The following is a 461,373-nucleotide window of genomic DNA, read 5'->3' on the forward strand; positions in this document are numbered from 1 at the left end:
CGCCCGGCCGAGTCGGCGCACATCAGCACTCGGGTCTGCTTGTCGAGCAGCAGCGCTTCCAGGTTGACCAGCGGATCATCGGCGCGGCGGTTCACCGAGACGTCGGGCAGGATGGCCGAGAACGCGGCCTGGTCCGCATTGGCTTCGGCCTGCAGCACCAGGCGCGCCATCGGCTTGGCGGCAACGAAGAACTGCTCCTCGGACAGGAACAGGTCCGCGGGCGGCAGCAGCGGGCGCTCGCGGTCGTGGCGCATGAAGTTGTAGCGCTGGGTGGTGTCGGCCCAGAAGCGGCGGATGGCCTCGTCGACATTGCCGGCGAAGGCGAGCTGGGTGTCGGCGGGCAGGTAGTCGAACACGGTTGCGCTGTGCTCGAAGAACAGCGGCAGGTAGTACTCGATGCCGGCCGATGGCACGCCGTTGCCGATGTCCTTGTAGATCGGCGACTTGGTCGGGTCGCCCTCGAACACCTCGCGCCAGCGGCCGCGGAAGGCGGTGCGCGCGGCTTCGTCGAGCGGGAACTCGCGGCCCGGCAGCAGGCGCACTTCCTTGACCGGGTAGAGGCTGCGCTGCGTGTCGGGATCGAAGGCGCGGATGGTCTCGATCTCGTCGCCGAACAGGTCGATCCGGTACGGCAGCGCCGAGCCCATCGGATACAGGTCGATCAGGCCGCCGCGCACGCTGTATTCGCCGGGACGCATCACCGCGCTGACGTGCTCGTAGCCGGCCAGCGTGAACTGGGCCTTGAGCGCGTTCTCATCCAGGCGCTCGCCCTGCTTGAAGAAGAAGGTGTAGGCGGCCAGGAACGCGGGCGGTGCCAGCCGGTACAGCGCGGTGGTGGCCGGCACCAGCATCACGTCGCATTGCCCGGTCTGGATATCGTGCAGCGTGGCCAGGCGTTCGGACACCAGATCCTGGTGCGGCGAGAAGCTGTCGTAGGGCAGGGTTTCCCAGTCGGGCAGCAGGCGCACGCGCAGTTCGGGCGCGAACCAGGGGATTTCCTCGGCCAGGCGCTGGGCATCGACCGCGTGGGAGCACACCACAGCCACCAGCGGCGCGCGCTCGCGGTGCTGCCGAGCGTACGCGGCCACAGCCAGCGCATCGGCCGAGCCGCGCAGGCCGGCCACGCTGTGGCGCAGCCCCGGCTTGACCAGCGGCAGGTTGACAAAGGGGAAGGCGGGCTTGGCGTCAGGCATGTCGGCAGCGGGGCGTTCAAAACGACGACACCCCGCCGGCATTGCGGGCGGGGGTCGGAGCAGGGGACCTCAACGGCCCGTGCCGGGCACGCGTCAATGCGGAATGGCGCGGCATGGCGACGGGCAAGGGCCGTATTATAGAATGCGCACCGGTTGTCCCGCTGGCCATGTTGGCCAGCAGGCGCCCGCGCCTCTTTCACTCCACGCCGATCCTGTGTCCGCTCGCCGCTTTGCCCTGATTCCCTGTGCCGGTTCCGGCAGCCGCGCCGGCGGCGCCGTTCCCAAGCAATACCAGACCGTGGCCGGCCGGCCGATGATCTGGTACGCGCTGGCGGCGTTCTCGGCGTGCGACGCCATCAACGCCACCGCGCTGGTGCTGGCGCCCGACGACATGCCGCTGGAATCGCGCTTCGGCGCGGCGGCGTTTGCCGGGCTGCGCTTCGATACCGCCTTTGTCGGCGGCGATACCCGCCATGCGTCGGTGCTGGCCGGGCTGCACCACCTGGCGCAGCTGGGCGCGACCGAGAGCGACTGGGTGCTGGTGCACGATGCCGCGCGCCCGGGCCTGACCCCGGCGATGATCCATGCACTGGTGCGCGCGGTGGAAAGCGACGGCGACGACGATCCGGATGCCGCCATCGGCGGCATCCTGGCGGTGCCGGTGCCCGACACGCTCAAGCGCGCCCAGGACGACGCCCGCATCGGCGCCACGGTGCCGCGCGAGGGGCTGTGGCAGGCCCAGACGCCGCAGATGTTCCGCCTGGGCGTGCTGCGCCAGGCGCTGCAGGACGCCATGGCGGCCGGCGCGGTGGTCACCGACGAGGCCAGCGCGATCGAGCGCCTGGGGCTGCATCCGCGGCTGGTCAACGGCTCGCTGCGCAATTTCAAGGTGACCTACCCGGAGGACTTCGCACTGGCCGAAGTGCTGCTGGGCAACGACGGCAAAGGAGACTGACCGCATGATGCCTTTTGATATCCGGGTGGGACAGGGCTATGACGTCCACGCGCTGGTGCCTGGCCGCAAGCTGATCCTGGGCGGGGTCGAGATCGCGCATGACCGCGGCCTGCTGGGCCATTCCGACGCGGATGCGCTGCTGCACGCGGTCACCGACGCGCTCTTCGGCGCGGCCGCGCTGGGCGATATCGGCCGCCATTTCCCCGACACCGACGCGCAGTTTGCCGGCGCCGACAGCCGCGCGCTGCTGCGCGAGGCCGCGCGCCGCGTGCGCGCGGCGGGCTATGAAATCGGCAATGTGGATGCCACCGTGATCGCGCAGGCGCCCAAGCTGGCCCCGCATATCGGGGCGATGGTGGCAAACCTGGCGGAAGACCTGGGGGTGGCGCGCGGGCGTTGCAACGTCAAGGCCAAGACCAACGAGAAGCTGGGCTTCGAAGGGCGCCAGGAAGGCATCGTGGCGCAGGCCGCGGTGCTGCTCTGGCGCGCCTCGGTGGGCGACGCGCAGGACTGATCAGGGGCGCGCCGCGTCTGGTGCCGCGGCGTTTTCCGGCGGGATGGCGTAGGTGTAGTCGATCAGGCGGGCCATCGCACCCGCGCGCGCACCGGCTTCGGTGCGCTTGATGAAGCCCATCTGCTGGCACAGCCGGATGGCCGATGCCATTTCCGGCATGGTGCGCACCACCAGCGCGGGCGCGCCGATATCGCGCGCGCGCTGGATGCAGATCTGCATCAGCGTGCGGCCCAGGCCCAGGCCGCGCGCCTGCGGGCTCACCGACAGCAGCCGCGCTTCCGGCTGGGTCAGGGTGATTGTGCTGCCGTCCAGTGCCGGCAGCGTGGCGCCCGGATGGCAGAACAGCACGGCGCCCATGATGCCGTGATCGGTTTCCGCCACCCACCATTCCATATCCGGATGGCTGGTCGCCAGCACTGCCTGCATGCCGCGTTGGAACGAGGCGCGGCAGTCTTCCATGATGGCTAGCTCATATTGCCCGTAGGCTTGTTGCGTGACGGCGGCGATGTCGCCCCAGTCATGCACCGCCGCGAGGCGGTAGTGGAAGCGGGGGGAAGTCGGCGAAGGCAGGGTCATGGCAGGCTATAAGTGCGTGTCCTGCCTGGATTGTAGGCCGATCGCCGCACGTGTGCAGCCTTGGCGCGGGGCGGTTGCAGGATGGGAACAGCCGGCAACTCCTGATGGGAAGCTGCCGGCTGCTGTGCTACGGCGCCCGTGGCAGGGCGCCGCGGAGGGCGCGGGGGTGCGCTTTGGCGGGGCTTACTGCGCGGCGATCACGTTGGCGGCGGCCACGATCACGGCGGCAATGCGGCCGACATCGCGCAGCTGCTGCGCGGTCATGCCCTGTTCATTCTTCAGCAGCTGGTAGTGCGACTTCACGCAAAAGTGGCACTTGCCCACGATCGAGGCGGCCAGCGCGTACATCTCGAAACGGCGCTTGTCCACGCCGCCATGGGTGGCATAGGCGTTCATGCGCAGGCCGGCCGGCTGGCTGGCCAGGTCCGGATCGTCGGCCATCTCGACGTACGGGTACCAGGTGTTGTTCATGCCCATCAGCGCGGCCGCAGTCAGCGCGGCGTTCGTTTCCTCGGGCGACAGCACGCCGGCATTGCGGATGGCATCCACCAGCACCTTGCTCTGCGCCGCGAATGCCGCCGCCAGCGCCACGCCCACCGCATCGTTGCCTTCCAGCGAAGAGCGCGCGATGGTGCCGTCCACGTTCAGGCGGATGTCCTTGGCGAAATCGGGGATGAGATTCTTAATCGTGCTGAGGAATTCCATTTATTTCTCCTATCGGTCGGGGCTCAAAAAACCCGCGCAAGCGGGTTTTGATGCGGAGGGCAGGACCCTCCGCGATCGCCACGGTCTCTGGCGACTGACAGCAAATTACAGCGTGGCGCCACCAACGGCACGGTTGCACGGGCACAGCTCGTCCGTTTGCAGACCGTCCAGGATGCGCAGGACTTCTTCCGGGTTGCGGCCCACGTTCAGGTTGTTCACCGACACGTGCTGGATCACGTTGTCCGGGTCGACGATGAAGGTCGCGCGCAGGGCAACGCCGGCAGCGTGGTCACGCACGCCCAGCTGGTCGATCAGCGAACCGGTCACGTCGGCGAATTGCCACTGGTTCAGCTTGTTCAGGTCCTTGTGCTCGCGGCGCCATGCCAGCTTGACGAACTCGTTGTCGGTCGAGCCGCCCAGCACGATCGCGTCGCGGTCGGCGAAGTCGCCGTTCAGCTTGGCGAAGGCAACGATTTCGGTCGGGCAGACGAAGGTGAAGTCCTTCGGGTAGAAGTAGATGATCTTCCACTTGCCTTCGAACGACTTTTCGGTGATGTCTTCGAAAGCCGACTGGCCGTTCTCTTCGTGATTGTTGAAACCCGGCTTGACACCGACGACGTGGAAGGCTTCGAGCTTGTCACCAACGGTCTTCATAGACTTCTCCTGATACGGTTGCAATGAGAGCGGTGCTGCAGCACTGCCGGCGTGGGACCGGTACTGCATTTGCTGCAGTGCACCGCGACAAAACGTGATTATGCGTCATCATCCGGTACCGGGCTAATTGATATTCTCAAACAGCCCGATAGGCAAAGCATGTGACGCATGAAGCGAAGCCCGGCTTGAGCAGCCGCGTGGCATCGGACGGCTGGCGTCGATGCGGAAGGGCAAGTATGCCATGCGCGCTGGGCCCGCTTATGACAACTTGGTGATGATTGCCGAGAGTTCAACCCGGCATATTCACGCCGGATGCATCACAGGTTCGGCACGGCGCGCTCGGAATATCACCAGCGTGGCGACCAGACCGCACATCGCGGCGAACATCAGCCACAGCCCCGGCGCGGCCTTGTTGCCGGTGGCATGGATCAGGTAAGTGGAAATCGCCGGGGTGAAGCCGCCGAACAGCGCCGTGGCCAGGCTGTACGCCAGCGAAAAGCCAGCGGTGCGCACCGCTGGCGGCATGATCTCAGTCAGCGCCACCACCATCGCGCCGTTATAGCTGCCATACAGGAATGACAGCCACAGCTCCACCATCAGCAGCCGCGAGAACGAGGGCGCGGCCACCAGCCACGACACTGCGGGGTAGGCCGTCAGCAGCGTCGCCATCGTGAAGAACACCAGCAGCGGCTTGCGTCCGATGCGGTCGGACAGCGCGCCCATCAGCGGCAGCCAGATGAAGTTGGACAGGCCCACGCACATGGTGACGATGAGATTGTCGACTTCGTCCAGCTTCAGCACGGTCTTGCCGAAGGTCGGCGTGTACGCGGTGATCATGTAGAACGACACCGTGGTCATCACCACCATCATGCAGCCCGCCACGATGATGCGCCAGTTCTCCAGCATCGAGCGGTAGATCTCGCCGATCTCGGGACGGTGCTTGCGCGTCCTGAAGGCCTCGGTCTCTTCCAGCGAACGGCGGATCAGGAACAGGAACGGCACGATCAGGCAGCCGACCAGAAAGGGGATGCGCCAGCCCCATTCATCCATCTGCGCCGGCGCCAGCGTCGCATGCAGGATCACGCCGAGCAGCCCGGCGAAGATCACCGCGACCTGCTGACTGCCGGACTGCCACGCCACGTAGAAGCCTTTGCGGCCAGGCTTGGCAATCTCGGACAGGTAGACCGACACGCCGCCCAGCTCCACGCCCGCCGAGAAGCCCTGCAGCAGGCGCCCGGCCAGCACCAGCAGCGGCGCGGCCACGCCGATGGTGGCGTAGGCCGGCACGCAGGCAATCAGCAGCGTGCCCAGCGCCATCAGCACCAGCGTCATGATCAGGCCCTTGCGGCGGCCGTGGCGGTCGATATACGCGCCCAGCACGATCGCGCCCAGCGGCCGCATCAGGAAGCCTGCGCCGAAGGTGGCGAGCGACAGCATCAGCGAGGCAAACTCGTTGCCGCTCGGGAAGAACGTTTTGGCGATGGCGGCGGCGTAGAAGCCGTACACCATGAAGTCATACATTTCGAGGAAATTGCCGCTGACGACGCGGAACACGGTGCGGAACCCGTGCTGCGAACCGGAGGTATCTGACATGGCTGTCTCGCGTGTGCCGCCGGTGGGGCCCGGCGGCATGATTGTTCGGAGAAGTCAGCCAGCCGCGCGGTGTGAAGACGCCATGCAACGGGTGCATGCTGCGGGCAGGCTGACGGGCGCCAGTGTGCGCCGCGCCGCTGTCATTGCCCTGTCAAATGCCTTTCAGAAGGCTATCAACGGCTGTAGAAAACCTGTCAATGCGCCACTCATCCAGCGCGGCGGCGCTACGGGTCAGGCGCGCCGGAAACAGGCGCTGACCACCAGCCCCGTAGCCGGCCCAGGCCGGTTGGCCAGCACCAGCCGCCCGCCATTGCGTTGCATGATCCGGTTGACGATGGACATGCCCAGCCCCGCGCCCTTGGCTTCGCTGCGTGCGCTGTCGAGCCGGTAGAAGGGACGCGTCAGCAGCGACAGCTGCCCGTCCGGCACGCCGACGCCGTGATCCGCCACGGTCAGCACCGCCTCCTTGTCGTCCACGCGCGTGGTGATCTCTACCACGGCCATGCCGCTTTGCTCGTCCTTGGCATAGCGGCGCGCGTTCTCGACCAGGTTGTCCAGGATGCGCTGCACTTCCATGCGGTTGGCCACGGCCATCACCGGCTCATTGGCGCGCACGTGCACGCGCACGTCGTCATGCGCGGCGTAGACGCCCACGGCATCGTGCACCAGCGCCGACAGGTCCACCGGCTCGACGGTCTCCAGCGGCGGGCGCGCGTAGTTGAGGAACTGGCCGATGATCGCGTCCATCTGCTCGATGTCGGCGATCATGGCGTCGCGCGTGATGGTGTCCATCGGCGACATCTCAGTTTCCAGGCGCAGGCGGGTCAGCGGCGTGCGCAGGTCGTGCGAGATGCCGGCCAGCATCACCACGCGGTCGTCGTCGAGCTGGCGCAGGTCGCGCACCATCTGGTTGAAGCTGTGGTTGGCCAGCGCCACTTCGCTGGCGCCGTGCTCGGGCAGCGGCGGCGGGTCGCCGCCGGCGCCGATGGCGCGGGCGGCGTTGGCCAGCCGCTTGAGCGGGTAGTTGACGCGCGCGGTGATAAAGGCCGCGCCGATGATCGACAGCAGCAGCGCGGCAATACTCCACCACAGCCACTGGATGCCGGGCACGCGCTCGAAGCGCTCGGGGCTGATCGCCACCCAGTAGTCGTCGCCCTCGATCTCGAAGCTGACCCACACGCCGGGAATGTCGTTGACGGTGGTGGCCAGCACCGTGTCCTCGCCCAGGCGGCTGCGGATCTCCTGCTGCACCAGGGTGGTCAGGAACGGGTTGGCGGTGGGCGCGGCGAAGTCGTCGTCCTTCTCTCGCGGATAGACCTTGATGCCTTCGTTCTGCACCAGGTCGAGCAGCAGGAAGCGCCGCCGCGCGGGGTCGGAATAGAGCAGCGCTGCGCGCGTGAGCTTGACCACGCTGACCACCTGCATGGCGATCTGCTGCGCGCGCGGGGCGCGTTCGAACAGCCGGTAGCTCTGGAACCAGATGCCCAGCGAAATCGCCAGCAGCAGGGCGATAAGCATGAAGGTCCGCCAGAACAGCGAACCAAAGAACCGCGTTGCGGTTCTACCGATAACGGTCGCCACGATAGGAACAGCGGCCGCGATCGGTTATTTCACGCCATCGGGGATGAAGACGTAGCCCAGGCCCCACACCGTCTGGATAAAACGGGGGTTGCTCGGGTCCGGCTCGATCAGCTTGCGCAGGCGCGAGATCTGCACGTCCAGGCTGCGGTCGAACACTTCGTATTCACGGCCGCGCGCCATTTCCATCAGCTTCTCGCGCGACAGCGGCTGGCGCGGATGGCGGGCGAACACCTTGAGCACGGAGAACTCGCCGGTGGTCAGCGTGATTTCCTCGTCGTTCTTGGTCAGCGTGCGCGTGGCCAGGTTCAGCACGAAGTCGCCGAAGGCAAAGGTCTCGGGCGTTTCCGACGGGGCGCCGGGCACTTCGGCCGGGCCCTTGCGGCGCAATACCGCGTGGATACGCGCGATCAGCTCGCGCGGGTTGAAGGGCTTTGGCAGGTAGTCGTCTGCGCCCATCTCCAGGCCGACGATACGGTCTACGTCCTCGCCCTTGGCGGTGAGCATGATGATCGGGGTCTGGTCATTGGCCCCGCGCAGCCGGCGGCAGATCGACAGGCCGTCTTCGCCCGGCATCATCAGGTCCAGCACCAGCAGGTCGAAACGCTCGCGCAGCCAGAGCTTGTTCATCGCGGTGGCGTTTTCCGCCACCAGCACGGTGAAACCCTGTTCGCCCAGATAGCGGCGCAGCAAATCGCGCAGACGCGGGTCATCGTCGACGACAAGAATCTTGTGGCTGGTATTTTCCATGGCGGTATCTTAGCGACTATCGCTTTCGCTCAAAATGGCTTAACAAAACGTTACATACTTTACCCCGTGGTATGGCAGTGTGCACCAATCGTGCGATTACACTGCGCAATCCGTCTTTTTGGGCGCCATGCGCGGCAGATTTCCACGCATTTGCACCAGACGAACCACTGCCTCGCCCAGCCTGCCTAGCCCGCGCTGGCGCGATGCTTGCAGAGGGTGCGGCGCCGGACGGGGTACCGGAATTCCCGGCTTCAGGGCAGTCCATCCAGTCAGTCCAACAACTGCTTTTCCCGAAGCCAAGATCGCCATTATCAATGAAAGTGAACCGAACCCGGCACGGGCATCCGCAGCATGGTATCGCCGGCGCCTGCCTTGCGCTGGCGCTGGCCGTGCTGGCGCTGTGCATGCCGGCCGGGACGGTGCAGGCGCAATCGGCCGGCATGGCCAACCTGCTCAAGCGCCATCCGTCGACCCAGGCCAGCGATCCCGGCAACAGCCAGCGCGAGGCGCGGGCCCGTGCCGAGCGCCATCGCGCCGAGCAGCGCGACGCCGAGCGCCGGCGCGGTGACGAACGCGGCGGCTCGCGCCTGTCGCCGGACGAGCGCCGCAAGCTGCGCAAGAACCTTTACGACTTCGGGCGCGATATCTACCAGGGCGGCTGACCCGTTCTTGTCATGCCGCGCCCCTCATGGTACGCCACTGTGGCGCCTAGCCGCGCGGCTGGAAGTGCCGCAGGAAATCCACGAAGACTTCCGCCGCCAGCTGGGCATCCTCCGCCGTGATGGTTTCCAGCGGGTTGTGGCTGATGCCGCCGTTGCCGCAACGCACGAACAGCATGGCCACGTCGGTGATGCGCTGCATCATCATGGCGTCATGGCCGGCGCCGGAGGGCAGTTCGAAGGCCTGCAGCCCGCGCTTCTTCAGCACCGCCCCGAACTGGTCCATCAGCCAGCGCGCGCACGGCGCGTTGTTGACCGGGGGCACGCGCTCCACCTGCGCGGCCAGCCCGCGCCGTTCCGCGATCTGGCCGATGCCGGCCACGATGTCGGCGATGGCGGCCTCGCGGATGCCATCTTCGCCAGCGCGAATATCCATCGAGAAGGTGCAGGCCGCCGGGATGACATTGCTCGACCCATTGGGCACCTGCAGCTGGCCCACCGTACCGACCAGCGTCGGCGCCGCCGCGCAGCGCTGCTCCACCAGCAGGATCATCTCGGCCGCGCCCGCGGCGGCGTCGCGGCGCATGCCCATCGGCGTGGTGCCGGCGTGGCTGGCCTGGCCTTCGACCCGCACCGCAAAGCGGCTGCTGCCCGCGATCTGGGTGACCACGCCCAGCGGCAGGCCGTGGTGAAGCAGCACCGGGCCCTGCTCGATATGCACTTCGACAAAACCCAGCAGCGATGCCGGATCGACCGCCGCGGCGCGCAGGGCCTGCAAATCGCCCGCGCCGGGCAGGTCCGATGCCGCCAGCGCCTCGCGCAGCGTGATGCCGTCCGTGTCCTGGCGCTCCAGCAGGGCCGGATCGAAGCGGCCCGCCAGCACGCTGCTGGCCAGGAAGCTGGTCTTGAAGCGCAGGCCTTCCTCTTCGGCGAACCCCACCACGTCAAAGTGATAGGGCAGGCGGATGCCGGCCTGGTTGAGCGCGCCGACCACGGCGATCGGCAGCAGGATGCCAAGCCGGCCGTCATAGCGCCCGCCATCGCGCACGGTGTCGAAGTGCGAGCCGGTCATCAGCACGCGCGCGCCGGGCACGGCCGGGTCCGCCGCATAACGGCCGATGACGTTGCCGATGGCGTCGATCCGCACCTGCATGCCGGCCGCCTCCATCCACTGCGCAAGCCCGGCCTGCGCGGCGCGGTGGGCCGGGGTCAGGTAGGCGCAGGTGAGTCCGCCTTCCATGTCGGAGAAACGGGCGAGCTGGTCGGCGTGGGCGAGAATGGTATCGCCGAGGGAAGCTGAGGTCTGCGTCATGGCGGTACGGCTTGGGACGGGTCGAACAGAAAAGAGGGCAGGACGCTAGCTGTTGCGCAACCAGGTCTTCCAGGCAATCCACAGCTTGCGCAGCGGGGTCAGCGCGATGCGCTGGTTCAGCACCTGGAACTGGCTGGCTTCCAGCTCGTCGAGCAGCGCGTGGTAGATCGCGCCCATCAGCAGGCCGGCACGCTGGGCGCGGCGGTCCTGCTTTGGCAGCAGCGCCAGTGCCTCATGGTACAGCGCGCGGGCACGGCCGGCGTGGTACTGCATCAGCGCGACAAAGCGCTCGGAATGCTCGCCCTTCAGGATCTCGGATGCGGTCACCTGGAACTGCTGCAGCGTATTCACCGGCAGGTAGATGCGCCCGCGCCGCGCGTCCTCGCCGACGTCGCGCAGGATATTGACCAGTTGCAGCGACTGGCCAAGCTTCTCGGCAAAAACCAGCGTCTGCGGGTCGGTATAGCCGAACAGCCGCGCGCTGAGCGTGCCGACCACGCCGGCCACGCAATGGCAGTAACGGGTCAGGCCGGGCTCGTCCAGGTAGCGGGTCTGGGTCAGGTCCATTTCCATGCCTTCCAGCACTTCGGACATCTCGCCCTGGGGCAGGCCGGCGCTGCGCACGTGCGGCTGCAGGGCCTTGGTGGTCGGATGGGTCGGCTCGCCCTCGAACAGGCGGCGCAGTTCGGCGCGCCACCAGTCCAGTTGCTGGTGGGCCAGGCCCACGTCATGGGAGTCGTCGACCACGTCGTCGACTTCCCGGCACCAGGCGTACAGCGCGGTGATGGCGCGGCGGCGCTCGGCCGGCAGGAACAGGAAGCTGTAATAGAAGCTCGAGCCGCTCTGGGCGACTTTCTCTTGGCAATACTGATCGGGCGTCACGCCGGTCTCGGGTCGAAGATGTGGGGGGAAGCGGCAGAGGCGCGGCGGATTGTAGCATCGCGCCGGGCAGGGTATGGTCGCGCATGCCGAAGCCTGTCAGCGCAGTTCACCGGCCCGGAACCGCAACTGAGTCTTCATTCCAGCGGTTTCGTCGCCTGTCGTTTGACGCACCCGGGGGTCGTCGCTATATTACTGACCGGAAAGTTATTTATTGCCAATGCCGGCTGCCCGCGGCCATTCCGCCAGCCCCGACGCCTTCCCAGGCGCAGGGGATTGCGGTCACCGGCCAGTCTTGTCAGTTGTTCCCATCCGACTCGTTGCCTACCGATGCCAGTGCTTTGCCAAGTGCCGGAAGTTGCGGCTGCAGATACCCGTGTCGTTACGATGCCGCCGCGCCACATCGGTCGAGGCGTGACCGTAGCCGCACTTTTGACGGCCACCCTGCTGGCCCTGGCCGGCTGCGGCAAGAAGGCCGAGCCGGCGCCGGAGGTGCGCCCGGTGCGCCTGATGCAGCTGAGCCCGCACAACGGCAAGACCGCCTTCGAGTTCTCCGGCGACGTGCGCCCGCGCGTGGAGTCGCGGCTGGGTTTTCGCGTCGGGGGCAAGATCGCCGCCAGGCTGGTCGATGTGGGCGCGGTGGTCAGCAAGGGCCAGCCGCTGGCGCGCCTTGATCCCACCGACCTGTCGCTGGCCGAGGCCGGCGCCCGCGCCCAGTTCGAGGCCGCGAAGACCGACCGCGACCTGGCCGCCTCCGACCTGAAGCGCTACAACGACCTGTTCGCCAAGGGATTTATCAGCGCTGCCGAGCAGCACCGGCGCCAGGCCAACTACGACGCCGCCGAATCGCGGCTGCGCCAGGCCCAGGCCGGGCTGCGCAGCCAGGCCAACCAGACCGGCTACTCGGTCCTGCATGCCGACGCCGACGGCGTGGTCACGGCGATCGATGCCGAGGTGGGCCAGGTGGTGACGCCTGGCCAGCCGGTGGTGCGCGTGGCGCAGACGGCAGAGAAGGAAGTCGCCATCGGCCTGCCCGAAGACCAGGTCGACCTGCTGCGCGGCATTACCGACGTCACCATCCATACCTGGGCCGAGCCGCAGCGCACGCTGCCTGGCCGCGTGCGCGAGATTGCCGCGGCGGCCGACCCGGTCACCCGCACCTATGCCACCCGCGTGACGGTGCCGAACCCGCCCGCCGACCTCAAGCTCGGCATGACCGCAGTGGTGACCTTCATGCGCACCGGCGCCACCCCGGCCATCCGGGTGCCGCTGACCGCGCTGCTGCAGGAGCAGGGCCGCAACCAGGTCTGGATCTATGATGCCGCCGCCAGCACGGTCAAGCCGGTGCCGGTGACGCTGGGCGAGGCCATCGGCAATGAGGTCGAGGTGCGCCAGGGCCTGGCCCCGGGCCAGACCATCGTCACCGCCGGGGTGCACCTGCTGCGCGCGGGCCAGAAGGTGCGTCCGCTGCAGACGGTCGCGCCCGCCGCAGGACCTGCATCGGCCCCGGCGCCGGCCGCCACCCCGAAGCAGGGGTGAGCGGATGGACCATTCCCGCTTCAATCTGTCGCGCTGGGCGCTCGAGCACCAGCCGCTGACCCGCTACCTGCTGGTGGTGCTGCTGCTTGGCGGCATGCTGGCGTTCTTCCAGCTGGGCCAGGACGAGGATCCGCCCTTTACCTTCCGCGTGATGGTGGTGCAGGCGTTCTGGCCCGGCGCCACCGCCGAGCAGATCGCCGTCCAGGTGACGGACAAGATCGAGCGCCAGCTGCAGGAAGTGCCCTATGCGGACAAGATCCGCAGCTTCTCCAAGCCGGGCGAGACCACGGTGATCTTCCAGCTCAAGGACACCTCGCCGGCGAAGGAGACCGCGCAGGTCTGGTACACCGTGCGCAAGAAGATCGGCGATATCCAGCAGACGCTGCCCGCGGGCGTGCGCGGGCCGTTCTTCAATGATGAGTTTGGCGACGTGTACGGCACCATCTACGCGCTCTCGGCCGACGGCTTCAACTACAAGGAGCTGCGTGAGTACGCCGACCTGGTGCGCCAGGAACTGCTGCGCGTGCCGTCGGTGGCCAAGGTGTCGCTGATCGGCCTGCAGGACGAGAAGGTCTTCATCGAGTTCAACCAGGCGCGCTTCGCCCAGCTGGGGCTGGATATCAACGCCATCGCCGACCAGATCTCGCAGCAGAACAACCTGACCGGCAGCGGCGTGCTGGTCACCCCGACCGACAATCTGCAGGTGCGCCTGTCGGGCCAGTTCGCCAGCGTGGACGACCTCGAGAACCTGGTGCTGCGCGGGCCCAACGGCATCGCCAATATCCGCCTGGGCGACATCGCGCACGTCTACCGCGGCTATGTCGACCCGACCCAGACGCGCATGCGCTTCAACGGCAAGGACGTGATCGGGCTGGGCATTTCGATGCAGAAGGGCGGCGACATCATCGAGCTGGGCAAGAACCTGCGCGCGGCCTTTGACCATCTGCGCGGCCAGCTGCCGGTAGGCATCGAGATGGACCAGGTGCAGGACCAGCCGCAAGCCGTCAAGCGCTCGGTCGGCGAGTTTGTGCGCGTGCTGATCGAGGCGGTGGTGATCGTGCTGGCGGTCAGCTTCATCGCGCTGGGCCTGCATACGCGGCCCTTGCGGCTGGACGTGCGTCCCGGGCTGGTGGTGGCGCTGACGATCCCGCTGGTGCTGGCCGTGACCTTCCTGTTCATGCATATCTTCGGCATCGGCCTGCACAAGATCTCGCTCGGGGCGCTGATCGTGGCGCTGGGGCTGCTGGTGGATGACGCCATCATTGCGGTCGAGATGATGGTGCGCAAGCTGGAAGAGGGCTTCTCCAAGATGGAGGCGGCCACCTTCGCCTATACCTCCACCGCGATGCCGATGCTGACCGGCACGCTGATCACCGCGGCCGGCTTCCTGCCGGTGGGCCTGGCGCGCTCGACGGTGGGCGAATATACCTTCGCGATCTTTGCGGTGACGGCGCTGGCACTGGTGCTGTCGTGGCTGGCGGCGGTCTATTTCACGCCCTACCTGGGCTATCTGCTGCTCAAGACCCGCGGCCCGGGCGCGGGCGAGGCCCACGAGGTCTTCGACACGCCGTTCTATGCGCGCTTCCGCCGGCTGGTGGACTGGTGCGTGACCTGGCGCAAGGTGGTGATCGCAATCACGCTGGTGGCCTTTGCACTAGGCATCTACGCCTTCAAGTTTGTCGAGAAGCAGTTCTTCCCGGATTCCAGCCGCCCCGAGCTGATGGTGGAACTGTGGATGCCCGAGGGCACCAGCTTCGCCCAGATGGAAACCGAGGCCAAGCGCTTCGAGCAGCTGGTCGGCAAGGACCGCGAGGTCGAGAGCCTGACCACCTTCGTCGGCACCGGCGCGCCGCGCTTCTACCTGCCGCTGGACCAGATCTTCCCGCAGACCAACGTGGCGCAGGTGATCGTGATGCCGGTCAGCACTGAGGTACGCGACGCGCTGCGCCGCCGCATCATCAAGCTGATGGATGCCGAGTTTCCGTACCTGCGGGGCCGCGTCAAGCTGCTGCCCAACGGGCCGCCGGTGGCCTATCCGGTGCAGTTCCGCGTGATCGGGCCGGACGCCGCCGGGGTGCGCCAGCTGGCCGACCAGATCAAGGCCGAGATGCGCGCCAACCCCAACACCGTCGGGGTCAACGACAACTGGAATGAGAACGTCAAGATGCTGCGCCTGGAGATCGACCAGGACAAGGCGCGCGCACTGGGCGTGACCACCAATGCCATCGCCCGCGTCACGCAGACCGTGCTGAGCGGCGTGCCGGTGGGCCAGTACCGCGACGGCGACAAGCTGATCGACATCCTGATGCGCACCCCGCGCAATGAGCGCGATGCGATCTCGGACCTGAACAACATGCTGGTGCCGACCAACACCGGGCGCATGGTGCCGCTGACGCAGGTGGCGCGCGTGATGCTGCGCTCGGAGCCGGGCGTGGTGTGGCGCGAGAACCGCGACTTCGGCGTGACCGTGCAGTCCGATGTGGTCGACGGCATCCAGGGCCCGACGGTGACCGCGCAGATCAACCCGAAGCTGGACAAGCTGCGCGCGCAGCTGCCGCCGGGCTACCGCATCACCGTGGCCGGCGCGGAAGAAGAGAGCGGCAAGGCCGGCGCCTCCATCGCGGCGCAACTGCCGCTGTGCATCTTCATCATCTTCACGCTGCTGATGCTGCAGCTGCACAGCTTCTCGCGCGCGACCATGGTGTTCCTGACCGGCCCGCTGGGCCTGATCGGCGCCGCCGCCACGCTGTTGCTGCTGCGCGCGCCGATGGGGTTTGTGGCGCAGCTGGGCATCACCGCGCTGCTCGGCATGATCATCCGCAACTCGGTGATCCTGGTCGACCAGATCGAGCAGGACGTCAGCGCCGGCGTGCCGCAGTGGACCGCCATCGTCGAAGCCGCGGTGCGCCGCTTCCGGCCGATCATCCTGACCGCCGCCGCGGCGGTGCTGGCGATGATCCCGCTGTCGCGCTCGATGTTCTGGGGGCCGATGGCGGTGGCGATCATGGGGGGGCTGATCATTGCCACGGTGCTGACACTGCTGTTCCTGCCGGCGCTGTACGCTGCGTGGTTCCGCGTCAGGCGGCCGGAGGGCGGGGTGTCGGCGCTGGCAAGCTGAAGCGCCGCGCGGCTCACGCTGCGAGCTTGGCGATGGCCGCCTCCTGCAGCGACAGAGGGAGCGGGACTGGCGGACGCGCCCGGACTGGCGGCATCGGCCAGGCGCTGCGCGTAGAACGCCAGCACCGGGTCCAGGCTGTCATCGCCGGCCAGCGCGGGCAGCATGGCAGGCACCTGCGGCGAGGCGTCGAGCAGGCTGCGCACCAGCCCGCGGCGGTGGCCGATGCGCAGCGCGTCGACCAGTTGCCGGCGTGCGGCGGCGGGATCGCGGCGGCCCCGGCGGGCCTGCGCAATCAGCACGCGCAAGGTGGTCACGCGGGACCAGCGTCCGCCGGCCTCGGACAGCGCCGCCAGCGGCTCCAGGCGCGCCAGCGCGCCGTCGAAATCGTTGTGGTGCAGGCACATGCCGATGCGGGCCAGGTCGGCGTGGACCCGCACTTCCCAGGCGGTGCTGCGCACCGCGCCGGCATGCCGGGCCGCCAGCGCTTCCAGCCGCAGCAGGGCGTCGTCGGCGGCGTCGACATGGCCGTCTTCCAGCAGCCGGCGCGAGCGCAGTGACAGGGCTCCGGCCACCAGGCGGTCGACCCGGTGGCGCTGCCCGTAGCGCTCCAGCCGGTCCAGGCACGCCAGCGCACCGGCGTGGTCGCCGGCGTGCCAGCGGCTGCAGGACAGCGCCAGCAGCGCGCGCAGCACGGTGTCGGGGATCGAGATGCGCACCAGCACGTCGATGCGGGCATCGAGCAGGCTGGCTGCAGCCTCGACATCGTTGACCAGCTTGGTCGGCGTGACCGCGAAGGCAGGCGTGGCGGACTGGCGGGCGGATTCTGCTGGCGCGGCTCCGGCCGGGGACATGCTGGGCTCCTCTTGTCCGTGCGGCGCGGGCCGGCGGACCAATGCGATGACGGCATTGTAGGAGCGCCGCGCGGGCTGGCGGCGCCTTCAGGTGGTGGGCCACCTGATGCGGGTGGGGCGCTGTGTGCCCACCCGCGTGGCCCTTGCGTTACTGGTTCATGCGTGGTGCGCCATGATCCGCTCCGCCAGCGCGACCAGGCTGCGGTCGCTGCCCGCGGGGCCCAGCAGCGAGATGCCGAGCGGTGCGCCGTCGCGGCCGGCCAGCGGCAGGTTCAGCTGCGGGAAGCCGCTCAGCGGCGTCAGGCACAGCGTCTGGGCGGCGAGGTTGCGGTAGGTCTCCAGGAACTCGATCGGCTCTGCGCGCAGCGGTGCGATATCGGGCATGGTCGGCAGCACCAGCACGCCGTCCTGCCCCAGCAGCCGGCCCAGGTGCGCGGTGAAGTCGCGGCGCACGGCGCTGGCTTGCTCGAACTGGCTGCGGGTGACGGCCTTCGAGAAGGCGAAGCGTGCCGCGACATCGGCACCAAGCTCCAGCCCGTGCTGCTCGATCAGTTCGCCGTCGCTGTGCCACGCCTCCCAGCCCTGCACGTAGCGGAACGCCCACCACAGCTCGGACAGCGGCCGGTCGGCCACGGTGACTGGCGCGGCCCGGCCCAGCGCGGCTTCGATCCGGGCGACGGCCGGTGCCAGCGCGTCGCGGGCTTCCGGGGTCGGCTGGCCGAACAGGTCGGTGGCAAATAGCAGCCGCGGCGCGGCCGGCAGCGGCGCCGGGTCCGCGCCGAACAGCACCTCGGCCACGCGCGCGAAGGTGCCGATGTCGCGCGCGAAAAAGCCGCAGGTATCCAGGCTCTCGGACAGCGGCAGGCAGCGCTCCAGGGAAATGCGCCCGTGCGTGGGACGGATGCCGAACAGGCCGCAATGGCTGGCCGGCGCACGCACCGAACCGCCGGTGTCGGAGCCCAGCGCGAAGTCGCACAAACTGTTCGATACCGCCGAGGCCGAGCCCGACGACGAGCCGCCGGTGATGCGGTCCGGCGCCGCGCCGTTGACCGGGCGCCCGTAGTGGGCGTTCTGGCCGTTCATGGAGAAGGCCAGCTCGTCGGTGTGGGTCTTGCCGACGAAGGCGGCGCCGGCATCCAGCAGCCGCTGCACCGCCGGCGCGGTCGCGGCCTTGATGCCCGAGCGCGCCAGCACGTGCGGATTGCCGCCGCCGGTCGGATAGCCAGCTACATCGAACAGGTCCTTCACGGCAAAGCTCAGGCCCTGCAGCTGGCCGCTGGCGGCGTGCGGGACGGCAATCTGGGGGTACGGCATGAAGGCACGGGCAGGATGGGTGGCAAACGTCATGGGGGGCCTGGAATACTTTGGGGTTCTGGGATGGGGGTTATGCCGCGGTAGCGACCGCGGGCTCGGCGGCGAGCACGCAGCTGACGCGGTGCCCGGTGCCGACGGTGACCGCCTGCGGCACCTCGGCCAGGCATTGCGGGCGCGCATGTGGGCAGCGCGGCGCGAAGGTGCAGCCCGGCGGCAGCGCGGCCAGGTCGGGCGGGGCGCCGCCGATCGCCTGCAGCCGCTGGCCGCGGTCCATGCCATGCTGGCGGCTCTGCAGCAGGGCGATGGTGTAGGGGTGGCGCGCCGCGCGCAGCAGGGTCCGGATCGGGCCTTCCTCGACAATGCGCCCGCCGTACATCACCGCGACGCGGTCAGCGATCTCCACCGCCGCGCCGATATCGTGGGTGACGAAGACGATGGACAGCCCCAGTTCGTGCTGCAGCTCGCGCAGCAGGATCAGCACCTGGATCTGCACGGTGGCGTCCAGCGCGGTGGTGGGCTCGTCGGCGAGCAGGATCCTGGGCCGCGCCGACAGTGCCAGCGCGATCATCGCGCGCTGGCGCATGCCGCCCGACATCTCGTGCGGATACGCCGCCAGCCGCCGCTCCGGGCTCGGAATGCGCACGGACTCGAGCGCCTGCAGCGCGCGCTCGCGCGCCTCGGCGGCCGAGACCTTGTCGTGGGTGCGGATGCATTCGACGATCTGCTGGCCCACGGTGTAGACCGGGTCCAGCGCCAGCAGCGGCTCCTGGAACACCATCGCCATGGTGCCGCCGCGCAGCCGGGCCAGCGCGCGCTGGTCGAGCGCCATCACGTCGGCGCCGTCGACGCGGATCTGGCCTGCCATGCGGGTGCCGCGCGGCGGGTGCAGGCGCATCAGCGCGCGCAGCGTGACGCTCTTGCCGGAGCCGGATTCACCGATCAGGGCCACGGCCTCGCCGGGGCCCACGTCGAGCGAGACGCCGTTGACGGCGCGGATGGTCTTGCCGCCGCCGGAGAAGGTGACGTGCAGGTCCCGCACCGAGATCATCGGCGCGCCGGGTGTGCTTTGTGGGGTGGTGGACATGGTGGGCTCCTCAGGGCGCGGTGGCCAGCAGGCAGGCGACCGGATGCCCGGCCACCAGGTCGGTCAGCTGCGGCTCGCGCCGCGCGCACACGTCCTGCGCCATGGCGCAGCGCGGATGGAAGCTGCAGCCGGGCGGCGGGTTGATCGGATTGGGCGGGTCGCCCGCCAGCGGCGCGACCGCGGTGCGGCAGTCCGGGTCCATCGACGGCATCGATGCCAGCAGCGCGCGCGTGTACGGGTGCGCCGGGTGGCGATAGAGGGTCTCGGTATCCCCGATCTCCACCACCTTGCCCAGGTACATCACCATCACGCGGTCGCACAGGTAGCGGATCACGTTGAGGTCGTGGCTGATGAAGACGTAGGTCAGGTCGAACTCGGCCTTCAGGTCCAGCAGCAGGTTCAGCACCTGCGCCTCCACCGACTTGTCCAGTGCCGAGACCGCCTCGTCCAGGATCACCAGCCGCGGGCGCAGCGCCAGCGCGCGGGCAATGTTGACGCGCTGGCGCTGCCCGCCCGACAGCTCGTGCGGGTAGCGCCCGGCAAAGCGTGCCGGCTCCAGCCCGACGCGCTGCAGCAGGTAGCGGGCGCGCTCGGTGGCTTCGCGCGCCGGCACGCCATGGACGCGTGGCGTGAAGGCGATCGATTCCTCGATGGTCAGGCGCGGGTTCAGCGACGAATAGCTGTCCTGGAACACCATCTGCACCTGGCTGCGGAACTGCTTCATCGGCAGCTGGGCCGAGCCCACGCCCTGCGCGTCGAAGATCAGGTCGCCGCTGTCCTGCTGCGTCAGCTGCATCAGCAGCCGCGCGGTGGTGGACTTGCCGCAGCCGGACTCTCCGACCACGCCCAGGGTCTCGCCCTTGAGCACGTCGAAGCTGACGCCATCGACCGCGCGCACCGACGCGGCGCGCGCGCGCAGGCCAGGCAGGCCGGACTTGATGGGAAAGTGCTTGACCAGCTGGTGGGCGATCACCAGCGGCTGGGCCGGGCCGCCGACATCGCGGCCGGCCTGTGGGGAAGGGGCCCGCATCAGTGCTGGCATGGTTCAGTCCTTGATTTCCATGGCCGAGCGGATGCCGTCGGCCAGCAGGTTGAACGAGACCGAGGTCAGGAAGATCATGGCGCCGGGCAGGGCGGCAACCCACGGCTGGGTGTAGATGGCCGTGCGCAGCGTGTTGAGCATCAGGCCCCACTCCGGCTCGGGCGGCTTGACGCCCAGGCCCAGGAAGGACAGCCCGGAGGCCAGGATCATCGACACCGAGATCAGGCTGGTGGCATAGACGAAGATCGGGCCAAGCACGTTGTTGAGCACATGGGCGCGCACGATGGTCAGCGACGACGCCCCGGAAGCACGCGCCGCGTCGACAAACTCGCGGTTGCGCACCTGGGTGGTCACGCTTTCGGCCACGCGCACGATCTGCGGGATAAAGACGATGGTCAGTGACAGCAGCGCATTGCCCACGCCCGCGCCCAGCGTGCCCGACAGCGCGATCGCCAGCAGCACCGACGGGAAGGCGTACAGGATGTCGGTGAGCCGCATGATCACGGTGTTGGTCCAGCCGCCGGCATAGCCGGCGACGATGCCGAGTGCGCTGCCGATGACAAAGGCCAGCAGCACCGGCGTGATGCCCATGAACAGCGACAGCCGTGCGCCCAGCATCAGCCGCGACAGCATGTCGCGTCCCAGCTCGTCGGTGCCGAGCGGGAAGTGCTCGGTGCCGATCGGCTTGAGGCGCTTGAGGATCGATGCCGCGTACGGGTCGGCGGGCATCAGTGCCGGGGCGAACAGCGCCATCAGCACCAGCCCCAGCAGCACCAGCGCGGCCAGCATCGCCGGCTGGTTGCGCAGCAGGCGCCGGCCGACCGTGGCCCAGTAGCCGGGCGAGCGCCGCACCGCAGCGGCGGCCGGTGATTGGTCGAGGGTCATGTCCATGTCGGCCTCCTCAGTTGCGCTGGATGCGCGGGTCGAACAGCGTCTGCAGCGCATCGACCAGCAGGTTGAGCAGCACGAAGAACACCGCCAGCACCAGGATGGTCCCCTGCAGCAGCGGGAAGTCGCGCTGGAAGATGGCGGCGTTGAGCAGGAAGCCGGTGCCGGGCCACGAGAACACGGTCTCGATCAGGATCGAGCCGCCCAGCAGGTAGCCCAGCTGCAGGCCCATCACCGACAGCGCGGTCGGCGCCACGTTCTTGAGCACGTGGCGGAACACGGCCAGGTCGGACAGGCCGCGCGCGCGCAGGCCGACGATGAACTCGTTGGCCAGGATCTCCGCCACCAGCGCGCGCACCGTGCGCGCCACGATGCCCATCGGGATCACCGACATGGTCACCGCCGGCAGCAGCATGTACTGCATGTGCTCCCAGTCCCACGCCCAGTCGCCCGAACCGCCCGGCCCCGCGCCGGTGGCCGGCAGCCAGCCCAGCAGCACCGAGAACGCGATCACCAGCACCATGCCCAGCCAGTAGTGCGGGACGCTCACGCCCAGCACCGACAGCAGCGACGCGGTGCGGTCGGCCACGGAATCGCGCAGGTAGCCGGCGACAAAGCCGAACAGGCAGCCGAAGCTGAAGCCGATCAGCGTGGCCACGGTGGCCAGGCGCAGGGAATTGACCACGGCGGCGCCGACTTCGGCCATCACCGGGCGGCTGGTGGCGATCGAAGTGCCCAGGTCGCCCTGCAGCGCGCGGCCCAGCCAGTGCACGAATTGCTCCAGGAAGGGCTTGTCGAAGCCGTAGAGCGCGGTCAGCTGGCGGCGCAGGTCTTCCGAGGCGTCGGGCGGCAGCACCGACACCAGCGGATCGCCGGGGGCGATATGGACCAGCGAGAAGCACAGCAGCGCCACCCCGAGCAGGATGGGGATGGCATAGAGGATGCGGCGGAGCAGGTATTGCATGGGAGGATCCGGCAAGTTGGGGGCGTGCGTGCGCGGTGCGCGGCACGCGGGAAAGACCGGGCGGGATTGCCGGGCCGCGCGGCGGCGGGGCTGCCGCGCGGCGTCCGTCGGGCGCGGCCGGGATCAGTCCATCGACATCGTCGCGATATCGATAAACCAGCTCTGCGGCTGCACCACGCCCTTGACCTTCTTCGAGATCGCGCGCGGGCCGACGTCGTGCGCGATCAGCACGAACGGCGACTCTTCGACGATGCGGGCATGCAGCCTGGCCAGCGCCGCATCTCGCGATTTCTCGTCAAACGAGGTGCGCGCGTTCTCGATCAGCTTGTCGAACTCGGCATTGCCGAAGTAGCCCCAGTTGTTCGAGACCGGCGGCTGCGTCTTGGTGCTGACGAAGCGCACCATGGCGAAGAACGGGTCCATTGCCGCAAAGCTGACGTTGATGGCGTTGGCGCCGTGCGCGCTGGCGTCCTTGGCGCCGACGCGCCAGTTGGTGAAGAGGGTGTTCCACTCGACCACGTCGAAGTCGACGTCGATAAAGCACTCCTTCAGGTTCTGCTGCACGTATTCGTTCATCGGCAGCGGCTGCATCTGGCCGGAACCCGACGCCGACACCTGCACCTTGACCTTGACCGGCCTGGCGGCCGAGTAGCCGGCCTCCTGCATCAGCTTCTTTGCCGCGGCCGGGTCGTGCTTGATATCGAATTTCGGATTGCCCCACCACGGGTTGCCGGCCTCGACGATGCCCTTGGCCTCGGCCATGTAGCCGCCCAGCAGGGTCTTCAGCCCGGCGCGGTTGACGCACAAATTGGCGGCCTGGCGCACGCGCTTGTCCAGCCACGGCGAGCCGGGCGCGAACGACAGCTGCCACGGCCACATATGCGGCTGCGCGTTGGCGTAGACCTGGAAGCCGCGGCTCTTGATCTGGGCGATGGCGTCGGGCGCCGGGGCTTCGATCCAGTCGAGCTGGCCCGACAGCAGCGCGGCGGTGCGCGCGTTGGCCTCGGGCATCGGCACCATCACCACCTTGTCGATTTTTGGCACGCGCTTCGCGTCCCAGTATTGCGCGTTGCGCACCACTTCCAGGCGCTCGCGCGGCACCAAGCGGCTCATCCTGAACGGCCCGGTGCCGGCGGCGTCGGCGGCAAACGCGACCCAGGCCTGCTTGGAGCGCTCGACCGGATCGGTGACCGAGGCCGGCACCGCGGCGAACTTCTTCTCCCACTGCGTGGGCGAGGCCATGAACAGGTTGGTCAGGTTGTAGGGCAGGAACGAATCCGGCTCCGAGGTGACCAGCTCGACGGTGAGGTCGTCGATCTTCTTTGCCGTGCGCAGCGTCGGCATGCGCGAGGCGGTCACGCCGACCTGGCTGGGATCGAACTGCCTGGCGGTCTTGTCCAGCACTTTGCCGACGTTCCAGACCACGGCGTCGGCGTTGAACGAGGTGCCGTCGTGGAACTTGACGCCGGGGCGCAGCTTGAACACCCATCTGGTCTTGTCGGCGGCGTCGACCTTCCATTCGGTGGCCAGGCCCGGGATCAGCAGGCTGGGGCCGTTGCCCCTGGACAGGTCCCATTGGGTGAGGCCGTCGTACATCGGGATGCCGGAGAAGCGGTTGCCCTCGAAGCCCTGGTCTGGCTGGCCGAGCGTGCGCGGGATGTCGGCGGCGGTCATGCCGATGCGCAGCACCTTGTCGGCATGGGCGGCACCGGGCAGCGCGAGCAGCGCCAGCACGGCAGCGCTCATGACCGAGGCAGCTGACTTGAGACCTTTCGCGAGAAGGGAGGGATCGTGGTGCACAGGCTTGCTCCTGGGTTGGCTTGAGGGGACGGATGTCTGCAAAGCAAGTCATGTGCCACGGTGGCAGGGCAGGGAACCCGGGTCGAAGTGCGGGCGACGGTGGTCTGCTTCTTGCTGAACCTGCTGCCGTTTCCTCTTCCTCCACCCCACCCGCAAGCAGACATGGACCAGCTACACCTTCCCCGCATCAATGGCGCCCGCCTGTGGCAATCGCTGATGGACCTCGCCGCGATCGGCTCCACGCCCAGGGGCGGCGTGTGCCGCATCGCGCTGACCGAAGCCGACCGCAAGGGGCGCGACCTGGTGGTGCAGTGGTGCCGCGAGGCCGGGCTCGACGTGCGCGTCGACGAGATCGGCAACGTCTTCGCGCGCCGCGCCGGCAGCGACCCCGACGCGCGCGCCGTGGCCACCGGCAGCCATATCGACACCCAGCCCTCGGGCGGCAAGTTCGACGGCAACTTCGGCGTGCTGGCCGGCCTGGAGGTCATGCGCACGCTCGACGACCTGGGCATCGTCACGCGCGCGCCGCTGGAGGTTGCGTTCTGGACCAACGAGGAGGGCACGCGCTTCACGCCGGTGATGATGGGCTCGGGCGTGTTCGCCGGAGAGTTCGACGCGGCCTTTGCGCGCGCGCAGACCGATGTGGATGGCGTCAGCGTGGGCGACGCGCTGGCGGCCATCGGCTACCGCGGCGCGCAGCCGGCGGGCGCGGTGCCGGGCGGCATGTTCGCGGCCTACTTCGAGGCGCATATCGAGCAGGGGCCGGTGCTGGAGGCGGCCGGCCTGCCGATCGGCGTGGTCTCGGGCGCGCTGGGCCAGCAGTGGTACGACGTGACCGTGACCGGGATGGACGCGCACGCCGGCCCGACGCCGCTGGCGCTGCGCCACGACGCGATGCTGGCGGCCGCGCGTATGGTCGAGGCGGTCAACCAGATCGCGCGTGACGAGGCGCCGCACGGGCGCGGCACGGTCGGCTACCTGCAGGTCACGCCGAACTCGCGCAACGTGATTCCGGGCCGGGTCGATTTCTCGGTCGACTTCCGCAACCTGTCGCAGGCTGGCCTGGACCGCATGCACGCGGCCATGCAGGCGGCGTTCGAAGGCATTGCCCTGGCCGCCGGCGTGGAGGCTGAAATCCGCCAGGTGGTGAAGTTCGAGCCGTGCGTGTTCGCGCCCGAATGCGTGGACAGCGTGCGGCGCGCGGCCTCGGCGCTGGGCCTGCCGCATATGGACGTGGTCAGCGGCGCCGGCCACGACGCGGTCTACGTCGCGCGGCGCGCGCCCACCGGCATGATCTTCGTGCCGTGCAAGGACGGCATCAGCCATAACGAGCTGGAAGACGCGCTGCCCGAGCACATCGAGGCGGGCGCCAACGTGCTGCTGCAGGCCATGCTGGCGCACGCGCGCTAGGCGCCTGCGCCAGATCCGGGGCTAGTTGCAGATCGTGCCGGGAACCGGCTTGCCCGAGGCGGTCAGCCCCTGGCACGCATCGCCGCTCGCCAGGCTGGTATCCGCGGCCGCGGCCGGTGACAGCTTCAGCTTGCCTGCCACGGTGCAGCACCCACGGGGTGGTGGTGGGGCCGGCGTGCGCTTGGTCGCCGACAGCGGCGCCGGCCCACCGGCTTCCGCGGTTTCTTCCGCGTCAGGAAAGACGCACTGCCCTTGCTGGCAGATCCGCTCTCCTTTGCACTGCATGTCGTACTGGCATCCGGCGGCCTGTGCAAACGATGACCAGCCAGCGGTCATCGACGCTGCCAACAGCAAGGCGGGGAATTTCATATGCCCTCCGATCAGGGCTGAGATAACGATGCCGGAACGGCGCGGTGCCGCCCCGACACCTTCAGCATAGATCGCGGCAAGGGTCCGCGAAAGGCACTGGCACTCAGGTGTTCTACCACCCCTGCGCAAGCTGGCCGGCGTTCGCCGCGCCTGGCTTGAACGCGTTCCCTTTTTCATTCTGAAACGGGGTCCTAGTGGGCGATTGAGCGCGAGATCGCCCGCGCGCATTCCATCACCAGCGGCGCCAGCTTTTTCTGCGCCTCGGCCATGTTCCAGCGGCTGGCCGGCGGCGACACGTGCACCGCGCCGACCGCCACGCCCTGGCTGTTGACGATGGGCGCGGCCAGGCCCATGTCGCCGATGAACAGTTCCTCTTCATTGCTGGCGTAGCCCAGCCGGCGGCACGCCGCCACGCGCTCGAAGATCGCATCCACACCAGTCAGCGTCGCGGGCGTGCGCGCCACGCGTGCCGATTGCTCCAGCATCGCCAGGACCTGTTCGTCGGGCAGCGTGCTGAGGTAGGCCCGGCCGGAGCTGGTGCAGTACATCGGGATGCGCATGCCCACCGGCGTCAGCACCGGCATGTGTTTGGCGGTCATCAGCTGGGCCACGTAGACCATGTCCAGCCCGACCGGCTCGGTCAGGTTGGCGGTCTCGCCGCTGGCTGCGGCCAGCTGCGACAGGTAGGGGCTGGCCACCGGGATCAGCGCGTCGGCCGCCAGGTAGTTGTAGCCGATCTCCATCACCCGCGGCGTCAGCCGGAAGCGGCGCGTCTGCGGGTGCTTGTCGACATAGCCCAGCGCTTCCAGCGTATGGATGGTGCGCTGCGCCGAGCTCTTGTTCATGCCGGTCAGAGCGGCCAGCTCCGACAGGGTCAGCGTGCGGTGCACGCCGTTGAAGGCACGCAAGACTTCGAGGCCTTTTTCCAGCGACTGGTTGAACAGCGGATTGTCGCGGTCGGGCGCGGGTGGCGGGACGGATTTTGACGGCATAGTTGCGTCGCGGGCGAGAGGCCGGGCGGCACCATCCGCGGGATGGCTGCACCACGATGAATGAGTATTGCACCAATATACGAATGTATCGATTATCGATACGATGACGAAATGATAGCGTCGCTGGCGCAGGCTGGAAAGTGCCGCGGCGTGGAAGTGCCTGCCGGGAGAAGCGGGCCGAAGGGGATTTGAAAACGGAAGTTGTCAGTCCGCCACTTGAGGGGCGGGTGGTGCGAGGGAGGGGACTCGAACCCCTACACCATTGCTGGCGTCAGGACCTAAACCTGGTGCGTCTACCAATTTCGCCACCCTCGCGGTCCTTGCGGCGTTGCCCGGGCGGGCCGCCGCGATGCTCGCTGGCTTGCGCCGGACAGGAAAGCAAAAAAGGCGGCTGGAACTGCCCGCCTTTCATCTGTCCGCTGCTGCCGGCACTGGCCGCCGAACCGTGGTGTCGGCATGGCTCGCGCCTGCGGTGCAACGAGGCTGCGGATTGTAGCGCAAGGCGCGGGGGGAATCCAGCCCTGCCGGGCGCAGCGGTGGCGGCGGCAGCCGGCAGGGATATATTGTCGGCTTTCCAGATGCCGCACACATGCCGATGATTGCCTTCCCGACCCTGACCCCGCTGCGCTGGCGCCTGCTGTTCTGGGGCTGCGCGGCCGCGGTGCTGGCGCTTTCGCTGATGCCGCCGACGCAGCCCCTGCCGACCACCGGCTGGGACAAGTCCAACCATATGCTGGCGTTCGCGGTGCTGGGCGTGCTGGGCCGGCGCGCCTACACCGGCCGTGGCTGGGCCGTCTTGCTGGGGCTGGTGGCGTACGGCGGGCTGATCGAATTGCTGCAGGGTCAGACCGGCTACCGCGAGGCCGACTGGCTCGACCTGCTGGCCGACAGCGTCGGCCTGGCCGCGGGCATGGCGCTGGACTGGCTGGTGCGCCGCCTCAGCTCTCCTCGGCTTCGAGCGTGAACCTTGCGCCGTCGTCCTGGCCAAGCAGGCCGGTCAGCACCGGCATGGCCTGCTGCAGCGATTCCTTCAGCCGCCATGGCGGGTTGACGATGAACATGCCGCTGCCGTGCAGGCCCAGGCCGCCCTCGACCGGATGCCTGACGGTCAGGGTCACGTGCAGCCAGCTCTTGAGCGGCAGACCCTTGAGCTGCACCGGCAGCTGCACCGATTCACGCCGCTGCACCTGCGGGTACCAGACCGCATAGACGCCGGTGGCAAAGCGCTCCAGCCCGTCGCGGATGGTCTGCACGGTGCGGGCGTAGTCTTGCTTGTCCTCGTAGGAGGGGTCGACCAGCACCAGTGCGCGGCGCGGCGGCGGGGGCAGGATGGCCTTGATGCCGCCGAAGCCGTCGCCGTCGTACAGCATGACGCGGCGCCCGGCGCCGCGGAAGTTGTCGCGCAGCACCTGGATCTCGGTGCTGTGCAGCTCGAACAGCCGCAGCCGGTCGTGCTCGCGCAGCATCTGCCAGGCCAGCCAGGGTGAGCCGGGGTAGTGGCGCAGGTTGCCGTCCGGGTTGAGCGCGCGCACCTGGTCCAGGTATTCGTCCAGCATCGCCGGCAGCTGGGTGCCGCTGGCGGCGGCGCGCCACAGCGGCGCGATCCCGGTTTCGAACTCGGCCTTCTTCTGCGCGTAGGCGTGGTCCAGCGCATAGAGGCCGGCGCCGGCATGGGTGTCGATATACCAGAACGCCTTGTCCTTCTGCGCCAGGTGCTCAAGCAGTTGCACCACGACGGCGTGTTTGAGGACATCGGCATGGTTGCCGGCGTGGAAGGCGTGACGGTAGCTGAGCATGTGGAGCGGGGCGCCTGGGCGGCGCAAATCAAGGGGCAGGGCGGTGCGGTCTGCAGGAAGGCCGCTATGCTACCATCCGGCGCGAATTGCCAACCCCGCTGCCACGCCCCGGCGAATCCGCCCGGGCATTTCGCTTCCGCCGAGTTTCCTGTCCCATGCCGCGCGCACTAGAGCCCGCCGAGCCGATCCTGTCTGCCGAAGGCATCCCGTATTCGCCCCGCTACGACGACGTCTACCACAGCACCGAAGGCGGGCTGGCGCAGGCCGCCCATGTCTTCCTGGGCGGCAACGGCCTGCCGCAGGCGTGGGCCGGCCAGCGCCAGTTCGTCATCGTCGAGACCGGTTTCGGCCTGGGGCTGAATTTCCTGGCGACCTGGCAGGCGTGGCGCGACGATCCCCAGCGCTGCGCCACGCTGCATTTCGTCTCGATCGAAAAGCACCCGTTCACCCGCGAAGGGTTGGCGCAGTTGCACGCCGGGCTGGACGGGCTGCAGCCGCTGGCGCAGGCGCTGCAGGCGCAATGGCCGCTGGCGCTGCCGGGGCTGCACCGCCTGGCCTTCGACGGCGGGCGCGTGGTGCTGACGCTGGCGCTGGGCGATGTCGAACAGATGCTGCCGCGGCTGGCGGCTGGCGTGGATGCCTTCTACCTGGACGGTTTCGCGCCGGCGCGCAATGCGGAAATGTGGTCGCCGCAGGTGTTCCGCGGACTGGCGCGGCTGGCCCGGCCAGGCGCCAGGCTGGCCACGTGGGCGGCCGCGGGCTTTGTGCGGCGCGGGCTCAAGGACGTCGGTTTCGAAGTCAGCAAATTGCCCGGCTTTGGCGGCAAGTGGCACATGACCGTCGCACGCTTCCGCCCGCAATGGAAAGCGCGCCGCCACGCGCCGCCACTGGCGGCGCAATGGACCGAGCGCCATGCCATCGTGATCGGCGCCGGCCTGGCCGGCTGTGCCGTGACCGAGCGGCTGGCCGCGCGCGGCTGGCGCGTGACGCTGTTCGATGGCCACGACGGGCCGGCGCGGCAGACCTCGGCGCATCGCGCGGCGGCCATGCACGCGCACGTGTCCGCCGACGACAGCCTGCTGTCGCGGCTGTCGCGCGCCGGCAACCAGTACGCGCTGCGCGCCTGGGCGGCGCTGGCCGAGGCCGGCCATGCGGTCGGCTGGCATGGCTGCGGTGTGCTGCAGATCGGCGAAGACGAAGCCGAGGGCGAGGCCCAGCGCGCCGCGCTGGCGGCGCTGGGCTTGCCGGAAGGATTCGTGCGCTGGATGAGCGCTGAAGAGGCGGCAGCGGCCCACCATGCCGGCGTGCCGCGTGGTGGCCTGTGGTTCCCGCAAGGCGGCTGGGTGGCGCCGCCGGACATCTGCGCGGCGCAGCTGGCACGAGCGGGCGCTGCGGTGACGGCACGTTTCGGCTGCCGGGTTGCTGCAATCGCGCGCGTTGACGGGCAATGGCAGGCGGTTGGGCAGGACGGTGAGGTGCTGGCATCGGCGCCGGTGCTGGTACTGGCCAACGCACATGAGGCGCAGCAACTGCTGCCGCGGCAGCACTGGACCATGCGGCGCGTGCGCGGGCAACTGACTACGCTGGGGCCGGCACAGGTGGACGCGCTAGGCGGCTGGCCGGATTGCGTGGTGACCGGTGCCGGCTACCTGCTGCCGCGAGCCGCAGACGGCGCGGGCCGGGTCGGCTCCAGCTACGACGCCGACGAGGGCCCGCTGGTGGAGCAGCCGGCGGTCCACGCGGCCAACCTGGCGCGCCTGTCCGGTATGCTGCCGCGGCAGGCCGATGCCGTGGCCGCCATCGATCCCGCAACGCTCTCCGGCTATGTCGGCGTGCGCACGGTCACGCACAACCGGCTGCCGCTGGTCGGCCAGGTGCCTGACGAGGCCGCCGCGCTGGCGCAGGCCGCATCGCTGCGCGGCGCGCACTTGCGTGACCTCCCGCGCATGCCCGGGCTCTACGCAGCCCTTGCATATGGGTCGCGCGGCCTCACTTGGGCAGCGCTGGGCGCGGAACTGCTGGCCAGCCAGATCGAGGGCGAGCCGCTGCCGCTGGAGTCGGACCTGGCCGATGCGATGGATCCGGCACGCCTGCTGCTGCGCGCGCTGCGCCATGGGCAGGCGGGATAGCACCGCGGGTCCGGCGGGCGGTTCCGGGCCCGTTCCGGGCAAAATCTGCCGGAAGCGAATGAAAACCGTGCGATAATCCCCGTTTTCCGTTTGCGCGGAGCTTCCCGTTCGCCGGTGCGCCGCCCCGGCCGTCCTGTCGTGACGGCGCCGTGGCGGTAAAGCGGGCGGTACATGCGTAAGCGGTAGCACCTACGAACACAACTACATTTTCTGGATTGGATCTACGACCATGTCGAACGTGATTGAGAACCTCGGCAAGCTGGACCGCAAGGTGACCCTGGCCATCCCCAAGGCCGAAGTGGAGAAGGAAAAGCAGGAGCGCCTGGTTCGCCTGTCGAAGACCGTGAAGATGTCGGGCTTCCGTCCGGGCAAGGTGCCGATGAAGATGGTCGAGAAGCAGTACGGCCAGCAGGTCGAGTTCGAAGTGCGCTTCGACAAGGCCGCACGCAAGTTCTTCGACATCACCAAGGAACAGGACGTCAAGGTTGCCGGCCAGCCCAAGTTCGAGATCAAGAACGAAGGCGTGGGCGATGACGAAGTCGCCTTCGACGCCACCTTCGAGGTGTACCCGGAAGTGACCATCGGCGACCTGTCGGCTGCCGAAGTCACCCGCACCGGCACTGAAATCACCGATGCCGAAGTCGACAAGACCATCGACATCCTGCGCAAGCAGCGCGTGCACTACCACGCCCGCGGCGAAGCCGGCGAGCATGGCGACGGCGGTGCCGACGTCACCGCCCAGAACGGCGACCGCGTGACGCTGGACTTCGTCGGCAAGATCGACGGTGAAGAGTTCGCCGGCGGCAAGGCCGAGGACTTCCCGTTCGTGCTGGGTGAAGGCCGCATGCTGCCCGAGTTCGAGCAGGCCGCGCTGGGCCTGAAGGTCGGCGAAAGCAAAGCCTTCCCGCTGGCCTTCCCGGCCGACTACCACGGCAAGGAAGTGGCCGGCAAGACCGCCGAGTTCACCGTGACGCTGAAGAAGATCGAGTGGGCGCACCTGCCGGAAGTCAATGATGCCTTCGCCAAGTCGCTGGGCATCGCCGACGGCAGCGTCGACAAGATGCGCGCCGACATCCGCGAGAACCTCGAGCGCGAAGTGAAGCGCCGCACGCATTCCATGCTGAAGGACCAGGTCATGGAAGCGCTGCTGAAGGCCAGCGAGCTGGACGTGCCCAAGGCCCTGATCGAGCAGGACCAGGAGCGCCTGGTGGAAATGGCCCGCCGCGACCTGGAGCAGCGTGGCATGCCCAATGCCAAGGACATGCCGATCCCGGCCGAGATGTTCGCGCAGCAGGCCGAGCGCCGGGTCAAGCTGGGCCTGATCCTGGCCGAGATCGTCAAGGCCAACGGCCTGGAAGCCAAGGCTGACCAGATCAAGGCCGAGATCGAGGACTTCGCCAAGAGCTACGAAGACCCGAAGGAAGTCATGCGCTGGTACTACGGAGACCAGCAGCGCCTGGCTGAAATGGAAGCCTACGTGCTCGAAAACAACGTGGTAAATTTCGTGTGCGACAAGGCCAAGGTCACTGACAAGAAGGTGTCCTTCGAGGAACTCACCGCCGAAGGCAACCAGCAGCAAGCCTGAGGCCGGAAGTGACCCGCAGCCCCGCGCCACGGCGTGGGGCGGGGCAACGTCCCGAGTTACCCCGGATGGCCTTGCGATCCGACGAATCCATGGAGAACATGCATGACCCGCAATGATTTGCTTGACCGTCTCGCCACCACGCAGGCTTCGGCACTGGAAACCCAGGGCCTGGGGCTGGTGCCGATGGTCGTCGAGCAGTCCGGCCGGGGCGAGCGCGCCTATGACATCTACTCGCGCCTCCTGAAGGAGCGCGTGGTGTTCATGGTGGGCGAGGTCAATGACCAGACCGCCAACCTGGTGGTGGCCCAGCTGCTGTTCCTCGAGAGCGAGAACCCCGACAAGGACGTGTCGCTGTACATCAACTCGCCGGGCGGTTCCGTATCGGCGGGGCTGGCGATCTACGACACCATGCAGTTCATCAAGCCGGACGTGTCCACGCTGTGCATGGGCATGGCGGCGAGCATGGGCGCGTTCCTGCTGGCGGCTGGCGCCAAGGGCAAGCGTTCGGCGCTGCCCAACTCGCGCATCATGATCCACCAGCCGCTGGGCGGCGCGCGCGGCCAGGCCTCGGACATCGAGATCCAGGCGCGCGAGATCCTGTACCTGCGCGAGCGGCTCAACACCATCCTGTCCGAGGTGACGGGCCAGCCGGTCGAGAAGATTGCGCGCGACACCGATCGCGACAACTTCATGAGCGGCGACCAGGCGGTCGACTACGGCCTGATCGACAAGGTCCTCGCCCGCCGCGGCTGATGCAGCGGGCCGCCGTGGCGCAATCGGCAGCGGCGGCCGGCCAGGCTGGCAAGGGCTCAAATGGCGAAGGCTACACCGGAACGAGGCCCCGTGCCTCGTTTTTTGCTTTTGCCCCACAGCCGGGGGGAACCGCCGGTGGTGCCAATTGTTTTGGCGTATGATGCGTTGAAGCGTATCTCCGGGGAGCCTTTCGCCCCGCGGTGTGCGCACAGCAAAAGTGACTGATTCCTATGGCGGACAAAAAAGGTTCATCCAGCGAAAAGCTTCTGTACTGCTCCTTCTGCGGCAAGAGCCAGCATGAGGTCAAGAAGCTGATTGCCGGCCCGTCGGTGTTCATTTGCGACGAATGCATCGACCTGTGCAATGAGATCATTCGCGACGAGGCCACGGCATCCGAGAAAGACGCCGCTGCGGCCGCGCGCTCGGACCTCCCCACGCCCCACGAGATCCGCGAAAGCCTGGACCAGTATGTGATTGGCCAGGAACAGGCCAAGAAGATCCTGGCCGTGGCGGTCTACAACCACTACAAGCGCCTGAAGCACCTCGGCAAGAAGGACGATGTTGAGCTGTCCAAGAGCAACATCCTGCTGATCGGGCCGACCGGCTCGGGCAAGACGCTGCTCGCGCAGACGCTGGCGCGCCTGCTCAACGTGCCGTTCGTGATCGCCGACGCGACCACGCTGACCGAAGCCGGCTACGTGGGCGAGGACGTCGAGAACATCATCCAGAAGCTGCTGCAGAACTGCAACTACGAAGTCGAGAAGGCGCAGCGCGGCATCGTCTACATCGATGAGATCGACAAGATCTCGCGCAAGTCCGACAACCCGTCGATCACCCGTGACGTGTCGGGCGAGGGCGTGCAGCAGGCACTGCTCAAGCTGGTCGAAGGCACCATGGCATCGGTGCCGCCGCAGGGTGGCCGCAAGCATCCGAACCAGGACTTCCTGCAGGTGGACACGACCAACATCCTGTTCATCTGCGGCGGCGCCTTCGATGGCCTGGAGAAGGTCATTATGCAGCGCTCGGACAAGACCGGCATCGGCTTTGCCGCGCAGGTCAAGAGCAAGGATGAGCGCGACGCCAGCGAAGTGCTGCCGCAGACCGAGCCGGAAGACCTGATCAAGTTCGGCCTGATCCCCGAGCTGATCGGCCGCCTGCCGGTGGTCGCCACGCTGTCCAAGCTGGACGAGGCCGCGCTGATGCAGATCCTGGTCGAGCCCAAGAACGCGCTGGTCAAGCAATACCAGAAGCTGCTGGCAATGGAAGGTGTCGAGCTGGAAATCCGCCCGGGTGCGCTGAGCGCCATCGCCCGCAAGGCGATCCGCCGCAAGACCGGGGCCCGCGGCCTGCGTTCGATCCTGGAGCAGTCGCTGATGGATGTCATGTACGACCTGCCCAACTACAAGGGCGTGCAAAAGGTGGTGATCGATGAAAATACGATCAACGGCGATGCACCCCCGCTGCTGATGTACGAGGAGCAGCAGCCCAAGGTGGCAGGGTCCAACTGACGCGAGGGCTGCCAGGCGTGGTAAGTGATAGGGAACACACTGGCAGCTGGGCGGAAAGGCCGTTCGCGTAGAAGCGAGCGGCTTTTTTTGTTTATTTCTACCGACGAGAGGGAGGAAACGCGGGTATGCTGTTTCAGAGGGGCCAGCAAGTGCAGGGAGCGGCATCTGCCTGCCTTGATGAATCGATTGGCACGTATCTTGTAATCGATTCGGGCGGCCCAATTTACGCCTTAAATGACTGACTTGGGGAAAATGATGTCCGGAACACAACTCCTCCCGGCCGAGCCGATTCGCCTCCCACTGTTGCCGCTGCGCGACGTGGTGGTGTTTCCGCACATGGTGATCCCGCTGTTCGTGGGACGCCCGAAGTCCATCAAGGCGCTTGAGACTGCGATGGAGGCGGGCAAGAGCATCATGCTCGTGGCCCAGAAGACGGCGGCCAAGGACGAGCCGACCGCCGACGACCTGTATGAGGTCGGCTGCATCGCCAATATCCTGCAAATGCTGAAACTGCCCGACGGTACCGTGAAGGTGCTGGTCGAGGGTACCCAGCGCGCGAATATCCGCGAGGTGAGCGAGGACGAATCGCACTTCATGTGCGAAGCCGTGCCCGTGCCGCCCGCCCCTGGCGAAAGCGCCGAGACCGAGGCCCTGCGCCGCGCGATCGTGTCGCAGTTCGACCAGTACGTGAAGCTCAACAAGAAGATCCCGCCCGAGATCCTGACCTCGCTGTCGGGCATCGACGAGGCAGGCCGCCTGGCGGACACCATCGCCGCGCACCTGCCGATCAAGCTCGAGCAGAAGCAGAAGATCCTGGAGATGGTCAACGTGACCGAACGCCTGGAAAGCCTGCTGTCGCAGCTCGAGGGCGAGATCGACATCCTCCAGGTCGAAAAGCGCATCCGTGGCCGCGTCAAGCGCCAGATGGAGAAGAGCCAGCGCGAGTACTACCTGAACGAGCAGGTCAAGGCCATCCAGAAGGAACTGGGCGAAGGCGAAGAAGGCGCCGACCTGGAAGAGCTCGACAAGCGCATCAAGGCTGCGCGCATGCCGAAGGAAGCCAAGAAGAAGGCCGACGCCGAGTTCAAGAAGCTCAAGCTGATGTCGCCGATGTCGGCCGAGGCCACCGTCGTGCGCAACTACATCGACACGCTGGTGAACTTGCCGTGGCGCAAGAAGAGTAAGGTCAACAATGACCTGGCCAATGCCGAGCGCGTGCTGGAAGAGGACCACTACGGTCTTGAGAAGGTCAAGGAACGTATCCTGGAATACCTCGCAGTGCAGCAGCGCGTGGACAAGCTGAAGGCGCCGATCCTGTGCCTGGTCGGCCCCCCCGGCGTGGGCAAGACCTCGCTCGGCCAGTCGGTGGCGCGCGCGACGAACCGCAAGTTCGTGCGCATGGCGCTGGGTGGCGTGCGCGACGAGGCCGAGATCCGCGGCCACCGCCGTACCTACATCGGCTCGATGCCAGGCAAGATCCTGCAGAGCCTGTCCAAGGTCGGGGTGCGCAATCCGCTCTTCCTGCTCGACGAGATCGACAAGATGGGCGCGGACTTCCGCGGCGATCCGTCGTCAGCGCTGCTCGAGGTGCTGGACCCGGAACAGAACCACACGTTCCAGGACCACTACATCGAAGTCGACTTCGACCTGTCCGACGTGATGTTCGTGGCGACGTCGAACTCGCTGAACATCCCGCCGCCGCTGCTCGACCGCATGGAAGTGATCCGCCTGTCGGGTTACACCGAGGATGAGAAGGTCAATATCGCGCAGCGCTACCTGCTGCCCAAGCAGATCAAGAACAATGGTCTGAAGGCAGGCGAGATCGAGGTTGCCGAAAGTGCGATCCGGGACATCATCCGCTACTACACGCGTGAAGCGGGTGTGCGTTCGCTGGAGCGCGAGGTGTCCAAGATCGCCCGCAAGGTGGTCAAGCTGCTGCTGCTGAAGAAGGAGGCGGGCACGATCAAGGTCGATTCCGAGAACCTGGACAAATTCCTCGGCGTGCGCAAGTACGACTTCGGCCTGGCCGGCAAGGAAAACCAGGTGGGCCAGGTGACCGGGCTGGCGTGGACCGAGGTGGGCGGCGACCTGCTGACCATCGAGGCCGCGATCATGCCGGGCAAGGGCAACATCACGCGCACCGGTTCGCTGGGCGATGTGATGAAGGAGTCGGTGGAAGCCGCGCGTTCGGTGGTGCGTTCGCGGGCACGACGCCTGGGCATCACGGATGAGATGTTCGAGAAGCGCGACATCCACATCCACGTGCCCGAAGGCGCCACGCCCAAGGACGGCCCGTCGGCAGGCGGTGCGATGACCACCGCGCTGGTGTCGGTGCTGACAGGCATTCCGGTGCGTGCGGATGTGGCCATGACCGGCGAGATCACGCTGCGCGGCGAGGTGCTCCCGATCGGCGGCCTGAAGGAGAAGCTGCTGGCGGCCCACCGGGGCGGCATCAAGCTGGTGCTGATCCCCGAGGATAACGTCAAGGACCTGGCCGAGATCCCCGACAACGTCAAGAACGCCATCGAGATCGTGCCGGTGCGCTGGATCGACAAGGTGCTGGAACTGGCGCTCGAGCGCAAGCCCGAGCCGTTGCCGGAAGAGGATGCCAAGCCCGCCGAAGTGGCGGACAAGGGCACGGCCAAGGTTGAGCGTCTGCATCACTGACACAGCTTTTGCCGCATGAATGAAACGCCGCGGGGCAGCGATGCCCGGCGGCGTTTTTTTTTGCGCGCGCGGGTCTTGGCAAACTGAAATCACCTGTATTACACTTGCGCCCTCGCAACGCAAACCACGGCAACTGCCGCGAGGTGCGGAGCGATCAGCAAGTTGCAGGCAGCCAGCCTGTGATGGTCGAGCGGGTGCTTAGCTCAGTTGGTAGAGCGGCGCCCTTACAAGGCGTAGGTCGGGGGTTCGAGCCCCTCAGCACCCACCACTCTCCATCGCAAGGGCATGTGCATCGCCGGCAGCAAGCGCCGACACAGGAGTGGTAGTTCAGTCGGTTAGAATACCGGCCTGTCACGCCGGGGGTCGCGGGTTCGAGTCCCGTCCACTCCGCCAGTTTTAAGGAAACGCCCGCGTAGCGGGCGTTTTTCATTTTTGCGGAGTGGAGGAAGCCGCCTGCGCGGCTTCCGGCGGGAGTCGAAGGGCTGCGCTTGCAAGCGCAGCAGCGGCCCGCGGGACGTGTGCGAGTCCCGTCCACTCCGCCAGTTTTAAGGAAACGCCCGCATTAGCGGGCGTTTTCATTTGCTCCCCTATGTTTCCCACCCTCCACAAAGGGTGCGTGCCCAGCGGCTCCTGATAGAATCGTGGAGTTTGTCTTTCGTGCCAATCCACTACCCGAATCCGCATGCTTGATTTCGTACGCAACAACCGGCGCCTGATGCTCTTGCTGCTGCTGGTGCTTGTTTTCCCGTCGTTCGTGTTCTTCGGCGTGGAAAGCTATTCGCGCTTCATGGACAGCTCGCACGATGCCGCCAAGGTCGACGGCCGCGCCATCAGCGTGCAGGAAATCGACAACGTCGTGCGCGACCAGAGCGAACGCGCGCGCCAGATCCTGGGCGCCAGCTATGACCCGCGCCAGTTCGAAGGCCCGGACGCACGCAAGGCCGTGCTGGACCAGCTGATCCTGCAACGCGTGATGGCCAGTACCGTGGCGCGTGAGCACCTGACCGTGTCCGACGCCAAGCTGCTCGAGGAAATCAGCAACCTGCCGGCGATCGCGCAACTGCCGCGCACCAAGGACGGCAAGGTCGACGACAAGGCCTACCTGCAGCTGCTGCAGTCGCAGGGCATGACGCCCGAGCAGTTCGATGCCCGCATGCGCTTCGAGCTGGCCACGCAGCAGCTGGGCGCATCGGTCGCCGCGACGGCCTTCGTGCCCAAGTCGCTGCTCGATCGCCTGATCGCGGTGCGCGACCAGCAGCGCGACGTGCAGGCGCTGCTGTTCAGGCCGGCCGGCTACACCGCCAAGGTGCAGCCCGATGCGGCCGCGCTGAAGGCCTACTATGACAGCCACCAGCAGGCCTTCTCGGTGCCGGAGCAAGCCAAGGTCGAGTACCTGTTGCTGTCGGGCGAGGCCCTGGCCGCGACGCAGGCGGTCACGCCCGAAGAGCTGAAGTCCTACTACGACAGCAATATCGCGCGCTTTCGCATCGACGAGCAGCGCCGCGCCAGCCATATCCTGATCAGCGCGCCGAAGGATGCGCCGGCCGCCCAGCGCCAGGCCGCGAAGGACAAGGCCACCAAGCTGCTGGAGGACCTGCGCAAGCACCCTGACACCTTCGCCGACGTGGCGCGCAAGAACTCGCAGGACCCGGGCTCGGCCGGGAAGGGCGGCGACCTGGGCTTCATGGGCCGCGGCGCGCTGGTCAAGCCGTTCGAGGACGCCATGTACGCACTCAAGGATGGCCAGGTCAGCGACGTGGTGGAAACCGACTACGGCTATCACATCATCAAGCTGACCGGCATCAAGCCCGCCGAGACCAAGCCGCTGGAAGCCGTGCGCACGGAACTGGAAGCGGAGCTGCGCAAGCAGTTCGCCGACAAGAAGTTTGCAGAGCAGGCCGATGCCTTCGGCAATACGGTCTATGAGCAGGCAGACAGCCTCAAGGCCGCCGTCGACAAGTTCAAGCTGACCATCCAGACCGCCGACAACGTCACGCGCCAGCCGAACCCGGCGCTGGGCGCGCAGAGCCCGCTCAACAACGACAAGCTGCTCAAGGCGCTGTTCAGCGACGACGCGATCAAGAACAAGCGCAACACAGAGGCCGTCCAGGTGGCCCCGAACACGCTGGTGGCCGCGCGCATCGTCGAGTACCGCCCGGCGGCTGTACGAAAGTTCGAGGAAGTCGAAGCCAAGGTGCGCGAGGGCTATATCGCCCAGCAGGCGGCCGAACTGGCGCGCAAGGACGGTGAGGCCCGGCTTGCTGCGCTGAAGAAGGCAGACAGCGCCGACGGCTTTGGCGCGGTGCAGACCGTGTCGCGCGCGAAGGCAGAGGGCATTGCGCCGCAGGCCGTGGAAGCCGTGATGCGTGCCGATGCGGCCAAGCTGCCGGCGGTGGTCGGCGTCGACCTGGGAGCCGAAGGCTATGCGGTCTATCGCATCACCAAGGTGAGCCAGCCGGCGCAAGGCAATCCGGCCCAGCGCCAGGCGGAAGCGCAGCAGCTGTCGCAGCTGGCCGGCCAGACTGACCTGCAGGCCTTCTATGAAAGCCTGAAGGCCCGCTCCAAGGTCAAGATGCTGACGCCGGTGGGTGCCACGCAGCCGCAAGGCGCCGAGTAAGCGCCAGATCAGCCCGGCAGCATCGCTGCCAGCAAGAACCCCTGCCAGGCGGCAGGGGTTTTTTATTTATGCTTACTTCGCGCCGCTGCGCTTGAGCATCGGCTTGAGTTGCGGCCACACCGTATCGAGCAGCGCTGGCTGTGCCGCGGCGGTCGGGTGGATGCGGTCGGGCTGGAACCAGTCCTGCCGCGTGATGACCTTGTCGAGGAAGAACGGCACCAACCGCACCTTGTATTCGCCGGCCAGCTTCGGATACAGCGAGACGAACTTCTCGGTGTAGTCCTGCCCGTAGTTGGGCGGGATGCGCATGCCGATCAGCAGCACGCCCGCGCCCGCCTTCTGTGCCGTGGTGACGATGTTGCGCAGGTTGGCCTCGGTGGTCTGCAGCGGCAACCCGCGCAGCGCGTCGTTGGCGCCAAGCTCCACCACCACGATGGCCGGGCGGTGCCGCGACAGCAGCTCCGGCAGCCGCGTCTTGCCGCCGATGGTGGTCTCGCCGCTGATGCTGGCATTGACAACGCTATAATCGAAGCGCTCCTGCCGCAGGCGGTCCTGCAGCAGCGTGACCCAGCCCGCGCCGCGCGCGATGCCGTACTCGGCGGAGAGGCTGTCGCCAAGCACCAGCAGTGCCGGCGCCGCGGCGTGGGCTGGCGCCCCGGCCGATAACGTCAGTGCCATGCCGGTTGCCAGCAGCAGCCGGCGCCATTTGCCTCGGATCCCAATATCCATGTCTTCTTCCATTCTCGCTGTCGAGGCCCTCGGAAAGACCGTTGCCGACACGACCGGTTCGCTGACGATTTTGCACGACGTGACCTTTTCCGTCACGCCGGGTGAGACGCTCGCCATCGTGGGGGCGTCCGGCTCGGGCAAGTCGACGCTGCTCGGGCTGCTGGCGGGGCTGGACCTGCCCAGCACGGGCACGGTGCGGCTGCAGGGGCAGGACCTGTTCGCGCTGGATGAGGACCAGCGCGCCGCGGTGCGGGGCCGCCATGTCGGCTTTGTGTTCCAGTCGTTCCAGCTGGTCGGCCACCTGACCGCGCTGGAAAACGTGATGCTGCCGCTGGAGCTGCGCGGTGAAACGTCGCAGGTGCGCGAGCGCGCCCTGGACATGCTGCAGCGTGTGGGCCTGGGCGCGCGGCTGGGGCACTATCCGCGCACGCTGTCGGGCGGCGAGCAGCAGCGCGTGGCACTGGCGCGCGCGTTCGTGGCGCGCCCGGACATCCTGTTTGCCGACGAGCCCACCGGCAGCCTCGATACCGTCACTGGCGAAGCCGTGATCGCGCTGATGTTCGAGCTTAACCACGATGCCGGCTCCACGCTGGTGCTGGTCACGCATGACCGCTCGGTGGCGGCGCGCTGTGGCCGCATCCTGACCATCGACGCCGGCCGCGTGGCCAGCGATGAATGGATGGGCGCGGAGGTCTAGCTGGCGGCGCCCGCCTTCAGCACCGCGCGGGCGCGCTCGATCAGCGACGTGGTGGAGGCATCGTGCTGGCCAACGGTATTGCCGGTCAGCTCGGCTTCGATCGGACGGGCCAGGATCTTGCCCAGCTCAACGCCCCACTGGTCGAAGGAATTGATCTTCCAGACCACGCCCTGCACGAAGGTGCGGTGCTCATACAGCGCAATCAGCGCACCCAGCACGTGTGGCGTCAGGTTTTCCATCAGCAGCGTGTTGCTGGGGCGGTTGCCCTCGAACACCATATGGGCGATGCGGACTTCGTCCTTCAGGCCGGCGGCACGCAGCTCATCGGCGGTACGCCCGCGCATCAGCGCCTCGGCCTGCGCGAAGCAGTTGGCCAGCAGCTTGGCGTGATGGCCTGCCAGCCGGCGCGGCGGCACCAGCGGCGCGACAAAGTCCACCGGCACCACCTGCGAACCCTGATGGATCTGCTGGAAGTAGGCATGCTGCCCGTTGGTGCCGGCCGTGCCCCACACCACCGGCGAGGTATGCGTGCGCACGCGCTGCCCGTCAAGCTGCACTGACTTGCCGTTGCTCTCCATCTCCAGTTGCTGCAGGAAGGCGGGAAACAGCTCCAGCGAGGTGGAGTAGGGCGCCATGCAGCTGGTCGGCAAATGCCAGAAATTGCGGTACCAGATGCCCAGCATGCCCAGGATCACCGGCATGTTGCTCTCCAGCGGCGCGGTGCGGAAGTGCTCGTCCATGGCGCGCGCGCCGGCCAGCAGGTCGGCGAAGGCATTGAAACCTACCGCCAGCGTGATCGACAGGCCGACCGACGACCACAGCGAGAAGCGTCCGCCGATCCAGTCCCAGAACTCGAACATATTGGCCGGGTCGATGCCGAACTTGCGCACTGCTTCGGTATTGGTCGAGACTGCGACGAAATGCTTGGCAAGGTCATGCTCGGCCACGCCGTTGGCGACAAACCAGGCGCGCGCGCTGCGCGCGTTGGCCATGGTTTCCAGCGTGGTGAAGGTCTTGGAGCAGACGATCACCAGCGTCCGTTGCGGGTCGAGCCGCACCAGCGTTTCGGCCAGGTCGGTGCCGTCGACATTGGAGACAAAGTGCATGCGCGGACCGGTCTGGCCGTCCGCGTCGGACAGGTGCGACAGCGCGCGGCACACCATGCGCGGACCTAGGTCGGAGCCGCCGATGCCGATATTGATGACATCGGTGATGCGCTCGCCGGTGGCACCCTTCCAGGCGCCGCTGCGCACGCGCTCCGAGAAATCGCGCATGCGTACCAGCACCCGCTGGATCGCCGGCATGACCTGCTCGCCGTCGACCTTGTAGCCGGCGCCGGCGGTCGCGCGCAGCGCTACGTGCAGGGCCGCGCGGTCTTCAGTCGTATTGATATGCTCGCCCGCAAACATCGCGTCGCGGCGTCTGGTCACGCCGGCCTCGGCTGCCAGCTGCACCAGCAGGCGCATGGTTTCGGGCGTGATCCGGTTCTTCGAGTAGTCGAGATAGAGCCCGGCGGCTTCCAGCGAGAATTGCGCGACACGTTGCGCGCCTTCGCCGTCGAACCACTCGCGCATCTGAGCGTCGCGAAGGGTGTCATGGTGCCGCAGCAGGGCGTTCCAGGCGTGAAGGTCGGTGGGCATGCGGGACTAGGAATTTTGCAGGGGCGCGAGTGCGCGCGGCGGCGCAGACTCGCAAAGTATATCGCCTGCGCCGCGGCACTTTTACCCCTCGGCGTAAGCAACCGTTAACACTTGCAACATAGCAGCATGTGTGCCCGCTAAGTATCGGACATTGTCTGACGTCGCCGGCCAGCGAGCCGGCCCGCGACAGCGCGCAGCACCGGTTCGCCGCCCGCCACGCACAAGCCGCCCAGGCAGATGATGCCGATGCCAGCTGCGGTGGTCCAGTCGGGCAGTTGGCCGAAGGCCAGGTAGCCGATCACGGTGGCGGACACGATCTGCAGGTACAGGAAGGGGCTCAGGAACGAGGCATCCGCGTACTGGAAGGCCCGGATGACGAAATAGTGGCCCAGGGACCCGGTGATCCCTGCAGAGAGCAACAGCGCACATTGCATCGGCGTGGGCCACGCGCTGAACCAGAAGAAGGGCACGATCAGCGTGGTCAGGCAGGCGCCGGTGACACCGCTCTGGATCAGCGTGGTCATGGGCGCGTCATGCGCGGCGATGCGGCGCGTCAGCATCTGCATCAGCGCGAACACCAGCGCCGACACCAGGCCCAGGCCGACACCGAGCGGACTGAGCTGGCCACCCGGGCGCACCACCACCAGCATGCCGGCAAAGCCGACCACCACACCGGTCCAGCGCATCCAGCGGGCATGGCGCCCGGGGCGCTCGCCCAGCAGCCACGGCGACAGCGCCACCACGAACAGGGGCGCGCAGAAATTCAGTGCCGTGGCCTGCGCCAGCGGCATCAGCATCAGCACGCTGAAGAACACCAGCGTCGAGACCAGCATCAGCCCGCCCCGCAGCCACTGCAGTCCAGGCTTTGCCGGCCGCCACTGGCGCCGCCAGCCGGCGGGGCCGAGCAGCAGGAAGATCGCGACCACATGGCCGACATAGCGCACCCATGCCACGGCCACCAGCGGCAGTCCTTGCTGCGTCAGGGTCTTGCTGGTGGCATCGAGCAGGCTGAGGATCCATTGTCCGATGACCAGCAGCGCGATGCCGGTGAGCAGGTGGCGGCGGTCGGCGGGATCGCGCAGCAGCGCGCCGCGCGTCATGCGCGGGTCCCGGCCAGCAACTGGTTGAACACGGTGCGCGCCGGCGCGTACAGCTCGCTTGCGGTGACGCCGGCCGGCCCGGTGCCCTGGGCGACGAGGGCATCGGCGGCACGGCCGTGGATCCACACCGCCGCCTGGGCCGCGGCCAGCGGCGCCATGCCCTGTGCGAGCAGCGCGCCCAGCATGCCGGCCAGCACGTCGCCGGTGCCGGCACTGGCAAGTGCCGCATTGCCGGTCGGGTTGAGCGAGCATGGGCTGCCGTCAGGTGCCGCAATCACGGTGCCCGATCCCTTCAGCACGACTACGGCCTGCCATTGCGCAGCCAGTGCGGCGGCGGCAGCGGGCCGGTCGCGCTGCACATCGGCGACGGGCACGCCCATCAGCCGGGCGGCTTCGAGCGGGTGCGGTGTCATCACGCAAGCCGCGCCGCTGGCGGCCAGTGCCCCGGCCAGCGCCGGATCGGCCGCCAGCAGGTTCAAGGCATCGGCATCCAGCACAAGCGGCAACCGCGCGGCTTGCAGCAGCCGCGCAAACTGCTTGTGTGCGTTGGCATCCGTGCCCATGCCCGGACCGATCACCAGTGCCGACATCGCAGCGAGGGCCAGTGCGTCCACGGCATGCAGCATCAGCTCCGGATGCAGCGGATCGAACCGTGGTGCGGGCTGCGCCAGGAAGCCGATATGCACCTTGCCCGCGCCGAGGAACTGCGCGGCCCTGGCGCCCAGCAGCGGCGCGCCGGTCATGCCCAGGTTGCCGCCGATGACAGCCAGCGAGCCATGCGTGCCCTTGTTGCTGGCGTGGTGGCGGCGCGGCAGCGCGGCACTGAACAGCGCCGGGCCGTTCACCAGGCAATGGGGCGTTTCGTCCGGCGGATAGCCGAGTCCGATCGGCGCGATATCGACCTCGCCGGCGCAGTCGCGCCCGTCCAGCGTCAGCAGCCCGGGCTTGGCGGCGATAAAGGTCAGCGTGCGCTGCGCGCGCACGGCCGGCGCGCCCGCGCCGGTGTCGGCGAACAGTCCGCTGGGGATGTCCAGCGCAAACACCGGCAGCGCGCTGCGGTTGATTTGTCCGATCCACCACGCCATGGTGCCGCCGGCGGGGCGGTTCAGGCCGATGCCGAGCAGGCCGTCGACAATCGCAGCGGTGCCGGCGGGCCAGTCCGCGTCAGGCGAGGCCGCCATGCCCGCGACCACGCTGACCGGGACGCCGGCTGCATGCGCTTGCTGCCATGCCGTCGCGGCGTCGGCGGGCAGGTGCTGCGGGTCCGCCGTCAGCCATACCTGCACGGCACGGCCGGCGCTGTGCAATTGCGTCGCGGCCACCAGCGCATCGCCGCCATTGTTGCCGGGACCCGCCAGGAACAGCAGCGGGCCGGCGGGTGCGTGGCAGGCCAGCCAGCGCGCGGCCGCGGCGCCGGCGCGCGACATCAGCGTAAAGGCGGGCAGTTGCGTGAAGGCGGCGTTCTCGATGCGGCGGACGGCGGCGACGTCATACAGCGGAACCGGTGCGGATGCGGCGGCATCGAGTGCAAGCCAGCCGTCGCCGCTTGCGGGCGAGGTGGCGGAAGAGGCAGAGGGTGTCATGTCTGGTTATCTGGCGGGCCCCAAGCCGTATCGGTCGGGCAGCAGGCCCTCCATGTCGATGTCGGGGCCGCCATGGGGGCCGGCGCTGGCGGCGATCTGGTCAGCCGCAATCTTGCCCGATCCGCAGCTCATCGCCCAGCCCGTCGAGCCATGGCCGAGATTGAGGAACAGGCCGGGCACGGCCGTAGGGCCGATCAGCGGCGGCCCGTCCGGCAGCATCGGCCGCGCACCCACCCATTGCGTGGCTTCCTGGTAGTTGCCGGCCACCGGGAACCAGTCGCGCGCGACCTTGACCAGGGTGTTCAGCGCGGCCGGCCGCAGATCAAGCTTGCGTGAGCCCAGCTCGGCCGTGCCCGCCACGCGCAGGCGGTTGCCCATGCGCGTGATCGCGACCTTGTAGGACTCATCCATCAGCGCGCCCAGCGGCGCCTGCAGTTCGTCGCGGACCATCACCGTCACCGAGTAGCCCTTGACCGGATACAGGGGTACGCGCAGGCCCAGCGGGCGCAGCAGCGCGGTGCTGTCGGCGCCGGCCGCGACCAGCACGCGGTCGGCACTCAGCACCTGGCCAAGGCGCTTCTGGTCGGCGTGCGACAGCTCGACCTGCAGCTTGCCTGCGTTGTCGGGCCTGACACGCGCCACCTGGGTGTCGAAGCGAAACGATACGCCTGCGGCCTCGGCATGCCGGTGCAGCGCGCGCACGAACATCGGGCAGTTGCCGGACTCATCCTCCGGCAGGTGCAGCCCCCCAGCCAGCGGCGTATCGGCCGCCAGGCCCGGTTCGATCCGGCGGCATTCCTGCGCGCTGACCAGCCGGTGCGGCACGTTGTTCTCGCGCAGCAGGGCCACGGCGGGCGCGGCCAGGTCGAGGTCGCGCGCGGTGCGGAACAGCTGCAGGTAGCCTTGCGACTGCTCGTAGTCGATCTCCAGCTCGCTGCGCAGCCGGTGCAGGCACGCGCGGCTGTAGAACGCCAGCCGCTGCATGCGCAGCTTGTTGGCGCGGTAGCGCTCCAGCCGGCATTCGCGCAGCCAGCGCGCGATCCAGCGCCACATGGCGGGGTCGGCGGAAGGGCGGAACAGGACCGGCGCCTCGCGCGCAAAGAGTGTGCGCAGGATCTTGCCGGGCATGCCCGGCGCGGCCCATGGCGTGACGTAGCCGGGCGCGATCACGCCGGCATTGCCGAAGCTGGCTTCCTGCGCCGGCGCGGCGCGGCGTTCGAGCACGGTCACGTCGAAACCGGCCTGCCGCAGGTACCAGGCGGAACTGACGCCGATCGCGCCGGCGCCGATGACGATCACATGCATCGGACTGAAAACCTCCACATTGCCGCACCGGCGGGAAAGGGCAGGGCCGGGCGGGGCCGGCCAATGCTATTTGACTTCCTGCTGCATGACAATGTCCGGCAGCCAGGTCACCACGCCGGGCCAGATCGTGATGATGGCGATGGCCACCACCATCATCATGAAGAAGGGCAGCGAGACCCGCGCTATGAAGTTGCTGTCCTTGCCGGTCATGCTCTGCAGCACGAACAGGTTGAAGCCCACCGGCGGCGTCACTTCGGCGATCTCCACCAGCAGCACGATGAAGATGCCGAACCAGACCAGGTCGAAGCCGGCCGCCTGCACCATCGGCAGCACGGTCGCCGTGGTCAGCGCGATCATCGAGATGCCGTCCAGCGCCGTGCCCAGCACAATGTAGATCACCGTCAGCACGGCGATCAGCGCCCACGGCGACAGGTGCATCGCTGCCACCCATTCCGCCAGCGCGCGCGGGATGCCGGTAAAGCTCATGGTCACCGACAGGAACGAGGTGGCGCCCAGCACGAACATGATCATCGCGGTCAGCCGCGTGGCCGACATCAGGCTGTCCCAAAACGCCGCGCGCGTCAGCGAGCCGCCCGCCCATGCCAGTGCCAGCGAGGCCACCACGCCGTAGGCCGCGGCTTCTGTCGCGGTGGCATAGCCGGTGACCATGACCCAGGTGATAAAGGCGATCAGCACCATGCACGGCAGCAGCTGGCGGACCGATTCCAGCCGCGCGCGCCAGCCAAAGCGCTCCGGCGCCGGGGTCTTGTCCGGGTTGGCCAGCGCCCAGGCCACGATATAGCCGGAGAACAGCAGCATCAGCAGCAGCCCTGGCAAAAAGCCGGCCAGAAACACGCGGATGATCGACACATCCGCCGAAACCGCATACACCACCATGGTGATCGATGGCGGGATCAGGATGCCGAGCGTGCCCGCGCACGACAGCGAGCCGAGCGTGGTGCGCTCGTCGTAGCCGCGCCGCGTGAGTTCCGGTAGCGCCGACTTGGCGATGGTGGCGCAGGTGGCCGCCGACGACCCCGACACCGAGCCAAAGATGCCGCAGCCCAGGATATTGACGTGCATCAGCCGTCCCGGCAGCCAGTTCAGCCAGGGCGAGAGCCCGTTGAACATCTGCTCGGACAGCCTGGTGCGGAACAGGATCTCGCCCATCCAGACAAAGAGGGGCAGCGATGCCAGCGTGTATGAGGCGCTCGACGACCACCATGCGTTGGCCAGGCTGACCAGCGCCTCGCGGTCCGAAAACACCACCAGCCCGACCCATGAGGTGACCGCAATGGCCACGGGGATCCACGCGCCGATTGCCAGGAAGACGATCATCACCAGCAGCAGGATCAGTGCAACGACGACTGTGCTCATCAGACCGTCTCCCCGAAATCGCCGGTGGCGAGCTTTTCTTCCTGGGCCACCTGGTAGCGCGGCTTCTGTCCGCGAGCCACGCGCAGCCATTCATCGCCGACCGCCAGCAGGAAGCCGATGCAGCCAAGCACCGCGAAGCTCTGCGGCATCCACAGCGGAATCACGATCTGGCCCTGCGAGACGTCGCCGATGTCCCAGCTCTGCCAGGCGAAGGAGCCCAGCGCCCACGCCGCATAGGCGGCAAACACCAGGCAGATGGTGAGCGAGACCAGCTCCAGCACCCAGCGCCGGCGCGGGCCCACGGCCCCCAGCAGCATCTCGACGCGCACGATGCCGCCATGCTGGAAGGTCTGGCCAAGGATCAGGAAGGCGGACGCCGCGCACAGCCAGGCGACGATGTCATCGCCACCCTTGAAGATCACCGAGGTCTCCCGCGACAGCGACATCAGAATCATAATCACGCAGACGGCGAGGATGCACAGCGCACCGAGTATGGCAAAGAGGTCAAGCAGGCGGTCGAGCCAGCGCTTGGAGGAGGGGGCAGTTGGCATGATGGACGGCGTCAGGGAGGGAGGGGGCTCCCCGCCATGCCAGCCTGCGCGGCAAGGGCGGGGGGGCATGTAGGCGGGCAGGCCCGCAGCCTACTTGCGGTAGGCGTCCAAAATGGCCTTGCCGTCCTCGCCCGCGCCCTTGGCCCAGTCATCCACCATGGTCTGGCCGACCTTCTGCATGTCGGATTTGAGCTGCAGCGAAGGCGGCTGCACCGTCATGCCGTTGCGCAACAAGGTTGCCAGGTACTCCTTGGTCTTCTGCTCCGATACCTGCCAGCCGCGCTTCTCGGCATCGGCGACGGCCTTGAGCAGGGCGTCCTGGGTCGGCTTGTCCAGCGCCGCGAACGCTTTCTTGCTGACCACCAGCATGTTCTTGGGCAGCCAGGCGTCCACCGTGTAGAAGTACTTCACGCTCTCCCACACCTTGGTGTCGACGCCGGTGGCGCCCGACGACATGAAGGAGTTGACCGTGCCCGTGGCCAGCGCCTGCGCCAGGTCGGCAGCCTGGATGGTCACCGGCTGGGCGCTGACCAGCTCGGCGATGCGCGAGGTGGCCGGGTTGTACGCGCGCCATTTCAGGCCCTTCATGTCCCCGGCCGAATTGATCGGCTTGTTGGCATAGATGCCCTGCGGCGGCCATGCCACCGCATACAGCAGCTTCATGCCCTGCTTGTCGAGCACCTTCTCTGTGACCGGGCGCGAGGCCTGCCACAGCTTGTAGGCATCCCCATAGCTGGTGGCGAGGAATGGCACGGCATCGACACCGAACACCGGGTTCTCGTTGGCCAGCAAGGACATCAGGATCTCGCCCATCTGCACCTGGCCGGTCTGCACGCCGCGCTTGATCTCGTTGGCCTTGAGCAGCGACCCATTGGGATGCAGCACGATCTTGAGCTTGCCGCCGGTGGCCTTGTCCACGTCGTTGGCCATCTGCTGCAGGTTCTCGGTGTGCAGGTTGCTGACCGGATAGCCGGTCGGCAGGTCCCACTTGGTATCCGCCTGTGCCGCCACGGCGGCCAGCATCAGGCCGGCCGCAACGATTGCCTTGACTCGCATCTCGATCTCTCCTGGTGTGCGCGCGGGGGCGCGGTGGTACTGCTGGTTGCGTACTACCTGGTGCCGGTCGCGCCCGCGTTGGCGGGCACGTCGGCGCAAGATCGTCGGCGCGGCGGCAGGCTCAGTCGTCGCGCTGTGAAGGTTGCGCGATGCATTCCAACGCAAGGGCCGTGCCCAGCAGGTCGGCATCGCGCATCGGGCCGTGCGACAGCATCAGGCCCACGGGCAGTTCGTCCGGCGCGTGGCAGGGCATCGAGATCGAGCAGCCATCAAGGAAATTGAAGGCCGAGGTATTGCGCAGCAGCAGGGCATTGACGCGGAAGAACTGCGCATCATCGGTGCGCAGCGGCGCAATCTCGGGCGCGACCATCGGCACGGTCGGGCAGACCACGGCGTCGAAGCGGGCCAGGCGCGCTTCCATGCGGGCGATCCAGTCCAGCCGGGCGCGGCCCAGCTCGATGTAGTCGGCGGCGCTGATATTGGCGCCGCGGTCGATGCGCGAGGCCACGCGCGGGTCGTACAGCTCGCGCCGGGTGGCCAGCAGGTGGCGGTGGATGGCAAAGGCTTCGGCCGAGCTGAAGCCGCCCTGGGCGTTCAGGCCCGCCAGTTCGCCGAGCTCGGGCAGGTCGACATGCTCCAGTTGCACGCCGGCGGCCGACAGCCGGCCCAGCGCGCGGTCAAAGGCGCGCGCCACCACGGGGTCCAGGTCGTCCAGCAGGACCTGGCGCGGGATCGCCAGCCGCGTGGCGGCGGGGTTGGTCACGCGCGGGATCACTGCGCTGTCGGCGATCACGCTGTCCATGGCAATGCAGTCGCTGACCGTGCGCGCCATCGCGCAGGCGGTATCCAGCGTGTACGACAGCGGAAAGGCCCCGGTCAGCGGCACGCGCCGCGTGGTGGGCTTGAAGCCGGTGATGCCGCACAGCGCGGCGGGGATGCGGATGGAACCGCCGGTGTCGCTGCCAAGCGCCGCGACCGCCAGTCCCAGCGCCACCGAAACGGCCGCACCCGACGACGAGCCGCCCGGGATTCGTGCCACGCCATCTGTGCCGGCCGGATTGACCGGCGTGCCGTAGTGGGGATTGATGCCCACGCCCGAAAACGCGAACTCCGTCATGTTGGTGCGCCCGACCAGAGCGGCCCCTGCCGCGCGCAGGCGGGCGACCACGGTGGCGTCCGCCGTGGCCGGCGCGGCATCCTTGCGCACCAGCGAGGCCGCGCTGGTGACTTCGCCGGCCATGTCGTACAGGTCCTTGACCGAAACCGGCAGCCCGGCCAGCGGATGCAGCGCTTTGCCGGCGCGGCCGGCGGCATCGGCTGCGCGCGCGACCTGGGCCGCGGCCTCGAAGGTGCTGTGCAGGAACACGGCCTCGGCAGCCGGCGTGGCGGCAAGCGCGGCCGCCTGCTCGATGATCTGCGCACGGCTGGTGGCGCCGTCGCGCAGGCGGGTGTTCAGGGTGTCGAGGTCGGGAAGCATGGATGGCATGGGGTCTGCAAACGGGGTGCGAGGGCGGGGCGGGCACCGCCATGGTGGCGGCCGCCTGCCAGCACGGGGAAGGGCGCGGTGCACAAGCGCAGGGCCACTCGTGGCCGGCGTCCTCCCTCATGCTTTACCTGTATTTATTAGGTGTTCATGCTCATAATTCGCCAATAAACTGTCAAGCTAAAATTGCCGGGGCGCGCTCCGGGCTTATACCTAGCACCGCCAGCGCCGCCCCCATCGAAAGGAGTCTCCCGCATGCCACGCAAACCAGCCGAGAGCGGGCACACCGCCGCCGCCGTGGCCGATGTCCCTGCCGTTGCCGGTAAGGCAAGGCCGGCCACCGCGATGTCGCGCGCGGCCGGGGCCAATATCGTGTCGTCCTCGCACCTGGTGTCGGTGCGCAGCCCCGAGCTGTCCGAGTTCGAGTTCGGGCTGAACACCGCCTACAACGCCTACAGCCGCTGGGTGGTGCGCTGCATGGGCGCGGCGGGCGTGCGCGACCTGACTTTCCTGGACGTGCTGGTGCTGCATCACGTGAACCATCGCGGCCGGCCCAAGCGGCTGGCCGATATCTGCTTCGTGCTGAACGTGGAAGACACGCACCTGGTGACCTACGCATTGAAGAAGCTGCAGGGGCTGGGGCTGGTGAGCGGAGAGCGGGTCGGCAAGGAGGCCACTTATTCGACCACCCCGGCCGGCACCGAGGCCTGCGCGCGCTACCGCGAGATCCGCGAACAATGCCTGACCAGCAACTTCACCGAGGGCAGCGAAGAGAATGCGGAGATCGGCGAGCTCGCCCGATTGATGCGTGTGCTGACCGGCCTGTACGAGCAGGCCGCGCGCTCGGCGACGTCACTCTGAGCCTTTCATTTGGTAAAAGTGACGCATAAGCATTATCAGGATAGGCCGTAACACGGCCCCGCCGTGATGTCGCAGTGCAAAATCCGGGTGCCGGCAAGGTACAATAGCGGTTTCCCGCCTGTCGGCACCCCATGCAGCGGTGCCGGCTAAGCAGCAGCCCCTACCTCACCGCCTCCCGACCGCTACGATCATGGCGCATTTCTCATGCTTCCCCGGCGCTTTGGCGCTTTCCGCCTTCCGTCAGCAACGCCTGCTCACCGCCCTGCGGCAGATCGACGCCGATATTGAATCGGTGCATGGCCAGTTCCTGCACTTTGTTGACGCACAGACGCCGCTGTCGGCCGAAGAGCAGTCCCGCGTGGCGGCGCTGCTGACCTACGGTGCGCCATTCGCCGAGCCGTCCGACGGCGACCGCTTCGTGGTGATCCCGCGCTTCGGCACGATCTCGCCGTGGGCCAGCAAGGCTACCGACATCGCCCATAACTGCGGCCTCACGCATATCCACCGCATCGAGCGCGGTATCGAAATCACGGTCATCTGCAAGAAGGGCCTGCTGCGCGGCCGCAAGACGCTGGACGCGGACACCCGCGCCGTCGTCGCCGCGCACCTGTTCGACCGCATGACCGAAACCGTGGTCGCCTCGCGTGACGATGCCGCCGGCCTGTTCCAGGAGCTGCCGGCCAAGCCGCTGCGCTTTATCGACATCTCGGGCGGGCGCAGCGCGCTGGCCGCGGCCAATGTCGAGATGGGCCTGGCGCTGTCCGAGGACGAGATCGACTACCTGGTCGAGGCCTACGGCAAGCTGGAGCGCAACCCGACCGACGTCGAGCTGATGATGTTCGCGCAGGCCAACAGCGAGCACTGCCGCCACAAGATCTTCAACGCCACCTGGACCATCGACGGCGTGCAGCAGGACAAGTCGCTGTTCGCGATGATCCGCAATACGCACCAGCTCAATCCGCAGGGCTCGATCGTGGCCTACTCGGACAACTCGGCGGTGATGGAAGGCGACGTGGCCGAACGCTGGTTCCCGCGCGGCGACGACCACAAGTACGGCCGCCACGAGGCGCTGACCCACACGCTGATGAAGGTGGAGACGCACAACCACCCGACCGCGATCTCGCCGTTCCCCGGGGCCTCCACCGGCGCCGGCGGTGAAATCCGCGACGAGGGCGCGACCGGCCGCGGCGCCAAGCCCAAGGCCGGCCTGACCGGCTTCACGGTGTCCAACCTGATGCTGCCCGAGGCGGTCGAATCCTGGGAAAACGACCGCGACGCCGCCCAGCCGGTGGCGCACCGCAACCCCGACCACAAGCCCGGCGTGACCGGCAAGCCGGACCGCATCGCCTCGCCGCTGCAGATCATGATCGACGGCCCGCTCGGCGGCGCCGCCTTCAACAATGAATTCGGCCGCGCCAACCTGGGCGGCTACTTCCGCGTCTACGAGCAGAACGTGGGCGGCACCGTGCGCGGCTACCACAAGCCGATCATGATCGCGGGCGGCATCGGCAATATCGATGCCGGGCACACGCACAAAAACCCGCTGCCGGCCGGCACGCTGCTGATCCAGCTGGGCGGCCCGGGCATGCGCATCGGCATGGGCGGCGGCGCCGCCAGCTCGATGGCGACCGGCACCAATACCGCCGACCTGGACTTCGATTCGGTCCAGCGCGGCAACCCCGAGATGGAGCGCCGCGCGCAGGAAGTGATCAACGCCTGCTGGCAGCTTGGCGACGCGAATCCGATCCTGTCGATCCACGACGTCGGCGCGGGCGGCATCTCCAACGCTTTCCCGGAACTGGTGGACGGCGCCGACCGCGGCGCGCGCTTCGACCTGCGCCAGGTGCATCTGGAAGAGTCCGGCCTGTCGCCGGCCGAGATCTGGTGCAACGAGTCGCAGGAGCGCTATGTGCTGGCGATCGCGCCGGACAGCTTCCCGCAGTTCCAGGCCATGTGCCAGCGCGAGCGCTCGCCGTTCGCCGTGGTCGGCATCGCCACCGAAGAAAAGCAGCTGCAACTGGTCGATGCCAGCGTCGATGCCGCGCTCAAAGAGCACTACGCCGTCGACATGCCGATGGACGTGCTGCTGGGCAAGCCGCCGCGCATGCACCGCGACGTCAAGCGCGTGGAAGAGGCATTGCCGGCCGTGGACGTGACCGGCATCAGCCTGGAGCAGGGCGTGCGCGACGTGCTGCGCCATCCGACCGTGGCCAACAAGTCGTTCCTGATCAGCATTGGCGACCGCACCGTGGGCGGCATGAACGCGCGCGACCAGATGGTCGGCCCGTGGCAGGTGCCGGTGGCCGACGTGGCCGTGACCACGCTCGACTACCAGGGCAAGGCCGGCGAGGCCATGACCATGGGCGAGCGTACGCCGCTGGCCGTGATCAACGCGCCGGCCTCCGGCCGCATGGCGATCGGCGAGGCGCTGACCAACCTGGCGGCGGCGCCGGTCAAGGACCTGGGCAAGGTCAAGCTGTCGGCCAACTGGATGGCGGCCTGCGGCGTGGAAGGCGAAGACGCGAAGCTGTATGACACCGTGCACGCCGTCGGCATGGAACTGTGCCCGGCGCTTGGCATCAGCATCCCGGTCGGCAAGGATTCGCTGTCGATGCGCACCAAGTGGCAGGACGACGGCGTCAACAAGGAAGTGGTCGCGCCGGTATCGCTGATCATCTCGGCCTTTGCCGCGGTGGACGACGTCAACCGCACGCTGACGCCGCAACTGCGCACCGACGCCGGCGACACCGTGCTGATCGCCGTCGACCTGGGCCGCGGCAAGAACCGCATGGCCGGCAGCATCCTGGCGCAGGTCATGCAGCAGGTGGGCGACAGCGCGCCCGACGTCGACAACGCCGAAGACCTGAAGAACTTCTTCAACGTGATCCAGCGCCTGAACCGCGAAGGCAAGCTGCTGGCCTACCACGACCGTTCCGACGGCGGCTTCATGGCTGCACTGGCGGAAATGGCCTTTGCCGGCCACTGCGGCATCTCGCTCAACGTCGACATGCTGGCGCTGGATCCGCAGCAAGAACAGGACTACGGCGACGCCAAGAACTGGGCGCAGCAGATCGCCGAGCGCCGCAACGACCAGACCCTGCGCGCGCTGTTCTCGGAAGAGCTGGGCGCGGTGGTGCAGGTGCGAATGGAAGACCGCGACACGGTCTTCGCCGTGCTGCGCGAAGCCGGCCTGTCGGCCTGCAGCCATGTGGTGGGCAAGCCCAACGCGACCGACCAGATCGAGGTCTACCGCGATGCCAAGAAGGTCTTCGGCGCCTCGCGCACGGACCTGCAGCGCAACTGGAGCGAAGTCAGCTGGCGCATCGCGCGCCTGCGCGACAACCCGGCCTGCGCCGACAGCGAATACGACCGCCTGCTCGACGCCGCCGACCCCGGCATCAGCCCGGTGCTGACCTTCGATGCGGCCGAAGACATCGCCGCGCCGTTCATCGCCACCGGCGCCCGTCCGCGCGTGGCCATCCTGCGCGAGCAGGGCGTCAACTCGCAGATCGAGATGGCGTACAGCATGGACCGCGCCGGCTTCGACACGCACGACGTGCATATGAGCGACCTGATCGCCGGCCGCGCCAACCTGGCCGACTTCAGCGGCTTTGTCGCCTGCGGCGGCTTCAGCTACGGCGACGTGCTGGGCGCGGGCGAGGGCTGGGCCAAGACCATCCTGTTCAACGGGCGGATGGCCGAGCAGTTCGCGGCCTTCTTCAATCGCCAGGACACTTTCGCGCTGGGCGTTTGCAACGGCTGCCAGATGATGAGCAACCTGGCCCCGATCATCCCGGGGGCGGGTGCGTGGCCGAAGTTCACGCGCAACCAGTCAGAGCAGTACGAGGCGCGCTACGTGACCGTGGAAGTGCAGTCCTCGCCGTCGATCTTCTTCGCCGGCATGGAAGGCAGCCGCATTCCTATCGTGGTTGCCCACGGCGAAGGGTTTGCCGACTTCTCGCAGCAGGGCAATATCGACCAGGCCCATGTGGCGCTGCGCTTTGTCGACAACTACGGTGCGGTCACGCAGGCCTATCCGCTCAACCCGAACGGCTCGCCCGACGGCATCACTTCGGTGACGACCGTGGATGGCCGCTTCACCGTGCTGATGCCGCACCCGGAACGCGTGTTCCGTGCCGCGACCATGAGCTGGGCGCCGGATGCGTGGAAGCAGGTTGCCGACGGCGGCAGCCCGTGGATGCGGATGTTCCGCAATGCGCGGAAGTGGGTGGGTTAAACATCAGCCCAGGGCCTGCGCCCTTCGTCCCAACCAAGAGCCACCGGCAGCGCCGGTGGCTTTTTAGTTTTGCGGCGATGCAAGCAGCCAAAGCCCCGATGGCGACGGCCATTTTGCTACGCATCTTGGAATCTTCCGCATTTCCTGCCGCTTTCGCACTGTTACTCTCGCGCTGACTCACGATCGGATGCAGGGCTGGTTCCCTTGCATCCGGGTCGGCTCGAACACGGAACGGTGGATTCCGAGATCCCATGAATCAGAAGGCGCAGTCGTTACCGGCACCCGATGCCGACTATATGTTCACCCCAGTCCCGCCAGACGCACGCAGGCCGACCTGGAAACAGGTGGCGGTATGGCTGGGGTTTGGCTACGTTGCCACGGGCCTGTTCATCGGTGGCACGCTGGCCGGGCCGGCGGGCGGCGCGGGTGTTTCCTTCCCCATGGCCCTGCTGGCCATCGCCATCGCCATCGGCATGGGCATCCTGTTCGTGCTGACCGGGCTGCTGGGCATCATCGCGCAACGCACCGGCCTGAGCCTGGCGCTGTTGTGCCGCTATGCCTACGGTGCCAGGGGCATGAACCTGCCGATGCTGGCGATGGGGCTGCTGGCGCTTGCCGAGGACATTTTCGAGAGCCTGATTGCCTACGATATCCGGCACATCTTTGTGCCGAACGGGCACGACGGCAATATTGCGCCGCTCGAGATCGCCCAGCGCAAGGTCAAGCAGCGCCACCCGGAGGTGGTGTCCGCCTTCCTGCCTGCCTGGTGGTCGGTGATCGGCAGCCGGCTTGGCGACGGCTTCTTCGCTGAGTGGAATGGACTGGGTCACGGCGGCGAAGGTGAAACCTCGATCACCATGGCGGTGCGTCCGGACCTGTGCGACCTCGGCAAAGCCATGCGGCAGATGCCGGTAGACAGCATTCGCATCGGCGAGCGCGTACAGATCATGTGGGATATCGCCGAGGTTTCCGCGACCGGCGCCACCGGTGACCCGACCTGGGCCAGCGCGGAAAAGGGCAGCAAGATGCTGGACGCGCTGGTCGGACTGGTTGCCGGCAGTATCAGGCAGCTCGATGAAACGGGGTGGCGCTACGACCTGCGCCAGTAAGGGCAGGGTTCAGCCGGCAAGCGGAGGGAGCAGGCGTGAACTCCATGACGCATACGCGTAGGTCAGCATGCGCCCCGATTCAAAACCCGGAGGCGGCCTGATCTCGCCGCGAGCCTCCTTGTACGCCACCACGGCGTGCAGGACCTTCTCGGGCGCGTAACGGTCACGCAGGGGCAGGTAGGGGTGGAGCTGGCGCCAGCCGGGGGCGGCGCCGTCCAGGGTCGCCCAGGCCAGTGCGCAATAGCACATGCCCCGGGACGACAGATGCCAGAGTTGCCAGTAACGGCCAGTCGACTCCACGCGCTGCATCCTTGAATCTTGCAGGGCCGGCGGGGGGTGACCGGACCGTGCCTTACTGGATCTTGGCCTTGTCCTTGAGTGACTTCATCATGGCCTGGAACTGCTCGCGCTGCCAGTTCTGGTCCCCCATCAGCATCTGTGTCAGCTGCGGCTTGACCTCTTCGAACGACGGGATCTTGGCGTCGCGCACGTCGACCAGTTCGATGATATGCCAGCCGAACTGGGTCTTGACCGGCGTATCGGTCAGCTGGCCCTTCTTCAGGGCGGTCATGGCTGCCGAGAACTCAGGCACGTAGCTGCTGCTGTTGGCCCAGTCCAGGTCGCCGCCGTTGGCGGCCGAGCCCGGGTCCTTGGACGAGGCCTTGGCCATGTCCTCGAACTTGGCGCCGCCCTTGATCTTGGCGATGATCGCCTTGGCGTCGGCTTCCTTTTCCACCAGGATATGGCGGGCATGGTATTCCTTGCCGTTGCCGAACTGCGACTTGATCTTGTCGTACTGCTTGCGCAACTCGGCGTCGCTGGCGCCGTGGGTCTTCACGTAGTCTTCGAACACTGCGCCGGCCAGCACGTTCAGGCGGGCCTGTTCCAGTTGTTCCTGCACGTCGTCGCGCTGGGTCAGGCCGCGCTTGTTGGCTTCCTGAGAGAGCAGTTCGCGGTCGATCAGCATGTTGCGCGCGCGCGAGCGCAGCTCCGGGTTGTCGGGCTGGCCGGTGCCGGCGATCAACTTGTCCAGCTTTGCCGACGGAATGGCCTTGCCATTCACGACGGCGGCATTCTGGGCGATGGCCGGCAGGCTGCCGGCAGCAAGCACAGCCGCCAGGCTGAACGAGAGGACGGTGGTCTTCATGGAATCAGGTCTGAGAGTTGCTGGAGGAATCGCGTGGTGCGCGGGATTGGTACTCTTGGTCGGTGAACGCAGTCACGGCAAGTGCGTGGATCTGCGCGGGGAACAGACCGCGCAGCGCATCATACACCATGCGGTGTCGCGCAACCCGGCTGTGACCCGTAAAGCGCTCGCTGACGATTGTCACGTCGTAATGTCCGCCGCCGGATGCGGCGCCGGCATGTCCGGCGTGCAGTGCGCTGTCGTCGCGCACGGCCAGGTGGCTGGGGGCGAGCGCTTCGCGCAGCATCGCCTCGATAGTGGCGGGATCGGCTGCCATCAATGTTCCTTCGGTTCGGGGTGCGGGGGCGGGCCGTCAGTCCTGGCTGTTCTCGGGCATGTGGCGCGACAGCCAGACACTCTGGGCGACGATGAACACCAGCATCAGCCCCATGCTGCCGAACAGCTTGAAGTTGACCCAGGTTTCGGTCGAGAACTGGTAGGCCACGTACAGGTTCAGCACGCCCATGGCGGCAAAGAAGCCGGCCCAGGCGGCGTTCAGCCGCGCCCACACCGGGTCGGGCAGGGTCACCTGTTTTTCCATCATGGCGCGGATCAGGTTCTTGCGCCAGCCGATCACCGAGCCCAGCAGCGCCACCGCGAACATCCAGTAGAGCACGGTCGGCTTCCACTTGATGAAGGTTTCGTTGTGCAGCACCAGCGTGGCACCGCCGAACACCGCGATGATCAGCAGGCTGACCCACTGCATCGGCTCGACTTTGCGGTGGCGGAACCAGACCCAGCCGATCTGCAGCACCGTGGCGCCAATGGCCACGGCGGTGGCGGTGTAGATGTCAGCCAGCTTGAAAGCGGCAAAAAACAGGATGACCGGGAACAGGTCGAACAGGAATTTCATGCGGTACCAGGTTGGGTCCGGCGTGCTTGCCGGAGCATTCAGCGCTGCGGGTCGCGCCGGGGTTTGTCACCGCTGCCGGCGGCGTGGGCATCATCCGCCGCACGCTGTGCCGGGTCGCGATCATCGAATTTTAGCGCAGCCGAGTTGATGCAATAGCGCAGGCCGGTCGGGGCCGGGCCATCTTCGAAGACATGGCCGAGATGGCTGCCGCATTCCTTGCAGCGTACCTCCACCCGCGTCATGCCGTGGCTGTGGTCGACGTGCTCGGCAATCACCTCGCCGTTGATGGCGCGGAAATAGCTGGGCCAGCCGCAGCCGGCATCGAACTTGGTGGCGGATTCGAACAGCGGCGTGCCGCAGCCCACGCAGTGGTAGATGCCGTTGTCCCAGTGGTCCCAGTAGCGGCCGGTGAACGGGCGCTCGGTGGCGGCCTCGCGGGTCACGCGGTATTCGATGTCGGAGAGTTGTTCACGCCACTCGGCGTCGGTCTTGGTGGTGGTCATGGTTTTATCCTCGCAGGGCTTCCTCGGATGGGTTCCTCAGTTAAGGCGTTGGTCGTGCGAACTGCGCGAACCTTACACCGGCTGGCGCCGGCGTGCAGAGCGCGGATCACATGGCGTCACGACGAGCAACTGACCTCCAGGTCGGACGCCCAGTCCGGCGGCAGCGCCGCGTAATGCTCTGCCTCCGGCTGTACGTCAAAGGGGCGCGACAGCACCGCCAGCAGCCGGTCCACTTCGCTGAAGTCCTTCTCGCACGCGTGCCGGATCGCGGTTTCGGCCAGGTGGTTGCGCAGCACGTATTTGGGGTTGACCGCCAGCATTTCCAGTTCGCGCGCGGCATCGTGCGACTGCTCGGCGCGCAGGCGCGCGCGATAGTCGGCCACCCACGTGTCAAAGGCGGCGCGATCCAGGAACAGGTCGCGCACCGGCGCGTCGCGCGAGGCATCGGTGGATGAAATGCCGCACAGCTTGCGCCAGAACAGCGTGTAGTCCACGCGCTGGCCGTGCAGCAGCTGGAACAGGCTGGTCAGCAGTGGCTCATCGCTCTTGTCGTCGCCGCCGGCGGGCGGGCGCAGGCCCAGCTTGGCGCGGTAGTGGCGGAAGAACGCCGCGGCATAGCGGTCGCGGAACGGGTCCAGCGCCGCGCGCGCGGCTTCCACGGCAGCGTCGCGCGCGCCTTGCTTGTCGGCATCTTCTGGTGCCAGCCACAGCGGCAGCAGCGCCTGCGCCAGGCAGTGCAGGTTCCAGAATGCCACTTGCGGCTGCTGGCTGTAGGCGTAGCGGCCCTGCGTGTCGGAGTGGTTGCAGATATGGTTGGCGTCGAATGCATCGAGGAAGCCGAACGGGCCGTAGTCGATGGTCAGGCCCAGGATCGACATATTGTCGGTATTCATCACGCCATGGCAGAAGCCCACCGCCTGCCAGTGCGCGATCAGGTCGGCGGTGCGCAGCGAGACCTCGCGCAGCAGCGCCTGGTAGGGCTGGGCGTGGTCGCGGCACGCGGGCATGAAATTGTCGATGACGAAATCCGCCAGCTTGCGCAGCGCGGCCACGTCGTCGTGCGCGGCGAAATGTTCGAAGTGCCCGAAGCGGATAAAGGTCGGCGACAGCCTTGTCACCACCGCGGCGGTCTCGATGGTCTCGCGGCGCACCGGCGCGTCCGAGCCCATGATCGACAGTGCGCGCGTGGTCGGCACGCCCAGTGCGGCCATGGCTTCGGAGCAGAGGTACTCACGGATCGATGAGCGCAGCACGGCGCGGCCATCGGCCATGCGCGAGTAGGGTGTCAGGCCCGCGCCCTTGAGCTGGATTTCCCACGGGCCGGTGGCGGTCTCGGCCTGCGCCAGGCGGATGGCACGGCCATCGCCGAGCTGGCCGGCCCACACCCCGAACTGGTGCCCGGAATACACACTGGCGAGGGGGTCGGCCCAGTCCGGCACCTGGTTGCCGACAAAGGTCTCGATAAAGTCCTCGCGGCTGCCGATGTTGGCGTCCCAGCCGAGCAGCGCCGCCGCGGCCGGCGCCACCCCCACCAGGTAGGGTGAGGGCAGCGGCGTGGGACGCAGGCGTGTAAAGAACTGCATGCCGAGTTCGGCGAAGCCGGGCGCGGTGCGAAAGGGCACGGACAGCGTGGCCGGCGTGGCTGCGTCGGAGGGCTGCGGAGCTTGTGACTGGGGCGTGTCTGGCATCGCGTAGGGGCGCCTCGGGGCGCAAGGGGCGGTGCGAATTCCGTGCGTTCGTCGATGTGCAGCGAACCGCGTAAAAGGCGGTGCAGCGCGGCATGCCGAGCGCACGAAAATGCGATGGTGGCTAGGGAAAACGACATGTTGAGGTGCAACATGCCACGCAGTATTGTACGTCCTCAACGGCACTCGACCGCTCGACCGAGTTAATGCCGCCATGCACCGCACGGTTATTTTCCTCCTTCAGTGCGCACATGAATCCGGTGCATGGGCTTTTCGCAGAATTGCGGCCCCGAATTCAATGGCAATACCGGCGGTAATCCCGACGGCAATACGCAACGACAGTACGGCAGTGCACAACGAGGTCGGCCGGACGCCGATTTGGTGCATGGAAACGACCGCCAAAAAATAGTACGGTTGTTCGTTTTCAGGCGAATTACACAAGACATTCAGGAGGCAGGTTCATGGCATTGATGGGTCAAATGATGAGCGCGCCGCTGCTCATTTCCTCCATCATCAAACACGCCGCGCGTTACTACGGCAGCACCGAGATCGTCTCGCGGCGCACGGAGGGCGACCTGCATCGCTATACGTACCGCGATTGCGAACTGCGCGCCCGCAAGCTGGCGCAGGCGCTCGGCGCACTGGGCGTGAAGCAGGGCGAGCGCGTCGGCACGCTGGCCTGGAACGGCTACCGCCACCTGGAGATTTACTACGGCGTGTCAGGCATGGGCGCCGTCTGCCATACCATCAACCCGCGCCTGTTCCCCGAGCAGATTGCCTATATCGTCAACCACGCGGAAGACGGCTATATCTTCTTCGACCTGACCTTCCTGCCGCTGGTGGAAGGCGTTGCGTCGCATTGCCCCAACGTCAAGGGCTGGGTGGCGATGACCGACCGCGCGCATATGCCGGCTGAATCCAAGGTGCCGCTCCTGTGCTACGAGGAACTGGTCGACGCGCAGGACGGCAACTACGAATGGCCGCAGTTCGACGAGAACCAGGCGTCGAGCCTGTGCTATACGTCGGGCACCACCGGAAATCCCAAGGGCGCGCTGTATTCGCACCGCTCGACGGTGCTGCACTCGTACGCATCGGCCATGCCGGACGCGCTGGGCTGTTCCGCCAGCGACGTGATCCTGCCCGTGGTGCCGATGTTCCACGTCAATGCCTGGGGCCTGCCGTACTCGGTGCCGCTGGTCGGCGCCAAGCTGGTGCTGCCCGGTGCCAAGCTGGACGGGGCCTCGATCTATGAGCTGTTCGAGCAAGAGAAGGTGACCTTCTCCGCCGGCGTGCCGACGGTGTGGCTCGGCCTGCTCCAGCACGTGCAATCGAACAAGCTCAAGTTCTCCACCTTCCACCGCACCGTGATCGGCGGCTCGGCCGCGCCGCCGGCGATGATCCGCGCGCTCGAGGCGCTGGGCATCGAGGTGATCCACGCCTGGGGCATGACCGAGATGTCGCCGCTGGGCACGTCGTGCAAGCTGCTGGCCAAGCACCAGGACCTGTCCGACGCCGAGCGCCACAAGATCCAGGAAAAACAGGGCCGCGTGATCTTCGGCGTCGACATGAAGATCGTCGATGGCGACGGCAACGAGCTGCCGTGGGACGGCAAGGCCTTCGGCGACCTGATGGTGCGCGGGCCGTGGATCATCGACCGCTACTTCCGTAACGATGCCAACCCGCTGGCCGACGGCTGGTTCCCGACCGGCGACGTCGCCACCATCGACGCCGATGGCTTCATGCAGATCACCGACCGCAGCAAGGACGTGATCAAGTCCGGCGGCGAATGGATCTCGTCGATCGATATCGAGAACGTCGCCGCCGCGCACCCCGCGGTGCATATGGCGGCCTGCATCTCGGCCTACCACCCCAAGTGGGATGAACGCCCGCTGCTGGTGGTGGTGAAGAAGCCCGGCGCCGAAGTCACCCGCGAAGAACTGCTGCAGTTCTTCGAGGGCAAGGTCGCCAAGTGGTGGATCCCGGACGACGTGGCCTTTGTCACCGAGATCCCGCTGACCGCCACGGGCAAGATGCAGAAGCTCAAGCTGCGCGAGCAGTTCAAGGACTACAAGCTGCCGACCGCCTGACGCCGGCACGCGCTTTCCGGTACGCCATGCCTGCTTGCGGCATGGCGTGTTCGGGGCCGGCTGCAAGGCGTGGCATGGAGGACGCTGCGCAGCCAGCCAAATACGACGACAAGCCAACGACAAGAGTGAAGGAGACAGGTATGACCAAATTGCGTCCGCTGGTGGCCGGTGTGGCCGTGTTTGCCGCACTGGGTTCTGCGCTGGTTTCAGGTACCGCACTCGCGGATACGGTGAAGATCGCCTTCATTGACCCGCTATCGGGGCTGATGGCTCCCGTTGGGCAGAACCAGCTCAAGAGCTGGCAGTATGTCGCCGACATCGCCAACCAGAAGAACTGGGCCGGCGCGCACAAGTTTGAGGTAGTGGGGTTCGACAACAAGCTGTCGCCGCAGGAAAGCCTGACCATCCTCAAGCAGGCGGTCGACCAGAATATCCGCTATATCGTGCAGGGCAACGGCTCGTCGGTCGGGCTGGCGCTGCAGGACGCGGTGGCCAAGCACAATGAGCGCAACCCGGGCAAGGAGATCGTCTACCTGAACTACGCCGCGGTGGACCCGGACATGACCAATGCCAAATGCAACTACTGGCATTTCCGCCTCGACGCCAACTCGGACATGAAGATGGAAGCGCTGACCACCTTCCTGGCCAAGGACCCGAACGTCAAGAAGGTCTACCTGATCAACCAGAACTACTCGTTCGGCCACCAGGTGGCGCGTGCGGCCAAGGACTACCTGAAGCGCAAGCGCCCGGATATCCAGATCGTGGGTGAAGACCTGCACCCGCTGGCGCAGGTCAAGGACTTTGCCCCGTACGCGGCCAAGATCAAGGCCTCTGGCGCCGATACCGTGATCACCGGCAACTGGGGCAGCGACCTGGCGCTGCTGATCAAGGCGGGCAAGGATGCCGGCCTGACCACCAACTACTACACCTACTACGCCGGCACCACCGGCGTGCCCACCGCGATGGGCGCCACCGGCGCCGAGCACGTCAAGTATGTCGGCTACTACAACCCCAACAACAAGGGGTTCAAGGGGGCGGATGTCATCGAGGGCTTCAAGAAGAAGTACAACGATGACTTCTACGTGATGGCCTCCTACACCGGCATTGCCATGCTGGCCAAGGCCTTCAAGGACACCGGCTCGACCGATCCGATCAAGGTTGCCAAGGCGCTCGAGGGCATCAAGGTCGACAGCATGAACGGCACGGTCGAGATGCGCAACTCGGATCACCAGGCGCAGCAGCCGTTGGTGGTCGCCACCTGGACCAAGGTGGATGGCAAGGAAATCAAGTACGACCAGGAAAACACCGGCTACGGCTGGAAGACCAACGCGCTGATGGACCAGTACGTGTCGGCCCAGCCGACTTCCTGCCAGATGAAGCGGCCGGGCTGATCCTGTCCGTGACGGGCCGGCCACGCTGACAAAGTGGCCGCCCGATCCTGCATACTTTCGGTCTTTTTCGGTCGATACCGGGGAGCGTCCGGGGCGGGCATCCGCCCCCGGAGGGGGACGCTCACCCTCAATCCAACCGGACGGATGCCGGCATGCCCACGCATGGCGGCGCCAGCTTGAAGGACACGCTGTGGAATTCTTCGTCATCTCACTGCTGAACGGCATCAGCTACGGGCTGCTGCTGTTCATGCTGTCTTCGGGCCTTACGCTGATCTTCAGCATGATGGGCGTGCTCAACTTTGCCCACGCCAGCTTCTACATGCTGGGCGCCTACTTTGCCTACACCATCGCCAGCAAGGTCGGGTTCTGGCCGGCGCTGATCTTCGCGCCGCTGCTGGTGGCGGGCGCGGGCGCGCTGGTGGAGCGCTTCGGCCTGCGCACGGTGCACAAGTACGGCCACGTGGCCGAGTTGCTGTTCACCTTCGGCCTGGCCTATCTGATGGAAGAGGGCGTCAAGCTGGTGTGGGGCCTGGCGGCGGTGCCGTACCGGATTCCCGCGGAGCTGGACGGGCCGCTGTTCACGGTGTTCACCTCGTCCTTCCCCAAGTACCGCGCCTTCATGATGCTGGTGTCGCTGGGCATGCTGGTGGCGATCTACCTGGTGCTGACGCGTACCCGCATCGGGCTGGTGATCCAGGCCGCGCTGACCCACCCGGAAATGGTCGAGGCGCTGGGCCACAACGTGCCGCGCGTGTTCATGATGGTGTTTGGCGGCGGCGCCGCGCTGGCCGGGCTGGCGGGGGTGATCGGGGGCAATGCCTTTGTCACCGAGCCGTCGATGGCCGCGGCGGTCGGGTCGATCGTGTTCGTGGTGGCGGTGGTGGGCGGCATGGGATCGCTGGTGGGCGCCTTCATTGCGTCGATCCTGATCGGCGTGCTGCAGACCTTCGCGGTCACCATCGACGCCTCGCTGGCGGGCCTGATGACCAGCCTGGGGCTGGCGGTCAGCGAGGCCACGCCGTTCTATTCCTTGTGGAAGCTCACGGTGGCCCAGGTGGCACCGGTGCTGCCGTACCTGTTGCTGGTGGTGATGCTGATCTTCCGCCCGCGTGGACTGATGGGAACCCGGGAGAGCTGACACCATGGAGCAAGCGATGCAACAACCCCGCGAGCCGGTGGTGACCGGCCGCACCCTGCGCTACAGCCCGCTGAACCTGGCGCGCTGGATCATCTGGAGCCTGACCGTGCTGGTCATGCTGGTGCTGCCGCTGGTCTTCACCGGGGGCTTCGCCATCACGCTGATGTCGCAGATGGGCATCATGATCATCTTCGCGCTGTCGTACAACATGCTGCTCGGACAGACCGGCATGCTGTCGTTCGGCCACGCGGTCTACTCCGGGCTGGGCGCGTTTATCGCCGTGCATGTGCTGAACATGGTCGGGGCGGGCAAGGTCTGGCTGCCCGTGTCGATGCTGCCGCTGGTGGGCGGCCTGGCGGGCGCCTTCTTCGGCGTGATCTTCGGCTACGTCACCACCAAGAAGTCCGGCACCACCTTTGCCATGATCACCATGGGCATCGGCGAGATGGTGTTCGCCAGCTCGCTGATGTTCCCGGAGTTCTTCGGCGGCGAGGGTGGCATCTCCACCAACCGCGTGGTCGGCGACCCGTTCCTGGGCATCACCTTCGGGCCGGGGCGCCAGGTGTACTACCTGATCGCGGCGTGGTGCCTGCTGTCGATGGTGGCGATGTACGCCTGGACGCAGACGCCGCTGGGCCGCATCGCCAACGCCGTGCGCGACAACCCCGAGCGGGTCGAGTTCATCGGCTACAACACCCAGCGCGTGCGCTACCTGGTGCTGATCCTGTCGGCATTCTTCGCCGGTATCGCCGGGGCGCTGGGCGCCATCAACTTCGAGATCGTCTCTGCCGAGAATGTCAGCGCGGTGCGCTCCGGCGGCGTGCTGCTGGCAGTGTTCATCGGCGGCGCGGGCGTGTTTTTCGGGCCCATCATCGGCGCGGTGGTGTTCGTGCTGTTCGCGGTGGCGCTGTCGGACCTGACCAAGGCCTGGCTGCTGTACCTGGGCCTGTTCTTCGTGCTGATGGTGATGTTCGTGCCGGGCGGGCTGGCCAGCCTGCTGCTGATGCAGATGCCGCTGCTGGGCAAGGGCAAGCTGGGCCGCATGCTGCCGTCCTACGCGCGTGCCGGCGGCGCCGGCGTGGTGCTGCTGCTGGCCATGATCCTGACGGTCGAGCTGGTTTACAAGGTGCAGGTCGACAGCGCCAACGGCACCGCGATGTCGCTGTTCGGCGTCGGCTTCGATGCCGCAACCTGGACGCCATGGCTGGTGGCGGCCGCGCTGTGGGCCGCTGGCCTGTTCGCGTGGCGCCTGGCGGCGGCGCGGGTGCGCGGCGCGTGGGACAAGGTACAGATGGAAATCGCAGGAGGCAGGGCATGACAGCGGCACTGGAACTGACCGATGTACGCAAGAAGTTCGGCCAGACGGAGATCATCCGCGGCGTGAACCTGAGCATTCCGAAGGGTGAGCGCCATGCGCTGATCGGGCCGAACGGGGCGGGCAAGTCGACCACCTTCAACCTGATCTCGGGGCGCTTTGCGCCGACCAGCGGCACGGTGCGCCTGAACGGCGCGGAGATCGGCGGGCTGCAGCCCTTCGTGATCAACCGCATGGGGCTGTCGCGCAGCTTCCAGATCACCAACATCTTCCATCGGCTGTCGGTGTTCGAGAACCTGCGCTGCGCGGTGCTGTGGTCGCTCGGCTACAAGTATTCGTTCTGGCACCGGCTCAAGGGCCTGCGCGACACGCGCGAGCGCGCGGAGGAGGTGCTGGAGCTGATTGGCATGCAGCACCGCCGCGACAGCCAGGCGGGCCTGCTGACCTATGCCGAGCAGCGTGCGCTGGAGATCGGCATCACCATCGCGGGCGGCGCCGAGGTGATCCTGCTGGACGAGCCCACCGCGGGCATGAGCCGCTCCGAGTCCGATCACGCGGTCGAACTGATCCGCAAGGTCACTGTCGGCAAGACGCTGGTGATGGTGGAGCACGACATGAGCGTGGTGTTCGGCCTGGCCGACCGGATTTCGGTGCTGGTCTACGGTGAAGTGATCGCCACGGACACCCCGCAAGCCATCCGCAACAACCGCAAGGTCAAGGAGGCTTACCTGGGCACCACCCTCGATGAAGACGCCACCGAAGGAGCGCACTGATGGGCAAGCGCATGCTGAACGTCCAGGGCCTGCACGCCTACTATGGCAAGAGCCATATCCTCCACGGCGTGGACGCGCATATCGACGAAGGCGAGATCGTCGCGCTGCTGGGCCGCAACGGGGTGGGGCGCTCGACCATGGCCAAGGCCATCCTCGGCATGGTCAAGGCCGAGGGCTCGGTGCGGTTTCGCGACGAAGAGATCCTGGGGCGGCGTACCTTCGAAATCGCGCACCTCGGGATTGGCTATGTGCCGGAGAACCGGGATATATTTCCGACCCTGACGGTGCGGCAGAACCTGCTGCTGGGGGAGAAGCGCAACCCGCGGCAGGCCAGGCCGCGCTGGACCGTCGAAGACATGTTCAACATGTTCCCGCGGCTGAAGGAGCGCGAGAACACCTCGGCCGGCGTGCTCTCCGGCGGCGAGCAGCAGATGCTGACGCTGTGCCGCACGCTGATGGGCGACCCCGACCTGGTGTTGATCGACGAACCGACCGAAGGGCTGGCGCCGATGATCGTGGCCTTGGTCGGGGACTACCTGAAGACGCTGAAGGAGCGGGGTATTTCCGTGCTGCTGATCGAGCAGAAGCTGGCGATCGCGCTGGACATTTCCCAGCGCGTCTACGTGATGGGGCACGGGCACATCGTGTTCGAAGGCACGCCCGCGGAGCTGAAGGCCAACTCGCAGGTGAGAAAGGAGTGGCTGGAGGTCTGATTCGGCGCTCACAATGGATTTGCGCCGGGTCTGCATCGACCCGGCGCCAAGGCCCAGCCGCGCCCTGCGGCACAGCTTCAGCCGGGCTGAAACATCAGAAGAATCAATAGCTTGTCATCGCCCTGGGTAAGTGCTCAATAACCCGGGGCAAAGATGAGCCTGCTGCTCATGCAGAGATAGCGAGGCGCTGCTCGAGGATGTGCGGCAGCAGGGGAATGTGATTGGTGTATGAGATGCGGTCGGTCAGGTAATTCCAGAAGGAGATTCCCAGCTTCCGACAGGTCTTCTTCAGGCTCGAGAAGGTGTCACGGCATTGACGACCGAGTTCGCTGCGTGTGCCGCCACTGATCTTCTGCTTTTTCACTTGATCGCGAATGTCCCGTTCACTGCCATTTGTATGCAGTGGCACTTCGGGGCGTTCCAGCACCAGCAGCAACTCGGACTTGTTCTTGTGAATGCGCCTGAGCAAGCGGTCAAGCGTCGCGTAGCGGGTCTTCTGGATGAAGACCGCGTCAAATCGTTCTTGCAGTTCGCATTTGCGTTGGCTCGTCGGATGCAGCTTGTATTCCTTCAGATCCGCATAGAACGACCAGATGTCTGCGCGCACGCGGGCAATATCCTCGCGGTGCAGGTCATTGAGCGGCAGCAGCTTGTGCACGAGACGCTCGGCGTGTACCCAGCATAGCCCGTGAACCAGCACATTGAACTGTCCCGCATCATCGCTGATGATGGCCAGATCCTGGGCGATGCCTCGCCGCTTCAGGCAACCCAGTAACGCCCCTTCGGTGGCGATGGTCCGATGACGGGCAACGTCCATGCCCAGGCTGTCCAGGTGAGATAGCCACGCACTCTGATCGGCAAAGCTCGCGCGCTCGTGCTGACGCAGCACATCCAGGAACGCCTGCGGCAGTTCCCGCCTCTTCATGTAGGCGATGGCCTCGTCGTTGATCGGGTAGCCATGTCCCGCTGCGAGCAGCTCGAGGAAATTGATCCGACTCTTCGAGTTCGTGCTTTTGAAACAGGCGAAGTGCTCGTTACCGATGTGGGTGACATAGCCGTTGCGGCCCTGATGCCGCGTGCCAGTATCGTCGACCGTCACATATGCCGAGAGCGCCAGACCCGTCGACAGCAGGCCGTCTTTCTCGTCATGGAATCGCTCCTTGTCCTGCTGCAGCAGCGCATTCATCTGCCCGGACGAAATCTCGATGCCCCATTCCCGCAGTTGCTCGCACAGCAGCGGCTGAGTGATGTGGCAATGGTGGTACTGGTACAGCACGTAACTGACTAAGGTCGCGCCAAAATGGCTGGCATCAACGGCCTTGGGGAGCTGCCCGGTCAGTGCCTGACCGTCTGGCGTCTGCCACCGTGCGAGCCGGTAGCGCGTATTGTGTGTCCCGATCACGAGGTCCTGTACCACGAAGTCCCGGTAGCCCTTGAACCGCGAGCCTGGCGGGATCGGCTCGCTCGGCTGGATGACTTGCTCGCGATCGATCTTCAACTGCCCCGTCTTGCTCCTGGAGGGCGAACCGCGTCGCCTGGCTGGCTTGCCATGCTGCGGACCAGAGTCGCTGGCTTTGCCAGCCTGCTCATGCATACGGCTGGGCTTGAACGTCGGCCGCTTCTTCTCCCCCTTGAGCACCGCGACTTCGTCGTTCGCATGCCCCTTCTCCTCAACTAGGCGATGGACAAGCTCCACGAGGCTTTCACCCCAGGCCAGCACCTTCAGCACCGCCGGCGTGCGCTCAGCCTCCGCAATGTACGGTGCAACAAGCTTTTTCTTCACGGCCGCTGTCGCTCTACGCGCGCTTTGCAGCTCTTCTCAGCTCAGCAAGCTGCTGCTCCAGTTGCTCCTTCTCCTGCTGCAGGCCATTGGCCATCTCGACCAATTCCTCAACCCACGCCAGCACCTCGAGTTCCTTGGGCGTCATTCCTTCTCGCGGGATCTCTGGCAGCGTGTATTTTTTGGAGATGGTCATTCGGCAACGTCGGTGGTGGTAACGGCGCCGCGAAAGTTAACATCTCCACCCCGCGTTTACAAGCAAAACTCGCTGCAGCTGGCAACAGCCTCGTGTCCATACCTATCCCAATCACCCAGCCACAGACCATCCAGCACCACGCCGCTTTGCCCCGGGTTATTGAGCACTTACCGCCCTGGCAGTGACGGGAAAGCAACGCCGGGCGGACGCTCCGGATAGGATTGGGGTGAGGGCGGGGCGCCCCTGCGAAGTCATTCCGGTGGTATGCCAGTGCCTGCCCTCATCCCCTGCCGCTCTCCCGCAAGCGGGAGAGGGGAGCGAACCGGCGGCTTCGGCAAGTCAAACGGCATATCCTCGTAATCAATCAGCCGCGATTTCTTCACGGCCCGGTACCCCCACCACAGCGCCAGGAACGCCGGCACGCCGATATAGGTCGCCACGATCTCCGGCCACCGGTTCGGAATATCCGCAAACGCCTGGTAGTTCTGCCCGGCCACGATCACCACGCACAGCACCACGGTAAAGACGGGGCCGAAGGGATAGAGCGGCGAGCGGTACGCCAGCATGCTTACGTCATAGCCCTGGTGAACCAGCCCGCGACGGAAGCGATAGTGGCTGATGGCAATGCCCAGCCAGGCAAAGAAGCCAGTCATGGCCGAGGTGTTGAGCAGCCACAGGTAGACCGCCTTGTCCCCGAACAGCGAACTGAAGAAGCACATCGCGCCCACGGCGGTGGTGGCCAGCAGCGCATTGAACGGCACGCCGCTCACGGTCAGCTTGCCGAACGCGCGCGGAGCGCGGCCGCTGACGGCCAGGCCGTAGAGGATCCGGGTCGACACATACATGCTGGAGGTGCCGGCCGAGAGCAGCGCGGTCAGCACCACCGCGTTCATCAGCCCCGCGGCAAAGGCCAGGCCCGCGTGGCGGAACACCAGTGCGAACGGACTCACGCCCACGTCGGTGACGTCGTTGCGCAGCAGGCTGGGATCGGTATAGGGAATCAGCACCCCGATGATCAGGATCGCGATCACATAGAACAGCAGGATGCGCCAGAAGGTCTGCCGGATCGCGCGCGGGATGGTCCTGGCCGGGTGCTCCGCTTCGCCGGCGGCCACGCCCACCGTTTCCGTGCCCTGGAAGGAGAAGCCCGCGATCATCGCCACGCCGATCATGGCCGGGATGCCGCCGACAAAGGGCGCGTCGCCCATGGTGAAGTTGTGCCAGCCCGACTGCGGGCCACCCTTCATGATGCCGAAGATCATCAACAGGCCCACGCCCAGGAACACGATCACGGTCACCACCTTGATCAGCGCGAACCAGTACTCGGCCTCGCCGAAGCCGCGCACCGAGAACGCATTGAGCCCGAACATCAGCAGCAGGAACGCGGCGCTCCAGACCACGCCGGGCATTTCGGGGAACCAGTACTGCATCACCAGCTGCGCCGCGGTCAGTTCCACGGCGATGGTCACCGCCAGGCTGAACCAGTAGTTCCAGCCCAGCGCGAAGCCGAAGCCTTCGTCGACATAGAGCGCGCTGTAGGTGACGAAGGAGCCGGCCACCGGCATATGCACCGCCAGCTCGCCCAGGCTGGTCATCAGGCAATAGACCATCAGGCCGAGCAGCATATACATGAGCAGCGCGCCGCCGGGGCCGGCCTGCGCGATCGAGGCGCCCGAGGCCACGAACAGCCCGGTGCCGACCGCGCCGCCGATGGCAATCATGGTCAGGTGGCGGGCCTTGAGCTTGCGCTTGAGGTGGTCGTGCTCGACCACCGGGTGCTGGTGCTCGTGAGCGTGGGAATGTGAGGGGGAAGACATCAGGGTCGCTGGACCTTCCGCCGATCCGGGATCTTGTGGAACCCGGGCGGCAAAAAACGAAAAGTCGCGAGTCTACCGTGTCGGCCCGCGCGATTTGTCCGTGTCGGTCAAATAAAGTCCGATACTGGTTTAGAGGCGGCACTCAGTCGCACTCGGCAAGTGCTTTATCCGGCATGGCAGGGCGATTTAGCGTTGGGTTAAGCGTCCCCGCCATGCATCGCGATCAGGGGCGGCATTCGCGCCGCGCATGTCGCCGGAAAAGTCCGAAAATTGAAATTGAACGACCGTGCTATTTTGTGTATGCTTGTTTCGCCCAAGCGCCGGAAGGCGTTACGGGACGCGGGAAAGCGGCAGGTCGGGCGGAGGGTTTACCCGCCCATGACGGTCACCTCCCGCAGCAGTCGCCGGCCGCCGCTGGCCGCGCCGTGCAGTAAAAATGAATTCGAGAATTCGAATCCCGAGACAACTTTTGACACCAAAGGAACCAGCATGACAGCGCAGTATCAGGTTCAGGACGGCGTAGCCGTCATCACGCTCGACAATCCCCCTGTCAACGGCCTGGGTCACAGCACCCGGCTTGGCATCGTCGAAGGCATGACCCGTGCGCTGGACGATGCCGCCGTCAAGGCCATCGTCATCACCGGCGCTGGCAAGGCTTTCTCGGGCGGCGCCGACATCCGTGAATTCAATACGCCCAAGGCCATGCAGGAGCCGACGCTGCACTCGGTGATCCGCGTGCTGGAAGGCTCGTCCAAGCCGGTGGTGGCTGCCGTGCACTCGGTCGCCATGGGTGGCGGCCTGGAACTGGCGCTGGGCTGCAACTACCGCGTGGCGTCCAAGGGCGCGCAGATCGCGCTGCCGGAAGTGAAGCTGGGCCTGCTGCCCGGCGCCGGCGGCACGCAGCGCCTGCCGCGCGTGATCGGCCTGGAGGCCGCGGCCAACATGATCGTGTCGGGCACCCCGGTGCTGTCCGAGAAGTTCGCCGGCACCAAGCTGTTCGACGAGATCGTCGACGGTGACGTGCTGCCCGCGGCGGTCAAGTTCGCGCAGAACGTTGGCGCCGCTACCGGCCCGCACCCCAAGGTGCGCGACCTGAAGGTGCGCCACGAGAACCCCGAAGGCTACCTGGGCTTTGCCCGCAATACCGTGGCCGCGATGGCCAAGAACTTCCCGGCGCCGCTGAAGTGCCTGGAAGCGGTGGCCGGCTCGCTCAAGCCGTTCGAGCAAGGTCTCAAGGAAGAGCGCGAGGGCTTCCTGTTCCTGGTCACCACGCCGGAATCGCGCGCGCTGCGCCACGCCTTCTTCGGCGAGCGTGCCGCCAGCAAGATCCCCGATGTGCCTGAAGGCACCGCGACCCGCAAGATCGAGAAGGTCGCCGTGATCGGCGCCGGCACCATGGGCGGCGGCATCAGCATGAACTTCCAGAACGCGGGCATCCCGGTCACCATCCTGGAAACCAAGCAGGAAGCGCTGGACCGCGGCGTCGGCATCATCCGCAAGAACTACGAGAACAGCGCCAAGAAGGGCAAGCTCACGCAAGAGAAGGTCGAGCAGCGCATGGGCCTGCTGAGCACCACGCTGTCCTATGACGACCTCAAGGACGCCGACCTGATCATCGAGGCCGTGTTCGAGGAAATGGGCGTCAAGGAGACCGTGTTCAAGAAGCTGGATGAAGTCGCCAAGCAAGGCGCGATCCTGGCCTCGAATACCTCCACGCTGGACGTCAACAAGATCGCCTCGTTCACCAAGCGTCCGCAGGATGTGGTCGGCATGCACTTCTTCAGCCCGGCCAACGTGATGAAGCTGCTGGAAGTGGTGCGCGGCGAGAAGACCGGCAAGGACGTGCTGGCCACGGTCATGCAGATTGGCAAGAAGATCAAGAAGACCGCGGTGGTGTCGGGCGTGTGCGACGGCTTTATCGGCAACCGCATGATCGAGCAGTACAGCCGCCAGGCTGGCTACCTGCTGGACGAAGGCGCGCTGCCGGAACAGGTGGACAAGGCCATCGAGAAGTTCGGCTTTGCCATGGGCCCGTTCCGCATGGGCGACCTGGCCGGCAACGACATCGGCTGGGCCATCCGCAAGCGCCGCGCCGTAGACAAGCCCGAGATCCAGTACTCCAAGACCGCCGACCTGCTGTGCGAGATGGGCCGTTACGGCCAGAAGACCGGCGCGGGCTGGTACGACTACAAGGCGGGCGACCGCAAGCCGTACCCGAACCAGCAGGTCAACGACATGATCGTGCAGCATTCCAAGGACCTGGGCATCACGCGCCGCAAGATCTCTGACGAAGAGATCGTCGAGCGCCTGGTGTTCGCGCTGGTCAACGAAGGCGCCAAGATCCTGGAAGAAGGCATTGCTTCCAAGGCCTCGGATATCGACATGGTGTACCTGACCGGCTACGGCTTCCCGCTGTTCCGCGGCGGCCCGATGCTGTACGCGGACCAGGTCGGCCTGTACAACGTGGCGCTGTCGATGAAGCGCTATGCCAAGGGCTACCACGGTGAAGCCTGGCAGGTCGCGCCGCTGCTGCAGAAGCTGGCGGACGAAGGCAAGGGCTTCAACGGTTAACACCGACACACGGTTCAGCCTGGAGCTGGGATGAACACCACTATCGAACCGGACGATTGCCTGCTGGTGATCGACGTGCAGAACGACTTCATGCCGGGCGGCGCGCTTGCCGTGCCTCACGGCGATGAAGTGGTGCCCGTCATCAACCGGCTGGCGCGCGCGTTCGGGCACGTGGTGCTGACGCAGGACTGGCATCCCGTCAGCCACGTCTCGTTCGCGGCCAACCATGCGGGCACGCAGCCGTTCCAGACGCTGACGCTGCCGTATGGCGAGCAGGTGCTGTGGCCGGTGCACTGCGTGCAGGACACGCCGGGCGCTGCGCTGCATGCGGGCCTGCACGTGCCGCATGCGCGGCTGGTGATCCGCAAGGGCCATCATGCCGACGTGGACAGCTACTCCGCCTTCCTGGAGGCGGACCGCACCACGCGCACCGGGCTGGCCGGCTACCTGCGCGAGCATGGCGTCAGGCGCGTGTTCTGCGCGGGTCTGGCGACGGACTACTGCGTGGCCTGGAGCGCGCTCGATGCGCGCGCTGCGGGCTTTGCCGCCGCGGTGATCGAGGATGCCTGCCGCGCTATCGACCTGGAAGGGTCGCTGGCCAAAGCATGGCAGGACCTCGGCGCCGCCGGCGTTGCGCGCGTCACGTCCGCTGAACTGCTCAAGGGCCAGGGCTGAACCGAACCACCGAACTGAACGACACAAGAGATTCCGAGGAGCAAAACATGAACGAAGCAGTCATCGTATCCACCGCGCGGACCCCTCTGGCCAAGAGCTGGAAGGGCGCCTTCAACATGACCCACGGCGCCACGCTGGGTGGCCATGCCGTCCAGCACGCCATTGCCCGCGCCAAGATCGAGGCCGCCGAAGTGGAAGACGTGCTGATGGGCTGCGCCAACCCGGAAGGTGCCACCGGTGCCAACATCGCACGCCAGATCGCACTGCGCGCCGGCTGCCCGGTGACCGTGCCCGGCGCCACCGTCAACCGCTTCTGCTCGTCCGGCCTGCAGACCATCGCCATGGCCGCGCAGCGCGTGATCGCCGATGAGGGCGACATCTTCGTCGCCGGCGGCGTGGAAAGCATCTCGTGCGTGCAGCAGGAGATGAACCGCCATATGGTCCAGGAAAGCTGGCTGCTGAAGAACAAGCCGGAAATCTACTGGAACATGCTGCAGACCGCCGAGAACGTGGCCAAGCGCTACAACATCTCGAAGGAGCGCCAGGACGAGTACGGCGTGCGCAGCCAGCAACGCGCCGCCGCCGGGCAGGAAGCCGGCAAGTTCAAGGACGAGATCGTGCCGATGACGGTGCTGGCGGGCGTGGCCGACAAATCGACCGGCCAGCTGGTGACCAAGGAAGTCACCATCTCCGCCGACGAAGGCATCCGTGCCGATACCACGCTGGAAGGCGTGGCCAAGATCCGCAGCGCCGTTCCGGGTGGCGTGATCACCGCCGGCAATGCCTCGCAGTTCTCGGACGGCGCTTCGGCTGCCGTGGTCATGAACGCACGCGTGGCCGAAGCCCGCGGCCTGCAGCCGCTGGGCGTGTTCCGCGGCTTTGCCGTGGCGGGTTGCGAGCCGGACGAGATGGGCATCGGCCCGGTCTTCGCCGTGCCCAAGCTGCTGAAGAAGGCTGGCCTGAAGGTCGACGACATCGGCCTGTGGGAGCTGAACGAAGCCTTCGCCGTGCAGGTGCTGTACTGCGCCGATACGCTGGGCATCCCGATGGACCGCCTGAACGTCAACGGCGGCGCCATCGCCGTGGGCCACCCCTATGGGGTCTCGGGCGCGCGCCTGGTCGGCCATGCGCTGATCGAGGGCAAGCGCCGCGGTGTCAAGTACGTGGTAGTGACCATGTGCATCGGCGGCGGCCAGGGCGCTGCCGGCCTGTTCGAAGTGCTCTGATGACCGCTGCGGGCACCGGGCAGGCCAGACCTGCCGAGATGCTCGCCTGGGGCCGGGAGGTGCTGGCGAGCCAGCCCTTCTCGGTCCTGGTCGGGACCGAGCTGGCGGCGCTGTCGCCAGGCAAGGCCGAACTGCGCCTGCCGATCCGCCAGGATCTGCGGCAGCAGCACGGCTTCCTGCACGGCGGCGTGGTCAGCTACCTGGCCGACAACGCGCTGACCTACGCAGGCGGCGCGGCCATGGCGGTGCCGGTGGTGACATCCGAGTACAAGATCAACTACGTGCGCCCGGCGATCGGGGAGATGCTGGTCGCCCGCGCCGAATGCGTCAGCGCCGGCCGCCAGCAGGCGGTGGTGCGCTGCGACGTGTACGTCGTCAGGGACGGCGAGGAGAAGCTCTGCGCGGTCGCGCAGGGAACGATCGCGCGCCTTGGCGAAGGCGCCTGAGCGGCAGGCAGGGAAGGGCGGGGCAGCGCCCTTTTTTGACCGCGCCCGGCGCCTCCCACGCTAGCAAAAAGAATTTGCGGCACGCCACGCAGTGCGCCGCATGGAGACACCATGTCGATGATCCTTTCCCGCCGCGACCTGAATTTCGTGCTGTACGAATGGCTCAAGGTCGACGAGCTCACGCGCATCCCGCGCTATGCCGACCACTCGCGCGAGACTTTCGACGCCGCGCTGGACACCTGCGAAAAGATCGCCACCGACCTGTTCGCGCCGCACAACAAGAAGAACGACCAGCAAGAGCCGCATTTCGACGGCGAGACCGTCAGCATCATCCCCGAGGTCAGCATCGCGCTGAAGGCCTTCTGCGAGGCCGGGCTGATGGCCGCCGGCCAGGACTATGAACTGGGCGGCATGCAACTGCCGGTGGTAGTCGAGAAGGCCGGCTTTGCCTACTTCAAGGGTGCCAACGTCGGCACCAGCTCGTACCCGTTCCTGACCATCGGCAATGCCAACCTGCTGCTCACGCACGGCACGCCGGCCCAGATCGAGACCTTCGTCAAGCCGGAGATGGAAGGGCGCTTCTTCGGCACCATGTGCCTGTCGGAGCCGCAGGCGGGTTCGTCGCTGTCAGACATCACCACGCGCGCCGAGTACGAGGGCGAATCGCCGCTGGGCGCGCAATACCGGCTGCGCGGCAACAAGATGTGGATCTCTGCCGGCGAGCACGAGCTGTCGGACAACATCGTCCACCTGGTGCTGGCCAAGATCCCTGGCCCGGACGGCAAGCTGATCCCGGGCGTGAAGGGCATCTCGCTCTTCATCGTGCCCAAGTACCTGGTCAATGAAGACGGCTCGCTGGGCGAGCACAACGACGTGGTGCTGGCCGGCCTGAACCACAAGATGGGCTACCGCGGCACCACCAACTGCCTGCTGAACTTCGGCGAAGGCATGAAGTACCAGCCGGGCGGCAAGGCCGGCGCGATCGGCTACCTGGTGGGCGAGCCGCACAAGGGCCTGGCCTGCATGTTCCACATGATGAACGAGGCGCGCATCGGCGTGGGCCTGGGCGCGGTGATGCTGGGTTATACCGGCTACCTGCACGCGCTGGACTACGCGCGCAACCGCCCGCAGGGCCGCGCGGTCGGCCCCGGCGGCAAGGATGCGGCCAGCCCGCAGGTGAAGCTGGTCGAGCACGCCGATATCCGCCGCATGCTGCTGGCGCAGAAGAGCTATGTCGAAGGCGGCCTGGCGCTGAACCTCTATTGCGCGCGCCTGGTCGACGAGGAAGAGGCCGCGGCGGCCGCCGGCGACGAAGCCGCGCATGCGCGGCTGGCGCTGCTGCTCGACATCCTGACCCCGATCGCCAAGAGCTGGCCGTCGCAATGGTGCCTGGAGGCCAACAACCTGGCGATCCAGGTGCATGGCGGCTATGGCTATACGCGCGAGTACAACGTCGAGCAGTTCTACCGCGACAACCGCCTCAACCCGATCCACGAAGGCACGCACGGCATCCAGGGCCTGGACCTGCTGGGCCGCAAGGTGGTGATGAAGGACGGCGCGGCTTTCAAGCTGCTGGGCGAGCGCGTGCAGGACACCATCGGCCGCGCGCTCGCCGCCGGCAATGCTGAACTGTCGCAGCAGGCAGGCGCCCTTGGCGCCGCCACCAAGCGCCTGGCCGAGGTCACGCAGGCGCTGTGGAGCGCGGGCGACCCCAACGTGACGCTGGCCAATGCCTCGGTCTACCTGGAGGCCTTCGGGCACGTGGTGGTGGCGTGGATCTGGCTGGAGCAGGCACTGCTGGCGCAAGCCGCGCTGCCGCGCGCGAACGGCAAGGAAGACGAGGACTTCTACCGCGGCAAGCTGGCCGCGGCGGCCTACTTCTTCCGCTGGGAACTGCCCAAGGTCGGCCCGCAGCTGGCGCTGCTTGAATCGCTCGACCGCACCACGCTCGACATGCAGGACGCGTGGTTCTGAGCGGCGCTCGCCCATCCCCGAACACTACAGAACGAAGGAAGACAATATGCGTACCATCCAGCAACTGTTTGACCTGAAGGGCAAGACCGCGCTGATCACCGGCGGCTCGCGCGGGCTTGGCCTGCAGATTGCCGAGGCGCTGGGCGAGCAGGGCGCGCGCGTGGTGCTGTCGGCACGCAAGGCCGATGAGCTGCAGGCGGCGCAGGCGCACCTGAAGTCGCTCGGCATCGAGGCCGACTGGATCGCCGCCGACGGCTCGCAGGAGTCGGAGATCGCGCGCCTCGCGGACGAGGCCATCGCGAAGCTGGGCCATGTCGACATCCTGGTCAACAACGCCGGCGCCACCTGGGGCGCCCCGGCCGAAGACCATCCGGTCGAGGCCTGGGACAAGGTCATGAACCTGAACATCCGCGGCCTGTTCCTGCTGAGCCAGCGCATCGGCAAGCTGTCAATGATCCCGCGCCGCTATGGCCGCATCATCAACGTGGCGTCGATCGCGGGCCTGGCCGGCAACCCGCCGGGCAGCATGGAGACCATTGCCTACAACACCTCCAAGGGTGCGGTGGTCAACTTCACGCGCACGCTGGCGGCCGAGTGGGGCGAGCACAACATCACCGTCAATGCACTCGCGCCGGGCTTCTTCCCGTCGAAGATGACCAAGGGCTCGCTCGAGCGCCTGGGCGTGGAGGCCATGTGCGCCGGCGTGCCGCTGCACCGCCTGGGCGACGACGAGGACCTGAAGGGTGCGGCGCTGCTGTTTGCCAGCGACGCCGGCAAGCACATCACCGGCCAGATCCTGGCGGTGGACGGCGGCGTCAGCGCGGTCTGAGTCGGGCTTGCCGGCGCCGCGGCTTGGCGGAACGCCGGATTGCGCTCAAACTTGGGGCCGGCGCGAGGCGGCTGCCTCGCAGGTACTCATTATCCGGACTCGCAATTGCCATGAACCAGTTCAAAGGTCCCCTGACCCACATTCCCTTCCTCGCCGACCTCGGCGTGACGTGCAACCTTGCCGAAGGCGGCTGCAGCGAGATCGCGCTGCCGATCGAGAAGCGCCACCAGAACAGCTGGGACATGGCCCACGGCGGCGTGATCATGACGCTGCTCGACGTGGCCATGGCGGTGGCCGGCCGCAGCAGCGACGCGGATGGCCGGGGCGTGGTCACCATCGAGATGAAGACCAGCTTCATGGCGCCGGGGCGCGGCGCGCTGACCGCGCGCGGCACCACCGTGCACCGCACCACCACCATGGTGTTCTGCGAAGGCGAGATCGTCGATGCCGACGGCAAGACCGTGGCGCGCGGCTCGGGCACCTTCAAGTACATCCGGCGCATGCCGCCGCAGCGCCCGGGTGAAACCGATACCGGTGCCGACGGCTGAGCGCCGGCACCGATGCAGCAGACGGGGCAGCGCGGCTGACCCTCCCGACGCAGTATTCGAGCCGTTCCATATTCCTACTGAAAGGAATCGATCATGTCCAAAACGTTTAAGCGCATCGTCCTGGCCTCGCGTCCCGAAGGCGCGGTGACGCCGGCCAATTTCCGCCTGGAAGAAGTGCCCGTGCCGCAGATCGCCGACGGCCAGGTGCTGGTGCGCAACCACTACCTGTCGCTGGACCCGTACATGCGCGGCCGCATGAACGACAGCAAGTCCTATGCCGCGCCGCAGCCGCTCGATGAGGTCATGATCGGCGGCACCGTGGGCGAAGTGGTGGAAAGCAGGAACAGCAAGTTCAAGCCGGGCGACAAGGTGGTCGGCATGTTCGGCTGGCAGGAGATGGGTGTCAGCGACGGCACCGGCCTGCAGCCGGTCGACACCACGCATATCCCGCTGTCGGCCTACCTGGGCTCGGTCGGCATGCCGGGCGTGACCGCCTGGTATGGCCTGAACAAGATCATCCTGCCCAAGCCGGGCAAGACCATCGCGGTCAGCGCGGCCTCCGGCGCGGTGGGCAGCGTGGTCGGGCAACTGGCCAAGCTGGCCGGCTGCCGCGCGGTCGGCTTTGCCGGCGGCAAGGACAAGTGCGACTACGTGGTCAATGAGCTGGGCTTCGATGCCTGCATCGACTACAAGGCGGCCAAGGATCCCAAGGAGCTCTACACGATGCTCAAGGAAGCCACCCCGGACGGCATCGACGGCTATTTCGAGAACGTCGGCGGCGATATCCTGGACGCCGTGCTGACGCGCATGAACGCCTTCGGCCGCATCGCCATGTGCGGCATGATCGCGGGCTATGACGGCCAGCCGCTGCCGCTGAAGAACCCGCAGCTGATCCTGGTGTCGCGCCTGACCATCGAAGGCTTTATCGTCTCCGAGCACATGGAAGTCTGGCCGCAGGCGCTGAAGGAACTGGGCACCGCCGTGGCACAGGGCAAGCTCAAGTTCCGCGAGAGCATTGCCGAAGGCCTGGCCAGCGCGCCGGAAGCCTTTATCGGCCTGCTCAAGGGCAAGAACTTCGGCAAGCAGCTGGTCAAGTTGGTCTGACCGGCGCATGCAGGGCCGCGGCGCGCCTGCCGGGCGCGCCGCGGGCAACGGATTTCACCACAATAAAATGGAGACACCGATGAATGCCCCGCAAGCCCCGCAAATCCAGAGCGACGACGAGATCGGCGCCGGCCTGCCCGAAGAGGTCAAGGCCCGCTACCGCAACCTGCCGCGCCCGCCGCAGTTCGCCACCGCCGCCGAAGAGCGCCTGCACCGCAAGCAGCGCCTGGCCGCGGCTTTCCGGCTGTTTTCTAGGTTCGGTTTCGATGAAGGCGTGGCCGGCCATATCACCGCGCGCGACCCGGAGTTTCCCGATACCTTCTGGGTCAATCCCTTCGGCGTGCATTTCAGCCAGGTCAAGGTCTCCAACCTGATCCGCTGCGACCACCACGGCGACGTGGTGGAGGGTGACTACCCAGTCAATGCCGCGGCCTTCGCCATCCATTCGCGCGTGCACCAGACCCGCTCCGACGCGGTCGCGGCCGCGCATTCGCACAGCACCCATGGCCGCGCGTGGTCCACGCTGGGCCGCCCGCTCGATCCGCTCACGCAGGATGTGTGCGCGTTCTACCAGGACCATGCGGTCTATGACGATTTCGGCGGCGTGGTGGTGGAACTCGACGAGGGCCAGCGCATTGCCAATGCGCTGGGCCAGAACAAGGCCGCCATCCTGCAGAACCATGGCCTGCTGACGGTCGGCAAGACCGTGGACGAAGCCGCCTGGTGGTTCATCACCATGGAGCGCTCCTGCCAGGTCCAGTTGCTGGCCGAAGCCGCAGCGGCGCGCACCCAGGCGCCGCTGAAGCTGATCTCCGATGCGGCCGCGCGCCAGGCCTATTCGATCGTCGGCACGGCGCAGGCGGGCTGGTTCCAGTTCCAGCCGCTCTATGCGCGCATCGTCAAGGAACAGCCGGACCTGCTGGACTGAATCCGCATGGCACCCGCTGGCAAACATGGAGGTGGACCGCATGGCCGACATCATTCTTCATCAGTACGCAACTTCGCCATTCTCAGAGAAGGTGCGCCTGCTGCTGGGCGCCAAGGGACTGGCGTGGCAGGCGGTGGAAATCCCCGCCATCCTGCCCAAGCCTGACCTGCTGGCGCTGACCGGCGGCTACCGCCGCACGCCGGTGATGCAGGTCGGTGCCGATATCTACTGCGATACCGCGCTGATCTGCGAGGTGCTGGACGCGCTGGCGCCCGCGCCGGCGCTGTATCCGCCGGCCCAGGCCGCGGCGGCGCGGGTCGCGGCAGCCTGGTTCGATGCTGCGCTGTTCACGGCGTCGGTGACCTATGTGTTCCAGCCAGCCGGCGTTGCCAGCATGCTGGGCCACCTGTCGCCGGCGCAGGTCCAGGCCTTTAGCGCCGACCGCAAGGCCATGCGCGGCGACACCAATGCGCTGCGCATGCCGTTGCCCGAAGCCACCGCGCTGCTGCATGAAACGTTCGGTCAACTGGAAACGCAGTTCGCGGCCGGGATCGAGCATGTGGCCGGGCCGGCGCTGTCGGTTGCCGACTTCTCGCTGTACCACAACCTCTGGTTTATCCGCCGCGCCGGCGCGCTGGCGCAGCTGCTGGAGGCTTACCCGCGCCTGCAGGCCTGGTATGCGCGCATGAACACCTTCGGCCATGGCCGGCCGCGCGTGATCGACAGCGAGGACGCGATCGGCGCCGCGCGCAGTGCCGATCCGGTCGTGCTGGATGAGGGTGTCATCGCCGATGCCGGGCTGCAGGCCGGCGACCCCGTCACCGTCACGCCCACCGACTATGCGCGCGACCCGGTGGCCGGCGTGCTGCTGTCGCTGACCGCGCGCCGCGTCACGCTGCGCCGCCAGGACCCGCGCGCCGGTGCGCTCAATGTGCATTTCCCACGGCAGGGCTACCAGGTGCAGCGCGCCGCCTGAGCGCGCGCACTCACACGGCCGCCGTTCCCCAAACGAATCACGCGACAGGACAGACGATATGAAGGATTTCTCCAACAAGGTGGCTGTCATTACCGGCGGCGCCTCGGGCTTCGGCAAGGAGTTTGCCAACATTGCCGCCGACCTCGGCATGAAGCTGGTGCTGGCGGATGTGCAGGAAGACGCGCTGGACGCGACCGTAGCGGAATTCAAGGCAAGCAATGTGCCGGTGATCGGGCTGCGCACGGACGTCTCGCGTGCCGACCAGGTGCAGGCGCTGGCCGATGCCGCCATCGAGGCCTTCGGCCAGGTCAACCTGCTGTTCAACAACGCCGGCGTGGGCGCGGGCGGCCTGATCTGGGAGAACTCCGAGAAGGACTGGGAGTGGGTGCTGGGCGTCAACCTGTACGGCGTGGTGCACGGCGTGCGCATCTTCACGCCGCTGATGCTGGCCGCGGCAGGGAAGGATCCGGCCTACCAGGGCCATATCGTCAACACGGCATCGATGGCGGGCTTGCTGAACCCGCCGGCAATGGGCGTATACAACGTGTCCAAGCACGCGGTGGTGGCGTTGACTGAAACCCTGTACCAGGACCTGGGCCTGGTGACGGAGCAGGTGCGCTGCTCGGTGCTGTGCCCGTACTTCGTGCCCACCGGCATCAACCAGTCCCAGCGCAACCGGCCCGCCGACCTGGCCAACCAGGCGCCGCCGACGCGCTCGCAGCTGGTGTCGCAGGCCTTGTCGGACAAGGCCGTCGGCTCCGGCAAGGTGACCGCCGCCGAGGTCGCGCAGCTGACCTTCGATGCCATCCGCGACGAAAGCTTCTATATTTATTCCCACCCCCAGGCGCTCGCTCCCGTGCGCCAGCGCTTCGAGGATATCGTCGGGCAGCGCAATCCCGGCGATCCGTTTGCCGACAAGCCCGAGGTCCGCGCGGGCCTCGTTGCCGCGCTGCGCGGCTGACGCCAGCACAACGCCACAACGAAGAGGACCGCATATGGAGAACAACATGGCTGCCCCCGCCGCCGTGATCCGCCACCTGCAGTACGCCACGCTGCCCAACGGCACCCGCCTGCACTACGCCAGCGCGGGCGAGCGCGGCAAGCCGCTGATGCTGTTCGTGCACGGCTTTCCTGAATTCTGGTTCGAATGGGAGGCCCAGCTGGCCGAGTTCGGGCGCACGCATTTTGCCGTGGCGCCGGACTTGCGCGGCTACAACCTGTCGAGCAAGCCCGCCGAGGTCGAGGCCTACCGGCCGCGCCATATCGTCGAAGACCTGGTGCAGCTGGTCAGCGCGCTGGGCTATGACCAGGCCGTGGTGGTGGCGCACGACTGGGGCGGCGCGATCTGCTGGAACCTGGCAATCCAGTTCCCGCGGCTGGTGCGCCAGCTCATCATCGTCAACTCGCCGCACCCGTACCTGTTTGCGCGCGCACTGGCCACCGATCCCGAGCAGCAGGCCGCTTCCGCCTACATGAACTGGCTGCGCAAGCCGGGCGCGGAAAAGGCGCTGGCCGCCAACGACTTCGCGCTGCTGGACCGGATGCTGGCCGATGCCGACGGCAAGCCGGCGGCCTGGTACACGCCCGAGACGCGCGCCAGGTACCACGCGGCATGGTCCCAGCCGGGCGAAGGCCAGGACGCCGGCGTCCATCCGCTCACTGGCGGCGTCAATTTCTACCGCGCCTCGCCCATGCACCCGCCGGGTGAGGGCGAGCCGCCGCCGGACATCTCGCGCCTGGATCCGGCCGCCTTTGTGGTCAGGGTGCCCACGCTGGTGATCTGGGGCGAGCGCGACCGCGCGCTGCCGAAATCACTGGTGGACGGGCTGGGTGACTTCGTGCCGGACCTGCGCGTGGAACGCATCCCCGAGGGCACCCACTGGGTGGTCCACGAGCAGCCGGAGCGGGTCAACCTGCTGATCCGCAGCGCGCTGCCGGTGTCCTGATCCGGGCAAGACCAGCCCCAGGGGGCTGGTCTTGCCTTCTTCCTCTTCCATCGCCATCGCAGCGTCGCCCATGGCAGACGCGTCGCATGCGGCGGCCGATGCGGCCAAGGCGGCCAGGTACATGGCCCGTCGTTTCCTCACATCCATTCCATCTCCTCTTGCGTCAGGCGAACCGGTCATGCTCCGGCAGGTTTGCCGGCATTGGTTTGCGCTGGTCCCTTAGTGGTATCTAACTGACGCCAGTGGTATTGATGGGCGGAAGGGAAGACAGCGGCCGCGCGCCAACTTGACGCGCAGCACATCGATGCCGAGCGCCATCGCTGCTCGCCACAGTGACCGAGCGCGGCGACGAGATCATCGGCCATTCATGGTGCTGATGATCCGGCGCACCACGCTGGGCCGCGCCACGCTGGAGACGGAACGCGCGATCGGAGCGCAGCGATGAGCGCCATATCCCGGGGCGGACCTTGTTCGGCAAGATCTGGCAGGCGCATGCCATTGCCGAACTGGGCGGCGCCAGCCTGCTGCATATCGACCGCGTCTTCCTGCACGAGCGCACCGGCAGCATCGCGCTGAGCTCGCTGCGCGCGTCCGGGCGGCGCGTGCGCGCGCCGGCGCTGGCGTTCTGCACCATGGACCATATCGTCGATACGCGGCCCGGGCGCAACGACAGCACGCTGATGCCGGGCGGCGAGGCCTTTATCACCAGCATGCGCGACAGCGCCAGGCGCGAGGGCATCCGGCTGTTCGATCTCGGCGATCCCGGCCAGGGCATTGTCCATGTGGTGTCGCCGGAGCAGGGCATTGCCTTGCCCGGCGCCACCGTGGTCTGTCCCGACAGCCATACCTGCACGCAGGGCGGCCTGGGCGCGCTGGCCTGGGGCATCGGCTCGTCCGAGGCGGAACACGCGCTGGCGACGCAGACGCTGCGCGTGACGCGGCCGCGCGATCTGCCAGAAGGCATCGGGGATCGATTCCACCGGCAAGCGCGCGGTGGCCGCGATCAACGGCGTGCGTCCGTCGGCCGATGACAGCCAGGCGGTGTTGCGTGTGGGCCTGCGCCACAAGTTCTGACGCAGGCGGTTCGGGCCGCGGGGCATGCCCCGCGGTCTGTCTCAGGTCAGGCGCTCGCGGTAAAGCCGGTAATTCTCGTCGTCGAAGCAGACGAAGGTGACCTGCTCGATCTCGGGCGCCGCGGCCAGTGCCTCGCGCACCGCGGCGATGGCGATATCCGCCGCGCGCTCGCGCGGGAAGGCGTAGATGCCGGTGCTGATATTGGGAAAGGCCAGCCTGCGCAGGTGGTGCTGCGCCGCCAGCCGGATGCTGTTGCGGTACGCGTTGGCGAGCAGTTCGTCCTCGCCCTGGTCGCCGCCGTGCCAGACCGGCCCGACCGCGTGGATCACGTATGGCGCGGCCAGGCGCCCGCCGGTGGTGATGACCGCCTCGCCGGTGGGGCAGCCGCCCTGCGCGTCGCGAATCGCGCGGCAGGCCTCCATGATGGCGGAGCCGCCGGCCCCGTGGATGGCCCCGTCGACGCCGCCGCCGCCCAACAGGCCGCTATTGGCCGCGTTGACGATGGCATCGACTTCCATCCGGGTGATATCGCCATGGACTACCTGCAAGTGCTCGCCGCTCATGTTGTCTCCTGCGCTGTGGAGGGAGGGCCGCCGGACAGCCGCTTGGTCGGTCTGCCCGGCGGGAAGCTGCTGTGTGCTACATGGTGTGCTACATGGACTGCTCAAGCATACGCCGATAATCCGCTGCGCTGGCTTCTTTCGGGTTGGTCTTGTGGCAGTGGTCGACCAGCGCACCGGCAATCACCTTGTCGAACATGTCCTCGGTGACGCCCATCTGGCGCAGCCCGGTGGGCAGGCCCAGGCGCGCGGTCAGGTCGTGCACGGCCTGCGCGATATCGGCGCCGTCGGGCAGGTGCATGGCGCGGCGCAGGCGTGCATAGCGGTCGTCGCGCACCACCGTGGGCGCGTCGGCATTGAAGCGCAGCACCGCGGGCATCACCACTGCATTGAGCGTGCCGTGGTGCAGGCCGGTGCGGCCGTCGATCTTCAGCCCGCCCAGCGGGTGCGACAGCGAATGCACGCAGCCCAGCCCCTTCTGGAAGGCCATCGCGCCCTGCATCGATGCGCTCATCATGTTCAGGCGCGCGTCGCGGTCCTGGCCGTCGCGGGTGGCGCGCTCGATGTGGCCCCAGCCGCGCTCCAGGCCGTCCAGCGCAATGCCGTCCGCGGGCGGGTTGAAGGCAGGGGCCAGGAAGGTCTCGATGCAGTGCGCGATTGCATCCATGCCGGTGGCCGCGGTCAGCCCGGCGGGCAGCCCCAGCGTCAGTTCCGGGTCGCAGACGGCGGACTTGGGCAGCAGGTGCCAGGAATGGAAGCCCAGCTTGCGGCCGTCGTCCAGGATGATGATGGCGCCGCGCGCCACCTCGCTGCCGGTGCCCGAGGTGGTGGGCACCGCGATCAGCGGCGCCGCCTTGTCCGTGATCTTGCCGCTGCCGCCTTCGATGGTGGCATAGGTGGTCAGTTCGCCCTCATGCGTGGCCAGGATGGCGATGCCCTTGGCCAGGTCGATCGACGATCCGCCGCCCACCGCCACCAGCCCGTCGCAGCCGGCCTCGCGGTACTGCGCGGCGGCCTTGCGCACCATGGCCTCGGTCGGGTTCGACGGGGTTTCATCGAACACTGCAACCTGCAGGCCCTGCATCGCATCGACGGCACGCTGCGCCACGCCGGCGGCGACCACGCCCTTGTCGGTCACCAGCAGCGGGCGGCGGATGCCGATGCGCTCGCATTCGGACTTGAGCAGGCTTACCGCGCCGAAATCCAGGTGGATGTGGGTCAGATAGTAGATAAACGCCATGTTTGCTTGTCTCCTGCCGGGATCTGCCGCCAAATTGTCTTTTGCATGGGCCTGGAGCGGATGCTCGCCAGGCACGCTGTCTTGGGTTTCAATGGACCTGCACTACTGCGTTTCCGGAGCCCTCGGGATCGCTCCAGCCGATCATCGCGCAAAAACTTGCCGCGTGGCAGGCTGACAGGGACTTTTCGGGGTTATCTCGTACTGCCGGGCGCCTGGAACATCTGGCATCATACTAAAATCGAACGATCGTTCACAATTCGAACTTCTCCCGATGCGGGCGACGCGCCAGAGCTTCTGCGCGCCGCTGGTACCGGGTCCGGATCCGCGTCATTCCCTATGTCCGCCGCACCGCCTTCCAACCCTGATGCGCCCGCCACGCCCGGCCTGCCGTCCAGCCCGCTCGACCCGCAGGTGGCCGCGCTGCTGGAGCTGATCGCGCGCGCCAAGCGGCCGCCGATCCACGCGATGGAGCCGGAGGACGCCAAGATCGCCTACGAGAAAAGCGCGCCGATCCTGGATATCAACCCGCCGCCCGTGTATATGGCGGAAGACCTGCTGGTGCCGGCGCGCGACGGCCACGCCATTCCGGCAAGGCTGTACACCCCGCGCGAGGCCAGCTGGACTGAACCGCTGCCCTTGCTGGTGTATTTCCATGGCGGCGGCTTCACGGTCGGCAGCGTCAATTCGCACGATCCGCTGTGCCGGCTGCTGTGTGGCCAGGCGGACTGCATGGTGCTGTCGGTGGACTACCGGCTCGGGCCGCAATGGCGTTTCCCGACGGCGGCCAACGACGCCTTCGACGTGCTGCACTGGGTCTTCGCCGAAGCCGACCGGCTGGGTGCCGACCCGGCGCGCATCGCACTGGGAGGCGACAGCGCCGGCGGCACGCTGGCCGCGGCGTGTGCCGTGGAGGCCCGCAATACTAGCCTGGCGCCCGTGCTGCAGCTGCTGATCTATCCCGGCACCTGTGCGCGCCAGGACACGCCGTCGCACCGCGCGCTGGCCGATGGCTACCTGCTGACGGCGGACATGATCCGCTGGTTCTTTGCCCAGTACCTGGACCAGGAATCCAGCCGCGACGACTGGCGTTTCGCCCCGCTGGACGGCGGCGGCACCGGCGCCGAGGTGCGCGGCACATGCCCGGCCTGGATCGCCGTGGCCGGCTACGACCCGCTGCACGACGAGGGCGTGGCCTACGCAGAGAAGCTGCGCGCCGCGGGCGTCGCCGCCACGCTGGCGGACTACCCCGGCATGATCCATGATTTCTTCAAGCTGGGCCGGTTCGTGCCGGCGGTGGCGCAGGCACATGCCGACGCCGTTGCCGCGCTGCGCGCCGCGTTCGGCACACCGCACAACTAGACCAGCAGCCACGGTCAGGGCCGCACCGGCCCGGCCTTCCATTTTCAGCAGTGACTTGCAGCACAAGGAGACATAGTCAAATGCAACGCCGCCACTTCATCGCCCGCGCGGGCATCGCCGCCGCCACCGCGGCACTGGGCTTTGCCGCCATGCCTGTCCAGGCACAGGCCGACAAGTTCCCGCAGCGCCCGATCCGCCTGGTGATCGGCTACACCGCCGGCGGCTCCACGGATATCCCGTTCCGCGTGCTGGCCGACAACGCCTCGAAGATCCTGGGCCAGCCCGTGATCGTCGAGAATAAGCCCGGCGCGGGCGGCGTGCTGCCCGCGCAGATGATGCAGGCCACCGCGCCGGACGGCTACACGCTGGCCCAGGTTGCCATGCCGGTCTACCGCCTGCCGTACACCACCAAGATCAACTGGGACCCGGTCAAGGACCTGAGCTACATCATCAACCTCGCCGGCTATTCGTTCGGCCTGGTGGTGCCGGCCGATTCGCCGATCAAGACGATGCAGGAATACATCGCCTACGCCAAGGCCAATCCGGGCAAGCTGACCTACGGCTCGCCGGGCTCCATGACCACGCTGCACCTGACCATGGAAGAGCTGGCCATGAAGCAGGGCGTGCAGTTCTCGCACATCCCCTACAAAGGCAATTCCGAATCGATGCAGGCGCTGCTGGGCGGCCACGTGATGTCGGTGGCCGACACGCCGGCATGGGCACCGTATGTGGAGCAGGGCAAGCTGCGCCTGCTGTCGACCTGGGGCGAGAAGCGCTCGGCGCGCTTCCCCAACGTGCCGACGCTGAAGGAACTGGGCATCGGCATCGTGCAGACCTCGCCGTTCGGCCTGGTCGCGCCCAAGGGCACCGACCCGAAGATCGTGCAGAAGCTGCATGACGCCTTCAAGAAGGCCATGGACATGCCCAACTACCGCGAGTCGCTGGCCAAGTTCGACATGGAGCCGTACTACATGAACAGTCAGCAATACGCGCAGTTTGCGGCTGACACGGTCAAGAAGGAAAAGGCGATCATCGAGAAGCTGGGGCTGGCCAAGGCGCAATAAGGGCAATCAGCCTGACGCCACCATCATCGATCCAGGCCGCCGCGCCTGCCGGCCCTGTCCGGCGGGCCGGCGGCCTGGTGCTTTGACAAGCCACGACAAACAAGGAGACCAAGCCGATGGCCAAAGAGGATTTCCGCCACAGCATCCCGCTGCGCGTGCGCTGGGCCGAAGTCGATCCGCAGTCGATCGTCTTCAATGCGCACTACCTGACTTACTGCGATATCTGCGTGACCGAGTACTGGCGCGCACTGGGCATCCGCTACCCGGAAGACGTGCTGCACGCGCATGGCGTGGACATCTTCGTGGTCAAGTCCACGCTGGAGTACCATGCCTCGGCGCGCTTTGACGACGAGCTGGAAATCCGCGGCCGTATGTCTCGCCTGGGGCGCTCGAGCATGCTGTTCCGGGTGGAGATGTTCCGCGGCGACGAACACCTGATCACCGGTGAGATCGTCTATGTGTGCGCGGACCCGGCTACGCAGAAGTCGGCGGCGATCCCGGGGCAGGTAAGGGAGACGATTGAAGAGTATGAGGTGGTGAAGCCGGCGGTGTGAGGCAAGGCGTCACTGAATGACGCCGCCCGCTTTGCCGGTAGCGCGCCGCTGGATTCCAGGTGCAGCAAGAATTACTGCCGGGATCCTGCATCAGCTGTCGCGACCTGTAACACAAAGATGTTGGTAAGTAGGGATCGCTTGCCTAGAATCGGTGTGAGCCAGTGCTCACAGAGGATCTTCGTTGCCGAAGCATTCTTTAGGAAGGCAATGTCGAATCACAAACCATGAGGAGACGGCAATGACCATGCGTAAGCTGCCTGCAGTCGGCTTGACAGTGATGATGGTGCTCGCTTTTACGGCGGCGAGCGCCCAGCAGAAACCGGAATCAACAGCCCCACAAAGCGCAGAATCCAGCCAGATTCCGCCAGCGCCATCGACTACCGCCGAAGCCAAGGCCAGAATCTCCGAGCGTTTCAAGATTGCCGATACCAACCACGACGGGAAGCTAAGCCGCGAAGAAGCCCAGGCAGGCGCGCCGGTAATCTACAAGCACTTTGACAAGATCGATGTCAAGAAATCGGGTTACGTCACCGAACGTCAGATCGGTGCGTACTGGACATCGAAGTCCAAGGCACAGCAACAGAAAGAGGATCCCATCTGGAACTGACGTCTTCGCCTCTGCTTGGTCCGATCCCCTCTCCCGCGCGCGGGAAAGGGGGCCGGCCTGCGGGAGATGCCGGCATGTCGCGAAGGAAGCCGGCCTGGCTTTACTTGCTCAGCCCGGCATCCTCCATATAAGCCCGAATCACCTCATCGAAGCTCGCATCGCTCTGGAACCCCAGAGACTGCGCACGCTCCGCATTCCACGCCGCCGGCCACGTGCCGACGATCTTCTCGACACGTTCCTCACGCTCCCACGTTACGCGATCGGCCACCGCATTGCCTGCCACGCGGCGCAGCGCATCGACCATGCCGGCTGCCGTCACCGACAACCCCGGCAGGTTGACCACGCGGCGATTGCCCAGCCGCTCGCCAGGCAGCTCGATACCATTGGCCAGCGCCGCTACGGCCGCACGCGGCGACAGCAGCCACAGCGGCGTTTCCGGCGCCACCGGGCAGTTCGCAGCGACGCCTGACAGCGGCTCACGGATGATGCCACTGGCAAACGATGAAGCCGCCGCATTGGGCTTGCCCGGCCGCACGCTGATGGTCGGCAGGCGCAGCACGCGTCCGTCGACAAAGCCGCGGCGGCTGTAGTCCGACAGCAGCAGCTCGCCGATGGCCTTCTGCGCACCGTATGACGATTGCGGGTTCAGCGCGGTATCGTCCTGCACCACCGGCGGCAGCTCACCGCCATAGACTGCGACCGAGCTGGTGAACAGCACGCGCGGTTGATGGCCCAGCTCGCGGCAGGTTTCGAGCAGCGCGCGCGCGGCGTCGAGGTTGACGCGCATGCCGAGATCGAAATCCGACTCGGCCTGGCCGCTGACCACGGCCGCCAGGTGGAACACGGCGCCGGTGTCCTTGTCGATGGCCTGGCGCAGCACGGCCGGGTCGGACAGGTCGCCCGTCACCACGCGCACGCGCGCATCATCCAGCCCTTGCGGCGCCACTACGTCCAGCAGCGTCAGGCGGTTGATGGCCACGGGATGGCCGTCCAGGTTCAGGGTGCCGCGTTGCAGCAGCAGGCGGGCCAGTTGCAGGCCAAGGAAGCCGGCGCCGCCGGTAATCAGTACGTTCATGGCAGGAGAGATTCGTTCTTTGAGTCTGGCCGAAGGATCAGTGGCCGAGGTAAGGCTTGAGCCAGCCCAGGCCCTCGGAAGTGCCGGCGCGGGGGCGATATTCGCAGCCGATCCAGCCTTCGTAGCCGAGCCCGTCGATGACCTCGAACAGATAGGGATAGTTCAGTTCGCCCAGGTCCGGTTCGTGGCGCTCGGGCACGCCGGCGATCTGGATATGGCCAATGCCGGACATGTCGCGCTTCAGTTTCATCGCGATATCGCCCTCAACGATCTGGCAGTGATAGCAATCGAACTGCACCTTCAGGTTGGCCGCGCCGATCTCCTTGCAGATTGCCTGAGCATCGTCCTGGCGGTTCAGGAAGTAGCCTGGCATGTCGCGCGTGTTGATCGGTTCGAGCACGATGGTGATGCCCTGTGCGGCAGCGGCCTTGGCGGCGAAGGCCACGTTCTCCAGGTAGGCGGCGCGGTGGCGGGGGCGGTCGGCGTTGGCCGGTACCAGCCCGGCCATCACGTGCACGCGGTCATTGCCGATCACGCCAGCGTATTCCAATGCGCGGCCGACGGCGTCGCGGAACTCCGCCTCGCGACCCGGCAGTGCGGCCAGGCCGCGCTCACCGGCTGCCCAGTCGCCCGGCGGGGCGTTGAACAGCGCCTGGGTGAGACCGTTCGCGTCCAGGCGCGCGCGCAGGTCGGTGGCGGCGTGCTCGTAGGGGAACAGGTACTCCACCGCCCGGAAGCCGTCCGCCGCGGCAGCGGCGAAACGGTCCAGGAAAGCGTGCTCGTTGTACATCATCGAGAGATTTGCGGCGAAGCGCGGCATTCGGAACTCCAAAGCGGTAGTACGGAACCGGCCCGCTCGACGCTACGTCGAAAGCGGGCCGGCCAGGATCAGCGGTTGACCAGTTTAGCGGGCGTCAGCCACACCAGCAGGGCGCCGACGACCAGGATCGCGGACAGCACGTACATGGGCAGCTGCGTACTGTGCGTCATGTCTTTCAGCGCGCCGACCATGTACGGCGATACGAATCCGGCCAGGTTGCCGACCGAATTCACCACGGCAATACCAGAAGCGGCGGCAATGCCCGACAGGAACGAGGTCGGCAGCGACCAGAACAGAGGCGCGCAGGTCAGCACTCCGGCAGCGGCCAGCGACAGTGCGGCGATGGCCACCGTTGTATTGTTGGTGAACGAGGCAGCAATGGCAAAGCCCAAGGCACCCATCAGCGCCGGCACGATCAGGTGCCAGCGGCGCTCGCGGCGTGCGTCGGCGCTGTGGCCCAGGATGTTCATCACGACCACGGCGCAGATGAACGGGATCGCCGACAGCAGGCCGATGTTCAGGTTGCCGGTCACGCCGCTGGCCTTGACCAGCGTGGGCATCCAGAAGGTCAGTGCGTACTGGCCGGTGACGAAGCAGAAGTAGATCAGGCACATCCACCACACGCGGCGGTCGGAGAACACCGCGCCCAGCGAGTGGCCGTGGGACTTGCCGGCGGCGGTGGCGGCGTTAAGGGCGTTGCGCTGGTCTTCCTCGATATTGCGCTTGAGCACGCGCTTTTCATCGGCGTCGAGCCATGGCGCCTTGTCGATGCCGTCGCGCAGCACGAAGATCGTCACCACGCCGATCACGAACGCGGGCAGCGCCTCGATCAGGAACATCCATTGCCAGCCGCGCATATCGTGCACGCCGTTGAAGGCATCCATGATCCAGCCCGACAGCGGGTTGCCGAACATGCCTGCAATGGGGATGCCCGACATGAACAGCGCGATCATCTTGCCGCGGCGGTTGGCCGGGAACCAGTAGGTCAGGTACAGGATCACGCCGGGATAGAAGCCCGCTTCGGCCAGGCCGAGCAGGAAGCGCATCGTGTAGAACTGTGTCGGCGTCTTCACGAACAGGAACAGCGCCGAGATGATGCCCCAGGTGATCATGATGCGCGCGATCCAGATGCGCGCGCCGATGCGGTGCATCAGCAGGTTGCTGGGCACCTCGAACAGGAAGTAGCCGATAAAGAACAGCCCGGCGCCGAGGCCGAACACGGTTTCGGAGAAGGCCAGGTCCTGGCCCATCTGCAGCTTGGCGAAGCCGACGTTGACGCGGTCGAGGTAGGCGACCACGTAGCACAGCATCAGGAACGGCATGACGCGCCAGAACACCTTGCTGTAGGCGCGCTTTTCGATCTGGGCTTCGGTGTCCAGCCGGGCGTTGCCGCCCAGGCTGTCAAGGGCGGGCACGCTCGCCGCCGGTTGGTTTGGATTCACGGTGGTCTCCGGGTATGGTGGTGGGTCTAATGCGGCGGCGCGCGGAATGCATGCATGCGCGTCCCCCGCACGGTGGCCGCAAGGCAACCGCGCCGGGTGAAGCCGTCGTTTATCGGGAAATGCCGGGTGGCGGTGTTACCAGCGCGCCTGGAAGGCGTCGCGCAACTCAGCCAGTGCGCCGTCGGGCAGCGCCGCGCGGGCGGCGAAGCCCGGCGTGTCTTTCATCGTCATCCATAGCTTGGCGGTCTCCTCCAGTTCTTCCAGCGCGAACGCGGCGCGCGAGACGCTGGATTCCCACACCACCGGGCCAAGGCGCTCCAGCAGCACGCCGCGCACCTGCGCGGCCAGCGTGGCCACGCGCGCGGCCACGGCCGGATCGCCGGGGCGATGGTAGGGAATCAGCGGGATATGGCCAACCTTCATCACGTAGTAGGGCGTGAGCGGCGGCAGTACGTCGTCCGGTTGCCAGACACCGGCCAGCGTCAGGGCCACGAGGTGCGTCGAGTGCGTATGCACCACGGCGTGCGCCCCGGGGTTGTTGTCGTAGATCGCGCGATGCAGCGTCAGCGTCTTGGACGGCTTGTCGCCGGAGACCCAGCTGCCATCGGTGGCCACCTTGGCGACCGCGGCCGGGTCCATCAGCCCCAGGCAGGCATCGGTCGGCGTGATCAGCCAGCCGTCGTCCAGCCGCGCGCTGATATTGCCGGCCGAGCCCACGGTGTAGCCGCGCTGGTACAGGCTGGCGCCGATGCGGCAGATCTCTTCGCGCAGCTGGTTTTCCGTACTCATGACTGGCCTCCAAGCTGGCGCAGCGCCTCGTCAAAGAAGTCCGGGCCGCCGAAGTTGCCTGACTTGAGCGCCAGCGCCAGCGGCTTTGCATCCAGCGTGACGGTGGCCGGCACGCCCGGTGCAATCTGCGCGCCGATGCGCAAGGCGCGCACGCCCAGCGCCTGCACCACCGCGCCGGAGGTTTCGCCGCCAGCCACGACGAAGCGGCGCGTGCCGCGCGCCAGCAGCCCGGCGGCAACGGTGGCCAGGCACTGTTCGACGAGGTGTCCTGCGCGCTCAACGCCCAGTTCGGCCTGCACCGCCTTGACCTCGTCGGGGCTGGAGGTCGCGTAGATCAGCACAGGTTCGTCATGGGCGGCAGCAAAGGCCAGCGCCGCGTCGGCCACGGCTTCGCCGCGCGCCAGCGCGAGCGGGTCGATGCGCAGTGCCGGGCGCCCTTGCTCCAGCCAGCGTGCCACCTGGCCATTGGTCGCGCGCGAGGCGCTGCCGGCCAGCACCACGCCCGGGCCGTCGATGGCAGGCACCGAAGCGGCGTCACCGCGCTGCGGCAGCAGGCCGGCGCGGCGGAAATTCCCCGGCAGACCCAGCGCGATGCCGGAGCCGCCGGTAATCAGCGGCAGATTGGCGCAGGCCTCGCCCAGCGTAAACAGGTCCGCGTCGGACACCGCATCGGCAATCGCCAGCCGTACGCCGTCGCTGCGCAGCGCGGCGATGCGCTCGGCCGTGGCCTGCGCGCCGCGTGCCACCGCGTCGTAGCGCAGCAGGCCCACCTTGCTCTTGCTCTGGCGCTGCAGCACGCGCACCAGACTGGCATCGGTCATCGGCGTCAGCGGATGGTGCTCCATGCCCGATTCATTGAGCAGTACGTCGCCCACGAACAGGTGGCCGCGGAAGATGGTGCGGCCGTTCTCGGGGAAGGCCGGGCAGGCGATGGTGAAGTCGCTGTCCAGCGCCGCCAGCAGCGCCTCGGCCACCGGGCCGATATTGCCGGTATCGGTCGAGTCGAAGGTGGAGCAGTACTTGAAGACAAACTGGCGGCAGCCCTGCGCGCGCAGCCATTGCAGCGCGGCCAGCGACTGGGCCACGGCCTCGGTGGCCGGGATGGTGCGGGACTTGAGCGCCACCACCAGCGCATCGGCTTCGCCAATGTCCTGCACGGCGCCCACGTCGGGCAGGCCGATGGTCTGGACCGTGCGCATGCCGTTGCGCACCAGCGTGTTGGCGAGATCGGTGGCGCCGGTGAAATCGTCGGCGATGCAGCCCAGCAGCGGGCGATGGGCGAGGGTGCCTGCGGTCATCGTGCGCCCCTCTTATTCGGCCTTGCCCGGCAGTTCAATGCCCGGGAAGATCTTGATCACGGCCGAGTCGTCCTCGCCGCCATGGCCGGCGGTGGAGGCCATCATGAACATCTGGTGCGCGGCCGCCGACAGCGGCAGCGGGAATTTGCTGTGGCGCGCGGTGTCGAGCACCATGCCCAGGTCCTTGACGAAGATGTCGACCGCCGACAGCGGCGTGTAGTCGCCCTTCAGGATATGGGGCACGCGGTTCTCGAACATCCACGAGTTGCCCGCGCTGTGCGTGATCACGTCATAGAGCGCATCGGGGTCCACACCTTCGCGCAGGCCCAGCGCCATCGCTTCGGCGGCCGCGGCGATATGCACGCCGGCCAGCAGCTGGTTGATGATCTTGACCTTGGAACCCGCGCCGTGCGCGGCGCCCAGGCGATATACCTTGCCGGCGATGGCGGCCAGCACGTCCTCGGCCAGCGAGTAGGCTTCGGCCGGGCCGGAGGTCATCATGGTCATTTCGCCGCTGGCGGCGCGCGCTGCGCCGCCGGAGACCGGTGCGTCCAGCATCAGCAGGCCCTGTTCAGCCAGCCGGCGGCCCAGCGCCAGGGCAAAGCCCGGCGGCACCGTGGCGCTGGCGATTACCAGCGTGCCCGGCTTCATCGCGGCCGCGGCACCGTTGGCACCGAACAGCACGGCCTCGGTCTGCTGCGCGTTGACCACCAGCGTCAGCACCACGTCGCAACGGCTGCCCAGCTCGGCGGGCGAGGCGCACGGCACGCCGCCGGCATCGGCAAAGCGCTGCAGCACTTCGGGGCGCAGGTCGCACGCGCGCACGTTGAAGCCGGCACGCAGCAGCGACTGCGCGACACCAAAGCCCATGGCACCAAGGCCGATGACGCCGATATTCCTGGACATGAAGGGACTCCTGAAACAGATACGGATAATTCGATGGTTCGGGCTTGCGCGCGCGTCAGTTGGTGGCGCAGTGCGCTTCGCCGCTCTCGTCCGCACCCAGCTGGGCCAGCCGGTGCGCGGCGTTGTACATATGGTTCTGCGCGGCATTGCGCGCGGCCAGCGGGTCGCCGGCGCGGATGGCCGCGACGATGGCCTGGTGTTCCTCGCGTACCTGGCGCGAAAAGTCCGCGCGGCGCGCCTCGTTGGTCCGGGTCACGCGCGTGGCCGCTTCCAGGTACTGGCTGAGGAAGGCCAGCGTCTTCAGGAAATACGGGTTGCCGGTGGCCTCGGCGATGGCGCGGTGGAAGGCCACGTCTTCGGCCACGCCGTCGCCGCCTTGCGCAACCTCTTCGTCGAGCCGGGCCAGCGCGGCGTCGATGGCTGCCATCGACGCATCGGTGCGGCGCCGGGCGGCCTGCGCGGCCACCTCGGCCTCGATCGCGCGGCGCAGCTCGACGATCTGCAGCACCGATTCCAGCGTGCCGGTCTCGGTGTAGTCGATGCGCAGCGGCCGGATGCCGGCCTGCAGCGTCACGAACACGCCGCTGCCCTGGCGCGACTCCACGACGCCTTCGTATTTGAGCCGGGAGATGGCTTCGCGCACCACGGTGCGGCTGACGCCGAATTCCTCGGACAGCACCGCCTCGGTCGGCAGCTTGTCGCCGCGGGCAAAGGCGCCGTTCTGGATCTTGTCCAACAACTGTTCGGCGACGTTGTCGGTCAGGGCGCGGGCTGGGACTTTCTGGAACACTGAAGTCTCCGGGTCATTTGGTAATAAGGTCATCATACAAATTTGCTAAAGGGATGCCTCCCCGGGCAAACCCTAGTCTGGTGCGGGAAATATCGCCTTTGATCCACTTTGGTGCGATATGCGCGCCCCGCACCCCTGGCGTATCATGAGCGCCCGCCCGGATTTCGGGCGCTGCCATTCCACCAGCCTGATTGCACCGCCATGCCAGCCACCGTTCTGATCTGCCCCTGGTCCGAAGCCCGCGAACGCGCGCGCGCCATCCGCTACACCGTCTTCGTCGAAGAGCAGGGCGTGCCGGTGGAACTGGAATGGGATGAGTGGGACGAGCCGAGCTGGCACGCGCTGGCGCTGGCCGACGATGGCACGCCGGTCGCCACCGGACGGCTGCTGCCAGATGGCCATATCGGCCGCATGGCCGTGCTGAAAACCGCGCGCGGCACCGGCGTCGGGGCGCTGGTACTAGAAGCGCTGATGGAGAAGGCGGAGCAGCTCGGCTACCCGGAACTGGTACTCAATGCGCAGACGCATGCGGCGCCGTTCTATGCGCGCGTAGGCTTTGCGCAGGTGGGGCCGGAATTCGAAGAGGCGGGCATCCCGCACGTGGAGATGCGCAAGCGGCTGGCCGGCTGAACGCCGGGAATCCGGGCTTCAGCGTGGCGCGGGCACGATGCCGGTGTCGCGTTGCAGGTTCAGCTTGCCGTGGAAGTTGACGTCGCCGATGCGGCCGTCGGCGTCGAAGCTGCGCTCGCTCAGGTCGAAACGGCCATCGTGGCGCACGCGCAGCACTGTGCTGGCGCGCGTGCCGTACAGCGGCGAGCGGATGAATGCCGACGACAGCAGCTTTTCCCATTCCGGCGCCACGCCCGTGGCAGGCAGCTCGAAATCCGCCGCCTGGCGCGCGTCGGCGAGCATTTGCAGGTAGGGCTCGGCGCTGGCGTTGGCCTGGCCGCTGTCGGCGGCCAGCACTTCGGCCAGCGCGCCCACGCGGCTGCGCACCTTGGGCCAGGGCGTGTCGAGCAGGGCGTTGGACAGGCCGTACAGCCCCGGGCGCAGCCGTTGCGGCTGGCGCGAGGCGGAGCGGTTGCTGTACCACCAGAGTTCACGCAGGTCGCTCGCCAGCAGGTTGAAGCCGTTGTAGCAGCCGTCTTCGCCGGTGAGGCCGTCCAGGTAATCGAACGGGGCCGCATGGCCGCGCAGGAAGCCGGCCACCAGCTCGCCGCGCGAGCGCGCGTCGGTGCGTTTTTCGGACGGGGCGCGATAGTTGGTCAGTGCGGCGAAGCGGCCGTCGGCGTTGACGCCCATCCAGGTGCCAGGCTCGCCGATGACTTCCGCCAGGTCGCGCCCGGCCAGCACCTGCGGTGCATCCTGCCACCAGTGCGCGGCCGCCGCGGGGCGGACATAGAATTCATCGCGGTTGCCGGCGACGACCAGGGCATAGTCCGGGTGGGATTGCCAGGCAACCAGGATCAGACACATCGCTTTGCTTCCTTTGCCGCCAGGGTTGCTGCAGTGGCACCCGGCGTACTTCAGTCCAACGGCAGACGCCTACAGCACGTCCAGGTCCACAAAGTGCTCGGCCCGCCGCTCGCCATCCACCCATTGGTCCAACCCGCTCTGCCGCCACAGGCCTTCCAGCGTGGCATCGAAAGCGGGCGGCACGTCGGCGTAACACTCCATCCAGGTCTGCACGCCGGCGCGGGTTTCCGGCCTGCGCATCAGCGTACCACCAATTCCGGTTGCTTCGGCGACCGTCTCCATCCAGCGGTGCCAGTGCGGCAGCGCCTCGGCGGCAACGGCTTCCGGGACGCGGAAATAGACGTACAGGTGATCGCTCATGGCAGGTCCTGTGGGTTCAGCCAGCGGCCTGGGCGGCCTCGCCCAGCGGCACCTCGTAGGGCAGGGTGGCGGTGGTCACCGCCGCGCCCTCGGCGCTGCCCAGGCGCAGCGCGCTGGAGGCGGCATCGATCTTCAGCTCGGCCAGGCCGGCCCAGCCGCCCTGGGGCGCTGGCGCGGCATTGACGATCATGCCGCACGGCTGGCCCGGATCTTCCGGACGATAGATTTCAGCCGCGGGCGCCGGCACTTCGCCTTCGCCCTGGACCAGCCACATGCGGCGCTTGAGCGTGCCGCGGTACTGGCTGCGCGCCACGATTTCCTGGCCGGGATAGCAGCCCTTGCGGAAATTGACGCCGCCGACCAGTTCGAAATTGATCATCTGCGGCACGAACTGCTCTTGCGTGGCCGCGACAATGCGGGGCAGGCCCGACTGCACTTCCAGCCAGTCCCACAGTGCGGGCGACGCATCCTGAAGCGTGGCAGCAAGCGCCGCGCGCACCGCCTCGGCACGCTCGGCCGGCAGCACCAGCTGCCAGCGCGGCTGGCCGGCGCCATCCGGCAGGCGGATCACGGTGACGGCGTCGGCTTCGGCTACGGCAAAGGCAATCTCCGGCACGGGCAGGCTGGCAGCGGCCAGCGCCTTGGCTGCACCGGCCCCGGCGAGACCGAGGACAGCATGGGTGGGGGTGACGTCGGACAGCTTGGCCTTGGCGCGCAGCACGAACATCGACAGGCGCTTCTGCACCGGGGCCTGGATGTCGGCCGACAGCTGCAGCATGATGCCTTCGGCATCGCGCCACATCAGGAAGGTGGCGAGCAGGCGACCCTTGGGCGAGCAGTAGCCGGCCAATCGGGCCGCGCCGGCCTTCAGGTCTTCGACCGCATTGGTCAGCTGGGTGTGCAGGAAGCTGCCGGCATCGTCGCCGGCAACACGGACCAGGCCGAGCCCGGCCGGGCTGCAGACGATGCCGCTGCCGCTCAAAGCTTCAAGGTTTGCGGCGAGTTCCTGGGCTTGGGCATTCATCACTGGCATTGCGTGGCAATCGTTGAGGCAATTCGGAAGAGGGAAGGCACCGGTCGTGCGCCGTGCCGGGCGGGCCGTCAAGCGGCGCCGGCGCCGCGGCGCATGGTCGGTGCGAGGCTGCCGGTTATTATATGGGGCTATGAGATTTTCGGCCGGCGCCGGCAGCACGTGGCGGCAAGCGGTGGTGCGCAAGCCCTCCGACGGATCCGGTCAGCCGCGCCTATTCCTGATACATGAAACGATTTTTCCTTAGTCTTGGCCTGGCCATCCTGGTATTCGCGCTGGCGGCCGTGGGCGCGTTCGCGTGGTGGGCCAATCACCCGCTGCCCCTCAACAAGTCGCCCATGGAGGTGGTGATCAAGCCCAATTCCGGCGTCGCCAGCGTCGGCCGCCAGATCCAGCGCGGCGGCGTCGGCATGGACCCGCGGCTGTTCATGCTGCTGGTGCGCCTGACCGGCCACGGCCCTGACCTGAAGGCCGGCGGCTATGAATTCGAGACCGGCGCCACGCCGCTGTCGATCATCGGCAAGCTGGCGCGCGGCGAGGTCACGCACTATGTGGTCACGGTGATCGAAGGCTGGGAATTCCGCAAGATGCGCGCCGCCGTGGACGCCAGCCCGGCGCTGCGGCACGACACCCGGGACATGTCCGATGCGGACCTGATGAAGGCAATCGGCGCGACGGAGACCTCGCCCGAAGGGATGTTCTTCCCGGATACCTACCTGTTCGCGCGCGGCACCAGCGATGTCGAACTGTACAAGCACGCCTACCGTGCGATGCAGCGGCGCCTGAACGAGGCCTGGAACGCACGCTCGCCCGACCTGCCGTACAAGACCCCGTACGAGGCCCTGGTGATGGCGTCGATCGTCGAGAAAGAAACGGGCCAGGCCGCCGAACGCCCGATGATCGCCGCCGTGTTCATCAACCGGCTGCGCAAGAACATGATGCTGCAGACCGACCCGACCGTGATCTACGGCCTGGGCGATGGCTTCGACGGCGACCTGCGCAAGCGCGACCTGCAGGCCGACACCCCGTACAATACCTACACCCGCACCGGCCTGCCGCCCACGCCGATTGCGCTGCCGGGGCTGGCTTCGCTGGCGGCGGCCACCACGCCGGCGCCATCCGACGCACTGTACTTCGTCGCACGCGGCGACGGCAGCAGCCATTTCTCCAACTCGCTTCCCGAACACAACCGCGCGGTCGACAAGTACCAGCGCGGCAAATAGGCATTCCATGCGCGGAAAATTCATCACATTTGAAGGCATCGACGGCGCCGGCAAGAGCACCCATATCGACTGGGTCGCCGACCGCCTGCGCGCACGCAGCGATATTGCCGGCGTCGTCACCACCCGCGAGCCCGGCGGCACGTCGCTGGGCGAAGACCTGCGCCAGATCCTGCTGCATCGCAAGATGCACCTGGAAACCGAGGCACTGCTGATGTTCGCGGCCCGGCGCGAGCATATCGCCGAGGTCATCTCCCCCGCGCTGGAGCGCGGCAAGTGGGTGATTTCCGACCGTTTCACCGATGCCACCTTCGCCTACCAGGGCGGGGGCAGGGGCCTGGCCACCGAGCGCCTGGAAGTACTGGAAGACTGGGTGCAGGGCGGCCTGCAGCCGGACCTGACGCTGCTGTTCGACGTGCCGCTGGAAACCGCCAGCGAGCGCCTGGCCGGGGCACGCGCGCCCGACCGGTTCGAATCCGAATCGCGCGCGTTCTTCCAGCGCACCCGCGATGAGTACCTGCGCCGCGCGGCCCAGTCGCCGCAGCGCTTCCGGGTGATCGACGCCACGCGCAGCATTGCAGACATTCGCGATGAACTTGAAAAAATCATCGCAACCATCTGATTTTTTGCCGATATATGCCTGACGTGATACGTGTGAACGCCGCGCTATTGTGGAATCCGCAATCGCAGGGCTATCACAGGTAAAACTTGAAGTTAGATCGTTAACCTACTGATTCACATGCTATATCCCTGGCAGAAGGAAGACTGGCAACGGCTCGGCGCGCTGCGTGAACGGCTGCCGCATGCCTTGCTGATCCATGGCCAGCAAGGCATCGGCAAGCGCGACCTGGCCCTGCATTTCGCGCAGGGGCTGTTGTGCGAGGCGCCGCTGCCGGACGGCCAGCCCTGCGGCCAGTGCGCCGCCTGCCACTGGTTCAGCCAGGGCAACCACCCGGATTTCACCGTGGTGCGGCCCGAGGCGCTGGACGCCGCGGCCGAGGCCGAGACCGACGAGGGCGGCAAGAAGAAGGCGCCCAGCAAGATCATCCGCATGGAGCAGGTGCGCGCGCTGATCGAGGCCGTGGGCGTGGGCACGCACCGGGCCGGGCTGCGCGTGGTGGTGGTGTATCCGCTCGATGCGCTGCAGACCGAGGGCGCCAACGCACTGCTGAAGACGCTGGAAGAGCCGCCGCCGTCCACCGTGTTCCTGCTGGTGACCGACCGCCTCGACCGTATCCTGCCGACCATCCTGTCGCGCTGCCGCCAGTTCTCGACCCAGCGCCCGACGCCGGAGGCTGCGCTGGCCTGGCTGCGCGGGCAGGGGGTGGCCGATGCCGAGGCCCAGCTGGCGCTGGCCGGCGGCTCGCCGCTGACCGCGCTGCATGCCGCCGAGGCCGAGGAGCAGCCGCTGCAGCGCTGGCTGGTCGGCCAGCTGGGCGCCGCCGCCGCCTTCGACGCCTCTGCGGCGGCCGAGCAACTGCAGAAGCTGCCGGTGCCTGCCGTGCTTGGCATCCTGCAGCGCTGGACGTACGATCTGCTGACGCTGCGCCTGGACGGCAGCGCCACGCCGCGGTACCTCCCCAAGGAACGGGCCGTGCTGGCGCGCTGCGCCGGGGCCACCGACGCGCGCCGCCTGCAGGCCTTTGCTACCCGGTTGGCCGCGCACCGCCGCAGCGAAAACCATCCGCTGGCGGCCCGGCTGGTGATGGAAGCGGTATTCCTGGAGTACCGCCAGCTGTTCCGATAGTACGCCAGGCAGTCAAAAAAAAAAGCCATAACAACAAGCAGCACCGTCATTCAGGGGGTCAACCATGAACACAGCAGTCGCCGGCGCACCGCCCGCTGCGCCAACTGGCAGCGGGGCGGCATCGCGCCCCAATGTGCTGTCCTTGTCGATCAAGGACCAGGCCGGGCTGTATGCGGCCTATATGCCGTTCCTGGCGCGCGGCGGCATCTTCGTGCCGTCGAACCGGCCGTTCCGGCTGGGCGAGCAGGTGTTCCTGGTGCTGTCGCTGGTGGACCGGCCGCAGAAATACCAGATCGCGGGCCACGTGGCCTGGATCACCCCGGCGGGCACGCCGATGAAGACCCCCGGCGTCGGCGTGCATTTCCCCGACGACGACAACGGGCGCAACCTGCGCCGCGCGGTGGAGGAGATCCTGGGCAAGATGCTGGAGTCCGGGCGCCCCACGCAAACCTTATGAATGTTGTGAGGTTGTTCTCGCAATATTTTGATTTTAAATGAATTTTTCACTTCGTATTGCCGAGCCCCGCGACCTGCCGGGCATCGTCGCCATCTATAACAGCACCGTGCCCTCGCGCATGGTTACCGCCGATACAGAACCGGTCACCGTGGCCTCGCGCCAGGCCTGGTTCGATGCCCACCAGCCCGGGCGCCGCCCGCTGTGGGTGTGTGAGGACGCCGACGGCCGCATGGCCGGCTGGATGAGCTTTTCAGACTTCTATGGCCGCCCGGCCTACGGTGCCACTGCCGAGGTGTCGATCTACCTGGATGCGCAGCGCCGCGGCCAGGGGCTGGGCCGCTACCTGCTGCAGCAGGCCATCGACCACGCGCCCGGGGTCGGCGTGAACACGCTGCTCGGCTTTATCTTCGGCCACAATGCGCCCAGCCTGGGCCTGTTCGCGTCGCTGGGCTTTACGCGCTGGGGCGACCTGCCGCGCGTCGCCGTGCTCGATGGTGTCGAGCGCGACCTGATCATCGTCGGCCGCCGCGTGGACGTGGCCTGAGCCAATAGAGATTCCCCCATGTTTGTCGATTCCCACTGCCATATCGATTTCCCCGAGCTGGCCGCGCGCCTGCCGGAACTGCTGGAGAACATGCGCGCCAACCAGGTCACGCATGCGCTGTGCATCTCGGTCACGCTGGAAGACTTCCCGCGCGTGCTGGCGCTGGCCGAGCAGCATCCGAACCTGTACGCCTCGGTCGGCGTGCACCCGGACTACGAAGAGGGCGAGGAACCCACGCTGGAGCGCCTGGTGGAGCTGTCCGCGCACCCGCGCGTGGTCGGCACTGGCGAGACCGGGCTGGACTACTACCGCCTGAACGGCCGCAGCATCGCCGACATGGAATGGCAGCGCGAGCGCTTCCGCACCCATATCCGCGCCGCGCGCCAGACCGGCAAGCCGCTGATCATCCATACCCGCTCGTCCGCCGACGACACGCTGCGCCTGATGCGCGAAGAGAACGCGCGCGAGGCCGGCGGCGTGATGCACTGCTTCACCGAGACCTGGGACGTCGCCCGCCAGGCGCTGGACGAGGGTTTCCATATCTCGTTCTCGGGCATCGTCACCTTCAAGAGCGCGGCCGACCTGCAGGAAACCGCGCGCAAGGTGCCGCTGGAGCGCATGCTGATCGAGACCGATTCGCCCTACCTGGCGCCGGTGCCATACCGCGGCAAGACCAACGAGCCTGCCTGGGTGCGCCATGTGGGCGAGTTCATCGCGCAGCTGCGCGGGGTGCCGGTGGAGCAGGTCGCGGAACAGATGACGGAAAATTTCTTCAATCTATTCAAGCATATTGACAGGAAATCTCATGTTTGACATGAAGTTTGCCCGACGCGCCGCCGGCGCTCTTGCGCTGGCCGCCGCCATGCTGGCGCAGGCCGCGCCTGCCGACGATATGCGCAAGGCCGTCGAATTCGACGACGCCAACACCGTCAAGAAGCTGCTGGCCAAGGGCGTCGATCCCAATCTGGTGGACAGCCGCGGCAACCCGGCGCTGGTGCTGGCGCTGCGCGAGAAGTCGCTGAAGGCGGCCACGGTGCTGATCCGCGCCAAGGACATCGATTTCGACAAGGCCAACCCGGCCGGCGAGACCCCGCTGATGATGGCCGCGCTGCAGGGCGAGCTGGACATGGTCAAGCTGATGGTCGACGAGATGGAGGCCGAGGTTAACAAGACCGGCTGGACGCCGCTGCACTACGCGGCCACCAACGGCCACAACAATGTGGTCAAGTACCTGGTCGACCAGGCCGCCTATATCGACGCCGAAAGCCCCAACGGCACCACGCCGCTGATGATGGCCGCGCGCGGCGGCCATATCGAGACCGTCAAGCTGCTGCTGGACGAAGGCGCCGACATGCGCCTGAAGAACCAGCAGGGCATGACCGTGATCGACTTTGCCGAGCGCTACAACCAGGCCGAGATCGCCAAGGGCCTGAAGGCCCGCTGGCAGAAGCTGTACCCGCAGACGCCGATCGTGGCGGCGCCGCCGCTGAAGGCGCCCACCGGTGAGCCGGGCGGGCAGCGGCCCGCGGCGCAGCAACCCAAGACCAAGGGCTGGTAAGCGCTCATGCCGACGATGGCCGTCGGGGCACGCCTGCGCCAGTGGGCGCGCGGGCTCAAGGCGAGCCTGCTGACGCTGTGGTTCTGCAGCCGCCATCCCGGCACGCCGTGGCGCGCGCGGCTGCTGGCCGCGCTGGTGGTGGCCTATGCCTTCAGCCCGATCGACCTGATCCCCGATTTCATCCCGGTGCTGGGCTATGTCGATGACGTGCTACTGGTGCCGCTGGGCATCTGGCTGACGCTGCGGATGATTCCGGTGGCGGTGAAGGATGAATGCCGCGTCCGGGCTCAGGCGTGGCAGGCCACGCATGCAAAACGGCCGCGCAATCGCGCGGCCGCCGTGGTCATCGTGCTGGTGTGGGTGTTGCTGGCCTGGCTGGCGTGGCGCTGGCTGGCGCCGGCCTAGTGTCCTGTTCCGCAAATAGCTTGCCAAAATGAAATCGTCCAGTTGGTCGTCAGGCTAGGCGCGAGGAGGCGCCATAGCCGTAGCTATGGCAACGACGAGCAACGACGACCAACGACGCATGGCGGCCAACTGGGCGATTTCATGGCAAGGTATTTGCGGAACAGGACACTAGGCATCGTCCGCCAGCCGCACCCCGGTGAACTGCCAGCGCTGGTGCGGATAGAAGAAGTTGCGGTACGTCGCCCGGATATGCGATTCGGGCGTGACGCACGACCCGCCGCGCAGCACCATCTGGCCGCTCATGAACTTGCCGTTGTACTCGCCCACCGCACCCGCGTTCGGGCGGAAGCCCGGATACGGCAGGAAGGCGCTGCCGGTCCATTCCCACACATCGCCGAACATCTGGCGCAGCACGCCTGAGGTGTTCTGCCGGTCCGGCAACGGCCGCAGCGCGCGGCCTTCAACAAAATTCCCGGTGGCCGGCAGGCTGCGCGCCGCGTGCTCCCATTCGGCCTCGGTCGGCAGCCGGCGCTCGGCCCAGCGCGCGAACGCCTCGGCCTCATAGAAGCTGACGTGGGTGACGGGACTGTCCGGATCGACCGGATGCATCCCACGCAGCGTCATCTGCCACCACGTGCCTTCGCGTTCTTCCCAGTAGAGCGGGGCCAGGATGCCTTGCTCGCACACCCAGCGCCAGCCGTCGGACAGCCACAGCCCGGCCGTCTGGTAGCCGCCATCCTCGATGAATTCAAACCATTGCCGGTTGCTGACCGGGTGCGAGCACAGCGTGAACGGCGCCAGGTAGGCCTTGTGCCGCGGCCCTTCGCAGTCAAAGGCAAAGGTCTCGCCGCGGTGGCCGATCTCCACCAGGCCGCCGTCAAAGCCGATCCAGTCCGGCGCGGGCCGAGGGTCGGCGATCACCGGCTCGGGCAGTTCCGGGGCAAAGGCAGGGCGCAGCGGGTTCTGCGCGAACAGGTGCAGGATGTCGGTCAGCAGCAGTTCCTGGTGCTGCTGTTCATGCTGCAGGCCGAGCATGATCAGCGCCGCCTCGTCATCGGTCTGGGCGCTGCCCAGCAGCGTCAGCATCGATTCGTCCACGGCTTCGCGGTAGGCCAGCACCTCGTCCAGCGAAGGGCGGGTCAGCAGCCCGCGCTGTGGCCGCGGGTGGCGCGGGCCGACCGCTTCGTAGTAGGAATTGAAGAGGTAGCGGTAGTCCGGGTCCACCGGCTCGTAGTCCGGGATCCGCGCAGCCAGCACGAATTCCTCGAAGAACCATGTGGTGTGCGCGAGGTGCCATTTTGCCGGGCTGGCGTCGTCCATGGACTGCACGGTGGCATCGGCATCGGACAGGTCGGCCACCAGGGTCTCGGTGGCGGTCCGTACGTGGCGATACTGCGAAAGCAGGGCGGGTTCGTGCGGCGGATGGAGGGCGGCGGCTGGCAACAGGGCTGAAGTCATGCGGGCTCCCGGGAGTGGATCGGTCGATGACTGCAGGCGGCGGGGCAGCCGCGGGCAAATAGCCGGGGCTGGCGCGCCGCCCATGGCACGCGGGGCGCCGTAGCGCCCCGATCCATCATAGACCTGATCCGTCCGCGGGGCGAGCCGGCGCCGTCCTGCGGCGCCGGCCGGCCACAGGACCTCAGGCGGCCAGGCGGCTGGGGTCGTTCAGTGCCGCGATTTCGGTGCGGGCGCTGGCCAGGCCGGCTTCGCGGAACTGCGGACCCATGGCCAGGCCGTGGGCACGCACGTAGGTGATGTCGGTGATGCCCAGGAAGCGGAACACGATGTCGACGGTCTTTTCGTGCAGGTCCAGCTCACTGGCATCCTGGCGCACGCCGCCGCGCGACGACACCACGATCACGCGCTTGCCGCCGGCCAGGCCCACCGGGCCGTTCTCGGTGTACTTGAAGGTGCGGCCAGCCTGCGCGATGCGGTCGATCCAGGCCTTGAGCTGGCTGGGAATGCTGAAGTTGTACTGCGGCACGCCCACCACCAGCACGTCGGCGGCCAGGAATTCAGCCAGCCATTGCTCGGTGCGCTGCAGCTCGGCTTCCTGAACGGCGCTCAGGCCTTCCTTCGGGCCGCCCAGCACCGGCAGCAGGTTGCCGGACAGGTGCGCCGGGGCGTCCTGGTCCAGGTCACGCACGGTGACCTGGGCGCCCGGGTTGGCGGCGACCAGGTCGGCCACCACGCTGGCGGTCAGGCTGCGCGAAACGGAGTTGTCGCCAAGGACGCTGGAATCGATCTGCAGGATGTTCATGTCTTTCTCCACAAGGGTGCGGTTGCGATGGATGAAAGATAGCGGCTGGCCATTGGTATCGGTAGTGAGGCAAAATGCAAATGATTGTTCTACCGGCGCAACGCCAGTCTGGCGGCACGCGGTGATCCCGGAGCCATCCATGCAAGACCTCAACGACTTGTCCCTGTTTGCCCAGGTGGTCGAACACGGCAGTTTTTCCGCGGCCAGCCGCGCCTCCGGCGTGCCCAAGTCACGCCTGAGCCGGCGCATCGCGCAGCTGGAACGCGACCTGGGCGTGCAGCTGCTGCGCCGCACGACACGGCAGGTGCGCGTTACGCCGCTTGGTGAATCCTTCTACGAACGCTGCCGCGCCATGCTCAACGAGGCCAAGGCGGCCCGCGAGGTCATCGAGCAGGCGCGCGAGCAGCCCGGCGGCACGCTGCGCATGAGCTGCCCGATCGCCATCGCCCAGATCCTGCTGGCGCCGGCGATTGGCCATTTCATGCGCGCCAATCCGGCCGTGCGCATCGAGCTGGAGACCACCAACCGGCGCGTGGACGTGATCGGCGAAGGCTTCGACCTAGCCCTGCGCGTGCGCGAGTCGATGGAGGACTCCAGCCTGGCCGTGCGCACCTTCGGTGAAAGCCAGCTGATGCTGGTGGCCAGCCCCGCGCTGCTGGACAGCATCGGCCGCCCGCGCACGCCGCAGGCGCTGGACGGCATGCCCGTCGTGGGCCAGCCGCCCCACGACGGCAAGCATGTCTGGAACCTGCGCTGCAAGACCAGCGACTCGATTCAGATTGCTTATGAACCGCGCCTGGTAACCGAAGACTTCGTGCTGCTGCGCGAGGCGGCAATCGCCGGCGCGGGCGTGGCCATGCTGCCGCGGATGTATTGCCGCGATGCGCTGGAAAGCGGCGAGCTGGAACTGGTGTTGCCGCAGTACGACATGCCGGTCGGCACGCTGCATGCGGTGTTCCCCTCGCGCAAGGGCGTGACGCCTGCCACCCGGCGCTTTCTCGACTTCCTTGGCGAGGTCCTGCCCGAATGCGCATACAAGGCCGGCATGCTTGAGCCGCGGCAGCCGGCGATGCACCGGGTGGTGTAGTGCAAGCCTGCCGCATGCGGCGTGGCCGGACTGGCGAGGTGGTGTGCCGGTCGCATCCCTGCCAGAAGGCGGTCTCGTATTTGCGGCTTTACCTTCACGCCGCCTCGCACTAAGGTACAGAGGCGAACCTCGCGCGTGAGGGTAAAGGCGCTTGGCTTCGACAACCAACTCGACAGACAACGGCAAGGAGAACGGCCATGGGTGGCTCTCAGGGTTCCCAGGACTTGGGCAAGGCGCTGCTGCGCATCGTGCTTGGCGTGCTGATCCTGATGCACGGCATCGCCAAGCTGACCGGTGCGACCGGCATGGGCTTTGTGGCGAAGGTGGTCGCCGACGCCGGGTTGCCGGCATGGCTGACCTACGGCGTCTACATTGGGGAAGTCGTGGCCCCGATCCTGCTCGTCATCGGGCTGTGGAGCCGGCTGGCGGCGCTGATCGTCGCCATCAACATGCTGTTTGCGGTGGCGCTGGTGCATACCAAGCAGCTTGGCATGCTGGCCGATACCGGCGGCTGGGCGCTTGAGTTGCAGGGGATGTTCCTGGGCGCGGCGCTGGCGGTGGCCCTGCTGGGAGCGGGCCGGCTCAGCGTGGGCGGCATCAATGGCAAGATGAACTAGCCGATCGGGTCAGATGGCGTACGGTGCGCCGGCGTTCCGGCGCCGGTGGCGCTTGCGCGTGGCTGCATGGCTGCATGTGCGCGCTGCCGCGGACTCATGGAGATCTATCGTGAAACCCTTCCGGCAGCTCTTTCCGGTCGTGGCCGCGGCGCTGGTCCTGTCAGGCTGCGCCAGCGTGCCCGACATCAAGACCGACTACAACCGCAGCACGGATTTCAGCGTCTATCGCAGCTTCGGCTTTGTCGAGCACCTTGGCACCGATCGCCAGGGCTATGAAAGCCTGACCACCCAGTACTTCAAGTCTGCAGTGCAGCGGGAACTGACCGCACGCGGCTACCGCTACGCGGCGCAGTCGCCGGACTTGCTGGTCAACTTCAACGCCCGGCTGCAGGAGAAGGTCCAGGTCAGCCCGGCGCCGACGCCGATGATGGGCTACTACGGTTATCGCGGCGGGCTGTATGCGCCGTGGCCGGGCTACGGCTTCTATAACGACGTCTATACCTACACCGAAGGCACGGTCAACATCGACCTGGTCGACCGGCGCCAGATGAAGCTGGTCTGGGAAGGCGTGGCGGTGGGCAGCGTGGACACCAGCGACAAGGCCAGCGCCCAGCAGCGCATCGACAAGACCGTGACGCAGATCTTTGCAAAGTATCCGTTCCGGGCCGGCCAGTAGCGCTGGCTCCGGGCCATATCAGGCTGCCGGCGGCGTTGCCGCCGCCCCGTCGATGGCATCCGCGACGAAGACCTCGGCCGGCTTGGGCGCGGACCACAGGTAGCCCTGGCCCAGCGGGCAGCGCAGGGCCAGCAGCGCTGCCCGCTGGGCGTCGGTCTCGACGCCTTCGGCCACGCACTCCAGGCCCAGCTCGCGCGCCAGGTTGATCATGTTGCGGCAGATGGCGGCACGCTGGCCATGCCCGTCGACATCGACAACGAACGAGCGGTCGAGCTTCAGCTGCGTGAACGGCAGGTCCGCCAGCAGCTTGAGCGTGGCGATGCCAACGCCGAAATCGTCGATCGCAACGCCGTAGCCCAGCAGCCGCAAGCGGTTCAGCGCGACTGACAGGGCCAGCGTATCGGGCACCGGATAGCCCTCGGTCAACTCCACCGTCAGCGCCTGCCGCGGCACGCCGCTGGCAGCCACCAGGGCATCAAACGCCTCCAGCACACCGGACCGGCACAGGGTTTGCGCCGACGCGTTGATGCCCAGCGCGATGTGGATGCCCGCCGCGCGCAGCCGCTGCTGCGCTGCCAGGCACTGGCGGGTCACGAAGAAGAACACCGGGTCGGCCGCGTCCAGCGCTTCGAGCCGCGGGATAAAGATGTCGGGCTGTACCAGGCCGTGCTCGGGATGGCGCCAGCGCACCAGCGCCTCGGCGCCGGCCAGCCGGCCGCTGGCAATGTCGTGCTGGGGCTGCAGCATGACCAGCAGGTCCGTGCCCGACCGGGTGGCGGCGAGCAGCTCTGCGTCGTCGGGTGACCACGGCGACGGGGCGGATTCGCCGGCAGGCTGGCGCATCAGCGCATCGGCCAGGATCTCTTCCACGGCATCGCGCGACAGCGGCTTGCGCAGCGCGTGCACGCGCGGGATGCCGGCGGCGTGCGCCAGGCCGCGGTTTGAATCCAGGATGTCCTCCGCCAGCGCCGTCACCCAGACCCACACCGGCGCCGCTCCGGCAAAGGCACGCTGCCCGCGCCGGTGCAGCTCGGCAATCAGCTCGGGGCCGTTGCCGCCAGGCATCTCGATGTCGCAGAGCACGATGTCGAACGGTTCGCGCGCAAGGATCTGGGCCGCCTGCGTGCCGTTTTCAGCGGAAACCAGGGCCTGCACGCCCAGATGCCGCAGCAGCCCCTCGGCCGCGACGCGCTGGAACGGATGGTCTTCAACGACAAGAACGCGCAGCCTGGCGTAGCGGATCGGCATGGGGGAGGGGGAGGCAACGGGCCGCCTGGAGTGCAATTCGATCGGGGGGTTGCCGCATGGTAGCGCGGCGCCGCTGCGCCAACCACCGGATGGCGTAAAGTCTGGCGCCGCTGGCATCCGCAATCGCACAGGAATCGTTGCGCCATCGCCCCGGAAACGGTCTGCGTTACGAATATTTGCGCTTTCCGATTCAATCGCCGCCTGCCATAACCGCTACAATCGCTGCCCGTAGTTTTGAACATGGCATGTCGATAATGGGTTTTGGCTGGTTCGGATTCTCGACTTTCTGGATAGTGCCGCTGGTCTGGCGGCTGGTGACGCGCTGGCTCGCCGGCGAGCGCCGGCTGGCAGGCCCGGGCTCATTGCGCGTCTGGCTCGGCACGCTCGCCGTGCTGTGCGCGAGTGCCTGCCTGGAAGCGCTGACCAGTGGCACCGATCCGGACTCGAGCGCCGGCGGTTCGGCCGGCCGCGCGCTGGCCGGCATGATGGGCAACCTGTTCGGCTGGACCGGTGCCTTGCTGTTGATGCTGGGCGTGCTGGCGCTGGCCGCGCCGATGGTGTTCGGCGAAACCTGGCGTAGCCTGTTCGCGCGCAAGCCGCGCCGCGGCGCCACGCCCGACGCCGCGCCGGAGGAGCCGCCGGTTTCCTTTGCGCCCACCCAGCCGCTGCGTGACGCAGAGCGCTGGGAGCCGCCGTCGGCGGGCAACCCCGGCTGGACTGCGCCCGCCACGCGTCATCGCAGCTTTGAAGCGGTGTCGGCGCGCCGCCAGCCCGCCTGGCAACCGCCGCGCCGCACGCGTGAATCCCCGCCGCAGCCGGGCGAGATCTGGCTGCACCATGCCGAGTCGCCGCACGCGGTCAAGCCGGCGCGCACCGCGCCGCCCGCACCCGCCGCACCGGCACCGGCACCGCGTCCTGCCCAGCCGGCGGCACGCAAGCCGGTCGCGACGGCAGCCCCTTCACCGGCTTCAGCGCCGCGGCCGGCACAGCCTCTGCGCGGCACGGTGGTCAGCAGCCCGTTCCGCCAACCGCAGCCCCTGGTGCGTTCGGCGATTACGACGCTGCCTGAAGCTTCCGGCAAGGGCATCGCCGCGGCCGCTGCTTCAGTCACCGTGGCTGCCGCCGTATCAGCGCCGGCTGAAGCCGCCGTCGTTGCGCCGGCGCCCGCTGGCGCCACGCAAGCCGTGGCCGCTCCCGCGCAACCGGTTGCCAGCCCGGAACCTGAGGTAGTGGCAGTGCCCGAAGCGCCTGCCATGGAACCAGTGTCCGCCGACACCGATATCGTTGGCGACATCGCGCCGGAATCCGTGCCGGCCGAAGCCGACGAAGCCACGCTTGCCGCAATCCGGCAGGAAGCCCTTGACCTGCTGGCCGAGTTGCAGGCGCTGGCAGGCAAGTCAGTGGTACCGCAAGCGGTTGCGCCGGAACTGCACCAACTGGACGCAGCTGTGCCGGATTCGGCGCCGGACATTGCCGTCGACACAGAACCGCACGCACTGGCTACCGTCACCCTGCCAGCCGAAGCCGAAGCCGAAGCCGAAGCCGAAGCCGAAGCCGAAGCCGAAGCCGAAGCCGAAGCCGAAGCCGAGAGCGGAGATCGCGTCGTTGTCATTGGGGAACCCGAAGCGCTGGCAGCAGCCGAGCCCGAATTGGATGTCACCGGCGCCGAGGCCGTAGCCCAGGCCGTGGCAAGCTCCGCGATGGAAGAGGGCAGCGCTCTCGATGCCAGCGCCCCGGCACCCGCGGAGGACAATGAAACGGACGGATTGATGGACGGCAACGGTCTGATCGCCGAGGAGGCGGAACCGGATGCGGCCGAGCCTGCCGAGGCAGCAGAACCGCCTGAAGCCACTGAAACCCCGGAAGTCCTTGACCCCGCTGAGGCGCCTGCACTGAACCAGGCTCCGGTCCCGGCCGCCAAGCCGCGCATCGTTCTGCCCGCCGTGGTCGGCCGCACCGTGCCGCTGGCTCCCGCCCAGCCGGCGCCCGTGCCGGTGCCCGTGCCGGTGCCGGTCGCGCCGCCGCCTCCGCGCCCCGTCGTCGACTACCGCCTGCCACCGGCCGAACTGCTGGAGACCGGGGTCGACAGCGCCGAACAGGTGTCGGAAGAACGCCTGCGCGAAACCGGCGAGCTGATCGCCCAGCGGCTGGCCGAGTTCAAGGTGCCAGTCGCCGTGGTCGGCGCCGGCGCCGGCCCGGTGATCACCCGCTTTGAGGTCGAGCCCGCGATGGGCGTGCGTGGCGCCCAGGTGGTCGGGCTGATGAAGGACCTGGCGCGCGCGCTTGGCGTGACCTCGATCCGTGTGGTCGAGACCATTCCCGGCAAGACCTGCATGGGGCTGGAACTGCCCAATGCGCGCCGGCAGATGATCCGGCTGTCGGAGATCGTCAACGCGGCCTCGTTCCAGGCGCACCATTCGCGGCTGGTGCTGGCCATGGGCAAGGACATCACCGGCAATCCGGTGGTGACCGACCTGGCCCGCGCGCCGCACCTGCTGGTGGCCGGCACCACCGGCTCGGGCAAGTCGGTGGCGGTCAACGCCATGATCCTGTCGATGCTGTACAAGGCCACGCCCGAAGACGTGCGCCTGATCATGATCGACCCCAAGATGCTGGAACTGTCGGTCTACGAGGGCATCCCGCACCTGCTGGCGCCGGTGGTCACCGACATGAAGCAGGCCGCGCACGCGCTCAACTGGTGCGTCGGCGAGATGGAGAAGCGCTACAAGCTGATGTCCGCGCTGGGCGTGCGCAACCTGGCCGGCTACAACCAGAAGATCCGTGCCGCGGAGGCCGCCGAGCGGAAAGTGCCGAACCCGTTCTCGCTGACGCCGGAAGCGCCCGAGCCGCTGTCGCGCCTGCCGATGATCGTGGTGGTGATCGACGAACTGGCCGACCTGATGATGGTCGCCGGCAAGAAGATCGAGGAACTGATCGCGCGCCTGGCACAGAAGGCGCGCGCCGCTGGCATCCACCTGATCCTGGCCACGCAGCGCCCCTCGGTGGATGTGATCACCGGCCTGATCAAGGCCAATATCCCGACACGCGTGGCATTCCAGGTCTCATCCAAGATCGATTCGCGCACCATCCTCGACCAGATGGGCGCCGAGAGCCTGCTCGGCCAGGGCGACATGCTGTTCCTGCCGCCTGGCACCGGCTATCCGCAGCGCGTGCATGGCGCCTTTGTTGCCGACGACGAAGTGCACCGCGTGGTGGAACACTGGAAGCAGTTCGGCGAGCCGGACTACGATGAAGCCATCCTTGCCGGCGACCCGGCCGAGGCCGGCAGCACCGACCTGTTCGGCGACAGCGGCGGCGACGGCGAGGCCGACCCGCTCTACGACGAAGCCGCCAGCTTTGTGCTGACCAGCCGCCGCGCCTCGATCTCCGCTGTGCAGCGCCAGTTGCGTATCGGCTACAACCGCGCGGCGCGGCTGATCGAGCAAATGGAAGTGGCCGGACTGGTGACGCCGATGGGCCGCAACGGCGCGCGCGATGTGCTGGCGCCCGGGCCGGGCGACTGACGGCGCCTGCAACCACGATCTCCAGGAGGCAGCATGCAGCCTGAACACGGAAACCTGCTGGCCGATGTGCCGGCCGGTGCGGCGCAGGAAATCTTCCAGCCGTTGCTGGAACGGCCTGGGCTGCGGATCGAACGCATTGTCTCCAACGGACAAGCCAGCCCGGAAGGCTTTTGGTACGACAGTCCCGAGGCCGAATGGGTGTTGCTTGTCAGCGGCAGCGCCGCCATCGAGTTCGAGGGGCAGGCAGGCCAGCACCGCATGCAGCCGGGTGACTGGCTGCACCTGCCCGCCAACTGCCGCCACCGCGTGGCCTGGACCGATGCCACGCAGCCCAGCGTCTGGCTGGCGGTGCATCACAACGCGGGCTGAGCGCCCGCGTGCGTTGTGGCTGGCGCCTGACGGCCTACTCCCCGGTCTGTTCCGGAAACACCGGCTCGCCCAGATTCAGCATCAGCCGGTTCGCCCAGGCAAAGATGGCGACCGAGTGGATCAGGTCCAGGATTTCCGCATCTGTGACGCCCGCTTCCCGCAACGGCTTGAGCTGCTCGGCAGTGACTTCGGAGGGCTGTTCGGTCAGTTCGATTGAGAACTTCGCGATTGCCTGCTCGCGGGCAGTCGTGCCGGCGGAATGGGGATCGTCGAATACCTGGCGGATCACCTCGTTGCGCTTGGCCAGCTGCTCAAAGCGCTGGGCATGGACTGACGCGCAGTAGACGCAGCCGTTGATGCGGGACACCACCGTGCTGGCCAGTTCGCGTTCGGCGCGCGACATGCCGCCCGGGGCGTACATGATGGCGTTGAAGGCGGTGGAGCGCTGGCGCAGGATCTCGGGCTGGTGCACGAGGAACAGGTAGTAGTCCGATACCTTGGCCTTGGGGTGGCTTTCCTCCAGCACCGCGACCTGCTCGGGCGTGGCGCTGTCGACTGATACCACGTCCAGCCAGGCCTTCCAGTCCAGCACTTCGTTGGTGAAGCCATGCGCGCGGATCGGGTTCTGCAGCAGGGCGCCGGCCGTGGCGGGCACGGCCGTGGTGGCTGGTGCGCCGGCGCCCAGTGCCTGCATCGCCTTGAGTCCGGCCACCAGGCGCACCTGGTAGGACAGGAAGGCGATCAGTTGCGCCAGCGTTACCACGTCGGGCGTGGCAAGGCCGGCGGCGGGCAGGGTCTTCAGCGCGGCCTGGTCGCCTTCCACGGGGCGCTCGCTCAGCGTGCGGGTGAAGGCCAGGATGGCGCGCAGGCGCGCGTCGGCGAGCGTGTCGGGGTTGCCCTGCCCGGCCAGGGTGATCAGCGCAACGTCGGCCTCGATGGCCTGCAGGCGGGCGCGATAGTGGGCCACCAGGTCGGCGGCGCCGGCCAGGCGGGCGGCGTAGAGCGCGACCAGCAGGCGCTCGGCGAGGGTCAGGCCGGGCAGGGCAGGATCGAACAGCCCCTTGTAGCTGCCCTGGGTGGAGGCCACCACCTTGTCGCGTGCGTGACGCAGCGTGTGGATGGCGGAGCCGGCGGCTAGGCCGGCGACCTGGTCGACCACGTCAGTGGCGGCAGCGTTGGCTTGGGTCATGTGAAGACTCCCGGAGTGTCGAAGGATTCGTTGTCGTGCTGGCGCAGCCGTCAGTTGCCGGCGGCTTGCTTGCGCGCGGCCACCGCCTGCGCGAGGAATGCGCGGACCCCGCGCCAGGATGCCTCGTCGGCACCGGCATTGGCCTCGGGCGTGCCGCCTGTAGTGCTGATGCGGCGCGATACCGGATGCGCGTAGACCGCTTGCGTGGTGGGCACGTAGGGAAACAGGATGGCATGGCCGGCGTGCTCGAAGTCGAGGTGCTCGACCGGATACGGATGGCCGGTCTCGGCCAGCTTGTCGGCGACCATGCGTGAATACAGGCTGGACGGCCACGAGCCGTCGTCGGTGCCGGACAGCAGCATCACCGGCCCGCGGATGTGCTCCACCCGGATGCGGGCGCGCGCCACGGCCTCGGCATTCTTCAGCGCGGTCAGGATGGCGCGCTCGTGCCGGTGCGGCGCCGGGCCTTCGTCGAACGGGGCCCAGCTGGCGTCGGGGTTGTTCTCCCACACATGCGGCAGCGGCTTGCCATGGTGCAGCCAGGCCGCGCCCTCGCGGCCGATGGCCGGGTCGGCGGCATTCTGCGCGCTATGCACCACCGCGCCCGGCACGTAGCCGACTACCGCCGACACCAGATCGGGAAAGGTCGCACCCAGCAGCAGTACCAGCTCCCCGCCGCGCGACTGGCCGGACAGGGCGACAAAGCCATGCGCCGGGCGCAGCTCGCGATGCATCCATTGCAGGCCGCGCTCGAAGTATTCCAGCGGCGTGTTGGAAATGTAGTCCGACAGGCCCGGCGCCTTGAAGTAGCCCAGCGCCAGTGCGGCATAGCCATGCGAGGCATAGAGCGCGGCGCGCGCTTCGTTGATGCCGCCGCCGGACCCGTTGAGCACCATCACCGCCGGGTGCGGGCCGGCGCCAGACGGGCGGTACAGCGTGCCGACCAGCCCGTTCACGCGGATTTCCTCGCGCACCACGCCCGGTGCGGCGAGGCGCTGCACCAGCTCGCTGCGAGCCTCGCCGCCGGCGGCCGTGACGGTAATCTCGGTCACCAGCGGCCGGGTGGCGTCGGTGTGGAACAGCTCGCGGCTGTCCGATGCCACCGGCCGCTGCGCCCACAGCAGGCCCATGGGCGCCACGCCGTCGTAGCTGCCGCGCACGGGCGCATCGCGCTGCAGGTCCACGCTGCCGTCGCCTGCGGCAATGAAATCGGCCTGGCTGGCCCAGGCGACGTCGCGGCCGCGTACGGTGCGCGTGCTGACGGCCACGGTCTCGCCGGGCCGCAGGCCGGTGATGGCGATGCGGCGCGGCACGTCGATGAGCGCATCCGCCGGGGTGATGTCAAGGATTGGGGCGGTCATCACGGCCATGCTCACTTGCCCGTCCGCGTCACCATCATGGCGGCGGTGCGGTCGCTGGTCATCGGCGTTACCTTCAGGCCCTTCTTTGCCGCCCAGATATTCTGGTAGTGGTACAGCGGCACCACGCCGACGTCGTCGGACACCAGCCTGACCGAGCGGCGCAGGATCGTTTCGCGCTTTGCCACGTCGAACTCGGCCGTGGATTCCTCCAGCGCGCGGTCTACGGCCGGGTTGCTGTAGTGGCCCCAGTTGGAGGCGCCCAGGCCCTTCTTGGCGTCCACGGTGGCCAGCACGTTGACCAGCGCATAGCTGGCCTCGCCGGTGCCATTCCCCCAGGCCAGCATGCTGACCGCGTACTCGTTCTTGTTGGCACGGCCGGAGTAGACCGACCAGGGCACCACTTCCACCTGGGTCTTCACGCCCGCGCGGGTCCAGAACTGCGCCACGGCCTGCGCCGTCTCCGGGCCCTGCGGGTAGCGGTCGTTGGGGGCATGGATGGTCAGCCTGAAGCCGTCGGGAAAGCCGGCCTCGGCCAGCAGTTTTTTGGCCTGGGCGGGGTCATAGGCGATGTCCTTGACCTCGGGGTTGTAGCCAAAAGTGCCCTTGGGCATCCACTGGTTGGCCACGGTGGCGGTGTTCTGCAGGATACGGCCCACCACGGCCTCGCGGTTGATGGCCAGCGACAGCGCCCGGCGCACGCGCACGTCAAGCAGCGGATTCTTGTCCAGCGGCTTGCCGGCGTTGTCGGTGATGTAGGGGTTGGGGCCAGGCTTGAAGCTCGGCTGCAGCAGCATCACGCGCAGGCCGTTGTACGGGAACACACTGACGGTGGGCGATTGCTTGAGCTTGGCGAGGTCGGATACCGAGACCTTGTCGATCACGTCCACGTCGCCGGACAGCAGTGCTGCCGTGCGCGCCGGGCCGTTGTTGATGTAGCGGTAGTTGACCTGTTGCCAGATCGCCTTGGCGCCCCAGTAGCCATCATTGCGCGCCATGATCACACGGTCGCCCGGGGTGTAGGAGATGAACTTGTACGGGCCGGTGCCCACCACCGCGCGGCCTGCGTTGTAATCGTCGGTATTGGCCTTGTCGCCCACGTGCTTGCTGACGATATGCACCGAGGCCAGGTTCAGGGGCAGGTCGGGGTTGGCGATGTTGGTCTTGACCAGCAGCGTGTACGGGTCCTTGGCGGTGGCTGATTCGATGGTGCGCAGGTAGCCCGAGAACGAGGCCACGCTACCCGGCACGTTGCGTGCGCGCTGGTAGGAGAAGATCACGTCCTCGGCGGTGAAGGGCTTGCCGTCCTGCCACTTGACGTCGCGGCGCAGCTTGAACTCCCAGGTCTTGTCGTCCAGCGCCTTCCACGACAGCGCCAGCCCCGGCTGCAGCTTGTTGTCCTTGTTTTCGATCAGCAGGTCCCAGAAGTGCAGGTCCACCGAGCGGTCGCCGGCGTGGTTGTTCAGCTGGGGGTCCAGCGACGACAACGGGTCGGCAAAGCCGATTGTCAGCGACTGCGCGGAGGCCACCGTCGCGGCGGCACAAAGCACGGCGGCCACGGTGGCACGCAAGGAGAAGGACGGCGAGCGATTCATGGGGCGATTCCTCGGGGCGGTTTCTGGAATGAAAGGGGCGATACGGTGAGCGTCAAGCTTCGTTGAGATGGCAGGCGCTCAGATGGTTGACGGCGATGCCGCGCAACCTGGGCGGCTCCACCGCGCAGCGCGCCATGGCATGCGGGCAGCGCGGGTGGAAGTGGCAGCCGGCCGGCGGTGCCAGCGGGCTGGGGATCTCGCCGCGGATGGCGGTGAAGGTCTTGTGACGGGCATCCAGGCGCGGGATTTCGGCCAGCAGCGCCTGCGTGTACGGGTGGTTGGGCCGGCGGAAGATCTCCGTGGTCGGCGCGCTTTCCACCACGCGGCCCAGATACATGATCATGACGCGATCAGAGATATGCTCGACCACGCCCAGGTCGTGGCTGATGAACAGGTAGCTCAGGCCCAGTTGCTCGCGCAGGTCCATGAACAGGTTCAGCACCTGCGCCTGGATCGACACGTCCAGCGCTGCCACGGCCTCGTCGCACACCAGCAGCTCGGGCTGCACCGCCAGCGCGCGCGCAATGCCGATGCGCTGGCGCTGGCCGCCGCTGAACTGGTGGGGGTAGCGCTGGCGCAGGCTCGGGTCCAGTCCGGCGCGCTGGAGCTGCGCGCTGACGTAGTCGTCGAAGCCGGCCGCATCGACCAGCCCTTGCAGGCGCGCGCCCTCGCCGACGATGCGGTCCACGCGCAGGCGCGGGTTCAGGCTGGCGTAGGGATCCTGGAACACCATCTGGATCTTCAGGCGCAGCGCTTGCCGCCCGGCGCGGTCCAGGCTGCCGGGGCTGCGGCCGTCGATGCTGATCTCGCCGGAGGAGGGATCGAGCAGGCCCGCGATCATGCGCCCCAGGGTGGACTTGCCGCAGCCCGATTCGCCCACCAGCCCGAGCACTTCGCCGTGCTTCAGGTCGAGGTCGACGCCGTCCACGGCGTGGGTGACGCGCGCGGGCTCGGACCAGCCCAGGCGCTCCAGCGCCCGGCCGATGCGTCCCGGCTTGCGCTCGCCGAAGCGCTTGGCCAGCGCGCGGGCGGACACCAGCGGCGGCCTGCCGCCTTCTGCTGCCGCCGGTACGGCTTGCGCGTGGCCCGCGTGAGCGGGATGCAGTTCGCTGACGGTCATGCCGGCTCCATGCTGACGGCCAGCTGGCCGGGGTGGAAGCAGCGCACCTGGCGCAGCGGCCCGGGCGAGCTGATGGCGGGCGCTTTGCCACACACAGCGTTGGCGAGCGGGCAGCGCGGGGCAAAGGCGCATCCGGGCGGCAGCGCGACCAGGTCGGGCGTCATGCCGGGAATCTGCCGCAGCCGCTGGCCGCGCTGGTTCAGGCTCGGCAGGCTCGCGATCAGGCCGGCGGTGTAGGGGTGCAGCGGGTGGTCCAGCACGTCGTCCACCGGGCCTTGCTCGACGATGCGGCCGGCGTACATCACCGCGACCTCGTCGGCGAGGCCCGCCACCACGGACAGGTCGTGCGTGATCCAGATCAGCGCAGTGCCGTGCTGGCGCGCCAGTGTCTGCACCTCCGAGAGGATCTGGGCCTGGATGGTGACGTCCAGCGCCGTGGTGGGCTCGTCGGCAATGATCAGGTCGGGCCGGTGCAGCATGGCGATGGCGATGGCCACGCGCTGGCGCATGCCGCCGGAGAGCTGGTGCGGGTAGGCCAGCAGCCGCTCGTCCGGGCTCGGGATGCCCATCATGCCCAGGGTGTCGCGGGCCAGTTCGCGCGCTTGCTTGTGGCTGGCCTTGCTGTGCGCGCGCACCGCCTCGATCATCTGCGCGTCGATCCGCATCACCGGGTTCAGCGTCATCATCGGATCCTGGAAGATCATGGCGATGCGGTTGCCCTGCAGCTGGCGCAACTCGGCCGGGCGCATGCGCGTCAGCTCGCGGCCCTGGAACAGGATTTCGCCGCCGGCGATATGGCCGGGCGGATCCACCAGCCCCATGATCGAGAAGCCGGTGACCGACTTGCCCGAGCCGGATTCGCCCACCAGCCCCAGGATGCGACCGCGCGGCACGGCAAACGAGACATCGTCCACCGCCCGCAGCACGCCGTTGCGGGTGTCGAAATGGGTGCGCAAGTGGCGCACTTCCAGCGTGGGGATATCGGGTGGCGTGGCGGGCGCGCTCATTTCTGCAGCCTCGGGTTGAGGACGTCGCGCAGGCGGTCGCCCACCAGGTTGATGGCCACCACGGTCAGCAGCAGCGCAATGCCCGGGAAAAAGCTGATCCAGTATTCGTCGGACAGCATGAACTGGTAGCCATTGGCGATCAGCAGGCCGAGCGAGGGCTCGGTGACCGGCACGCCCAGGCCGAGAAAGGACAGCGTGGCCTCCAGCGTGATCGCGCGCGCCACCTGCAGCGAGCCGATCACGATCAGCGGCGGCATGCAGTTGGGCAGGATGTGCCCGACCACGATGCGCCAGTGCGCGATACCCTGGCCGCGCGCGGCCTCGACGTATTCGCGCCGGCTCTCCACCAGGGCCTGGGCGCGGGCCGTGCGGGCATAGTAGGCCCACTCCAGGATCACCAGCGTCAGCACCACGTTGCCCACGCCCTTGCCCAGGAAGGCCAGGATCATCATCGCCACCAGGATGGACGGGAACGACAGGAGCAGGTCCACGGTGCGCATGATCAGGCTGTCCACGCGCCCGCCGGCATAGGCCGCGAGCAGCCCCAGCAGCGTGCCGAGCACGCCGGCGAGCGCCGCCGAGCCGACGCCCACCAGCAGGCTGATGCGCAGCCCGTAAATGATGCCGGACAGGATGTCGCGGCCCTGGCCGTCGGTGCCCAGCCAGTAGCTGTAGGTGCCCGCACCGTTGGCGGTGCCGGGCGAAAGGCGCGCGTCCAGCACATCCAGTTGCAGCAGGTCATAGGGATTCTGCGGCGTGAGCCACGGCGCCAGCAGTGCGGTGAGCACCAGCAGCACCAGCACCACCAGCCCGAACACGGCGGTGCGCGAGGCGAGGAAGTCAGCCGCCACGCGGCGCCACGGCGCTTCGCGCCGTAACGCAGGCGCGGCGGGCGCGGCGGGCGGCGCGAAGGCTTCGGCCGGCACTGCGCTGGTCTTGTCGCTGGCGTTCATGCCGCGCCCTCCAGCCGCACGCGCGGATCGAGCAGTTTGTAGAGCACGTCGACGATCAGGTTCAGCGTGACGAACAGGCACACCACGACCACCAGGTAGGAGACGATCACCGGCCGGTCGAGCGCGTTGATGCTGTCCAGGATCAGCTTGCCGGCGCCGGGCCAGGCGAAGATGTTCTCGGTCACCACCGCGAATGCGATGGTGGAGCCGAACTCCAGGCCCAGCACTGTCACCAGCGGGATCATGGTGTTGCGCAGCACGTGGCCGAGCACCACGCGCAGCGGCGACAGGCCCTTGGCGCGCGCGAACCTGACCCAGTCCTGCGGCAATACCTCGCGCACGCCGGCGCGCGTCAGGCGCAGCACCAGCGAGACCTTGAACAAGGACAGGTTGATGGCCGGCAGGATCATGTGGCGCAGCCCGTCGGCGGTCAGCCAGGACCACGGCACGCCCAGCCATTCCGCGGTGGCGCCGCGCCCGCCCGAGGGCAGCCAGCCCAGCCGCACGCTGAAGGCCATGATCAGCATCAGGCCGACCCAGAAGGTGGGCAGCGAGAAGCCGACGATGCTGCCGGTCATCAGCACGCGCGACAGCGGGTGCTCGGGATACAGGCCGGCGAACAGCCCGAGCGGCACGCCCACCAGCACGGCCAGCAGCAGCGCCGCCACCGCCAGCTCCAGCGTGGCCGGCAGGCGCTGCAGGATCAGCTGGATCGCCGGCACGTTATAGACAAAGCTGTTGCCCAGGTTGCCGTGCAGCGCGCCGTTCAGGAAACCGAGGTACTGGCGCCACAGTGGCTGGTCCAGCCCGAGCGCGGCGATGATGCGCGCACGGTCGACCTGGTCCACGTCCTGGCCAATCAGGATGTCGACCGGATTGCCGATGGCATGCAGGCCGGCGAAGACGATCACCGTCATCACCAGCACCACCGCCGCCGCCTGCAGCAGGCGGCGCAGCAGCCAGCGCCAGGGCCAGCGGGTGAGGGCGCCTCTCAGGGTTCTCATGGCGCCGGCGTCCATTCGTCGCCGAACACTTCGGGCTCGGCGTAGGCTTCCAGGTTGGCGTAGTGGATCTCCGCGTCTTCCTGGTACAGCAGCCCGGCGATCCCCTGGCCCAGCCGGCGCGCGCCGTCGCTGATAGCCGGGATGTCGCCCGACACCGTGCCGTGCGACAGCGCAGCCGGATAGCAGAAGCAGTGGATGCGCGACAGCCCGGGGCAGGCGCCGGGCGTCTTCTCGAGGAACTCGAACGCCGGGCCCAGGTCCGGCGAGTCGTCCAGCTCCTGGTCTTCCTGGCCGGGGCGGGGCGTGTAGCGGTCGCGCCAGTAGCGGATTTGCGGGGCGAAGGCGGCGAACTCGGGCCGGGTGTCCAGGGCGATGCGGAAACCGGTCGAGAAGACCAGGAAGTCCAGCTCGAACACGCCCTTGGGCGTGAGCACGCGCAGGCCATCGCCATGCGGCTCGATCGCTTCGATCGGGCAGCCCAGGTGGAAGCGCGCATTGGCATGGCGCGAGACCCGCAGGGTGCTGCCGCGCGGCGGCGGCACCTGCTGCGCGTTGATGTAATGGCGGATGCGCCATTTCCATTCATCGGACAGCATGGGGTGGCCGTGGACCAGGCCGGGATTGCCCGCGCCCTTGCCCTTGTTGATGCGCGGGATGTCGGCGCGGCGGATCAGCATCTCCACGCAGGCGGCGCCGGCTTCCAGCGCGGTCGCGGCGCTGTCCATGGCCGACGCACCCGCGCCGACCACGCCCACGCGCTTGCCGCGCAGCGCGGCGTAGTCCATGTCGTCGGACGAATGGGCCCACAGGTGGCGCGGCAGCTTGCTTGCCACCGGCGGCAGGTAGGCGCCGCCCAGGCCGTCGCGGCCGGTGGCCAGCACTACGCGGCGCGCCAGTACGGTTTGCGGGCCGTCCGGGGTCTGCATCGACAGCGCTACCAGTCCGTCCGGGCGCGGCACGATGGCATCGACCCGGTGGTCGTTGCGGATATCCAGCCCCAGCACCTGGCGGTACCAGCGCAGGTAGTCCATCCACTGCAGCCGCGGGATCTTGTCCAGCGCCTCCCAGGCGGCCGCCCCAAACTGGGCCTCGAACCAGGCGCGGAAAGTCAGCGCCGGCAGGCCCAGCGCGGGGCCGGTCAGTTGCTTGGGCGAACGCAGCGTTTCCATGCGCGCGGTGGTGGCCCACGGGCCTTCAAAGCCGGTCGGGGAACGGTCGAAGGCGCGCACGCGGATGCCGAGATGCGTCAGGGTGGCGCTGGCTGCCAGCCCGGCCATGCCGCCGCCGATGACAGCGACGTCCAGGATTTGCTGGCCGTCCTGGGTGCGCTGGACAGTCCAGCCCTTGGCTGGCAGTTCCAGCCATGACAAGTCCTGGCGCAGGCGCGCTTCCAGCGCGGCGAGGCCGGCGGCGGGGGTAGGGGCGGAGGCGGATAGGTCAGTCATGGCTTGGAAGTCCGGCATCTTGTGTGAGCGTGTCAGCGTCGACGCTGGCATCGCCATAGAGCGACTGCAGCAGCGCGCCGTGTTCGGCGGGCTCGCGCCGCACCAGGTCGGGCAACAGTTCGGCGGCGGCGTCGGCCACGGCCTGCACCAGCCCCAGCACCGCCGTGCTGGCCGGGCGGGCCTGCGGCGTGATCACGCCGAAGAAAAAGGGAATATCGGCATCGATGGCCCGTACGGCGATATCGGTCAGCGGCAGCCCGCGCGCGGTCACGGGTTCCAGCACGGCGATGCCCAGCCCCGCGCGCACCAGCGTGAGCGCGCTGATCGAGGTATTGGTGTCGATCACGCCCGCTTCAGGCACGCCGGCGCCGGCCAGCGCCCGGTCGACGCGGCGGCGCAGCCGGTACGGGTTCTGCATGGTGACGATGCGGCGGCCGCGGCAGTCCCGCAGGGCGATGGCAGGCTGCGCCGCCAGTGGGTCGTCGGCACGCACGGCCGCCACGCAGGCTGACTGGCCGATCCAGTGCACGGTCACACCGCGGTGTTCCAGCGGCAGGCTGTTCAGGCCGATATCGGCAGCGCCGGTCAGGACCGCATGCACCACTTGTTCCGGCGACAGGTTCTGCACCGACACCCGCTCCGGTGCGCACAGCCCGCGTTCGAAGGCCAGCGCCAGCGCCGGCGGCAGCAGGCCTGCTGCCAGCGCCGGGGTCGCGGCAATGCGCAGGGGCCGGCCATCGCCGCGCGCCAGGGCCGCGGCGCGTGTGCGGATCTGCTGCATGCCGGCCAGCGTCTGCTCGACCTCGTCATAGAGCAGGAAACCTTGCTCGGTCGGGCTGACGCGCGGGCCGCTGCGGGTGAACAGGGCAAAGCCCAGCTCGGCCTCCAGCTCCTGGATCAGCCGCGTAATGGCGGGCTGAGAGCGGCCCAGCAGCCGCCCGGCAGCGGTGACGCTGCCGGTGGTGACCACTGCGGCGAAGGCTTCCAATTGCCGGATTTCCATGGGGGGCGCACTTGGAAAGAATGTGTAATCTGGATTCTGACGCCTTCATCATGCAAAAGACAAATACTATTTCTGGATAAGAACATGCGCCAGCTATGATGTAGCGATGCCGGGAGCACACCGGCTCACCATCGGGACAGACGTTTTGGCTTGGATCCGTGGCAATCGGGCGAAAGGGCGAAAAGGGCGCCAGCCGTGGCATGCCCTGGCATGGGTGTTGGTTGCTGCACTCGCGGGTGCCATGCCGGCACGCGCGGCAGATCCGCTGCGCGTGGGTTCCAAGCGCTTCACCGAGTCGTACATCCTTGGCGAGCTGCTGACCCAGGCGGCCGGGCCGCCCGGCGCCGCGCAACATCAACCCGGCCTTGGCAATACCGCGATCGTCTTCGAGGCGCTGAAGGCCGGCAGCATCGACCTCTATCCCGATTACACCGGCACGCTCGCCGCCGAGATCCTGAAACTGCCCCCCGGAGCCGGCCTCGATGCCATCCAGCGGGCGCTGGCGCCGATGGGGCTGGGCGCGGCAATTCCGCTTGGTTTTGAGAACACCTACGCGCTGGCCGTGTCCGATGCCCGCGCTGGCGCACTGCGCCGGCTGAGCGACCTCGCCGCGCAGCCGCAGCTCAGGCTCGGCCTGTCCCACGAGTTCCTGGGGCGCGCCGACGGCTGGCCGGGGCTGGCCAGCCGCTACGGGCTGCCGCAACGCCCGGTCGGCCTGGACCACGGCGTTGCCTACGAGGCCTTGGCCGCGGGGCAGGTCGATGCCATCGACATCTATTCCACCGACGCCAAGATCCGCAAGTACAAGCTGCACGTGCTGGAGGACGACCGGCATTACTTCCCGCGCTACGACGCGGTGGTGGTCTACCGCCTTGACGTACCGAAGCGCTTCCCGCAGGCCTGGCAAGCGTTGGAGCGGCTGGCCGGGCGCGTCAGCGCCGACGACATGATCGCCATGAATGCGGCGGCGGAGATCGATGGCCAGTCATTCGACGCGATCGCGCGCGCGTTCCTGGCCGGCACTGCAGGGCAAAAGGCAACGCGTGACGGTGCCGAACCGCGCGGCCGGCTGGCTGCCGCGCTGTTCGGGCCCGACACCACGCGCCTGGCGCGGCGCCATGTCGGCCTGGTGGCGGGCGCGGTCGGTGCCGCCACGCTGGTCGGGGTGCCCCTGGGGATGCTGGCTGCGCGGCGGCGCCGCACCGGACAGGCTGTGCTGGGCGTGGTCAATGTGCTGCAGACGGTGCCGTCGCTGGCGCTGCTGGCGATGCTGATCCCGCTGCTGGGCCGCATCGGCGTCTGGCCGGCCATGGTGGCGCTGTTTCTCTATGCCTTGCTGCCGATCGTGCGCAATACCGCGACCGGGCTGGAGCAGGTGCCGCAGGGCATGCGCGATGCGGGGCGGGCGCTCGGGCTGCGCGGCGGCCAGGTGCTGCGCTACGTGGAGCTGCCGCTGGCCTTGCCGGTGCTGCTGGCGGGCATCAAGACCGCGGCCATCATCAGCGTGGGCACGGCGACGATCGCGGCCTTTGTGGGCGCGGGTGGTTTTGGCGAGCGCATTGCCACCGGGCTGGCGCTCAACGACACGGCGCTGCTGCTGGCCGGCGCAATCCCGGCGGCCATGCTGGCACTGGTGGTACAGGCAGCGTTCGAGACCCTGGAGTGGGCGCTGCGCCGCCATCGCGATGCGCGCTAGCTGCCTTGCTGCTGCGCGATGAGCCGACCGAGGGTGGCGATGGCGGCCTCGGCCTCATCGCTCCACAGGTGCCCGTAATTGAGCCGGATGCAGTTGCGATACCCCTGCCGCGCGGAGAATATCGGCCCCGGCGCAATGCCGATGCCTGCGTCGAGCGCGGCATGGTGCAGCGCCAGCGCATCGAAGCCGGGCGCAAACTCGACCCACAGGAAATACCCGCCGTCCGGCCGTGACACGCGCACATCTTCCGGGAAGTGCTGGCCGATGGCATCGATCATGCGGCCCTGCTGCATCTCCAGCACATGGCGCAGCTTGCGCAGGTGCTTGTCGTAGCCGCCGTGCTGCAGGTATTCGGCCAGTGCCACCTGCGTGGGCACGCCCGCCGACAGCGTGGTCATCAGCTTGAGCCGCTGGATCGCTTCGCCAAAGCGGCCCGGCGCCACCCAGCCGATGCGGAATCCTGGCGCCAGCGTCTTCGAGAACGAGCTGCAATGCATCACCAGCCCTTGCGTATCGAAGGCCTTGGCCGGCAGCGGGCAGCGGTTGCCGAAGTAGAGCTCGCCATAGACATCGTCCTCGATCAGCGGCACCTGGTGGCGCGCCAGCAAGGCCACCAGCGCCTTCTTCTTGTCCTCCGACATGCTGGCGCCGAGCGGATTCTGGAACTGCGTCATGAACCAGCACGCCTTGACCGGGTGCCGTGACAGCGCGGTGTCGAGCGCGCCCAGGTCGATGCCTTCGGCGGGGTCGACCGGGATCTCCACGGCCTTGAGCCGCAGCCGCTCCAGCGCCTGCAGCGAGGCATAGAAGCCGGGCGATTCGATCGCCACCACGTCGCCCGGCTGCGTCACCGCCATCAGGCACAGGTTGAGCGCCTCGAGCGCGCCGTTGGTGACGATCAGGTCCTCGGCCGGCTGCGGGGCGCCGGCGCCCAGGTAGCGCAGCGCGATCTGGCGGCGCAGCGCGGCATTGCCCGGCGGCAGGTCGTTGACCGAGTACCACGGGTCGAGCGCGCGGCCGGCGCGCGCCAGCGACTTGCCCAGCCGCTCCCACGGGAACAGCTCGGGCGAGGGAAAGGCCGAGCCGAACTGAACCAGCTCGCGGTCACGCGCGGCTTCCAGCACGGCGAAGACCAGCTTGGAGATGTCGACCTGCGTCGACACCTGGCGCGACGGCCGCGCCTGCGGCTGGGGCAGCTCGCGCCGCGCAGGTCCCGCCACGTAGTAGCCGGAGCGCTCGCGCGCCCGCACCAGTCCGCGCTCTTCCAGCCGATAATAGGCCTGGAAGGCGGTCGAGGGGCTGACGCCATACTGGGCCACGGTCTTGCGGATCGACGGCAGGCGCGTGCCCGGCGGCAGGCTGCCGTTGCGGATATCGGCGGCCAGGGTCTCGGCAAGGGCTTCGTAGCGTTTCATGGCGGGTTGGCGGGGGCGGGGCGGTTGAGCGCATTATCTCCCGGGCAGGCAAACTGATACGTAAATTTTCCTGGTATCTGATGCTGTTATGGCTGGTACGGACGGCCCATAATCGGCACTCGTACACAAAGGCGTTGTGCAAGGAGATGCCATGAACCCGTTGAGGCTGTTGCGGACCGTGCTGTGGGGCTTCTTTGGCCTGCGCCAGGGGCAGGAGCACCAGCGTGACCTGGACACCTTGCGCCCGGTGCCGCTGATCCTGACCGGCGTGGCCGTGGCCGCCGGGCTGGTGGTGTGCCTGGTGCTTGCGGCAAACTGGGCGGTGTCGGCTGCCTGACCTGAAACCGCTCTCATGCTCCTCCTGCCCCAAGGACCTGGTATCGCCACAGCCCGTGCGCTGCGCAAGCTGGCCTGCCTGACGCTGGCGGTGCTGCTGCCCTTGGGCATGGCGCTGGCCGCCACCGACACGCAACAGATCGAACGCGGCCGCTACCTGGCGCGCATCGCCAACTGCGCCGCCTGCCATACCAGCGAAGGCGGCAAGCCTTTCGCCGGCGGGCTGCCGATCCGCACGGCGGTCGGCACGATCCATTCGACCAATATCACGCCCGATGCCGGCAGCGGCATCGGCGCCTATACGCTGGCCGAGTTCGACCGCGCCTTGCGGCATGGCGTGGCGCGCGACGGCAAACGGCTCTATCCGGCGATGCCGTATCCCTCATACGCGCGCATGCGCGCCGAGGACGTGGCGGCGCTGTACGCCTACCTGCGTGCCGAGGTGGCGCCGGTCACCCAGCGCAACCCCGCGCCGCAGATGCGTTGGCCGTTCAGCATGCGCAGCCTGCTGGCGGCGTGGAACGTCCTGTTCGTCGATGACAACCCGGTCCGCATCGACCCCGCGCGCGGCGAAGCCTGGAACCGCGGTGCCTACCTGGTGCAGGCGGTGGCGCACTGCGGCGCCTGCCATACGCCGCGCGGAAACCTGTTCGCTGAAAAGGGGCTGGATGAGCGCAGCCGCCATTTCCTGTCCGGAGCAAGCGTGGAGGGCTGGTCCGCCACCAACCTGACCGGCGACCAGGTCAGCGGCCTGGGCGCGTGGTCGCGCGCGGATATCGCCGAGTTCCTGCGCACCGGGCGCAACGGGCACGCGACCTCGTTCGGGCCGATGTCCACGGTGGTCTCCACTGCCACCCAGTACATGAGCGCGCCCGACCTCGATGCTGTCGCCGCCTACCTGAAATCCCTGCCCGGCGCGCGCGGCGAGGACAAGCCGTTCCGGCACGATGCCGCCACCGCGCAGCAACTGCGGCAGGGCCGCTTCGATGTGCCCGGTGCGCGCCAGTACGCGGTGTTCTGCATGCCTTGCCATGGCGCCGACGGCAAGGGCTTTGCCCGCGTGTTCCCCCCGCTGGCTGGCAACCCGACCGTCGCCGATCCCGATCCGGCCTCGCTGGTGAACCTGTTGCTCGACGGCGCCGTGACCGCGCGCGTGGGCACCGCGCCGGCGGATTACCACATGCCCGGCTATGGCTGGACGCTGGACGACCAGGAACTGGCCAATGTGCTGACCTTTATCCGCGGCAGCTGGGGCAACCGCGCCGCGCCGGTGCCGGAAGCCGCCGTGGCGGCACGGCGCAAGGCGCTGGCCGCGCAGCACCCGGCCGCGGCAGGCGACGCATCCCGATGAGCACCCGATGACGATTACGCGCAGAGACTTCCTCAACGGCACCGCCCTGACCATCGCCGCCGGGCTTGCGCCCGTGCAGTTGCTGCACGCGCAGCAGGGTGGGGCAGGCGTGGCGTATCCGCCCGCGCTGACCGGCCTGCGCGGCAACCATCCCGGCACCTACACGCTGGCGCACAGCCTGGCGCGCGAGGGCGCGAAATACCCGGTCGTGCTGGCGCGCGAGGCCTTCGACCTGGTGGTGGTCGGCGGCGGCCTGAGCGGCCTGGCGGCAGCGTGGTTCTACCGGCGCCGTTTCGGCGCCAACCGCCGCATCCTGATTTTGGACAACCACGATGACTTCGGCGGCCATGCCAAGCGCAATGAGTTCACGGTGCGCGGCAAGCGGCTTGTGACCTATGGCGGCAGCGCCGAGATGCCGGCGAGCGCCAGTACTGACGCCGCCGTGCGCGAACTGCTGGCAGGGCTTGGACTCGATGCCGCGCGTCCGCCTGGCACATCGTCCGCGGATCCCTATGCGGCGCTCGGCATGGGCCGCGCCGTGTTCTTCGATGCCGAGCATTTCGGGCGCGACCAGTGGGTGGCGGGTGATCCGTTCGGCGAGCTGATCGATGCCCGCAGCGGGCAGCAGGACGGTGGCCCGGATGCGGCTGCCCTGTCGCGCTTCCTGGACAGCACGCCCTTGCCTGCGGCGGACCGCGCCGCGCTGGCGCGGCTGGCCGCCGGCACCACCGATTACCTGCCGGCGCTGTCCGGTGCCGAGCGCGCGGCAGCGTTGCGCTCCATGCGTTACGCCAGCTTTCTGCGTGACAAGGCCGGCATCGGCCTGGCCGGGCAGCGTTTCCTGCGTAGCCGCAGCAACGATGCCTATGCGCTGGACGCCGATGGGATTTGCGTTGCCGACGCCATCGCCATCGGCCTGCCTGCCGGCGCCAACATGCCCGCGCCGGCAGGCAATGCGCGGCTTGGCAAGTCGCCGGCTTCGCGCCTGTGGTTTCCGGATGGCAATGCATCGCTGGCCCGGCTGCTGGTGCAGAGCCTGATCCCGGGCGCGGCGTCGATCGCCCGGCCGGCCGATGTGGTGTCGGCCGCGTTCGACTACAACCGGCTGGACCGTGACGGGCAGCCGGTGCGCCTGCGCCTGAACAGCACCGCGATCGCGGTCGAGCCCGACGGCAATATCACGCGCGTGACCTACGGGTTCAGCGGCAACCTGCATCGCGCCGAGGCGCGCCACGTGGTGCTGGCCGGCTACAACATGATGATCCCGTACCTGCTGCCGTCGCTGCCGGCGAAGCAGAAAGAGGTGCTGCACAACGAGGCCAAGGCGCCGCTGGTCTACACCAAGGTGGCGCTCGACCACTGGCAGGCGTTCGCCGCGCTGCGCACGCGCCGCATCCACGCGCCGGCCATGGCCTATACCGACCTGTGGCTGGAGCCGCCGGCCGGCAGGCAGCCCTCCGATCCGGCCGTGCTGCACATGCTCTATGTGCCGACCGTGCCTGACAGCGGCATGCTGGCACGCGACCGCTTCCGCGCGGGACGTGCCTTGCTGCTGGGCACGCCCTTTGACACGCTGGAACGCGACATCCGCGCGCAGCTCGACCGCATGCTCGGGCACAAGGGCTTTGCTTCGAAGGACGTGATCCGCGGCATCACCGTCAACCGCTGGGCGCACGGCTACAGCTATATGCCCGACAGCCTGGCGGGTGAGAACGTGGCGCCCGATGCGGAGTGGCCCGGGCTGGCCGGCGTGGGCAATATCAGCATCGCCAACAGCGACAATGCCGGCAGCCCTTCGCTGACCGCGGCGGTGGGACAGGGAAAGCGGGCAGTCGAGCGGCTGCCCGGGTAGCAGGGCTTCAGCCTTCGCGCGGCGGCGTCAGCGCATCGATCTCCGCGTCCTTGGCTTCCCACTGGCGTGCGAGCCAGTTGTGGAATTCCGTGCGAAAGGCCTTGTCGCTGCCATAGTCGGCCTCGCAGAAGGCCGCAGGCACTGGCAACTGCCGCATGCGCACCAGCACCGGGCCCGCGCGCCCGCAGGCCAGGTCCCAGAAGCCTGGCGCCCCTTCCGGGTACACGATGGTGACGTCGATCAGCGAGCGAAACCTGTTGCCCATCGCATTCAGCGCCACCGCCAGTCCGCCGGCCTTGGGCTTGAGCAGATGGCGGTACGGTGAGTCCTGGGCCGCGCGCTTGGCCTCGGTAAAGCGGGTACCTTCGGCGAACACCATGACGGTAGTCGGCACCAGCGAGAACTTCGCGCAGGCGCGCTTGGCCGTTTCCTGGTCCTGGCGCCGCAACGCCGGATTGCGCCGCAGCTGCGCCTTGCCGTGGCGCTTCATGAACGGAAAGTCCAGCGCCCACCACGCCAGCCCGATCACCGGCACATAGATCAGCTGTTGCTTCAGGAAAAACTTCAGCAGCGGGATGCGCCGGTTCAGCGAGCGCTGCAGCACGAAGATATCGGCCCACGACTGGTGGTTGCAGTTGACCAGGTACCAGTCGGCATAGCGCAGTCCCTCATTGCCCTGGATGTCCCACGGCTCGCGCTGGATCCACGCGAACCAGCCGGTGTTGCCGGAGATCCAGGCGGTGGCGATGCCGTTGAGCATCGGATCGATGCGGCGCCTGACGGCGGCAAACGGCAGCACCAGCTTCAGCAGCGCCAGCGGGAACAGTAGCGCGCACCAGAACAGCGTGCTGGCGATCAGCAGCGTCCAGCTGAGCGTGCCGGTCATCCACGCAAAGCGGCCGCGCGGCACCGGAGCCTGATGGCGACGAGACAGAGGTGGCGGGGGCTGGCTGGTTGAGGCATTGGTGCCGGTGGCACCGGTTGAAGGGGAAGGAACTGAGGTCATGGATGCCAGTTTGCAGGCTTGCAGAGGTTGAGGGCTTGCGCGTGATCAACGCAGGCACTATTGCATGCGTACTTCGATTTGCACGAAGCGGCGCATGGGACGCATTCTGCCTTGCCGCCAGGGAACGCGCAGCCCTCAGAACACGACGGTCGCCGTCCCCATGAACGTGTTCGTGCTCTTCAGGCGGTTCTTGCTGGCGACGGTCGGCACCCAGCGCAGACCCAGCGACAGCAGGCTCTTGGCGCCGATCTTGGTGTCGTAGGTGACGATCGGACCCACCGCCCAGTCATGGCCGCGGAAGCCGTTCAGGCGGTCGGCGAGCGGGCCGCTGTCGTCGCCCAACTGCTGCGTCGTGCCCGCGATCAGCCCCAGGCCGGCGCCGTTGGCAAAGCGCTTGAGCAGCATGGTGTCGAGCGTGAACAGTGGTGCGTTCTGGTAATCGGTGGCGTTGTTGCGAGTGTAGAACTGGATCCCGGCCACAGCATCGAACTCAAGCCCGTGTTCGGGAAACAGCTTGGTGTAGGCCACCTGCGGAATGAAGGTCCAGTTGTTCAGGCTGGGGTTGGCCAGTGCGTTGGGATCGTACTTGCCGGTCGGCGCCCACACGTTCAGGCTCAGGGCCACGTGCTCGGTCTTCGAGAAATGGTAGCCCGCGATGATCGGCGCGAAGGTAATGTCGAACAGGTTCGATGCGGTGTCCTGGGTCTTGCCCCCCAGCCCGCCCACGCTGAGGTTGGCGGTCACCTTGGTCCAGACATAGGGCAGCGTGAAGCTGGAGGCAAAGTTCCAGGCGCCGGTGCCGGTGTCCCAGACCTTCATCACTGTCGCCACGGTGAACGCGACCTTGCCGTCCACGCCCAGCGCTGCCTTGCCCGCGATGGGCACGCTGCGGCTGCCGCTGATCGAGCCATCCAGGTAGACCTCGCCGACGTTCACGATGAGCGCGGGTTCCGGCGACACGATCCCCACATTGGGGAGCACGCTGGTGCCGGTCACGGGTCGCCCCAGGGCGCCTTCAGTCGCGTGGGCGCCAGCACAGGCAAAGAGGAAGGGGGCAGCAATGGCCAGCCGGTTTGCGATGGTCTTTGACATATGCAAGGAACATGAAGTGCAAGGCCGTCCAGGCGCTTGCCGGAATGCCGGCCCCTGGCGCATGCCTGCCCGCGCCAGCTGCAGTGAAATCACAAGGTGAGGCAATGCCTCACCCTCATATTATTGCGACATTGCATACTAGCAAAGAGCCCCGCTACTGCCAGCGCGCAAACGGACGAAAATCTTCATCACGGCATCGCAAATACTTACTTCACTAGCCATGAGGGGACTGCGATGATGCAGGCGCCATATTCAATGGCGGGTTTTATCAATTTCATTCGGGGCTGCTGTAGCCATTAAACAGGACCTTTCATAACTTGCTGATGACCCGCTCCCAGGCAAGCCAGCGCATTGCATCGCTGCTCGGCGCACTGGCCTTGTTCTGGTGTGGCGGCGCCTTCGGCCAGGCCGAAGCGCCGGCTGAAAAGAAACCGCTGTCGTTTTTCGGTCCTGAGGACGGCAAGCTGGACATGAGCGACTTCCTGCTCAACACAAGGGCGCGCTGCCGGTGCCGGTCGTTATCCCGGAACCGGCGGTTGGGTACGGTGGCGGGCTGGGGCTGATATTTTTCTCGGAAGCCATGGCGGATGCCGCGGCCAGTGCCAGGGCCAGTGGGAAAGGTCCCGCACCGCCCAACATTACAGCCATCGGCGGTGCGTATGCCGAATCGGCAAGGCCGGGCTGGTGGTGGACTACGACTCGCGCGACAACATCTTCTACCCCAGCCGCGGCAGCTATGCCGAGCTGGAGGCGCAGTTCGCGCGCGGCGGCTTCGGCAGTACGCAGTCATTCAATATGTATAACGCGCGCGGCTTCACCTGGTTGCCGCTGGCGCGCACCGTGATCCTGGGGCTGCGTGCCGATACGCGCTTCTCCACCGGCGACGTGCCGTTCTACGCGCAGCCGTTCGTGGACTTGCGCGGCGTGCAGAAGGGGCGCTACCAGGACCGCAATGCGCTGGCCGCCGAAGTGGAACTGCGCTGGGATGTGACGCCACGCTGGTCGCTGCTGGGTTTCACCGGCGTCGGCAAGGCGTATGGGCGCTGGCATGATTTTTCAGATGCCTCGACCATCTACAGCGTTGGCGCGGGCTTTCGCTACATGCTTGCGCGCAAGCTGGGGGTGTCGATCGGTCTCGATGTGGCCCACAGCAAGGGCCAGAACGCCTCCTATATCCAGGTGGGGAGCGCCTGGCACTGAGTTGCGAGGCCTGCTCCGTGTGCCGGTTGGCTGCCCTGGATCGACACAAGCGAAAACCTGGAGGCCCTGCACGCGTTCCGGTATCCGCCACCGCTGGCGCCGCTGTTCCCGGCGGACTATGGCGTCCTGCATGAGGGCGACAAAGACCAGGCGGAGCCCCTGAAGGTGATCGGGCCAACGGCAGGTATCCAGCGATGACCAGGGCGCCGGCGGCAGGGCGCGAAAGAAAAACTTAATTCACTTGCCCCCCGAAACGGGAAAAAGCTGACTTCTGATCGCTGTAGCCATCTGAGATCATTGTTTGCGCTGGATTAGCATGACTTTTGTATACAAAGAGGCAGGGTGAATGAGCGGACGACGTGAGGGCAGCAATCCCGGCACAGGCGCAGGGCGTTCTGGCTCCGTTGCACTGGCCGCGGGACGGCGAAGCGGGCAGAAGGCGTTGATCGTGGCGCTGCTCGGTCTCGGGCTCGCAGCCGGCCTCGGCGGCAGCTATTGGTATACGAAGGGGCGCACGCCGACCGCGCCGGCGATCGTCGCTGGCGATGGCAAGAACGGCCCGGCAGACATGGTGCGCGTGCCCGGCGGTGAATTCCTGATGGGCAGCGACAGCAAGATGGCCCAGCCCAACGAAAAGCCGGCCCACAAGGTGCGCGTGCACGCGTTCTGGATGGACCAGCACCACGTCACCAACGCGGAATTCCGCAAGTTCGTCGAAGCCACCGGCTACGTGTCCACCGCCGAGCGCGCGCCCGATTGGGAAACCCTGCGGGTTCAGTTGCCACCCGGCACGCCGCGCCCGCCCGACAGCGCCATGGTGGCCGGTGGCATGGTCTTCGTGGGCACGCCGCGGCCGGTGCCGCTGCAGGACTACTCGCGCTGGTGGCGCTATGTGCCCGGTGCTGACTGGCGCCATCCGACCGGTCCCGGCAGCTCGATCGAAGGCAAGGACAACCACCCGGTGGTCCAGGTGTCGTATGAAGACGCGCAGGCCTATGCCAAATGGGTCGGCAAGCGGCTGCCGACGGAGGCGGAATGGGAGTTTGCCGCGCGCGGCGGGCTGGAGCAGGCCACCTATGCCTGGGGCGAGCAGTTCGCCCCCGACGGCAAGCAGATGGCCAATGTCTGGCAAGGCCAGCAGAACCGGCAGTTTCCTGTGGTCAGTCCCAAGGCTGGCGGGGCGCTTGGCACCAGCCCGGTCGGCACTTTTCCGCCCAACGGTTACGGCCTGGCCGACATGACCGGCAATGCCTGGCAGTGGGTGGCGGACTGGTACCGGGCCGACCAGTTCCGGCGCGAGGCCGGCAAGGCGCAGCCAGTCGAAAACCCGGTCGGTCCGATGGCCTCATGGGATCCGGCTGAACCCGGCGTGCCGGTCAACGCGCCCAAGCGCGTCACGCGCGGCGGCTCATTCCTCTGCAATGAAGACTATTGCCTGAGCTACCGACCCAGCGCCCGGCGCGGGACGGATCCGTACAACAGCATGTCCCACCTGGGCTTCCGCCTGGTGATGGATGACAGCCGCTGGGCGGAAGTGCGCAGGCAGCAACCGCTGGCGCTGGCGCGGTAGCGCCGGCACTGTCGCCATTTCCTGGCTGTCGGACAGACTGGAGGATGTGCTCGATGGACGTTTCTACCATCGCCTGGCATCAGCGGCAGCGTTCGCCCCGAACCGCCCTGGCCGTCATCTGCCTGGCCCTGGCCTTTGCCGGGGCGGGCCTGCCGGGCTGCACGACGGCGCCGCCAGCCAGCACGGCGGCGCAGCCGTCCTACGCCCCTGCGCCGCAGGTAAGCGCCGCCGAGGCGCTCCCGTCCTGGCGCGACGGCGCCAGCAGGCAGGCGCTGCTGAAGTTCATCGGGGATGTCACCCGCCCCGGTTCACCGAATTTTGTACCGCCCGAGCAGCGCGTCGCGGTATTCGACAACGACGGCACGCTGTGGAGCGAACAGCCGCTGTACTTCCAGTTTTTCTTCCTGCTCGACCAGGTCAAGGCCGCGGCGCCACAGCACCCGGAATGGAAGAACAACCCCGCGTTCAAGGCCCTGATGGCCAATGACATGCAGGGCGTGATGCGCAACGAGAAGCAGCTGATGCAGCTGATCGCGGTTGCCAACAGCGGCATGACCGTGGACGAGTACGACCGCGCCATCCGCCACTGGCTGGCGCAGGCAAAGCATCCGAAGCTGCAGCGTCCCTTCACCGAGCTGGTCTACCAGCCGCAGCTCGAGCTGCTGGCCTACCTGCGCGCCAACGGCTTCAAGACCTACATAGTCTCGGGCGGCACCATCGAGTTCATGCGGCCATGGACCGAAAAGGCGTACGGTATCCCGCCCGAGCAAGTGATTGGTTCCACCCAGGCCATCAAGTACACCACCCGTGACGGCAAACCGGCGCTGGTGCGCGATCCCAGGTTGGAATTCATCGATGACGGGCCCGGCAAGCCGGTCGGCATCTACCGGCACATCGGCCGCCACCCCATCCTTGCCGTCGGCAATTCGGACGGCGACCTGCAGATGCTGGAGTACACCACCAGCGGCGAAGGCCCGCGCATGGCGGTGCTGGTCCACCACGATGATGCCGAGCGCGAATTTGCCTATGACCGGCAGTCCAAGGTCGGCAAGCTCGACAAGGCGCTGGACGCGGCCACCGCCAAGGGGTGGACTGTGGTCAGCATGAAGCAGGACTGGGGGCAGATTTACCCGGCGAGCAAGCCGTAATGCAGAGGTGGTCGGTTGTAAGGGTTCGTCAAACGGAGGCAGCACATGAGTCAAGCTAAGGAAGCAGTGAAGAGAGGGGGCGGCCTGGCAATGCTTGCCATTGCCGCCGCCATCCTGACAGTTGCCGGCTGTGGCAAGCAGGAAGAGCCCAAGCAGGCGCAGGCACCGGCTGCAGCGCCGCCGACGGCCGGAGCGCCCGCACCGGCAGCGCCGGCTCCCGCCAGGGAGAGCCCGCCCGTCACCGCTGAAGCGCCTGCCCCTGCGGCGTCTGCCCCGGCAATGCCCGCCAGTGCCAGCTCGGGCAAGAAGCCCAACATCCTGGTCATTTTTGGCGACGATATCGGCCAGACCAATATCAGCGCCTACAGTCAAGGCGTGGTGGGCTACCGCACGCCCAATATCGACCGTATCGCCCGCGAAGGCATGATGTTCACCGACTATTACGGCGAGAACAGCTGCACGGCAGGCCGCTCCACCTTCATCACCGGCGAGGTCGGCCTGCGCACGGGGCTGCTGAAGGTGGGCATTCCGGGCGCGCCGGTTGGTCTGCAAGCGCAGAACGTGACCATCGCGCAGGCACTCAAACCGCTTGGCTATGCGACCGGCCAGTTCGGCAAGAACCACCTCGGCGACCGCAACGAGTACTTGCCCACCGCGCACGGTTTCGACGAGTTCTTCGGCAACCTCTACCACCTGAACGCTGAAGAGGAGCCTGAGCGCCCGTACTACCCGAAGAACGACACCGCCTTCGTCAAGGCGAACTCGCCGCGCGGCGTGATCCATTCCTTCGCCGACGGCAAGGTCGAGGACACCGGACCGCTGAGCCGCAAGCGCATGGAGTCCATCGACGACGAAACCACGGCGGCGGCGATCGGCTTCATGGAAAAGCAGGTGAAGGCCGACAAGCCGTTCTTCGTCTGGATGAACACCACGCGCATGCACCTGTTCACGCACGTGCGGGAGTCGATGCGGGGACAGAGCGGCATGCCCGGCAATGAGTACGCCGACGGCATGATCGAGCACGACGGCGACGTCGGCAAGCTGCTCAAGACCCTCGATGATTTGAAGGTCGCCGACAACACGATCGTCATCTACACCACGGACAATGGCCCGAACCAGTTCACCTGGCCGGATGCCGCCACCACGCCGTTCCGCAGCGAGAAGGACACCAACTGGGAGGGCGCGTTCCGGGTGCCGGCCCTGATCCGCTGGCCGGGACGGATCAAGCCCAATACGGTGTCGAACACGATGATCTCGGGCCTGGACTGGTTCCCGACGCTGCTGGCGGCGGCCGGAGACACCGACATCAAGGACCGGCTGCTCAAGGGCGCCAGCATCGGCGGCAAGACCTTCAAGGTGCACCTGGACGGCTACAACTTTGTCCCCTACCTGACCGGGCAGACCAATACCGGGCCGCGCCAGGACTTCTACTACTTCAACGACGATGGCCTGCTGGTGGCATACCGCTACAACGACTGGAAGGCGGTCTTCTGCGAGCAGCGCCAGCCGGGAGGCTTCCAGGTTTGGGCCAACCCCTTTACATGCCTGCGCGCGCCGAAGATCTTCAATCTGCGCATGGATCCGTATGAACGCGCCGACATCGTCTCGGATCAGTACTATGACTGGACGACGAAAAACGCCTACCTGCTGCAGTACGCTGTCTATCGGGTGGCGCCGTTCCTTCAGACGTTCAAGGACTACCCGCCCTCCCAGCGGCCGGCAAGCTTCAGCATTGACCAGATGACCGAGGCGCTGATGAAATCCCTCGAAAAGCCGCCTGCGAAGTAGTCACCGCAAGGCGACGTCCGGCCAGCCGTTTCCTGTATGGCAGGGGACGGCTGGCTTAGCCACAAAGGATCGCACCATGGCAGAAACGCGTGCCGGCGCCAGTTCCGGCAAGGGGAGGGTGCGGTATGGATCGGACATGACCAGGCGCGCAGACAGCGCCACAACCCGGGAGCAGCATCTGCAGGCGCATCGCGACGTGCTGCTGGTGCCTGCCCTGCTGCTTTTTGCCTCGGGCACCGCGGGGCTCATTTTCCAGGTGTTGTGGATCAAGCAGCTTGCGCTGGTGGTAGGCGTGGACGTGCACGCCGTCACCACCGCCGTGAGCGCATTTTTTGCCGGGCTGGCCCTGGGTGGCTGGCTGTTCGGGCGCCTGGCCGACCGGCATGCCACTCCCCTCAGGTTGTACGCCTGGCTGGAGCTCGCCGTGCTGGTGCTGGCGATTGCCGCCACGCTGGCGCTGGCGCGCTCGGCGATGCCGTTCGCGTGGCTGCAGAGCCGCGCCGGCCTGCTGGCCTGGGCGCTGCCCTTCACGCTGGTGATCCTGCCGGCGGCGGCGATGGGTGGCACGCTGCCGGTGCTGATGCGCGTATTGGCACCGCGGGCAGGGAACGTCGGCGCACACGGCGGCTGGCTCTATGCGGCCAATACTGCCGGTGCGATTGCTGGGACGCTGCTGGCTGGATTCCTTCTGATCCCCTGGCTGGGTATTACCGGCAGTGCGCTGGCGGCGGCCGCGCTCAACGGTGTTGCCGGCGTCGCAGCCCTGGTGCTGTCTTCACGCGTGGGCGCGCCGGGCACGGCGGCTGCGCCAGCCAATGCTCCCATTGAGGCGGCGGCCGGCACGGCCGAACGAGATGCGGCCGGCGGCAGGCTCGCACTCGTGCTCTATGCCATCGCCGGCGGCATCGCGCTGGGCTATGAAGTGGTCTGGTCGCAGGCCATCGTGCAGTTCATCAGCACGCGCGCCTTCGCCTTCACCATTGTGCTGGCCACCTACCTGGCGGGCCTTGCCATCGGCAGCGCGGTCGCGGCGCGGCGCGCCGACCGGGCGCGCGATCCGTGGGGCGCGTTCGGCATGCTGATCGCGGCCGCGGGCCTGGTGGCCCTGCTGGAAATCGTGCTGCTGGGCGAATGGCTGCTGCGCGCGCAGTCGGCCGTATCCGCCTGGGTGCAGGCGGCCACGGCCAGCGGCCTGGCGGCGGCCTGCGCCAGTTTCGCGGTGGCGGCGCTGTGCGTGGTGTTCGTGCCAACCTTGCTGCTGGGCGCGGCGTTCCCGTTTGTGCTGCGCGTGGGCGTCGACAGCCGGCGCGTAGGCGCCGGCGTGGGCAGCGTGGTGGCGCTCAATACGGTGGGCGGCATCGCCGGCACGGTGCTGGCCGGCTTTGTGCTGGTGCCATACCTGGGGTTGGTGCATACGCTGGCGTTGCTGGCCGTGGCGGCGGCCCTGGTCGGCGTGGTCGCCGTCGCGCTGGGCCGTGGCGTGCGGCCCCTCGCACGCTGGGCCGTGCCGATGGTGGGCGTGCTGGCCGTGATTGCGGCGGCGCTGGCCCCGGCGGACCGGCTCGCCACGTTGCTGGCGCGGGCGCGCGGCGGTGAGGTGGTGTTCTACGAGGAAGGCCGCGGCGCCACGGTGGCGGTGGTCGAGCAGACCTCGTCCAGCAACCGCTTCCGCCGGCTCTATATCCAGGGTGTTTCCAATTCGGGCGATGCCATGACGTCGCAGCGCTATATGCGCCTGCAGGCGCTGTTGCCGCTGATCGTGCATGAGGGCACGCCGAAGTCCGCGTTAGTGATTGGCTTGGGCACCGGTATTACGGCGGGGGCCACGCTGGCGTGGCCAGGGCTGGAGCACCGCGTGGTGGCGGAACTGCTGCCGCCGGTGGCGCGCGCGGTGCCAAGGTTCGAGGGCAATTTCGACGTGGCCGCCGACAAGCGCATGGACATCCGCCTGCGCGACGGCCGGCGTGAACTGCTGCAAAGCACGCAGCAGTACGACCTGATCACGCTGGAGCCGCCGCCGCCGTCGGCGGCTGGCGTGGTGAACCTGTATTCGACCGATTTCTACCGCCTGGCGGCCGCGCGGCTGCAACCCGGCGGGCTGGTGGCGCAATGGTTGCCGCTGCCGACGCAGAACGACGAAGACACGCGCATGCTGGTGCGCAGCTTCCTGGACGTATTTCCGCACGCCATGCTGTGGACCACCGAGCTGCACGAGATGATGCTGGTGGGCTCGCTGTCGCCGCTGGAGCTGGATGCCGTACGCATCCGCACGCGCTTTGAACAGCCGGAGGTTGCTGCCGCCCTGCAGGCCGTGGGCATTCGCTCGCCGGCGGCGCTGATGGCGACCTGGGTCACCGACCGCGCCGGCCTGGACTGGTATGCGGCCGACGCGCCGGCCGTGACCGACGACCGCCCGCGCATCGAGTACGCCGGCTGGGTCCGCCGCGACGCCTTCCCGGAAACCCTGTCCAGGCTGCTGTCGCTGCAAAGCGAGCCGCCGCTGGCCGGCGCCGATGATGCGTTCTGGCGCGACCTGCGCCGCGAGCGGGAAGTGCTGCACACCTTCTACCGCGCCGGGCTGGATGCCTACCGCGGCGACCGCGAAGCCTGGGCCAGCCATATCACGCAGGCCATGCGCGCCGATCCGGACAATCCCTACTACGCCTGGTTCGTCGGCGGCCAATCGGCGCGCCCGGCCCGCCGCGCACCGGCTGAACCAAGGAACACGCCATGAGCGCACGCGACGACGTCCTGGCCCTGCAGCAGCGCATGGGCGAATCGATTGTGGGGCAGCAACGCATGATCGAACGCCTTCTGCTGGGCCTGCTGGCCGACGGCCACCTGCTGGTGGAAGGGCTGCCCGGACTGGCCAAGACCCGCGCCATCAAGATGCTGGCCCGCAACCTCGATGCGCGGCTGTCGCGGATCCAGTTCACGCCGGACTTGCTCCCCGCGGACATCACCGGCTCCGAGGTGTATTTCACCGAAGGGGGCAAGGGCGAGTTCCGCTTCCAGGCCGGTCCGGTGTTCGCCAACCTGGTGCTGGCCGATGAGGTCAACCGTTCGCCAGCCAAGGTGCAGGCGGCCTTGCTGGAAGCGATGGAAGAGCGCCAGGTCACCGTCGGCGGCACCACGCACAAGCTCGAGCCGCTGTTCCTGGTGATGGCCACGCAGAACCCGATCGAGCAGGAGGGCACCTACCCGCTGCCCGAGGCGCAGATGGACCGTTTTCTGATGCATGTCGGCGTGGGTTATCCGGAAGCCAAGGCCGAGGCCGACATCGTGAAGCTGGCACGCGAGGAAGAGGCGGGCGGCGCCGCGGGTAGTGGCGCGCAGGCCGTGCGGCTGGCGCCGGAGGCGATCTTCACCGCGCGCGCCGAGATCCACGCCATCCATGTCAGCGAGGCCGTGGAGCGCTACATCGTCACGCTGGTGCAGGCCACGCGCGCCCCCAAGCCGGTGGACGACGACCTTGACAAGTGGATCCAGATCGGCGTGAGCCCGCGCGGCTCGATTGGGCTGGACAAGGTGGCGCGCGCGCACGCATGGCTGCACGGGCGCGATTTTGTTACGCCCGAGGATGTCCAGGCGGTGGTGTACGACGTGTTCCGCCACCGGCTGATCCTGTCGTACGAGGCGCATGCGGCCGGCATCGGCGCCGATGCCGTGATCGACCGCCTGGTGCAGCGGGTGGCGGTGGCTTGACGGCGGGCGAGGGCTAGCCGATGCGTCTGCCGTTCCGCGCCATCGCCCGCGCCGCGCCGCCAGCGGTGCCGGGGCCGTCTTCCGAGGCTCTCGCCGGCGTCAGCGTGGATGCGGCGGCGCTGGCCGCGCTGGAAGTGGCCGCGCGCGACTTCCACTTCCTGCCGCGCCAGCCGGTGCACAGCGTGCTGGCCGGACGCCATGCCTCCAAGGTGCGAGGGCGCGGGCTGACCTTTGAAGAACTGCGCCTGTACCTGCCCGGCGACGATATCCGCAGCATGGACTGGCGCGTGACCGCGCGCACCGGCAAGCCGCACGTGCGCGTCTACACCGAGGAAAAGGACCGTCCCGTGCTGCTGGTGGTGGACCAGCGCATCAATATGTTCTTCGGCAGCCGGCGCGCGATGAAGTCGGTCAGCGCGGCCGAGGCGGCAGCGCTGGCCGCGTGGCGCGTGCTGGCCGAAGGCGACCGCATCGGCGGCGTGGTGTTCGGCGATGCGAAGACCGAGGAGTTTCCCCCGCGCCGCAGCCGCGAAGCCGTGCAACAGTTGCTGGGCGGCATCGCGCGCTTCAACCAGGCCCTGCGCGCCGATGCGCCATCGCGGCGTGCCGCGGGGGAACTGAACGCGGCGCTGGAGCGCGCCGCGCGCATGGCGCGCCACGACTGCCTGGTCATCGTCATCAGCGATTTCGACGGCCATGACGACCGCACCCGCGACCTGATGCTGGAAATGGCCGCGCGCAACGACGTGCTGACCATCCTGGTCCACGATCCCTTCCTGAGCGAGTTGCCGGAGTCCGGCCAGCTGGTGGTCAGCGACGGCGAACTGCAGGTGGAGCTGGGCTTCGGCCACGCGGCCACGCGACGCAGCATTGCGGAGTTTGTCGATAAGCTCGCCAAGGCGCTGCTGGACTGGCACCACGCCATCGGCGTGCCGCTGCTGCCGCTGTCGGCGGCAGAGGAAACGGCGCTGCAATTGCGCCGGCTGCTGGGCCGCCCGCTGCAGCAGCCGCCGGTGCGGCAACGCGCTGGAGCGGCGCGATGAGTCTCACGCACAGCACCGCGCCGGGCGTTGCGGACAGCACGGGCGTCGCGACGCTGGCGAAGCTGGCGGACGTGGCGGTGCCGCCGCCCCCATCCTGGGCGCCGCAGACCATTGGCTGGCCGATCGCGGGCGCCTTGCTGCTGCTGGTCCTGGCCTGGGCCGGCTGGCGCGCGTGGCGGCGCTACCGCGCCAACCGCTACCGGCGCGAGGCGCTGGCCGAACTGGCAGGACTGCCGCTGAGCGCTGACCCCGAGCACCGCGTCGCCGCGCTGCGGCAGATGGCGGTGCTGCTCAAGCGCACGGCGCTGGCCGCGTGGCCGCGCGCCCAGGTTGCCAGCCTGGCTGGCGGCGGCTGGGCGGAGTTCCTGCAGGCACATGCCGGGCGCGCACAGGAGGCCGCGCCGCTGCTGGCGGCGCTGGTGCAGGACGCCGAATACCGCGACGACGCGGTGCTGGCGCAGTGGCCCGAGCCGCAGGTGCAGGCCGTGGCCGGCGCATGCCGGCGCTGGATCGCGGAGCACCATGTACCAGTTTGAATACCCCTGGCTCTTCGTGCTGCTGCCGCTGCCGCTGCTGCTATGGTGGTGGCTGCCGCCGTATCGCGAGGAAAGCCCGTCGGTGCGCCTGCCGTTCTTTGGCGAGGTGGCCAGCGCCGCCGGCCTGACCCCGGCCACCGGTGCCGTGGTGCCGCGCCGCAACCGGCTGCAATGGGTGCTGGCGCCGCTGGCGTGGGCGCTGGTGGTGACGGCGCTGGCGCGGCCGCAGTTCCTGGAGGCGCCGATCAAGAAGGTGCAGCCGGCGCGCGACCTGCTGATCGCGCTGGATCTGTCGCAGTCGATGGACACGCGCGACTTCCGCGACCCGTCGGGCGCGCTGATCCCGCGCGTGCAGGCGGTGCGGCAGGTGGTGAGCGGCTTTGTCGCCAGGCGCCCCGGCGACCGCATCGGCCTGATCGTGTTTGGCGACGCGCCGTATCCGCTGGCACCGTTCACGCTGGATCACCAGCTGGTGCAGACGCTGATCACCGGCCTGCTGCCGGGCATGGCCGGGCCGAGTACTGCGCTGGGCGATGCCATCGGACTCGGCATCAAGATGTTCGAGCATAGCGAAGCGCCCGAGAAAGTGCTGATCGTGCTGACCGACGGCAACGACACCGCCAGCCGGATGCCGCCCGAGCGCGCTGGGGGGATCGCCAAAGAGCGCAAGGTGGTGGTGCATGCCATCGGCATCGGCGACCCCAATGCTTCGGGCGAAGACAAGGTCGATCTCGGCGTGCTGCAGCGGCTGGCCGCGCAGACCGGCGGGCGCTACTTCTTCGGTGCCGACCAGGCCGCGCTGGAAACCATCTACGCGACCCTGGACCGGATCACGCCGCACAACCAGAAGACGTTGTCATGGCGGCCGCGGCGCGAGCTGTTCATGTGGCCGCTGGGGGCAGCGCTGGCGCTGGTGCTGGTGTACCAGTTGCTGATGTTCAGCTACTCGGCGTGGCTGTCGCGCCCGCGCGGCACGGCTGCAGGGGCTGACGAGATCGCGAACGCCGCCGGGGAGGGACGCTGATGCGGGCCCTGCTCGATACGCTTGCGCACTTCCATTTCCTGCGCCCGTGGTGGCTGCTGGTGCTGGTGCCGGCCGCGCTGCTGGTGTGGGCGGTGCAGCGCCGCGGCGACGTGCGGCGGCGCTGGCGCCAGACCATCGCACCGCACCTGCTCGATGCGCTGATGATCGGCGAACGCCGCCGCGTGGCGCTGCGCCCGGTGCACCTGACCGCGCTGCTGCTGGCGCTGGGCGCCATCGCACTGGCCGGGCCGAGTTGGCGGCAGGAGCGGCCGCCGTTTCTTGACGACAAGGCGCCGCTCGCGATTGCCGTGGACCTGTCGCGCACCATGGACGCGGTGGACGTCACGCCGACGCGGCTCGAGCGCGCCAAGCTCAAGATCAAGGCGCTGCTGGCGCGCCGCGACGGCGGCCGCACGGCGATCTATGCGTATGCGGGCTCCACGCACCTGGTGCTGCCGCTGACGGACGATAACAACCTGCTGCAGACCTTTGCCGATGCACTGCAGACCCGCATCATGCCGGTGCCGGGGCGCGACATGGCGCAGGCGTTGCGCACCATCGACGCCGACCTGGCGCACGAGCCGGTGCCCGGCACCATCCTGTTCCTGACCGACGGCGTGGAACCCGCCGCGGCCAAAGCCTTCCGCGAGCAGGCGCACAGCGGCCGCAGCCAGCCGGTGGTACTGGCGATCGGCACGCAGCAGGGCGGGCCGCTGCGTAATGCCGCGGGTGCCGCGGGTGCCGCGGGTGCCGAGGGCGGCTTTGTCGAACAGGACGGGGCACGCGTGTTCGCGCGCCTGGATGTGGCCGCGGTCAAGCGCTTTGGCGGCGACAGTGGCGTACCGGTCGCCACCTTTACGCCGGGCAGTGATGACGACGTGGCGTGGGTGCAGCGCCATGTGCAGTCGCACCTCGAGCAGATGCGGGCCGGCGAGCGCATGCGCTGGAAGGACGAAGGCTGGTGGCTGGTGCTGCCGATCACGCTCCTGGCGATGCTGTGGTTCCGCAAGGGCTGGACCGTGCGCTGGATTGCCGGCCTGCTGCTGGCGCTGGCGCTGGCGTTGGCGGCGCCGCAGCAGGACTCGCGCGCGCAGCCGCAGCAGGCCGAAGCGGTACGGCCGTGGCGCTTTGCCGACCTGTGGCTGACGCATGACCAGCAGGGCCGCCGCGCCTTCGAGCAGGGCGACTTCGCGCGCGCCGCGACGCTGTTCGACGATGCGATGTGGCGTGGCATCGCCCAGTATCGCGCCGGCCAGTACACGCAGGCGGCGCAGAGCTTTGCGCTGGTCGATTCACCGCAGTCCGACTACAACCAGGGCAATGCGCTGGCGCGGCAGGGCCAGTACCGGCAGGCCGCCGCGCGCTACCGCCAGGCGCTCAGGCGGCAGCCGCAATGGCCGGCGGCAACGGCCAACCTGGCGTTGATGGATAAGCTGCTGGCGCAACAGAAACCGAAGGACAAGCAAGACCCCAACGACCTGGAACAGCCCCCCGACCTGGCGCCGGATGAAATCAAATACGACGCCGCGAAGCCGCCGGAGCAGGGCGGCCAGTCCATGCATATCGGCCTGACGCAGGACGCCGAAATGTGGATGCGCGCGATCCAGAGCACGCCGACCGACCTGCTGCAGCGCAAGTTCGCCTTGCAGCGCGGGCAGGCCGCGCCGCAGCAGGGGCAGCGATGAGAGGCCGCGCCGTGTGTCAGCACGCGTGGCTGCGCCAGCTTGCGCCGCTGGTCTTGCTGATGGCGGCGTTGTGGCTGCCCTTGCTGGCGCGCGCCGCCGCCGAGCCCATCGTGCGCGTGGAAGTGGGCGCGAAGCAGCCGGTGCTGGTCGGCCAGCAGATCAGCATCGACGTCACCATCCTGGCGCCCAATTTCTTCATGTCGGCGCCGGCCTTCCCGGAGCTCCAGGTGCTGGGCGCCATCGTCACCATGCCTGACCAACGCGCGCTGAACTCGACCGAAACCATCGATGGGGTTGCCTACGCCGGCATCCGCAAGACCTATGCCTTTACCGCCGAGCAGGACGGCGACTTCGAGCTGCCATCCGCGACCGTGCGCTTCACTTATGCGGGCGACGACGGCGCGCCGCGCCAGGGCAGCGTCACCTTTCCATCCACGCGGATCCGCGCGGGCGCCGGCGGCGCGGTCAAGGCCGGCGCCGGGGCGGGACGGCCCTTGCTGCCGGTGGCCCGGCTTACCGTGACGCAGGCGCTGGACCATGCGTACGACGAAGACACCGTGCGGCTGCGCGCGGGCGATGCGCTGGTGCGCACCGTCACCACCTTTGCGCCGCAGACCCAGGCCATGATGATCCATCCGCCACACGCCGCGGCGCCGCCCGGGGTGCGCGTCTTCAGCGCCGATGCGCGGCTGTCCGACCACGCCCAGGGCGCGCCCGGGCCGGGCGGCACGCGCGTGGACGCCATCACCTATGTGTTCGAGCGGACCGGCACCTACACGCTGCCGGCGGTGACAGTGGATTGGGTCGATCCGGCCACCCGCAAGCCGGCAAAGTCCGAAGCGCCCGCGGTCAAGGTGGTGGTGGCTGCCGCGCGCGCAGGCAGCGCGCTGGCCCCGGGCGGTCCGTCTGCCGGCGCGCTGCCGGGAGAGGGCGGCCTGCCATGGCGGACGTTGCTGTGGGGGGCAGCGGGGCTGCTGGCTGTGCTGGCAGCCGGGCTGTTGTGGTGGCGTATGCGGCCGGCGCTGGCCCGGCTGCGCCAGCGGCTGGCCGGGCACAAGCGCGTCCGCGCCGAAGGTGCCGACGCCCAGCTGGAAGCAACGCTGCAAGCCTGCCAGGCGGGCAATGCCGCTGCCGCCGGCCAGGCGCTGGGGGCATGGACGCGCGCCGCCCACGGCACCACCCCCGCGGCGTGGGCAGAGGCAGCTGGCGATGCCGCCCTTGCCGATGCCGTGACCGATCTGCAACGCCACCTCTACGGCGCGATGCCCGCCCAGGCCGCCTGGAATGGCACGCCGTTGGCCCAGGCCCTGCGCCCCCATGCCGCCAGGGCGCCGGTGCGCCGGCATCGGCAAGCCGTGCCCGCATTGCCTGCGCTCAATCCCTGACAATCACGCCCCCCGCAAGCGACGCCCCCTATGAAATGCTCCGTTGATCTGTTTGCCGGCAACCCGTTGATGGTGCTCTTCATCACCGTGGGCCTGGGTTACTTCATCGGCAAGGCGCGCGTGGGCCCGATCCAGCTAGGGGGCGTCTGCGGCACGCTGATCGTCGCGCTGTTCATGGGGCAGACCGGTTGCCAGATGCACGGCGAGCTCAAGGACATGGCCTTCGCGTTGTTTATCTTCGCCATGGGCTATTCCGGCGGGCCGCAGTTCTTTGCCAACCTGAACCGGTCGAGCCTGCGCTATATGGTCTTACCGGTGGTGGAAGCCATCGTCGTGCTCGCCATCGCCGTCAGTGCGGCGGCGTACCTGGGATTCGATCCCGGCACCGCCGCGGGCCTGGCCGCCGGTGCGGCGACGGAATCCGCCGTGGTCGGCACCGCCGCCGAAGCGCTGAAGCACCTGGGCCTGGATGCCGCCACCGTGAGCCGCTATGAGGCCAATATCGCCACGGCCTATACGCTGACCTACCTGGTCGGCCTGATCAGCATCGTGTTCTTCACCAGCCAGATCGCCCCGGCCTTGCTGGGCATCGACCTGCGCAAGGCCGCCAGGGAAGTCGCGGCGAAGATGGACGCCGCGTCCGAGGACGATGTTGCCACCCAACCCGCACTGCCGCGCCTGATCGGGCGCGCGTACTCCGTGCACCAGGCGGCCGGCATGACGCTAGGCGAGCTCCAGCACCAGGTGGGCGGCCGGGCCTCGGTCGTCAAGGTGCTACGGGCCGGCGCCGCCATCGACCTGGGCGACGACGATACCGTGCAGGCAGGCGATATCCTTGCCATGGTGGGCATCCGCAGCAACCTGCTGAAGGCTGCCTCCCTGATCGGGCCGGAAGTCCTGCTACCCGATGCCCACACGGATGCCATCCAGCTGGTCGAAAAGCAGGTCATCGTGAACAAGCCCAGGGTCAATGGCAAGACCATCGGCGAACTGGCCCGCCTGGCCGGCGCACGCCGCCTGCGTGAAGTCTGGATCCTGCAAGTGCGGCGCTCGGGGATGTCGCTGCCGATCACGCGTTCCACGCCGCTGCAGCATGGGGATGTGGTCACCATCGTCGGCCTGGAGCCGTCGCTGTCCGAAGCCATTGCCGGAATCGGCGTGGAAGCGAAGGCAACCGAGGTCACCGAGCTGGTCTTCCTGTGCGTGGGCATCCTGGCAGGCTTGCTGGTGGGAACCCTGAGCCTGAGCCTCGGCGGGATGCATATTTCGCTGGGCAGCGGCGGCGGGGCGCTTCTCAGCGGCCTGGTGTTCGGATGGATCAATTCAAGAAGGCCGTCGCTCGGCACCTTCCCGAGGTCGGCCGTGCAGATCCTGAAGGACCTGGGCCTCGCGGTCTTTGTCGCCTGCGTCGGCTTGTCCGCCGGACCGGATGCGATCTTGCTGATCCGCGAGCACGGCGCGGTGCTGCCGCTGATCGGGCTGGCGGTGTCGCTGGGGCCGGCGTGCCTGTCCTTGTGGATCGGGCACAAGATCCTGAAGATCGAAGGCCCGCTGCTGGTTGGCGCGATTGCCGGGCAGCACGTGAGCACCCCGGCGATCAGCGCCATCCTGGCCGCCAGCCAGAGCTCCGTGCCGTTGCTGGGCTACACCATTACCTATGCCATTGCCAACGTGCTGCTGCCGGTGCTGGGGCCGATCATAATTTCGCTGGCGTTCAAGTTCACTTAGTGTCCGCGAGGGCGCTCCACCGCTGCCGGACCTGGCCCAAACACACTGCCGCTGTATCGGTTCGCTCAGGCCCCGCCGATCTCTGTCTGCTGGCCGATCGCCCAAACAATTCCCGTTAGTTCGCGCGCAATCGCCGTGCAGACCTGCACCGGTAATTTCCCGCGGGCACTCAGATGACGCCTCTGCATTCTTGCGTACTCGGCGTTCATTTGGAATTCAATTCTCCTTGCTTTTGGCCTCCGAATTCTCCTCGGAAAATAGGATTCGCCCGATTGAACCCTCGCCCCCACCGATTCTAAGATCGAGCCTGAGTTGCCGTGTCATCACTTGGTGACTAACGCAGCAATGGCGTGCCGCGAACGCGAAGCATCAAGTCACGTGTTTTTTGCGGCAAGAGAACGTTCAACTCCACGGCGTGCTTTGCATGGGTAATCGCCTGCCGTTTTCGTCTGGCACGATCACCGTCTCGGGGCCAGCGTTGCCTGAACTCTTCGGACAGTCCCCGCAGCACGCCAGGCAAATATCATCGGAACGCCACCATGGTCATGTACAACGTTGACAGCACGATAGAACGCTGCTCCAAGCCGGTGAAGGAGTGCAATTTTTGTCACCATGAACCCGGTTTGGCCGTGCTGCCGGTCCGGTACGCCGTCGTCGGACCGGAGGACAAGAACGGGGCGCCGCCACTCTCAGGGAATTTCAAGATCGAGAACGCCCCTGCGCAACTCGGCAGCGGGGTGCAGTACATCCTTCGCACGATGCGCCCCGGCTTCCTGTACATCTTCCATGAAGCGATGCAGATGTGGGATGCCTATGTGGTCATGAAGGGCGGTCACCTGTGGAAGGTCATTCCCGAGAATCCTGGGCCAGCCAAAGTCCCGGAGGCTTTCAATTGCAGTGTTTGTCCGCACCACAGCCTTGAATCCTTGTATTTCACCATTCCCGATCCCGCGCACGCGACGCATGTCTGGTATGCCTATTCGCATGTGGCATGGACCAAGGCACAGCTGGATGTGAACAAGTTCGAGCTTGATGTGCGCAAGGCGCATATGCAATGCCTCGACGTAGCGGCCTGGATGGGCAACCAGAACCAGCCACACGCCGCCCGCGCGGCGGAGATCAACAAGCGCGTGGCATCGTTCGCCATGAAGCCCGAAGCGCAGCAACAAGCATTCCGGTATCTGAGCGCGACACCACCCGGAACCATTAACCTGGGCGAGATTGCTCCGATTGGCCCCACAAGCGGTTCGATGCTTGCGGACCGGATGGAGATCGTGTCCCCTGGCAAGGCGATGATGCTGGCGTTCAATGATCCGCTCGCAATCACCGAGGACCTGGGCATCCTGACCAATCCCAAGCTGCACCCGAAAGCGAACAACGCGGTCATCTGGGATCAGTCTACGGACTTCTTGCTGGATCGCCTTGAGTCGAACATCCGGGCCAACGCCGAGGCGCAGCACACGAAAGAGGCGGAGGCCGCGGCGGCCGAGGCTGAGCGCATGAAGACCACGCCGGATGGATTTCCGGCCTACGAACTCCTGTCGGCCGTGTTCAATGGAAAGGCGACGGCCGAGCGATGGAAGCGCGAAGATGCGGAGCGTGAAGCGACTCGCCTTGCGAGGAAAAAGGCAGCCGGCGATGCGGCTTGGGCGCCCTATGAAGCCGTGCTAGACAAGAGTAAGCGCCACCAGGACCTGACTCCGAGACTGAAGGCCCTCAACGAGAACGTCATCGCTCCAATCTCGTTGTCCCATGCGCAGTGGCTGATGAGCCCGCAGCTTGCCGCATATATGCAGTACCGCCACGACAAGATGGAGTTGCCACACGGCTACCATTACAACGAAGCTCTGACGCGCTGCCTGGAACACGGGATGCAGAATGCCGAATGCCGCAAAGTCATCAAGCGATGGTACGAGGAAGCGAACCCCGCGAAGGACAGCAACCTACTGTCGCGCGCCCTATTGCTGAACCACCAGCCCATCATCGACACCGTGGCTGACCCCGTAGATCAGGGGATAGGCGCTGTGTTCGCTGTGTTCAAGAGCGGGATTGACGCGATTGAAGCTTCCGCCAGAGGCCTCTCCCTACCAGAAGCCATTGCAAAGCTTGGCGTGCTGCCGCGCTTGGCGTGGGTACTTTCCGACGAAATCATCCCCGCATTGGCAACCAAGATGGGCACGATGACCGCGCGAGTCTTCGTGATTGGTCTGGGCTTGTTTGGCGGCGCCCGCCTCGTGATGCATAACAGGAATTTCGTGGACCTTCGTGCCACGGTGTTGTCGGACCTGGAACGCGTCAACCCGGCCCTGTACAAGCAATTGGGCCGCTCGGTACGGCGCGAAGAAGCTGCCGCCTTAGCTCGCTCGTCAAAGCGGCTGGCGCAGACTGCCAAGGTGATTTGGTTCGATCCCAATGACCTGGCGCAGAACACGGAACTAGGTGCGCTCCGACTACGCACCGAGCGCGATGTGCCGGGCGCCCGGCAAGTTACCGCAGCTCTGGGCTCCCGCTTCGTCAATATCGGCGCAGTTGCCTGCATCCTTCAGGGGCTGGCTCTCTACCACGCCACGCAGTCCTTTCGTGCAGGCGGGGAGTTCGACGAGGTCGAAAAGGGGACCAAGCTGGCCGGGGGGCTCGTGGCAATGGTCGGTACCCTCGCCGAGCAGACTGGCATCGTGCTGGATAAGGCAGCAACGCATCCTTACGTATCACGTTTATCGCGTCTAATGGAACGCGCGGAATGGACAGCAAAAGGCGAGATATGGGCGGCACGCGGTAGGTATATTGGCTTGGCGGGCGCAATTGTCGGCGTCGGTTGGGACGGCTATCACGCGTATGACGAATTTACAAAGGGCAACCGCGCGTTGTTTGTTCTGTACAGCGCCTCTGCTCTATCCGGAGGCACCGCCGCGCTTATGTCCGCAGAACTGATTCTCGTTGGCGCTCCGGTTTGGCCTCTCCTGGTCGTACTCTTCGCGGTGAACGTGGGGATCGCGATCCTGGACGACCCGGCCACACTCAAGTGGGCCGCGCGCTGCCGCTTCAGCAAGCAAGCGAACGGCGAACGCTACACCACCATGGAGAAGGAATGGGCCGAGTTTCTTCAACTCGACATTAAGGTTAGCGAGGATGCCAAGAAATGAAACTCCCGGCTAAGGACCCTAGCAAAAATAACTTGAACAGTTGTCCTCGCGTCTATACGATGCGCACATGGATATCAGCGAGGCAGTCGAAGCGAAGTTTCGGGCCCTGCAGGCGCGCCTTGATGAGGCGACGTTGCGCCTATGGGCCGCCGCCGAAGCGCGCAGCCTGGGGCGTGGGGGCGTGAGTCTGGTGGCCAAAGCGATAGGCATCTCGCGCACCACGATCTATGCGGGACTGGCCGAACTCGAAGCGGCCGGTGGAGCGACGCGGGACATGACGGCCAAGCGCATTCGTGCCCCGGGAGGCGGGCGCAAGAGGCTAACTGAGCTCGATGCGAGGTTGTTGGAGCACCTGGATGCACTGGTGGAGCCGACCAGCCGGGGTGACCCGATGTCAGCACTACGATGGACGTGCAAGAGCACCACCCGTCTGGCCGAAGAGCTCAACCGGCTGGGGCATCGCGTGAGTCAGCGCACGATCTGCGATCTGCTGACGCAGACGGGCTACAGCTTGCAATCGGTGCGCAAGACACGCGAAGGCGCGCAGCACCCCGACCGCGACGCGCAGTTCCACTACATCGCCGACAAGGTGGCGCAGTATCAGCGCCAGCGTCAGCCGGTCATCTCGGTGGACACGAAAAAGAAGGAGCTGATCGGCGATTTCAAGAACGCTGGCCGCGAATGGCAGCCCAAGGGCCAACCCGAGCAGGCGCGTGTGCACGATTTCATCGACGATGAACTGGGCAAGGTTGCCCCGTATGGCGTCTATGATGTGACGGCCAACGAGGGCTGGGTCAGCGTGGGCATCAACCACGACACCGCCGAGTTCGCGGTTCAAAGCATCCGTCGCTGGTGGCTGGAGATGGGCCGTCCGTTGTATCCGAAAGCCAGGCGACTGCTGGTCACCGCCGACTGCGGTGGCAGCAACGGGTATCGTGTGCGGCTGTGGCGGGTGCAGTTGCAGCGACTGGCCGACGAACTCGGTTTCGCTGTGCAGGTGTGCCACTTTCCGCCGGGTACGAGCAAGTGGAACAAGATCGAGCATCGCCTGTTCTGCCATATCACGAACAACTGGCGCGGCCGACCGCTGTTGACGCGTCAGGTGGTAGTGAACCTCATCGGCAGCGTGAGTACCGCTGAAGGGCTGAAAGTGCGTGCGGAACTGGACGAGAACATGTACGACGCAGGTATCAAGGTCAGCGACGCCGAACTCGCTGCCGTGGCCATTGAGCGCGACGAATTTCATGGCGAGTGGAACTACCGCATCAAACCTCGAACATCTCGTCGCAAGACGTAATTGTTCAAGTTATTTTTGCTAGGATCCTAAGGATGAACGCATACCACTTTACTTTCGCGAGAAGGGAAAGCCGCCTGGCACATGGCAGCTGCAGCACCGCCTGTACATCGATAGGCCTTCCAGCGAAGTTGCCGATGAAATCGGTAACGTCTACAGCATAGATTCGACTCGTTTGGAAATCATCGATGAGTCGCAAAAAAGAATCCAGATGATCGGTCAGGGTTGGGTCTTGAGCCTAGCTTTTGCGACGCTCAGTTTCCTCGGCTTCGCGATGATCATTTCCGGGTTCAAAAATGACTCACCAGAAGTGGTAGGACGCCCGGGATACTGGCCTGCTATGTTGATTGGTCTAATCATGATGGCTTCGGCAACCGGCTTCTTTGGCTTCGTCGCCGGTGAATCGATGCGACGAAACCTCTTCACGTTGAAGCGGCGTCCGATCCGGCTGAACCGAAAAACCCACCGCATCTATGCCATGCGCACGAAAGGGGCTGACAGCGTATGGGAGGTGCCATGGAGCAACGACGAGTTCTTCTGCGTGGGCGTCAGCAAGAAGGGTGGCTTGTCGCGTAGCTATGAGATGTATGACATACGCCATTACAAGTTGGACGCGGACGGTAATGTGGTTCGTGCCTTCGTTCTCGGGCAGCAGATGTTCACGCTGGAACAGGCCCAGCAGCAGTGGGAATACTACCGCCGTTATATGCAAGACGGTCCCGCCAACCTGCCTGAACCCAAATGTTTTTGGGCTCCACAGGAGGGCTTTTGGGAGGGCTTCAGGATCTGCAGGGGTGACCTCAGGTCTGCTGTTGATCTGATCTTCCTGCCGATGATCTTGCTGGATGCGACATTCAGGTGGCTCACGCTGGTGACTTGCAGCGATCCCGTGTGGCCTCCCGAGATTGAGGCGGCGTGCAAGCCCACACCCAACGACCCCTATGCGCGTCCATACGCCGACGATTTCATCGGTGTGCCGAACGGCCCGGATGCCAAGCCATCATGCGAGGATCTGGAGCGCACGGTTGCGCACCAGCTGGCACGGAAAAATGCGGGGGCACTGACCCGAGATGAAGCGGAGGCCTTGATACATCAGCACGCTTTGGAGTCTGAATATGGCCGTTGAGAACGTCCTTCACTTCGCGAGAACCGTCACTGGATGGACCGGCGCAACCCTTGTCCTGATGCTTGGCAGCGCATGTTCATACTTGCCCTGGTTGCCGGCATTCTGTCTAGCGCATGAAGGGCCGGTGCCGGCCTACGCATAATCGAGCGGCAGCGCCGTGGTGTACTTGATCTGCTCCATCGCAAAGCTGGAACTGACGTCGGCCAGCTCGGCGCCCTGGATCAGCTTCTTGTAGACGCGGTCGTAGGCGGCAATATCCGGCACCACCACGCGCAGCAGGTAGTCGGTATCGCCGGCCATGCGGTAGAACTCGGTCACTTCCGGGATCGATGCCACCAGCCCGTGGAACTGCGCCAGCCATTTCACGTTGTGCTGGCTGGTGCGGACCGAGACAAAGACCGTGACCCCGGCATTGAGCTTGCCGGCATCGAGCAGCGCCACGCGTTTGCGGATCAGGCCGGCCTCTTCCAGCCGCTGGATCCGGCGCCAGCATGGCGTCGAGGTCAGGCCGACCCGTTCCCCGATCTCCGCCACCGGCACGGTGGCGTCTTCCTGCAGGATGGCGAGAATCTGTTTGTCGTAGCGGTCCATGGTGCGTAGCGGGTCAGGTGAGGGTGGACCGGCGACCGCACGCGGTGCGGCTACGCGCGGCTGATGCTAGGCGTCGGCGGTCGGCACCAGCAGGTTCACGCCGGTGGCAATGTGGTCGCGGTGCACGCCGTAGAGGTGCAGGGACACGGCGATATCGTCGCTGGCATTGCCCAGCGCATGGATATGCTGCAGCCCGGCCGGCACGCTGAAGGTATCGCCGGCCGTGCGCAGGACGGAGTTGGCATGGCGCGCCTGCCGGCTGGCGGGATCCCACCGGTAATGCTGCTCGCTCAGCGTGCCGCGCAGCACGCGGTAGGCACACCAGGTGCGATGGCCGTGCACGGGGCTCGACTGGCCCGGGCGCCAGACCAGCACCATCGCCGAGAAGCGCTCCAGCGGGTCGGCATGGACCAGGTGGCGGGCATAGGTATCCGGCTTGCCGAGCAGGGCGCCTGGCGGCAGTGTTGCAAGCAGCGTGTCGGTGTCTGGCAGGTGCACGGCGATGTGGCCGGCGACCATGCGCGCGCTGTGGGCGAAGGTGGCCTCGAGGTCGAGCGCCAGCTGGTCGAGCGGCGCGGCTGGCGGGGCGAGATGCGGAAACGCTGCCGGAGCTGCGGCAGTCAGGGGGGATCCGGTCGGCATGGCGGGCACCTTGGTCTTGTTCTGGGTACATAGCCATGATATTTGCGGGCCGGAGAACAGGCATGCGAACTGTCGTTCAATGTCGCCAGGAATTGTAATCCTATTCCCGTAATGAGGCGATATTGAGAATTAAATGCTCATATCGGGTCGGGGAAGGTGGTTGGGCAGCTCCCTCGTGATTTTCAGTCGAGTTCGGCGAGCAACGCCTTGGCCGCCTGCAGGTCCGCGGTGTCGAAGCCTTCGGTGAAACGGCCGTAGCCCTCGGCCAGCATCTCGCGGGCGTCGCCCTCCTTGCCGTGTTGCCGCCACAGCCGGCTTAGGGCCATCATCGCGCGCAGTTCCAGCGATAGGGCGCCCTGGCGGCGCGCGATCGCAATCGCCTGCTGGAAGCAGGCCTCGGCCTCGGCCTCGTCCCGGCCGGCGCCCGCCGCGCCCGCGCAGCCTGGCTGCAGCAGCGTCAGTTCCCCCTTGAGCCGATACAGCTCCGCCTCGTACAGGCGCTCTTGCGTCCGGTCTGCCACGGCCAGCGCCTCGGCCAGCATTTGCAGCCCTGCCTCGGCCTGTCCCGCTTTCCCGTAGGCTTCGGCCAGCAGCGCCAGGAAATGTGTCTGCCAGATCCCTGCCCCGGTGGCGCGGTAGGCGCTCAAGCCCTGCTGCATCTTCTCGATGCCTTGCGCTGTGCGCCCCTGCGCGACCAGCGCCCAGCCCGAGAGGATGGTTCCGAAAGTCAGCCAGAACGGGAAGCCGTGCTCGGTCGCGAGGGCGAGAAGTGCTTCAACCAGTTCATGCATCGGCTGCGTCTCGCCGCGGTACAGGCGAAGCATGGCGGCGAAGGTCAAGGCATTGGCCGAGTCAGGAGGGTGGGACAGGGTCTGAGCCAGCGCGAGCATCTCCTGGCTGCGCGCGAGGGCCTGATCCGGATAGCCGAGCAGCCACAGGTCCAGGGCCAGGCAGGCCAGCGCCAGCACACCAGGCTCCAGGAAGAAGGCAGGCGACTGGCACTGCCCAGAGTCATAGAGCACCAGGGCCTGCTCCAGTTGCGTGCGGGCAGCGCCCAGTTCGCCGAGAGCGAGCAAGCTGACCCCCACCGCCCGATGGGCTTGTACCAGCAACGCAGGGTCCTGCGCCTTCTGGGCCAGCGTCAGGAGTTGCTTCGCCAACTCGTGTGCGGTTGGCAGCTCCCCGCGCACTATGAGCGACGTGCGCAGCCCCATCAAGGCGGGGAAGAGCTGAATCGCTTCCCCGAGCTGTCGACACAGGTCCAGCGCGCGGGTGTAAGTCGCCTCGACTTCCGGGGCAGCGAGTCCACGGGTGGCCATCCAGGTCGGACCGAGCGTGATCTGCAGTGCGAGTTCCTGCCGTGCGCGTTCGGGACCATCAGGCAAAGTCTTGAGCAAGGCGAGGGCCTTGGTCAGGTGGGCGACCGCTTCGGCATTGGCAGAGCGGTGCGCCGCCTGCCGCCCGGCGCAATGCAGGTATTCCACCGCTTTCGGCGCGTTGCCGCTGCGGCTGAAATGATGCGCCAGCTCGCTGCAGTGCTCCTCGAGCCGGGCGGCAAACAGGGCCTCGATCGCCTGGGCGGTGCGCTCATGCAGCGCACGGCGCCGCTCGCTCAGCAGCGAGCCGTAGGTCACCTCCTGGGTCAGCGCATGCTTGAAGCTGTACTCCACCTCCGGAAATGCCGGCTGCTCGTAGATGAATTCCCCGGCTTGCAGCCGCGTCAGCAGGTTCCTGGTTGTGTCCTCGGGCTGCTCGACCACGCGCGCGAGCAGGCTCCAGGGAAATACCTTGCCGATCACCGCCAGGGTCTGCAGCAGCGCTTTCTCGGCCGGCTGCAGGCGGTCGATGCGGGCGGCGAGCACCCCCTGCACGGTGGTCGGGATGTGCAGCATGGTCGGGATCTGCTCGAGACGGTAACGACCGCGTTCGCCGCGCAGCACGTGCTCCTCGATCAGCGTCTGCACCACTTCCTCGATGAAGAAGGGGTTGCCTTCGGTCAGTTCCAGGATCAGCTGCTCGAGCGGTGCGAGTCCGGCGGTGTCGCCCAGCAAGGCTCGCAGCAGTTCCCGGGCGTCGGCTTCGTCCAGGGGATCCAGTCGCAGCTGGGTGTAGTAGCTCTTGCGACCCCAGTCGTGCCGGTACTCGGGCCGGTAATTGACCAGCAGCAGGATGCGGGCGCTGGCCACGCTCTCGCCGAGAAAACCAAGGAAGGCCTCGGTTTCACTGTCGAGCCACTGCAGATCCTCGACGATCAGCTCCAGCGGCTGGGCCAGACTCTCGCGCACCAGCAGCCGCTTGATCGCCTCGAACGTACGCTGCCTGCGGACCTGGGCGTCCATCTGCGCCAGCACCGAGTTTGGCTCGGCGGCCCCAAGCAGGTGGAACAGGTAGGGCAGGGCGTCTTCCAGCGCGCGATCCAGGGTCAGGACCTTGCCGGTCAGCTTCTCGCGCCGCCGGCGCTCATCGTCCTGCGCCGTGATCTCGCAGTAGTTCCGCAGCAGCTCGATCAGCGGCAGATACGGATAGGCCTTGCCGTGTGAAACCGAGAAGGTTTCCAGCACCAGGCAATGACGCGGCGCGAGCTGCTTGAACTCGAGGCATAGCCGCGACTTGCCGACCCCCGGCTCGCCGACCACGCCGACGATCTGACCGTGTCCGGCTTGCGCCCGCGCCCGCGCTTCGCGCAGCTGCTCGAGCTCGCGAGCGCGGCCGACAAAGCGCGCCAGCCCGCGGCTGGCCGACACCTGCAGCCGGGTGCGCAGCGGGCCGAGGCCGAGGACTTCGAAGACCGCGAGCGGCTCGGGCAGCCCCCTGATCGGTGTCGCGCCGAGCGCCTTGAACGCGAAATAGCCTTCGGTCAGGCTGTGGGTGTGTTCGCTCGCGACGATCGAGCCGGGCACCGCTATGCCCTCCATGCGCGAAGCGATGTGGATCGAATTGCCCACCGGGTCGTAGTCGGTGTGCAGATCCTCGGTGCGAATCGCGCGCACCACCACTTCGCCGGAGTTGATGCCAACGCGGATCTGCAGCGCGATCCCCTGGGCCAGACGCACCCCGTCGGCGTAACGGCGCATGGCCTCCTGCATGCGCAGCGCCGCCAGCAAGGCCCGCTGCGGATGGTCTTCATTCGCGATCGGCGCGCCGAACAGCGCCAGGATGCCATCGCCCATCGACCTGGCCACATAACCTTCATAGTGATGCACGGCCTCCATCATCAGCGCCAGCACCGGGTCGATCAGGCGGCGCGCGTCTTCGGGATCGAGGTCGTGGATCAGCGCGGTCGAGCCGGCCATGTCGGCGAACAGCGCGGTAACCGTCTTGCGCTCGCCGTCCGCCGCGCCGCGGGCTTCCATGTCCGCCTGCGCCGCCCGGATGCGCTCGGCCAGATAGGAAGGTGTGTAGTCGACGGGGGCGCTGGGCGCAAGTGTCGTGATCGGGGGCGTCGCGCTTGACGGGGTCAGCGGCGTGCCGCATTCGCTGCAGAACTTGGCGCTCGCGCTCGCCTCTTGCCCGCAGGCCGGGCAGACACGCACAAGCCTGGCGCCACATTCCTCGCAGAACTTGGCGCCTGCCGGATTTTCGAACCCGCAGCTTGCGCAGTGCATAGGGCTTGTCCCCCGTCCGGGGCTTGCCAGACTCAACGATTTAATCTTATCAAACGATGCGGCCTCCTCTGGCCCGATGACGACCCGAAGGCCGAGCCGAAATCGTCGTCGCGAAAAGCAAGTCGACCTGCCGGGAAAGGTACTTGAAGGACTGAACCCCGCGGCGGTGAGACGCAGCATCAACCCGGCTTGATTGCCTCGTCTACAATGATTCAGGCTGCACGATTTGCCCCGGACCCATGCATGGCTGCGCAGCAGCTCGGGCGATGGTGCCGCAAAGGAGCTTGATCGATGCGCTCGCCAGCGAGGGACGCCATGCGCGTGAGACGCCTTGCGACCTGGATTGTGGCCGTCATCGTCGCGCTGGTCGCTGCCGGCCGCGTCACCGGCCTCGTTGTTGACTGGCTGTGGTTTGCCTCGGTTGGCTACGCCGGGGTGTTCCGCACGATATTCGCCACCCAGGCGCTTCTGTTCCTTGCCGTATTCGCCGTTTCGGCAGGCGCGCTCTGGGTATCGGGCTGGCTGGCGCACCGCTGCGCGAGTCAGGCGCAGGCCTGGAGGCCGGAGGTCCTGGGCCAGCCGGTTGGCGAGATCGCAGCGCGCCTCCCCTGGCGCGCCGCCATTGCCGGCGCCGCCGTCCTCGTGGGGCTGCTCATGGCCGTCGGTGAACTGTCGAGCTGGGCCATTGCGCTGCGCTATATCCAGCAGGTGCCTTTCGGCAAGACCGATCCGGTCTTCGGCAGGGACATCGGTTTCTACGTCTTCTCGCTTCCCGCATATCTTGCCCTCAGGAACTGGCTGCTCCTGCTGCTGTGCTGCAGCGCAGTGGTTGCCGGCGTGGTCTACGGCTTGCGCGGCGACATCGCGCTGGTCCGGCCGCCGCGCGGGCTTTCAGCGGCGGCCGCCATCCATGGATCGGCATTGCTCGGCTTGTTCTTCGCGCTGCAGGCGTGGTCCTACTGGCTCGACCGCTTCATGCTGCTCTACGGCGACAACGGCGTCGTGGTCGGCGCTAGCTATACCGATGTCCATGTCGGGCTGCCGGTCCTGTGGCTGCAAGTCGGCCTGGCTGCCGCGGCTGCCGCCGCTTCATGGGCCAATATGCGCTGGCGGGACTATCGGGTGCCTGCGGCCGCGGCGCTACTGGTGGTCGGCAGCGCAATACTGCTCGGCACGATCTGGCCGGCACTGTTCCAGCGTTTCTATGTCAAGCCGAACGAGCTGCAACTGGAGACGCCGTATCTCGAACACAATATTGCGCTGACGCGGGAGGCCTATGGCGTGACGCAGATCGAGGTGAAGCCGTTCCCGGTCGAACAGAGCCTGGATCTCGCCTCGCTCCAGGCCAATCGCCCGACCATCGACAACATCCGCCTGTGGGACCTGCAGCCGCTACGCGATACCTATGCGCAGTTGCAGGAGATCCGGACCTATTACAAGTTCCTCGCGACGGACATCGACCGCTACCAGCTCGGCGCAGGCTACCAGCAGGTCATGCTGTCGGCGCGGGAGCTGGAGCCGGCACTGATTCCGGCCAATGCCCAGACCTGGGTGAACCTGCATCTCCTGTTCACCCATGGCAATGGCGTGGTGATGTCGCCGGTCACCGAGAAATCCGCCGAAGGCCTGCCCTCGCTTTATCTGCATGACATTCCCCCGCTCTCCAACGGCGGCCCGGCCATCCAGGAGCCGCGCCTCTACTTCGGTGAAGGCGGCAGAGGCTATGTCATCGTCAAAGGCAGCGTGCCCGAGTTCGACTACCCCAAGGGCAAGGACAACGTCTATTCGGCCTACCGCGGGCGCGACGGCATCGACATCGGCGGCATGGCGGGCCGGACCCTGTTCGCCTGGCAGCTTGGCGATCCCAATATCCTGCTGAGCGGCTACATCACGCAGGAAAGCCGCATCCTGCTCCATCGCAACATCCGGGACCGCGTGCACACGATTGCCCCGTTCCTCAACCTCGACCATGACCCCTATGTGGTCGCGAGCGAAGGGCGTCTTTACTGGATCCAGGACGCCTACACCACCAGCCGCTGGTTCCCTTATTCGCAGCCCGGCACCGGTGGCGGCGACAACTACATCCGCAACGCCGTCAAGGTCGTGATCGATGCGTACAACGGCACGGTCGACTTCTACATCAGCGACCCGGCCGATCCGGTCCTGCAGGTGTACCAGCGCATCTTCCCGGGCGTGTTCAGGCCGCTGGGCGCCATGCCGCAGGACCTGCAGCGGCATATCCGCTACCCTGAAGACCTGTTCCTGATCCAGGCGCAGATCTACCGCGCCTACCACATGGAAGCGGCGGAGGTCTTCTATAACCGCGAGGATCTGTGGGAGTTCCCACGCCAGCTGACAGGCATGAGCACAGGGAACATGCCCGCCGCGCGGATGATGCCCTACTACATGATCCTGCGGCTGCCGGACGAACCGCGCGCCGAGTTCGTTCTCATGCTGCCGATGGTGCCGAGCCAGCGCGAAAACATGATCGCCTGGCTGGCGGCGCGCTCCGACTCTCCCAACTACGGCAAGCTCGTCGCCTACACCTTCCCCAAGGAAAAGCTGGTCTACGGGCCGTTCCAGATCGAGGCGCGCATCCAGCAGAATACCGAGATCTCGCAGCAGATTTCCCTGTGGAACCAGATGGGCTCGCGCGTCATCCGCGGCCATCTGCAGGTCGTGCCGATCGAGAACTCCATCCTCTATGTCTCGCCGCTCTACCTGCGCGCGGAGTCCGGCCAGTTGCCCGAACTCAAGCGGGTGATCGCCGCCTATGGCGATCGCGTGGTCATGGAGGACACACTGGGCGCAGCCCTTGCGGCCCTCTTCAAGGAATCCGCACCGGCGGCGCTACCGGCGCAGGGCGCAGCGAATGCCCGCGCCCGCGAGGCACTCGCGCACTATGACCGTGCCATCGCGCGCTTGAAGGCGGGGGACTGGAGCGGCTTCGGCGCGGAACTCGATGCCTTGCGGCCGCTGCTTGAGGCGCTCGGGGCCGGGGGTGCCGATGTGCGGAAATGAGCGGCCGGATCAGAGTGGTGCATGGTCCGCTTGCGCAGATCGCTCCTGTAACGAGCCCCGCGGCATGAGACGCTTTCCCGCCGGGGTTCGGCCATCTCCTATCATGGAATCACGCCTCGCCTCTTAACGAGCAGGCAGATGGGGCCCGGCGCGACCCGGCTGACTCGTGTTGATGGCGTCTTCGACGACCTTCTCACGGCCGGTTGCGCCGTGGCGCTTCCTCCTTTGACGATCCTGGCGATTTGCGCCGAAGCCGCACGTCGCCGGCATGCATGTTGGGAGACTTCCATGGGCGACAACCAGCAACTAACTGTCCTCGCGCTCAACCAGCTGATCGAGGCTGGCAAGGACAGCGAACTGGCCTGCATGAGCGGCGCCAGCGAAGTGCATGACGCAGCGCTGCGCGACATTCTGACCAGCACCGCGGAATCGTACCGGGCGTCGGTGAAGGAATTGCAGTCGATGGTCAGCGCCATGGGCGGCGCGCCAGCTGACCGGGGCAGCATGAATGGCATGCTGTTCCGCCGCTGGATGGCATTCCGCCACATGCTGTCGCCGAACAACGACGACACCGTGCTGGGAATGTGCGAGCACGAGGAAGATGCCGCCAGGCGCGAGTATCAGTCCGTCATGATGAAGCCGCTGCCACCAGAGGCCAGCGCGGCACTTCAGCGCCAGTACGAGGCGTTGACGCAGCATCATGGCCGGATTCATGCCATGCGCGGGATGCAGATTCACTGAGGGTCCGGCTTGCGCGCGATGGGAGAAAGCAATGGCAACCTACGAGTTCAAGGACAAGGATCTCCAGTTCCTTGCCCAGGGCGCTGACTCCTGTTTCCCGTCCCCTGATGCTGCCTTCGTTGAGTGCGCGGACAGCCATCCGGCGTTCCTGGTGACATGGCCGGAGAGCGGACCGACGACGATGCAACTCAAGGTGCAGATTCGGGCAAGCCAGTACGCCAGTTACCTGACGGATCCGTTCAGGGGACGCGAGGTCCTGCGCAAGGCGGTGGAAGATCGCCTTGCGCTGATCCACACGGTGAAAAGCGGGCTTCTGGTCGCCCCCGACATCTAGGGGCTTGTTATCGGCTTGCGCGCCGGAGGGGCCAGTCTTGAAGACTCCCCCGCTACGAGCGGATGCCGAACAAGCCGTGCCAGAACGAATCGAAGGCGCCGGCGTGACGCCTGGGCCGCTCGTCGGGGTTTGAAGCTCCCGCCCCGGCGGGCGCCTGGGCGGCCTCGGTGTCCGGCGCGTGCGCAGCCCGCGCACTTGCCCGCCGCGACTCCTGCAGAGCCCATATGCTGTCCGCGATGCGTGCCGCCAGTTCCGCGTCACAGTCCCGGCCGAGCAGCACGCCGAAGATGACGTCGCGGTTGTGGCCGTCGTCGGCAAAGCGCATCGCGATACCGAGCATTTTCTCGTAGTGTTCCTGCGCGATGCGCTGGCTCTCGCGTTGCGCCTCGCGCTCCTGTTCTTCCTGAGCCTCGCGCTCGGCCTGCCAGCGCCGCATCTCCCGCTCGAATACCTCGTCGTAGATCTGGCGCTGCCCGGCATCCGAAAGAATGGTATAGGCGTCGCGGATTTCCTGGAATGCCGCATGCGCCTCAGCCTCGCGGCCAAGGTTGCGGTCGGGGTGCCACTTCATCGCGGCGCGGCGGTAGGCGCGCTTGATCTCGTCCAGGGTGGCGTCCGGTTGCACGCCGAGGGTCGTGTAGAGGGTGGTCATGGGCCGATTGGGCGTCTGTCTGCTGGGCGGCTGCCGGGTGGGCATTCATCCTAGCATGGGGTGACCCGCAGCCATGGCATGCGAGATCGGTCCCGGCCCCCGGTTCATGGACACGCAAGCGCCGCGGCAGCGTACAGGAGCAGCGCCACCAGCACCACAGCGGTGAATCCGACGTGGATCGCGACCAGCGTGGCAAGGACCGCTGCCACCACCGAGGCGCAGGCATTGATGCCCCATGCCCAGGGCACCAGCGTTTGGTCGCGGGCCGCGACCCGGGCCAGGCCGAGCGGGAACGGCATTCCCATCAGGAATGCCAGCGGCGCGATCAGCAGCACGGAGACGCCTATCCTGGCCGGGTCCGGCAACCCGATCAGCAGCCTGAAGACCGTCGGCAGCGTCGCCAGGTAGACCAGCGCGGCCACGCAGATGCCGCTGACGGCCAGCGCCGCCTGCCGCCTGCCGCGGTCATCGCCAGCGCGCGCAGGCATGCGCTGGGCGTATCGGCTACCCAGTCCCGCAAAGCAGAGAAAGGCGCACAGCACCACCGCGACCGCATAGAGCGGGTGGCTCAGGAACAGGATGAATTTCTGGATAAAGGCGATCTCCACGAACATGAAGCCAAGGCCGACCGCCAGGAAGTAGCAGCCGGCTCGCCATTCGGGCAACCGCCGCACGGCTGCGCCATTGCCGCCAAGCCCCGCGGCGGGCTGCGGCCGGGGGCGCCGCCGCAGGACCCAGAGCGGGACCACGATCAGCAGCAAGGCCAGGGCGGTGGCCTGCAGCAGCGTGGCCACCAGCACCGGATAGCCCCATTCCAGCAAGGGCAGGCCGCCCTGCGCCTTGAGCGACAGCAGTTCAGGCAGCGTGCGCCATTTGAAGAAATGGAAGAAGTACGGCCTGTCATCGGTGGCCGGCCGCACGTCGAATTTGTAGCGGGACAGGAAGCGGTCGCGTTCGGGGCCGAGCAGGGCCTGCGCGGCGTCGAAGAAGTAGGGCTGGTCCAGCACGTTGTAGCGATTCGCCTGGGCGGCCTGGATGCCGGGATAGTATTCGACGTCGAAGGAACGGGCGCGGCAGAAGGCTGCGAGGGCGGCAAGGTCCGCGGCACTGAACTCCCCGTTCTTGACCACCAGCGTGGCCGTCTTCCAGCCACGGACCAGCGCCAGCCGCCGGGACGGCTCGGGCACGCCCGCGCCTTCCATGGCGGCCACGGCGGTAGCGAGCAGTTTGGGTATGTCACGGGGCGGCAGCGTGACCCAGCGCGTGATCGCAAGCAGGCCGCCGGGCCGAAGATGGCGCAGGTAGCCCTGGAAGGCCTCCACGGTATAGAGATAGCTCTCGGAGAGCGCGTACAGTCCGGCCGATGAGGTGCTGAATGAATCCAGCAGGGCCACCTGGATAAGGTCGTAGCGTGCCGTGCTGGCCGCCAGGAAGCCGCGTGCCTCGCCGGCAAAGACATGGACGCCGGCCGCACTGTACGGCTTGCCGGAAAACGCAGCGAAGCGGCCCTGCACCAGGTCGATCACCTGCGGATTCAGTTCCACGGCATCGACCGCGCTGGCCTGGTGGTAGACCGCCTGCAAGACGTCCGCCCCCGCACCGCTGCCCAGCACCAGCACCTTCGGATCGCGCAGCAGGTGGTAAGGCAGGGCAGAGGTGAGGTCGCCCAGGTAGGCCAGCGGTTCGCGCCGGCCGTCATAGCGATTGAGCGCACTGAGCCCGTCGCCATCGGTAAACACGGCCAGTTGCGCTGGCGGCTCCTGGCTGGCATTCAGGCTCAGCCCGGGCGCGTGCCGCAACGGGATCGAGGGGCTCTCGACCACCGTGACCAGGCCGAGGGGACTGGAGCGCTGCGCCACCACGCGCGCGTTGCCAATGCGCAGGGCCTGGCTCAGCTCCTTGTACTCGGACGGCCGCAGCGCAATCCAGTCACCTGGCACGCCGGCCGGCATGATTGCCGCCAACAGCAGCAGCGCCGGCAGCCAGGGCCGATGCCAGCGGCATTCCACGCATGCCAGCGCCGCCGCGGCCATGCCTGCCGTACCGACCAGCCGCAGGGCATCGACCGGGTGCAGCGCGAACAGTGCCACGATGATGCCCAGGCAGCCCAGCCCGGCGCCAAGGATATCGAAGCTGTAGATGCGGGGAACCTGCTCGGTGAAGCGGGAAAAGCTCAGGCAGATACTGGTGGCGGCGCAAAAGAACGGCACGAACAGCAGCAGGTAGATCAGCAGCAGGCGCAGCGGCTGCGATGGCTCCCACAGGATCTCCAGGGGATTGAACGCCACGTGCTGGGCCAGGGCGAAGCAGGCCATCGCGCTGACGCCGAAGAGCAGGGCCCCGCCCGCGAAGACTGGCACAAAATGGCGGATCAGCGTTCGCTGCGCCAGTGCCACCAGCGCACCCGCCGCGCCATAGCCCAGCAGTGCCACGCTGATCATCATGTAGGCGAAGTGATGCCACTGGATGATGGACAGCAGCCGCATCAGCAGGATCTCGTAGCCCAGCGCGGCGGCAGAGAGCAAGGCCAGGGCGAACAGCGGGGGGCGGGGCATGGCGTCAGCTGGCAGGGCTGATGCCTCAGTGCTTGCCAACCAGCGGCACGAACCTGACCGGCAGGATCTGCCTGGTGGAAACGGTGCCGTCCGCGGACTTTTCTACCAGCAGCAGGTACTGCGTCAGGAACTGGGCGCCCACCGGGATCACCATGCGTCCGCCTGGCTTCAGTTGCCGGATCAGCGGCGGCGGCACATGGCTGGCCGCCGCGGTGACGACGATGGCGTCAAAGGGCGCGTGCTCGTCCCAGCCGTAGTAGCCGTCGCCCACCTTGCACGCCACCTGCCGGTAGGCCAGCCGCTTCAGGCGGTCGCAGGCCTGGCGTCCCAGTGGCTCGATGATCTCGATGGTATAAACCGCGCGTGCCAGCCCGGTCAGCACCGCGGCCTGGTAGCCCGAGCCGGTGCCGATCTCCAGCACGGTGTCACCAGGCTTGACCATCATCAGGTCGGTCATCAGGGCGACGATATACGGCTGCGAAATGGTCTGGCCATGGCCAATCGGCAACGGCCGGTTCTCATAGGCGTGCGGCTTCTGCTCGTCCGGCACAAACTCGTGGCGAGGCACTTGGCCCATCACGGCCATGACGCGCGGGTCGATGGCATGTGTGCCGCTCTGGGCGGCGGCCGCTGCGGCGACCGCGGCGATCTCCCTGACCATGTCGGCGCGCTGTGGGGCAAGGGCGTCGTCGGCGGTGGCGGTGGTCGAGCAGAGCAAGGCCAGCGCTATGGTGGCGATCAGGATTGGGAAGGGTGGGCGGGGCGCTGACGGCTTCACGAGTGGGACAGGCAGGTAGCCTACCGTCATCGTAGATCATCGGTCTGGCTGGCGCAGATAAGTGATAAAAGAGGCGCCTGCCAAGCTCTTCGCGATCAGAGCGCCCCGGCGCTCCAACCCGATTGGGTCTGCTACCCCGCGATCAGCTTGAGGCCGGCGGGCAGCGCCTCCCCAAACACCCGTCCCTCGTCCGCGGTATTGAGCTCCACCACTTCGCGCACCATGGCAATCCAGCTTGGCGGCGCGTTGGCGGCTTCCAGCCGGCGCACAACGGTTGCCCGGATCTCGTCGGGCAGGTCGCGGCTGCGATCGCCGGTCATGCGCGCGATCTGCACGGCGGCGAAGGCGGCCGGTTCGACCTTTTTCCAGTCGAGGGCCAGGATCGCGTCCACCCATTGGGCGGCGGTCCCGGCCGGCACGACGCTGTGCGCGCTGCCATAGAACGGCCGGCGCGCGCCGATGCGGCCCACGGCCCACCAACCCTGGCTGTTTTCGGATGGCTTGCGCAGCCGGGCCAGCAGCCATTCGGCCAGCTCGACCTTGGCGTCGGCGGGAATGCGCTCCAGCGAGCCGGCAAGGCGCACCATATCGGCATAGCCGCCCCTGCTGGGCCCGGCGGGCTTCTTGTAGCGGGCGCTGCCGGGTGGCTGCAGGTAAAAGGCCATGTCTTCCAGCAGGCGCAGTTGCGCGCTTTCGTCCAGCCCGCCTGCCGCGCGCCGCCACAGCGTCCACCACTCCGACCAGTTCTGGCTTTCGTTGACATACTGGATGCCCTGGTCGTACTGCGACCAGAGTTGCTCCACGCGCCATTCGTCGAGCGGGTAGCCGAACCCCGGGCGCACGCAATAGCCGGCCAGGTTCAGCCACAGGCGTTCATGGTCGGCAGTGCGCCGCCGGCGCCGGGCGCGCTCCCAGAAGGCGCCGAACAGCTCGCGCAGCAGGGCGCTGTCCCATTGCTCGCGCGCACCCAGCAGCTGTTCCAGTTGTGCACGCAGCCGCTTGACTTCCTTGGGGCCGACGTCCTGCGAGCGCGCGCCAAAGGTGCGGTCGATCGCCTCCAGGGCCTGGGGCAGGGACGGGTGTGCCGTATCGGGCGCCGGTGCCGCAGCCTGAGCGTCGTTGCCACGCAACTGGAATTCAAGCCGCCATCGCTGCGAGGCATCCGCAATGTTGATGCAGTGGACCTCGAGCGTGCCGACCTCGGTCAGCGAGGTGGTGATCTGCACCGGCGTTTCCCGCGGGCCGCTGGCGCCGCGCGGCGGCACGACAGTGGCGATCGGCGGCAGGCGGACGAAGTCGCCGGTCGACAGATCGGTCAGCTGACCGGGCTGATAGGCTGTGTCGGCGACGGAGGACACCAGGTGGAATTGCACCGGATGGCCAAGCCGCAAGGCGAAGGTGCGGTCGCTGAGGTGGATCTCGTGGCCTTCCTCAGTGCCGCGCGGCAGCAGGCAGATCCCTTGCTGCCCCGACGCGCCATCATCGAGAACCAGGAAGTAGCTGCGCGGCGAGCCGCCGCCGATGCGCGGGGCCTGCCCGGCACGTGCCCGGGCATACGCGACCGCGCCCCGGGCCACGGCAACGTCGGGATTGTCGTTGTGCAGGACCTGCAGCGGCGCGCCGCGCCACGCGCCCAGCGTGTCGGCGATGCGGCCGGCCAGCGCCTGCGCCCGGAATACGCCGCCGTTGAGGAGCAGGGTATCGGGCATCGGCAAGGCATCGGCCGGCGCCTGTGGTGCGTCCAGTGCCGCCCGCGACTGCGCAGCGTGCTGGCTCAGGAACGCCGCAACGTGCCGGGTAACGGCCGGGTCGGACGCATACGGCAGGCCGAACTCGACAATCGCGCCCCGTGCGCGCCCCGGCCTTTCGCTGGCCGGCACCTTGGGGAAGAAGCCGTCGACGACAAGCTGTTCGACCTCCTGCCGCGTCACTTCCACCGAGCGTGCGCCGCCGATCAGCCTGGCGCCCGCGCCCAGCAGCGTCACCGCGACCGAGTCCGGCGCCTGCGCGCCGAGCAGCTGTTCCTTGGCGGCGCGGCAGCGCGCGACCAGCTGCGACAGGCCTGCCGCCGACAGCCGCGGCTGCGCGGCCCCGCCGGCCCCGAGGCGCGCCTCGACCAGATGCGCCAGGCCAAGATCCATGTTGTCGCCGCCGAGCATCAGGTGGTTGCCCACGCCGATGCGGGTCAGCTGCGGCTGACCGTCCTGCATGTCCACCCGGATCAGGGTGAGGTCAGTGGTGCCGCCGCCCACGTCGCAGATCAGCACCAGGCGGGTTTGCGCCAGGTCGGTGTCCAGGCTCTGGCGATGATGGAACAGCCAGTCGTAGAGCGCGGCTTGCGGCTCTTCGAGCAGGCGCAGGGCGGGCAGCCCGGCCAGGCGCGCCGCCTCCAGCGTCAGCGCGCGCGCGCCTTCGTCGAACGAGGCGGGCACGGTGAGGACCACGTCCTGGTCCTCGAGCCGGGCATCGGGAAAACGGTGGTTCCACGCCGCGCACACATAGCCCAGGTAGCTGGCACTGGCGACCACCGGCGAGATCTTGTCGAGATCGTCCTCCCCGCCCCATGGCAGGATGGCCGCGGTGCGGTCGACCGAAGCATGCGACAGCCAGCTCTTTGCGCTGGCTACGAGCCGGCCGGGCACTTGCGCGCCGAGCGTGGCCGCCAGGCGGCCGAACACGGTCCGGCGCGCGGCGGCGCTGGCGGCGGATTGCCAGGGCAATTGCAGGTCGTCGCCGCTGAGCTCGCCCGGTGCCGCGTGGTAGCGCACCGAGGGCAGCAGGGGACGGGCCGCAACCTCGCCCGGGCTGACCAGCTGGTCGATATCGAAGACGCGGATATCGTCGGATCCGGCCTTCGCGTAGGCGACGACGGTGTTGCTGGTGCCGAGGTCGATGCCGACGACGTATTGCTTGGTCGCCGGCCCGGCCGCTTGCTCAGGCATCGGCGCTGCCGCGCACATCGAACTCGACCTTCCAGCGCTCAGCGCTGCCGCTGGGCACGGCCTCGAGTTCCAGGGTGCCGGCCTCGGTCACCCGCGCATGCAGCCTGACCGGTACCACTTCGCCTGCGGTGCGGCCTTCGGCAGGCAGGGTCGCCTGGATTTCTTCCAGCTCCTGCAGTTCCTCCGGCCCCCAGTAGTCAAGCAGGGTGCCGACCTGGTCCTGGCGGCGCACCGACGAGCCGAAGAAGCGGAAGTGCACGGGTTCGCCCACCACCAGGCCGAATTCCTGCGGCGGCAGCGCGGCCTCGGTGCCTTCCTCCATGCCGAACGGCGCCACGCACAGGGCCTGGATCGGCGGTTCGAAGCCGGGCACGGCGGGCATCGACGATTCCACGGCGATATAGTAGGCGCGCGCGGTGCCGCCGCGAATCCGCACCCCCTTGCCGCGCCGCACGTAGCCGTAATAGGCGGCGCCGCGTGCCACGGCCAGGTCCAGCTCCGCGCCGTCAAGCAGGCGGGCAGGGGCCGCGCCTTCAGCGGCGAGCCAGCCGTTGAGGGTCTGCAGGATGCGGTCCGCCAGCAGGCCGGACTTGAACACGCCGCCATTGAAGAGGACGGCGGTCGGGTGGAGCAAGGTCGCGCCTTCCGGCTGTGCGCCCTGCAAGCCTTCGATTTCGGCCAGCGCCGCCACCTGCCGGCCCAGGAATGCGGCCAGGTGCCGCGTGATGGCCGCATCCTGCGCATAGGGCAGGCCAAGCTGCGTCAGGCCGGCGCGTGCCCGGCTCACCGGGCGGGCCGAGGCCTCGACTTGCGGGAAGAAGCCTTCCAGGATGGTCTGGGTCAGCTCGGCGCGGGTCAGGTCCGTGCGGATCGAGCCGCCGATCAGCTTCGAGCCGCGGCTGGGCACGACCAGCGGCACGGTATCGGTAGCCGGGTCGGTGAGCAGCGTTTCCTTGGCCGCGCGGCAGGCATAGGTCAGCGCGCGCAGTTGCCACGGATCGGCCTGCGTGCCCTGGGCCGCCAGCTTGCGCGCCACCACGTGGGCCAGCGCCAGGTCCATGTTGTCGCCGCCGAGCAGGATATGGTCGCCGACCGCAATACGGTGCAGCTCAAGGTTGCCTTCGCGCTCGATCACGGCGATCAGCGAAAGGTCGGTGGTGCCGCCACCCACATCGACGACGAGGATGATGTCGCCGACCTTGACCTGCTTGCGCCACTGGCCGCCGCTTTTCTGGATCCAGCTGTAGAGCGCGGCCTGGGGTTCCTCGAGCAGGGTCATGCGGGCATACCCGGCCGCGGCGGCCGCCTCGGCCGTCAGCTCCCGTGCGGCCGGGTCGAACGATGCGGGAATCGTCACGGTGACGTCCTGCTCGCCAAACGGCGCCTCGGGGTGGGCCTGGTCCCAGGCTTCACGCAGGTGCGTGAGATAGCGCACGGAAGCCTCCAGCGGCGACACGCGCGTCACCTCGGGCGGTGCGTCGTTGGGCAGGACCGGCGCGCGGCGGTCGATGCCGGGATGGCACAGCCAGCTCTTCGCGCTCGACACCAGGCGGATCGGTGTGGCCGCGCCGCGGCTGCGCGCCAGCTCGCCCACGGCGAAGTCGCGCCCGGCGTTCCACGGCAGCGCCAGGTCGCCCGGGGCGAGTTCGCTGGCGTGCGGCAGGTACAGGAAGGAGGGCAGCAGATCCAGGTCTTCGACGGCCCCCGGCGCGGTCAGCTGCGTGATGGGCAGGACGCGCTGGCTGGTCTTCTCGCCATCGCTGGCGGCCAGGTCGACGTAGGAAACGGCGCTATGGGTGGTGCCCAGGTCGATGCCGATGGCATACCGTGCTTCGCTCATCAAAGCTCCACCTCGGCGGGGGCAATCACGGTGGCGTCATGGCGTTCGGCCACGCGCGGCAGGCGCACTTCCTCGACCTTCCAGCCGCGGTGGCTGATGCTGCCATGGAACGGCGCGCTGCCCACCACGTTGCCGGTCAGGCGGATGGCGGTGGCATCGAAGCCGTCGGCCAGCGTGACACGGCTGCCCTCGGCTTCCTCGCGCACCGGCCGGATGGTGAAATGCTCGCGCAGCACCCCGCGGCAGCCATCGTGCACCAGGCGGGCGGCGGCACCGATCTCCGTGTCGGAATAGCGCGCGATGTCTTCCTCGACGAAGTCGATGAAGCGTGCGTCGCGCTGGAGCAGTCCCAGCAACTGCAGCGCCGCCACCGGGCTGGCTTCCTTCAGCACGGGTGCGGCAGCTTCCGCCACCGGGGCGTGTGCGGGTGCCGATACAGGCGCAGGCGCCGGGGCCAATCCCTCACCGTCACGCAGGCGCCTGACGCCGGCTGCGAGGTCGCGGTTGCCAAGGATGGCGAAGAAGGTGCCCATGGCAAGCGAGACCCTGCCGAAGAAAGATAGGTTCGAGTCAGTCATCCGAAAGCTCCTGTCTGCTCTGTGTCAGTCGGCCAAGCGGCTGTTGCCGGCAGGTGTCAGGCGTCACGCAGGTAGGTGATCAGCTGGTCTGCCCGGCTGGGATGCCTCAGCTTCTTCATCGCCTTGCTTTCAATCTGGCGGATCCGCTCGCGCGTGACATCGAACTGCTTGCCGACTTCTTCCAGCGTGTAGTCGGTGGACATATCGATGCCAAAGCGCATCCGCAGCACCTTGGCTTCACGCGGCGTGAGCTCATCGAGCATCTCCCGCACCACGGCACGCAGGCCCGCCTGCAACGCGGCGTCGGCGGGCGTGGCCGTGTCCGAGTCGGCAATCATGTCGCCCAGGCTGGTATCGCCGTCCTCGCCAACCGGGGTTTCCATCGAGACCGGCTCTTTCGCGATCTTCATGATCGAGCGAACCTTGTCTTCGGTCATGTCCAGGCGCTCGGCCAGCACCGCCGGATCGGGTTCCTTGCCGGTTTGCTGCATGATCTCGCGCGACAGGCGATTGAGCTTGTTGATCTGCTCGATCATGTGCACCGGGACGCGGATGGTGCGGGCCTGGTCGGCGATCGCCCGCGTGACGGCCTGGCGCACCCACCACGTCGCGTAGGTGGAGAATTTCCAGCCGCGGCGATATTCGAACTTGTCGACCGCCTTCATCAGGCCGATGTTGCCTTCCTGGATCAGATCCAGGAACAGCATCCCGCGGTTGGTGTACTTCTTGGCAATCGAGATCACCAGCCGCAGGTTGGCCTGCGTCATCTCATGCTTGGCTTGCCGCATCTGGCGCTCGGCAGCCAGCATCTTGCGGTTGACGCCCTTCAGGTCGGGCAGCGACAGCGCCGCCCGGGCCTGGATGTCGATCAGCTTTTGCTGGTGCGCCTCAAGGTCCGGCAGGGCCCGCGCGACCGCCGCGCTGTACGGACGGGACTGGGCGACAAGCTCCTGCCCCCAGGTCAGGTTGGTTTCATTGCCGGGGAAGCGGGCAATGACCTCCTCACGCTCCATCCCGCAGCGCTCGACCAGCAGCTGGACCACCTGGCGCTCGACCGTGCGCACCTCGTCGACCATGGCCTGGACGTTGGCGCACAGGCGCTCGATGGTTTTCGCGGTAAAGCGGATCGTGCGCAATTCTTCGCGCACCGCATCCCTTGCGGACAGGAAGGCTGCCGAGCCCGCGCCATTTGCGGCGCTTTCCTGGCACATCAGCTCGAATTGCCCGGTGACGCGCGCGAACCGCTTCAGGCATTCGTCGCGCAGCTGGGCCAGGGCTTTTTCGTTGCTTTGCTGGGTCGAGCCTTCGTCGTCGGTGTCTTCGGAATCGTCATCGGCCTCGTCGGCACTATCGACGCTGTCGTCCGTCTCGTCAGCTGCCGCCGCCACGGTTGCTTCGGCAATACTCTCGTCGCTCAGGCCATCGACCAGGTCGTCGATGCTGATTTCATTGCTGGCGACCTTGGCCGACAGCTCGAGAATCGCGGCGATGGTGAACGGGCAGGCCGAGATGGCATGGACCATATTGTTCAGGCCTTCCTCGATCCGCTTGGCGATCTCGACTTCCTGCTTGCGCGTGAGCAGCGTTGCGGAGCTCATTTCGCGCATGTACATGCGCACCGGGTCGGTGGTCCGGCCGAACTCGGAGTCCACGGTCGCAAGCGCTACCTCGGCCTCCTCATCGGCCTGGTCGTCCGAGGCCACCACCGGGCCGTCGCTCAGGAGCAGCGTCTCGGCATCCGGCGTCTGCTCATAGATCTTCACGCCCATTTCGGCGAACGTGCTGACGATGCTTTCCATCGCCGCCGTGTCGGTGAAGTTCTCCGGCAGGTGGTCGCTGATATCTGCGTGGGTCAGGTAGCCGCGCTGCCTGCCCAGCTGGATCAGCGCACGCAATTGCTGGCTACGCGCGGCGGCTTCCGTCGATGGATCAGGCTGCGCCGTTGACCCTGCGCTGGCCTGGCCAAGGTCCTTGACTACGCCTGCTTCTCGTGTTTTAGCTGCCGTTCGTTGTGCGCCGCTTGTCATTTACTACTGTTTCCTTCGTGAATCGCGTTTCGACAGCAGCGCGCACGCTGTGCGTGCGCTATCGGGCCTGCTGTCAAGGCTCGTGAGGGTACCGGTGCGGCGCGGGCCGATATCGGACGCCGTGACCATTGGAATCGGGGAGGACGCGTATTCTACAGCCATTGCTGCTTTGCAGCGCCAACTCGCCGTATCCGGGTGTGCCCGGTGCAGGTTCGAGGGTAGCCGGTGCGTCACAGCCTGCGCGTGCTTTGCGTTCGCGCGTTGCCGTCCTACAACTGGAAGTGTGGGCCGGAAGCCACCGGGCCGCATCGGTCTAGGAGGAGCATCATGTGCCGCTGGCTGGCTTACTCGGGCAAATCCGTTCCGCTGGAAACGGTGCTGTTCCAGCCGGAACACTCGCTGATCGACCAGAGCCTGAATTCGCGGCTGGGTCATACCACGACCAATGGGGACGGGTTCGGCGTCGGGTGGTACGGACGTCACTCGGAAGTGCCGTTCCGCTACCGCTGCCTGCACCCGGCCTGGAGCGACACAAACCTGCGCGAGACCGCGCGGGCGGTGAGGGCGCCGCTTTTCGTTGCCCACGTGCGCGCAGCCACCGGCACCCCGACGCAGGAGACCAACTGCCATCCGTTCCGCTTCGGCCGCTGGCTGTTCGTTCACAACGGCCTGATCCGCGAATACCCGCTGGTACGGCGCGACCTGATGATGGCCGTGGCGCCGCACCTGTTCCGCTGGATCGAGGGATCGACCGATTCCGAGGTGATGTTCTTCCTGGCCCTGAGTTTCGGCCTGGAGCGCGACCCGGGCGGCGCGCTGGAACAGATGGCCGGCCTGATCGAGGACGTTGGCCACCGCTACGACGTGCAGTTTCCGCTCAACATGACCGTTTGCGTGACCGACGGCCAGCAGATCGTGGCGGTGCGCTATTCGAGCGAGGCGGCCTCGCGCTCGCTGTTCCACAGCACCTCGTTCCGGCAATTGCGCGCGCTTTACCCGGACGATCCGCGCATCATCGCCGCCGGCGACAACGCCTTCCTGGTACTGTCCGAGCCGCTGATCGAGGTGCAGGGGGTATGGGAGGAGATTCCCGAGGCGACCACCCTGGTGGCCCGGGGTGGCGAGATCGAGCGCAGCTGCTTCGTGCCGCGGATGCCTTCCCAGTCGGCCTGACGGCGTCAGGGAGCGCGGCTGGAACAAGTCCTTACTCGTGACCGCTCACGGCCTTCTTGGTCGCGTGATAGCCCTGTTTGGTGGTATCCGCAATCGCATGGCCGGCCGCCTTTGCGCCACGGCCAATGGCATGCGCGCCGTCGCGCACCGCATGCCCGGCCTGCTTGCCAGCCGACTTGACGCCGTTCTTGAACCCGCGCGCGTCCTCGGCCACGCTCGCGTGCGCCATCGGGGTGGCCAGGGTCACCAGTACGAACGCAATGATCGAGGCTCTTGCCTTCATCGTGACAACCTCTTCGATTCTGACTGAACCGGGGTCGGGGCCTGAAAGTGATCCCGACGTGGTTCCCATGACTATATTCTAGCCGTGCCCGCGCCTGTCCCCCGGATCGTCTGCCCGCCGGGCCGCGCCGGCCTGGGGAATCAGTTCCGGTCCGCGATGGACAGGCTGACCGGCGACGCAGGCAGCCCGGCGCTCATTTCGCCGTGGTGGGCCGATGCTGACCGCCTGTGATCGATCAGCAGGACCGCGCCCATGCCAATCACGGCCGGAATGGCGATCGCGATGAAGTTCTGCTGCAGCGGGAGCTCCATGGCGACGAGTACCCCGATGACGATTGGCGCGAGGATGGCCCCGCTGCGGCCGATGCCCAGGGCCCACCCAAGGCCGGTGGAACGGATGGCGGTCGGGTAGAACTGCCCGGTGTAGGCATTGGCGACGATCTGCGTGCCGATCGTCGACGCACCGGCCAGGCCCACCACGACGAATAGCAGCCCTGTCGGCATCCTGAATCCGAGCAGCGTGATCGAAACCGCGGCCAGCGCGTACATGGCGGCGAGCACGTACTTGATGTGGTACCGGTCGGCGAGCCAGCCGCCACCCACGGCGCCGATCATCGCGCCGAGGTTGAGGACCAGCACGAACGTCAGCGCGGAACCCAGGCTGTAGCCGGCGCCCGCCATCAGCCTGGTCAACCATGAACTGAGCGCGTACACCATGAACAGGCACATGAAGAACGCGATCCAGAACATGATGGTGCTGAAGCCACGGCCCTCGTGGAACAGGTGCCGGATCGGCGCGCTGGCTGCCTTGTCCTGCGCCGGCACGGCGAAGCGGTCGGTGGCCGACCACCGCTGGTCCGGTGCAAGCCTGGAGACGATGCGCCGCAACGCTTCGTGGTCGCCCCTGGCCAGCAGGAACGGCATCGATTCGGGCAGCGACCTGAGAATGACCGGAATGAGGAGCACAGGCAGGCCGGCCGCCAGGAAGACCGACTGCCAGCCGTAGGCCTCGATCAGGCTCTTGCCGAGGAGCGCCGCCAGGATCCCGCCCACGGCATAGCCGCTGAACATCACGGTGACCAGGGTCGCCCGGATCTTCTTCGGCGCGTACTCGGTCATTTGCGCGACCACATTCGGCATCACGCCGCCGATGCCGAGCCCAGCCAGGAAGCGGGCCATGCTGAACAGCAGCGGATCCTTGACCAGGCCGGCCGCGGCAGTGAAGACGCTGAACAGGGCCACGCATATCGCGATCGTCCAGCGGCGGCCGATCCTGTCCGCCATGGTGCCGAGGAAGATCGCGCCAAACACCATGCCGAACAGCGCGGAGCTGACCATGAGCCCCGCCTGGGTCGGGGCGACGCCAAGGTCCTTCATGATCGAAGGCAGCGCGATACCCACGACCGCGAGGTCATAGCCGTCGAAGATGATGATGAGTGCGCACCAGAACAGCACGAGCGCATGGAAGCGGTTGAAGCGGGCGGCGTCGGCCAGCCTGTGGATGTCGGTTTGCTGCATGGGGGCTTGTCTCCGGTCTGTCTGTTCTTATGGTTGGGCTTACTGCCTGGACATCGGCACGCTCGGGTCGGCAAGGCGGCTGGCATCGACCGGCTTGCATTGCTCGATGTGGCGGCGCGCGAAGCGCAGGTCGCGCGCGGCGTTGGACCCGAGCGCGGCCTTGACCACATCGCCGTCGAGGTAGAACAGCATGAAGCTGTCCGCGCCGGGCGTGCCGCGTGCCACCACGCGGTGCGAGGGAAGGGGGATGCCATGGATCTGCAGGTTCATGCCGTACTGGTCTGACCAGAACCACGGCAGCGGCTGATAGTCGACCGCGAGACCGAGCGCCGCGCGCGCGGCGGCAATGCCCTGTTCCTGGGCGTTCTGCCAGGATTCCAGCCGCAGGCGCCGGCCGGCCCACGGGTTGGGCGTGACCGCGACGTCGCCCGCGGCGAAGATGTCGGGGTCGGACGTGCGGCATCCTGCGTCGACGACCACGCCTGCGTCGCACTCCAACCCGGCTTCCCGGGCAAGCTCGTCGTTCGGAACGAGACCGATACCCGCAACGATGGCGTGGCACGCCAGCGTACTGCCATCGGCCAGTGTCACGACGGACAGGCCGCCGGTACCGGGGGCGATGCCGGTGATGTTGGCGCCGAGCATGACACGGGTGCCATGCGAGGCATGCAGCCCGAGCAGGTATTCCGACACTTCCGGCGGCACGGTGCGCTCGCACAGCCGGCTCTGGGCTTCGAGCACGGTCACCTCGGCACCTTTGCGGCGCGCCGTGGCGGCGACTTCGAGGCCGATCCAGCCACCGCCGATCACCACGATGCTGCGCCCGGGCCGCAACGCCGGCGCCAGGGCCAGGGCATCGCCAATCGTGCGCAATGTATGCACGGCAGCCGTGTCGATGCCCGGGACGGTGAGCGTGCGGGCCCTGCCGCCGGTGCACAGGATCAGCCTGTCGTAAGACAGCATCTCTCCGTTGGCCATCTCCAGGCGCTTCGCGGCCCGGTCCATGCGGGTGACTCGCGTGTCCAGCCACCACTCCAGCCCTAGCGCTGCGAACGCCTCGGGCTTGAGCAGCCACGTGCCGGCGGGCGCAGCCTCGCCGGCCAGCACGGCCTTGGACAAGGGCGGCCGCTCATGCGGTGGGTGGGCCTCGTCGCCGATCAGCACGAGCCGGCCGGTGAAGCCCTCGTTGCGCAGCGTCTGGGCGGCCCAGCCGCCAGCCTGGCCGGCGCCGACGATGACGATGGTGGCGGTTGGCGATAGCGCAGTCGCGGTGTCTGAGCGCTCGGAATTCATGCCTGTCTCCTCTGGTTGGTGACGCGGCCTCTCAGCCGAGGTCGAGGTACACCTTGTCGCCGTCGATCCGCACCGGGTAGGTGCGAATGCTCTCGGTCAGCGGGGCGCATTTCGCAGCGCCGTCGCGGATATCGAACCTGCCCTGGTGGAGCGGGCACTCGATCTCATGTCCCTCGAGGAAGCCTTCGCACAGGCGCGCATGGCCATGCGTGCAGATGTTGTCGGTCGCGTAGACGTCGCCGTCCACGCCGTACAAGGCGATCTCCTGGCCTTGCACGGCCACGGCGATGACATCGTCCTGCGGGACGTCGGACAGCAGCGCTGCCTCGATCCAGGTTTCGGTCATGAATGACTCCTGATAGAGACTAGATGGGGTAGATCAGCGAGTTGGGGATCATCTCGCTATCGAATACGCAGATGCGCGAGGCGAAGCGCAAGCCCGCCGGCGTCCGGACGACGGTGTCGAGGTAGCGGCCAACGTTGTAGGCATCGGTCATCTGGTCCGGCTTGGTGCGCAGCACCGCGTAGTTGGTCTCGGCCACGATCCTGTCGCCGTCGGCCTGCCTGATCAGTGGCGCGCCGACGATGTGACGCTGGTAGTAGGGATCGTGGAACAGGGTCTCGCGAATACCGTAGATGCGGTCCTTGAGCATCCCCTTGCTTTCGAGCGAGAGCGTCGCCAGCGGCAAGCCACGCTCGTGGTTCTCGCGGGGCTGGACCCGGTAGAGGCAATGCTCGGTGAAGAATTCCGGCCAGCGGTCCCAGTCGCCGTTGTCCACGGCGCTGGTGTAGTCGGCGAACAGGGAGAGCAGGGCGTAGTAGTCAGTGAAGTTCATGGCGTCAGACCTCCATCACCTTGCGCCAGTAGGCGTACATGCCGCGGATCAGGGTCTCGGTCACCATGTGGTCCGTGTTCTCCGCGGTCTTGCCGCCCAGTTCGGCGATCACGCGATGCCAGGGCTTCTGGGAGAAGCCTTCCTGCGAGCATTCGATGGCCTCGCCGTCGTCGGCCGACACGAAGCCGGCGGGGCCGAAAAGATTGGCCTGGCGCAGGCGGCGCCGCGTCATTTCCTCGGTGTCGTCCTCGAAGCCGAAATGCGTCCAGACGAAATCGAAGGAATCCGGCCCATGGGGCTGGATATGGCGCGTGGACACCGAGTTGACCTGCTGCTGGAAGATCACGCTCGGGAAGACCGTCATCATCACGGCGGTCGGCTCTCCCCACCACGGCTCGTGGACGATGTCGAGGATGCGGTCGTCGTGCAGCGCCATCTGGTCCTTGAAGCTGGACACGCCGGAGGTCACGTCGCTCTTGCCGCCCTGGCCGCGGGTCGACACCATCGCGGCATGCCGGAATTGCGGGTCCATCACCAGGCGTGCCTTGTTGTCGGCGCGCCAGAGGCCGAACGTGACAAACCAGGTATGCAGCAGGCCGGGGTGGTAGGGGTCCTTGATGTTCTCCTGCATGAGCTTCCAGTTGCCCGGAATGCGCTGCTTGTTGTAGCCGAGGACCTTCAGCTTGCGGCCATTGAAGAGCCGGTCGAAGTAGCCGAGGATGTCCGGCCCGAGGTATTCCTCGAGTGAGGGAGCCTCATGGTCGAACGAGGCAAACACGACACCACCGCGCGTGGCGACCTTCAGTTGCGTGAGCCCGTGCTCCTGCGGCTTGAAGTCGGCGGGCATGCCGCCGTTGACCTTGCCGTCCTGCCTGACCCCGCGACGCAGGGGCACGCCTTGCAGGTTGCCCTTCAGGTCATAGTTCCATTGGTGGTAGGGGCAATGGAAATCCTTCCGGTTGCCGCTGCGCTCCCGGCAGAACTTCATGCCGCGATGGGCGCACACGTTTTCGACGACGTTGATCTCGCCGTCCTGGTCGCGCACCAGGATCACGGAGCGCTCGCCAAGCGTGGTGCGCTTGAAATCGCCGGGATTCGGGATCTCCGCCTCGAGCCCGACGTAGTTCCAGTGACCGCGGTAGAAGCAGCGTTCGAGTTCACGCTGGTATAGCTGCGCATCCGTATACACGCGGAACGGGATGCGGCTGATGCTGTCGTCGGCCCAGACCGGGCCGGCTTGCTGGGAATCGATTGCCATGGTTGTCTCCGGCTATGTCTCTTCGTCTGGGAAGGATCATGGTGCACGGAGGAAAATTAACCAATAGAATCCTGGCTATAGTTAATATTCACCAAATCAATAAGAGGCGGCGCGATGGAGCTCAAGGACGTCGATCTGAACCTGCTGGTCGTGTTCGATAACCTGCTGCGGCAGGGAACCGTTTCCGGTGCCGCGAAGACCCTGAATCTCAGCCAGCCTGCGGTCAGCAATGCGCTGGCCCGCTTGCGCACCTTGTTCGGTGACCCGCTGTTTGTGCGAAGCAGCAAGGGCATGCTGCCGACACCGCTTGCAGAGGAACTGGCGGAACCGGTTGCCTATGCGCTGGAGTCACTGCAGGCGGCGCTCAGCCACAAGGTGTCGTTCGATCCGCTGCGCAGCGTGCGCGCATTCCGCGTCGCCATGACGGATATCGGCGAGGTGCACTTCATCCCGCCGTTGATGGGCGCGCTTGGCGATCGCGCCCCGGGCGTCACGGTAACGACCGTGCGCAATACGGCGGTGGACCTGGCGGCGGAGATGAGCCAGGGAAAGATCGACCTGGCGGTTGGTCATCTTCCTGAACTCGGTACTGCGTTCTTTCAACGGCGGCTATTTCGCCAGCGATACGTTTGCCTGTTCCGGCCCGGTCATGCCATGGACAAGAAGACGGTCAGCATGCGCGACTTCGAAGCGGCGGAGCACATTGTGGTCACGGCGGCGGGGACGGGGCATGCCCGGGTCGATGAGATCCTCGCCCAGCACGGCGTGCAGCGGAAGATCCGGCTGCGTGTCCCCCATTTTGTCGCACTGGCGGACATCATTGCCACCACCGACCTGGTAGCCACAGTGACCTGGACGTTTGCGGAGCGATGCGCCAAGTACTTTGGGCTCAGGCACGTCAGGCATCCGTTCGCCTTGCCGGAAATCCAGATCAACCTGTTCTGGCATGCCCGGTATCATCGCGATCCGGCGAATCAGTGGCTGCGCGACCAGTTCGTCGACTTGTTTTCGGATTAGGCGATGGTCCCGGCTGGGCGCGCCCGCCTTGCCGCCCATGTATTGTGATCCGTCCTGCGCTCCCAATGCTATTCCGGTCTCCGTAAGGATTGCCCCCGCACCTTAATTGATGCTCATTGTCCGCCACCTTATTCTTGGCTCAAAAGCAACTCAAAAATGGCGCCGACTTGAAGTATTCAAGCGAGGCCATATCCACCAAGGAGACGCATGTGACGGCCTACCCCTTCCACACCTTGCCGTAGCGGCGCATCACTTTCGGCAGTTCCAGCCGAATACCAATCCCATGTCATTCCTACCAAGCGATGGGCGCCCCGGCGCGCCTTCCGCGACGGAGCCGCTATGTCGCAACACCTGATTTCCATCTCTGTCCTGGGGCTGATGTTCGTCATCGCCACGGTCCTGCCCATCAACATGGGCGCGCTGGCCTTTGTCGGCGCGTTCCTGGTCGGCACCCTGGTTGCAGCCATGCCGGCCAAGGCTATCCTGGCCGGATTCCCCGCCGACCTGTTTCTGACGCTGGTCGGCATCACATACCTGTTCGCCGTGGCGCAGAACAACGGCACCATCGACTGGCTAGTGCGGCTTGCGGTACGCGCCGTGGGTGGCCGGATCGCGGCGATCCCATGGATCATGTTCATGATCGCGGCGGTGCTGACGTCGGTCGGCGCGGTCAGCCCGGCAGCGGTCGCAATCATCGCGCCGATCGCGCTGGGGTTCGCCGCGCGCTACGGCATCAACCCGCTGCTGATGGGGCTGATGGTGATCCACGGTGCGCAGGGCGGCGGCTTCTCGCCGATCAGCATCTATGGCGGCATCACCAACAAGATCGTGCAGAAGGCGGGCCTGCCGCTGAACGAGATGGCGACGGCCTTCGCCAGCCTGGGTGTCAACCTTGCCGTGGCTGCGGGGCTGTTTGTCGCATTCGGCGGCCTGCGCCTGATGCGGCAAGCGGCGCCGGCGGTGGCGGCGCCGCAGGCGGGCGCCGCCGGTGTGCTGGCCATGGGCCATCCTTTCGGCGCACACACCGTCCCGGCACAGGGCGCGCAGATCTATGGCGATGCCGAGGCCGAGGCCGGCATGGAAGAGCGGAAGACGATGGCGCGCGACCGCGGATCGATGCTCGAGGGCGATGCCGCCAGCACCGCCGAGGCGCCGGCGGGCCTCTACCAGTACCTGACCGTGGCCGGCCTGGTGGCACTGGCCGTCCTCACGCTCTACTTCAAGCTCGATATCGGCTTCGTTTCGCTGACCATCGCGCTGGTGCTCACGCTGATGGCACCGGAGCTGCAGAAGCGCGCGCTCGGCCAGGTGTCGTGGCCCGAGATCATGCTGATCGTCGGCGTCAGCACCTTTGTGGGCGTGATGGACAAGATGGGCACGATCGATTTCGTCGGCCATAGCGTGGCCCACCTGACCTCGCCGCTGATGGCGGCGCTGCTGCTGTGCTTCGTGGGTGCGGTGGTGTCGGCGTTTGCATCGTCAACCGCGGTACTGGGCTCGCTGATCCCGCTTGCCGTGCCGTTCCTGCAGCAAGGCTCCGACGTCAGCGCGATCGGCTTTATCGCGGCGATGGCGGTGTCTTCGACGATCGTGGATGTGAGCCCGTTTTCGACCAACGGTGCGCTGGTACTGGCCAACGCACAGGGTGTGGACCGGCAGGCCTTCTTCCGCAAGCTGATGATCTATGGCGCGCTGGTGACCGTGATTGCGCCGGTCGTGCTGTGGTTTATCTTTGTTGTGCTCTGAGTTCCGGTCGCGATCGCTCGGCCAAGCCAGCTAACCATGCGAACTGGCCGCCACGCGGCTAAGATAGGAGGCCGCCCCCATACCCGAGCCCAGAACCATGAGAATCCGCATTGGCGAAGAGATCACCTTCCGCAAACTCGAAGCCCTGCTGGCGTTCATGGAATCCGGCAACCTGGCCAAGGCGGCCGAGATCCTGGACACCAGCACCGTCAGCGTGCACCGTGCGCTGCATTCGCTGGAAGAGGGCACGAGCTGCGCGCTGTTCCGGCATGAGGGCCGCAACCTGATCCCGACTGACGCCGCCTATGTGCTGGCGGATACGGCAAGGGAAGTGCTCAAGGCCATGGCCGACGGCATCCGCGCCACGCGCGAGGCCGCCGGCTATTCGGCCGACCAGCTCAAGATCGGCTCGCTCTACTCGCTGACGGTCCAGACCGTGCCCAAGATCGTGATCGGGCTGAAGCTGCGGCGTCCGGAAATGCAGACCGAACTGGTGCTGGGCTCCAATGCGGACCTTCTGCACAAGCTCAAGCAGGGCTCGATCGATGCCACGTTGATGGCCGTGCCCGAGTCCGATCCGGAGATCGAGTCGATCCCGCTGTTCGAGGACGATATCTTCTTTGCGGCGCCTGCCGACTCGCCCTACGCCTGCATGCCGGCGGTCGACCTGCGAGCCTGCCGCGACGAGCCGTTCGTGGCGTTGAGCGAGGGCTTCGTCACCTATCACGGCTTTGTCGAGGCCTTCCGCATTGCCCAATTCACGCCAAATGTGGTGATGAAAGTCGGCGATATCTTTTCATTGATGAATCTGGTGGGCGGTGGCATCGGCTACACGCTTTTGCCAGGGCGCGTGAAAGGGGTGTATTCGCGCAACGTGGCGTTCGTGCCACTTGCCGGCGAATACGACATCAAGCAGACCATCGGCCTGAGCTTCCTGCGCCGCCGCGAGCGCGATCCCAACCTGCTGGCGCTGGCCGCGGTGTGCCGCATGGCCATGCGCGACGCGGACCAATAGGACGCCGAGGCTGCGTTCGGCCGCGCTTCAGGCCTTGCTTCCGGCCAGCGTAATGGTTCTCCGCCCAACGTGATTGTTCGGTGAGCGCCGCCTGTTTAAGGTGGGCACATCAGACAGACGTCAGCCCGGAGATGCGATGACCACCACCAGCACAGGCCGCCAATGGAACACCCGCAGGGAAGCCAAGGCGCGCCGCAAGCAGAACGCCGCCGCCATTGCCCAGGGCAAGCTGGTGCCGACCAGCGATATTGTGCCCTTCCTGGAGGCAGTGCTGCTTTCGGGCGACCGCGTGGTGCTGGAGGGCAACAACCAGAAGCAGGCCGACTTTCTGTCGCGCTCGCTGGCACAGGTCGATCCCGCGCGTGTGAATGCACTCCACATGATCATCCCGAGCGTCAGCCGGGTGGAACACCTGGACCTGTTCGAGCGCGGCATCGCGCGCAAGCTGGATTTCTCGTACGCCGGCGCGCAGAGCATCCGCATCTCGCAATTCCTGGAGGACGGCCAGCTCGAAGTGGGCGCGATCCACACCTATATCGAGCTCTATGCGCGACTGTATGTGGACCTGGTCCCCAACGTCGTGCTGATTGCCGGCTACAAGGCCGACCGCGAGGGCAATCTCTACACCGGCCCCAGCACCGAGGACACGCCGGCACTGGTTGAGGCCGCGGCCTTCCGCGACGGGCTGGTCATTGCGCAAGTCAACGAGATCGTCGACGACCCCACCGGCCTGCCGCGCGTGGACGTGCCCGGCTCCTGGATCGACTACGTGGTGCAGGCCGACAAGCCATTCTTCTGCGAGCCACTGTTTACCCGCGACCCCCGCCTGATCAAGCCGGTCCACGTGCTGATGGCGATGATGGCGATCCGCGGCATCTATGAACGCCACCAGGTGCAGTCGCTCAACCATGGCATCGGCTTCAACACCGCGGCGATCGAACTGATCCTGCCGACCTACGGCGAGTCGCTGGGGCTGAAGGGCAAGATCTGCAAGTACTGGACGCTCAACCCGCACCCGACGCTGATTCCCGCCATCGAAACCGGCTGGGTAGATAGCGTGCACAGCTTTGGCAGCGAACTGGGCATGGAGGACTATGTCGCCGCCCGGCCGGATGTCTTCTTCACAGGTGCGGACGGTTCAATGCGTTCTAACCGGGCCTTCTGCCAGCTTGCCGGCCAGTACGCGGTGGACTTGTTCATCGGCTCGACCCTGCAGATCGACGGCGACGGCCATTCGTCCACGGTGACGCGCGGGCGGCTTTCCGGCTTTGGCGGCGCGCCCAACATGGGTCACCAGCCTGGCGGGCGCCGGCATCCGACGCCGGCATGGCTGGATCTGATCGAGACGGACGACCCGCTCGCGCGCGGCCGCAAGCTGGTGGTGCAGATGGTTGAGACCTTCCAGGCGGGTGGCAAGCCCACCTTCGTGGAATCGATGGACGCGGTCGACGTCGCGCGCGAAAGCGGCATGCCGCTCGCCCCGGTGATGATCTACGGCGACGACGTTACGCACGTGCTGACCGAGGAAGGCATTGCCTACCTGTACAAGGCGCAATCGCTGGAAGAGCGGCGCCGGATGATTGCCGCCGTGGCGGGCGTCACGCCGATCGGCATGAAGCATGACCCCGCCACGACGCGCCGGATGCGCAGCGACGGCCTCATCGCGCTGCCCGAAGACCTGGGCGTGCAGCGCAGCCAGGCCACGCGCAGCTTGCTGGCGGCCAAGAGCATGGCTGAACTGGTGGACTGGTCCGGCGGGCTATATGCGCCGCCCGCCCGCTTTCGGAGCTGGTAATGGCGAGCGCAGCAGCAAGGATCCTGCACACGCCGGCGCAGCACCGGCACCAGCCGGCGGCCGCACCCCGCGCCCAGGCACTCGCTGGCCTGGCGGTCAGCGCGATCGTGGAAGAAGCGCGGCTGTCGCCCAAGCCTGGCCTGGTCGACAGCCGTGGCAGCGGCGCACATGCCGACCTGACATTGCCGCTGATGCTGCGCTCGGCGCAGTCGCTGGGCCCGTCGTTCGCGGCCATGGCCGATGCCGGCCTGCAGGCGCCGCGCGTCGGGTATGGGCTGCGCGAGCAACTGGGCGCGCTCGGCCGCGAGGCGGAGGCGGTGATGCTGTCCGCCACCGGCGGTGTCAATACGCATCGCGGCGCGATCTGGTGCATCGGCTTGCTGGTCGGCGCCGCAGGACAGCTCGGCGCCGCCGGGCAGCCCGCCAGTGCCGCGGCGATCAGCGCCACGGCCGGCGCCATCGCCACGCTGGCGGATCGGCACCGGCCCGCGGTCACTGGCAACAAGGGCGAACTCGCCTGCCTGGCGTACGGGGTCGGCGGTGCACGGGCGCAGGCACGGGCAGGGTTTCCGCACGTGATGCGGCTGGCGCTGCCGGCCCTGCAACGCAGCCGCGCGCGCGGCGACACCGAATCCACGGCACGCCTCAATGCGCTGCTGGCGTTGATGAGCGAGCTGGACGATACCTGCGTGCTGGCGAGGTCGGGGCGCAAGGGCCTGGACTACATGCAGGCCGGCGCAAAGGCGGTGCTCGCCGCCGGTGGCGTGGGCACGGTGGCGGGACGGCGGCACCTGCGCAGCCTGGACGCCGGCATGCTGGCGCAGCGCGCCTCGCCGGGCGGCGCGGCGGACTTGCTGGCCGCGACGATCTTCCTCGACCGGCTGTCGCAGGGCTCGATGGGCAACAATTCAGGGGACTTTGATGGAACAACTGCGATTTGAATTTCCGGCGGGGCAGCCTGCCAGGGCCCGCGTGCTGGTGGGCGTGGTGGGGTCGGGCGACCTCGAGGTGCTGGTCGAGCCCGGCAGCGGCGGCGTGACCACGGTTGAGGTCACCACCTCGGTCAATGGCTATGGCCGTATCTGGGATGCGCAGCTCGCGCGCGTCTTCGCCGCCGAGCCGCGCGCGTCGATGCAGATCCGCATCCACGATTTCGGCGCCACGCCGGGCGTGGTCGGCATGCGCCTGGCGGAGGCCTTCGAGGCGCTGGGTGACCCGCAACCAGGAGAGGGCGCATGAACACGGCGGAACTGCTGGCGCGCAACAGCTTTATCGAACTGGGGGCACGTGAGCGCGCTCGTGCGCTGCTGGACCCGGGCACCTTCCGCGAATTGGCGGGCCCGTTCGACGGCCTGCAGTCGCCGTGGCTGCCGCCGCAGGGTGTGGTGCCGCAGAGCGATGACGGCGTGGTGGTCGCCAAGGGGCGCATCGACGGGATGCCGGTGGTGGTGCTGGCCATCGAAGGCGCCTTCCAGGGCGGCAGCATGGGCGAAGTCGGCGGCGCCAAGATTGCCGGCGCACTCGAGTTGGCCGCCGAGGACAACCGCCGCGGTGAACCGACGCGCGCAGTGCTGCTGCTGGAAACCGGCGGCGTGCGCCTGCAGGAAGCCAATCTCGGCCTGGCCGCGATTGCCGAGATCCATGCGGCCATCGTCGACCTGCGCCGCTACCAGCCGGTGGTCGGCGTGATCGCGGGGCAGGTGGGCTGCTTCGGCGGCATGTCGATTGCCGCGGGCCTGTGTACCGCGCTGGTGATGACGCAGGAAGGGCGCCTTGGCCTGAACGGCCCGGCCGTGATCGAGCAGGAGGCGGGCATCGCCGAGTACGACTCGCGTGACCGGCCCTTTATCTGGAGCTTCACCGGCGGCACGCAGCGCGTTGCCACCGGCTTCGCCGATGCGTATGTCGATGACGACTGCAGTGCGATGCGCAGGCAGGTCGCCGAACTGTTGCGCGGCCCGGTTGCGGGAAGCCATCGCAGCGAACTATACGCCCAATACCTGGCCGCGCTGCAGGCGTACGACGCCAGTGCGCAGCCCACGCCGGCAGATGTGCAGGCGTTGTTGCAACGGGGGACCGACGCATGAACTCACCAACCCAAACCGCTACCGCGCGCGAACCCAGCCGTGGTGAACGCTGGCTGCAGGCACTGGCGCCCGCGGCGCAGATCCAGCTGGGTCTGCCGGACTCCGTGCTGGTTGCCGACGGCGAACTGGCGGGGACCGCGGTTCGCTGGATCGCGCTGGTGCCTGACGCCGACAGCCGCTTCCCGCGGGCACGTAATGGCGAGGCCGGTCTGCTCGAAGGCTGGTCGCTGGCGCGCGCGGTGCGCGAAGCGATCGAGGCAGACCGCGAATTGCCGGTCAAGCGCGCCATCGTGGCGATTGTCGATACCCCGAGCCAGGCCTACGGCCGGCGGGAAGAGGCGCTTGGCATCCACCAGTCGCTGGCCGGTGCCGTGGCAGCCTATGCCGAGGCCCGCCTGGCCGGGCACCCGGTGGTGGCGCTGATCGTGGGGCGTGCCATGTCGGGAGCCTTCCTTGCGCACGGCTACCAGGCCAACCGCATCATCGCGCTCAATGACGAGGGCGTGCTGGTGCATGCGATGGGCAAGGAGGCCGCCGCCAGGGTCACCATGCGCACAGTCGAGGACCTCGAAGCGCTGGCGTCGACGGTGCCGCCGATGGCCTACGACATCGAAAACTTCGCCACGCTGGGCATCCTGTGGCGGCTGATCGACGTCGAGTCGGCCAGCGCCCCGGTGCCGGCCGATGTGCACCTGGCGCGCGACACCATCCTTTCCGCGCTGGCGGAGATCCGACGCGACCCGACGCACGGACTGTCCGGCCGGCTGGCGGGCGCAAACCGCAAGGCGTCGGCTGCAGTACGTGACTGCCTGTCGCGGCAATGGCAAGCCTGAACACTGCGACGCCCGCGCCACACGACCTGGTCTGGCTGCGCGATCCGGCAAGCGACCTGAGCCGCGACGCCTTGCCGGAATGGGTCTGCCTGCCAGCGCTGCGCGAGATCCCGCTGGTCGTGCGGCGCGACGGCCGCCGGCCTGGCGCAGTCCCCGTCGGCTTGCGCGGCGGTACGCGCGCGGAACGCTTCGGCACCTGGATCACGCCCGCGGCGATCCGCAAGATCGTCACGCCGATGGAGCTGGCCGCGCAGCGTGCATGGCGGCGACGGCCGGAGCTGGCAGCCCTGCCAGCAATCCTCGCGCTCGAGGCCATCGCCGACTGGCTCGACGCCGCAGGTATCCGGTGGGGCGTGACTGGCAGCGCCGGCTTCTCGCTCGCCTGTCAGCACAACGTGCTGCGTGCCGACAGCGACCTTGACCTCGTCGTGCAGGCCGCACAACCCCTCCCGGCCCCGCATCTGGACCTGCTGGCCGAGCTGCAGCGCGCCGCGCCGGCCAGGCTCGATATACAGGTCGCGACCCCGTTTGGTGGCTTCTCGCTGCTGGAACGCCTGCGCAGCGGCGGCAAGGTGCTGCTGAAAACGGATCACGGCCCGCGGCTGTGCGCGGATCCTTGGCACCCCACACGATGAATGTCCTGCTTACCTTCCCTGGCCAGGGCGCACAGCGCCCCGGCATGCTGAAAGACCTGCCGGCGCATCCCTCGGTGGCTGCGGTGCTGGCCGCGGCGGAAGACGTGCTGCAGGTACCAGCGGCGGAGATGGATACGCCGACACGCCTGCAGTCCACGGTATGGACCCAGCTTTGCCTGCTGACGGCAGGCGTGGCCATGGCGCGCTGCCTGGCCGCGCATGACGCCCGCGCCGACGCGGTGGCCGGTCTCTCCATCGGCGCCTATGCGGCGGCGGTGACCGCAGGTGTGCTGGCCTTTGCCGATGCGTTGCGACTAGTGCGCTTGCGCGGGGAGTTGATGGCGCAGGCCTTTCCGCATGGCTATGGCATGACGGCGATCCTCGGCCTGGACCGGAACCGGCTCGAACCGCTGGTGGCGCAGGTCTGCACGCCGCGGCAACCGGTGTACCTGGCCAATTTCAACGCCCCCACGCAGATTGTGATCGCGGGCAAGCTGTCGGCGCTGGCGGAAGTGTCGACGCTGGCGCTGGCGGCTGGGGCGCAGGCGGCCAGGCCGGTCGCCATCCACGTCCCGTCGCACTGTCCGCTGCTGGCTGACGCCGCGCGCTCCCTGGGCGAGGCCATGCAGGGCGTCACGATGTCGGCGCCTGCGCAGCGCTACTTCAGCGCGAGCAAGGCGCGCGAACTGCGCGATCCACGCCGAATCGCCGAGGATCTCGCGCAGAACATGGCGACGCCGGTGCGCTGGCATGAAACCATGTTGCTGGCCCACGCCAATGGCGCCAGGCTGGTGGTGGAGGCACCGCCGGGCGATGTGCTGACACGGCTGGCGCAGCCGGTGTTTGCGGACGGCATGGCGCTGGCCTGTGACAGAGCCCGGCTGGATTCGATCGTGGCAATCATGCGGCGCTGATTTACGTCCGGCCGGCTACCCGACGCCGCGCTACCGCATTTCAACGCCCAAACCGTCCGACAAAGCTCTGTGCCTCCAGGGCATGCCCCTTGAGCGCAGCCATCAGTTCCTCACGCGTCATGCCCGCGGGCAGGTTCGGCTCCAGATCCGTCGCGATGACCGTGACGACGTAATGGTGGGGTGTCTCGCCGGTTGGCGCGCAGGGACCGCGGTACGCCGCCTCGCCACGCACGTTCTTGCCGACCGTGATGCCGGGCCCGTCCGTCTTGCCTTCGCCTTCCTTCAGCTGACCGCGATTCGCGGCAATGTTGTAGGCGACCCAATGCGAGACCCCGAGACCGGCGACGCCGTCCATGTCATACATCAGGATGGCGACGGACTTCGCGCCCGCGGGAAGCTTCGTCCACGAGATCTGCGGCGACACGCCCTTGCCGCCGCAGGGCTTCTGGTCGCCGCCAACGCCATCATGCGCATACTGCGAGGCGATCGTGGCTCCCTCGGCGTACGAAGTGGACGACACCTGCATGCCGGCGGCGTGTGCGGTGCCGATGCACAGGCACATCAACGCCCCGGCCACCGGAGCGGAAACTGCGCTAGCGATCGTCATTCGAGTTCTCCAGGTAGGTAATCAGCGGACCAGGAAAGGGAAGGCCCCGCTAACCGGAACCGACCTGCTGGCGCAGCACCTGTCTGCGCGCCATCAGGTAGGTCAGGTTTCCTGACAGGAAAGCCGCCAGCAGCAGGGCACCGGCACTCCAGGCCACGGCAGGCAGCCATGGCAGCAGGCTTGTCATCACGGCGGTCTTGCTGGCGCCCGATGACACCAGGGCAATGCGCATGAACGCGGCAACCGCCAGGGCGGCAAATACGAGCCCGGTGTACATCCCTTCGCGGCCGGCGTGACCGGCGTCGAGCGCCGCATTCGCCGTCGCGGCGAACATGATTCCCCACAGGCCGCCGGCAAGACATTGCACGGCGAGGATGGCCCGGAGCGAGCCCGCAACGGTGAAGCCGAACAACGACAGCGCGCCAAGGGCCGCAGCGGTCAACAGCAGCGTATAGGGCGGATAGCGCCGCAGCAACGACGTCGCGGGCAGCAGCGCGCCCAGCGCGAAGCCGATCCAGAACACCGGCGTCACGTGTTCGAGCTCGGCAGCCGTGACAAAGCGCAGGTAGGCCGGCGCGGAGTTGACGGTGGTGTGGATCTGGAAGCCGAGCGCAAGCATCCAGACCGCGGCAAACAGCAGCCAGACGTGCCTGAGCCCAACCCCGGCTGCCGGCGCGGGCACGGCGTCTGCATCGTGGCGCGCGGGGCCGGATTCCATCCATCGCAGCGCGGCCACGGCTACCACCAGCCCCGCGCTGGCGGCCAGGAACGGCAGCATGGGCGACGCATCGCGCAGCCGGGCGGTCAGCAGCGGCGCCACAGCTCCGGCAAGGCCGACGCCGAGCAGCGAGCATCCCACCAGGAACGACGACGCGGTCGCAGGCAGCCGCCGGGCAATGATCACCATGGGCGGCGCGCGCAATGCCGAAGAGGTGGCCGCCCAGAGCGCGGTCAGGCCCAGCAGCAGCGCCGGTGAAGTTACCCGGGGCAGCAGCATGAAAGCCAGTGCGGAGATGACGGACAGCCCCAGTATCCAGCCTCCCAGCCTGCGCATTGCGTTGGCGACGCGGTCGGCCGCGACGCCCACCGTGAAGTCCATGGCGACAAAGATCAACTGGTCCATCAGCAGGATCAAGGCGACGTGCGCGCGCGCGATGCCTGCCTGCGCGGCCAGTTGCGGCAGGAAGGCCACGTAGAGGGTCCACGTCACCGCCAACAGGAACTGCACAGAGCAGAAGACTAACGCGCGCATGCTGCCCTCCCGCCTGGATTGACTAACGGCCCATTCCCGTGCCCGACGGCAGGATTGCCGCGCGGAGCCTCCCATAACAAGGATAGGGCAGCGCCTTGCCACGGGAGTGGCGGGTTGTGCAGGTGCGATTGGGCCTCGCGAGTCGCTTGCGGCCCAACAGTCCGCGGTAAGTGCCGGGGCGGTACCAACACCGGAGCATTATTGATCCGGCCTTCATGAACTTGAATCAGGCCGCATACTTCACCGAATGATGCTGAAAGTAACGTCGAATGCGTTCGGGCTGTTTCTGGGCACTGCGCAGATGGCTCGACGCAGCCTTGACGAGTTGCAGCTTGGTGCGAGCCGGTGCCCGCGAGGTGACGGCTTGCTTGATATCGGCGTTGGCCATCTCGTCGGGATTGAGTTCCGGGCTGTAGCTGGGCAGGTAAAACACCTCGATTTGCTCGACGTGCCGGGCGAGCCAGGCCTTCACCGGCTTGCTGTGATGCACCCTCAGGCTATCGAGAATCAGGAACACCTTTTTGCCCGCGTCCTTGACCAGACGGCGGAGAAAGTCGATCAAGATATCGGCGTTGAGCGCCCCCTCGAAGATCTTCCAGCGCATCTTGCCGCGATTGGTGACCGTGGAAATGATCGACAGCCCCTCGCGCTTGCTGTTGATGCGTACCACCGGCGTTTGCCCGATTGGCGCGAAGCTGGGCCCGCGCACGTCGTCAGATCGCAGTCCGGTCTCATCGCCCCAGTGGATCTCTGCATCCTCAGCCTTGGCACGCTGCGCGATCTCCGGATAGTCCTCGTCCAGCCATTTCCTGACCGCGGCAGGGGACTGCTCGTAAGCGCGGCGAATCGGTTTCTGCGGAGTGAAGCCCCAGCGCGACAAGTAAAGACCCATGGTGCGAACCGGCAGCCGGATGCCGAAGCGATGCTCGATCAACTCAGCAACCGCGCGACGGGTCCACAGTGCGTAAGCCATCTTCAATTGATCCGGCGTCCTGTCGCAAATCAGCTTGCGGACTTCGCGCTCTTGCTCGGCGTTCAACAAGCGCCCCTCGCCAAACCGACGCCCACCGATGGCATCTTGCAGCGCCGTCGCGCCGCCCTCGGCATGGCGCTGGCAGATGCCAAACACGCCCGTGCGGCTCAGCCCCGTTTGTGCCGCAATCTCTGCTTCGCGTAAAGGCCACGACGGCGACCGGCCAGCCATGGCAAGTGAATGGCGCCAACCCTCAAAAGAGATACCGTGTCGCTGTCCCCGATTTGCAGTCAAAGCGGAGCGCTTGCAATGCGAGCCAGCCGTGGATTGGCGCCGGCAATTCGGCAGCCACATATTTGTGAGAACCCCATGGACGCATTGCGGCACCAACGTTCTTTTGGGGTGGTGAAGCCACCAGGGCAACGAGCAACCGTTGTACGCCGATCGCTTGATCCTCATGGGTCTCTGGCGCGATCCGTCGCAGCCAACAAACGAAGAAACGGGGGGCTCGGCCCACTGCATTCGGATACGGGAACTCAAAACCGGCTACTCGGGCAATTGCGGGTTTTGTTTGCTCACTTGACGCCGTTCCGCTGATGGGTGTCACTTCGCACACAGTCCGCATGAAATTCGCCACTTTGCATCCTAGACTTCGAGAACTGTCCGTAAGGTCTTGATCTGATGGAAAATTTTCCGCATTTCACGGAACCGGTCGCGCTTGCTCGACCGCCTGGCGCACACCGGTTGGAAGCCCTCAGCCCGAAGCTGGGACCACGGTTGACGTTCTATCGGCGCGCCCTGCTTGACTTGTGGCCGCTGCTCCACGCATCAGCGGCTTTATTAATTGCCTCAAACAAGAAGGGGAAACCCAAAATGCGCCATTTCGCTGTACTGGGTTGTCTGGCGGCTGTCGCCTTGTCCATTCCGGCCGCGCCGCTGCCCGACTCAAACCGGCCGGCACCCGGCACGGAGGCAGCGCGTTCGGCCCGCCTCGTCGACAGTGACGGCGACCGGATCTCCGATGACCTGCAGGCGAAGATCGCGGCGGCACGGCCCGGTGACCTCGTCCGTGTCGTCGTCACGTTCAGCGGTCCGGGCACTGCGGTCACGGCGCGGCAGGCGGTCGGTGCTTTCACGCTGGACCGCGAATTCAGGATCATCCGCGGTTTCTCCGCCACCATGACGACCGCCCAGGCGAGGGCGCTGGCGCAGCAGCCTGGCGTGCGGCGGATCGAGGAGGACTTCACCGTTTCGACCAAGCTCAATGCCGCCCGCGCCGACTTCGGCACCGACGCGGCACGCGCCAGCTTCGGGGTGGACGGCGCCGGCATCAAGGGTTGCATCGTCGACACGGGCGTCGATCCGAACCACGAGCAGCTGGACGCGCGACCGATCCCGTTCTTTGATGCCATCAATGGACGGACCAGCGCATATGACGACCATGGCCACGGCACCCACGTCGCCTCGATCGCCTTCGGCGACGCCACGGGCGGCTCGGGCGCCGCCACCTACAAGGGCGTGGCGCCCGGCGCAGCGATCTACGCGGCCAAGGTGCTCGACCAGTCCGGCTCCGGACTCGAGAGCCAGGTCATCGCCGGCATCGACTGGTGCGTGTCCCAGGGGGTGCGGATCATTTCCATGAGCCTGGGCTCCAGCGCGCCGTCCGACGGACAGGACGCCCTGAGCCAGGCCGCCGATGCAGCGGTGAGCAGCGGTGCTGTCGTAGTAGTGGCGGCCGGCAATTCGGGCGATGAACCAGGCACGGTCGGCTCGCCCGGGGCCGCGGCGCAAGCCATCACCGTGGCGGCATGCGCGGAGTGGTCCGCTCCCGCCGGCGCGCCCAACCATTCGGACGGCATCTATGTGACGCCGTTTTCGAGCCGGGGACCGACGCTGGACAACCGTGTCAAGCCAGACATCTGTGCACCCGGACTGACCATCACGGCTGCACAGGCCGGCACGGTCAGCGGCTATGTCACCTACAGTGGCACCTCCATGGCCACGCCGTTCGTCTCCGGCGCCGTCGCCCTGGCTCTACAGGCGAATCCGCTCCTGTCGCCAGCGGACCTGCGGCAGAAGCTCGAAGCCACGGCGCAGGACCGCGGCCCGGCAGGCAAGGACAATGATATCGGCGCCGGTCTCCTCGACGGCTACGCGCTGGTGGCCAACGCCAAGGGGGTCACCAGCTACCAGCCAACCGTCTTTCCGACGTATCGCAGGGTCACCGCCAGCGTGGCGAATCATGGTCTGTGGAGCTACACGTTCTCCATCGCCCAGGCCGACCTCGGTGTTCCCATCGGTGCTACGGTCACCATCAACGGCCGGGCGAAATGCATCCTGCCGCTGTTGGGCAGCTGCTTCGCCGCGCAGTGGGATCCCGATCTCGACGCCAGGCTGCTGGACCCCAATGGCGTCGTGCTGTCTGAGAGCCTGTGCATGGGCGGCGTCGAATGCGGTGGCATCGGCCGTCAGGAAACGCTGCACGCACTGCCCACCGTGGCCGGGACGTACACCATCCAGGTGTCCCCGTCCGAGGACAGCGTGAACCGGGGCAAGGGCGGCAGCTTCGCCCTGGACCTGTCGACCGGCCCTCAAGGCGGCATCGCGAGCTTGCCCTTCGTGCACGTGGGCGGCCTGAGCGCCAGCAGCACCGGAAACAATACGGGATGGACCACCACCGTCACGGTCACGGCGCACGATGCCAGCCACAACCCGGTGCCGAACGCGACTGTGAGCGGAGCCTGGAGCGGCGGCTACAGCGGGAGTTCGGCCTGCACCACGGGCGCGGGCGGACAATGCATGGTCACGAGCGGAACGATCTCCAAGAGAAAGAACAGCGTGACCTTCACCGTGACCAACATCACCGGCACGCTCACCTACCAGTCCAGCAGCAACGACGTGACAAGCGTCACGGCGACAAAGCCGTGATGCCTCTGGGTTCGCGCTCGCAGTGCGAGCCGTGTACGGGACCGTCAGCGAAAAAGGCCGGCTGCGAGCAGCCGGCCTTGCGCTGGAGACTAATGAATAAAGTCCTGAAACCCGCAACTTACGGCGCCAAAAATATATAGTTTTGTCATATGTTCATGACTCGGTAGCGCTGAATCCTGAACAACTCCGGGCGCTTGTGACGGGCCTGCCGTGGCAGACATTGACCCGCGATCACGCGATCTGCGTGGTGTAATGGAGCGTGCGAGGACGTAAGCAGTTTCGATTCCGTGGTGGCTTTGGTTCTGGCAAACTGGCCGTATGAACTCGCCAGCAGACCTCAACGACCTCAGCCCGGAACAGCTTCGGACACTGGCTGCCGAGTTGATGGAACAGGTTGGTGAGAAAGATCGTGAGTTGCGTTACCGCCAGGCGCGTATCGACCAGTTCACGCACGAGATCTCGATACTCAAGCGCTTGAAATTCGGTAAGCGCAGCGAGCAGCTCAATGCCAAGCCCGAGAAACGACGCGCTTCGTCAGTTGCGCGCCAAACCGGTGGCCGAGGCGCTGCACACGTGGATGACCGGCCAGCGCAAGCTAGTTCCGGAAGGCTCCGCGATTGCGAAGGCGCTCGACTACAGCCTCAAACGATGGGAAGCACTAACGCGCTATCTTGAAGACGGGGACGTGCCCGTGGACAACAACTGGGTCGAGAATCAGATCCGCCCCTGGGCCGTTGGCAGGGCCAACTGGTTGTTCGCCGGCTCCTTGCGTGCCGGGCAGCGTGCGGCGGCAATCATGAGTTTGATTCGGTCAGCTCAGCTCAATGGTCACGATCCATACGCCTATCTGAAAGACGTGGTCACACGACTACCAACCCAACCCATCGCGCCAGTAACATTACTGAATTGCTACCACATCGCTGGAAGCCGGCTACCAGTGCCATCTAGCCGATGCGATCATCACCGGCGCATGTGGCGCAATCAGAGCCAGAAAATTGCGCCACGGTACAGCGCGCTCCATCTCGTCGAGGAACACGCGTTTGCGCGGGCGTCGGTTGCTCAAGTCCAGGCCAAGGTCGGTTTGTTTCATGCCCTCATTGTGCCTGGCAAGCACTCGCCCGAGCATCCGGACTTGTGCGAGTTTTGAACACCATCCCTAAACCAGAATGTCCGCTTCCAGCCAAATCAGAATGTCCTCCGGCAAGACCCAATTCCGGACACTGCGGTGACATCGCCAACGTTGTCGCGAATCGCGATGACTGTAGTTAGAAGGGACGGCCAAGAAATAGGGCTGCGGCGAAGGCTGGGTTCGAAGGCCAGTATCCGTGCATATAGGTTGCGATAATCGAGCCCTGCCGGAAAACGGCTTCGCCGGGTGCGCTACTTTTCGGCTTCATCGCTTTGGTGCGTGCGACAAGCGGCGTCTGCATGCTCGAGTAATGAAACGTATGGCCGGTCAGCGTGCCGTGCGCGCTGTTGAGCTGTTGCATGCCGAGTGCGACCAGGCGTTTGTGCATCGTGGCTGCACCGGGAAGCAGGCCGAGCATTGAGGCGCTCGCCCCGTCCGTTCCGGTCAGACTTTCCAGTAGATACAGCATGCCGCCGCATTCGGCAACGATCGGTCGCATTGCCTCTGCATGCGCGCGGATTGTCGCCGCACTGTGTTCATTCGCCGACAGGGTGGTCGCGTGCAGTTCAGGGTAGCCGCCAGGCAGATAGAGCGCGTCAGCATCCGGTAGCGCATCGTCGTTAAGGGGCGAGAAGAGGCGCAACTCCGCGCCAAGCTGCTCGAGCAGGCGTAAATTGGCGGGATAGATGAAGGAGAAAGCGGCATCCCGCGCGATCGCGATGGTCTTGCCGTCCAGCAGGAGCGGTATCGGCGGCTGGGCCGGTGCATCGAATGCAATCGCGGGCGGCAGCGAGGACAGCGCAGAGTTTGCCAGCGCGTCGGCCGCTTGATCTAATCTCGCATCGAGGTCGGCAATGTCGGCTGCGCGATGCAAGCCGAGATGCCGCTCGGGGAGGGCGATTTCGTCGGTACTTGCGATATACCCGCACCAGCGGACCGATTCCGGCAGCGCTTCCTGCAGCAGTTGCGCGTGGTATGGCGAGCCGACGCGATTGGCGAGCACACCGTAGAAGGGCACCTCCGGCCGGAAGTGCGCGAGGCCGAATGCGATCGCGCCGAAGGTCTGTGCCATGGCTTTCGCCGTGATTACCGCGAGCACGGGAATACCGAACATCGCCGCGAGGTCGGCGCTGCTCGGCGTGCCGTCGAACAGGCCCATCACGCCTTCGACAAGGATCAGGTCGGCGTCTTGCGCGGCTTCAGCGAGCAGCGCGCGGCAACCGGCTTCGCCTACCATCCACAGATCGAGCGAATAGACCGGCTCGCCGCTGGCCCGCTCGAGAATGGTCGGGTCGATGAAGTCCGGACCGGTCTTGAACACACGCACGCGCAGCCCCTGCCGGCGGTAATGGCGTGCGAGCCCTGCCGTGATAGTCGTCTTGCCCTGGCCGGAAGCAGGGGCGCTAATGACGAGGGCGGGGCAGGCTGGCATGCTCAGAACTCCACGCCGCGCTGGGCTTTCACGTGCTGCTCCCGGTACGGATGCTTGATCGCGCGCATCTCGGTGACCAGATCGGCGACTTCGATCAGCGCATCCGGCGCGTGCCGTCCGGTCACGACCACGTGCAGCATCGCGGGACGTGCGTCCAGCACGGCGAGCACTTCGTCCAGCGGCAGGTATTCGTACTTCAGTACCGTATTCAACTCGTCCAGAATCACCATCTGGTAGTCGCCGCTCTCGATCATCCGGCGGGCTTCATTCCAGCCCTTGCGGGCCGTTGCCATGTCCGCCTCGCGGTTCGCGGTATTCCATGTATAGCCGTCGCCCATCGTGACGAAGTCGCAGTTCGCGACTTTGCCGAGGAAGTCGCGCTCTGCCGTGTGCAGCGCACCCTTGATGAACTGCACGACGCCGAGGCGCATGTCGTGCCCGAGCACGCGCACGGCCATGCCGAATGCCGCGGTGCTCTTGCCCTTGCCGGTGCCGGTGTTGACGATCAGCAGGCCTTTCTCGACCGTGGCTTCGGCCTGCTTCTTCTCGTGCCCTTCCCGGCGGCGTTGGGTCATGCGTTCATGCGATTGCGGATCGGTTTTCATAGGGACTCAGTTAGCAGTTCAAAGGGGCGTAGGAGCGGGCGGAGTGCTGGGGTACGTCGCGATAGCGACTGTCACGCCATCAAGCATAAGCTTCGGCACGAGCAATGTGCCACCAGGGGCAGCGAGCAGCGCGCACGGCTCGCAGACACCGGGCACGCCGAGATGGTCCTGCACGGCAGTCGACCGCGCAAGCGTTGGTTGCGCATCGAGGCAGTCGCGAACCTCTGCCACAGAAAACGTCACGAGTGGCAGGTCGTTCTCCACGCAGAAGGTCTTGAGCGCCGATTCTTGCGCTTTCGCCTCGATTGTCGCTACGCATCGGATGGCTTGCAGGGGGCGTCCCCCAAGCGCAACCAGTGCGGCAGACCGAATCTGGTCGACCGTTACGCCGCTGCGGCAACCTATTCCGAGCGTAAGCGTCGGGGTGGGAGCGGCTATGTCGGGCGAGACTCCAGGCACGGCCGCGAGCGAGGTGACATCGCCGATGACAACGATGGTCGGCGGCTTCAGCCCGGCATCCGCGATGGCGGAGGGCAGTTGCGCAAGCGGGGCCGCAACGTGACGTTGCGAAGGCAGCGTGGCCGACTGAATCGCCGCGCTCGGGGTGTCCGGTGCCATGCCGCCCTGCAGCAATGCGTCAATGATCGTGGCAAGCCGGTGCATCCCCATATAGATCACGAGAGTCAGGCCGGTTGACGCCAGCGCGTGCCAGTCCGGCTCTTCATCGCCCGCGCTGTGGCCGGTCACGAAGATCGCGCCCTGCGAGAGCCCGCGATGGGTGATCGGAATGCCGATGGCCGCTGGCGCGGCGACACCAGCGGTAATGCCATGGATGACTTCCACCGGAATGCCGACATTCTGTAGCGCCAGCAGTTCTTCGCCCCCCCGCCCGAAGACGAACGGATCGCCGCCTTTCAGGCGTGCGACGCTGCGCCGGGCTTGCAGATGCGTCAGCATGGTCGCGATGATGTCGGCTTGCGGCGTGGATGCATGACCACCACGCTTGCCGACATGCAAGACCCGCGCGTCGGGACGCACGAACTGCAGGACGTCGGGGTTCACAAGTGCATCGATGAGCACAACGTCCGCCGCTGCGAGCGCCCGCACTGCTTTAATCGTGAGCAGTTCGACGTCGCCGGGGCCAGCCCCGATCAGCCACGCCCGGCTCATCGCGAATGCCCGGATGCCACGGTCGCGTAGTGAGGGTTGGTGCTAGGGGAGTGCCGAAAATCGGCGGGTCGGGAGAGAAAACGGCTCATGTTTCTCGAGGCTTTGGATACCGCTGCTGTACAGAAGGGGACAGAGCTCGAATCGGGGGCAGGGCGCCATGTTGGCTGGTCGGTCGTGCTGGAGCTGCGTGGAGCGGGGGCTCTCCCACGAGGCGTGGCGAAGGATAGCATAGCCCCGTGCGGGTGCCTGCCTTGACTGGTACCGGTGGCGACCCTACACTCGCGGCATTCTCGTGCTTGCCTGTATATCTTGACGCAGGCAGTTAAACGGGAAACAGGACGCCTCGATGACGGGCGCAACCTGTGCTGCCCCCGCAACGGTTCAGCGATATGGCGCCGCCTGGCAAGGCGGCTGCCGCGCCCGCTTCCAGCCCATACGCGACGTATGGGCCGTCGACCACTGCGCACGATGTGCGTGGGAAGGTGAAGCCGGCGTTTCGCCAGCCCGGATACCGGCCAGACAGGAGGAGTTGGGGCGCTGCGGGGATGCGGCGCCTGATCCAGACTTCATACGGCTGCGTTCGCGGCCCCATCGTCCCCGTTCTTGTCTGTCTCACTCACCGGTTGGCTGTCGCCCGATTCGTTCGATCGGATGCGCCCGGTTTTGGGGGCGGGCGGGTTCTCTTTCTCACGGAGCGATCGCATGTCCACCCCGATGCGCAAAATTCCTGTCACCATCGTCACGGGCTTTCTCGGCAGCGGCAAGACCACCCTGTTGCGGCACATTCTCCAGCACGCCGGCGACCGGCGGATCGCGGTGATCGTCAATGAATTTGGCGAACTGGGGATCGACGGCGAAATCTTGCGTGGTTGCGGCATCGGCTGCGATGACGCAGGCAACGAGGTAGAAGGCCAGCTTTACGAACTTGCCAACGGCTGCCTGTGCTGCACCGTGCAGGAAGAATTCTTCCCGGTGATGGAACAACTTGTCGAGCGACGCGACCAGATCGATCACGTACTGATCGAAACGTCGGGCCTCGCGCTGCCCAAGCCGTTGGTGCAGGCGTTCAACTGGCCGACGATCCGCAACAGCTTCACGGTCGATGCGGTCGTTACCGTCGTGGACGGCCCGGCCGCCGCCAGCGGCCAGTTCGCCGAGGATCCGCAGGCGGTGGATGCACAGCGCCAGGCCGATCCGAATCTCGATCACGAATCGCCGCTGCACGAACTGTTCGAGGATCAACTGAGCGCGGCTGATCTTGTGATCCTGAACAAGACAGATCTGCTCGACGAAGCGCAGCAGGCCCAGGTCGAGGCGCTGATCGCCGAAGAATTGCCGCCACAGGTCAAGATCGTGCGTGCGCAGCGCAGCCAGCTCGACCTGCATACGCTGTTCGGCATCGGTGCCGCATCGGAGGAAACGATCCATCTGCGGCACGACCACCATCATTCGGACGAGGAACACGATCATCACCACGACGATTTCGATTCGGTAGTCGTGCAGGCCGATGTCCTCTCGAAGAATGCGATCGTGGCGGCGCTGCAGACCCTGGTCGAGCAGCACACCATCTATCGCGTGAAGGGCTTCGGGGCGTTGCCAGGTGCCCCAATGCGGCTTGTGATCCAGGGCGTTGGCAAGCGCTTCGACAGCTACTTCGACCGTCGCTGGCAGGAAGGCGAAGCGCGCGTGAGCCGCTTCGTGCTGATCGGCGAAGAACTGGATCAAACGGTGTTGCAGCGCGCGCTGGAAGCGGCGCTAGATCTCGCAACCGCACAGGACTGACGCGATGCATCTGCTGCGCACGGTCCCGGGCGGCTTCGTCGACGACACCGAAGGGGTCGTACGTATTGATCAGAAGCCGGCCGAGATTGTCATCATGAGCTCGGCTGACACGACGCTCTCGCTGCTGGCGAGTGCCGTGTCCAGGCTCGGAGCGGGTTTCCCGTCGGTCAGGCTGGTCAACGTGACCTTCCTGCGTCAGCCGGCCTCGGTCGATTTCTACGTCGACGACGTGCTGCAATATGCGCGCGCCGTGGTGATCGACCATCTCGGCGGCGAAAGCTACTGGCCGTATGGGATCGAGCAGGCCGTCGACCTGGCCGCGCGCAAGCGGCAGATGCTGGCGATGTTCTCCGGTGACCTGCAGGAGGATCCCAACCTGATCGCGCGCAGCACGGCCGAAGCGGACCTCTGCCGCCAGTTGTGGCGCTACCTGCGCGAGGGCGGGCCGCAGAACGCTGAAGCCTTCCTGCGTTGCATCGCTTACCGGGCGTTCGGCTGGGGCAGCGAGCCACCGCTGCCGCACGTTTTGCCCGCGGCATCGCTCTATCATCCCGATCATCACACGGCAACCATCGCGGACTGGCACGCACGCTGGAAGCCCGGCGCGCCCGCCGCCGCAATCCTCTTCTACAAGGCCCATCTGCAGGCCGCCAACACGGCGGTGTTCGATGCACTGATCGTTGCACTGGAGGCACAGGGCATCAATCCGCTGCCGATTGCGGTGACGTCGCTGAAGGACGCCCTGAGTTATGCCGTCATACGCGAGCTGTGTGCGTCGGAGAGCGTTGGGCTGGTGCTCAATACGACGGCGTTCGCTGTCTCATCCCTCGATGCGGCGGAGACGTTCGAGCTGGCGGGCGATGCTCCCGTCCTCCAGGTGATTCTGAGCGGCGGCAACCGCGATGCGTGGCTGAAGGACAATCATGGCCTCAACGCGCGCGACATCGCGATGCACATCGCTCTGCCGGAAGTGGATGGTCGCATCATCACGCGCGCGATCAGCTTCAAGGGGCTCGATTACCACTGTCCGCATACTGAAGTGGATGTCGTGCGCTACATGCCAGACCCGGAGCGGGTCGCCTTCGTCGCGGAACTGGCGCGGCGCTGGCTCACGCTACGTACGCTGGACAACGCAGACAAGCGCGTGGCGCTGATTCTCGCGAACTATCCGGTGAGCGAGGGTCGTATCGGCAACGGCGTCGGGCTCGATACGCCGGCCTCGGCGCTCGCGATCCTGGCGATGCTGCGCGATGCAGGCTATCGGCTGGACACCTTGCCCGAGGACGGCGATGCGCTGCTCGGAAACCTTACGCAAGGCGTCACAAACGATCCCGCCTTGCGCGATCTGCGGCCGGCGCTGCAGAGTCTTTCGCTGACCGACTATCTCGGCTACTTCTCTCAGTTGCCTGTAGAGGTCCAGTCGGCGCTGAACGAGCGCTGGGGCGAGCCGCATGCCGATCCGACGATCCGGCAAGGGCGCTTCATGATCTCGGGCTGGCGCTGCGGGAACGCGTTCGTCGGCATCCAGCCGCCGCGGTCGCGCGAGCAGAACGACTACGCGAACTATCACGACGCAGAACTTGTCCCGCCGCATGCCTACCTTGCGTTCTACTTCTGGCTGCGCCACCGCTTCGGCATCGACGCCGTGGTGCACGTGGGCAAGCACGGCAATCTCGAATGGTTGCCGGGCAAGAGCGTGGCGCTCAGCAGCCAATGCTGGCCCGACCTGATTCTCGGGCCGCTGCCGCATCTCTATCCGTTCATCGTGAATGATCCCGGCGAGGGCAGCCAGGCCAAGCGCCGCGCGCAGGCGGTCATCATCGATCATTTGATGCCGCCCCTGACACGCGCCGAAAGCTACGGACCGCTGCAGGATCTGGAGCGGCAGGTCGACGAGTATTACGACGCGTTGATGGTCGATCCGAGGCGGGCCAAGCTGCTGCGCAGCATGATTCTCGCCACGATCGTCGAGCATCGCCTGCATGAGGAATTGAGCCTTTCGAAGCCGTCGGGGCAGGACGAGGAAGATACGCTGCTGACGCGCGTCGATGCCTGGTTGTGCGAGCTGAAGGAGGCGCAGATCCGGGATGGCCTGCATATCTTCGGACAGTCTCCGCAGGGCGTGCAGCGGCGCGATACGCTGCAGGCGCTGGCGCGCTTCCCGGTCGGTGACGGGCGAGGGCGCAACGCTGGCTTGATCGACGCGCTGGCTCACGATCTGGACACCGCGCAACTGTTCGATGCCCTGTCGCCAGACTGGTCGGCGCCATGGGACGGACCACGGCCGGATCTGCTGCAACGCGTCAGCGATGCGCCGTGGCGGCACAAGGGCGATACACGCGAGCGGCTGGAGTTGCTTGCGGGCGAATTGCTCAGCGGCCTGTGCGATAAGGATGCAGCGCCATTGCCGCCCACACTGCAGCGAACGGCTGAAGTGTTTGCGCGCCTGCGCGAAGAGGTACTGCCGCGTCTCGACGCCTGCGGTAGCCAGGAACTGACCCAGCTACGTCGGGGCCTTACCGGCCGCTTCGTGCCGCCGGGGCCGAGCGGTTCGCCGTCGCGCGGCCGTCCCGATGTGCTGCCGACGGGCCGCAACTTCTATTCGGTTGACACCCGTGCGATTCCTACCCAGGCCGCGTTTGCGCTGGGGTTGAAGTCGGCGCTGCAACTGATCGAACGACATCTGCAGGAGCACGGCGACTATCCACGCGCGATTGGCCTGTCCGTCTGGGGCACAGCGACGATGCGCACGGGCGGCGACGACATCGCGCAGGCGATGGCCTTGCTGGGCGTCCGCCCGAAATGGGCGCCGGGCAGCCATCGGGTGACCGATTTCGAGATCCTGCCGATCACCGCATTCGACCGGCCCCGGATCGATGTGACCTTGCGCGTATCCGGGTTCTTCCGCGATGCGTTCCCGAATGTCATCCATCTGTTCGACGCGGCGGTACAGGCCGTCGCCGATCTTGACGATGAGCCCGAGGAAGTGAATCCGATCCGCGCGCGCGTGCTGCGCGAGCGTGATGCATGGATCGCCCGCGGGCTGCCCGCCGACGAGGCGCGCCGGCGCGCCGGTTGGCGGGTATTCAGCGCGCGGCCGGGCACTTATGGCACTGGCCTGCAGGAGATAATCGACACGCGTCGCTGGCAAGACGATGCCGATCTGGCCGAGGCGTATCGGAACTGGGGCGGCTATGCGTACACGCATAAGTCGGCCGGCGCGGTGGGCGGGGAAGCGGCGCGCGAAGCGTTCGGCATGCGTCTCGCGGCGATCGATGTTGTACTGCACAACCAGGACAACCGCGAGCACGACGTGCTCGATTCGAACGACTACTACCAGTTCCAGGGCGGCATGGCCGCCGCGGTGCGGCATCTGTCAGGCACGCAGCCGGCGCTCTATCACGCGGATCACAGCAACCCCGCCTCGCCCGCGATCCGTCCCCTGCATGAGGAAATCGCGCGCGTGATCCGATCGCGCGTGGTGAATCCGAAATGGATTGAAGGGGTGAAGCGACACGGTTACAAGGGCGCTGCCGAAATCGCCGCGACCGTCGACTATCTGTACGGCTATGATGCGACGGCCCGCGTGGTCGCCGATCATCAGTACGCACTGGTGGCCGATACGTACCTGAACGACGCCAATACCCGTGCGTTCATCGAGCAGCACAATCCGCACGCGCTGCACGCGATCTGCGAGCGCTTGCTGGAGGCCATGCAGCGGGGCTTGTGGCAGGCGCCAGGGCCGTATCGCGAACAGGTGGAGCAGCATCTGCTGGCTTCCGAGCAGCATCTCGAAGGGGTTCGTTCATGAGCGTTCTGCATGCGTCTGGTATGGGGCAAGCGCGGCCGGCGTTTCCGTTTGCGGCATTGATTGGCCAGTCCGCGCTGCAGCAGGCGCTGCTGCTGGCTGCCATCGATCCCGGTATCGGCGGCGTGCTGGTGAGCGGGCCGCGCGGCACGGCCAAATCGACGGCTGCGCGAGCGCTGGCGGAACTGCTGCCGGAAGGCCAACTGGTCACGCTGCCGCTTGGTGCGAGCGAGGACAGGCTGATCGGCACGCTCGACCTCGAAACGGTATTACGCGAGAACACGGTGCGCTTCTCGCCGGGCCTGCTCGCAAAGGCACATCAAGGCGTGCTGTACGTCGATGAGGTAAACCTGTTGCCTGACGCGCTGGTCGATGCACTGCTGGACGTGGCGGCCAGCGGCGTGAATACCGTCGAGCGGGACGGCATTTCGCACAGCCACGACGCGCACTTCGTGCTGGTCGGCACGATGAATCCGGAGGAAGGCGAGTTGCGCGCCCAACTGACCGATCGTTTCGGGCTCATGATCGAGTTGGAGAACTGTTTCGACCCGCGTGTCCGTCAGCAGATCGTCAAGGCGCGGCTGGCGTTCGAGCTTGATCCACAAGCGTTTCGCGCGCGATATCGGCGCGAGCAGGACGCCTATGTGCAAAGAATCGTTCAGGCGCGTACAGCGATTGCGGCGCTTGATTTCAACGAAGCGGTTCACGAGCGAGTGAGCACGCTTTGCATCGCAGCGGCGGTCGACGGATTGCGCGCCGATCTGGTGATGCTGCGCGCAGCACGCGCGCTCGCGGCTTACGAACAGGCGGGCCGTGTGACGCCAGGGCATGTCGACCGCGTTGCCGCGTCGGTACTGCTGCATCGGCGGCATGCGCAGGACGATAGCAAATCTTTGTCCTCCGGACGGGCCGAGGGCAATGCGACGCCGCGAAAGGATGAGCCTTCATCGTCCGCAGCAGGCACCGCGAACGCCGAAGACAACCATCAGCACCTGAGTGACTCGGCGGACTGGGGCTATCTGCCGCCGGATCCGGTTGGCATCGACACGGTCAAGGGCGTGCTGCCGCTGCGCCCAAAAAAACGCTGAACCATCGGAACAATGCCGCTGCCGGGCAACCCGGCAGTTTCCGGTGGTCAAAGGGCACAGGGCGAACGGGACGCGAGGGTATCGGCAGCGCACAGCGGCTGGCCTGGGTGCCGACGCTTGCGGCCAAGGGAGCGCGCCCACTCGATGTTTCGCATTTGCGCTTCCGGCCCGAACGCTCCAGTCAAGGCATCCTGCATTGTTTCGTGCTCGATTGCTCGGGGTCGATGCTGGCCGGGCGGCGTCTCGCGCAGGCAAAAGGGCTGCTGGTCGCGCTGTTCGAGCGGATTGGCCAAGCGCGCGACGAGGTTGCACTGGTGTGCTTCGGCGGCAACCGCGCGGATACTCGCTTCGGGCCCGCAATTCCGCGCTGGTGGAACGAGCGCTGGCTAATGCCGGTCGGAGCCGGGGGCGGCACGCCCTTGCTCCAGGGGATGCGCCACGCCCGCGCGTTGCTGGCACGGGCCGAGCGGCGCAACAGTTCACAGCAGCGCTGGCTATGGGTGTTGACGGATGGCCGCAGCACGGGGCTGCCCGAACGGCCATCGGAAGCCGACCGGACGTTCGTGGTCGATTTCGAGCACGGGCCGGTCAGGCTGGGGCGATGCGCAATGCTCGCGCAGGCGTGGGACGGCGTTTATCTTTCGCCTGACGACTTGTTGGGCGAAAGCTTGCGGACATAGGGCGAGGCGCGCCGAAAGCGCCGTCAGCCGGCCATGATCGGCTTGTCGGGCGGAACGGGATACCAGCGGGGTGTGTAGACCCATGCGGCGGCGGCGCCATCGCCGCGCGCAATCGTGCGCGTCGTCGATGAGCCGATGATCACCATCGTACGCATATCAACTTGTTCGGAACGCAGCGCACCGAGGGTCGTCGTCGTCAGGGCCGCAGCGGGCCGGCCGATGTCGCGGCCCAGCACGACAGGTGTATCGGTTCCTCGAACTGCTCGTACGACTTCCAGCGCGCGATCGAGCTGCCACGGCCGGGCCCGTGAAATCGGGTTGTAGAACGCCATCACGAAATCGCCTTCTGCCGCATGCCGCAGGCGTGTTTCGATGGTGTCCCACGGCTTCAGGTTGTCGGACAGCGACAGGATGCAAAAATCATGGCCCAGTGGGGCGCCTGCTACGGCTGCCGTCGCCATCGCCGCCGACACGCCGGGCACGATAGCCAGTTCGACCTGCGCCCAGGCCGGGTCGCATCCCTGATCGAGCGCTTCAAGCACGGCGGCCGCCATGGCAAACACGCCTGGGTCGCCGGACGACACCACGACGACCCGCTGGCCGCTAGTGGCCAGTTCGAACGCATGGCGCGCGCGCTGCAGTTCTTCCCGGTTGTCCGTGCAATGCAGGCGCTGGTCGGGGCGGAACGGCCCGGCCATCCGCACGTAGGTCTCGTAGCCGAGGATGTCGGTCGCTTCGTCGAGTGCGCGGCGCGCGGCGGGGGTCAGAAGATCGGCTGTGCCGGGACCGAGGCCAATCACGCTCAGCTTGCCGCGCGCGTGTCCGATCTGGTCGACCTGCCACGGAGTTGGGCTGACAGCCAGTGCAACGCCCGGGGTCGACGTAGCCAGCACTCGCCCGGGTTGCGACGGCATCGCGGCATCTAGCAAGGCCTGCGCATCGTTGCCAGTCGTGTGGATGCCGCGCAGCGGGACGTTCAGCTCGGCAGCGGCCTGTGCGGCGGATTCGTCGCCGAGCCGGTGTCGCGCAACGAGCAGCGCGGCGAGTGATTGTGCGGCGATACCATGTGTGTCGAGGGCGTCGCGAACCGCCGAGCCAATCGGTACGCTCGTATCGGCGATGGCTGCTATGACGCATTGCGGATGAATCAGCAGTTCGTCGGGGTTGCCCTGCCACGCCGACTCGCTCACGCGGATCGATAGCCGCGCATCGCTGTCCAGCGGTACGCCTGTGCCGTCGAGCCAGGGCGCCTCGCCTTCCAGTCGCGCTGACTGACCGGCCAGCAGGCTGGAGACGAAGTGCTTGCCCTGCTCGATGCTGGCGAGGCGATAGCCTTCCGGCGGATTCAGCAGGCAGGTGCCGAAACGGAGTTCGCCGCTGGTGGTGATTGCGGGCGTGGTATCAAGGGCCGCGGCGATCTCGCGTGCCAGCACGTTGACGCCCGCGAGGCCGCCGAGCAACGGCACAACGGCGCTGCCATCCTCGGCTACGGCCAATACCGGCGGCTCGGCGCCTTTGTCAGCGAGTGCCGATGCGAGGCAGCGGATCACGATGCCCGCTGCGCATAGTACGACCAGGGGGGTATTGCTGCGGTACAACCCGCGCAACAGCTTGCCAAGATTCGTGTAGGTGGCATCAGCGTCGTTGGCTTCGATGCGCTCGTGCAGCCCGTAGAGACGCGCCCCGGGATAGCGGTGCTGAATGCGGCGTGCAGTAGGCAGCGCAGAAGGCCCGAGCACCACGATGGCGGGCAGGGTGTTCAGCGTTGCCATTTCTGTCCTGGCACAACGAGCAGCGAAAAATACGGCGAGGCCATCGGATTGACTTCGGCCAGCGGCACGATGCGCTGGTTCTGCATGGTCGCGCGCTCGACGTAGTGCGCGCGTTCGGCCAGGCCCAGTTCGTCGAGGACCCGGCGCACCTTGTCGAAGTTGCGGCCGAGCTTCATGATGACCGCCGCGTCGGCGGCGGCGAGCCGTTCCTTCAGTTCGTCCTCAGGCAGCACGCCCGAGAGTACTGACAGGCTCTGGTTGCGATAGACGAGCGGCGTGCCGAGCACGGCCGTGCCACCCAGCATCGAACAGACCCCCGGCACGACTTCTGTGTCGAAGCGCGTGGCCAGCCGGTCGTGCAAATACATGTACGAGCCGTAGAAGAACGGATCGCCTTCGCAGATCACGGCCACGTCGCGTCCGGCTTCGAGATGCGCGGCCACCGCGGCGGCGGATTCGTCGTAGAAATCGGCGATCACCTCTTCGTAGGACAGCGGTGGTTCGAGCGCCTCGGTCGTGACCGGATAGACGAGCGGCAATTGGGTCTGCCGCGCGTCCAGATGTGCTTCAATAATGCCGAACGCATTGCCTTTCTTGCCCTTCGCGACGAAGTAGGCAACTACGTCCGCACTTTGCAGCAGACGCAGCGCTTTGAGGGTGAGCAGTTCCGGGTCGCCGGGGCCGACCCCGATGCCGGACAGACGGCCAGGTTGTGTCATTTATTCGATCTCTGAAGCAAGGGCATTGACGGCGGCGGCGGCCATCGCGCTACCACCGCGCCGACCTTCGATACAGACGTAGGGCACGCCGTAACTTTCGGCGGCAAGTTGGGCTTTCGATTCCGCCGCACCGATGAAGCCGACGGGAAAGCCGAGGATTAAGGCCGGTTTGGGTGCGCCACCGGCCAGCATGTCGAGCAGATAGAAGAGTGCGGTTGGGGCGTTGCCGATCACGACGACGCTACCAGCGAGGCGAGGGCGCCACAATTCGAGCGCGGCTGCCGAGCGGGTATTGCCGAGTTCGCGTGCGAGCGCGGGCACGCCGGGGTCGCTCAGCGTGCAGACCACCTCGTTTGCGGCGGGCAGGCGCGCACGTGTAATGCCTTCGGCCACCATCCTCGCATCGCAGAGGATGGGCGCGCCGGCCAGCAGCGCTTCCCGGCCTGCTTTGCCCGCACCGGGAGAAAAGCGCAGCGCTTCGACGATCTCGACCATCCCGCATGCGTGAATGACCCGGACCGCAAGCTTCTCGAGGTCGGCGGGAATGCGCGAGAGATCGGATTCGGCGCGAATGGTCGCGAACGACTGGCGGTAGATCTCCTGGCCGTCGCGAATGTAATCAGACATCAGAGGTGCTCCGGGCTGACCGGGCGATTTCACCGGCCGCCTGTTCGAGGGAAACGTGACGAGCCGCACAAGTGCCGAAACCGGTGCTGCCGTCGCGTCGGTACATATCGTAGGTGCCAGGCGCCACGGCCAGCAGCGTGTGTGCGGACTGATGCGCGGCGGCGCACGAGCGCGGGCAGCCGCTCAGGTGAATGTCGTGGCTGGCGCCCAGGCGCTGCGCGAGCGCGGTCGCATCGGCCTTCGTATCGGCCAGTGCACGCGCACAGCCAGAAGATCCGGTGCACGCGATCATACGGGCCAGTGGCTCACGCCCCGTGCATGCGAAGCCGAGCCGGGTCAGTGCAGACATCGTGCGGTCGATATCTTGTTGCGCCACGTCGGGCAGCAGCACGCCCTGCCACGGCGTCATGTGCAGCGTCGAGCTGGCCGATACCTCGCGGGCGAGCTGGGCGAGCGCACGCAGGGTGGATGTGTCGAGCCGGCCGAGCGGCGGTTGCGCGCCGATCCACCAGCGACTCGCGTCGCGTTGCCGGTGCGGGCCGAAGCGTAGCATCGGGTCGGCGGGAATGGTCTGCGGCCACTCCGGTACGGGCGCAGGGGCGAAGTCGAGATACGTGCGCGCCTGCTGCAATAGCTGTTCCGGCGAATGCGTGACGAGCAGATCGCGCATGCGCGACTGGCCGGGTTGTGCCAGGTCGAGAAATGCGTGTAAGAGGGCGCGTACGAGCGCGGTCACCTGAGATGGCGATGTCGCGCCCCATGCTCGGCTAACCGATGCCAACTCGATGCCCGAGGGCGGGCAGCCCGCGAAGCCGAAAGCGAACTGTACGCAGGCGTCGGCATCAGGGCAGGTGCGCGGAAGCGCCAGAAGCCAGATGTCGTGCGGATGCTCGCGCATTGCGAGCCGCTCGCCGCCGTCGAGCATGAGCGCGAACTTGGGCGATAGCTGTGCGAAGCGTGGCTCGGCCAGCAGCATCGCGAGGAGTGCTTCGGCAACAGGTCGGGTGTCGATCGTAGCCGCTGGGTCGCGTCCGGCCACGGGACTGATCATCAGGTTGCGCACCGTATCCTGGGCTGCGGCGGCTTGCGGACTCAGATCGCATTGTCCCCCCGGACCGAGGCCCGCCTGGATCAGTGCCATGCTGAATGCCGCTTCGTGGCCGGCTCGTATGCCGCGCACTTGAAGGTTCGCCCGGTTGGTGACATCGATGGGGCCGCTCGCGTACTGTTCTGCCGCGTGCGCTAGCGCCTCGGCGTGCGCGGCGCTCAGCATGCCGCCGGACAGCCTGATCCGGCAGATGCCGCCGTCGCGTGTCGGCACGATGTGCAGCAATCCGGGGCAGTTCGACGTAGACATGGCGGGAAAATCGGGGGTTGAATCGGGGCGCAAATCGGGCCGTAAAGCAGAAGGCCGGTGGCGCGTGCAAAGCGCACGCGGGCTACATGGCGCGTCTGTGAGCTGGGCGCACGCGCTGTCGCTGCTGCGGCGCTGTATTATGCCTGCTTTTCCTGCCCTCAAAGCAGCTCGGCCTTTGGGCTGCCCTCCAATTGAACAAGTCTGATCTGGAAAACGAACCTCGCACCGCATGGCTGACGGTGGTAGGCATCGGCGACGATGGTTTCGCCGGGCTCGGCCGCGCCGCGCGGCGCGCGCTACTGGCAGCGCATACCATCTATGGCGGGGCGCGTCATCTCGCCATGCTGCCCCGACGGATTGGCGCGCAGCGGGAAGCGTGGCCAAGTCCGTTTAGCATCGAGCCCGTACTCGCGCGACGCGGTTCGCCGGTCTGCGTGGTGGCCAGCGGCGATCCGATGCTGTTCGGGGTCGGCGCGACGCTGGCGCGCGCGGTGCCCGCTGGTGAGATCAACGTGATTCCCTATCCTTCGTCGATCTCCTTTGCTGCTGCCCGCCTGGGATGGGCATTGCACGAGGTTTCCCTCGTGTCGCTCGTTGGCCGTCCGCTACCCGCGTTGCAACCTGCGCTCCACGATGGCGCGCGCGTACTCGTTTTGAGCGCGGGTTGCAGTACGCCGGCGGAACTTGCCACATGGCTGACCGCGCAGGGGTACGGCCCTAGTCGTATGACCGTATTCGAGCATCTGGGCGGCGAGCGGGAGCGTTGTGTGCATAATTCGGCACGCGCATGGAATGCGCCGGACGTGGCAGCGTTGAATCTGGTGGCGATCGAGTGTCGCGCGGGCCGTGAGGCGATGCGCCTGCCCGTGACACCTGGTTTGCCCGACGAGGCCTATCTTCACGACGGTCAACTGACGAAGCACGACGTGCGCGCCTTGACGCTGTCGCGCCTCGCGCCCGTGCCCGGGGAACTGCTATGGGATGTCGGGGCGGGTTGCGGATCGATCGGCATTGAGTGGATGCGTGCGCATCCGACTTGCCGGGCTATCGCGATTGAAAGTCATGCCGAGCGGCAGCGCTTCATCCGGCATAACCGCGACGCGCTTGGCGTGCCCGGATTGCAACTGATCGAACGACGCGCGCCGGAGGCGCTACGGGGGCTCGATACGCCGGACGCGGTGTTCATTGGTGGTGGTCTCACCGTGCCTGGCGTGCTTGAAACTTGCTGGGATCGGCTGCGTGGCGGCGGGCGACTGGTCGCCAATGCCGTGACGGTTCAGGGCGAGGCCGTACTGGCGGCATGGCGGGAGTCTCATGGCGGTGCGCTGACCCGGATCTCACTCGCCGAGGCGCAGCCACTCGGACGCTTCGATACGTGGCGTTCGGTGTTGCCGATCACAATGCTGGTCGCGAACAAGGCGGAGCAGGCGTGAAGCAGCAAGAGCGCGCGACAAGTCGGGCCGATACCGGAAGGCGCGCAGTATGAGCCGCATCCTGCTGCTGGGTGGGACGGGTGACGCGCTGCGTATTGCGCGCACGCTTCCAGCCGGCCATACATACAGCCTCGCCGGCTTGGGCAGGACGCCAGCGGATCTGGCCTGCGCAGTCCGAGTCGGCGGATTTGGGGGCGCTGACGGACTGGCGCGGTATCTGCAGGACAACGGAATCACGCTGCTGGTCGATGCAACGCATCCTTATGCCGCGCAAATCAGCGCGAATGCGCGTGCAGCGAGTCGGGCGTCCGGTGTGCCGTATTGGGCGCTGCTGCGGCCGGCGTGGGTGCCGCAAGCTGGCGACGACTGGCGCGCTGTCGATGACTGGAAGGGCATTGCTGACGCGGTGCGTGGATTCCGTCGACCGTTGTTCGCGATGGGACGGGAGCCGATCGGGCACCTCGACGAAATCCCGGCAGATCAATTCTGGACGATCCGCTGCCTGGATCCTCACAGTGGCAACGCGCGCGCGCGCGTGATCGATGCGCGAGGTCCGTTTTCGCTGGAGGGCGAGCGCGCACTGTTTGCGCGGGACGGCTTCGACGTGGTGATCAGCAAGAACAGTGGTGGCAGCGCGACCGAGGCGAAGCTCCAGGTCGCCCGCGAGCGCAGCATGCCCGTGATCATGGTGAAGCGGCCGGCATTGCCGCAGGCCGATCGGGCCTTCGACGATGTGCCCGCGCTCATCGCCGCCTTGCCGCTGTGACGAATCGGGTCTCATCCGGCCCGCACGCAGCGTTTCAATCAGTCTTTACGCGGTACGTCCCCAGTCGGGCGCGCTGCTTTCGGAGTCTCGCATGACCGTTTACTTCATTGGCGCCGGACCCGGCGATCCGGACCTGATCACCGTGAAAGGCCAGCGTCTCGTGCGCACTTGCCCGGTGATCCTGTATGCAGGATCGCTGGTGCCAGATGCCGTACTGGAAGGCCACTGCGCGAGGCAGGTCGTCAATACCGCCGAACTGGATCTCGACCAGATCATGGCTTTGCTCGAACAGGCGCATCGCGAAGGCGCCGACGTCGCGCGCGTGCATTCGGGTGACCCATCGCTGTACGGCGCGATCGGCGAGCAGATCCGCCGCTTGCGGGCGCTGGGTATTCCTTATGAGATCGTGCCGGGCGTGACGGCCACAGCCGCGTGTGCGGCGACGCTGGGCTGCGAACTGACCTTGCCCGACGTCTCGCAGACCGTGATCCTGACGCGCTATGCGCAGAAGACCGCGATGCCGGAGGGGGAAGCGCTGGCCGATCTGGCCCGGCATCGGGCGACGCTAGCGATCCATCTGGGCGTGCGCCATCTGGCGCGGATCGTCGAGGAACTGCTGCCGCACTACGGCAGCGCTTGCCAGGTTGCGGTGGTATTCCGCGCCAGCTGGCCGGACGAGGAAGTGGTGCGCGGCACGTTGGCGGACATCGTCGAAAAAGTCCGGCCTACCGATCAGTCGCGTACGGGCCTGATTCTGGTCGGGGAAGTGCTCGCGCAGGAAGGCTTTTCAGATTCCACGCTGTACCGCAAAGCGGAGTAATTACGGGTAGCCCGCGATCAGCCGGTAACGCGTGCGGGCGCGACCGCGCGTTGGCAGATGCAGTGCGCGCGGCACTATTTTAGTGAATCGGTCTGAACAGATAACCGGGAGAGGAGTGATGAAACGGATACTGATCATTGGTATCGGCGCGGGAGATCCAGACTATCTGACTATTCAGGCGGTCAACGCGCTCAACCAGGCGGATGTGTTCTTTGTGATGGACAAGGGCGTCGCGAAGGAAAAGCTCATCGCATTGCGGCGGGAGATCATCGAGCGTTATGCGACGACACGCAGCTATCGCATCGTCGAAGCGACCAGCCCGGAGCGCCAGCGCGAAGGCATCGGGTACCTGAATGCGGTCGAGGCGCTGAACCGCAGCAAACAGGAAGTGTTCGAGCACTTGATTGCTGACGAGCTGCAGGATGGCGAATGTGGTGCCTTCCTCGTGTGGGGCGATCCTTCTCTCTACGACAGCACGATGCGGATTATCGAGGAGATCGACCGGAGCGGCCGGCACGCGTTCGAATATGAGGTGATCCCGGGCATCAGCAGTGTGCAGGCGCTCGCCGCGAAGCACCGGATCGCGCTGAACACGATCGGGCAGCCGGTCGAGATTACGACGGGAAGACGGCTTGCGGAAGGATTTCCGGCCAAAGTCGATAGCGTCGTCGTGATGCTCGATGCGCAGAACGCGTTCCGCGAGGTGGTCGACGAAGATCTCGATATTTACTGGGGCGCCTATGTTGGCACACCAGATGAAATTCTCGTTGCGGGGAAGCTGCGGGAGGTCGCGGACGAGATCGAACGCGTACGTGCGGCCGCGCGCGAACAGCACGGCTGGATCATGGATACCTACCTGTTGAAGCGGCGAGGCGAGTCGCAGGAGTGAGAAGGGGAGCCTGCGCGACGGATACGTCCGAGTCTGGAACGCCAGCGCTCCGATTCAGTGTCCTTGAGTCTGACTGCCCAAGGATGTAACGCGCCACCGACCACGGCTTCCTGACAGGGTTGTCCTGGTCAGGGGGGCGACCTCGAGCTGCCAATAGGCCTGGATTGGCGCGTTGAGCACATGGAGCACGATGGCCTTGACGACACTTGCGTGCGCAATCACCAGCGTATCGCCGTCAGGCCAGGGATATTGGTCGATCCAACATCCTACGCGCTCGCAGAATGCGCGAATCGATTCGCCGCCGTGCCCATTCATGTCTGCATCGGATAGCCATTCTGACAGTTCAGCCGGCTCCGCGGCTGCCACGTCCTTCAGCAGCAGTCCGCTCCAGCGTCCATAGGCAACCTCGCTCAAAGCGGGCTCGACGCAATGCTCCAGGCCCAGCGCCTGCGCCGTCTGCCGCGCGCAGCGCGCCGGGCTACATAGCACCCGCCCGGGACGCCCGAAAGCGCCGGCAAGCGCCGCCACCTGCTCGGTTTGCCCGGCATCCAGCGCCTCGTCGGCAGGGAACCGTCCCGCGCGCAGTCCGACCGTCGCCGGGACACACAGCAGCGTGATGCCGGCAACTGGCATCTGCCGCGCCGTAGTGCTTTGATTTGGCGGCATGTCGCTCTAGAATGTTCGCAAATTCGATTGAGGAGAGCCGGAGCGGGTCCGGCGAGGTCGCATCACTGTATCTCATCTGACGCGCTGCATCTGCGCGCAGGCTAGTAGGTCAGATTACTCCCATCGCTGCCACATCCATCCCCGGCGGGATGCGTCAACTTCAAGGAGCAGCTCATGCACGCCAGCGCCACCCTCTCACCGGCCCACTTGCCGGCCATCGAACCGGTATCGATCCCTGTCCGCGAGTTGCTGCCGTGGGCGGTCTTCGGCAGCATCCTGCTACTTCTCGCCATTTACTTCGTGGGTGTCGAAGAAGGGGCGGCTGCGATCTTCAATACGATGTACGTCCACGAGTTCGTCCACGACGGGCGGCATCTGCTCGGCTTCCCCTGCCACTGAGGAAGCCTGTTCATGGTGAGAGATCTTCTGGTCCGCGGCATGATCGCGGGCTTCCTGGCCAGCTTGCTGGCTTTTGGATTTGCCAAGGTCTTCGGTGAACCCCAGGTAGAGGGCGCAATCGCCTTCGAGGAACAGATGCAGCAGGCGATGGGCGGCAGCCACCAGCACGAGATGCCAGAGCTGGTCAGTCGCGACGTGCAGTCCGGCCTCGGTCTTTTCGTCGGTCTGGGGGTGTTTGGTAGCGCGGTGGGCGGCCTGTTTGCGCTCACCTTCGCCTATGCCTACGCCCGCATTGGCGCCCTCGGGGCGCGGGCCACGTCCGCGCTGCTGGCCTTGCTCGGCTATGTGGCGATTGTGCTGATCCCCTTCATCAAGTACCCACCCAACCCGCCGGCGGTCGGCGATCCGTCCACCATCGGCCTCCGGACCGCACTGTTCTTCACGATGATCGGCTTCTCGCTGGTCGCGATGGTGGTGGCGATCATAGTGGCGCGCAAGCTCGTGGCCCGTGTGGGCTCCTGGTACGCGGTTCTGGGTGCGGGCGCGGTATTTCTGGTACTGGTCGCCGTGGCGCAAGCGCTGCTGCCAGAGGTAAATGAAATCCCCGAGCACTTCCCCGCCGTGTTGCTGTGGCGCTTCCGCGTCGCTGCCATTGGTATCCAGACGGTATTGTGGGCCGCGCTTGGCTTGATGTTCGCCGACTTGGCTCAGCGCTTGCTGAAGCGCTAAGCGGCACCAGCCTCCCTGCCTTTCGCCGGGCGAGGCTGTGAGGTTTTCAAGGCAAGCGCTGAAGTCGCTTACCAGCGACTGCAGCGTGCCGGTCTCAGCGCCGGCGCAGCCTTTTCCAGCCCACCACCACGCCGCTGACTGACATCACCTGCCCGATCAGCGATAGCGCCCACATGACGAGGTCCCACATGGGGCGATGTTGCGTCAGCCAGACAAAATCCCAATTGTGCGCGGCGTTGAACAGCCAGCGGTACGTGCGCCGACTGTCATCGCTGCGGCCAATCACCTGGCCAGTCGTGGGGTCAAGATAGGCCCAGGTGTGGTCAGCATCGTCGAAGCCCACGCGCAGCACCGGAAGCCTTCGCACATGGTGATGACTGTACCAATAGGCATCTGGCTCGCCCTGCATCGCGCTGGTGGCGATGCCTGCATCCGGCATCAGAGCGCCCGCGGCGTTCGTCAGCGTCGCCTGGTCCCACTGTACCTGCGCGCCGCTGCGCGGGTCGAGCACACTCATTTGGCCGTCGCGCGTGGAAGCCAGCAGTATCGGTTTGCCGCCTACCCACGTCATGCGTACTTCGTGCGTCTGGAGGTCCGATGGCATGGCGCGCCAGTCAGGCGCGGGGAACGTTGCATCGGCATGGCCAGCGTAGCGCATCAGCGCCGCGCCGTCGAAGCCGCGCCCGTTGAACCACTGATTCGGATTGACCGAGAGCCAGCCGCTGACCAGCCAGAACAGCAGGAACAGCGCCCCGCCCAGTCCTGCCACGTGATGCCACGCCATCCAGCCGTGGTACGGCGAGATGCCGCCCACGCTGCCATGCGCAAAGCGGCGTCGCACGCGCAAGCGCAGCCAGCCGATCCAGATGCCAGTCACCGCCACCACGATGCAGGGCCCCGAGGTCCACAGCACCACTTGCCGCCACAGCGGCGGATCCTGGCGGACCGGTGTGAAGTAGAGCCAGTGGGAAACGGAGCCCAGCCAGTTCCAGAAACGCTCGGCACGGTTCGTATCGCGCATCACCTCGCCGGTCTTGGCGGAGACGTAGAGTTCGGTGCCTTGCCCGTCGTCAATCGCGATGCGGTGCAGGGGCCGCCATGCGTTGAGGCCGTTTGGCACCGTCCATTGGTCCCGCTCGGCAGTCTCCACCCAGCGCGCGGGCTTGCCGGCGAACCGCTCGGCCGTGGCGCGCGCAGTCTCGGCATCGATCTGTCCGATCACCCGGCCGTCCGTGGCCGAGACCGTATGCGGCTGCCCCTTGGCGTCGATCATCCGATAGACGGGGAGGGTGCCCGCCATCTCGATCCGCAGGCTGCGCGGATGGGCGGACAGGCCCGCGGCTGCCATCGCGGCGTCCGGCGTGGTGACGATGGCGCCGGTATCAAGCGCCGGCAGGCCCGCCAGCCTTTCGCTGTCGTTCAGCACGGGAAAGGCCACGTACATCATGACCAGGCCCGAGCCGAACCACATGGCAATAAGCAGGCAACCGGCGATGCCCATCCAGCGATGGATCAGATACAGCCATCGCTTGGTTTTGCGCCACACGGTCCTGGCCTCAGAAGTAGAAGTTCGCCGACAGCTCCGCTGCCCGCGGCCGGCCCAGCAGCCATTGCTGGCCGCCGTTCGAGACCGCCTCGGCATAGGCGCGGTTGAACAGGTTGTAGACGCGCAGCGTCAGGGCTGCCTGCTTCGTCACACGCCAGGAGAGTGCGCTGTCGACGACCGTATAGCTGGGCACGCGTATACGGTTGGCATTGTCGGCATAGCGGCTGCCCACGTAGCGCAGGCCCGTGCCGAATTGCCACTTCGGCAAGAAGTTCCAGGTCAGCCAGGCATTGGCCGCTTGCTGCGGCACGCCTGTGGGCACATTGCCGGCACGCGAGACGAGCATGCCACCGACAGACTCGTTGAAGTCATCGAAGCGAGCACGTAGCACGGTCCCGTTGACATCCAGTCGCAGGCCGCGCAGTACTTCCACACTGGCCGATGCCTCCAGGCCCCGCGACGACTGCTCGCCAATCTGCTGTGTGATGGTCGGATCCAACGGATCGCGTGAGAGCAGGTTGTTCTTGCGGATTTCATAGGCCGCGAAAGTCCACTCGCCGCGCTTGTCCCAGAACACTTGCTTGATACCCGCTTCCACCTGCTTGCCGGTGGCCAGTTGGAAGCCGCGCTGTGCGTCGGACGTGGTGATCAGCGCGCCCAGGGGGTCCGTGGCCGTGGCGTACTGCGCATACACCGACAGATTCGGCGTGAACTGGTAGACGGTCCCCACGCGCCAGGTGGTGTTGGCGAACGTCTTGTCCCACGAGGTTCCCGCCACCAGGTCAGTACGCGTCAGCGACGCATCGTCGAAACGCACGCCGCCAATGACCGACCATTGCGGAGTCAGTGCCAGTCGGTTTTCACCGAACAGTGCGTACTGCGTGGTGTTGGTCCGCAGCCGCGGCAAAGTGACCACGCCCGGCGGGCTGAAGAACAGGCCCGGGTCGAAGTTGTACGCATCCACCGTCGACGTGCCGCCATACGGGGAGTTGTTGGTGTGCGTGAAATTGATCTTGTTGACGTCGAAACCAATGGTAGTCGTATTGTCCAGACCCAGCAGCTTGCTGCGCACGGTCATGTCGGCGCGATTACCGATCTGCTCCTGGTCATGCAGGATTTCCAGATAGTTCGTGCGGCGCACCTGGTTCGTCGCCGGCACGTAAGTGTAGGTCTCGCTGTCCCGCCAGTGGCGATGGCTGGTCAGGTAGTAGAACTGGTTGCGCACGGTGACGTTGTCGTTCGGCGTCCACTCGGCATTCAGGCGCGTCCACTGGTCGCGATAACTGATATGGGCATCGCTGACGTTGTAGTTCTTCTTGCGCAACGAGGGGTCGAAGCTGCCGTTGACCAGCGGTGTGCCGAGGTACTGCTGCGGGTGCGGGGTGCCGTCGTCGTAGGACAGCGTCAGGTTGAAGTCGCGCGTCACGTCCAGGCGCACCGAGGCGGATACCATCAGGTTGTTGGAGTCGCCCCGGTCCACCCATCCAGCCGAACGGTTGTAGGCCGTGGCGAACCGGTAGGACAGGTTGTCGTTGACCTTGCCGCCGCTGTCGAACGCCACGCGCGCCGTCTTTTCGGTGCCGCCCGTGATCTGCAGTTCGTTCTCGATCGGGCCCTGGAATGGCTTCTTTGGCACGACGTTGATCACGCCGCCGATTGCCCCCTCGCCATACATGACGGAAGCGGGCCCGCGCAGCACTTCGATGCGGTCGACCGACCATGTATCGAAGGGGAAGGTCACCGTGCCGGACGCCACGTACATGCGTGTGCCGTCGAACAATTGCATGACCGAGCCCTGGCCTGCAAAGCCACGTGCGCTCAGGGCGGTGCCGCCATTGCCTGGTGCCGGATTGGCGGTGATGCCTGTGGCACGCGTCACGGCCTCGCGCACGCTCTGGTCGCCGCGCGCGCGGATCGTGTCACCACTGATGACCTCCACGCTCGCGGGGGTCTCCAGCGGTGTCAGGCCCATGCGGCTGCCTGTACTCTGGGGTTCTGAGAGCGCCATGCCGGGCATGGATGTCTCGCTGACCAGAACGGGCGGCAGCGCGGTCTCGTGGTCGTCAGCCGTCTCTGCGGCTAGTGCATACGGTAGGTTGAGGCCGGCGATCGTGCCAAGCGAGGCGGCCACCAGGTGCTGGCGACGTCTGCGCGTGACGCGCAGCACAAGGTCGGCCGCGCGCGAGCGGCCAGCGGAAAGCGCAAACAAGTTGTCGTTCATCGTGCTGCCGAGCGACCCCGCCCGGGCAAAGAAATGGCGATGATGACCACAGGCCGGTATCCGGGCTTGCAGGGTGGAAGCATTGCTCCCGGGAGTTTTGTCGCCTTCCCGCGCAATCCATCTGCGGCGCAGTGACTGTCGCCCGCTTGGCGCGGGCGAACGTGACAATTCCCAAAACCTGCTGACCGTTGCGGGGGCAGCACAGGCATAACCACGTTGCGTGGCGCACCTGTTTCCCGTTTAACCCGGGCCGTGAGGCCTGGGCACCTGCGATCGCGGTTGGCGCGCATTGTACTAGTAATTTGACGTTACAAAGCGTACTTGGTCGTGGGATCGGCAAACGGGCGGCTGCAAGATGTCTGATACGACCGTGTTGAAGCGGGGCCCTTCGAGGCGCCTTATCGAGGGGAAACGAGGTAGTAAAAAGGAGGATCGACGCTTAGCAGGGCGTGGTTTCGCCCTCTGTCGAGTCCGCGGTCTCCTGCATCCACTGGTTGCCGGCGATCGTCCACCCTCGGGCGCGCAAAGGCTCGAGGAATTGCTCGCGCAGTGGCTGCAGCCTCTGTGAGTCCTCGACGCGCCAACCGAGCTCCGCTGCTGCGGCATCCCCAAGTAGCTCCTTGGCGGCAAGTGTGGCCAGCCTACGCACCAACAGCTTACTTTGCCCAATGGACTCGGCGGTCTGGGTAAGGCTAGTCCCGTGGAGCAGCGATAGAAACACCGGCACGCATGCAAGCCGATAAGCCTCCATCGAATCCATTTGTCCGTCTACGGCATCGGAAAGCCAATCGATGGCTGGCGTCAGGTCTGGTGCTGGAAGATGGATCGGCGTGGGCGCTTTCTTTTTTCCCTGGCGCAAATTGTGGACCTCAGGCAACCATATGGAGGCATGCGCCCAGAGTGCTTCAAGCGGTGGCAGGCGTTTGTAAGGGTTCTCGACGGCTGGCCGGTCAGCCTTGTTCATCTGCCGCCATATCTCGCGGAGGATGCGCGACACGGTTGCCCGCACTCGCCACGGTGGCAGCAGATACTGCTTGCCAACTTGGTCATAGGTGCTGCCATTTACTACTGCCTCAAACATATCCAGCTCAAGCTGGACGCGCGCCTTACTGGTGGTCATCGAACTGCTTACATCCCTTGATGGGGCGCATTATAGAGGCGACGTCCGTTCCTACTCTCACTTGAGCGTCCGATGTCGCGTGTTGGGTCGAAGCTTCGCTTTCGGCGAGATGCGGGCACTCTTGCACTTCTTGCGGTCAACGGAGGGGAGCGGCGGCCCAGCGATTTTCGAACAACATCTCTTCTAGTGGTTGTCGCTCGGCCCATTTCTCCTGCTCTAACATGGGTTTTTCGTAAAAGCCGTCGACATGTCCAAGGCAGAGTATGGCCACAGGCTTGGCGCCAGGCGGCAGCAGCAGTAGTCGACCGAGTTCAGCGGGGTCGAACAAGGAGACCCAGCCCATGCCAATTCCTTCCGCGCGGGCCGCGAGCCAGAGGTTCTGGATGGCACAAGCAACAGACGCCAGATCCATCTCCGGCAGGGTGCGCCGGCCGAAGATGTGCCGCTCTCGTCCGTCCATCAGGGATGCGACCAGTATTTCTCCGCAATCCAGGATGCCTTCCACCTTTAGTCGCATGAACTCGTCCCGCCTTTCGCCAAGAGCGTGAGCAGTTCGCTGTCGTTCGGTGTCGACCAATGAGTGCAGGCGCGCTCTGAGGCTTCGATCCGTGATGCGGATGAAACGCCAGGGTTGCATGAACCCGACGCTGGGGGCCAGGTGCGCGGCATGCAGCAAGCGTTTCAGGACTTCGGGGTCCAGGGGTTCTGGACGGAAGTGGCGGATGTCGCGCCGCTCGCGGATGGCACGGTAGACCGCGTCGACTTCAATGTCGCTGTAACGAAAAGGGCTCGTGGCTTGCATAGCTTGGAGTTCGGGCGGAGATTGCCAGCCTAGAGGACTGCTTCCTGGCTGGTCATGTGATTTGGCAGGGGCGAAAGTCCCGAGACTGGTCTGGTTCCGCTGGCTGGGGGTGGCCGCTTAGCATATCATCCGCGCGGCTAAGGCCCCGCTCCGCAATCGCAATGACCCGCTGTAGCAGCGCGTCTGTTGTCCACGACGCGTATTGAGGGTATTTGCGCTGGCAGTACCCGATTATTGATCCGGCATTCATGAACTTGAAATCAGGCCGCATACTTCACCGAATGATGCTGAAAGTAACGTCGAATGCGTTCGGGCTGTTTCTGGGCACTGCGCAGATGGCTCGACGCAGCCTTGACGAGTTGCAGCTTGGTGCGAGCCGGTGCCCGCGAGGTGACGGCTTGCTTGATATCGGCGTTGTCCATCTCGTCGGGTGTTCCGGGCTGTCGCTGGGCAGGTAAAACACCTCGATTTGCTCGACGTGCCGGGCGAGCCAGGCCTTCACCGGCTTGCTGTGACGCACCCTCAGGCTATCGAGAATCAGGAACACCTTCATGCCCGCGTCCTTGACCAGACGGCGGAGAAAGTCGATCAAGATACGTTGAGCGCCCCCTCGAAGATCTTCCAGCGCATCTTGCCGCGATTGGTGACCGTCCGCGCTCGACCGCCGCTCCCGCAGCCAATGCCGGGGCGCAATGTCATGAGCGGGCCGTAAGCTGCACTTCCGGCATGGCCTGGCCAAGAACTTGCTAGGTCAATGCATAAGGTCGCAAGGCGACAGCCATCCGTTTGGGAGGATCTATGCAGCATGCACGTATCACCGCGCACAGGGGGATTCTGGTCGTCGAGCTGTTACCTGACCAGGAGATCAGAGAGGCCACCTCGACCAACAAGCTCCGCAACCTGGCCACGGTCATTCATGACACAGGGCGGCACCTGGGGGTTTCCGAGGAAGCCCTGGCGCTGCTGAAGATGGTGAAGCGCGGCCTGGACGCCATTGGCGACTTCGCGTGGTTCCGTAGTGACGACGGGAGAGATCATTTTGCGTGGCTGGGCGGCCCGAAGCGGCTGGTGAATCCCGCCGCAGTGGCGGCTGCCCGGAGCTACGCGATACTTGCGCACCGCGTCATACCGAACGAGGTGCCAGAGGGCGCCAGGAGGGCCATCGAAGCCAACTTTTGAACGCGCGGCATCGCTCCAGGCCGGGCCGATCTTTCGAATGATCCGCGCAGCTAGAATGAGGGGAGTGTGGAGCGATACCTTTCCCAGAGCTCTTGCAGCATGGATTCCGAAGGCGGTGTGATTTCAAAACCGGCGACGTTTCCGAAGACGCCGAGAATGCGAGCCCTGAACGAAGCCATATCTGTCGTCGCCTTCGGTGAGCGCTGCGCGATATCGATAATCGTATGCAGTTGCTCGCCCGAGAGTTCGGCGATAGCGGACCAAAAGCTATCAGGCTTTGCATAGGGCTGGACGGGCATCTTTCGTATCGGCGCCAGGCAGCGCTTGCTATCGGCTTGCGGGGCCATAGCTGCGCTGATACGTCGACGAGAACGTGGCCAGCGCGCGCAATGCCGCTGCCGGATCGTGCCCGGGCTTGAGTGCAAAGCTGTTGAAACCGCAACGCGCCAGGTAGTGCACGGTGTCGATCATCACGTCACCCACGGCGCGCAGCTCTCCGGCCCAGCCTAGCTGGTGCCGGAGCAGTTGTGCGATCGAATAGCCACGACCATCCGTGTAGACCGGGAAATCGATGGCAATCATCGCGATGCCTGTCGGATCAACGGCCGTGGCACCGGGTTCCAGCAGGGTCTGAGGCTCCGCGTCCGGCGACAGGTAGACCGCGAGCGGATACTGCCGCAGCCGATACCGCTGGCGGTGGGTGATCCAGTTCTCCAGTGTCACCAGGTAGCCGGGCTCGTCGGGCGGGCAGGTGTTGTCGGCGTCTTGCGCATCCCCGATGTGAGCGAGCCAGTTATCCGCGATCAGTCGTCCGTCACGGATGACGTTGTGCCGGTCCTGCCCGGCGCAATGGTCCTGGTCAGGCATTCACCACCTCCTGGCGAGCTCGCCGCGCGCCGCTGTCAGGGTCCGGGTACACCGCGCGCTGGAATGGTTCGATGCCGATACGGCCAACCACGTCGACAAAGCGTTCGGCTTCGCTGTCCCGATGCGACAAATAGGTCTCGATCAGTCGTTCTACCACATCCGGAACCTGCTCCTGGGCAAAGGACGGCCCGATGATGCGGCCGATGGCTGCGCCGCCGGCCGCCACACCATCCGGGCGGCGCTGGCCGTCGGCGCCGTTCTGCCGGCCGCCGATGGTGATCTGGTACCAGGCTTCGCCGGCCTTGTCGACGCCGAGGATGCCGATGTGGCCGATATGGTGGTGGCCGCAGGAGTTGATGCAGCCAGAGATGTTCAGGTCCAGCTCGCCGATGTCGTGTACATGGTCGAGGTCGTCGAAGCGCTCCTGGATGGCCTGCGCAAGAGGGATCGAGACCGCATTGGCCAGCGAGCAGAAGTCGCCCCCGGGGCAGGCGATGATGTTGGTGATCAGGCCCACGTTCGGCGTGGCCAGCCCGGCGGCGTCCAGCGCTTGCCACAAGGCGTGCAGGCCGCTGCGGCGGACATCGGCAAGGATCAGGTTCTGTTCATGCGACACGCGCAGTTCGCCGAAGCCGTGGCGCTCGGCCAGGTCGGCCATGATTTCCATCTGCTCGGCAGTGATGTCGCCGGGCGCCTGGCCCGCGGCTTTCAGCGATGCCGTGACGGCCGCGTAGCCAGGCACCCGGTGCCGATGCACATTGCTTTTCAGCCAGAGGCGGAAGGCGCGGTCGGACTTCGCCAGTTCGGCTGACTCATCCGGTTCGTCGGCGGCCGCGGCTTCATACGGCGGGATCGTGAAGCGCTCGGCGATGGAGGCGACAAAGCCTTCGGACACGGTGTCCGGCCCCCCGCGGATGCGTTGCCACTGCTCGTCCACCTGCGCACGGAATACTTCCGGGGTCAGGTCCTTCACCAGGATCTTGATGCGCGCCTTGTACTTGTTGTCGCGGCGGCCGTGCAGGTTGTAGACGCGCAGCGTGGCCTGCAGGTAGGTCAGCAGGTCCTGCCAGGGGACGAAGGGGTTGATCAGCTTGCCCACCATCGGCGTGCGGCCCATGCCGCCACCTACCCAGACCTTGAAGCCGGCCTGGCCGTCCTGTTCAACGGCCTGCAGCCCGATGTCATGGACGCCGACCGCGGCCCGGTCCGTCTGCGCGCCACTGATGGCAATCTTGAACTTGCGCGGCAGGAAGGCGAACTCGGGATGCAGCATCGACCATTGCCTGACGATCTCGCACCACACCAGGGGGTTCACCAGTTCGTCGGGCGCAATGCCGGCAAAGTGGTCGGTGGTGGTATTGCGGATGCAGTTGCCGCTGGTCTGGATCGCGTGCATCTGCACCGTGGCCAGCTCCGCGAGAATGGCAGGCGCATCCTCGAGCCGCGGCCAGTTGAACTGCAGGTTCTGGCGCGTGCTGAAGTGCCCGTAGCCGCGGTCCCAGCGGCGCGCGATCTCCGCGAGCTTGCGCAACTGCCGCGACGCCAGCATGCCGTAGGGAATCGCGACGCGCAGCATGGGTGCATGGCGCTGGATATAGAGGCCGTTCTGCAGCCGCAGCACGCGGAACTCATCCTCGGTGAGCTGGCCGCTCAGGAAGCGGCGGGTCTGGTCGGCAAACTGCACGACGCGTTCGTCGACGAGCTTCTGGTCAATGGCGTCATAGACATACATGGTGGAAAACCTCCTTGCGCGCGAGCGCTAGTCTTTTGCCCGGGCCCGTTCGATGGACATGTCGGTCGGCATCATGTTGATATCGGCGTTGTGCATCACCCACAGCGAGCCGGCCACGACGATCACGATCAGGAAGCCGGTACAGGCAAAGATGGCGGTGTTGCCGCGCTGGCCGGGACCGGTGCCCAGATGCAGGAAGTACACGAGCTGCACCAGCAGTTGCGCGACACAAAGGCCGACGACCAGCGCAATCGCGACCTGCTTTGGCAGGGATCCGGTCATCACTGCCGCGAACGATGCTATCGTCAGCGCGACCGAAAGCAGCAGTCCGATGGTGTAGCTGCGCACGCCGCCGTGCGCGGCCGTCTGGTCCGCATGCACCGAATGAAGATGGGACGATTTCATGCGAACTCCCGCAGGTAGACGAAGGTGAAGACGCAGATCCAGACCAGGTCCAGGAAGTGCCAGAACAGGCTCAGGCAGGCCAGGCGGCGGCGCACGATATCGTCCAGCCCGAAATGCCTGATCTGGTGGATCATCACCGCAAGCCACAGCAGGCCAGACGTGACATGCAGCCCGTGCGTGCCGACCAGCGTGAAGAAGGCCGACAGGTAGGCGCTGACGCCGGGGCCCGCGCCCTGGTGCAGCAGGTGCGCGAACTCGTAGACCTCCATGGCGATGAAGAGGGCGCCGAGCGCGAACGTCACCGCCAGCCAGCGGATCATCCGCGGCGCGTCATCGACACCCTGCCTGAGCATGGCCAGGCCGAAGGTATAGCTGCTCAGCAGCAGCACCATGGTTTCGGCGAACACGAACGGCAGCTCGAACAGTTGCCGCCCGCCGGGGCCGCCGGCAGTGTTGCCGGAGAGCACGCCGAAGGTGGCGAACAACACCGCGAAGATCAGGCAATCGCTCATCAGGTAGAGCCAGAACCCCAGCGGAGTGTGCGCGCCGGCTTCGTGATGGGGGTGCGCTGCGTTGTGGGCCGCCTCGTGCCCGGGGTGGTGCAGGGTAGGGGAGAGAGTCGGAGTCATGGTCAGGCAGCTTCCTGCAGTTGTGCAAAGCGCGCGCGCTCGATCCGCTCGACTTCGGCGGCCGGCACGTAATAGTCCACGTCGCGGTCATAGCTGCGCACGATGAAGGTCGCGATGGCGCCGACCAGGCCGACGGCGGCGACCAGCCACATGTGCCAGACCAGCGCGAAGCAGCACAGCAGCCCGAACGCCGACACGATGAAGCCTGCCGAGGTGTTGCGGGGCATGTGGATGTCTTGGTAGCGGGCCGGCTGGCGCCATGCGCGCCCGGCTTCCTTGTCGTCCCAGTGCTGTTCCAGCGAGGTGATATGCGGCACGTGGGCGAAGTTGTAGAACGGCGCGGGCGAGGCGGTCGACCACTCCAGGCTGCGGCCATCCCACGGGTCGCCGGTCAGGTCCTGGTTCTGCTTGCGGTCGCGGATACTGACCGCGAACTGCACGATCATTGCCAGGATGCCGGCGCCGATGACGAAGGCACCGACCAGCGCCACCACCAGGTAGGGATGCCAGTCGACGTTGGCATAGTGGTTCATCCGGCGGGTCATGCCCTTGAAGCCGAGCACGTAGAGCGGCATGAAGGCCAGGAAGAAGCCGGCCAGCCAGCACCAGAACGACACCTTGCCCCAGAACTCATTCAGCTTGAAGCCGAACACCTTCGGGAACCAGAAGGTGATCGCGGCCAGGCAGCCGAACAGCACGCCGCCGATGATCACGTTATGGAAGTGCGCGACCAGGAACAGGCTGTTGTGCAGCACGAAGTCGGCCCCGGGAATGGCGAGCAGCACGCCGGTCATGCCGCCGACCGCGAACGTCACCATAAAGCCGATGGTCCACATGGTCGAGGTATGGAAGCGGATCCGGCCGCGGTACATGGTGAACAGCCAGTTGAACAGCTTGACGCCGGTGGGGATCGAGATGATCGAGGTCATGATGCCGAAGAAGGCATTGACGTTCGCCCCGGAGCCCATGGTGAAGAAGTGGTGCAGCCAGACGAAGAACGACAGCACGCCGATCGAGGAGGTGGCGTACACCATCGACTTGTAGCCGAACAGGGGCTTGCGCGAGAAAGTGGCGATGATTTCGGAGAAGGCGCCGAACGCCGGCAGGATCAGCACATAGACCTCCGGGTGGCCCCAGATCCAGATCAGGTTCACGTACATCATGGCGTTGCCGCCCAGCTCATTGGTGAAGAAATGCATGCCGAGGTAGCGGTCGGCGGTGAGCAGGGCGAGCGTGGCGGTCAGGACCGGGAAGATCGCCACGATCAGGATATTGGTGATCAGGGCGGTCCAGGTGAAGACCGGCATCTTCATCAGGTTCAGGCCCGGCGCGCGCATGCGCAGGATCGTGACGATGAAGTTGATGCCCGTCAGCGTGGTGCCAAGCCCGGAGATCTGCAGCGACCAGATGTAGTAGTCAACCCCTGGCGTGGGGCTGTAGCCGAGCTCGGACAGCGGCGGGTAGGCGACCCAGCCGGTGGCGGCGAAGTCGCCGACGAACATCGACATCATCACCAGCACCGCGCCCATTGCCGACATCCAGAAGCTCAGCGAATTGACGAACGGGAAGGCGACATCGCGCGCGCCGATCTGCAGCGGCACGATCACGTTCATCAGGCCGAGCACCAGCGGCGTCGCGACAAAGAAGATCATGATCACGCCGTGCGCCGTGAAGATCTGGTCGTAGTGGTGCGGCGGCAGGTAGCCCGCGGCATCGCCGTACGCGATCGCCTGCTGGGCGCGCATCATGATGGCATCGGCAAAGCCGCGCAGCAGCATCACCAGCGCCAGGATGATGTACATCACGCCGACCTTCTTGTGGTCGACCGAGCAGATCCAATCGTTCCAGAGGGTCTTCCACTTGCCGTAGTACGTGATGGCGCCCATCAGTGCGATGCCCAGCACGATCACGACGGCCAGCGTCCCCATGATGATCGGCTCATGGAGAGGGATGGCGTCCAGGTTGAGTTTTCCAAGCATTCTTATTGCTCCATGCGGCCAGCGGGCGCCGACGGGACGCGCTGGAAGGCCTGCAGAGATTCCGGGGTGTCCGCGCGGCAGATCTGGCCGTTTGCCAGCATGTATTTGTCGACGACCTGGTCGAACAGCTTCGGCGCGACGGTGGCATACAGCGTCACGGGGTCCTTGCTGCTGGGCAGTTCAAGCGTGCGGTAGGTCTTCAGGTCGAGCGCCTGGGACGAAGCGCGGGCAGCCTGGATCCAGGCATCGAACTCCTCGCGCGAGGTGGCCAGGGTCTTGAAATGCATGTCCGAGAAGCCCGGGCCGCTGTAGGCGGCGGACTGGCCGAGATAGATGCCGGGGGTGTCAGCGATCAGGTGCAGGCGCGTCTGCATCCCCGCCATGGCGTAGACCATGCTGCCGAGCTGCGGGATGAAGAACGAGTTCATCATCGATTCCGCGGTCAGCCGGAAATTGACCGGCGTGCCGACCGGGATCGCAAGCTGGTTCAGCGACGCGACGCCGTATTCCGGATAAATGAACAGCCATTTCCAGTTCAGGGCGATCACATCGACCTGGATCGGCTTGACCTGCGATTCCAGGGGGCGATAGGGATCGAGCTTGTGCGTCGAGTCCCAGATCAGCACCGCCAGGCAGGCCACGATCACGCAGGGGATGCCCCAGACCACGACCTCGATCTTGGTGGAGTGCGCCCATTTGGGGGCATAGGTGGCGCTCGTATTGGTTTCACGGTAGCGCCAGGCGAACCACAGCGTCAGGACGATCACGGGGATGACGACCATCAGCATGACGAACAGGGAGATCAGGATCAGTGACTTTTCCTGTTCCCCGATGCTGCCCCTGGGGTTGAGCAGTTCCAGGTTGCAGCCGCTCAGCAGGGCGGTCAGGCAGGCGCACAGCAACAGTGTGGGAAGGCGGCGCTGCGGGCCGGGGGATGGGCGGGGGAGCGGGCCTTGTCGATTCTTGTCTGCCGGCCCGGCAATAGGTTTGAGCATTTCGGACACCTTGGTTACGGATCACCGAGGGTTCCCGGCCACGCGCTCCGATTCAAGTGCTGGCTCAGCCCCGCGCGGGCGTGGTTTGTATGGATTCCCTCGGTGATGTCTGGCATGCTAATGCAAGACAAAACCCATACATCGAAGAAATCTACCGGATGAAATCCATGCAAGGAACCGATGTCCGCGCCGAAGTCAGTGCCAAATGGGATCTGGAGATCACAACGGGTAGCGGTGCGCGCTACTTGCAGATCGTGGACTTTATCGAGCGGGCGATCGGCGAAGGCCGGCTGGTAGCCGGCGACCGCGTGCCGCCACAGCGCAGCCTGGCCAAAACCCTCCGCGTGGACCTGACCACCGTCACGCGCGCCTACAACGAGGCCAAGCGGCGGCACCTGATCGATGCCCGCGGGGCGCTCGGCACCTTCATTGCCGCGCCGCGGGCGGAGTTGGCGCGGGTGATCGACATGAGCATGAACGTGCCGCCGCCACCGGCGGGGCTGGATTTCCAGGACCTGTTGCGGCGCGGCCTGTCGCAGGTGCTGCTGCATAGCGACCCGCACCTGCTGATGACCTACCAGCTCGGCGGCGGCAGTGCTGCCGACCGGTCGGCCGGAACCCTCTGGCTCGCGCAGATATTCGGGCCCATCGCCACTGGGCGGCTGGTGGTGTGCCCGGGCGCCCAGGCTGCGCTGGCCGCCGTGATCCTGGCCAGGACCCGGCCGGGCGATGCGATCGTGAGCGAGCCGCTGGCCTACCCCGGCATTCGCGCGGCCGCGGCACAACTCGGACGGCGTGTGATCATCGCGCACGTCGATGCCGACGGGATGCTCCCCGACGCCCTCGAAGCGGCCCGTGCCGACGGTGCAACGCTGGCCTACCTCAATCCGACGGCCCAGAATCCCACTACACACACCATGCCGGCCTCACGCAGGGAAGCTATTGCCAGGGCCGCGGCGCGCTGTGATGTCACCTTGCTGGAGGATGATCCCTACTGGCTGCTGACGCCGTCAGCGCCGCCGCCGCTGTCCAGCTTCGCTCCCGACCGCACGTACTATGTCTCGACCCTGTCCAAGACGCTCAGTCCGGGGCTGCGTACGGCGTATGTCATGCTGCCCGAGGGCAGGCGCGGCGACGATCTGCTGGCATCGCTGCGGGCCTTCGCCCTGATGGCGGCACCGATGACCGCCGCCCTGGCGACCCAATGGATCCACGATGGCTCGGCCATGCAGCTGCTCGACGGCATCAGGACCGAAGCGTTGGCGAGGTGCGCGCTGGCAAGCCGATGGCTGAGCGGGATCGGCCAGCTCCCGCCCAGCGCCATCCACGCATGGCATCGCTTGCCCGAGCACTGGTCGGCGCAGCAGCTCACCCGGGCCGCGCTGGCGGAGGACCTGCGCGTGACGCCGTCTGACGCCTTCTGGGAGGGGCCCAACGCGCCGAATGCCATCCGTATCTCGCTCGGTGGCGTGGAGGATCGCGCGCAACTATCGGCTGCGCTGCGCAGGCTGGCCGCATTGCTGGAACGCCGGCCGACGCCGGGTCTGGAAATGGTGGTGTGAGTTGCGGCGTGCGTCGGCTGGCTACCTGCCCGCATCGTCCGCAGACGCAGACTGTTTTGTCGCAAACTCGCCCGCGGCTTCCAGCAGCCACTCGCGCAGCCGCTGCATCGCCTCACTCATCGGCCGCGTATCCGGCGAGACCAGGTGATACGCGCTCGTGGAGCGCTGCGAATGGGCGACGGGCATTACCAGTTGGCGGTTTGCCAGGTATTCCCCCACGAGGAAGCGCGGCACCAGACCAACGCCCAGTCCGTTGCGTGCGGCGGCGATGACCATGGAATGGTGGTCGAAGCGTGCACCGCGCATGGCGTTGACGTCGTCGATGCCGGCCGCTTCCATCCATTGCTTCCAGCCGAGAATGCGCGTGGCGAGGTGCAGCAGCGGGGACCGGGCGATGTCATGCGGGGTGATCCGTTTTCTGCCGCCGAAATAGTCCGGATGGCAGACCGCTACGGATTCTTCGTCGAACATCCGGTCGGCACGCGCGCCGGGATAGACGGCCTCGCCAAAGTGAATCGCCGCGTCGTAGGGCGTGCCGTCGAACAGGAAGATGTCGGACTGCGCGCTGATATTGACGACGATCCCCGGATGGCGCGCATAGAAGGCCGGTAGCCGCGGTATCAGCCACTCGACCGCCAGCGTGGGCACGCAGGCCAGCTCGACGGTGCCGCCCGCGCCCTCGTGCGCCATCAGGTCGAGCGTGTCGCGCTGCAGCTTGCGCAGCAACTCCCGCACCTGCCCGCTGTAGAGCGTACCGGCCGCCGTCAGCGTGATGCGCTGGTTGGCGCGGTGGAACAGCTGCACGCCCAGCAGTCCTTCCAGCGACGCAATCTGGCGCGACACCGCGCTCTCGGTGATAAACAGGTCCGCCGCCGCGCGGCGCAGGTTCAGGTGCAGCGCGGCCGCCTCGAAGGCGCGCAGGCTGGACAGGCTGGGGAGTCGTTGCCGCATCGGGGAAAGGCTCAGTTGATGACTTTAGATCATCATCCTATACGGAAATCTCGCTTGAAAGCTTGGAGTTGATGAGAAATCATTCGATCCTTGCGTTGCCGCCTCTTTTCGGCATCGTCATCACCACAACCTCATAACGACAACCATCAGGTAGACAGGAGACTGCATGAAACACTTGTTCAGCGCGCTCGCCGCCGGCGCCCTTGCATGCGGCGCGACCATGCCCGGCATTGCCGGCGCGCACGAGTTCCCGGCCAAGCCGGTGCGCATCATCGTGCCGTACCCGCCGGGCGGCACCACCGACATGGTGGCCCGGCTGATCGGTGAGCAACTTGCCACGCAATGGAAGCAGTCGGTGGTGGTCGACAACCGCCCCGGCGCGGGCGGCATCGTCGGCACCGGCACGGCGGCCAAGTCCACGGCGGACGGCTACACCCTGCTGATGGGCTCGGTGGGCGAGTTCGGCATCAACCCGGCGTTGTACAAGAAGCTGCCCTATGATGCCGACGCCGACTTCGCGCCGGTCGCGATGGTGGCGCGCGTACCCAACGTGGTGGTGCTCTCGCCGGCGTTTGCGGAACGCGCCCGCGTGCAGACGCTGCCCGAGTTCATCGCCTACCTGAAAGCCAATCCGAAGCGCGTCAACATGGCGTCGGCCGGAAACGGCACGTCCACGCACCTTGCGGGCGAGCTGTTCCAGCGCATGACTGGCACGGAGATGAGCCACGTCGCCTACAAGGGCAGCAGCCCGGCCATCTCCGACCTGATGGGCGGCAGCGTCGACGTGATGTTCGACAACCTGCCGGCGTCGCTGCCGTTTATCCGCTCGGGCAAGCTCAAGCCGCTGGCCGTGACCACGCCGGCGCGCTCGTCGGCGCTTCCGAACGTGCCGACGGTCGCCGCCGCGGGCCCCGTTCCCGGCTTTGATGCCAGCCCATGGTTCGGCCTGCTTGCGCCGCGCGGGGTGCCCGCCGCGGTGGCGCAGAAAATCAGCCAGGACCTGACGCGCGTGCTCAGCGAGCCAGCCGTGCAGGCAAAAATGCGCGAGCTGGGCGCGGAACCGGCGCCCAGCTCGCCGGAGGCGTTTGCCGACGTGTTGAAGAAGGACCGCCAGAAGTGGGGCGAGATCGTCCGCCTGTCCGGTGCTTCGGTGGACTGAAGCACGCCCATGTCCAGCACGCTCTGCCTCCGCTCATGATTTCCGACGCCGCTTATCCCTTCGTCGCCGCGCTGCGCGACCCGGCAGGCTCGCCGATCCGGGAACTGTTCAAGTACCTGTCCGACCCCGGGATGATCTCGTTCGCCGGCGGCTACCCGTCTGCCGCGCTGTTCGATGTCGACGGCATTGGCGCGGCGTCGGCGACGGTGCTGCGCGAGCGGCCTGCCGAATGCCTGCAGTACGGCGCCACCGAAGGCACGCCGGCGCTGCGCCAGGCGCTGGCGTCGTTGATGGCCGGGCGCGGTGCGCCTGTGACCCAGGACGAACTGCTCGTGACCAGCGGCTCGCAGCAGGGCTTCGATTTCCTCGTGCGAGCGCTGGTCGAGCCCGGCAGCGTGGTGCTGGTCGAGGAGCCGACCTATTCCGCGACGCTGCAGGCATTGCGGCTGGCCGGCGCCGACATACGCGGCGTGCCGTCTGATCACGACGGCATGGACGTGGGTGCACTCGAAGCCATGCTGGCCGACCCATCGTTGCGGCCCCGGCTGGTCTATACGGTGCCAACCTTCGCCAACCCCACCGGTGCAACGCTGTCCTCCGCTCGCCGGCTGCAGCTGCTGAAGCTGGTGGCGCGGCACCGCGTGGTGCTGGTCGAGGACGATCCCTACGGGGCGCTGAGCTTCGACGGCGCACCGCCGCCTTCGCTGCTGGCGCTGTGCGCGTCGGTACCCGAGGCGCGGCCGTGGCTCGTGCACCTGGCCAGCCTGTCGAAGACGCTGGCCCCCGGCCTGAGGATCGGCTGGATGGTCGCCGCGCCCGAGATCGTGCGCCGCGCGGTGATTGCCAAGCAGGTATCCGACCTGTGCACGCCGCCATGGATCCAGCTGGCCGCGGCGCAGTATCTGGAAGCGGGCCGGCTGCCGGCACAGGTCGCGCGGGAAGTCGCGGCCTATCGTGACAAGCGCGACCAGCTGGCGGCGGCGCTGCGCCAGGCCTTTGGCGAGCGCATCCGCTTCGCATCGCCGGCGGGAGGGATGTTCCTCTGGGCCGCGCTCGATGGCATCGACGATGCTGCTGCACTACTGCCGCACGCGATCGCGGAAAAGGTGCTGTTCGTCCCGGGTGCCGGATTCTATGTGGAGCGGCGCCAGCGCGCCGCATTCCGGCTGTCGTTCGCGAGCACGAACCTGACGCAGATCGGGGAGGGCGTCGCGCGGCTCGCGCGGGCGGTTGCGCGGGCCGGATGAGGGCACCCGCGACGGAAGCAGTTTGTGGCAGCCGGCGGATGCTATCCTGCTGCGGTCGAAACCATACGGCCGAACGCGGCAGGAGGACGGTATGACCATGACGCTCTACTACAACCCCCAAAGCCGCGCCTCGGTGGCGCGCTGGATGCTGGAGGAGGTCGGGGCTGACTACAAGCTGCGGCACATCGATTTCACCAAGGGGGAGAGTCGCTCGCCGGAGTTCCTGGCGATCAACCCGATGGGGAAGATTCCAACGCTGGTCTTGCAGGATGGCACGGTCCTGACCGAGAACGGCGCGATCATCGCCTGGCTGGCGGATGCCTTTCCGCAGGCCGGGTTGATGCCGCCTGCAGGCTCGTCCGCACGCGGCACGGTGCTGCGGTGGCTGTTCTTCTGCGGCAGTTGCTTCGAACCCGCGCTGACTGACCGGATGATGCGCAAAGAGGCGCCGCTGCCGAAGCAGGCGGTCGGCTGGAGCGACTATGACGATGTGATCGACTCCATCGAGAAAGCCCTGACTCCCGGCCCCTTCGTGCTCGGCGCGACCTTCAGCGCGGCGGATGTCTATCTCGGTGCCTCGCTGGCATGGGCGGGGAGATTCGGTGCGCCCCGCATCAGCGAGAGCCCATGCATCCAGGAGTACATCAAGCGGATCACCGCGCGCGACGCGTTCGTGCGCGCGGCGCAAGCCCAGTAAGACGCGACCAGTCCTGCGGCCTCAGTCCGGCGCAAGGTTCGCCTGACTGATCGCCTCGCCCCAGCGCGGGGTCTCGGAGGGCACCAGCCTGCGCCTGCCACCGGAATGTGAGACATTGGAGTCCCGACGACGGCATCCCATGCATCCGACAGACCAGGGTCAAGCGATGTGGACGATTGCGTTGTCCGGACGGTGGTGGATTGCCGGTGCTCGACTCTCCAGGAGACACATCATGCAAAGCAAGAACACAATCTGCTTGTGGTACGACCACGACGCCCTTGATGCCGCAAACTTCTACGCTGAAACATTTCCCGACAGCGCTGTCAGCGCTGTCCACCGTGCGCCGGGCGACTATCCCGACGGCAAGCAGGGCGATGTCCTGACGGTCGAGTTCACCGTCGCCGGCATTCCCTGCCTCGGGCTGAACGGCGGCCCGCATTTCAAGCACAACGAGGCCTTCTCTTTTCAGATTGCGACGGACGACCAGGCCGAAACCGACCGCTTGTGGAATGCGATCGTCGGCAATGGCGGCCAGGAAAGCGAATGCGGCTGGTGCAAGGACCGGTGGGGACTGTCATGGCAGATCACCCCGCGCGCGCTCAGCGCGGCGATCACCGACCCCGACCGCGCGGCGGCCAAGCGCGCATTTGACGCCATGATGACGATGAAAAGGATTGATATCGCCACGATCGAGGCGGCACGGCAGGGAAGAAGCCCATCCTAGAATTGAGGTAGCGGGTCTCAGCGCCAAACCGCAAGGGGGGCTGGGGCAGGGCCGCTTTTCCATCGACTGGGAGAGACCATCATGAGTCGTTTGCTGCTAGGCAACATCGAACCTGGCACCTCGGACGAGGAAATCGCGGCCTTCCTGGAAAAGTATGGGTTTCCCCCGTTCGACAACCTCGAACATGAGGACGGCGATGGTTCGCAGCCTGCCGTGCTGCTGACCTATGGCAACCTTGACCCCATGGTGCTGGGCAAGTTGCAGCAGCGCATCCATCATATGTACTGGAAGAAGCGCGAATTGACCGCCTCTATCCTGCATGACCGCTTTGCGTGAGCCGAAGCTGCCTTCGGATGGCTTACACGGCTCACGCACCCGGCCCATGTCTCCGCTAGAATCCCGACCGGTAGCCATTTCCCAATGTTCCTAACGTGGCACTTCAGCAGGGTTTCATCCTGACCCGACACTGGCGCGATACGCCGGCCGGCACCGAAGTCGAATTCTGGCTGGCGACCGATGATGGTCCGCGCCACCTGCACCTGTCCTGTCAGCCGTCAGTCGCGTTTATCCCCGAGTCGCAGCGTGAGCGTGCCGAGGCGCTGCTGTGCCGCGAGCGCGACGTCGAGCTGCGCCCGCTCAGGCTCCAGGATTTCCAGCGCCGGCCCGTACTGGGCCTGTACTGCCGCCAGCATCGGCAACTGATACAGCTCAGCCGTTCATTGCGCGACGCCGGCGTGGATGTCTACGAAGCCGATATCCGCCCGCCCGAACGCTACCTGATGGAACGCTTCATCACCGCCCCGGTCTGGTTCGACGGTGGGCCGGACCCCAGCGGTGCGCTGCGCAATGCCCAGATGAAGCCGTCGGTGGACTACCGGCCCAAGCTGCGCCTGGTCTCGCTCGATATCGAAACCAACGCGTTCGGCGAACTCTATTCGATTGCGCTCGAGGGCTGCGGTCAGCGCCAGGTCTACATGCTGGGCGCGGCGCCGCAGATACCCGCCGACGTCGATTTCTCGCTCGCATACTGCGCCACACGGCCCGAGTTGCTGGAGCAGTTGAACCAGTGGCTGGCCGATCACGATCCCGACGCGATCATCGGCTGGAATCTGGTCCAGTTCGACCTGCGCGTGCTGCAAGAGCATGCGCGCAAGTTCCAGATCCCGCTGCGCCTCGGCCGCGGCGGAGCCGAGATGGAATGGCGCGAGCACAACGCCCAGCAGCATTATTTCGCCAGCGCACCGGGCCGGTTGATCATCGACGGCATCGAGGCGCTGCGTTCCGCCACGTGGAGCTTCCCGTCGTTCAGCCTGGAATCGGTGGCGCAGACGCTGCTCGGCGAGGGCAAGGCGGTCGACAACCCGTACGACCGCATGGACGCCATCGACCGCATGTTCGAGCAGGACAAGGCGGCGCTGGCCCGCTATAACCTGCGCGATTGCGAACTGGTGACGCGGATCTTCGAAAAGACGGAGCTGTTGCCCTTCCTGCTGGAGCGCGCCACGGTTACGGGCCTGCCGGCCGACCGGAGCGGTGGCTCGGTCGCCGCCTTCACGCATCTCTACATGCCGCTGATGCACCGCCAGGGGTACGTCGCGCCCAACCTCGGCGAGAAGGCGCCCGAGGCCAGCCCCGGCGGCTTCGTCATGGACTCGCGGCCCGGGCTCTACGAATCGGTGCTCGTGCTGGACTACAAGAGCCTCTATCCGTCGATCATCCGCACCTTCCTGATCGACCCCATCGGCCTGGTCGAAGGCCTGGCGCATCCGGACGATGCCGATTCGGTGCCTGGCTTCCGCGGTGCGCGGTTTTCCCGGACGAAGCACTGCCTGCCGGCGATCGTCGCCAGGGTCTGGCAAGGCCGCGAGGCCGCCAAGCGTGACCGGAACAAGCCGCTGTCCCAGGCGCTCAAGATCATCATGAACGCGTTCTACGGCGTGCTCGGGTCCAGCGGCTGCCGGTTCTTCGATGCTCGGCTGGCGTCGTCGATCACCATGCGCGGGCACGAGATCATGCGACAGACCCGCGCGCTGATCGAGGCCCGCGGCTATGAGGTGATCTATGGCGACACGGATTCCACATTCGTCTGGCTGCGCCGCGCGCGCACGGAAGCCGATGCCAACCAGATCGGCCGCAGCCTGGTCGCCTACGTCAACGACTGGTGGCGCGACCACCTCGGGCAGACCTATGGGCTGGAAAGCGCGCTGGAACTCCAGTTCGAAACGCACTTCCGGCGCTTTTTGATGCCGACCATCCGCGGCACGGACCTTGGCAGCAAGAAGCGCTATGCCGGCCAGGTGGAACGGCCCGACGGGAAGGTCGAGATGGTGTTCAAGGGGCTTGAGACGGTGCGCACAGACTGGTCGCCGCTCGCCCAGCGTTTCCAGCAGACCCTTTACGAAAAAATCTTCAACCGCGAGCCGTACGCGGATTATGTGCGGGACATCGTGCGCCGCACCCTGGCCGGCGAGCTCGACGAGCAACTGGTCTATCGCAAGCGGCTGCGCCGCAAGCTCGATGACTACCAGCGCAACGTGCCGCCGCACGTCCGCGCCGCCCGTATCGCCGATGCCTATAACGAGCGCCAGGGACGTCCGCGCCAGTATCAGCATGGCGGCTGGATCAGCTATGTGATGACCGTTTCAGGGCCGGAGCCGCTTGAGACCCGGTCGGCGCCGATCGACTATGGCCACTACGTCGACAAGCAGTTGCAGCCGATCGCCGATGCGATCCTGCCGTTCCTGGACGATGATTTCGAGACGCTGCTGGCCGGGCAGATGGCGCTGTTTCCGCATTAGCTCGGGCGCTGGTGTGCCGTGATGGCGGAGCGCCTCGTGCCTGCGCTTTCCCGGGTTGCGCGGCTCACGTCGGATCGCGATGTAAGTTCTTGAAATATGGGTAGTCGATAATCGGCCGAACCATTTCTTCGAGTCGGGATAGACTTTGCCGGCTACGTCTGCAATTTGCGCTGGCGCAATGGCGGGCATGGCGCTTGCGTCACCTCGGCCGGTTTCGCTCTGGTGCAGGTCAACCGGTTTGCCGGCGACATTTTGACTCGGCTTGATTCCTACGCAGGACATCGCAATGCAACGATCACGCGGCTGCAGCGCCTGGGTTCCGGTCACGCTGGCCATCGCCATGTCAATGCTTGCCGCATGCGGTAACAAGAAAGAGGCCGCGGCCCCGCCGCCACCGCAAGTGAGCGTGGTCACGCTCAAGACCGAGCAGCTGACGCTGGATACCGAACTGCCCGGGCGCACCACGGCGTTTCGCATTGCCGAAGTCAGGCCGCAGGTGGACGGCATCATCCTGCGCCGCCTGTTCAAGGAGGGCAGCGACGTCACGCAGGGCCAGCAGCTCTACCAGATCGACCCATCCACCTACCAGGCCACCTACAAGAGCGCCAGGGCGACGCTGGAATCCACCCGCCTGCTGGCAGAGCGGTACGGGCGCCTGGTCGGTGACGAGGCAGTCAGCAAGCAGCAGTACGACGAGGCCAGGGCCGCCTGGCTGCAGGCGCAGGCTGCGGTGGACCGCGCCGAGATCAACCTGCGCTATACCAAGGTGCTGTCGCCGATTTCCGGCCGCATCGGGCGCTCGAATGTGACGGAAGGTGCGCTGGTCACCAACGGCCAGGCTACCGCGCTGTCGGTGGTGCAGCAGCTTGACCCGATCTACGTCGACGTGACGCAGCCCTCGTCGTCCCTGCTGCGGCTGCGGCGCGAGCTGGCCAATGGTGCGCTGCAAAGTGCCGGCACCAACGCGGCCCAGGTCAGCCTGGCGCTCGAAGACGGTACCCGCTATCCCGAAACCGGCCGCCTGGAGTTCTCCGAAGTGGCCGTGGACCAGGGCACCGGCTCGGTGACGCTGCGCGCGGTGTTTCCCAACCCGCGCCATGAGCTGTTGCCGGGCATGTTCGTCCATGCCCGCCTGCGTGAAGGCGTGAAGACCAATGCCCTGCTCGTGCCCCAGCAGGGTGTGACGCGCGACCTCAAAGGCCAGGCCACGGCGCTGGTGGTCAATGCCAGGGACGAGGTGGAACTGCGCCAGATCCGCACCGACCGCGCCGTTGGCGACAGGTGGCTGGTTTCCGACGGCCTCGGCGCCGGCGACCGCGTCATCGTGGAGGGCCTGCAGTTCGTGCGGCCCGGGGCGAAAGTGCGCGTAGCCCAGGCCGGGAGCGGCGCAGGCGCGCCGGCGGCGGCCGCGTCCGCCCCATCCGCCACGACCGCGGCCAAGCCCTGAGCACACCGCTAGGGCGAGGGAGTAGCCATGTCCAACTTCTTTATCGATCGGCCCATCTTCGCGTGGGTGATCGCCCTGGTCATCATGCTGGCCGGCGTGCTGTCGATCCGCGCGCTGCCCATCAGCCAGTATCCGGCCATCGCGCCGCCCACCATCGCCATCTCGGTCAATTACCCCGGCGCCTCCGCCGAGACAGTGCAGGACACCGTGGTGCAGGTGATCGAGCAGCAGCTCAACGGCCTGGACCGCCTGCGCTACATCTCCTCTGAAAGCAATGCCGACGGCAGCATGACGATCACGGTGACCTTCGAGCAGGGCACCAATCCGGATATTGCCCAGGTGCAGGTGCAGAACAAGCTTGCGCTTGCGCAGCCCCTGCTGCCGCAGGAAGTGCAGCAGCAAGGCATCCGCGTGACCAAGTCGGTGCGCAACTTCCTGGTCATCGTGGGCCTGATTTCCACTGACCCCAAGGTCACGCGGGAAGACCTGTCGAACTACATCGTCTCGAATCTGCAGGACCCGCTTTCGCGCACCTACGGCGTGGGCGACTTCCAAGTGTTCGGCGCGCAGTATGCGATGCGGGTATGGATCGACCCGGCCCGGCTCAACAGCTACCAGCTCACGCCGCTGGACGTGAGCAGCGCCATCAGGGCGCAGAACGTCCAGGTGGCCTCCGGCCAGCTTGGCGGTTTGCCGGCGGTGCGGGGCCAGCAACTCAATGCCAGCGTGATCGGCAAGACCCGGCTGCAAACCAGCGAGCAGTTCGGCAACATCCTGCTCAAGGTCAACCCCGACGGCTCCCAGGTGCGCCTGAAGGACGTGGCCCAGGTGGGCCTGGGCGGGCAGGACTACAACATCAATGCGCAATACAACGGCCAGGCTGCCTCGGGCATTGCCGTGCGGCTGGCCGCGGGCGCCAACGCGCTGGAAACCGTGCGCGCCATCCGCAGGACGCTGGACGGGCTGGAGCCCTTCTTCCCGCCCGGGATGAAGGTGGTTTTCCCGTATGACACCTCGCCGGTGATCTCGGGCTCCATCCACGAAGTAGTGAAGACGCTGATGGAAGCCATCGTGCTGGTATTCCTGGTGATGTACCTGTTCCTGCAGAACGTCCGCGCCACACTGATCCCCACCATCGCCGTGCCGGTGGTGCTGCTGGGCACCTTCGGCGTGCTGGCGGCGTTCGGCTACACCATCAATACGCTGACCATGTTCGGCATGGTGCTGGCCATCGGGCTGCTGGTGGATGACGCCATTGTCGTGGTGGAGAACGTCGAACGCGTGATGGCCGAGGAAGGCCTGCCGCCCAGGGAGGCCGCAAGGCGCTCCATGGGCCAGATCCAGGGCGCGCTGGTGGGCATTGCCATGGTGCTCTCGGCGGTGTTCCTGCCGATGGCGTTCTTCGGTGGCTCGACCGGCGTGATCTACCGGCAGTTCTCCATCACCATCGTCTCGTCCATGGTGCTGTCCGTGCTGGTCGCGCTGATACTGACGCCGGCCCTGTGCGCCACCATGCTCGAGCCCATCGAAAAGGGCGATCATGGCGAGAACAAGGGCGGCTTCTTCGGCTGGTTCAACCGCAAGTTCATCTCGACCACCCAGGGCTACGAGCGCAGCGTGTCGGGCATCCTGAAGCGCCGGCTGCCTTTTCTGCTGCTCTACGTGGCCATCCTGGTGGGGATGGGCTTCCTGTTCACGCGCATCCCCACATCATTCCTGCCGGAAGAAGACCAGGGCGTGCTGTACGCCCAGGTGCAGACGCCGGCCGGCGCCACGGCCGAGCGCACGCAGAAGGTACTCGACCAGATGCGCGAATACCTGCTGAAGGAAGAGGGCGGCGTGGTGGAGTCGCTGTTCACCGTCAACGGCTTCAATTTTGCCGGCCGCGGCCAGAATTCGGGGCTGGCCTTCATCCTGCTCAAGCCCTGGGAGCAGCGCAGCGGGGACAGCACCAGCGTGTTCGACCTGGCCGCGCGCGCGCAGCGCAAGTTCATGAGCTTCCGCGATTCGATGTCATTCGCGTTCGCCCCGCCCGCGGTGCAGGAACTGGGCAATGCCATCGGCTTTGACCTCTACCTGCAGGACCAGGCCGGCATTGGTCACGTCGCGCTGATGAACGCGCGTGACAAGTTCCTGGCGCTGGCCTCGCAAAGCCCGGTGCTGCAGCGGGTGCGCCCCAATGGCCTGAATGACCAGCCGCAGTACCAGCTGGTGATCGACGATGAAAAAGCGCGCGCGCTTGGCGTTTCGCTGGCTGACATCAACAGCACGGTGTCGATCGCGTGGGGTTCCAGCTATGTCAACGACTTCATCGACCGCGGCCGGGTCAAGCGCGTCTACGTGCAGGGCCGCCCGGATTCCCGGATGAACCCGGACGATATCGACAAGTGGTTCGTGCGCAACGACAAGGGCGAGATGGTGCCGTTCTCAGCCTTTGCCGACGGCAAGTGGGCCTATGGCTCGCCCAAGCTGCAGCGCTACAACGGCGTGGCGGCGGTGGAACTGCTGGGGGAGCCCGCGCCCGGGCGCAGCTCCGGCGACGCCATGAAGGCGATCGAGGAGATCATGAAGCAGATGCCGCCGGGCGTAGGCTATGCCTGGACCGGCCTGTCCTATGAGGAACGGCTGTCGGGCTCGCAGGCGCCGGCGCTCTATGCGCTCTCGCTGCTGGTGGTGTTCCTGTGCCTGGCCGCGTTGTACGAGAGCTGGTCGATCCCGTTCTCGGTGATGCTGGTGGTGCCACTCGGCGTGATCGGCGCACTGGTCGCCACGCTGGGGCGGGGCTTGTCCAATGACGTGTTCTTCCAGGTGGGCCTGCTGACCACCATCGGCCTGTCGGCCAAAAACGCCATCCTGATCGTGGAGTTCGCCAAGAGCGAGTACGAACAGGGCAAGAGCCTGGTCGAGGCCGCCGTGGAGGCGTGCCGCTTGCGCCTGCGCCCCATCGTGATGACCTCGCTGGCCTTCATGCTCGGCGTGTTTCCGCTGGCCGTGTCGACCGGCGCCGGTGCCGGCAGCCAGCACGCCATCGGCACCGGCGTGATCGGCGGCATGATCACTGCCACGGTACTGGCGATCTTCTGGGTGCCGCTGTTCTTTGTCGTCGTCACCTCGCTGTTCGGGCGCAAGCGCAGGCCGGAGCCGCATGATGCTTCCCTGGAAAAAGGCGCGCTGGAATGAAGAAGACCTTGCTCTGCGCTGCCGCCATGGCCATGCTGGCCGGCTGCAGCCTGATTCCCAAATACGAGCGGCCGGCCTCGCCGGTGGAGGCGGCCTACCCGCAGGGCCCGGCCTACCTGCCAGCCGATGCCGCCGCAGATGCCGGCCAGGTGCCCGCGGTCGAGCTGGGCTGGCACGATTTCTTCGCCGATCCGCGCCTGCGCCGTCTCATCGAACTGGCGCTGCAGAACAACCGTGACCTGCGCGTGGCCGCCCTCAACGTGGAGGCGTTCGGTGCACAGTACCGCATCCAGCGCGCCGACCTGTTTCCCGCCGTCGGCGTGGCCGCGCAGGGCACGCGCCAGCGCATTCCCGCCGACCTGTCTCCCACCGGACAGCGGACGATCGGCAGCCAGTACGGCGTGTCGATAGGCACCACGGCGTGGGAGATCGACCTGTTCGGCCGCCTGCGCAGCCTCAGCGAAGCCGCGCTCGAGCAGTATTTCGCCAGCGACGAGGCGCGCCGCAGCGCCCAGATCTCGCTGGTGGCGAGCGTTGCCAGCGCCTACCTGACCCAGCGCGCCGACGAAGCCCTGCTGCAGCTCACCCGTGAAACGCTGGCCAATTACGAGCGCAGCTATGGCCTGACCCGGCGCAGCTACGAGGAAGGGATCGCTTCCCGGCTGGACCTGCGCCAGGCGCAGACCGCCGTGGAAACCGCCCGCGCGAGCCTTGCGCGTTATACCCGGCTGGTTGCCCAGGACCAGAATGCCCTGGTGCTGCTGCTTGGCACGTCCCCGCCCGCGGACCTGCCGGAAGGCCTGCCGCTGGAGCAGAAGCTGTTTGCCGATGTGCCGGCCGGGCTGCCCTCAGACCTGCTGCAGAACCGTCCCGACGTGCTCGCGGCCGAGCACCGGCTGCGCTCCGCCAACGCCGACATCGGCGCCGCGCGTGCGGCGTTCTTCCCCAGTATCAGCCTGACCGCATCGGCGGGCACCGCCAGCAGCCAGCTTTCGGGCCTGTTCGCGGCCGGCTCCGGCACGTGGCTGTTCCAGCCGCGGATCAACCTGCCGCTGTTTACCGCCGGCAGCCTGCGGGCGAGCCTGGACTTCGCCACCATCCAGAAGGACGTCAACGTCGCCCAGTACGAGCGTACGGTGCAGACCGCCTTCCGCGAGGTCGCCGACGGGCTGGCGGCACGCGGCACCTACACCAGCCAGCTCCAGGCCCAGATCCGCTTCGTGGAAGCCGCCCGGGACGCCTATGGTCTGGCCGACCGGCGCTACCGCACCGGTGTCGACAGCTACCTTGCCGTGCTGGACGCGCAGCGCTCGCTTTACAACGCGCAGCAACTGCTGATCCAGGCACGGCTCGAGCAGCTGACCAGCGAAGTCAACCTGTACAAGGCCCTGGGCGGCGGCTGGCACGACGCGGCCGGCAAGCGCGCCGATACGTCTGCGGCAGCCGCCGGACCAACCTGACGCGCTAGCCGGGCTCGCCGTGGAACGCCCTGCGCGGGAAGGTTTCGCTACGCGACGACAAGAGGCATTGCTGCCTCATGCGACACATCGTGCAATACCACGCGGCCACGCCCCGTCTGCTTGGCCGCATAGAGTGCCCCATCCGCAAAGCGATAAGCCGTTTCGAAATCCCGTGCCGGCGGCACTCCGCAAAGGCCGATACTCAGCGAGACAGCACTGCCGTCAGGCATCCGGATCGATTCAGCCTGGATGCGGATTCGCTCGGCCAGTTCAATGGCGTCGCTGCCCTCCACATTGCGCAGCACGATCGCAAACTCATCCCCGCCAAGGCGCCCGACCAGATCGCTCCCGCGTGTGTTGTGCCGCAGGACTTGGCCGATGCTTGCCAGCACGTTGTCGCCCTGGAGGTGACCGAACGTGTCATTGATCGCCTTGAAGTTGTCCACGTCCAATAGCAGGAAAGTCATCGCTCTGTTCGCGCTGGCTGCCTCCGCGACGGCCTTGGGGGCCTGGATCTCGAAGAACGATCGCGACATGACGCCCGTTTGCAGGTCGAAATTCGCACGCCGTTCAATGTCCTGATTGGCCGCACGCAGGCGCTGTTCGTTGCGACTCTGGATCAGAGAGAGCACGCCGCAGGTACGCAGGAAGGCGGCGAACACCGCGGTGAACGTTTGCAGGGGAAGCCACGTATCCTGTTGCCAGGAGATCACCGTATCCATATGGCGCAGCACATAGACCATGCGGCCGAAGAGCGCGGCACCGACCAGGAGGATGGCGAACAGCAGCAGTCCCTGAACCATGCGAAGTCCGGGGCCGCGCAAGCTCAGCACATAGGCCAGGAAGAGTGTCAGTTGTATCAGGAATGCGGCAGAGAACCCGATGACGCGCTGGGCGTAGGTCCATCCGTCAGTCCAGGTGACGATCCAGGCCAGGAAGATCAGCCCGGAGATGACCCAACGCAAGGCCAGCCCGGGCCAGATCGATTCGCGCCGAAACATCCGCAAGCCGGTTTCTATCGTGGGGACATTGCAGAAAATCAGCAAATTGGATCCCGCCAGGATGAGCCACGGCGGCAGTGTGCCCCATGAGAGCAGCAGCAGCGATGCGACGGAAAGCTGCAAGCCATCGAAGATCCACCAGCCAAGCCCCTTGTCGGTCCGGCCAGCCTGCCAGAAGCTTGCCAGGATGCAGGCCAGCAGCCCATGGGAAGCGAAGGCAAAGAAATAGCTGGTTCTGATATCCAGGGAGAACGTTAAATCGGCATTCATGCGGGTGCCTGTGTTGCGCTCGGGTGTGCTGCTGTCGAATCGGCATGCCTTTGCAAGCGACTCATGCCCCTTGCCGCAAGCCGGCGGCAGCGATTCTACGTCCGAACGCGTTCCATCTGGAACGGAAGAACCGGGCAGCATCCGGAGGCAGATTGCCTGCGATGGCTAGATGGGGTCGGCCAGGATTCGCGAAAGAATCCGGTGCATCTCCGCTAAGCGCCTGATTTGACTGGGAAAGTCGATCGATGGATGGAGTGGCGTGTCAACGCAAGGATCTGCCCGAACGCGGGCACCCGTCACGGACCAGCTCGCCCTGCGCCTGCAGGGGGCATCAGGGCGCATGGCCATGCCAGGTGTTGCGCGATAGCGCCAACCACATGTTCGCATTCGCGCTGCGGCACTTCCCGACCTAATATAGGCCATGCCATCGGCGGCACGGGGCCTTTCTATGATGATCGATCCGCCAGTCTTGCCATGTTGACGCGCAGAGCCTTCCTGCTCGGCGGTGCGGGCGCTGCCGGTGCGCTGGTGATCGGATGGGCCTGGCTGCCGCCGCGCCAGCGCCTGGCGGGCGGCGAGCCGCTGGCCGTGCGCGACGGGCAGTTCGCGCTGAACGGCTGGGTCAAGGTGGCGTCCGACAACACCGTCACGGTGGTGATGAACAAGGCCGAGATGGGGCAGGGCGTGCATACCGGCGCGGCGATGCTGCTGGCCGAGGAGATGGACGCCGACTGGTCGCAGATCCGGGTCGAGCCGTCGCCCATTGACAACCTGTACAACAACATCGAGGGCGTGGTCGCCAACCTGCCGTTCCGGCCGGACGAAAAGGGGTGGCCCAGGCGCGCCGCCGAATGGTTCACGCGCAAGGGCGTGCGCGAGGTGGGCCTGATGTTCACCGGCGGCTCCACCAGCATCAGGGACCTGTGGCATCCGATGCGCGAGGCCGGTGCCGCTGCGCGCATGATGCTGTGCGCGGCAGCGGCGAAGCAGTGGGACGTCAAGGCCGAAGCGTGCCGCGCGCAGGCCGGCAAGGTGGTGCATCCGTCGGGGCGCAGTGCCACCTTCGGCGAACTGGCCGCGGCAGCCGCGCGTGAGCCTTTGCCACGCCAGGTCGAACTGAAGGATCCGGCCGGCTACAGGCTCATCGGCACCCGCGCGGCGCGCCTTGATGCCCCCGCCAAGCTTCACGGCACAGCCAGTTTCGGTATTGACGTGGTGGCGGATGCGATGGTCTACGCCAGCGTGCAGATGTGTCCGACGCTGGGCGGCACGCTGCGGGGTTCCCCGCCCGACGACGTCAAGAAGTTGCCGGGCGTGCTCGACCTCGTCGCGCTGCCGCCGCTGCAGGGCGGCAGCGGCGGCGTGGCGGTGATCGCCAGCGATGCGTGGATCGCCATGCAGGCGGTGGAGAAGGTCCAGTGCAAGTGGGACGAGGGGGAGGCGCGGACCCTGTCGAGCGACGGCATCCGCGACACGCTGGTGAAGGCGCTTGACGCCTCCAGCCCGCGCGTCTGGTACGAGCATGGCAACGGGCGCGCCATGAAGCAGGGCAAGCCCGCCATCCAAATCTTGTACTCGGCGCCTTATCTCGCTCACGCCGCGCTGGAGCCGGTCAACTGCACGGTACTGGTCCAGGAGGACCGCGCCATCGTGTGGGCCGCCACGCAGATGCCCGGGCTGGCTCGCCGCTGCGTGGCGAAGACGCTCAGGCTGGACACGGACAAGGTCGAGCTGCGCCAGCAATCCATCGGCGGCGCCTTCGGGCGCCGGCTCGAGGTCGATTTCATCTGCCAGGCGGCCGCCATCGCCGCGAAGCGCAAGGGCGTGCCGGTGCAGACGATCTGGTCGCGCCCCGAGGACATGCGGCATGACTTCTACCGTCCGGCCAGCGTGTCGCGCTTCGAGGCGTGGCTCGACGGGAACCGCAAGGTCATCGCCGTGCGCAATATGTCGGCCAGCCAGTCAGTGCTGGAGGGCGTCGCGAAGCGCAACTTCGGCCTGCCCGACATCTTCGTGTCGCGGCTGGACAAGTCCACGGTGGAAGGCGCCTTCGACCAGGCTTACGACTGGCCGGACGTGTGGGTCGGCCACCAGACCGTGGACCTTGCCATCCCCGTGGGCTACTGGCGCTCGGTGGGGCACTCGCACCACGCGTTCTTCATGGAGAGCTTCGTCGATGAGCTGGCGGTGGCGGTCGGGGTGGACCCGCTCGACTACCGCATGAGCCTGCTCAGGGATGAGCGCCAGCGCGCGGTGCTGGAGCAGGCCAGAAAGATGTCGGGCTGGGGCCAGCCCTTGCGCAAGCAGCCTGGCGTGGTGAAGGTGGGGCGCGGCGTGGCCCTGCACGAGTCGTTCGGCAGCGTGGTGGCGCAGGTCGCCGAGGTGTCGGTGGACAACGCGGGGCAGGTCCGCGTGGATCGCGTTTACTGCGCCATCGATTGCGGCATGCCGGTCAACCCGACCCTGATCGAGCAGCAGGTCGAGGGCGGCATCGTGTTCGGGCTGTCGGCGGCGCTGTGGCAGAAGATCACGCTGAAGGCGGGCAAGGTGCAGGAGGACTACTACACCGCCTTTCCGGCCATGCGCCTGCGAGACTGCCCGGAGATCCAGGTACACGTGATGCCTTCGATGCGCCCGCCACAGGGGGTGGGCGAGTCCACCACGCCGCCGATCGCGCCGGCGCTGGCGAACGCCTTGTTCCATGCGACCGGCGAGCGCTTGCGCGACCTGCCGCTGCTGAAGACCCTGCCGCCCTCCGGAGCCTGCGATGTCAGACAATCAGATCAGTGTCAACGGTAAGAGCGTCGCAATCCGCTCGGACGGCTGCACGCCGCTGTTGTGGGTGCTGCGCTGCGAGCTCAAGCTGACCGGCACCAAGTTCGGCTGCGGCGTGGGGGTGTGCGGCGCCTGCGCGGTGCATGTCAACGGCAAGATGCTGCTGTCGTGCCAGCACCAGGCGAGCGAGATGGAAGGGAAGAAGATCGTCACCATCGAAGGACTTGACGGCCCCGAGGCGAGCGCCCTGCGGGCGGCCTGGCTGAAGCACGAGGTGGTGCAGTGTGGCTACTGCCAGAGCGCGCAACTGATGGCAGCGAGTGCGCTGCTCAAGCGCACACGGAATCCGAAGGAGACGGAGATCGCCGACCAGATGAGCTGCGTGATCTGCCGGTGCGGCACGTACCCGCGGATCAGGCGGGCGATTGCGGAAGCGGTGGGAATGTTGAGGGGGTGATGGTGGAACATTCCGGGTCAGCACCAGCGTCGCTATATCCGGGTGGTTCGCAAGCTGCGGCCGATGCTGCCGGCTCCGCGGCGATCCCTGCCGCGTCCGCTGCGACCGGGCGCGTGGAACTCTATACCCAAAGAGCCATGGTGAACTGGCTGAGCCCGCTACAGCTTCCATTTACGGCCATGCGCGTTGCCGTGGCGATGGCAATCGGCGCCTTTGCCGACCAGCGCATGGTGCAGGCTGCGCTCACCACACTGAATCCGAATCCGCCGCTCCCGGTGCCCGCTGACGGGCACGGCGGTGTCTGGGTCGACTATCTGGCCGACACGGGCGACGGTTGGGACTCGACATACTCCATGGCCTTGTGCGTCAGTCACGCGGTGACGCTGCGCGAGCAAGGTGTAACGCTGCCGCGGGCAAAGGTGCTGTTGCTCGGCGGCGACCAGGTGTATCCGACCCCCGCTCATGATGGCTATCGGACGCGCTTCGTCGATCCTTTCCGGGCGGCGTTCCCTGCGCCAGTCGAGACCGTGCGCGCCGTATACAGCGACCAGACGATCAAGTTGCCGCCGGATGCGCCGTGGATGGTCGCCACGCCTGGCAATCACGACTGGTACGATGGCTTGCGTGGCTTCGCCCGCTTGTTCTGCAGCGGCAAGCCCGTGGGCGGCTGGGAGACACGCCAGCGCACCGGCTACTATGCCTTGCAGTTGCCCGGCGGCTGGTGGATCTGGGGCCTGGACCTGCAACTGGAGTCGGAAATCGACCGGCCGCAGCGCGAGTACTTCCAGAAGCTGTGCACGGCGCTGCAGCCCGGTGACCGCGTGGTCTTGTGCGCGCCCGAGGCGAGCTGGATCGACGAGATGGAGCGCGTGCGCCGCGGCGAGCGGCGGGCCATGCCTTCGATCGAGGCCAAGACGCCGCGCTTTCGGAGCCTGAGCGAGATCGAGGGGATGCTGGGCGATCGGCTCGCAGTGGTGCTGGCCGGCAACTCGCACCATTACGCGCACTATGTGCCGCGAGAGGGCACGGCAGGACCGCATCGCATCACCTGCGGCGGCGGCGGGGCATTTCTTCACGGCACACACCTGCTGCCGGATCAACCGAGGCCTATCGTGGTGGGTCCGGCCAAACAGTTCTACGAGCTGAAGTCGGCGTATCCGGAAAAGGCGACCGCCCGGATATTGCGCAATCGCGCGTGGCAACTGCCTGCGCGCAACCTCTCGTTCTGTGCGCTGGTGGCGATCCTGTACTTGCTGTTCGACTGGATCATTCAAAGCGCGAGCCTGGTATCTGTTCCCGGGCGCGATCAACGCAGCTTCGTGGCCAGACTGGCCGACCTCGAAGTGACATTCGGGAATATCGGCGAGGTGTTCCACCAACTGTTCCGGGTCATGGCGCACAGTCCGGCGTCGGTGGTGTTCGCAGCGGCCATCGTCTTTAGTTGTGCTGCGCTGTCGACCAGGGATGTCAGGCGCGGCGTCCGGCTGGCGTGCGTTGTCGGCGCGTTGCATGGGCTGTTGCACCTGGCACTGGCAGTCGCGCTGCTATGGCTTATCTTGCGCCTCAACTTCCATGTCTTTGGCGCGGACAACGCGCCCCCCGTCTTGCTGTTCGTGGTCGAGGCCATGCTGCTGGGCGGCGCCCTCGGCGGGCTGCTGTTTGGGATCTGGATGGTGTTGGGCAATGCCCTGTGGCGTCTGCACCCCGAGGAGGTGTTCTCCTCCCAGCGCATCGCCGATTACAAGTGCTTCCTGCGGATGCGGTTCGAGGGTGGGCAATTGACGATCTACCCGCTCAAGCTGGAGAAGGTTTGCCGCCATTGGCAGCTGGGCGAGGGCGTCACGCAACTGGCGAAGGTCAGCAACACCTGGCGCGTGCGCGCCCAGCCCGGTGCGAGCGGCCCGCGCTTCGTGCCGGCAGACGGTCAGGTATCGCCGCCAGAGGCGGTGCGGATGATTGAGGAGAAGGCAATCATCGTCCAACGACAGGGAGCGTCTTGACGTCCTCCCCTGCCTAGAGGCAGGGGATTCCCACAGCTGGCGATGCACGTCCGCGTCGGAGAATGTTCAGCGCAGCATTGGTATCACGGTCATGCACGACACCACAGCTACTACAGGTCCACTCTCTTATTCGCAGTCCTGCGATACCTTTCGGCCGCGTCGTGCTGTCTTTCGAACCACACGCCGAACAGGACTGGGTAGAACCGCTTTCGTTCACTTCCTCAAACGTGGCCCCGTGCGCAATCGCTTTGTAGCGGAGCTTGTCCCGGAAGGACGACCAGGATGCGTCGTAGACGCTCTTCGCCATACTGGTTTTGGCGAGTTTCACAGCCGACACGTTGCCGACTGCGATGTAGTCGAAGCGTCGAACCAGATCGAGCGCGAGCTTGTGCTGGAAGTCGGCGCGGGCATTCGCCACCTTGGCATGCAGCTTGGCAATATGCCGCTTGTGCTGTCGCGCCCGCTGCGCCTTCGCCAGCCTTTCGGCGGCATGCCGGCCAAACCGGTCATTGGGAAGTTTCTCGCCGGTCGAGAGCGTGGCGAAGTCCTTCAAACCAAGGTCGATACCGACGCCAGCCTGAATCGGGCATGCTGGCACATCGGCAACCTCTATCACGACGTTGAGAAACCAGTTCCCGCGCCCATCCTGCGCAAAGTTCGTGCCGTCCTTGATCTTGCCTTCTGGCAACAGGCGGCTGTTGAACCCACGGAAGGTATTCCCGGCAAAGCGAAACGCCTCGCCCTCTCGTTTCAGCTCGCGACCCTTCAGCGGCACCCATCCCAGGGATTTCCTGCCGCGGTATCGCAGATAAGGACGGCGATGCTGGCTGCGCGATTTTGCGTACTGCTCGCACGTCGCGTTGACCGTGCCGGAATGGATGCCGAGTTCCTTGCTGCTGCCGGTGGTCAGCACGTTCAAATCGAACCCGCTCGGCCACTTCTTACCCCATTTGAGCGCATGCTTCTGCGTGTCATTGCAGAAGTTCCAGACGTAGTTCACCGCTCGGCTCTGCTTGTTAAGCAGGCCGTTGAGCGACTTCACCCGGTAGCGGTAGACAAGAATCATGCCGCACATTCTAACGTGGGAATGCCGCCTCGCGGCGGCGCTCCTTTCACTCCCCGCCATGAATGGCGGGGTTTCTCGGAGCAAGTCTGATGATGAGCAATGCGCTGGTCTACGACGTCGTCATCATCGGCAGCGGCTTCGGTGGTGCGGTCTCGGCGTGCCGGCTCGCGCAGGCCGGCCGCAAGGTGCTGGTGCTGGAGCGCGGCCGGCGCTGGAGCCCCGCGACTTACCCGCGCGACGAGAGTGACCCCTGGCTGTGGAACCAGGAGCACGCCAATCGCTTCAATGGCTGGGCCGATATCCGGACATTCTCTGATGTATGGGTCATCGCCGGGGCCGGAGTCGGTGGCGGCTCGCTGATCTACGCCAACGTTTCCGTGGAAGCCAGGCCGGAAGCCTTCGAGCAGGGCTGGCCGAAGGAGGTTACCTATGCCGGCCTGCAGGCCCACTACGAGGAGGTCGGGCGCATGCTCGCAGTGAGCGAAGTGCCGGATAACCAGTTGAGCGAGCGGACCCGGCTGTTGCGCGAGGGAGCGGAAGCCTGCGGATGGGGCGGGCGCTTCCGTAAATTGCCGCTGGCGGTGACATTTTCCGAGCATTGGGACCCCACACGAAAGAACGCCCGCGATGACCGTCATTCAGAGAGATTTCTGAACCAGCACGGCAGGTGGCAGGGCACTTGTGTCCATTGTGGCAACTGCGACGTGGGGTGCCAGGTATCGGCCAGGAATACGCTGGACCTGAATTACCTGGCGGTGGCTGAAGACAATGGCGCCGAGATTCTTCCATTGCACCTGGTAGACAGGATCGAGCCGCTGCAGCAGGGCTGGCGCGTAGGCTTCAGGAAGATCGACCCGGAGAACGAAACGACGAGCCCTGGCACAGTCACGGCCGCCAGGGTGATACTGGCCGCCGGCTCTATTGGCAGCACCGAACTTCTGCTGCGCTGTCGGGATGAGCATCGCACTCTTCCAGGGCTTTCCCGACAGTTGGGCTACGGGTGGTCGCACAATGGCGACTTCGTGACGCCAGCCTACTATGAGCACAGGACGATCTCTCCTGCTCATGGCGTAACCATCTCCGCGGCGATCGACTTGCTGGACCACAGCGGCCCGAACGGACAGGCGCTCTTCGTGGAGGACGGCGGAATCCCGAACCTCGCAGGCAACTTCATTCGGCGCCATATGAAGCGAACGCGTTCCCGCAAGCTGCGCGCCGTGTGGAAGGAGGTCGGAGGACTGTTTGATGACGGCGATCCGGTCGAGCGGATGATGCCCTGGTTCGGGCAAGGCGTGGACCCTGGCGATGGCCAACTGAGGCTGGGCCGCACGTGGTACGCACCGTGGCGTCGCGTGCTGCGGCTAAACTGGTCCTATCAGGCATCGGTGGCTGTCATCGAGGCCATGATTGCAGCGCATACGCAGCTGTCGGCAGCGACTGGCGGGGATCCGTGGGTGCCGCTCACCTGGCGACGGTGGCACAACCTGATCACACCGCACCCGCTGGGAGGCTGCAACATGGGGACCTCCGCAGCGGACGGAGTCGTCGATGCATGTGGCCGGGTATTTGGCTACAAGGGACTCTATGTCATGGACGGTGCGATCGTCCCGCGTCCGCTTGGCCTGAACCCTTCGCGCACCATCGCGGCGCTCGCGGAGCGTAACGTGGCGATGCTCCTGCGCGAGCAGGATTGACGCGGGGCCGCGACGCTCGCATTCCTGTGTCTTCAGCCTCTCTGCCTATACCGCAGAAACGCCGCCCGATTGCTGCGCCGTGCCAGGGGCCGGCGGCGCAGTGACAATCGAGCGCAGCGACGGGTTGGCGGGCCTGAGGGCGGCGAGGTCGGGAACGGGGCGGCGCAACGCTGGTAGCATGGCAAATGCAGCTTCCATCGCCTGGGCCGCACCCAGCGTCTCCAGGTCGCCCCGGAAGCGGCCGGTCACCTGCAGCCCGAACGGCATGCCGGCCTCGTCCGTGCCGCACGGCAGGGAAATGGCAGGGTGCGTGGTCAGTGTCACGACATAGGTCAAGGCCAGCCAGCGATAATAATTCTCCTGTTTCTCGCCATTGATGGTGTCCGCGAACAGCCTGGTCCATGCGAAGGGCGACACCGGCGTGGTTGGCGACAGGATCAGGTCGTATTCCTGGTAGGCCCGCTGGAAGCGCTGCAGGATACGGTTCTGCTCGGCCTGCGCCCACGCGCTGTCGGCCAGTGACATCTTCGCGCCGAGTTCGTAGTTGGCGCGGGTATTGGGGCCGAGACTGGCGGGGTCGCGCTGGTAGGCGTCATGCAAGCCGGCGACAAAGCTTTCGGCGCGCAGGACATCGAAGCAGCGGTGCACATCGCCAAGCTCGAAGCGGACCTCGTCGCATTGCCGGAACAGGTGGCGCATCTCTGCGATCCTGGCGCGGAACACGCGGCGGACACCGTCGTCTACCGCGCAGCTGCCGAAGTCTTCGGTCCAGCCGACCCGCAAGCTCGACAGGTCCACCGGTGCCGGCGACAGGTACGCTGCGGCGTCCACCGCGTAGCTCAAGGGATCGGTCACCGACACCCCGGCCGAAGCCGCCAGCTGCAGGCAGGTATCGGCAACGGTGCGTCCCATCGGCCCGACCACCGAGATCGGCGTCCAGCCCAGCAGTTTGCGCGAGTTGGGGACGATGCCCGGCGAGGGCCGGAATCCGACCACGCCGCACTTGGCCGCGGGAATGCGCAGCGAGCCACCGGTGTCCGACCCGGTGCAGACCGGCAGGAAGTCCGCGGCCAGCGCCGCGGCCGAGCCGCCGGAGGACCCGCCCGCATTGAGGTTCGGGTTGAAAGGATTGCCGGTCGCGCCCCAGACCGCGTTGCGCGAGTTCGCGCCGGCGCCCATTTCGGGAATATTGGTCTTGCCCACCACGATGGCACCGGCCGCCCGCAGCCGTTTCACCAGCACGTTGTCGTCGGTCGGCACGTGGTTGCGGAACAGCGGCGAGCCATAGGTGGTCAGCAGGCCCTCGGTGGCCTCCAGGTCCTTGACCCCTAGCGGCAGCCCGTGCAGCAGCCCGAGTGGTTCGCCCCGCAGCATGGCCTGTTCGGCGGCGCGCGCTTCCTTGCGGGCGCGCTCGAAGCAGGTTGCCGTGATGGCATTGATCAGCGGGTTATAGGTCTCGATGCGCGCGATGCACGCCTCCAGCAGTTCTACCGGCGAGATTTCCCTGGTGCCGATCAGTCGTCGGAGTTCGACCGCCGAGGCCGAGGTCAGTCTGTCTTGCGTGGTCATGGAACAGGTGTCTCCGGAGCCTTGCTGTCAGTCAAGCTTGATATGGGCGCGTTGCGCGATGGCACGCATCTGCGGGATTTCCTTGTCGATCATGGCCGCGACCTGCTTGCCGGGCGCGTAGTAGGGCTCGATGCCGTTCTCCGCCAGCTGGCTGCGCGTTGCCGGATCGGCAATGGTGTCTGCCAGCGCCTTTTCCAGCCTGGCCCGGACCTCCGCTGGCAGGCCGCGAGGCGCGACCAGCGCGATCCAGGTACTGGTGTCCATGCCCGGATAGCCGCTTTCGGCGACGGTCGGCACATTCGGCAGCAGCGACGAGCGCTTCGCCGTCGTGACCGCAATGGCCTTGATCTTGCCGGACTTGAGCTGTGGAATGGCCGCAGCCACCGTATCCACGCTGAAGGGGATCTGGCCACCCATCAGGTCGGTCATCGCCGGCGCGCTGCCCTTATAGGGCACATGCAGCAGTTTGGTGCCGGTGAGGTTCAGCAGCTCTTCGCCGGCAAAGTGGGCAGTGGTGCCGGCGCCGAACGAGCCGTAGGAATACTTGCCCGGGTCTGCCTTGACGGCGGCGACGAACTCCTTGAGGTTGTTCACCGGCACGTCGCGGTTTGCCAAAAGGATCAAGCCAGTCGACCCGATCATGCCGATGGGCTCGAAGTTCTTCTGAGGGTCGTAAGGCAGCTTTGCGTAGACCGCCGGATTGACCGTGAACGTGGTGCCGGACGTGGCCATCAGCGTGTAGCCGTCCGGTGCCGCTTTGGCCACGTAGCTCGCCGCGACAATGGTGCCGGCCCCGGGCCGGTTCTCAACCACCACGGTCTGGCCAAGACGCTCGCCGAGCTTGCGGGCGATGGTGCGGCCGACGATGTCGGTGGCACCGCCTGGCGGAAACGGCAGGACCAGCTGGATCGGCTTGGATGGATAGCCACCCTGCGCAGTGGCAGGGGCGGGCGCCAGCGCGGTTCCGGCAGCCACGCTGCAGGCCGTGAGGAGGAACAAGGTGCGGTGGGCGGGGGATCGCATGTTGATGCTCCGGCAGGGTAGGTATCGCGCAGCGCATAAGGGTGGGGGCACCGCGTGATCTCATCGTACGATCAATCCGGCGTGACATCGGCGCAATGTTTCGAAAGCTTGATTGCCGAAAAGGCAATCCATAAAATGAATCTGACCTTTGCTTCGCTTTCGCCCCGACCATGTCGTATCGCATCCTGCAGGAAACCGCCGTCCGCTACTTCCTTGAGGTCGTACGCACCGGCTCGGTCAAGGACGCCGCCCTCAAGCTGAACGTGGCGCCATCGGCGGTCAGCCGGCAGATCGCCAAGCTGGAGAGCGAGCTGGACACACTGCTGTTCGACCGGCGCGCGCGCGGCCTGGTACCCAATGCGGCGGGGGAGATGCTGGCGGCGCACGCCAAGCGCGCCCAGCAAGAGATCGATCGCGTCACGGGCGACATCCAGGCGCTGCGTGGCTTGCGCGTGGGGCAGGTCCACCTGGCAAGCGTCGAGGGCATCGCGCACGATTTCCTTCCGGCTCTGGCCGCCAGTTTCCGGGAGATATACGGTGGCATCCGCTTCGACCTGGACGTGTGCCCGCAAGGTGACATTGCCAGGCGCATTCGCGACGGCGAGGCGGATATCGGCGTCACGCTGAGCGGCCTCCCCGAACTCGATATCGAGGTGGAACTGCGCCACCCGGCCCCGGTGCTCGCGGTCATGGCGCCGGACCACCCGCTGGCGGGCCAGCGCCAGATCTCGCTGTCGCAGGTCATCGGCTATCCGCTCGCGCTGCCGCCCAAGGACAGCTCACTGCGGCAGTTGCTGGACACCAGTTGCAGCCGCCAGGGGCTCAGCTACCAGACCGTTTTTTCCAGCAATCACCTGGACTCGCTGGTCGGATTCGCTGCGGCGGGGGCCGGCATCATCACTTTCTACGGGGAGCTTTCGGTCCGGCGGCGGTTGAAGGAAGGGTCCATTGTCGCGGTGCCGCTGCGCGACCGGGAAATGAACGAGCGCTATATCGAGATCCAGACGCTGGCCCGGCGCAACCTCCCGCCCGCGGGGCGCGCGTTCGTGCAGCACCTGGCCGATGCCATCACGCGCATAGGCGACCCATGATTGCCGGATTGGCAACCATGGATTCCAATAATTGATTGCGATGGATATTCCGCCCGGACGCGCCGGCATTGCAGAATCAGGGCATTAGCATCCATTGCCTGACTCCCCATGACCCGGACCGCAAACCTGCCGTCCTCCAGGATCCGCATCTGCCATGGCCTCTAAAGACATCCTGGTACTTGGTGCCGGCATGGTCGGCGTCTGCACGGCGCTGGCGTTGCGCCAGCGCGGCCATGCGGTCGTGCTGGTCGACCGGCAGGCGCCCGGCAGGGAAACATCCTATGGCAACGCCGGCATCATCCAGCGCGAAGCGGTGCAGCCCTACGCCTTCCCGCGCGAGTGGATGGCGGTCCTTCGCGTCATCACCCGCCAGGGCAACGATGTCCACTATCACCCCGCGGCACTCGCCAGCCTGCTGCCCGCGCTGGCGCGCTACTGGCGTGAATCGGCGCCTGACCGGTACGCGGCCACCGTCACGGCATACAGTGCCCTGATCCGGCACTGCCTGACCGAGCACGAGCGGCTGATCGCGCTGGCCGGCGCACAGGACCTTGTGCGCAGAGCGGGGTGGCTGCAGGCGTATCGCAGCGCTGCGCCGTTCGACCAGGCGGCGCGCGCTGCGACGGAAGTCGCGCAGCGGCACGGACTCGATTGCCGGATTCTCGACCAGGCCGGGCTGATCGCTACCGAGCCTGCGTATTGCGGGCCAGTGGCCGGCGCCATTCACTGGCGCGATCCCTGGGCCATCGTTGATCCCGGCGAGCTGGTAAGCCGCTACGCGGCGCTGTTCAGCAAGGAGGGCGGAATCTTTAGCCGCGGTGATGCCGCAACGCTGAAACAGACGGAAGGCGGCTGGACCGTGGAGACGGAAGATGGTCCGGTCAAAGCTGCCGAGGCCGTGATTGCGCTTGGGCCGTGGGCAACGACCCTTACCACACCGCTTGGCTATCGTTTCCCGCTATTCGTCAAGCGGGGATACCATCGCCACTATGCCGCTGAGCCGATGCCGTCCATGCCGCTGCTCGATGTCGAGAACGGCTATATGCTGGCGCCGATGCAGCGCGGCCTGCGTCTGACAACGGGGGCCGAGTTCGCGCACCACGATGCCACGCCGACCCCCATCCAGCTGCAGAATGCCGAGCGCCACGCCCGCGAGCTGGTGCGCCTCGGTGCGCCAGTCGAAGACACGCCCTGGCTCGGCGCCCGGCCATGTGTCGCCGACATGCGGCCGATCGTCGGCAGGGCCCCGCGCCATCGTGGCCTCTGGTTCAACTTTGGCCATGGCCACCAGGGCTTCACGCTCGGCCCCGTCACGGCCCGGCTGCTTGCCGAACTGATGGACGGTGAGCAACCGTATGTCGATGCCCGCCCGTATGATCCGATCCGCTTCGGCGCGTGAGACGGCTATGCTCAAAGGGGAGTGAAAGCGGATCATGCACCCTCGACACCTTCAGCCCGGCACCCTGTGGCCGGCGATCTTGCAGCGGACGGCGCACGCCTTGCGGAGCGGGGCGTTGTGCCCGATCGAGACCACCGAGGCGGCGATCGAGGACGGCGGCGTGCGGTTCCTGGTCCGCCAGGTGTCCAGCCTGGCGCGCAAGGACAAGGCACGCGGAACGAGCAGTGCCGGGGGCAATCCATTCCTGCCCTATGACCCGGAACTGTTTGTTGCGGATATCTCCGACACCCATGTGGCCTTGCTCAACAAGTTCAATGTCATCGAGCATCATCTGCTCATCGTCACCCGGCGCTTCGAACCGCAGGAATGCCTGCTGACCGTGGCTGACTTTGAAGCACTGCTGGCTTGCATGGCGGAATTCCCGAGCCTGGGCTTCTACAACGGCGGGGCAGCCGCGGGAGCGAGCCAAGGCCACAAACATCTGCAGATCGTGCCGTTGCCGCTCGCCGAGGGTGGCCGGGCGCTGCCGATTGGTCCCTTGCTGGCGTCGGCACGGATCGCCGGCGCCATCGGCGTCGTTCCCGGCCTGGCATTTGCGCATGCGTTTGCGCCGCTGGATCTGTTCGCGGGGCCCGTGGAAGAGGTGGCGCGCACGGCGTGCGAGCGCTACCGCGCGCTGCTTGATGCGGTTGGCGTGCGGGCGGTCGATGTCGAGGGCGGGCTGAGCCAGTCTGCGCCGTACAACCTGCTGGTCATGTCCGCAGGGCTGTTGCTGGTGCCGAGATCCCGGGAGTGCGTGGAAGGCATCTCGGTCAATGCCCTGGCGTTCGCCGGCTCGCTTTTTGTCCGGGATGCGGCGCAGATGCAAACCATTGAGGACCTTGGCCCGATGCGTCTCCTGCGGCGAGCCGCGGCAGGGGCGGGGCAGGGCGGGACAGCCGCCTAGCTGCCCCTGACGTGATCCTACGCGGCCTGATTTGCAGCCGGCTGCCGCGCGGCCGCTTTTTGCCCGGCATGCTTGCTGCGCCGGGTAGCACGCAGCACCAGCAGCACCACTGGCAGGATCAGCACGCCCTTGATCAGTTCCGGGTCCAGCGGGAGGTGCACCGCATGCAGCGCCTTGAGCCCGGTCCCCGCGAGAGACAGCACGTAGTAGGAAATGACCGCGACCGACAGGCCTTCGACCGCGTGCTGCAGCCGCAGCTGGCTGCGCGCGGTCTGGTCCATGCCTTCGAGCAGGCGCGTGGTGTCCTGCTCCTGCGCGAGGTTGACGCGCGTGCGCAGCAGGTCGAGCGCGCGCGCCACGCGGCCGGCAAACTGCTCGTGCCGCGCCCAGACCGACCTGCACGTCTCCATTGCAGGCGCGAAGCGGCGCTCCATGAATTCGGCGATGGTCGGTATGCCTTCGATGCGCTCTTCACGCAATTCCTGGATGCGCGCCAGCACCAGCTTCTCGTATGCGCGCGACGCGCTGAAGCGGTTGCCGGATTCCGCCAGTGCCTCGATGCGGACCGCCAGGTGCGTCAGCCGCTCCAGCAACTCGGCATCGTGGCGGCCGCCCTGGCTCGTGTCCATGCTGCGCATCAGCGGCGCGAGCGAGCGCTGCAGGTTGTCCACGCTGCGGCCCAGGTCACGCGCCACCGGCAAGGCCAGCAGCGCCATCATCCGGTAGGTCTCGATTTCATACAACCGCTGCAGCAGCCGTCCGCCTTGCACTTCGCGGAAGCCGTTGTCGATGACCAGGAAGCGCGAAAAGCCGTCGGGCGGGATGGTCCAGTCGCAGAACACCTCACCGCCGCCCAGAACGTGGCTGCCCGCCAGGATGGGGCCGTCGATCCATTGCCTCACGTTGTCGCGGGCATGGGCCGCGGCCTCGCCCGAGACCAGTTCCATGCGCAGCGCCACCAGGCGTTTGCCGGCGAAGCTGTCGAACCAGTCGGCTGGGATATGGGAGGTGGCCAGGTCGGAGAAGTAGTCCGCGTCACCACGCCGCGCCACGAACGTGAAGGTGGAGAACTCGGTGTGCCGCTCCCACTTCAGCTGCTTGTCATCGCCCCATCGTCCTGAATAGTGGGTCACGCCGTCGGCCGGGTCTTCCAGCCCGGTCAGCCGGCACAAGGAGGCCAGCAAGGCATGGTGGACGGCGGTATCGCCGTCGGCATAGATGGCGAAGTGCGTCAGCGAGGCGGAGCCGCCGATGCGCAGGAAGGGGCGGGCATGCAGTTCGCGCGCAAGGCTGTCGCGCAAGGGGTGGTCCATGATCGGCTGTGGCATAGGTCGTCAACGTTTTTGGCCAGTATGCCCGAGGGCCAATGATTAAGAAAAACGCGCAATATTGATCTGTTGCTTCAGCTTTTCTGATACCAATGAAAGCGCTTGACCTAGATGTGCTGGCCATGATGGTGGCGGTTGCCGATACGGGCAATATTTCCCGTGCCGCGGAACTCGTGCACCGGTCGCAGTCGGCGGTCAGCATGCAGATCAAGGCGCTCGAACAGGCTTTGGGCAAGCCACTGTTCGTGCGCAAGCCGAGAAACGTGGTGCTGACCCTGGAAGGCGAAGTACTGCTGGGCTTCGCGCGCCGCATGCTGGCCCTGCGCGACGAGGCCTGGGCGGCCGTGGTCCGCCCCGACGTGACCGGGCGCGTGGTGCTCGGCATGCCGGACGACTATGCCTCATCCCTGCTGCCCGCGATCCTGAAGAAATTCTCGGCGACCTACCCCAAGGTCGAGATCCAGGTCATTGGCTTGCCGAGCGTGGCCCTGGCGCCCATGGTCAAGGACGGATCGGTCGACCTGGTCTGTGCAACGCGAGTGAAGGGGTTGTCCGGGGAGTTCATCCGGCTGGAACCGATGGTGTGGGCCGCATCGCCGGCGGCGCACGAAATCTGGAACGAGCGGCCGCTGCCCATTGCCGTGTTCCAGTCGGGCAGCGTCGCCCGCGACATTGCGATCCGCAGCCTGGCGCAGGCCAGGATTGCCTATCGCATGTCCTATGAAAGTCCCAGCCTGCTCGGCCTGCTCAGCATGGTCGAAGCTGGACTGGCGGTGGCGCCGCTCGCGCGATGTGCCGTTCCGGCCCGTTTCACCATCCTGGGCCAGGCCCAGGGGCTGCCCGATCTAGCCGGGCTGGAGCTGGTGCTGGCGCGCAGCGCAAAGTCGAAGCGGCCGCCTTGTGACTTCCTCGCTGAACAGATCCTGTCCGAGTTGCAGCGCTGGCAAGCGTAATGAGGCAGTCGCCCTCGTCGGCAGGGCCCCAAGGTACTGACGCAAGTTACTCGCGCAGCGGCGGCAAGTGACAAAAGAGGCTCTTTCAAGTTCTTTTCAAAAACGCTTGCAAGGCAGGCATCCAGGCATTAATATTCGCCCCCTCGTTCGCAAGGCACCGCGCAACGGGGGTGGGAAAAGACTTGCAAGGATTGACGACTTGCAAGGATTAACTCGACTCGAAAGAGTGTGCCTTGCAGAACAGAATAAAGAATTTCTCGAAAATGATTGATTAATCGCAGAAACTTCTTTATAGTCTTGTTTCTCCGCTGCAAACAAAACGCAGCAACGCAAACGGCAAAGCCGGGTGCGGCCCGAAAGGGCGGGTTCTTTAACAACCAAACAACCGATAAGTGTGGGCGCTTGATAACGGATGCGGAAGACTTCGGTCTTTTAGCTTTACAAGTTATACAGTGCTCGCACAGCAAAACGTGACTGGATCTTCGGATCTGGTCAGTCAGTTTTCTGAGAGTGAGCGACCGCTCGAAAGAGCGAGGACCCGCGAGGGTCCACACAGAGATTGAACTGAAGAGTTTGATCCTGGCTCAGATTGAACGCTGGCGGCATGCCTTACACATGCAAGTCGAACGGCAGCACGGGCTTCGGCCTGGTGGCGAGTGGCGAACGGGTGAGTAATACATCGGAACGTGCCCTGTAGTGGGGGATAACTAGTCGAAAGATTAGCTAATACCGCATACGACCTGAGGGTGAAAGCGGGGGACCGCAAGGCCTCGCGCTACAGGAGCGGCCGATGTCTGATTAGCTAGTTGGTGGGGTAAAAGCCTACCAAGGCGACGATCAGTAGCTGGTCTGAGAGGACGATCAGCCACACTGGGACTGAGACACGGCCCAGACTCCTACGGGAGGCAGCAGTGGGGAATTTTGGACAATGGGGGCAACCCTGATCCAGCAATGCCGCGTGTGTGAAGAAGGCCTTCGGGTTGTAAAGCACTTTTGTCCGGAAAGAAATGGCTCTGGTTAATACCCGGGGTCGATGACGGTACCGGAAGAATAAGCACCGGCTAACTACGTGCCAGCAGCCGCGGTAATACGTAGGGTGCGAGCGTTAATCGGAATTACTGGGCGTAAAGCGTGCGCAGGCGGTTTTGTAAGACAGGCGTGAAATCCCCGAGCTCAACTTGGGAATGGCGCTTGTGACTGCAAGGCTAGAGTATGTCAGAGGGGGGTAGAATTCCACGTGTAGCAGTGAAATGCGTAGAGATGTGGAGGAATACCGATGGCGAAGGCAGCCCCCTGGGACGTCACTGACGCTCATGCACGAAAGCGTGGGGAGCAAACAGGATTAGATACCCTGGTAGTCCACGCCCTAAACGATGTCAACTAGTTGTTGGGGATTCATTTCTTCAGTAACGTAGCTAACGCGTGAAGTTGACCGCCTGGGGAGTACGGTCGCAAGATTAAAACTCAAAGGAATTGACGGGGACCCGCACAAGCGGTGGATGATGTGGATTAATTCGATGCAACGCGAAAAACCTTACCTACCCTTGACATGCCACTAACGAAGCAGAGATGCATTAGGTGCCCGAAAGGGAAAGTGGACACAGGTGCTGCATGGCTGTCGTCAGCTCGTGTCGTGAGATGTTGGGTTAAGTCCCGCAACGAGCGCAACCCTTGTCTCTAGTTGCTACGAAAGGGCACTCTAGAGAGACTGCCGGTGACAAACCGGAGGAAGGTGGGGATGACGTCAAGTCCTCATGGCCCTTATGGGTAGGGCTTCACACGTCATACAATGGTGCGTACAGAGGGTTGCCAACCCGCGAGGGGGAGCTAATCCCAGAAAACGCATCGTAGTCCGGATCGTAGTCTGCAACTCGACTACGTGAAGCTGGAATCGCTAGTAATCGCGGATCAGCATGCCGCGGTGAATACGTTCCCGGGTCTTGTACACACCGCCCGTCACACCATGGGAGTGGGTTTTGCCAGAAGTAGTTAGCCTAACCGCAAGGAGGGCGATTACCACGGCAGGGTTCATGACTGGGGTGAAGTCGTAACAAGGTAGCCGTATCGGAAGGTGCGGCTGGATCACCTCCTTTCAGAGCGTGCATCCCAAGTCGAGCGTTCACACTTATCGGTTTGTTTGTGGTTAAGGCCGGGTGGCCAAATGAAAGCGCTTCGCAAGAGCGCTTTCATTTGGCATTGCCAAGCGATCGCAAGATCGGCTGTTCTTTAACAATATGGGATGTAGTAAAGGTGTCGCGAAGCGTTGATGAGACGCTGCAGTACCAAACGCGATACCGGGTTGTGATTGTATCAACCAAAATGTATTTAAGTGATCGAAAGATGACTTGGAATACGGCACAAATGCGAGAACTCATCCTGTAGCGACTGTTTCGAGCAATCGAGACACACTCGTTATAGGGTCAAGCGAACAAGTGCATGTGGTGGATGCCTTGGCGATCACAGGCGATGAAGGACGCGGTAGCCTGCGAAAAGCTTCGGGGAGCTGGCAAACAAGCTTTGATCCGGAGATGTCCGAATGGGGAAACCCGGCCCGTATGGGTCATCCCTGACTGAATACATAGGTCAGGGAAGCGAACGCGGCGAACTGAAACATCTAAGTAGCTGCAGGAACAGAAATCAACCGAGATTCCCAAAGTAGTGGCGAACGAAATGGGAAGAGCCTTGTACTCTTTAGCAGCATTGTTAGCAGAACGGGATGGAAAGCCCGGCCATAGCAGGTGATAGCCCTGTATGCGAAAACAGCGTTGTGGAACTAGGTGTACGACAAGTAGGGCGGGACACGTGAAATCCTGTCTGAAGATGGGGGGACCATCCTCCAAGGCTAAATACTCGTGATCGACCGATAGTGAACCAGTACCGTGAGGGAAAGGCGAAAAGAACCCCGGGAGGGGAGTGAAATAGATCCTGAAACCGCATGCATACAAACAGTCGGAGCCTGGCAACGGGTGACGGCGTACCTTTTGTATAATGGGTCAGCGACTTACATTCAGTGGCAAGCTTAACCGATTAGGGAAGGCGTAGCGAAAGCGAGTCCGAACAGGGCGTTGAGTCGCTGGGTGTAGACCCGAAACCAGATGATCTATCCATGGCCAGGTTGAAGGTGCGGTAACACGTACTGGAGGACCGAACCCACTAACGTTGAAAAGTTAGGGGATGAGCTGTGGATAGGGGTGAAAGGCTAAACAAATCTGGAAATAGCTGGTTCTCTCCGAAAACTATTTAGGTAGTGCCTCGTGTCTCACCTTCGGGGGTAGAGCACTGTCATGGTTGGGGGGTCTATTGCTGATTACCCCGCCATAGCAAACTCCGAATACCGAAGAGTGCAATCACGGGAGACAGACATCGGGTGCTAACGTCCGGTGTCAAGAGGGAAACAACCCAGACCGCCAGCTAAGGTCCCCAAATATAGCTAAGTGGGAAACGAAGTGGGAAGGCTAAAACAGTCAGGAGGTTGGCTTAGAAGCAGCCACCCTTTAAAGAAAGCGTAATAGCTCACTGATCGAGTCGTCCTGCGCGGAAGATGTAACGGGGCTAAGCTATATACCGAAGCTGCGGACGCACAGTAATGTGCGTGGTAGGAGAGCGTTCCGTAAGCCTGTGAAGGTGTCTTGTAAAGGATGCTGGAGGTATCGGAAGTGCGAATGCTGACATGAGTAGCGATAAAGGGGGTGAAAGGCCCCCTCGCCGTAAGCCCAAGGTTTCCTACGCAACGTTCATCGGCGTAGGGTGAGTCGGCCCCTAAGGCGAGGCAGAGATGCGTAGCTGATGGGAAGCAGGTTAATATTCCTGCACCGTCGTATGATGCGATGGGGGGACGGATCGCGGAAGGTTGTCCGGGTGTTGGAAGTCCCGGTCCCTGCATTGGAGAAGGCGCTCAGGCAAATCCGGGCGCGGAATTCAAGGATGTGGGGCGAGCGGCCTAGTGCTGCGAAGCAATTGGAAGTGGTTCCAAGAAAAGCCTCTAAGCTTCAGTCATACGAGACCGTACCGCAAACCGACACAGGTGGGCGAGATGAGTATTCTAAGGCGCTTGAGAGAACTCGGGAGAAGGAACTCGGCAAATTGGTACCGTAACTTCGGGATAAGGTACGCCCTGGTAGCTTGACTGGCCTGCGCCAGAAGGGTGAAGGGGTTGCAATAAAATGGTGGCTGCGACTGTTTAATAAAAACACAGCACTCTGCAAACACGAAAGTGGACGTATAGGGTGTGACGCCTGCCCGGTGCCGGAAGATTAAATGATGGGGTGCAAGCTCTTGATTGAAGTCCCGGTAAACGGCGGCCGTAACTATAACGGTCCTAAGGTAGCGAAATTCCTTGTCGGGTAAGTTCCGACCTGCACGAATGGCGTAACGATGGCCACACTGTCTCCTCCCGAGACTCAGCGAAGTTGAAGTGTTTGTGATGATGCAATCTCCCCGCGGCTAGACGGAAAGACCCCATGAACCTTTACTGTAGCTTTGCATTGGACTTTGAACCGATCTGTGTAGGATAGGTGGGAGGCTTTGAAGCGTGGACGCTAGTTCACGTGGAGCCGTCCTTGAAATACCACCCTGGTTTGTTTGAGGTTCTAACCTTGACCCGTGAATCCGGGTCGGGGACAGTGCATGGTAGGCAGTTTGACTGGGGCGGTCTCCTCCCAAAGTGTAACGGAGGAGTTCGAAGGTACGCTTGGTACGGTCGGACATCGTACCTAAAGTGCAATGGCAAAAGCGTGCTTAACTGCGAGACCGACAAGTCGAGCAGGTGCGAAAGCAGGACATAGTGATCCGGTGGTTCTGAATGGAAGGGCCATCGCTCAACGGATAAAAGGTACTCTGGGGATAACAGGCTGATACCGCCCAAGAGTTCATATCGACGGCGGTGTTTGGCACCTCGATGTCGGCTCATCTCATCCTGGGGCTGTAGCCGGTCCCAAGGGTATGGCTGTTCGCCATTTAAAGAGGTACGTGAGCTGGGTTTAAAACGTCGTGAGACAGTTTGGTCCCTATCTGCCGTGGGCGTTGGAATCTTGACGGGGGCTGCTCCTAGTACGAGAGGACCGGAGTGGACGTACCGCTGGTGTACCTGTTGTCTCGCCAGAGGCATCGCAGGGTAGCTATGTACGGAAGAGATAACCGCTGAAAGCATCTAAGCGGGAAACTCGCCTGAAGATGAGGATTCCCTGGAGGCTTGACCTCCTTGAAGGGTCGTTCGAGACCAGGACGTTGATAGGCTGGGTGTGGAAGCGCAGTAATGCGTTAAGCTAACCAGTACTAATTGCCCGTAAGGCTTGATCCTATAACCAGTGTGTTTCACCTGGTGTGTGTGATCGCGACTGTGCCGAAACAGTTGACACAAGACGCACAACCCCAACTACATCCCTATTCGCAGCGTTGACCTCAACCTCAGCGCTGCAACCCCTCATGCCTGGTGACCATAGCGAGCTGGAACCACCCCTTCCCATCCCGAACAGGTCCGTGAAACAGCTCCGCGCCGATGATAGTGCGGATACCCGTGTGAAAGTAGGTCATCGCCAGGCTCTTATTCCCAAAACCCCTCGACAGCGTGTGCTGCGAGGGGTTTTGTCTTTTCCGGCTCGGAATCTTGCGGGCTCAGTAGTCCGCCAGCTTCTCGCCGTCGACTTCCATGAGCTGGTCCAGGCGCAGGGTCTCGCCAGTCTTGAGCGTCAGATATTCGGCGCCGCCCCGGCTGTACACGTCGGTAATGGTCGCGGTGCGCTGCTGGAGCAGGCCATCGGCGTCGCGGTAGTGGATCTGCGCGGGCCTGCGCACGGTGGCGAGGTCCTCCAGGCGGTCGTGGAACTCGCAGCTGATCGGGCTGTACTGGGCGGCTGTGCTGGTCATGGCCATGGGTCCTGTGTGCTGGTTCATTCGCTGTCTTTCACCGACTGGATCAGGTTGTTGCGCAGCGACGCAACTGCCTTCTGGATCCGGGCGAATTCGTCCGGGGCCAGGCCGGTCGCTCCGGCGAGGCTGGATTCCAGGCGCCGCTCGCGCAGCTTGCGGCCGGCCTTGGTCAGGCGCACGCGTACCTGGCGCTCGTCTTCGGGGTCGCGCTGCCGCTCCACATAGCCCATCGCCTCCAGCTTCTTCAGCATCGGCGTCAGGGTGTTCGATTCGAGAAACAGCTTCTCTCCCAGGCTGCCGACGGTCTGGTCGTCCTGCTCCCATAGCGCAACGATGGTGATGTATTGCGTATAGGTCAGCCCCAGTTGCTCAAGGACCGGTTTGTAGGCCTTGCCGAAGGCGAGGTTCGCGGAATAGACCGCGAAGCACAGGAAGTCTGAGAGCGTCGGCGTTGCGGCGGGCTTGTCGGTGGGTTTCATTTGCTGCCTCGTTGGCCAAAGACGGATGGATCGCAAGCGTCGATTATAGATCGTGTGCGATTTGATCGCGGGTGCTAAAAGTTTCCGCGGCGGCGGATTCCTGGTGCCCGAAGGTAGGGCGCCAGGAACCGGCAGAGAATCATGCGCACGATCTGGCCTCCGCGGCGCTACGCGGTCTCAGGCGCGTGCGCCGTCGAGGTAAGGGTCGACCTTGCCGCGGGCGCCGTCGTAGTATGGACTGCGCGTGCCGTGTACCGAGCGTGCGCCGTCGGTGTACGGATCGGCTGTGCTGGTGACCGAGCGTGCGCCCTCGGTGAAAGGGTCGCGCGCCGAACCGGCGGCTTGCGCGGCGGCGGCGGTCAACAGGGCGGCGGCGACAACGGTGTAGCGGGCGATGGAGGTGAGCGTGGTCATGGTATGCATCCTTGTATCATGTGATCTTTAGTCGTATGTGATTACATCGCATACGACTAATTTGAAATAGCGAAAGGGTCAGGGATCAGGGAGTTACGACGTAAACACGTTCAGCGCCACCTCGATATTGCCCCGGGTTGCCTTCGAGTAGGGGCAGATCGCATCGGCGGCGTGAGCGAGTCGCGTAGCGACATCCTGCGGCAGGCCCGGCGCGCGCAGGTTCAGGCGTGCCTGCAGGAAGTATTCCGCGCCGGTCTGGCCCAGGTCGACTTCGATGTCCACGGCCAGGTCGGACGGCAGTTCCAGCTTCATCTCCTTGGCCACCAGGCCGACTGCGGCGATGTAGCACGCCGACCAGGCGCCCGCGAACAGTTGTTCCGCGGTCGGGTGGGGTTGGACGGTCGTGAACACGTGCGCCGGGGTGGTGCTGTTGCCGGGCGACAGCGCGATGTCCAGCGTGCCGTTGTGGCCGCGCGAGGTAGCGCCGGCGCTGCTGTGCATGGTGTGGGTCTTGCCGGTGGCGAGGACTTTTTCGATCTTGCTCATGGAATGGATCTCTGGTGGTTGTCAGCTGTATTTAAATCGCATCCGTTTAGATCGCATGCGATGAAAGGCATATTGGAACATGGGTCTTCCCTTGTCAAGGAAAAATATCGTGTCCGAAAGAGGGCCGGAAATGCGTCCTTGCCTACGCTTGCGCAGTGCCGTTTGACATCTTAAGACGACTGGTCATATTATTCGGCCATGGCACGCACTGCAGACAAGACCGACATCCCCAACCGTTTGACGAAGGCGGGGCGCGAACTGTTTACGCGCCACGGCTACAACGCCACCGGCATCCAGCAGATCACCGACCACGCCGGCGTGCCGAAGGGGTCGTTCTACAACCATTTCGAGAGCAAGGAAGCGTTCGCGGCGGTCATCGTCGCCCAATACGCGGGTTTCCTGCAGCGGTCGTGGGAGGCGATGATCGATGAGGCGCCGTCTGCGCCAATGGCAGCGATCCGCTATGTCTTTGCCCGGATGATTGCGTACCACGAATCGAGGAAGCTGCAGGCTGGGTGCCTGATAGGCAACTTCGCGGCGGAGATCGCCTTGTCGAGCGAAGTCTGCCGGGCCGCCCTGCAAGCCGCGCAACTGGCGTGGCGCGAACGCCTCGCCGGCATGATCTGCGAGGCCCAGGCGCACGGCGATATCCGCGCAGACATCGCAGCTGCCGAGCTATCCGGGCTGGCGTGGGATGCCTGGGAGGGCGCCTTGCTGCGCATGAAGCTCGAATGCTCTGTCGAGCCGCTGCGCCGCAGCGTCGACCTGATGTTTGACCACCTGTTCCAGCCGGCCGCTAACGGCGGTTCTGGCCGCAACAAGCCATAGACCAACCACGGAGTAAGTGATTCATGGGTGTACAGAACGAAGCCTTCCTCGCCGACGCGCTGTTCCAGCCGATCAAGCTGGGCAAGCTCGAACTTGCCAACCGCATGGCCATGGCGCCGCTCACGCGCAGCCGGGCCGACGACAACCTGGTGCCGACCGACATGGTGGTCGAGTACTACAGCCAGCGCGCCAGCGTGGGCCTGATCATCGCTGAAGCCACGCAGGTCTCAACCACTGCCCAGGGCTACACCAATACGCCGGGCATCTACACCCCCGAGCAGATCGCTGCCTGGAAGAAGGTGACCGACGCGGTCCACGCGAAGGGCGGCAGGATCTTCCTGCAGATCTGGCACACCGGGCGCATGTCGCACACGCACTTCCAGCCGGACAACCAGCCCCCGGTCGCACCGTCGGCCATCGCCGCCAATGCCAAGACCTACATCAACGGCAAAGGCTACGTCGAATGCTCGGTCCCGCGTGAGCTTGAGGCTGCGGAGATCGCTGGCATCGTGGACGACTTCCGCATCGCTGCGGCCAACGCCGTTCGGGCTGGCTTCGACGGCGTCGAAGTCCATGGTGCGCACGGCTACCTGCTTGACGCTTTCCTGCGCGACGGCACCAACAAGCGCACCGACGCGTATGGCGGCAGCATCGAAAACCGCGCGCGCTTCCTGCTTGAAGTCATGGCTGCCGTGGTCAAAGAGATCGGTGCAGACCGGGTCGGCGTTCGCCTGGCACCGGTGTCGCCCGTCAACGACGCGCTTGAGAGCAATCCGCAGCCGCTATTCGAACATGTCGTGCGTGAACTGGAGAAGCTGCACCCGGTGTATATCCACGTCGTGGAAGGCCACACCGGCGGCCCGCGCGACAACGCGCCTTTCGATTATGAAGCGCTGCACCGCCTGTACACCGGCGTATGGATGGTCAACAACGGCTACTCCAAGGAGATGGCCGAAGAGGCGATTCGTCGTGGCAGTGCCGACATGGTCTCGTTCGGCCGCAAGATGATCACCAATCCTGACCTGCCGCGCCGCTTCCGCGAAAACAAGCCGCTGAACCGTCCCTTTGAAGACGCTTCGCTGTACGGCGGCAATGGTGCGCACGGCTACGTCGACTACCCGGAACTGGGCTGACGCCAGCAAAAAAGCGCCCTTTGGAGCCGGGAGAAATACGTTCCAAAGGGCGCACAAGCGCGTTTGAAGATGGCGGCCTGCCTGAGGCAGGCTAGCTGTGCACGGGCTTATGCCAGGGCGCCGTCGGTATAGACGTCGAACTTGCGCGCGGGGTCGGCTGAAGGACCGCTGCGGTCCATGCCGGCCAGGGCGCCGTCAGTGTAGATGTCGAATTTGCGGGCAGGATCGGCCGACACGCCACCGCGGTCCAGGCCGGAAACGGACTGCTCGTTGACGGCTGGAGCCTCAACGCGGGTACCGTCGATGAAAACGTCGAAGCGGCTGGCCCGCGCACCGTCGCTATAGACGTCGCGCATGTCGACGCGGAAGGTGTAGCCGGACTTGTCGCCGGCAGGAGCGCTGTCGCGGGCGGCGGCATGCGCAATGCCGACCGTGCAGGCGGCTGCAATCGCGGCGGTGGCGAAGATCGTGTTGGCGAGCTGGCGAATCATGGCGGTACTCCGATTTGCGGTAAGAAGGGCAGAACGCTGTGGGCGTCCTCTCGCTTATACGCAGAAGCTGTGCCACCGGATGCGGACCGACAAAAATGGAGCCGCAGCCCCGTCATCAGCGGATTCCGCCCGGTTGGCCGCGTAATTGTTGGGCAGAAACAGACTTGCGGCGTATCAGCCGCCCACCCAAACCAACAGCTGCAGCCGTCAGCCGCTTCCCGCGCCGGAATCCCCGCCTCCGACTAGTCCCGACAGCATCAGGCTGGCCATGCCAATGCGGGCATTGCCCGCGCCGATGGACGGCGCCTGCGTCATGTTCCCCCTGTAGAATCGGCCTCCACGCAACCCTGGAACGTCCCGCATGGACTCTCACGCCCCGGATCGCGGCGCGCTGGTGCCGCTGGCCTATCACGCAACGGTAGTCGACTACCTGCGCCGCCATGAGCCCGAGGTCTGGCGCTGGGCCGGCGCCCGCGCGACCGGCGCCGATCAACGCGAGGCACTGCGCTCGATGCTGCTGCGCGACACCTACCGCATCGAGGCGGACGCGCATGCCGACGTGCACGCGGCGCTGGCCGAGGCGATGGCGCGGCTCGGCATCGACGCGCCCGCGACGCTCTACCAGTCCCCGGGCCAGGACATGAACGCCTCGCTGGTCTACGTGCCCGGCGAGGTCCACATCGTCCTGCAGGGGCCGCTGCTGGAGCGGCTGTCGCCGCCGGAGCTGCTGGCGGTGTTCGGCCACGAGCTGGCCCACTACCTGCTGTGGTCGCGCGACGAGGGCCAGTTCCTGGTGGCCGACCGCATCCTGAACGACGCGCTGGCCGCGCCCGGCGCCAGCGCCAGCCATCGCGAGACCTGGCGCCGCTACGCGCTGCACACCGAACTGTTTGCCGACCGCGGCGGCGCCGTGGCCGCGGGCGCGGTGGCGCCGGCCGTGTCGACGCTGGTCAAGGTGCAGACCGGCATCGGCAGCGTGGACGCGGCCGCCTATCTGCGCCAGGCGGCCGAGATCGAATCCCACGAGGCGGGCGCAAGCGCCGCCCACAGCCATCCCGAGACCTTTATCCGGGCGCGCGCGCTGGCGCTGTGGTGGGAAGGCGCGGCCGATCTCGATCCATGGATCGAAACCCGGCTGCACGGCCCGCTGGCGCTGGAGAAGCTGGACCTGCCGGGACAGGTCCGGCTGCAGGCGCTGACGCGCGGCTTCCTGGCACACTTCCTCGCCGGCACGGCGCTGGCGAGCGAGGCAGTGCTCGCGCAGGTGCGGATGATGTTCCCCGACTGGCGCGACGACGAACCGGCGACCGGCCCCGAGGGGTTGGGGCCGGACGTGGCCGACGACAGCGTGCGCGGCTACCTCAACGCACTGATGATGGACCTGGCGCTCGCCGACCCCGACCAGCACGACGCGGCGCTGCTGCACGCCGCCCAGGTGGCGCAGGCGCTGGGCAGCCTGGACGCGCTGCAAGGCAACCTGCGCCGCGACGCCGGCTTCGGCAAGCGCGAGCTGGACCGCTTCCAGCGCCAACTCCACCGCGAACTGGCCAGGGAGGGCCGGGCATGACTGACAGCACGACCCACGGCACCAATACCATTCCGGATATGACCCGCAGCGGGGGGGCGCGCACGCTGCGCGCCCTGGTCGACGCGCAGGCGGGCGCGGCGCTGCCCACCGACGACGTCCTGGTGCTGGTGCTGCCGCTGTTCGCGCACGTCGCCGCGCTGCACGCGCAGGGCAGGGTGGCAGCGCTCGATCCCGACAGCATCCTGGTGGACGAGGACGGCAGGCTGCGCCTGCGCCGGCCCGATGGCGAAGCTCCGGTCATGGACATCGGCGCGGTGCATCGCGTGCAGCCGCATCCGGCCTCGGGCCTGAACATCGTCGGCGCGCTGCAGCTCGGCCACGCCGATGACGGACAGCGTGACCAGGCCGACCTGGCGCTGCAGCTTGACGCTACGGCGCCGGTCGAACGCCCGGTCTATCTACGCGGCCCGGCCAGCTGGGAACGCCTGCTTGGCCACCACGACGAGATCGGCGACGTGTTCCTGCTCGGCATGGTGCTCGCGAGCCTGGCCTGCGGCCTGGACTTTGCCGATGAGGACGACCTGCGCACTTTCGTCGCGCAGCGCCGCAACCTGTTCCTGCTGCACGAGCGCCTGCATCCGATCGTCGCCGCGGTGATCGTCGAGATGACCGAGATCAACCGCCACGACCGCGCCACCGATGTCGCCGCGCTGGCGACCCGGCTGCGCACGTGGCGCGAGCAGCCGCCGGGCCTGGACGTGGAGCGTGTGCTGGCCGGCACGACGGGTGCCACGCCGCGCCGCGCCGCCGTGCTCACGCACCTGCGCGACCGCCTGTTCGATCTCTCGCGGCGCAACCGCCTGCTGCACTTCCGCCCGACCGCGGCCAGCGTCAACGTCACCGTGGCCAGCGTGCCGCTGATGCTGCAGATCGAAAGCGTGCGGCCCGAGCACATCTGCACCTGGGGCGGACCGTTCGCCGCCGACCTGGTGGCGGGCAAACCGGTGTCGCTGCAGCGCTGGCTGCGCTTCGACGACCAGCCCTACCTGCCGGCGTCGCTGGACCGCCTGATCGCCGAGACCCGCCGCGACCGCGCCGAATACGGCTTCAGCAACCTGCGCCTGGTGGTGGCGTTCCTGCGCTGGCACAACCTGAAGGAGGCCCCGGACGAGCGCATCGTGACGCCGCTGCTGTGGCTGCCGGTGGAGCTGGTCAAACGCAAGGGCGTGCGCGACCAGTACGTGATCCAGTGCGCGGGCGGCGAGGCCGAGTTCAACCCGGTGCTGCGCCACTACCTGCACCAGCTGTACGACATCCGGCTGGACGAGACCGTGGATCTCGACAAGACCTCGATCGAGGAGATCCATGCCGGCATCCTCGCGCAGATTCGCCGCTCCGAGCCCTCGGTCGAGCTGCGCCTGGTCGACAAGGCCGCGGTGCGGCTGGTGCGGCAGAAGGCGCTGCAGCGGATGCAGCAGTTCCAGCGCCGCAGGCCGGGCACGGCCGCCGTGCGCAGCGGCGGCTGGCTGCCGCCGTACAGCTATGCGCAGGACGACTACCGGCCGCTGGGGCGCGCGCTGTTCGAGCATTGGGTGCGGCCGAGCGAGCTGCCGCAGCGCTTCGAAGCGGGCGCCGCACCCGCCGCCGGACCGCGCCAGCCCCACATGAGCAGCCCCGCCGCCGCGCAAAGCGAAGAGCGCCAGGGCTACGTGCTGGAGGAGTCCGAAGGCCACCGTTATGCCTGGGACCTGGACCTGACGCAGGTGACGCTCGCCAACTTCAACTACCGCAAGATGTCGCTGGTGCGCGACTACGCTCAGTTGCTGGACGAGCCCGGCGCCAATCCGGCGTTCGACCGCGTATTCTCGATCGATCCGCGCGACGTGGAGACCCAGGCGCCCGCGCCGCTCGCACCGGCGCAGCAGTGGAACGTGGTGGCAGCCGACGCGACCCAGAACGCCGCGGTTGGCCTGGCGCGCAGCCAGCGCAGCTTTATCATCCAGGGCCCGCCGGGCACGGGCAAGTCGCAGACCATCACCAACCTGATCGCCGACTACGCCGGCCGCGGCAAGCGCGTGCTGTTCGTCTGCGAAAAGCGCGCCGCGCTCGACGTGGTGTTCCATCGGCTCAAGCAAAGCGGGCTGGACTCGCTGTGCTGCCTGATCCACGACTCGCAGACCGACAAGAAGGCCTTCATCGCCGACCTGCGCGCCTGCTACGAGCAGTGGATCGCGCAGCCGCATGACGGCGACGCGCTGGCTGCGCGCCGCGCGCAGGTGGCACAGGCGCTGGCCGCGCACCAGCAGCGTATCGACGCGTTCGAGGTCGCGATGGCAGCAGTGCCGGAGGCACTCGGCGACAGCGTGCGTGCGCTGCTGCGCCGCGTGGCGGCGCTGCCGGCCGTGCCGGACGCGGGGCCTGCGCTGCGCGAGCGCCTGCCGGCGCTGGCCGCTTGGGACCGTCAGCGCGATCTCGCGCACCGCGTGCACCGCGCGATGCGCGAGCGCTTCGGTCTCGACAGCCTGGCCGCGCATCCGTTCGCGCGCCTGTCCCCGCAACTGCTGGCCGACGAGCGCGCCTATGGCCGCGCCGAGCAGCTGTGCCATGACGCCGAGGCGCTGTTCGATGCGCTCGGCCCGCTGCTGGACAGCACCGCAAGCCTTACCAGCCAGGACACCGCGCTGGAACAGGCACGCGCGATTGCCGCCGACAGCCAGTGGCTGCTCGACACGGGCCTGGCCGCACACCTGGACCTGCTCGATCCGGCCTCGCCGGCGCAAGGCGCGCTGCGCGAGGTGCGCGCGGACCTGGAGCGGCGCGCGCAGGCACTCGCCGATGCGCAGGCCGCAACCTCGAACTGGCAAGACAAGCTGAGCGCCGGCGATACCGAATCGGCGCTGGCGCTCGCGCGGCGGCTGGAGCCGTCGTTCGCGCGCTGGCTACAGCCCGCATGGTGGCGGCTGCGCGGCGAACTGAAGCGCCGCTATGACTTCGGCAAGCACGCCGTCCATCCGGGCTACGGCAAGGTGCTGGAAGCGCTGGCCGCCGAGCACGCCGCTAGCGCCGCGCTGGCAGCGGCCGATGCCGACAGCCGCCGCCGCTACGGCGTGAGCGAGATGCAGGCCTTTCTGCGCGCGCTCGGCGAACTCGAGCGGCGCCTGCAGTCGGGCGCAGGCCCGCGCGAGCTGGTCGCGCACCTGCGCCAGGCCGTCGACCCGGTCGCCGCGGCGCGCGCCGAAGCCGGTGCGCGCGAGGCGCTGGAGAGGCTCGCGCAGCGTGTGCGCGACGGGCTGGCGCTGGCCGCCGACGCACGCCTCGGCGATATCGCCGAACTGCTGCGCGATCTGCGCGAGGCACTCGATGACCTGCCAGACCTGTTGCCGCTGTTGCGCGCGGTGCACGCGGGTGACCCCGCCTGCGCCGCCACGCTGCAGTGGCTCGACCATGCACCGGCACAGCTCGAAGCGCTGGTGGCTGACGAGGCGCTGCGCCGTCTCGCGCGTGAGAACCCGGTGCTGGCGCGCTTTGGCGGCGCGGCGCTGGCGCAGGCTGCGCGCGCCGTGGCGCAAGGGCAGCGCGAACTGCTCGCGCTGAACGCGCAAGTGGTGCGCGCCACGCGGCACAAGCAGTTCGCCGAGAACGTACGCGTGTCCTCGCTGTCGGCCACGATGCTGGACGCCGACGGCAAGGCGTTCAAGAAGCAATACGCAACGGGCCGCCGCGAGCTGGAGCACGAGTTCGGCAAGAGCATGCGCCACCGTTCGATCCGCGATCTCTCCGACGACGAGACCGGCATCGTCATCAACGACCTGAAGCCGATCTGGCTGATGAGCCCGCTGTCGGTATCCGACACGCTGCCGCTGTCGCCGGACCTGTTCGACGTGGTGATCTTCGATGAGGCCAGCCAGATCCCGACCGAGGAGGCCGTGCCCGCACTGAGCCGCGCGCGCCAGGTGGTGGTGGTCGGCGACGAGATGCAGCTGCCGCCGACAAGCTTCTTCACGGCCGGCGGCGCCGAGGGCGATGACGAGATCGTGGTGGAAGAGGAGGGCGACCGCATCGCCATCAACCTCGATTCGGACAGCCTGCTGAACCAGGCCGCGCGCAACCTGCCTGCCACGCTGCTGGCGTGGCACTACCGCAGCCGGCACGAATCGCTGATCAGCTTTTCCAACGCGGCGTTCTACGACGGGCGGCTGGTCACCATTCCCGACCGGTTGCTGGAGCAGGCCGAGGACGAGGCGCCTGCGCTGCGCTCGGACCAGGAGGATGCCGGCATCGCGGGCGCCGACGCGCTGCTGGCGCGGCCGGTCAGCTTCCACCGGCTGGCAGACGGCGTCTACGCCGACCGCCGCAATGCGCCCGAGGCGGGCTACATTGCCCGGACCGTGCGCGAACTGTTGCGCCGCGAGACCGGGCTGAGCCTGGGCATCGTGGCGTTTTCCGAGGCGCAGCAGGGCGCCATCGAGTCCGCGCTCGAGGCGCTGGCCGCCGAGGACGCGGACTTCGCAATGCGCCTCGAACGCGAGTACGTGCGCGAGGACGACGACCAGTTCAACGGTTTGTTCGTCAAGAACCTGGAGAACGTGCAGGGCGACGAGCGCGACGTCATCATCCTGAGCATCTGCTACGCGCCCGGGCCGGACGGCAAGATGCTGATGAACTTCGGCCCGATCAACCAGCGCGGCGGCGAGAAGCGCCTGAACGTGATCTTCAGCCGCGCGCGCCACCGGATGGCGGTGGTGTCGACGATCCAGGCCGAGGCGATCACCAATGTGCACAACGACGGCGCGGCCGCACTGCGCGCGTTCCTGCAGTTCGCGCAGGCCAGCGCGCGCGGCCAGTTCGAGCGCGCCCAGTCGGTGCTGGGCGCACTGAACCCCGGCGCGCGCGACGCCTTTACGCGCGAACCCACGCCAGACAGCATCCGCGATGCACTGGCCGAGGCGCTGCGTGCGCGCGGCCACCAGGTGCACGCCAACGTCGGCCGCTCGCAGTTCCGCTGCGACCTGGCCATCGCCGATCCGTCGGGACAAGGCTACGCGCTGGCAATCCTGCTCGATGCGCCGTCCGAGGCGGTGTCGGACACCGCCGAGCGCTATGTATTCCGCCCCGGCATCCTGCGCAGCTTCGGCTGGCGGGTACTGGACATCCCCGGCAGGGACTGGCTCGACGATGCGGAAGCGGTGCTGGCCCGCATCGAGGCCATGCTGGCCGATGGCGAGGATCGCGCGCTGGACGTGGAGGTCGAGATCCCGGTGCCGTTGGCGAAGCCGGCCGCGGTGCAGGATGCCGCGTCAACGGCCGAGGCCCCGACGGACGCGGCGACGGCATCGGCTGCGCAAGCGGAACTGGTGCGGACGCTGCGCTTCGAGCAGGGCACGTCGCGCAAGTTCTGGCGTGCCAGCGTGCGCGGGGCGGAGCTCTCCGTCACCTATGGCCGCATCGGCAGCACAGGGCAGACCAGCGTAAAGGCGTTCGACAGCGCCGAGCGGGCGCGGCGCGAAGCGGACAAGCTGGTGGCGGAGAAACTGCGCAAGGGCTATGTGGAGGTGTAGCGCCTGGACAGGGCGGCCGGCGGTACTAGCCGCCCTCGTCCTTGGGCCAGAAGGTGATGAGGATATTGGAGGGCGCGACGCCGTTCTCGTCGCGCGGCAGCGGGTCGGACCGCTGCACCGCGCGCAGCACGGCGTTGTCCCAGGCCGCATTGCCGCTTGACCTGGCGAGCCGCGCCGACAGCACTGAGCCATCCGGCGCCATGGCCACGGCCACCACCGCCGCCGGATTGCCGCTGACGTCTTCATTGAAGATGATGTTCGGCTTGACCCGCTGCCGGACCCGCTCGGCATAACCGGACGAAGGCTTCGTGCCGGAGCCGGAGCCGGCCCGCGTGCCCGTATTGCCCGCCTGCGCCCGCAACCGCGCCAGTTCGCCCTGGCGCTGGGCATTGTCGGACTGGCGCTGCGCTTCCATCGCCTTGCGCTGCGCCTCCTTGCGGGCGGCTTCGGCACGGGCCTGGCTCTCGCGCTGCCGCGCTTGTGCTTCGTCGCGCGCGGCCTGCTGGGCCTTGCGCTGCCTTTCCTGCAGCGAGATGTCGGCCTCTTCCTCTTCGACCGGCTTCGGGCTTGGCACCGGCGTGATTGCAGGCGCTGGCGTTGCGGCTTCCGGGATCGCGTCCCACAGTTCGGCCGCGACACCCTCCGGCGCCGCGCTGCGCCAGCGCACGCCGTAATAGAGCAGGACACCCAGCAGCACGTGCATGAACAAGGCCAGCAGGAAGCACGCCAAGGTGCCCCGTTCAGGCGCTGGCTGATAGGGATAGGCGACGGTCTGCATGGATCACGCGCCTTGCCGCTGCTCGTTTTGCGCTTCCTCTCCTAGGTACCGCCAGTTCCGCCGGCGGACGCATCCGCGTTCCTCTCCAGTTTCAGGTACGAGTCAGCCGCGACCAGGCCGAACACGATGTGGGCAATGGCGGTCACCCAGCCTCGCGCTTCAGCAAACCATGGGAAGGCTGCAGTCATGCCGTGGAAATTGACCAGGTACAGGACCGGGCCGAACAGCGCGCCCACCACCGAGGCCATGCCGACGCTCGAATCAAAACGGAACGGCGCCATGATCGTTGCCAGGATTACCGCAAACACGACAGAGAGTACGAAGTGGACCACCACGGCCGCTACCAGCACGCTCATCTGGAAGGTGGCAGCTTGCGCCAGCACATCCGGGCCCAGCATGATGGCCGCGATCATGGTCAGCGGCTTCCAGACGCTGGCCCCCATCAACATGGCCGCGAGCAAGTCGAGCACCAGGAATACCACCCCGGCGACGAGGCCCGCCAGCGCCGCCGCACGCCAGTCCGGCCACCGCTGCGTGTAGCGATGCGATTGCATATGAAGTTCCATGACATCCTCCTTTGATGCGGCAGAAACCAGAGCCGCTTTCCGAGGCGCAACTTCATTCTATGGGGTGCAACCGCATCAACCAAGCGCAGTCAACGCTGCAAAACCTCGAGCGGGCGTGGCAGGGCGCCAGTGTCTCGTCAAAGGCTCACGGCAGCGGGTGCTTGCATCCTAGCCCTTAGTGAAGATCTCCAGAAAGTGCTTGCTCGGATCCTCGAAGTAGATCCGGCGGCCGCCGTCGTCCGTGTTGACCTCGCCGGGGCGGCGGCGGTACGGGTCCGCCCAGTACGTCAGGTTGCGCGCGCGGATGCGGGCAAAGCCCTGATCGAATTCGGCGTCGCTGACCAGGAAGGCATAGTGCTGCAGGGCAACATCGCCTTCCGCGTCCATGAAGTCCAGGGTCACGTCATTGTCCAGCCGGACGCCGAGAAACGGCCCGAACGGCTCGGCCGGGGGACGTCCGAGGATCTCGCAGAGGAAGTCGGCGGAGACCTTCTTGTCATGAGAAAAGACGATGGTGTGGTTGAGCTGGATGGCCATGTCGCAATCTCCGCGAAGGATATGGGCAAGGAACGGCGAGCAAGCCGGCCGTTACGCAGAGCTACTACACAAGTAAATCAAATTTTTCTCGAATGCGGGCCCTGGTTGGCGCTAGCGAATGGCGCCCGCACCATGCATTGCGTCAATTTCGCTCTTCTCATAGCCGCGCGCCAGCAGGATCTCTTCGGTGTGCTCGCCCAGCATCGGGGCGCGCTGGCGGATGCTGCCGGGCGTGCTGCTGAGCTTGATCGGCACCCCGGCGATCTTGACCGGCACGGCCGAGCCCGGCTGCTCCACCGGCGATGGAGACGTAGCCATCGCGCGCGCGGAACACGCCGAACGGGCAAAGCAGCGGGTGGCGGTTGCCCTCTGGCGCGGGAACCGTGCCGGTGTAGGAGGTCTGGTAGACGATGCGCTCGCACATGGCCAGCACCGCGTCGGACATGGCCACGTCGACAAACTGGCCTTCGCCGGTGACGCGCTCGGACATCTCGCTGGCGAAGAGCTTCACCATCGAGGCTTCGGTGTCGGTGCGCGCGCCTTCGTCGATCTTCTCGCACACGGCGTAGAGCAGGGCGCGCGACGCCTCGATCTGCGTGGCCATGTCCGCCAGCTTGAAGCGGATCGCCTGGAAGTCGCCGATGGGCGTGCCGAACCGGAAGTGAGGCCGGCGCTGCCGTAAGGTGGAGATAGGGCTTGGCAGAAGACTGGTGTTTAGCGGTACCAACCGCCCGCGTCCCGCCGCAGGCTGACGGAGGGCCGATTGCAGGTTTGGCAGAGTTGGGAAGTTTGGTAGCCCCGCTGCCGCGCCGCTTCAATTCTTGAATTCGTGCGGCGCATCGTATATTTTCGAGGGGCATTCCGGTGGTTGCCGCCGTGCCGGCCGGTGCCTGTCACGATGATCGGATTCACACAAGCCACACTCGAGCCCAGAACAAGGGCTGTCAACCCCGTCCGCGCAGTGCGCGCGTGACCCTGCGCAGTTGCTTATCGCTGCCCCCTTGCTCCTGTCCATCAGAAAGGAGCTGCCATGGATGCAGTCCGGACATTGCTCGAAACCCAGCCGCTGCTCACGCTGTTCCTCACGGTTGCACTGGGCTATGTCTTCGGCGAGATCAATATCAAGGGCGTGTCGCTCGGTTCGGGCGCGGTGCTGTTCGTGGGGCTGGCGATCGGCGGGTTCGCGCCGAAGTCCGCGCCGCCTGCCATCCTTGGCACCCTAGGGCTGCTGCTCTTTCTCTATGGCATTGGGATCCAGTACGGGGAGCAGTTTTTTAAGGGTCTGACCAGCCCCGATGGCATCAAGGCCAACGCCGCTGCGGTCCTTGGCGTGGTTGGCTCCGGACTGGTCGCGGTTGCGTTGGTGCCGCTGGTCGGCGTGAAGCTCGACGAGTCGCTGGGCATGTTCGCCGGCGCGGGCACCAGCACGGCAAGCCTGCAGGCCGCGATGGCGGCGATGAAGAGCGACGGCGCCGCGGTGGGGTACAGCGTCGCGTACCCGGTCGGCGTGGCAGGGCCGATCCTGTTTCTGTATGCCCTCACCGCGCTGCTCAAGCCGAAGATCGTGCGGCCGCCACCAAAGCTGATCGAGACCGCCGAGATTGCGCTGACAAACCCGGTGTTTATCGGCGCGCGGCTGTCGGAGGTGGTAGCGCGCCTACCGGACGGGGTGGCGATTGCCGCCGTGCGTCGCGCCCACCACAACCACCCGTCCGCCGACGACCTGGTCCTGCAGGCCAACGACGTGCTGCTCGCGACCGCCACCGACCCGGCCGTGCTGCGTGAAGCCACCTCGCTGTGCGGGGAACTGCAGCCGGGCCGCATGACAAGCCATCGCGAAGACCTGGACTATATGCGCGTGTTCGCCTCAAGCCGGCTCGTGGTCGGGCACACGCTGCGCGATATCCGTTTTCCCGAAGGCATGGTCTGCTCGATCGCCCATGTGCGGCGCGGCGATGCGGACCTGATGCCCCGCGATGACCTCACCCTCGAGTTCGGTGACCGTGTCGGCCTGCTGGTCAATCGCGCCCACATGAAGCCGATTCGCGCGCTGTTCGGCGACTCCATCAAGGGCACCGCCGAGCTGAGCTTTATCTCGATCGGCATCGGTGCGGCCCTCGGGCTGCTGGTGGGGCTGATCCCGGTGCCGATTCCCGGCGTCGGCACGCTGGCGCTGGGGCTAGCGGCGCTGCTGCTGGTCGCCCTCGCGCTCGGCCGGGTGCGCCGTCTCGGACCGTTTGTCTGGACCATGCCGCTGTCGGCCAACCTGGTTCTGCGCAACTTCGGGCTGACCATCTTCCTCGCACAGGTGGGCATTGCATCCGGGCCGAAGTTCTTCGCCACCATCGGCGTGACCGGGGTGTCCTTCCTGATCCATGGCGTGGTGATTCTGCTTGCCCTGCTGCTGATTACTGCGATTTTCTGCCTCTGGGTCTTCAGGCTGCCGTTCGACCTGGCGGTGGGCGTGATCTGCGGCGCGACAGGCAATCCCGCCATCCTTGCCTTTGCCAACCGCGTCGCGCCCACCGACCGGCCCGACCTCGGCTACTCGATGATCTTCCCGTCGATGACCATCGTGAAAATCCTGTTCGTACAGGTCGCCGCCGCACTGGCTGGCGGATAGTGCAGCGCAACCTGGGCGAAGCGCGCCATGCGATTCGCCGCGGAGACACATCATGGAAATCGCCGTCTTCAGCGCAAAGTCCTATGATCGTCAACATCTCGATGCCGCGAATGCGGCGGAAGGCCATCAGCTCAAGTACTTCGAAGTTCCCTTGGACAGTGAAACGGTGGGCCTCGCCGCGGGCCACGGCGCAGTGTGCATCTTCGTCAATGACCGGGCCGATGCGACCGTGCTGGAAGCGCTCGGACGCGGCGGCACCAAGCTGGTCGCGCTGCGCTGCACGGGGTTCAACAACGTCGACCTGAAAGCCGCGCAGACGCTCGGGATCAAGGTAGTGCGCGTTGTCGACTACTCGCCCAACTCGGTCGCCGAGCACGCGGCGGCCCTGCTGATGGCGGTCAACCGCAAGATCCACCGGGCCTACAACCGCACGCGGGACTTCAATTTCTCGCTCGAAGGCCTGATGGGCTTCGACCTGTGCGGCAAGACCGTGGCCGTGATCGGCACCGGCAAGATCGGGCGCGTGTTTGCGAAAATCATGGTCGGGTTCGGTTGCAACGTAATCGGCTACGACAAGTACCCGTCCCCGGAATTCGAGGCCCTTGGTGGACGCTACGCGTACGAGGGAGAAATCGGCGCAAGCGCGGACTGCATCTCGCTGCACTGCCCGCTCACGCCCGAGACCCATCACATCATCAACGCCGAAACGCTGTCGCGCGCCAAGCCGGGGGCCTTGCTCATCAACACTAGCCGCGGCGGGCTGATCGACACGGAAGCAGTCATCGAAGCGCTCAGGAGCGGGCAACTCGGCGGGCTGGCGATCGACGTGTACGAGCAGGAGGCGGACCTGTTCTTCCGCGACCTGTCCGGCACCATCGTCGACGACTCCGTGCTGCAGCAGCTAATCACGTTTCCTAACGTGATCGTGACCGGGCACCAAGCCTTCCTCACGCGCGAGGCCGTGACGACCATTTGCGAAACAACCTTGCGCAGCGTGACGGAGTTCGAAAGCGGCAAGCCCCTCACGAACGAAGTCGGCGCCAGTTGAACACGGCTGCCGGCCTCATGTCGCGCCCCGCTAATGGCTTGAACCGCTCCCCGAAAAGCCCGCCGCCCAATCCACGACCACGCACACTCGAGACGCCAGTTGCCGGGGGGACGAATACAGCGCCACCGGCAAATCTGGCCACCGCCACGGCGCCAGCAACTGCGACCAGACGGCCAGCACGGATCGTGCGGCGTGCCGTGCGCGGCTAGCTTGTCGGGACTGGCACACAGCACCGGACCTAACATCCGGGCGACGACGCGCCGCGGAGAGAGGCCTACCATTCGTGGCGCAGATACGACGGTGGGGCAACCGGATTTTCATGGAAATACGGGAAACCCACCCGCAACCATCGCTTTGTTCCTACACTCAATGCGTTAGAGCATTCTGGAGAGCTACGTGTTAATCCCAAGAAAAATTCTTTCTGTCTGCGTGGTGACAATGCTGGCGTCCGCATGCTCGACCACGCCCATACCGGCGGGTGAGGCGACGCCGGTACCCTCAGAGAGACTTAGCGGTTTGCAAAGCCCGCCACCCGGCGAGTTTGCGACGTTAGGACCCTAGCAAAAATAACTTGAACAGTTGTCCTCGCGTCTATACGATGCGCACATGGATATCAGCGAGGCAGTCGAAGCGAAGTTTCGGGCCCTGCAGGCGCGCCTTGATGAGGCGACGTTGCGCCTATGGGCCGCCGCCGAAGCGCGCAGCCTGGGGCGTGGGGGCGTGAGTCTGGTGGCCAAAGCGATAGGCATCTCGCGCACCACGATCTATGCGGGACTGGCCGAACTCGAAGCGGCCGGTGGAGCGACGCGGGACATGACGGCCAAGCGCATTCGTGCCCCGGGAGGCGGGCGCAAGAGGCTAACTGAGCTCGATGCGAGGTTGTTGGAGCACCTGGATGCACTGGTGGAGCCGACCAGCCGGGGTGACCCGATGTCAGCACTACGATGGACGTGCAAGAGCACCACCCGTCTGGCCGAAGAGCTCAACCGGCTGGGGCATCGCGTGAGTCAGCGCACGATCTGCGATCTGCTGACGCAGACGGGCTACAGCTTGCAATCGGTGCGCAAGACACGCGAAGGCGCGCAGCACCCCGACCGCGACGCGCAGTTCCACTACATCGCCGACAAGGTGGCGCAGTATCAGCGCCAGCGTCAGCCGGTCATCTCGGTGGACACGAAAAAGAAGGAGCTGATCGGCGATTTCAAGAACGCTGGCCGCGAATGGCAGCCCAAGGGCCAACCCGAGCAGGCGCGTGTGCACGATTTCATCGACGATGAACTGGGCAAGGTTGCCCCGTATGGCGTCTATGATGTGACGGCCAACGAGGGCTGGGTCAGCGTGGGCATCAACCACGACACCGCCGAGTTCGCGGTTCAAAGCATCCGTCGCTGGTGGCTGGAGATGGGCCGTCCGTTGTATCCGAAAGCCAGGCGACTGCTGGTCACCGCCGACTGCGGTGGCAGCAACGGGTATCGTGTGCGGCTGTGGCGGGTGCAGTTGCAGCGACTGGCCGACGAACTCGGTTTCGCTGTGCAGGTGTGCCACTTTCCGCCGGGTACGAGCAAGTGGAACAAGATCGAGCATCGCCTGTTCTGCCATATCACGAACAACTGGCGCGGCCGACCGCTGTTGACGCGTCAGGTGGTAGTGAACCTCATCGGCAGCGTGAGTACCGCTGAAGGGCTGAAAGTGCGTGCGGAACTGGACGAGAACATGTACGACGCAGGTATCAAGGTCAGCGACGCCGAACTCGCTGCCGTGGCCATTGAGCGCGACGAATTTCATGGCGAGTGGAACTACCGCATCAAACCTCGAACATCTCGTCGCAAGACGTAATTGTTCAAGTTATTTTTGCTAGGATCCTTAGTCGTGACCCGAGATCAAGGGTTTTACGGCAGCGCTTGCGATACAGTCCTATCAGTTGAAGGGAAGGAAGTGGGGCGACTCAGATCGGGTGAAGTAGCTCGGTTCTACGCCAAGCCGGGGACGATCATTGTTGGCGCTCAGACTTCGGCAATGTGTCTCGGTGGGTTGAAGGAGAGGGAGGTAAAGCTCAATCCAGCCTCGACGATCCGTTATCGCATTTCGATCGATTCGAGCGGCGGCTTGGATCTGTCGCCGACCGCATTCTGACGGGAAAGTCTCTTCACGGCACGACGAACTCTGTAGCGCTGACGGATCCCTCGGTGGCGAACGGACGCGCGGGCGACCGGTTTGGCACCCGCTTCGTCGGCGTCGGCAATGAAGATACTGCTGAGGCAGTCGCCGCTCTCGCGTGGCATGTCCTCGCGGAGGGGCCGTCGCAGCAGGCCGCAGTACATCCCCACAACGCCGCATGTGGCATCTATTTCGAGCGCGATGGCGAGTTGGAGGTAACGCCTGCTCCGCGCCTCGACGGGCAGGTGCGCATGCCTGGCCCCGCGCCCCGGCGGGGCGAGCACACAGCGCAAGGCAAGTGCTGGCCGCGGTGGCGCATGGGTCGATATGAACGCGCGCCTGAGCTTCGGGAGTGTTAAGAACCTTGGGGTTCGGCTTCAGCCATCCGTCCTAACCGGTCGAGGAACTCAACCACTTCAGCGGGCATCGCCTCTCCTGGGTGTTGCATTCGCCCCAATCGGTGATGGTCTCAACGCGAATGATGACTTTCATCCCGGACCTCGGCAGGCGATAAGTGGCTCAAGGCGTAGAAGCTCGTCAGACACAACGCCGAGGTGGGGGCACGGCTGACACTGGCGCTGGCACACGTGGGGCGCGGGGCGGGCGCAGCGTAACCGCTTGGGAAAGAAAGGCCTTGTCTCCCTTCGGTATGCCACGCCTTTTCCTAGCCACGGGGGTCAAGCGTGAACCATGACCCAATCGCGGCGCATGAATGCGCTCGCCGCGTCGACCAGTGCCGCAAGGACGAGCATGGCGATGATGACGGTGCAGGCCTGCGCCAGATGAAAGAGGGAGAGTTCGAAGTACAGCATCTGCCCAAGCCCGCCAGCGCCGACGAAGCCGAGGATCGCCGCCATGCGGATATTTGTCTCCCATCGATACAGGGTGTAAGCCAGGAACTGCGGTTGGACGCAGGGGAGCGTGCCATACAGGAAGGCCAGGGCGGGGGACGCCCCGGTTGCCAGCAGCGACTGTGCCGGCGCGGCCGGCGCATTCTCCAGTGCTTCGGCGAACAGGCGGCCAAGCACGCCGGCGGTGTGCAAGGCCAGGGCAAGGGTGCCGGCAAATGGTCCGAGGCCCACGGCCAGCACGGTGAGGACCGCCCACACCAGCTCGGGCACCGAGCGCAACAGGTTCAGCACCAGCCGCGACAGCGCCTTCAGCGCAGCGCCATGACGGCCGGAGGCAGGTAACGCCAGGATCAGGCCAAGCACCGCCGCGCACAAGGTGCCAACGGCAGACATTGCGAGCGTTTCGAGCATGCCCCTGGCTGTCCTGGCAAGAAAGCCGGCCGACAGGTCGGGGGGAAAGAAGGACTGCAGGAAGCGCAGCATCTCGCCGGCCGCGTCCATGGAGAAGAGCCGGCCAAGATTGAGCGAGAGATAGGCGAAACTGGCCGACACCACCGCTGCCACGGCGATCAGGGTGAGCAGGCAGCTCATGCAGAGCTGGGCGGCCTTGGTCTTGTTTGCCATGATTTACGCCAGCAGTTTGCGCAGCCGGGCGCTGATCGCGTCCGCCAGCAGGACCAGCAGCAGGAAGACAAGCAGGATCGTCGCGGCTTCACCGCCATTGAGCAGTTTCATCGCCTGGTCCATCAATTGGCCGAGGCCACCGGCGCCGACGAAGCCCATCACCACCGAGGCCCGGATCGCGCACTCCCAGCGATAGACCGTGTAGGAAACCAGCTCCTGCGCCGCATTCGGCAGCAGCCCATAGAGCAGCGCCACCAGGCGCCCGCTACCGCCGGCGAGCAGCGCGTCCACCGCGCGCCGGTCGCTGGACTCGAGGATTTCCGCATAGACCTTCGTCAGCATGCCGCCATAGGTGATGGCAAGTGCCAACACGCCAGCCGCAGGCCCCAGTCCCAGGGCGCGCACGAAGAGCAGGGCCCAGACCAGCTCGGGCACCCCGCGCAGAAGGAGCACAAGGGCGCGCACGCCGACGCGCAAAGCCATGCGCGGCTTGCGGGCGGGGCCAGGTCCGATGCGGGAGATCGACAGGCTGTTCGTCATCGCTACGGCAAGCGGCGTGGCAACGACGAAGGCGAGGGCAATTCCCGCCGTGGCGATCGCCAGTGTCTCCAGCGTGGCCTTGACCACGTAGCCGAGAAACTCGGCCGAAACCTCAGGGGGAAGAAAGCTGCGCAAAAAGCGCCCCATCACCTTCAGGTTTCCGGCTTCGAACAGCGCCGACGGACTGAACTGGGAAAGCCTTAGCAAGGGCCACAGCAGAAGCAGCGCAACGACCAGGCCGCTCGCCCGGCGCAGCGCCTGCGGATCGCGCGGGTGGGCGGTCATCGGCACGCCGATTTGGGCCGGTCGCCGCCAGCCGATAAGGCAGCCATGCGCAGCGGCTCGCGGCCGTGCACCGGCGGCGACTCGCTTTCGGAGGCATAAAGCTCTCGCAGCAGGACATCGGTGACGCGTTCGGCCGGCAGGTCGAAGGCGATCGCGCCAGACCTGAGCCCCACGATACGGGGAAACCAGCGCAAGGCCAGATCTACCGCGTGCAGGCTGGCGACCAGGGTCGCTGTCCGCGTCGCCGCTTCCTTGCACAGCTCGCCCAGTGTGAGGTTGGCCAGCACAGGGTCCATCGCCGAGACGGGCTCGTCCGCCAGGATCAACTCGGGGCGCTGGTATAGCACGCGAGCGACGCCTACCCGCTGGAGCTGGCCCCCGGACAGTTGATCGCAACGGTCGAACAGGCGGTCGGCCAGATCGAGGCGGGCGAGCTGTTCGGTGGCGCCGGCGAGGTCAGCCGGGTAGGCCAGGGACAGCATCGACTTCCATGCTGGCCAGACGCCCAGGCGGCCGGCCAGGATAGCGGTGACGACGCGCTGCCGTGGTGGCATTGGCGGCGCCTGGTGCACCATGCCGATAGTGCAGCGCAAGCGCCGCAGGCGTCCGGCGGAGAGCGCCCAGGGGCTTTGCTCCAGCAACTCGACGCGGCCCTCGCTTGGCCGCAGCGCTGTTGCCAGCAAACGCAGCAAGGTGGTCTTGCCGGCTCCCGATGGGCCGATGATGGCGATGCGTTCGCCGCGGCCCCCAGCGAGCGTCAGTTGGCTGAGCGCACACTGTCCGTTGGGATAGCGGATGCTGGCGGTCTCGATGCGGAAGCTCACTTGATCAGGCCCGCGCCACGTGCCGCAGCCTCGATGCCCGCGTAGTTCTCCGGCCGGGTGGTGATGAATTTGGACGTCCGCTGCAATGCCATGATCTCCCGCTGTTCGGGGTTGCTCGGGTCAAGCCGGAGGAAGGCCTCGGTCAGCTTCTTGCGCAGGGCCGGATCGAGACCGCCGCGTACGGTCCAGTTGTAGTCGTAATAGGGCGGCGTGACGGCGAACACCCTGACCTTGTCGGTATCAACCTTTTTCTGCTCCACCAGCTTGTCCCAGACCGAGGCGTTGAGGACGCCGGCGTCGGCCCGGCCGGCCTGGACGAAGGCGACCGTCGCATCGTGAGCGCCTGAATAGGCTATGGTCTTGAAGTCCTTGTCCGGATCGATGCCGGCCTGCAGCAGGAAATGCCGCGGCATCAGGTGGCCGGAAGTCGAAGACGGCGAACCGAAGGCGAAGGTGCGGCCCTTCAGGTCCGCCAGGGATTTGATCGTCTTGTCGGCGGTGATGAATTTACTGGTGAAGGCGGCATCTTCCTGCCGCTGGACGATAGGGATGGTCGCCCCATTCGTGCGGATCTTGCTCTGCACGTAGGTGAAACCGCCCAGCCAGGCCATGTCGATCTTGCCCGTTGCCAGCGACTCCACCACGGCAGCGTAGTCCGTGACCGGCACGAACTCCACCTTCATGCCAGTTTCCTTTTCCAGGTATTTGCCCAGCGGCGCGAACTTGCGCTGCAATTCGGTCGGTGCCTCATCGGGGATGGCCGACACCTTGAGCACCGGCTGGGCGCTGGCAAAACCGGCCACGCCCAGCAGGCCAAGGATGGAAAGGCGCTTCAGGGTGCGCAAGAGAATAGGGAGCATAGTGGGGAAGGATTCAGGGTTGGCACGGCAATGGTGGGGACGGGCGGCCGTCGCTGGTCTCAATGCCTACCAGCGGCGCGGGCCCGGAAGTACTTCGAATTGCCTCGAATTCTTGAGGATCTCCGACAGCACACCGGGAGTCCGCATCTTCCGCCATTCGTTTTCCGGTTCACGGCGGGGATGCGGCTTGTGCTTGTTTCAGGGCGTCGGCGACAAGTTTAATCACTTCCGCCCGTTCCCGCGCCGGTGCGAACAGCGGCGCCCGGCGCGCAACTTGCTCCCGCAGGCGGGCCAGAAGAGCGCCATCCCGGCTGACCCGCTCGACCAGCAGCGCCAGTTGCCGGGCGTCGCCCGCGGGGAAATAACCCTCATAGTCGGAGCCCAGCATGCCGATATTGCCCGGGATGCGGCTGGCCAGCACCGGCACACCGCTGCTCACGGCCTCGACGATGACGTTGGCGCCGCCTTCCATCACGCTCGAGATCACCATCGCCTGCGCTTGCCGGATGCGCCGGCGCGTCTCCGCGTGCGGCAGGCTGGCCAGCCAGACGTAGCGCTGCACCGCCGGCCAGGCACGCGCTTGCAGTGCCTGCGCCGCTTGCAGGTACGCATCGTCAAGGGCGCCGCCTATGTGGATGAGCCGCACGCTCGAATCGTCGGGGAGCAGTTCCAGCGCCCGCATGGGGGTCAGAGGGTCCTTTTCCGCCCGCATGTGGCCCACCAGTACGATATCGAAGGTGCCACCACCGGGTGTACCCGGCGCACATGCCGGAGCCGACTGGTAAATCACACGGCACTTGGCGCGGTGCCGGGGAGACAGTTCGGCTGGCCCTTCGTCCTGCAGCACCACCAGGTGGGTGGCGAGCTCGAGGGAGCGCCGGGCGGATTCGTTGCAGTGGATGTCGCGATAGAGGTCGGTCCCGGTCAGCACGGCTACTAGCGGACGATCCGGGCAGGCTGCGGCAAACCTTGCGATACTGTCTGCCGACCGCCGGGCGTGCAAGGCGATCATGCAGTCGGGCAGGGCGCCGCGCTCGCCGTCCGACGGCCACTCCGCTTTCAGCAGGACTTCGTAGTCGGCGCGCAAGAAGCGGGACCAGCGGCTGGCGGTTTGCCAGTTGCCGTTATTGGCTTTCCGGAGTGCCGGACTGATAATTGCCACTGTGGCCTTTGGAGGGTGCATGGCGATGAGCGCTGAAGGGCTTGCTGCGAGAAGGATAAACAAGTTCGGGCTGGATGAGGCGTTCGTCGAAGCGCATCGACGCACGTGGGCCATCCTGCAGGATTTGTCGCCGTCCCAATGGCGGGTTCGCTACGATCCGGGCATCAACCCGCCATTGTGGGAGTATGCCCATATCGCCTGGTTTACGGAGCACTGGATACTGCGCGATCCGCGCGCCGACCAGGAGGGGCGCTTCGCCGCCAGTCTCCCGTCCTTGCTGGCCGACGCGGATCGCTGGTTCGATTCCATGCGCGTTGCCCACCAGGACCGCTGGCATCTGGACCTGCCTCAGCTCGCAGAGATACGCGCCTACGTGGGTGCGGTGCAGGAAGGCGTGCGCAACCGGCTTGCCGGAACTGACGACACCGACGAGGCGCTCTATTTTTTCCGTCTCGCCTTGTTTCACGAAGACATGCACGCCGAGGCGCTGACCTACATGCGCCAGACGCTTGACTATCCGCTGCATGCTCCGCTTGCGATGCCTTCGCTCGCGCCCGGCGGCGGCGATGTGGCGATCGCCGACGATTCATTTCTGATGGGAGCATCGGGAGACGGCGGATTCGTGTTTGACAATGAGAAGTGGGCCCACGCAGTCCGCATCGCCCCGGCTCGTATCGACCGCCAATGCGTCAGCAACGCGGCATTCGCCGAGTTCATTGCCGCGGGCGGCTATCGCGATCGGCGCTGGTGGTCGGATGAAGGGATGGCCTGGCTGCAGCAGAGCGGGCTGGCGCATCCGGCCCGGTGGCGCCAGGCGGCGCGCGACGTGCCGGGGCAATGGGAATTGCGCTGGTTCGGGCAGTGGGGGCCGCTTCCCCTCGACCTGCCGGTCTGCCATGTCAACGCCTATGAAGCGCAGGCCTATTGCCGGTGGGCCGGCAAGCGTCTGCCCACGGAAGCCGAATGGGAGTATGCGGCGAGCCGCGGCCTGATCCAGTGGGGTGGGGCGGTGTGGGAATGGACGGCCGGTGCTTTTCTGCCTTATGCGGGCTTCTCGGCAGACCCCTACCAGGAGTACTCCGCGCCCTGGTTCGGCACGCATCGCGCGGTTCGCGGCGGCTCGTTCGCCACGCATGCCCGCATGCGGCATCCCCGCTACCGGAATTTCTACCTGCCGCACCGCAGCGACATGTTCGTCGGATTCCGGTGCTGCGTTTGACGGGCATTTTGAGCGTGGTCGCGAAATCCCCCGCAACGATGCAGGATCGGCTCCTGCCTCCGCGCGGCTTCCGAGATGCCGTCGCTGTTGCGCTGCCGTTGGCGCTGACGTTCGCCTTGTCCGGCTGCGCAGTCGTATCCGGCCCCATGTGCGCGGCCGGCGAGGAGCGCGCGGTTAGCGAGCTGATGTACTTTGGCATGGCGAAGCCTGATGGGGTGGTGTCGGCATCCGAATGGGACGCCTTCCTGCAAGGCTCGGTGGCTCCGCGCTTTGCACAAGGTTTCACTGCCTGGCCTGCTTCAGGACAATGGCGCGGCGCCAATGGCGGCGTGGTGCGCGAGGCCTCATACGTCCTCAGTCTGGTGTACCCCGCGGACGAGCGCAGCGAAGCCGAGGCGCGAGCAATCGTCAACGAGTACAAGACCCGCTTTCAGCAGGAAGCAGTGCTCCGGGTTCGCAGCCAGGTGTGTGTGTCGTTCTAGCACAGCGCGCCAGTAGCCGGCGCAAGCGGCTTTGCGACTGCGGTGGCTCATATCACTCGGTACGAGATGCGGGTTTGGACCCGTCCAAGGATTATCGTAACGGGTTGGAATATTCGGCCGGGCCCGCGTGTTTACCAAGCAGTGCAGGCACGGGTCCCTGCATGGCGTGCACTATGCCGAATGGAATCGCGCCCGCCGCCCCTTACCGGAGATCGATCATGCGCCATCGCCTGTCCGCCTGGCTGGCCGCCGCTGCGGCAACCCTGCTTTGCGCCTGTGCCACCCTCCAGCCTGTGGAGACCGCCCGGAAGATGTTCGGCAGCCCGCAGAGCGCCGTACGCGACACCTTTGGCGCCCCCTCCGAGACCTACCAGCTCGCCGACGGCACCAGCCGATGGATCTACTCGAAGCAGCCGCTCGGCTTCGAAGTTTACGCGGCGGACTTCGACGCAAGCGGCAAGCTGGCCAATTTCCGCCAGATGCTGACCGAAAAGGAGATCTATGAGGCCCGCCCTGGCGTCTGGACCAAGCAGGACGTTGCCGAGCGCTTCGGCCGGCCCCGCGAGCCGATCGAGTACTACCCCATGATGAAACGCGAGGCCTGGTCCTATCGGCTCTACGCGGGCGCCTACCAGCCGGCGCACTTCAGCGCCTACTTTGACGAGCGCGGCGTGCTGGATCGCACCATGATCATTGTCGACCCGCTCGGCGGCGACGCGCGCGACGGCAGCAAGTAGGCGCTGCCAGTCCCTTTCCAAAATGTCCTCTGCCGCCGGAGCTGAACGGCCGGATCGGCCTGGCAAACGGTGTACTGGTGGTTTCGCCGACTGATGCGCCGGTTCCTGTTCCAGACGCTTTATGGCGTTGTGCTGATGCTCAATGGGGAGTTGGAAGGCAGGCAGCCTTGCCTAAGCGCGGGCGTGGTGGATAGCCAGTCGGTGAAAGCGCCAGCGGCGAAAGAGCGTGGCTACGACGCGGGAAGTCTCACGTTGATGGATAAAGCCGCGATGCTCGACTTCGTCGTGCAGGTGGTGCGCCGCCACGAGGGTCAGGTTGGTGGGTCTTCCGCACTTTGTGTGACGAGGGCGCACTGCCTGCAGTGAGGTCTGAGGCCGGACAGTCAGTGCTCTTCTTCGGCCTATCGATGAAGATGGAAAACAAAAGGCACCGCCGAAAGCGGGCTAGGGGAACGGGTCGACCACCTGCCTTTTCGTTTGTTCGCTTGTTCGTTTGCACGCATTAGAGCCTTGACTGCGGTCGCCGACGCGCTACGGTTGAAAACGGTGTTACTTCTTCAAAAACACTAAGACGCCGTTAATAATGAGGGGGAAACCGGGGGGCGGCTGGGCCGGGTGCGCTGTGGCATCTGGGCTGGCGACGGCGATGGCATCGTCCCAATTTCTTTCCTGGCGGGCCGGCTCCAGGCGCTTCTTTTCGAGGCACCGGTGGAGCGCGTTATGAAACGCCAAATATCCATCCTTCGAGTGCTGCAAGTTCGCGTTCCTCGACTGTCAACGGCGGATTCAGGTAGCGCTCGATTGCCCCCCTGGCGACCGCTTCTCTGAGCCAGCGTGCCACCGCGTACGCATCATGCTCGTCAGCAGTTCTAGCAGCACGCGGGTATCGCTTCCGAAGCATGGGCGCGCATACCTCGACAATGACCGAACGCCTGTCGTGGGGCAGTTGCCAGCCATCAAACGGCCAGACATGGATAAGGCTTTGAGCCTGTTCTCGCACATGCCGAAGCCAGGGAATGCCGGCGTGCGTTGCTATGGCATTGGAACCATGCATGTCGAACTGGAAGACCCCTTTGGACCCTGATGTCCAGCACTCGCAAAGTCGGAGTTCCTCCGAGCTACCATGTTGCCAATCGTACAGCCGGCCGCTACCACTGCATCGGCTGCTATTGATGGCTGGCTCTTGGGGACAAAGGGCATCCTCTCTCGCCCGCCGCTCACAGAAGTCATCTAGGAACTGCGGCCAACTGCTGATGTGATTTCGGTCGAGATACGATTTGGGAAAGGAGAAAGCGTGGTCAATGCCGACCAGGAGCTTCTGTCCAGACGCCACGCACTCAATGAGCCATTTCGCGACGGCGCGGCGAGACCAGCTTCCGCAATTACCGTGAGCGCCGTCTGAGTTATGTATAGCCTTGGGCTCTTGTCCGGCCCCGGCAGCGAATACTTGAAGGCCTCGAAGCGGACTGTCTGGCGTCTCGGCGCCCGAGTAGTCGATTCCGACAAAGAGGTCGAAGCTCATGGTGCAAATGCTCGTTACCGAAGGGCGCTCGTTTCCCTTCCTGCACCGATATTTACCCGTGATTTGAGAGCGTCTGCAATTGCTGAATGCGAAGCCTTTGTGGGGCAAGACACATTTCCCGGCTGAGCTGGCGGTGTCTAGACTGCATCGCCGACCGTGTGAATTCGGATAGCGATGAGCAAGATGTACAGTCAATAGCACTTCCTAGGCTTGGCACTAGGCTCTCCACTGCTCGCTACCGGCTGTGCAGGCCCTGTCCGGCACACGCCGCACTTGCCGCTCGGTTTGTCGATGGATACGGCGGGCGTACCGCTGGTGCGCAAGACTTTTCGGATGCGGCTCGGAACCGCTTGTGCGGTGGCCCCTTCCTTGCAACCTGATGCGCAAGCACCGACCTTCCGCACGCAACCGTACCAAGGCGTATGCTATTCGCAAGGCGACTTCATCTCTTGAAGGCGGGCTGGGTACTGAGGGCCATTCAATACCACCCACCATCTGTTATCAGGGGGGCGTATGCGCGTACTTGTCATTGGAGCCACCGGGCTCCTTGGAAAAGAAATTATGGCCTTGTTGTCGGGAGAGCATGACTTGATAGGAGCCAGTCGTAGCTCTCCGGTTTCAGTGGACATCTCTGACAAGCAGTCGATTCTGGCGATGTACAAACAAGTGGGCACGGTCGACGCCGTGGTCTGTGTAGGAGGCACCGCGAAATTCGCCCCATTGGACGATTTGACCGATGATGATTTCGCGTTCAGCCTGGCCAATAAGCTGATGGGGCAGGTCAATCTTGTCCGGTATGGAGTTCCGTACATCACGCAGGGCGGGTCGGTCACGCTTACCAGCGGGACCCTCGCGCAGCATCCAATTCCGGGTGGTGCAGCGGTAGGCACCGTGAACGCCGGCATCGAGGCGTTCGGGCGGGGAGCTGCGCTCGAATTGCAGGGCAGGATTCGCGTCAATGTCGTCAGCCCCGGATGGGTGTGGGAAACGCTCGAAGCGATGGGACGTGACCCGGCCAAGGGCGTTCGGGCGGCGGTGGTCGCACAGGTCTACCAGAAATGCATTATGGAAGACATTTCTGGGCAGGTAGTGTCAGTTACCCACTGAATCACATTGTCCGCACTCCGCTGGCAAAGCGTGGTTGGTGTGAAGTCGCCAGCAATGGCCGTCATGCCGGTGGTGGCCCTCGCGTCGAGGTTCATGGTCGTACCATTTGCGCTCTCGCTGACGACGTTCTCTTCATTTGCTGAGAGGTTGAAGCGAACTCGCAGCAAGTTGTAGGTCCGGTGTACACGCGTCGGGCGTAGACGGAGGAAGTCATGGCCATGCCAAAGTTCTCGATAGCACCGCTGGAGGGACGACTCGCCGCTGGGCAGGACTCCGTTCTCCTCAGGGTTACGCTTGCACTCGCGTACCAGCAACAAGGAGAGTTGGCCGCTGCTGTTCCCCATCTGGTCAAAGCCACCGAGTTAGACCCGCACTATTCGGGCGCTTGGCGAGCCCTCGGAGTTCTCTATGTGGACCTCGGCCAGGATGCGAAGGCGCGTGTAGCGTTTCAGAAGGGAATTGAAGCCGCGAATGCCCACGGCGACAAACAGGCTGAAAAGGAAATGATTGTGCGTCTTCGACGTTTGGACCGGCATTCAGGCGCTGCTGACGGTCAGTCAGGGGTCGGCAAGACGTAGTCGTACGCGAGAACAGTCTGCCGGCCAGCGCGGTAGCAGCTGCGGGGCCGGAAAATGAGGGCGAATGTAGACCTTTGAGGTCGCGCGCGTAGCCGCGCTTCTGGCGCCCAGTTGCGATTTGTCACCAACAAGTATCTCGGCGGTTATTGGGAGGACCAGGGATACAACTGGTTTGGGGGCTCCTGATGGCCGTGCGGCCCTCGCGGTAGGACCGAGTATCGTCTGGATTGCGACAGTGTGACGGTCGCACCTGGTGGCCTCGTCGTTGAATGCGTGGAAATACCGCGCCTGCTGGCTCTCAGTTGGGCGCCCGAGATTGTGTCATTTGATGCTTGGGGCCAATGCCACCGGTACAACGTTGGCCCCGTGGCAGGCAGTCGTACGCCCGCGACGCAAATTTTCTCATTCGCTTAGGGCGTCAGCATCGCCCTAACGCGCTGCCAAAAGCACCGCCCACGCGAGATACAGGAGGCCTACCGCTAAAAGGCCGGCTGCCAGAGCCCAGTAATAGCGGGCCCCATGGTGGGGCGGGTGCGAATGAAAATAGTGAACTATGGGTTTCATCGGTACTACCTAGGAGTCCGTCGGACTTGAGCCCGGGCGAATCCGAATGATCGGTGCGACGAGATTTTTGGACGGCAATCGCGCTGATCGAACGCTCTTGATGGTTGACGAGGCACTGTGATGGCACATTGGAGCGCCTTAGGGGCTCGGCTTTGGGTAGTCGAGGCGCACTTTGCTATCCAACCGCTCGCAGAACGTGCATGCGCTTGATGTTCCAGGCCATGGTCACAAGACTCCATTCGCCTTGCGCCTTGTCCAGCCCGCGCATGCTCATCTGGCGCCAACCCATTACCCGTTTGATGATGCCGAACACCGGCTCCACCGTCTGCTTGCGCAAGCTGTAGAGGGCGCGCCCGGCTTGTGTGCCCAGTCGGTGCGCCATCTGCACAACCGGGTCCGTGGTCTGGGGCTGCGGCACATCGGGGGCAAAGCGCTCCAGCACAGGGGCATGATGCGGCTCCCGCCTTAGCGCCAGCAGCGGCTCGATCCCTGCATCGTGGCACGCGATCACGTTGGCCTGACTGAAGAAGCCGTTGTCCGTGATCAGCGTGCGCACCTCGCCCAGCACCGCAGGCAACGCCGCGATCTGCTCCAGCGTGGGCACGACTTCGCGCTTGTCGTTGCACGCCTGGCTCACGTGCTGGGTGACCACCATCATCGTCTCTGTGTCTACCCCGGCTTGCGCGTTGTAGCTTTGTTCGAAGCCACCCCCCGAGACGGGCATGATGCGTGACTCTTCATCCGTGAGGTTCACCTGATCGCCATCCTTGGGCCCCGCCTCTGGTGGCTCGGGATCCTTGCCGCGCGGCTTCTTGCCAGCGTCCCGCTGAGACTTGCGCTTAGCCGTCTTGGCCTCGTACTCCTGCTGTTCGAGTTGATGACGCTCGGCGGCGCGCTGCTCGATCTTTGCCTTGGCCAGCGCCATCGCGCTCAAGCGGTCTTCGCGTCGAGCGATCTCCGCCGGCACGTCCATGCCATCCGGGATGGCTGCGCGGTCGCTGTTCTCGGCCAGCGCAAGCAGGGCCTGCACTTCCTGTCGTAACTGCGCCTCGATCTTTTGGGCATGACCCCACGACAGGGCGCGGTGCTTGCTCGCGTTCGCGTCGATCTTGGTGCCGTCCAGCGCAATGTGCCCGAGCTTGAGCAGTTTCATCTCGCGCGCCAGCACCAGCACCTGCACAAACAGCGCCTCCACCTCCTTCAGGAATCGACGCCGGAACGTCGCCAGCGTGTCGTGATCCGGGTGGGTGTTGGCTGCCACATAGCGGAAGGCCACCGAGTCGTAGGTCGCGCGTTCGAGCTTGCGGCTCGAGTGCACGCCATTGGCATAGCCGTAGATCAGCAAGCCCAGCAACACGGCGGGATGGTGCGCCGCCGAACCCCGGCCCGCGTATTGGCGTGTCAGTTCGCTCAGATCGAGCTGCTCGATGACTTCGACTACGAAGCGCGCCAAGTGATCATCGGGCAGCCATTCGTCCACTGAGGGCGGCAACAGGTACGCGGTATCTCGGTCTACGGGAACGAAGCGGCTCATCGGGTAGGTCTTTGGTTGTGCGCCAGCGATTATCTCGGACAACGTCATCTTGCGGAAGACTGCAAAGCCCGACAAACTCCTAGGGCAAGTTGCCGCGCTGAATTGGGCTTTTTTAGATTAGTCCTTTCTCTGCCATTCGCCGACGCAAAGTGCATGCCAGAGGCGCACGTGGCCATTAATCTCACCCACGCTCTGGCTGCTGGGCCGCAGAATGTTCCCCTCCGCGCTGGTAGCGTCGGCCTGTGTGAACAGTGACCGGGCTATCTCAATTCGCAATGCATGCACAGTGCTGAGGTTGGTGTGGCGCCTTGAAACTCCGACGACGCTCTAGCGTCCGAGGGCGCCTTGTCGGCAGGAATGAGCGAAAAGCCCCACCGCGCGAAATAGGCGGGAGCCGACTCCGACAGCAATACTGCATGTCGCACATCGGTGCCGCGTGCACGCATCAGGAGGGCGTCGACAAGGCGAGTAGCGACACCTCTATCCCGAGAGGCGGGTTCAACGGCTACCGAGCGGATGACGATGGATTCGCCATGACGCTCTGCCGCTGCGCAGCCAATGATGCGACTGTCGCTATGCGCGACGTGGAAGCTGTCAATAATCTCCGCTACGCCATCTGTGGTTAGGCGGCATTGTTCGAGCAATGCGGCTATTTGAGGCAAATCGGCTAGGGAGGCCAAACGGAGGTGAAGGTACGGCGGCATGATGCTGTCTCTTGCTAGTGCTCGACGTGGCTCCACGAAGCCCGCGACACATCTTATATGTTGCTCACAATCACGACGAATCTCTCCGCGCAATCGCGTGGGGCGGCATGCTACCGCTTGAAATCGTTCCTGGCAACGGTGTGCGGCCACTTCGTCGCTAAAAATTTGCGACGAAATGTATCTGAAATTCTGGACACCTTAATCCTTCCGAATATTCCTGATGGCCGTCTCGCAGAGGCCAAAGGAAGTCGCGGCGCTGCTCATCTACCCTTGTTCCAAGGAAGCCGCTTTCCTGACCGGCGGGAACATTGCCATCAACGGTGGGCAGCATCTTTAGTAAGCTGGATTGCCCGTGCCCAGACAGTGCGGCACAACCCTGTTTGGGGTCGCAGTCGCGCCGCAGCGTGGCCAAAAAGAATCGCCGCAAATTCTTGAGTAAAAAGAACGCTGGACAGAGCCACCGGCTGTTCCCAAGGTCTAGTGGGAAGCGGGGGAAGAGGAGAGCCGGAAACAACAAAGCCCTTCGCAGTGACGAAGGGCCTTTATTTTTGGACTACTGGGCCGCGAGCGCCTATAGCTTGCGAATCTTTGATGCCTGTGGGCCTTTCTGGCCTTGCGTGACTTCGAACTCTACTTTCGCGCCATCATCGAGCGACTTGAATCCGTTACCTTGGATTTCCGAGTGATGCGCGAACAGGTCTTTGCCGCCGTCATCCGGCGTGATGAAGCCATAGCCCTTCTCGCTGTTAAACCACTTCACGGTACCTGTTGCCATCTCATCCTCGAAGCCAAAAGCATGCAAAGCCGCATGCAAGGAAAGTAGTCAAGACGCTGAAGCTCCGGCGCAGGCTTCGCTGCCGGCAGCTTTTTGTATCCTTAGCATATCGTGCCATCGCCCTTCCGCCAAGCGCTCCCTCGCTAGGGTTTACCTTCGGCGATGGGAGGCTCCTCGGGGATGAGCCTGGATGCGTCTGCCATCAACCGCAGCCCCTGTGCCCGGATGCGCAGTTGAGTGAGCGCCGAAACTTCGAAAACACCAGGACATGGGCCTAGCTTTCTTATGCCCCGCGACACGCGCCGAAATATGAAATCAATCTCGCTCTCTGGAAAGTCGCCAAGGTCGCGGTATGCCGCTCGCATTCTGTCCAGGTAGTATTCCCGTTCGGCCTCGGCTAGCGCAACGACGCTAGCCAGCAGGGACCGGGCGTGCCATTGCAGCCAGCGTTGTCTCCACGGCTTGTAGTTCTCATCCACCAATTGCCCCCTGCAGACCGCGCCAATCTCCACGCTTGAAGTCACGAAGGACTTTGAATGCCGATGCGTGTGTAGCGCGCCATGAAAACCATCATAATGTGAGATGTATACTACGCTAGCAAGAATACAGCCCGCACCAAAGGGGGGTAGCATAAGTCCTGCTTGTACGTGGAATAGACGATTGAGCAGATTCGTTAGGCGGTCCCACCCCTTTTTCACGCACAGCCACGGCGAGCACTCGAAGCAGCCCGACACGCCCGTCGAATTCCCCTATGCCGGCGCACCCAAGCAGACCGCGCTTGTCGCGGCCCAGTGGACGCGATGTTCCTCCGTCAGCGGCGATGCGTCCGTCCAAGGAAACGGGCAAGGTCACGGCCGTCCAAACGAGTATGTGTCATAACATGATGGGGCAACCTGCGGCCCTCATGCCGGACATGACGCAGGCGATGGAGCCTGGAAGGCTCGGGAGGACCCTAGCAAAAATAACTTGAACAGTTGTCCTCGCGTCTATACGATGCGCACATGGATATCAGCGAGGCAGTCGAAGCGAAGTTTCGGGCCCTGCAGGCGCGCCTTGATGAGGCGACGTTGCGCCTATGGGCCGCCGCCGAAGCGCGCAGCCTGGGGCGTGGGGGCGTGAGTCTGGTGGCCAAAGCGATAGGCATCTCGCGCACCACGATCTATGCGGGACTGGCCGAACTCGAAGCGGCCGGTGGAGCGACGCGGGACATGACGGCCAAGCGCATTCGTGCCCCGGGAGGCGGGCGCAAGAGGCTAACTGAGCTCGATGCGAGGTTGTTGGAGCACCTGGATGCACTGGTGGAGCCGACCAGCCGGGGTGACCCGATGTCAGCACTACGATGGACGTGCAAGAGCACCACCCGTCTGGCCGAAGAGCTCAACCGGCTGGGGCATCGCGTGAGTCAGCGCACGATCTGCGATCTGCTGACGCAGACGGGCTACAGCTTGCAATCGGTGCGCAAGACACGCGAAGGCGCGCAGCACCCCGACCGCGACGCGCAGTTCCACTACATCGCCGACAAGGTGGCGCAGTATCAGCGCCAGCGTCAGCCGGTCATCTCGGTGGACACGAAAAAGAAGGAGCTGATCGGCGATTTCAAGAACGCTGGCCGCGAATGGCAGCCCAAGGGCCAACCCGAGCAGGCGCGTGTGCACGATTTCATCGACGATGAACTGGGCAAGGTTGCCCCGTATGGCGTCTATGATGTGACGGCCAACGAGGGCTGGGTCAGCGTGGGCATCAACCACGACACCGCCGAGTTCGCGGTTCAAAGCATCCGTCGCTGGTGGCTGGAGATGGGCCGTCCGTTGTATCCGAAAGCCAGGCGACTGCTGGTCACCGCCGACTGCGGTGGCAGCAACGGGTATCGTGTGCGGCTGTGGCGGGTGCAGTTGCAGCGACTGGCCGACGAACTCGGTTTCGCTGTGCAGGTGTGCCACTTTCCGCCGGGTACGAGCAAGTGGAACAAGATCGAGCATCGCCTGTTCTGCCATATCACGAACAACTGGCGCGGCCGACCGCTGTTGACGCGTCAGGTGGTAGTGAACCTCATCGGCAGCGTGAGTACCGCTGAAGGGCTGAAAGTGCGTGCGGAACTGGACGAGAACATGTACGACGCAGGTATCAAGGTCAGCGACGCCGAACTCGCTGCCGTGGCCATTGAGCGCGACGAATTTCATGGCGAGTGGAACTACCGCATCAAACCTCGAACATCTCGTCGCAAGACGTAATTGTTCAAGTTATTTTTGCTAGGATCCTAAGGCTGCCACTACTGGCGCGTGAATGAATACTCGTCTAGCTTGTGATGGAACCATGACTTTACATGGATGATTTAAATATTATTTATATCAGAGTTAAGTGGATTGGGTTTGGACTGGCGTTGGGCACGAGGCGAAGCGTAGCGCAGGCGGAGATTGCGTTTGAAGTGATTGGAACTCATTCAGTTAGCCGATGGCATGCCTCGTACTCTTGCGACATACTGCCTCAAAGTGTTGCATGTGTAGGATAAAAAAAGAATGATAAAAGATGTGCGAATTCGCGCAGCCGGGTCGGCAGACGTGGAGGCAATCTCGCAGGTGCTCCATTCCTGCGGTTTGCCCGGCAGCAATATAGACCCCTCGTCCCGCCTCTACAGCCTGGCCGTGCTAGGTGAGAAGGTAATAGGCTGCGCCAGCGGCGAAATGCATGGCGAGACGGTCATCGTCCATGCCGCTGCGGTTCTCGACGAGTACCGGGGCCACCAGATCGCCACGCATCTTGTGAGGGCCATCCTGATGCGCGCCCGCGCCAGCGGCTGCACCAGGGCTGCAGTGCTCACGGCCGAGCATCCCGCGTTCTTTGCCCGCTTCGGGTTCACGCTCACCGCGTTGGACGACATGCCGCAGGAGATGCAGCTATCGAAGGAATTCCTTCGGCGCTTTGGTGCAAGGACGCATTACATGTGCCGTCGTCTCGACTGATGTCCGTAGCGACTAACGAGCATCGTGATGCTGATAGCAGCAGCACTGCTTTTTGCCTTGGTCCTTCGTGCGCTGTACCTGCATCTGCAGGTGGCGCACGCAGAGTTGATTCGCCGTGACACGAAGGGTCCGCTTAGCTACGAGGTGCGGCGGCGTGTTTATATGGAGGTACTTCCCCTGCATGTTTCGGAGTACCCCGGGCCCAGGGAGGTGCGCACCCGTGTTCTTCCGCTTACTGGTGTGGTGCTGTGGCGCAGACCATTAAGCATCGCCCTCCCCACCGAATCTTGTGCGCGCCTTGAGGATGTCTCTGCTAGGGAATTTGATGGCCGCTTTCCCCCGTGCTTGCAGCTGGGCCCATCTCGGGGACGGTAGCAGAGTATGAACGCAACATGGTCGCAACCTCGGCCATTCGGACTACCTCAATTGGGGTACGGCGCAATTGGGAGAGCCTACCCAGAGCGGTGAAATCGGAGCCACGCCGGGCGGTCCGGCGATACCACCGTTGTGGGCCTGGTCGCCGTGCTCCCAGAGTTTTGAGAGCAGGGAATCGCTTCGCATCTCGTGCGCGCCATCCTAGTGAAAGCGTATCCTGCGGTTCCCGCGTAGTCAGGCGCGGCCAACCCATGCTTGCCGGGGGACGGCAAGCTGGTGGCAAAGGTTTCTCCCATCTTTTGGAGGGACGCTGCGTCCGGCGCCGTCCGAGTCAGGACGCGCCCGCGTTGGTGCCAACCTTTCTAATTTTCGTAGTAGTCGTACCAACGATGCCATTCGCGATGGCGCTCGCGCCATTGACGTTCCCGCCAGCGTCGTTCGCGCCACTGCTGCTCCCGCCAAGCACGAGCCTGCCAGTCATCGTAGTAATACCCATAGCCGGGTGTAACCGCAACCGGCCGAGGTTCGACGATTACAGGAGCCGGCTCATAGTAGACCGGTGGAGGAACGACCACAGCTGGCCCGGGGATGCCGATACCAATGCCTACATCAACGCGCGCCTCGGCAACGTTGGAAGCGAGTCCCACAACTCCGGCCAGAAGCCACAGTGCTGCGACCTTCCGCATCGCTTACTCCTTGTCCTCTTACAAATACTCTAGGCAAGGGTGTTTCGATGGTGTATTAGCGGATTCGCACGGCGGTTACTTTTTGTAACGCGATATGGAAGCGCACGCTGTCCCGCCGAACGGAGAGCTCGGTCGACAACGTTCACTGACGAGCTTTCTCGCGGGACTGGATTCGAAGAACTTCCGAAATGATGTTGAACAGGGCTGCACGTGGAGGCGCGCCCGGCTGCGCTGGCAACTTATGTTTGGCAGTTGCAAACCTTACGGATTGTCACGACTTGTGGGTCAACGCGGACGCCAACCGTACCGTTTTTCCGGTAAGCAAGGCGCATTGCCGAGCTGCTAAATATTTCCCAGGAGTTCACGTCATGAAGAAGCTGTTCGCTGCTCTCGCCTCCGCAGCCCTCGTCGGTACCGTTTTCGCGCAGACTGGTGTGCCAGCTTCCGCGACTCAGCCGCAGGGCGATGCGGGGAAAGACCAGGCAAAGGTCGTCAAGGAGAAGGGCGCCACGCAGGCAAAGGCCGACAAGAACAAGAAGAGTGCCGGCGCGCAGGGCGATGAAGTAAAGGCTCAGGCCAGCGCCAACAAGGAGAAGGCAGACGTAAAGGCTAATGCCAGTAAGCCCGCCGCCAAGGGCACCCACCACAATGCGAGCAAGACGAAGGCCACCCATACAGAGGCTGGTATGGCGAAGACTGACGCAAAGAATGATTCCGACAAGGCGAAGGCCAAGGCGGATGTGGCGAAGCACGAGGCGCAGCCCGAAGCCGCGAAGGCCGCACCCAGCATGGATAAGACGAAGAAGCAGTAAGCTGCTCCCGTCGAGCGAACAGGAGGTCGGTTGCCAAGGCGAAAGCCATTGCAACGATGCTCGAGTGCAGGAGCCTTGTGGAGAGTGCCAGTTGGCTGGAACGCCTGGCCTCTCCGCACTTGTTCAAGATGAGGGAAGCGCCATGAAAGCCTTTCTCGCATTGCTAATTGCCACATCTACGCTGCTCGGCGGTTGCGTCGTGGTGCCGTACGATGGCGGGTACTATGGCGGTGGATACCATGGACCGTACGGGTACTGGGGCAGCCGGCACCACGGTTACCATAGACATCATGGAGACGACGACTAACGCGGAATTTGACGCTTTCGTTGCAACCGAAACTCTAGCCATTCAGTTTCGACATCCGATAAAACGACGTCGGGCGGCTGCACGTGGCGCCAAGGAAAAGTAAGAATTTGCCCTGTGTCAGGCAAGGATGGCGTGACAGATGACGTTTCCGAGGCGGTCGACTAGCCTCGGCTGTGCTCGCAAGGCCATGCCAAGAGCGTGGTCTGTATTTGGGATGTCGACAATTTCCGTGTGTTCGGCGCGTCTGTCGTTCGCAACGAGCAGCTCACCGATGATGGCCGGAACGACGGTGTCTTCAGTAGCGTGGACCACCGTTAAGCGGCCAGGAAATGACGCTATCCGTTCGAAGACAACTGAGCGCCGCCAGCTTTGCGCCGTGCGGAGTATCTTGGTGAAGGCTGGTCCGAAGGGAACCGCGAACGCGGCCGAATCGTAGGCGGCGCCGACCAGTGTGACAAGTCGCCCGATGCGATTGTTAGGGGCGGCGGCAATGCGCACGGCGATTTCGGCGCTGATGCCGATGACAGCGCGCGGCTTCGCTTCATCAAGATACTGCAACGCTGCAATTGCTTCATCGTAGCGCTTACTCAGGGAATCGGGCGTTCGCGCTGAACTCTCGCCGTGCCCGGAGAAATCCACTGCGAGGGTCCCAAGTCCATGGCTAGCTAAATTTTGACGGAGCACAAGCCAGTGGGACCGTTCGCTCGTGGCTGCGCCGCCATGCAGCACAAGGCAACTGGCGCGGCCCTCCACCTCGAGGCGGTCGGCGGCCAACACTTCGACACCGGTGTCAATTGCGAATGGTTTCAGGGCATACATGGTCCTCACATCCATCCGCTACGGGCAGAGTCGGCGGTACGCGTTGTAGTGTCGCAAAGCAGTTTGGTTGTCGCCGCGCAATTCACTCAGCCGAGCCAAGTTGTAATGCGCGTCGGCGTAGTCTGGTTCTAATTCCAGGCATTTGCTGTAGCTGCTTGCAGCGTCCTCCTGGCGAGAAAGTTCCTCTAATACGACAGCTCGGTTGAAGTGAAGCAGGCTATGGGCGGGAAAGTGTTCCAGAGCTTTGTCGAATACTGTCAACGCCTCCGTATGCCGGCCGCTCTCAACCAGCAGGACCCCCAAGTTTGTGTAAGCCGCGTAGTGCGGCACGGTCAACAATTCCAGGGCCTTCCAGTATGCATGTTCTGAGCCTTGTGGGTCGGACACAGCCAGTTGCTCGGCTAGTGCAAACCATTCCTCTCCCTGACCCCGACTCGCTGAACTTGCCGGCGCGCTGTCAAGAAACGTCACAGCACCTCGAAGCGGGGCCACCTCGAAGTCAAGTAACAATTGTCCGGAATCGGCTTCCCACTGGTCAGGACCAGACCGCACGGTAATCGTGTTGCCGACCGCTGAGACACGAATTCCCGTCAGCGGCAAGTCCTCGGGCAGCTTTGCTTGCAAACTGGCCAAGGAGCGAACAATCTTGCGCGAAGGGATATTTGCGGCTTGAAGTTGATATGCTGTACGCAGCAGCACAACGTCTTGAAACGTGAAGCGGAGTTCGTTCCGGCGACCACGTGTAGGGCTCACGAAGCCGGCCTCAATCAGACCAGCCAACACGCTACGGGATACGCCGAGCAAAGACTGGAGACTGCGCAGCGAGTAGTGATGCTCGGAAATGTGGTCTGTCACTTCCGAGCTCGTACTCGCGAGGGTGCTTCAGTGACTTTCTCCGCGCGCTTCACGCCCTTGCGCTCCTTCGTGGTGAGGTCCGCGACGTCCTCAGTAGACGCTTTGGCCTTGGCCGCTGGCGGCTTTGCTTTCCTGCCACCCTTAGCCAGGCTTGCTCGCAGCGCTTCCATAAGGTCAATAACTTGGCCGCTGGTCGACACCTCGACCTGCTCGGGCGAAACAATCTGTTTGCCTGCAATCTTCGCGTCTATGGCCTGAAGGATGCGCTTCTTCTCTTCGTCTTCATATTGTGTTGGGTCGTAGCTATCCTCTGCGGCCTGGTCGATAATTTGTAGTGCTAGTTTCAATTCGGCGTCGGAAACCTCAACCTGTTCAATGTGCAGGTCTTTCATCGACCGAACTTCGTCAGCGAACAGCAACTGCTGAAACACCAAGCCGTCCTCTGCCGGACGAATCTGCACCATATGCGTCTTGCCTTTTGACGCCCACTTTGCCAGCGCGCAGCGGCCGCTCTTGCGCATGGCTTCTCTCAGCAGGTTGTACGGCTTGCCGCCTCGCTTGTCGGGCGCTACGAAATACGCCTTGTCGTAGTACAGCGGGTCGACAGTCCTTTCCGGGATGAAGGCCACAATATCGACGACATGGCTTGCGCTATCCTCCAGAGCCTTAAGTTCCTCAGGCGCAAACAAGACGTAGCGGTCTTTCTCGAATTCATAGCCCTTCTGCAAATCAGAGCGTTCCACCACTTGGCCGCTTTTCTCCGAGATGTATTGTTGCTTGGCGCGGGAACCGTCCTTGCACATGTAGTTGAACCTGACGGCGCTCTCACTCTCCGTGGCGGTGTATAGCTTGACCGGTATGGAAACCAAGCCGAAGGAAAGCGACAACGATGCGATGGAACGGGCCGGCATACTATCCTCCACGCCTCGAGACTGTTGACTGAGGCAAGCGCACGTGCGCTATGGTTAGCTTAGCCGCTTCAGTGCCGTCGTCAATGACTGCCGCGTCGACCAATACTCATGCCACGGGTCCTCGGTCTGGAAGCTGAGGTACTCGCGTGCTGTCGTGACTGTCCACTGCGCGCCACTTCTGAGCGACATCAGTTGCTCCCACGATACTGGCATTGACACCCCCATGCCTGGACGAGCCCGCGCCGAGAACGCCGCGACGGTCGTCTGGCCAAAGCCGTTGCGAAGATAATCGACGAACACTTTTCCCTTACGGTGCGCTGGCCCCGCCATTGCGGAAAACCGCTGGGGGATAGTCTTGCTGATGTGCTGGACGAAGGCTCGAGAGAAACCCTTCACGGTGCCGTAATCGAGCCTTGGCGTCAGCGGGATGACGACGTGCAAGCCTTTGCCACCGCTGGTCTTCAACCAAGCCTTGAGCCCGAGTTCGGTCAGTAACGTGTGAACAAGGAGTGCCGCCTCCTGCATGTGCTGCCACTTCAGGTCTTCGCCCGGGTCAAGGTCGAAGATGACCCTGTCGGGCTTGTCGAGGAGCCGCACCGACGAATTCCAGGTATGGAACTCCATGACGTTCATTTGTGCTGCCGACACAAGTGCATCAAGGGTGTCGACTGATAGCAAGGCGGGGTGCCCAGGCCACAGGCTCGGGTCGTGTACTTTGAGCCGCGGCATCTTGCTCTCAGGGTGCTTCTGGAAGAACAGTTCTTCGGTGATGCCATTGGGCGCGCGCAGCATCGATAATGGGCGGTCCGTCAGGTGGGGCAGCATCCAGTCGGCTACGCTTTCGTAGTAGCGAACCAGGTCGAGTTTGGTCAGCCCGGTTGACGGGTCGATTACCCGGTCCGGATTGGTGACCTTTACGGAGTGTGGTGCAGGTATTGAAGTTAATGTCCTGGCGGCCTCGCGGCCGATGTCGCTTGCTGGCTTGTCCGCGCGCAATCCTTTGAACGAGGCTTGTCGGATGTGACCGTCAGGCGTCCACTCGGCGAAGGCAACCTCCGCTACCAGCAACGGCTGGACCCAATGCTCGCTGCCCGCAGTGCGCTCGGACCAGCGCCCCGGTTTGACTGCATAGGTCTCAAATGGTGAAAAAGGCACTTCCAACGCTGCCAGTTGGACTCTCAATGCTCGGCCGGTCTTGGCATCCCACCCTGTGCCGACGCTGCCGGCAGAACGGAGCTTGCCATCTACGTGGTAGCCCAGCAGAAGGCTACCGACCTCCTGGGGCGCAGCGCTTCGGTCGGTGAAGCCGCAGACGGCGAACTCCTGGCGAAGGATGCACTTTGCCTTTAGCCAGGTCTGAGTCCTGCTCGAAACGTACGGCGCGTCACGCCGTTTGAACATCAGGCCCTCTAACCCCAATTCGCATGCGGCCTTGAATACTTGGGTCGGCGGCGCATCGAAATGCTCGCTGATTCGAATTCGCTCGCCGGGCGCTCCGACGAGTTGTGCCAGCCGGGCTCGGCGGGAGCTCAGTGGCACCTTGCGCAAGTCTTTCCCGTCCAGGTAGATAAGGTCAAAGAGAAAGTAGACGATGCTCTCGCCCTGAGCCGCGTCGATGGCATTCTGCAAAGCGTTGAAATCTGGAAGGCCATCCTTGAGGACAACGATTTCACCGTCGAGCCAGGCGCTCGAAGCTCTCAGGTCTTTCAACTCAACTGCAAGGCTTTTGAACTTGCTTGTCCAATCGTGTCCGCCTCGAGTGAAGAGCCTGACGCTGCCGGCGTCTATCCGCGTAAGAAGGCGGTACCCGTCGAACTTCGTCTCGACAATCCAGCCGTCTCCCTTGGGTAGGGACGCCGCTTGGGTAGCGAGTTGCGGCTCGAGTTCCGTAGGCAGCTCAGCGGTCACTCCAAAGGTGAGGTCAATTGCCGCTTCCTCGCCGAGGGAAGAATCGGGACTAGTCTTAGGCTCGCGTTCCTCGATTAGACCTAGGGGCTTGTCGACGACACTGTCCGGAAGGGCTTTGATGACGTCGTACTCGGCAAGGGGCTGCGCCCACTCATCCCGCTTCTTGAAAAGCATCCACTGGTCTTGCTTGTCGTCGGGTTTCGATATGCGCACTAGTTCCCAGCGGCCAGCGAGCTTTTCTCCGTGCAGCTGGAAAACGAGCTTTCCGGCTTGAATCCCTTCGTGAGGGTCGCCGACAGGCTCCCAGGTGCCGTGGTCCCACACAATGACTGTCCCGGCTCCGTACTGCTTCGGGGGAATAATGCCTTGGAAACCTGCGTACTCAATGGGATGGTCTTCGACATGGATGGCCATCCGTTTCTCCTGAGGGTCGTAACACGGCCCCTTGGGGACGGCCCAACTTAGCAGCACCCCATCGAGTTCGAGTCGAAAGTCGTAGTGCAGCCGCCCGGCCCAGTGCTTTTGCACAACGAACGACAAGTGTTGGCCTGCGGCTGAAGGACCGCCGGCGTGAGGCGTGGGCTCGGGCGTGACATTAAAGTCACGCTTCTTCCGGTACTTGGACAGCGGCAGGCGCGTCCGGTCAGAGTTGGCGACCATAGCCATAGTCTATGGCGTGTCCAGCCGGGAAGCCAAAGCAGCGGCGCGGCGTTTGCGGTGGCGCAACATATACCCCTGTGAGGGCAGGCAAGGCTGCGGCTGATCGCGTTTGCCGTCTAGTGGCGGTAGCGCCGTGGCACTTCACGGAGTTCGGCTTCGGGCGGGCGCCTCATAATAGCGTGCGCGCACCCTGTTCGTTGACAGCTTCAGTCGCGCTGCGGGGAGAGCTATGCAGGCGCTCGAACCACAGGAAAAGGAGAACCGCTAGCGGTACTTTCGCAAAGCAAGGGGCCGGATCGACGGCTCTTGGCCGTCAATCGTTGCTGAATGGGCGTCGACGTCATACATGAAATAATGTTGGTTCCCACCTCTGCAGCTCGAAGATCTTCACGGCGCGGCGCTGCTCGGCCGTGAGCTCCGGCGCCAGCATCGCCGTTGGCCGTCGTCCCGCTGCCCCGGTCTTCGTCCTCACCAACGTCACCTTGATCTCGGCCAGTCCTTCCATCATGCGACGGGCCGAAGCGTCGGCCCGCAGGGCAATCTTCGCCAAGCTCACGAGCATCAGGCCGAGCACGGTCGCGAAGGTGTGCAGGCGCAGCGATCCGTCGGCCCACTGGTGTGATGGCCCCCACGGAACCACGCCGCCTTTCTTCGTTCTGCGGAACAACTCCTCGACGTTCCACTGCCCTCGGAACGCGTAGACGATGCGCCCTGTACTCCAGGTGTGCCGATCCGTACACAGCACCCGCCTGCCCAGTCGCGTTCGCTCCAGCTCGCGGCGCAATGCGGCATCGACGTGCCATTGCAAGGTCGGTGCCGCTTCGGTTCCGGCGATGGTGGTCACGACGAAGCTCGACAGGTGTTCCCGAGTCAGCGCCTTCTTGACCCGCAGCTCCAGCCGGCTGCGCGTGATGCGACCCTTTTGGACCAACCCCTCCAGCGTGCGCAGTTCCTCCTTCGCCTTGCGCAGTGCCACCGCGATCCCGCGTTTTTGACCCTCGAGCAGCTCCTGGCTCTCCACCACCACGAGCGTGCGGTCCAACTCGCCGACGGTGGTTCGAACCCGCGCTGCCCGCACTTCGCTGAGCTTGCCCGACAGCGGCTTCATCGCACCGCGCTGCGCCGCCATCTGCAGCGCCTCTTGCGCGGCCTTGTGCCCCAGCGGCAACGAGATGAGGCTGTAGTAGCCGGCGGCATCGAGATCGAGTTCCAGTTGCGGGCTCCAGAACCCGCCGTCCCGTACCACCGTGCGCTGCGCCGGCTGCTTGCGACCCTCACCGCTGTCGAGCGCCTCATGCAACTGCGCCAACCCAGCCAGGCACGCCGCGAGCACCGCCTGGTCCGAGCCGTTGCCGGGATACGTCCGATACAACAGCGGCACATGACCCGTCTCGCTGACCAGAAGGCCAAGCCCGACCACACGCAGGTCCTTTCTCTTGCTCTTGGCGTGTCCTCGCCGGGCCAGATCGCCGGGCGTCTGTGTGTCGATGTGGGTATCGAAGTTCGTGGTATCGAATGCGAGCACGTCCGCGGACAGCTCGAAGCGGGCGATGGCGGCCTTCGCGATGGCCACCTGCGCCTGCTCCAACTGCTCATCGGTCACCTGCTGCGCGACACGATGGAAGGCCTGGCCGGTGAACGCTGAGCCCGGCAAACACGACAGGCGCGGCAGACTCCCGTCGAGAAACTCACCCAGCTCACACTTGGGTCCCGGTGTACACGCGCGCTGAATCGCCACGGCCACCGCCAACTCGCCCACGGACGGGCCGCCTTTGGCGCCAACCCCTGCGCACGCCCGATCAATCTGCCCGATCAGGTCCAATTGCTCGGCCACCCAGATCAACGCCCCGACGTCGCCGACCCCGCGCGTGCCCACCGTTTGGGTCGCACTCAGATCCGCGACTCGCGGCGGCTCGGCCGGTCCCAGCACGACCTGGCGTGCGACGGATCGTCCCCGCTCGGCATCCCACACGGACTGCGCCGCGATGCGGTAGCGATGGCCGTTGACCGTTCGTTCGAAAATGTGCATTTCTTTCATGTAGCATCTTCGAACCAAAGAATCAACCGAAATCCAATACCTACGCCACATTCCGCCTCGGTGCCGCCCCGGAACAACATCAAGTTTGCGAAAGTCCGGCTAGCGCGCCACCCACCGATGAAGCCAGGGGCATCGACGGGTCGGATGCCAGAGAAGGTATCGGTGAGAGAGCGTGCGATAGTGACCGTGGGATTGGCGAACGATGTCGAAGCCGTAAACCAGTAGGCCGCCGTGATATAGCCGCCGGCTGCCACCGCCGCCTTGCCACGTCCAGAACGACCGTGAGCAAGCCGAACGATGCCACACCACGTCGCTCCACCATTTGCGATGGGCCGGTCCGCACGTGCCACGCATGAAAATCGCGAAGTTGACGCGCGGGTCCCGAAGCTGCGGCGCACTGCTTGCACTTGCCATAGCCAATGCTTACCCGAGCGGTTGATGGCGCAGTGCTGTCGGTTCGATGACGGGCGCACTCGCCGCTGTGGTCGTGGTGCTGGCGTCGCTGTCGTTGCTCACTGGCGTCGGACGCGCTGACGGCGCCACGGACCGCCACGACACGTGGTCGAAGGAAGAATGGGGCGTCCTATCCTCGATGAGCCTGTATAAGCTCCCTGCGCCGCCGCCCGACCCGTCCAACGCCGTGGCAGACAAGCCAGAAGCAGTCGCGCTCGGCAAGCGGCTGTTCGCGGATGCACGCCTATCTCGCAACGGGGCGGTGTCGTGCGCCAGCTGCCATGCACCCGACCGCCAGTTCCAGGACGGCCTGCCCGTCGGAAGGGGCGTCGGAGTCGGAAAGCGCCGTACCATGCCAGTCGCAGCGACAGCGTACAGCCCTTTCCTGTTCTGGGATGGCCGCAAAGACAGCCAGTGGTCGCAAGCCTTGGGTCCGTTGGAGGATGGCGTCGAGCACGGCGGCAACCGCGTCCAGTTCGCCCGAGTCGTGCGCGCGCACTACCGGCGGGAATATGAGTCCCTGTTCGGCGCCGTCCCAAACCTGCAGGGCCTGCCGGCCGACGCGAGCCCGCTTGGCAGCGCTGACGAAAGAGAGGCCTGGTCTCGGCTGACGAACGCGCAACGCGATGCCGTCAATCGCGTCTTCGCCAACCTCGGGAAGGCGATTGCGGCCTACGAGCGGACCGTGAGCTACGGCGACTCCCGCTTCGACCGGTATGTTGACGCGGTTCTCAAAGGTGACCACGGGGGCCAGCAAACGCTGTCTGCCCAGGAGGTCAAAGGCCTTCGCCTATTCATCGGCAAGGCTCAATGCGCGACGTGCCACAACGGCCCGCTCCTGACCGACCAGGCCTTCCACAACACCGGCATCCCACCCAGAGAGTCCGCACGCCCAGACCGTGGCCGCGCGTCCGCCACAGCCAAGGTTCTGGCGGATGAGTTCAACTGCCTGAGCCGCTACAGCGACGCGCCCCCGCAAGCGTGCCAGGAATTGAGCTTCATGGCGACCGGCGAACCGGGCATGGAAGGCGCCTTTAAGACCCCGAGCTTGCGCAACGTGGCCCTACGAGCTCCGTACATGCACGCAGGCCAGCTTGCGAACCTGGACGAGGTAGTGACGCACTACGTGCGTTCGCCGGCAGCGGCGGTTGGTCATTCCGAACTGGCACATGGCGGCCAGGGACACACTGAGCGCAAGCCCATCCGCTTGACGGAAGAGGAGACGCGGGACGTTGTCTCGTTCCTGAGCAGTCTATCGGGGCCCATCGTGGAGCGCCCGTCTCGACCTTATGATCACGGCTCCGAGCAAGTCTCAGGCCGGTAAGCGCGTCATTGTAGTTGGTGGGGCGGTCGTGCGAGACCTGGCCAACAATCCTAGGCTCGCTAATGGCGGCTTCCGTCCCCTGGCTTTGGTCGCGTGCAGGTGCGGCTAGTTACTATCGAACTCTGAGTTGGCGCAGAGACAGGAGCTGTTTGGATGGGCTCCTTGGCGGACGAGTACCGTCCTCGGGCGGGCCGAGGCTTCAGGTTTGGGACCGCCAATACGTCGGTTCTGCTTTCTCCGATTGGGGTTGGCGTCCTCGGTCGATACATCGAAAGCACGGCCAGCCGGAGCGAAGGCCTACTTTGCCTCCTCCGGGATTTGCTCCTATCGTGAATGCGCGTGTCGCTCTTATTTTAAAACGCTGAACTGGCGTGGATTTCCTGAGCTGACAAGTGGCGTTTGGCGCATTTGCCAGCAGCCTAACAAGGGTGACAGGGCAAGAATGAGTTGACCTTGTAAGGTCTGGGCGTCTGGGACGACGAACGTGGTGAAGCAGGCGGTCACCGATGTGCCGCCTGCCGTCGGAGAAAGCAAGTGAACAATGCCCACCATGTGCCGCCCGATAAGTTGGCGCTGCACGGCCAGTCCATCCAGCCCGCATGGGTTCGCATCACGCACTGGCTGAATGTCATCGCGGTGCTCATCATGATGCTTAGCGGCTGGCGCATCTACAACGCATCGCCGCTGTTCGGCTTCCACTTTCCCAATGCAATCACCTTGGGCGGCTGGCTTGCCGGGGGCCTGCAGTGGCATTTTGCTGCGATGTGGCTCCTTGTCGCCAATGGCTTGTTCTATTTGGTGATGAATATCGTCACGGGCCGTTTCCGGCGACGCTTCTTCCCGCTTTCCGTACCAGCGGCGCTGCGTGACATTGCAGCAGCCATGCGAGGCAAGCTCACGCACCCCAATCTGGCCGAATACAACGCTGCCCAGAAGCTTTTCTACGTGGGGGTGGTGGTGATAATTGTGCTGACAGTGCTGTCTGGCCTTGCCATCTGGAAGTCGGTTCAATTTCCCTTGCTACGTGTATTGATGGGAGGCTATGACGCTGCGCGTTGGGTGCACTTCATCGGCATGAGCGCGATTGCGCTCTTCCTTGTCATTCATGTGGTGATGGTGTTGCTGGTACCACGCACCCTCATCATCATGCTGCGCGGACGCTAGGTCTCGATGGGGAGAATGGTCATGAGCAAAGCTGAGAAAATCGTCAGGCTCGACCGCAAGCTGATATTGCACGATGCAACTCGCGAGCTGAGCATGCCATCTCGCCGACTGTTCGGAAAGCGTGCCATTACGCTTGGTGGCTTGCTACTGCTGACGGGCTGCAGCATTACCGACAAACCGTCGGTTGAGTCCTTTCTAATGGCAGTTTCGCGCTTCAATGATCGCGTGCAAGGCTGGCTGTTCGACCCTAACCGGCTGGCGCCGACCTATCCCGAGTCAAGGCTGACGCGGCCGTTTCCTTTCAATGCCTACTACGGCCTCGCTGATGTACCAGAGGTAGATGCCAATGCGTTTCAACTGGAAGTCGGTGGCTTGGTCTCGCGCAGGACGGCATGGACCCTCGAAGAACTCTACGCGTTACCGCAGACGGCGCAGGTGACTCGCCATATTTGTGTCGAGGGGTGGAGTGCCATCGGCAAGTGGGGCGGTACGCGCTTCTCTGATTTTCTCCAGCGCGTCGGTGCCGATACCACTGCAAAATACGTGGGCTTTCTCTGCGCCGATGACTACTACACCAGCATCGACATGCCCACTGCGCTGCATCCACAGACCTTGCTTACTTTCACCTACGATGGCGAACGCCTGCCGCCGAAGTATGGGTTTCCGATGAAGCTGCGCATGCCCACCAAGCTTGGGTACAAGAACCCGAAGCACATTGTCGCGATTTACGTCACAAACAAGTATCCCGGCGGTTACTGGGAGGACCAGGGATACAACTGGTTTGGGGGCTCCTGACCCCCCAAAACCTGACCGGCAAGTCTGCCGGCTTCTCCCTACCAATCCAATCAAGGAGCACAACATGAACAAACGCCTGGTTTTGCTGCTTTCCTCCGCGGTGTTGCTTGCCAGCCATGCATGGGCACAGGACGCGATGAAGAAGGACGAGATGGGCAAGGGCGCCATGGGTGCCAGCGGCAGCATGGCGAAAGAGTCCATGGGGAAGGACGACATGGACATGAAAAAGGAAAAAATGAGCAAGAGTCACGCCAAGAAGCCTCACGAAAAGAAGGAAGGCATGAGCAAGGATGCGATGGGAAAGGATTCCATGGGGAAGGACGCCACGAAGCCATAGTAGGTCGTGCGCACGCTGCCTACCCGTCGACTAGTGCGGGAAAGGAGGCCTCATCTTCCGTTGGCCGACAGGTGAGGCTTCTTGTGGCGACCACGGCTTGCGACATGCCACTCGTACCGAAGTAGGGGTACAGCAGGGCACAGCAGACGGCAACGGCTCTTGGCCTCTACCGCTTCCTGAAAGTCATTGGGTGCGTTCGCGCGAGAGACTGTAGGGCGCACCCGACCTCTCAGTAATGCTACTCCGGTCAGTTGGGCTTGCTGGCATCGGTGCTTCTTCAGACTTACAGCTTGACGCCCAATATAGCGGCCGGCATGGCATTGTTTAGTGCGTTGTGAGCAATGCTCCGTGGCTCCGCAGCGCGCCTGGCTGCCCGCTCCGGCTAATGAACTTGCGAGCGAGCTACTACAAGGCAATTTGCATCAGCGTCCCGACATCGGCTGGGGGACGGTTGAGTTCCTGCGAGTGCATTACGGCAGGCGGCAGGTCAGAAAGGTTGATTGGCGCGAAGCCGAGGCGCGCGAAGTAGCCGGATGCTGTCTTGGTCTGCAACACTATTGATGCGACCCCTTGCAGCCGGACGTCTGCCACGATTGCGGAAAGCAGAAGCTCGCCGAGACCTGCAGACCTTGTGTGGTGGTCAAGTTATTTCGGACAGGCAGATAGGTTTTTTCACTGTCGATTTCGCCTCGTGAGCAGTGGGCGACAGATACCCCAGGGTTGAGTGCAAGCGCACCGGGTTATAGAAGCCAACGATGTACTGGGTGATGTCGCGTCGCGCCTCGTCGTGATTGGCGTATTGTGGTGGTCAAGTTATTTCGGACAGGCAGATAGGTTTTTTCACTGTCGATTTCGCCTCGTGAGCAGTGGGCGACAGATACCCCAGGGTTGAGTGCAAGCGCACCGGGTTATAGAAGCCAACGATGTACTGGGTGATGTCGCGTCGCGCCTCGTCGTGATTGGCGTATTGGCGCTGCCACACGCGCTCCATCTTCAGGTTCAGGAAGAACCGCTCCATCACCGCATTGTCCCAACAATTTCCCTTGCGGCTCATGCTGCAAACCACGTGATGCTGCCTGAGCAAGGCCTGGTATTCATCGCTTGCGTACTGGCTCCCCCGGTCCGAATGCAGGACCAGTCCCGGCGCTGGCCGGCGGTGCTGCAGGGCCAAAGTCAGCGCCGACATGACCAGGCCGGCTGGCATGGTGGGCGCCATTGACCAGCCCACCACCTTTCGTGAATACAGGTCCAGCACCACCGCCAGATACAACCAGCCCTGGGCCGTCCGGACATACGTTATGTCTGAAACCCAGGCGCGGTTGGGCTCTGCCACGTCGAACTGCCGGTCCAGCACGTTCGCTGCCACAGGCAGCGTGTGCCGGCTGTCAGTCGTTGAGACGAACTTGCGCTTCCAGCTCGCGCGCAAGCCCGCTTCGTACATCAGCGTACGCACCCGGTAGCGGCCAATGCGTACCCCCTGCTGCCGCAGCGCATGCATCACGCGTCGACTACCGTAGCTCGCGCCGCTAGCCACGAACGCTGCATTGACGTGCGTCTGTTCCTGCAAGCCCTTCGTGTTCGGCTTGGCACCGCGGTGCGCGTAGTAGCCGGAGCGGCTGACCTGCAATACCCGGCAAGCACTACTGACCGATACGGCCTCCTGTTGCAAGTGAGCCACCATGCGGTAGCTCACTTCAGTTCCCGTGCAAAGAAGGCCGACGCTTTTTTTAACAGCGTGTTGTCCTCGCGCAGTTGCCGATTTTCCGCCTCTAGTTGCCGGATGCGCTGCTGTTCCGCCGTCAGCGGCTTGCCCACGCCAGGACCGCCTGCGCACTCCGCGTCGTACTGCGCTATCCAGCGCCGAACGGCGGTCTCACCAAGCTCCATCGACCGGCAAACCTCGCTGACCGATAATCCCTGGTCTCGGATCATCCGTACCACTTCCAGCTTGAAGCTGGCATCAAACTGTCGCCGCCTTCTTGTCATCTACTTTTTTCCTCGTCGATTCCGGATTGTCCTCCTATCGACCTGTCCGAGGAAATTAGACCACTGCACTTGCGCGCTGCGCAACAGCCAGTCCTCGAAGAAGTCCTGTTTCCCCATAGCGTTCCACGCCGGCACATCCGAGAAGCCCGGCATTGTCGCGGACCATGATGTAATGGGTGATATGTTCGCGTACTCCCTCGACGCAAAGTGAGGAAGCACGCAGGAGGGCCTCAACCTCAGGCCAATCCTTCTCAGTCGCATAGCGGGGACGCATGACATATTCCTTCATGCAAAGTTCGTCCCGTCATCCTACTTTTGCCAGGATGCTTCCGCCCGTAGGGATTCTTCTTAAGTAGATTTGCTATCTCCCGGAAGCAGTCTGGCTGGCATGTCGGGAAGACAACATTTTTGCTCTTCAGGGAGTTCTTTTGCGATTGCATGCGAGCGCGAAGTCTCATGCATGCGCCAGCTGATAGCCTGGCATGCGAGAGGCCGCCCCACTTGATCCCGCAAGGCCTTTGTCCAGCGCTTGATGCGTGCACGCAGCCGTCCCTGTGCAGCTCTTTCTATCGGCATGTCATTGACGCGGCTGATCGCTGTGCCCGGCAAGACATAGCCGTGCTGTATCAGGGCCACAGAAGACGCGGTCTTTGTCGCGATCCGCTGCCGATAACGAGGTCAACGACGTCCAGGCAATAGCCACGCCGCCCGTTCGTGTCCACCGTCTGGTTTGCGGGCGCGCAATGAGGCAATGGGGGGATGCCCCGATGCGGCGTCGCTCACCGCGCTGCGCGCCTGGTACGCAGGGTTGCCGGCACGCGACGCCGTGACGCGCTACCTGGGCGAGCGCCAGGCCAGGGGCCAGTCCGCCCGCGGCGCGTTGGGCCGCATCCGGCGGCAACTGGTTGCGTTTACGCGCTCCCGGCAGCGGGAGGACCTCGCCGCGGCGTTCGAACACAGGGCGGCCGAAAGGGCTGCGCGGGCGAAGATTGCCGGCCACGCGATCGAGACGCTGCGTCGCCTGCCGCCGCCCCAGCCGCAGATCACCGACGATGTTGCCCGGTGGCTGCCCCGTCGGGTCGTGCAGGCGCTGCGCGCACACGGCATCGACACGCTGGCGGCGCTGACCGTGCGCGTGCCGCGCCGGCGCCGCTGGTGGGCGGCCGTGCCCGGTCTGGGCCCGGCCAGCGCGCGACAGATCGAAGCCTTCTTTGCCGCGCACCCGCCACTCACGGAACGCGCCCGCGCCCTGATTGCCGCAGACGACCGCCGGGTGATCGTGCCCTGGGAGGACTTGCGCCTGCCTCATGAAGTCGACGGCTCGCAAGGGCAGTTCCGTGCACTGCGGCAGACCTGCACGCTCAATGCCGACAACGACTACGCGGCCATCCAGGCCTGGCTGGGGCTGCACGAGTCGCCCGCCACGCAGCGGGCCTACCGCAAGGAGGCGGAGCGTCTGATCCTGTGGGCGATCGTCGAGCGCGAGCGGCCGCTCTCATCGCTGACCTCCGAGGACGCGATTGCCTATCGCACTTTCCTGCGCCGGCCGACGCCGCACCAGCGCTGGGTTAGACCGCCGCGGCCGCGCACGTCGCCCGAGTGGCGTCCGTTCGCGCAAGGCCTGTCGGCACGCTCAACGGCCTATGCGCTATCAGTGCTCGGCGCGATGTTCCGCTGGCTGATCCCAGCAGCGCTACGTGCTGGCGAACCCCTTCGCCGGCATCAAGGTGCGCGGCAGCGCGCGGGCCGCGCCATTGGACACGTCCCACGCATTCACGGAGGGCGAATGGCTGCTGATCCGCACCCTGGCCAATGGGCTCGAATGGTCCTATGGCTGAGAGCAGCCAGCCGCCCAGCGTTTGCGGTTTGTGCTCGACTTCGCTTACGCCACGGGCCTACGCGCCAGTGAGCTGGTCGGCGCCACACTCGGGGGCATCGAAATCGATCCCCACGGCGACCACTGGCTCCACCTAGTGGGCAAGGGCGCCAAGGCGGGCAAGGTGGCGCTGCCTCCGCTGGCACGCACCGCCCTCGATCGGTATCTGGTGGAGCGCGGCCTGCCGGTCACGCCGGCGCGCTGGAACCCGAACACGCCCCTGATTGGTGGCCTGGGTCAGGACTCGGCGAACGGCATCACTGGCACGCGGCTGTGGGGTGTGCTGCGGCGGTTCTTCACTCAAATCGCGGACTTGATCCAGGCCGATAGCCCGGCGGCAGCGGAGAAGCTGCGACAGGCCAGCCCCCACTGGATGCGGCACACCCATGCCACGCATGCGCTGGCGCGGGGCGCGGAACTAACGACGGTACGGGACAACCTACGGCACGCCTCCATTTCGACCACCTCGATCTACCTGCACGGCGATGAGGTCAAGCGGGCGCGGCAGATTGCCGCCGCCTTCGCTTCCTGAGGATTCGGCGTACCGCTCGGGCAGACAAGGGGCCGGCGATAGGCTACGTGGTGACATCATCGCAGGCTCGGGGCGCTGACACTTTTATCTTGCGTCAGCCAACCTATTGATCAAGAAGGGAATTCTTCGGCGGCGTTGGTTCGAACGGAGGGAAGTGACACTTTTACCTTCGACGAACTGCCGTCTTTCGTGCATCAGGACGGCAAGCGGCCCGCCCAGGATCGATACCGGTATTCGGCGTTGCCATTACCCTTGACGTTGCGACAGCGCTGCTGGCGATTGCCCTACTCAAGCCGGCCCGTCGGCGTTACCTGCGTTAATGCACGGTTGTTGGACGGGCGGGCGGCTGTTATAGCAATCTCGCACGCACGCGCGCCGAGAACTGGTCGAGCAGGAACACCACAATGAAGATCGCAATCAGGATGGTCGCGACGTGGCCGTACTGGAACATGTCGAAGCGCCCTTTGAGTTCCTGTCCGATGCCGCCCGCACCGACCAGCCCGATGACAGTCGCCATGCGCACGTTCCGATCCAGGATGTAGAGCGTGTAGGCCGTGTACTGCGGCAGAACCTGCGGCAGTACCCCATACCATAGCGTCTTGAGCTTGCCCGCGCCGATGGCTTCCAACGCCTCCTGGGGCTTGTTGTCGGCGTTCTCGATATCCTCCGCGTAGAACTTGCCGAGAAAGCCGGCCGCGTGCAGGCTCAGCGCCAGCACGCCGGCGATCGGGCCGAAGCCATAGGCCAGCACCAGGAACAGTGCGACGATCAGTTCCGGCGCCGACCGCAACAGGCTGATTGAACCGCGCGCGAGCGTATAGGTAAGCCGGTTTGGCGTGTAGTTGCGTGCGGCGAGACAGGCCAGCGGTATCGACAGCAGCACCGACAGCAATGTCCCCCAGATCGCGATCTCGACGGTCTCCACCATCTTCACGAATACGGTCCACAAATAGCCGACGGGCTTGACCAGGTACTCGGTGCGTACCACCTTCGTTGCCCATTGCAACGATTGCGCATCCAGGCGCTGCTCGCGGTTCTCCAGGACTTCGATATGGGAAAACATGGGCAAGTGCTCGCGGTCGAGCCCGGGCAAGCGGGCCACTTCTTCGCGTTCGCCAAGCGCCGGCGGCCACATCGACTCGGCCACGCGCGACAGGCCGCGTAGCACCTGCGACTCAGGGCTCAAGCCAAGCAGCTTACCCACGGCTTGTCCCGTCATGGCGACCATTTGGTCCATTTCGGTGCGCTGACCGGTATAGAGCAAGGCCGCGAGCAAAGCCAACGCGATCAGCAAATGGCGCGCACGATAAGGCTGTTCCAGTTTCCAGTCGGCATGCGTGCCGGGCGTGGGCAGATAGGCAGTTCTGTTCATCGCGGTGCGTCCTTCATGCGGCAAGCGGGAGTGAGGTTTCGGGGGAGGGTGCGGCATCTTCCCAGCTGACGCCTCCATACAAGCGCTCGACCACGTCGTCCGTGAAATCTGCCGGTGTGCCGTCGAACACGATGCGCCCGCTGCGCATGCCGACGATGCGGTCACCGAACTCGCGGGCCAACTCGATCTGGTGCAGGCTGCACAGGACAGCGCTATTGCAGGCACGCGCGGCGTCCCGGATCAGGGTCAGGATGTCGCGCGAGATGCGCGGATCGAGGCTGGCCACGGGCTCGTCCGCGAGGATGACTTCGGGATCGAGCATAAAGGCGCGGGCGATGCCTACGCGCTGCTGCTGCCCGCCCGAGAGCTCGCCCGCGCGGCGCTGCAAGTGCGACGGGTCCAGGCCCACGCCAGCAAGGAGCGCGCACGCGCGCGCGCGATGCCTGGCTTCGAAACAGCCCAGCAGTGCGCGCCCCGTCGATACCGCCGGCAACGCACCGGCCAGCACGTTGCGGGCAACGCTCATGCGCGGGGTCAGGTTGAAATGCTGATGGATCATGGCCACGCGGCGGCGCAGTTGGCGCTCGGTGGCACGGGTCAGTGCGATGCCGTCCACTGCCACGCATCCGGCGCTTGGCCGCATCAGGCCGTTGACGGCGCGCAGCAGCGTGGATTTGCCCGCGCCCGAGGGGCCGAGCACCACGCAGAATTGCCCGCGCGGCACGGAGAGGCTGATGTCCGACAAGGCCGCCGTACCGTCGGGCCAGAGCTTGGACACGTTTTGGAAATCGATCATGAAGAATGGCTTATAGGTTGGGGGTTGAGCATGGCACTGCCATGCTCAACCGGGCCATGCCGGGTGGGCAAGCGAAGGCTGTGCTCAGCGCGCGCCGGCCTTCCTGATGATGTCGGTCTTGACCTGGTCGGTCACGAGATCGAACATCCTGCCGGCGGCTGCCATGTCGGCTTCGCTTACCTTCGAGGTATAGCCGTCGACCTTGCCGCCACCATAGCCGCGGATCTGGTCCTTGCTGATGCCCGGCAGTCTGTTGATGTTGTTGAACGCGTCGCGTAGCCTGGCCTTGACGTCGCCGCTCAGTTTCGGATGCATGGCCAGCGGGGGGTAGGGTATCGGCGCGCTCTTCGCCACCACCTTGACGCGGGCGGGATCGATGGCCTTGGCGTTCACGGCTTTCTCAAACGAATCAAAGGAGGCGCCACCGGCATCCACCAGGCCTTCGGCCAGCGCCTTGAGCACATTGGCGTGGCTGCCGGCCATGCTGATCACGGCAGCGTCGCTTGCCGGCCGCACACCGGACGCAAGCATCATGGCGACGGGCACATTGAAGCTCGACGTCGAATTCACATCGCCCAACGCGATCTTCTTGCCCTTCAGGTCCGTGAGCCGGTCGATGCCGGCATCGGTGCGGGCGAAGATGCCGGAGTAGTACACCGATGCGCCATCGCGCACGGCCAGCGCGAGCAGCTCCGCACAGCCGCGCGCGCGCGCCTGCAGGTAGCTCGCCGGGCCATACCAGGCAATATCGGCGGCGCCGTTGCACATCGCTTCGACCACGGCGCCGTAGCTTTGTCCGATCTTGATATCGAACTTCAGGCCCGTGGCCTGGCTGATCGCGCCGAAGATGGGTTCGAAATCCTTCTTCGTGCCATCCTCGGTGCCGCCGTCGGCCGGAATCAGGACGACGCGCAACGGCCTGGCCGCGCTGCCATCGTGCTGCGCCTGGGCCGACACGGTGGTGCTGCCGAAAAGGCCGAGAAGGCCAATGCAGGCCAAAGCCAGCGCCGGTATGGCGCGGATGCAGAAACTGCGGTTCATGGTGATAGGTTCCTTCCCCTCGGTGGGGTATGTCTGCCGTGGCAGGTGGCTAGTCAGGCGGCGAATTTAGGCTGCTAATGCCGAGTGGCCTGCATCGATGCAGGCCACTCGCTCAGTCATCCACGAGTCTTAAGGCAACCGGGCTCACACGCCCGGCGCCGCCATGGCCGGATCGCTGACACTGTCCTTTCCAGTCTCGAGCCTGCCAGCGAAGCGCCGCAGATAGCTCGGGTCGTCCTGGCGCTCGATGCTGAAGTCGTACCATCGGCCGCTGTTCTGCAGCGACCAGCGCTGTTCCACGACCTCGCCGCCGGCGGGAACGGTCAACGTCCAGGGGCCATCGTTGCGATACGCATTGGCCTTCACCGTCACGGCGCACGGCGCGGTGCCCGTGTTGCGCATATGCAGGTACACCTGGCCGTTCTTCGGGTCGTAGCAGACCTGACATTCGGGCAGCGCGGCCCCGGTCCCCACGGTGCCGGCGAAATGCCGGACGAACCCGTTCGGCCCGAGCACCCACAGGTCGTACTTGCCGTTGTCGGCAACGACGTCCCAGGTGTCCGGCAAGCTCTTGTCCGCTTCCACGGTATAGCGACGCGGAATGCGGTCCAGGTGCAGCTTGTCGTAGACGTGGAACACCGCACCCTGCATGCCGCCATTGGCGAACAGCAGTGTCACGTTCCGGGCCGAAGGGTCGACGCGCGCGCTCGTATGCAGCTCGTAGGGCAGCGCGCGCGAGAAGCGGACACCGGGCTCCTGGAACAGGGGCTGCGGCGTGGCGGGCGGCGTTGGCGCCGGCATGGATTTCTGCTGGGCTTCGATGATCGCGTAGTCGCTGGTGTCCGGCAGTGCGGGGAATTTCGGGTCGTTGGGCGTGGCGAAATCGAAAGCGGAGGTGAGGTCACCGCAGACCGCGCGATGCCAGGGGCTGATCGCGGGAACGGTGATGCCGAAGCGCTGCTCCAGGAACAGTCCCACCGACGTATGGTCGAACGTCTGGGAATTGACCCAGCCGCCCTTGCTCCATGGCGACACCACATACATCGGCACGCGCGGACCGAGCCCCCACGGGCGGGTGTTGCCGCTGATGGTATCCAGGGGATGCAGATACTTGCGCGCCGGGTCGGAGAAATACTCGCCTTCCAGCGGCACCGTCGACTTGCCGGCGAGGCTTCCGTCCGCGTTGTAGGACGGCACGGCGGGCGGCGGCAGGTGGTCAAACAGCCCGTCGTTCTCGTCGAACGTCTGGAGGAACACGGTCTTGCTCCAGACCTCCGGGTTCGAGGTCAGCGCATCCAGCACCTGGGCCGTGAAGTTGCCGCCATGCTGCGGGCTCGAGGGCGCGCCCGGATGTTCCGACTGCAGCTGGGTCGGCAGCACCCACACTACTTCGGGCAGCGTGCCGTTCTGCACGTCGCGCTTCAGGTCCTCGATGGTCCACAAGCTCATGCCTTGCTTGTACAGGGGCGAGTCCGGCTGCGACGAGCGGAACGAATCGAACGCCAGGCCGCCGTGCATGGCCCCGGTCCAGTTGTCGTTCGGGTTCTGGTAGATGCGCCAGTTGATTCCCGCTTTTTGCAGCACGTCCGGCAGCGTGGGCCAGTGGAAGGACGAGCCGGCATAGGTGTAGCCCGGCGTCGGCAGCGCGCCCTTGATCCAGCAGCGCAGGTTGTTCGGCTCGGAGTCGGTATCGGTGCTGTTGATGCCTTGTGCGCGCAGGTCCGGATTGAAGTTGGAGCCCGAGAAGAAAACGATGCGGTTGGGGTCCGTGCCGGTGGTGATCGAGCAGTGATAGGCGTCGCAGATGGTAAATGCTTCGGCCAGCGCGAACTGGAAAGGAATGTCGTCGCGCTTGTAGTAGCCCATCGAGTACGGCTTCTTGAACTTCGGCCACATGCCGAACTTGCCCTGATTCCAGGCCGCCTGCGCATCCGAGAATGAGTGCGGCGTGCTCGGCACCATCAGCGCGTTCATGGTCTGCTTGTCGAGGTGGAACGGTGGAATCTCGTTCACGCCATCCGACTGATACCAGACCGGCTTGCCGCTTTCCAGCGGAATCGGGAAGCGGTCACCGAAGCCCCGCACCCCTTTCATGGTGCCGAAGTAGTGATTGAACGCGCGGTTCTCCTGCATCAGGATGACGATGTGCTTGACGTCCTTGATGGTGCCGGTCTCTACCGAGGCGGGCACGGCGAGCGCGCGGCGAATGCTGGGCGGCAGCACGGTGAGCGTGGCGGCGGCGCCCACGGCTTGGGTGGCGGTGCGGAGAAAATTTCGTCTGTCGTTGGATTTCATGGGTCTGACCTGTGGGCGATGGCGGGGGAGGACCAGGCGGGGGCGCGGGGGCTTAAGGGGCCAGCGGTGCGCAGCGCAGCGTGTCCGCCGGCTTTTTCGCGTCCGCCTGTGCCGATGCAAGCGGCTGTTGCGTTGCCGTGGATGCTGACTCGTCGCCGCCGCCGCAGCCGGCGAGCGCCAGGGTCATCACAACGCCGGCTATGGCGGCCAGGCATCTTGCGTGCAAAATTTTCATGGGAAGGTCCGTGTCGCGTGGTTGGGGGTGGGGCAACACGAATCCTAGTCAGGCCATATGACAAGAAAATGAACGTTGCTCAATGGTTTGTGTATGTAGAATGAGCAAACTTCAGGCCTGAGTCCGGGCCTGGGTTCAGATCCTAAGTTCAGACCTCAACGCAGAAATGACGATTACCAGTCAATGTCCATCCGACCGATGCGCGGCCATCGTTGCCGGCGTCCCGCAGCCCGAGCTGCCTCCCTGGCGCGCGGCGTCATGGCGTTATATCGTCGATCTCGACGGTACGCTGATCCGCAACGGTGCCGCGTTACCCGGCGCTGCCCCACTGCTTGAGGCATTGGCGGGCCGTTACGCCATCGTGTCGAACAACTCGACCGACACGGCCGCGGGCCTGTCGCGCAAGCTGCACCGCATGGGCCTGGCGGTGGCGCCGGCGCACCTGGTGCTTGCCGGGGAAATGACTGTGGACTGGCTGGCGCGTACCTCCCCCGATGCGCGCGTGCTGTTGCTGGGCAGCCCCACGTTGCGCCGCCATGCGCAGCGGATGGGGTGCCGGCTGGTGGCGCAGGGCGCGGACGTGGTACTGCTGGCGCGCGATCCCTGCTTCAGCTACGGCAAGCTTTCGGCCGCGGTGAACGCGCTGCGCGCAGGGGCCCGGCTGGTCGTCACCAATCCCGATATCAGCCATCCCGGCGACAATGGCACTTGTGTTCCGGAAACCGGTACGCTGCTGGCCGCGCTGACAGCCTGTGCCGAGGTCCAGCCTGAGTGCGTCATCGGCAAGCCCTCTGCCGCGCTGTTCCGCGAGGGGCTGCGGCGGTTGCAAGCAAGGCCCGCGCAGGCGCTGATGATCGGCGACAACCCGGCGACCGATGCCGTGGGCGCTATCGCGATGGGCATGTCGTTCCTGCTCCTTGGCACGGGGCCCGGTGCCGAGGCGAAGACCCCGGCGCAGTTGCTCGACACCTGGTGTACCGGCCGAAAGGCCCTGCCTTCCGAACTCAATAGCGTTTGAGCGACAGTATCTCGAAGGTGTGGCGAATGGTCTTGACCGCGCGCTCGTAGTCGGTCAGGGACAGGCAGGCGATCAACACATCGATGATCGCCAGTTGCGCCAGGCGGCTGGTCATGGCCTCCGTGCGGAACTGGGTTTCGCGCGCCATCGTCAGCAGCACCACGTCGGAGAACGCCTGGATCGGCGACTTACCGAAGTTGGTGATGCAGATGGTGTGCGCGCCGGCTTCCTTGGCCAGCCGCGTCGCCGTCACGGTTTCATGTGTGCTGCCGGAATGCGAGATGGTCAACACCGCGACGTCCGGCCCGGTCAGCGAGGCGCTGATCACCTGCACATGCGAATCGACCACGGCCTTGGCGTTCAGGCCGATACGCAGCATGCGGTAGTGCGCATCCTCGGCAATCGTGGCGGCGCTGCCGATGCCATAGATCTCGATGCGCTTGGCCTTCTTCAGGATGCGCACGGCGCGCTCCAGCGCGCCGACATCAAGGGCCGACTGCGTCTCGTGCAGCGTCTGCACATTGCTCTGGAAGATCTTGCGCACGACGGTTGCCGCATTGTCGCCGGGTTCCAGGTCTTCGTGGATCAGCTGCACGGGCCGCACGATCTCCTGCGCAAGTGCGATCTTCATCTGCTGGAAGCCGGTCGCGCCGAGCGTCTTGCATACGCCGACCACGCTCCCCTCGCTTGCTCCGGTGCGGTCAGCCACTTCGCTGACCGACATATGGACGACCTCGTCGGGATGGCTGGCGATAAAATCCGCAATGCGCTGGCCGGTGGCCCCGAGCGTATCGCGGATGCTGGCGATACGCGTGACGATGGCGCCCAGCGCGTTCGGCGGTGCGCTGGAAACGGCCTTCTTTGGGGCGTTCTTCTTGCTTGCTGGCATGGATCTTCTTTATCGGACGTCCGCCGCTGCGAACAGATGCCCGCCATTGTAGAAGAACGCTGCCCGCTTCGGGCAGACCTCATGCCAGAGTTCCGGAGCGCATCTCACCAGCCATGGAAGCGCTCCCAGGCCGCCAGCCGGCCGTCCTCGGAGAGCGCGCGGTATTCCGGGAACTGCGCGCCAGTGGCACAGGCATGGTTGGGCAGGATACGCAGCCGCGTGCCGAGCGGGAAGCGCCCGACAATGTCCGGATCCGGCTCGCTCTCGCGCGACACGATCCCGTGTTCCTGGTTGGCCTGGCTCAGCACGTAGCCGGGGAGCACCGTGCCGTCCAGGGTACAGACCTGCCCGTAGCCATAGTCCCGCTTTTGCTTCTGCGTGCCGCGGTCGCGGCTCATCGCCATCCAGCCTGCGTCCACGATGGCCCAGCCCTTTTCGCTCTGATGGCCGATCACCGTGGTCAGCACGCTGAGCGCGATGTCGTCGGCCGTGCAGACGCCCACGTTATGCATGACCAGGTCGAACAGCACATAGACGCCGGCGCGCACTTCGGTGACGCCATCGAGATGCTGGGCGGCAAGCGCGGTTGGGGTGGAGCCGATGCTGACCACGGGGCAGGGCAGGCCGGCCGCGCGCAGGCGCTCGGCCGCGCCGACGCATCCGGCGCGTTCCTGCTCGGCCAGCGCGGCCAGTGCCTCGGGCGTGTTTAGCTCATAGCTCGAGCCTGCGTGGGTCAACACGCCAGCGACGCGCATGCCGCCCTCATGCAGCGCACGGCCCACTTCGAGCAGCGCGGCATCGCCAGGCCGTATCCCCGAGCGGTGCCCGTCCGTGTCGACCTCGATCAGCACGTCGAACGCCTCGCCGTTGGCGTGGCCGAATGCCGCAATCGCCTGTGCCGAAGCGACGCTGTCAGTGAGGATCTTCAGGTCGCACCCGCGCCGCCGCAGTGCCAGCGCCTGCGGCAACCGGTGCGCCGCCGTGCCGACGGCATAGACGATGTCGGTAATGCCTTCGGCAAAGAAGTACTCAGCTTCCTTCAGCGTGGACACCGTGATGCCCTGTGCGCCGGCCGCAAGCTGGGCGCGCACGACCGGCGTGCATTTGGACGTCTTGACGTGCGGGCGGAAGCGCGTGCCCAGCGCGTTCAGGTGCTGCTGCATCCGGTCGATGTTGCGTTGCATGCGCGCCAGGTCGATGACGGCCGCGGGCGTATCGAGGGAATAGAGGGAGTGGACGGAGTCGGGCGAGATGGACATGTCGGGCCAGATAGAGAGTTATGCGGGCGCGCCGTGCTCGCGCAGCAGCCGGATATGCGGCTTCCACGTGGTCATGGCATCGAGCGGGACCACCGGACGGGGCAGGCGCTGGAAGTCGAAGCGGGACAGCACCGGCGAGGTCAGACCCGGGGCGTCGACGCTGAAAATTTGCTCGAGGTCAAAGAACTCGTCGAACGCCGCGCGGAAATGGCCACGCGATTTCACCACCACCGTGCGCGCGGCGGCGATATCGATGCCGAACATCTCCAGCAAAACGGGCTCGTGACATTGATGGCGGTTGGTGATCACCACCACCTGCACGCCGCCGACTTGCAGCAGCGCCGATGGGCCCAGGTTGAAACTGCACCCGGCCAGCTGCCCCCTGCGACCCACGCCTTTGCCCGAATGCAGCCGCAGCACCGTGGCGGGCGCGCTGAACGCATTGGAGTACGTGGTGCGTTCGTCGCGATTGAAGTGGGCGGTGAAAGCCGCGCCCTCGCCAAAGGCATGGGCGTCGGCGCTGAGTTCGGCGTCCGTGACCACGCCGAGCACGGCGTCGCGCACGTCCGCGTGCAATAGCGCCGCCAGCAGGAAGGGCGTATTGCCGCGTCCGCCGCCGCCGGGGTTGTCGGCCACATCAGCCAGCAACACAGGCGGGAGCGTGCGATCCTCGCCGGCGGCCCTGGCCAGTGCTACCGCCTCTTCAAGGGACGTCAACGCGGGCGTGAAGGCGGCGCGGCCGTCCCACGCAGGCATGACCAGATCCCGGGCGATCTGCCGCGCAAGCTCGGCATCGTCGCGGGTCGTGACGATCACTGTCAGGCCGTTCTTCGGGGTGTCGCCGAAGGCAAAGCCGCCCACCACCGAGATATTGACGATGCGCGGATCGTCCAGCGCTTCCGCCGCCTCGATCATGTCGGCGTAAGGACCGGTGCCGGACGCGGTCAACAGCTGGGTCGGCGGTGCACAGACCGGCATGCGCACGTGCGCGACGCAGAAGCGCGCGCCTTGCATCAGCTCGACGAGGATGTCTGCCGCGTCCGTGCCGCGCTCGGCCATGTCGGTATGCGGATTGCGGCGATAGGAAATCAGGGTGTCCACCGCATCCACCATGCGATCGGACACGTTCGCGTGCAGGTCGATGGTGGCGACGATCGGCACCGACGGTCCGACAATGGACCTCACCAGCTCGAAGACCAGGCCGTCGGGGTCATCCTCCTCGGTGGTAATGGCAGCGCCGTGCTCGCAGAGGTAGACCGCATCCAACGGCAAGGCGGCGCGCAACTCCCGTTCAAAGGTGGCGAGCGTCTCCATGAAAAAGCCGTGCTCGACCGGGCCGCCTGACTCCGCATTGGCGAACAGGATCGGGACTGGCGTCCACAGTCCCTTGCTATCCATGCGGCGCACAAAGGCCGGGATCTCTGGCGTCATGGCGGGCGCCGCGGCGCGCGCATCCGACAGCAGCGCACTGCCGGCGAGGTAAGCCCGGTCCACGAAGTCGGTACGCGTGGACACTGGCGCAAAGCGGTTCGATTCGATGGCAAAGCCGAGAATTGCAACGCGGGGATTGGACATGGTCGGCGGTTGGCTCAGTTCTGCTTGGGGATCTTCGCGCTCTCGACCAGGGCGGCCCATTTCTTCTGCTCGCTGGCGATGAAACGGACGAACTCTTCGCGGGTGGCGGTGGCAGCGACGGCGTTGGCATTGGACAGGTCCTGGCGCAACTGGTCGGACTTCAGCACCTTTTCCAGCGCCGTGCCAAGCTTGTCGACGATGGGCTGCGGCGTGCCCTTGGGAACGACCAGGCCACCCCACGAGACGTTCTCATACCCCTTCAGGCCCGACTCATTGAGCGTTGGCACATTGGGATACAGCGCAACGCGTTCGCGGCTGGTGATCGCCAGCGCGCGCAGCTTGCCGCTCTTGATCAGCGGCCAGGCCACCGATGCATTGGTAATGGTGTAGTCGAGCCGGCCGCCGGCAAGGTCGGTCAGGGACGCGGGGTCGCCGTTGTACGGAATGAACAGCACGTCGACGCCGGCCATCTTCTTGAGCAGTTCGCCGCCCATGTGGCCGCTGCTGCCGGTGCCCGCGGCGGCGTACGACAGCTTGCCCGGCGATTTCTTCGCCAGGGCCAGCAGCTCGGCCACATTCTTCACCGGGGAGTCTGCACGTACCACCAGCAGGTTGTAGATGGAGAACATCTGGCCCACGGGCACGAAGTCCTGCCGCACATCGTAGGGAAGCCTGGTGAACAGCGCCGGGTTGATGGCGAGGGTGTTGATGTTGCCGTAGCCCAGCGTATACCCGTCCGGCGCGGCGCGCTTGACCTGGGCCATGCCGATGTTGCCCGCGGCACCGGGGCGATTGTCGACGACAAAGCTGGCGTTGGTTTCCTTCGCGAGGTGCGTCAGCACGATGCGGGTCAATACGTCGGCCGATCCGCCGGCCGCGGAGGCGACGATGACGGTAACCGGCTTATGCGGCCACGGGTCGGCCGCCTGGGCAAAGGCGCTGAAGCAACAGGCAGCACTGAGTGCGAGAGCTTTGAAGGCAGTAGTGAGGCGCATGAAATATCTCCGGACGAGAGGGAGGTATGGAGGTCCTTGACCGGTCCGGAAGCGCATCGCTGGCGTGCCGTGGGCAAGGCGCCGTAGCCGCGCGGCGGCTACGGGGAAATCGTCAAAATGAGCGGGTCCTGCTTTGCAAGCACTGAAGCTGTTACACCCCCTGTCGCACCTTTACCAGGACCACGCGATGCCGGAACCCATGCGCGCCGTGCGGGCGCGCTGATGGAGCATGCGTGCCACGGTCAGGTCCTGCAGCGCGAGACCGGTCATGTCGAAGACCGTGATGTCGGTCGGTTGCCGGTTCGCGCAAGCCTTTCCCGTCAGCAGATCGCCAAGTTCCGTGCACGGCGTATCGGGGGCCCACTGGGTCTCGCCGATCTGTTGCGCCTGGGCCCGGTCGTCGACAAACAGGCGCACGCGCTCCAGCAGGCCAGGGGGCAGTTCGCGCTTGCCTTTCGTGTCGGCACCGACGCAATTCAGGTGCGTACCGGCTTGCACGGATTTCTGTTCGAACAATGCGCCGCCGCCCGGGGTGGCGGTGATCACTACGTCGCTCTGCGCCACGGCGGCATTGGCGTCGCCTGCCGGCGCGATGTCGCAACGTTGGGCGAAGACCGCTTCAAATGCCGCATCGCGCTTGCCGTCCACCGTGGCATAGCGGATCTCGCACAGCGCCGGCAACATCTGCAGCGCAAAGCTCACTTGCACGCGAGCCTGTACGCCGGTGCCGAACACGCACAAGCGGGTGCTGTCGGCACGCGCCAACTGTTGCAGCCCCAGGCCGCCGGCGGCGCCCGTGCGCATGGTCGTGACCGCATTGCCGTCGATGATGCAGACGGGCCGTCCGGTAGCCGGATCGATCAGCATGATGGTGGCCTGGTGCGGCTCACCGCCAAGCCGGCGGTTGTCCGGCCAGAAGCCCGCGGCCTTGAAGCCGAGCAAGCCTTGCGCCTGCACATCGCCTGACTTGATGCCGAATACGCCGCCCGTTGCGAGCGGCTCGCGCACGACAGGGAAGACACGACCCTCGCGCTGACTATGCAGGACGAAGGCCTCATTCACGGCCTGCAGCACATCGTCGGGAAGCAACAGGGCCTCGACCTCGTTCTTGTCGAGCAGCAGCAGGCGCGCGTCACTTGGCATCGCTGTACACCGTTGCGCGCGATACACCCAGATGCATCGCGACGATTTCCATTGCGCGGCGCACTTCCATGCAGCCCGCGTCCTTGAGTTCGCGTATCAGTGCGCGCCGGTCCGTCGCCTTGAGCGAGCGGGGCGTGGTCGCGAGCCGTGCCGCGAACTGGTCGATGCGATGCCGGATGGCGTCTGCACTGACCGGGTCGAGCGATTCGGTCACGCCGGCGGCCGCGCCGACGCTGCCAAACTGCCCCAGCATGCTCTGCAAGCCGCGAAACAGGGAAAGGTCCACATTCAGGCACAGGGCCGCGATGTATTTCCCGGTCGAATCCTTGATGCCGATGGACGTGCTCTTGGCCTGGCGGCCGTCGGCGAACTGGTTCGCATAGTTGGCGATGATCTGCTGGTACTGCGGATCGGCGATGCGCGCGAGGCCGAGCTCTGTGGCCGGATCGCCAGGCTGGCGGCCCGACAGATTGTTATGGATCGCCAGGATGGCCTGCTCGGGATGCAGCAGGTCGTGGACCACCACTTCGCAAAACGGCGCCAGGGTCTCGCCGAGGCCCTGCGCCACTTGCTTGAGTTGCTCGAGCAGCGCTTGCTGCTCCGGGGTTCGTTTCGTCATGTGGACAGATTATCCAGAGTTGGACGAAACGTCAAGAATGAGTTCTTACCCTTTGGCCGTCAGGTGCTGTGGGCGCTGGTCAAGCCGGATCATGTCGATCAGCTGACGCAGGCCCGGCAGCGTCTGGCGCCGGCTCGGGTAGTACATGACCATGGGCGGTCCGGCGACCGCCCATTTCGGCAGCACCACTTCGAGCCGGCCGGCCGCAATGTCATCGGCCACGCGGCGTTCGAGGCAGTACGCGAGCCCAACACCGTTGAGCGCGGCCTCCACGGCCGTGTCGGTTTCGTTCGCGGTGATCGGGCCGGGCACGTCAAGTTCCAGCGCCTCCCGGCCATTGCCAAGCTCCCACCGGTACAACGAGTTGTCGCCGATGCGTATCCGGATGCACGCGTGCCGCATCAGGTCGTCCGGCTTCTTCGGCCGTCCGTGCCGCGCCAGGTATGCGGGGGAAGCCACCACGACCCAGCGCAGCGGTGGCGTCAGCGGCACTGCAATCATGTCGCGTGCGACCGTGTCGCCGTAGCGGATGCCGGCGTCGTAGCCGTCGGCAATGATGTCGACCAGGCGGTCGTCGACGGTGATGTCGAGCTGGATATCGGGGTAGGCGTCGATGAAGGCCGGCAGGACCGGGCCGATCAGCAGTCGCGACGCATCGCGCGGCACGTTGATACGCAACCGACCGGCCGGCGAGCTGCGATAGCGGTCGAGCTGGTCGATGGCCGCGCCGATGGTCTCAAAGCCCTGGTCGAGCTGCTCGGCCAGGGCGTTGCCGGCGGCAGTGGGCACGACCGAGCGACTGGTGCGGTTGAGCAGCTTCACGCCAAGCCGCGCTTCGAGATTGCGCATGGCGTGGCTCAGCGCCGACGTCGATACGCCCAGTTCAACTGCTGCTTGCCGGAAGCTGCGGCGGCGGCAGATGGTGACGAACACATTCAGGTCGGCAAGTTGGGAACGGGTGAAGGCGGGCATGGGGCGGGCACGGGGCGGGCATCGGAAAGGGAGGCGGCTTGCCTCAATGGAACGTTGAATTCATTTCAACGATATATGAGCTAGATTGTATGCGCCTCGGGCGGGGACATCGTAGTCCCACGCTCGCAGCTAACCACGTATTGGAGTTTTTGCATGAAGGTCGAGACGACACGCATTGAGGGCATCCCGGTTCCGGTATCGCGCATCGGGCTGGGCACATGGGCGATAGGCGGATGGATGTGGGGCGGCGCTGACGACGAGGCCTCCGTGGCGACCATCCGCTGCGCCCTCGACCAGGGCATCAACCTCATCGATACCGCGCCGGTATATGGCTTTGGCCACTCGGAAGAAGTGGTCGGCAAGGCGCTGGCCGGCATGCGCCAGCATGCGGTGATCGCGACCAAGGTCGGGCTCGAATGGGGCGCCGATGGCGTGCGGCGCAACGCCACGCCGGCGCGCATCCGGCAGGAAGTCGAAGATTCATTGCGCCGCTTGCGTACCGACTACATCGACCTGTACCAGGTGCATTGGCCCGACACGCTGGTGCCCTTTGCAGAAACCGCGGCCGAACTGGAGAAGCTGCGCACCGAAGGCAAGATCCTGGCGATCGGCGTCAGCAACTATTCGCCAATGCAGATGGATGCGTTCTCGGCGGCCGCGCCGCTTGCGGCGGTCCAGCCCCCGTACAATCTGTTCGAGCGCGCGGTCGAAGCCGAGGTACTGCCCTATGCGCGCAAAGACGGACTTGTCGTGCTCGCCTACGGCGCGCTTTGCCGCGGCCTGCTGTCCGGCAGGATGAATGCGTCCACCACATTCGACGGCGACGACCTGCGCAATTCGGACCCCAAGTTCCGGGGCCCGCGTTTTGCGCAGTACCTGGCGGCCGTCGATGCGCTCGCAGTGCTGGCGCGCGAGCGCCATGGCAAATCGGTGCTGGCCCTGGCGATCCGCTGGATTCTCGACCAGGGCCCGACGATTGCGCTATGGGGCGCGCGTCGCCCGGACCAGTTGGGCGGCATTGGTGACGCGTTCGGGTGGAAGTTGAGCGCGCAGGACCTGGCCGACATTGATGCATTGCTCGCACAGCATGTGACCGATCCGGTTGGTCCTGAATTCATGGCGCCCGGGCTGCGCGCCACGGCCGCTGCTTAGTAACAATAGTCATCATTCGGGAGTTTCATCATGCAGATCGGATTCATCGGCCTTGGCGCAATGGGCGCCGCGATTGCCAGGAACCTTGTCGAGGACGGCCACGACGTCCACGTTTTCAACCGCAACCCTGCACGTGCCGAACCGCTGCGCAAGGCTGGGGCTACGGTCGCCGGTAGCCCGGCACAGGCGGCTCAGCTGGCGGATGTCGTCTTTTCGATGGTGGCCGACGATGCCGCGCTCACATCGGTCACGTCAGGCGAGACCGGCATCCTCGCGGGCCTGAAGCCGGGCGCGCTGCATATCTCGCTCAGCACGATCGGCAGGGATACGGCACAGGCCCTGACAGTCCGGCATCGTGAAGCCGGAGTGGGCTTCGTCTCGGCGCCGGTGTTCGGCCGGCCCGACGCCGCCGCGGCGCGCAAGCTTTTCATCATGGCCGCAGGCGAGGACGAGCATCTGAAGGTTGCGGTGCCGCTGCTTGAACGGCTGGGGCAGTCCGTCGGCATCGTTGGCGCCGATCCGTCGCAGGCGAACCTCGTCAAGTTGATCGGCAATTTCATGTTGTCCGTGATCATCGAGACGCTGGGCGAAGCCTGCGCCGTGGCGGGCAAGGCGGGAATCGACCCGACGCACTTCATTGATCTGCTGACGAACGCCAACTTCAACGCGCCGCCTTACAAGATCTATGGTTCGATGATCGCGTCGCAACAGTTCCAGCCGGTTGGCTTTTCGCTGCCGCTCGGCCAGAAGGACAACCGCCTGATGCTGGCGGCCGCGGAGGCGCTCGGCGTGCCGCTCCCGCTTGCGAGCTTCATTCACGATCGTTTTCTTGCTGTGCGCTCGCGAGGCATTGGTGCCGAGCACGACTGGTCTGCCGTTGCACTGTGCGCGTTGACCGAGGGAGGGCTGCGGAAGGACGTCTGGTCTAGGTAGCGGGAGTCTCTCGTGTGCCTGCCGTTGAGGCTATCGCCGAGGGTGCATGCTTAATCGACTCGATATGCTCAGGATCTTCTGCGCGGCCGCGGAAGTGCCGTTGCCATCGGACGGACGCCACGCCGACCGTCGCAAGAGGATCCCCAGGTATGGTAAGCGCCCGATGCAGGAAGCGTGGCGCTGGCCATCACGGCTCGATCACCGACAAATATGCCGCAGCCTCTTCAATCTGCCGCTCGCTCAGCGTCGCAGCCACGGCCGTCATCGTCCCTGGCGATGATATTCCCGCCTTCGCGCGGGCCTGGAACTCGTGAAGCCGGTTGATGACAAATGGCGCGGGCTCGCCGGCAATGCCCGGATAGCGCGCGCCATTGCCTTTTCCATCGGCCGCATGGCAACTAAAGCAAGCCGGAACGCCCGGCGCCGCTCCCAGCTCGGCCAGTTGCTTGCCGGCCATCACCTTGGCCGGCGAGGGAGGGTGTTCGGCCTGGACGCGCGGGGGGTTCTGGGCGGAGAAGTACACCGCGAGGCTGCTTATTTCGCTGTCGGAAAGGTCATGTGCAACGCTTTGCATGACAACGCTCGCCCGCGTTCCTGCCCTGAACATGGACAATGCATGCGCAAGATACTCCGGGTTCTTTCCCGCGAGCCTTGGCACGCCAGTCGCCGTACCAGCCCCTGATGCGCCATGACACGAGACACAGCTGGTGACGGAGGGTGCTGGCGCATTGGGAGCGGGATCCTCCATAGTGACTGCGGAGTGCGCGTGACCGACGCAGGCAACAGCGATGAGCGCTGGCAAACAGAAACACAAGCAACGCAAGCGGTTGGCCCGCAGTTTTGGAGGGTGGGGGGCAGTCATGAGCATTTCCTGATATGGCTTGGCAAAAGGACTAGCGTAGCCCTTAACCCGGGGTGATTGTCGGTCAGTTCAAGGGCGCCCCCGTGCAGCTTCGCGACGGCGGCCACGAGACTGAGCCCCAATCCCACGCCCGGTGTACTGCGGCTTGCGTCGCCGCGGTAGAAGCGCTCGAGCACTTGGTTCTTCTCTTCGTCGGGGATACCTGGCCCATCGTCTGACACGGCGATCTCGATCGCCCCGTCCGGGCGGAGCGACGCTTCGACGGCGATCGTCCCATTGTTCTGGGCATACTTGAGCGCGTTGTCGATAAGGTTCCCGACCGCCTGCGCAAGAAGCAGGGGATCGCCCGCCAGCATAAGGGGTCCGGACGACGTGAAAGACAGGGCGACACCCTGGAGTTCCGCGACGGGTTGGTAGAATTCGGCGGCTTCACCTGCTACCGCGGATGCGTCAACTTCGATGAACCCGGCGCGGCGCATGCCGGAGTCAATCTCCGCCAGGCGCAGCAGTGCGTTGAAGACACCCATGACGCGGTCGACGTCGGCGATTGCGCTATCGATCTCGATGAAGGTCTGTTCCGGGCCAGGCCGGGTCACCGTCAGCTCCTCCAGGCGGGAACGCAATTCGGCCAGCGGTGTGCGCAGGTCATGCGCGATCGCATTGGACACGTTTCGGATGCCCTCAACCAGATGCTCGATCTGATCGAGCATGCGGTTCTCGGTCTCTACGAGCGTGTTGAGCTCGTTTTCACCGCCGTAGGCAGGCAATCGGTGCGCGAGATTGCCTTGCATGATGGCTGCGGCTGCCCGGTTGATGTCGTGTACCTTCGAGAGCAGCGCGCGACGGACCAGCAACCCGCCTGCTACGCCAAGCAGCAAAACCATGCAGGCCGCGCCCGCCAGTCCAGACATGAACAACGCTTCGAGCTTTTCGAACCGACTGATGTCCCGTCCCAATAACAGGTGATACCCACCGGGAAGTACCTTGTGTAGCAGCACGGCTGCCACCATCCGGTTTCGACCTTCGATTGACGCTGCATGCATGCCTGGCGATGTGGAAACCTCGCGGGGCCATGCCGGCAGATTGCCGGCAAGCTTTGCCAGTGCCGGATCAGCGAACAGAATGAAGGTGTGCTCCACGTCCTCAAGTTCCCCGCCCACGCGCATTCCAATCGCGGTCGCAAGCGCATCGGGACCCCGCCTGGCAAAGAGGTTCGTCATACTTCGCGCATCGGCGTGCAGCACCTCGGTTCGACTTTGCTCGATGGTGTCGTGCCAGGCGTATAAGAGTGGCGTGGCGAACAGGCCGAGCACAACGAGGCTCATCGCAACATAGCTGAGCCCTACATTCAGTGCTGAGAAGCGCAGGCGCTTAATCATCTGCCGTCATCATGTAGCCGGCGTTGCGAATCGTCCGCAGCAATTGCCGCCTGCTGCCGTCATCGATCTTCTGGCGCAGCTTGCTCACGTGAACGTCGACCACATTGCTCTGTGGGTCGAAATGATAGTCCCACACATTTTCCAGCAGCATGGTTCGTGTCACTACCTGGTTTGCGTGGCGCATCAGGTATTCGAGCAGCTTGAACTCGCGCGGTTGCAGCGCGACGGCCTTGCCCGCGCGCGTTACCTTATGGGAAAGCAGGTCCATGGACAGGTCGTCCAGCGTGAGCGTTGTCTCGGCACGACCGTCCTGCGAACGTCGCAGGAGGGCGTCGAGCCGTGCCAGCAGTTCGCCGAAGGCAAAGGGCTTGACAAGATAATCGTCACCGCCGCTCTTGAGGCCCCGAATGCGGTCATCGACATCAGCCAGGGCGCTCAGGATAAGGATAGGGACCTTGTTTCCAGTCCTGCGCAGCGCCTCGATGATCGCGAGGCCGTCAATGCCGCCGGGCAACATGCGATCCATGATGATCGCATCGTAAGGCTCGCTTGCAGCGAGGAACATGCCGTCGCGCCCGTTGCCGGCGTGATCCGCGGTGTGTCCCGCTTCGCTCAGGCCCTTCTTCAGGAACTGGGCGACCCGCTCATTGTCCTCTACGATCAATAGTTTCATGCTGTATCCCGCTTTGCCATGGTGATTGCAAGGAACCCCGCTCGTGCAATATCTGGTCTCTGCATTGTCTTTGAAAATATCAGGGACAGTGTGATTCCGTGGCCAGCGCCCTGATGCAACCGTCATTCACTACGATCGCGAGGCTATTGGGGCACTTGCCCCCTGCCGCGGAGCATCGCCGGTGCGCTGGACCCAGCCGCCACCGAGCGATCGGTACAGGTCGACCAGACTGGTCAGGCGGTTCAGGCGTGTCGTGACCAGCGCCTGCTGCGCGTTGTACAAGTCGGTCTGTGCGGTCAGCACGCTCAGATAGCTGTCCGTGCCGCTCGCGTAGAGCATGTTGGCCAGTGCCAGCCGGCGTTGCTGGGTATCGGTGTAGCGCTGTTGCGCCGCCAGTTGGTCGTCGTAGGTGCCGCGCGCCGCCAGCCCGTCGGAAACCTCGCGGAAATCGGTTTGGACGGCCTTCTCGTATTGCGCGATGCCGATGTCCTTCTGAACGGACGCCACATCCAGGTTGGCCTGGTTCGCGCCGGCGGTGAAGATCGGCATGACCAGCGAGGGGATGAAGGACCATGCGCTGGAACCGGCTGCGAACAAGCCACCGAGTGCCGCGCTGGCCGTGCCGAAGGTGCCTGTCAAGGAGATGCTCGGAAAGAATGCCGCGCGTGCAGCGCCAATGTTCGCATTCTCCGAACGCAGGACCGCCTCTGCCTGCAGGATGTCGGGGCGGCGCTGCAGAAGATCCGAAGGCAGGCCGGCAGGGATGTCGGCAAGGATCGGTTGGGCGCCGAGCCTGACAGGTGCGGGCAGGCCGGGCGGCAATGGCTGGCCGACGAGCAATACCAGCGCATTCTCGGCCTGCGCGCGCAACCGGACCTGGGCGGCGTAATTTGCCTGTGCCTGTTCCACGGTGGTCTGCGACAGGCGCAAGTCCAGTTCCGACGCGGTGCCTGTGTCGAACTGCAGTTTGACGATCTTGTATGCTGCCAGCGCAGTCTCCAGCGTGCTCCGCGTCACCGCGAGCTGCTCGTCGTACGCGAGCGTGGTGAGGTACTGATCGGCGATTTCGGACACCAGCAGGATCTCTGCCGCCTGACGCGCGTAGGCACTCGCCAGGTACTGCTCGAACGCCGCATCCGAGAGGCTGCGCAGGCGGCCGAAGAAGTCGATCTCCCGGGACGCCGAAAGACCCGCCGAATAGTTGCGGGAGGCGGTCGCGTTGGCGGCCGAACCGCCGCCCGACGCGCTCTTGGCCGACGCGCTCGCGCCGGCGTTCACCTGCGGATACATTGCCGCATTCTGGATGCGGTATTGCGCCTGGACTTTCTCGACGTTCAGCACGGCGACGCGCAGGTCCCGGTTGTTCTGCAGGGCGAGTTCGACCAGCCGCTGCAGGCGAGGATCGGAAAGGAAATTGCGCCAGCCGATATCCGCCGCCGGCTGCGCTGCGCTGCCCGCTCCGACTGAAGTGGTCTTGTAGGCCTCGCCCGCGGGGAATGCCCCAGCCACTGGGGTTTCCGGTCGCTTGTATACCGGCTGCAGCGAGCAGCCTGCGGCGAGGGTCACGAGCAGGGCACCCGCGACGCATTTGTATGGCTTCATTTCAATGCACCTCCGGTGCTGTGGTCGGCTGCGGCCATCGGGGGGGCTGTCGGCTCGACCGGTTCCTTCTTTTTGCCAAGCCGGCTGCTGACCACGACATAGAACATCGGTATCAGGAACGTCGCCACAAAGGTGGCGGTCAACATGCCGCCTATCACCCCGGTGCCGATTGCATTCTGGCTGGCCGAGCCTGCACCGGCTGCCAGCGCAAGCGGCAGCACGCCAAGCATGAAGGCCATGGAGGTCATCACGATCGGGCGCATCCGCATGTGCGCGGCTTCTATTGCCGCCTGGAGCGCTGTGAGGCCCTGGGCGTGGCGCTCGCGTGCAAATTCGACGACAAGAATCGCGTTCTTTGCCGACAGACCGATCGTGGTGAGCAGGCCAACCTGGAAGTACACGTCGTTGGACAAGCCCATCAACGTCGTGGCGCCGAGCGCGCCCAGGATGCCGAGCGGCACCACCATGATGACGGAGACCGGAATCGACCAGCTTTCATAGAGGGCGGCCAGGCTCAGGAACACCACGAGGATCGACAACCCGTACAGGACGGGGGCCTGTGAGCTGGACTGCTGCTGCTCCAATGATGTACCCGTCCACTCGAAGCCGATACCGGGGGGCAGTTGCTTCGCCAGCCGCTCCATGGCGAGCATTGCCTGACCGGAACTCTTTCCCGGTGCTGCCTGGCCCTGGATCTCCATGGCTTCGACGCCGTTATAGCGCTGCAGGACAGGCGGGCCGTATGTCCATGCAGACGTGGCGAAGGCGGAGAAGGGCACCATGGTGCCGCCGCTGTTGCGCACATAGAGCAGCTTCGTGTCGTCCGGATTCATGCGATAAGGGGCGTCAGCCTGCACGTACACCTTCTTGATGCGTCCGTCGGTGTCGAGGAAATTGTTGACATAGCGCGAGCCCCAGGATGTCGAGAAGGTCTGGTCGACGTCGCTGATGCTGACGCCGAGCGCGGCGGCTTTCTCTCGATCGATATTCACCTTGAACGTGGGGTTGTCCTGCTGCCCGTTGAAGCGCACCTGGGCGAGGTCCGGGTCCTGTCTTGCCAGCGCCAGGAGCTGGTCGCGGGCCTTGGCCAGCGCATCATGGCCAAGGCCGCCGCGATCCTCGAGCTCGAAGTCAAAGCCGGCAGCAGCGCCCAAGCCTCGGATCGGCGGTGGGCTGACGGGAAAAATGACGGCGTTTTTGTACGGGGCATAGCGCTTGATGATGCGCTCGGAAAGCGCCCTCGCCGACAGCTCGGGACGGTTCCGCTGGCTCCAGTCCTTGAGCCGGACGAACAGCTGGCCCTGGCTCTGGCCCCGCCCGGCATTGTTGAAGCCATTCACCATGAAGGTGGCCTCGACCATGGCTGCTTCATCCTTCAGCAGATAGTTGCTGACTTCATCGAGTACCGCACCTGTGCGCGCCTGCGTGGCGCCCGGCGGTGTCTGGACCTGGACGAACATGAAGCCCTGGTCCTCGTTCGGCAGGAACGACGTCGGCAGCCGGACAAACATCAGGCCGACGGCAGCTACGACCGCCGCGTAGATGATCAGCCAGCGTCCGGACCGGGCGGCGACGTGACGTACCCCATGCACATACTGGTCCCGGCCCTTGTCAAAGGCGCGGTTGAACCAGCCAAAGAATCCCTTCTTCTGGCCATGGTCCTCGCGCGGCGGCTTCAGCAGCATTGCACACAGCGCGGGCGTGAGCGAAAGCGCAACGAATACTGACAGCAGCATCGAGGAAACGATCGTGAGCGAGAACTGGCGGTAGATCCCGCCCACCGTGCCACTGGAGAACGCTACCGGCACGAACACCGCGCACAGCACCATCGCCACGCCGATCAGCGCACTGCTGATCTGTCCCATCGCCTTGCGGGTTGCCTCAAGCGGGGACAGTCCGTCTTCATGCATCACGCGCTCGACGTTTTCCACCACCACGATGGCATCGTCCACCAGCAGGCCGATGGCAAGCACCAGGCCGAACATCGACAGCGTATTGATCGTGAAGCCAAGCGCCGACATCACGCCGAACGTCCCCAGCAAGACCACCGGCACCGTGATCGACGGGATCAGGGTGGCGCGGAGGTTTTGCAGGAACAGGTACATCACCAGGAACACCAGTACGATGCCTTCCAGCAGGGTCTTGATCACTTCTTCTATCGAGACCTTGATGAAGGGCGTGACGTCGTTCGGGTAGACCACCTTCAGCCCATGCGGGTAATACGGCTCCAGCTCCTTGATGCGTGCGCGTATCGCAGCGGCCGTGACCAGCGCGTTGCCGCCTGGTGCCAGCTGGATACCAATGCCGGAGGCTGGCTGGCCGCTGTACTTGTTGTCAACGTTGAAGCTCTCCGCCCCGAGATTGATGCGCGCGACGTCACGCAGCCTGACCTGCGCACCGCCCGGCAGAACCTTGAGCAGAATGTTGCCGAAATCCTCGCTGGTGCGCAGCAGCGTTGATTCAGTAATCGTCGCGCTCAGTTGCTGGCCCTGCACGGCCGGTGTTCCGCCGAGCTGGCCGCCGGAGATCTGCACGTTCTGGCTTTGCAGCGCCGTGGTGACATCGATCGGGGTGAGCGAGTAGCTGTTGAGCCGGGCCGGATCGAGCCAGATCCGCATTGCGTACTGCGTGCCGAAGACGTTCATGTTGCCGACGCCGTTGATTCGGCTGATCGGATCCTGAACATTGGAGACGACATAGTTGGCGATGTCGAACTTGTTCATGCTGTTGTCGGCCGACTCAAAGCCGATCACCATCAGGAACGCGTTGGTAGACTTGGTGACGCGTACCCCGGACTGCTGCACCTGGGCCGGCAGCAGCGGCACGGCCAGTTGCAGTTTGTTCTGCACCTGCACCTGGGCGATGTTCGGGTCGGTGCCGCTGGCGAACGTGAGCGTGGTGGTGGACTGGCCGGTATCGTCGCTGGCCGACGACATGTAAAGCAGGTTATCGATCCCGCTCATCTGCTGTTCGATCACCTGGACCACGGTGTTCTGCACCGTCGTCGCCGATGCACCCGGATAGGTGGTGCTGATCTGGACCGAGGGCGGCGCGACTGGCGGAAACTGCTCGATCGGCAGCGACCGGATGGCCAGTCCTCCTGCCAGCATGATGAGGATGGAGAGGACGATTGCGAAGATCGGCCGGTCAATGAAGAATCGTGCCATGTCGAAGTCCGCCCCTTATTGCGCCCGTGCAAGCACAGGATCCTGGCGTGTCGCAGGCGCGCCGCCCTTGTCCGCTCCTGCCGCGGCCTGCGCGGCCTGGCCTTGTGCTTCGACTGCCTGCACCAGCATCCCGGCTTGCACTTTCTGGCCACCGGCCACGACGATCCGTTCGCCATCGTTCAGGCCGCCGGTGACTATCCACTTGTCGCCGAGCGTGCTTTGTGCTTGAATCGTGCGTTGGACCACCTTGTTGTCAGGGCCGACGACAAGGGCGGTTGCCTGCCCCTGCGGGTTGTGGCTGACGGCCGGAACCGGCACCAGGAACGCATTTTCATTCATGCCTTGCTCGAAGCGGGCGCGCACGAACATGCCCGGTAGCAGCACGTACTTCGGGTTCGGGAAGATCGTGCGCACTGTCACCGAGCCGGTGGCCGGATCGACCGTAATGCCGCTGAATTCAAGCTTGCCGGTCAGGGGATACTGCGTACCGTCCTCCAGCGTGAGCGTCACCTTGACCTGGTCCGGGCCGTTCGGCCTTATCTGTCCGCTGGCCACGTCGCGACGAAGCTGCAGCGCGGCGACGCTTGCCTGGTTGAGGTCGACATAGATCGGATCGATCTGCTGCACGGTGGTCAGCAGCGTTGCGGCGCTTCCCTGCACATAGGCGCCCTGGGTGACCTGCGAAATGCCGCTGCGACCGGCAATCGGCGCTACCACGTCGGTATATCCCAGGTTGAGCCTTGCCATCTCGACGGCAGCCTTGCTGGCGGCAACATCCGCGGCGGCCTGCTTCCGGGCCGCGACCGCGTTGTCGTAAGCTTGTTGGCTGACGGCATTGCCGGCAATAAGCACCTGGTAACGCTCCGCCTGCGCGGTCGTCGTGGCAAGATTCGCTTCTGCCTTCTGCAGCGCCGCTGCCGCGCTGTTCAACGCGGCGCGATACTGAGCCGGATCGATCTGGTACAGCGTCTGGTTCGCCTTGACGTCAGCGCCTTCCTGGAAACTGCGCTTTTGCACGATGCCGTCAACACGGGCGCGGACCTGCGCAATGAGGTATGGAGAGGTACGGCCCGGGAGTTCCACGGAGACCGGAACGCTGGACCGCTTGACCGCGACCACAGTGACTTCCGGGGTCGCTGTCTTTGAACTCGCTTGTTTTGCCGGACCGCACGCCGCGAGCGCGAGGGCCGCCAGCGTGGCAGCCAGACAGGCACTGCGCCGATGTGTTTCGTGCAAATTCATGGCTCAGCAGTAGTTTGTGAGGAGCGTGGGGTTGCACTCTGCACGACCTCGAATTAAGGCCGGGTTGGCGGTTCATTAACAATTGTTAATGTCCGGCGAACGCTGGGAATGACAAATCCGTAATCGCATTGACAGCGTTGCACGCCCCCCGCACTAAGTAGAATCCACGCCGTCGCACGCGAAAGACGCCGGCGGTTGAGCGCCCCGGCGCAGCACCACCGCAAAGATGCGGCCTCCTTATCTGGAATTGCTTCGCGGGAGAGCACTGCACGCGCCAGCGAGCGAACCTTTTCATCCTGAAGAACTGGAGCGGGACATGCCTGAATGGACTTCGGCAGGACCTTCGATACTTGCTGCATTCATGGCCTCCCTGGTCGAGTTCGTGGAAGCACTCACCATCGTGCTGGCGGTTGGCGCCGTCCGCGGCTGGCGCTCGGCGCTGCTGGGGACTGCAGCTTCGCTGGCGGCCCTGATGCTATTGGTTGCCGTAGCTGGCCCCGTGCTCGTCAGGATTCCGCTGCCGGTGGCCCAACTGGTCGTTGGCACGTTGTTGCTGCTGTTCGGCATGCGCTGGTTGCGCAAGGCGGTGCTGCGGGCGGCGGGCATCTTGCCTATGCACGATGAAGATCAGGCGTTCACCGCGCAAACCGAAGCCTTGCGCCGGCAAGCCGGACCATCGGGCAGGGCGATCGATGTAGTGGCATTCGCGACCGCCTTCAAGATCGTGATGCTCGAAGGGATTGAGGTGGTGTTCATCGTCATTGCGATTGGCGCGGGCGGCCGCATGATCCTTCCTGCGTCCATTGGTGCTGGCCTTGCGCTGCTTGTGGTGGTGGCGCTCGGCCTGTGGCTGCATCGACCGCTGGCGAATGTTCCGGAGAATGCCCTCAAGTTCGGCGTCGGTGTCATGCTCGCTGCTTTCGGCACCTTCTGGGCAGGCGAGGGCATCGGCCTGTTTTGGCCGGGTGAAGACTGGGCGGTCCTGACACTGATCGGCGTCTTCGCCGTCATTGCACTGGCAATGGTTCATCTCTGCAGGCGTCTGCGCAAGACGTCCCCGGCGCAGCCGAATGCAGCCGCCGGCGAGCATCCGCCCGCTCGGGGTCGCCTCGCGAAGGTGGCCGACGAAGTTATGGGGCTCCTCGTGGATGACGGCTGGCTGGCCATCGGCGTGGTGGCCTGGGTGATGGCTTCGTGGGGGATGGGAGCCATGCATGCCGTCCCTGCGCAAAGGGCGGGGCCGCTGTTCGCGGTCGGACTGACGGTGCTGCTGGCAGCCAGCGCGGTCCGGCGTGCGCGCGCCTGAGGAGCAGTCCCCCGGCACCGTAAGCACATTGACCTTCGCACAAAGCGTGCAGGCACCGCTTACCCGCGCCTCGCCGATCCAGTAGTCAAACGCATGGCATAAACAAAATCTTATGGCTAGTAGAGGAATGTTTAATTGTAATTAATGTATTGCTGGGATTACGCTTCTCTCAAGTTCACCTGACCGCTAGGGCGCTTGAATATGGGCAAGCCAATCGCACTGCGAACGCAGTCGTGACACAGCGCCCGCTCGATGCAGGTACAGAACCGCCACTTGGCGCCCATCTCGTCACCCCCCGGCACGGCTACTGCCACCATGGCATTTATGTGGGTGACGGCAAAGTGGTGCATTACGCGGGGCTTGCCGGGTCGTTGCGTCCCGGCCCTGTCGAGGAAGTCAGCATCACGCGTTTCGCCGCCGGATATGAAGTCTCGGTCGAACCGAGTGCTGATCCGTTGTACGGCAGGCACGCGGCCGTGCGGCGTGCACGCGCGCGGTTAGGCGAGGATCGCTACAGGCTGCTGACTAATAACTGCGAGCATTTCTGCACCTGGTGCCTGTATGGGGAAAGCCGTAGCGAACAGGTGCTCGCGTGCTTCATATACCCGCGCGCGGCCCTTCGGACGGCGTTATGCCTGTTCACTGCATTCCTTGGGGCGGCATCGCCGATGCGGCGCACCGGACCTTGCGTGAACTGACGATCGGTTCTTGCCGCCCGTTGTGGGGCTGTCACTGGCGCGGCGCGAGCCTGGCGATGATGTCATCACTGCGGTATAGCGAGTAGCGCGGGGAAAATCCTGTGGCTCGGGGACGCAGTAGCGCGAGCATCATACTTTCGTTTGACTGCGGCAGGGGATCAAACGCGGGCGGAACGATTACAGTCTTGTCATTCCGTGCAGGGTGCGCCGTGGATATGATCGCGGCATGTCATCCAGACGGTGGCGACAGGGAGCGCAAGGCAATGAAGATCCTGGTGGTGGAAGACGAGCCCAAGACGGCGGCATACTTGCGCAAAGGCCTGACGGAATCGGCCTTCGTGGTGGATGTCGCGGTGACGGGTGCAGATGGGCTGCATCAGGCCATGGAGCATGCCTATGACCTGATCATCCTCGACGTCATGCTCCCCGGGATGAACGGCTGGGACCTGCTCAGGCAACTGCGCGAGCACAAGGACACGCCGGTATTGTTCCTCACCGCCCGCGACGATCTGGAGGACCGGGTGCGCGGCCTGGAGCTTGGCGGCGACGACTACCTGGCAAAGCCGTTCGCGTTCGTGGAGTTGTTGGCACGCGTGCGCACATTGCTGCGGCGGGGGCCTCTGCGCGAAGCCGACCGGATCGAGATCGCAGACCTGGCGATAGACCTGATTCGCCACCGCGTTACCCGTGGCGAGCAGCGCATCGACCTGACGCCGCGTGAATTCGCGCTTCTGCACTTTCTTGCGCGGCGGCACGGCGAGGTACTGAGCCGTACCCAGATTGCATCGCACGTGTGGGACATGAATTTCGACAGCGACACCAACGTGGTCGACGTTGCCGTCCGGCGGCTGCGTGCCAAGATGGATGACCATTTCGCGCCGAAGCTGATCCACAGCGTGCGCGGCATCGGCTACGTCCTCGAAGCGCGCCAGTCGTGAAGTCAGCCGGTTCACTTACCGCGCGGCTCGCGCTGGCCTTTGCGCTGATTGCGGGGAGCGCGTTTGCCGGGGTCGGGCTATACCTCTATCACGCGCTGGCCATGCAGATCATTGAGCGGGACGACGCGGAACTTCTGCGCAAGGCCGCCCGCGCCCGCGCCGAACTGGCCGAGACGGGAGGGAGCAACGCCGAGCGGTGGAGCGAGCTCGGCGGCGTGGTCGCCGGCAATGCTGAGTACGGCTTGCGCGCCAGCGCGCCCGACGGCACGCCGCTGGTGGCAGCGGGAGCAGAGCCGAGCGTGCAGCCCGAAGCCCCGGTGCTGCCGCTGGGAGCGCCGATCGGGCCGGCATCGATCCGCACATGGAGCCGCGCCGACGGACTGCCTGTGCGCGGCATCTCGATGCTCGCGCACGCCGGCGCGCAGCCGCTGCCGGTGCAAGTCACGGTCTACCAGGTTGCTGCGTCGCGCGTGGCACTGTTGCGCGCCTACCGTTGGAAGCTGGTCATGGCGACGTGCCTCGGTGCCCTGGCCGCGGGCGTGCTTGGCTACGCCGCCCTGCGCACCGGCATGGCGCCATTGCGTCGCATAGCCGCCGGCACCCGGGCCGTGACGTTCACCAGCGGAGCGCTACCCGTCGATCCGTCACTGCTTCCCGTGGAACTCAATGAACTGGCGCTGGCGTTGGAGCACATGATTGAGCGGCTGCGCGAGCGCTACGAACGCTTGTCGCAGTTCTCCGCAGACCTGGCGCACGACTTCCGCACGCCTATCAACAACCTGCTCGGACAGACGCAAGTGGCGCTTGCCAGCGACCGGTCGGTGGAGGAATACCAGGCACTGCTGGTGTCAAACGTGGAAGAATACGAGCGCCTTGGGCGCATGATCGAGAACATGCTGTTCTTGGCCCGGGCCGACAACGCGCGCGTGGCGGTGCACTACGCGGCGCTGGATCTTGCCACCGAGCTGGAGCGGCAGGCGGACTACTTCGAACTGCTTGCGGAGGCCCGGGGTATCAGCGTCCTCGTCGATGCGCAAGGCCAGGTCTATGCGGATCCGGCGCTGCTGCGGCGCGCCGTCGGCAACCTGATCTCCAATGCCGTTCGGTACGCGCCCACCGGAACACAGGTGCGCCTGTGGGGGCGCGAGGTGGGCGCGCAGGTGCGGATCGAGGTGTCGAACTCGGGCCCGGGCATTGCAGCGGAGCATCTGCCGAAGCTGTTCGACCGGTTTTTCCGTGCGGACCCCGCCCGGGCCAACTCCGGCGAGTCATCAGGTATTGGGCTCGCCATCGTCAAGACCATCATGGATCTGCACCATGGCACCGCGCAGGTGGAATCGACACCGGGGCAGGTGACCTGCTTCCGGCTGATCTTTCCGGGTCGCGCGGACCCGGGCCAATGACTCAGGCTTGCGCGGGCAGATGGGCGCCATCGAGGTATGGATCGCGCGCGCTGTTGTTGGCGCCGTCCGTGAAGGGGTCGCGCTCGCGATGGACCTGGTTGGTGCTGCGGGTCCCGTTGGCGTCGCTGGGTTGATCGGCAGCTGAGGCAAAGGGCGCTGCCGATCCCAGTACTGTGAGCAGCAGGGCGGCAATGAGGATTCGGCGGGTAGGCATCATGACACTCTCCAGTTGATTTGTGCGGCGCGCGGATCGTCGCGCCGTGCAAAGCAGTCTATGTATCCGGCGCCAACCGATGCATTGCTGCTTGATGACAGTGTTGTAAGTCTCGGCGAAGGGGACAGGCAGTGCCTGCCCCCGCTCTTCACGCTGCGATCAGTCCGGGGCGCGCTCCGGAACCGGCAGGTGCACCCATTCCTTATAGAAAGCCTCGATATCTGGCTCGAAGTCATGGATCACCGGATACCACGGCGTGGGCGCTTCGACGTCGTGCATGGTGCCGCACGATGGGCAGTAGTACTCGCGATACACCTGCCACTGTGTGTCCGGCGCCATCAGCTTCGGATAGACCTCGGTCTCTCGTATCCGCAAACGCCTCGCTCGACCCTAGGCTGCGGAACGGTCGCAGAATAACTTTCATGATCGTGAAAGTATCGTTCACCAGGTTTAAGCTGGCTTTGCTGCAATCGCCGAGAAGCTGGGGGGCGTTACCTCTTTTGAGTCCAGCCAATCCGATGCCGCGCCTGCGTGGCCTCGTGCCGCGCATCCTCCTCGCTGTGCAGGTAGCCGCTGGTCGTCGAGAGCGACGAATGCCCGAAATTATCCCGCACATACCGCAGGTCCACCTGCCGGTCGGTCATGTGCGAGCCGGCGGTGTGGCGCAGCCAGTGGGCCGAGGCGCTGGCCAGGACATCGGCCTGTGCCGCCCATTCGGGCCCGCGCGCGCGCAGGCGCGCGGCCGCCAGGCCGAACACTTCCTTCAAAATCAGGTGCAGCGCGCCGCGTGACAGGCCTTCGTCACGGTGCTCGCGGCCCTCGCGGCCGATTACCGGCAGCAGCAGCGGGCGCGTCTCGCCGGGGTGCGGGGTGGGCGCCAGCCCGTTGGCGCGGCGATAGCGCGCCAGTTCGGCGATCAGCTCGTCGGTGGCCGGCACCAGCCGGGCCTTGTTGCCCTTGCCGGTCACCTCGAGCCACCAACGCTCGACGCCCTGGGCATCGCGCCGGCAGAAGAAGGCCCCCATCGCGGTGCCGGTGACCTCCGCCGCGCGCAAGCCCCCCAGATAGAGCACGGTCAACAGCCAGCGGCAGCGCGCCGCATGCAGCCGCTCGCGCGCAGTGGCGGGGTCGGTGGCCCCCGGCATCGCCTCGATCGTTTCCTTGACCGCGTCCCACAGCTCGTGGCTCAGGTAGCGCGTGATGCGCGGCTGCGTCGGCGTGCGCCGGCGGCGCGCCAGTGCCAACGGATTGCCGGCCAGATAGCCGGCCTCGGTGAGCCAGGCGAAGAGGGCGTTCAGGATCACCAGCGCGTGGCGCACGCTCGCCGGCGACAGCGGCCCGGCATACGGGCGCCAGTCCGGGTGGCCGCGGCCGAGTTTCTTGCCCCCGGCGAGCACCCAGCGTGCGGCGGGCTGCGGGTCGGCCAGAAAGCGTTCATAGACCAGCAGGTCCTCATGCGTCAGCGACGACAGCGGCTTGCCGAGCTGCAGCACGGCCCACAGCAGCAGCCGCTCGACCTCGCGGCGGTAGGCGTTCACGGTCGCCGGGCTGTCGGCATAGCGCGCGAGCCAGGCGGTGACGGCGGCGAGGTCGTCGGCCGCGGCGATGCGGGTGGCGCTGATGGGCGCGCGGTTGCTGCCGGCGGCGCCGGACAGCGCGGCCGGCAGTTGCAGGCGCTCGAGCGGGGTGGGCAGCGGGGCCGCCAGGCTTTCTAGGGGTTGGAGCGACGCTTTTTTGCCGATGGCCACCGCCGACCTCGATCTGACCGACACCGCCCTGCAGGCCGACCTGGCCGAACTGCGCAGCCGCTTCCCCGAAACCCGCGCGCTGTACCGCGAGGTCTGCGGCCTGCTGTTCTTCCGCTATGGGGTCACGCCCACCGCCAACAAGCTCTACAGCCTGGTGCGCAAGGGCAGCATGGGCACGCCCGCCGAGGTGCTGCAGCAGTTCTGGCAGGAGCTGCGCGGACGCACCCGCGTCACGATCGACCACCCGGACCTGCCCGATGCGCTCAAGGACATCGCCGCCGGGGCCATCCAGACGATCTGGCAGGCCGCCAACGAAGCCGCCAGCGCCGAACTGGCCACGCTCCGGGCGGAAGCCCGCGACGCGGCGAATGCGGCCGAGGCCGAGCGGGACGCCGCGCGCGCCGAGACGGCAATGGCGCGCGAGGACGCGCTGGCGCTCTCGGCGCAGCTGGGCGAGGCGCGCCAGGCGTATGACGCGGTGCAGGCCGACCTGGCGGCCGAACGCCAGGCGCACGCCGCCACGCGGGCGCGATGGGAAGCGGGGCGGGGGGAACTGGAGGCGGCAGGCCGCCAACTGGCCGACCTGCGCGCCCAATTCTCGACCGAGCTCGAGCGCGCCCGCGAGCAGGTGGCCATCGCCCAGGAGCGGGCCGAGGCCAGCGAGCGGCGCGCGCTGCGCGAGCTCGACCAGGAACGCACGGCCCGCCAGAAGAGCGAGCGCACCGCGGAAGAATTGCGCGGCGAACTGGCTGCGGCGCGCAGCGAGGCGCGCGACGCCGCGGTGGCGCAGGCCGAGGTCCGCGCCCGGCTCGAAGCCCAGGCCACCGCGCTCGGGGACCGGCTCGCGGCCGCCGAGCAGGCGCAAGGGCGGCACGCGCTCGAGCTCGAGCGGGTGGGCAACGAGTTGGCTTCAGCGCAACGACGGGCCGAGCGCGCCGAAGCCGAGGCGGCGCTCGCGCGTCAGCTGCTGGCAGAATTGCGCGGGGCGCTGCATGAGCGGGACGGCGGGGGCAGGCGGCGGGGCAAGGCCCGCCCGGCGCAAGCGGTGAATGAGCAGCCGCACGAAGCGCAGGGCGAAGAACAGAGCGCACCGGCCCCGACTCTCCCTCTGGAAGACGGCCACGGCAACAGCGACGGTAACGATAGAAGCAGGGATGACAACGAAAACTGAGCGGGCAGCGGCGATCCGCTGGATCCAGGACCAAATGGCCGACTACGGCCTGACCATGGAGGAGCTCAAGGCGGCGGGGTGCTTCGATCCGCCCCCGCCACCGCCGCCCCCGCCGCCGCCGGTGGTCTGCTACCGCAATGCCGAGGGGCTGACCTGGGACGGGCAGGGGGAGATGCCGTCGTGGCTGAAGCGGGCGGTCAATGCGGGGCAGAGCGTGGAGTTTTTCCGGGTCGGATAAGACCAGTCAGGGACAAAGCTGCGCTCCCGCTGCGTTGCACTGGTAGCTAACGGAGCGACCTGCAATAATAAATTTGCAGTACGAACTTGCTCGCGGATGCGCGGCACCGGGTGGTGCGGTGAGATTGCGCGCTGTGGGTGCCGTTGCCCTCTCCCTGGTCAGGCCGAGATGAAGAGACTCGCCGTTTGGCTAATCCTGTCCTTCATGCCGCTTAGCGGCGGCGCAGCGATGCCCGATTTGTACTCACGCAGCGCTATTGTCTACGGCACAGGAGAAGGCCGGATCCTGCTGGAGAAGCACGCGGACGAAGTCGCGCCAATCGCCTCGCTGACAAAGCTGATGACCGCGATGGTCGTGCTTGACCAGCGTCCGGCACTGGATGAACCCCTGACCATTGCGCCTGCTGACGTCGACCTGGTCAAGCATTCACGTTCCCGCCTTCCGGTCGGTGCCACGCTCGCGCGCGGTGAGATGCTGCGCCTGGCGCTGATGGCGTCGGAGAACCGATCGGCCTCCGCCTTGTCGCGCGCCGCCCTGGTCGGCGGGAAGCCCGCGTTTGTGGCAAGAATGAACACGAAGGCAAGCGCACTGGGCATGCATCGCACCCGATTTGAGGATCCGACCGGACTGTCGCCACGCAACGTATCCAGCGCGCGCGACCTTCTGACAATGGCTGACGCTGCCGCCCACTACACGCTGATTCGCGAATTCACCACGCTTTCAAGCGATAGCATCGACATAGCCAGGCGGTCGCTGCGCTATCGCAATACCGTGGGTCTGGTGCGTGAGCCAGAATGGGGCATCCAGCTATCAAAGACAGGCTTTATCAACGAAGCGGGCCACTGCATTGTGATCAAGGCCAACCTCGGTAGCGGTCCGGTGATCATCGTACTGTTAGGCGCAGCATCTAACAGGAAGCGCTCAGCCGATCTGAATGCAATTCGCAACTGGCTGGAAGGCAAGGCGTTGACTGGCGCGATGCTGCAGGCCGCCTATCCGGCAAAGCGGATCCCTCACCATCGTGCAAAGGCATTGGTACGCCGCGGAGACGTCAGTCACGCCCACTATTCGAAGAGGCATGCATTGCAAGTGCGGAGGACTGGCGGGTAATTGTGACGCCGCGGTGGTGGCCCAAGCAGAAATCCGTGCCCAGGCGAAGCCCAGGCCGCAGCGCTAACGGACTGGCTCGTGGCCACCGAGCAGGCGCAGGACCGGCAGACGCTCGCGATCTTGATGCAAATTCTATCGGCTCGGCGCTAAAAGCCATTCAAGATCAGTTACTTGTAAGACTAGAGGGTACGCGGCACAAAGTAACCTGATACGCCTTGCCGCAAGCGGCATTCCGTCTTGCTAGCTTCATGACCCCTAAGAGGTCTCGTGTCCGAACACCGGCGAGGCCGATGGCGTCGCGTGGGCGTCGGCAAGTCCCTTGTCAGCGGTCATCTTCTCGGCGACTTGTCTCTCGCCTTTGGTCGACCGGGCCATCTCCTTGCTTTTCACGATCCAGTAGGCCCCGAAGGTCCAGATGCCGGCCGCCTCAACAAAAAACACGGCCGCGTAGCGCTGACCCATTACCCAGCTCAGCACCAGCCCGACGAGGGGGAACGCCACCATGAGGCCACCGAGGGCGCGGTACGTGCGCGCATAACGACGCTTCCTGCGCTCACGGGCATCATCGGTCTTCTCCAACGGCAGGTACTGGAGCGTGTCCTTGGCACGAAAGATGGCCACGTAGGCGAGGCACGCGAACATGGCTCCCGCGGCGAGGAAGTGGACCGGCATTGCCCCCTGCTGGGCTGCGGCCACGGCAACGAGGTCCGGACAGGCGCGGAACAACCCCACCAGCCGAGCGTCGTCCGGGTCGAGCCGTTCAGGGAAGAGGGCGACGCAGGTCCCGAAAATCCCCGCCGCATTGAGAGCGAGGTTCTCCTGCCAGCTGAAGCCCTTGTAGAGATACAGGCCAACGCTGATGGCGCACAGGACGCCGACAAAGACGGTGCGCAGGGGAAAGAGGCTGCATTGTCGGGCCGTGGCGGCGAAGAAGTAAGCGCTCATAGAGCGCTGCAGCTCAAGGCCGTAGAGGCCCTTGCCGATGCCATACAGCAGCACGGGCAGGGCGATCGCCAGCACGGCCAGACCCAGCCGCAAGCTCTTGTAGGTGTTCTGAACGTGGTCTTCGACCTGCATGCTACCGCCGAACAGGTTCTTCATAGACGCCTCTTCTTGTTGTTGCCTGATGATAGGCGGCGCAAGCGTCCACGACGGATCACTGACGGTGCGTTGGCACACATTCTCTCGGCCCGAAAAAGGGCCTGACCCCTGACCGCGTCTCTTAGGCCACAACCTATCCGACGGGCTAGTGGACCCAAGTGCGTGAGCGCCTCGCCGTGCGGCCCGCCACCTCGGCGATCCGGAGCCTACAGCTGGGCGCTGCCGGTGCTGTACGCGACGGGGTTGCGTCGGACGGAACTCGCGGGGCTAGCCTGGACGACCAGGCGTGGGTCAATTTGCCGCGTGGCAAGCGCGAGCTGTGTGGAAGGCTGATGACTGACCGTATTGGGGCAAGGGCAGTCGCCGGTGTCGGGTGCAACTGCCACCGGCGGAGGTGGCGGTGCCGTCCACCTATCCGGGCTGCCGCAGCTTCTCTGCCGATCCGGGCGCCGCCGTGCGGCTGGCATGCAGCGTGGCGCCGCTCGGCCAGACAACCGATACCGGCAAGCGCGCCATGGCTCGGGAGGACACCGTTCTTTTGAAGCGGGATGGATTGGCGCAGTCCCTGGCCAGGTCATCACGCATGTGCCATCCACTGCGCTTGGCCGTTTCGAGCGTGCTGCGTAGGTCATAGTAGTGTCGTGTCACCCGCTGACCACCATGTCGAATCTCTCCGCGGCGCTCGTGCCATTGCCGAAGGCCATGCGCAATGACTACTTGGCCCCAGAACGTCCGTATTGAATCACATGGTTTGTGGGGGCCTACCGTATCAATCAACACGAAAGGGACGACGACCCTGGAGTGAGCGAGGCGACGGGAAACTACGCCCGCTCAATACGGCATCAACCTTCACGGCTCTGTTCTTGCCCCTGCGGGCCCAGCTAGTTCCATACGGTATGCGAGACCAAGAAAGAGGGATTGCGCTAGGCAGAGTGTGCTTGTGAGAGAGCGAAATCCAAAGGTACTGGCTTCCTGCGCCAGTAATACAGCATCCGCGCGGGAAACAAGCGGACTGAGCTGACTGTCGGTTATGGCAAGCAGTCGGGCACCGCGGCTTAGCGCTGTGTCGACGACCTCAAGAGTTTCGGCGGCATATGGTTCAAAAGAGACGGCGATGAGCACATCCCCTTTTTTTAGAGCACGCAGTTCGCCCTGCTGCATGTGGCCCAGGCCGTGAAGCCAATGGATGGGCTTTTCTGTGTGCTGTAGGGAGTAAGCTAAGTAGGCACCCACAGGAAACGACCGCCGCGTGGCTACCAGCCAGATGGCAGGCGCTTCCATCATGAGGTCCACCGCTTCATCGAACTCTCGGGACGACAACTTGGATTGCAAAGCATGCAAGCTTTGCACGCTACCGTTAATCACCTCTTGCGCAATGCGCGAGGAGGTAATCGGCGTAGAGTCCGCATTGATGAGGGTTCTGATGCGCTCTTGATAGTCTGGCACCAAGGAAAAAAGAGAAGAGAGGAGAACAGCATGTCACTGAAAAGGACGGCCTTGGCGTCTCTGCTGGGATGGCCGCTGGCAACCATTGCGCAGTCAAGCGTCACGCTGTACGGCGTGATCGACGCCAACGTGGAATACGTCAACCACGCGGGCGTCGTGCCGACGGCCGCGAACGGATTCAACCCCGGACCGGGCAACGATGCCTACCGACTGACTTCCGGCGGACTTTCCGGCTCGCGCTGGGGCCTGCGCGGCAACGAGGATCTGGGTGGCGGAATTAAGGCTATCTTCGTGCTGGAAAGCGGCTTCGGCCTCGATTCCGGCCTGTCGCAGCAGAGCGGCCGTCTGTTCGGCCGCCAAGCGTTCGTGGGTGTCCAGAGCGACCGCTTCGGCCAGGTCAGCCTGGGCCGGCAGTACACCTCGATGTTCGAGGCCTTGGCTAACTTCTCTCCAACTGCCTATGCCACGCAGTATGAGCCGGTCGTCATGCAGTCCGGCCCCAACTACCGCGAGGACAACACCATCAAGTACACCGGGAAGTTCGGGGGGCTGACTGCCCTCGCGCACTGGTCCTTCGGCGCCGGGGTGGCCCTGCCCGCCTCGGTAGGGTTCCCCATCCCGATCGGCGGCAATGGCGAAGTCCCGGGGCAGTTCCGACGCGACACCGCATATGGCGGGGCACTGGCTTACACGTTCGGCCCGTTCGCCGCGACGGCCGGCTATGACCAGTGGAATCCCACCATCGGCACCGGCACCGGCACCATCAAGAAGGCCGTGGTAGGCGCCAGCTATGCGTTCGGCCCCGCCAAGATCATGGGAGGCTACCGCTGGGGCCAGAACAAGAACGCGGCCGATGTCCTGATCCAGCGCGATGACTTCTACTGGATCGGGGCCAACTACCAGGTCACGCCGGCGCTCGCGCTCACGCTCGAGTACAACTACGACGACATCAAGAACCTTTTCGGCAACACGAGCGTGGCCAACCCGTGGCAGATCTCCTTCGTGGCCGACTACTCGCTGTCCAAACGCACAGATATCTACCTGACCACGGCCTATGCCAAGAACGCCGGGTTGATGCTCGATTCGCTGGCGACCTTCTTTGCCAACAGCCTGTCGTTAGGTAACAGCTATGTCCTCGGCAACGGGCAGAGCAACATGTTTGGCGTCGCCTTAGGCGTCCGGCACAGGTTCTGAGTGCGCCGGGAGTCTGGCAAGGGGTCATCGCGGCTCTGCCGACTGCTACTGCCATTTTTGGCAGGGAAAGTACGATGACCCCCGTCATCGACGAGCCTCTCGCGCCGCCAGCGTCAACCACCAAGCGGTAGTGACAGACCGCCGGCTCAATCCGGAGTGCTCGTTGGCGACGACCATACTCCAATCAGCCGCCGCGGACATCCCATCCCGTGTCGAGCACATTCTGGAAGAGCTGCTCAGACATGGCGACTCCAAAATTTTCCCTTCATGGATAGCCGCCCGGCGCCTATGCTGTCTCGCAGCACAGGAGAAAGCGGAGGTCCAGATGACCACGCACAAAAAAGCGCCGCCCCCGGCACCGAACACCGCAGAGTTGTATCCCGCCACGGCCGTGTATGCGCGCGTGGATTCGGTGGATCTCACGGCGAGGCTCGCCTATGGCAACTGGTCGCCCGACCCGGGACTCGCCGCCAAACTCGAAACGCCGATGTCCGCGCTCAATCCGCTGGACTATCACTTCTTCGTCATGCCGCCTGAGGCGACCGTCCACGGTCAGAGCCTGGTGCGTGCCGTGCCGAAGTAATTGGGCGCTGAATATGCCGGATCACGATGTCGTCATTGGCATTGTTCTTGCCAACCTGTAGGGGCACACTCGTCATCGACGTGATCGGCACAAGGGACCAGGCTATGCCGCGCGTCGCGATGACCTGCTTCAGGTAGCGGACTTCCCACACTGGATGGGATCATTCTCCCTGAGGGCGAGGCAAATCGGGGGCAGACTACGTGGCAAGGCGGCGATCTTTTTCTGCGGCGATGGAGGGGTACCATCGTTCAACGTACGATCGGAGTTGGTCAATGAGCACGGCTGTCTGGATTTGTAGCAGGTTGTGCGCGACCCGGGGCCGCCAGGCCATCTGCTGCCGTTTGACGAATTGCTTGCTGACCACCTGGTTGACGGCCGACTCGACGAACCCTGATGCAATGGGCTCCCCATGCCGATAGCGGTCACCGTAGTTCACGATGCAGCTCCGACTGTTGTCCAGGTAGACGATGAACTCCTCGAGTTTGTCGACGAGCTTGGCCTCTTCGGCACTGGCCTCAGTATCCAGATCCCAGCCCAGGCTTTCCAGTCGGCGTAACGCTGGATAGGGGCAGCCATGCCATAAGTGCCACTTGGCGCCCCGCAGCGCCTTTATCAGAGTCCGCGCGCACGCACGGCGCGCCGGCCCGCACGCCTCTTGATTCTTCGTTCGGCTACGTGTGCAATGCCGAGCATGACCCTGAGCCATGCCGAAGGAGGATCCTGTGAAGAAGGGCGTTCTGATTTGTTGCGCTGCCGCCTCGATCGGGTTCGCGGGCCTGCCCGCGATGGCGAAGGACGGTGTCGCGATCACGCTGCCGGACCAGCGGGTGGCTGTGCTGTCCGAGGGCGATCTGGAAGCGGCCTCGATGGGCAGCTACAGCGTCGCCGTGTTCAAGGATGCGCAGCTCCTGCATTTCGACGCCGGCGCGGTCTTCTCGCGCAACGGCACCATCTTTAGGGATGACGGCAAGCTGCGCGTGAAGTTCGCGGACATCACCGGCGACGGCACCCAGGCGCTGGTTCTCTCCAAGCTCACCGCCGGCTCGGGAAAATACCTGGAAGTGGATGCGTTGCGAATCGACGCCGGCAGCGTGCGCCTGCTCACGCGCGTCCAGACCGATACCCACCACGATGAGATCGCCGAGCTGAAGGCGGCGTGCAGGCGGGGCGCGTGCTCGCCCAAGTAGCGCGCCGAGCAGCGGGGCGCGGTCTCCTCAGTGGCGAGACCGCGCCAAACGGGGGGCTAACTAAAGCGCAAGGCGGTGGTCTTCTTCTCCGGCGATGGACGGATACCAGCTTTCAACATAAGACCGGAGCTGGTTATTGGGTTATTGGGTTATTGAGCACGGCCGTCCGGATTTGCAGTAGGTTGTGCGCATGCCGAGGCCGCCAGGCCATCTGCTGTCGTTTGACGAACCGCTTGCTGACCACCTGGTTGACAGCTGACTCGACAAAACCTGATGCAATGGGCTCCCCATGCCGATAGCGGTCACCGTAGTTCACTATGAAGTGCCGGTTGTTGTCCAGGTAGGGGTAATCGTTCGAAACGTGCAAAATGTAACGGTGACTGCCCGGGAAGCCGCTTCCAGCAAGGCTTTCCGGTTTCGCTTCAATTGAGAAATCGCTTCTTCTGCAAGCTCTTGAATCACAAGCGTTTTTGAAGCCCAACCGTATCAATCTGCACGAGAAGGACGATGACCCCTAGTTCTCGATATAGGGAAGCTGTCTCGCATTCGGTGATACTGGTCACAGCCGGCAGGTAGCTGCCGGCGAAGGCGGGACATGCACCCGTGGGCTACGAATAAGTTTTCGTAACGTACTGACGTTTCTAGGAGTCCGTCGGACTTGAGCCCGGGCGAATCCGAATGATCGGTGCGACGAGATTTTTGGACGGCAATCGCGCTGATCGAACGCTCTTGATGGTTGACGAGGCACTGTGATGGCACATTGGAGCGCCTTAGGGGCTCGGCTTTGGGTAGTCGAGGCGCACTTTGCTATCCAACCGCTCGCAGAACGTGCATGCGCTTGATGTTCCAGGCCATGGTCACAAGACTCCATTCGCCTTGCGCCTTGTCCAGCCCGCGCATGCTCATCTGGCGCCAACCCATTACCCGTTTGATGATGCCGAACACCGGCTCCACCGTCTGCTTGCGCAAGCTGTAGAGGGCGCGCCCGGCTTGTGTGCCCAGTCGGTGCGCCATCTGCACAACCGGGTCCGTGGTCTGGGGCTGCGGCACATCGGGGGCAAAGCGCTCCAGCACAGGGGCATGATGCGGCTCCCGCCTTAGCGCCAGCAGCGGCTCGATCCCTGCATCGTGGCACGCGATCACGTTGGCCTGACTGAAGAAGCCGTTGTCCGTGATCAGCGTGCGCACCTCGCCCAGCACCGCAGGCAACGCCGCGATCTGCTCCAGCGTGGGCACGACTTCGCGCTTGTCGTTGCACGCCTGGCTCACGTGCTGGGTGACCACCATCATCGTCTCTGTGTCTACCCCGGCTTGCGCGTTGTAGCTTTGTTCGAAGCCACCCCCGAGACGGGCATGATGCGTGACTCTTCATCCGTGAGGTTCACCTGATCGCCATCCTTGGGCCCCGCCTCTGGTGGCTCGGGATCCTTGCCGCGCGGCTTCTTGCCAGCGTCCCGCTGAGACTTGCGCTTAGCCGTCTTGGCCTCGTACTCCTGCTGTTCGAGTTGATGACGCTCGGCGGCGCGCTGCTCGATCTTTGCCTTGGCCAGCGCCATCGCGCTCAAGCGGTCTTCGCGTCGAGCGATCTCCGCCGGCACGTCCATGCCATCCGGGATGGCTGCGCGGTCGCTGTTCTCGGCCAGCGCAAGCAGGGCCTGCACTTCCTGTCGTAACTGCGCCTCGATCTTTTGGGCATGACCCCACGACAGGGCGCGGTGCTTGCTCGCGTTCGCGTCGATCTTGGTGCCGTCCAGCGCAATGTGCCCGAGCTTGAGCAGTTTCATCTCGCGCGCCAGCACCAGCACCTGCACAAACAGCGCCTCCACCTCCTTCAGGAATCGACGCCGGAACGTCGCCAGCGTGTCGTGATCCGGGTGGGTGTTGGCTGCCACATAGCGGAAGGCCACCGAGTCGTAGGTCGCGCGTTCGAGCTTGCGGCTCGAGTGCACGCCATTGGCATAGCCGTAGATCAGCAAGCCCAGCAACACGGCGGGATGGTGCGCCGCCGAACCCCGGCCCGCGTATTGGCGTGTCAGTTCGCTCAGATCGAGCTGCTCGATGACTTCGACTACGAAGCGCGCCAAGTGATCATCGGGCAGCCATTCGTCCACTGAGGGCGGCAACAGGTACGCGGTATCTCGGTCTACGGGAACGAAGCGGCTCATCGGGTAGGTCTTTGGTTGTGCGCCAGCGATTATCTCGGACAACGTCATCTTGCGGAAGACTGCAAAGCCCGACAAACTCCTAGGGTCAGCTTCGAGTCCTCGGGTGCGCCTGCGTTCGAACGAATACTCAGGGTTCGCCGTCGCACCGGCTTGCTATATCGCCTTCGCTGAACGCAGGCATGCACGTCCCTTCACGTAATCTACCACTGCGGAGGTCCACATGTCACCGCTAATGGAGCAGCCATTCACGGCCTGGGTCGGTATCGACTGGGCCGACACAAAGCACGATATCTGCGTGCAAGCGGCGGGCGACACCCGACACGAGTCTGGCTGTATTGCGCATCAGGTCGAGGCGATCGATGAATGGGCAAACGCGTTGCACCGCCGCTTCGGCGGCCCGATTGCGGTGGCCCTTGAACTGGCGAAGGGGCCGATCGTCGCCGCGCTGCAGAAGTATGACTTCCTCGTGCTATTTCCCATCAACCCGGCGACCCTGGCCAAGTATCGCGAGGCGTTCCAGCCCAGTGGCGCTAAGGATGATCCAGCCGATGCAGAACTGGCGCTGGACCTGCTGGTGCGCCATCCGGAGCGTTTCAGTCCTCTCAGGCCGCAGAGTGCTGCGATGCGCTCGCTGACGAGCCTGGTTGAGCGGCGCCGGCAGCTGGTTGGCGACCAGACCCGGCTGACCAACCGGCTGTGCGACACGCTCAAGCAGTACTACCCGCAGGCGCTGGAATGGTTCGATGACCGGGGCACGGTGCTGTTCTGCGACTTTCTCGACCGCTGGCCGACGCTGCGGTCAGTCAGGCAGGCGCGCACGCCGACGTTGGAGACATTCTTCCATGCTCACCACTGCCGCAGCACAAGGCGGATCAGCGCGCGCCTGGCGTCCATCCGCGGCGCGACGGCGCTGACTGACGACCCGGCCATCATCGGCCCGTGCCGCTTGCACGTGCTGGCACTGGTCGCACAGCTGCGCGCTGTGCTGGCTGCGATCGTGCAGTTCGATCGGGAGATTGCGCGGGTAGCATGCACGCTGCCTGACTACGCGCTGTTCGAGACCCTGCCCGGTGCTGGCCCTCAGCTTGCCCCGCGCCTGCTTGCTGCTTTCGGTGAGCAGCGGGAGCGTTTCAGGAGTGCAGATGAATTGCAGAAGTACGCGGGTATTGCCCCGGTGACTGAGCGGAGCGGGAAGAAGAGCTGGGTTCACTGGCGCCTGCAGTGTCCGAAATTCCTGCGGCAGACCTTCGTTGAGTGGGCTGCCCAGACCATCCCTCGGTCATTCTGGGCGGGTACCTACTACCAGCAGCAGCGCGCGAAGGGCAGCTCACACCACGTCGCGGTGCGAGCACTTGCATTCAAGTGGATCCGCATCCTGTACCGATGCTGGCAGACGCGCACACCGTACAACGAGACGGTCTACCTGAAAGCCCTGGGCAAGCGCAGTTCGTCGCTTCTCGGCAAGCTCGGTCTGTCCGGATAAGAGGGAGCTCTTGCTGCTTTATCTAATTGGGGCAAGCCGCGCAGCGGCGCGTCAGGCCGAAGGCGAAGCTCGCGGGGAGCCGGTGGGCAACGATGGAACCGCCGTCAGGCGGCTGTCCACAGCTTTGCGCTGTGGGCAGCGTCGTTGTCCACGGGCGGACGCGGAAGAAACAAAAGAACTTGACAGACCAACTCAGGGCATGACCCTACTGCGAATCCCGGCCGGCCCTCATTAGGGGTCTGTGGCTCCGGCGCGGGGATTGCCAATGCCGTGTTCAATGCAACGGGCGTCCGCGTGCGGGAATTTCCCATCACCCTGGATAAGATCCTCGATGGATTGCCTCCGTCGATCTAGTGCCAAAGCCACGATGGCTTGGAAGTCACTTTTTACGCTCTGCGCCAGAGCCAGACGACATGCATTTTCGAAAGGCTGTCTGCTCTGGCTCGCCTCAGGCGTCCGCCGGGGCGGGGCTGGTCCGCTTGGGGGGACGTCGGCTCGCTGAAGCAGTAATGGGTGCGCCCACGTCCAGATTCGCTAGCTCATAGCCGCGCTTGAAATCGCAAACATGTTTGTGCATCCACGAATGGGCCGCATCCGCGTCGCCCTTGCGGATCGCGGCAAGGATTGCCCGATGCGCGTCGAGCAATCGCTGGCCTGCAGCGGGCACCAGGGTCATGACCGCCTCAAAGGACGGGTAGAACAGCCGGCTGAGTGGATCGCGGGCGAGCACAAGCGCCCGGTTCCCGCTCATCGTTGCAACGATGTTGTGGAACTCGACATCAAGTTCCACCAGGCTTCGTCCCTGATCCAGGGCGACTTGTGTCTCGCGAAGATTCTCTTCAAGCCGCTCAATCGACGCAAGATCCGCCTTCGCCGCGGCGAGCCGCGCTAGGGTCGGCTCAAGGGTTGACATCGCCTCCCACAATTCATGGAAGCTGATTTCATGAAGTACCAGGGCCCTTTCAAGCTGCTTGCCGACTTCTCCGTCGGATGGTCGGCTGATCACCATCTTCTTCGCGTGCTCGCGGCGCAGGAGATTCGCTTCCTCCAGGACCCGGATGCCTTCGCGGACTGTAGAGCGATTGACCCCGAACATTTCGCACAACCGGGCTTCGGTCGGCAACTGCTCGCCCTCGCGTAGCCGGCCGTCAAGTATCTGCGCGATCATGGCTTCGGCCAGCACGCGGTAGGCGGGGGTCTTCTTAATCTTCTCGAATTGGGCGTCCATATCCACTCTCGGATTTCGGCCTTTCGTGCGTTGCACAAGGCCATGTCGTATGCGCGTCCCTATCACGTCGCTCCAGCTGCGGTTCGGGCCATTGTCTGACTATCAGACTATCCAGCCGTTTCCGCGATGTCAAATGGGTTTCCGTCCACTCTTGTGGCGCCCGACCGGTTGGGAACGGCTGACAGCCGCTTGAACCTCCGAGCCCCCGATGGAAAACCCTAATTAAAAAACACTTTGCCCAAGGCTTCTTGTCCACTAATCTCTGTGTCAGACACACAGACATTCTGACACACATAATTCTGCCGGGACAATGCCGTAGGTGATTGCTGAGCGGAAACCACAGGAGACACCGAGATGAAAAATTACGTATTGGGCGCATCGCTGTGCTGCGCGATCGCGTTTCCGTCTGTTCCGGCATTCGCGCAGCAATCGCCGATCTCGGACGGGGAGGTCCGGATTGGTGTCCTTACCGATCTCTCGGGCATTTACTCGGACCTGTCAGGGTCGGGCTCCGTGCTTGCCGCCAAAATGGCAATCGAAGACTTCAAGGCAGCACATAAGCCGGCCTTTGCGATCCAGCTCGTTTCAGCGGATCACCAGAACAAGCCGGATGTGGCCTCGAACACGGCAAGGACCTGGTTCGATGAGCGCAAGGTAGACATGATTGCGGACGTCCCAGCGTCATCCACGGGGCTTGCTGTAGTGAAGCTGGCCCAGCAAAAGGGCCGCATGGTGATTATTTCCGGCGCCGCAAGCACCCGGATTACCAATGAAGACTGCACCCCGACGGCACTTCACTGGACATACGACACTTATTCACTTGCAACGGGAACGGCCAAGGCCGTCCTGCAACGGGGCGGCGATACGTGGTACTTCATCACAGCTGACTACGCAGGCGGACGCGCGCTCGAGAAGGACGCGTCCGATGTCATCGTCGCCAATGGCGGCAAGATAGTCGGCCATACCCTCCATCCGTTTCCGGGAACCGACTTTTCCTCGTATCTGCTTGCGGCGCAGGCTTCCAAGGCCAAGGTGATTGCACTGGCCAATGCCGGCAACGACACCACCAATGCCATCAAGCAAGCAGTCGAATTCGGCATTACGAAGAAGCAGGCACTTGCCGCGACCCTGATGTTCATTACCGACGTGCACAGCCTGGGGCTGGAAAAGGCCCAGGGCATGTACCTGACGGAAGGGTTCTACTGGGATCTCGATGACCAGACCCGCGCCTGGTCGAAGCGCTTTTATGCCACCCAGAAGCGCATGCCGACCATGGTGCAGGCCGGGGTCTATTCGGCAGTGCTGCACTACCTGAAATCCGTAGCCGGGGCGGCAACGGATGAACCGCAAGCCGTTCTCAAAACGATGCGCGCGACGCCGGTGTCGGACATGTTTGCTCGCAATGGCAAGTTGCGCTCCGACGGCCGCATGGTGCACGACATGTATCTGATGCAGGTGAAGAAGCCCTCGGAATCCAAATACCCATGGGATTACTACCACGTGCGTCAGGTCATTCCCGGGGATCAGGCGTTCCTGCCGCTCGAGAAGTCCAAGTGTCCAAGTCTCCAGAGATAGCCGGGGAAGGACAGTCAACATTTCACAGGAGCAATCGTGTCATTGGAGAACAAATCATTCGTGGTATTCGGCGCCGCATCTGGCCTCGGCCAGGCTACTGCAACCGCATTGATGGAGCGGGGCGCCAACGTCACGGTGTCGGATCGCACCGCCCACGGACTTGACACGCTCGAGAGCGGCTTCGGTCCGAAATGCACGCTCGCCATTGCCGACGTTCTTGATGAAGGGCAGGTCGGTAATGTCCTGGCAGCGGCAAGCAGCCGATTTGGAAGGATTGATGGCGTCATCACCACCGCTGGCATCCTCCACGGCGAAAAAATCCTGGGCAAGTCTGGCGCACATGCATTGAGTAGCTTTGAGCGCGTAGTCAGCGTCAATCTGACCGGCTCGTTCAATGTGCTCAGGCTGGCAGCTGACGCCATGTCGCACAACGAGCCCGGCCCGGATGGCGAGCGCGGCGTCATCGTACATACGGCCTCCATCGCAGCCTTCGACGGGCAGGTCGGCCAGGTCGCCTACGCGGCTTCGAAGGCAGCCGTCGCAGGCATGGTCTTGCCGGCGGCACGCGAGCTTGCACGCTGTGGCATTCGCGTTGTGGCAATCGCTCCGGGCCTCTTTGGTACCCCCATGGTGGCAGGCCTTTCCGGCGAGGTCAAAGTGGCGCTGGAAGAACTGGTGCCATTTCCCAGCCGTCTTGGGGACCCGGCGGAGTACGCCGCTCTGGCTTGCCACGTGATCGAGAACCGCATGCTGAACGGGACGACGATTCGGCTCGATGGCGCGTTGCGGATGCCGCCCCGGTAACACAGGAACAACCTCATGACGATCGCTCATCGCTCCATTCCCACAGGCGAGCGCGCCGAACCTCCAGTCCTCCCGTCGGCATCCTTCCGGGCTGCGGACGAAGCCGTGGCCTTGGACTGGCCACGCTTGCAAGGCTACCTGCGGTCGCAAGGGCACGAGCTGAACCTGCAGTCCGCGCCGCGGCAGTTTGCAGGCGGCCTGGGCAATCTCAACTATCTGGTTGAGATCGACGCACGGCACTATGTCTTGCGGCGACCGCCGCTGGGGCAGATTCCGCCAGGTGCCAATGACATGGCGCGGGAGCACCAGGTGCTGAGCAAGCTCTGGACACATTTTCCCTACGCCCCAAGCAGCTTGCTCTACTGTGCTGACCCCTCCGTTTTGGGCGCGCACTTCCTGATTATGGAGTACCGCCCTGGCCTGACTATCGGCAGTCAGTTACCGGCGGACATGGACGCACCGATAGTGGGACCGAAAATCGCGGCCACGCTGGTGCAATTGCTGGCCCAGCTGCATAGCATCGATGCTGCCGACGTCGGCCTGGAGCAGCTCGGCAAGCCTGACGGATTCCTTGAGCGAGCGATCGAAGGATGGGCGCGTCGGGCAAACCTTGCCACCGAAATGCGGCCGCAACCCGTTATCACCGAACTGGCCGGCTGGTTGCGAAAGAATCGGGTGCCGGATGGCGCGCCCACTCTGCTCCATTGCGATTTCAAACTCGACAACGTGATATTGGACCCGCGGACGCTGGAACCGCGGGCAGTGCTCGACTGGGACATGTCGACACGGGGTGATCCCCTTTTCGATCTCGCCACGCTGCTGAGCTATTGGACCGAGGAGGGGGATCCTCCGGCCCTGCACGCCTTGCGTCAGATGCCTACAGCAGAGCAGGGATTCCCGACCCGGCAGGAAGTCGTGCGCGCCTACGCCTCCGTGACGGGGCGCGACGTGTCTGACTTCCGGTTCCATCGGGTGCTCGCCCTGTTCAAGCTTGCTGTGGTCTTCCTCCAGTTGCATGCCCGCTATCGGGCGGGCGCGACACGAGATGAGCGTTTCGAAGAATTCGAGCAGCTTGGTCACGGCATCCTCGACTTCGCCCACGCCATCGCCCACGGACAGGGTTTCTGAAACTCTCGCAGCCGAATCCACGAACACTCATAGCGGAGACGCCAAACATGGACTTTGCACTTTCCCCCGAACTTCAGGTATTGCGAGAACGCACGGCGCAATTCATCCGCAGCGACATCATGCCAATGGAAGCGGACTCGCGCCAAGGGCCGCATGGCCCCACCGACGCGCTCAGGCTCGCGCTGAACGAGCTCGCTCGGTCCAAGGGCCTGCTCGCGCCGCACGTTTCGCCGAAATGGGGCGGACTCGGGCTTTCCCACCTTGGACGCGCCGTGGTCTTCGAGGAGGCTGGCTACTCGCTATTGGGCCCGCTAGCGCTCAACTGTGCAGCACCCGACGAAGGAAACATGCATCTGCTCGAGGCGGTCGCCAGCGAAACGCACAAGCACCGATGGCTTGAGCCGCTTGCCCGCGCAAAGATCCGCTCCTGCTTCTGCATGACCGAGCCCGAGCCGGGCGCGGGCTCCGATCCGGAGCTGATGCTCACCACGGCGGAGCGAGACGGCGATGACTACGTGATCAACGGCCGCAAATGGCTGATCACTGGCGCGGATGGCGCAGCCTTCGGCATTGTCATGGCCCGTGTGCCTGGCGACGGCGGCGGCGCCACGATGTTTCTGACCGATATGGATGCGCCGGGAATCCATGTCAGCCGGATCATCGACAGCATCGACTCGAGCTTCCCCGGCGGACACGCGGAGGTGGTGTTTGAGGGTTGCCGCGTGCCGGCCGACCAGATTCTTGGTGAGGTGGGCCAGGGGTTCCGCTATGCCCAGGTACGCCTGGCGCCCGCCCGTTTGACCCATTGCATGCGCTGGTTGGGTGCGGCCAGGCGCGCGCACGATATCGCGGTGCAATACGCAGGTCGGCGACGTGCCTTCGGCAAGCCGATCGGTGAGCATGAGGGCGTCGGCTTCATGCTGGCCGACAACGAGATCGATATGCATATGTGCCGTCTGGCAATCTGGCATACCGCCTGGCTGCTGGACCAGGGGCAGCACGCGCGGCATGAATCCAGCATGGCCAAGGTCTTCTGCTCGGAAGCGCTGTTCCGCGTCGCGGATCGCTGCGTGCAGGTCCTCGGCGGGATGGGCCTGACCGGCGACACCGTGGTCGAACGGGTATTCCGTGAGATTCGCGCGTTCCGCATCTACGACGGCCCGTCCGAAGTGCACCGCTGGGCAATCGCCCGGCGCTGCTTGCGCAACGAACGACAGGCATGACGCACGTGAGTACGGAGCCAATGATGAATCGATTCCCATTGTTCAGTCTGGAAGGCCAGGTAGCCGTAGTGACCGGCGGTGGCCGAGGCATTGGCCGAGCGATTGCCGAGGCGATGGCTGCCCATGGCGCCACGGTGGTGCTTTGCGGGCGCACGTCCCAAACGCTCGACAGCGCAGTAGACGCGATCCGGCAAGCCGATGGACGCGCGACGGCGTTGCAGATGGATGTGACCGAGGAAGCGGACGTGCTGCGGGTGCGCGACAGGGTGCTGGCGGAACTCGGCCGGATAGACATCCTGGTGAACAACGCCGGCATTGATCCGCACTATGCTGCGATGGAGAAGACTTCGACGGAGGCGTGGAACCAGATCATCGAAGTCAACCTGACCGGAGTGTTCAACTGCTGCCGGCTGCTGGGCGAGAGCATGATCGCGCAGCGCGCGGGCACCATTATCAACGTGAGCTCCATCGCCGGTCATATCGGCTTGAAGCGGCAGGTTCCTTATTGTGCGTCCAAAGGGGGAGTCGAGCAGTTGACGAAGTCCCTGGCCTATGACTGGGCCGACCATGGTATCCGCGTCAATGCCATCGCGTATGGCTTCGTCGGGACTGACCTGACAGCCGAGATGGCTTCACACCCCCATATCGGACCTCGACTGATCTCCCGCATTCCGCTCGGCCGCTTTGGCACCACCGATGAAGTGGCAGGGGCCGCTATCTTCCTCGCGTCCCCAGCGGCCTCCTATGTCACCGGCCACAGCTTGCTGGTGGATGGCGGGTGGACTGCGACCTGACCGAAGACACCATTGATCCGGAGAAAATTAATGCCAGCCGCACTGCAAGACCTCAAGGTCCTGGACCTGACCCGTCTCCTTCCCGGCGCCTTCTGCACGCAACTCCTAGCAGACTACGGCGCAGACGTCCTGAAGATTGAACAGCCGGGGGCGGGGGACTACAACCGGCAGTTCGCGCCGATCAACAAGGCGGAATCCGGTTCCTTCCTGCTGCTCAACCGCAACAAGCGCAGCCTGACACTGAATCTGAAGACCCCCGAAGGCAAGGCGATCTTTCTCCGGCTGGCGGAGGAGGCCGACGTCATCGTCGAAGGCTTCCGACCGGGCGTCATGAAGCGACTCGGCCTGGACTACGAGATCCTGGAACGCGCAAATCCGCGGCTGGTCTATTGCGCGATCTCGGGATACGGCCAGGACGGTCCTGCCGCCCAGGCGTCTGGCCATGATCTCAACTACATGGCGATGACTGGCGCGCTGCAACTCTTCGGGACGCCGGCGACTGGGCCGCTTGTGCCCGGCCTTTCCATTGCCGATGTTGGCGGCGGCTCCCTGATGGCAGCGTTCGGGATACTGGCGGCATTGCAGGCGCGCGCGACCAGTGGGCACGGGCAGTTTGTCGATATCTCGATGGTCGATGGCCTGGTGAGCTGGCTGTGCTATCACGCCGCGGACTATCTCTTCTCTGGCATGGAGCCGAGGGGCGGCGAGCGGCCGTTCATTGGGGGTGCCCCTTGCTACAACGTCTACCGGTGCAGGGACGGACGCCACATCAGCCTTGGCATTATCGAGGATCACTTCTGGCACCGTTTCTGTGACCTGATCGAGCGCCCGGACCTGAAAACCCGTCAATGGCCCGACGGTGATGACGCGCGGGAGCAGTACGCGCTGCTTTCGGAAAAATTTGCCGAGGCGACTTGCGATTCATGGGCGCGACGCCTGGCCGCTGCGGATATTCCGGCGGCGCCGGTTAACAGCATGGCCGAGGCCTTTGATGAGCCTCAGCTGCGGCACCGGCAGATGCTGCTTCACATCGACCATCCGGTCGAAGGTCGTATTCCACAGCTTGGGTTCCCCATCAAGTTTTCCGCCTCGCCGGGCGCGATGCGCTCTCCGCCACCGCAGTTGGGCGAGCACAACGCGGAGATCCTCGGCGCCTTGGGCTATGACGAGGCTGCCTTGGCGGGACTCAAGGCAAGAGAGGTGATCTAGGCTGAACGCCCACGCGGAGCCCGCCAAGAGAGCGCGCATCCTCCAGGAGACAAATGATGACAATATTGAAGCTGGAATCCGAAGCAACCCGCGGCGACTTCGCATGGAGTCTGCCCGATACGTTCAATTTCGGCCGGGATGTGGTCGACGCCTGGGCGCGCCGGGCGCCGGACAAGCTCGCTCTAATCTGGTGCGATGAGTCGGGCAACGAGCGCAGGTTCTCGTTCAGCGAGATCAGCGCGCTGTCCAACCAATTTGCGAACCTCTTGCGCGCCCAGGGCGTTCAGCGCGGCGATCGTATCCTGGTGATGCTGCCCCGTTTGCCGCACTGGCAGATTGCCATGGTGGGCTGCATCAAGCTAGGTGCGATACCCATTCCTTGCATCGACATGCTGACCGCGAAAGATGTCGCCTATCGCGTGAGCCATGCTGGCGCGACGGGTGTCGTCACACATGGCGAAAACGTCACCAAGTTCGCCAGTACCCAAGATTTCAAAGTCTGCGTAGCCGTCGGAGGCGCGCCAGGTTGGCTCGATTTCGACCACGCCGTCGCCGGCCAATCCGACTCCTTCGATTCGGTCGACAGCCAGCTTGACGATCCTGCGATCATTTACTACACGTCCGGGTCCACGGGTATGCCGAAGGGCGTGACTCACGCCGTGCGCGCGCTTTACTGCTGGCGGATTTCCGCGTGGTACTGGCAGGGACTGGGCAAGAACGACTTGATCTGGTGCACCGCGGATACCGGCTGGAGCAAGGCAGGTACCAGCATCCTCTTTGGTCCCTGGTCCGCCGGCAGCGCCGTATTGTTCTACAAGGGTGCTTTCGACCCCGCGACGCGGCTTGCGCTCCTGGCCCGCTATGGGGTGACCGTATTCTGCGGCGCGGCAACAGAATTCCGGCATATTGTGAACGAGTGCTTCGACTCGCACGACCTGAGTCGCCTCCGTCTTGCCTTGTCTGCCGGCGAGGCTGTCAATCCGGAGGTGGTCAGGCGCTGGCAGGCAGCTACCGCGATCCCGTTGATCGAAGCTTACGGGCAGACGGAAACGCTGATGACTATCGCCAATTCCATGTCCAACGCGTCAAAGCCCGGCTCAATGGGGCTCCCCTTGCCGGGCACGCACGTAGCAATTCTGGACGACACCGGGGCGCCTCTTCCTCCCGGTGAGCAGGGCCAATTGGCTCTGCGGCTGCCCAATCCACAGCTCATGCTTGGCTACTGGAACGATCCCGACAGGACCGCTTCGACTCGGGTCGTTCATGACGGCGTTGAGTACTTTCTCACTGGTGACCTGGCCTACGTCGATGAGGAGGGCTATTGCTTCTACGCTGGTCGGACCGACGACATTATCAGTTCCGCCGGCTACCGCATCGGCCCGATGGAGGTAGAGAACGCGCTTTCAGAGCACCCCTCGGTTGTGGAGTGCGCGGTGGTTGGAAGCCCCGATCCGCAGCGGGGGGAAATCGTGAAGGCCTTCATTGTGCTATTGGGGGGAGTTCCGCCCAGCGAGCAGCTTGTCAAGGAGCTGCAAGAGCACGTCAAGCGCACAACCGCGCCATACAAATATCCGCGCGCTGTCGAATTCGTCGACGCACTACCGAAGACAGTGAGCGGGAAGATTCTGCGGCGTGTCCTGCGAGATCGGGAATACGCATCGAATTCCCAACACCGACCAGCTTAGCCCACCATCAAGACGAGAACTTGCAATGAAGCACGATCCGATAGTCATCGCCGGCTTCGCCCGGACACCGATTGGCGCCTTTCAGGGCGATCTGAAGAACGTTTCCGCTACACGTCTCGGCGCCATCGCCATTCGGGGCGCAGTCGAACGTGCCGGCGTTGCACTCGATGCCGCGAGTGAAGTGCTGATGGGCAATTGCCTATCAGCAGGGCTGGGCCAGGCGCCGGCGCGGCAGGCGGCGCTTGGCGCAGGGCTATCCATTACAACGGGGAGTACAACCCTCAGCAAGATGTGTGGGTCAGGCATGAAGGCCGTCATGCTCGCACATGACCTGCTCCTGGCCGGCAGCGCCAAAGTGGCAGTGGCCGGAGGTATGGAGAGCATGACCAATGCTCCTTACCTGGTCGCCAAGGCCCGTGCAGGTCTTCGGCTCGGTCACGCCGAACTGAAAGACCATATGTTCTTCGACGGTCTGGAGGATGCCTATGAGCCCGGCCGTCTGATGGGCAGCTTTGCTGAAGACAGTGCGGCCGCCTATGGATTCGACAGAGCGCAGCAGGATGCATTCGCTGCCGAGTCGCTCTCCCGTGCACGGAGCGCGATCGCGACCGGTGCGTTCCGCAGCGAGTCCGTGCCGGTCGACCTCGGCGGCAGCGTCGCGCAGCCGGTTATCACGGATGACGAGATGCCTCAGAAGGCATCCCTGGACAAGCTTCGGACGCTGAAGCCAGCGTTTCGCAAGGACGGCACTATCACGGCCGCCAATGCAAGCTCGATTTCAGATGGTGCTGCGGCGTTGGTGCTGACTCGCCTGTCGACAGCCGAGCGGCTGGGGCTACCCGTCAGGGCGTCTATCGTGGCGCACGCGACGTACGCACACGCTCCAAATCAGTTTGCGACTGCGCCCGTCCCCGCGCTGCGCACCGTGATGGAAAAGACCGGCTGGCGCACGACGGAGGTTGACCTGTTCGAGATCAACGAGGCCTTTGCCGTTGTGACCATGATCGCAATGAAAGATCTGGGGCTGGCGCATGACGTGGTCAACATTCACGGAGGCGCCTGTGCTCTTGGTCATCCGATTGGCGCCACAGGTGCACGAATTATTGTCACGCTGCTGGGCGCACTGGAGCGCCACAATCTCAAACGTGGCATCGCCGGACTCTGCATCGGCGGGGGTGAGGCGACTGCACTGGCCGTCGAACGGCTCTGAACTGTTCGGCCGCTGATGAGCCGACCCCCGCAATATGGTCCATATCCCCAGTCCCGCTTTGGATCGGCGCACTCAACGGACTCGGCCGCGTCCGGAGTGCGAAGCGGGATTCTCAGCAGTACGTTCAATCCTGTTTCCCCTTTGCTAAGGAATCCGTCGTGACGGAATTCATTCTCGAGACCAGCGATCTGAAGAAGTCGTTCAAAGGCTTCGTTGCAGTCAGCGACGTTAACCTCCGGGTACGCCGCGGCTCGATCCACGCATTGATCGGGCCCAACGGCGCGGGCAAGACCACTTGCTTCAACCTGCTCACCAAGTTCCTGGAGCCGACCACCGGCACCATCCTTTTCAACGGCATCGACATCACCCGTGAAAAGCCCGCGCAGATCGCGCGGCGCGGCGTGATCCGTTCGTTCCAGATCTCGGCGGTATTTCCGCACCTGACGGTGATGGAGAACGTGCGCATCGGGCTGCAGCGGCAACTCGGCACGGCGTACCAGTTCTGGCGCAGCGAGCGCTCGCTGGACGTGCTCAATGACCGCGCCATGGAGCTGCTCGAGCAGGTCGGCCTGACCGAGTTCGCGCAGACGCTGACGGTGAACCTGCCGTACGGGCGCAAGCGCGCGCTGGAGATTGCCACCACGCTGGCGATGGAGCCGGAGCTGATGCTGCTCGACGAACCGACGCAGGGCATGGGCCACGAAGACGTGGACCGCGTCACGCAGCTGATCAAGATGGTTTCGGCGGGCCGCACCATCCTGATGGTGGAGCACAACATGAGCGTGGTCTCGTCGATCGCTGACAAGATCACCGTGCTGCAGCGTGGCGCGATCCTGGCCGAAGGGCCGTATGCGGAAGTCTCGAAGGATCCGCGTGTGATGGAGGCCTACATGGGCACCGTCGACGCGGAACTGCAGGGCGCGCACTGAGACGGCCGGGGGAACGACACATGACTTCATTGAACACACCCGCCAACACACCCGCGCTTGAGATCAGGGACCTGCACGCCTGGTACGGCGAATCGCACATCCTGCACGGCGTGGACCTGACCGTGAACCGCGGCGAAGTGGTCACGCTGCTGGGCCGCAACGGCGCTGGCCGCACCACCACGCTGCGCGCGATCATGGGACTGACCGGCGCGCGCAAGGGCTCGATCAAGGTCAATGGCCACGAGACCATCAGCCTGCCCACGCACAAGATCGCGCACTACGGCATTGGCTATTGCCCCGAAGAGCGGGCGATCTTCTCCAGCCTCTCATGCGAAGAAAACCTGATGCTGCCACCGGTGCTCAAGGGCGCCGACACCAGCAAGGGCATGAGCGAGGCGGATATCTACGAGATGTTCCCGAACCTGAAGGAGCGCCGCCAGAGCCAGGGCACGCGTCTGTCCGGCGGCGAGCAGCAGATGCTGGCGGTCGGGCGCATCCTGCGCACCGGCGCCAACCTGCTGCTGCTCGATGAAATCTCGGAAGGGTTGGCACCGGTGATCGTGCAGGCGCTCGCGCGCATGATCCTGATGCTCAAGCAGAAGGGGTACACGGTGGTGATGGTGGAGCAGAACTTCCGCTTTGCCGCGCCGCTGGCCGACCGTTTCTACGTGATGGAGCACGGCAGCATCGTCGAACGCTTTGCGGCCAATGAGCTGCAGGCCAAGATGCCGGTGTTGCATGAACTGTTAGGCGTATAAGGATCGCCCCATGAACCTACTCGCAATTCCGCTACCCGCCCTGATGTCGCAGTTATTGCTGGGGCTCGTCAATGGTGCCTTCTACGCCATGCTGAGCCTGGGCCTCGCGGTCATCTTCGGCCTGCTCAACGTCATCAACTTTGCGCACGGCGCGCTCTTCATGCTCGGTGCGGTGCTGGCCTGGATGGGCATGGAATACGCCGGGCTGAACTACTGGATCATGCTGCTGCTGTCGCCGCTGGTCGTGGCCGCGCTGGGCGTGGTGATCGAGAAGACCATGCTGCGCTGGATCTACAAGCTCGACCATATCTACGGCCTGCTGCTGACGCTGGGCATCACGCTGGTGATCGAGGGCATCTTCCGCTCGACCTACGGCGTGTCGGGGCTGCCGTACTCGACGCCGGACGCGCTGCAGGGCGCGACCGACCTGGGCTTCATGATCCTGCCGAACTACCGCGCGTGGGTCGTGGTGGCGTCGCTGGTGGTGTGCTTTGCCACCTGGTACGTGATCGAGAAGACCAAGCTGGGCGCCTACCTACGCGCCGGCACCGAGAACCCCAAGATGGTCGAGGCCTTCGGCGTCAACGTGCCGCTGATGGTGACGCTGACCTACGGCTTCGGCGTGGCGCTGGCTGCGTTTGCCGGGGTGCTGGCCGCGCCGGTGATCCAGATCTCGCCGCTGATGGGGCAGAACCTGATCATCATCGTGTTCGCGGTGGTGGTGATCGGCGGCATGGGTTCGATCATGGGCTCGATCCTGACCGGCCTGGGGCTGGGCGTGATCGAGGGCCTGACCAAGGTGTTCTATCCTGAAGCATCGTCGACCGTGGTGTTCTTCATCATGGTGATCGTGCTGCTGCTGCGCCCGGCCGGGCTGTTCGGGAAGGAGAAGTAATGAGCGCACCATCCACACCATCGACGCAAACCACGGTTGCGGGCAACGCGGGGCAGACAGGAAAGGGACAAGGCGTGCAGAAGAAACTGTTGTACGGATTGTTGTTGCTGGCCCTGCTGGCCGCGCCGATGGCGGGCGCCTATCCGGTGTTCGTACTCAAGGTGCTGTGCTTCGCGCTGTTTGCGTGCGCCTTCAACCTGCTGATCGGCTATACCGGGCTGCTGTCGTTCGGCCACGCTGCCTTCTTCGGCGGCGCCGGCTATGCGGCAGGCCATGCGATGAAGGTCTGGGGCGTGATGCCGGAACTCGGCCTGATCCTGGGTACGGCCACCGGCGCACTGATCGGCTACGTGGTGGGCTCGCTGGCCATCCGCCGGCAGGGTATCTACTTCTCGATGATCACGCTGGCGCTGGCGCAGATGCTGTTCTTTATCTGCCTGCAGGCGCCGTTCACCGGCGGCGAGGACGGCCTGCAGGGCATCCCGCGCGGCAAGCTGTTCGGGGTGCTGCCGCTGTCGGACGACCTGACGCTGTACTACGTGGCGCTGGCGATCATCGTCGCCGCCTTTGCGCTGATCGTGCGCACGGTGCATTCGCCGTTCGGCCAGATCCTGAAGGCGATCAAGGAGAACGAGCCGCGCGCGATCTCGCTGGGCTATGACGTCGACCGCTTCAAGCTGACCGCCTTCGTGCTGTCGGCGGCGCTGTCTGGGCTGGCCGGCTCGATCAAGGCGCTGGTGCTGGGCTTCGAGACGCTGACCGACGTGCACTGGTCGATGTCGGGCTCGGTCATCCTGATGACGCTGGTTGGCGGCCTGGGCACCTTGTCGGGCCCGATTGTCGGTGCCTTCGTGGTGGTCGCGCTGGAGAACAAGCTGGGCGATATCGGCAGCTTCCTGGCGTCGGCCACCGGCATCGGCTGGTTCAACACGCTGGGCGAGTCGGTGACCATGGTGACCGGCGTGATCTTCGTGATCTGCGTGCTGACCTTCCGCCGTGGGCTGGTCGGGCAAGCCCGCTCGATCGGCAGCGCCATGTTCGCAGGGGCAACTCGTGAGCGGCGGGAGAAGAGGGATATGAACATATCGCCGCCACGACACTAGAAGGCACGGCTATTACAAAGACGGAAATAAAGGAGATGAAATGAAGCCAGGCTATTTGAAACTCAGACGTATCGCGCTGTACTTAACCATGTCGATCGGACTCACTTGCACCGATGGCAGTGCAGCAGAGGTGGTCGGGCATGTGACGATGGTTCAGGACATGCCATCAGGACATCCTCGGGAGCCTTATGTAACGGCAACTGCGCGGGCGATCTCTGGCGCAACCGGGGGTGAAATGCAGGTTGATGTCAATCCGGGCGGAAAGATTCTGGCTGGAAAGGCCTCTCTCGATGCAGTGCGGTCTGGTCAGGTCAATATCGCATGGGTAAACGCCTCTCATCTCGAGGCCATCGATCCGCGCGCAGGCTTTATCAATCTTCCGTTTGGCATCGACGACAAGAGTATGGCCAAGACGGAGACGCGCCGGGCAGTCGTTGATTTGTTACAGAGCTACATGAGTGGCCAACGACTGATTGTGCTTGGTTTAATGCGCGGAGCTGATCAGCTCTTTGTTCTGCCGAACAAGGATGTAAGAGCAGTTGCCGACGTTGTCGGGCTGCGAGTGAGAGTCGCCGGACCCGGCATATACGAGGAAGTCATGCGCAGTCTGGATGCTGATCCCGTCGTCATACCAATCCCGGAAATCGGCCGCGCGCTGGAAGCTGGGAAACTCGATGCAGTGTTTACCTCCCCGGGCGGATGGGCGTCAGCGGTGGGTAAGAGGGCGAGCCATGCCGCCCTCGTGCCAGGGTTGATGTTCATCACGTACGCAGTGGTGGCCAATGCTGACTGGTTCGCGGGGCTCTCGCCAGCACAGCAGCGAAGGATACGCGATGCCGTCCAACTCGAGGTGACAGACAGATGGGCGGACATGCTTGTGGATGATGAGAAGGTGATGAAATCACACGCAAAGGCCGGCGCGAACATCTGGATCGCATCCCCCGCCGAGAGTCTGGAATGGCGGAGCCGGCTCGTTCCGGTGTCGAACAGGTTCTGGGAGCGATTCCCGGAGACGCAAGCCGCATTCCGCCAATTGCCAAAGTAAGTACTTTCATGCTGGATTTGGTGGGCGGTGACACGCAGGCGCGTTCATGGCCCGTGCTCAGGCCCGGCGGGATGCTGGTGTCCACCGACGCCAGGCCGGATCGCGAGCGCGCCCGCGCGGCCGGTGCGCAAGGGCGGCACTTTGCCACGCGCGCCGACGCGGAGCAGTTCACTGCATTCGCGCAGAGCTACGCATCCGGTGAATTGCGCACGCAAAACGCGGCGGTCTACCCGCGCGCCAATGCCGCCAGGGCCTTGGCCAGGAGCATGGGCGGGCACGTGCGCGGCAAGCTTCTCATCGAGGCGGCATAGGCGTCGCGGCATTGTTCGCACAGACGGCAATTTGCGGTAGCATCGGTTAGGCCGCAACTTGCCGGATTTCTGTCACCGATGAGCTATCTTCCTGCACCTAGCCACACCAGGGAAGCGCGCATGGCCGACCTGATTGGCGTGCTGGCGCCAGACGAGGGCTATACCCTGTCCGCACTGGACGACGTCAAGTTCCTGCGCGCCAACGGCCCGCTGCCGCGCACGCCAGTGCTGTACGAGCCCTGCATTATCGTTGTCTGCAAGGGCCGCAAGCGCGGCTTCTTCGCCGACCGCGAGTACGTGTATGACGCGCAGCACTACCTGGTGCTGTCCCTGCCGCTGGCGTTCGAGTCGCAGACAGAGGCGTCGCCTGAGGAGCCGATGCTCGCAATATCCATTCGGGTTGACCTTGCGGTACTGGCAGACCTTGCCATGCAGGTCAGAGCTCCGTCAAGCGATGCCGATGCGATGGGCATCAACTCCACGCCGATGGACGACAGGCTTGGGGACGCGGTAGTGCGGCTGCTGGAAGCGCTGGTGTCGCCGGAGGAAACCACGGTGCTAGCACCCTCGGTCATCCGCGAGATTTACTATCGCGTGCTGAGCGGGGCGCACAGCGCCGCGCTGCGCGCCCCGCTGGCCCACCAGAGCAGCTTCGGGCGGATTGGCAAAGCGCTTCGGCTGATCCATGCTCGCTACCATGAGCCGCTGTCAGTCGAGACCCTGGCCGACGCCGCCGCAATGAGTGTGGCCGCATTCCATGCCGGCTTCAAATCGGTGACCGGCACTTCGCCGCTGCAGTACATCAAGGCAACGCGGCTGCATAAGGCGCGCATGCTGATGATCCAGGGCGGGCAGAATGCCGCGCTCGCCGCCAGCAATGTCGGCTATGAGAGCGCCTCGCAGTTCAGCCGCGAGTTCAAGCGCTTCTTTGGCCGTAGCCCGGTGGAAGAGGCGCGCTTTATGAAGGAGGCGATGGCGCTGCGGGCGAGGGTTGAGATCCCATCGGCGCAGGCGCGGAACTAAGCGCCTGACTGCACGTTTGGACAGCCCTACATCGTCAGCCAATGAGCGACTTCCCCCGCCAGCCAGCCGGCGCCAAGGCACATTCCGACCCATCCACCCACGATCGCGATTGCCGTCTTGCAGTCCATGGTGTGCTCCTCGGTTACGAAGCTATCAATCCACGATCACATAGTGGCTGCTCGATGAACGCGCGCCGCGCTCATCCACTGGCACCACCGACAACAGCTGGCTCATCTGTGCCGCCTCCAGGCTAGGGCTGCGCCCGAACAGCCGTTTGAACTCGCGGCTGAACTGCGAGGCGCTTTCATAGCCCACGCGCGCCGCTGCGACCGACGCGTTCAGCCCGTCCTGCACCATCAGCAGCCGCGCCTTGTGCAGCCGCGTCTTCTTCAGGTATTGGATCGGCGAGGTATGGGTCACCGCTTTGAAGGCCGCGTGGAATGCTGCCAGGCTCATGCTGGCCTCATCGGCCAGCGCGCTCACGCTCAGATCCTGGTCGTATTCGCCATGGATGCGGCTCAAGGCGCGGTTGATTCTGGCGAAGTGGCCGTGATGCGAGAGCGCCGCGCGGATGCTGTCGCCGTTCTCGCCCGTCAGCACGCGGAAATAAATCTCGCGAAGGATCCCGGCACCGAGCACGCGGGCCTCGTTGCGATACCCCAGGCACTTCATCAGGCGTAGCACGGCATCGGCCAGTCGGTCGTCAAGCGGTGACGAGCAGATCCCGGCGGCGCGCGAGGCCGGCCGGGCCAGGTCGCCGATGGACAGTGCCAGTTCGGCTGCGGTATTCAGATCGATCCGTATCGAGATGGCCAGCAGCGGATGCTGTGCGCTCGCGAGGGTCTCTGCCTCGAACGGCAGCGGTGCGGCCAGCACCAGGTAATGACAGGCGTTGTACAGGTATACCGCCTCGTCGAGATAGCCACGCTTGGTGCCTTGGCAGACCACCACGATGCTCGGCTCGTACAGGACGGGCTGGCGCGGCAGCGCGCGGTCGGCGCGTATCAGCCGCACACCGTCGATGACCGTCTGGGTGTAGCCCTCGTTCGGGGCCAATTCCAGCATCAGTTCCGTCATGCGGGCCTGCCAGCCCGCGGCGGCGAGGGCCGTATCGGCATGCGGCGGGTGAGCCAAGCGCATGCCAGCTGGGGCGTTGCTCATTGTCTTTTTTTCCTGGGATATTGACTGGCCAGCCCGCCTAAGCAGCGCGGGCACAAGCTGCATCAGGCCGTCGATCAGGCGGCGGCCACGTCGTCGTGGTCGGTCGATAGCGACAGCACTCTCCATTCGGCCAGTTCGGCACGCACGGTGTCGAGCTTGCCGTTCAGGTATTGCTGTGCGTCGCTGCCGGCGGCGTAGCGCAGCGGCGGCTTTGGGGCCCCCGCAAGCTGCACCAGGGCGCGTCCCAGTTTGACGGGATCGCCGGGCTGCTGGTGGCTGTAGTTGTCGTAGCCGCCGCGCATTGAGGCGGAGGCCTGAGCGTAGTCGTCGATCTCCAGAGCGCCGTAGCGCACCGAGCTGCCATCAAGGAAATCCGTGCGGAAGAAACCCGGCTCGACGATGGTGACGTGGATGCCAAAGCGAGCGACTTCCAGCGCCAGCGACTCCGAGAAACCTTCCACCGCGAACTTGGCCGCGCAATAGACGGAGGCACCTTCGAAGCCGATCATGCCGCCGATCGACGACAAGTTGAGGATGCGGCCGCTGCGCTGGCGTCGCATTACCGGTAGCACCGCGCGCGTCACATGGAAGGTGCCGTGGACATTGGTATCGAACTGCCCTGTGATGTCCTGTGGCGTGTTCTGCTCGAACATCCCCAACTGGCCATAGCCCGCGTTATTTACCAGCACGTCGATGCGGCCGAAATGCGCCACCGCCTGCGCCACCGCGTCCAGGGCCTGCGGCGCGCTGGAGACGTCCAGCGCCAGCGCGAGCACGCGCTCGCCATACGGCGCGAAGGCCTCGGCCACTTTAGCGCGGTCGCGCCCGGTGGCCACGACCTTGTCGCCGGCGGCCAGTGCCGCGCGGGCGATCTCGGCGCCAATGCCGCGCGCTGCGCCGGTGATGAACCAGATCTTGCTCATGTCAACTCCTTGGGTGTTGTCGTCTGCCCGCTACCGATGGCGTTGCCGGGATGGCCGTGCAGCCGGCGGCGGGGATGACGTCATGGTAGGAACGCGGGCCTGCGTGGCGGTAGAGCAAAGCTCCAGAGTGCTTGCCTGATTCTCTCTAACTGGCGCCAGCGTGCGCCGGTGCAGCGCACGCCGGAGCGCGCGCACGGCTGTCCTGAAACTCCGCATCCGCAGATTTGGAGAAATGGGCAAGCGTTGGCGACGAACGGGCATTCGCGGATCGGGTTGTCCTTCCTAAGATTCGCTGCATCGATGGCGGGCCGTGTCGCGACGTCCCCCGATGCCGAGTTTTCCCCTTGCCTTTCCCTTGTCAATGTCCGGGCGTCGCACGACGGCGCTGGAGCGGAGCTAGCAAATGAAACGAGTCAAGCAAATGCACATATTGGCCCTGGCGGCGCTGGCCCTAGCCGGCGCCGGCGGCGCCCTCCTGTGGACTGGCCCGCACAGCGGCGAAGCCCGCGCGGTCGCGCCTGCGCCGGTCGCTGCGGTTGAAGTGGCTGCAGCGCTGGGCCAGACCATTACCGAATGGGATCAGTTTTCCGGCCGCCTGGAAGCGGTGGACCGAGTCGAAATCCGGCCGCGCGTGGCCGGTACGATCGATGCCGTGCACTTCCGCGAAGGCGCGCTTGTGAGGAAGGGCGATCCGCTCTTCTCCATCGACCCGCGCCCCTATTCCGCGGAAGTGGCCCGCGCCGAAGCCGCGCTGGCCGCCGCGCAGGTCCGCGCCGCCCACGCCCAGAGCGAACAGGCGCGCGCCCAGCGGCTACTGGACGATAACGCGATCTCGCGCCGCGAGTCCGATGAACGCATCAACGCCGCGCGCGAGACCAGCGCCAACGTGCGCGCTGCGCAGGCGGCACTGGATGTGGCGCGCCTGAATCTAGCCTATACCCGCGTCAGCGCGCCGGTATCCGGCCGGGTCTCGCGCGCTGAAATCACCGTGGGCAACCTGGTGGCGCCGGGCGCAGCCTCGCCGCCGCTGACCACGGTGGTGTCGGTGTCCCCGGTCTATGCCAGCTTCGAGATCGACGAGCAGAGCTACCTGCGCTACACCGCATTGGGTGCAGCCGCGGCAGCGAGCGCGCGCAGCGAGCAGGGCAGCGTCCCGGTGATGCTGGGCTTGGTTGACGAAGAGGGCCATCCGCACGCGGGACACCTCCAGTCAGTCGACAACCGGCTCGACCCGAAGAGCGGCACCATCCGCGTGCGCGCAGTCTTCGATAATGCCGATGGCCGGCTGATGCCAGGGCTTTACGCCCGCCTCAGGCTGGGCGGCGGCGCCCCGCATGACGCTGTGCTGATCAGCGACCGGGCTGTCGGCACCGACCAAGGCAAGAAGTTCGTGCTTGTGGTGGACCCTTCCAACCGGCTGTCATACCGCGAGGTAACGATGGGTCCCTCATACGAGGGGCTGCGCGTGATCCGCGCCGGTCTGAAGGCGGGCGAGCGGATCGTGGTCAACGGGCTGCAACGGGTGCGGCCCGGTGACACCGTCACGCCCACGACGGTACGAATGATGGCGCGCCCAGGAGCTGCCGTGGCGCCGGCTGGCGAGCGCAACGCGTCCGCACAGCGCTTTCCCGAGCCGGCTGCCTGATCCCCCGCAGTCCCACCGCCAGTTTTTCCCTGGTCCTTGCTATCGCGCCCGCATCCGCGGGCGCGACGGGGAGGGCATTGCCCGCTGCACGGAGTCCATCATGAATTTCTCCAGATTCTTTATTGACCGGCCGATCTTTGCCGGCGTCTTGTCGGTGCTGATCTTACTGGTCGGCGCCATAACAATGTTTCGGTTACCCGCCTCGGAATACCCGGAAGCGGTGCCGCCATCGGTGGTGGTGCGTGCGCAGTTCCCGGGCGCCAATCCGAAGGTGATCGCAGAAACCGTGGCCACGCCGCTGGAAGAGCAGATCAACGGTGTCGAGGACATGCTCTACATGTCGTCGCAGTCCAACAGCGACGGTCTACTCACGCTGACCGTGACCTTTAAGCTCGGCACCGATCCGGACAAGGCCCAGCAGTTGGTGCAGAACCGCGTCTCGCAGGCCGAACCGCGCCTGCCGGAAGACGTGCGGCGCCTGGGCATCACCACGGTCAAGAGTTCGCCGGACCTGACCATGGTCGTGCACCTGGTCTCACCCGACGACCGTTATGACATGACCTACTTGCGCAACTACGCACTAATCAACGTCAAGGACCGCCTGGCGCGCATTCAAGGCGTGGGGCAGGTGCTGATGTATGGGGCCGGCGATTACGCCATGCGGGTATGGCTGGACCCCGAGAAGATGGCCGAGCGCCAACTGGTTGCCGCCGATGCGGTCAAAGCCATCCGCGAACAAAACGTGCAGGTGGCGGCCGGCGTGATTGGCCAGTCCCCGTCGTTGCCGGAGGCCGACCTGCAGCTTTCAATCAATGCGCAGGGTCGCCTGAGCACAGTGGAAGAGTTTGGCGACATCGTCGTCAAGACTGCACCGGATGGCGCAATCACGTACCTGAAGGACATCGCGCGCATCGAACTGGGCGCCTCGGAGTACGCGCTGCGTTCGCTGCTGGACAACAAGCCCGCCGTCGCGGTGCCAGTGTTCCAGGCGCCCGGGTCAAATGCCATCCAGATCTCGGATGACGTGCGCAAGACCATGGAAGAACTGAAGCAGAACTTCCCCGAGGGGCTTGAGTACCGCATTGCCTACGATCCCACCCAGTTTGTACGGCACAGCATTGACGCAGTGGTGCACACGCTGTTTGAAGCCATTGCACTGGTGGTGCTCGTGGTGATCTTGTTCCTGCAGACCTGGCGCGCGTCGGTCATCCCGCTGCTGGCAGTGCCGGTGTCAATCGTCGGCACCTTCGGGGTAATGCATGCTTTCGGCTTCTCGATCAACGCGCTGTCGCTGTTCGGGCTGGTGCTGGCCATCGGTATCGTGGTCGATGACGCCATCGTGGTGGTGGAAAACGTCGAACGCAATATCGAGGAAGGACTGACGCCGAAGGAGGCGACCTACAAGGCCATGCGCGAGGTGAGCGGCCCCATCATCGCCATCGCGCTAACGCTGATCGCGGTGTTCGTGCCGCTCGCCTTCATGGGCGGCCTGACGGGGCAGTTCTACAAGCAGTTCGCGCTGACGATCTCGATCTCGACCATCATCTCTGCGTTCAACTCGCTGACGTTGTCGCCGGCGTTGTCGGCCCTGCTGCTGCGCTCGCATCACGCACCCAAGGATGCGCTGACGCGCGCCATGGACCAGGTACTGGGTGGATTCTTTGCCCGCTTTAACCAGCTCTTCCTGCGTGGCTCGGGCAAGTACGCCACGGGCGTCAAACGCGTGCTGTCTCGCAAGACTGCCGTGTTCGGCGTCTACTTCGCCCTGGTCGCGCTGACCGCCGTGCTGTTCCAGGTGGTCCCCAAGGGCTTCGTGCCCGCGCAGGACAAGCAGTACCTGGTGAGCTTCGCCAAGCTGCCCGATGGTGCCTCGCTTGACCGCACCGAAGCGGTCATGCGGCAAATGTCGGAGGTGGCGATGCAGCATCCCGGCGTCGAATCCACGTTGACCTTCCCGGGCCTGTCGATCAACGGCTTCACCAATAACCCGAGCGCGGGTATCGTCTTTGCGATGCTCAAGCCCTTTGACGAGCGCAAGAGCGCCGACCTGTCGGGCGCGGCCATCGCGCAGCAGCTCAACCAGAAGTACGCGGCGATCCAGGACGCGTTTATCGCGGTGTTCCCGCCGCCGCCCGTGCAGGGCCTGGGCACCATCGGCGGCTTCAAGCTGATGATCGAGGACCGTGCCGCGCTGGGCTATGACGCGCTGTTCGAGGCCACCAACGCGTTTGCCAACAAGGCGCGCGCCACGCCCGAGCTGACCGGCATCTTCAGCAACTACCAGGTCAACGTGCCGCAGCTCGACGTCAGGCTGGACCGCGTCAAGGCCAAGCAGCTGGGCGTGCCGGTGACCGAGGTGTTCGACACGCTGCAGACCTACCTGGGCTCGGCCTATGTCAACGACTTCAACAAGTTCGGCCGGACCTACCAGGTCAAGGTGCAGGCAGACGCGCCGTTCCGCGCCCATGCCGAGGACATCCTGCAACTGAAGACGCGCAACGCCGCCGGCGACATGGTGCCGCTGTCGTCGCTGGTGCAGGTCAAGCAAGGCTTTGGTCCGGACAGCGTGGTGCGCTACAACGGCTTTACCGCCGCCGACATGAACGGCGGGCCCGCGCCCGGGTTCTCGTCGGGCCAGGCCCAGGCCGCGGCCGAGCGCATTGCCGCCGAGACGCTGCCCAAGGGCATGAAGTTCGAATGGACCGAGCTGACCTACCAGGACATCCTGGCCGGCAATGCGGGGGTGTGGATCTTCCCGCTGTGCGTGCTGCTGGTGTTCCTGGTGCTGGCTGCCCAGTATGAAAGCCTGACGCTGCCGCTGGCGGTGATCCTGATCGTGCCGATGAGCCTGCTCGCAGCAATGACCGGGGTGTGGCTCACGCAGGGCGACAACAACATCTTCACGCAAATCGGCTTCATTGTGCTTGTGGGCTTGTCAGCGAAGAACGCGATCCTGATCGTGGAGTTTGCGCGCGAGCTGGAGCATCACGGCCGCACCGTGGTGCAGGCCGCGATCGAAGCCAGCCGCCTGCGCCTGCGCCCGATCCTGATGACCTCGTTCGCTTTCATCATGGGCGTGGTGCCGCTGGTGATCTCCACCGGCGCCGGCTCCGAAATGCGCCATGCCATGGGCGTGGCAGTGTTCGCGGGCATGCTCGGCGTGACTTTCTTCGGGCTGTTCCTGACGCCGGTGTTCTATGTGGCGCTGCGCCTGCTGGCCACGCGCGGCCAGCGCCGCGCGGCTACGCAAGAGCAAAGCGCGCAACTGACGGCATCGGCTGAATAATGGTGATCAACATGAATGCCCCTGCATTTTTGACAACAAACTGGCTGCATAAGCTGCCCAAGCTGGCGACGCTGGCCGCAGCGCTGGTCCTTGCGGGTTGCTCGCTGGCCCCGACCTACAAAGTGCCCGAAACGGCCACCGTGCCGGCCTTCAAGGAGGCCGAGGCCGCCCAGGCCGAAGGCGCGCAATGGAAGACCGCGACGCCGGCCGAAGGCCAGCATCGCGGCGACTGGTGGAAGATCTTCGGCGATGCCGAACTGGACCGCCTGATCGACGCGGCTGGCAGTTCCAACCAGGATCTGGCGATTGCCGCTGCCCGCCTGAAGCAGGCACGCGCCTTCACAGGCGCCACTGAGGCGGACCTCTACCCGCAACTGAGCGTCGGGCTGGACCCGACGCGCAGCCAGCCGTCGGCGGCCTCGCAGGGTCTGCCCGACGGCACGCGGGTCTCGCCGCAGACGGTGCTGAAGGCGCGCGCCTTCGCCAGCTATGAGCTCGACCTGTTCGGCCGCGTCGCGTCCAGCGTCAACGCCGCCCGCGCCGAAGGCGAGGCGGCGGAGGACCTGTATCGCTCGGTGCAGCTGGCGCTGCAGGCCGACGTGGCGCAGGCGTACTTCGCGCTGCGCACGCTGGACAGCGAGCGCGACCTGCTCAACGCCACCATCAAGCTGCGCGAGGATGCGCTGTCGCTGCTGAAGAAGCGCTATGACGCCGGTGAAACCACCGACCTCGATCCCGCCCGTGCCGAAGCTGAGCTCGGCACCGCGCGCGCGGACCTGGCCGGCATCGAGCGCCGCCGCGCCAACCAGGAGCACGCGCTGGCGGTGCTGACCGGCGTGCCGCCGGCGGCATTCTCGCTGCCGGCGCGCCCGTTCGACGCCGCGCCGATCGCGGTTCCCGCGGGGCTGCCGTCCGAGCTGCTGGAGCGCCGCCCCGACATCGCCGCGGCGGAACGCCAGATGGCCGCGGCCAACGCGCGCATCGGCGTGGCCAAGGCGGCGTTCTTCCCGCGCATCACGCTGACCGGCCTGTTCGGCTTTGAATCGGCGGACCTGTCGAACCTGTTCAAGTGGTCATCGCGCACCTGGATGCTGGGGCCGCTGATCGGCTCCACCATCGCACAGACCGTATTCGATGGCGGGCGCAACAGCGCCAACCTCGCCGGTGCCCGTGCCGCGCACGAGGAAAGCGTGGCCGGCTACCGGCAGACCGTGCTGGTCGCATTCCGCGAAGTCGAGGACAGCCTGGCCGACGTGCGCTGGCTGAGCCAGCAGGCCGGCGCGCTGGACAGTGCACTTGGCGGCGCCAGGCGGGCGGCGCGGATCTCGCGCAGCCGCTATGACGCCGGCGCGGTCGATTACCTGAGCGTGATCGACGCCGACCGCACCGTGCTGCAATCGCAGCGCCAAGCCAATCAGGTGGCCGGTTTGCGCGCTCTGGCAACGGTTTCGCTCGTGCGGAGCCTCGGAGGTGGCTGGGAAGCATCTAAGGATCGCGACATGGCTGAGACCCCATGATGCCCTGAGCAAAAAGAGAATTAGGCAAGCATCGCAGAGCATCGTTCATTCTCCGCGGCGCCTCCGCTTCCTAGACTTTAAGGCAAGGAGGCTCGGACCGCTAACGCTCTTAGAGCAGCGCAAGCAACTAGCCTTCGACTAGCACTGTTTCAAGCTGCAACTTTCAATTTTCATCTGGAGCATCTTCATGAGAGTCCTTATCACACGCACCATCCTGACCGTCGGCGCTACGGCGATGATGGCGGCTATGTACGCCATGCCGGCCCATGCGGCAGTCGAAGACAGGTTCGATACCTTCACGCAGGGTGGTCGGGCCGTCGACCCCCGCGAGTTCGATGCTTTCAGCGAGGGCGCACGTAAGCCTGACCCCTTTACCGACGGTGCCCGAGAGCGCGACGTCTTTGCCGAAGGTGGCCACTCCCGTTGAGGAGTGCGCACTTATACAACTTCTCTAATCGTTGGAGTTTAAACAACATGCAAACCAAAAATATCGAACGTGATTTGGAAGGCCGCGTGGCCATCGTGACAGGCGCTGCCGGCGGAGTCGGGCGAGCCACCGTGGAACTGCTGCATGCCCGCGGAGCACGCGTGATCGCCGAGGACATCAAGTCGGATGTTCGTGACTTGGCGATCGATAGCGAGGTGCTGCCGCTGGTGGGCGACGTATCGCTTGAGGCAACAGCTCAGTCCGCGGTAAGGCTGGCCATGGAGCGGTTCGGTCGCCTGGATATTCTGGTCAATAACGCCGCGCGGATTGTTAACCACCTGGTCACCGAGACCAGCGTGGAGGATTGGGACAGCATTATGGCAATCAACGCTCGCGGCATGTTTGTGCACGCTCGCGAAGCGCTGCGCGTGATGGTTCCGGCCAAGCGAGGAGCGATCGTTAACTTGGGGTCCTATGCATGCGTAGTGGCGTTGCCTACCATTGCTGCGTATGCGGCGTCTAAGGGCGCGGTCGCGCAACTAACCCGGGTGATGGCTGTGGAGAACGGAGAGCACGGAGTACGTGTCAATGCGGTCGGCCCAGGTGACATCATCACTGGCATCCTGGACGACCAAATGCCAAACGGCCGTGAGTTCTTAGCGGAGCACGGCAAGAATAATCCGTGCTTATCCGGTTGTCTCCCAAGCCTTCTACCGATAGTATGTTGGGCATCTGTGCCAACCCGGGGCAACCATGGTTATTGACGTGCTTGACCGAGGCGATCTGCCGTTTCCAGGCTCGCTGCCGGAGTTTCAGCGGATGTTTCCAGACGAAGCGGCATGCATGGCCTACCTTGAGCGCGCTCGATGGAGCGATGGGTTCATTTGTGACCACTGTGGCTTGCTTGGTGAGCCGTATCGCTTTGCCAAGCGCCCCGGCGTTTTCCGTTGTCGCCATTGCACACGCGACACGAGCCTCACTGCTGGCACCGTCATGGAGCGCACGCACACACCGCTGTCGGTTTGGTTCTGGGCGGCGTATCTGGTCGCCAGTCAGACGCCTGGCATGTCGGCCGTTCAGTTCCAGCGCCAACTCGGCCTGTCGCGTTACGAGACCGCCTTCCAGATACTCCACAAGTTGCGCGCCGGCATGGTGCGCCCCGACCAGGATCGGATCGGTGGCAAGCCTGAGGAACACGTCGAGGCCGATGAGGCCTACGTCGGTGGGCGCGGCAAAGGCAGGGGCGTGCACGACATGGTTCTTGTGGCCGGCGCTGTCGAGGTTCGGCAACGCAAGCTTGCCGGCAGCCGCAACAAACGCAAGAGCGCACGGTATGCCGGACGAGTTCGGCTCGCTCTGGTTCCTGACCGAAGTGCCCGGTCGCTGGACGGATTCATCGAGCGTACCGTTGCATCCGGCGCAACCATCATCACCGACGACTGGAGCGGTTATGCCAAGCTGGGCGAGCGCGGCTATGGCCATATCGCCATCGCGCAGCGCGGTGACATGCAAGTGGCCGAAACCTTCCTGCCGATCATTCACCTTGTGTTCTCCAATCTCAAGACCTGGCTGCGCGGTATTCATCACGGTGTCAGCCCGCAGCACCTACAAGCCTATCTCAACGAATTCACTTTCCGCTTCAACCGCCGTTTCTATCCCTTCAACGCGTTTCGCTCCCTGCTCGGCATCGCTGGTGACGTCACCGCGCCGACCTATGCCGAGCTCTATGCCAAAAAATCGCTACCCACTACATCTAGTAGGTCTGGGAGCTAACCGGATAAGCACGGAATAATCTTCTGGGCCGCGCCGCACAACCCGCCGAAATCGCCGAGGTCATCGCTTTCCTTGCTTCGGACAGGTCCAGTTTCATCACCGGCGCGTTGGTGATGGCTGACGGCGGGCATACTGCGGTCTAAGGCCCAAATGTCGTAGGAGATCTAAGGAATTGCTGATCAACGAGGTCTTCTTCGTATGACGCCGCCACGGCTTTAGCTTTGGCGTTTCACGATGAGGGAGAAGCTGGCAATCTTCGCCATGCTTTTCCCTCGTTTCAGGCCAGTTTTGGTGCGCTTGCGCGCCAGGACTGATTGCCAACAATAGCTTCCTGGCAAGCCACCAGATTCGCCAGACCAAACAGGCTAAAAAAATGCGTTGTTTTCTTAACCAGGCAGTGTCCGTAATCACGGCAAAGACGCCGGGAAATGGAGCCTCCGGAAATCGCAATGACCAAGTGTTTGTCTGTGTCAGCTACCGCCTTTCACGACGCGCGGCACTAGTACGCGAAGCTGGGACAGCACCAGCCTTGCAGCTCGCTAAATCGGATGGTGACGTGTAACGCCCAACGCAATCATTCTGGTAAGTTGTGGTTCAACGATCTCCACTGCGGCCAGCGGACCATTCTTTACCTCCTCATCGACAGCGAGCAATGGCAGTATGGGACGCGTGGCCAGACAACGCGACTTCCTTCATGGAGGTGGTCAGCGACTCCACCTCAAGCGCGACATCCGGCGCTATGCCTTGCTGGCGGGCATGCTGGCCCATGGCAAAGCGAAGGCCGTTCGGCGTGGGCGGCAGCACAAGCGGCACGCCGTCCAGCCGCTGGAGTTGACCGCTGAAGCCTTCGGTGACGCGCGGGCGAACCCCGGGTGTCCTATCGAGGGCGTGATGGACTTCAGTCTGAAAGCGCTCATCACAGCCATAAGGCCAGCTGCGATGCCGCTGAGCTCCATGGATGTCGTCAGTCAGATTTCGTCCAGGATTTCTTCGAGCAGGGGGTGGTTGGCACCAATTTGGCTAATCCATGAGGTAGCGCCAGCGCGTCATGTGCAGTCCCAGGTCGATCGTTTCGCCATCGACCATGAAAACACCGTCGCCCGCATGATGAATGAGCCTGCGTTCTGCGCGATCTTCATCGAGCCAGATTTTGTTAACCTTCAGAATAAATAAATTGTAACGTCCGGTCAGCGTCTGATCGACGACGCGGCATTCCAGATTGGCGATGCACTCGGCGATAAGTGGTGCCTGCACGGTTTTGGCAGGCAGTGCAGTCAGTTCAAAGGCCTCGAACTTGTTGATATCCTGGCCGGAGCAGTTGCCGATGTGAACGACTTTTTCGGCTAGGTCTATCGTGGGCAATGCGATGACACACTCTCCAGTGTCTACAAGCGCCTGGTAACTAAAGTCCCAGGGGCCAATGACGCATGCGATCAGCGCCGGATCATGCTGTAGCATCATGTGGAAGCCCATGGTCATCACATTGTTTTCCGTGCCAGTGGAGGTCGACACCAATACGATGGGGCCCGATTCGAGTAACCGGTATGCCTTGGAGGGCGGCATCGTCTTTAGCATAGGATTCTCCTTTTAAGGCATTTCCTTATACGGAAGTCATGACTCTTCCCGCAGTGCTTGAATGGTGAGGGCGGCGTCCATGGTTCTCTGCATGCCGATCCAAATCGTCTTTGCGCCGGGCTCGGCATCGCTCTTGCGCCCAAGGAACCCACCCAGGGAAGCAACCAGCCGAATCATCTGATTGAGTGTGACCGGTGTCTTCGGGCGAGCTTTCTTGGCAAGCACGTATGCTCCCCGAATTTCGTCAGCGTCGAAGAACACGGACGCATCCAGATCCGGGCAGGTTCTGCCCAATCGCATCAGCCGGGCAATGCGCCACGCCACCACCATATACAACGCCAAGGCCCGCTCCACACGATCCATCTGCGATAGCTGTAGCGCTTCGACCTTGCAGCCAGTCTTCAGGACATGGAAGAACATCTCAATCTCCCACCTGGCCCGATACCATTCAACCAGCTCGATGACGGCATCGGCATCCTGTGCTTCACGGTTCGTCACCAATCGCCAAACCACTGGCTTGACGCCCGCGGGCGCTTCGATCTCCTTGCCTCTACACAGGTGATCTCCGCGCCGACCAGACCCGGCAGCTTCACACGTTGGGAGCGTAGCTCCTGTTTGACCTCGCGCGCCTTCTGGCCTGCACGCCCCGGCAAGATAAAGGTGATTTCCCCGAGTACCGGGCTGGCGCCGACGCTATCCCACAACTTGCCGCCCTCAGCAAGGTTGCGGTTGTGTTGGCTGCGGATCAGCCAGTCGGCTGGTTGGCCAAGTTCCTGGGCGCGCGCCATCAATTCGGCAATATCACCCTCGCGGTCCGTCACATACACCAGTCGTGTCCTGGGCAATGGCGCGGCTTGTTCCGCAACGCGTTCATACCCTTCTATCCAGCGTACGCTTTCCTTGATCCCGCCGCGGTTGCCGTCGGCGTCCTTCGGTTCCCGAGCCCACATCCAAGCATCGATCACCCCAAGCGGTTCCCGGTCTGGCGTCACCGCGTAGGTCGGATGGAGATACATGCCCCGCTGGGCTTCGTAGCTCAGCGGCCCCAACCCCTCCATCTCCTGGCCATTAAAGTTCAACTCGGTCGAATCAGCGATGCACAGCACTACCGGAAACTGCGCAGCTCTGTCCGCCGTGCGTTCCCAATGCGGCTGCATCACGTCCCGCCAATCGATCTGCTCATTGCCGAGAAACCGATATGCCCCAACGGTTTGCGACCAGTCGTCGCATGCGCCGGGGATGCTCGCCGTGGGCAGGGCCGCAAACCGCTTGAGCAATTCCTTGGCGCGCCGATCCCGCCGCGGATCACCAAGATCCAGACTCTCAAATTCCTCGTCCACCCATGCCCCCGACTCGTTGCTCATTGCTGCGCGAAAATTCGAGTAAACGCGAGTCTGGCGAAGTTAACAACCCCTTACCTCGAAAATTTCGCAGCCTCAGGCTACATGCTCGGCTGCCGAGGCGGTCCTACTTCTGTATAAGGGAATGCACTTATCCTCCCGTTGCCGACTATGCCGTCATCGGCAACACGCTGCCACGCGGATGGCGCAGCCGTGAGCACTATGGTCGCTGGGATCGCCTCATCCGATAGCGAAATGCGGCGAATTTTGGGCTACGGCGTTGCCGCTTTGGCCATTAGCCGGCAAGCCTTTGTCATCGGACCTTTTCATCGGGCCTCGCCCTCATGCATCATGCCAAACAATCATCAAGCCATCATTAACATCTCCCGCCTTGACAGCCTTGACGTCCTGATAGCGTCGCTCCAGGCGAGCGTAGCCTTGCAACGGCGCCGTCTCAAGCGCAATCGGCCAGGAGCAGCGGAGGATTGGCGGAGGCGCAACTTGCTGGAAGTGCAACTCGCAGCGCTCGCCGCTCTGCGGGCGGTACGCTTCGGTCTAGTCGAATCGGCGGCGGCACGCAGACTTGATGGCGCTGCAATTCAAGATCAGGCCAAATGGCGGCTGTCTCTGCCCCCGGAGCACTATGTCCGGTGGTCGCCGTTGTGGCGAATTGCGCCTGACCGGGCGTTCTCAGCTATTTATCATCAATTGACCCACAGCCTTACGTAAATGGAAGGGCAGCGATGCTGTAACTCCGATTGCCGGAACGAGGAAATCACGAGTGATGTTGCATTTTCGATAACTTGTGATCTTGTTAACGTTTTGTTACAGTCTATAAAAAAATAAATTCATCCTGCTGGGTCAATATTGAATCTCCGGACTAAGAGTCCCTGCCCTCTGCGCATAAAGACTCTAACTCCGTAGTGAACTACAGAGTCAAGCTGGTGAGTTACACGATTGGTCAATTGGCGCAGCATGGGGGTGTCGGCGTTGAAACCGTCCGCTACTATCAATCCTTGGGTTTACTGAATGTTCCTAATAAGCCACATGGTAGTCAGCGCCGGTATGAGGCCGCTCACCTCCGGCAACTACGTTTAATTCGCCGTGCCCAGAGTTGTGGGCTTTCTCTTGCTGACATCGGGATTCTCGTTGGGCGGGATTCCTCTTGTCAGACAATCTGTGGCGTGATCGCACGGCGTCTAGCAATGATCGAAGCCAAGCTATCCGAATTTCAGACAATGAAAGCCGAGTTGCACGGCCTTCTGAATCAATGTTCCAATGCGGCTCCCGACTCCTATTGTCCAGCACTGGACCAGCTTGCGAATAAAACACCCAGCTAATGATCCGAACCTCCCTCCGATCCTGGTTGTCGAGGATGTGCTAATGACCTTCTACTCGGCAGGCATGCATTTGATTAAGCTGTTGCGACGGCCTTACCTCTTGGCGGCCACGCTGGCGGGCCTAGTCACTGTGTCGCTAGCAATATTTGTGTTCGACATGAACCATGAGGACACGCTGACCCGCTATCAACGTGGCCAAGCGTTGCGAGTAGGGTACGCCATCGAAGAACCATTCGCGATGGTCGAAGCAGATGGCAGAGTTACCGGCGAAGCGCCGGAGGTCTTGCGTCATGCTTTGCGCTCCCTCGGCAGGGAGAATGTGGTATGGATGCAGGCCGATCTCGCTAGTCTCATTCACGAACTCGAGAGCGGTCGCATTGACATCATCGCCGCCGGCATGTTCGTCACGCCTGCGCGCGCGCAGCGCGTGCTCTTCACTCGCCCAACGGCAACAATTCAACCAGGGTTGTTAGTTCGTTATGGCAATCCTCTCCATCTTCGATCGCTAAGTGACTTAGCAGCGCTACCGACCGCAAAGCTGGCCATTATCGATGGCTCGGTCGAGCAGCAGTTGGCGCATAAAGCCGCTTTGTCAGATGGGCAAATCCAAGCCTTTCCGGACGCGGCTGCAGCGGCGGCTGCAGTTAGAACAGGCCTTGCAGATGCTTTGATGCTCTCATCCGTATCGCTGCATTTCCTGATGCCAAGGGCAGAGGCTGGCGTATTCGAACTCATTAGGCCGGATACCGCGCGCGACCAATATTCCCCTGGCCCCCGGCCTTTGCCATGCGGCTAGAGGATAAGCGACTACGCGATGCTATCGATCATGCCTTGGCGGACTTCGTGGGTAGCCCCGCGCATCTGGAACTGATGCGGCGGTTCGGGCTTCTCGCCGACAATATTGCAGTTGCACCGGGCGCTCCATGACAATGACCAGGCATTCGAACCAAACTCCGGGTACGGTGCCACTCTTGGCAGCGCTCACGGTGTTCGTCTGCATCACGGCGGTGCTGATGGCCTGGTCAAGTTACCGTTCCGATCAGACCTTACGCGAAGGCTTGATCGCCCTCGACCGTCTGTCTGAGAGCCGCCGCGCGGCCACTGCGGCCGAGCTGCACCTGGAGAGTATCCTAAGTGGCGATCCTTCCTCGACCCAGGGTCTGCTGATTGCAAGTCTCGCTCGCGCGTGAGGCCGGCCGTGGCCTGGTGGAAGGGAACGGCCAACTTGCTGATTTCGCCGTCACGCAGCGCTCCACCGTCCGCATCGATGCCGCCGCAATCGCTTATGGTGTCAAGCTCGAGAGGATGGCTGCTGCCATTCGTCAGAGGCTCGCTAATCCACGCAGTACTACGCAGCTCGAATTGCGGATGCATTACAGAGCGGTCGAGCAAGCGGCGTCAGAAGTGGAGAGCATCCTGTTTCGAGAGATCGCTGCCCGGCGTAGCGCATTGCATCGGCTCGATGCATTGAATATCGCGCTTGTCGGCCTGCTGACACTGGTCCTGTTTGCGTTACTCGCGCGATCCGAGCGACGTCGTGCCGGTGCCCTGGAAGAACTCTCCGAGAGGGAGTCACAGCTTCGCGCCTTTGTTTCGGCGATGCCTGGCGTATCTTTTCTGCTCGATGCTGAGGGCGGTATCTTGAAGTATTTGGCAGCGAGACCGAGCTACTTCTTCAGCCAGCCACTGCGATCCTGCAACGCAAAATCACGGATATCTTGCCGGCAGACGCCGCCGACGGCTGCCTCAGTGTCGTCAGGGGAACGCTCTCTAGCCGACGCACCACGGCATACGAATACCGGTTGACAATCGATGGAAGCGAACGCTGGTTCGATGCCCGCGTTGCTCCGATTGGTAATACCGACAGCGTGATCTGGCTGGCGTGGGACGTCACCGAACGGCACTGCGCCGAACAGCGTGTGCGTGAACTGTCTCGCCTATACGGCTTCCTAAGTCACGTGAACCAGGCAAGCATGCACGCGACCACACGGGAGATGCTGTTTGAATGTGTGTGCGATGCTGCGTTGCGATTCGGCGGGTTCCGCCGGGCCTGGATCGAAGAGTTCGATAGTGTCGGCATAACAACGCGCAAGGCAGACACTAAGGCCACCGTCCCTAATTCGGTCGATCTCCGCAACGGCGATCCGATCAATGCCTGGAGCCGCGGAGAAGTCGTTTATATCACCAGCTTTCGGGATGATGACATCGCTCCGGAGTGGGCGATCGGAGATTTGACGGGCGGCATGAGCGCCTGCGCCGGTATTCCATTGCGGTGCGATAAGGAGCTCATCGGCGTGCTCCATCTCGCCAGCGACGCGCTTGATCTCAAACGTAACGAGGAAGTGGATCTGCTGCGAGAGATCGGCGGCGACATCTCCCTTGCGCTGACTCGCCTCAATATTGTCGCCAAGCATGCTGCACAGGCCGCCCGGATTCACCTGCTGGCGGCAGCCTTAGAAAGCTCGCGAGACGGCATCATCATCATGGATCTGGATACCCGTATCGTTTCGGCCAACCGCGCGTTCAGCAATTTAACTGGCTATGACGAGGTCGAAGCAGTAGGTCATCCCCTCAGTCTTCTGCGCTCGGACATGCACCCGGTCGAATTTTATCGGGAGATGCACGATACACTTGCGCGCGAGGGCTACTGGCAAGGGAAGTATGGAATCAAAGCAAGAGCGGCAAGGTACTGCCGCACTTCCTGTCTATCAGCACCGTCACAGGCGACAACGGGAAAGCTGAGCATTATGTCACTGTATTGACCGACTTGACACGTTGGAAGCAGGCTGAGAATCGGCTGGAGCTCTGACTCATTTCGACCCATTGACGGATCTGCCGAATCGCCTCTTGGTCCGTGCGCGCTTAGAGCAATCGCTTGCCGTCGCGCAGCAAGGCGGCCATCGCCTGGCAGTACTATTCATCGATATTGACCATTTCCAAACGATCAATGGTGGCCTCGGTCACGCCGTGGGTGATGCATTGTTAGTTGCAGTCGCACAACGTTTGCAGGCCCAGATGAGATCTCACGACATCCTCGGCCGGCAAAGCGGAGACGAGTTTGTGGTGGTTCTCCATGACATGGAAAACGTCCGTGGGGCGGATGAGTTCGTCCGCCAACTCATTGAGGTTTTTCTGCGCCATTCTGCTTGCCAACGGTCGGCGAGTTGTTCGTGCAGGTTAGCATCGGCGTTGCGGTCAACCCAGAGCATGGCAGTCATGCTCCGGAGTTGATCCGAAATGCGGAAGCCGCTATGCACGAAGCGAAACGCTCAGGTCGTGCCACCTGGCGTACCTATGCACCGGGCTTCACCTCTGCAGCCAACTCTAGACTGGCTCTAGAGGCGCGCTTGCGACGAGCGCTACGGCAGGGGCTGTTCGAACTACACTACCAGCCGCTGGTCAACTTGGAAGATGGCAAGGTCATCGGGGCCGAGGCCTTGGTTCGCCTGCCGCGGGACGGCGGAAGCGAAGTCGGCCCGTCCGAGTTTATTCCCTTGCTGGAAGACACCGGTTTAATCTTGCCGCTCGGCGCGTGGGTCCAACGCGAGGTCTGCCGTCAAGGCCGACAATGGCTTGATGAGGGCAAAGCAATCGAGGTGCTTGCCGTCAACTTGTCCGCTACGGAGATTCGCAGCGGTCATGTCCAAGGGCAGTTGCGGGACATACTCGCAGAGACAGGTTTCCCGCCAGACCGATTAGAGCTTGAAGTCACCGAATCTGGCCTGATGTCGCGCGGCAGCCAGGCGGTCGAGTTTCTGCGCAGCCTGAAATCGCTGGGTATCAAGTTGGCCCTTGACGATTTCGGCACAGGCTACTCCTCGCTAGCCTATCTAAGGCGCTTCCCTGTTGACAAGTTGAAAATCGATCGCAGCTTTATCCGGTATGTACCTGACGAAACCGGAGACATGCAACTGGTGGCCACCATTGTCGCGATGGCAAGGGGTTTCGGTCTGCGCGTACAAGCCGAAGGCGTAGAAACCGAAGCCCAGCGACTCTTCCTGAAGAAACTCGGGTGTGATCTTTGGCAGGGATACCTGTGCAGCCCGCCGCTACCAGCAGCGGCCTTTGCGGACCGCTTTCTTTCCTCGACGGGGCTCCGAATGAGGATGCGTAGGGATATCTCCACGATGCAGGCAAAAGCAGGTTACACAGAGCGTCAATTGTCCCCGGTGATTGATAATCTTATGCGCATTGCAGCATTTTTTGCACCTTTTTGGACCGATCCGACCAAAATCAACAATACCTACTTGTGCACCAGGTGACCCGATGACTCTATGCGCCCGTCTCTCCTTGCCTCTTGTAACCTTGCATACAGCGAGCCCCAATGCCAGGGAGATTCTCGACGGTGTTAGAGACGAGGTCGGCAGTATTCCCAATATGTATGCGGCGATGGCCAACGCACCGGGGTTGTTTGATGCATACCTTTACAGCTACACCCAATTCCGTCAGGAGTGTTCCCTGACGCCACTGGAACAAGAGGTGATACTCTGGCACTATCCGTTGCCAATGGCGGTTCCTACTCAGTGGCGATGCATAGCGGCATCGCCACTACCGTCATCAACGCGCCCCCAGAAGTCATAAATGCAATTCGTGACGGGGGGGCGTATTGGATGCAAGGCTTCACGCGCTGGTGGACTTCACACGTGCAATGTTCGTCCATCGAGGGCGACCGAGCACAGTCGAACTAAAAGCATTTCTCGATGCCGGTTACAGTGAGAAGAATGGGTTCTGTTGCAGTAAGCCTTCGGTAGAATTGCCAAGTGTGAAATTCAGCATGTGTGATCGGCCATGAATCCGGAAATCGCGAAGGTACTGAAACGTCTGCATTACCCGCTGGAGGTGATGCTGACCTGCGTGCGCTGGTACGTGGCCTACCCGCTGAGCCTGCGTCATCTTGAACAGATGATGGCCGAGCGTGGCATCTCGGTGGACCATTCGACTGTGCACCGCTGGGCGTTGAAACTGCTGCCGGCACTGAACAGGATCTTCCGCCGGCACAAGCGCCCGGTGGGCAAGAGTTGGAGAATGGACGAGACCTACATCCTGGTGCGCGGCCAGTGGAAGTACTTGTACCGGGCCGTCGACAAGGCGGGTCACACCATCGACTTCCTGCTGTGTGCCAAGCGCGACAAGGCCGCGGCGCGGCGCTTTTTCGAGCGGGCCATCGCGCAGCACGGTCAGCCCGACACGGTCACGATCGACGGCAGTCCCGCTAACCTGGCGGCACTGCATGACCTCAACGCCGGGCAGGAAACGCCCATCGCCGTTCGGCAAGTCAAATACCTGAACAACGTCGTCGAGCAGGACCACCGGGCCATCAAGCGCCTGACCCGGCCGATGCTGGGGTTCAAGGATTTTCGCTGCGCCCGCATCCTGCTGGGCGGCATCGAGCTGATGCACATGATCGCCAAGGGCCAGATGCAGAGCCCCCAGGGGAGCAATCCGTCCGCTGCTGAGCAGTTCTACTCCCTGGCTGCATAAGCCGCAGCACAGCAGAGGGCGCGTCACACCTCAACCCGCTTACCGCGACAGAACCCTCTGACGTAACAGGTTGGGTTGCTGCTTTATATCCGGCCTGGTTGCAGCGTGGTTGGCTGCGGGCCCCGATGAAATCCGCTGACTCGCACCTCATTTCCCGTAAGAGCTCGAAGCTCTGAGTCATATACAGGTTTAGCAAGTCACGGTCCGACCTGATTCGTCATCACACTCAATCGCCAACGCAACCTCTTCAACATATCCCTCCGACGCGGACGGTTAATGTTCTCTGCTCGGCGTACGCCGTTCATGCGGGTTTCACACTTACGAAATCCTTCTCGTAGTGCCGATCATGGGCAAGGATCGCCCAGATTGTACGAGCCATTTTGTTAGCCAAGGCTACGAGTACAACGTTCGGTGGTCGGCGTTTTCCGATGCGCTCAACCCATGCCCCGGGATCCTTCGCGTTGTACAACACACCGCGAGCGCCGTGAATCAATAGCGTGCGCAGATACGTGTCCCCCTTTTACTGATCCCCAGCAAGAGCACCTTGCCGCCGGAACCAGTTTGTCTGGGTACCAAACCGAGCCAGGCTGCAAACTCGCGTCCCGATCTGAACGACTTGGGGTCTCCCATCGTCGCCACGGCTGCGGTCGCTGTCAGCACGCCGATGCCCGGGATGTCGATAATCGCCTTGACAGCCTTATCCTCTCGCATCCATTGTCGCAGCCGCCGCTCGATTGCGGCGATCTGCTCGTCGAGCTTCCCCAGACCGTTCCACTGCTCTCGCAGCGTGTCGATCAGCACGGCCGGCAGGCGTTCGGCGACCCGTGCCAGCACAATCGGCATTGCCTTGTCCAGGGCAATGCGGCCCCGGCCCATCACTTCGCCATACTCGGTCAGCAGACCGCGCAGATTGTTGATCTGCATCGTGCGGAACTTGACCATTTGTTGCCGCATCCGGTGCAGTGCCAGCACGGCCTGCTGCCCTTCAGTCTTCACCGCTACCGATTTTCCGGGCTGCTGCACTGCCAGCCAGATTGCGCGCGCATCGGCTGGGTCGTTCTTGTTGCCAATGTTGAAGGCCTTGACGAATTTGGCGGGCATCAGCTTCACTTGGTGACCCATTGTGACGAGCCGCCGCGCCCAGTGCTGCGACCCACCGCAGGCTTCCATGCCGATCAGACAAGGTTCGCGATTGGAAAAATGCTCCAGAAAGACTGCTCGCTTAAGACGTTTGCTCCGTGCTTATCCGGTTGTCTCCCAAGCCCCCTACCGATAGTATGTTGGGCATCTGTGCCAACCCGGGGCAACCATGGTTATTGACGTGCTTGACCGAGGCGATCTGCCGTTTCCGGGCTCGCTGCCGGAGTTTCAGCGGATGTTTCCAGACGAAGCGGCATGCATGGCCTACCTTGAGCGCGCTCGATGGAGCGATGGGTTCATTTGTGGCCACTGTGGCTTGATTGATGAGCCGTACCGCTTTGCCAATCGCCCCGGCGTTTTCCGTTGTCGCCATTGCACACGCGACACGAGCCTCACTGCTGGCACCGTCATGGAGCGCACGCACACACCGCTGTCGGTTTGGTTCTGGGCGGCGTATCTGGTCGCCAGTCAGACGCCTGGCATGTCGGCCGTTCAGTTCCAGCGCCAACTCGGCCTGTCGCGTTACGAGACCGCCTTCCAGATACTCCACAAGTTGCGCGCCGGCATGGTGCGCCCCGACCAGGATCGGATCGGTGGCAAGCCTGAGGAACACGTCGAGGCCGATGAGGCCTACGTCGGTGGGCGTACTCGCGGCAAAGGCAGGGGCGTGCACGACATGGTTCTTGTGGCCGGCGCTGTCGAGGTTCGGCAACGCAAGCTTGCCGGCAGCCGCAACAAACGCAAGAGCGCACGGTATGCCGGACGAGTTCGGCTCGCTCTGGTTCCTGACCGAAGTGCCCGGTCGCTGGACGGATTCATCGAGCGTACCGTTGCATCCGGCGCAACCATCATCACCGACGACTGGAGCGGTTATGCCAAGCTGGGCGAGCGCGGCTATGGCCATATCGCCATCGCGCAGCGCGGTGACATGCAAGTGGCCGAAACCTTCCTGCCGATCATTCACCTTGTGTTCTCCAATCTCAAGACCTGGCTGCGCGGTATTCATCACGGTGTCAGCCCGCAGCACCTACAAGCCTATCTCAACGAATTCACCTTCCGCTTCAACCGCCGTTTCTATCCCTTCAACGCGTTTCGCTCCCCTGCTCGGCATCGCTGGTGACGTCACCGCGCCGACCTATGCCGAGCTCTATGCCAAAAAATCGCTACCCACTACATCTAGTAGGTCTGGGAGCTAACCGGATAAGCACGGTTTGCTCATGATCTCGCCGGAGTCCTGGTCGACCCAGTGCACCTGAAAGACGCTTTTTGCAATGTCTGCTCCCACTGGCGTGAGTTTCATTTTGAATCTCCGGTTGGTCTAGGATCCTCATCATCCCCCCAGACGGCCAATGCCTCTACCTCGCCAGAATCCACCGTGGTTGGTGGGTACCGCCTCCCAGGTGGGAGGCGTTCATTCCATTTCCCGTGTCAATAGGGTGGGTTTTCAGGTCTTCTTCTTCATAGGCGTTCACGAATTTCCTGAAGGGCGGCGTAGCAGTAAATGTCGACGGTGGATCACGCTGATATTCGCGGGTTGGCTACCGCATTACAGAGGTCCGTCTCATGAGCCTGCCGCTTTCTTGCTCCGCAAGTCGGCTGATGCCGTTGCCAAACGCGGACGCGGGTTACTCGAATACCGGGCTACGCCGCCCCTCAGGAAACTCTCCCAAGTGTCTGTCAGGTTACGTCTACTGCTACGCGCTGCTAAGCGCTGCGCGCTACGGCCAGGGTCATGCCTAATCGCCCAATGTCCCAGATGAAGCCGACCAGCTCGCGAGCGACAGCAATGACCGCCACGTGTGCGCTCTTGCCTCGCGCCACGAGTTTGCGGTAGCGTCGACACAGCCGCAGCTGTGCGTCCCAGGCTCGATCTATGATGGCCTTGGGAATGCCTTCATGCCGACGCTGAATGTCAATGCTCACGCGGGCCGGATGTCGATAGCTCCAGGCTGATTCGACCAGTAGCTTTCTTGCGTAGCTGTTGCCGGTCTTGGTGATGCTGCCCTGGCGCCGTTTTGCACCTGAGGAATGTTCCGAGGGGTGACACCGATCCACGCCATCAGTTGCCGTGGATGCTCAAAGCGTGACAGATCGCCTAGCTCGGACACCAATCCCACCGCCGACGTGAACTGGATGCCGCGCATGGTTTGTAAGGCGAGCACTGCCGGGAAGAACCGCCAGTCGACAACGGCTTCACGCAGCGCCACCTCTAGCCGTTCGCATTGCGCCAGCCTGTCCTCAATGGTACGGCGATGTTCGTTGAACGCCAGTTGTTGCCAGGTACTATCGAACGAAAACGTGCTCAGCCAGCGCCGGTGGGCTGGGCCCCAGTTCGCACGACCGAGATAATGGACGCCGTGCGAAAGCAGGAAAGACTTCAGCCTTTGTCGTGCCTGCTTGAGATCCTCCCTGGCCGCAGACCATGCTCGCGCCAGGTCCCGAAACGCTTCGTCTTCTACGGTCGGTACATGCACGGCGGAGAGATCGCCTGCTCGCAGCGAGCGCACCAGCTTGATTGCGTCGCGCCGGTCGGTCTTGACGCGTTCCCCAGGCTTGCGCGGGATTAGCGACGGCGCACACATCATGCAATCGAGCCCCTTCGCGACAAGGTTCCGATGGAGGCCATATCCGCACGGACCCGCCTCGTAGACTACGGAGACACGCCCGGCCTTTGACTGCAGCCGCTTACACAGACGATCTACTTCGGCCTCCGTCGTCCCCACCTTGCCGAGCAGCTCCACCTCGCTCATGCCGATCGCGTAGGCAACCGTGATCGAATCCTTATGAACGTCCAGTCCCACGTACAACGTGCTATCGTCTTTCATGCTGGCCTCCGCGTCGGAAAGAACCGTTGAGTAGGGGCTTCGTGCTCACTCAATGCGGCTCTGGCAGCAATGCTAACCCGCGCCTACTTCCCCACGGCGGCCAGCCTCGCTGCGACGGGAGTCATACTGACTTGCTGATGCCTAGCAGCGTCACCTTGCCGCCTGAGCCCGTTTGCTTCGGCACAAGGCCGATCCAGGCCGCGAACTCCCGTCCCGATTTGAACGACTTCGCATTGCCCATCGTCGCCACTGCAGCGGTCGCCGTCAGCATGCCGACGCCCGGAATTTCCGTAATCGCCTTGACCGCTTTATCCTCTTGCATCCATTGCCGCAACCGCCGCTCGATTTCTGCGATCTGCTCGTCCAGCTTCACCAGCCCGTTCCACTGCTCACGCAGCATTTCGATCAACAATGCCGGTAGGCGATCCGATACCCTGCCCAGCACAGACGGCATCGCCTTGTCCAACGCAGCCCGGCCCTTGCCCATCACTTCGCCGTATTCGGTCAGCAGTCCGCGCAGACTGTTGATCTGCATCGTGCGGAACTTCACCAGTTGCTGTCGCATCCGATGCAGCGCCAGCACTGCCTGCTGTGCTTCAGTCTTGATTGCCACCGCTTTGCTCGGTTGCTGCACAGCCAGCCAGATCGCCCGGGCATCCGCTGCATCATTCTTGTTGCGGACGTTGAACGCCTTGACGAATTCCGCCGGCATGAGCTTCACTTGGTGCCCCAACTTTGCGAACTGCCGCGCCCAGTGTTGCGCACCACCACACGCCTCCATGCCGATCAGGCAGGGTGCACGGTTCGCGAAATGCTCGAGAAACTTCGCTCGCTTGATCGGCTTGTTTACAATCTCTCCAGATTCCGTATCCACGTAGTGCACCTGAAACAGGCTCTTTGCAATGTCGATCCCAACTGGCGTAAGCTGCATTTCTGACCCTCCGGTTTGCCTGTGAAGATCTTTATGATCCTCCGCCTTGGGCATTCTGATGCCGTCGGCACGTGAGGAGGTGGGAGGCGTTCATTTCATTCAACTCGATGCCGCCTAACAGGATGCGCGCGCAGCGGAAGTCCTTGAAGCCGAGCATTGGTCGAGTCTGGCGCTTGATGGCCCGATGGTCCTGCTCGACAATGTTGTTCAGATATTTGACTCGCCGCACGACGATGGGGGTTGCCTGCCCGGCATTGATGTCGCGCAGTGCGGCCAGGTTGGTCGGGCTGCCGTCGATGGTGACCGTGTCGGGTTGGCCGTGCTGCGCGATGGCCTTCTCGAAAAAGCGCCGCGCCGCAGCCTTGTCACGCTGGGCCCGCAGCAGGAAGTCGATGGTGTTGCCCGCCTTGTCGACGGCCCGATACAGGTACTTCCACTGGCCACGCACCAGGATGTAGGTTTCGTCCATGCGCCAACTCTTGCCCACCTGCCGTTTGCGCTGGCGAAAGATCTTGTTCAGTGCCGGCAGCAACTTCAGCGCCCAGCGGTGCACGGTCGAATGGTCCACCGAGATGCCTCGCTCGGCCATCATTTCTTCCAGATGGCGCAGGCTCAGCGGATAGGCGACGTACCAGCGCACACAGGTCAGCATCACCTCCAGCGGGTAATGCAGACGCTTCAGCACTTTCGCCACTTCTGGGTTCATCACCGCTGTCCACACATCGAGAGTCTGACACCGGCACATTCTACCGAAGGCTTACTGCGACAGAGCCGAATCGGGCTTACCACGTTCCCGTTCTGGCCGACCTCGGCGATACCTCCAGTCCGAGGACTCTCCGTTTAGCGCCCGCCTATCCCCCGGCAGCCCTGATGACGACGTGCCCCTACTGATCAAAGGAGCAACCGGCTGCTTACCTTTTGGTCAGGCCTACCAGCCGCTTTGGCCCATCGGAATTGACGAGGTTTATCAGCGATTCACATCTGTTGCGCATGCGGAAATTTCCTAGTCCCTACACCGCGTTGCGGCTTGCAGCGTGCCACCATTCGTCGCCGAATCATGACGTCTTTCGACGGGTACATTGTCCCCGGAGCTTCAGACCCGACGATTACTCATCGCGCCTGTCCAGGTAGGAAACTGCTGGTCGTACAGCAGGTCACAGCATGCTAGTACCGTATGTGACAAGACAAGAACGAACTTCGCTGCCCGCTGAAACTTAACTACCGACACGCCGCGGGCAAGCAGCACGTGTCGCAATTCCCTAGGAGTTTGTCGGGCTTTGCAGTCTTCCGCAAGATGACGTTGTCCGAGATAATCGCTGGCGCACAACCAAAGACCTACCCGATGAGCCGCTTCGTTCCCGTAGACCGAGATACCGCGTACCTGTTGCCGCCCTCAGTGGACGAATGGCTGCCCGATGATCACTTGGCGCGCTTCGTAGTCGAAGTCATCGAGCAGCTCGATCTGAGCGAACTGACACGCCAATACGCGGGCCGGGGTTCGGCGGCGCACCATCCCGCCGTTGCTGGGCTTGCTGATCTACGGCTATGCCAATGGCGTGCACTCGAGCCGCAAGCTCGAACGCGCGACCTACGACTCGGTGGCCTTCCGCTATGTGGCAGCCAACACCCACCCGGATCACGACACGCTGGCGACGTTCCGGCGTCGATTCCTGAAGGAGGTGGAGGCGCTGTTTGTGCAGGTGCTGGTGCTGGCGCGCGAGATGAAACTGCTCAAGCTCGGGCACATTGCGCTGGACGGCACCAAGATCGACGCGAACGCGAGCAAGCACCGCGCCCTGTCGTGGGGTCATGCCCAAAAGATCGAGGCGCAGTTACGACAGGAAGTGCAGGCCCTGCTTGCGCTGGCCGAGAACAGCGACCGCGCAGCCATCCCGGATGGCATGGACGTGCCGGCGGAGATCGCTCGACGCGAAGACCGCTTGAGCGCGATGGCGCTGGCCAAGGCAAAGATCGAGCAGCGCGCCGCCGAGCGTCATCAACTCGAACAGCAGGAGTACGAGGCCAAGACGGCTAAGCGCAAGTCTCAGCGGGACGCTGGCAAGAAGCCGCGCGGCAAGGATCCCGAGCCACCAGAGGCGGGGCCCAAGGATGGCGATCAGGTGAACCTCACGGATGAAGAGTCACGCATCATGCCCGTCTCGGGGGTGGCTTCGAACAAAGCTACAACGCGCAAGCCGGGTAGACACAGAGACGATGATGGTGGTCACCCAGCACGTGAGCCAGGCGTGCAACGACAAGCGCGAAGTCGTGCCCACGCTGGAGCAGATCGCGGCGTTGCCTGCGGTGCTGGGCGAGGTGCGCACGCTGATCACGGACAACGGCTTCTTCAGTCAGGCCAACGTGATCGCGTGCCACGATGCAGGGATCGAGCCGCTGCTGGCGCTAAGGCGGGAGCCGCATCATGCCCCTGTGCTGGAGCGCTTTGCCCCCGATGTGCCGCAGCCCCAGACCACGGACCCGGTTGTGCAGATGGCGCACCGACTGGGCACACAAGCCGGGCGCGCCCTCTACAGCTTGCGCAAGCAGACGGTGGAGCCGGTGTTCGGCATCATCAAACGGGTAATGGGTTGGCGCCAGATGAGCATGCGCGGGCTGGACAAGGCGCAAGGCGAATGGAGTCTTGTGACCATGGCCTGGAACATCAAGCGCATGCACGTTCTGCGAGCGGTTGGATAGCAAAGTGCGCCTCGACTACCCAAAGCCGAGCCCCTAAGGCGCTCCAATGTGCCATCACAGTGCCTCGTCAACCATCAAGAGCGTTCGATCAGCGCGATTGCCGTCCAAAAATCTCGTCGCACCGATCATTCGGATTCGCCCGGGCTCAAGTCCGACGGACTCCTAGTGCGAAAACACTTGTAGAGAGGTACCCACGGAAAACTTCATCCGGCATAGTTGACTTTACACAAGCGTCGTATTTAGCTTTACGCATCTTCGTGTTTGCTCATGGTTCCAGCGTGGCGATCAGTCGCCCGAGCTCCAGCAGCTCTTCCACGCGAAACAAGGCGCGTCCGGCAGCGACCACGTTGAATGGGTCCTCACCGACGACGCTCGTCCAACTGGCGGGCAGCGCCCGCAGTTGGCCATTCGCGTCGTGAAACCAGACCCTGTCCTCATGCCAGTTCTGGGCGTGAAGGACCAGTTCGAATTCTTGCAAATGAAGGGGATGGAACGGATGAGTTACCTGAAAACGTCGGCTTCCAGCGTCGCTCACGGGCGTAGTTGACTGCGAACTCCAACGCGATGTGCGAGGCCTTCTTCGCCACGCTCGAGTGCGAATTGCTGAACCGCTCGCACTTCGTCACGCACGACGCCGCCCGTCAGGCATTGTTTACCTGGATCGAGGGCTGGTACAACTTACATCGCCTGCACAGCGCCCTGGGCTATCGCTCCCCGCAGGAATTTGAAAAGCTATCTGTCGGTGTCAAGAATCCGTCGCGACACCGGGCCTACACCGCCCCATATCAAGGAGAAAACCCATCGACATAAAATTCCAATGCGGATCTGTCCATCAAAGCGGGGTAACCTCAGCCGGGGTCGTTGCCGCGGCCATCAGCCGGCAGCGGCGCCGCCTGACGCAGGGCATTGTCTTGGTCGCGCTGGCCTTTGCTTTTGCGACCTCGACTGCGGTCTTTAACGCCACCTACCACGCCCAGGCGCGCATCGATGCCGAGCTCACCAATGGCGCAGATGTCACCGTCACCGGGTCGACGCAGGTGCCCGCGTCAATCAGGCTCAAGGAGCTCGCCGGCCGGCTGGCGTCAGCGCTGCCCAGCCGATGCAGCACCGCCTTGCATACGTCGGCACCGATCTGCAGGACCTGTATGGGATCGACGCGACGCACATCGCGGCAGCGACAAGAATGTCGGACGCCTATTTCGAGAGCCGAGATGCCAGAGCAACGCTGGATCTGCTCGCGCGTACGCCCGATGGCATTCTTGTGTCGGAAGAGACCGTCAAGGATTTCCAACTCCGCCTGGGCGACGATTTTCAAAGCCCTTGGCCGAGCTCGAGCAACTCGGCCAAGGGCAGGTTCCGCGCGCGCCGTGTGATTGGCGTGGTTGTAGCGCGCACGCATTGCCACGATCGAGCGGCAGTTCGACGCCGCCGCGCAGGCCGAGGACCGCCAGCGTCACTGGCGCGCGATCAAGCTGCGCGCGCTGCGGGCACTGGCGCTGGAAGGCAGCGGCGCGATGGGGGCGAGGCGACGTTCCTCGCGACGCTGCTCACACGGCTGGAGCCGGCGCGGCGGCATCGCCGCCCGACGCTGCCGCCGCAACGTGTACCCGCAGGCGGCTGCGCGCCGTGTTTTTCTGCGGATGCGCGCGCCTGCGCTGCGGCTATCGGGCCTTGATTTCCAATTTCTAAAGACCCCTACCGAGATATTGACACCCCGCTGGGCTGTGCCCGTCAGAAAGTGATCGGCAAGCGCACATTGACCTGCAGGTCGGGCGTGTCGCGGGTCAGCCCCGCGCCCACCGACAGGTTGAGCGTATAGCGGTTGTTGAAGCGGTACGAATAACCCACCAGCAGGGTGCCCTGCGTCAGGCGCACCGAGCCAGGAACCGTCTGCCCGTTTTGCTTGGTCGGCCAGATGATGCTCTGGTCGTAGCCGATACTAAACGACGAATGCTCGTTGAGCGAGAGGCCCATGCCGAAACTGAACCCGAAGATGTCCCCGGCGCGATCTTGCCGAGGAACTCCTTCTCGCCATTCAGCACAGTACGGCTGACATTGTTGCGGGCGAAGTTATGCAGATAGCTGAAGGTACCAAAGAACACCGCCGGATCGGTCGGCAGCAGCCATGTCATCCCAGGCTGGATCGCCTGGAAGCCAGTGCCGGTCGGCAGGCCCAGCGGCTGGCCGGTACCCGTGATATTCCCAATGCAGCGCGTCACGCAATCGGTCACGACCTCGAACGGATCCTTGCCGGTATTGACTTATAGCGCAACCAGCCGACGAAGAACGGCAACCTTTCATTGCCATAGTTGAGCTGGTATCGAACCGTGGCCTCGACGTCGCCGAGCCCCTTGCCGCTGGCATTGAATACGTTGTTGGTTGTGGAAGGCTGGAAAATCTCCCGGCTGACCGTGGAGCCGGAGACCTGCACGTAGGGCACCCTGGCCTCGATCTCGAGCCGCTTGGTCACGCCGTAGCGCAAGGCAATCGATTCGATATAAGTCGAGGTCTTGACTCGCGCACATCCAGCAATCCGATCAGGATGGCCGGAATGACGGTGAAGCCAACCAGCGCAACACGGTTGTTGGACGAATAGCCGTACTGGAAGCCGGGCTCGACAATGAGCTTCCCGGCCCCTGTCAACACGCCAGGCTGGTCGAAAATCGGGGCAATTTCGGGCGGCCGCGTCTCGCGCTCGGGCGGCTTGCCTACCGGCTCCCCGGTGGATCCGGCCACGGTCTGTGGATCGGCGGACTCCCCCTGCTGCGGCTGGCCTTCTTGCGGCTGCGCAACCATCTGGGGAGGCTGCTGGTCAGCCGGCTGGGGCGCGCCGGTCCCCACGGGCACCGCCTGCGAGGCGCTAGCCCCGGCGGCGGCAGTCGCCGCCGCGGTTGCAGCATCCGAAGGTGTGATGGCTGGCCCCGCTCGCTGTCCGCCACGCTTGCGCGCCAGCACGTCCGTGCCGATCACGCTGCGCAACTCGCGGATGGTAGCTTCCTGCTCCGCCAGCGCCCGCTTCATCGCCTCCAGTTGCGCGGCCTGGTCGGCCATCTCCTTCTGCAAGGACTCGAGCCCGGCGGCCGGCGGCCCGGCATCGGGCAGCGTCTGGGCTTGCGCAAGCCCACCGAGCAATAGCAAGGTCGAGCACCCGGCGTTACGGATGCCCTGCATCGACCGCTTCTTCATGTCGTCTTCCTCCCCCGGGACGGCAGACTGGTTGTGCAGGCGCCTGCTACCTCCTGCGCTTCGCTATGGCTTGCTCTACCTCATGCTGGCGGCGCGCAGCAGCGCGCTGTTCAGCGTTGCGTTGGCCAACTGTGACCGGAATGCCTGTAGCGTATTCACGCCCGCATCGATTGTAGTCAGGATCCGGAAGCTCTGGTTGTCCAATGTGTTCTGAATCACTGTCGCCGGCGCTCCCGCCAGCGTGCCTACAGCCGCGGAATTACCGGGACCGTTCTGGACAACGTTCAGCACGCCGTTGGTGACGACCTGGCCTGTGCCTGCACCTGTGACAATCGTAGTCACCGGCGTGCCGGCAGTGGCCGGGTTGCTCGCGGGCGAGTTGTTCACGGCGGCTTGTGTCGCGTTCACGATCGACGGCCCAAGCGCTGCTGCCAGCTTTGCCGCCTGGTCGGCCGTGATCTTGCTGACATCCGGAATGGTAATGCTGGTTGCAACCGCCAGGGTGCCATTGATGAACACCATGCGTTCGATACCGAACGAAACCTGCAGCCCCCAACATCAAAGCCGCCGCGCATTTCATCCAGCTGTTCATTTGCGACCGGTTTCCAGCCGGCCATTGCGCCGCGCGCGGTGGCGGTGCGTGGGTTGTCTTCCTTTGCATCCAGTGAGGCCAGCACGGCCTGCACCGGGGAGGCAGCCGCGTCGAGAGCGTCAGGCAAAGGCTGCTCGCCGGCGTGCGCCATGCCCGCGCCAAGCAGCATCGCCATGGTCATCGACCCGACCGCGCTGCGTCGGCAGACAGCCGGATGCGACGCGTATATTTGGAGCATGATGGTTTCTCAGAAATCGCTACTGCCATGCGCAGGCATGACAGTGAAGAACAAGCTGTCCCGATTTACTCCCATCCAGTACGGGCCAGTCGGCGCCACGCGCCAGTCGGCGTACTGGTTGAAACGAGCCATCTCCATGCGGTTATGGATCACGAACAGCAAGCGACTGTCCCAGATACGCTTGAAGTGTTCGCGCGACAGCGCACGCGTACCCAAGGCAGGATCACCGACCAGGACGCGGTTGCCCTGCACGCCCTTCACCACCACGAAGTGATGGTATCCATTCTCGACCACCAGCACAATTGCGGGGATCTGCGTTTCCTCCAGCTTGAAAGGGGCAGTTCGTAACCGTCGGCCAGGAAGCCGCGCGACGCAAGGAAGCGCTTCATGTCAAGCAGGGAAAATCCTTCCCTCTGGATTTTGGCCTGCTCGCCACGGGCGTACATTTCCTGAAACACTTCCTGTTCGGAAACAGGCTGTCCATATTGAAAGGTCAGCAGGGTCGCTACCGCCGCCGAACCGCAACTGAAATCGTACTGCTGGCGGATGGTGGTCTTGAAGCGCGCCTCCCTCAAGCTCGTGACCTGCATGCGGTAGTTGCCGCCCGCATCCCGTACGAGGCTTTCCGCGGCCTGTGCCGCGGGGCGCGCCGCCGGCACAGACCAGGAGCAGGGCAGACGACAGTAGGAGCCTGCGCGGTGTCATGGCTTGAACTGTATGTTGACGATGGTCGAGTTCTGGATCAGTACATTGGCCCCGCTGTTCTGAACAACGCTAACGAGGCCGTTTGCTCCGGCAAACGAGCCGCCAGTGATGACATTGTCCCCAGTGCGCACGTTTCGTGCACTGTTGTTGGCCACGTTGCCGCGCACGTTTATATCGTTTTCGACCTGGTCAGCGCCACCGCGAGCACTGGCAAGCCTTTCAACGTTAACCGGTGCGCCGAAGCCACCGGGCGCGCTGAGTCCCGCCCGCGCCGGTTCGGCTGGCAGTGGCTCGGCGTGAAGCGGCAGGCCATGCCAGAGCAGGAATACTATCGACAATGCGCCGATGCGAAGCGAGTGCATGGTGTCGCCCCCTTCTGTTTTTCGAGCTGAGTCTCTTGGTCTTTCGTGCCCCGGCAAGCCGGCTGCGCCGAAATCAGTCAGGCGTCCAGTGAGACGGGAAACCGTTGGCGTGCCCGGACCCGCGCGAGGCAAGCCGGTAAGGCCGCGGTCCCCGTCTGATGACGTGCGTATTGCCGGTCAGGTGCCGCATTGCGGCCGGCACCGCGCGGGCCGGCCATCCGCCCGCCCCGCGCGGTGCCGACGCAACCGCTAGTTACCCACCTTGAAGTTTGCCTGCACGGTAACAGCCTGCTGGGTAAGCGACCCGATGGCGTTCTGGCTAACCATCGTGATGCCCGCGGCACCGGCCCTGACGCTCGTCATATTGTTCGACATGTCGAAGATGCCGGCATGGGCAAAGTCCCACCGCCACTGCCGCCGGCGCCGCCATTACCGCCGGTGGCATTACCTGCATTGCCGCCGTTTCCGCCTTCGCTGCCTTCGCCACCTCTTGTGGCAATCTTGCCGCCGTTGCCCCTGTGGAATCCCCACCATTAGCGGCCAGCCGCCGTCGCCACCTCGGCCACCTTTGGTGATAATCCGGTGGCGGCCGCCGCTGGCATCGCCCTCATTATAGGCATAGCCGCCCTCATCGCCTCGGCCGCCCTTGGTGACAATCTTGCCGCCCTTGCCTCCGGTGGAATCGCCCTCGTTATAGGCATCGCCGCCATCTCCGCCGCGAGCGCCGCGGCCGCCTCTGCTTACAGCCCTCCCACCGTCACCGCCGGAGCCGCCGTTGGCGCTGCCATTGTTCGTGGGGTCGTTTCCGAGGTCCCCCAACGTAACGTTGGACACCGTACCGTTCAGCGTTGTGGTCGCAACCGCTTTGTAGCTAGCCCATGACGCCGACGAATATTCAGCGGCGTTGGCACCCTTCGTGCTCGACTGATCGATGTCCACCTTGTTCTTTTCGCACTCCCCCGCCTGAAATGGTAGAGCCCGCGCATGGGTTCGCCATTGCCTGCCCTGAAAAACCGAAGGCAGCCAGAATGACCGCCGAGGCTAGTAGAGTCTTCTTCATGATGAGTTGCTCCCAGGAAATTTGTGACACCGACTACAGGCGGTAGTCAGGCTCACCTTCGGCACCCTGCCGAGGCAGTCGACGCTTGAGCATAATCGGTGCCAGCTTCGCCACCGACGGCGGAAAACTCTTGTAATTCAAGGCTTGGCAAGTCGTCACACGGGAACTTTTGCGTGCCAAGCCGGTACCAGCAATAGCTGCCTCGGGGTGGGCGACGCGCGAGTGTCACGGCGACGTAACACGGGATTCCGCCTGTTGCAATGCCGGCCTGCGTCGGCTGCAGAAAAACCCCTGATATTTGGCGGCGTCTTAAAGACGGGGCCGATAACTACCTCATGCGCCTGGTGTGTATCAACGTTGAAACAGCCCGCCGTCATCGCAACCGCAGAGAAGTACCAGCGGGTCGGCGCAGGAGAGGGGGACGTGTGATGCTGCCGGGTCTGGCCGGCCCGGCGCTCACCTGTGTAGAGGCCAGGAGATCGGAGCGCCCGCCGGCGTCAAGCCAGTGGTTTGGCGGCTGTTGACGAACCGGCAAGCGCAGGATGCCGATGCTGTCATCGAGCTGGTTGATTGGTATCGGGCCCGGTGGGAGGTCGCTACGTCCTGAAGACCGGCTGCAAGGTCGAAGCGCTGCAGCTGTCGCACATGGATCGTGTGGAGCGGGCCTTGGCGTTGTGGTAGTGGCGTGGCGCATTGCCCGATTGATGCGGTTAGTGGCGGGGCGGGGTTCCTTGGGCGCAAGAGCGACGGCGAGCCCGGCGCCAAGACGATCTGGATCGGCATCAACGAACCATGGATGCAGCACTCACCATTCAGGCATTGCGGGAAGAAATCGGGTAAGAGGACGGCGTTACCGCGATCCCCTCCCCAAAGAACCGCCCAAGCGACTTTCACCGCAAGCGGCTCGCGCATAGCTAAAGCACCTTTTAACCGATGCCGGTCGTGCCATGCAACACAAGACCTTCGCTCACGTCATATCGTTGGCCCATCTCATCGCTGAGACGGGGACGCTGAACTGCCGTAAGAACAGTCTCTTCCAAGCTGCCCCACCTCGGACCTTAGATACTGGTTTGCGACAGCTACACCTCGCGCAAGTCTGCACCCTTTCGGGTCGGGGCAAAGTTTGAACCCCTATGAACCATTACAGTCCGCCATTCGCTTTCTGCGCGTTCTCTTACCCGCACAACCCACAGCGGTCCTTGCGGTTCGCCTGCCCAAGTCAATCTAGCACCTCGGCAGCTGTACGGGCTTACCACGTTCCCATTGTTGCCGACCTCGGTCATATCCTCTGACCCGAGGCCTATCCGTTTAGCGCCCGCCTCTCCCCGGCCGCCCCGATGACGACGTGCTCCCATCACGAAAAAGAGCAACCGGCGGCGCACCTTTTTGGTCCAGGCCTGACAGCCATTAAGCCCGTCACAGATTACGAGGTTTATCGGCGATTCACTTCCGTTGCGCATGCGGAACTTGCCTGGCCTTCACACCGCCTGCGGCTGGCAGTGTCACCCACTCCCGTCGCCGGGATGGGCTGCTGATCGCGAAGTACTTTGTCCCCGGAGCTTCACACCCCGCCGTTACCAGCGACGCATGTCCGGGTAGGCAACTGCTGGTCGTACAGCAGGTCACGACACGTAGCTGCCGTGCGTGACAAGACAACAACGAGCTTTGCCACCCGCTACAACTTCACTGCCAACACGCCGCGGGCAAGCAGCACGTGTCGCACTCATGACTTCCGTATAACGAGATGAGTTCTTAATGTCTGCGCTCAATTCGCGTCGCCTGTTTGTCCCGTACCGCGGCAAATTCAAGCTGCTCCCATCTGCGCTGTGGCACACATCCTGGCAAACTCGAACAGGAGAACGACATTTACCCGGCCTTGTTTACCACCTACACTTCGTTCAGCTTCACAACGTCGAAAGTGGTGAGGATTGGCGTTGTTGCACAAATCCATGGGCTGCGCCTGACGTTTACGCGCAACGGTCTGGGCGACAGCCCTGTTTACTTTCGGTAAGGCGGCGTAGTGTCTTGGATTTTTGCCAGGACGATGCGCAAGGACAAACGACAGCAAAGCGAGCCCAAGGCGGTTTACCGCGTCAGGAACTGGGCGCAATACAACGCTGGGCTGATCGCCAGAGGAGATGTCACGGTGTGGATCGATCAAGATCTGCTGCAGGCGGTCCCAGAAGCCGGAGTGCCCAAGCGAGGCCATCCGCTGGTCTATACGGATGCCGTGATTCAGATGCTGCTTGGTCTGAAGCAAGTGTTCAGGCTTCCACTGCGCGCGCTGCAGGGCTTCGCTGGCAGCTTGCGCAAGCTTGCCTTTGCCAATCTGCCTGTGCCGCACTACTCGACGGTGAGTCGCCGCGCGCAGGATCTGGAGGTCGTATTGCCCTCCCTGCGAACTGATGAACCGCTGCACCTGGTGGTGGACAGCACGGGCCTGAAGGTATTTGGCGAGGGAGAATGGAAAGTGCGCAAGCACGGCTACTCAAGCGGCGCACTTGGCGCAAGGTTCATCTCGCGATGGACGCCAAGACTGGGCAGGTTTGCGCCGCCTTGATGACCCATCAGGACGTCGGCGATGGCGAAGTGTTGTCCGACCTGCTCGATCAGATCCCGGCTGATATGCCGATCGACACCATCGGGGAGACGGTGCCTACGACAGCAAGCCGTGTCACGCGGCGATTGCCGTGCGAGGTGCGCAACCATCGATTCCGCCCCGCGAGGGCGCGAAGCCCTGGGCCGAGCATACGCCAGGTGCGGCCCGGCGTAACGACGTCATCGATGCCATCGAGAAAAGTAGCCGGCGCGAATGGAAGGCGTCCAGCGGATATCACCGGCGCTCGCTGGCTGAGAACCTCATGGGCCGTCTCAAAGCGCTCACTGAAAACTCCCTATGGGCGCGCGAGATCGGCTCCCAGGCCGCCGAGGTGTCCATTCGTGCGGGCGTGCTCAACCGCATGGTGGCGCTTGCTCGCCCGCAGTCCGTCCGCATCGCATGAATTCAGCCGCACAAGGGAACCTCAGCTTTCAAACTGATTTGTGCAACAACGCCGTGAGGATTGAAAGAATTTATGGCTTCTCAGCTTCTCAGCTTCTCAGGAGCGAACATTGATTAAATCTGTTACTTTCCTGAAGGCGGCAATCTCGCACTACGGCGGCAAGAAGGGCGCTGTGGCTAAGGCACTGGGTGTCAGACACAACGCACTCTCTAACTGGCTGAAGCGAGACCACGTCAGCCCGGCAGCCGCCGCCAAATGCGCTCAGATTGTGGGAGACGACGAATCCTTTGCAGAGGCCATCGCTGGTGCAGAAACCATCGAAGATGAGAATGCACGAAACACCGTGCTAAAATTGCTCCACAAGGCTTTCAACCGGTCTTTTTCGGAACACGATTAGCTAGGAGTCCGTCGGACTTGAGCCCGGGCGAATCCGAATGATCGGTGCGACGAGATTTTTGGACGGCAATCGCGCTGATCGAACGCTCTTGATGGTTGACGAGGCACTGTGATGGCACATTGGAGCGCCTTAGGGGCTCGGCTTTGGGTAGTCGAGGCGCACTTTGCTATCCAACCGCTCGCAGAACGTGCATGCGCTTGATGTTCCAGGCCATGGTCACAAGACTCCATTCGCCTTGCGCCTTGTCCAGCCCGCGCATGCTCATCTGGCGCCAACCCATTACCCGTTTGATGATGCCGAACACCGGCTCCACCGTCTGCTTGCGCAAGCTGTAGAGGGCGCGCCCGGCTTGTGTGCCCAGTCGGTGCGCCATCTGCACAACCGGGTCCGTGGTCTGGGGCTGCGGCACATCGGGGGCAAAGCGCTCCAGCACAGGGGCATGATGCGGCTCCCGCCTTAGCGCCAGCAGCGGCTCGATCCCTGCATCGTGGCACGCGATCACGTTGGCCTGACTGAAGAAGCCGTTGTCCGTGATCAGCGTGCGCACCTCGCCCAGCACCGCAGGCAACGCCGCGATCTGCTCCAGCGTGGGCACGACTTCGCGCTTGTCGTTGCACGCCTGGCTCACGTGCTGGGTGACCACCATCATCGTCTCTGTGTCTACCCCGGCTTGCGCGTTGTAGCTTTGTTCGAAGCCACCCCCGAGACGGGCATGATGCGTGACTCTTCATCCGTGAGGTTCACCTGATCGCCATCCTTGGGCCCCGCCTCTGGTGGCTCGGGATCCTTGCCGCGCGGCTTCTTGCCAGCGTCCCGCTGAGACTTGCGCTTAGCCGTCTTGGCCTCGTACTCCTGCTGTTCGAGTTGATGACGCTCGGCGGCGCGCTGCTCGATCTTTGCCTTGGCCAGCGCCATCGCGCTCAAGCGGTCTTCGCGTCGAGCGATCTCCGCCGGCACGTCCATGCCATCCGGGATGGCTGCGCGGTCGCTGTTCTCGGCCAGCGCAAGCAGGGCCTGCACTTCCTGTCGTAACTGCGCCTCGATCTTTTGGGCATGACCCCACGACAGGGCGCGGTGCTTGCTCGCGTTCGCGTCGATCTTGGTGCCGTCCAGCGCAATGTGCCCGAGCTTGAGCAGTTTCATCTCGCGCGCCAGCACCAGCACCTGCACAAACAGCGCCTCCACCTCCTTCAGGAATCGACGCCGGAACGTCGCCAGCGTGTCGTGATCCGGGTGGGTGTTGGCTGCCACATAGCGGAAGGCCACCGAGTCGTAGGTCGCGCGTTCGAGCTTGCGGCTCGAGTGCACGCCATTGGCATAGCCGTAGATCAGCAAGCCCAGCAACACGGCGGGATGGTGCGCCGCCGAACCCCGGCCCGCGTATTGGCGTGTCAGTTCGCTCAGATCGAGCTGCTCGATGACTTCGACTACGAAGCGCGCCAAGTGATCATCGGGCAGCCATTCGTCCACTGAGGGCGGCAACAGGTACGCGGTATCTCGGTCTACGGGAACGAAGCGGCTCATCGGGTAGGTCTTTGGTTGTGCGCCAGCGATTATCTCGGACAACGTCATCTTGCGGAAGACTGCAAAGCCCGACAAACTCCTAGGAAGGCTGATTCCCGCAAGAACTCAAGACTTCTGGCTTGAAACTTTTAAAATATGGTACATAATTAAATTTACAATGATTTGGCCTGTTTCTTGAGGGTCGTGCATGGCGACAGACCGACGCAAAGAGGACAAGCACCGCGCACTGCGGCAGGAGGCGAGCCTCAATCCTCGTCCAGATGCCGTGACACATCCTCTGTTTCGGGACAGAGAGTTCTTCGATCCCCACGATCTGCTGCAGGTCAAGTACGAGATGCTGCGTGCCGTGCACGTGGACAAGTGGTCGATCAGCGAAGCGGCCAAGGCGTTCGGTTTCTCCCGCCCGTCGTTCTATCAGGCTCAGGCGGCCTTCGAGCAGGGTGGGCTGGCCGGTTTAATTCCGCGGAAGACCGGGCCGCGCAGCTTCCACAAATTGACTCCGGCAGTGATCGAATTTCTGGGGCAGGCGCGGGTTGCCGAGCCTACGGTGCGAGCGGAGCGATTGGCCAGTCTGGTACGCCAGAACTTCGGCGTACAGATTCATCCGCGCAGTATCGAACGGCAGTTCCTGCGCCAAAAAAACCGTAACGAAGCCGTCCGTGTCATTGCCGGATCGTGCGCTGTGCAATGACGGACTGATTCCGCGCTATGAAGATCTGAGGCAACAGGCACTTGGATTGCCCTGCGAGATTCCTCGCGGCCAGGGCCTCGTGCTGTTGATGCGCAGCGGCATGAGAGCGTGGATGCAGGCATGGGCTCAGTGCGCGACCACGGTTGTACGGCGGCAGCCGCCGCCTGGTGAGGCAGAGATCATCCCCTTCACGCTGCATCAGGAGGCGACGTTCATTCCATGCGGTTTTACACATCTCTGACCTTCCAAAGCGACCAGAGCGCCCGGGAAAAGCGTTTACTTTCAACGAGTTGAAGCGCCCCTTGTAAACTCTCTAAGTCTCGCGTTTACTGTCGCATTTTGGGTGACGCGTTGACGATTGAATCGACACACTGGGCAGCGACTGAGTTTGCCCACCTGGATCTCGGTGATGCGCGCCTCGACAAGCGAGCGAGGATGTTGATGGAGCGATTTGCGGCCGATCCGATGGCCAGCGTACCGAAGGCTTGCCACGGCTGGAGCGAGACCATGGGAGCGTATCGCTTCTTTGGCAACGACAGCGTTGACTGGCGCGATATTCTGGCGCCGCACTGGCAGCAGACCCGGCAGAGAATGGGGGCTGAACCCGTCGTGCTGTGTCTTCAGGATACGACGGAACTTGATTTTAACGGTCAAGGGGCTATCGGTCTGGGGCCGCTGAGCTATGAGGCGCAGCGGGGTATGTATCTCCATCCGACCTACGCCGTCACGCCGCAACGCGAACCGCTTGGTGTGCTGGACGCGTGGATGTGGGCGCGTGAGAAGCGGGATAAATTCGGCAAACGCGGTGGGCCAAAGGAAAGCTTGCGTTGGATTGAAGGTTACGAGCGCATCGCTGAAATGGCCCTGGAGCTCCCCAGCACGCGCTTGGTCTATGTCGCAGACCGCGAAGCCGACTTGATGGCGTTGATGCTGCATGCTCAAGAACTCGGTACGCCCGCCGACTGGCTCATACGTGCGGCCCACAATCGCTGCCTGCCGGATGGCGAGAAGCTGTGGCAGCGCACCATCAGCGGCAAGCCTATTGGCGAGATCGCTTTCACGATGGGATCGCGCCATGGCGTCAAGGCCCGCACCGTGCGTCAGCAACTCTGGGTGCAACGGGTTGATCTGCCAGCAGGTAAGGGCAAGACGGTCGCGGCGACGAGCATCGTCGCACGCGAGTTTGATGCGCCTGCCGGCGTCAAGCCAATCGAGTGGCGCCTCCTGACAAATCGCAGCGCAGCTAGTCTGGACGATGCGATTGAGCTTATTGACTGGTACCGCGCGCGCTGGGAGATAGAGACGCTGTTCAACATCCTGAAGAACGCCTGTCGCGTTGAAGCGCTCCAGTTGTCGGCGATAGAACGCCTTGAGCGCGCTTTGGCACTGTTCATGGTCGTCGCTTGGCGCATAGCGCATCTGATGCGGCTCGGACGCACTTGCCCGGACCTGGACGCTGACTTGTTCTTCGACCCGGATGAAATACGCGGCGCCTATCTGCTGACCCGTGTCAAACAGCCTGCTAAGCCAACGCTGAATGAAGTGCTTCGCCTGATTGCACGCCTTGGCGGCTTCCTCGGCCGGAAGAGCGATGGGGAGCCCGGCGTGAAGACGATTTGGCTTGGCCTGAAAGAAGTTCATGTCGCTGCGAAGACTTTGCGAGGATTACGAGTCGTCGATGATGGGGACAATTGTGTATAACCGCATGCTTTTAAGGTGGGATGGGGATGATGTGCGTGTGCATCATGATGCCGAACAGGTGTTTGAGTGTCGCTCGCGCCCTTGCTGCAACTATCGCGATATTGCGATTGAAATGGTGAATTTATGAGGCTGTCATGCAACATCTAGTGCATACTTCCGCAGAGGCGCTGGAAGAGCACATCCCCGGTGAGCTCATCAGGGAATACAAAGCGCAATCGTCCGAAGATGTGTTTGTGCAAGTCCTGTCGCGACATAGGACGCAAGACAGCGTCATCATTCCCGCGGTGCCCGAGCCGCTCATCGTCTGGATACTTTCCGGCGAGGCAGTAGTCGAAGAGCGCCCCTTGGGTGGGACCTGGTTGGCAAATGGCGTTAAGGCTGGCGATTTCTTTCTCACGACCGCTACGGAACCAACCGAGCTACGTTGGCGGGCCGGGGATGCGCAGCCGTTTACTGTCATGCACATCTACATCGGCCTCTTGCTATTGAAGCGTGTTATCAGGGAAATCCGAAACAAGGCGATGGGCGATTTCGCCTTGCGTGAAGTTTCCGGCGAAAGCGACGAAATGCTGTCGGGTTTGCTGGGTTTCATGTACCGCGAACTCAGTGAGCAGCACCAGGCCAGCGCGAGCGCAATACAAGGGTTGGCGCAGGTCCTTACCGTGCACCTGGTCCGCACATACGAAAAGGAGGTGTCACACCACCGAGTGCTGAGGGGAGGCTTGCCGGCCTATAAACTTCACCGTATCTTCGAAGTGATGAAGGAGAGTTTGTCCGAAGCATTCAACCTCGGCCAGTATGCGGAACTGGCGGGATTGAGCGAGTACCACTTTAGCCGCGTATTCAAACAAGCTACCGGTATGTCGCCGTCGCGGTATTTCATTCGACTGCGTATGGAGCAGGCAAGACGACTTCTACGAGAAAGCGGCAGCTCGATTGTCGATGTCGGTTTGTCGGTAGGCTACTCCAGCCCGAGCCACTTTTCGCAAGTATTTCGCAAGGAAACTGGCTTGGCGCCTGGTGAATATCGCGGCATGAACTCAGAATACTGAATCGATAAAAAAATCTCGACAGGGATCGAAATGACCCGAGCGGCGATGGACGGAGCAAATTGCATCATGGGCCCGTGCTCCAAACAGATGTGCTGAAGTACATTGTCCATCCACTATCGAAAGACTTGGCGCAAGGTCCATCTGGCGATGGATGCAAAGACCGGCCAGGTTTGCGCTGCCTTGATGACCCATCAGGACGTCGGCGATGGCGAAATGTTGTCCGATCTGCTCGATCAGATCCCGGCTGACACGCCGATCCACACCATCGGCGGCGACGGCGTCTACGACAGCAAACCGTGCCACGCGGCGATTGCCGCGCGCGGTGCGCAACCATCGATTCCGCCCCGCGAGGGAGCGAAGCCTTGGTCCGAGCGTACACTGGGTGCGGCCTGGCGTAAGACGCCGACGATGCGATCGAGAAAAGCAGCCGGCGCGAATGAAAGGCGTCCAGCAGCTACCATCGGCGCTCGCCGGCTGAGAACCTGATGGGTCGCCTGAAAACGCTCGCCGGTGATTCTCTGTGGGCGCGCGAAATCGGCTCCCAGGCCACCGAGGTGTCTATCCATGCGGTTTGTGCCCGTCAAATACATCGAGCAACAGGCGGTTCTCGCACTACATCGCGCCCGTCAAGGGTTCGTTCGCGCTCGTACTGCACAGGCCAACCGCGTCAGCAACGCTCGACCATTGGCCGCTTGGGGGCTGGTGCCAAGACAGCATTCGAGCGGAGGCAAGGCGAACTCAGCAAGCACGGCGATATCGCTTTGACTGTGATGGTGCACGGCGCACGGGCTGTCGTCCGCTACGCCTGCAACAAGGGCAATGCGTTCTCCGGCTGGCTCCGTCGCTTGCTGACGCGACGTCATAAAAATATTGTCGTGGTGGCTGTCGCTAACAGGAACGCTCGAGTTAAGTGGGCGCTGCTCACGCAAGGTAGTACGTTCCGCTTGGGTCCACGCGTCGTCTGAAGTCGGCGCGTAGGTCAAGCGGTCTAGGACAGGTTCCCCTCCACCAGGAGATTGCTCGGGCAGTCATGACGTGATGGCAAGATAGGTTGGGCCGGGATCGGGAAACTCTGGCCTGTCACAGACGCTTCGAGCGCGAGATAGTGATTAGAGCCCGATCAACAGATTCCATCAGGGGCAGAGGCATTCGCCTCCGCAAAAGTCCGGATATACGGCCACAATCTCGATCATCGACCCGTCATCAATGAAGGCCTGGCAAAACGGGGCGTCCATGTATGTGAGAGCGCTGGGGGGTGACCCAGCCCTCACCCTACTCAATTTCAGTGAGTAGTGTCGAAGATGGGTCGTGATCCGGGCCGCACATCGATCTCGGGAGTCCGTTGCGCGGCAAGCGATGCCTCTTGCGCTACGGAGGACGAGATCTGAGCATCCGTCCGCGTTTGCCAGCTGGGGAATGTGGCGAGAGCGCGCAGGGCTGCGTGATTTCAGGATGACGCCGTATGGCTAGGCGGCTGCCAAGGGCGTGCGTCCTCATAGTCGCCGTCGGTGGCGATGGATCGATCTCGCCAGGCTTCGATATCGATGCGCATTGCGGCCAATTTCTTCAGCACGACCTCGAATGCCGCGGTGCCGGCCACAAAGCGCAACGGGGGGTGAGGGTGGTTCGCCAGTTCCACGACAGCCGCTGCTAGTTTCAATGGGTCGCCTGCTTGGCGTCCATTGCGCGCTTCAAAGGTCGCCCTGATCGTGTCGCGGGTGGGCGCGTAATCTGGCAACTCGGCCCCTGCAACCTGGAGCGAGCGGGCGGACAGGAAATCCGTGCGGAATGGCCCAGGGGCGATGATCGTCACACGAATACCGAACGGGGCAAGCTCCTCGGCGAGCGCTTCGGAGAAGCCTTCCACTGCGAACTTGCTGGCACAATAAAGCGGACTGAATGCTGATCCGCGCATGCCAGCCAGGGACGACAAATTGAAGATGCGACCAGCGCGCGCCGTTCGCATCGCTGGCAGCACGGCGCGGGTGACGTGCATCAGTCCGAAGACATTACTGTCGAACTGCATATTGACATCCGCTGCAGTGGCTTCTTCGAAAAAGCCTAGATGACCGTATCCTGCGTTGTTGACTAGGACGTCGATGCGTCCGAACTGTTGAAGCGCCGCGTCGACCGCGGCCTGCACTTCAGCTTCGCGGGTGACGTCCAAGCGCATTACCAGCAAATGATCGTCTTCTTTGCTAAGCGCTGCGCGCACATGGTCCGGATCGCGTCCCGTCGCCACTACCCTGTCGCCGGCGGCCAGCGCGGCCTTGGCAATTTCGGCGCCCAGTCCACGGCTTGCTCCAGTTATAAACCAAACTTTTTGCATTATGCCCTCCTTGTTAGTGAAGCCATACTACGAAAGTGCACTTATTTCTTGAAGGCGTATTCCTATTTGTTGTTTGCCTGATTCTCTAAATTGGGCAGCCGCAAGCCGCGGTAGCGTAAGGAGCGACTGCCTGACTGTTCGTATCTGGCAGTCGGCGGATGGTGTGTGGGGTTAATCGGTCCCAGATAGGGGAACGTGCCTGGCCTCCGACCAAGATACGCCCAATCCGCTATCATAAGCCCCCCGGTTATGATGAATCCGCTTAACTGTGCTCCTTTGATATAAGGCGGGCGATTGAGGCGTACGAAGGCTTTTCTTGTTCTCAGCCGGGAGAAAGGCGCGAAGGCAGTACAGGATGGACTGCCGGCAATTGAAGGGCAGGGCAGCTATCGATGCAGCAAGCCTGTCACGCGTCGTCAGATGGTCGGAGAAGCTCTAGTGGGCGGAGCACGTGCACCGCGTGCTGGAGCACCCGTATCAAGTCTTCCAGTTCCTCCAAAATGCTCTCGGCCTGCTCGACCAAGCCTGGATTCGCTGCTCCCGAGACGAGACTGGCACCATTGAGAACCGTATGGGCCGTGCCATGTAATTGGAGTAAGTCGTCGCGAATACCTTCTGGCTCGCACAATCGGGTTCGAATCGTATCAACGAGGTCCACAATGCGCAGGATCTCCCTGGTGTCGAAACTGTCCCGCAGGCAGCGCAAGGCCTCGGTGTCAACCGGGTCATAAGGGGTCTGGGTGTTAGGCATGGCGTGGTTTCCGAACGGAGAATGCTGGGGCAGCGAAAATACTGTCGTGGATCCAGGCCTCTGGAGTCCGCTCAAGGTTTAGCTTGTAGCGCCAAAGCGCTTGATGTTGCTGGTGAGATATGGGCTGAGGAAGCTGATGTCGTCCACGTCGACCTTGATACCGTCCTTTTCCATGGCACGAAGCGCCTGCATCATGTCGGCGGTGTTCTGAAGGATCACTGCGGAGGCGATCAGATCGTTGTAGCGCAATCGCTTTTGCTGCTCGTCGGGGTCGTTCACGGGCAGCACATCGCCGCCGAACGAGAACCACTTGGCAAAGCCATTGTAGGACTCGATCTTGTTGGTCGTCGCAGTGATTTCTTGGCGCAGTTCGCGGTTTCCGATCCACTCCAGCAAGAACACGGTGCGAACAACCTTGCCCAGTTCTTGGGCGGCCAGCAGGAGGCGATTCTTGCGACTATCCGATCCCAAGCGGCGCAGCAGTAGGGGAGAGGATATGGTTCCGGCCTGGATCGACAATGCGACCTGCATCAGATCCTGCCAGTGAAGGGTGATCAAGTCCCAATCCACCGCGGCCGAAAAAAGGCGGTCAATGTGACGATATTTGGAGGTGGAATCGGCTCGGTAGAGTTTCAGATCCTGCCAGTTACGAATCCGCGGCATTAGGTTGATGCCCAGCAGGTAGGTAAAGGCAAAAACGGCAGCTGACTGGCCCTGGGTGTCGGCATGCACCGTGTCTGCCTCCACGCTCAGGCCTGCCTTGAGCAAGCCTTCGATGACGTAGACCGCCTCCCACACGCCGGGCGGGATGAAGTGTCGGAATACGGCGATGTAGTTGTCTGCGACATGCCGGTAAGCCACCGCGCCCTTCTTGCGGTAGCGGAAGTGGTAGCCCGTGAGCAGGTTATTGTCGTAGAAATCGTATTGCGTGCCGTCAGCCGCCACGGTCTTACCGTCCCCCCAATGCTTGGGCAGGTCGAACTGGAGATACAACTCGATCAATTCGCGCTGCGCGGTTTCAAGGCGTTCGAGACTCATATGCCGCCGATTGACGAATGACATCATGTGCGGCGTCACCCGTTCGCCCATGTGGCGAGCTGCCTGCGTGGGGTCGAGATTGCAACCCATCGCGAAGATCGTCAGCAAGTAGCGCTCGGCGGCATGGCGGATCTTGGGATCGCTGCCGGAGAGCGGGCCGAAGTGGCGCGTGAAGTGGGTCCAATGCTCGATGTTGGCCAGGACGTCCAACAGGTTGCGGTTCGGCATGTGGCCGATCAGCGTCTGCTGAAGCGCAAGCGCGCTGGCGGGGATTTCCTTGGCGACGGTCCGACGGAGTACCGGCTCGCCCTTGCGGCCAATGGTGACGTGCTGACGCTTGCTCGGGAAGCTGTCGTCCAAATTCTGTGCCGTCGCAGCCAACCACTCACGTAGGTGTGCAACGAAATCTTGCGCGTTGGCCGGCATCTCCAGCTTGGCGCAGTAGTCAGGGAGGCGCCGCTCGCATTCACGCCAGGGCAACAGATGCAGCCGGTAGTCGGCATACGCGTCTGAGCCGACGACACAGAGGTCGCCAGAGCGCAATTCGCCGGCCATATGCGAAAGTACGCAGAGCTCCAGATGGCGCCGATTGATGCCAGGCCCCAGATTGTCAGCGCGATAGACGAGCTTGCTCCAGCGCTCCGAGGCGAAGCTCAGATCGACGTCGGTGGAAAGCCACTCGCGGTGTAGCGCCGCATTCTTCAACACCACTGCCAGTGCGGCCAGCAGGGTGCACGACTGGGTGGTTGACTGCCACTTCAGCACTTCGGCGAGGCGTAACATTACCGAGCGGCGCGGGCGAAAATGCCGCCACAAGAGGGGCAAGTAGTTGTTGCCGCTGAAGGCGCGGACCTCGGCGCAGCTCTCGCGTAGCGGCTCCAAATCGCCTGAGGGGGCAAGAAGGCGACGTACCTCCACGCCGATCTGAGCATCGTCGTCGCCCTGGGCGACGATCTCAACCACGCCATCGAGCAGCGCGACGAGCTTTTCCATTTGCGCGCGCCGGCGCGACTGGATTTGCTGTAATTCCTCCCGTGCCCGCTTGTGAATGGCGCTCATGCGCCGGATAAACATTTCGGCGAGATCGTCCCGTACTCGTACCCGCATTTGATTGAGGAGCGCCACCATCAGCGTATAGCGCTTCTCCGGCAAGATCTCCTTGAGATTGGCCGCGTCCAGGCTCATGGCCTGGCTCGCCAAGGACCGCAGCTTCGACGCCGGCACGCCTGCAACGGTCTTGGAAAAGTCGCCAATGGTGTCCAGCCAGGTCAGATGCTCGATAAGCAGAGTCAGGTGCTTGCGCGAGGGACGCAGCGCGTGGCGCTTGATGTTGTGATAAGCGGTCTGACGGCTCGCCAGGTCTCGGGTCAGCAGCCGGTCAAGCCGGTTCCGCTCGTCCTCGGACAGGCGTCGTGTGATACGACGAAATAGGGCCGTTTGCGTGCGAGCGTGGACCTGCTCGACGATGGCATCCAACGTGGAGAAGGATGGCAGTTCGATCTGACGCAGGACCAGGGCGTCAATCGTCGCGTTGATGATGTCAACCGGCTGGTCCATCGTTTCGGCGGCGTCGCGCGCGGCGCGCATAGTAACCTCGTTGGCATCGGTGCCGAGGTAGGCCTGGATGCCAAGGAACTCTCGCACCGCCCTGTAGTGCCGGAACAAGGTCGGCGACACCTTTCGGTCATAGCCAAACCTCGTACCTGGGTTCAGGCCGGCGCTGATGCGTACCAGCTCCGTCACGCTGGCAGGAATTGTGTCAAGGTCCGGGAAGTGGTGTAGCTGCTGAAAGACCTTCAGGAGCACCAGCAGACCGAGTCGCGATTCCTGCCCGCGAGTGGACCGGGTCGCCCAGTCCAGCTCCTCCGCGCTGGGTGTGTAGCAGGCCCGCAATTCCTTGAGGGAAAAGACCTTCGGGAAACGCGGGTAGGCGGTGCGCTCGACGGTGGCCATACAGGATCTCAACAATCGCTGAAAGGCCGGCCAGCCTAGCTGGGGCAGATGACAGTTTGCTCCTTATGTCCGCAAGTAATGAATGTTGCTATCTTTATAACCGAAAGGCTTATGATAGCGGTTTGGGCGTATCTTGGTCAGAGGCCTTTCTGGTGCCTCTCCTGCGATCTCGGTCGAATTTGCGTAACCGATGTAGGGGTTCAGCGCGGTAACGAGCACGATGGACCTGTCCGATGCAGCGCGTCGTATTCACCGCGCTGGCGTCCGAGAATTTCCAGCAAGATTGGGTAGGCGTCGAGCTGGTTGACCGTGGCACCTACCCGGTTGCACTGACGCCCGCTGGCCGCAGGTTCTGCGAGCAAAACAAAAAATCCGTCGGTGGCATAACGGAACTGCGTTCGGAATGGCGTCAGGAAGCAAAGATGCCAGGCCGTTCCATCCAGATCGCCGCCGGCTATACGCTATCGTTGACGTTCTTACCGAAGTGGTTAAAGCAGTTCCACCAACAGACGGGTAATTTCAATGCGCGGGTCGTTGCAGCGAACGTTCACGATGCCGTCGTCGCACTGGCTGAAGGCAGTTGCGACTTGATGATCGGCTATCATCATCCACTCGTGCCTTTCCTGCTCGACCGCGACAAGTTCGCTGGCATCACGTTGGGCCATGAGGATTTCATCCCTGTATCTGCGCCAGACGACCGCGGCAAACCTATCTTTTCACTGCCGGGCACGACCGACGCTCCGCTCCCATACCTCGCGTACACGGCCACGACATTCATGGGGCGCGTTGTCGATATGATCTTGAACAGTGCCGACGCACCGTACCATCTGCGAAGCTGCTACGAGGCGGACATGGCGATGTTGCTGATGAAGATGGTCGTCGAGCGATACGGCATTGCGTGGTTACCGGTAAGCGCTGTCGCAGAGGAGATCGCAGCGGGACGCCTCGTCCAGGCGGGACACGACACCTGGACTGCCCAATTGGAAATCAGGTGCTACCGCGCGATATCCAACGCCAATGCTACGCTGCAAGACCTGTCGCAGTCATTGGACAATACCGCATCGTGTGAGCATGTCGAAAATGATGCTCCAGTCTGAACCAGCGGCAAAGGAGAGGGGAGTCACCGGGATTTGTTGAGAGAATGCGGGAAGCAACGACCACGGGATGGTTGCAAGAGGTCACCCGTCGACACAGAACTAGAAAGGCCTACAGAATGCGCGCGTTCGAGATCGAGATCTCAAAGCCAACGAATGCTGACAGCTTCGAAAACATGTGCACGGATGTCTACGGTGTCGTGTTCGAGGATCCGACCCCCAAAGAGGAACGGCAGATCAGGGCAGAAACAAGGCGGCGTAGACATTTTCGTCACGTCAAGAGCCGGTCGGGTTGGCATCCAGTGTAAGCGGTATGTCGACGGCGGCGTGACCACCAAGACCATTGATGATGAGGTTGCCGCCGCCGACGCGGCGGGTTGGAAAATTGTACGCCTCATAATTGCCACGACCGCGGCAAGCGACACGGCGCTCGTCAAGCACGCACAACAAGTCAGCGACCTACGGCAGGCCAATGGGCAATTTTCGGTCGAAGTGGAATCGTGGACCGAGATATGCAATCACATCCAGCGGTACGACGCATTGCATCCGAAATACGCCCTAAACAGCGCGGGCGGTGCCATTGCGGTGCTACGTGAGCAGGGAGAAAGGACCGGGGCGCAGATCGCTGCCATGCCTGCGACGATGGAAGCGACATTCAAGGCGGCACTATTGCAGATGTTGCCTACAGGTCGGACAGATTCACCGAATGGGCTTGTGACGAGGCAGCTTGACAAGGTGAACGAACTCCTGCGCGGCCTGAAATTTCAGGCCGCGCAGGAATTGCTTGCCATTCTCGAAGCCGAGATCGCGAGTTTCGACAGCCATCAGAAGGCGCGGTGGACTCTTCAGAATGGTATCGCACACTGGCAACAGAATCGTGAGGAAGTCGCTGCCGAGTGGTTTCTACGTGCCTATGATCTGTTTGAGGATGACGAGCGCATCGCCGCGAACAAAATCCGAGCGCACATCATCCAGGGAGACCTCAAGCTTGCCAACGCTGAAGGAAAACGGCTGCTAGGCCTATTCCCGTTTTCGCTCCATGTTTGGCTAGCGGCTACCAATGCTCGAATCTGCGAGAACGAGGACTTGACGGAAGCCGAATTGCCGGCGCGTTTCAGAGAAGAAGCCGACGCGTTGCAGATGATGGCCTATGCCTTTTATCGGCAACAGAGCGACTTTGCGGTAACCTACGCACGGCGAGCTTTGCGCGCAAAGGACGCAGGCCTCTTCACCCGAAAAGGAGCCGCAGGCATCATCGTTAGCGTCGCAGGAAAGGACGGGATCAGCGCGGACTTTGACGCCTACTCCGAAGATTTTCGTGAGGGTCTCGCTGAGGTAATCGCGGCGTTTGAGCCTGCGGCAACCGAACTGTGGCGGATTGAAAATTGCCAGCACAGGGCCGAGGCTGCCTCGCACGTGGCGCTTGCCCACATGCTAACCGGCAAGCCTGGCGTGGCGCTTGCCATATGCGAGCGAATCGAGACGGAGATCCCCGAGTATGCCGATAACTTGGCCGCCCTACACATCGGATCCTTGCTCTTCCTCTGCCGGCACGAGGATCTTGTCAAATTTTCCGTAGCTCACCTCAATGCGCTGGACGAAGACGGATTGCTCCTTGCCGCCGAAACGGCTGCAAACCGAGGCGAATCCGAGGCATTTGCTCGCATCACTCACGCACTGCGCGAGCATGCGCCGGACGAGAAACCGGTTGTCAAGCTGCTTGAAATGGTGTGCGCGTGCAACTCTGGCCAATCCGAAAAGGTGATCAAGGAAGTCAGTGAGACGCCCGCTGATGGCCTTGATCTGATTACGCTCAACGCCTTTGCGGGGCTGATGTTTAACGCCGGCCGCGACAGCGAAGCACAACGGTTTGTCGAGGTCATAAAGAAGCGAGTCTCCACCCATTCGAGTTCGCGCGAGCGTCTGATCGTCGCGGATATTTTGATTCGCGCCGATCAGTTCTCCGATGCCGTCGGCCTCTTGGAGTCGGTGGACCCCAGCGGACGCAGCCTACCTATTCAGAAGCGACGGCTTCGTGCCCTGTTGTTTGGTGGGTTCCGTCGAAAGTCAAAAGACCTCCTCGAAAAGGTGCCACCCGAATGGCTTTCCGATGACGCCTTCCGCCGCCTAGCGATGGGCGTCGCGCAGGAAGCGAATGACTGGAGCCGGCTCGAACTACTTGCAAGGCTGCATCGCGAGGCCCACCCTGAGCGGGCAGAAGCATGGGGCTTCTGGTACCAAGTTGTCCTTCATACCAGACCACCCGCACAAATCCGGAACGCCTTCAGTGAGGCGCCCGAGCGTCTTACGGGAACCTCGAAGCAGATCGCGCACTTGGCTGCGGCTGAGCTGCAGTATGGCAAGCCAGAGGTCGGATACGCGAGGCTCTATCGCATGTTCCGCTCGAACATGGACGACGTCAGTGCCGCCTCAGCCTATCTAACGGGAGTTTTGATCGGTCACCGAGCCAGACACGGCGGAACACACTTTCCGGAGGTGAGGCCTGGCTCCATGGTGACGCTTGAGGGCGCGGACAAGAGCATTGTAAAGATCGTGATCGATCCTGCGGGCATGACTGACCTGCCAAAATCTGCAAGATTCCTTGCTGCGGACAGTGCGCTGGCGAAAACGATGCTGGGACTGGCATGCGGCGATACGGTCGACATCGAGGGCTCGTTCGATGTTCGTAACTTCACGATTCGTGAGATCAGCGATGCCCATCAAGGACTTGGGGAGTATGCGCACGAGCTCTTGTCTATATCGTTAGAACCCGCCCCTGGTCTTCAGCTTTTCAGACTGACCGAGAAGGAGGATGGGAACCTGGATGTCGCGCCCATCCATGAGCGGCTCAAGGCGCAATCGCAACGTAGCAAAGCGGTAATGGAGCAATACGCCGAGAGCAAGCTTCCGCTTGGCTTGTGTGCGCAAATGATCGGCGCCGATGGCATGCAGATGGTCTTCAGTTGGGACCAGCGCAACCCTCCGCTCGCAAGCGGTGTCACCACTGCGCTAGAGCTAGAGGCCGCAAGTGAATTGTTGCTCGACCAATCGTTCCCCGTCGTGATGGATGCGATGACGCTGGCTGAACTTGTCCGCTTTGGGCAGAGTGATCTTCTCTCAGTGTTGCCACGGGTGTATGTTTGCCGAGGGACCTACGATCGATTCAAACAAGCGGAAGTCGAGGCGTTGGATTCTCGCGCAGAGGGACACGCGGCTGATATAGATGGGCAGTTCGCGTTTTTGCCTATGACGGAAGAAGCGCGCAAGTGGAAGGCGAGCCAATATACCGAAGCATTGAGGCTCATGGAGGAGTACTGCGAAGTTTGCCCGGTGTATGGGCCGGAACAAATGCCCCAAGAGCTCATCCTTCTGAAGGATCTTCTCGATACGGACACCTATGACGCGCTCGCATTGTGCCTCGAGAAGGGGGCAGCCCTGTTCTCAGTGGACGAGCGCCTTAGAAACTGGGTCTACGGTGAGTTTGGTATCAAGGGCACATTCCCCTATCTCGTGGCAAGGAAGGGCTTGCAGGACGGCAAGATCTCGCGTGGTGATCACGCAGGATTCGTCCTCAACTCGGCGCTGCACAATCGTACAGTGTTCGCCCTTCATGCAGAGGACGTCTTTTGGGGACTTCAACAGCCGCAGATGGCGGCGAGGACGCTCGCGTTCGTTGCCACTCATCTTGGCACGGCGCTCAATCGCCGGTACGCGATCGGCCTTGCTCGCGACCTGATTCACGGAATGCCACATGTGTCCATGCAGTACGGCGCAGTTGTGGAGTTCGTGAAATTTGTCGCCAATGGCTTGTTTCGCAGAAAGGATAACGTCATCGGAATGCGCGAGGGCTTTGTCCTTTGGTTTCGGCAAGTCGCCAACATGTTGTTTCCTCACACCTCGCTGTATCCCGCTGCACGAGAGATTCCCAGGGAGGAACGGGCCGAATTTCTCAACGTGCTCGAGCATGGCTTAGAAACGGGAATTGCATTGGCCGGGGAGGGCGGCGCGATAGAGCCGCCCGCGATCGGAGCGCTCTACGGCAAAACCGGCTTCGTCGTTCATCAGCCAAATGCGAAAGCGCTCACAAACGTCACGGTGTCACCGGCGACGGCAAGCTAACAAGAAGCCACGGGGCAATGCGTAGCCGAGAGCAGAGCAGGCCAGCTTTCGTCCGTGGTATGACGGACGGCCCGCCGATCTGGCGATTGGTGCGCCGCAATGCGTCACGCTTCGGCTATTTGCGCCCCACAGCTATGAATGGGTTCGGTCTCGGTAGAAATCCCCGGACGATCCAATCGGCTCCGGCATCGGCGGCGATGCCATCTCTATGGGCAGGAATAGTTCGGCCGGCTCGGATGCGGACGCCGCGGCCCGCTCCTGATCCCGCCGCCACTTCGACACAAGATTCGCGTTCAAGCCATGCGCTCGTGCAACTTCTGCCAGTGAGCGCGTCGGGTGCCATGTATCGCGTGCGGAACGCCTTCGTGTAATTCTTGAAGCCTCGTCGGCGACCCCGCGCCTTGAGTTCCATTTCTTCTGGTTCCCACCAAATTCTGGTGGGAACCAGATTGCCGCCTAAGGCTCTTCATGAACAGACGGTGCTGGGGCCACGCTTACCATAAATCCGGGGTTGGGTGGAGTCTTCAAATCAACGCGTCAGCCTGTCGTGACGCTGACGTTCGCTGGAGGTATTTCAGCGGCCTGCTAAGGAGAGTGAAATGTCCCGGTTCGATCGTCGCCGCTTTGTCAAAACTGCAGGTTCGCATGGCACCGAGTGCCGCGTCCGGTGGTCTGGTCCTGCCACGGATGGCCCGCTGCCAAGCGTCGAAAGAATCGTATGAGCAGCGGGCAGCTTCATCGGCTCAGCTTGTCTAGGAGTCGTCCTCGTTGGTGTCATCCTCCTCCAGGATTCCGACGCCCCCGCATTTTTGGCAGACGGGAAGTGTTACCGTTCCCTCTCCATAGCACTCGTGGCACTGCGCAAAGGGATTGTCTTCCTCGGGGTCAAAGCCGGAGCCAGCACACGCCGAGCACTGCGCCTCGACATCGGAACCGCGGCCATGGCAATCGGGACAGAGCAATTTGCGTTGCATGATCCCTCCCTCAAGCCCTAAGACCAATCAGATGAAAAAGCCGCTCGCTCTCGTCGTTCGCTACGAACTCGCCCTTGAGACTTTCAAGGACGATGCTATCGCCGTGCTTGGCTTCGAGATACAGACCATCTTCGTCAACATCGATCCGAAATTCGCCAGTTTGCCCGGCACGGCACCGCAGGAACGCTTGAACGATGTAAGGAGAATATCGCTTTAGGAGGTCGCGTTTGCTGTCCATCGCCTGCAAGGCTTCGAGCATACCGGGATCGATGGCGTGTTTGGACAGGATATGGTTCATGAACCGGGTCGGGGCACACAGGTTCGCGTAGCTTCCGTAGCCCCATCGATTCGCAGTTGAGTCCAAGGCGCCGACAAACGATTTGAGTTCGCTGAAGGATCGATGGCGATACTCCACGGCGAAGGCGTGAAGTCGGGCGGCGGATGATCCTCGAAGGTAACGCCGGTCTGCGTCGTACTGCATCAGATTGTCGGCAAAATCCCCGGTCACCAATCGAATCAATTCGATATCTTCTTCCGAAGTAGGCGTCTTCGGATCGAACTCGATCTTGAAGAAGAGGTGCCGTCGATTGAAGTCATCGATGGTGTCTTGAATGTCCTTGACTCGGGCCTTGACGGTGCGTGTATAGGCGCCGCCATCAGAAACCGCCTCCGTCATGGCCGCCTTATTGACCGGTAGCATCGGGAAACCGAAGAAGGCCGCCAGGCAGACGTGCTCGGGATTAAGGATGCTGAAGGACTCGACGGACGGCGGCTGGTGTCGAGAATACTTCACCGATTTCGAATTCCTGAGAGGGCGGGGAGGATCCCAACGTTACGCTCTCTTCCTTGGGAAGGCGTAGACATCCTGCCGAGCATCTGTGTTCATTCGAAAATACATGACCCTCAACCAATGAGGACTAGCCTTCCTATACCGAGCAGCTTCATCGGGATATTTGTGTTCGATCTTGTCGGCAACGAGGTTCAAAGCCCTTTTGACTATTCCATAGATCGAATCTCGGCCCAACGGAACAACTGGCCTCTCTTCGTGAAGTCGGCATACCAGGGGGACTGGTGAAGGAGGAGGAGGTAAGGGAACACCACGTGCAGCCAGATATCGCCAGACTGCATACTTGGCCGAAGGATTCAGGTCAATGTACCGTGCCCGCTGCCCCCTTGCGCTCCTCAAAGAAAGCGACCACTTTTCATCCCCGAGACTAGGCGCTTTGTAGTAAAAGAGATCCGACAGACGGATTCGCGCCAACTCCTCGCCTCTGACACCCGTATTTCCCATGAACAGAATCACGAAGAGCATCCTTTCCGCCTCTTCATGTGCTGGATGGCCCACCGGGAACTTCGCGCACTCTGGCTCGAGTTCTCGAATCAAGCGATCAAAAGACAGAAAAGACAGGGATCTCGAGGGCTTCTGGGGTCCCGTGGCACTTTTTTTCCGAAGGAGTCGCCTCTCGCGGAAGAGATTATATTGGATGTGCCGGAAATCGACCAGAAACGAAAATAGGCTTTCCAAGACTCGAAAAGCGAATGAACAGCTCGAGTCTGACAAGGCTCCCTCGAACGGACGCCAATCTCCGGCAGCGCGACGACGATTGCGCATCCCGCACCAGTGGTCTGGCGGATCCCGGAGAAACGCTTCATAGGAGTCTAGGTCTGACTGGGTGATTTCGGCCAACAGCTTTCGATCGACGAATAGCACCCAGCAGTAGAACCGATGGGCTTCCTTTTCATAGGCCCGCTCCGTAGCAGAGGTAGTAAATCCGGACAGCCACTGCAGCACAGTCCCCAGTTCCTGATAGGCGCCATCGCGTAACGTGCGATCGGCCGGATCGCAAGGATGCTCTGGTTGGCATAGAGTTCGAAGATCCCTTAGCGAAGAAGGAAACGGAGAGATGGTCATCTCATCTGCTTGAGCGGCCATGGAAGCTCCTGCGGCACCTATGCGTTGGGCATCATCTCACGGGTCGAAGGCGTTTGGCTGATAATGAAACTGTGGGCAATACGAGATGCAAATGAAAAAGTATGTTTGTTTTGGCGAGTATGAGCCGAAGAGCATTCGGACACAGATTTACGTCGCCATCAAACATAGTTTTGCGTCTTTCGACTAGAAGACGTTGCTGCAAATCAGCGGCCCGCAGTAGCCACGCTTAAAAAGCGTTGCCGTGATTTAACATAATATACATTATGCGAGTAACGCCTGTTGGCGCCAGATTCTAATGTCCGTTTATAGCCAGATTCAAATGTCCGAGTTGGTCCGGGTAACCTGTACGGCCTTGAGCCAGCCAGGGAGCCGCCATGCGACCGGACACGATCACCATGACGATGCGTCAATTGGACCGGCTCAAGGTCCTGCAAGCCTTGGCAGACGGTCACTTGAAGACAGGCATTGCGGCGGCTCGGCTGGGACTCAGCACACGGCAAACGTTGCGCTTGCTTCGTCGGTACCAGGTCGGAGGTGCGCCGGGCTTACAGAATCGCCGGCAAGGCGCTCCGGGTCATCGCCAGTTGCCGCCCGGGCTGGAGTCCCGCGTGCGTGGCCTGATCCGCGACACCTACGCCGACTTCGGCCCGACCCTGGCGGCTGAGAAGCTCAGAGAACGCCATGGTATCGACCTGGCCACGGAGACGGTGCGCCGGATCATGATCGACGCCGGTTTCTGGGTGCCGCGCAAGTTGCGCCCGCCCAAGGTGCACCAGCCGCGCAACCGCCGCGCCTGCCTTGGCGAGCTGGTGCAGATCGACGGCAGCGACCACGCCTGGTTCGAGGACCGGGCGCCGGCGTGCACGCTGCTGGTCTACGTCGATGACGCGACCGGCAAGCTGATGCAGCTGCGATTCGTGCCGAGCGAATCGACGCCGGCGTACTTCAGCGCCACGCGTGACTATATCGAGCGCCACGGCAAGCCGATGGCGTTCTATTCCGACAAGTTCAGTGTCTTCCGGGTCAATGCCCGGGACAGCGCCGAAGGCCGCGGCTACACCCAGTTCGGGCGCGCGCTGTTCGAGCTGAACATCGACATCCTGTGCGCCAATTCGAGCCCGGCCAAGGGCCGTGTCGAGCGGATGAACGGCACGTTGCAGGACCGGCTGGTCAAGGAACTGCGCTTGCGCGGCATCAGCACCATGGCCGCGGCCAACGACTTTGCCGCGCATTTCATGGCCGACTTCAACGCCCGCTTTGCCAAGGTGCCCAGGCGGGACTTCGACGCCCACCGGCCGCTGCGTGGCGACGAGGACCTGGCGCGCATCTTCAGCTGGCGCGAGTGGCGCAAGGTGTCACACAGCCTCACGCTGCAGTACGACAAGGTGCTGTACCTGCTCGAGGACCGACCCGAACACCGGCGCCTGATCCACCGCTATCTCGAGGTCGCCGAGTACCCGGACGGCAGGGTTGAGTTGTGGGCCGACGGCGCGTCCCTGCCCTACACCACCTATGACCGGCTCGGCGAGCTCGACCAGGGCGCGATCGTCGACAACAAGCGGCTGGGGCACGTGCTGGCCATCACGGCGCAGGTGCAGGCGCAGCGCGACAGTCGCCAGCAGGCGGGGCCGTCGCGCACGCTGCAAGGCGAACCGGCCCGGCCCCATCGCGCGCCGCTGAACGTCAAGCGGCAGCGTCTGATCAACCGGCTCGATCTCGAGCGCGCGATGGCGGCGGCACCGCTGCAGCGGAACGCGGACATTTTAACTTTGCCTACCGTGAATCCACCGCCCCACCCTGGGCCAGACTCGGTCACGTCAGGCCAGCACCACCGCCCTACCATCCCCCCACAAAAGCATCCAACCCCGCACAAAAAGCACGCCCGCACCGACATTTGAATTTAGCGGAGGGGGCGACCTTTCAAAACCCACTGGACAACGCCTGTTGGCGCCAGATTCTAATGTCCGTTTATAGCCAGATTCAAATGTCCGAGTTGGTCCGGGTAACCTGTACGGCCTTGAGCCAGCCAGGGAGCCGCCATGCGACCGGACACGATCACCATTACGATGCGTCAATTGGACCGGCTCAAGGTCCTGCAAGCCTTGGCAGACGGTCACTTGAAGACAGGCATTGCGGCGGCTCGGCTGGGACTCAGCACACGGCAAACGTTGCGCTTGCTTCGTCGGTACCAGGTCGGAGGTGCGCCGGGCTTACAGAATCGCCGGCAAGGCGCTCCGGGTCATCGCCAGTTGCCGCCCGGGCTGGAGTCCCGCGTGCGTGGCCTGATCCGCGACACCTACGCCGACTTCGGCCCGACCCTGGCGGCTGAGAAGCTCAGAGAACGCCATGGTATCGACCTGGCCACGGAGACGGTGCGCCGGATCATGATCGACGCCGGTTTCTGGGTGCCGCGCAAGTTGCGCCCGCCCAAGGTGCACCAGCCGCGCAACCGCCGCGCCTGCCTTGGCGAGCTGGTGCAGATCGACGGCAGCGATCACGCCTGGTTCGAGGACCGGGCGCCGGCGTGCACGCTGCTGGTCTACGTCGATGACGCGACCGGCAAGCTGATGCAGCTGCGGTTCGTGCCGACCGAATCCACGCCGGCGTATTTCAGCGCCACGCGTGACTATATCGAGCGCCACGGCAAGCCGATGGCGTTCTATTCCGACAAGTTCGGTGTCTTCCGGGTCAATGCCCGGGACAGCGCCGAAGGCCGCGGCTACACCCAGTTCGGGCGCGCGCTGTTCGAGCTCAATATCGACATCCTGTGCGCCAATTCGAGCCCGGCCAAGGGCCGGGGCGAGCGCATGAACGGCACGTTGCAGGATCGCTTGGTCAAGGAGCTGCGCCTGCGCGGCATCAGCACGATGGCCGCCGCCAATGCCTTTGCCGCGCATTTCATGGCCGACATCAACGCCCGCTTTGCCAAGGTGCCCAGGTGGGACTTCGACGCCCACCGGCCGCTGCGTGACGACGAGGACCTGGCGCGCATCTTCGGCTGGTGCGAGTGGCGCAAGGTGTCACAGAGCCTCACGCTGCAGTACGACAAGGTGCTGTACCTGCTCGAGGACCGACCCGAACACCGGCGCCTGATCCACCGCTATCTCGAGGTCGCCGAGTACCCGGACGGCAGGGTTGAGTTGTGGGCCGACGGCGCGTCCCTGCCCTACACCACCTATGACCGGCTCGGCGAGCTCGACCAGGGCGCGATCGTCGACAACAAGCGGCTGGGGCACGTGCTGGCCATCACGGCGCAGGTGCAGGCGCAGCGCGACAGTCGCCAGCAGGCGGGGCCGTCGCGCACGCTGCAAGGCGAACCGGCCCGGCCCCATCGCGCGCCGCAGAACGTCAAGCGGCAGCGTCTGATCAACCGGCTCGATCTCGAGCGCGCGATGGCGGCGGCACCGCTGCAGCGGAACGCGGACATTTTAACTTTGCCTACCGTGAATCCACCGCCCCACCCTGGGCCAGACTCTGTCACGTCAGGCCAGCACCACCGCCCTACCATTCCCCCACAAAAGCATCCAACCCCGCACAAAAAGCACGCCCGCACCGACATTTGAATTTAGCGGAGGGGGCGACCTTTCAAAACCCACTGGACATCTGGTGTTAGCCGGTTTTTCTAATGTCGTACGCGGGCCAAACAGTCCTCTAACGTAAAGCTGTCCGGTGACCTTGCCCCTGTTTCACGAATCCCATAGCCGAGGCAATCAGGCCGCTTGCCCTTGCTGGGCAGCGACCCAGGTCCTCTCGAACGTCATGGGACTAACGTAGTTCAATGTCGAATGCAACCGACGGGCATTGTAGAAGCCGAGCCAGTCAACGATTTCGTCCATTGCCGCACGTCGTGTCTCAAAGTGCCGACCGTGAAGCCGCGCGACCTTCAGTGAGCGCCACAGGCTTTCGGTCGGCGCATTATCCCAACAACCCCCGCGCCGACTCATCGACGAACGCATGCCATATGCCTTGAGCGCGTCCTGAAACAACCCGCTGCAATACTGGCTGCCACGGTCGCTATGCACAATCACGTCGGCCTCAGGACGGCGCCGAAACCGCGCCATACGCAGCGCATCGGTGACAAGCTCGGCCTTCATGTGCGGCTGCATAGACCAGCCCACCACCTGCCGGCTAAACAGGTCAATAATGACGGCCAGGTACAGCCAGCCTTCGGCCGTCGCCACGTACGTGATGTCACTCGTCCACACCTGATTTGGTGCCGTCGCCGTGAAGTTGCGCCCCAACAGATTTGGCGCGACCGGCAGGCCGTGATTCGAGTTCGTCGTCGCAATGTACTTGCGCTTGTGCCGAGCACGAATGCCGTGCTGGGCCATCAGCTTACGCACGCGCTCCTTGCCTACACGCACGCCGCGCGCAAGCAGCTCTTTCCACATACGTGGCCAGCCGTACTCGCCTTTCACCTCCGCGTGAATCGCCTTGATATGCGCCAGCAGTGCATCGTTGCTCATGCGGCTTTGGAGGGGCTTGTCCCGGGCGGTACGTTGGCGCCGCTGATGGAAGCCAATTTGACGAGGGATGTTGACGCGGTATGGAGCGAGTAGCGCCTCGCCAGTCAGCCGGGTAGATCGAAATCGCGCCACGGCCGGGCGTTCATCCACGGCGATCCGGCCAAAGGATACGCTGCTCAGTTCCTCCTCATCGAGCAGTAACGTCAGACTCAAGAGTGGTGGTGGGCCGGGTGGGATTCGAACCCACGGTGGGATGTCTCCGGCGGATTATGAGTCCGCTGCCTGCAACCAACACGGCGTCCGGCCCTGTAGCGACGCGCGAGATTCTACCCTGAAGTTCGCAGAATTTGCCATGACCGCCTCTCGGTAGCGAACGGGGCGAATGCGGGCCGGACGGGCATCGAAACGACGGAAAGGGGCGGCAGCTTCGTCTTTCTGACTTGGTCGCCGCATGACACCTGCAGATCGTCGATCGTCGAGCCCAGTGTGCCAGACTCAAACCGCACCTGGCGTTCGATGCGGACAGTCGTCGCTACGATAGCAAACTGCTGGGAGGGGCTGCAGCCTCCGACTTTGCGGCATTGGCGGATCTTGTCAAAGCCATCAGCCGCCCAGCGGGCGGCGCTGTCGCGCGTCAGGCGAAAGTCGGGTGACGGTTGCAATCACATCCCCGAACGGGTCCACTGCCGTGAGCGTACCGAAGGGTTCGAATTCATCTGGCGTGATGACGAGCTTGACGGTCAAGGTTCCGGAACCGGTCTCGAGATCGCACTGCTTGTTGAGTTGAGCGTGCAGTTGCTGTTCATGCCGTCGGATGACTTCCGCGGCAGTCTTGACCAGCGTCTGGTGGGCGGTGGCATCTAGCGGCTTCGGATCGACCTTGTTTCGACCCATGGTCCAGGGACCGACAAGTGCCGGCTCGGCGCTGCCATCCCGGATCATCTCGACGGCCCAGCCATCGCTATCCTCGTTCGTGATAACCCGGGCAGTCCAGCCCTTGTCTCGCCAAAGGCGGGGCTCGTGGATTGCAGAGGCTTCGTACTCAAGAAGAGAGTCGTCGGGGTGGTGCATAAATCTTGTCGCACTGGTCGAGGAACCCATATTCAGTGCCTCATACAATATGACCCAGGCAAAATAGACGGTTGATCCATGCCGGCGCTGAATTGCTGAAGATAATTGGCTCGGCCAGCATTGGGCTGGGCGCAAGCGGTGCGCCCGGCTTCCTTCCGTCATCGACCGGTTGGCGAAGTATCGTACCAGCCGAGGCAACGATTATGCCGAAACGTCGGTTGTCGCTACGGTCGGAACCACTTTCTTGGCCGGCGCCCGCCGCCTTTGCCTTCTTCGCCGCGAGTCTATCCTTTGCGGCAGGCTTTCTTTTGGTAACTGCGCTCGTCTGAGTAGTAGTTGCTTTGGTTGCTGCGGCCAAGTTATGCGCTGCAGAGCATAATCACGATTACCCGGCCGGACCTCGATAAGAATCAACAAGCCTAGGAACGCCACCCGCCGCTCGCCCACCCTTTGACATTTGTCCGTAATGCCGTGGACAAGGGGTCGCCTCGCATCTTGCTCGACAAGTTCACCCTCCGTGTACCCACCGCGTGTACTTGCAGCGCAGTCATCTGCTCAACCGGATGGTGCAAGCTCGTCTGCCCCCAGATATCCCCGAGGTAAAATCGCAAGCACCTCTGGCGTCCAAGGAGGGGCGCCCCCAACCCTAATAACAAATATGGCAACACTGCCCCCAATGCACGTCATGGACCTGCTGCTCGACGCGATCTGCGTCGTCGACCGCGAAGGCCGTTTCCTGTCCATCACAGGGGCTTGCGAAAGCATCTTTGGCTACAGACCGGAGGAAATGCTGGGCAAGCCCATGATTGACTTCCTCTTTCATGAGGATCGGGAGAGAACCCTGAAGGCTGTCGAACGGATCGAGGCTGGTTATCTGCAGCGTCAGTTCGAGAATCGCTATGTGCGCAAGGACGGCAGTATCGTGCACATCATGTGGTCGGCGCGCTTGTCGGAATGCAAGAACCAGCGGGTGGCCGTCGCCCGCGATATTTCGGACCGTGCACAGGTGCCGCCGGAGGAGCGGCTGCTGTCCGATAGCTCGTCGGCAGAGGCACCCTGGCGACTATCGGATGCACCCCCTACCCTGATTCCGCCTGGGTTCGCGCCCATTCCGCTGTCGGCGCAGGATTACATGGTCCTGCACGCACTTGCCAGTGGCGACGAATGCGTGACACGCAAGGCCATTGTGCGGGCGCTTGGAGAGGATTTCCTCCATTATGACCAGCGCCGGCTGGATACCCAGATGCGCCGCCTGCGCCGCAAGGTTGAGCAGGCGTGCGACCTGCAGTTGCCGGTGTCGACGGTGCGAGGCAAAGGTTACCGGGTCTATCAGCGGATCGAGATCGACGGCTAGGGCAGGGAGCTCCCCCAGTGCCGCATGGTCGGGCCGGTCTGCTCAGATTTGCTCAGACAACGCCGGGGACGGCGCTCTTATTATTTCGGGCTTGACCATCAAGCCGGACGAACATTCGTCCTCTGATCTTGCTCGCGGACCATCAGAGATTGAATCGGATGCAGCAGATCCAGCTTCCCGCACTGAGTCAGGCGGAGTTGGACATTGCATTTTCATCGTTTGCGGGGATGGATGGCGGCAACCCGGCCGCCGCGATCTGGGTGTGCGATGCGGCCCCCCTGCATGGCTACGTACCGCTGTCAGTTGCGTTGCGCCCGCAGCAGATACCCGCGGCATGGGATAAGGCGTTCCGTTGGCGCCATGCGCATCTGCTGCCGCGGTGGCAAACGCATTACCGCATTGCACGGGTGTTGGCCGCCGCGCGGGCAGCCGCCTTGCCGCCAGGGCGCACGCCGATCACTGCACAGGAGTACTTTGACGGCTATCTCTATGCGCCGCGCGGCTGGGACTTCAAGCTAAGTCTTTTCCCGCTGCCTGAACGACCAGATCAAGCCTTGCCTTGGCGCAAGGTTTTCCGTGAGCAGCCAGTATTGCGCGTCAAGTCGGAATATCTTCGTCTGTGCCGCCTCGGCGGGCGCTTCCGCTTCATCTCGTCGCTGCGCCGCCAGTATCGCCCCCGCGTAGTATTGTGCCTGGGCGAACGCCACGCGCACGATTATCAGCGTGCATTCGGTTTCGAGGACGTGGAGCGAAACGATTTGTTCTTGAAGCCGGCTGATTTGGCGCGGCGCTTGCAAGTTTTCGAGCACGATCAGACGACGCTGGTACTTAGTCCACCGTTTGCCGGTGCGCATGGGCTGAGTTCCGACGTGCAGCTCGACGCGCTGGGAGCCTTTTTGGCACAGTGGCTTCGCCCGACAGACTTTCCGCCGCGCCTGAGCGTCGCCGAACAGTCGCGCGATGCGGAGCCGGCCAGCATGGCTTTGGCAGCAACCTGTGAGCTCGCACTGACCGAAGCAGCGATCGCCGCCTAACAGCTGACGCGTGGCCGCCTCCCAAGGGCGGCAGACTGCGCGGCAAGCATGGCCAAAGAGGTAACGGAGTCGGAGTCATGACCAGACCCAGCGGCTGTTCAATATAGATCGACAAGGGCTCGTTATCGTGCCCTATTACCACGCTGCGGCGACGCCGGTCTCACGCCGTTCCCGGCCCACTCCTTGCGGTTGACCGCGTGGACGGCAACGGCAGTAGCCGGCTGCTGCCGCTCGCCTGGTTCGTGCGGCGGCTGCTCGAACGACTGGTTCAAGCCGAAAGCCGCCCGCTGCTAAATGCGCGCATATCGGCCATTGCGGACATATGCTTCGGCATTAGCCGGGGCTCGAAACTGCCGTCCCGGGCGCGCGGCACGTCGATGGGCAGTTCGCCGAACTCGCCCTTGAGGGTCTTTCGGCTGCGCCCGTTTCGGGTGTTGCCGGTCGGATTGCCAACCGGTTCGTTCTTGCCGTGCCCCAGGCCCTAGGTCATCTCGGCGTCGAGCGCCCGCTCCACCAGCAGCTTGGTCAGTTGCCTCAATAGCCCGTTATCGCCAATCAGGTCTTCAGGCTTGATGCAGTTCGCCAGCAGCCCAGCGATGAGTTCTTTGGGTACGGCGTGCTTCGGTGCAGACCTTGTGTCTCCAAAGTCAGATGGCGACAGTTCCCCGCCAAGAGCCGATACCAAAAATTTAGGACACTCAGTTACTGAAAAGGCCACCTTCTGACAAGGCAAGGACTACGGCAGCGCCTCGCCCCTTTTTGCCCGCGTAACCTGAAGCCGGAAGGTTCTCCGATGACGTCCAACCGGTACGGTCTTCTGTCGACTCCTGGGATTTTCCGTTTCTCTTTTCTGCGATTGGCTGTATAGTTCTTCGATATATCGAAGACAATATCAAGGAGACAACGATGGACAGAAGTTTCCGATACCGGCTGCGACCGCTGCTGGCAACGCTGGCACTGGCGCCGGCGCTCTCATTCGCGCAAGACAAATTCCCGAGTCGGCCGATCACTTGGATCGTGCCGTTCACCCCGGGTGGCATCACCGACACGGCATCGCGCACCATCGCCAAGAAGATGTCGGAAACCCTGAAGCAATCGGTGGTGGTGGAAAACCGGCCCGGTGCGGGCGGCATGGTCGGCATGGAAGTGGCCGCGCGCGCGCCGGCCGACGGCTATACGTGGATCTACGGCACGCAGGGCACGATGGCGGCCAACCTGGCGCTGTACAGCAAGGTGCGCTACGACCCGCTGAAGGATTTCGCCCCGGTCCACGCGATCTCGGAAACGTCCACGATCATGGTGATCAACGCCTCGCGGCCATACAAGACGGTCAAGGAACTGGTGGAATACGCCAAGCAGCATCCGAACAAGGTCAACTTCGGTTCGGCGGGCGCCGGCACCGGCACGCATCTGAGCGCCGAACTGTTCCAGGCCAGCGCCGGCGTGAAGCTGACCCACATTCCGTACAAGGGCAGCTCGCCGGCCATCAATGACCTGCTCGGTGGCGTGGTGGACGTGATGTTCGACTATCCGAGCATCGTGCTGCCGTTCGTCCAGAGCGGCAAGCTGCGCGCGCTCGCCACGACCGGCAAGGATCGTCTGGCGCTGCTGCCGAACGTGCCCACCATCGCCGAATCGGGATACGCCATGGCCCAGGCCAGTAGCTGGTCCGGCATCCTGGTGCCGGCCGGCACGCCGCCACAGACCGTGGCGCTGATTTCGAAGGCGACGGAGGAAGCGCTGCGCGACCCCGAGGTGCGCAAGTCGATCGAACCCTACGGCAGCATGCCGATGTACGGCCTCTCCGAGGCCAAGTTCGGCAGCTTCATCCAGGCCGAGATCGTGAAGTGGGGGGATGTGGTCAAGAAGTCCGGCGCCAAGCTGGACTGACCATTGGGAAATCAGTAGCGAAACCATCGTGGGGCGCGGGCAAGAAAGGCCCGCGCCCCACGTGACTTCAGGCCAGGTTCAGGCCATGCCTTCCAGCGTCACGGGGAATCCGGGCAGCGGCCCGTTTTCCGTCTCCGTGATCCGCGCGCCCGATCTTTCGCGGGCTTGCGCGACAGCCTCCACCGCATCCAGCACCGGGAACACCGGCAGGTCCGCTTCCGCCAGACGCGTCATCAGCACGTCGGCGTCGTACTCGGCCACACAGTCCGCCAGACGCGAATTGATCGCGTCCGCATTCGCGGTACGCGCGGCGTGGTTCGCGCAACATGCATCGTCGGCTGCAAAAAGACCCAGCGCGGCATTCAGGCCGCGCCAGAAATGCTCCTCCAGCGCTGCGATGGTCAGGTAGCGGCCATCCCTGCAGCGGAACACTCCGTAGGCCGGCTTGCCCCCCAGCATCGCGCGCTGCGCGTCGGGCGTGGTCGCGGCCTTCTGGCGGAACAGCCCCAGCCGCGGCGCCATCCAGTGCAGAACGCTGTCGGCGAGCGCCGCGTCCAGATACTGGCCGCGTCCACTCACCGTGCGCTGGTAGAGCGCGGCCAGCAGCGCGGATAGCGCCATGGATGCGCCGGCCAGATCCGCGATCGGCAGCATGGCCTGGTGCTCGGGAGGACCACCGGGCGTGCCCGTCAGCGACAGCGCGCCCGCCGCAGCCAGATAGTTGATGTCGTGCCCTGGCAGCAGCGCATGGGGACCCTCCTGGCCGAACCCGGTCAGCGACAGATAGATCAGCCGGGGAAACTGTTCGCGGAGGCTGTCGTAGTCCAGCCCGAGCCGACGCATCACGCCCGGGCGATAGGACTCGATCAGGATGTCCGCATGCGCGATTTGCGCCCGGACCTCGGCCAGTCCGCTGTCGCTCTTCAAGTCGCAGTACAGGCTGTGCTTGCCACGGTTGAGCGCGGCAAACAGCCCCGGCGCCAGGCGCCGGGCATTGTCGCCGTGCGGGGGGCGTTCGATCTTCACCACCTCGGCGCCCATCTCGACGAGCGTCTGCGTCAGGAACGGGCCGGGGAGCAGTTCGGTCAGGTCGACGACGCGCACGCCCGCGAGCGGCGGCGCGGCGGCTGCATTCGCTGCAGAAGTCGATTGGGTCGCACCGGACGCGCTCATTTCCCGCCCTCCCCTTGCTCCATCACGATCACCGCGTCGAGCGGCAACGCGCCCTCTCCCGCAACGCCGACCCACACCGGATTCAGATCCATCTCGACCAGATGGTCACCATGCGCGACGACAAAGTCCGACACCTTCACCAGCAGCGCCGTCAGCGCGGCGATATCGCGCCGTGGCTTGCCTCGCGCGCCATCGAGCAGCGGGAAGCAGCGCACCTCGCGAATCATCGCCTCGGCCTCCGTGGCCGACAGCGGCAACATGCGGCGCGATACGTCCTTGAATACTTCCACGTAGATCCCGCCGAGGCCGAAGGTCAGGATGTGCCCGAACACCGGATCGCGCGAGACGCCGATCAGGATCTCCAGCCCGCCAGGCGCTGCCATGTGTTCCAGCAGAATGCCGTCGATACGCGCATCGGGCATGTTGCGCTTGACCGACGTGTGAATGCTTTCCCATGCCGCTTCGAATCCGGCGTCATCGTGGATGCCGACCACCACGCCGCCGACGTCCGACTTGTGCTGGATCTGCTCGCTCACCACCTTGGCCACCAGCGGATACCCCACCTCGCGCGCCAGCACACGTGCCTGCTCCAGCGTGGCCGCCACGCGGGACTCCGGAATGGCGATACCCGCCGCCCACAGCATCGCCTTGCCCTCGGGCTCCGACAGGGTCCGCGTCGGTACATCGGCGACAGGCCGCGCCGCAGTCTGCATCAGCGGCTTGAAGTCGATATCGGCGCGGGCGCGCCAGTCCGCGTAGCCCATCCAGCGCTCCACCGCCTTGACGGCCTTGCTGATGCTGCGCACGGGCGCCAGGCCTGCATCGGCAAACACCTTGTAGGCCTCGCCCTGACGCTCGCTCATCCAGATCGGCAACATCGGCACCGGGCTCTCCTTCTGCACGTCGGCCGTGATGTCCGCAGCGAGCTTGGTGATGTGGCCATACTCGAGCGCCTGCGGCAGCAGTACCAGCGACACGTTCGGGTCATTGCAGACCGCCTGCAGGCAGGTGCGTGCCAGCTCCGGCTTGGCCATCACCGCGGTGGTGGTGTCGATGGGGTTGTCGATCGCGGCATACGACGGCAGCGCATCGCGCAGCACGGCAAGGGTCTCCGGCGCGAACTCGGCCAGTTTCAGTCCTGCATTGCCGACCATGTCGGCGCACAGTGCGGCCGTGCCGCCCGATCCCGAATAGATCGCCAGCGCGCCGCCCTGACGCGGCATGCCGCGTGCGAACAGCCAGGCGGTGTCGATCAGTTCGTCGATGTCATCCACTTCGATCACGCCAAGCTGCGCGAACACGGCGCTGTTGACCTCGGCCGAGCCGGTGATCGACGCCGTGTGCGACTGCGCCGCCTTGCGGCCATATTCGGAGCGCCCCACCTTCAGCACCACCACCGGCTTGCCCTTGCGCGCGGCATGCTGCACGGCGGCCACGAACTTGCGACCATCGTTGACGCCTTCGAGCAGCGTGGCGATGACCTTGATATCGGGCGCGTCGGCCATGTAGTGAATGAAATCGCTCACCTGCAGGTCGACCTCGTTGCCGCTGGAACTCCAGAGCGCCACGCCGATACCACGGTCCATTGCCTGCAACACATTGCGGCCCAGGCCGCCACCCTGCGTGGCCAGCCCGACCGGCCCGCCGCGAAGATCATGCCGGAAGGACGGCGAGAACGTGAAGCCGAGCCGCTCCGTGATATTGGTCAGGCCCGGGCAGTTCGGTCCGTAGATGCGCATTCCCGTGCGCGCCACGATCTCCTTCATGGTCTGCTCGGCGGCCTTGCCCTCTTCACCGGCCTCGCCGAAGCCCGAGGTCAGGATGATCGCGAAGCGCACCCCTTTCTCGCCGCACTGTTCCAGCACCGCGAGCACGTGCTCGGCGGGCACCGCCACCAGGGCGGTGTCGGGCACGGCCGGCAGCGAGGCCACGTCGGGCCAGGCCTTGCGCCCGGCCACTTCCGGCTTGGTCGCGTTGATCAGATAGACGTCGCCCTTGAAGTCCGAATGGTCGAGCAGGTTCTCGAGCGCGCGCGCGCCAATGCTGCCGCTGCGGTCGCTGGCCCCAACCAGGGCGATGGAACGCGGGCTGACGAGCCGCGACAGGTCTTGGTATGTCTCCATGATTATTATCTCGATGCGGAAGTCTGCGGAGCCCGGCGAAGCGCTGATGCGCTGATGTGCTGACTCGCCGCTACGCCGGGCGGAAAAGGTGACTGCTGTGCCGATCAGGCGATCGCCGACATGCCCAGGATCTCGCGGCCGACGATCAGTGTCTGTACCTCCGTGGTCCCCTCGGGAATGGTGCCGCCACGCGTGTCGCGGAAGATGCGTTCGATCGGATAGTCGGTGGCGTAGCCCAGGCCGCCATGCACCTGCAGCGCCATGCTGGCCACTTCGTGCGCGGCCTCGGTCGCATACAGCTTGGCGATCGACGCCGAGACACGCGTGTCCTCGCCGCGGTCGAGCGCCATCGCGGCGCGATAGCCGAGCGCGCGAGCCGCTTCCACCCGGATCGTCATGTCCACGATCATCTTCTGCACCAGCTGGAAGCTGCCGATGGCACGGCCGAACTGCGTGCGCGTCTTGGCATAGTCCGTAGCCAGATCCAGCGCGGACTGCGCCGCGCCCACGGCACCCATCGCGATATTCACGCGCGCGCCATCCAGGCCCTGCAGCATGCGCTTGAGCGCGCCGCCTTCCTCGCCCAGCAGGTTCTCGCGCGGCACGCGCACGTTGTCGAAGCCAAGCTCGGCGGTGCCGGTACTGCGCAGCACCATGGTGTCCACGCGGCGCACCTCGTAGGGGCTGACTTCGCGCTCGACCAGGAACGTCGACAGCTGGCCTTCGCAGTTGTCGCTATAGGTACGCGCCACCACGATGCCGAAGTCGGCAAACGCGCCATTGGTGATCCAGAGCTTGCGGCCGTTGAGCACATAGTGGTCGCCCTTCAGGTCCGCGCGCGTCTGGATCTGCGCGATATTGGAACCGGTGCCCGGCTCGCTGATCGCGGTGAACACCTTGCGCTCGCAGG

At 64.9% G+C, this 461,373-nt stretch carries 360 protein-coding genes, 4 tRNA genes, 3 rRNA genes, 37 pseudogenes and 2 riboswitches (2 of these 406 running past the window's edge); of the genes and pseudogenes, 211 read left to right on the plus strand and 193 right to left on the minus strand.

Annotated elements, in window-relative coordinates; translation table 11 throughout:
• On the minus strand, positions 1–1,193 hold the beginning of the coding sequence (gene mfd / locus RS901_RS13420; protein WP_316149239.1) for a transcription-repair coupling factor. It extends 2,257 nt beyond the left edge of the window; only the first 1,193 of its 3,450 coding nucleotides appear in the window; its start codon is at positions 1,191–1,193; its stop codon lies beyond the left edge, outside the window.
• A 142-nt stretch (positions 1,194–1,335) separates the two neighbouring features.
• On the opposite strand from mfd, the gene ispD reads away from it, so the two are divergent.
• The gene (gene ispD / locus RS901_RS13425) at positions 1,336–2,148 is read left to right on the plus strand and encodes a 2-C-methyl-D-erythritol 4-phosphate cytidylyltransferase (RefSeq protein ID WP_316149240.1); all 813 of its coding nucleotides are present in this window, start codon (positions 1,336–1,338) and stop codon (positions 2,146–2,148) included.
• 4 nt (positions 2,149–2,152) lie between these two features.
• Complete coding sequence (gene ispF / locus RS901_RS13430; RefSeq protein ID WP_316149241.1) at positions 2,153–2,662, plus strand: 2-C-methyl-D-erythritol 2,4-cyclodiphosphate synthase; 510 nt, start codon at positions 2,153–2,155, stop codon at positions 2,660–2,662.
• Here ispF and RS901_RS13435 read toward each other — a convergent pair whose 3' ends face one another.
• The 6 genes from RS901_RS13435 to ompR all read right to left on the minus strand — a co-directional run bounded on the left by RS901_RS13435 (position 2,663) and on the right by ompR (position 8,518).
• Positions 2,663–3,238, minus strand: a complete 576-nt coding sequence (locus RS901_RS13435; RefSeq protein WP_316149242.1) for a GNAT family N-acetyltransferase — start codon at positions 3,236–3,238, stop codon at positions 2,663–2,665. It abuts the gene before it with no gap.
• A 183-nt stretch (positions 3,239–3,421) separates the two neighbouring features.
• Positions 3,422–3,943 (minus strand): carboxymuconolactone decarboxylase family protein, encoded by a 522-nt coding sequence (locus tag RS901_RS13440; RefSeq protein WP_316149243.1) that lies wholly within the window; start codon positions 3,941–3,943, stop codon positions 3,422–3,424.
• Positions 3,944–4,048: 105 nt separating this feature from the next.
• Positions 4,049–4,597 (minus strand): peroxiredoxin, encoded by a 549-nt coding sequence (locus RS901_RS13445; protein WP_010810110.1) that lies wholly within the window; start codon positions 4,595–4,597, stop codon positions 4,049–4,051.
• Between the two features lie 303 nt (positions 4,598–4,900).
• Complete coding sequence (locus tag RS901_RS13450) at positions 4,901–6,190, minus strand: MFS transporter (RefSeq protein ID WP_316149248.1); 1,290 nt, start codon at positions 6,188–6,190, stop codon at positions 4,901–4,903.
• 231 nt (positions 6,191–6,421) lie between these two features.
• Positions 6,422–7,771, minus strand: a complete 1,350-nt coding sequence (locus RS901_RS13455) for an ATP-binding protein (RefSeq protein ID WP_316149249.1) — start codon at positions 7,769–7,771, stop codon at positions 6,422–6,424.
• Between the two features lie 24 nt (positions 7,772–7,795).
• Entirely contained in the window at positions 7,796–8,518 is a 723-nt protein-coding gene (gene ompR, locus RS901_RS13460) for a two-component system response regulator OmpR (RefSeq protein WP_010810107.1), read from the minus strand.
• 314 nt (positions 8,519–8,832) lie between these two features.
• Here ompR and RS901_RS13465 point away from each other — a divergent pair, with 314 nt between their 5' ends.
• Positions 8,833–9,180, plus strand: coding sequence for a hypothetical protein (locus RS901_RS13465; RefSeq protein ID WP_114135253.1), 348 nt, complete (start codon positions 8,833–8,835; stop codon positions 9,178–9,180).
• Between the two features lie 46 nt (positions 9,181–9,226).
• Here RS901_RS13465 and RS901_RS13470 read toward each other — a convergent pair whose 3' ends face one another.
• Positions 9,227–10,489, minus strand: a complete 1,263-nt coding sequence (locus tag RS901_RS13470; RefSeq protein WP_316149256.1) for a Zn-dependent hydrolase — start codon at positions 10,487–10,489, stop codon at positions 9,227–9,229.
• 45 nt (positions 10,490–10,534) lie between these two features.
• Entirely contained in the window at positions 10,535–11,371 is an 837-nt protein-coding gene (hpnD, locus tag RS901_RS13475; RefSeq protein WP_316149258.1) for a presqualene diphosphate synthase HpnD, read from the minus strand.
• A 327-nt stretch (positions 11,372–11,698) separates the two neighbouring features.
• On the opposite strand from hpnD, the gene RS901_RS13480 reads away from it, so the two are divergent.
• On the plus strand, positions 11,699–12,907 hold the full coding sequence (locus RS901_RS13480) for an efflux RND transporter periplasmic adaptor subunit (RefSeq protein ID WP_410054112.1): 1,209 nt from the start codon (positions 11,699–11,701) through the stop codon (positions 12,905–12,907).
• A gap of 4 nt (positions 12,908–12,911) precedes the next feature.
• Positions 12,912–16,025, plus strand: a complete 3,114-nt coding sequence (locus RS901_RS13485) for an efflux RND transporter permease subunit (RefSeq protein WP_316149261.1) — start codon at positions 12,912–12,914, stop codon at positions 16,023–16,025.
• Positions 16,026–16,234: 209 nt separating this feature from the next.
• Here RS901_RS13485 and RS901_RS13490 read toward each other — a convergent pair.
• From RS901_RS13490 to RS901_RS13520, 7 genes and pseudogenes are all read right to left on the minus strand, one after another.
• Positions 16,235–16,876, minus strand: a pseudogene (locus tag RS901_RS13490) (helix-turn-helix transcriptional regulator); the annotation flags it as partial.
• 156 nt (positions 16,877–17,032) lie between these two features.
• Positions 17,033–18,223: an amidase gene (locus tag RS901_RS13495; protein ID WP_316149262.1), complete on the minus strand. Its 1,191-nt coding sequence runs from the start codon at positions 18,221–18,223 to the stop codon at positions 17,033–17,035.
• 37 nt (positions 18,224–18,260) lie between these two features.
• Positions 18,261–19,274 carry an ABC transporter ATP-binding protein gene (locus RS901_RS13500; RefSeq protein ID WP_316149263.1) on the minus strand — a complete coding sequence of 338 codons (1,014 nt, stop codon included), beginning with the start codon at positions 19,272–19,274 and terminating at the stop codon, positions 18,261–18,263.
• Positions 19,275–19,284: 10 nt separating this feature from the next.
• A complete protein-coding gene (locus RS901_RS13505; RefSeq protein ID WP_316149264.1) occupies positions 19,285–20,316 on the minus strand; it encodes an ABC transporter ATP-binding protein in 1,032 nt (343 codons plus the stop codon).
• A 3-nt stretch (positions 20,317–20,319) separates the two neighbouring features.
• Positions 20,320–21,207, minus strand: a complete 888-nt coding sequence (locus RS901_RS13510) for an ABC transporter permease (RefSeq protein WP_316149266.1) — start codon at positions 21,205–21,207, stop codon at positions 20,320–20,322.
• Positions 21,208–21,217: 10 nt separating this feature from the next.
• Positions 21,218–22,168 (minus strand): ABC transporter permease, encoded by a 951-nt coding sequence (locus RS901_RS13515; protein WP_316149268.1) that lies wholly within the window; start codon positions 22,166–22,168, stop codon positions 21,218–21,220.
• A 123-nt stretch (positions 22,169–22,291) separates the two neighbouring features.
• Positions 22,292–23,914 carry an ABC transporter substrate-binding protein gene (locus RS901_RS13520; RefSeq protein WP_316149270.1) on the minus strand — a complete coding sequence of 541 codons (1,623 nt, stop codon included), beginning with the start codon at positions 23,912–23,914 and terminating at the stop codon, positions 22,292–22,294.
• Between the two features lie 216 nt (positions 23,915–24,130).
• Here RS901_RS13520 and RS901_RS13525 point away from each other — a divergent pair, with 216 nt between their 5' ends.
• A complete protein-coding gene (locus RS901_RS13525) occupies positions 24,131–25,378 on the plus strand; it encodes a Zn-dependent hydrolase (RefSeq protein ID WP_316149271.1) in 1,248 nt (415 codons plus the stop codon).
• 21 nt (positions 25,379–25,399) lie between these two features.
• Here the strand turns inward: RS901_RS13525 and RS901_RS13530 are convergent, their stop codons facing one another.
• The 3 genes from RS901_RS13530 to RS901_RS13540 all read right to left on the minus strand — a co-directional run bounded on the left by RS901_RS13530 (position 25,400) and on the right by RS901_RS13540 (position 27,054).
• Complete coding sequence (locus tag RS901_RS13530) at positions 25,400–25,747, minus strand: hypothetical protein (RefSeq protein WP_013956495.1); 348 nt, start codon at positions 25,745–25,747, stop codon at positions 25,400–25,402.
• 191 nt (positions 25,748–25,938) lie between these two features.
• Positions 25,939–26,739, minus strand: coding sequence for an IclR family transcriptional regulator (locus RS901_RS13535; protein WP_316149273.1), 801 nt, complete (start codon positions 26,737–26,739; stop codon positions 25,939–25,941).
• A gap of 228 nt (positions 26,740–26,967) precedes the next feature.
• Positions 26,968–27,054: transfer RNA gene (locus tag RS901_RS13540), tRNA-Leu, on the minus strand.
• 274 nt (positions 27,055–27,328) lie between these two features.
• On the opposite strand from RS901_RS13540, the gene RS901_RS13545 reads away from it, so the two are divergent.
• Positions 27,329–27,703, plus strand: a complete 375-nt coding sequence (locus RS901_RS13545; RefSeq protein ID WP_013956497.1) for a VanZ family protein — start codon at positions 27,329–27,331, stop codon at positions 27,701–27,703.
• Here RS901_RS13545 and RS901_RS13550 read toward each other — a convergent pair.
• On the minus strand, positions 27,678–28,535 hold the full coding sequence (locus RS901_RS13550; protein WP_316149274.1) for a 23S rRNA (adenine(2030)-N(6))-methyltransferase RlmJ: 858 nt from the start codon (positions 28,533–28,535) through the stop codon (positions 27,678–27,680). The genes RS901_RS13545 and RS901_RS13550 overlap by 26 nt on opposite strands.
• Before the next feature lie 155 nt (positions 28,536–28,690).
• Here RS901_RS13550 and mnmC point away from each other — a divergent pair, with 155 nt between their 5' ends.
• The 8 genes from mnmC to RS901_RS13590 all read left to right on the plus strand — a co-directional run bounded on the left by mnmC (position 28,691) and on the right by RS901_RS13590 (position 39,794).
• Positions 28,691–30,664: a bifunctional tRNA (5-methylaminomethyl-2-thiouridine)(34)-methyltransferase MnmD/FAD-dependent 5-carboxymethylaminomethyl-2-thiouridine(34) oxidoreductase MnmC gene (mnmC, locus tag RS901_RS13555; protein WP_316149275.1), complete on the plus strand. Its 1,974-nt coding sequence runs from the start codon at positions 28,691–28,693 to the stop codon at positions 30,662–30,664.
• Positions 30,665–30,893: 229 nt separating this feature from the next.
• Positions 30,894–32,249: a trigger factor gene (gene tig / locus RS901_RS13560; protein ID WP_316149276.1), complete on the plus strand. Its 1,356-nt coding sequence runs from the start codon at positions 30,894–30,896 to the stop codon at positions 32,247–32,249.
• Positions 32,250–32,351: 102 nt separating this feature from the next.
• Positions 32,352–33,002: an ATP-dependent Clp endopeptidase proteolytic subunit ClpP gene (gene clpP / locus RS901_RS13565; protein ID WP_011615108.1), complete on the plus strand. Its 651-nt coding sequence runs from the start codon at positions 32,352–32,354 to the stop codon at positions 33,000–33,002.
• Between the two features lie 230 nt (positions 33,003–33,232).
• Complete coding sequence (gene clpX / locus RS901_RS13570; RefSeq protein WP_013956501.1) at positions 33,233–34,510, plus strand: ATP-dependent Clp protease ATP-binding subunit ClpX; 1,278 nt, start codon at positions 33,233–33,235, stop codon at positions 34,508–34,510.
• 255 nt (positions 34,511–34,765) lie between these two features.
• Complete coding sequence (gene lon, locus RS901_RS13575; RefSeq protein ID WP_316153498.1) at positions 34,766–37,177, plus strand: endopeptidase La; 2,412 nt, start codon at positions 34,766–34,768, stop codon at positions 37,175–37,177.
• A gap of 192 nt (positions 37,178–37,369) precedes the next feature.
• Positions 37,370–37,445, plus strand: a tRNA-Val gene (locus RS901_RS13580).
• A 48-nt stretch (positions 37,446–37,493) separates the two neighbouring features.
• Positions 37,494–37,570, plus strand: a tRNA-Asp gene (locus RS901_RS13585).
• A gap of 289 nt (positions 37,571–37,859) precedes the next feature.
• Positions 37,860–39,794, plus strand: coding sequence for a SurA N-terminal domain-containing protein (locus RS901_RS13590; RefSeq protein ID WP_316149278.1), 1,935 nt, complete (start codon positions 37,860–37,862; stop codon positions 39,792–39,794).
• Positions 39,795–39,866: 72 nt separating this feature from the next.
• Here the strand turns inward: RS901_RS13590 and RS901_RS13595 are convergent, their stop codons facing one another.
• The gene (locus RS901_RS13595) at positions 39,867–40,523 is read right to left on the minus strand and encodes an arylesterase (RefSeq protein ID WP_316149279.1); all 657 of its coding nucleotides are present in this window, start codon (positions 40,521–40,523) and stop codon (positions 39,867–39,869) included.
• Here RS901_RS13595 and RS901_RS13600 point away from each other — a divergent pair.
• Positions 40,522–41,220: an ABC transporter ATP-binding protein gene (locus tag RS901_RS13600; RefSeq protein WP_316149280.1), complete on the plus strand. Its 699-nt coding sequence runs from the start codon at positions 40,522–40,524 to the stop codon at positions 41,218–41,220. The two genes, RS901_RS13595 and RS901_RS13600, sit on opposite strands and share 2 nt — an antisense overlap.
• Here the strand turns inward: RS901_RS13600 and pgi are convergent.
• From pgi to RS901_RS13640, 8 genes are all read right to left on the minus strand, one after another.
• A complete protein-coding gene (pgi, locus tag RS901_RS13605; protein ID WP_316149282.1) occupies positions 41,217–42,860 on the minus strand; it encodes a glucose-6-phosphate isomerase in 1,644 nt (547 codons plus the stop codon). The genes RS901_RS13600 and pgi overlap by 4 nt on opposite strands.
• 137 nt (positions 42,861–42,997) lie before the next feature.
• The gene (locus RS901_RS13610) at positions 42,998–43,960 is read right to left on the minus strand and encodes a DMT family transporter (RefSeq protein WP_316149283.1); all 963 of its coding nucleotides are present in this window, start codon (positions 43,958–43,960) and stop codon (positions 42,998–43,000) included.
• Positions 43,957–45,543: an NAD(P)H-hydrate dehydratase gene (locus RS901_RS13615; RefSeq protein ID WP_316149284.1), complete on the minus strand. Its 1,587-nt coding sequence runs from the start codon at positions 45,541–45,543 to the stop codon at positions 43,957–43,959. Before RS901_RS13615 ends, RS901_RS13610 begins: the two co-directional genes overlap by 4 nt.
• Positions 45,544–45,549: 6 nt before the next feature.
• Positions 45,550–46,848 (minus strand): D-amino acid dehydrogenase, encoded by a 1,299-nt coding sequence (locus tag RS901_RS13620; protein ID WP_316149285.1) that lies wholly within the window; start codon positions 46,846–46,848, stop codon positions 45,550–45,552.
• A 66-nt stretch (positions 46,849–46,914) separates the two neighbouring features.
• A complete protein-coding gene (locus tag RS901_RS13625; protein ID WP_316149287.1) occupies positions 46,915–48,225 on the minus strand; it encodes a TRAP transporter large permease subunit in 1,311 nt (436 codons plus the stop codon).
• Positions 48,225–48,776, minus strand: coding sequence for a TRAP transporter small permease (locus RS901_RS13630; RefSeq protein WP_316149289.1), 552 nt, complete (start codon positions 48,774–48,776; stop codon positions 48,225–48,227). The genes RS901_RS13625 and RS901_RS13630 overlap by 1 nt, the downstream gene beginning before the upstream one ends.
• Positions 48,777–48,866: 90 nt before the next feature.
• A complete protein-coding gene (locus RS901_RS13635; protein ID WP_316149290.1) occupies positions 48,867–49,832 on the minus strand; it encodes a TRAP transporter substrate-binding protein in 966 nt (321 codons plus the stop codon).
• A 121-nt stretch (positions 49,833–49,953) separates the two neighbouring features.
• Entirely contained in the window at positions 49,954–51,318 is a 1,365-nt protein-coding gene (locus RS901_RS13640) for an amidase (protein WP_316149291.1), read from the minus strand.
• A 252-nt stretch (positions 51,319–51,570) separates the two neighbouring features.
• On the opposite strand from RS901_RS13640, the gene RS901_RS13645 reads away from it, so the two are divergent.
• The 3 genes from RS901_RS13645 to RS901_RS13655 all read left to right on the plus strand — a co-directional run bounded on the left by RS901_RS13645 (position 51,571) and on the right by RS901_RS13655 (position 57,522).
• Positions 51,571–52,176 (plus strand): winged helix DNA-binding protein, encoded by a 606-nt coding sequence (locus RS901_RS13645; RefSeq protein ID WP_316149292.1) that lies wholly within the window; start codon positions 51,571–51,573, stop codon positions 52,174–52,176.
• A gap of 190 nt (positions 52,177–52,366) precedes the next feature.
• The gene (purL, locus tag RS901_RS13650) at positions 52,367–56,413 is read left to right on the plus strand and encodes a phosphoribosylformylglycinamidine synthase (RefSeq protein ID WP_316149293.1); all 4,047 of its coding nucleotides are present in this window, start codon (positions 52,367–52,369) and stop codon (positions 56,411–56,413) included.
• 251 nt (positions 56,414–56,664) lie between these two features.
• Complete coding sequence (locus RS901_RS13655; RefSeq protein ID WP_316149295.1) at positions 56,665–57,522, plus strand: creatininase family protein; 858 nt, start codon at positions 56,665–56,667, stop codon at positions 57,520–57,522.
• A gap of 9 nt (positions 57,523–57,531) precedes the next feature.
• On the opposite strand, the gene RS901_RS13660 is transcribed toward RS901_RS13655, so the two are convergent.
• The 6 genes from RS901_RS13660 to RS901_RS13685 form a co-directional block, all read right to left on the minus strand.
• Positions 57,532–57,831, minus strand: a complete 300-nt coding sequence (locus RS901_RS13660; RefSeq protein WP_316149298.1) for a hypothetical protein — start codon at positions 57,829–57,831, stop codon at positions 57,532–57,534.
• Between the two features lie 43 nt (positions 57,832–57,874).
• Positions 57,875–58,669: a peptidylprolyl isomerase gene (locus RS901_RS13665; RefSeq protein ID WP_316149300.1), complete on the minus strand. Its 795-nt coding sequence runs from the start codon at positions 58,667–58,669 to the stop codon at positions 57,875–57,877.
• Positions 58,670–58,673: 4 nt separating this feature from the next.
• A complete protein-coding gene (locus RS901_RS13670; RefSeq protein WP_114134678.1) occupies positions 58,674–58,985 on the minus strand; it encodes a BolA family protein in 312 nt (103 codons plus the stop codon).
• A 36-nt stretch (positions 58,986–59,021) separates the two neighbouring features.
• Positions 59,022–59,561: a septation protein A gene (locus tag RS901_RS13675; protein WP_018315370.1), complete on the minus strand. Its 540-nt coding sequence runs from the start codon at positions 59,559–59,561 to the stop codon at positions 59,022–59,024.
• Positions 59,562–59,599: 38 nt separating this feature from the next.
• Complete coding sequence (msrB, locus tag RS901_RS13680; protein WP_013956525.1) at positions 59,600–60,064, minus strand: peptide-methionine (R)-S-oxide reductase MsrB; 465 nt, start codon at positions 60,062–60,064, stop codon at positions 59,600–59,602.
• 116 nt (positions 60,065–60,180) lie between these two features.
• Positions 60,181–61,752 carry a protein adenylyltransferase SelO gene (locus RS901_RS13685; protein WP_316149303.1) on the minus strand — a complete coding sequence of 524 codons (1,572 nt, stop codon included), beginning with the start codon at positions 61,750–61,752 and terminating at the stop codon, positions 60,181–60,183.
• Positions 61,753–62,210: 458 nt separating this feature from the next.
• On the opposite strand from RS901_RS13685, the gene RS901_RS13690 reads away from it, so the two are divergent.
• The 6 genes from RS901_RS13690 (at position 62,211) to RS901_RS13715 (ending at position 69,166) form a co-directional block, all read left to right on the plus strand.
• On the plus strand, positions 62,211–63,836 hold the full coding sequence (locus RS901_RS13690) for a 3-(methylthio)propionyl-CoA ligase (RefSeq protein WP_316149304.1): 1,626 nt from the start codon (positions 62,211–62,213) through the stop codon (positions 63,834–63,836).
• Positions 63,837–63,976: 140 nt separating this feature from the next.
• Complete coding sequence (locus RS901_RS13695) at positions 63,977–65,227, plus strand: branched-chain amino acid ABC transporter substrate-binding protein (RefSeq protein WP_316149306.1); 1,251 nt, start codon at positions 63,977–63,979, stop codon at positions 65,225–65,227.
• 190 nt (positions 65,228–65,417) lie between these two features.
• The gene (locus RS901_RS13700; RefSeq protein WP_010810051.1) at positions 65,418–66,365 is read left to right on the plus strand and encodes a branched-chain amino acid ABC transporter permease; all 948 of its coding nucleotides are present in this window, start codon (positions 65,418–65,420) and stop codon (positions 66,363–66,365) included.
• Positions 66,366–66,369: 4 nt separating this feature from the next.
• Positions 66,370–67,683, plus strand: a complete 1,314-nt coding sequence (locus RS901_RS13705; protein ID WP_316149307.1) for a branched-chain amino acid ABC transporter permease — start codon at positions 66,370–66,372, stop codon at positions 67,681–67,683.
• Positions 67,680–68,453, plus strand: a complete 774-nt coding sequence (locus RS901_RS13710; protein WP_114134672.1) for an ABC transporter ATP-binding protein — start codon at positions 67,680–67,682, stop codon at positions 68,451–68,453. The genes RS901_RS13705 and RS901_RS13710 overlap by 4 nt, the downstream gene beginning before the upstream one ends.
• Positions 68,453–69,166, plus strand: a complete 714-nt coding sequence (locus tag RS901_RS13715; RefSeq protein ID WP_035820240.1) for an ABC transporter ATP-binding protein — start codon at positions 68,453–68,455, stop codon at positions 69,164–69,166. The genes RS901_RS13710 and RS901_RS13715 overlap by 1 nt, the downstream gene beginning before the upstream one ends.
• A gap of 166 nt (positions 69,167–69,332) precedes the next feature.
• Here RS901_RS13715 and RS901_RS13720 read toward each other — a convergent pair whose 3' ends face one another.
• The 3 genes from RS901_RS13720 to RS901_RS13730 form a co-directional block, all read right to left on the minus strand.
• On the minus strand, positions 69,333–70,949 hold the full coding sequence (locus RS901_RS13720; protein WP_316149312.1) for an IS66 family transposase: 1,617 nt from the start codon (positions 70,947–70,949) through the stop codon (positions 69,333–69,335).
• Positions 70,950–70,962: 13 nt separating this feature from the next.
• On the minus strand, positions 70,963–71,142 hold the full coding sequence (locus RS901_RS13725) for a hypothetical protein (RefSeq protein WP_316149314.1): 180 nt from the start codon (positions 71,140–71,142) through the stop codon (positions 70,963–70,965).
• Between the two features lie 251 nt (positions 71,143–71,393).
• Positions 71,394–72,959, minus strand: coding sequence for an amino acid permease (locus tag RS901_RS13730; protein WP_316149315.1), 1,566 nt, complete (start codon positions 72,957–72,959; stop codon positions 71,394–71,396).
• 489 nt (positions 72,960–73,448) lie between these two features.
• Here RS901_RS13730 and RS901_RS13735 point away from each other — a divergent pair, with 489 nt between their 5' ends.
• The 14 genes and pseudogenes from RS901_RS13735 to RS901_RS13800 form a co-directional block, all read left to right on the plus strand.
• Positions 73,449–75,530 carry a 3-hydroxyacyl-CoA dehydrogenase NAD-binding domain-containing protein gene (locus tag RS901_RS13735; protein WP_316149316.1) on the plus strand — a complete coding sequence of 694 codons (2,082 nt, stop codon included), beginning with the start codon at positions 73,449–73,451 and terminating at the stop codon, positions 75,528–75,530.
• Between the two features lie 30 nt (positions 75,531–75,560).
• Positions 75,561–76,205, plus strand: coding sequence for a bifunctional nicotinamidase/pyrazinamidase (pncA, locus tag RS901_RS13740; RefSeq protein WP_316149317.1), 645 nt, complete (start codon positions 75,561–75,563; stop codon positions 76,203–76,205).
• Between the two features lie 47 nt (positions 76,206–76,252).
• Complete coding sequence (locus RS901_RS13745) at positions 76,253–77,431, plus strand: acetyl-CoA C-acyltransferase (RefSeq protein WP_035820248.1); 1,179 nt, start codon at positions 76,253–76,255, stop codon at positions 77,429–77,431.
• Positions 77,431–77,877 carry a PaaI family thioesterase gene (locus RS901_RS13750; RefSeq protein ID WP_316149320.1) on the plus strand — a complete coding sequence of 149 codons (447 nt, stop codon included), beginning with the start codon at positions 77,431–77,433 and terminating at the stop codon, positions 77,875–77,877. The genes RS901_RS13745 and RS901_RS13750 overlap by 1 nt, the downstream gene beginning before the upstream one ends.
• Before the next feature lie 111 nt (positions 77,878–77,988).
• Positions 77,989–79,851, plus strand: a complete 1,863-nt coding sequence (locus tag RS901_RS13755) for an acyl-CoA dehydrogenase (RefSeq protein ID WP_316149321.1) — start codon at positions 77,989–77,991, stop codon at positions 79,849–79,851.
• 46 nt (positions 79,852–79,897) lie between these two features.
• Positions 79,898–80,680: an SDR family oxidoreductase gene (locus RS901_RS13760; protein ID WP_114130399.1), complete on the plus strand. Its 783-nt coding sequence runs from the start codon at positions 79,898–79,900 to the stop codon at positions 80,678–80,680.
• Between the two features lie 110 nt (positions 80,681–80,790).
• On the plus strand, positions 80,791–81,228 hold the full coding sequence (locus RS901_RS13765; RefSeq protein ID WP_316149323.1) for a PaaI family thioesterase: 438 nt from the start codon (positions 80,791–80,793) through the stop codon (positions 81,226–81,228).
• Positions 81,229–81,321: 93 nt separating this feature from the next.
• Positions 81,322–82,332, plus strand: a complete 1,011-nt coding sequence (locus RS901_RS13770) for an NADP-dependent oxidoreductase (protein ID WP_316149324.1) — start codon at positions 81,322–81,324, stop codon at positions 82,330–82,332.
• A gap of 79 nt (positions 82,333–82,411) precedes the next feature.
• Entirely contained in the window at positions 82,412–83,260 is an 849-nt protein-coding gene (locus tag RS901_RS13775) for a class II aldolase/adducin family protein (RefSeq protein ID WP_316149325.1), read from the plus strand.
• 40 nt (positions 83,261–83,300) lie between these two features.
• Positions 83,301–84,236, plus strand: coding sequence for a glutathione S-transferase family protein (locus RS901_RS13780; RefSeq protein ID WP_316149326.1), 936 nt, complete (start codon positions 83,301–83,303; stop codon positions 84,234–84,236).
• A gap of 58 nt (positions 84,237–84,294) precedes the next feature.
• Positions 84,295–85,197 (plus strand): SDR family oxidoreductase, encoded by a 903-nt coding sequence (locus tag RS901_RS13785; RefSeq protein WP_316149328.1) that lies wholly within the window; start codon positions 84,295–84,297, stop codon positions 85,195–85,197.
• 34 nt (positions 85,198–85,231) lie between these two features.
• A complete protein-coding gene (locus RS901_RS13790) occupies positions 85,232–86,182 on the plus strand; it encodes an alpha/beta hydrolase (protein ID WP_316149329.1) in 951 nt (316 codons plus the stop codon).
• A gap of 467 nt (positions 86,183–86,649) precedes the next feature.
• Positions 86,650–87,069 (plus strand): annotated as a pseudogene (locus RS901_RS13795) (aconitase family protein); the annotation flags it as partial.
• A gap of 61 nt (positions 87,070–87,130) precedes the next feature.
• Positions 87,131–87,256, plus strand: a pseudogene (locus RS901_RS13800) (porin); the annotation flags it as partial.
• A 41-nt stretch (positions 87,257–87,297) separates the two neighbouring features.
• On the opposite strand, the gene RS901_RS13805 reads toward RS901_RS13800, so the two are convergent.
• A complete protein-coding gene (locus RS901_RS13805; RefSeq protein ID WP_316149330.1) occupies positions 87,298–87,819 on the minus strand; it encodes an O-acetyl-ADP-ribose deacetylase in 522 nt (173 codons plus the stop codon).
• An 88-nt stretch (positions 87,820–87,907) separates the two neighbouring features.
• Complete coding sequence (locus RS901_RS13810; RefSeq protein ID WP_316149331.1) at positions 87,908–89,056, minus strand: iron-containing alcohol dehydrogenase; 1,149 nt, start codon at positions 89,054–89,056, stop codon at positions 87,908–87,910.
• 336 nt (positions 89,057–89,392) lie between these two features.
• Here RS901_RS13810 and RS901_RS13815 point away from each other — a divergent pair, with 336 nt between their 5' ends.
• From RS901_RS13815 to RS901_RS13830, 4 genes are all read left to right on the plus strand, one after another.
• Positions 89,393–90,415: an alpha/beta hydrolase gene (locus RS901_RS13815; RefSeq protein ID WP_316149332.1), complete on the plus strand. Its 1,023-nt coding sequence runs from the start codon at positions 89,393–89,395 to the stop codon at positions 90,413–90,415.
• Between the two features lie 80 nt (positions 90,416–90,495).
• Positions 90,496–91,479, plus strand: a complete 984-nt coding sequence (locus RS901_RS13820; RefSeq protein ID WP_316149334.1) for a tripartite tricarboxylate transporter substrate binding protein — start codon at positions 90,496–90,498, stop codon at positions 91,477–91,479.
• A gap of 116 nt (positions 91,480–91,595) precedes the next feature.
• Positions 91,596–92,033, plus strand: coding sequence for a YbgC/FadM family acyl-CoA thioesterase (locus RS901_RS13825; RefSeq protein WP_316149336.1), 438 nt, complete (start codon positions 91,596–91,598; stop codon positions 92,031–92,033).
• A 238-nt stretch (positions 92,034–92,271) separates the two neighbouring features.
• Entirely contained in the window at positions 92,272–92,640 is a 369-nt protein-coding gene (locus RS901_RS13830) for an EF-hand domain-containing protein (RefSeq protein WP_316149337.1), read from the plus strand.
• A gap of 100 nt (positions 92,641–92,740) precedes the next feature.
• Here RS901_RS13830 and denD read toward each other — a convergent pair whose 3' ends face one another.
• The 7 genes from denD to RS901_RS13865 all read right to left on the minus strand — a co-directional run bounded on the left by denD (position 92,741) and on the right by RS901_RS13865 (position 99,760).
• A complete protein-coding gene (gene denD, locus RS901_RS13835) occupies positions 92,741–93,715 on the minus strand; it encodes a D-erythronate dehydrogenase (RefSeq protein WP_316149338.1) in 975 nt (324 codons plus the stop codon).
• Positions 93,716–93,752: 37 nt separating this feature from the next.
• Positions 93,753–94,535: a 2-oxo-tetronate isomerase gene (otnI, locus tag RS901_RS13840; protein WP_316149339.1), complete on the minus strand. Its 783-nt coding sequence runs from the start codon at positions 94,533–94,535 to the stop codon at positions 93,753–93,755.
• A 68-nt stretch (positions 94,536–94,603) separates the two neighbouring features.
• Positions 94,604–95,977, minus strand: a complete 1,374-nt coding sequence (locus RS901_RS13845; protein ID WP_410054113.1) for an MFS transporter — start codon at positions 95,975–95,977, stop codon at positions 94,604–94,606.
• Positions 95,978–96,112: 135 nt separating this feature from the next.
• On the minus strand, positions 96,113–96,766 hold the full coding sequence (locus RS901_RS13850; RefSeq protein ID WP_316149340.1) for an aldolase: 654 nt from the start codon (positions 96,764–96,766) through the stop codon (positions 96,113–96,115).
• Positions 96,763–98,064, minus strand: coding sequence for a 3-oxo-tetronate kinase (otnK, locus tag RS901_RS13855; RefSeq protein WP_316149341.1), 1,302 nt, complete (start codon positions 98,062–98,064; stop codon positions 96,763–96,765). The genes RS901_RS13850 and otnK overlap by 4 nt, the downstream gene beginning before the upstream one ends.
• 12 nt (positions 98,065–98,076) lie before the next feature.
• Positions 98,077–98,970 (minus strand): L-threonate dehydrogenase, encoded by an 894-nt coding sequence (ltnD, locus tag RS901_RS13860; protein ID WP_316149342.1) that lies wholly within the window; start codon positions 98,968–98,970, stop codon positions 98,077–98,079.
• A 55-nt stretch (positions 98,971–99,025) separates the two neighbouring features.
• Complete coding sequence (locus RS901_RS13865) at positions 99,026–99,760, minus strand: FadR/GntR family transcriptional regulator (protein WP_316149343.1); 735 nt, start codon at positions 99,758–99,760, stop codon at positions 99,026–99,028.
• Positions 99,761–99,961: 201 nt separating this feature from the next.
• Here RS901_RS13865 and RS901_RS13870 point away from each other — a divergent pair, with 201 nt between their 5' ends.
• The gene (locus RS901_RS13870) at positions 99,962–100,390 is read left to right on the plus strand and encodes a GNAT family N-acetyltransferase (RefSeq protein ID WP_316149344.1); all 429 of its coding nucleotides are present in this window, start codon (positions 99,962–99,964) and stop codon (positions 100,388–100,390) included.
• An 18-nt stretch (positions 100,391–100,408) separates the two neighbouring features.
• Here RS901_RS13870 and RS901_RS13875 read toward each other — a convergent pair whose 3' ends face one another.
• The 3 genes from RS901_RS13875 to RS901_RS13885 form a co-directional block, all read right to left on the minus strand.
• The gene (locus RS901_RS13875; protein ID WP_316149345.1) at positions 100,409–101,236 is read right to left on the minus strand and encodes an NRDE family protein; all 828 of its coding nucleotides are present in this window, start codon (positions 101,234–101,236) and stop codon (positions 100,409–100,411) included.
• Between the two features lie 69 nt (positions 101,237–101,305).
• Positions 101,306–101,596, minus strand: a complete 291-nt coding sequence (locus RS901_RS13880) for a DUF4936 family protein (RefSeq protein WP_013956564.1) — start codon at positions 101,594–101,596, stop codon at positions 101,306–101,308.
• Between the two features lie 16 nt (positions 101,597–101,612).
• Positions 101,613–102,629: a folate-binding protein gene (locus RS901_RS13885; RefSeq protein ID WP_316149346.1), complete on the minus strand. Its 1,017-nt coding sequence runs from the start codon at positions 102,627–102,629 to the stop codon at positions 101,613–101,615.
• Between the two features lie 224 nt (positions 102,630–102,853).
• Between RS901_RS13885 and mltG the strand changes: the two genes are divergently transcribed.
• From mltG to RS901_RS13925, 8 genes are all read left to right on the plus strand, one after another.
• On the plus strand, positions 102,854–103,849 hold the full coding sequence (mltG, locus tag RS901_RS13890; protein WP_316149347.1) for an endolytic transglycosylase MltG: 996 nt from the start codon (positions 102,854–102,856) through the stop codon (positions 103,847–103,849).
• A gap of 7 nt (positions 103,850–103,856) precedes the next feature.
• Positions 103,857–104,468 carry a dTMP kinase gene (gene tmk, locus RS901_RS13895; RefSeq protein WP_316149348.1) on the plus strand — a complete coding sequence of 204 codons (612 nt, stop codon included), beginning with the start codon at positions 103,857–103,859 and terminating at the stop codon, positions 104,466–104,468.
• Positions 104,469–104,585: 117 nt separating this feature from the next.
• On the plus strand, positions 104,586–105,593 hold the full coding sequence (locus RS901_RS13900) for a DNA polymerase III subunit delta' (protein ID WP_316149349.1): 1,008 nt from the start codon (positions 104,586–104,588) through the stop codon (positions 105,591–105,593).
• A 64-nt stretch (positions 105,594–105,657) separates the two neighbouring features.
• Positions 105,658–106,050: a PilZ domain-containing protein gene (locus RS901_RS13905; protein ID WP_316149352.1), complete on the plus strand. Its 393-nt coding sequence runs from the start codon at positions 105,658–105,660 to the stop codon at positions 106,048–106,050.
• 37 nt (positions 106,051–106,087) lie between these two features.
• On the plus strand, positions 106,088–106,594 hold the full coding sequence (locus RS901_RS13910) for a GNAT family N-acetyltransferase (protein WP_114130373.1): 507 nt from the start codon (positions 106,088–106,090) through the stop codon (positions 106,592–106,594).
• Positions 106,595–106,612: 18 nt separating this feature from the next.
• The gene (locus RS901_RS13915) at positions 106,613–107,407 is read left to right on the plus strand and encodes a TatD family hydrolase (protein ID WP_316149354.1); all 795 of its coding nucleotides are present in this window, start codon (positions 106,613–106,615) and stop codon (positions 107,405–107,407) included.
• Positions 107,400–108,152, plus strand: coding sequence for an ankyrin repeat domain-containing protein (locus RS901_RS13920; RefSeq protein WP_410054114.1), 753 nt, complete (start codon positions 107,400–107,402; stop codon positions 108,150–108,152). Before RS901_RS13915 ends, RS901_RS13920 begins: the two co-directional genes overlap by 8 nt.
• 15 nt (positions 108,153–108,167) lie before the next feature.
• Entirely contained in the window at positions 108,168–108,557 is a 390-nt protein-coding gene (locus tag RS901_RS13925) for a YkvA family protein (protein ID WP_316153502.1), read from the plus strand.
• Between the two features lie 168 nt (positions 108,558–108,725).
• Here the strand turns inward: RS901_RS13925 and egtB are convergent, their stop codons facing one another.
• Positions 108,726–110,015 carry an ergothioneine biosynthesis protein EgtB gene (gene egtB, locus RS901_RS13930; protein ID WP_316149355.1) on the minus strand — a complete coding sequence of 430 codons (1,290 nt, stop codon included), beginning with the start codon at positions 110,013–110,015 and terminating at the stop codon, positions 108,726–108,728.
• 181 nt (positions 110,016–110,196) lie between these two features.
• Positions 110,197–110,817: an FMN-dependent NADH-azoreductase gene (locus RS901_RS13935; RefSeq protein WP_316149357.1), complete on the minus strand. Its 621-nt coding sequence runs from the start codon at positions 110,815–110,817 to the stop codon at positions 110,197–110,199.
• Between the two features lie 139 nt (positions 110,818–110,956).
• Here RS901_RS13935 and RS901_RS13940 point away from each other — a divergent pair, with 139 nt between their 5' ends.
• The 3 genes from RS901_RS13940 (at position 110,957) to RS901_RS13950 (ending at position 113,197) form a co-directional block, all read left to right on the plus strand.
• Positions 110,957–111,904 (plus strand): LysR family transcriptional regulator, encoded by a 948-nt coding sequence (locus RS901_RS13940; protein ID WP_316149359.1) that lies wholly within the window; start codon positions 110,957–110,959, stop codon positions 111,902–111,904.
• A 197-nt stretch (positions 111,905–112,101) separates the two neighbouring features.
• Positions 112,102–112,521, plus strand: a complete 420-nt coding sequence (locus RS901_RS13945) for a DoxX family protein (RefSeq protein ID WP_316149360.1) — start codon at positions 112,102–112,104, stop codon at positions 112,519–112,521.
• Positions 112,522–112,630: 109 nt separating this feature from the next.
• On the plus strand, positions 112,631–113,197 hold the full coding sequence (locus RS901_RS13950; protein WP_316149361.1) for a DUF4136 domain-containing protein: 567 nt from the start codon (positions 112,631–112,633) through the stop codon (positions 113,195–113,197).
• Between the two features lie 18 nt (positions 113,198–113,215).
• Here the strand turns inward: RS901_RS13950 and RS901_RS13955 are convergent, their stop codons facing one another.
• Positions 113,216–114,445 carry an EAL domain-containing response regulator gene (locus tag RS901_RS13955; RefSeq protein WP_316149362.1) on the minus strand — a complete coding sequence of 410 codons (1,230 nt, stop codon included), beginning with the start codon at positions 114,443–114,445 and terminating at the stop codon, positions 113,216–113,218.
• Between the two features lie 254 nt (positions 114,446–114,699).
• Between RS901_RS13955 and RS901_RS13960 the strand changes: the two genes are divergently transcribed.
• Both RS901_RS13960 and RS901_RS13965 read left to right on the plus strand, forming a co-directional pair.
• Positions 114,700–117,969, plus strand: coding sequence for a DNA translocase FtsK 4TM domain-containing protein (locus RS901_RS13960; protein ID WP_316153504.1), 3,270 nt, complete (start codon positions 114,700–114,702; stop codon positions 117,967–117,969).
• Positions 117,970–118,002: 33 nt separating this feature from the next.
• Positions 118,003–118,338 carry a cupin domain-containing protein gene (locus RS901_RS13965; RefSeq protein ID WP_316149363.1) on the plus strand — a complete coding sequence of 112 codons (336 nt, stop codon included), beginning with the start codon at positions 118,003–118,005 and terminating at the stop codon, positions 118,336–118,338.
• A 34-nt stretch (positions 118,339–118,372) separates the two neighbouring features.
• Here RS901_RS13965 and RS901_RS13970 read toward each other — a convergent pair whose 3' ends face one another.
• Genes RS901_RS13970 through RS901_RS14010 form a run of 9 tightly spaced genes read right to left on the minus strand, consistent with a single transcriptional unit; the run spans position 118,373 to position 129,012 of the window.
• The gene (locus tag RS901_RS13970) at positions 118,373–119,527 is read right to left on the minus strand and encodes a peroxidase-related enzyme (protein ID WP_316149364.1); all 1,155 of its coding nucleotides are present in this window, start codon (positions 119,525–119,527) and stop codon (positions 118,373–118,375) included.
• Positions 119,528–119,577: 50 nt separating this feature from the next.
• Positions 119,578–120,888: an acyl-CoA thioesterase/bile acid-CoA:amino acid N-acyltransferase family protein gene (locus RS901_RS13975; RefSeq protein ID WP_316149365.1), complete on the minus strand. Its 1,311-nt coding sequence runs from the start codon at positions 120,886–120,888 to the stop codon at positions 119,578–119,580.
• Positions 120,889–120,899: 11 nt separating this feature from the next.
• On the minus strand, positions 120,900–122,480 hold the full coding sequence (locus RS901_RS13980) for an ABC transporter substrate-binding protein (protein WP_316149366.1): 1,581 nt from the start codon (positions 122,478–122,480) through the stop codon (positions 120,900–120,902).
• A gap of 52 nt (positions 122,481–122,532) precedes the next feature.
• Positions 122,533–123,600 (minus strand): oligopeptide/dipeptide ABC transporter ATP-binding protein, encoded by a 1,068-nt coding sequence (locus RS901_RS13985; RefSeq protein WP_316149367.1) that lies wholly within the window; start codon positions 123,598–123,600, stop codon positions 122,533–122,535.
• The gene (locus RS901_RS13990; RefSeq protein ID WP_316149368.1) at positions 123,597–124,607 is read right to left on the minus strand and encodes an ABC transporter ATP-binding protein; all 1,011 of its coding nucleotides are present in this window, start codon (positions 124,605–124,607) and stop codon (positions 123,597–123,599) included. The genes RS901_RS13985 and RS901_RS13990 overlap by 4 nt, the downstream gene beginning before the upstream one ends.
• Positions 124,604–125,560, minus strand: a complete 957-nt coding sequence (locus tag RS901_RS13995) for an ABC transporter permease (protein WP_316149369.1) — start codon at positions 125,558–125,560, stop codon at positions 124,604–124,606. The genes RS901_RS13990 and RS901_RS13995 overlap by 4 nt, the downstream gene beginning before the upstream one ends.
• Complete coding sequence (locus tag RS901_RS14000; protein ID WP_316149371.1) at positions 125,557–126,564, minus strand: ABC transporter permease; 1,008 nt, start codon at positions 126,562–126,564, stop codon at positions 125,557–125,559. Before RS901_RS14000 ends, RS901_RS13995 begins: the two co-directional genes overlap by 4 nt.
• Positions 126,561–128,009 (minus strand): NAD(P)/FAD-dependent oxidoreductase, encoded by a 1,449-nt coding sequence (locus RS901_RS14005; RefSeq protein WP_316149372.1) that lies wholly within the window; start codon positions 128,007–128,009, stop codon positions 126,561–126,563. Before RS901_RS14005 ends, RS901_RS14000 begins: the two co-directional genes overlap by 4 nt.
• Positions 128,002–129,012: a LysR family transcriptional regulator gene (locus RS901_RS14010; RefSeq protein WP_316149373.1), complete on the minus strand. Its 1,011-nt coding sequence runs from the start codon at positions 129,010–129,012 to the stop codon at positions 128,002–128,004. The genes RS901_RS14005 and RS901_RS14010 overlap by 8 nt, the downstream gene beginning before the upstream one ends.
• 214 nt (positions 129,013–129,226) lie before the next feature.
• Between RS901_RS14010 and RS901_RS14015 the strand changes: the two genes are divergently transcribed.
• Positions 129,227–130,708, plus strand: coding sequence for a glycine betaine ABC transporter substrate-binding protein (locus RS901_RS14015; RefSeq protein WP_410054115.1), 1,482 nt, complete (start codon positions 129,227–129,229; stop codon positions 130,706–130,708).
• Here RS901_RS14015 and RS901_RS14020 read toward each other — a convergent pair.
• A complete protein-coding gene (locus RS901_RS14020) occupies positions 130,705–132,123 on the minus strand; it encodes a PLP-dependent aminotransferase family protein (protein WP_316149374.1) in 1,419 nt (472 codons plus the stop codon). The genes RS901_RS14015 and RS901_RS14020 overlap by 4 nt on opposite strands.
• 151 nt (positions 132,124–132,274) lie before the next feature.
• Between RS901_RS14020 and RS901_RS14025 the strand changes: the two genes are divergently transcribed.
• From RS901_RS14025 to RS901_RS14035, 3 genes are read left to right on the plus strand one after another with little or no spacing between them, the layout of a single operon-like run.
• On the plus strand, positions 132,275–132,460 hold the full coding sequence (locus RS901_RS14025) for a DUF2970 domain-containing protein (protein ID WP_010811552.1): 186 nt from the start codon (positions 132,275–132,277) through the stop codon (positions 132,458–132,460).
• 15 nt (positions 132,461–132,475) lie between these two features.
• A complete protein-coding gene (locus tag RS901_RS14030) occupies positions 132,476–133,810 on the plus strand; it encodes a cytochrome c (RefSeq protein ID WP_316149379.1) in 1,335 nt (444 codons plus the stop codon).
• 7 nt (positions 133,811–133,817) lie between these two features.
• Entirely contained in the window at positions 133,818–135,662 is a 1,845-nt protein-coding gene (locus RS901_RS14035; protein WP_316149380.1) for an FAD/NAD(P)-binding protein, read from the plus strand.
• Positions 135,663–135,669: 7 nt separating this feature from the next.
• Here RS901_RS14035 and RS901_RS14040 read toward each other — a convergent pair whose 3' ends face one another.
• Together RS901_RS14040 and RS901_RS14045 are read right to left on the minus strand one after the other, a co-directional pair.
• A complete protein-coding gene (locus RS901_RS14040; protein WP_410054116.1) occupies positions 135,670–136,668 on the minus strand; it encodes an acyltransferase in 999 nt (332 codons plus the stop codon).
• Positions 136,669–136,803: 135 nt separating this feature from the next.
• Complete coding sequence (locus RS901_RS14045; protein ID WP_316149381.1) at positions 136,804–137,760, minus strand: transporter; 957 nt, start codon at positions 137,758–137,760, stop codon at positions 136,804–136,806.
• A 323-nt stretch (positions 137,761–138,083) separates the two neighbouring features.
• Between RS901_RS14045 and RS901_RS14050 the strand changes: the two are divergent.
• From RS901_RS14050 to RS901_RS14120, 15 genes and pseudogenes are all read left to right on the plus strand, one after another.
• Positions 138,084–138,960: pseudogene (locus RS901_RS14050) on the plus strand (BamA/TamA family outer membrane protein).
• A gap of 346 nt (positions 138,961–139,306) precedes the next feature.
• The gene (locus RS901_RS14055) at positions 139,307–140,530 is read left to right on the plus strand and encodes a formylglycine-generating enzyme family protein (protein ID WP_316149382.1); all 1,224 of its coding nucleotides are present in this window, start codon (positions 139,307–139,309) and stop codon (positions 140,528–140,530) included.
• A 53-nt stretch (positions 140,531–140,583) separates the two neighbouring features.
• Positions 140,584–141,678 (plus strand): HAD family hydrolase, encoded by a 1,095-nt coding sequence (locus RS901_RS14060; protein WP_316149383.1) that lies wholly within the window; start codon positions 140,584–140,586, stop codon positions 141,676–141,678.
• Between the two features lie 90 nt (positions 141,679–141,768).
• Positions 141,769–143,466, plus strand: a complete 1,698-nt coding sequence (locus RS901_RS14065) for an arylsulfatase (RefSeq protein WP_410054174.1) — start codon at positions 141,769–141,771, stop codon at positions 143,464–143,466.
• Positions 143,467–143,602: 136 nt separating this feature from the next.
• Positions 143,603–146,200 (plus strand): fused MFS/spermidine synthase, encoded by a 2,598-nt coding sequence (locus RS901_RS14070; protein WP_410054117.1) that lies wholly within the window; start codon positions 143,603–143,605, stop codon positions 146,198–146,200.
• Positions 146,197–147,171, plus strand: coding sequence for a MoxR family ATPase (locus RS901_RS14075; RefSeq protein WP_316149387.1), 975 nt, complete (start codon positions 146,197–146,199; stop codon positions 147,169–147,171). The genes RS901_RS14070 and RS901_RS14075 overlap by 4 nt, the downstream gene beginning before the upstream one ends.
• Before the next feature lie 20 nt (positions 147,172–147,191).
• Positions 147,192–148,214 (plus strand): DUF58 domain-containing protein, encoded by a 1,023-nt coding sequence (locus RS901_RS14080; protein WP_316149388.1) that lies wholly within the window; start codon positions 147,192–147,194, stop codon positions 148,212–148,214.
• Complete coding sequence (locus tag RS901_RS14085; protein WP_316149389.1) at positions 148,211–148,750, plus strand: DUF4381 domain-containing protein; 540 nt, start codon at positions 148,211–148,213, stop codon at positions 148,748–148,750. Before RS901_RS14080 ends, RS901_RS14085 begins: the two co-directional genes overlap by 4 nt.
• Complete coding sequence (locus RS901_RS14090; protein WP_316149390.1) at positions 148,737–149,774, plus strand: VWA domain-containing protein; 1,038 nt, start codon at positions 148,737–148,739, stop codon at positions 149,772–149,774. The genes RS901_RS14085 and RS901_RS14090 overlap by 14 nt, the downstream gene beginning before the upstream one ends.
• The gene (locus tag RS901_RS14095; protein ID WP_316149391.1) at positions 149,774–151,459 is read left to right on the plus strand and encodes a vWA domain-containing protein; all 1,686 of its coding nucleotides are present in this window, start codon (positions 149,774–149,776) and stop codon (positions 151,457–151,459) included. Before RS901_RS14090 ends, RS901_RS14095 begins: the two co-directional genes overlap by 1 nt.
• Positions 151,456–152,844 (plus strand): BatD family protein, encoded by a 1,389-nt coding sequence (locus RS901_RS14100; protein ID WP_316149392.1) that lies wholly within the window; start codon positions 151,456–151,458, stop codon positions 152,842–152,844. Before RS901_RS14095 ends, RS901_RS14100 begins: the two co-directional genes overlap by 4 nt.
• Positions 152,845–152,874: 30 nt before the next feature.
• Positions 152,875–154,572: an aspartate-alanine antiporter gene (gene aspT, locus RS901_RS14105; RefSeq protein ID WP_316149393.1), complete on the plus strand. Its 1,698-nt coding sequence runs from the start codon at positions 152,875–152,877 to the stop codon at positions 154,570–154,572.
• Between the two features lie 539 nt (positions 154,573–155,111).
• Positions 155,112–157,715, plus strand: coding sequence for a T6SS effector BTH_I2691 family protein (locus RS901_RS14110; protein ID WP_316149394.1), 2,604 nt, complete (start codon positions 155,112–155,114; stop codon positions 157,713–157,715).
• A gap of 67 nt (positions 157,716–157,782) precedes the next feature.
• Positions 157,783–159,012 carry an ISAzo13 family transposase gene (locus tag RS901_RS14115; RefSeq protein WP_316149395.1) on the plus strand — a complete coding sequence of 410 codons (1,230 nt, stop codon included), beginning with the start codon at positions 157,783–157,785 and terminating at the stop codon, positions 159,010–159,012.
• Between the two features lie 172 nt (positions 159,013–159,184).
• A complete protein-coding gene (locus tag RS901_RS14120) occupies positions 159,185–160,135 on the plus strand; it encodes a DUF6708 domain-containing protein (protein WP_316149396.1) in 951 nt (316 codons plus the stop codon).
• 132 nt (positions 160,136–160,267) lie between these two features.
• Here the strand turns inward: RS901_RS14120 and RS901_RS14125 are convergent, their stop codons facing one another.
• The 3 genes from RS901_RS14125 to RS901_RS14135 all read right to left on the minus strand — a co-directional run bounded on the left by RS901_RS14125 (position 160,268) and on the right by RS901_RS14135 (position 164,973).
• Positions 160,268–160,726: an Lrp/AsnC family transcriptional regulator gene (locus RS901_RS14125; RefSeq protein ID WP_316149397.1), complete on the minus strand. Its 459-nt coding sequence runs from the start codon at positions 160,724–160,726 to the stop codon at positions 160,268–160,270.
• A gap of 66 nt (positions 160,727–160,792) precedes the next feature.
• Complete coding sequence (locus RS901_RS14130; RefSeq protein WP_316149398.1) at positions 160,793–161,368, minus strand: cysteine dioxygenase family protein; 576 nt, start codon at positions 161,366–161,368, stop codon at positions 160,793–160,795.
• 182 nt (positions 161,369–161,550) lie between these two features.
• Positions 161,551–164,973, minus strand: a complete 3,423-nt coding sequence (locus RS901_RS14135) for an adenylate/guanylate cyclase domain-containing protein (RefSeq protein WP_316153509.1) — start codon at positions 164,971–164,973, stop codon at positions 161,551–161,553.
• A gap of 291 nt (positions 164,974–165,264) precedes the next feature.
• On the opposite strand from RS901_RS14135, the gene RS901_RS14140 reads away from it, so the two are divergent.
• The 3 genes from RS901_RS14140 (at position 165,265) to RS901_RS14150 (ending at position 169,069) form a co-directional block, all read left to right on the plus strand.
• The gene (locus tag RS901_RS14140; protein WP_316149399.1) at positions 165,265–167,994 is read left to right on the plus strand and encodes a UPF0182 family protein; all 2,730 of its coding nucleotides are present in this window, start codon (positions 165,265–165,267) and stop codon (positions 167,992–167,994) included.
• A 288-nt stretch (positions 167,995–168,282) separates the two neighbouring features.
• On the plus strand, positions 168,283–168,735 hold the full coding sequence (locus RS901_RS14145; protein ID WP_316149400.1) for a PA2169 family four-helix-bundle protein: 453 nt from the start codon (positions 168,283–168,285) through the stop codon (positions 168,733–168,735).
• Between the two features lie 31 nt (positions 168,736–168,766).
• Complete coding sequence (locus tag RS901_RS14150; RefSeq protein WP_013956603.1) at positions 168,767–169,069, plus strand: hypothetical protein; 303 nt, start codon at positions 168,767–168,769, stop codon at positions 169,067–169,069.
• Positions 169,070–169,121: 52 nt separating this feature from the next.
• On the opposite strand, the gene RS901_RS14155 is transcribed toward RS901_RS14150, so the two are convergent.
• The 7 genes from RS901_RS14155 to rpoD form a co-directional block, all read right to left on the minus strand.
• Complete coding sequence (locus RS901_RS14155) at positions 169,122–169,721, minus strand: J domain-containing protein (protein ID WP_316149402.1); 600 nt, start codon at positions 169,719–169,721, stop codon at positions 169,122–169,124.
• Positions 169,722–169,825: 104 nt separating this feature from the next.
• Positions 169,826–172,276 (minus strand): SAM-dependent methyltransferase, encoded by a 2,451-nt coding sequence (locus RS901_RS14160; RefSeq protein ID WP_316149403.1) that lies wholly within the window; start codon positions 172,274–172,276, stop codon positions 169,826–169,828.
• Positions 172,277–172,301: 25 nt separating this feature from the next.
• Positions 172,302–173,084 (minus strand): protein-L-isoaspartate(D-aspartate) O-methyltransferase, encoded by a 783-nt coding sequence (locus RS901_RS14165; RefSeq protein WP_316149405.1) that lies wholly within the window; start codon positions 173,082–173,084, stop codon positions 172,302–172,304.
• Between the two features lie 101 nt (positions 173,085–173,185).
• Positions 173,186–176,014, minus strand: a complete 2,829-nt coding sequence (locus RS901_RS14170; protein ID WP_316149407.1) for an Hsp70 family protein — start codon at positions 176,012–176,014, stop codon at positions 173,186–173,188.
• On the minus strand, positions 175,989–177,836 hold the full coding sequence (locus tag RS901_RS14175; RefSeq protein ID WP_316149408.1) for an Hsp70 family protein: 1,848 nt from the start codon (positions 177,834–177,836) through the stop codon (positions 175,989–175,991). The genes RS901_RS14170 and RS901_RS14175 overlap by 26 nt, the downstream gene beginning before the upstream one ends.
• Positions 177,836–178,414, minus strand: a complete 579-nt coding sequence (locus RS901_RS14180) for a DUF2760 domain-containing protein (RefSeq protein WP_316149410.1) — start codon at positions 178,412–178,414, stop codon at positions 177,836–177,838. Before RS901_RS14180 ends, RS901_RS14175 begins: the two co-directional genes overlap by 1 nt.
• Before the next feature lie 56 nt (positions 178,415–178,470).
• A complete protein-coding gene (gene rpoD / locus RS901_RS14185; RefSeq protein WP_316149411.1) occupies positions 178,471–180,441 on the minus strand; it encodes an RNA polymerase sigma factor RpoD in 1,971 nt (656 codons plus the stop codon).
• Between the two features lie 327 nt (positions 180,442–180,768).
• Between rpoD and RS901_RS14190 the strand changes: the two genes are divergently transcribed.
• The gene (locus RS901_RS14190; protein ID WP_316149412.1) at positions 180,769–181,614 is read left to right on the plus strand and encodes a class II glutamine amidotransferase; all 846 of its coding nucleotides are present in this window, start codon (positions 180,769–180,771) and stop codon (positions 181,612–181,614) included.
• A gap of 31 nt (positions 181,615–181,645) precedes the next feature.
• Here RS901_RS14190 and RS901_RS14195 read toward each other — a convergent pair whose 3' ends face one another.
• From RS901_RS14195 to RS901_RS14220, 6 genes are all read right to left on the minus strand, one after another.
• Positions 181,646–181,897, minus strand: a complete 252-nt coding sequence (locus RS901_RS14195; RefSeq protein WP_013956612.1) for a hypothetical protein — start codon at positions 181,895–181,897, stop codon at positions 181,646–181,648.
• 140 nt (positions 181,898–182,037) lie between these two features.
• The gene (locus RS901_RS14200; RefSeq protein WP_316149415.1) at positions 182,038–183,414 is read right to left on the minus strand and encodes an MFS transporter; all 1,377 of its coding nucleotides are present in this window, start codon (positions 183,412–183,414) and stop codon (positions 182,038–182,040) included.
• Positions 183,415–183,453: 39 nt separating this feature from the next.
• Positions 183,454–184,707: an NAD(P)/FAD-dependent oxidoreductase gene (locus tag RS901_RS14205; protein ID WP_316149417.1), complete on the minus strand. Its 1,254-nt coding sequence runs from the start codon at positions 184,705–184,707 to the stop codon at positions 183,454–183,456.
• Positions 184,708–184,738: 31 nt separating this feature from the next.
• Complete coding sequence (locus RS901_RS14210) at positions 184,739–185,053, minus strand: non-heme iron oxygenase ferredoxin subunit (RefSeq protein WP_316149418.1); 315 nt, start codon at positions 185,051–185,053, stop codon at positions 184,739–184,741.
• Between the two features lie 19 nt (positions 185,054–185,072).
• On the minus strand, positions 185,073–185,543 hold the full coding sequence (locus tag RS901_RS14215) for an aromatic-ring-hydroxylating dioxygenase subunit beta (protein ID WP_316149419.1): 471 nt from the start codon (positions 185,541–185,543) through the stop codon (positions 185,073–185,075).
• A gap of 4 nt (positions 185,544–185,547) precedes the next feature.
• Complete coding sequence (locus tag RS901_RS14220; protein ID WP_316149420.1) at positions 185,548–186,801, minus strand: aromatic ring-hydroxylating dioxygenase subunit alpha; 1,254 nt, start codon at positions 186,799–186,801, stop codon at positions 185,548–185,550.
• A 114-nt stretch (positions 186,802–186,915) separates the two neighbouring features.
• Between RS901_RS14220 and RS901_RS14225 the strand changes: the two genes are divergently transcribed.
• From RS901_RS14225 to mdcH, 10 genes are all read left to right on the plus strand, one after another.
• Complete coding sequence (locus tag RS901_RS14225) at positions 186,916–187,818, plus strand: LysR family transcriptional regulator (protein ID WP_316149421.1); 903 nt, start codon at positions 186,916–186,918, stop codon at positions 187,816–187,818.
• A gap of 339 nt (positions 187,819–188,157) precedes the next feature.
• A complete protein-coding gene (locus RS901_RS14230; RefSeq protein WP_316149422.1) occupies positions 188,158–189,564 on the plus strand; it encodes an SLC13 family permease in 1,407 nt (468 codons plus the stop codon).
• A gap of 97 nt (positions 189,565–189,661) precedes the next feature.
• Complete coding sequence (locus RS901_RS14235; protein ID WP_316149423.1) at positions 189,662–190,579, plus strand: LysR family transcriptional regulator; 918 nt, start codon at positions 189,662–189,664, stop codon at positions 190,577–190,579.
• A 136-nt stretch (positions 190,580–190,715) separates the two neighbouring features.
• On the plus strand, positions 190,716–192,374 hold the full coding sequence (gene mdcA / locus RS901_RS14240) for a malonate decarboxylase subunit alpha (RefSeq protein ID WP_316149425.1): 1,659 nt from the start codon (positions 190,716–190,718) through the stop codon (positions 192,372–192,374).
• Positions 192,374–193,315, plus strand: a complete 942-nt coding sequence (locus RS901_RS14245; protein ID WP_316149426.1) for a triphosphoribosyl-dephospho-CoA synthase — start codon at positions 192,374–192,376, stop codon at positions 193,313–193,315. The genes mdcA and RS901_RS14245 overlap by 1 nt, the downstream gene beginning before the upstream one ends.
• A complete protein-coding gene (locus tag RS901_RS14250) occupies positions 193,296–193,613 on the plus strand; it encodes a malonate decarboxylase subunit delta (RefSeq protein ID WP_316149427.1) in 318 nt (105 codons plus the stop codon). Before RS901_RS14245 ends, RS901_RS14250 begins: the two co-directional genes overlap by 20 nt.
• On the plus strand, positions 193,610–194,461 hold the full coding sequence (locus RS901_RS14255) for a biotin-independent malonate decarboxylase subunit beta (RefSeq protein ID WP_316149428.1): 852 nt from the start codon (positions 193,610–193,612) through the stop codon (positions 194,459–194,461). Before RS901_RS14250 ends, RS901_RS14255 begins: the two co-directional genes overlap by 4 nt.
• Entirely contained in the window at positions 194,458–195,294 is an 837-nt protein-coding gene (mdcE, locus tag RS901_RS14260; RefSeq protein ID WP_316149429.1) for a biotin-independent malonate decarboxylase subunit gamma, read from the plus strand. The genes RS901_RS14255 and mdcE overlap by 4 nt, the downstream gene beginning before the upstream one ends.
• A complete protein-coding gene (locus RS901_RS14265) occupies positions 195,282–195,929 on the plus strand; it encodes a malonate decarboxylase holo-ACP synthase (protein ID WP_316149430.1) in 648 nt (215 codons plus the stop codon). The genes mdcE and RS901_RS14265 overlap by 13 nt, the downstream gene beginning before the upstream one ends.
• Entirely contained in the window at positions 195,926–196,843 is a 918-nt protein-coding gene (gene mdcH, locus RS901_RS14270; RefSeq protein ID WP_316149431.1) for a malonate decarboxylase subunit epsilon, read from the plus strand. The genes RS901_RS14265 and mdcH overlap by 4 nt, the downstream gene beginning before the upstream one ends.
• 40 nt (positions 196,844–196,883) lie before the next feature.
• Here mdcH and RS901_RS14275 read toward each other — a convergent pair whose 3' ends face one another.
• From RS901_RS14275 to RS901_RS14285, 3 genes and pseudogenes are all read right to left on the minus strand, one after another.
• The gene (locus RS901_RS14275) at positions 196,884–197,450 is read right to left on the minus strand and encodes a YbhB/YbcL family Raf kinase inhibitor-like protein (RefSeq protein ID WP_316149432.1); all 567 of its coding nucleotides are present in this window, start codon (positions 197,448–197,450) and stop codon (positions 196,884–196,886) included.
• Positions 197,451–197,499: 49 nt separating this feature from the next.
• Entirely contained in the window at positions 197,500–198,702 is a 1,203-nt protein-coding gene (locus RS901_RS14280) for an MFS transporter (RefSeq protein ID WP_316149433.1), read from the minus strand.
• A gap of 226 nt (positions 198,703–198,928) precedes the next feature.
• Positions 198,929–199,867, minus strand: a pseudogene (locus tag RS901_RS14285) (IS630 family transposase); the annotation flags it as partial.
• Positions 199,868–200,356: 489 nt separating this feature from the next.
• Between RS901_RS14285 and RS901_RS14290 the strand changes: the two are divergent.
• Complete coding sequence (locus RS901_RS14290) at positions 200,357–202,603, plus strand: S8 family serine peptidase (protein WP_316149434.1); 2,247 nt, start codon at positions 200,357–200,359, stop codon at positions 202,601–202,603.
• Between the two features lie 532 nt (positions 202,604–203,135).
• Positions 203,136–203,551 (plus strand): annotated as a pseudogene (locus tag RS901_RS14295) (IS66 family transposase); the annotation flags it as partial.
• A gap of 16 nt (positions 203,552–203,567) precedes the next feature.
• Here the strand turns inward: RS901_RS14295 and RS901_RS14300 are convergent.
• From RS901_RS14300 to cobA, 4 genes and pseudogenes are all read right to left on the minus strand, one after another.
• Positions 203,568–203,693 (minus strand): annotated as a pseudogene (locus tag RS901_RS14300) (IS5/IS1182 family transposase); the annotation flags it as partial.
• A gap of 175 nt (positions 203,694–203,868) precedes the next feature.
• Positions 203,869–205,164, minus strand: coding sequence for a cobyrinate a,c-diamide synthase (locus tag RS901_RS14305; RefSeq protein WP_316149435.1), 1,296 nt, complete (start codon positions 205,162–205,164; stop codon positions 203,869–203,871).
• Between the two features lie 2 nt (positions 205,165–205,166).
• Positions 205,167–205,769, minus strand: a complete 603-nt coding sequence (cobO, locus tag RS901_RS14310) for a cob(I)yrinic acid a,c-diamide adenosyltransferase (RefSeq protein ID WP_316149437.1) — start codon at positions 205,767–205,769, stop codon at positions 205,167–205,169.
• An 18-nt stretch (positions 205,770–205,787) separates the two neighbouring features.
• Positions 205,788–206,939 (minus strand): uroporphyrinogen-III C-methyltransferase, encoded by a 1,152-nt coding sequence (gene cobA / locus RS901_RS14315; protein ID WP_316149438.1) that lies wholly within the window; start codon positions 206,937–206,939, stop codon positions 205,788–205,790.
• A gap of 280 nt (positions 206,940–207,219) precedes the next feature.
• A riboswitch (cobalamin riboswitch) is annotated at positions 207,220–207,473 on the plus strand.
• A gap of 168 nt (positions 207,474–207,641) precedes the next feature.
• Here cobA and cobW point away from each other — a divergent pair.
• The 4 genes from cobW (at position 207,642) to RS901_RS14335 (ending at position 214,297) form a co-directional block, all read left to right on the plus strand.
• A complete protein-coding gene (cobW, locus tag RS901_RS14320) occupies positions 207,642–208,721 on the plus strand; it encodes a cobalamin biosynthesis protein CobW (RefSeq protein WP_316149439.1) in 1,080 nt (359 codons plus the stop codon).
• Positions 208,722–208,725: 4 nt separating this feature from the next.
• Entirely contained in the window at positions 208,726–212,532 is a 3,807-nt protein-coding gene (gene cobN, locus RS901_RS14325) for a cobaltochelatase subunit CobN (RefSeq protein ID WP_316149440.1), read from the plus strand.
• Positions 212,529–213,617 (plus strand): ATP-binding protein, encoded by a 1,089-nt coding sequence (locus RS901_RS14330; RefSeq protein WP_316149441.1) that lies wholly within the window; start codon positions 212,529–212,531, stop codon positions 213,615–213,617. Before cobN ends, RS901_RS14330 begins: the two co-directional genes overlap by 4 nt.
• A 98-nt stretch (positions 213,618–213,715) precedes the next feature.
• Positions 213,716–214,297, plus strand: coding sequence for a vWA domain-containing protein (locus tag RS901_RS14335; RefSeq protein ID WP_316153511.1), 582 nt, complete (start codon positions 213,716–213,718; stop codon positions 214,295–214,297).
• Between the two features lie 23 nt (positions 214,298–214,320).
• Here RS901_RS14335 and cobJ read toward each other — a convergent pair whose 3' ends face one another.
• From cobJ to cobG, 4 genes are read right to left on the minus strand one after another with little or no spacing between them, the layout of a single operon-like run.
• Entirely contained in the window at positions 214,321–216,069 is a 1,749-nt protein-coding gene (cobJ, locus tag RS901_RS14340) for a precorrin-3B C(17)-methyltransferase (protein WP_316149442.1), read from the minus strand.
• The gene (locus RS901_RS14345) at positions 216,057–216,788 is read right to left on the minus strand and encodes a precorrin-2 C(20)-methyltransferase (protein WP_316149443.1); all 732 of its coding nucleotides are present in this window, start codon (positions 216,786–216,788) and stop codon (positions 216,057–216,059) included. Before RS901_RS14345 ends, cobJ begins: the two co-directional genes overlap by 13 nt.
• Positions 216,789–217,415: a precorrin-8X methylmutase gene (locus RS901_RS14350; protein ID WP_316149444.1), complete on the minus strand. Its 627-nt coding sequence runs from the start codon at positions 217,413–217,415 to the stop codon at positions 216,789–216,791.
• Complete coding sequence (gene cobG, locus RS901_RS14355) at positions 217,408–218,772, minus strand: precorrin-3B synthase (RefSeq protein ID WP_316149445.1); 1,365 nt, start codon at positions 218,770–218,772, stop codon at positions 217,408–217,410. The genes RS901_RS14350 and cobG overlap by 8 nt, the downstream gene beginning before the upstream one ends.
• Positions 218,773–218,963: 191 nt before the next feature.
• Between cobG and cbiE the strand changes: the two genes are divergently transcribed.
• From cbiE to cobF, 4 genes are all read left to right on the plus strand, one after another.
• Positions 218,964–220,205 (plus strand): precorrin-6y C5,15-methyltransferase (decarboxylating) subunit CbiE, encoded by a 1,242-nt coding sequence (gene cbiE, locus RS901_RS14360; protein ID WP_316149446.1) that lies wholly within the window; start codon positions 218,964–218,966, stop codon positions 220,203–220,205.
• 49 nt (positions 220,206–220,254) lie between these two features.
• Complete coding sequence (locus tag RS901_RS14365) at positions 220,255–220,971, plus strand: cobalt-precorrin-6A reductase (protein WP_316149447.1); 717 nt, start codon at positions 220,255–220,257, stop codon at positions 220,969–220,971.
• Positions 220,972–221,062: 91 nt separating this feature from the next.
• Complete coding sequence (gene cobM / locus RS901_RS14370) at positions 221,063–221,791, plus strand: precorrin-4 C(11)-methyltransferase (protein ID WP_316149448.1); 729 nt, start codon at positions 221,063–221,065, stop codon at positions 221,789–221,791.
• 118 nt (positions 221,792–221,909) lie between these two features.
• Positions 221,910–222,680 (plus strand): precorrin-6A synthase (deacetylating), encoded by a 771-nt coding sequence (cobF, locus tag RS901_RS14375; RefSeq protein ID WP_316149449.1) that lies wholly within the window; start codon positions 221,910–221,912, stop codon positions 222,678–222,680.
• Between the two features lie 54 nt (positions 222,681–222,734).
• Here the strand turns inward: cobF and RS901_RS14380 are convergent, their stop codons facing one another.
• A complete protein-coding gene (locus tag RS901_RS14380; protein ID WP_316149450.1) occupies positions 222,735–223,313 on the minus strand; it encodes a histidine phosphatase family protein in 579 nt (192 codons plus the stop codon).
• A 207-nt stretch (positions 223,314–223,520) separates the two neighbouring features.
• Here RS901_RS14380 and RS901_RS14385 point away from each other — a divergent pair, with 207 nt between their 5' ends.
• Positions 223,521–223,745: a CbtB domain-containing protein gene (locus RS901_RS14385; protein ID WP_316149451.1), complete on the plus strand. Its 225-nt coding sequence runs from the start codon at positions 223,521–223,523 to the stop codon at positions 223,743–223,745.
• 12 nt (positions 223,746–223,757) lie between these two features.
• Positions 223,758–224,474, plus strand: coding sequence for a CbtA family protein (locus RS901_RS14390; RefSeq protein ID WP_316149452.1), 717 nt, complete (start codon positions 223,758–223,760; stop codon positions 224,472–224,474).
• 94 nt (positions 224,475–224,568) lie between these two features.
• On the opposite strand, the gene RS901_RS14395 is transcribed toward RS901_RS14390, so the two are convergent.
• The 5 genes and pseudogenes from RS901_RS14395 to RS901_RS14415 all read right to left on the minus strand — a co-directional run.
• The gene (locus RS901_RS14395; protein WP_316149453.1) at positions 224,569–226,020 is read right to left on the minus strand and encodes a PepSY-associated TM helix domain-containing protein; all 1,452 of its coding nucleotides are present in this window, start codon (positions 226,018–226,020) and stop codon (positions 224,569–224,571) included.
• A 10-nt stretch (positions 226,021–226,030) separates the two neighbouring features.
• Positions 226,031–228,241, minus strand: coding sequence for a TonB-dependent receptor (locus RS901_RS14400; protein WP_316149454.1), 2,211 nt, complete (start codon positions 228,239–228,241; stop codon positions 226,031–226,033).
• Between the two features lie 34 nt (positions 228,242–228,275).
• A riboswitch (cobalamin riboswitch) is annotated at positions 228,276–228,527 on the minus strand.
• A gap of 153 nt (positions 228,528–228,680) precedes the next feature.
• Positions 228,681–229,361, minus strand: coding sequence for a hypothetical protein (locus RS901_RS14405; protein ID WP_316149455.1), 681 nt, complete (start codon positions 229,359–229,361; stop codon positions 228,681–228,683).
• A gap of 136 nt (positions 229,362–229,497) precedes the next feature.
• A complete protein-coding gene (bluB, locus tag RS901_RS14410; protein WP_316149456.1) occupies positions 229,498–230,163 on the minus strand; it encodes a 5,6-dimethylbenzimidazole synthase in 666 nt (221 codons plus the stop codon).
• Positions 230,164–230,423: 260 nt separating this feature from the next.
• A pseudogene (locus RS901_RS14415) lies at positions 230,424–230,814 on the minus strand (transposase); the annotation flags it as partial.
• A 147-nt stretch (positions 230,815–230,961) separates the two neighbouring features.
• Between RS901_RS14415 and RS901_RS14420 the strand changes: the two are divergent.
• Positions 230,962–231,342, plus strand: coding sequence for a hypothetical protein (locus RS901_RS14420; RefSeq protein ID WP_316149458.1), 381 nt, complete (start codon positions 230,962–230,964; stop codon positions 231,340–231,342).
• 50 nt (positions 231,343–231,392) lie between these two features.
• Here the strand turns inward: RS901_RS14420 and RS901_RS14425 are convergent, their stop codons facing one another.
• The 7 genes from RS901_RS14425 to cyoA are packed head-to-tail and all read right to left on the minus strand — an operon-like array spanning position 231,393 to position 237,949.
• Positions 231,393–231,689 carry a hypothetical protein gene (locus RS901_RS14425; RefSeq protein WP_316149459.1) on the minus strand — a complete coding sequence of 99 codons (297 nt, stop codon included), beginning with the start codon at positions 231,687–231,689 and terminating at the stop codon, positions 231,393–231,395.
• A complete protein-coding gene (locus tag RS901_RS14430; RefSeq protein ID WP_316149460.1) occupies positions 231,670–232,209 on the minus strand; it encodes a DUF934 domain-containing protein in 540 nt (179 codons plus the stop codon). Before RS901_RS14430 ends, RS901_RS14425 begins: the two co-directional genes overlap by 20 nt.
• Positions 232,202–233,941, minus strand: coding sequence for a nitrite/sulfite reductase (locus tag RS901_RS14435; RefSeq protein ID WP_316149461.1), 1,740 nt, complete (start codon positions 233,939–233,941; stop codon positions 232,202–232,204). Before RS901_RS14435 ends, RS901_RS14430 begins: the two co-directional genes overlap by 8 nt.
• 27 nt (positions 233,942–233,968) lie before the next feature.
• Entirely contained in the window at positions 233,969–234,346 is a 378-nt protein-coding gene (gene cyoD / locus RS901_RS14440) for a cytochrome o ubiquinol oxidase subunit IV (protein WP_316149462.1), read from the minus strand.
• Entirely contained in the window at positions 234,343–234,975 is a 633-nt protein-coding gene (gene cyoC, locus RS901_RS14445; RefSeq protein WP_316149463.1) for a cytochrome o ubiquinol oxidase subunit III, read from the minus strand. Before cyoC ends, cyoD begins: the two co-directional genes overlap by 4 nt.
• Positions 234,976–234,977: 2 nt before the next feature.
• On the minus strand, positions 234,978–236,954 hold the full coding sequence (gene cyoB / locus RS901_RS14450) for a cytochrome o ubiquinol oxidase subunit I (RefSeq protein ID WP_316149464.1): 1,977 nt from the start codon (positions 236,952–236,954) through the stop codon (positions 234,978–234,980).
• A gap of 2 nt (positions 236,955–236,956) precedes the next feature.
• Positions 236,957–237,949 (minus strand): ubiquinol oxidase subunit II, encoded by a 993-nt coding sequence (cyoA, locus tag RS901_RS14455; RefSeq protein WP_316149465.1) that lies wholly within the window; start codon positions 237,947–237,949, stop codon positions 236,957–236,959.
• A 167-nt stretch (positions 237,950–238,116) separates the two neighbouring features.
• Here cyoA and RS901_RS14460 point away from each other — a divergent pair, with 167 nt between their 5' ends.
• Complete coding sequence (locus tag RS901_RS14460; RefSeq protein WP_316149467.1) at positions 238,117–239,511, plus strand: PLP-dependent aminotransferase family protein; 1,395 nt, start codon at positions 238,117–238,119, stop codon at positions 239,509–239,511.
• A gap of 21 nt (positions 239,512–239,532) precedes the next feature.
• On the opposite strand, the gene RS901_RS14465 is transcribed toward RS901_RS14460, so the two are convergent.
• Positions 239,533–240,462: a LysR substrate-binding domain-containing protein gene (locus tag RS901_RS14465; RefSeq protein ID WP_316149468.1), complete on the minus strand. Its 930-nt coding sequence runs from the start codon at positions 240,460–240,462 to the stop codon at positions 239,533–239,535.
• Positions 240,463–240,628: 166 nt separating this feature from the next.
• Between RS901_RS14465 and RS901_RS14470 the strand changes: the two genes are divergently transcribed.
• The 9 genes from RS901_RS14470 (at position 240,629) to RS901_RS14510 (ending at position 253,174) form a co-directional block, all read left to right on the plus strand.
• A complete protein-coding gene (locus tag RS901_RS14470) occupies positions 240,629–241,621 on the plus strand; it encodes a tripartite tricarboxylate transporter substrate binding protein (protein ID WP_316149469.1) in 993 nt (330 codons plus the stop codon).
• A gap of 35 nt (positions 241,622–241,656) precedes the next feature.
• On the plus strand, positions 241,657–242,868 hold the full coding sequence (locus tag RS901_RS14475) for a PLP-dependent aminotransferase family protein (RefSeq protein WP_316149470.1): 1,212 nt from the start codon (positions 241,657–241,659) through the stop codon (positions 242,866–242,868).
• Between the two features lie 91 nt (positions 242,869–242,959).
• The gene (locus RS901_RS14480; RefSeq protein ID WP_316149471.1) at positions 242,960–243,565 is read left to right on the plus strand and encodes a glutathione S-transferase family protein; all 606 of its coding nucleotides are present in this window, start codon (positions 242,960–242,962) and stop codon (positions 243,563–243,565) included.
• 232 nt (positions 243,566–243,797) lie between these two features.
• Positions 243,798–244,289, plus strand: a complete 492-nt coding sequence (locus tag RS901_RS14485; RefSeq protein ID WP_316149472.1) for a VOC family protein — start codon at positions 243,798–243,800, stop codon at positions 244,287–244,289.
• Between the two features lie 81 nt (positions 244,290–244,370).
• Positions 244,371–244,625: an RNA-binding protein gene (locus RS901_RS14490; protein WP_316149473.1), complete on the plus strand. Its 255-nt coding sequence runs from the start codon at positions 244,371–244,373 to the stop codon at positions 244,623–244,625.
• A 95-nt stretch (positions 244,626–244,720) separates the two neighbouring features.
• Entirely contained in the window at positions 244,721–247,087 is a 2,367-nt protein-coding gene (locus RS901_RS14495; RefSeq protein ID WP_316149474.1) for a DNA polymerase II, read from the plus strand.
• A gap of 286 nt (positions 247,088–247,373) precedes the next feature.
• Positions 247,374–248,534 carry an efflux RND transporter periplasmic adaptor subunit gene (locus tag RS901_RS14500; protein WP_316149475.1) on the plus strand — a complete coding sequence of 387 codons (1,161 nt, stop codon included), beginning with the start codon at positions 247,374–247,376 and terminating at the stop codon, positions 248,532–248,534.
• 27 nt (positions 248,535–248,561) lie between these two features.
• Positions 248,562–251,714, plus strand: a complete 3,153-nt coding sequence (locus tag RS901_RS14505; RefSeq protein WP_316149476.1) for an efflux RND transporter permease subunit — start codon at positions 248,562–248,564, stop codon at positions 251,712–251,714.
• Entirely contained in the window at positions 251,711–253,174 is a 1,464-nt protein-coding gene (locus RS901_RS14510) for an AdeC/AdeK/OprM family multidrug efflux complex outer membrane factor (RefSeq protein WP_316149478.1), read from the plus strand. Before RS901_RS14505 ends, RS901_RS14510 begins: the two co-directional genes overlap by 4 nt.
• Positions 253,175–253,221: 47 nt before the next feature.
• Here RS901_RS14510 and RS901_RS14515 read toward each other — a convergent pair whose 3' ends face one another.
• Positions 253,222–254,445: a GGDEF domain-containing protein gene (locus RS901_RS14515; protein ID WP_316149479.1), complete on the minus strand. Its 1,224-nt coding sequence runs from the start codon at positions 254,443–254,445 to the stop codon at positions 253,222–253,224.
• A gap of 474 nt (positions 254,446–254,919) precedes the next feature.
• Between RS901_RS14515 and RS901_RS14520 the strand changes: the two genes are divergently transcribed.
• The 3 genes from RS901_RS14520 (at position 254,920) to RS901_RS14530 (ending at position 259,677) form a co-directional block, all read left to right on the plus strand.
• Complete coding sequence (locus tag RS901_RS14520) at positions 254,920–257,244, plus strand: xanthine dehydrogenase family protein molybdopterin-binding subunit (RefSeq protein WP_316149480.1); 2,325 nt, start codon at positions 254,920–254,922, stop codon at positions 257,242–257,244.
• Complete coding sequence (locus tag RS901_RS14525; protein ID WP_316149481.1) at positions 257,213–257,677, plus strand: (2Fe-2S)-binding protein; 465 nt, start codon at positions 257,213–257,215, stop codon at positions 257,675–257,677. Before RS901_RS14520 ends, RS901_RS14525 begins: the two co-directional genes overlap by 32 nt.
• A 113-nt stretch (positions 257,678–257,790) precedes the next feature.
• Positions 257,791–259,677, plus strand: coding sequence for a preprotein translocase subunit YajC (locus tag RS901_RS14530; RefSeq protein ID WP_316149483.1), 1,887 nt, complete (start codon positions 257,791–257,793; stop codon positions 259,675–259,677).
• Positions 259,678–259,690: 13 nt separating this feature from the next.
• Here RS901_RS14530 and RS901_RS14535 read toward each other — a convergent pair whose 3' ends face one another.
• Positions 259,691–260,743, minus strand: coding sequence for a transposase (locus tag RS901_RS14535; RefSeq protein ID WP_316149484.1), 1,053 nt, complete (start codon positions 260,741–260,743; stop codon positions 259,691–259,693).
• 89 nt (positions 260,744–260,832) lie between these two features.
• Here RS901_RS14535 and RS901_RS14540 point away from each other — a divergent pair, with 89 nt between their 5' ends.
• Positions 260,833–262,437, plus strand: coding sequence for a GMC oxidoreductase (locus RS901_RS14540; protein ID WP_316149485.1), 1,605 nt, complete (start codon positions 260,833–260,835; stop codon positions 262,435–262,437).
• Positions 262,438–262,482: 45 nt separating this feature from the next.
• Here the strand turns inward: RS901_RS14540 and RS901_RS14545 are convergent, their stop codons facing one another.
• Together RS901_RS14545 and RS901_RS14550 are read right to left on the minus strand one after the other, a co-directional pair.
• Positions 262,483–264,006 carry an amidase gene (locus RS901_RS14545; RefSeq protein WP_316149486.1) on the minus strand — a complete coding sequence of 508 codons (1,524 nt, stop codon included), beginning with the start codon at positions 264,004–264,006 and terminating at the stop codon, positions 262,483–262,485.
• A 27-nt stretch (positions 264,007–264,033) separates the two neighbouring features.
• On the minus strand, positions 264,034–265,029 hold the full coding sequence (locus tag RS901_RS14550; protein ID WP_316149487.1) for a tripartite tricarboxylate transporter substrate binding protein: 996 nt from the start codon (positions 265,027–265,029) through the stop codon (positions 264,034–264,036).
• 170 nt (positions 265,030–265,199) lie between these two features.
• On the opposite strand from RS901_RS14550, the gene RS901_RS14555 reads away from it, so the two are divergent.
• The 3 genes from RS901_RS14555 to RS901_RS14565 all read left to right on the plus strand — a co-directional run bounded on the left by RS901_RS14555 (position 265,200) and on the right by RS901_RS14565 (position 268,465).
• A complete protein-coding gene (locus RS901_RS14555) occupies positions 265,200–266,120 on the plus strand; it encodes a LysR substrate-binding domain-containing protein (protein WP_316149488.1) in 921 nt (306 codons plus the stop codon).
• Between the two features lie 154 nt (positions 266,121–266,274).
• Positions 266,275–267,519 (plus strand): FAD-dependent oxidoreductase, encoded by a 1,245-nt coding sequence (locus RS901_RS14560; RefSeq protein ID WP_316149489.1) that lies wholly within the window; start codon positions 266,275–266,277, stop codon positions 267,517–267,519.
• A 34-nt stretch (positions 267,520–267,553) separates the two neighbouring features.
• Entirely contained in the window at positions 267,554–268,465 is a 912-nt protein-coding gene (locus RS901_RS14565; RefSeq protein ID WP_316149490.1) for an ATP adenylyltransferase family protein, read from the plus strand.
• A 17-nt stretch (positions 268,466–268,482) separates the two neighbouring features.
• Here RS901_RS14565 and RS901_RS14570 read toward each other — a convergent pair whose 3' ends face one another.
• A complete protein-coding gene (locus tag RS901_RS14570; RefSeq protein WP_316149492.1) occupies positions 268,483–269,778 on the minus strand; it encodes a DUF3422 domain-containing protein in 1,296 nt (431 codons plus the stop codon).
• Positions 269,779–269,885: 107 nt separating this feature from the next.
• On the opposite strand from RS901_RS14570, the gene RS901_RS14575 reads away from it, so the two are divergent.
• The 4 genes from RS901_RS14575 to rrf all read left to right on the plus strand — a co-directional run bounded on the left by RS901_RS14575 (position 269,886) and on the right by rrf (position 276,286).
• Complete coding sequence (locus RS901_RS14575) at positions 269,886–270,746, plus strand: LysR substrate-binding domain-containing protein (protein ID WP_316149493.1); 861 nt, start codon at positions 269,886–269,888, stop codon at positions 270,744–270,746.
• A 561-nt stretch (positions 270,747–271,307) separates the two neighbouring features.
• Positions 271,308–272,839, plus strand: a 16S ribosomal RNA gene (locus RS901_RS14580).
• A gap of 325 nt (positions 272,840–273,164) precedes the next feature.
• Positions 273,165–276,045: ribosomal RNA gene (locus RS901_RS14585) — 23S ribosomal RNA — on the plus strand.
• A 128-nt stretch (positions 276,046–276,173) separates the two neighbouring features.
• Positions 276,174–276,286 (plus strand): 5S ribosomal RNA (gene rrf / locus RS901_RS14590).
• The 16S, 23S and 5S rRNA genes sit together here, the layout of an rRNA operon.
• 73 nt (positions 276,287–276,359) lie before the next feature.
• On the opposite strand, the gene RS901_RS14595 is transcribed toward rrf, so the two are convergent.
• The 4 genes from RS901_RS14595 to RS901_RS14610 all read right to left on the minus strand — a co-directional run bounded on the left by RS901_RS14595 (position 276,360) and on the right by RS901_RS14610 (position 278,053).
• Positions 276,360–276,611: a hypothetical protein gene (locus tag RS901_RS14595; protein WP_316149495.1), complete on the minus strand. Its 252-nt coding sequence runs from the start codon at positions 276,609–276,611 to the stop codon at positions 276,360–276,362.
• A gap of 23 nt (positions 276,612–276,634) precedes the next feature.
• Positions 276,635–277,093, minus strand: a complete 459-nt coding sequence (locus RS901_RS14600) for a MarR family transcriptional regulator (protein ID WP_316149497.1) — start codon at positions 277,091–277,093, stop codon at positions 276,635–276,637.
• Between the two features lie 177 nt (positions 277,094–277,270).
• Complete coding sequence (locus RS901_RS14605) at positions 277,271–277,507, minus strand: hypothetical protein (protein WP_026201418.1); 237 nt, start codon at positions 277,505–277,507, stop codon at positions 277,271–277,273.
• A 93-nt stretch (positions 277,508–277,600) separates the two neighbouring features.
• The gene (locus RS901_RS14610; RefSeq protein WP_316149502.1) at positions 277,601–278,053 is read right to left on the minus strand and encodes an Ohr family peroxiredoxin; all 453 of its coding nucleotides are present in this window, start codon (positions 278,051–278,053) and stop codon (positions 277,601–277,603) included.
• Between the two features lie 198 nt (positions 278,054–278,251).
• On the opposite strand from RS901_RS14610, the gene RS901_RS14615 reads away from it, so the two are divergent.
• Together RS901_RS14615 and RS901_RS14620 are read left to right on the plus strand one after the other, a co-directional pair.
• Positions 278,252–278,881 (plus strand): TetR/AcrR family transcriptional regulator, encoded by a 630-nt coding sequence (locus RS901_RS14615; protein ID WP_316149504.1) that lies wholly within the window; start codon positions 278,252–278,254, stop codon positions 278,879–278,881.
• Between the two features lie 23 nt (positions 278,882–278,904).
• Complete coding sequence (locus RS901_RS14620; RefSeq protein ID WP_316149505.1) at positions 278,905–280,014, plus strand: alkene reductase; 1,110 nt, start codon at positions 278,905–278,907, stop codon at positions 280,012–280,014.
• A gap of 107 nt (positions 280,015–280,121) precedes the next feature.
• Here the strand turns inward: RS901_RS14620 and RS901_RS14625 are convergent, their stop codons facing one another.
• Entirely contained in the window at positions 280,122–280,505 is a 384-nt protein-coding gene (locus RS901_RS14625) for a hypothetical protein (protein WP_316149506.1), read from the minus strand.
• Between the two features lie 361 nt (positions 280,506–280,866).
• Between RS901_RS14625 and RS901_RS14630 the strand changes: the two genes are divergently transcribed.
• Complete coding sequence (locus RS901_RS14630) at positions 280,867–282,072, plus strand: M48 family metalloprotease (protein ID WP_316149508.1); 1,206 nt, start codon at positions 280,867–280,869, stop codon at positions 282,070–282,072.
• Positions 282,069–287,591, plus strand: a complete 5,523-nt coding sequence (locus tag RS901_RS14635) for an AAA domain-containing protein (protein ID WP_410054118.1) — start codon at positions 282,069–282,071, stop codon at positions 287,589–287,591. Before RS901_RS14630 ends, RS901_RS14635 begins: the two co-directional genes overlap by 4 nt.
• A gap of 25 nt (positions 287,592–287,616) precedes the next feature.
• Here RS901_RS14635 and tolA read toward each other — a convergent pair whose 3' ends face one another.
• From tolA to RS901_RS38840, 5 genes and pseudogenes are all read right to left on the minus strand, one after another.
• Positions 287,617–288,369, minus strand: a complete 753-nt coding sequence (gene tolA / locus RS901_RS14640) for a cell envelope integrity protein TolA (protein ID WP_316149510.1) — start codon at positions 288,367–288,369, stop codon at positions 287,617–287,619.
• Between the two features lie 41 nt (positions 288,370–288,410).
• A complete protein-coding gene (locus RS901_RS14645; protein ID WP_316149511.1) occupies positions 288,411–288,935 on the minus strand; it encodes a hypothetical protein in 525 nt (174 codons plus the stop codon).
• A gap of 168 nt (positions 288,936–289,103) precedes the next feature.
• Positions 289,104–289,472 (minus strand): VOC family protein, encoded by a 369-nt coding sequence (locus tag RS901_RS14650; protein ID WP_316149513.1) that lies wholly within the window; start codon positions 289,470–289,472, stop codon positions 289,104–289,106.
• Between the two features lie 157 nt (positions 289,473–289,629).
• Positions 289,630–289,962, minus strand: a complete 333-nt coding sequence (locus tag RS901_RS38835) for a CoA transferase (RefSeq protein WP_410054175.1) — start codon at positions 289,960–289,962, stop codon at positions 289,630–289,632.
• Positions 289,936–290,127, minus strand: a pseudogene (locus RS901_RS38840) (acyl-CoA dehydrogenase family protein); the annotation flags it as partial. The gene RS901_RS38835 and the pseudogene RS901_RS38840, both read right to left, overlap by 27 nt.
• A 375-nt stretch (positions 290,128–290,502) precedes the next feature.
• Here RS901_RS38840 and RS901_RS14660 point away from each other — a divergent pair.
• From RS901_RS14660 to RS901_RS14675, 4 genes are all read left to right on the plus strand, one after another.
• Complete coding sequence (locus RS901_RS14660; protein ID WP_316149514.1) at positions 290,503–292,095, plus strand: aspartate:alanine exchanger family transporter; 1,593 nt, start codon at positions 290,503–290,505, stop codon at positions 292,093–292,095.
• Between the two features lie 52 nt (positions 292,096–292,147).
• The gene (locus RS901_RS14665; protein WP_316149517.1) at positions 292,148–293,143 is read left to right on the plus strand and encodes a 2-hydroxyacid dehydrogenase; all 996 of its coding nucleotides are present in this window, start codon (positions 292,148–292,150) and stop codon (positions 293,141–293,143) included.
• 606 nt (positions 293,144–293,749) lie between these two features.
• A complete protein-coding gene (locus RS901_RS14670) occupies positions 293,750–294,979 on the plus strand; it encodes an ISAzo13 family transposase (RefSeq protein WP_316149395.1) in 1,230 nt (409 codons plus the stop codon).
• A gap of 33 nt (positions 294,980–295,012) precedes the next feature.
• A complete protein-coding gene (locus tag RS901_RS14675) occupies positions 295,013–295,276 on the plus strand; it encodes a hypothetical protein (RefSeq protein WP_316149519.1) in 264 nt (87 codons plus the stop codon).
• A 701-nt stretch (positions 295,277–295,977) separates the two neighbouring features.
• Here the strand turns inward: RS901_RS14675 and phnE (RS901_RS14680) are convergent.
• The 5 genes from phnE (RS901_RS14680) to senB all read right to left on the minus strand — a co-directional run bounded on the left by phnE (RS901_RS14680) (position 295,978) and on the right by senB (position 300,467).
• A complete protein-coding gene (phnE, locus tag RS901_RS14680; RefSeq protein ID WP_114132384.1) occupies positions 295,978–296,775 on the minus strand; it encodes a phosphonate ABC transporter, permease protein PhnE in 798 nt (265 codons plus the stop codon).
• A gap of 3 nt (positions 296,776–296,778) precedes the next feature.
• On the minus strand, positions 296,779–297,600 hold the full coding sequence (locus RS901_RS14685; RefSeq protein ID WP_316149522.1) for a PhnE/PtxC family ABC transporter permease: 822 nt from the start codon (positions 297,598–297,600) through the stop codon (positions 296,779–296,781).
• A complete protein-coding gene (locus tag RS901_RS14690) occupies positions 297,597–298,424 on the minus strand; it encodes a phosphonate ABC transporter ATP-binding protein (protein ID WP_316149524.1) in 828 nt (275 codons plus the stop codon). Before RS901_RS14690 ends, RS901_RS14685 begins: the two co-directional genes overlap by 4 nt.
• Entirely contained in the window at positions 298,421–299,284 is an 864-nt protein-coding gene (locus tag RS901_RS14695; RefSeq protein WP_316149526.1) for a putative selenate ABC transporter substrate-binding protein, read from the minus strand. Before RS901_RS14695 ends, RS901_RS14690 begins: the two co-directional genes overlap by 4 nt.
• A 169-nt stretch (positions 299,285–299,453) precedes the next feature.
• Positions 299,454–300,467: a selenoneine biosynthesis selenosugar synthase SenB gene (gene senB / locus RS901_RS14700; protein WP_316153515.1), complete on the minus strand. Its 1,014-nt coding sequence runs from the start codon at positions 300,465–300,467 to the stop codon at positions 299,454–299,456.
• Here senB and senA point away from each other — a divergent pair.
• The 4 genes and pseudogenes from senA to RS901_RS14720 all read left to right on the plus strand — a co-directional run.
• Positions 300,466–301,665, plus strand: coding sequence for a selenoneine synthase SenA (gene senA, locus RS901_RS14705; protein ID WP_316149528.1), 1,200 nt, complete (start codon positions 300,466–300,468; stop codon positions 301,663–301,665). The two genes, senB and senA, sit on opposite strands and share 2 nt — an antisense overlap.
• A complete protein-coding gene (locus RS901_RS14710; RefSeq protein ID WP_316149530.1) occupies positions 301,662–302,147 on the plus strand; it encodes a DUF3574 domain-containing protein in 486 nt (161 codons plus the stop codon). The genes senA and RS901_RS14710 overlap by 4 nt, the downstream gene beginning before the upstream one ends.
• Positions 302,148–302,365: 218 nt before the next feature.
• Positions 302,366–302,884, plus strand: coding sequence for a hypothetical protein (locus RS901_RS14715; protein ID WP_316149532.1), 519 nt, complete (start codon positions 302,366–302,368; stop codon positions 302,882–302,884).
• 60 nt (positions 302,885–302,944) lie between these two features.
• A pseudogene (locus tag RS901_RS14720) lies at positions 302,945–303,205 on the plus strand (IS5/IS1182 family transposase); the annotation flags it as partial.
• Positions 303,206–303,602: 397 nt separating this feature from the next.
• On the opposite strand, the gene RS901_RS14725 reads toward RS901_RS14720, so the two are convergent.
• Positions 303,603–304,406, minus strand: coding sequence for a hypothetical protein (locus tag RS901_RS14725; protein ID WP_316149534.1), 804 nt, complete (start codon positions 304,404–304,406; stop codon positions 303,603–303,605).
• A 513-nt stretch (positions 304,407–304,919) separates the two neighbouring features.
• Here RS901_RS14725 and RS901_RS14730 point away from each other — a divergent pair.
• Positions 304,920–305,513, plus strand: coding sequence for a short chain dehydrogenase (locus tag RS901_RS14730; RefSeq protein ID WP_316149535.1), 594 nt, complete (start codon positions 304,920–304,922; stop codon positions 305,511–305,513).
• A gap of 212 nt (positions 305,514–305,725) precedes the next feature.
• A complete protein-coding gene (locus RS901_RS14735; protein WP_316149537.1) occupies positions 305,726–306,091 on the plus strand; it encodes a tetratricopeptide repeat protein in 366 nt (121 codons plus the stop codon).
• Positions 306,092–306,830: 739 nt separating this feature from the next.
• Here the strand turns inward: RS901_RS14735 and RS901_RS14740 are convergent.
• Together RS901_RS14740 and RS901_RS14745 are read right to left on the minus strand one after the other, a co-directional pair.
• Complete coding sequence (locus RS901_RS14740; protein ID WP_316153348.1) at positions 306,831–308,189, minus strand: IS1182 family transposase; 1,359 nt, start codon at positions 308,187–308,189, stop codon at positions 306,831–306,833.
• A 260-nt stretch (positions 308,190–308,449) separates the two neighbouring features.
• Positions 308,450–308,893, minus strand: coding sequence for a GNAT family N-acetyltransferase (locus RS901_RS14745; protein WP_316149540.1), 444 nt, complete (start codon positions 308,891–308,893; stop codon positions 308,450–308,452).
• A gap of 183 nt (positions 308,894–309,076) precedes the next feature.
• Here RS901_RS14745 and RS901_RS14750 point away from each other — a divergent pair.
• Positions 309,077–309,230, plus strand: a pseudogene (locus tag RS901_RS14750) (SDR family oxidoreductase); the annotation flags it as partial.
• A gap of 234 nt (positions 309,231–309,464) precedes the next feature.
• On the opposite strand, the gene RS901_RS14755 reads toward RS901_RS14750, so the two are convergent.
• Entirely contained in the window at positions 309,465–309,668 is a 204-nt protein-coding gene (locus RS901_RS14755; RefSeq protein WP_114132399.1) for a cold-shock protein, read from the minus strand.
• Positions 309,669–310,669: 1,001 nt separating this feature from the next.
• Between RS901_RS14755 and RS901_RS14760 the strand changes: the two genes are divergently transcribed.
• A complete protein-coding gene (locus RS901_RS14760) occupies positions 310,670–311,899 on the plus strand; it encodes an ISAzo13 family transposase (protein ID WP_316149395.1) in 1,230 nt (409 codons plus the stop codon).
• A 285-nt stretch (positions 311,900–312,184) separates the two neighbouring features.
• On the plus strand, positions 312,185–312,628 hold the full coding sequence (locus tag RS901_RS14765) for a GNAT family N-acetyltransferase (protein ID WP_316149543.1): 444 nt from the start codon (positions 312,185–312,187) through the stop codon (positions 312,626–312,628).
• A 737-nt stretch (positions 312,629–313,365) separates the two neighbouring features.
• On the opposite strand, the gene RS901_RS14770 is transcribed toward RS901_RS14765, so the two are convergent.
• Positions 313,366–313,689, minus strand: coding sequence for a hypothetical protein (locus RS901_RS14770; RefSeq protein WP_316149545.1), 324 nt, complete (start codon positions 313,687–313,689; stop codon positions 313,366–313,368).
• 368 nt (positions 313,690–314,057) lie between these two features.
• Here RS901_RS14770 and RS901_RS14775 point away from each other — a divergent pair, with 368 nt between their 5' ends.
• Positions 314,058–314,501 (plus strand): hypothetical protein, encoded by a 444-nt coding sequence (locus RS901_RS14775; protein ID WP_316149547.1) that lies wholly within the window; start codon positions 314,058–314,060, stop codon positions 314,499–314,501.
• Between the two features lie 424 nt (positions 314,502–314,925).
• On the opposite strand, the gene RS901_RS14780 is transcribed toward RS901_RS14775, so the two are convergent.
• The 5 genes from RS901_RS14780 to RS901_RS14800 all read right to left on the minus strand — a co-directional run bounded on the left by RS901_RS14780 (position 314,926) and on the right by RS901_RS14800 (position 321,999).
• A complete protein-coding gene (locus RS901_RS14780; protein ID WP_316149548.1) occupies positions 314,926–315,627 on the minus strand; it encodes an alpha/beta hydrolase in 702 nt (233 codons plus the stop codon).
• Between the two features lie 18 nt (positions 315,628–315,645).
• Positions 315,646–316,482 (minus strand): tetratricopeptide repeat protein, encoded by an 837-nt coding sequence (locus RS901_RS14785; protein WP_316149549.1) that lies wholly within the window; start codon positions 316,480–316,482, stop codon positions 315,646–315,648.
• Positions 316,479–317,393: a Ku protein gene (locus RS901_RS14790; RefSeq protein ID WP_316149550.1), complete on the minus strand. Its 915-nt coding sequence runs from the start codon at positions 317,391–317,393 to the stop codon at positions 316,479–316,481. The genes RS901_RS14785 and RS901_RS14790 overlap by 4 nt, the downstream gene beginning before the upstream one ends.
• Positions 317,394–317,447: 54 nt before the next feature.
• Positions 317,448–319,967 carry a DNA ligase D gene (gene ligD, locus RS901_RS14795; protein WP_316149551.1) on the minus strand — a complete coding sequence of 840 codons (2,520 nt, stop codon included), beginning with the start codon at positions 319,965–319,967 and terminating at the stop codon, positions 317,448–317,450.
• A gap of 334 nt (positions 319,968–320,301) precedes the next feature.
• A complete protein-coding gene (locus RS901_RS14800; RefSeq protein WP_316149552.1) occupies positions 320,302–321,999 on the minus strand; it encodes an IS1634 family transposase in 1,698 nt (565 codons plus the stop codon).
• A 460-nt stretch (positions 322,000–322,459) separates the two neighbouring features.
• On the opposite strand from RS901_RS14800, the gene RS901_RS14810 reads away from it, so the two are divergent.
• The 4 genes from RS901_RS14810 to RS901_RS14825 all read left to right on the plus strand — a co-directional run bounded on the left by RS901_RS14810 (position 322,460) and on the right by RS901_RS14825 (position 326,072).
• Complete coding sequence (locus tag RS901_RS14810; protein WP_316149553.1) at positions 322,460–323,776, plus strand: cytochrome-c peroxidase; 1,317 nt, start codon at positions 322,460–322,462, stop codon at positions 323,774–323,776.
• 534 nt (positions 323,777–324,310) lie between these two features.
• On the plus strand, positions 324,311–324,940 hold the full coding sequence (locus RS901_RS14815) for a cytochrome b/b6 domain-containing protein (protein WP_316149554.1): 630 nt from the start codon (positions 324,311–324,313) through the stop codon (positions 324,938–324,940).
• Between the two features lie 21 nt (positions 324,941–324,961).
• Entirely contained in the window at positions 324,962–325,735 is a 774-nt protein-coding gene (locus tag RS901_RS14820; RefSeq protein ID WP_316149555.1) for a molybdopterin-dependent oxidoreductase, read from the plus strand.
• Positions 325,736–325,799: 64 nt separating this feature from the next.
• On the plus strand, positions 325,800–326,072 hold the full coding sequence (locus RS901_RS14825) for a pentapeptide MXKDX repeat protein (RefSeq protein ID WP_316149556.1): 273 nt from the start codon (positions 325,800–325,802) through the stop codon (positions 326,070–326,072).
• A gap of 640 nt (positions 326,073–326,712) precedes the next feature.
• Here the strand turns inward: RS901_RS14825 and RS901_RS14830 are convergent.
• The 3 genes and pseudogenes from RS901_RS14830 to RS901_RS14840 form a co-directional block, all read right to left on the minus strand.
• Positions 326,713–326,859, minus strand: a pseudogene (locus RS901_RS14830) (IS3 family transposase); the annotation flags it as partial.
• 21 nt (positions 326,860–326,880) lie between these two features.
• Positions 326,881–328,058 (minus strand): IS3 family transposase gene (locus RS901_RS14835; RefSeq protein WP_316149557.1). Its coding sequence is split into 2 segments (ribosomal slippage): positions 326,881–327,791 and positions 327,791–328,058, totalling 1,179 coding nucleotides; the frame shifts between segments, so codons are not numbered across the junction.
• 55 nt (positions 328,059–328,113) lie between these two features.
• Entirely contained in the window at positions 328,114–328,347 is a 234-nt protein-coding gene (locus tag RS901_RS14840) for a hypothetical protein (protein ID WP_316149558.1), read from the minus strand.
• Between the two features lie 462 nt (positions 328,348–328,809).
• Here RS901_RS14840 and RS901_RS14845 point away from each other — a divergent pair.
• A pseudogene (locus RS901_RS14845) lies at positions 328,810–330,466 on the plus strand (phage integrase family protein).
• A 349-nt stretch (positions 330,467–330,815) separates the two neighbouring features.
• On the opposite strand, the gene phnE (RS901_RS14850) reads toward RS901_RS14845, so the two are convergent.
• From phnE (RS901_RS14850) to RS901_RS14870, 5 genes are all read right to left on the minus strand, one after another.
• A complete protein-coding gene (phnE, locus tag RS901_RS14850) occupies positions 330,816–331,916 on the minus strand; it encodes a phosphonate ABC transporter, permease protein PhnE (protein WP_316149559.1) in 1,101 nt (366 codons plus the stop codon).
• Positions 331,852–332,634, minus strand: a complete 783-nt coding sequence (locus RS901_RS14855; protein ID WP_316149560.1) for a phosphonate ABC transporter ATP-binding protein — start codon at positions 332,632–332,634, stop codon at positions 331,852–331,854. The genes phnE (RS901_RS14850) and RS901_RS14855 overlap by 65 nt, the downstream gene beginning before the upstream one ends.
• Positions 332,635–332,718: 84 nt before the next feature.
• Positions 332,719–333,675 (minus strand): phosphate/phosphite/phosphonate ABC transporter substrate-binding protein, encoded by a 957-nt coding sequence (locus tag RS901_RS14860; protein ID WP_316149562.1) that lies wholly within the window; start codon positions 333,673–333,675, stop codon positions 332,719–332,721.
• Between the two features lie 144 nt (positions 333,676–333,819).
• The gene (locus tag RS901_RS14865; protein WP_316149563.1) at positions 333,820–335,970 is read right to left on the minus strand and encodes a phosphocholine-specific phospholipase C; all 2,151 of its coding nucleotides are present in this window, start codon (positions 335,968–335,970) and stop codon (positions 333,820–333,822) included.
• Between the two features lie 52 nt (positions 335,971–336,022).
• A complete protein-coding gene (locus tag RS901_RS14870) occupies positions 336,023–336,157 on the minus strand; it encodes a hypothetical protein (RefSeq protein WP_316149564.1) in 135 nt (44 codons plus the stop codon).
• 214 nt (positions 336,158–336,371) lie between these two features.
• Here RS901_RS14870 and RS901_RS14875 point away from each other — a divergent pair, with 214 nt between their 5' ends.
• A complete protein-coding gene (locus RS901_RS14875; RefSeq protein WP_316149565.1) occupies positions 336,372–337,223 on the plus strand; it encodes an HAD-IIA family hydrolase in 852 nt (283 codons plus the stop codon).
• Here RS901_RS14875 and RS901_RS14880 read toward each other — a convergent pair.
• The 7 genes from RS901_RS14880 to RS901_RS14910 all read right to left on the minus strand — a co-directional run bounded on the left by RS901_RS14880 (position 337,210) and on the right by RS901_RS14910 (position 344,675).
• Positions 337,210–338,043: a MurR/RpiR family transcriptional regulator gene (locus tag RS901_RS14880; protein WP_316153516.1), complete on the minus strand. Its 834-nt coding sequence runs from the start codon at positions 338,041–338,043 to the stop codon at positions 337,210–337,212. The two genes, RS901_RS14875 and RS901_RS14880, sit on opposite strands and share 14 nt — an antisense overlap.
• Before the next feature lie 173 nt (positions 338,044–338,216).
• A complete protein-coding gene (locus RS901_RS14885; protein WP_316149566.1) occupies positions 338,217–339,371 on the minus strand; it encodes a DSD1 family PLP-dependent enzyme in 1,155 nt (384 codons plus the stop codon).
• Positions 339,372–339,389: 18 nt separating this feature from the next.
• On the minus strand, positions 339,390–340,946 hold the full coding sequence (locus tag RS901_RS14890) for a M81 family metallopeptidase (RefSeq protein ID WP_316149567.1): 1,557 nt from the start codon (positions 340,944–340,946) through the stop codon (positions 339,390–339,392).
• Positions 340,947–340,960: 14 nt separating this feature from the next.
• Positions 340,961–341,941, minus strand: coding sequence for a tripartite tricarboxylate transporter substrate binding protein (locus tag RS901_RS14895; RefSeq protein ID WP_316149568.1), 981 nt, complete (start codon positions 341,939–341,941; stop codon positions 340,961–340,963).
• 171 nt (positions 341,942–342,112) lie between these two features.
• Positions 342,113–343,084: an ornithine cyclodeaminase family protein gene (locus RS901_RS14900; protein ID WP_316149569.1), complete on the minus strand. Its 972-nt coding sequence runs from the start codon at positions 343,082–343,084 to the stop codon at positions 342,113–342,115.
• A complete protein-coding gene (locus tag RS901_RS14905) occupies positions 343,074–343,703 on the minus strand; it encodes a helix-turn-helix transcriptional regulator (RefSeq protein ID WP_316149570.1) in 630 nt (209 codons plus the stop codon). Before RS901_RS14905 ends, RS901_RS14900 begins: the two co-directional genes overlap by 11 nt.
• A 45-nt stretch (positions 343,704–343,748) precedes the next feature.
• Complete coding sequence (locus RS901_RS14910) at positions 343,749–344,675, minus strand: LysR family transcriptional regulator (protein WP_316149571.1); 927 nt, start codon at positions 344,673–344,675, stop codon at positions 343,749–343,751.
• A 153-nt stretch (positions 344,676–344,828) separates the two neighbouring features.
• On the opposite strand from RS901_RS14910, the gene RS901_RS14915 reads away from it, so the two are divergent.
• Positions 344,829–345,827, plus strand: a complete 999-nt coding sequence (locus tag RS901_RS14915; RefSeq protein ID WP_316149572.1) for an aldo/keto reductase — start codon at positions 344,829–344,831, stop codon at positions 345,825–345,827.
• Positions 345,828–345,857: 30 nt separating this feature from the next.
• Positions 345,858–346,760 carry an NAD(P)-dependent oxidoreductase gene (locus tag RS901_RS14920; RefSeq protein WP_316149573.1) on the plus strand — a complete coding sequence of 301 codons (903 nt, stop codon included), beginning with the start codon at positions 345,858–345,860 and terminating at the stop codon, positions 346,758–346,760.
• Positions 346,761–346,947: 187 nt separating this feature from the next.
• Here the strand turns inward: RS901_RS14920 and RS901_RS14925 are convergent, their stop codons facing one another.
• The 6 genes from RS901_RS14925 to RS901_RS14950 form a co-directional block, all read right to left on the minus strand.
• Positions 346,948–347,628, minus strand: a complete 681-nt coding sequence (locus RS901_RS14925; RefSeq protein WP_316149575.1) for a c-type cytochrome — start codon at positions 347,626–347,628, stop codon at positions 346,948–346,950.
• On the minus strand, positions 347,619–349,001 hold the full coding sequence (locus RS901_RS14930; protein ID WP_316149577.1) for a HAMP domain-containing sensor histidine kinase: 1,383 nt from the start codon (positions 348,999–349,001) through the stop codon (positions 347,619–347,621). Before RS901_RS14930 ends, RS901_RS14925 begins: the two co-directional genes overlap by 10 nt.
• A complete protein-coding gene (locus RS901_RS14935; protein WP_316149578.1) occupies positions 348,994–349,674 on the minus strand; it encodes a response regulator transcription factor in 681 nt (226 codons plus the stop codon). Before RS901_RS14935 ends, RS901_RS14930 begins: the two co-directional genes overlap by 8 nt.
• A 129-nt stretch (positions 349,675–349,803) precedes the next feature.
• Complete coding sequence (locus RS901_RS14940; RefSeq protein ID WP_316149580.1) at positions 349,804–351,276, minus strand: efflux transporter outer membrane subunit; 1,473 nt, start codon at positions 351,274–351,276, stop codon at positions 349,804–349,806.
• The gene (locus tag RS901_RS14945) at positions 351,273–354,443 is read right to left on the minus strand and encodes an efflux RND transporter permease subunit (RefSeq protein WP_316149581.1); all 3,171 of its coding nucleotides are present in this window, start codon (positions 354,441–354,443) and stop codon (positions 351,273–351,275) included. Before RS901_RS14945 ends, RS901_RS14940 begins: the two co-directional genes overlap by 4 nt.
• 15 nt (positions 354,444–354,458) lie before the next feature.
• A complete protein-coding gene (locus tag RS901_RS14950) occupies positions 354,459–355,685 on the minus strand; it encodes an efflux RND transporter periplasmic adaptor subunit (protein WP_316149582.1) in 1,227 nt (408 codons plus the stop codon).
• A gap of 316 nt (positions 355,686–356,001) precedes the next feature.
• On the opposite strand from RS901_RS14950, the gene RS901_RS14955 reads away from it, so the two are divergent.
• From RS901_RS14955 to RS901_RS14970, 4 genes are all read left to right on the plus strand, one after another.
• Positions 356,002–356,991: a hypothetical protein gene (locus RS901_RS14955; protein WP_316149583.1), complete on the plus strand. Its 990-nt coding sequence runs from the start codon at positions 356,002–356,004 to the stop codon at positions 356,989–356,991.
• Positions 356,992–357,224: 233 nt separating this feature from the next.
• The gene (locus RS901_RS14960) at positions 357,225–357,689 is read left to right on the plus strand and encodes a lecithin retinol acyltransferase family protein (protein ID WP_316149584.1); all 465 of its coding nucleotides are present in this window, start codon (positions 357,225–357,227) and stop codon (positions 357,687–357,689) included.
• 263 nt (positions 357,690–357,952) lie between these two features.
• Positions 357,953–358,627: a heavy metal response regulator transcription factor gene (locus tag RS901_RS14965; protein ID WP_316149585.1), complete on the plus strand. Its 675-nt coding sequence runs from the start codon at positions 357,953–357,955 to the stop codon at positions 358,625–358,627.
• Positions 358,624–360,030, plus strand: coding sequence for a heavy metal sensor histidine kinase (locus tag RS901_RS14970; protein WP_316149586.1), 1,407 nt, complete (start codon positions 358,624–358,626; stop codon positions 360,028–360,030). The genes RS901_RS14965 and RS901_RS14970 overlap by 4 nt, the downstream gene beginning before the upstream one ends.
• A 1-nt stretch (position 360,031) precedes the next feature.
• On the opposite strand, the gene RS901_RS14975 is transcribed toward RS901_RS14970, so the two are convergent.
• The 3 genes and pseudogenes from RS901_RS14975 to RS901_RS14985 all read right to left on the minus strand — a co-directional run bounded on the left by RS901_RS14975 (position 360,032) and on the right by RS901_RS14985 (position 361,986).
• Entirely contained in the window at positions 360,032–360,247 is a 216-nt protein-coding gene (locus tag RS901_RS14975; RefSeq protein WP_316149588.1) for a hypothetical protein, read from the minus strand.
• Positions 360,248–360,403: 156 nt separating this feature from the next.
• Positions 360,404–360,604 (minus strand): annotated as a pseudogene (locus RS901_RS14980) (acetone carboxylase subunit gamma); the annotation flags it as partial.
• Positions 360,605–360,735: 131 nt separating this feature from the next.
• A complete protein-coding gene (locus RS901_RS14985; protein ID WP_316153517.1) occupies positions 360,736–361,986 on the minus strand; it encodes a tyrosine-type recombinase/integrase in 1,251 nt (416 codons plus the stop codon).
• Between RS901_RS14985 and RS901_RS14990 the strand changes: the two genes are divergently transcribed.
• The 3 genes from RS901_RS14990 (at position 361,985) to RS901_RS15000 (ending at position 364,511) form a co-directional block, all read left to right on the plus strand.
• The gene (locus RS901_RS14990) at positions 361,985–363,163 is read left to right on the plus strand and encodes a DNA-binding protein (protein ID WP_316149589.1); all 1,179 of its coding nucleotides are present in this window, start codon (positions 361,985–361,987) and stop codon (positions 363,161–363,163) included. The two genes, RS901_RS14985 and RS901_RS14990, sit on opposite strands and share 2 nt — an antisense overlap.
• Complete coding sequence (locus RS901_RS14995; protein WP_316149590.1) at positions 363,147–363,401, plus strand: H-NS histone family protein; 255 nt, start codon at positions 363,147–363,149, stop codon at positions 363,399–363,401. Before RS901_RS14990 ends, RS901_RS14995 begins: the two co-directional genes overlap by 17 nt.
• 168 nt (positions 363,402–363,569) lie before the next feature.
• Positions 363,570–364,511, plus strand: a complete 942-nt coding sequence (locus RS901_RS15000) for a serine hydrolase (RefSeq protein WP_316149592.1) — start codon at positions 363,570–363,572, stop codon at positions 364,509–364,511.
• A 255-nt stretch (positions 364,512–364,766) separates the two neighbouring features.
• On the opposite strand, the gene RS901_RS15005 is transcribed toward RS901_RS15000, so the two are convergent.
• A complete protein-coding gene (locus RS901_RS15005) occupies positions 364,767–365,612 on the minus strand; it encodes a hypothetical protein (RefSeq protein ID WP_316149593.1) in 846 nt (281 codons plus the stop codon).
• An 849-nt stretch (positions 365,613–366,461) separates the two neighbouring features.
• Entirely contained in the window at positions 366,462–367,058 is a 597-nt protein-coding gene (locus RS901_RS15010; RefSeq protein WP_316149594.1) for a MurR/RpiR family transcriptional regulator, read from the minus strand.
• 30 nt (positions 367,059–367,088) lie between these two features.
• Here RS901_RS15010 and RS901_RS15015 point away from each other — a divergent pair, with 30 nt between their 5' ends.
• Both RS901_RS15015 and RS901_RS15020 read left to right on the plus strand, forming a co-directional pair.
• On the plus strand, positions 367,089–368,252 hold the full coding sequence (locus RS901_RS15015; protein WP_316149595.1) for a porin: 1,164 nt from the start codon (positions 367,089–367,091) through the stop codon (positions 368,250–368,252).
• Between the two features lie 325 nt (positions 368,253–368,577).
• Complete coding sequence (locus RS901_RS15020) at positions 368,578–368,835, plus strand: hypothetical protein (RefSeq protein ID WP_316149596.1); 258 nt, start codon at positions 368,578–368,580, stop codon at positions 368,833–368,835.
• A 196-nt stretch (positions 368,836–369,031) separates the two neighbouring features.
• Here RS901_RS15020 and RS901_RS15025 read toward each other — a convergent pair.
• Positions 369,032–369,451, minus strand: a pseudogene (locus tag RS901_RS15025) (ISKra4-like element ISBte1 family transposase); the annotation flags it as partial.
• Between the two features lie 106 nt (positions 369,452–369,557).
• On the opposite strand from RS901_RS15025, the gene RS901_RS15030 reads away from it, so the two are divergent.
• Positions 369,558–370,022, plus strand: coding sequence for a PliI family lysozyme inhibitor of I-type lysozyme (locus RS901_RS15030; protein ID WP_316149597.1), 465 nt, complete (start codon positions 369,558–369,560; stop codon positions 370,020–370,022).
• 60 nt (positions 370,023–370,082) lie between these two features.
• Here RS901_RS15030 and RS901_RS15035 read toward each other — a convergent pair.
• Positions 370,083–370,365 (minus strand): annotated as a pseudogene (locus RS901_RS15035) (ISKra4 family transposase); the annotation flags it as partial.
• A 464-nt stretch (positions 370,366–370,829) separates the two neighbouring features.
• Positions 370,830–372,187: pseudogene (locus RS901_RS15040) on the minus strand (IS1182 family transposase).
• Positions 372,188–372,419: 232 nt separating this feature from the next.
• On the opposite strand from RS901_RS15040, the gene RS901_RS15045 reads away from it, so the two are divergent.
• Complete coding sequence (locus RS901_RS15045; RefSeq protein ID WP_316149598.1) at positions 372,420–373,670, plus strand: IS110 family transposase; 1,251 nt, start codon at positions 372,420–372,422, stop codon at positions 373,668–373,670.
• A gap of 448 nt (positions 373,671–374,118) precedes the next feature.
• Here RS901_RS15045 and RS901_RS15050 read toward each other — a convergent pair whose 3' ends face one another.
• Positions 374,119–374,898, minus strand: coding sequence for a FadR/GntR family transcriptional regulator (locus tag RS901_RS15050; protein ID WP_316149600.1), 780 nt, complete (start codon positions 374,896–374,898; stop codon positions 374,119–374,121).
• A gap of 354 nt (positions 374,899–375,252) precedes the next feature.
• On the opposite strand from RS901_RS15050, the gene RS901_RS15055 reads away from it, so the two are divergent.
• From RS901_RS15055 to RS901_RS15125, 15 genes are all read left to right on the plus strand, one after another.
• Entirely contained in the window at positions 375,253–376,473 is a 1,221-nt protein-coding gene (locus tag RS901_RS15055; protein WP_316149601.1) for an ABC transporter substrate-binding protein, read from the plus strand.
• 36 nt (positions 376,474–376,509) lie between these two features.
• Entirely contained in the window at positions 376,510–377,277 is a 768-nt protein-coding gene (locus RS901_RS15060; protein ID WP_316149602.1) for an SDR family NAD(P)-dependent oxidoreductase, read from the plus strand.
• Positions 377,278–377,292: 15 nt separating this feature from the next.
• Entirely contained in the window at positions 377,293–378,405 is a 1,113-nt protein-coding gene (locus RS901_RS15065) for a phosphotransferase family protein (protein WP_316149603.1), read from the plus strand.
• A 47-nt stretch (positions 378,406–378,452) separates the two neighbouring features.
• A complete protein-coding gene (locus RS901_RS15070; protein WP_316149604.1) occupies positions 378,453–379,628 on the plus strand; it encodes an acyl-CoA dehydrogenase family protein in 1,176 nt (391 codons plus the stop codon).
• Positions 379,629–379,648: 20 nt separating this feature from the next.
• Positions 379,649–380,422, plus strand: coding sequence for a glucose 1-dehydrogenase (locus tag RS901_RS15075; protein WP_316149605.1), 774 nt, complete (start codon positions 379,649–379,651; stop codon positions 380,420–380,422).
• Between the two features lie 30 nt (positions 380,423–380,452).
• On the plus strand, positions 380,453–381,631 hold the full coding sequence (locus RS901_RS15080) for a CaiB/BaiF CoA-transferase family protein (RefSeq protein WP_316149606.1): 1,179 nt from the start codon (positions 380,453–380,455) through the stop codon (positions 381,629–381,631).
• A 53-nt stretch (positions 381,632–381,684) separates the two neighbouring features.
• Positions 381,685–383,316: an acyl-CoA synthetase gene (locus RS901_RS15085; RefSeq protein ID WP_316149607.1), complete on the plus strand. Its 1,632-nt coding sequence runs from the start codon at positions 381,685–381,687 to the stop codon at positions 383,314–383,316.
• Positions 383,317–383,341: 25 nt separating this feature from the next.
• Positions 383,342–384,526: an acetyl-CoA C-acyltransferase gene (locus RS901_RS15090; protein ID WP_316149608.1), complete on the plus strand. Its 1,185-nt coding sequence runs from the start codon at positions 383,342–383,344 to the stop codon at positions 384,524–384,526.
• 158 nt (positions 384,527–384,684) lie between these two features.
• Positions 384,685–385,455: an ABC transporter ATP-binding protein gene (locus RS901_RS15095; protein ID WP_316149609.1), complete on the plus strand. Its 771-nt coding sequence runs from the start codon at positions 384,685–384,687 to the stop codon at positions 385,453–385,455.
• 20 nt (positions 385,456–385,475) lie between these two features.
• Positions 385,476–386,213 (plus strand): ABC transporter ATP-binding protein, encoded by a 738-nt coding sequence (locus tag RS901_RS15100; RefSeq protein WP_316149610.1) that lies wholly within the window; start codon positions 385,476–385,478, stop codon positions 386,211–386,213.
• Between the two features lie 10 nt (positions 386,214–386,223).
• Positions 386,224–387,108, plus strand: a complete 885-nt coding sequence (locus RS901_RS15105; RefSeq protein ID WP_316149611.1) for a branched-chain amino acid ABC transporter permease — start codon at positions 386,224–386,226, stop codon at positions 387,106–387,108.
• Positions 387,108–388,211 (plus strand): branched-chain amino acid ABC transporter permease, encoded by a 1,104-nt coding sequence (locus RS901_RS15110; protein ID WP_410054119.1) that lies wholly within the window; start codon positions 387,108–387,110, stop codon positions 388,209–388,211. The genes RS901_RS15105 and RS901_RS15110 overlap by 1 nt, the downstream gene beginning before the upstream one ends.
• Positions 388,212–388,251: 40 nt before the next feature.
• Positions 388,252–389,256: a TRAP transporter substrate-binding protein DctP gene (dctP, locus tag RS901_RS15115; RefSeq protein WP_316149612.1), complete on the plus strand. Its 1,005-nt coding sequence runs from the start codon at positions 388,252–388,254 to the stop codon at positions 389,254–389,256.
• A gap of 8 nt (positions 389,257–389,264) precedes the next feature.
• Entirely contained in the window at positions 389,265–389,567 is a 303-nt protein-coding gene (locus RS901_RS15120; protein WP_316149613.1) for a zinc-binding dehydrogenase, read from the plus strand.
• 120 nt (positions 389,568–389,687) lie between these two features.
• Positions 389,688–390,590, plus strand: coding sequence for an AraC family transcriptional regulator (locus tag RS901_RS15125; RefSeq protein ID WP_316149614.1), 903 nt, complete (start codon positions 389,688–389,690; stop codon positions 390,588–390,590).
• A gap of 153 nt (positions 390,591–390,743) precedes the next feature.
• Here the strand turns inward: RS901_RS15125 and RS901_RS15130 are convergent, their stop codons facing one another.
• Together RS901_RS15130 and RS901_RS15135 are read right to left on the minus strand one after the other, a co-directional pair.
• Positions 390,744–391,730: an AraC family transcriptional regulator gene (locus RS901_RS15130; protein WP_410054176.1), complete on the minus strand. Its 987-nt coding sequence runs from the start codon at positions 391,728–391,730 to the stop codon at positions 390,744–390,746.
• 95 nt (positions 391,731–391,825) lie between these two features.
• The gene (locus tag RS901_RS15135) at positions 391,826–392,674 is read right to left on the minus strand and encodes an oxidoreductase (RefSeq protein WP_316149615.1); all 849 of its coding nucleotides are present in this window, start codon (positions 392,672–392,674) and stop codon (positions 391,826–391,828) included.
• A gap of 403 nt (positions 392,675–393,077) precedes the next feature.
• Between RS901_RS15135 and RS901_RS15140 the strand changes: the two genes are divergently transcribed.
• From RS901_RS15140 to RS901_RS15170, 7 genes and pseudogenes are all read left to right on the plus strand, one after another.
• Positions 393,078–394,319, plus strand: a complete 1,242-nt coding sequence (locus tag RS901_RS15140; RefSeq protein ID WP_316149616.1) for an efflux RND transporter periplasmic adaptor subunit — start codon at positions 393,078–393,080, stop codon at positions 394,317–394,319.
• Positions 394,320–394,419: 100 nt separating this feature from the next.
• Positions 394,420–397,605 carry an efflux RND transporter permease subunit gene (locus RS901_RS15145; protein ID WP_316149617.1) on the plus strand — a complete coding sequence of 1,062 codons (3,186 nt, stop codon included), beginning with the start codon at positions 394,420–394,422 and terminating at the stop codon, positions 397,603–397,605.
• An 11-nt stretch (positions 397,606–397,616) separates the two neighbouring features.
• The gene (locus RS901_RS15150; protein ID WP_316149618.1) at positions 397,617–399,122 is read left to right on the plus strand and encodes an efflux transporter outer membrane subunit; all 1,506 of its coding nucleotides are present in this window, start codon (positions 397,617–397,619) and stop codon (positions 399,120–399,122) included.
• 187 nt (positions 399,123–399,309) lie between these two features.
• On the plus strand, positions 399,310–399,549 hold the full coding sequence (locus RS901_RS15155) for a hypothetical protein (RefSeq protein ID WP_316149619.1): 240 nt from the start codon (positions 399,310–399,312) through the stop codon (positions 399,547–399,549).
• Positions 399,550–399,596: 47 nt separating this feature from the next.
• On the plus strand, positions 399,597–400,313 hold the full coding sequence (locus tag RS901_RS15160; RefSeq protein WP_316149620.1) for an SDR family oxidoreductase: 717 nt from the start codon (positions 399,597–399,599) through the stop codon (positions 400,311–400,313).
• Entirely contained in the window at positions 400,303–401,322 is a 1,020-nt protein-coding gene (locus tag RS901_RS15165) for an IS1595 family transposase (protein ID WP_316149621.1), read from the plus strand. The genes RS901_RS15160 and RS901_RS15165 overlap by 11 nt, the downstream gene beginning before the upstream one ends.
• Positions 401,323–401,345: 23 nt before the next feature.
• A pseudogene (locus RS901_RS15170) lies at positions 401,346–401,465 on the plus strand (SDR family oxidoreductase); the annotation flags it as partial.
• A gap of 877 nt (positions 401,466–402,342) precedes the next feature.
• Here RS901_RS15170 and RS901_RS15175 read toward each other — a convergent pair.
• On the minus strand, positions 402,343–402,897 hold the full coding sequence (locus RS901_RS15175) for a flavin reductase family protein (protein ID WP_316149623.1): 555 nt from the start codon (positions 402,895–402,897) through the stop codon (positions 402,343–402,345).
• Between the two features lie 36 nt (positions 402,898–402,933).
• Positions 402,934–404,261, minus strand: a pseudogene (locus RS901_RS15180) (IS4 family transposase).
• A 189-nt stretch (positions 404,262–404,450) separates the two neighbouring features.
• On the opposite strand from RS901_RS15180, the gene RS901_RS15185 reads away from it, so the two are divergent.
• From RS901_RS15185 to RS901_RS15220, 9 genes are all read left to right on the plus strand, one after another.
• Positions 404,451–404,966, plus strand: a complete 516-nt coding sequence (locus RS901_RS15185; protein WP_316149624.1) for a hypothetical protein — start codon at positions 404,451–404,453, stop codon at positions 404,964–404,966.
• A gap of 215 nt (positions 404,967–405,181) precedes the next feature.
• Complete coding sequence (locus RS901_RS38845; protein WP_410054120.1) at positions 405,182–405,577, plus strand: MerR family transcriptional regulator; 396 nt, start codon at positions 405,182–405,184, stop codon at positions 405,575–405,577.
• A 43-nt stretch (positions 405,578–405,620) separates the two neighbouring features.
• Complete coding sequence (locus RS901_RS15190) at positions 405,621–406,373, plus strand: transporter substrate-binding domain-containing protein (protein ID WP_316149625.1); 753 nt, start codon at positions 405,621–405,623, stop codon at positions 406,371–406,373.
• Positions 406,374–406,548: 175 nt separating this feature from the next.
• Positions 406,549–406,767 (plus strand): hypothetical protein, encoded by a 219-nt coding sequence (locus RS901_RS15195; protein WP_316149626.1) that lies wholly within the window; start codon positions 406,549–406,551, stop codon positions 406,765–406,767.
• Entirely contained in the window at positions 406,745–407,383 is a 639-nt protein-coding gene (locus tag RS901_RS15200; protein ID WP_316149628.1) for a hypothetical protein, read from the plus strand. Before RS901_RS15195 ends, RS901_RS15200 begins: the two co-directional genes overlap by 23 nt.
• Entirely contained in the window at positions 407,272–408,339 is a 1,068-nt protein-coding gene (locus tag RS901_RS15205) for a PAS domain S-box protein (protein ID WP_316153522.1), read from the plus strand. The genes RS901_RS15200 and RS901_RS15205 overlap by 112 nt, the downstream gene beginning before the upstream one ends.
• Before the next feature lie 85 nt (positions 408,340–408,424).
• Positions 408,425–408,808: a diguanylate cyclase domain-containing protein gene (locus RS901_RS38850; protein ID WP_410054177.1), complete on the plus strand. Its 384-nt coding sequence runs from the start codon at positions 408,425–408,427 to the stop codon at positions 408,806–408,808.
• Positions 408,748–409,839 carry a GGDEF domain-containing phosphodiesterase gene (locus tag RS901_RS15215; protein ID WP_316149630.1) on the plus strand — a complete coding sequence of 364 codons (1,092 nt, stop codon included), beginning with the start codon at positions 408,748–408,750 and terminating at the stop codon, positions 409,837–409,839. Before RS901_RS38850 ends, RS901_RS15215 begins: the two co-directional genes overlap by 61 nt.
• Positions 409,840–410,365: 526 nt before the next feature.
• Positions 410,366–411,058, plus strand: a complete 693-nt coding sequence (locus tag RS901_RS15220) for an IS6 family transposase (RefSeq protein WP_316149632.1) — start codon at positions 410,366–410,368, stop codon at positions 411,056–411,058.
• Between the two features lie 301 nt (positions 411,059–411,359).
• Here the strand turns inward: RS901_RS15220 and RS901_RS15225 are convergent.
• Positions 411,360–412,294: pseudogene (locus RS901_RS15225) on the minus strand (IS110 family transposase); the annotation flags it as partial.
• A gap of 73 nt (positions 412,295–412,367) precedes the next feature.
• On the opposite strand from RS901_RS15225, the pseudogene RS901_RS15230 reads away from it, so the two are divergent.
• Positions 412,368–413,394: pseudogene (locus tag RS901_RS15230) on the plus strand (IS1595 family transposase).
• Between the two features lie 508 nt (positions 413,395–413,902).
• Here the strand turns inward: RS901_RS15230 and RS901_RS15235 are convergent.
• The 3 genes and pseudogenes from RS901_RS15235 to RS901_RS15245 all read right to left on the minus strand — a co-directional run bounded on the left by RS901_RS15235 (position 413,903) and on the right by RS901_RS15245 (position 416,660).
• A pseudogene (locus RS901_RS15235) lies at positions 413,903–415,023 on the minus strand (IS110 family transposase).
• Positions 415,024–415,153: 130 nt separating this feature from the next.
• A pseudogene (locus tag RS901_RS15240) lies at positions 415,154–415,954 on the minus strand (IS110 family transposase); the annotation flags it as partial.
• 31 nt (positions 415,955–415,985) lie between these two features.
• A complete protein-coding gene (locus RS901_RS15245; protein ID WP_316149633.1) occupies positions 415,986–416,660 on the minus strand; it encodes an IS6 family transposase in 675 nt (224 codons plus the stop codon).
• A gap of 636 nt (positions 416,661–417,296) precedes the next feature.
• On the opposite strand from RS901_RS15245, the pseudogene RS901_RS15250 reads away from it, so the two are divergent.
• Positions 417,297–418,651 (plus strand): annotated as a pseudogene (locus RS901_RS15250) (IS1182 family transposase).
• A 265-nt stretch (positions 418,652–418,916) separates the two neighbouring features.
• Here the strand turns inward: RS901_RS15250 and RS901_RS15255 are convergent.
• Positions 418,917–419,186, minus strand: a complete 270-nt coding sequence (locus RS901_RS15255) for a DUF5372 family protein (RefSeq protein ID WP_316149634.1) — start codon at positions 419,184–419,186, stop codon at positions 418,917–418,919.
• A 14-nt stretch (positions 419,187–419,200) separates the two neighbouring features.
• On the opposite strand from RS901_RS15255, the pseudogene RS901_RS15260 reads away from it, so the two are divergent.
• Together RS901_RS15260 and RS901_RS15265 are read left to right on the plus strand one after the other, a co-directional pair.
• Positions 419,201–419,383, plus strand: a pseudogene (locus RS901_RS15260) (integrase core domain-containing protein); the annotation flags it as partial.
• Positions 419,384–419,750: 367 nt separating this feature from the next.
• The gene (locus tag RS901_RS15265; protein ID WP_316149635.1) at positions 419,751–420,326 is read left to right on the plus strand and encodes a hypothetical protein; all 576 of its coding nucleotides are present in this window, start codon (positions 419,751–419,753) and stop codon (positions 420,324–420,326) included.
• 56 nt (positions 420,327–420,382) lie between these two features.
• Here RS901_RS15265 and RS901_RS15270 read toward each other — a convergent pair.
• The 4 genes and pseudogenes from RS901_RS15270 to RS901_RS15285 all read right to left on the minus strand — a co-directional run bounded on the left by RS901_RS15270 (position 420,383) and on the right by RS901_RS15285 (position 423,734).
• Positions 420,383–421,837, minus strand: a pseudogene (locus tag RS901_RS15270) (acetate kinase).
• 75 nt (positions 421,838–421,912) lie between these two features.
• A complete protein-coding gene (locus RS901_RS15275) occupies positions 421,913–422,359 on the minus strand; it encodes a hypothetical protein (protein ID WP_316149636.1) in 447 nt (148 codons plus the stop codon).
• A 317-nt stretch (positions 422,360–422,676) separates the two neighbouring features.
• Positions 422,677–423,257: pseudogene (locus RS901_RS15280) on the minus strand (C39 family peptidase).
• Positions 423,258–423,368: 111 nt separating this feature from the next.
• Positions 423,369–423,734, minus strand: a complete 366-nt coding sequence (locus tag RS901_RS15285; RefSeq protein ID WP_316149637.1) for a hypothetical protein — start codon at positions 423,732–423,734, stop codon at positions 423,369–423,371.
• 1,475 nt (positions 423,735–425,209) lie between these two features.
• Here RS901_RS15285 and RS901_RS15290 point away from each other — a divergent pair.
• The 3 genes and pseudogenes from RS901_RS15290 to RS901_RS15300 form a co-directional block, all read left to right on the plus strand.
• Positions 425,210–425,634: pseudogene (locus RS901_RS15290) on the plus strand (IS4 family transposase); the annotation flags it as partial.
• Positions 425,635–426,838: 1,204 nt separating this feature from the next.
• Positions 426,839–427,796, plus strand: a pseudogene (locus RS901_RS15295) (IS5 family transposase).
• Between the two features lie 109 nt (positions 427,797–427,905).
• Positions 427,906–428,193, plus strand: coding sequence for a hypothetical protein (locus RS901_RS15300; RefSeq protein ID WP_316149638.1), 288 nt, complete (start codon positions 427,906–427,908; stop codon positions 428,191–428,193).
• A 166-nt stretch (positions 428,194–428,359) separates the two neighbouring features.
• On the opposite strand, the pseudogene RS901_RS15305 reads toward RS901_RS15300, so the two are convergent.
• A pseudogene (locus RS901_RS15305) lies at positions 428,360–429,717 on the minus strand (IS1182 family transposase).
• 187 nt (positions 429,718–429,904) lie between these two features.
• On the opposite strand from RS901_RS15305, the gene RS901_RS15310 reads away from it, so the two are divergent.
• The 5 genes and pseudogenes from RS901_RS15310 to RS901_RS15330 form a co-directional block, all read left to right on the plus strand.
• Positions 429,905–430,408 (plus strand): helix-turn-helix domain-containing protein, encoded by a 504-nt coding sequence (locus tag RS901_RS15310; protein ID WP_316149639.1) that lies wholly within the window; start codon positions 429,905–429,907, stop codon positions 430,406–430,408.
• A 351-nt stretch (positions 430,409–430,759) separates the two neighbouring features.
• Complete coding sequence (locus RS901_RS15315; protein ID WP_425476451.1) at positions 430,760–432,109, plus strand: IS4 family transposase; 1,350 nt, start codon at positions 430,760–430,762, stop codon at positions 432,107–432,109.
• Between the two features lie 134 nt (positions 432,110–432,243).
• On the plus strand, positions 432,244–433,161 hold the full coding sequence (locus tag RS901_RS15320; RefSeq protein ID WP_316149641.1) for an AraC family transcriptional regulator: 918 nt from the start codon (positions 432,244–432,246) through the stop codon (positions 433,159–433,161).
• A 117-nt stretch (positions 433,162–433,278) separates the two neighbouring features.
• A pseudogene (locus tag RS901_RS15325) lies at positions 433,279–433,730 on the plus strand (IS5 family transposase); the annotation flags it as partial.
• Positions 433,723–434,126: pseudogene (locus RS901_RS15330) on the plus strand (transposase); the annotation flags it as partial. The pseudogenes RS901_RS15325 and RS901_RS15330, both read left to right, overlap by 8 nt.
• A gap of 482 nt (positions 434,127–434,608) precedes the next feature.
• Here RS901_RS15330 and RS901_RS15335 read toward each other — a convergent pair.
• From RS901_RS15335 to RS901_RS38855, 4 genes and pseudogenes are all read right to left on the minus strand, one after another.
• Positions 434,609–435,490 (minus strand): oxidoreductase, encoded by an 882-nt coding sequence (locus tag RS901_RS15335; RefSeq protein WP_316149642.1) that lies wholly within the window; start codon positions 435,488–435,490, stop codon positions 434,609–434,611.
• A gap of 406 nt (positions 435,491–435,896) precedes the next feature.
• Positions 435,897–436,241 carry a Tn3 family transposase post-transcriptional regulator TnpC gene (gene tnpC / locus RS901_RS15340; RefSeq protein WP_316149643.1) on the minus strand — a complete coding sequence of 115 codons (345 nt, stop codon included), beginning with the start codon at positions 436,239–436,241 and terminating at the stop codon, positions 435,897–435,899.
• Positions 436,234–439,232, minus strand: a pseudogene (locus tag RS901_RS15345) (Tn3 family transposase). The gene tnpC and the pseudogene RS901_RS15345 overlap by 8 nt, the downstream one beginning before the upstream one ends.
• A gap of 153 nt (positions 439,233–439,385) precedes the next feature.
• Positions 439,386–439,475, minus strand: a pseudogene (locus tag RS901_RS38855) (hypothetical protein); the annotation flags it as partial.
• Positions 439,476–439,654: 179 nt separating this feature from the next.
• Here RS901_RS38855 and RS901_RS15350 point away from each other — a divergent pair.
• Both RS901_RS15350 and RS901_RS15355 read left to right on the plus strand, forming a co-directional pair.
• Positions 439,655–440,329 carry a LysR substrate-binding domain-containing protein gene (locus RS901_RS15350; RefSeq protein WP_410054178.1) on the plus strand — a complete coding sequence of 225 codons (675 nt, stop codon included), beginning with the start codon at positions 439,655–439,657 and terminating at the stop codon, positions 440,327–440,329.
• A 324-nt stretch (positions 440,330–440,653) separates the two neighbouring features.
• The gene (locus tag RS901_RS15355; RefSeq protein ID WP_316149645.1) at positions 440,654–444,445 is read left to right on the plus strand and encodes a PIN domain-containing protein; all 3,792 of its coding nucleotides are present in this window, start codon (positions 440,654–440,656) and stop codon (positions 444,443–444,445) included.
• Positions 444,446–444,577: 132 nt separating this feature from the next.
• Here RS901_RS15355 and RS901_RS38860 read toward each other — a convergent pair whose 3' ends face one another.
• Both RS901_RS38860 and RS901_RS15360 read right to left on the minus strand, forming a co-directional pair.
• The gene (locus RS901_RS38860) at positions 444,578–444,895 is read right to left on the minus strand and encodes a transposase (protein WP_410054179.1); all 318 of its coding nucleotides are present in this window, start codon (positions 444,893–444,895) and stop codon (positions 444,578–444,580) included.
• A gap of 534 nt (positions 444,896–445,429) precedes the next feature.
• Positions 445,430–446,212, minus strand: coding sequence for a hypothetical protein (locus RS901_RS15360; RefSeq protein ID WP_316149646.1), 783 nt, complete (start codon positions 446,210–446,212; stop codon positions 445,430–445,432).
• A 1,535-nt stretch (positions 446,213–447,747) separates the two neighbouring features.
• Between RS901_RS15360 and RS901_RS15365 the strand changes: the two genes are divergently transcribed.
• Both RS901_RS15365 and RS901_RS15370 read left to right on the plus strand, forming a co-directional pair.
• Positions 447,748–449,250: an ISNCY family transposase gene (locus RS901_RS15365; RefSeq protein ID WP_410054180.1), complete on the plus strand. Its 1,503-nt coding sequence runs from the start codon at positions 447,748–447,750 to the stop codon at positions 449,248–449,250.
• A 141-nt stretch (positions 449,251–449,391) separates the two neighbouring features.
• On the plus strand, positions 449,392–450,915 hold the full coding sequence (locus RS901_RS15370; RefSeq protein ID WP_316149648.1) for an ISNCY family transposase: 1,524 nt from the start codon (positions 449,392–449,394) through the stop codon (positions 450,913–450,915).
• Positions 450,916–451,062: 147 nt separating this feature from the next.
• Here RS901_RS15370 and RS901_RS15375 read toward each other — a convergent pair.
• The 3 genes and pseudogenes from RS901_RS15375 to RS901_RS15385 form a co-directional block, all read right to left on the minus strand.
• Positions 451,063–451,872, minus strand: a pseudogene (locus RS901_RS15375) (IS3 family transposase); the annotation flags it as partial.
• Positions 451,873–452,037: 165 nt separating this feature from the next.
• Positions 452,038–452,125 (minus strand) — tRNA-Ile (locus RS901_RS15380).
• 277 nt (positions 452,126–452,402) lie between these two features.
• Positions 452,403–452,889: pseudogene (locus tag RS901_RS15385) on the minus strand (hypothetical protein); the annotation flags it as partial.
• 685 nt (positions 452,890–453,574) lie between these two features.
• Here RS901_RS15385 and RS901_RS15390 point away from each other — a divergent pair.
• Positions 453,575–454,243 carry a PAS domain S-box protein gene (locus tag RS901_RS15390; RefSeq protein ID WP_316149649.1) on the plus strand — a complete coding sequence of 223 codons (669 nt, stop codon included), beginning with the start codon at positions 453,575–453,577 and terminating at the stop codon, positions 454,241–454,243.
• A gap of 158 nt (positions 454,244–454,401) precedes the next feature.
• Positions 454,402–455,277 (plus strand): transcriptional regulator, encoded by an 876-nt coding sequence (locus RS901_RS15395; protein WP_316149650.1) that lies wholly within the window; start codon positions 454,402–454,404, stop codon positions 455,275–455,277.
• 307 nt (positions 455,278–455,584) lie between these two features.
• Here the strand turns inward: RS901_RS15395 and RS901_RS15400 are convergent.
• Positions 455,585–455,938 (minus strand): annotated as a pseudogene (locus RS901_RS15400) (transposase); the annotation flags it as partial.
• Positions 455,939–456,183: 245 nt separating this feature from the next.
• Here RS901_RS15400 and RS901_RS15405 point away from each other — a divergent pair.
• Positions 456,184–457,167, plus strand: coding sequence for a tripartite tricarboxylate transporter substrate binding protein (locus RS901_RS15405; protein ID WP_316149651.1), 984 nt, complete (start codon positions 456,184–456,186; stop codon positions 457,165–457,167).
• 78 nt (positions 457,168–457,245) lie between these two features.
• Here RS901_RS15405 and RS901_RS15410 read toward each other — a convergent pair whose 3' ends face one another.
• The 3 genes from RS901_RS15410 to RS901_RS15420 form a co-directional block, all read right to left on the minus strand.
• Entirely contained in the window at positions 457,246–458,340 is a 1,095-nt protein-coding gene (locus RS901_RS15410; protein ID WP_316149652.1) for a CaiB/BaiF CoA-transferase family protein, read from the minus strand.
• Positions 458,337–460,463: an acetate--CoA ligase family protein gene (locus RS901_RS15415; protein WP_316149653.1), complete on the minus strand. Its 2,127-nt coding sequence runs from the start codon at positions 460,461–460,463 to the stop codon at positions 458,337–458,339. Before RS901_RS15415 ends, RS901_RS15410 begins: the two co-directional genes overlap by 4 nt.
• A gap of 104 nt (positions 460,464–460,567) precedes the next feature.
• On the minus strand, positions 460,568–461,373 hold the 3' portion of the coding sequence (locus RS901_RS15420; protein WP_316149655.1) for an acyl-CoA dehydrogenase family protein. 343 nt of this gene lie beyond the right edge of the window; the window shows 806 of its 1,149 coding nt (coding positions 344–1,149); the start codon falls outside the window, past its right edge — the gene reads right to left on this strand; its stop codon occupies positions 460,568–460,570.

The sequence above is a fragment of the Cupriavidus sp. BIC8F genome (assembly GCF_032465815.1).
GTDB classification, from domain to species: domain Bacteria; phylum Pseudomonadota; class Gammaproteobacteria; order Burkholderiales; family Burkholderiaceae; genus Cupriavidus; species Cupriavidus necator.

Bases quoted from the DNA above. Each gene is read 5' to 3' on its own strand.
- RS901_RS13645 (WP_316149292.1), top strand. From the start codon at position 51,571: ATGCCACGCAAACCAGCCGAGAGCGGGCACACCGCCGCCGCCGTGGCC.
- RS901_RS14825 (WP_316149556.1), top strand. From the start codon at position 325,800: ATGAACAAACGCCTGGTTTTGCTGCTTTCCTCCGCGGTGTTGCTTGCC.
- RS901_RS14940 (WP_316149580.1), bottom strand. From the start codon at position 351,276: ATGAAGCCATACAAATGCGTCGCGGGTGCCCTGCTCGTGACCCTCGCC.
- RS901_RS13765 (WP_316149323.1), top strand. From the start codon at position 80,791: ATGAACCAGTTCAAAGGTCCCCTGACCCACATTCCCTTCCTCGCCGAC.
- RS901_RS13755 (WP_316149321.1), top strand. From the start codon at position 77,989: ATGTCGATGATCCTTTCCCGCCGCGACCTGAATTTCGTGCTGTACGAA.
- RS901_RS14175 (WP_316149408.1), bottom strand. From the start codon at position 177,836: ATGAGCGAAGCACGGTATGCCATCGGCATCGACCTGGGCACCACCCAT.
- msrB (WP_013956525.1), bottom strand. From the start codon at position 60,064: ATGACCACCACCAAGACCGACGCCGAGTGGCGTGAACAACTCTCCGAC.
- RS901_RS13640 (WP_316149291.1), bottom strand. From the start codon at position 51,318: ATGCCATCCATGCTTCCCGACCTCGACACCCTGAACACCCGCCTGCGC.
- RS901_RS14500 (WP_316149475.1), top strand. From the start codon at position 247,374: ATGCAACGATCACGCGGCTGCAGCGCCTGGGTTCCGGTCACGCTGGCC.
- RS901_RS14460 (WP_316149467.1), top strand. From the start codon at position 238,117: ATGCAAGGAACCGATGTCCGCGCCGAAGTCAGTGCCAAATGGGATCTG.
- RS901_RS13965 (WP_316149363.1), top strand. From the start codon at position 118,003: ATGCAGCCTGAACACGGAAACCTGCTGGCCGATGTGCCGGCCGGTGCG.
- RS901_RS14475 (WP_316149470.1), top strand. From the start codon at position 241,657: ATGATTTCCGACGCCGCTTATCCCTTCGTCGCCGCGCTGCGCGACCCG.
- RS901_RS13465 (WP_114135253.1), top strand. From the start codon at position 8,833: ATGAAAGTGAACCGAACCCGGCACGGGCATCCGCAGCATGGTATCGCC.
- RS901_RS13685 (WP_316149303.1), bottom strand. From the start codon at position 61,752: ATGCCAGACACGCCCCAGTCACAAGCTCCGCAGCCCTCCGACGCAGCC.
- RS901_RS13830 (WP_316149337.1), top strand. From the start codon at position 92,272: ATGACCATGCGTAAGCTGCCTGCAGTCGGCTTGACAGTGATGATGGTG.
- RS901_RS14925 (WP_316149575.1), bottom strand. From the start codon at position 347,628: ATGCTCATGACTGCCCCCCACCCTCCAAAACTGCGGGCCAACCGCTTG.
- RS901_RS14155 (WP_316149402.1), bottom strand. From the start codon at position 169,721: ATGACCACCCTCTACACGACCCTCGGCGTGCAACCGGACGCCACCCTG.
- RS901_RS13600 (WP_316149280.1), top strand. From the start codon at position 40,522: ATGTCTTCTTCCATTCTCGCTGTCGAGGCCCTCGGAAAGACCGTTGCC.
- RS901_RS13975 (WP_316149365.1), bottom strand. From the start codon at position 120,888: ATGACCGCCCCAATCCTTGACATCACCCCGGCGGATGCGCTCATCGAC.
- RS901_RS14775 (WP_316149547.1), top strand. From the start codon at position 314,058: ATGAAGAAGCTGTTCGCTGCTCTCGCCTCCGCAGCCCTCGTCGGTACC.
- RS901_RS15415 (WP_316149653.1), bottom strand. From the start codon at position 460,463: ATGGAGACATACCAAGACCTGTCGCGGCTCGTCAGCCCGCGTTCCATC.
- RS901_RS13635 (WP_316149290.1), bottom strand. From the start codon at position 49,832: ATGCGAGTCAAGGCAATCGTTGCGGCCGGCCTGATGCTGGCCGCCGTG.
- RS901_RS14855 (WP_316149560.1), bottom strand. From the start codon at position 332,634: ATGATCGATTTCCAAAACGTGTCCAAGCTCTGGCCCGACGGTACGGCG.
- RS901_RS14565 (WP_316149490.1), top strand. From the start codon at position 267,554: ATGCACCCTCGACACCTTCAGCCCGGCACCCTGTGGCCGGCGATCTTG.
- RS901_RS14000 (WP_316149371.1), bottom strand. From the start codon at position 126,564: ATGAGAACCCTGAGAGGCGCCCTCACCCGCTGGCCCTGGCGCTGGCTG.
- RS901_RS15110 (WP_410054119.1), top strand. From the start codon at position 387,108: ATGAGCGCACCATCCACACCATCGACGCAAACCACGGTTGCGGGCAAC.
- RS901_RS13970 (WP_316149364.1), bottom strand. From the start codon at position 119,527: ATGACCCAAGCCAACGCTGCCGCCACTGACGTGGTCGACCAGGTCGCC.
- RS901_RS13745 (WP_035820248.1), top strand. From the start codon at position 76,253: ATGAACGAAGCAGTCATCGTATCCACCGCGCGGACCCCTCTGGCCAAG.
- RS901_RS13850 (WP_316149340.1), bottom strand. From the start codon at position 96,766: ATGAGTACGGAAAACCAGCTGCGCGAAGAGATCTGCCGCATCGGCGCC.
- RS901_RS15190 (WP_316149625.1), top strand. From the start codon at position 405,621: ATGACCTTCTACTCGGCAGGCATGCATTTGATTAAGCTGTTGCGACGG.
- RS901_RS14365 (WP_316149447.1), top strand. From the start codon at position 220,255: ATGAGCCGCATCCTGCTGCTGGGTGGGACGGGTGACGCGCTGCGTATT.
- RS901_RS14420 (WP_316149458.1), top strand. From the start codon at position 230,962: ATGCAGCATGCACGTATCACCGCGCACAGGGGGATTCTGGTCGTCGAG.
- RS901_RS14280 (WP_316149433.1), bottom strand. From the start codon at position 198,702: ATGCGCGCGTTAGTCTTCTGCTCTGTGCAGTTCCTGTTGGCGGTGACG.
- phnE (WP_114132384.1), bottom strand. From the start codon at position 296,775: ATGGCAAACAAGACCAAGGCCGCCCAGCTCTGCATGAGCTGCCTGCTC.
- RS901_RS14870 (WP_316149564.1), bottom strand. From the start codon at position 336,157: ATGACCCTGGCGCTCGCCGGCTGCGGCGGCGGCGACGAGTCAGCATCC.
- RS901_RS14065 (WP_410054174.1), top strand. From the start codon at position 141,769: ATGCTTGCCATTGCCGCCGCCATCCTGACAGTTGCCGGCTGTGGCAAG.
- RS901_RS14525 (WP_316149481.1), top strand. From the start codon at position 257,213: ATGTCAGACAATCAGATCAGTGTCAACGGTAAGAGCGTCGCAATCCGC.
- RS901_RS15155 (WP_316149619.1), top strand. From the start codon at position 399,310: ATGAGAGTCCTTATCACACGCACCATCCTGACCGTCGGCGCTACGGCG.
- RS901_RS14865 (WP_316149563.1), bottom strand. From the start codon at position 335,970: ATGAAATCCAACGACAGACGAAATTTTCTCCGCACCGCCACCCAAGCC.
- RS901_RS13870 (WP_316149344.1), top strand. From the start codon at position 99,962: ATGCCAGCCACCGTTCTGATCTGCCCCTGGTCCGAAGCCCGCGAACGC.
- RS901_RS13510 (WP_316149266.1), bottom strand. From the start codon at position 21,207: ATGGACATGACCCTCGACCAATCACCGGCCGCCGCTGCGGTGCGGCGC.
- RS901_RS15075 (WP_316149605.1), top strand. From the start codon at position 379,649: ATGATGAATCGATTCCCATTGTTCAGTCTGGAAGGCCAGGTAGCCGTA.
- RS901_RS15055 (WP_316149601.1), top strand. From the start codon at position 375,253: ATGAAAAATTACGTATTGGGCGCATCGCTGTGCTGCGCGATCGCGTTT.
- cobF (WP_316149449.1), top strand. From the start codon at position 221,910: ATGAAACGGATACTGATCATTGGTATCGGCGCGGGAGATCCAGACTAT.
- RS901_RS14130 (WP_316149398.1), bottom strand. From the start codon at position 161,368: ATGCCGACCGGATCCCCCCTGACTGCCGCAGCTCCGGCAGCGTTTCCG.
- mdcE (WP_316149429.1), top strand. From the start codon at position 194,458: ATGAACTCACCAACCCAAACCGCTACCGCGCGCGAACCCAGCCGTGGT.
- RS901_RS15070 (WP_316149604.1), top strand. From the start codon at position 378,453: ATGGACTTTGCACTTTCCCCCGAACTTCAGGTATTGCGAGAACGCACG.
- RS901_RS13480 (WP_410054112.1), top strand. From the start codon at position 11,699: ATGCCAGTGCTTTGCCAAGTGCCGGAAGTTGCGGCTGCAGATACCCGT.
- RS901_RS14600 (WP_316149497.1), bottom strand. From the start codon at position 277,093: ATGAAACCCACCGACAAGCCCGCCGCAACGCCGACGCTCTCAGACTTC.
- RS901_RS14485 (WP_316149472.1), top strand. From the start codon at position 243,798: ATGCAAAGCAAGAACACAATCTGCTTGTGGTACGACCACGACGCCCTT.
- RS901_RS15145 (WP_316149617.1), top strand. From the start codon at position 394,420: ATGAATTTCTCCAGATTCTTTATTGACCGGCCGATCTTTGCCGGCGTC.
- RS901_RS14430 (WP_316149460.1), bottom strand. From the start codon at position 232,209: ATGCCTGACCAGGACCATTGCGCCGGGCAGGACCGGCACAACGTCATC.
- RS901_RS15175 (WP_316149623.1), bottom strand. From the start codon at position 402,897: ATGCTAAAGACGATGCCGCCCTCCAAGGCATACCGGTTACTCGAATCG.
- RS901_RS14760 (WP_316149395.1), top strand. From the start codon at position 310,670: ATGGATATCAGCGAGGCAGTCGAAGCGAAGTTTCGGGCCCTGCAGGCG.
- RS901_RS14170 (WP_316149407.1), bottom strand. From the start codon at position 176,014: ATGTGCGCGGCAGCGCCGATGCCTGAGCAAGCGGCCGGGCCGGCGACC.
- RS901_RS14685 (WP_316149522.1), bottom strand. From the start codon at position 297,600: ATGACCGCCCACCCGCGCGATCCGCAGGCGCTGCGCCGGGCGAGCGGC.
- RS901_RS14930 (WP_316149577.1), bottom strand. From the start codon at position 349,001: ATGATTAAGCGCCTGCGCTTCTCAGCACTGAATGTAGGGCTCAGCTAT.
- bluB (WP_316149456.1), bottom strand. From the start codon at position 230,163: ATGCAAGCCACGAGCCCTTTTCGTTACAGCGACATTGAAGTCGACGCG.
- RS901_RS14800 (WP_316149552.1), bottom strand. From the start codon at position 321,999: ATGAAAGAAATGCACATTTTCGAACGAACGGTCAACGGCCATCGCTAC.
- otnI (WP_316149339.1), bottom strand. From the start codon at position 94,535: ATGCCGCGCTTCGCCGCAAATCTCTCGATGATGTACAACGAGCACGCT.
- RS901_RS14755 (WP_114132399.1), bottom strand. From the start codon at position 309,668: ATGGCAACAGGTACCGTGAAGTGGTTTAACAGCGAGAAGGGCTATGGC.
- RS901_RS13790 (WP_316149329.1), top strand. From the start codon at position 85,232: ATGGAGAACAACATGGCTGCCCCCGCCGCCGTGATCCGCCACCTGCAG.
- RS901_RS13660 (WP_316149298.1), bottom strand. From the start codon at position 57,831: ATGCAGCGCGTGGAGTCGACTGGCCGTTACTGGCAACTCTGGCATCTG.
- RS901_RS13760 (WP_114130399.1), top strand. From the start codon at position 79,898: ATGCGTACCATCCAGCAACTGTTTGACCTGAAGGGCAAGACCGCGCTG.
- RS901_RS14665 (WP_316149517.1), top strand. From the start codon at position 292,148: ATGGAAATCGCCGTCTTCAGCGCAAAGTCCTATGATCGTCAACATCTC.
- RS901_RS14740 (WP_316153348.1), bottom strand. From the start codon at position 308,189: ATGAGCCGCTTCGTTCCCGTAGACCGAGATACCGCGTACCTGTTGCCG.
- RS901_RS14005 (WP_316149372.1), bottom strand. From the start codon at position 128,009: ATGACTGACCTATCCGCCTCCGCCCCTACCCCCGCCGCCGGCCTCGCC.
- RS901_RS15085 (WP_316149607.1), top strand. From the start codon at position 381,685: ATGATGACAATATTGAAGCTGGAATCCGAAGCAACCCGCGGCGACTTC.
- RS901_RS14180 (WP_316149410.1), bottom strand. From the start codon at position 178,414: ATGACTGACTCGAACCTATCTTTCTTCGGCAGGGTCTCGCTTGCCATG.
- RS901_RS14515 (WP_316149479.1), bottom strand. From the start codon at position 254,445: ATGAATGCCGATTTAACGTTCTCCCTGGATATCAGAACCAGCTATTTC.
- phnE (WP_316149559.1), bottom strand. From the start codon at position 331,916: ATGGAGGCGTCAGCTGGGAAGATGCCGCACCCTCCCCCGAAACCTCAC.
- cobM (WP_316149448.1), top strand. From the start codon at position 221,063: ATGACCGTTTACTTCATTGGCGCCGGACCCGGCGATCCGGACCTGATC.
- RS901_RS14780 (WP_316149548.1), bottom strand. From the start codon at position 315,627: ATGTATGCCCTGAAACCATTCGCAATTGACACCGGTGTCGAAGTGTTG.
- RS901_RS13440 (WP_316149243.1), bottom strand. From the start codon at position 3,943: ATGGAATTCCTCAGCACGATTAAGAATCTCATCCCCGATTTCGCCAAG.
- RS901_RS13495 (WP_316149262.1), bottom strand. From the start codon at position 18,223: ATGACGTTTGCCACCCATCCTGCCCGTGCCTTCATGCCGTACCCCCAG.
- RS901_RS14510 (WP_316149478.1), top strand. From the start codon at position 251,711: ATGAAGAAGACCTTGCTCTGCGCTGCCGCCATGGCCATGCTGGCCGGC.
- RS901_RS14385 (WP_316149451.1), top strand. From the start codon at position 223,521: ATGCACGCCAGCGCCACCCTCTCACCGGCCCACTTGCCGGCCATCGAA.
- tig (WP_316149276.1), top strand. From the start codon at position 30,894: ATGTCGAACGTGATTGAGAACCTCGGCAAGCTGGACCGCAAGGTGACC.
- senB (WP_316153515.1), bottom strand. From the start codon at position 300,467: ATGCACCCTCCAAAGGCCACAGTGGCAATTATCAGTCCGGCACTCCGG.
- RS901_RS15045 (WP_316149598.1), top strand. From the start codon at position 372,420: ATGGAGCAGCCATTCACGGCCTGGGTCGGTATCGACTGGGCCGACACA.
- RS901_RS14670 (WP_316149395.1), top strand. From the start codon at position 293,750: ATGGATATCAGCGAGGCAGTCGAAGCGAAGTTTCGGGCCCTGCAGGCG.
- RS901_RS14595 (WP_316149495.1), bottom strand. From the start codon at position 276,611: ATGACCAGCACAGCCGCCCAGTACAGCCCGATCAGCTGCGAGTTCCAC.
- RS901_RS14250 (WP_316149427.1), top strand. From the start codon at position 193,296: ATGGAACAACTGCGATTTGAATTTCCGGCGGGGCAGCCTGCCAGGGCC.
- RS901_RS13505 (WP_316149264.1), bottom strand. From the start codon at position 20,316: ATGCCAGCACTGATGCGGGCCCCTTCCCCACAGGCCGGCCGCGATGTC.
- RS901_RS14695 (WP_316149526.1), bottom strand. From the start codon at position 299,284: ATGCTCCCTATTCTCTTGCGCACCCTGAAGCGCCTTTCCATCCTTGGC.
- RS901_RS13985 (WP_316149367.1), bottom strand. From the start codon at position 123,600: ATGACCGTCAGCGAACTGCATCCCGCTCACGCGGGCCACGCGCAAGCC.
- RS901_RS14135 (WP_316153509.1), bottom strand. From the start codon at position 164,973: ATGCACTGCGCAAGCTGCGGGTTCGAAAATCCGGCAGGCGCCAAGTTC.
- RS901_RS13885 (WP_316149346.1), bottom strand. From the start codon at position 102,629: ATGCCAGTGATGAATGCCCAAGCCCAGGAACTCGCCGCAAACCTTGAA.
- RS901_RS15140 (WP_316149616.1), top strand. From the start codon at position 393,078: ATGAAACGAGTCAAGCAAATGCACATATTGGCCCTGGCGGCGCTGGCC.
- RS901_RS15370 (WP_316149648.1), top strand. From the start codon at position 449,392: ATGCGACCGGACACGATCACCATTACGATGCGTCAATTGGACCGGCTC.
- tnpC (WP_316149643.1), bottom strand. From the start codon at position 436,241: ATGCCTAACACCCAGACCCCTTATGACCCGGTTGACACCGAGGCCTTG.
- RS901_RS13905 (WP_316149352.1), top strand. From the start codon at position 105,658: ATGAACACAGCAGTCGCCGGCGCACCGCCCGCTGCGCCAACTGGCAGC.
- RS901_RS13690 (WP_316149304.1), top strand. From the start codon at position 62,211: ATGGCATTGATGGGTCAAATGATGAGCGCGCCGCTGCTCATTTCCTCC.
- RS901_RS14810 (WP_316149553.1), top strand. From the start codon at position 322,460: ATGACGGGCGCACTCGCCGCTGTGGTCGTGGTGCTGGCGTCGCTGTCG.
- RS901_RS14860 (WP_316149562.1), bottom strand. From the start codon at position 333,675: ATGAACCGCAGTTTCTGCATCCGCGCCATACCGGCGCTGGCTTTGGCC.
- mdcA (WP_316149425.1), top strand. From the start codon at position 190,716: ATGACCACCACCAGCACAGGCCGCCAATGGAACACCCGCAGGGAAGCC.
- RS901_RS14950 (WP_316149582.1), bottom strand. From the start codon at position 355,685: ATGAATTTGCACGAAACACATCGGCGCAGTGCCTGTCTGGCTGCCACG.
- RS901_RS15080 (WP_316149606.1), top strand. From the start codon at position 380,453: ATGCCAGCCGCACTGCAAGACCTCAAGGTCCTGGACCTGACCCGTCTC.
- RS901_RS14200 (WP_316149415.1), bottom strand. From the start codon at position 183,414: ATGCAGCAAACCGACATCCACAGGCTGGCCGACGCCGCCCGCTTCAAC.
- lon (WP_316153498.1), top strand. From the start codon at position 34,766: ATGTCCGGAACACAACTCCTCCCGGCCGAGCCGATTCGCCTCCCACTG.
- ltnD (WP_316149342.1), bottom strand. From the start codon at position 98,970: ATGTCCAGGAATATCGGCGTCATCGGCCTTGGTGCCATGGGCTTTGGT.
- RS901_RS14900 (WP_316149569.1), bottom strand. From the start codon at position 343,084: ATGCCAAGTGACGCGCGCCTGCTGCTGCTCGACAAGAACGAGGTCGAG.
- RS901_RS14480 (WP_316149471.1), top strand. From the start codon at position 242,960: ATGACCATGACGCTCTACTACAACCCCCAAAGCCGCGCCTCGGTGGCG.
- RS901_RS14305 (WP_316149435.1), bottom strand. From the start codon at position 205,164: ATGCCAGCCTGCCCCGCCCTCGTCATTAGCGCCCCTGCTTCCGGCCAG.
- RS901_RS14955 (WP_316149583.1), top strand. From the start codon at position 356,002: ATGCCTGAATGGACTTCGGCAGGACCTTCGATACTTGCTGCATTCATG.
- RS901_RS14735 (WP_316149537.1), top strand. From the start codon at position 305,726: ATGGCCATGCCAAAGTTCTCGATAGCACCGCTGGAGGGACGACTCGCC.
- RS901_RS38835 (WP_410054175.1), bottom strand. From the start codon at position 289,962: ATGTCCGAGCGCGTCACCGGCGAAGGCCAGTTTGTCGACGTGGCCATG.
- RS901_RS14215 (WP_316149419.1), bottom strand. From the start codon at position 185,543: ATGAACTTCACTGACTACTACGCCCTGCTCTCCCTGTTCGCCGACTAC.
- RS901_RS14160 (WP_316149403.1), bottom strand. From the start codon at position 172,276: ATGCCCCGCCCCCCGCTGTTCGCCCTGGCCTTGCTCTCTGCCGCCGCG.
- cobO (WP_316149437.1), bottom strand. From the start codon at position 205,769: ATGAAAACCGATCCGCAATCGCATGAACGCATGACCCAACGCCGCCGG.
- RS901_RS14465 (WP_316149468.1), bottom strand. From the start codon at position 240,462: ATGCGGCAACGACTCCCCAGCCTGTCCAGCCTGCGCGCCTTCGAGGCG.
- RS901_RS14895 (WP_316149568.1), bottom strand. From the start codon at position 341,941: ATGCGCCTCACTACTGCCTTCAAAGCTCTCGCACTCAGTGCTGCCTGT.
- cyoC (WP_316149463.1), bottom strand. From the start codon at position 234,975: ATGACTCCGACTCTCTCCCCTACCCTGCACCACCCCGGGCACGAGGCG.
- RS901_RS13880 (WP_013956564.1), bottom strand. From the start codon at position 101,596: ATGAGCGATCACCTGTACGTCTATTTCCGCGTCCCGGAAGCCGTTGCC.
- RS901_RS13620 (WP_316149285.1), bottom strand. From the start codon at position 46,848: ATGCATGTGATCGTCATCGGCGCCGGCGCGATCGGCGTCAGTTCCGCC.
- RS901_RS14210 (WP_316149418.1), bottom strand. From the start codon at position 185,053: ATGACCGAAACCTGGATCGAGGCAGCGCTGCTGTCCGACGTCCCGCAG.
- RS901_RS15220 (WP_316149632.1), top strand. From the start codon at position 410,366: ATGAATCCGGAAATCGCGAAGGTACTGAAACGTCTGCATTACCCGCTG.
- RS901_RS14390 (WP_316149452.1), top strand. From the start codon at position 223,758: ATGGTGAGAGATCTTCTGGTCCGCGGCATGATCGCGGGCTTCCTGGCC.
- otnK (WP_316149341.1), bottom strand. From the start codon at position 98,064: ATGACCGCAGGCACCCTCGCCCATCGCCCGCTGCTGGGCTGCATCGCC.
- RS901_RS14070 (WP_410054117.1), top strand. From the start codon at position 143,603: ATGACCAGGCGCGCAGACAGCGCCACAACCCGGGAGCAGCATCTGCAG.
- RS901_RS13520 (WP_316149270.1), bottom strand. From the start codon at position 23,914: ATGAGCGCTGCCGTGCTGGCGCTGCTCGCGCTGCCCGGTGCCGCCCAT.
- RS901_RS14010 (WP_316149373.1), bottom strand. From the start codon at position 129,012: ATGGAAATCCGGCAATTGGAAGCCTTCGCCGCAGTGGTCACCACCGGC.
- denD (WP_316149338.1), bottom strand. From the start codon at position 93,715: ATGAACGTACTGATTACCGGCGGCGCCGGCTTCCTTGGCCTGCAACTG.
- RS901_RS15100 (WP_316149610.1), top strand. From the start codon at position 385,476: ATGACTTCATTGAACACACCCGCCAACACACCCGCGCTTGAGATCAGG.
- RS901_RS13535 (WP_316149273.1), bottom strand. From the start codon at position 26,739: ATGCCGTCAAAATCCGTCCCGCCACCCGCGCCCGACCGCGACAATCCG.
- RS901_RS13925 (WP_316153502.1), top strand. From the start codon at position 108,168: ATGGCCGTCGGGGCACGCCTGCGCCAGTGGGCGCGCGGGCTCAAGGCG.
- RS901_RS13625 (WP_316149287.1), bottom strand. From the start codon at position 48,225: ATGAGCACAGTCGTCGTTGCACTGATCCTGCTGCTGGTGATGATCGTC.
- RS901_RS14245 (WP_316149426.1), top strand. From the start codon at position 192,374: ATGGCGAGCGCAGCAGCAAGGATCCTGCACACGCCGGCGCAGCACCGG.
- cyoB (WP_316149464.1), bottom strand. From the start codon at position 236,954: ATGCTTGGAAAACTCAACCTGGACGCCATCCCTCTCCATGAGCCGATC.
- RS901_RS14550 (WP_316149487.1), bottom strand. From the start codon at position 265,029: ATGCGATCCCCCGCCCACCGCACCTTGTTCCTCCTCACGGCCTGCAGC.
- RS901_RS14040 (WP_410054116.1), bottom strand. From the start codon at position 136,668: ATGACCTCAGTTCCTTCCCCTTCAACCGGTGCCACCGGCACCAATGCC.
- RS901_RS14225 (WP_316149421.1), top strand. From the start codon at position 186,916: ATGGAGCTCAAGGACGTCGATCTGAACCTGCTGGTCGTGTTCGATAAC.
- RS901_RS13515 (WP_316149268.1), bottom strand. From the start codon at position 22,168: ATGCAATACCTGCTCCGCCGCATCCTCTATGCCATCCCCATCCTGCTC.
- RS901_RS13775 (WP_316149325.1), top strand. From the start codon at position 82,412: ATGAATGCCCCGCAAGCCCCGCAAATCCAGAGCGACGACGAGATCGGC.
- RS901_RS13915 (WP_316149354.1), top strand. From the start codon at position 106,613: ATGTTTGTCGATTCCCACTGCCATATCGATTTCCCCGAGCTGGCCGCG.
- RS901_RS15285 (WP_316149637.1), bottom strand. From the start codon at position 423,734: ATGCACTCGCTTCGCATCGGCGCATTGTCGATAGTATTCCTGCTCTGG.
- RS901_RS13910 (WP_114130373.1), top strand. From the start codon at position 106,088: ATGAATTTTTCACTTCGTATTGCCGAGCCCCGCGACCTGCCGGGCATC.
- cobA (WP_316149438.1), bottom strand. From the start codon at position 206,939: ATGAGCCGGGCGTGGCTGATCGGGGCTGGCCCCGGCGACGTCGAACTG.
- purL (WP_316149293.1), top strand. From the start codon at position 52,367: ATGGCGCATTTCTCATGCTTCCCCGGCGCTTTGGCGCTTTCCGCCTTC.
- RS901_RS14100 (WP_316149392.1), top strand. From the start codon at position 151,456: ATGAGAGGCCGCGCCGTGTGTCAGCACGCGTGGCTGCGCCAGCTTGCG.
- RS901_RS13940 (WP_316149359.1), top strand. From the start codon at position 110,957: ATGCAAGACCTCAACGACTTGTCCCTGTTTGCCCAGGTGGTCGAACAC.
- RS901_RS14205 (WP_316149417.1), bottom strand. From the start codon at position 184,707: ATGAATTCCGAGCGCTCAGACACCGCGACTGCGCTATCGCCAACCGCC.
- RS901_RS14605 (WP_026201418.1), bottom strand. From the start codon at position 277,507: ATGACCACGCTCACCTCCATCGCCCGCTACACCGTTGTCGCCGCCGCC.
- RS901_RS14610 (WP_316149502.1), bottom strand. From the start codon at position 278,053: ATGAGCAAGATCGAAAAAGTCCTCGCCACCGGCAAGACCCACACCATG.
- ispF (WP_316149241.1), top strand. From the start codon at position 2,153: ATGATGCCTTTTGATATCCGGGTGGGACAGGGCTATGACGTCCACGCG.
- RS901_RS14075 (WP_316149387.1), top strand. From the start codon at position 146,197: ATGAGCGCACGCGACGACGTCCTGGCCCTGCAGCAGCGCATGGGCGAA.
- RS901_RS14115 (WP_316149395.1), top strand. From the start codon at position 157,783: ATGGATATCAGCGAGGCAGTCGAAGCGAAGTTTCGGGCCCTGCAGGCG.
- tmk (WP_316149348.1), top strand. From the start codon at position 103,857: ATGCGCGGAAAATTCATCACATTTGAAGGCATCGACGGCGCCGGCAAG.
- RS901_RS14470 (WP_316149469.1), top strand. From the start codon at position 240,629: ATGAAACACTTGTTCAGCGCGCTCGCCGCCGGCGCCCTTGCATGCGGC.
- RS901_RS15120 (WP_316149613.1), top strand. From the start codon at position 389,265: ATGCTGGATTTGGTGGGCGGTGACACGCAGGCGCGTTCATGGCCCGTG.
- RS901_RS14890 (WP_316149567.1), bottom strand. From the start codon at position 340,946: ATGTCCAATCCCCGCGTTGCAATTCTCGGCTTTGCCATCGAATCGAAC.
- RS901_RS14625 (WP_316149506.1), bottom strand. From the start codon at position 280,505: ATGATTCGCCAGCTCGCCAACACGATCTTCGCCACCGCCGCGATTGCA.
- RS901_RS13815 (WP_316149332.1), top strand. From the start codon at position 89,393: ATGTCCGCCGCACCGCCTTCCAACCCTGATGCGCCCGCCACGCCCGGC.
- RS901_RS15050 (WP_316149600.1), bottom strand. From the start codon at position 374,898: ATGGACGCCCAATTCGAGAAGATTAAGAAGACCCCCGCCTACCGCGTG.
- RS901_RS13695 (WP_316149306.1), top strand. From the start codon at position 63,977: ATGACCAAATTGCGTCCGCTGGTGGCCGGTGTGGCCGTGTTTGCCGCA.
- RS901_RS13820 (WP_316149334.1), top strand. From the start codon at position 90,496: ATGCAACGCCGCCACTTCATCGCCCGCGCGGGCATCGCCGCCGCCACC.
- RS901_RS15405 (WP_316149651.1), top strand. From the start codon at position 456,184: ATGGACAGAAGTTTCCGATACCGGCTGCGACCGCTGCTGGCAACGCTG.
- RS901_RS14715 (WP_316149532.1), top strand. From the start codon at position 302,366: ATGCGCCATCGCCTGTCCGCCTGGCTGGCCGCCGCTGCGGCAACCCTG.
- mnmC (WP_316149275.1), top strand. From the start codon at position 28,691: ATGCCGCGCGCACTAGAGCCCGCCGAGCCGATCCTGTCTGCCGAAGGC.
- RS901_RS14635 (WP_410054118.1), top strand. From the start codon at position 282,069: ATGACTGACAGCACGACCCACGGCACCAATACCATTCCGGATATGACC.
- RS901_RS13715 (WP_035820240.1), top strand. From the start codon at position 68,453: ATGGGCAAGCGCATGCTGAACGTCCAGGGCCTGCACGCCTACTATGGC.
- senA (WP_316149528.1), top strand. From the start codon at position 300,466: ATGGCGATGAGCGCTGAAGGGCTTGCTGCGAGAAGGATAAACAAGTTC.
- RS901_RS14915 (WP_316149572.1), top strand. From the start codon at position 344,829: ATGAAGGTCGAGACGACACGCATTGAGGGCATCCCGGTTCCGGTATCG.
- RS901_RS14165 (WP_316149405.1), bottom strand. From the start codon at position 173,084: ATGACGGTAGGCTACCTGCCTGTCCCACTCGTGAAGCCGTCAGCGCCC.
- RS901_RS15335 (WP_316149642.1), bottom strand. From the start codon at position 435,490: ATGCAAAAAGTTTGGTTTATAACTGGAGCAAGCCGTGGACTGGGCGCC.
- RS901_RS14490 (WP_316149473.1), top strand. From the start codon at position 244,371: ATGAGTCGTTTGCTGCTAGGCAACATCGAACCTGGCACCTCGGACGAG.
- RS901_RS14725 (WP_316149534.1), bottom strand. From the start codon at position 304,406: ATGAGCTTCGACCTCTTTGTCGGAATCGACTACTCGGGCGCCGAGACG.
- RS901_RS15350 (WP_410054178.1), top strand. From the start codon at position 439,655: ATGCCAGGCCGTTCCATCCAGATCGCCGCCGGCTATACGCTATCGTTG.
- RS901_RS14965 (WP_316149585.1), top strand. From the start codon at position 357,953: ATGAAGATCCTGGTGGTGGAAGACGAGCCCAAGACGGCGGCATACTTG.
- dctP (WP_316149612.1), top strand. From the start codon at position 388,252: ATGAAGCCAGGCTATTTGAAACTCAGACGTATCGCGCTGTACTTAACC.
- RS901_RS13980 (WP_316149366.1), bottom strand. From the start codon at position 122,480: ATGAATCGCTCGCCGTCCTTCTCCTTGCGTGCCACCGTGGCCGCCGTG.
- RS901_RS13525 (WP_316149271.1), top strand. From the start codon at position 24,131: ATGGACCAGCTACACCTTCCCCGCATCAATGGCGCCCGCCTGTGGCAA.
- RS901_RS15265 (WP_316149635.1), top strand. From the start codon at position 419,751: ATGCAGCACCGCCTTGCATACGTCGGCACCGATCTGCAGGACCTGTAT.
- RS901_RS14920 (WP_316149573.1), top strand. From the start codon at position 345,858: ATGCAGATCGGATTCATCGGCCTTGGCGCAATGGGCGCCGCGATTGCC.
- RS901_RS14020 (WP_316149374.1), bottom strand. From the start codon at position 132,123: ATGAAACGCTACGAAGCCCTTGCCGAGACCCTGGCCGCCGATATCCGC.
- RS901_RS15135 (WP_316149615.1), bottom strand. From the start codon at position 392,674: ATGAGCAAGATCTGGTTCATCACCGGCGCAGCGCGCGGCATTGGCGCC.
- RS901_RS15065 (WP_316149603.1), top strand. From the start codon at position 377,293: ATGACGATCGCTCATCGCTCCATTCCCACAGGCGAGCGCGCCGAACCT.
- RS901_RS13630 (WP_316149289.1), bottom strand. From the start codon at position 48,776: ATGCCAACTGCCCCCTCCTCCAAGCGCTGGCTCGACCGCCTGCTTGAC.
- RS901_RS14975 (WP_316149588.1), bottom strand. From the start codon at position 360,247: ATGATGCCTACCCGCCGAATCCTCATTGCCGCCCTGCTGCTCACAGTA.
- RS901_RS13920 (WP_410054114.1), top strand. From the start codon at position 107,400: ATGTTTGACATGAAGTTTGCCCGACGCGCCGCCGGCGCTCTTGCGCTG.
- RS901_RS13595 (WP_316149279.1), bottom strand. From the start codon at position 40,523: ATGGATATTGGGATCCGAGGCAAATGGCGCCGGCTGCTGCTGGCAACC.
- RS901_RS14555 (WP_316149488.1), top strand. From the start codon at position 265,200: ATGTCGTATCGCATCCTGCAGGAAACCGCCGTCCGCTACTTCCTTGAG.
- RS901_RS14085 (WP_316149389.1), top strand. From the start codon at position 148,211: ATGAGTCTCACGCACAGCACCGCGCCGGGCGTTGCGGACAGCACGGGC.
- RS901_RS14425 (WP_316149459.1), bottom strand. From the start codon at position 231,689: ATGGCCCCGCAAGCCGATAGCAAGCGCTGCCTGGCGCCGATACGAAAG.
- RS901_RS13590 (WP_316149278.1), top strand. From the start codon at position 37,860: ATGCTTGATTTCGTACGCAACAACCGGCGCCTGATGCTCTTGCTGCTG.
- RS901_RS14945 (WP_316149581.1), bottom strand. From the start codon at position 354,443: ATGGCACGATTCTTCATTGACCGGCCGATCTTCGCAATCGTCCTCTCC.
- RS901_RS15365 (WP_410054180.1), top strand. From the start codon at position 447,748: ATGACGATGCGTCAATTGGACCGGCTCAAGGTCCTGCAAGCCTTGGCA.
- RS901_RS14235 (WP_316149423.1), top strand. From the start codon at position 189,662: ATGAGAATCCGCATTGGCGAAGAGATCACCTTCCGCAAACTCGAAGCC.
- RS901_RS14220 (WP_316149420.1), bottom strand. From the start codon at position 186,801: ATGGCAATCGATTCCCAGCAAGCCGGCCCGGTCTGGGCCGACGACAGC.
- RS901_RS14820 (WP_316149555.1), top strand. From the start codon at position 324,962: ATGAGCAAAGCTGAGAAAATCGTCAGGCTCGACCGCAAGCTGATATTG.
- RS901_RS14125 (WP_316149397.1), bottom strand. From the start codon at position 160,726: ATGGACCGCTACGACAAACAGATTCTCGCCATCCTGCAGGAAGACGCC.
- RS901_RS14910 (WP_316149571.1), bottom strand. From the start codon at position 344,675: ATGCCCGCCTTCACCCGTTCCCAACTTGCCGACCTGAATGTGTTCGTC.
- RS901_RS14055 (WP_316149382.1), top strand. From the start codon at position 139,307: ATGAGCGGACGACGTGAGGGCAGCAATCCCGGCACAGGCGCAGGGCGT.
- RS901_RS14995 (WP_316149590.1), top strand. From the start codon at position 363,147: ATGACAACGAAAACTGAGCGGGCAGCGGCGATCCGCTGGATCCAGGAC.
- RS901_RS14575 (WP_316149493.1), top strand. From the start codon at position 269,886: ATGAAAGCGCTTGACCTAGATGTGCTGGCCATGATGGTGGCGGTTGCC.
- pgi (WP_316149282.1), bottom strand. From the start codon at position 42,860: ATGCCCACCGACCTTCACGCCTGGAACGCCCTGCTGCGGCACCATGAC.
- RS901_RS14885 (WP_316149566.1), bottom strand. From the start codon at position 339,371: ATGTCCATCTCGCCCGACTCCGTCCACTCCCTCTATTCCCTCGATACG.
- RS901_RS13960 (WP_316153504.1), top strand. From the start codon at position 114,700: ATGGGTTTTGGCTGGTTCGGATTCTCGACTTTCTGGATAGTGCCGCTG.
- RS901_RS14400 (WP_316149454.1), bottom strand. From the start codon at position 228,241: ATGAACGACAACTTGTTTGCGCTTTCCGCTGGCCGCTCGCGCGCGGCC.
- RS901_RS14275 (WP_316149432.1), bottom strand. From the start codon at position 197,450: ATGACGATCGCTAGCGCAGTTTCCGCTCCGGTGGCCGGGGCGTTGATG.
- RS901_RS14350 (WP_316149444.1), bottom strand. From the start codon at position 217,415: ATGTCTGATTACATTCGCGACGGCCAGGAGATCTACCGCCAGTCGTTC.
- RS901_RS14110 (WP_316149394.1), top strand. From the start codon at position 155,112: ATGGTCATGTACAACGTTGACAGCACGATAGAACGCTGCTCCAAGCCG.
- RS901_RS13805 (WP_316149330.1), bottom strand. From the start codon at position 87,819: ATGAGCGGCGAGCACTTGCAGGTAGTCCATGGCGATATCACCCGGATG.
- RS901_RS13670 (WP_114134678.1), bottom strand. From the start codon at position 58,985: ATGGCAGCCGATCCCGCCACTATCGAGGCGATGCTGCGCGAAGCGCTC.
- RS901_RS13655 (WP_316149295.1), top strand. From the start codon at position 56,665: ATGAATCAGAAGGCGCAGTCGTTACCGGCACCCGATGCCGACTATATG.
- RS901_RS14195 (WP_013956612.1), bottom strand. From the start codon at position 181,897: ATGAAGGCAAGAGCCTCGATCATTGCGTTCGTACTGGTGACCCTGGCC.
- RS901_RS13875 (WP_316149345.1), bottom strand. From the start codon at position 101,236: ATGTGTCTGATCCTGGTTGCCTGGCAATCCCACCCGGACTATGCCCTG.
- clpX (WP_013956501.1), top strand. From the start codon at position 33,233: ATGGCGGACAAAAAAGGTTCATCCAGCGAAAAGCTTCTGTACTGCTCC.
- ligD (WP_316149551.1), bottom strand. From the start codon at position 319,967: ATGGCTATGGTCGCCAACTCTGACCGGACGCGCCTGCCGCTGTCCAAG.
- RS901_RS15015 (WP_316149595.1), top strand. From the start codon at position 367,089: ATGTCACTGAAAAGGACGGCCTTGGCGTCTCTGCTGGGATGGCCGCTG.
- RS901_RS13435 (WP_316149242.1), bottom strand. From the start codon at position 3,238: ATGACCCTGCCTTCGCCGACTTCCCCCCGCTTCCACTACCGCCTCGCG.
- RS901_RS13955 (WP_316149362.1), bottom strand. From the start codon at position 114,445: ATGCCGATCCGCTACGCCAGGCTGCGCGTTCTTGTCGTTGAAGACCAT.
- RS901_RS14620 (WP_316149505.1), top strand. From the start codon at position 278,905: ATGGGTGTACAGAACGAAGCCTTCCTCGCCGACGCGCTGTTCCAGCCG.
- RS901_RS15320 (WP_316149641.1), top strand. From the start codon at position 432,244: ATGCAACATCTAGTGCATACTTCCGCAGAGGCGCTGGAAGAGCACATC.
- aspT (WP_316149393.1), top strand. From the start codon at position 152,875: ATGAAATGCTCCGTTGATCTGTTTGCCGGCAACCCGTTGATGGTGCTC.
- rpoD (WP_316149411.1), bottom strand. From the start codon at position 180,441: ATGACAAGCGGCGCACAACGAACGGCAGCTAAAACACGAGAAGCAGGC.
- cobN (WP_316149440.1), top strand. From the start codon at position 208,726: ATGCATCTGCTGCGCACGGTCCCGGGCGGCTTCGTCGACGACACCGAA.
- pncA (WP_316149317.1), top strand. From the start codon at position 75,561: ATGAACACCACTATCGAACCGGACGATTGCCTGCTGGTGATCGACGTG.
- RS901_RS14650 (WP_316149513.1), bottom strand. From the start codon at position 289,472: ATGGCCATCCAGCTCAACCACACCATCGTCTTTTCTCATGACAAGAAG.
- RS901_RS13825 (WP_316149336.1), top strand. From the start codon at position 91,596: ATGGCCAAAGAGGATTTCCGCCACAGCATCCCGCTGCGCGTGCGCTGG.
- RS901_RS14080 (WP_316149388.1), top strand. From the start codon at position 147,192: ATGCGTCTGCCGTTCCGCGCCATCGCCCGCGCCGCGCCGCCAGCGGTG.
- RS901_RS13445 (WP_010810110.1), bottom strand. From the start codon at position 4,597: ATGAAGACCGTTGGTGACAAGCTCGAAGCCTTCCACGTCGTCGGTGTC.
- cobJ (WP_316149442.1), bottom strand. From the start codon at position 216,069: ATGGCAACGCTGAACACCCTGCCCGCCATCGTGGTGCTCGGGCCTTCT.
- RS901_RS14265 (WP_316149430.1), top strand. From the start codon at position 195,282: ATGGCAAGCCTGAACACTGCGACGCCCGCGCCACACGACCTGGTCTGG.
- RS901_RS14745 (WP_316149540.1), bottom strand. From the start codon at position 308,893: ATGCCGCCGTACCTTCACCTCCGTTTGGCCTCCCTAGCCGATTTGCCT.
- RS901_RS14140 (WP_316149399.1), top strand. From the start codon at position 165,265: ATGCGCTCGCCAGCGAGGGACGCCATGCGCGTGAGACGCCTTGCGACC.
- ispD (WP_316149240.1), top strand. From the start codon at position 1,336: ATGCGCACCGGTTGTCCCGCTGGCCATGTTGGCCAGCAGGCGCCCGCG.
- RS901_RS14840 (WP_316149558.1), bottom strand. From the start codon at position 328,347: ATGAAGGAATATGTCATGCGTCCCCGCTATGCGACTGAGAAGGATTGG.
- RS901_RS14545 (WP_316149486.1), bottom strand. From the start codon at position 264,006: ATGACCACGCAAGACAGACTGACCTCGGCCTCGGCGGTCGAACTCCGA.
- RS901_RS13500 (WP_316149263.1), bottom strand. From the start codon at position 19,274: ATGTCCACCACCCCACAAAGCACACCCGGCGCGCCGATGATCTCGGTG.
- RS901_RS14505 (WP_316149476.1), top strand. From the start codon at position 248,562: ATGTCCAACTTCTTTATCGATCGGCCCATCTTCGCGTGGGTGATCGCC.
- cobG (WP_316149445.1), bottom strand. From the start codon at position 218,772: ATGTCTACGTCGAACTGCCCCGGATTGCTGCACATCGTGCCGACACGC.
- ompR (WP_010810107.1), bottom strand. From the start codon at position 8,518: ATGGAAAATACCAGCCACAAGATTCTTGTCGTCGACGATGACCCGCGT.
- RS901_RS14150 (WP_013956603.1), top strand. From the start codon at position 168,767: ATGGCAACCTACGAGTTCAAGGACAAGGATCTCCAGTTCCTTGCCCAG.
- RS901_RS15165 (WP_316149621.1), top strand. From the start codon at position 400,303: ATGGTTATTGACGTGCTTGACCGAGGCGATCTGCCGTTTCCAGGCTCG.
- RS901_RS15090 (WP_316149608.1), top strand. From the start codon at position 383,342: ATGAAGCACGATCCGATAGTCATCGCCGGCTTCGCCCGGACACCGATT.
- RS901_RS14095 (WP_316149391.1), top strand. From the start codon at position 149,774: ATGCGGGCCCTGCTCGATACGCTTGCGCACTTCCATTTCCTGCGCCCG.
- RS901_RS14035 (WP_316149380.1), top strand. From the start codon at position 133,818: ATGACGATTACGCGCAGAGACTTCCTCAACGGCACCGCCCTGACCATC.
- RS901_RS14615 (WP_316149504.1), top strand. From the start codon at position 278,252: ATGGCACGCACTGCAGACAAGACCGACATCCCCAACCGTTTGACGAAG.
- RS901_RS13810 (WP_316149331.1), bottom strand. From the start codon at position 89,056: ATGGCGTTTATCTACTATCTGACCCACATCCACCTGGATTTCGGCGCG.
- RS901_RS13710 (WP_114134672.1), top strand. From the start codon at position 67,680: ATGACAGCGGCACTGGAACTGACCGATGTACGCAAGAAGTTCGGCCAG.
- RS901_RS14770 (WP_316149545.1), bottom strand. From the start codon at position 313,689: ATGCGGAAGGTCGCAGCACTGTGGCTTCTGGCCGGAGTTGTGGGACTC.
- RS901_RS15160 (WP_316149620.1), top strand. From the start codon at position 399,597: ATGCAAACCAAAAATATCGAACGTGATTTGGAAGGCCGCGTGGCCATC.
- RS901_RS15000 (WP_316149592.1), top strand. From the start codon at position 363,570: ATGAAGAGACTCGCCGTTTGGCTAATCCTGTCCTTCATGCCGCTTAGC.
- clpP (WP_011615108.1), top strand. From the start codon at position 32,352: ATGACCCGCAATGATTTGCTTGACCGTCTCGCCACCACGCAGGCTTCG.
- RS901_RS13485 (WP_316149261.1), top strand. From the start codon at position 12,912: ATGGACCATTCCCGCTTCAATCTGTCGCGCTGGGCGCTCGAGCACCAG.
- RS901_RS14730 (WP_316149535.1), top strand. From the start codon at position 304,920: ATGCGCGTACTTGTCATTGGAGCCACCGGGCTCCTTGGAAAAGAAATT.
- cobW (WP_316149439.1), top strand. From the start codon at position 207,642: ATGTCCACCCCGATGCGCAAAATTCCTGTCACCATCGTCACGGGCTTT.
- tolA (WP_316149510.1), bottom strand. From the start codon at position 288,369: ATGCAGACCGTCGCCTATCCCTATCAGCCAGCGCCTGAACGGGGCACC.
- RS901_RS13770 (WP_316149324.1), top strand. From the start codon at position 81,322: ATGTCCAAAACGTTTAAGCGCATCGTCCTGGCCTCGCGTCCCGAAGGC.
- RS901_RS14535 (WP_316149484.1), bottom strand. From the start codon at position 260,743: ATGATTCTTGTCTACCGCTACCGGGTGAAGTCGCTCAACGGCCTGCTT.
- RS901_RS13730 (WP_316149315.1), bottom strand. From the start codon at position 72,959: ATGTCTTCCCCCTCACATTCCCACGCTCACGAGCACCAGCACCCGGTG.
- RS901_RS14255 (WP_316149428.1), top strand. From the start codon at position 193,610: ATGAACACGGCGGAACTGCTGGCGCGCAACAGCTTTATCGAACTGGGG.
- RS901_RS15410 (WP_316149652.1), bottom strand. From the start codon at position 458,340: ATGAGCGCGTCCGGTGCGACCCAATCGACTTCTGCAGCGAATGCAGCC.
- RS901_RS13530 (WP_013956495.1), bottom strand. From the start codon at position 25,747: ATGAAATTCCCCGCCTTGCTGTTGGCAGCGTCGATGACCGCTGGCTGG.
- RS901_RS13705 (WP_316149307.1), top strand. From the start codon at position 66,370: ATGGAGCAAGCGATGCAACAACCCCGCGAGCCGGTGGTGACCGGCCGC.
- RS901_RS15005 (WP_316149593.1), bottom strand. From the start codon at position 365,612: ATGAAGAACCTGTTCGGCGGTAGCATGCAGGTCGAAGACCACGTTCAG.
- RS901_RS13780 (WP_316149326.1), top strand. From the start codon at position 83,301: ATGGCCGACATCATTCTTCATCAGTACGCAACTTCGCCATTCTCAGAG.
- mdcH (WP_316149431.1), top strand. From the start codon at position 195,926: ATGAATGTCCTGCTTACCTTCCCTGGCCAGGGCGCACAGCGCCCCGGC.
- RS901_RS13725 (WP_316149314.1), bottom strand. From the start codon at position 71,142: ATGACCATCTCCAAAAAATACACGCTGCCAGAGATCCCGCGAGAAGGA.
- RS901_RS14660 (WP_316149514.1), top strand. From the start codon at position 290,503: ATGGATGCAGTCCGGACATTGCTCGAAACCCAGCCGCTGCTCACGCTG.
- RS901_RS14990 (WP_316149589.1), top strand. From the start codon at position 361,985: ATGGCCACCGCCGACCTCGATCTGACCGACACCGCCCTGCAGGCCGAC.
- RS901_RS14905 (WP_316149570.1), bottom strand. From the start codon at position 343,703: ATGACGAAACGAACCCCGGAGCAGCAAGCGCTGCTCGAGCAACTCAAG.
- RS901_RS13470 (WP_316149256.1), bottom strand. From the start codon at position 10,489: ATGACGCAGACCTCAGCTTCCCTCGGCGATACCATTCTCGCCCACGCC.
- RS901_RS14630 (WP_316149508.1), top strand. From the start codon at position 280,867: ATGGACTCTCACGCCCCGGATCGCGGCGCGCTGGTGCCGCTGGCCTAT.
- RS901_RS14025 (WP_010811552.1), top strand. From the start codon at position 132,275: ATGAACCCGTTGAGGCTGTTGCGGACCGTGCTGTGGGGCTTCTTTGGC.
- RS901_RS14345 (WP_316149443.1), bottom strand. From the start codon at position 216,788: ATGACACAACCTGGCCGTCTGTCCGGCATCGGGGTCGGCCCCGGCGAC.
- RS901_RS14570 (WP_316149492.1), bottom strand. From the start codon at position 269,778: ATGGACCACCCCTTGCGCGACAGCCTTGCGCGCGAACTGCATGCCCGC.
- RS901_RS14765 (WP_316149543.1), top strand. From the start codon at position 312,185: ATGATAAAAGATGTGCGAATTCGCGCAGCCGGGTCGGCAGACGTGGAG.
- RS901_RS14645 (WP_316149511.1), bottom strand. From the start codon at position 288,935: ATGGAACTTCATATGCAATCGCATCGCTACACGCAGCGGTGGCCGGAC.
- RS901_RS14330 (WP_316149441.1), top strand. From the start codon at position 212,529: ATGAGCGTTCTGCATGCGTCTGGTATGGGGCAAGCGCGGCCGGCGTTT.
- RS901_RS14190 (WP_316149412.1), top strand. From the start codon at position 180,769: ATGTGCCGCTGGCTGGCTTACTCGGGCAAATCCGTTCCGCTGGAAACG.
- RS901_RS14540 (WP_316149485.1), top strand. From the start codon at position 260,833: ATGATGAGCAATGCGCTGGTCTACGACGTCGTCATCATCGGCAGCGGC.
- RS901_RS14790 (WP_316149550.1), bottom strand. From the start codon at position 317,393: ATGCCGGCCCGTTCCATCGCATCGTTGTCGCTTTCCTTCGGCTTGGTT.
- RS901_RS13900 (WP_316149349.1), top strand. From the start codon at position 104,586: ATGCTATATCCCTGGCAGAAGGAAGACTGGCAACGGCTCGGCGCGCTG.
- RS901_RS14380 (WP_316149450.1), bottom strand. From the start codon at position 223,313: ATGCCAGTTGCCGGCATCACGCTGCTGTGTGTCCCGGCGACGGTCGGA.
- RS901_RS14060 (WP_316149383.1), top strand. From the start codon at position 140,584: ATGGACGTTTCTACCATCGCCTGGCATCAGCGGCAGCGTTCGCCCCGA.
- RS901_RS15020 (WP_316149596.1), top strand. From the start codon at position 368,578: ATGACCACGCACAAAAAAGCGCCGCCCCCGGCACCGAACACCGCAGAG.
- RS901_RS14520 (WP_316149480.1), top strand. From the start codon at position 254,920: ATGTTGACGCGCAGAGCCTTCCTGCTCGGCGGTGCGGGCGCTGCCGGT.
- RS901_RS14045 (WP_316149381.1), bottom strand. From the start codon at position 137,760: ATGTCAAAGACCATCGCAAACCGGCTGGCCATTGCTGCCCCCTTCCTC.
- RS901_RS13935 (WP_316149357.1), bottom strand. From the start codon at position 110,817: ATGAACATCCTGCAGATCGATTCCAGCGTCCTTGGCGACAACTCCGTT.
- RS901_RS15125 (WP_316149614.1), top strand. From the start codon at position 389,688: ATGGCCGACCTGATTGGCGTGCTGGCGCCAGACGAGGGCTATACCCTG.
- RS901_RS15390 (WP_316149649.1), top strand. From the start codon at position 453,575: ATGGACCTGCTGCTCGACGCGATCTGCGTCGTCGACCGCGAAGGCCGT.
- RS901_RS15105 (WP_316149611.1), top strand. From the start codon at position 386,224: ATGAACCTACTCGCAATTCCGCTACCCGCCCTGATGTCGCAGTTATTG.
- RS901_RS14560 (WP_316149489.1), top strand. From the start codon at position 266,275: ATGGCCTCTAAAGACATCCTGGTACTTGGTGCCGGCATGGTCGGCGTC.
- RS901_RS13785 (WP_316149328.1), top strand. From the start codon at position 84,295: ATGAAGGATTTCTCCAACAAGGTGGCTGTCATTACCGGCGGCGCCTCG.
- RS901_RS14145 (WP_316149400.1), top strand. From the start codon at position 168,283: ATGGGCGACAACCAGCAACTAACTGTCCTCGCGCTCAACCAGCTGATC.
- RS901_RS14090 (WP_316149390.1), top strand. From the start codon at position 148,737: ATGTACCAGTTTGAATACCCCTGGCTCTTCGTGCTGCTGCCGCTGCCG.
- RS901_RS14030 (WP_316149379.1), top strand. From the start codon at position 132,476: ATGCTCCTCCTGCCCCAAGGACCTGGTATCGCCACAGCCCGTGCGCTG.
- RS901_RS15150 (WP_316149618.1), top strand. From the start codon at position 397,617: ATGAATGCCCCTGCATTTTTGACAACAAACTGGCTGCATAAGCTGCCC.
- RS901_RS15130 (WP_410054176.1), bottom strand. From the start codon at position 391,730: ATGCGCTTGGCTCACCCGCCGCATGCCGATACGGCCCTCGCCGCCGCG.
- RS901_RS13750 (WP_316149320.1), top strand. From the start codon at position 77,431: ATGACCGCTGCGGGCACCGGGCAGGCCAGACCTGCCGAGATGCTCGCC.
- RS901_RS13665 (WP_316149300.1), bottom strand. From the start codon at position 58,669: ATGAAGACCACCGTCCTCTCGTTCAGCCTGGCGGCTGTGCTTGCTGCC.
- RS901_RS14875 (WP_316149565.1), top strand. From the start codon at position 336,372: ATGACGATTACCAGTCAATGTCCATCCGACCGATGCGCGGCCATCGTT.
- RS901_RS13550 (WP_316149274.1), bottom strand. From the start codon at position 28,535: ATGCTCAGCTACCGTCACGCCTTCCACGCCGGCAACCATGCCGATGTC.
- RS901_RS14230 (WP_316149422.1), top strand. From the start codon at position 188,158: ATGTCGCAACACCTGATTTCCATCTCTGTCCTGGGGCTGATGTTCGTC.
- RS901_RS13735 (WP_316149316.1), top strand. From the start codon at position 73,449: ATGACAGCGCAGTATCAGGTTCAGGACGGCGTAGCCGTCATCACGCTC.
- egtB (WP_316149355.1), bottom strand. From the start codon at position 110,015: ATGACTTCAGCCCTGTTGCCAGCCGCCGCCCTCCATCCGCCGCACGAA.
- mltG (WP_316149347.1), top strand. From the start codon at position 102,854: ATGAAACGATTTTTCCTTAGTCTTGGCCTGGCCATCCTGGTATTCGCG.
- RS901_RS13675 (WP_018315370.1), bottom strand. From the start codon at position 59,561: ATGAAATTCCTGTTCGACCTGTTCCCGGTCATCCTGTTTTTTGCCGCT.
- cyoA (WP_316149465.1), bottom strand. From the start codon at position 237,949: ATGCTCAAACCTATTGCCGGGCCGGCAGACAAGAATCGACAAGGCCCG.
- RS901_RS14935 (WP_316149578.1), bottom strand. From the start codon at position 349,674: ATGAAACTATTGATCGTAGAGGACAATGAGCGGGTCGCCCAGTTCCTG.
- RS901_RS14405 (WP_316149455.1), bottom strand. From the start codon at position 229,361: ATGACCACCAGTAAGGCGCGCGTCCAGCTTGAGCTGGATATGTTTGAG.
- RS901_RS14435 (WP_316149461.1), bottom strand. From the start codon at position 233,941: ATGTATGTCTATGACGCCATTGACCAGAAGCTCGTCGACGAACGCGTC.
- RS901_RS13945 (WP_316149360.1), top strand. From the start codon at position 112,102: ATGGGTGGCTCTCAGGGTTCCCAGGACTTGGGCAAGGCGCTGCTGCGC.
- RS901_RS13995 (WP_316149369.1), bottom strand. From the start codon at position 125,560: ATGAACGCCAGCGACAAGACCAGCGCAGTGCCGGCCGAAGCCTTCGCG.
- RS901_RS15310 (WP_316149639.1), top strand. From the start codon at position 429,905: ATGGCGACAGACCGACGCAAAGAGGACAAGCACCGCGCACTGCGGCAG.
- RS901_RS15245 (WP_316149633.1), bottom strand. From the start codon at position 416,660: ATGAACCCAGAAGTGGCGAAAGTGCTGAAGCGTCTGCATTACCCGCTG.
- RS901_RS13450 (WP_316149248.1), bottom strand. From the start codon at position 6,190: ATGTCAGATACCTCCGGTTCGCAGCACGGGTTCCGCACCGTGTTCCGC.
- cyoD (WP_316149462.1), bottom strand. From the start codon at position 234,346: ATGAAATCGTCCCATCTTCATTCGGTGCATGCGGACCAGACGGCCGCG.
- RS901_RS15275 (WP_316149636.1), bottom strand. From the start codon at position 422,359: ATGGTGTTCATCAATGGCACCCTGGCGGTTGCAACCAGCATTACCATT.
- RS901_RS13615 (WP_316149284.1), bottom strand. From the start codon at position 45,543: ATGACACCCTCTGCCTCTTCCGCCACCTCGCCCGCAAGCGGCGACGGC.
- RS901_RS15395 (WP_316149650.1), top strand. From the start codon at position 454,402: ATGCAGCAGATCCAGCTTCCCGCACTGAGTCAGGCGGAGTTGGACATT.
- RS901_RS13610 (WP_316149283.1), bottom strand. From the start codon at position 43,960: ATGACGCGCGGCGCGCTGCTGCGCGATCCCGCCGACCGCCGCCACCTG.
- RS901_RS13990 (WP_316149368.1), bottom strand. From the start codon at position 124,607: ATGAGCGCGCCCGCCACGCCACCCGATATCCCCACGCTGGAAGTGCGC.
- RS901_RS13545 (WP_013956497.1), top strand. From the start codon at position 27,329: ATGCCGATGATTGCCTTCCCGACCCTGACCCCGCTGCGCTGGCGCCTG.
- RS901_RS14290 (WP_316149434.1), top strand. From the start codon at position 200,357: ATGGAAAATTTTCCGCATTTCACGGAACCGGTCGCGCTTGCTCGACCG.